Source organism: Marinoscillum sp. 108 (assembly GCF_902506655.1).
Classification (GTDB): Bacteria; Bacteroidota; Bacteroidia; order Cytophagales; family Cyclobacteriaceae; genus Marinoscillum; species Marinoscillum luteum.
The window spans coordinates 749,728-1,211,100 of record NZ_LR734808.1 but is presented as its reverse complement, the minus strand read 5'-3'; the positions used below and the strand labels follow the sequence as shown (position 1 = coordinate 1,211,100).

The 461,373-nt window shown below is 45.0% G+C and carries 367 protein-coding genes and 2 tRNA genes (2 of these 369 cut by a window edge); 214 read left to right on the top strand and 155 right to left on the bottom strand.

The genetic code is table 11. The features are described from left to right. A protein-coding gene (locus tag GV030_RS04950) for a phage holin family protein (protein ID WP_159580369.1) crosses the window boundary here: on the top strand, nt 1–146 show its end. The gene continues 205 nt to the left of window position 1, outside the view; 146 of the gene's 351 nt are visible here — the last part of the coding sequence; its start codon lies beyond the left edge, outside the window; it ends in the stop codon at nt 144–146. Between the two features lie 7 nt (nt 147–153). Here the strand turns inward: GV030_RS04950 and GV030_RS04945 are convergent, their stop codons facing one another. Both GV030_RS04945 and GV030_RS04940 read right to left on the bottom strand, forming a co-directional pair. Further along, complete coding sequence (locus tag GV030_RS04945) at nt 154–1,080, bottom strand: type IX secretion system membrane protein PorP/SprF (RefSeq protein WP_159580367.1); 927 nt, start codon at nt 1,078–1,080, stop codon at nt 154–156. Between the two features lie 15 nt (nt 1,081–1,095). Beyond that, nucleotides 1,096–6,864 (bottom strand): gliding motility-associated C-terminal domain-containing protein, encoded by a 5,769-nt coding sequence (locus GV030_RS04940; protein WP_159580365.1) that lies wholly within the window; start codon nt 6,862–6,864, stop codon nt 1,096–1,098. Nucleotides 6,865–6,868: 4 nt separating this feature from the next. On the opposite strand from GV030_RS04940, the gene GV030_RS04935 reads away from it, so the two are divergent. Continuing rightward, the gene (locus GV030_RS04935) at nt 6,869–13,276 is read left to right on the top strand and encodes an Ig-like domain-containing protein (protein WP_159580363.1); all 6,408 of its coding nucleotides are present in this window, start codon (nt 6,869–6,871) and stop codon (nt 13,274–13,276) included. Then, complete coding sequence (locus GV030_RS04930; RefSeq protein WP_159580361.1) at nt 13,269–18,908, top strand: T9SS type A sorting domain-containing protein; 5,640 nt, start codon at nt 13,269–13,271, stop codon at nt 18,906–18,908. The genes GV030_RS04935 and GV030_RS04930 overlap by 8 nt, the downstream gene beginning before the upstream one ends. 316 nt (nt 18,909–19,224) lie before the next feature. Here GV030_RS04930 and GV030_RS04925 read toward each other — a convergent pair whose 3' ends face one another. Continuing rightward, on the bottom strand, nt 19,225–19,761 hold the full coding sequence (locus GV030_RS04925; RefSeq protein ID WP_159580359.1) for a hypothetical protein: 537 nt from the start codon (nt 19,759–19,761) through the stop codon (nt 19,225–19,227). Nucleotides 19,762–19,895: 134 nt separating this feature from the next. After that, entirely contained in the window at nt 19,896–20,120 is a 225-nt protein-coding gene (locus GV030_RS04920; RefSeq protein WP_159580357.1) for a DUF3820 family protein, read from the bottom strand. A 95-nt stretch (nt 20,121–20,215) separates the two neighbouring features. Here GV030_RS04920 and GV030_RS04915 point away from each other — a divergent pair, with 95 nt between their 5' ends. Further along, on the top strand, nt 20,216–21,013 hold the full coding sequence (locus GV030_RS04915; protein WP_159580355.1) for a DUF3108 domain-containing protein: 798 nt from the start codon (nt 20,216–20,218) through the stop codon (nt 21,011–21,013). Here GV030_RS04915 and GV030_RS04910 read toward each other — a convergent pair. The 4 genes from GV030_RS04910 to GV030_RS04895 form a co-directional block, all read right to left on the bottom strand. Further along, nucleotides 21,010–21,798: a PhzF family phenazine biosynthesis protein gene (locus tag GV030_RS04910; protein WP_159580353.1), complete on the bottom strand. Its 789-nt coding sequence runs from the start codon at nt 21,796–21,798 to the stop codon at nt 21,010–21,012. The genes GV030_RS04915 and GV030_RS04910 overlap by 4 nt on opposite strands. A 1-nt stretch (nt 21,799) precedes the next feature. Beyond that, the gene (locus tag GV030_RS04905; RefSeq protein ID WP_159580352.1) at nt 21,800–22,327 is read right to left on the bottom strand and encodes a YdeI/OmpD-associated family protein; all 528 of its coding nucleotides are present in this window, start codon (nt 22,325–22,327) and stop codon (nt 21,800–21,802) included. Nucleotides 22,328–22,329: 2 nt separating this feature from the next. Next, the gene (locus tag GV030_RS04900; protein WP_159580350.1) at nt 22,330–23,259 is read right to left on the bottom strand and encodes an NAD(P)-dependent oxidoreductase; all 930 of its coding nucleotides are present in this window, start codon (nt 23,257–23,259) and stop codon (nt 22,330–22,332) included. A 222-nt stretch (nt 23,260–23,481) separates the two neighbouring features. Continuing rightward, a complete protein-coding gene (locus GV030_RS04895) occupies nt 23,482–23,787 on the bottom strand; it encodes a hypothetical protein (protein ID WP_159580348.1) in 306 nt (101 codons plus the stop codon). A 100-nt stretch (nt 23,788–23,887) separates the two neighbouring features. Between GV030_RS04895 and GV030_RS04890 the strand changes: the two genes are divergently transcribed. Continuing rightward, complete coding sequence (locus tag GV030_RS04890) at nt 23,888–24,445, top strand: EF-hand domain-containing protein (protein ID WP_159580346.1); 558 nt, start codon at nt 23,888–23,890, stop codon at nt 24,443–24,445. 105 nt (nt 24,446–24,550) lie between these two features. Next, nucleotides 24,551–25,735, top strand: coding sequence for an acetyl-CoA C-acyltransferase (locus GV030_RS04885; protein WP_159580344.1), 1,185 nt, complete (start codon nt 24,551–24,553; stop codon nt 25,733–25,735). A 49-nt stretch (nt 25,736–25,784) separates the two neighbouring features. On the opposite strand, the gene GV030_RS04880 is transcribed toward GV030_RS04885, so the two are convergent. Both GV030_RS04880 and rraA read right to left on the bottom strand, forming a co-directional pair. Then, nucleotides 25,785–28,007: a PHB depolymerase family esterase gene (locus tag GV030_RS04880; protein ID WP_159580342.1), complete on the bottom strand. Its 2,223-nt coding sequence runs from the start codon at nt 28,005–28,007 to the stop codon at nt 25,785–25,787. Nucleotides 28,008–28,258: 251 nt separating this feature from the next. Beyond that, nucleotides 28,259–28,738, bottom strand: coding sequence for a ribonuclease E activity regulator RraA (rraA, locus tag GV030_RS04875; RefSeq protein ID WP_159580340.1), 480 nt, complete (start codon nt 28,736–28,738; stop codon nt 28,259–28,261). A gap of 458 nt (nt 28,739–29,196) precedes the next feature. Between rraA and fabG the strand changes: the two genes are divergently transcribed. The 7 genes from fabG to GV030_RS04840 all read left to right on the top strand — a co-directional run bounded on the left by fabG (nt 29,197) and on the right by GV030_RS04840 (nt 39,187). Beyond that, nucleotides 29,197–29,940, top strand: coding sequence for a 3-oxoacyl-ACP reductase FabG (fabG, locus tag GV030_RS04870; RefSeq protein WP_159580338.1), 744 nt, complete (start codon nt 29,197–29,199; stop codon nt 29,938–29,940). A gap of 10 nt (nt 29,941–29,950) precedes the next feature. After that, nucleotides 29,951–30,940, top strand: a complete 990-nt coding sequence (locus GV030_RS04865) for a 3-oxoacyl-ACP synthase III family protein (protein ID WP_159580336.1) — start codon at nt 29,951–29,953, stop codon at nt 30,938–30,940. A 27-nt stretch (nt 30,941–30,967) separates the two neighbouring features. Beyond that, nucleotides 30,968–32,482: a sodium/pantothenate symporter gene (locus GV030_RS04860; protein ID WP_159580334.1), complete on the top strand. Its 1,515-nt coding sequence runs from the start codon at nt 30,968–30,970 to the stop codon at nt 32,480–32,482. Then, on the top strand, nt 32,475–33,950 hold the full coding sequence (locus GV030_RS04855; RefSeq protein ID WP_159580332.1) for a class I adenylate-forming enzyme family protein: 1,476 nt from the start codon (nt 32,475–32,477) through the stop codon (nt 33,948–33,950). Before GV030_RS04860 ends, GV030_RS04855 begins: the two co-directional genes overlap by 8 nt. 95 nt (nt 33,951–34,045) lie before the next feature. Next, on the top strand, nt 34,046–34,906 hold the full coding sequence (locus GV030_RS04850) for an alpha/beta fold hydrolase (protein ID WP_159583627.1): 861 nt from the start codon (nt 34,046–34,048) through the stop codon (nt 34,904–34,906). Between the two features lie 11 nt (nt 34,907–34,917). Next, the gene (locus GV030_RS04845; protein WP_159580330.1) at nt 34,918–36,342 is read left to right on the top strand and encodes a hypothetical protein; all 1,425 of its coding nucleotides are present in this window, start codon (nt 34,918–34,920) and stop codon (nt 36,340–36,342) included. A gap of 394 nt (nt 36,343–36,736) precedes the next feature. Beyond that, a complete protein-coding gene (locus tag GV030_RS04840; RefSeq protein ID WP_159580328.1) occupies nt 36,737–39,187 on the top strand; it encodes a TonB-dependent receptor in 2,451 nt (816 codons plus the stop codon). 58 nt (nt 39,188–39,245) lie between these two features. Here GV030_RS04840 and GV030_RS04835 read toward each other — a convergent pair whose 3' ends face one another. The 3 genes from GV030_RS04835 to GV030_RS04825 form a co-directional block, all read right to left on the bottom strand. Continuing rightward, nucleotides 39,246–39,833 (bottom strand): EF-hand domain-containing protein, encoded by a 588-nt coding sequence (locus GV030_RS04835; protein WP_221413286.1) that lies wholly within the window; start codon nt 39,831–39,833, stop codon nt 39,246–39,248. A 103-nt stretch (nt 39,834–39,936) separates the two neighbouring features. Next, nucleotides 39,937–42,420: an ATP-dependent helicase HrpB gene (gene hrpB / locus GV030_RS04830; protein WP_159580324.1), complete on the bottom strand. Its 2,484-nt coding sequence runs from the start codon at nt 42,418–42,420 to the stop codon at nt 39,937–39,939. A 60-nt stretch (nt 42,421–42,480) separates the two neighbouring features. Then, on the bottom strand, nt 42,481–43,038 hold the full coding sequence (locus GV030_RS04825) for a Crp/Fnr family transcriptional regulator (RefSeq protein WP_159580322.1): 558 nt from the start codon (nt 43,036–43,038) through the stop codon (nt 42,481–42,483). A 95-nt stretch (nt 43,039–43,133) separates the two neighbouring features. Here GV030_RS04825 and GV030_RS04820 point away from each other — a divergent pair, with 95 nt between their 5' ends. Next, entirely contained in the window at nt 43,134–43,724 is a 591-nt protein-coding gene (locus tag GV030_RS04820) for an HD family hydrolase (protein WP_159580320.1), read from the top strand. 3 nt (nt 43,725–43,727) lie between these two features. Here the strand turns inward: GV030_RS04820 and arfB are convergent, their stop codons facing one another. Next, nucleotides 43,728–44,135: an alternative ribosome rescue aminoacyl-tRNA hydrolase ArfB gene (gene arfB, locus GV030_RS04815; protein WP_159580318.1), complete on the bottom strand. Its 408-nt coding sequence runs from the start codon at nt 44,133–44,135 to the stop codon at nt 43,728–43,730. 148 nt (nt 44,136–44,283) lie between these two features. Then, complete coding sequence (locus tag GV030_RS04810; RefSeq protein ID WP_159580316.1) at nt 44,284–44,568, bottom strand: hypothetical protein; 285 nt, start codon at nt 44,566–44,568, stop codon at nt 44,284–44,286. Between the two features lie 187 nt (nt 44,569–44,755). Here GV030_RS04810 and GV030_RS04805 point away from each other — a divergent pair, with 187 nt between their 5' ends. Next, a complete protein-coding gene (locus GV030_RS04805) occupies nt 44,756–45,199 on the top strand; it encodes a DMT family transporter (protein WP_159580314.1) in 444 nt (147 codons plus the stop codon). Nucleotides 45,200–45,598: 399 nt separating this feature from the next. Here the strand turns inward: GV030_RS04805 and GV030_RS04800 are convergent, their stop codons facing one another. The 3 genes from GV030_RS04800 to GV030_RS04790 form a co-directional block, all read right to left on the bottom strand. Continuing rightward, entirely contained in the window at nt 45,599–45,904 is a 306-nt protein-coding gene (locus GV030_RS04800) for a DUF3817 domain-containing protein (protein WP_159580312.1), read from the bottom strand. 86 nt (nt 45,905–45,990) lie between these two features. Further along, nucleotides 45,991–49,263: a DEAD/DEAH box helicase gene (locus GV030_RS04795; RefSeq protein ID WP_159580310.1), complete on the bottom strand. Its 3,273-nt coding sequence runs from the start codon at nt 49,261–49,263 to the stop codon at nt 45,991–45,993. A 164-nt stretch (nt 49,264–49,427) separates the two neighbouring features. Further along, nucleotides 49,428–50,327, bottom strand: a complete 900-nt coding sequence (locus GV030_RS04790; RefSeq protein WP_159580308.1) for an AraC family transcriptional regulator — start codon at nt 50,325–50,327, stop codon at nt 49,428–49,430. A 97-nt stretch (nt 50,328–50,424) separates the two neighbouring features. Between GV030_RS04790 and GV030_RS04785 the strand changes: the two genes are divergently transcribed. Continuing rightward, a complete protein-coding gene (locus tag GV030_RS04785; protein WP_159580306.1) occupies nt 50,425–50,775 on the top strand; it encodes a DUF983 domain-containing protein in 351 nt (116 codons plus the stop codon). 371 nt (nt 50,776–51,146) lie between these two features. On the opposite strand, the gene GV030_RS04780 is transcribed toward GV030_RS04785, so the two are convergent. Beyond that, nucleotides 51,147–51,779 (bottom strand): deoxynucleoside kinase, encoded by a 633-nt coding sequence (locus GV030_RS04780; RefSeq protein WP_159580304.1) that lies wholly within the window; start codon nt 51,777–51,779, stop codon nt 51,147–51,149. A 692-nt stretch (nt 51,780–52,471) separates the two neighbouring features. Here GV030_RS04780 and GV030_RS04775 point away from each other — a divergent pair. From GV030_RS04775 to GV030_RS04720, 13 genes are all read left to right on the top strand, one after another. Continuing rightward, the gene (locus GV030_RS04775; protein WP_255465113.1) at nt 52,472–53,524 is read left to right on the top strand and encodes an N-acetylmuramoyl-L-alanine amidase; all 1,053 of its coding nucleotides are present in this window, start codon (nt 52,472–52,474) and stop codon (nt 53,522–53,524) included. A gap of 224 nt (nt 53,525–53,748) precedes the next feature. Continuing rightward, entirely contained in the window at nt 53,749–54,168 is a 420-nt protein-coding gene (locus tag GV030_RS04770) for a hypothetical protein (RefSeq protein ID WP_159580302.1), read from the top strand. Beyond that, nucleotides 54,155–54,706 (top strand): YIP1 family protein, encoded by a 552-nt coding sequence (locus GV030_RS21680; protein WP_159580300.1) that lies wholly within the window; start codon nt 54,155–54,157, stop codon nt 54,704–54,706. Before GV030_RS04770 ends, GV030_RS21680 begins: the two co-directional genes overlap by 14 nt. A gap of 284 nt (nt 54,707–54,990) precedes the next feature. After that, nucleotides 54,991–55,455 carry a hypothetical protein gene (locus tag GV030_RS04760; RefSeq protein ID WP_159580298.1) on the top strand — a complete coding sequence of 155 codons (465 nt, stop codon included), beginning with the start codon at nt 54,991–54,993 and terminating at the stop codon, nt 55,453–55,455. Beyond that, on the top strand, nt 55,448–55,582 hold the full coding sequence (locus GV030_RS21580) for a hypothetical protein (RefSeq protein WP_255465112.1): 135 nt from the start codon (nt 55,448–55,450) through the stop codon (nt 55,580–55,582). Before GV030_RS04760 ends, GV030_RS21580 begins: the two co-directional genes overlap by 8 nt. A 304-nt stretch (nt 55,583–55,886) precedes the next feature. Continuing rightward, nucleotides 55,887–56,405: a Crp/Fnr family transcriptional regulator gene (locus GV030_RS04755; protein ID WP_159580296.1), complete on the top strand. Its 519-nt coding sequence runs from the start codon at nt 55,887–55,889 to the stop codon at nt 56,403–56,405. Between the two features lie 72 nt (nt 56,406–56,477). Continuing rightward, a complete protein-coding gene (locus GV030_RS04750; RefSeq protein WP_159580294.1) occupies nt 56,478–56,885 on the top strand; it encodes a DoxX family protein in 408 nt (135 codons plus the stop codon). Between the two features lie 60 nt (nt 56,886–56,945). Next, nucleotides 56,946–57,479, top strand: coding sequence for a YceI family protein (locus GV030_RS04745; RefSeq protein ID WP_159580292.1), 534 nt, complete (start codon nt 56,946–56,948; stop codon nt 57,477–57,479). A gap of 4 nt (nt 57,480–57,483) precedes the next feature. Next, a complete protein-coding gene (locus GV030_RS04740) occupies nt 57,484–57,876 on the top strand; it encodes a hypothetical protein (protein WP_159580290.1) in 393 nt (130 codons plus the stop codon). 141 nt (nt 57,877–58,017) lie between these two features. Next, the gene (locus GV030_RS04735; protein WP_159580288.1) at nt 58,018–58,896 is read left to right on the top strand and encodes a VOC family protein; all 879 of its coding nucleotides are present in this window, start codon (nt 58,018–58,020) and stop codon (nt 58,894–58,896) included. A 631-nt stretch (nt 58,897–59,527) separates the two neighbouring features. Then, a complete protein-coding gene (locus tag GV030_RS04730) occupies nt 59,528–60,703 on the top strand; it encodes a hypothetical protein (protein ID WP_159580286.1) in 1,176 nt (391 codons plus the stop codon). A gap of 20 nt (nt 60,704–60,723) precedes the next feature. Then, complete coding sequence (locus tag GV030_RS04725; RefSeq protein WP_159580284.1) at nt 60,724–64,425, top strand: cadherin domain-containing protein; 3,702 nt, start codon at nt 60,724–60,726, stop codon at nt 64,423–64,425. Between the two features lie 892 nt (nt 64,426–65,317). Further along, complete coding sequence (locus tag GV030_RS04720) at nt 65,318–66,061, top strand: hypothetical protein (protein WP_159580282.1); 744 nt, start codon at nt 65,318–65,320, stop codon at nt 66,059–66,061. Here GV030_RS04720 and GV030_RS04715 read toward each other — a convergent pair. After that, a complete protein-coding gene (locus GV030_RS04715) occupies nt 66,048–70,925 on the bottom strand; it encodes a T9SS type A sorting domain-containing protein (protein WP_159580280.1) in 4,878 nt (1,625 codons plus the stop codon). The two genes, GV030_RS04720 and GV030_RS04715, sit on opposite strands and share 14 nt — an antisense overlap. 472 nt (nt 70,926–71,397) lie before the next feature. Next, nucleotides 71,398–71,471 (bottom strand) — tRNA-Ile (locus GV030_RS04710). Between the two features lie 143 nt (nt 71,472–71,614). Between GV030_RS04710 and GV030_RS04705 the strand changes: the two genes are divergently transcribed. Then, the gene (locus GV030_RS04705) at nt 71,615–72,244 is read left to right on the top strand and encodes an HAD family phosphatase (protein WP_159580278.1); all 630 of its coding nucleotides are present in this window, start codon (nt 71,615–71,617) and stop codon (nt 72,242–72,244) included. Beyond that, nucleotides 72,237–73,409: a site-2 protease family protein gene (locus GV030_RS04700; RefSeq protein ID WP_159580276.1), complete on the top strand. Its 1,173-nt coding sequence runs from the start codon at nt 72,237–72,239 to the stop codon at nt 73,407–73,409. The genes GV030_RS04705 and GV030_RS04700 overlap by 8 nt, the downstream gene beginning before the upstream one ends. On the opposite strand, the gene GV030_RS04695 is transcribed toward GV030_RS04700, so the two are convergent. The 8 genes from GV030_RS04695 to GV030_RS04660 all read right to left on the bottom strand — a co-directional run bounded on the left by GV030_RS04695 (nt 73,399) and on the right by GV030_RS04660 (nt 85,485). After that, nucleotides 73,399–75,396: a choice-of-anchor B family protein gene (locus GV030_RS04695; RefSeq protein ID WP_159580274.1), complete on the bottom strand. Its 1,998-nt coding sequence runs from the start codon at nt 75,394–75,396 to the stop codon at nt 73,399–73,401. The genes GV030_RS04700 and GV030_RS04695 overlap by 11 nt on opposite strands. Next, the gene (locus GV030_RS04690) at nt 75,393–75,695 is read right to left on the bottom strand and encodes a rhodanese-like domain-containing protein (protein WP_159580272.1); all 303 of its coding nucleotides are present in this window, start codon (nt 75,693–75,695) and stop codon (nt 75,393–75,395) included. The genes GV030_RS04695 and GV030_RS04690 overlap by 4 nt, the downstream gene beginning before the upstream one ends. Then, nucleotides 75,692–77,536, bottom strand: coding sequence for a T9SS type A sorting domain-containing protein (locus tag GV030_RS04685; protein WP_159580270.1), 1,845 nt, complete (start codon nt 77,534–77,536; stop codon nt 75,692–75,694). The genes GV030_RS04690 and GV030_RS04685 overlap by 4 nt, the downstream gene beginning before the upstream one ends. Continuing rightward, complete coding sequence (locus GV030_RS04680; RefSeq protein ID WP_159580268.1) at nt 77,536–78,384, bottom strand: PASTA domain-containing protein; 849 nt, start codon at nt 78,382–78,384, stop codon at nt 77,536–77,538. The genes GV030_RS04685 and GV030_RS04680 overlap by 1 nt, the downstream gene beginning before the upstream one ends. A gap of 71 nt (nt 78,385–78,455) precedes the next feature. Further along, nucleotides 78,456–81,113, bottom strand: coding sequence for a D-alanine--D-alanine ligase (locus GV030_RS04675; protein WP_159580266.1), 2,658 nt, complete (start codon nt 81,111–81,113; stop codon nt 78,456–78,458). 30 nt (nt 81,114–81,143) lie between these two features. After that, a complete protein-coding gene (locus tag GV030_RS04670) occupies nt 81,144–84,098 on the bottom strand; it encodes a T9SS-dependent choice-of-anchor J family protein (RefSeq protein WP_159580264.1) in 2,955 nt (984 codons plus the stop codon). Between the two features lies 1 nt (nt 84,099). After that, nucleotides 84,100–84,387: a NifU family protein gene (locus tag GV030_RS04665; protein ID WP_159580262.1), complete on the bottom strand. Its 288-nt coding sequence runs from the start codon at nt 84,385–84,387 to the stop codon at nt 84,100–84,102. A gap of 3 nt (nt 84,388–84,390) precedes the next feature. Beyond that, the gene (locus GV030_RS04660; protein ID WP_159580260.1) at nt 84,391–85,485 is read right to left on the bottom strand and encodes an Mrp/NBP35 family ATP-binding protein; all 1,095 of its coding nucleotides are present in this window, start codon (nt 85,483–85,485) and stop codon (nt 84,391–84,393) included. A 161-nt stretch (nt 85,486–85,646) separates the two neighbouring features. On the opposite strand from GV030_RS04660, the gene GV030_RS04655 reads away from it, so the two are divergent. The 13 genes from GV030_RS04655 to surE all read left to right on the top strand — a co-directional run bounded on the left by GV030_RS04655 (nt 85,647) and on the right by surE (nt 106,630). Beyond that, entirely contained in the window at nt 85,647–87,446 is a 1,800-nt protein-coding gene (locus tag GV030_RS04655; protein ID WP_159580258.1) for a 7TM diverse intracellular signaling domain-containing protein, read from the top strand. A 262-nt stretch (nt 87,447–87,708) separates the two neighbouring features. Further along, entirely contained in the window at nt 87,709–90,744 is a 3,036-nt protein-coding gene (locus GV030_RS04650) for a TonB-dependent receptor (protein WP_159580256.1), read from the top strand. A 3-nt stretch (nt 90,745–90,747) separates the two neighbouring features. After that, nucleotides 90,748–92,229 carry a RagB/SusD family nutrient uptake outer membrane protein gene (locus tag GV030_RS04645; RefSeq protein WP_159580254.1) on the top strand — a complete coding sequence of 494 codons (1,482 nt, stop codon included), beginning with the start codon at nt 90,748–90,750 and terminating at the stop codon, nt 92,227–92,229. A gap of 62 nt (nt 92,230–92,291) precedes the next feature. Further along, nucleotides 92,292–93,563, top strand: coding sequence for a LamG-like jellyroll fold domain-containing protein (locus GV030_RS04640; RefSeq protein WP_159580252.1), 1,272 nt, complete (start codon nt 92,292–92,294; stop codon nt 93,561–93,563). Nucleotides 93,564–93,711: 148 nt separating this feature from the next. After that, nucleotides 93,712–95,718: a glucoamylase family protein gene (locus tag GV030_RS04635; RefSeq protein ID WP_255465106.1), complete on the top strand. Its 2,007-nt coding sequence runs from the start codon at nt 93,712–93,714 to the stop codon at nt 95,716–95,718. Then, nucleotides 95,711–97,054, top strand: a complete 1,344-nt coding sequence (locus tag GV030_RS04630) for a glucoamylase family protein (protein ID WP_159580250.1) — start codon at nt 95,711–95,713, stop codon at nt 97,052–97,054. Before GV030_RS04635 ends, GV030_RS04630 begins: the two co-directional genes overlap by 8 nt. A 34-nt stretch (nt 97,055–97,088) precedes the next feature. Continuing rightward, on the top strand, nt 97,089–99,383 hold the full coding sequence (gene bglX, locus GV030_RS04625; protein ID WP_159580248.1) for a beta-glucosidase BglX: 2,295 nt from the start codon (nt 97,089–97,091) through the stop codon (nt 99,381–99,383). A gap of 174 nt (nt 99,384–99,557) precedes the next feature. Then, nucleotides 99,558–101,054 carry a sulfatase gene (locus GV030_RS04620; protein WP_159580246.1) on the top strand — a complete coding sequence of 499 codons (1,497 nt, stop codon included), beginning with the start codon at nt 99,558–99,560 and terminating at the stop codon, nt 101,052–101,054. A 3-nt stretch (nt 101,055–101,057) separates the two neighbouring features. After that, complete coding sequence (locus GV030_RS04615; protein WP_159580244.1) at nt 101,058–101,963, top strand: alpha/beta hydrolase; 906 nt, start codon at nt 101,058–101,060, stop codon at nt 101,961–101,963. Between the two features lie 86 nt (nt 101,964–102,049). Then, the gene (gene dnaG / locus GV030_RS04610; protein ID WP_159580242.1) at nt 102,050–103,987 is read left to right on the top strand and encodes a DNA primase; all 1,938 of its coding nucleotides are present in this window, start codon (nt 102,050–102,052) and stop codon (nt 103,985–103,987) included. A 32-nt stretch (nt 103,988–104,019) separates the two neighbouring features. After that, nucleotides 104,020–105,237, top strand: coding sequence for a bifunctional 3,4-dihydroxy-2-butanone-4-phosphate synthase/GTP cyclohydrolase II (locus tag GV030_RS04605; RefSeq protein ID WP_159580240.1), 1,218 nt, complete (start codon nt 104,020–104,022; stop codon nt 105,235–105,237). Between the two features lie 6 nt (nt 105,238–105,243). Beyond that, nucleotides 105,244–105,846, top strand: a complete 603-nt coding sequence (locus GV030_RS04600) for a hypothetical protein (protein ID WP_159580239.1) — start codon at nt 105,244–105,246, stop codon at nt 105,844–105,846. A 10-nt stretch (nt 105,847–105,856) separates the two neighbouring features. Further along, nucleotides 105,857–106,630 (top strand): 5'/3'-nucleotidase SurE, encoded by a 774-nt coding sequence (gene surE / locus GV030_RS04595; protein ID WP_159580238.1) that lies wholly within the window; start codon nt 105,857–105,859, stop codon nt 106,628–106,630. Between the two features lie 52 nt (nt 106,631–106,682). Here the strand turns inward: surE and GV030_RS04590 are convergent, their stop codons facing one another. From GV030_RS04590 to apaG, 12 genes are all read right to left on the bottom strand, one after another. Beyond that, the gene (locus GV030_RS04590) at nt 106,683–107,342 is read right to left on the bottom strand and encodes a DUF6048 family protein (protein ID WP_159580237.1); all 660 of its coding nucleotides are present in this window, start codon (nt 107,340–107,342) and stop codon (nt 106,683–106,685) included. A gap of 10 nt (nt 107,343–107,352) precedes the next feature. Then, entirely contained in the window at nt 107,353–108,072 is a 720-nt protein-coding gene (locus GV030_RS04585; RefSeq protein WP_159580235.1) for a hypothetical protein, read from the bottom strand. Further along, nucleotides 108,073–110,535, bottom strand: a complete 2,463-nt coding sequence (gene priA, locus GV030_RS04580) for a primosomal protein N' (RefSeq protein ID WP_159580234.1) — start codon at nt 110,533–110,535, stop codon at nt 108,073–108,075. A gap of 51 nt (nt 110,536–110,586) precedes the next feature. Further along, a complete protein-coding gene (locus GV030_RS04575; protein WP_159580233.1) occupies nt 110,587–110,811 on the bottom strand; it encodes a hypothetical protein in 225 nt (74 codons plus the stop codon). A 97-nt stretch (nt 110,812–110,908) separates the two neighbouring features. Then, on the bottom strand, nt 110,909–113,020 hold the full coding sequence (locus GV030_RS04570) for a thioredoxin domain-containing protein (RefSeq protein ID WP_255465102.1): 2,112 nt from the start codon (nt 113,018–113,020) through the stop codon (nt 110,909–110,911). Nucleotides 113,021–113,022: 2 nt separating this feature from the next. Continuing rightward, complete coding sequence (locus GV030_RS04565) at nt 113,023–113,994, bottom strand: GSCFA domain-containing protein (protein ID WP_159580232.1); 972 nt, start codon at nt 113,992–113,994, stop codon at nt 113,023–113,025. A gap of 85 nt (nt 113,995–114,079) precedes the next feature. Continuing rightward, entirely contained in the window at nt 114,080–114,520 is a 441-nt protein-coding gene (gene rplI / locus GV030_RS04560; protein WP_159580231.1) for a 50S ribosomal protein L9, read from the bottom strand. A 7-nt stretch (nt 114,521–114,527) separates the two neighbouring features. Further along, a complete protein-coding gene (gene rpsR / locus GV030_RS04555) occupies nt 114,528–114,779 on the bottom strand; it encodes a 30S ribosomal protein S18 (protein ID WP_159580230.1) in 252 nt (83 codons plus the stop codon). Then, on the bottom strand, nt 114,776–115,135 hold the full coding sequence (gene rpsF, locus GV030_RS04550; protein WP_370519053.1) for a 30S ribosomal protein S6: 360 nt from the start codon (nt 115,133–115,135) through the stop codon (nt 114,776–114,778). The genes rpsR and rpsF overlap by 4 nt, the downstream gene beginning before the upstream one ends. Nucleotides 115,136–115,239: 104 nt before the next feature. Continuing rightward, nucleotides 115,240–116,166 carry a chromosome segregation protein SMC gene (locus GV030_RS04545; RefSeq protein WP_159580229.1) on the bottom strand — a complete coding sequence of 309 codons (927 nt, stop codon included), beginning with the start codon at nt 116,164–116,166 and terminating at the stop codon, nt 115,240–115,242. A gap of 66 nt (nt 116,167–116,232) precedes the next feature. Beyond that, nucleotides 116,233–117,000 carry an O-methyltransferase gene (locus GV030_RS04540; protein ID WP_159580228.1) on the bottom strand — a complete coding sequence of 256 codons (768 nt, stop codon included), beginning with the start codon at nt 116,998–117,000 and terminating at the stop codon, nt 116,233–116,235. Nucleotides 117,001–117,004: 4 nt separating this feature from the next. Beyond that, the gene (apaG, locus tag GV030_RS04535; RefSeq protein ID WP_159580227.1) at nt 117,005–117,391 is read right to left on the bottom strand and encodes a Co2+/Mg2+ efflux protein ApaG; all 387 of its coding nucleotides are present in this window, start codon (nt 117,389–117,391) and stop codon (nt 117,005–117,007) included. A 79-nt stretch (nt 117,392–117,470) separates the two neighbouring features. Between apaG and GV030_RS04530 the strand changes: the two genes are divergently transcribed. Next, complete coding sequence (locus tag GV030_RS04530) at nt 117,471–118,133, top strand: uracil-DNA glycosylase (protein ID WP_159580226.1); 663 nt, start codon at nt 117,471–117,473, stop codon at nt 118,131–118,133. Between the two features lie 150 nt (nt 118,134–118,283). Here GV030_RS04530 and GV030_RS04525 read toward each other — a convergent pair whose 3' ends face one another. The 12 genes from GV030_RS04525 to GV030_RS04470 form a co-directional block, all read right to left on the bottom strand. After that, nucleotides 118,284–120,140, bottom strand: a complete 1,857-nt coding sequence (locus GV030_RS04525; protein WP_159580225.1) for a sodium:proton antiporter — start codon at nt 120,138–120,140, stop codon at nt 118,284–118,286. A 109-nt stretch (nt 120,141–120,249) separates the two neighbouring features. Next, nucleotides 120,250–121,710 carry a signal peptidase I gene (gene lepB, locus GV030_RS04520; protein WP_221413285.1) on the bottom strand — a complete coding sequence of 487 codons (1,461 nt, stop codon included), beginning with the start codon at nt 121,708–121,710 and terminating at the stop codon, nt 120,250–120,252. Beyond that, nucleotides 121,711–122,433: a 4-hydroxy-tetrahydrodipicolinate reductase gene (gene dapB / locus GV030_RS04515; RefSeq protein WP_159580224.1), complete on the bottom strand. Its 723-nt coding sequence runs from the start codon at nt 122,431–122,433 to the stop codon at nt 121,711–121,713. Further along, the gene (locus tag GV030_RS04510) at nt 122,433–122,993 is read right to left on the bottom strand and encodes a DUF5683 domain-containing protein (RefSeq protein ID WP_159580223.1); all 561 of its coding nucleotides are present in this window, start codon (nt 122,991–122,993) and stop codon (nt 122,433–122,435) included. Before GV030_RS04510 ends, dapB begins: the two co-directional genes overlap by 1 nt. 25 nt (nt 122,994–123,018) lie before the next feature. After that, nucleotides 123,019–123,912 (bottom strand): ParB/RepB/Spo0J family partition protein, encoded by an 894-nt coding sequence (locus GV030_RS04505; RefSeq protein ID WP_159580222.1) that lies wholly within the window; start codon nt 123,910–123,912, stop codon nt 123,019–123,021. A 7-nt stretch (nt 123,913–123,919) separates the two neighbouring features. Next, complete coding sequence (locus tag GV030_RS04500; protein WP_159580221.1) at nt 123,920–124,693, bottom strand: ParA family protein; 774 nt, start codon at nt 124,691–124,693, stop codon at nt 123,920–123,922. 296 nt (nt 124,694–124,989) lie between these two features. Then, complete coding sequence (yidC, locus tag GV030_RS04495; protein ID WP_159580220.1) at nt 124,990–126,819, bottom strand: membrane protein insertase YidC; 1,830 nt, start codon at nt 126,817–126,819, stop codon at nt 124,990–124,992. 31 nt (nt 126,820–126,850) lie between these two features. After that, nucleotides 126,851–128,476, bottom strand: a complete 1,626-nt coding sequence (locus tag GV030_RS04490; RefSeq protein WP_159580218.1) for a CTP synthase — start codon at nt 128,474–128,476, stop codon at nt 126,851–126,853. Nucleotides 128,477–128,551: 75 nt separating this feature from the next. Further along, a complete protein-coding gene (locus GV030_RS04485) occupies nt 128,552–129,634 on the bottom strand; it encodes a hypothetical protein (RefSeq protein WP_159580217.1) in 1,083 nt (360 codons plus the stop codon). Between the two features lie 21 nt (nt 129,635–129,655). Further along, a complete protein-coding gene (locus GV030_RS04480) occupies nt 129,656–130,147 on the bottom strand; it encodes a hypothetical protein (protein ID WP_159580216.1) in 492 nt (163 codons plus the stop codon). 13 nt (nt 130,148–130,160) lie between these two features. Continuing rightward, nucleotides 130,161–130,586 carry a hypothetical protein gene (locus GV030_RS04475; RefSeq protein ID WP_159580215.1) on the bottom strand — a complete coding sequence of 142 codons (426 nt, stop codon included), beginning with the start codon at nt 130,584–130,586 and terminating at the stop codon, nt 130,161–130,163. 34 nt (nt 130,587–130,620) lie between these two features. After that, nucleotides 130,621–131,160, bottom strand: a complete 540-nt coding sequence (locus GV030_RS04470; protein WP_159580214.1) for an RNA polymerase sigma factor — start codon at nt 131,158–131,160, stop codon at nt 130,621–130,623. 135 nt (nt 131,161–131,295) lie between these two features. On the opposite strand from GV030_RS04470, the gene GV030_RS04465 reads away from it, so the two are divergent. Further along, the gene (locus GV030_RS04465) at nt 131,296–131,745 is read left to right on the top strand and encodes a MarR family winged helix-turn-helix transcriptional regulator (protein WP_159580213.1); all 450 of its coding nucleotides are present in this window, start codon (nt 131,296–131,298) and stop codon (nt 131,743–131,745) included. A gap of 13 nt (nt 131,746–131,758) precedes the next feature. Here the strand turns inward: GV030_RS04465 and GV030_RS04460 are convergent, their stop codons facing one another. The 4 genes from GV030_RS04460 to serA form a co-directional block, all read right to left on the bottom strand. Next, entirely contained in the window at nt 131,759–132,685 is a 927-nt protein-coding gene (locus tag GV030_RS04460; RefSeq protein ID WP_159580212.1) for a universal stress protein, read from the bottom strand. Nucleotides 132,686–132,841: 156 nt separating this feature from the next. Beyond that, nucleotides 132,842–133,915: an aminotransferase class V-fold PLP-dependent enzyme gene (locus tag GV030_RS04455; RefSeq protein WP_159580210.1), complete on the bottom strand. Its 1,074-nt coding sequence runs from the start codon at nt 133,913–133,915 to the stop codon at nt 132,842–132,844. 262 nt (nt 133,916–134,177) lie between these two features. Further along, complete coding sequence (locus tag GV030_RS04450; protein ID WP_159580209.1) at nt 134,178–134,528, bottom strand: monothiol bacilliredoxin BrxC family protein; 351 nt, start codon at nt 134,526–134,528, stop codon at nt 134,178–134,180. 124 nt (nt 134,529–134,652) lie between these two features. Beyond that, on the bottom strand, nt 134,653–136,545 hold the full coding sequence (serA, locus tag GV030_RS04445; protein WP_159580208.1) for a phosphoglycerate dehydrogenase: 1,893 nt from the start codon (nt 136,543–136,545) through the stop codon (nt 134,653–134,655). Between the two features lie 155 nt (nt 136,546–136,700). Between serA and GV030_RS04440 the strand changes: the two genes are divergently transcribed. From GV030_RS04440 to GV030_RS04325, 24 genes are all read left to right on the top strand, one after another. Beyond that, nucleotides 136,701–137,864, top strand: a complete 1,164-nt coding sequence (locus GV030_RS04440; protein ID WP_159580207.1) for a serine hydrolase — start codon at nt 136,701–136,703, stop codon at nt 137,862–137,864. 83 nt (nt 137,865–137,947) lie between these two features. Then, complete coding sequence (locus tag GV030_RS04435) at nt 137,948–139,369, top strand: sodium:solute symporter (RefSeq protein WP_159583615.1); 1,422 nt, start codon at nt 137,948–137,950, stop codon at nt 139,367–139,369. A 12-nt stretch (nt 139,370–139,381) separates the two neighbouring features. Continuing rightward, entirely contained in the window at nt 139,382–139,822 is a 441-nt protein-coding gene (locus tag GV030_RS04430; protein ID WP_159580206.1) for a GNAT family N-acetyltransferase, read from the top strand. Nucleotides 139,823–139,826: 4 nt separating this feature from the next. Then, nucleotides 139,827–140,969 carry an amidohydrolase gene (locus GV030_RS04425; RefSeq protein WP_159580205.1) on the top strand — a complete coding sequence of 381 codons (1,143 nt, stop codon included), beginning with the start codon at nt 139,827–139,829 and terminating at the stop codon, nt 140,967–140,969. 4 nt (nt 140,970–140,973) lie between these two features. Beyond that, nucleotides 140,974–142,173, top strand: coding sequence for an alanine racemase (alr, locus tag GV030_RS04420; protein ID WP_159580203.1), 1,200 nt, complete (start codon nt 140,974–140,976; stop codon nt 142,171–142,173). Then, nucleotides 142,154–143,224 (top strand): alanine racemase, encoded by a 1,071-nt coding sequence (locus GV030_RS04415; protein WP_159580201.1) that lies wholly within the window; start codon nt 142,154–142,156, stop codon nt 143,222–143,224. Before alr ends, GV030_RS04415 begins: the two co-directional genes overlap by 20 nt. A gap of 231 nt (nt 143,225–143,455) precedes the next feature. Then, a complete protein-coding gene (locus tag GV030_RS04410) occupies nt 143,456–144,745 on the top strand; it encodes a cytochrome c3 family protein (protein WP_255465096.1) in 1,290 nt (429 codons plus the stop codon). Between the two features lie 33 nt (nt 144,746–144,778). After that, nucleotides 144,779–147,871 (top strand): TAT-variant-translocated molybdopterin oxidoreductase, encoded by a 3,093-nt coding sequence (locus GV030_RS04405; RefSeq protein WP_159580197.1) that lies wholly within the window; start codon nt 144,779–144,781, stop codon nt 147,869–147,871. 6 nt (nt 147,872–147,877) lie between these two features. Beyond that, a complete protein-coding gene (nrfD, locus tag GV030_RS04400) occupies nt 147,878–149,245 on the top strand; it encodes an NrfD/PsrC family molybdoenzyme membrane anchor subunit (protein WP_159580195.1) in 1,368 nt (455 codons plus the stop codon). Next, nucleotides 149,245–149,769 carry a DUF3341 domain-containing protein gene (locus tag GV030_RS04395; protein ID WP_159580193.1) on the top strand — a complete coding sequence of 175 codons (525 nt, stop codon included), beginning with the start codon at nt 149,245–149,247 and terminating at the stop codon, nt 149,767–149,769. Before nrfD ends, GV030_RS04395 begins: the two co-directional genes overlap by 1 nt. A 5-nt stretch (nt 149,770–149,774) precedes the next feature. Beyond that, the gene (locus GV030_RS04390) at nt 149,775–150,398 is read left to right on the top strand and encodes a cytochrome c (RefSeq protein ID WP_255465094.1); all 624 of its coding nucleotides are present in this window, start codon (nt 149,775–149,777) and stop codon (nt 150,396–150,398) included. Between the two features lie 25 nt (nt 150,399–150,423). Next, nucleotides 150,424–151,692, top strand: coding sequence for a quinol:cytochrome C oxidoreductase (locus GV030_RS04385; RefSeq protein WP_159580189.1), 1,269 nt, complete (start codon nt 150,424–150,426; stop codon nt 151,690–151,692). A gap of 61 nt (nt 151,693–151,753) precedes the next feature. Next, on the top strand, nt 151,754–152,806 hold the full coding sequence (locus tag GV030_RS04380) for a cytochrome c oxidase subunit II (RefSeq protein ID WP_370519052.1): 1,053 nt from the start codon (nt 151,754–151,756) through the stop codon (nt 152,804–152,806). An 11-nt stretch (nt 152,807–152,817) separates the two neighbouring features. Further along, the gene (locus GV030_RS04375) at nt 152,818–154,674 is read left to right on the top strand and encodes a cbb3-type cytochrome c oxidase subunit I (RefSeq protein WP_159580185.1); all 1,857 of its coding nucleotides are present in this window, start codon (nt 152,818–152,820) and stop codon (nt 154,672–154,674) included. Beyond that, a complete protein-coding gene (locus tag GV030_RS04370; protein WP_159580183.1) occupies nt 154,661–155,674 on the top strand; it encodes a heme A synthase in 1,014 nt (337 codons plus the stop codon). The genes GV030_RS04375 and GV030_RS04370 overlap by 14 nt, the downstream gene beginning before the upstream one ends. Then, complete coding sequence (cyoE, locus tag GV030_RS04365) at nt 155,674–156,561, top strand: heme o synthase (RefSeq protein ID WP_159580181.1); 888 nt, start codon at nt 155,674–155,676, stop codon at nt 156,559–156,561. The genes GV030_RS04370 and cyoE overlap by 1 nt, the downstream gene beginning before the upstream one ends. A 1-nt stretch (nt 156,562) precedes the next feature. After that, nucleotides 156,563–157,144: a cytochrome c oxidase subunit 3 gene (locus GV030_RS04360; protein WP_159580179.1), complete on the top strand. Its 582-nt coding sequence runs from the start codon at nt 156,563–156,565 to the stop codon at nt 157,142–157,144. A gap of 9 nt (nt 157,145–157,153) precedes the next feature. Beyond that, nucleotides 157,154–157,900 carry a cytochrome c oxidase subunit 3 gene (locus GV030_RS04355; RefSeq protein ID WP_159580177.1) on the top strand — a complete coding sequence of 249 codons (747 nt, stop codon included), beginning with the start codon at nt 157,154–157,156 and terminating at the stop codon, nt 157,898–157,900. Nucleotides 157,901–157,919: 19 nt separating this feature from the next. Next, nucleotides 157,920–158,243: a cytochrome C oxidase subunit IV family protein gene (locus GV030_RS04350; protein ID WP_159580175.1), complete on the top strand. Its 324-nt coding sequence runs from the start codon at nt 157,920–157,922 to the stop codon at nt 158,241–158,243. Nucleotides 158,244–158,310: 67 nt separating this feature from the next. Then, the gene (locus tag GV030_RS04345) at nt 158,311–158,730 is read left to right on the top strand and encodes a hypothetical protein (RefSeq protein ID WP_159580173.1); all 420 of its coding nucleotides are present in this window, start codon (nt 158,311–158,313) and stop codon (nt 158,728–158,730) included. After that, on the top strand, nt 158,705–159,289 hold the full coding sequence (locus GV030_RS04340) for a DUF420 domain-containing protein (RefSeq protein WP_159580171.1): 585 nt from the start codon (nt 158,705–158,707) through the stop codon (nt 159,287–159,289). Before GV030_RS04345 ends, GV030_RS04340 begins: the two co-directional genes overlap by 26 nt. A gap of 272 nt (nt 159,290–159,561) precedes the next feature. Continuing rightward, nucleotides 159,562–159,927 carry a DUF983 domain-containing protein gene (locus GV030_RS04335; RefSeq protein ID WP_159580169.1) on the top strand — a complete coding sequence of 122 codons (366 nt, stop codon included), beginning with the start codon at nt 159,562–159,564 and terminating at the stop codon, nt 159,925–159,927. Between the two features lie 27 nt (nt 159,928–159,954). Next, nucleotides 159,955–163,560 carry an MFS domain-containing histidine kinase gene (locus GV030_RS04330; RefSeq protein WP_159580167.1) on the top strand — a complete coding sequence of 1,202 codons (3,606 nt, stop codon included), beginning with the start codon at nt 159,955–159,957 and terminating at the stop codon, nt 163,558–163,560. Beyond that, on the top strand, nt 163,499–166,960 hold the full coding sequence (locus GV030_RS04325; protein ID WP_159580165.1) for a hypothetical protein: 3,462 nt from the start codon (nt 163,499–163,501) through the stop codon (nt 166,958–166,960). The genes GV030_RS04330 and GV030_RS04325 overlap by 62 nt, the downstream gene beginning before the upstream one ends. Nucleotides 166,961–166,963: 3 nt before the next feature. Here GV030_RS04325 and GV030_RS04320 read toward each other — a convergent pair whose 3' ends face one another. The 3 genes from GV030_RS04320 to GV030_RS04310 are packed head-to-tail and all read right to left on the bottom strand — an operon-like array spanning nt 166,964 to nt 172,014. Beyond that, the gene (locus GV030_RS04320) at nt 166,964–170,506 is read right to left on the bottom strand and encodes an ABC transporter permease (protein WP_159580163.1); all 3,543 of its coding nucleotides are present in this window, start codon (nt 170,504–170,506) and stop codon (nt 166,964–166,966) included. A 36-nt stretch (nt 170,507–170,542) separates the two neighbouring features. After that, a complete protein-coding gene (locus GV030_RS04315; protein WP_159580161.1) occupies nt 170,543–171,286 on the bottom strand; it encodes an ABC transporter ATP-binding protein in 744 nt (247 codons plus the stop codon). Continuing rightward, nucleotides 171,283–172,014 (bottom strand): ABC transporter permease, encoded by a 732-nt coding sequence (locus GV030_RS04310; RefSeq protein WP_159580159.1) that lies wholly within the window; start codon nt 172,012–172,014, stop codon nt 171,283–171,285. The genes GV030_RS04315 and GV030_RS04310 overlap by 4 nt, the downstream gene beginning before the upstream one ends. A gap of 144 nt (nt 172,015–172,158) precedes the next feature. Here GV030_RS04310 and GV030_RS04305 point away from each other — a divergent pair, with 144 nt between their 5' ends. The 7 genes from GV030_RS04305 to GV030_RS04275 all read left to right on the top strand — a co-directional run bounded on the left by GV030_RS04305 (nt 172,159) and on the right by GV030_RS04275 (nt 177,609). Next, nucleotides 172,159–172,875 carry an SDR family oxidoreductase gene (locus GV030_RS04305; protein ID WP_159580157.1) on the top strand — a complete coding sequence of 239 codons (717 nt, stop codon included), beginning with the start codon at nt 172,159–172,161 and terminating at the stop codon, nt 172,873–172,875. Nucleotides 172,876–172,924: 49 nt separating this feature from the next. Further along, complete coding sequence (gene ispG, locus GV030_RS04300; RefSeq protein WP_159580155.1) at nt 172,925–174,910, top strand: (E)-4-hydroxy-3-methylbut-2-enyl-diphosphate synthase; 1,986 nt, start codon at nt 172,925–172,927, stop codon at nt 174,908–174,910. 18 nt (nt 174,911–174,928) lie between these two features. After that, the gene (locus tag GV030_RS04295; protein ID WP_159580153.1) at nt 174,929–175,141 is read left to right on the top strand and encodes a DUF6728 family protein; all 213 of its coding nucleotides are present in this window, start codon (nt 174,929–174,931) and stop codon (nt 175,139–175,141) included. 26 nt (nt 175,142–175,167) lie between these two features. After that, entirely contained in the window at nt 175,168–175,521 is a 354-nt protein-coding gene (locus tag GV030_RS04290) for an MmcQ/YjbR family DNA-binding protein (RefSeq protein ID WP_159580151.1), read from the top strand. Continuing rightward, a complete protein-coding gene (locus tag GV030_RS04285) occupies nt 175,518–176,303 on the top strand; it encodes an SGNH/GDSL hydrolase family protein (RefSeq protein ID WP_255465090.1) in 786 nt (261 codons plus the stop codon). The genes GV030_RS04290 and GV030_RS04285 overlap by 4 nt, the downstream gene beginning before the upstream one ends. Nucleotides 176,304–176,392: 89 nt before the next feature. After that, complete coding sequence (locus GV030_RS04280; RefSeq protein WP_159580149.1) at nt 176,393–177,223, top strand: hypothetical protein; 831 nt, start codon at nt 176,393–176,395, stop codon at nt 177,221–177,223. Nucleotides 177,224–177,225: 2 nt separating this feature from the next. Then, nucleotides 177,226–177,609 (top strand): VOC family protein, encoded by a 384-nt coding sequence (locus GV030_RS04275; protein ID WP_159580147.1) that lies wholly within the window; start codon nt 177,226–177,228, stop codon nt 177,607–177,609. Between the two features lie 210 nt (nt 177,610–177,819). Here GV030_RS04275 and GV030_RS04270 read toward each other — a convergent pair whose 3' ends face one another. After that, the gene (locus GV030_RS04270; protein WP_159580145.1) at nt 177,820–178,263 is read right to left on the bottom strand and encodes an LEA type 2 family protein; all 444 of its coding nucleotides are present in this window, start codon (nt 178,261–178,263) and stop codon (nt 177,820–177,822) included. A gap of 31 nt (nt 178,264–178,294) precedes the next feature. Continuing rightward, nucleotides 178,295–181,069: a leucine--tRNA ligase gene (gene leuS, locus GV030_RS04265; RefSeq protein WP_159580143.1), complete on the bottom strand. Its 2,775-nt coding sequence runs from the start codon at nt 181,067–181,069 to the stop codon at nt 178,295–178,297. Between the two features lie 130 nt (nt 181,070–181,199). Between leuS and GV030_RS04260 the strand changes: the two genes are divergently transcribed. Next, nucleotides 181,200–181,904, top strand: coding sequence for a 1-acyl-sn-glycerol-3-phosphate acyltransferase (locus tag GV030_RS04260; protein ID WP_159580141.1), 705 nt, complete (start codon nt 181,200–181,202; stop codon nt 181,902–181,904). Here the strand turns inward: GV030_RS04260 and GV030_RS04255 are convergent. Together GV030_RS04255 and GV030_RS04250 are read right to left on the bottom strand one after the other, a co-directional pair. Then, nucleotides 181,887–182,351: a peroxiredoxin gene (locus tag GV030_RS04255; protein WP_159580139.1), complete on the bottom strand. Its 465-nt coding sequence runs from the start codon at nt 182,349–182,351 to the stop codon at nt 181,887–181,889. The genes GV030_RS04260 and GV030_RS04255 overlap by 18 nt on opposite strands. A 14-nt stretch (nt 182,352–182,365) precedes the next feature. After that, nucleotides 182,366–184,549, bottom strand: a complete 2,184-nt coding sequence (locus GV030_RS04250; protein ID WP_159580137.1) for an RND family transporter — start codon at nt 184,547–184,549, stop codon at nt 182,366–182,368. A 131-nt stretch (nt 184,550–184,680) separates the two neighbouring features. Between GV030_RS04250 and GV030_RS04245 the strand changes: the two genes are divergently transcribed. From GV030_RS04245 to GV030_RS04230, 4 genes are all read left to right on the top strand, one after another. Next, nucleotides 184,681–185,475, top strand: a complete 795-nt coding sequence (locus GV030_RS04245) for a thymidylate synthase (RefSeq protein ID WP_159580135.1) — start codon at nt 184,681–184,683, stop codon at nt 185,473–185,475. 68 nt (nt 185,476–185,543) lie between these two features. Beyond that, the gene (gene sdaAB, locus GV030_RS04240) at nt 185,544–186,221 is read left to right on the top strand and encodes an L-serine ammonia-lyase, iron-sulfur-dependent subunit beta (protein ID WP_159580133.1); all 678 of its coding nucleotides are present in this window, start codon (nt 185,544–185,546) and stop codon (nt 186,219–186,221) included. 4 nt (nt 186,222–186,225) lie between these two features. Then, nucleotides 186,226–187,695 (top strand): TolC family protein, encoded by a 1,470-nt coding sequence (locus GV030_RS04235; protein WP_159580131.1) that lies wholly within the window; start codon nt 186,226–186,228, stop codon nt 187,693–187,695. A 5-nt stretch (nt 187,696–187,700) separates the two neighbouring features. Then, nucleotides 187,701–189,047 (top strand): efflux RND transporter periplasmic adaptor subunit, encoded by a 1,347-nt coding sequence (locus GV030_RS04230; RefSeq protein ID WP_159580129.1) that lies wholly within the window; start codon nt 187,701–187,703, stop codon nt 189,045–189,047. Nucleotides 189,048–189,102: 55 nt separating this feature from the next. Here GV030_RS04230 and GV030_RS04225 read toward each other — a convergent pair whose 3' ends face one another. The 3 genes from GV030_RS04225 to accC are packed head-to-tail and all read right to left on the bottom strand — an operon-like array spanning nt 189,103 to nt 192,446. Continuing rightward, nucleotides 189,103–189,684, bottom strand: a complete 582-nt coding sequence (locus GV030_RS04225) for a nucleoside triphosphate pyrophosphatase (RefSeq protein ID WP_159580127.1) — start codon at nt 189,682–189,684, stop codon at nt 189,103–189,105. Further along, entirely contained in the window at nt 189,647–190,951 is a 1,305-nt protein-coding gene (locus GV030_RS04220; RefSeq protein ID WP_159580125.1) for a DUF1015 domain-containing protein, read from the bottom strand. The genes GV030_RS04225 and GV030_RS04220 overlap by 38 nt, the downstream gene beginning before the upstream one ends. A gap of 1 nt (nt 190,952) precedes the next feature. After that, complete coding sequence (gene accC, locus GV030_RS04215) at nt 190,953–192,446, bottom strand: acetyl-CoA carboxylase biotin carboxylase subunit (RefSeq protein ID WP_159580123.1); 1,494 nt, start codon at nt 192,444–192,446, stop codon at nt 190,953–190,955. A gap of 139 nt (nt 192,447–192,585) precedes the next feature. Between accC and GV030_RS04210 the strand changes: the two genes are divergently transcribed. Together GV030_RS04210 and GV030_RS04205 are read left to right on the top strand one after the other, a co-directional pair. After that, on the top strand, nt 192,586–193,842 hold the full coding sequence (locus tag GV030_RS04210; protein WP_159580121.1) for an aminotransferase class I/II-fold pyridoxal phosphate-dependent enzyme: 1,257 nt from the start codon (nt 192,586–192,588) through the stop codon (nt 193,840–193,842). Between the two features lie 99 nt (nt 193,843–193,941). Continuing rightward, the gene (locus GV030_RS04205) at nt 193,942–194,118 is read left to right on the top strand and encodes a histone H1 (RefSeq protein ID WP_159580119.1); all 177 of its coding nucleotides are present in this window, start codon (nt 193,942–193,944) and stop codon (nt 194,116–194,118) included. Between the two features lie 134 nt (nt 194,119–194,252). Here the strand turns inward: GV030_RS04205 and dapA are convergent, their stop codons facing one another. The 3 genes from dapA to ligA are packed head-to-tail and all read right to left on the bottom strand — an operon-like array spanning nt 194,253 to nt 197,683. After that, nucleotides 194,253–195,128 carry a 4-hydroxy-tetrahydrodipicolinate synthase gene (gene dapA, locus GV030_RS04200; RefSeq protein ID WP_159580117.1) on the bottom strand — a complete coding sequence of 292 codons (876 nt, stop codon included), beginning with the start codon at nt 195,126–195,128 and terminating at the stop codon, nt 194,253–194,255. Then, a complete protein-coding gene (locus GV030_RS04195; RefSeq protein ID WP_221413284.1) occupies nt 195,118–195,630 on the bottom strand; it encodes a hypothetical protein in 513 nt (170 codons plus the stop codon). The genes dapA and GV030_RS04195 overlap by 11 nt, the downstream gene beginning before the upstream one ends. Before the next feature lies 1 nt (nt 195,631). Continuing rightward, nucleotides 195,632–197,683 carry an NAD-dependent DNA ligase LigA gene (gene ligA / locus GV030_RS04190; protein WP_159580113.1) on the bottom strand — a complete coding sequence of 684 codons (2,052 nt, stop codon included), beginning with the start codon at nt 197,681–197,683 and terminating at the stop codon, nt 195,632–195,634. Nucleotides 197,684–197,853: 170 nt separating this feature from the next. Here ligA and GV030_RS04185 point away from each other — a divergent pair, with 170 nt between their 5' ends. Next, nucleotides 197,854–199,287 carry a CCA tRNA nucleotidyltransferase gene (locus GV030_RS04185; RefSeq protein ID WP_159580111.1) on the top strand — a complete coding sequence of 478 codons (1,434 nt, stop codon included), beginning with the start codon at nt 197,854–197,856 and terminating at the stop codon, nt 199,285–199,287. Nucleotides 199,288–199,333: 46 nt separating this feature from the next. After that, a complete protein-coding gene (locus GV030_RS04180) occupies nt 199,334–200,029 on the top strand; it encodes a hypothetical protein (protein ID WP_159580109.1) in 696 nt (231 codons plus the stop codon). 9 nt (nt 200,030–200,038) lie between these two features. On the opposite strand, the gene GV030_RS04175 is transcribed toward GV030_RS04180, so the two are convergent. Together GV030_RS04175 and GV030_RS04170 are read right to left on the bottom strand one after the other, a co-directional pair. After that, complete coding sequence (locus tag GV030_RS04175; RefSeq protein WP_159580107.1) at nt 200,039–200,491, bottom strand: SRPBCC domain-containing protein; 453 nt, start codon at nt 200,489–200,491, stop codon at nt 200,039–200,041. A 79-nt stretch (nt 200,492–200,570) separates the two neighbouring features. Then, a complete protein-coding gene (locus GV030_RS04170; RefSeq protein ID WP_159580105.1) occupies nt 200,571–201,929 on the bottom strand; it encodes an MATE family efflux transporter in 1,359 nt (452 codons plus the stop codon). A gap of 389 nt (nt 201,930–202,318) precedes the next feature. Between GV030_RS04170 and msrA the strand changes: the two genes are divergently transcribed. Next, the gene (gene msrA, locus GV030_RS04165; protein ID WP_159580103.1) at nt 202,319–202,852 is read left to right on the top strand and encodes a peptide-methionine (S)-S-oxide reductase MsrA; all 534 of its coding nucleotides are present in this window, start codon (nt 202,319–202,321) and stop codon (nt 202,850–202,852) included. Between the two features lie 51 nt (nt 202,853–202,903). On the opposite strand, the gene GV030_RS04160 is transcribed toward msrA, so the two are convergent. After that, on the bottom strand, nt 202,904–203,299 hold the full coding sequence (locus GV030_RS04160) for a hypothetical protein (RefSeq protein WP_159580101.1): 396 nt from the start codon (nt 203,297–203,299) through the stop codon (nt 202,904–202,906). 344 nt (nt 203,300–203,643) lie between these two features. On the opposite strand from GV030_RS04160, the gene GV030_RS04155 reads away from it, so the two are divergent. The 11 genes from GV030_RS04155 (at nt 203,644) to rplT (ending at nt 215,589) form a co-directional block, all read left to right on the top strand. Beyond that, a complete protein-coding gene (locus GV030_RS04155; protein ID WP_159580099.1) occupies nt 203,644–206,151 on the top strand; it encodes a M14 family metallopeptidase in 2,508 nt (835 codons plus the stop codon). 9 nt (nt 206,152–206,160) lie between these two features. Further along, nucleotides 206,161–206,934 (top strand): sulfotransferase, encoded by a 774-nt coding sequence (locus tag GV030_RS04150; protein ID WP_159580097.1) that lies wholly within the window; start codon nt 206,161–206,163, stop codon nt 206,932–206,934. Nucleotides 206,935–207,011: 77 nt separating this feature from the next. Continuing rightward, entirely contained in the window at nt 207,012–207,506 is a 495-nt protein-coding gene (locus GV030_RS04145; protein WP_159580095.1) for a hypothetical protein, read from the top strand. Between the two features lie 97 nt (nt 207,507–207,603). After that, complete coding sequence (locus GV030_RS04140) at nt 207,604–207,933, top strand: hypothetical protein (protein ID WP_159580093.1); 330 nt, start codon at nt 207,604–207,606, stop codon at nt 207,931–207,933. Between the two features lie 48 nt (nt 207,934–207,981). Next, the gene (locus GV030_RS04135) at nt 207,982–208,758 is read left to right on the top strand and encodes a LexA family transcriptional regulator (RefSeq protein ID WP_159580091.1); all 777 of its coding nucleotides are present in this window, start codon (nt 207,982–207,984) and stop codon (nt 208,756–208,758) included. Between the two features lie 76 nt (nt 208,759–208,834). Continuing rightward, nucleotides 208,835–211,315, top strand: a complete 2,481-nt coding sequence (locus tag GV030_RS04130; RefSeq protein WP_159580089.1) for a DUF5686 and carboxypeptidase-like regulatory domain-containing protein — start codon at nt 208,835–208,837, stop codon at nt 211,313–211,315. A 107-nt stretch (nt 211,316–211,422) separates the two neighbouring features. Beyond that, the gene (locus GV030_RS04125; RefSeq protein WP_159580087.1) at nt 211,423–212,385 is read left to right on the top strand and encodes a lipopolysaccharide assembly protein LapB; all 963 of its coding nucleotides are present in this window, start codon (nt 211,423–211,425) and stop codon (nt 212,383–212,385) included. Then, entirely contained in the window at nt 212,378–214,327 is a 1,950-nt protein-coding gene (thrS, locus tag GV030_RS04120) for a threonine--tRNA ligase (protein WP_159580085.1), read from the top strand. The genes GV030_RS04125 and thrS overlap by 8 nt, the downstream gene beginning before the upstream one ends. 130 nt (nt 214,328–214,457) lie before the next feature. Beyond that, nucleotides 214,458–214,958 (top strand): translation initiation factor IF-3, encoded by a 501-nt coding sequence (gene infC, locus GV030_RS04115; protein WP_159580083.1) that lies wholly within the window; start codon nt 214,458–214,460, stop codon nt 214,956–214,958. 10 nt (nt 214,959–214,968) lie between these two features. Continuing rightward, nucleotides 214,969–215,163, top strand: coding sequence for a 50S ribosomal protein L35 (gene rpmI, locus GV030_RS04110; protein WP_159580081.1), 195 nt, complete (start codon nt 214,969–214,971; stop codon nt 215,161–215,163). Between the two features lie 81 nt (nt 215,164–215,244). Then, nucleotides 215,245–215,589 carry a 50S ribosomal protein L20 gene (rplT, locus tag GV030_RS04105; protein WP_159580079.1) on the top strand — a complete coding sequence of 115 codons (345 nt, stop codon included), beginning with the start codon at nt 215,245–215,247 and terminating at the stop codon, nt 215,587–215,589. A gap of 61 nt (nt 215,590–215,650) precedes the next feature. On the opposite strand, the gene GV030_RS04100 is transcribed toward rplT, so the two are convergent. Then, the gene (locus GV030_RS04100; RefSeq protein WP_159580077.1) at nt 215,651–216,346 is read right to left on the bottom strand and encodes an NUDIX domain-containing protein; all 696 of its coding nucleotides are present in this window, start codon (nt 216,344–216,346) and stop codon (nt 215,651–215,653) included. Nucleotides 216,347–216,446: 100 nt separating this feature from the next. Here GV030_RS04100 and GV030_RS04095 point away from each other — a divergent pair, with 100 nt between their 5' ends. After that, nucleotides 216,447–217,445, top strand: a complete 999-nt coding sequence (locus GV030_RS04095) for a LacI family DNA-binding transcriptional regulator (protein ID WP_159580075.1) — start codon at nt 216,447–216,449, stop codon at nt 217,443–217,445. A gap of 99 nt (nt 217,446–217,544) precedes the next feature. On the opposite strand, the gene GV030_RS04090 is transcribed toward GV030_RS04095, so the two are convergent. Continuing rightward, nucleotides 217,545–217,618 (bottom strand) — tRNA-Asp (locus tag GV030_RS04090). A 147-nt stretch (nt 217,619–217,765) separates the two neighbouring features. On the opposite strand from GV030_RS04090, the gene GV030_RS04085 reads away from it, so the two are divergent. From GV030_RS04085 to GV030_RS04075, 3 genes are all read left to right on the top strand, one after another. Continuing rightward, nucleotides 217,766–218,710, top strand: coding sequence for an acetyl-CoA carboxylase carboxyltransferase subunit alpha (locus tag GV030_RS04085; protein WP_159580073.1), 945 nt, complete (start codon nt 217,766–217,768; stop codon nt 218,708–218,710). Between the two features lie 73 nt (nt 218,711–218,783). Beyond that, the gene (locus tag GV030_RS04080; RefSeq protein WP_159580071.1) at nt 218,784–219,542 is read left to right on the top strand and encodes a patatin-like phospholipase family protein; all 759 of its coding nucleotides are present in this window, start codon (nt 218,784–218,786) and stop codon (nt 219,540–219,542) included. 4 nt (nt 219,543–219,546) lie between these two features. Beyond that, on the top strand, nt 219,547–220,092 hold the full coding sequence (locus GV030_RS04075) for a lysophospholipid acyltransferase family protein (protein WP_159580069.1): 546 nt from the start codon (nt 219,547–219,549) through the stop codon (nt 220,090–220,092). Between the two features lie 25 nt (nt 220,093–220,117). On the opposite strand, the gene GV030_RS04070 is transcribed toward GV030_RS04075, so the two are convergent. Continuing rightward, nucleotides 220,118–220,897, bottom strand: a complete 780-nt coding sequence (locus GV030_RS04070; protein ID WP_159580067.1) for a zinc ribbon domain-containing protein — start codon at nt 220,895–220,897, stop codon at nt 220,118–220,120. A gap of 6 nt (nt 220,898–220,903) precedes the next feature. Further along, entirely contained in the window at nt 220,904–221,998 is a 1,095-nt protein-coding gene (locus GV030_RS04065; RefSeq protein ID WP_159580065.1) for a Nif3-like dinuclear metal center hexameric protein, read from the bottom strand. A gap of 14 nt (nt 221,999–222,012) precedes the next feature. Here GV030_RS04065 and lpxK point away from each other — a divergent pair, with 14 nt between their 5' ends. From lpxK to GV030_RS04050, 3 genes are read left to right on the top strand one after another with little or no spacing between them, the layout of a single operon-like run. After that, complete coding sequence (lpxK, locus tag GV030_RS04060) at nt 222,013–223,050, top strand: tetraacyldisaccharide 4'-kinase (protein ID WP_159580063.1); 1,038 nt, start codon at nt 222,013–222,015, stop codon at nt 223,048–223,050. Nucleotides 223,051–223,065: 15 nt separating this feature from the next. Further along, nucleotides 223,066–224,931: a putative porin gene (locus tag GV030_RS04055; RefSeq protein ID WP_159580061.1), complete on the top strand. Its 1,866-nt coding sequence runs from the start codon at nt 223,066–223,068 to the stop codon at nt 224,929–224,931. Between the two features lie 2 nt (nt 224,932–224,933). Beyond that, nucleotides 224,934–225,533 (top strand): tRNA-(ms[2]io[6]A)-hydroxylase, encoded by a 600-nt coding sequence (locus GV030_RS04050; RefSeq protein ID WP_159583611.1) that lies wholly within the window; start codon nt 224,934–224,936, stop codon nt 225,531–225,533. 22 nt (nt 225,534–225,555) lie between these two features. On the opposite strand, the gene GV030_RS04045 is transcribed toward GV030_RS04050, so the two are convergent. Next, nucleotides 225,556–226,812: an asparagine synthetase B gene (locus tag GV030_RS04045; RefSeq protein ID WP_159580059.1), complete on the bottom strand. Its 1,257-nt coding sequence runs from the start codon at nt 226,810–226,812 to the stop codon at nt 225,556–225,558. An 81-nt stretch (nt 226,813–226,893) separates the two neighbouring features. On the opposite strand from GV030_RS04045, the gene GV030_RS04040 reads away from it, so the two are divergent. Continuing rightward, entirely contained in the window at nt 226,894–228,129 is a 1,236-nt protein-coding gene (locus tag GV030_RS04040) for an ABC transporter permease (protein WP_159580057.1), read from the top strand. A gap of 9 nt (nt 228,130–228,138) precedes the next feature. Beyond that, complete coding sequence (locus GV030_RS04035) at nt 228,139–228,663, top strand: adenine phosphoribosyltransferase (protein WP_159580055.1); 525 nt, start codon at nt 228,139–228,141, stop codon at nt 228,661–228,663. Between the two features lie 40 nt (nt 228,664–228,703). Here GV030_RS04035 and GV030_RS04030 read toward each other — a convergent pair whose 3' ends face one another. After that, nucleotides 228,704–229,057: a hypothetical protein gene (locus tag GV030_RS04030; RefSeq protein WP_159580053.1), complete on the bottom strand. Its 354-nt coding sequence runs from the start codon at nt 229,055–229,057 to the stop codon at nt 228,704–228,706. Next, nucleotides 229,054–230,286 carry a sterol desaturase family protein gene (locus GV030_RS04025; RefSeq protein ID WP_159580051.1) on the bottom strand — a complete coding sequence of 411 codons (1,233 nt, stop codon included), beginning with the start codon at nt 230,284–230,286 and terminating at the stop codon, nt 229,054–229,056. Before GV030_RS04025 ends, GV030_RS04030 begins: the two co-directional genes overlap by 4 nt. Before the next feature lie 143 nt (nt 230,287–230,429). Between GV030_RS04025 and GV030_RS04020 the strand changes: the two genes are divergently transcribed. After that, entirely contained in the window at nt 230,430–231,107 is a 678-nt protein-coding gene (locus tag GV030_RS04020; protein WP_159580049.1) for a hypothetical protein, read from the top strand. 5 nt (nt 231,108–231,112) lie between these two features. On the opposite strand, the gene GV030_RS04015 is transcribed toward GV030_RS04020, so the two are convergent. From GV030_RS04015 to GV030_RS04005, 3 genes are all read right to left on the bottom strand, one after another. Further along, the gene (locus GV030_RS04015) at nt 231,113–231,787 is read right to left on the bottom strand and encodes a DUF2293 domain-containing protein (protein WP_221413283.1); all 675 of its coding nucleotides are present in this window, start codon (nt 231,785–231,787) and stop codon (nt 231,113–231,115) included. Between the two features lie 62 nt (nt 231,788–231,849). Beyond that, entirely contained in the window at nt 231,850–232,461 is a 612-nt protein-coding gene (locus GV030_RS04010) for a hypothetical protein (RefSeq protein WP_159580045.1), read from the bottom strand. Beyond that, the gene (locus GV030_RS04005; RefSeq protein WP_159580043.1) at nt 232,449–232,937 is read right to left on the bottom strand and encodes an RNA polymerase sigma factor; all 489 of its coding nucleotides are present in this window, start codon (nt 232,935–232,937) and stop codon (nt 232,449–232,451) included. The genes GV030_RS04010 and GV030_RS04005 overlap by 13 nt, the downstream gene beginning before the upstream one ends. Nucleotides 232,938–233,018: 81 nt before the next feature. Here GV030_RS04005 and GV030_RS04000 point away from each other — a divergent pair, with 81 nt between their 5' ends. The 6 genes from GV030_RS04000 to GV030_RS03975 all read left to right on the top strand — a co-directional run bounded on the left by GV030_RS04000 (nt 233,019) and on the right by GV030_RS03975 (nt 241,174). Next, nucleotides 233,019–233,441 (top strand): hypothetical protein, encoded by a 423-nt coding sequence (locus GV030_RS04000; protein ID WP_159580041.1) that lies wholly within the window; start codon nt 233,019–233,021, stop codon nt 233,439–233,441. A gap of 154 nt (nt 233,442–233,595) precedes the next feature. Continuing rightward, nucleotides 233,596–235,473 carry a DNA topoisomerase IV subunit B gene (locus tag GV030_RS03995; protein ID WP_159580039.1) on the top strand — a complete coding sequence of 626 codons (1,878 nt, stop codon included), beginning with the start codon at nt 233,596–233,598 and terminating at the stop codon, nt 235,471–235,473. 28 nt (nt 235,474–235,501) lie between these two features. Next, nucleotides 235,502–236,719: a S9 family peptidase gene (locus GV030_RS03990; RefSeq protein ID WP_159580037.1), complete on the top strand. Its 1,218-nt coding sequence runs from the start codon at nt 235,502–235,504 to the stop codon at nt 236,717–236,719. Between the two features lies 1 nt (nt 236,720). Continuing rightward, entirely contained in the window at nt 236,721–237,701 is a 981-nt protein-coding gene (locus GV030_RS03985; protein ID WP_159580035.1) for a DUF1028 domain-containing protein, read from the top strand. A 154-nt stretch (nt 237,702–237,855) separates the two neighbouring features. After that, complete coding sequence (locus GV030_RS03980; protein ID WP_159580033.1) at nt 237,856–240,495, top strand: DNA gyrase/topoisomerase IV subunit A; 2,640 nt, start codon at nt 237,856–237,858, stop codon at nt 240,493–240,495. Between the two features lie 31 nt (nt 240,496–240,526). Continuing rightward, entirely contained in the window at nt 240,527–241,174 is a 648-nt protein-coding gene (locus tag GV030_RS03975; protein ID WP_255465067.1) for a vancomycin high temperature exclusion protein, read from the top strand. On the opposite strand, the gene GV030_RS03970 is transcribed toward GV030_RS03975, so the two are convergent. After that, nucleotides 241,164–241,478: a hypothetical protein gene (locus GV030_RS03970; protein WP_159580031.1), complete on the bottom strand. Its 315-nt coding sequence runs from the start codon at nt 241,476–241,478 to the stop codon at nt 241,164–241,166. The two genes, GV030_RS03975 and GV030_RS03970, sit on opposite strands and share 11 nt — an antisense overlap. A gap of 57 nt (nt 241,479–241,535) precedes the next feature. Here GV030_RS03970 and GV030_RS03965 point away from each other — a divergent pair, with 57 nt between their 5' ends. The 4 genes from GV030_RS03965 to GV030_RS03950 are packed head-to-tail and all read left to right on the top strand — an operon-like array spanning nt 241,536 to nt 244,775. Then, nucleotides 241,536–242,552 (top strand): endonuclease/exonuclease/phosphatase family protein, encoded by a 1,017-nt coding sequence (locus GV030_RS03965; RefSeq protein WP_159580029.1) that lies wholly within the window; start codon nt 241,536–241,538, stop codon nt 242,550–242,552. A gap of 56 nt (nt 242,553–242,608) precedes the next feature. Further along, a complete protein-coding gene (locus tag GV030_RS03960; protein ID WP_159580027.1) occupies nt 242,609–243,073 on the top strand; it encodes a hypothetical protein in 465 nt (154 codons plus the stop codon). 15 nt (nt 243,074–243,088) lie between these two features. Beyond that, nucleotides 243,089–243,688, top strand: a complete 600-nt coding sequence (locus GV030_RS03955; protein ID WP_255465064.1) for a rhomboid family intramembrane serine protease — start codon at nt 243,089–243,091, stop codon at nt 243,686–243,688. Between the two features lie 40 nt (nt 243,689–243,728). After that, a complete protein-coding gene (locus GV030_RS03950; RefSeq protein WP_159580025.1) occupies nt 243,729–244,775 on the top strand; it encodes a PA0069 family radical SAM protein in 1,047 nt (348 codons plus the stop codon). Here the strand turns inward: GV030_RS03950 and GV030_RS03945 are convergent. The 3 genes from GV030_RS03945 to GV030_RS03935 all read right to left on the bottom strand — a co-directional run bounded on the left by GV030_RS03945 (nt 244,772) and on the right by GV030_RS03935 (nt 246,860). Continuing rightward, a complete protein-coding gene (locus GV030_RS03945) occupies nt 244,772–245,128 on the bottom strand; it encodes a DoxX family membrane protein (protein ID WP_159580023.1) in 357 nt (118 codons plus the stop codon). The genes GV030_RS03950 and GV030_RS03945 overlap by 4 nt on opposite strands. An 83-nt stretch (nt 245,129–245,211) precedes the next feature. Further along, nucleotides 245,212–245,916, bottom strand: coding sequence for a hypothetical protein (locus GV030_RS03940; protein WP_159580021.1), 705 nt, complete (start codon nt 245,914–245,916; stop codon nt 245,212–245,214). Continuing rightward, a complete protein-coding gene (locus GV030_RS03935) occupies nt 245,913–246,860 on the bottom strand; it encodes an AMP-binding protein (RefSeq protein ID WP_159580019.1) in 948 nt (315 codons plus the stop codon). The genes GV030_RS03940 and GV030_RS03935 overlap by 4 nt, the downstream gene beginning before the upstream one ends. 82 nt (nt 246,861–246,942) lie before the next feature. Here GV030_RS03935 and GV030_RS03930 point away from each other — a divergent pair, with 82 nt between their 5' ends. From GV030_RS03930 to GV030_RS03920, 3 genes are read left to right on the top strand one after another with little or no spacing between them, the layout of a single operon-like run. After that, a complete protein-coding gene (locus GV030_RS03930; protein ID WP_221413282.1) occupies nt 246,943–247,509 on the top strand; it encodes an RNA polymerase sigma-70 factor in 567 nt (188 codons plus the stop codon). A gap of 4 nt (nt 247,510–247,513) precedes the next feature. Continuing rightward, nucleotides 247,514–248,935 (top strand): carboxypeptidase-like regulatory domain-containing protein, encoded by a 1,422-nt coding sequence (locus tag GV030_RS03925; protein WP_159580015.1) that lies wholly within the window; start codon nt 247,514–247,516, stop codon nt 248,933–248,935. A gap of 56 nt (nt 248,936–248,991) precedes the next feature. After that, a complete protein-coding gene (locus GV030_RS03920; protein ID WP_159580013.1) occupies nt 248,992–249,948 on the top strand; it encodes a FecR family protein in 957 nt (318 codons plus the stop codon). A gap of 84 nt (nt 249,949–250,032) precedes the next feature. On the opposite strand, the gene menD is transcribed toward GV030_RS03920, so the two are convergent. From menD to GV030_RS03905, 3 genes are read right to left on the bottom strand one after another with little or no spacing between them, the layout of a single operon-like run. After that, nucleotides 250,033–251,727, bottom strand: a complete 1,695-nt coding sequence (gene menD / locus GV030_RS03915; protein WP_159580011.1) for a 2-succinyl-5-enolpyruvyl-6-hydroxy-3-cyclohexene-1-carboxylic-acid synthase — start codon at nt 251,725–251,727, stop codon at nt 250,033–250,035. After that, nucleotides 251,724–252,920: an isochorismate synthase gene (locus GV030_RS03910; protein ID WP_159580009.1), complete on the bottom strand. Its 1,197-nt coding sequence runs from the start codon at nt 252,918–252,920 to the stop codon at nt 251,724–251,726. The genes menD and GV030_RS03910 overlap by 4 nt, the downstream gene beginning before the upstream one ends. A 5-nt stretch (nt 252,921–252,925) precedes the next feature. Then, complete coding sequence (locus tag GV030_RS03905) at nt 252,926–253,345, bottom strand: hotdog fold thioesterase (RefSeq protein ID WP_159580007.1); 420 nt, start codon at nt 253,343–253,345, stop codon at nt 252,926–252,928. Between the two features lie 132 nt (nt 253,346–253,477). Here GV030_RS03905 and GV030_RS03900 point away from each other — a divergent pair, with 132 nt between their 5' ends. The 6 genes from GV030_RS03900 (at nt 253,478) to GV030_RS03875 (ending at nt 258,886) form a co-directional block, all read left to right on the top strand. After that, on the top strand, nt 253,478–254,089 hold the full coding sequence (locus GV030_RS03900; RefSeq protein ID WP_159580005.1) for a histidine phosphatase family protein: 612 nt from the start codon (nt 253,478–253,480) through the stop codon (nt 254,087–254,089). Nucleotides 254,090–254,104: 15 nt separating this feature from the next. Then, a complete protein-coding gene (gene ligD / locus GV030_RS03895; protein WP_159580003.1) occupies nt 254,105–256,411 on the top strand; it encodes a non-homologous end-joining DNA ligase in 2,307 nt (768 codons plus the stop codon). Between the two features lie 207 nt (nt 256,412–256,618). Beyond that, entirely contained in the window at nt 256,619–257,461 is an 843-nt protein-coding gene (locus GV030_RS03890; RefSeq protein ID WP_159580001.1) for a Ku protein, read from the top strand. Beyond that, on the top strand, nt 257,461–258,072 hold the full coding sequence (locus GV030_RS03885) for a tetratricopeptide repeat protein (RefSeq protein ID WP_159579999.1): 612 nt from the start codon (nt 257,461–257,463) through the stop codon (nt 258,070–258,072). The genes GV030_RS03890 and GV030_RS03885 overlap by 1 nt, the downstream gene beginning before the upstream one ends. After that, nucleotides 258,072–258,437 carry a hypothetical protein gene (locus tag GV030_RS03880; RefSeq protein WP_159579997.1) on the top strand — a complete coding sequence of 122 codons (366 nt, stop codon included), beginning with the start codon at nt 258,072–258,074 and terminating at the stop codon, nt 258,435–258,437. The genes GV030_RS03885 and GV030_RS03880 overlap by 1 nt, the downstream gene beginning before the upstream one ends. A gap of 248 nt (nt 258,438–258,685) precedes the next feature. Beyond that, nucleotides 258,686–258,886, top strand: coding sequence for a hypothetical protein (locus GV030_RS03875; protein WP_159579995.1), 201 nt, complete (start codon nt 258,686–258,688; stop codon nt 258,884–258,886). Here the strand turns inward: GV030_RS03875 and GV030_RS03870 are convergent, their stop codons facing one another. The 3 genes from GV030_RS03870 to GV030_RS03860 form a co-directional block, all read right to left on the bottom strand. Continuing rightward, nucleotides 258,887–262,426, bottom strand: a complete 3,540-nt coding sequence (locus GV030_RS03870; protein ID WP_159579993.1) for a caspase family protein — start codon at nt 262,424–262,426, stop codon at nt 258,887–258,889. Between the two features lie 88 nt (nt 262,427–262,514). After that, nucleotides 262,515–265,100: an ABC transporter permease gene (locus tag GV030_RS03865; protein WP_159579991.1), complete on the bottom strand. Its 2,586-nt coding sequence runs from the start codon at nt 265,098–265,100 to the stop codon at nt 262,515–262,517. After that, nucleotides 265,087–265,428, bottom strand: coding sequence for a PadR family transcriptional regulator (locus GV030_RS03860; RefSeq protein ID WP_159579989.1), 342 nt, complete (start codon nt 265,426–265,428; stop codon nt 265,087–265,089). Before GV030_RS03860 ends, GV030_RS03865 begins: the two co-directional genes overlap by 14 nt. Before the next feature lie 211 nt (nt 265,429–265,639). Between GV030_RS03860 and GV030_RS03855 the strand changes: the two genes are divergently transcribed. Next, a complete protein-coding gene (locus tag GV030_RS03855) occupies nt 265,640–266,338 on the top strand; it encodes a TIGR04283 family arsenosugar biosynthesis glycosyltransferase (RefSeq protein WP_159579987.1) in 699 nt (232 codons plus the stop codon). A gap of 18 nt (nt 266,339–266,356) precedes the next feature. After that, nucleotides 266,357–267,088, top strand: a complete 732-nt coding sequence (locus tag GV030_RS03850; RefSeq protein ID WP_159579985.1) for an MBL fold metallo-hydrolase — start codon at nt 266,357–266,359, stop codon at nt 267,086–267,088. Nucleotides 267,089–267,095: 7 nt separating this feature from the next. On the opposite strand, the gene GV030_RS03845 is transcribed toward GV030_RS03850, so the two are convergent. Then, the gene (locus GV030_RS03845; protein ID WP_159579983.1) at nt 267,096–267,767 is read right to left on the bottom strand and encodes a uracil-DNA glycosylase family protein; all 672 of its coding nucleotides are present in this window, start codon (nt 267,765–267,767) and stop codon (nt 267,096–267,098) included. A gap of 21 nt (nt 267,768–267,788) precedes the next feature. On the opposite strand from GV030_RS03845, the gene GV030_RS03840 reads away from it, so the two are divergent. After that, nucleotides 267,789–268,379: a pseudouridine synthase gene (locus GV030_RS03840; protein WP_159579981.1), complete on the top strand. Its 591-nt coding sequence runs from the start codon at nt 267,789–267,791 to the stop codon at nt 268,377–268,379. Nucleotides 268,380–268,446: 67 nt separating this feature from the next. Continuing rightward, complete coding sequence (locus GV030_RS03835) at nt 268,447–269,814, top strand: alpha-amylase family glycosyl hydrolase (RefSeq protein ID WP_159579979.1); 1,368 nt, start codon at nt 268,447–268,449, stop codon at nt 269,812–269,814. A 5-nt stretch (nt 269,815–269,819) separates the two neighbouring features. On the opposite strand, the gene GV030_RS03830 is transcribed toward GV030_RS03835, so the two are convergent. Together GV030_RS03830 and GV030_RS03825 are read right to left on the bottom strand one after the other, a co-directional pair. Then, complete coding sequence (locus GV030_RS03830; protein ID WP_159579977.1) at nt 269,820–272,918, bottom strand: ATP-binding cassette domain-containing protein; 3,099 nt, start codon at nt 272,916–272,918, stop codon at nt 269,820–269,822. A 156-nt stretch (nt 272,919–273,074) separates the two neighbouring features. Next, the gene (locus GV030_RS03825; RefSeq protein ID WP_159579975.1) at nt 273,075–273,893 is read right to left on the bottom strand and encodes a hypothetical protein; all 819 of its coding nucleotides are present in this window, start codon (nt 273,891–273,893) and stop codon (nt 273,075–273,077) included. Nucleotides 273,894–274,009: 116 nt separating this feature from the next. Here GV030_RS03825 and GV030_RS03820 point away from each other — a divergent pair, with 116 nt between their 5' ends. The 4 genes from GV030_RS03820 to GV030_RS03805 all read left to right on the top strand — a co-directional run bounded on the left by GV030_RS03820 (nt 274,010) and on the right by GV030_RS03805 (nt 279,241). After that, entirely contained in the window at nt 274,010–274,948 is a 939-nt protein-coding gene (locus GV030_RS03820; protein ID WP_159579973.1) for an aldose 1-epimerase, read from the top strand. 153 nt (nt 274,949–275,101) lie between these two features. After that, a complete protein-coding gene (locus GV030_RS03815) occupies nt 275,102–276,445 on the top strand; it encodes an efflux RND transporter periplasmic adaptor subunit (RefSeq protein WP_159579971.1) in 1,344 nt (447 codons plus the stop codon). Next, nucleotides 276,445–277,782, top strand: a complete 1,338-nt coding sequence (locus GV030_RS03810) for an ABC transporter permease (RefSeq protein WP_159579969.1) — start codon at nt 276,445–276,447, stop codon at nt 277,780–277,782. The genes GV030_RS03815 and GV030_RS03810 overlap by 1 nt, the downstream gene beginning before the upstream one ends. Next, the gene (locus GV030_RS03805) at nt 277,775–279,241 is read left to right on the top strand and encodes a TolC family protein (protein ID WP_159579967.1); all 1,467 of its coding nucleotides are present in this window, start codon (nt 277,775–277,777) and stop codon (nt 279,239–279,241) included. Before GV030_RS03810 ends, GV030_RS03805 begins: the two co-directional genes overlap by 8 nt. On the opposite strand, the gene GV030_RS03800 is transcribed toward GV030_RS03805, so the two are convergent. Continuing rightward, nucleotides 279,218–280,468, bottom strand: a complete 1,251-nt coding sequence (locus GV030_RS03800) for a M48 family metallopeptidase (protein ID WP_159579965.1) — start codon at nt 280,466–280,468, stop codon at nt 279,218–279,220. The genes GV030_RS03805 and GV030_RS03800 overlap by 24 nt on opposite strands. Before the next feature lie 137 nt (nt 280,469–280,605). Here GV030_RS03800 and GV030_RS03795 point away from each other — a divergent pair, with 137 nt between their 5' ends. Continuing rightward, a complete protein-coding gene (locus tag GV030_RS03795; RefSeq protein WP_159579963.1) occupies nt 280,606–281,031 on the top strand; it encodes a VOC family protein in 426 nt (141 codons plus the stop codon). Then, nucleotides 281,031–281,513, top strand: a complete 483-nt coding sequence (locus GV030_RS03790) for a DUF6495 family protein (RefSeq protein ID WP_159579961.1) — start codon at nt 281,031–281,033, stop codon at nt 281,511–281,513. The genes GV030_RS03795 and GV030_RS03790 overlap by 1 nt, the downstream gene beginning before the upstream one ends. Nucleotides 281,514–281,589: 76 nt before the next feature. Here the strand turns inward: GV030_RS03790 and typA are convergent, their stop codons facing one another. Further along, nucleotides 281,590–283,368, bottom strand: coding sequence for a translational GTPase TypA (gene typA, locus GV030_RS03785; protein ID WP_159579959.1), 1,779 nt, complete (start codon nt 283,366–283,368; stop codon nt 281,590–281,592). A 180-nt stretch (nt 283,369–283,548) separates the two neighbouring features. On the opposite strand from typA, the gene GV030_RS03780 reads away from it, so the two are divergent. From GV030_RS03780 to GV030_RS03760, 5 genes are all read left to right on the top strand, one after another. Then, nucleotides 283,549–283,959, top strand: coding sequence for a ubiquinol-cytochrome c reductase iron-sulfur subunit (locus GV030_RS03780; RefSeq protein ID WP_159579957.1), 411 nt, complete (start codon nt 283,549–283,551; stop codon nt 283,957–283,959). A gap of 34 nt (nt 283,960–283,993) precedes the next feature. Further along, a complete protein-coding gene (locus tag GV030_RS03775; protein ID WP_159579955.1) occupies nt 283,994–284,998 on the top strand; it encodes a carboxylesterase in 1,005 nt (334 codons plus the stop codon). Between the two features lie 307 nt (nt 284,999–285,305). Beyond that, nucleotides 285,306–285,986, top strand: coding sequence for a DUF4956 domain-containing protein (locus GV030_RS03770; protein WP_159579953.1), 681 nt, complete (start codon nt 285,306–285,308; stop codon nt 285,984–285,986). A gap of 5 nt (nt 285,987–285,991) precedes the next feature. Further along, nucleotides 285,992–286,996: an HlyD family secretion protein gene (locus GV030_RS03765; protein ID WP_159579951.1), complete on the top strand. Its 1,005-nt coding sequence runs from the start codon at nt 285,992–285,994 to the stop codon at nt 286,994–286,996. Next, a complete protein-coding gene (locus GV030_RS03760) occupies nt 286,993–288,204 on the top strand; it encodes a hypothetical protein (protein WP_159579949.1) in 1,212 nt (403 codons plus the stop codon). Before GV030_RS03765 ends, GV030_RS03760 begins: the two co-directional genes overlap by 4 nt. Before the next feature lie 49 nt (nt 288,205–288,253). Here GV030_RS03760 and GV030_RS03755 read toward each other — a convergent pair whose 3' ends face one another. Then, on the bottom strand, nt 288,254–288,691 hold the full coding sequence (locus GV030_RS03755; RefSeq protein ID WP_159579947.1) for a peptidylprolyl isomerase: 438 nt from the start codon (nt 288,689–288,691) through the stop codon (nt 288,254–288,256). Nucleotides 288,692–288,771: 80 nt separating this feature from the next. Between GV030_RS03755 and GV030_RS03750 the strand changes: the two genes are divergently transcribed. The 3 genes from GV030_RS03750 to GV030_RS03740 all read left to right on the top strand — a co-directional run bounded on the left by GV030_RS03750 (nt 288,772) and on the right by GV030_RS03740 (nt 292,738). Further along, a complete protein-coding gene (locus tag GV030_RS03750; protein ID WP_159579945.1) occupies nt 288,772–289,611 on the top strand; it encodes a S1 RNA-binding domain-containing protein in 840 nt (279 codons plus the stop codon). 176 nt (nt 289,612–289,787) lie between these two features. Then, nucleotides 289,788–290,438, top strand: a complete 651-nt coding sequence (locus GV030_RS03745; protein ID WP_159579943.1) for a response regulator transcription factor — start codon at nt 289,788–289,790, stop codon at nt 290,436–290,438. 650 nt (nt 290,439–291,088) lie between these two features. Beyond that, nucleotides 291,089–292,738: an alpha-amylase family glycosyl hydrolase gene (locus GV030_RS03740; protein ID WP_159579941.1), complete on the top strand. Its 1,650-nt coding sequence runs from the start codon at nt 291,089–291,091 to the stop codon at nt 292,736–292,738. A gap of 37 nt (nt 292,739–292,775) precedes the next feature. On the opposite strand, the gene GV030_RS03735 is transcribed toward GV030_RS03740, so the two are convergent. Next, the gene (locus GV030_RS03735) at nt 292,776–293,153 is read right to left on the bottom strand and encodes a hypothetical protein (protein WP_159579939.1); all 378 of its coding nucleotides are present in this window, start codon (nt 293,151–293,153) and stop codon (nt 292,776–292,778) included. Between the two features lie 123 nt (nt 293,154–293,276). Continuing rightward, on the bottom strand, nt 293,277–293,843 hold the full coding sequence (locus GV030_RS03730; protein WP_159579937.1) for a hypothetical protein: 567 nt from the start codon (nt 293,841–293,843) through the stop codon (nt 293,277–293,279). A gap of 268 nt (nt 293,844–294,111) precedes the next feature. On the opposite strand from GV030_RS03730, the gene GV030_RS03725 reads away from it, so the two are divergent. The 6 genes from GV030_RS03725 to GV030_RS03700 all read left to right on the top strand — a co-directional run bounded on the left by GV030_RS03725 (nt 294,112) and on the right by GV030_RS03700 (nt 299,894). Beyond that, nucleotides 294,112–294,603, top strand: coding sequence for a nucleoid-structuring protein H-NS (locus tag GV030_RS03725; RefSeq protein ID WP_159579935.1), 492 nt, complete (start codon nt 294,112–294,114; stop codon nt 294,601–294,603). A 20-nt stretch (nt 294,604–294,623) separates the two neighbouring features. After that, nucleotides 294,624–295,196: a hypothetical protein gene (locus tag GV030_RS03720; protein ID WP_370519051.1), complete on the top strand. Its 573-nt coding sequence runs from the start codon at nt 294,624–294,626 to the stop codon at nt 295,194–295,196. Next, nucleotides 295,193–296,026 (top strand): hypothetical protein, encoded by an 834-nt coding sequence (locus GV030_RS03715; RefSeq protein WP_159579933.1) that lies wholly within the window; start codon nt 295,193–295,195, stop codon nt 296,024–296,026. The genes GV030_RS03720 and GV030_RS03715 overlap by 4 nt, the downstream gene beginning before the upstream one ends. Beyond that, nucleotides 296,013–298,436: a leucine-rich repeat domain-containing protein gene (locus GV030_RS03710; protein ID WP_159579931.1), complete on the top strand. Its 2,424-nt coding sequence runs from the start codon at nt 296,013–296,015 to the stop codon at nt 298,434–298,436. The genes GV030_RS03715 and GV030_RS03710 overlap by 14 nt, the downstream gene beginning before the upstream one ends. A 35-nt stretch (nt 298,437–298,471) precedes the next feature. After that, entirely contained in the window at nt 298,472–299,077 is a 606-nt protein-coding gene (locus GV030_RS03705; protein ID WP_159579929.1) for a hypothetical protein, read from the top strand. Nucleotides 299,078–299,297: 220 nt separating this feature from the next. After that, a complete protein-coding gene (locus GV030_RS03700; protein WP_159579927.1) occupies nt 299,298–299,894 on the top strand; it encodes a sterol desaturase family protein in 597 nt (198 codons plus the stop codon). Between the two features lie 81 nt (nt 299,895–299,975). Here GV030_RS03700 and GV030_RS03695 read toward each other — a convergent pair whose 3' ends face one another. The 4 genes from GV030_RS03695 to ppgK all read right to left on the bottom strand — a co-directional run bounded on the left by GV030_RS03695 (nt 299,976) and on the right by ppgK (nt 304,290). After that, nucleotides 299,976–300,806 (bottom strand): hypothetical protein, encoded by an 831-nt coding sequence (locus tag GV030_RS03695; protein WP_221413281.1) that lies wholly within the window; start codon nt 300,804–300,806, stop codon nt 299,976–299,978. Between the two features lie 99 nt (nt 300,807–300,905). Then, nucleotides 300,906–301,856: a D-2-hydroxyacid dehydrogenase gene (locus GV030_RS03690; RefSeq protein ID WP_159579923.1), complete on the bottom strand. Its 951-nt coding sequence runs from the start codon at nt 301,854–301,856 to the stop codon at nt 300,906–300,908. Then, nucleotides 301,846–303,525 carry an AMP-binding protein gene (locus tag GV030_RS03685; protein WP_159579921.1) on the bottom strand — a complete coding sequence of 560 codons (1,680 nt, stop codon included), beginning with the start codon at nt 303,523–303,525 and terminating at the stop codon, nt 301,846–301,848. Before GV030_RS03685 ends, GV030_RS03690 begins: the two co-directional genes overlap by 11 nt. Nucleotides 303,526–303,549: 24 nt before the next feature. After that, nucleotides 303,550–304,290, bottom strand: a complete 741-nt coding sequence (ppgK, locus tag GV030_RS03680) for a polyphosphate--glucose phosphotransferase (protein ID WP_159579919.1) — start codon at nt 304,288–304,290, stop codon at nt 303,550–303,552. Between the two features lie 134 nt (nt 304,291–304,424). On the opposite strand from ppgK, the gene GV030_RS03675 reads away from it, so the two are divergent. Continuing rightward, the gene (locus GV030_RS03675) at nt 304,425–304,973 is read left to right on the top strand and encodes a DUF2911 domain-containing protein (RefSeq protein WP_159579917.1); all 549 of its coding nucleotides are present in this window, start codon (nt 304,425–304,427) and stop codon (nt 304,971–304,973) included. 62 nt (nt 304,974–305,035) lie between these two features. Here GV030_RS03675 and GV030_RS03670 read toward each other — a convergent pair whose 3' ends face one another. Continuing rightward, nucleotides 305,036–305,881 (bottom strand): M57 family metalloprotease, encoded by an 846-nt coding sequence (locus GV030_RS03670; protein WP_159579915.1) that lies wholly within the window; start codon nt 305,879–305,881, stop codon nt 305,036–305,038. A gap of 505 nt (nt 305,882–306,386) precedes the next feature. On the opposite strand from GV030_RS03670, the gene GV030_RS03665 reads away from it, so the two are divergent. Together GV030_RS03665 and GV030_RS03660 are read left to right on the top strand one after the other, a co-directional pair. Beyond that, a complete protein-coding gene (locus GV030_RS03665; protein WP_159579913.1) occupies nt 306,387–308,954 on the top strand; it encodes a S8 family peptidase in 2,568 nt (855 codons plus the stop codon). After that, nucleotides 308,955–309,992, top strand: a complete 1,038-nt coding sequence (locus GV030_RS03660) for a GNAT family N-acetyltransferase (protein WP_159579911.1) — start codon at nt 308,955–308,957, stop codon at nt 309,990–309,992. Between the two features lie 3 nt (nt 309,993–309,995). On the opposite strand, the gene GV030_RS03655 is transcribed toward GV030_RS03660, so the two are convergent. Next, nucleotides 309,996–310,700: an MIP/aquaporin family protein gene (locus tag GV030_RS03655; protein WP_159579909.1), complete on the bottom strand. Its 705-nt coding sequence runs from the start codon at nt 310,698–310,700 to the stop codon at nt 309,996–309,998. Between the two features lie 193 nt (nt 310,701–310,893). Between GV030_RS03655 and GV030_RS03650 the strand changes: the two genes are divergently transcribed. Next, entirely contained in the window at nt 310,894–311,646 is a 753-nt protein-coding gene (locus GV030_RS03650; RefSeq protein ID WP_159579907.1) for an enoyl-CoA hydratase/isomerase family protein, read from the top strand. 1 nt (nt 311,647) lies between these two features. Here the strand turns inward: GV030_RS03650 and yaaA are convergent, their stop codons facing one another. Further along, a complete protein-coding gene (yaaA, locus tag GV030_RS03645) occupies nt 311,648–312,412 on the bottom strand; it encodes a peroxide stress protein YaaA (protein WP_159579905.1) in 765 nt (254 codons plus the stop codon). Nucleotides 312,413–312,545: 133 nt separating this feature from the next. On the opposite strand from yaaA, the gene GV030_RS03640 reads away from it, so the two are divergent. Next, on the top strand, nt 312,546–313,901 hold the full coding sequence (locus GV030_RS03640) for an exonuclease domain-containing protein (protein WP_159579903.1): 1,356 nt from the start codon (nt 312,546–312,548) through the stop codon (nt 313,899–313,901). Between the two features lie 29 nt (nt 313,902–313,930). On the opposite strand, the gene GV030_RS03635 is transcribed toward GV030_RS03640, so the two are convergent. Continuing rightward, on the bottom strand, nt 313,931–315,007 hold the full coding sequence (locus GV030_RS03635; RefSeq protein WP_159579901.1) for a hypothetical protein: 1,077 nt from the start codon (nt 315,005–315,007) through the stop codon (nt 313,931–313,933). 138 nt (nt 315,008–315,145) lie between these two features. Beyond that, complete coding sequence (locus GV030_RS03630; RefSeq protein ID WP_159579899.1) at nt 315,146–315,775, bottom strand: hypothetical protein; 630 nt, start codon at nt 315,773–315,775, stop codon at nt 315,146–315,148. Nucleotides 315,776–315,931: 156 nt separating this feature from the next. Here GV030_RS03630 and GV030_RS03625 point away from each other — a divergent pair, with 156 nt between their 5' ends. Continuing rightward, complete coding sequence (locus tag GV030_RS03625) at nt 315,932–317,650, top strand: DEAD/DEAH box helicase (RefSeq protein ID WP_221413280.1); 1,719 nt, start codon at nt 315,932–315,934, stop codon at nt 317,648–317,650. 349 nt (nt 317,651–317,999) lie between these two features. Further along, nucleotides 318,000–318,242 carry a cold-shock protein gene (locus tag GV030_RS03620; protein WP_159579897.1) on the top strand — a complete coding sequence of 81 codons (243 nt, stop codon included), beginning with the start codon at nt 318,000–318,002 and terminating at the stop codon, nt 318,240–318,242. An 83-nt stretch (nt 318,243–318,325) separates the two neighbouring features. Here GV030_RS03620 and GV030_RS03615 read toward each other — a convergent pair whose 3' ends face one another. Continuing rightward, nucleotides 318,326–319,927: an ABC-F family ATP-binding cassette domain-containing protein gene (locus GV030_RS03615; RefSeq protein WP_159579895.1), complete on the bottom strand. Its 1,602-nt coding sequence runs from the start codon at nt 319,925–319,927 to the stop codon at nt 318,326–318,328. Nucleotides 319,928–320,301: 374 nt separating this feature from the next. Between GV030_RS03615 and GV030_RS03610 the strand changes: the two genes are divergently transcribed. After that, nucleotides 320,302–320,496 (top strand): cold-shock protein, encoded by a 195-nt coding sequence (locus tag GV030_RS03610; RefSeq protein WP_159579893.1) that lies wholly within the window; start codon nt 320,302–320,304, stop codon nt 320,494–320,496. Between the two features lie 506 nt (nt 320,497–321,002). On the opposite strand, the gene floA is transcribed toward GV030_RS03610, so the two are convergent. Next, nucleotides 321,003–321,899: a flotillin-like protein FloA gene (gene floA, locus GV030_RS03605; RefSeq protein WP_159579891.1), complete on the bottom strand. Its 897-nt coding sequence runs from the start codon at nt 321,897–321,899 to the stop codon at nt 321,003–321,005. A gap of 276 nt (nt 321,900–322,175) precedes the next feature. On the opposite strand from floA, the gene GV030_RS03600 reads away from it, so the two are divergent. Further along, nucleotides 322,176–323,417, top strand: a complete 1,242-nt coding sequence (locus GV030_RS03600; protein WP_159579889.1) for a DEAD/DEAH box helicase — start codon at nt 322,176–322,178, stop codon at nt 323,415–323,417. A 259-nt stretch (nt 323,418–323,676) separates the two neighbouring features. On the opposite strand, the gene GV030_RS03590 is transcribed toward GV030_RS03600, so the two are convergent. Together GV030_RS03590 and smc are read right to left on the bottom strand one after the other, a co-directional pair. Further along, the gene (locus tag GV030_RS03590) at nt 323,677–324,243 is read right to left on the bottom strand and encodes a type ISP restriction/modification enzyme (RefSeq protein ID WP_159579885.1); all 567 of its coding nucleotides are present in this window, start codon (nt 324,241–324,243) and stop codon (nt 323,677–323,679) included. A gap of 33 nt (nt 324,244–324,276) precedes the next feature. Continuing rightward, nucleotides 324,277–327,801 carry a chromosome segregation protein SMC gene (gene smc / locus GV030_RS03585; protein WP_159579883.1) on the bottom strand — a complete coding sequence of 1,175 codons (3,525 nt, stop codon included), beginning with the start codon at nt 327,799–327,801 and terminating at the stop codon, nt 324,277–324,279. Between the two features lie 70 nt (nt 327,802–327,871). On the opposite strand from smc, the gene GV030_RS03580 reads away from it, so the two are divergent. Further along, nucleotides 327,872–328,393, top strand: coding sequence for a hypothetical protein (locus GV030_RS03580; protein ID WP_159579881.1), 522 nt, complete (start codon nt 327,872–327,874; stop codon nt 328,391–328,393). Nucleotides 328,394–328,456: 63 nt separating this feature from the next. On the opposite strand, the gene GV030_RS03575 is transcribed toward GV030_RS03580, so the two are convergent. Together GV030_RS03575 and GV030_RS03570 are read right to left on the bottom strand one after the other, a co-directional pair. Next, nucleotides 328,457–329,746, bottom strand: coding sequence for a citrate synthase (locus tag GV030_RS03575; RefSeq protein WP_159579879.1), 1,290 nt, complete (start codon nt 329,744–329,746; stop codon nt 328,457–328,459). 91 nt (nt 329,747–329,837) lie between these two features. Beyond that, on the bottom strand, nt 329,838–330,662 hold the full coding sequence (locus GV030_RS03570; protein WP_159579877.1) for a prohibitin family protein: 825 nt from the start codon (nt 330,660–330,662) through the stop codon (nt 329,838–329,840). Nucleotides 330,663–330,820: 158 nt separating this feature from the next. Between GV030_RS03570 and GV030_RS03565 the strand changes: the two genes are divergently transcribed. The 5 genes from GV030_RS03565 to GV030_RS03545 all read left to right on the top strand — a co-directional run bounded on the left by GV030_RS03565 (nt 330,821) and on the right by GV030_RS03545 (nt 341,474). Continuing rightward, on the top strand, nt 330,821–333,586 hold the full coding sequence (locus GV030_RS03565) for a phosphoenolpyruvate carboxylase (protein ID WP_159579875.1): 2,766 nt from the start codon (nt 330,821–330,823) through the stop codon (nt 333,584–333,586). 283 nt (nt 333,587–333,869) lie between these two features. Continuing rightward, a complete protein-coding gene (locus tag GV030_RS03560) occupies nt 333,870–338,807 on the top strand; it encodes a M43 family zinc metalloprotease (protein WP_159579873.1) in 4,938 nt (1,645 codons plus the stop codon). 326 nt (nt 338,808–339,133) lie between these two features. Further along, nucleotides 339,134–340,258, top strand: a complete 1,125-nt coding sequence (locus tag GV030_RS03555; protein WP_159579871.1) for an alkaline phosphatase — start codon at nt 339,134–339,136, stop codon at nt 340,256–340,258. A gap of 29 nt (nt 340,259–340,287) precedes the next feature. Continuing rightward, the gene (locus GV030_RS03550) at nt 340,288–340,875 is read left to right on the top strand and encodes a hypothetical protein (RefSeq protein ID WP_159579869.1); all 588 of its coding nucleotides are present in this window, start codon (nt 340,288–340,290) and stop codon (nt 340,873–340,875) included. Then, nucleotides 340,860–341,474, top strand: coding sequence for a fibronectin type III domain-containing protein (locus GV030_RS03545; protein WP_159579867.1), 615 nt, complete (start codon nt 340,860–340,862; stop codon nt 341,472–341,474). Before GV030_RS03550 ends, GV030_RS03545 begins: the two co-directional genes overlap by 16 nt. A gap of 12 nt (nt 341,475–341,486) precedes the next feature. Here GV030_RS03545 and GV030_RS03540 read toward each other — a convergent pair whose 3' ends face one another. Beyond that, nucleotides 341,487–342,176, bottom strand: coding sequence for a LamG domain-containing protein (locus GV030_RS03540; protein WP_159579865.1), 690 nt, complete (start codon nt 342,174–342,176; stop codon nt 341,487–341,489). 430 nt (nt 342,177–342,606) lie between these two features. On the opposite strand from GV030_RS03540, the gene GV030_RS03535 reads away from it, so the two are divergent. The 17 genes from GV030_RS03535 to GV030_RS03455 all read left to right on the top strand — a co-directional run bounded on the left by GV030_RS03535 (nt 342,607) and on the right by GV030_RS03455 (nt 371,512). Then, the gene (locus GV030_RS03535) at nt 342,607–346,464 is read left to right on the top strand and encodes an Ig-like domain-containing protein (protein WP_159579863.1); all 3,858 of its coding nucleotides are present in this window, start codon (nt 342,607–342,609) and stop codon (nt 346,462–346,464) included. 127 nt (nt 346,465–346,591) lie between these two features. Next, a complete protein-coding gene (locus tag GV030_RS03530) occupies nt 346,592–347,494 on the top strand; it encodes a sialate O-acetylesterase (protein ID WP_159579861.1) in 903 nt (300 codons plus the stop codon). Nucleotides 347,495–347,862: 368 nt separating this feature from the next. Then, nucleotides 347,863–350,448, top strand: a complete 2,586-nt coding sequence (locus GV030_RS03525; RefSeq protein WP_159579859.1) for an Ig-like domain-containing protein — start codon at nt 347,863–347,865, stop codon at nt 350,446–350,448. A gap of 44 nt (nt 350,449–350,492) precedes the next feature. Beyond that, nucleotides 350,493–352,013 (top strand): right-handed parallel beta-helix repeat-containing protein, encoded by a 1,521-nt coding sequence (locus GV030_RS03520; protein WP_221413279.1) that lies wholly within the window; start codon nt 350,493–350,495, stop codon nt 352,011–352,013. Nucleotides 352,014–352,023: 10 nt separating this feature from the next. Further along, nucleotides 352,024–355,128, top strand: a complete 3,105-nt coding sequence (locus tag GV030_RS03515; protein WP_159579855.1) for a hypothetical protein — start codon at nt 352,024–352,026, stop codon at nt 355,126–355,128. 122 nt (nt 355,129–355,250) lie between these two features. Then, nucleotides 355,251–355,859, top strand: a complete 609-nt coding sequence (locus GV030_RS03510; protein ID WP_159579853.1) for an RNA polymerase sigma factor — start codon at nt 355,251–355,253, stop codon at nt 355,857–355,859. Then, entirely contained in the window at nt 355,856–356,872 is a 1,017-nt protein-coding gene (locus GV030_RS03505) for a LacI family DNA-binding transcriptional regulator (protein ID WP_159579851.1), read from the top strand. Before GV030_RS03510 ends, GV030_RS03505 begins: the two co-directional genes overlap by 4 nt. A 118-nt stretch (nt 356,873–356,990) precedes the next feature. Continuing rightward, the gene (locus GV030_RS03500) at nt 356,991–358,067 is read left to right on the top strand and encodes a FecR family protein (protein ID WP_159579849.1); all 1,077 of its coding nucleotides are present in this window, start codon (nt 356,991–356,993) and stop codon (nt 358,065–358,067) included. 56 nt (nt 358,068–358,123) lie between these two features. After that, on the top strand, nt 358,124–361,462 hold the full coding sequence (locus tag GV030_RS03495) for a TonB-dependent receptor (protein WP_255465050.1): 3,339 nt from the start codon (nt 358,124–358,126) through the stop codon (nt 361,460–361,462). 27 nt (nt 361,463–361,489) lie between these two features. Beyond that, a complete protein-coding gene (locus GV030_RS03490; RefSeq protein ID WP_159579847.1) occupies nt 361,490–362,989 on the top strand; it encodes a RagB/SusD family nutrient uptake outer membrane protein in 1,500 nt (499 codons plus the stop codon). 111 nt (nt 362,990–363,100) lie between these two features. Further along, nucleotides 363,101–364,759 carry a DNRLRE domain-containing protein gene (locus GV030_RS03485; protein ID WP_159579845.1) on the top strand — a complete coding sequence of 553 codons (1,659 nt, stop codon included), beginning with the start codon at nt 363,101–363,103 and terminating at the stop codon, nt 364,757–364,759. Between the two features lie 106 nt (nt 364,760–364,865). Further along, nucleotides 364,866–366,446, top strand: a complete 1,581-nt coding sequence (locus GV030_RS03480; RefSeq protein ID WP_159579843.1) for an arylsulfatase — start codon at nt 364,866–364,868, stop codon at nt 366,444–366,446. Between the two features lie 139 nt (nt 366,447–366,585). Continuing rightward, complete coding sequence (locus GV030_RS03475) at nt 366,586–367,791, top strand: DUF4861 family protein (protein ID WP_159579841.1); 1,206 nt, start codon at nt 366,586–366,588, stop codon at nt 367,789–367,791. Beyond that, the gene (locus GV030_RS03470; protein ID WP_159579839.1) at nt 367,791–368,987 is read left to right on the top strand and encodes a glycoside hydrolase family 88 protein; all 1,197 of its coding nucleotides are present in this window, start codon (nt 367,791–367,793) and stop codon (nt 368,985–368,987) included. The genes GV030_RS03475 and GV030_RS03470 overlap by 1 nt, the downstream gene beginning before the upstream one ends. A gap of 10 nt (nt 368,988–368,997) precedes the next feature. Further along, nucleotides 368,998–370,002, top strand: a complete 1,005-nt coding sequence (locus GV030_RS03465; protein WP_159579837.1) for an aldo/keto reductase — start codon at nt 368,998–369,000, stop codon at nt 370,000–370,002. Further along, complete coding sequence (locus GV030_RS03460) at nt 369,999–371,114, top strand: bile acid:sodium symporter family protein (RefSeq protein ID WP_159579835.1); 1,116 nt, start codon at nt 369,999–370,001, stop codon at nt 371,112–371,114. The genes GV030_RS03465 and GV030_RS03460 overlap by 4 nt, the downstream gene beginning before the upstream one ends. Further along, nucleotides 371,111–371,512 (top strand): heme-binding protein, encoded by a 402-nt coding sequence (locus tag GV030_RS03455; RefSeq protein WP_159579833.1) that lies wholly within the window; start codon nt 371,111–371,113, stop codon nt 371,510–371,512. Before GV030_RS03460 ends, GV030_RS03455 begins: the two co-directional genes overlap by 4 nt. A 150-nt stretch (nt 371,513–371,662) precedes the next feature. Here the strand turns inward: GV030_RS03455 and GV030_RS03450 are convergent, their stop codons facing one another. From GV030_RS03450 to GV030_RS03440, 3 genes are all read right to left on the bottom strand, one after another. Further along, nucleotides 371,663–372,034 (bottom strand): PIN domain-containing protein, encoded by a 372-nt coding sequence (locus GV030_RS03450; protein WP_159579831.1) that lies wholly within the window; start codon nt 372,032–372,034, stop codon nt 371,663–371,665. Then, complete coding sequence (locus GV030_RS03445) at nt 372,031–372,246, bottom strand: DUF2191 domain-containing protein (protein ID WP_159579829.1); 216 nt, start codon at nt 372,244–372,246, stop codon at nt 372,031–372,033. Before GV030_RS03445 ends, GV030_RS03450 begins: the two co-directional genes overlap by 4 nt. Before the next feature lie 79 nt (nt 372,247–372,325). Next, nucleotides 372,326–375,490 (bottom strand): hypothetical protein, encoded by a 3,165-nt coding sequence (locus tag GV030_RS03440; RefSeq protein WP_255465048.1) that lies wholly within the window; start codon nt 375,488–375,490, stop codon nt 372,326–372,328. 181 nt (nt 375,491–375,671) lie between these two features. On the opposite strand from GV030_RS03440, the gene GV030_RS03435 reads away from it, so the two are divergent. Together GV030_RS03435 and GV030_RS03430 are read left to right on the top strand one after the other, a co-directional pair. Next, nucleotides 375,672–376,601 (top strand): Ig-like domain-containing protein, encoded by a 930-nt coding sequence (locus GV030_RS03435; protein ID WP_159579827.1) that lies wholly within the window; start codon nt 375,672–375,674, stop codon nt 376,599–376,601. Nucleotides 376,602–376,605: 4 nt separating this feature from the next. Then, nucleotides 376,606–377,454, top strand: a complete 849-nt coding sequence (locus tag GV030_RS03430; RefSeq protein WP_159579825.1) for a hypothetical protein — start codon at nt 376,606–376,608, stop codon at nt 377,452–377,454. On the opposite strand, the gene GV030_RS03425 is transcribed toward GV030_RS03430, so the two are convergent. Both GV030_RS03425 and tyrS read right to left on the bottom strand, forming a co-directional pair. After that, nucleotides 377,451–379,235: a hypothetical protein gene (locus tag GV030_RS03425; RefSeq protein WP_159579823.1), complete on the bottom strand. Its 1,785-nt coding sequence runs from the start codon at nt 379,233–379,235 to the stop codon at nt 377,451–377,453. The genes GV030_RS03430 and GV030_RS03425 overlap by 4 nt on opposite strands. A 49-nt stretch (nt 379,236–379,284) precedes the next feature. After that, nucleotides 379,285–380,583: a tyrosine--tRNA ligase gene (gene tyrS / locus GV030_RS03420; protein ID WP_159579821.1), complete on the bottom strand. Its 1,299-nt coding sequence runs from the start codon at nt 380,581–380,583 to the stop codon at nt 379,285–379,287. Between the two features lie 365 nt (nt 380,584–380,948). Between tyrS and GV030_RS03415 the strand changes: the two genes are divergently transcribed. The 7 genes from GV030_RS03415 (at nt 380,949) to GV030_RS03385 (ending at nt 388,737) form a co-directional block, all read left to right on the top strand. Continuing rightward, nucleotides 380,949–383,348 carry an ABC transporter permease gene (locus tag GV030_RS03415; RefSeq protein ID WP_159579819.1) on the top strand — a complete coding sequence of 800 codons (2,400 nt, stop codon included), beginning with the start codon at nt 380,949–380,951 and terminating at the stop codon, nt 383,346–383,348. Nucleotides 383,349–383,647: 299 nt separating this feature from the next. Beyond that, nucleotides 383,648–385,306: an alpha/beta fold hydrolase gene (locus GV030_RS03410; RefSeq protein WP_159579817.1), complete on the top strand. Its 1,659-nt coding sequence runs from the start codon at nt 383,648–383,650 to the stop codon at nt 385,304–385,306. An 18-nt stretch (nt 385,307–385,324) separates the two neighbouring features. Next, nucleotides 385,325–385,483 carry a hypothetical protein gene (locus GV030_RS03405; RefSeq protein WP_159579815.1) on the top strand — a complete coding sequence of 53 codons (159 nt, stop codon included), beginning with the start codon at nt 385,325–385,327 and terminating at the stop codon, nt 385,481–385,483. A 123-nt stretch (nt 385,484–385,606) separates the two neighbouring features. Next, a complete protein-coding gene (locus GV030_RS03400) occupies nt 385,607–386,395 on the top strand; it encodes a SprB repeat-containing protein (RefSeq protein ID WP_159579813.1) in 789 nt (262 codons plus the stop codon). A gap of 36 nt (nt 386,396–386,431) precedes the next feature. Next, nucleotides 386,432–386,983 carry a YceI family protein gene (locus GV030_RS03395; RefSeq protein ID WP_159579811.1) on the top strand — a complete coding sequence of 184 codons (552 nt, stop codon included), beginning with the start codon at nt 386,432–386,434 and terminating at the stop codon, nt 386,981–386,983. Between the two features lie 4 nt (nt 386,984–386,987). Next, complete coding sequence (locus GV030_RS03390; RefSeq protein ID WP_159579809.1) at nt 386,988–387,854, top strand: DUF5777 family beta-barrel protein; 867 nt, start codon at nt 386,988–386,990, stop codon at nt 387,852–387,854. Between the two features lie 91 nt (nt 387,855–387,945). Then, complete coding sequence (locus tag GV030_RS03385; protein WP_159579807.1) at nt 387,946–388,737, top strand: RMD1 family protein; 792 nt, start codon at nt 387,946–387,948, stop codon at nt 388,735–388,737. A 6-nt stretch (nt 388,738–388,743) separates the two neighbouring features. Here the strand turns inward: GV030_RS03385 and GV030_RS03380 are convergent, their stop codons facing one another. Further along, nucleotides 388,744–390,624, bottom strand: a complete 1,881-nt coding sequence (locus GV030_RS03380) for a monovalent cation:proton antiporter-2 (CPA2) family protein (protein ID WP_159579805.1) — start codon at nt 390,622–390,624, stop codon at nt 388,744–388,746. 1 nt (nt 390,625) lies between these two features. Continuing rightward, complete coding sequence (locus GV030_RS03375; RefSeq protein ID WP_159579803.1) at nt 390,626–391,225, bottom strand: NAD(P)H-dependent oxidoreductase; 600 nt, start codon at nt 391,223–391,225, stop codon at nt 390,626–390,628. A gap of 228 nt (nt 391,226–391,453) precedes the next feature. Between GV030_RS03375 and GV030_RS03370 the strand changes: the two genes are divergently transcribed. The 4 genes from GV030_RS03370 (at nt 391,454) to GV030_RS03355 (ending at nt 398,444) form a co-directional block, all read left to right on the top strand. Beyond that, nucleotides 391,454–391,705 (top strand): hypothetical protein, encoded by a 252-nt coding sequence (locus GV030_RS03370; protein WP_159579801.1) that lies wholly within the window; start codon nt 391,454–391,456, stop codon nt 391,703–391,705. 245 nt (nt 391,706–391,950) lie between these two features. Continuing rightward, a complete protein-coding gene (locus GV030_RS03365; protein ID WP_159579799.1) occupies nt 391,951–394,956 on the top strand; it encodes a two-component regulator propeller domain-containing protein in 3,006 nt (1,001 codons plus the stop codon). Nucleotides 394,957–395,126: 170 nt separating this feature from the next. Next, nucleotides 395,127–396,842, top strand: coding sequence for a cellulase family glycosylhydrolase (locus GV030_RS03360; protein ID WP_159579797.1), 1,716 nt, complete (start codon nt 395,127–395,129; stop codon nt 396,840–396,842). 219 nt (nt 396,843–397,061) lie between these two features. Continuing rightward, on the top strand, nt 397,062–398,444 hold the full coding sequence (locus GV030_RS03355) for an endonuclease/exonuclease/phosphatase family protein (RefSeq protein WP_221413278.1): 1,383 nt from the start codon (nt 397,062–397,064) through the stop codon (nt 398,442–398,444). A gap of 138 nt (nt 398,445–398,582) precedes the next feature. Here the strand turns inward: GV030_RS03355 and GV030_RS03350 are convergent, their stop codons facing one another. Beyond that, nucleotides 398,583–398,951, bottom strand: coding sequence for a DoxX family protein (locus tag GV030_RS03350; protein WP_159579793.1), 369 nt, complete (start codon nt 398,949–398,951; stop codon nt 398,583–398,585). Nucleotides 398,952–399,282: 331 nt separating this feature from the next. Between GV030_RS03350 and GV030_RS03345 the strand changes: the two genes are divergently transcribed. The 8 genes from GV030_RS03345 (at nt 399,283) to GV030_RS03310 (ending at nt 415,247) form a co-directional block, all read left to right on the top strand. After that, nucleotides 399,283–399,924: an SPOR domain-containing protein gene (locus GV030_RS03345; protein ID WP_159579791.1), complete on the top strand. Its 642-nt coding sequence runs from the start codon at nt 399,283–399,285 to the stop codon at nt 399,922–399,924. Nucleotides 399,925–400,451: 527 nt separating this feature from the next. After that, entirely contained in the window at nt 400,452–404,546 is a 4,095-nt protein-coding gene (locus GV030_RS03340; RefSeq protein ID WP_159579789.1) for a hybrid sensor histidine kinase/response regulator transcription factor, read from the top strand. 222 nt (nt 404,547–404,768) lie between these two features. Further along, complete coding sequence (locus GV030_RS03335) at nt 404,769–408,203, top strand: choice-of-anchor D domain-containing protein (protein WP_159579787.1); 3,435 nt, start codon at nt 404,769–404,771, stop codon at nt 408,201–408,203. A gap of 217 nt (nt 408,204–408,420) precedes the next feature. Beyond that, nucleotides 408,421–411,024 carry a CotH kinase family protein gene (locus tag GV030_RS03330; protein WP_159579785.1) on the top strand — a complete coding sequence of 868 codons (2,604 nt, stop codon included), beginning with the start codon at nt 408,421–408,423 and terminating at the stop codon, nt 411,022–411,024. Nucleotides 411,025–411,123: 99 nt separating this feature from the next. Beyond that, complete coding sequence (locus GV030_RS03325; RefSeq protein ID WP_159579783.1) at nt 411,124–411,381, top strand: hypothetical protein; 258 nt, start codon at nt 411,124–411,126, stop codon at nt 411,379–411,381. 65 nt (nt 411,382–411,446) lie between these two features. Then, nucleotides 411,447–412,589: an FIST signal transduction protein gene (locus GV030_RS03320; RefSeq protein WP_159579781.1), complete on the top strand. Its 1,143-nt coding sequence runs from the start codon at nt 411,447–411,449 to the stop codon at nt 412,587–412,589. Further along, nucleotides 412,589–414,313: a PAS domain-containing hybrid sensor histidine kinase/response regulator gene (locus GV030_RS03315; RefSeq protein WP_159579779.1), complete on the top strand. Its 1,725-nt coding sequence runs from the start codon at nt 412,589–412,591 to the stop codon at nt 414,311–414,313. The genes GV030_RS03320 and GV030_RS03315 overlap by 1 nt, the downstream gene beginning before the upstream one ends. A gap of 631 nt (nt 414,314–414,944) precedes the next feature. Further along, nucleotides 414,945–415,247, top strand: a complete 303-nt coding sequence (locus GV030_RS03310) for a GIY-YIG nuclease family protein (RefSeq protein ID WP_159579777.1) — start codon at nt 414,945–414,947, stop codon at nt 415,245–415,247. Between the two features lie 242 nt (nt 415,248–415,489). Here the strand turns inward: GV030_RS03310 and greB are convergent, their stop codons facing one another. From greB to GV030_RS03295, 3 genes are all read right to left on the bottom strand, one after another. Beyond that, complete coding sequence (gene greB / locus GV030_RS03305) at nt 415,490–416,005, bottom strand: transcription elongation factor GreB (protein ID WP_159579775.1); 516 nt, start codon at nt 416,003–416,005, stop codon at nt 415,490–415,492. Between the two features lie 645 nt (nt 416,006–416,650). Then, a complete protein-coding gene (locus tag GV030_RS03300; RefSeq protein ID WP_159579773.1) occupies nt 416,651–417,376 on the bottom strand; it encodes a LytTR family DNA-binding domain-containing protein in 726 nt (241 codons plus the stop codon). Further along, entirely contained in the window at nt 417,373–418,419 is a 1,047-nt protein-coding gene (locus tag GV030_RS03295) for a sensor histidine kinase (protein ID WP_159579771.1), read from the bottom strand. Before GV030_RS03295 ends, GV030_RS03300 begins: the two co-directional genes overlap by 4 nt. 203 nt (nt 418,420–418,622) lie before the next feature. On the opposite strand from GV030_RS03295, the gene GV030_RS03290 reads away from it, so the two are divergent. From GV030_RS03290 to GV030_RS03260, 7 genes are all read left to right on the top strand, one after another. Further along, nucleotides 418,623–418,979, top strand: coding sequence for a hypothetical protein (locus GV030_RS03290; protein ID WP_159579769.1), 357 nt, complete (start codon nt 418,623–418,625; stop codon nt 418,977–418,979). Between the two features lie 24 nt (nt 418,980–419,003). Then, the gene (locus tag GV030_RS03285; RefSeq protein ID WP_159579767.1) at nt 419,004–421,358 is read left to right on the top strand and encodes a TolC family protein; all 2,355 of its coding nucleotides are present in this window, start codon (nt 419,004–419,006) and stop codon (nt 421,356–421,358) included. A 5-nt stretch (nt 421,359–421,363) separates the two neighbouring features. After that, entirely contained in the window at nt 421,364–422,452 is a 1,089-nt protein-coding gene (locus GV030_RS03280) for an efflux RND transporter periplasmic adaptor subunit (RefSeq protein ID WP_159579765.1), read from the top strand. Then, nucleotides 422,449–425,529, top strand: a complete 3,081-nt coding sequence (locus tag GV030_RS03275) for an efflux RND transporter permease subunit (RefSeq protein WP_159579763.1) — start codon at nt 422,449–422,451, stop codon at nt 425,527–425,529. The genes GV030_RS03280 and GV030_RS03275 overlap by 4 nt, the downstream gene beginning before the upstream one ends. A 74-nt stretch (nt 425,530–425,603) precedes the next feature. Then, nucleotides 425,604–426,449 (top strand): DUF6268 family outer membrane beta-barrel protein, encoded by an 846-nt coding sequence (locus tag GV030_RS03270; protein WP_159579761.1) that lies wholly within the window; start codon nt 425,604–425,606, stop codon nt 426,447–426,449. Nucleotides 426,450–426,496: 47 nt separating this feature from the next. Beyond that, complete coding sequence (locus tag GV030_RS03265) at nt 426,497–427,525, top strand: S1C family serine protease (protein ID WP_159579759.1); 1,029 nt, start codon at nt 426,497–426,499, stop codon at nt 427,523–427,525. A gap of 552 nt (nt 427,526–428,077) precedes the next feature. Then, complete coding sequence (locus GV030_RS03260; protein WP_159579757.1) at nt 428,078–428,299, top strand: hypothetical protein; 222 nt, start codon at nt 428,078–428,080, stop codon at nt 428,297–428,299. 20 nt (nt 428,300–428,319) lie between these two features. Here the strand turns inward: GV030_RS03260 and GV030_RS03255 are convergent, their stop codons facing one another. Next, a complete protein-coding gene (locus GV030_RS03255) occupies nt 428,320–428,676 on the bottom strand; it encodes a DUF779 domain-containing protein (RefSeq protein ID WP_159583597.1) in 357 nt (118 codons plus the stop codon). Between the two features lie 129 nt (nt 428,677–428,805). Continuing rightward, entirely contained in the window at nt 428,806–430,329 is a 1,524-nt protein-coding gene (locus GV030_RS03250; RefSeq protein WP_159579755.1) for an aldehyde dehydrogenase family protein, read from the bottom strand. A gap of 192 nt (nt 430,330–430,521) precedes the next feature. On the opposite strand from GV030_RS03250, the gene GV030_RS03245 reads away from it, so the two are divergent. Beyond that, nucleotides 430,522–431,445, top strand: coding sequence for an AraC family transcriptional regulator (locus tag GV030_RS03245; RefSeq protein ID WP_159579753.1), 924 nt, complete (start codon nt 430,522–430,524; stop codon nt 431,443–431,445). A gap of 126 nt (nt 431,446–431,571) precedes the next feature. On the opposite strand, the gene GV030_RS03240 is transcribed toward GV030_RS03245, so the two are convergent. The 15 genes from GV030_RS03240 to GV030_RS03170 all read right to left on the bottom strand — a co-directional run bounded on the left by GV030_RS03240 (nt 431,572) and on the right by GV030_RS03170 (nt 448,647). Further along, the gene (locus GV030_RS03240) at nt 431,572–431,979 is read right to left on the bottom strand and encodes a hypothetical protein (RefSeq protein WP_159579751.1); all 408 of its coding nucleotides are present in this window, start codon (nt 431,977–431,979) and stop codon (nt 431,572–431,574) included. 226 nt (nt 431,980–432,205) lie between these two features. After that, a complete protein-coding gene (locus tag GV030_RS03235; RefSeq protein ID WP_159579749.1) occupies nt 432,206–433,375 on the bottom strand; it encodes a M48 family metallopeptidase in 1,170 nt (389 codons plus the stop codon). 31 nt (nt 433,376–433,406) lie between these two features. Further along, nucleotides 433,407–435,959: a DNA gyrase subunit A gene (gene gyrA / locus GV030_RS03230; RefSeq protein WP_159579747.1), complete on the bottom strand. Its 2,553-nt coding sequence runs from the start codon at nt 435,957–435,959 to the stop codon at nt 433,407–433,409. Nucleotides 435,960–436,028: 69 nt separating this feature from the next. Further along, a complete protein-coding gene (locus GV030_RS03225) occupies nt 436,029–437,078 on the bottom strand; it encodes a hypothetical protein (RefSeq protein ID WP_159579745.1) in 1,050 nt (349 codons plus the stop codon). Nucleotides 437,079–437,154: 76 nt separating this feature from the next. Continuing rightward, complete coding sequence (locus tag GV030_RS03220) at nt 437,155–438,111, bottom strand: FKBP-type peptidyl-prolyl cis-trans isomerase (protein ID WP_159579743.1); 957 nt, start codon at nt 438,109–438,111, stop codon at nt 437,155–437,157. Nucleotides 438,112–438,155: 44 nt separating this feature from the next. Beyond that, nucleotides 438,156–438,776: a hypothetical protein gene (locus GV030_RS03215; protein WP_159579741.1), complete on the bottom strand. Its 621-nt coding sequence runs from the start codon at nt 438,774–438,776 to the stop codon at nt 438,156–438,158. A 247-nt stretch (nt 438,777–439,023) separates the two neighbouring features. Beyond that, on the bottom strand, nt 439,024–439,518 hold the full coding sequence (locus GV030_RS03210) for a hypothetical protein (protein WP_159579739.1): 495 nt from the start codon (nt 439,516–439,518) through the stop codon (nt 439,024–439,026). 76 nt (nt 439,519–439,594) lie between these two features. Further along, nucleotides 439,595–441,031: a COG3014 family protein gene (locus GV030_RS03205; protein ID WP_255465045.1), complete on the bottom strand. Its 1,437-nt coding sequence runs from the start codon at nt 441,029–441,031 to the stop codon at nt 439,595–439,597. A 14-nt stretch (nt 441,032–441,045) separates the two neighbouring features. Beyond that, nucleotides 441,046–441,630, bottom strand: coding sequence for a penicillin-binding protein activator LpoB (locus GV030_RS03200; RefSeq protein ID WP_159579737.1), 585 nt, complete (start codon nt 441,628–441,630; stop codon nt 441,046–441,048). 56 nt (nt 441,631–441,686) lie between these two features. Beyond that, nucleotides 441,687–444,023 carry a TonB-dependent receptor gene (locus GV030_RS03195; protein WP_159579735.1) on the bottom strand — a complete coding sequence of 779 codons (2,337 nt, stop codon included), beginning with the start codon at nt 444,021–444,023 and terminating at the stop codon, nt 441,687–441,689. Nucleotides 444,024–444,064: 41 nt separating this feature from the next. Beyond that, nucleotides 444,065–444,718, bottom strand: coding sequence for a ribulose-phosphate 3-epimerase (gene rpe / locus GV030_RS03190; protein WP_159579733.1), 654 nt, complete (start codon nt 444,716–444,718; stop codon nt 444,065–444,067). A 3-nt stretch (nt 444,719–444,721) separates the two neighbouring features. Beyond that, a complete protein-coding gene (locus GV030_RS03185; protein WP_159579731.1) occupies nt 444,722–446,332 on the bottom strand; it encodes a S8 family serine peptidase in 1,611 nt (536 codons plus the stop codon). Continuing rightward, nucleotides 446,319–446,999, bottom strand: coding sequence for a hypothetical protein (locus GV030_RS03180; protein WP_159579729.1), 681 nt, complete (start codon nt 446,997–446,999; stop codon nt 446,319–446,321). The genes GV030_RS03185 and GV030_RS03180 overlap by 14 nt, the downstream gene beginning before the upstream one ends. 14 nt (nt 447,000–447,013) lie before the next feature. Continuing rightward, on the bottom strand, nt 447,014–448,153 hold the full coding sequence (gene mnmA, locus GV030_RS03175; RefSeq protein ID WP_159579727.1) for a tRNA 2-thiouridine(34) synthase MnmA: 1,140 nt from the start codon (nt 448,151–448,153) through the stop codon (nt 447,014–447,016). A 176-nt stretch (nt 448,154–448,329) separates the two neighbouring features. Beyond that, on the bottom strand, nt 448,330–448,647 hold the full coding sequence (locus tag GV030_RS03170; RefSeq protein ID WP_159579725.1) for a co-chaperone YbbN: 318 nt from the start codon (nt 448,645–448,647) through the stop codon (nt 448,330–448,332). A gap of 75 nt (nt 448,648–448,722) precedes the next feature. Here GV030_RS03170 and GV030_RS03165 point away from each other — a divergent pair, with 75 nt between their 5' ends. Further along, nucleotides 448,723–449,343, top strand: coding sequence for a phosphoribosylanthranilate isomerase (locus GV030_RS03165; RefSeq protein WP_159579723.1), 621 nt, complete (start codon nt 448,723–448,725; stop codon nt 449,341–449,343). Here GV030_RS03165 and GV030_RS03160 read toward each other — a convergent pair. Continuing rightward, nucleotides 449,298–450,572 (bottom strand): cystathionine gamma-synthase family protein, encoded by a 1,275-nt coding sequence (locus GV030_RS03160; protein ID WP_185155805.1) that lies wholly within the window; start codon nt 450,570–450,572, stop codon nt 449,298–449,300. The genes GV030_RS03165 and GV030_RS03160 overlap by 46 nt on opposite strands. A 153-nt stretch (nt 450,573–450,725) precedes the next feature. Here GV030_RS03160 and GV030_RS03155 point away from each other — a divergent pair, with 153 nt between their 5' ends. Next, entirely contained in the window at nt 450,726–451,187 is a 462-nt protein-coding gene (locus tag GV030_RS03155) for an Lrp/AsnC family transcriptional regulator (RefSeq protein ID WP_159579719.1), read from the top strand. 1 nt (nt 451,188) lies between these two features. Here the strand turns inward: GV030_RS03155 and GV030_RS03150 are convergent, their stop codons facing one another. The 9 genes from GV030_RS03150 to GV030_RS03110 all read right to left on the bottom strand — a co-directional run. Beyond that, nucleotides 451,189–452,085: an FKBP-type peptidyl-prolyl cis-trans isomerase gene (locus GV030_RS03150; RefSeq protein ID WP_159579717.1), complete on the bottom strand. Its 897-nt coding sequence runs from the start codon at nt 452,083–452,085 to the stop codon at nt 451,189–451,191. After that, nucleotides 452,082–452,744, bottom strand: coding sequence for a tRNA (guanosine(46)-N7)-methyltransferase TrmB (gene trmB, locus GV030_RS03145; protein WP_159579715.1), 663 nt, complete (start codon nt 452,742–452,744; stop codon nt 452,082–452,084). The genes GV030_RS03150 and trmB overlap by 4 nt, the downstream gene beginning before the upstream one ends. Continuing rightward, nucleotides 452,741–454,027 (bottom strand): folylpolyglutamate synthase/dihydrofolate synthase family protein, encoded by a 1,287-nt coding sequence (locus GV030_RS03140; protein ID WP_159579713.1) that lies wholly within the window; start codon nt 454,025–454,027, stop codon nt 452,741–452,743. Before GV030_RS03140 ends, trmB begins: the two co-directional genes overlap by 4 nt. After that, nucleotides 454,027–454,902, bottom strand: a complete 876-nt coding sequence (locus GV030_RS03135) for a hypothetical protein (RefSeq protein ID WP_159579711.1) — start codon at nt 454,900–454,902, stop codon at nt 454,027–454,029. Before GV030_RS03135 ends, GV030_RS03140 begins: the two co-directional genes overlap by 1 nt. Before the next feature lie 2 nt (nt 454,903–454,904). After that, nucleotides 454,905–455,294, bottom strand: a complete 390-nt coding sequence (locus GV030_RS03130) for a biopolymer transporter ExbD (RefSeq protein ID WP_159579709.1) — start codon at nt 455,292–455,294, stop codon at nt 454,905–454,907. Then, the gene (locus tag GV030_RS03125; RefSeq protein WP_159579707.1) at nt 455,291–455,947 is read right to left on the bottom strand and encodes a MotA/TolQ/ExbB proton channel family protein; all 657 of its coding nucleotides are present in this window, start codon (nt 455,945–455,947) and stop codon (nt 455,291–455,293) included. The genes GV030_RS03130 and GV030_RS03125 overlap by 4 nt, the downstream gene beginning before the upstream one ends. Before the next feature lie 89 nt (nt 455,948–456,036). After that, nucleotides 456,037–457,077 (bottom strand): SPOR domain-containing protein, encoded by a 1,041-nt coding sequence (locus tag GV030_RS03120; protein ID WP_159579705.1) that lies wholly within the window; start codon nt 457,075–457,077, stop codon nt 456,037–456,039. A gap of 85 nt (nt 457,078–457,162) precedes the next feature. Beyond that, on the bottom strand, nt 457,163–458,833 hold the full coding sequence (locus GV030_RS03115; RefSeq protein WP_159579703.1) for a hypothetical protein: 1,671 nt from the start codon (nt 458,831–458,833) through the stop codon (nt 457,163–457,165). Further along, on the bottom strand, nt 458,830–461,373 hold the 3' portion of the coding sequence (locus tag GV030_RS03110; RefSeq protein WP_159579701.1) for a tetratricopeptide repeat protein. It continues 471 nt past the right edge of the window; only the last 2,544 of its 3,015 coding nucleotides appear in the window; its start codon lies off the right edge, out of view; the stop codon is at nt 458,830–458,832. Before GV030_RS03110 ends, GV030_RS03115 begins: the two co-directional genes overlap by 4 nt.

Sequence of the window (461,373 nt, the reverse complement as noted above, 5' to 3'; positions counted from 1 at the left end):
TCAACGCCTTAATTATCTTAATAGCTGATGCTATTATTCCCGGATTTGAGGTGGCCGGTTTTTGGTGGGCACTGCTTTTTAGCTTGCTGCTTTCCTTGACCAATGCCCTTCTCACGGATCTCAGTGGAGCTAAGAGGAATAACTAATCGAGCACTAGAAATAAACCGGACACTGAGGATCCTTTTTGTAATTCCTTAGTTTGATTCGGTAGTTGACCAAAATCTCGTGTGACCCGCTGGTTTCTGTAGTGATCTCACTGGTGGTAGCATCATAGGCATACCCTACACGGAAGTTTTCATTAAGAATTAACTGACCGATGAAGGTGATGTCATTAGAGTTTCTGTAACTAATTCCGGCATAGGCGATATTGTCAAAAATAACCATTGCCGTTATGTCATAGGCAAATCTGTTTTGTTCCTGTCCTCTCAAAAGGATGGAAGGAGATAGCTTAATAGATTCGGTCAAAGGAAGGATCACCCCACCAGTGGCGTAATAATATCTGCTTTCTCTGGAATCGGCGGCTACGGCATCACTCTCATCAATCACCAGTGTTCTGTTTTCCAGAATATAGGGTACAGAGAATCCCACGTACATATGCGGATTAGCAAAGTACAGTCCGGTCCCAAAATTTGGAGTAAAGCGGTTTACAGTACCAGAGAGCAACTGGTCATCTTCATCAAAGACAGAGAGTTTACTGAAATCAGAGGCCCGGCTGTCAAAGCCTCCCTGCAGGCCCATGGCCAAAATCCCGAAACTCATTTTGATTTTGTAAGCATAGCTGCCATACACGGATACACTTTCCGTAATACCTACCTGATCACGTGTGGCTTGCAATCCCACGCCAATTCTGTTCGAATTGAAAGAGGAGTGGGCCGTAAGCGCCTGATAGACCGGTGCACCCTCCACGTTGATCCACTGTTCTCGATGTACAGCTATGACTGAAAAAACATTGAGACTGCCTGCATAAGCAGGGTTGATCAATAAACCATTAAAAGGGTAAGTAGAGGTGAGGGCCCGCATCTGGGCAGATGCTATGACCCCACTCAATATGAACAAAATGCCTGCTATGTATTTTTTCATGCTCATCAGTGTAAATTAACGAACTAACTCTAAATATCCATTCACTACTTCAGTTCCATCGCCTTTATCAATGAAGTAGAAGTAAGTACCTACCGGCAGTTTCAATCCATTTCTGCCCACATTACTCGTACCATCAAATCTTCTGTCGATGTTATTATACCCTTTGGTTTCGTAAACCAGAGAACCATCGCGGTTATAGATACTCACCCTGTTGTTAGGGAAGTAGTCAATACAATCAATGATCATAAAGTCATTCTTTCCGTCACCATTGGATGAGATACCATTGTAGATTTTCAATGCAGCGGTAATCTCAAATTCACGTGTATAATCACATCCATTGTCAGATCTGAACCAAACGCTCCAGATGCCTGGTTCAGCTCCAATCAACTTCACATCACTAGAGACTGAAATTCCATCAGGATTAATCCAGGAGATTGTATCTATCTCATGGAATACCTCAAAGTAGATGTCAGCCGTTCCGTTGAACTGATTTGCTGCACCGTCTTCTGTTCTCAAACAGATGGACCCCGTGGTGAATACTTCGAATTCAGGATCTTCAATACCATTCAGGATTTCCACCGAAACTCTCGCAGATACACATCCGGTTGAGATTTTGATGGCCTCTACCAGGTAGGTTGTGGTATCCAGGGTAGACACATCGCTGCCCGTAAATACCGGAGTTGTCAGGTTACCCTGTTCGTACCAGTTGAAAGTATAGCCTTCGGTGTTTCCATTTACTCTGGCTAATGCACGTCCATCAGGGTAGATACAGTTGGTTCGGTCAGACACCTTCACCAAAGTAGGGAGTCCAACGGTTTCCGTTGCATCCATGATGTTGAATTGCTGATATCCTATACATCCGGTGATTTTGTCAATAGCCGCCGTAGTATATACTCCGATACTTAGTGAATCCACACTCTGCTTATTGCTGACAAATGGAGTGAGTCCGGTAGTATCAGAGATGGCACCTTCATACCAAAGGAAAGTATATCTGAATAGCTCGCCTTCTGTGAAACCGATAGTGGCTCTACCATTTGGCAATGTAGGATAGCAAATGGTCACATCATTGATCACGTCCACTCTAAAGTCAGGAGTATCTCGCAGGTCTTCGACTGTAACAGCCCGAGGTACAGAAGTACAGAAGGCGTCTGTTCCATCTACTACATAGACAGTATAGGTACCGGCCTCAAGTCCTGAGTATACTGTTCCGATCCAATCCGCTTGTGTAGGATCAGGAGTACCCGCGGTTTGATCACCAATAAACCAGTAGAACTGATAATCAGAGGCCGACTTGCCATCAGGGATGTTATTCACTTTGGCTGCCAGTCTACCATCAGGATTTACACAATTTGAATTACCCTCAGAAGTAACTGATAGTTTCAACGGATCTGGATAATCATCAATCATCGTGTAGTTTTCCGAAACCGAACAGCCGGTTGCCACCTCCGTGATGGTCACGGTATAAGTGTCCGCTGCCAGGCTATCAGCCGTCGCATTGTTAGCTTCTACCACGGTACCAGCAGAGTTGGTCCACTCAAAAATGTACAATGTGTTATCCTGAGAGCCATTAGCACTCACTGTGAGTGATCCATTTGGATTAGCAGGGTCACAGTTTGTTTGAAGAGAGAAAGCTTCAAGTGTAATTCCTGGTCTGGTAGTCTTATCCGTTATCTCAATCTGATAGATATCTGTACTACATCCGGTAATGTTACTCATAGCAATCACATAGTATTCATCAGGCACCACATCAAATCCTGTATCATTAAATGATAGGATCGGGCTAGGGCCACTATAGATCAATGAGTCATTCGGGTTTCCAATGGTAGGATCACCATTATAGAAATAGTAAGTATAGTCTGTCAGATTGCCAATATTGATCATTGTCACCTCAAAGAAGGCATTGGAAGGCGAACAAGCCGTCATACTCACCGAATCAATAGCAACAATCCTCAGTTCTTCAGGTTCATTGGTCAGCGTGAAGTAGGCGTTGGATAGACAACCAACATTGACATTCACAACTTCCACTTCAAACTTACCCTGATATTGTCCGCTGAGTGTGTCGTTGGACGATATGCTTCCTGTGATTCTGGCATTGGTGCCTGGATCCACTTCATACCAGTTAAAGGTATATGACGAATCAATATGAATCGGATCGTTAGCATTGTCCGGGATTGCCAATAGCATTCCGTTTGGAGTGGTACCTGTTTCCGAACACGTAGAGTCCGCTTCTACCTGGATGATTTGAATCTGAGGGTAGAAAGGATTGTCCTTTATCACAAATTGTACTTTTTCAGAATCACAATTAGAATCATTTTTCCTTATGGCAGCATAGTAAGTACCTGCACTTAAGCTATCAAGTTTCATTGTGGTAGCAGGGTCCCCATCGGTCATCGGAGTGACTCCATCTGATGCGAATAGCAGCAGGGTGTAATCACTTACTATGGTCAATGAATCTGCGCTGTTACCCATACTCAGGTCAGTACCTTGGTATCTTATCTGGGTAATGACAAAAGAGCCATTTCCAACAGTGAAACAAGTCAGGTTTTTGTTCACTTCGTAAGAAATAATAATCGGATAATCGGGATCGTTCTGAACTTCGATCGTTTGTGTAGACACACATCCGGTGTTGTTGTTTGTGATCTCTACGGTATAGAAATCATCTGGCAGGTTCTGCACAAGTTCAGTACTATCGGACTCTCCAAGTACCACACTCACCTCATTGCCCGCACTCGCAGAAGTACCCACATACCACTGATAGTCATAGTTTCCAGCAGAAGGAGCTATTCCATCAATCTCTCTGATCTCAATCAATCCCTGCGCGATTCCTCCACCATCACAGTTGGCATTAGGGATCATCACCAGTGAATCAATTTCTGGAAGTCTGCTCTTATCCAGAATGATCAACTCAAGAGATCCATTCGAACATCCTGTCACCCTATGAGTGGCCAGGAAGGTGATGGTATCTGGTAACAGATTTGAAAGACTGATAGCCGCGGGAGCATTTAATGCCTGAGGGAAGCCAGCCTGTCCAATACTTGAGGTAATCGTCCAGTCGTAATCAGCAACCAGGCCTGCAGCACCCTGATAGGTGATGTCGTTATCATCTATCGTAATCGCTCCGTTTCCGGCCCCACATAGTGTATTGTGAGTGACCTGTCCATCTGGAATATTGATGGTTGGGTAGCTTAAATTCTCAAGTACCTCATAAGTGAAATTAACAGAGCATCCGGAAGTAGCATCCGAGATTACCGCCGTATAGTTTCCTGCAGAAAGGCCGCTTAAGGTAAAGGTGTTGGCTGATGAAGAAGCTGTTCCTTCTGCTGGGGTTACAGCAGGAGAGGTTGGCAAACTTCCATTTCTCCAGTCCACGGTATAAGCGTTGGCCACCCCGTCGGTCAGTAACGTAATCTCAATAGAACCAACACCTGTAGAAGTACAACTTGTATTAGGCTCTATGGTAGTCACAGATGCTTCGGGATAAGCTATGTCTTCCACAATCTGGAATGGGAAGCTGTTTGACTCACAGTCATACACCTGATGTGTAGCATTGATGAAGTAGTTACCCTCACTCAGACCTTGCAGATCCGCATCTGTAGTTACAGCTGTGATCAGTTGTTGGTTTGCGTTTAGCAGTTGCAGATCATATGTTCCGATCAGGTTAGCTACTCCACCATCCACTGCTTCACCAGAGACAGATGTAGGACCATCCTGAGTAGTCAATGTAATGCTGTTGATCACTACCTCTCCGTTCGCAGTACAGTTGGTCTGGCTACTGGCAGTCAGTGTCATGCTGATGGCAAATGTGGAGTCTTGCAATACGGATTTAGCAATTACATTATTACAATTAGCATTCGGATTAGTGGTGTCCGTCACTCTCGCAAAATACCTGGCAGTAGCCAACCCACTGATCGTAGAAGTAGGAGGGGTGGTGCCAGAAATGGTAATTGAAGGAGTGAATCCACCTGCTGATGGAACTCCATCGGCTAATAGTTCTGCACTTCCTGGATTAGAAACGGTACCAAGATACCAGTCTATGGTATAGTTGGCATCCATATCAGCTCCGGTAATTGAGAGCGTCAACTGTCCGTCAGCATTGGCCACATCGCAAGAAGAATTCAACCTATCCAGAGCTATACTCAAAGTAGGTTGCTCTGTATCATAATCAATGATTACACTTCTGAGCGGCGTAGTACAACCTGTTACAGCGTCATTGGCTGACACGAAATAGGTGCCAGGAGATAGGTTAGCAGAGGTGCTGGCTCCGGTAAATGTGGAAGCACTTGGAGTGACACCATCGCTTTCATATAAGGTAAAGGTGTAACCTGCTGTTCCAACTAATGCCCCATTCAGGGTGACGTTGTTGACAACCACTTGTCCATTGTGTGGACTACAATCAGTGATAGGAGTTCCTACAATTTGATTGGCAGCAATTTTGATCACATCAGGGTTATCTTCAACTTCTACTACAATCATATCTGTACATCCGGTTCCTTCGGATGCCGTAGCCTGAGCAGTCACCACAATGGTATAGAATCCAGCGTTGAGGTTGGTAGCTGAGAAGTTGCCCACTCCACTCAGATCACCTCTGAATGTACCAGCAGTACCAGTTCCTTCATACCAGCTAAAGTCATAATTTGCTTCGTCTGTATCAGGTGCCAGGATAGCCAGCGTGACAGACCCATTTCCACCAGTACAGTACGTATCCTCAGTGACCACAGGAGTGTCGAACGTAGGCTCTATTCCATCCTGACCAACAGTTACATTGACGGCCTGCGAACGACAGAGGTTGTCCACCAGGTTTTCTACATATACGGTATAGGTACCAGGAAGCACATCGGACACATTGTCATTAACGGAATTCACAGTGAATGGATTAGCTCCAGCATTGAGTCCTGTCCAGGTGAAGGCATAATCTCCTCCACTTACACTCAGGTCAACAGCAATGCCATCCTTGAATATTCTGGTAATATTGATAGTTCCATTGGCATTGTTATTATCACAGTTGGTATCATCAGTGGTGATGATATCAACGCGTTTGATCTGATAGACCGGATTGTCTTCTTTGAGTGTGTATGTAGCGACAGACTTACATCCATTGTAAGGATCGTTGGCATCATAAGCCACTACGGTGTACTTACCTGAAGGAAGCCCTTCGATGGCTGAAGAGTCCGCAGCAGTCACATCGATGGTACCACCGAAGTTGGCAGCGTTTGTGATCTCCATAGCTGCGATAGTGGTATCGGTACCAGCCCACCATCTGAAGAGGTATTCAGTCACATCGATTCCCGGAGTACCTGTGATTTTCACTTCAAGCTGTCCATCTCCGGTATCAGCAGTAGGGTCACAGAAGGTATCATCGGATAGGGTTACCAGTTCGATAAGTGGATTCTCAGTATCATCAGCAATGGTTACCGAAACAGAAGCCGAAGAACAAGCATTACCACCAGCCGAAGTGTTGGTAACGAATACGGTATAAGTACCAGCGCCTACCGTACCGATGCTGTCACCTACAGCATTGACGGTTTCGAGTGTACCATCCCCAGCGGTAGTGTTTCCTGACCAGGTGAAGGTATAATCAGTCCCATTGGTAGCGAGATCTACAGCGACTCCATCTACATAGATTTCTCTGATGGCGATGTATCCGTTGGTCGTACCTGTACAGTTGTCATTGTCTTTGGTGACTATGTCTGCGAGTTTGATCTGATAAACCGGATTGTCTTCTTTGAGTGTGTATGTAGCGACAGACTTACATCCATTGTAAGGATCGTTGGCATCATAAGCCACTACGGTGTACTTACCTGAAGGAAGCCCTTCGATGGCTGAAGAGTCCGCAGCCTATACCCACGACAATGACGGGAATGGTCAGCTTGATTCGATTTCGGTATACTTCAGTGAGCCGATCGTGAATGGCGCGGATGGCACGATGGATTTTGTGCTGGGAGCTACGTTTAGTGGTCGAACACTCACAGCAGTATCAAGTGGAGTGGATAGCGTAGCGGTGTTTACGTTCAATGAGGTAGGTATTTACAATACAGACAGTGTTCCTACGATTGATTATTCAGGAAGTGCGAACCTGTTGGATGCCTCAGGTAATGGCTACAATAACTTCAATACCCCATTTACCCCTACAGATGCGGCAGCACCCGTACTTGTTTTTGCTATTTCACTTGATAAAGATTCCACCGGAGTGGTCGAGTCAATCGAACTTGAATTTTCAGAACCCGTTGATACGGTTATCTTGAAGGCTAATTTGGCTGACTGGGTAGTAAGTGACTCCAGACGTGGGACCTCTGTTGCTATTAATGACTTTGAAAATTTAGTGGATTCAATTTCAGGTACCAATGTATTTGGAGATCGATTCTATACTTTACTAATCAGCCCTGAAGATACAGATTTGGGTACTGGCGATCTGCTCCTGGATTACAGTAGTGGGGCTGCCATTTATGACAGCACCGGACTGAATATTCTTTTGGATATTACATCCTTCTCAATTGAGGATAGGGCTGCGCCGCAAATCTTGAGCGAATCTCGATCACCTGCTGTAAACTCTTACATTGATGTTGTTTTTTCTGAGTTGATTTCTGGTTCAGGGACAGGCGGTTCTCCAAGCTTGGGAGATTTTGATCTTGAGTTTGATGTGAATGCATTTGGTTCTGGAACAGCGACAGATATAACATTTGGATCCAACATTACGGACATAAATGATGCATTGCTCTCTGCTCCTGAAGATACTGTGAGGTTTTCTTTGACTCAATCCGGTTCTGCCAATGGGAACGAAGGGGTAAGGATTTTTGCTCAGTCACAAACATCTATTTTTGATAACTACCCCAGTTATCTGTACGATTCCACAGCTTTTGTGCAGATGGCCAACGTATTGGGTTTAGGTTTCTTAAAGGATTCAGTGGTTTTAACTTCAGTGACCAATGGCCCCGATGGGGCGGTCTTTTTCTGGTTTACTGATGATGTAGATAGAGAATCAAATTCCAGCGATAATAATGATAAGGAAATTCGTCTATATACGGATGATTTGACAGCTAATGAAGAGATATGGTTTCGATTCATTGATCCTGATGGTAGCATATCGTTCGATACCGATACTGTTACAACTATGACCGATTTTGCGGGGGCAGTTCTGGATGGAGATAATAGTAATAGTCTTTATGAAGGATATGACAGAGTTCGATTTAATCTGGGTAGTTATACCGGGGCATTTTCAGGAGACGAAACTTTGAAAATATTTGCCTACGATGATGGTGATGCCTCTAATTTTAAGATTTACGGAACCACCACAGGAATCGAGTTCCCACAAGCAGATACTTTGTTTGTAAGCTTTCCTGATAAATTTGCTCCCACTATCGTTCAGACAGTGGCTTATGATACTGACGAGAATGGTTACTTGGATGAGTTTGTATTTGAGTTCAGCGAGCCCATAGTAGACGATTCCGTGAAATTTGCAGATTTCATTATTGGGGGTTACAATCCAATAGATACAGTGGCCTCCGGATTGATTCAAAATGCATACGACCCTGGGCTGTACAATGATAAATTCCTCACCTTTTCTGTAAATATCGCTGGAACTGCCACAGATACCTTGACTGTTACCTATACGAATAATGGTTTTTTAGCAGATACTGCAAGCAATTTACTTCTTACAGACCTAGCCATATCAGTTTTAGATTCTGCTGCTGCGATCATCCATTCTGCCTACACAGCAGATGAAAATAGTAACGGACATCTTGATGCCATATATGTGAGATTTTCAGAGGATATTGATGATCCGGGAGGGTTTGGAGGATTTTCACTGAGTGATCCCATTCGATCCATCACAGGGGCAACCTTAATCGGAGGAGATAGCATTAAACTTGATTTGACGGAGTCCGCTTTTTATGATACCGATTCTATACCTGATATTACCCTCAATGCAGGTTTCATAAATGATGCTGCATCTGGCTCGGTTGTGACAGTGGGGGTGCAGAATTTTACCAGTACCCAGGACTTTGCAGCTCCAACTATAGCTAATTTGATCTCCCTAGATTTGAATGCCGACGGGTATTCAGATGCTATTGAAGTAGAGTTTTCTGAAAGAATTCAGGATTTGGATTTCCTTGATGTCATCAATGATTTTACGGTTTCATCTGACAATTTTGTGACCTCAGATAAGATTGTGCAATTCTCTTCACGAGTGGATTCTTTGACGGGTGTGACCACTAATGTTGCTAATGACAAATACATCAGACTTAGGTGGACACCTGTAAATACGGTGGGAACAGGTCAGTATAAATTGAGTTATGTAAATTCCCTTGGAGATATTACCGATCAATCCGCTAATCAAAATTTGTTTAAGGATACAACGGGAATAGAAGTGGTAGATAAGGCTTCACCCACAATTCTTTCTGCAGTATCTCTGGATAGTGTGAATGTCGATGGAAATGTGGAAACAGTAGAGTTTAGGTTCTCAGAGCCTGTGAAGGATTCTGACTTTGTACTGCCATCTATTAAGAACTTCACTTTTTCTGATGATAGTTTTGTGACAGCTGATTCTGCATCCATATTTAGTACATCAGTACACAACATTACGAATGGTGTGGTAACCAATGTGACAGATGATGAATATGCCACACTGATTTTCACTCCTTCCATGGTTGAGGGTACAGGTGTTATCCAGTTTAAGTATGCTGATCCTAGTTTCGGCTTGATTCATGATACGCTTGGGGTGGCTATTTCGCCAATTGCTGTATCAAATATCACAGATAAAGCGACTCCCTACTTTTTGGAGTTAAATACCAGAGAGGCAACTGCGAATACTGTAATAGATAGTTTATTCAAATCTGGTGATAGGATTTATATATATGCGGACCTTGGTGAAACCGGACTGAAAGTGAGGGCCGATTTGTCAAACCTGAATGGTTCTTTTGCTACCAACCAGTTGTTGACAGACAATGGTAACAATACGTACACCTTCACTACCACTACAGTGAACAATATGGATGAAACTCCAGGGAGCTTTCATCAGATTCCGATCACGGTGACAGATGCTAATAGCAATTCCAATACGATATCGGATTCCCTGAATGTCTATATTGATTATACTGCTCCGACGGCAGTTATCTCATCGCCGGAATCGGATTCAACGAACCTTACTTCTATTCCATTTACGGTGACATTCGTTGAGAAGGTCTTAAATTTTGATGATTCAGATATAACACTAAGTGTAGGTAGTGTTTCCGCCTTTGATAATACAGCCAATCCGGTATTCACTTTTAATGTTACCGGCTTATCGGGAACGAATGAATTGACAGTGGATATTAACGCTTCCGTTTGCACGGATACTGCTGGCAATGCTAATAGTGCTGCTGCTCAGTTTAGTATTATTTCCGATTTGGATTCAGTTACGGCGGTTATCACTCGCAATGCAGTATCGAGTGGGTCGCCCACTAGAACGAATGACGATGCTGTCAGCTTCGACATAGCTTTCAGCGAACCGATCATCGCCGGCAATTTCACCATAGCTGATGATATCACGATAACAAGTGCAGCGACAGTAGGAGGTTCCAACTTGGTTAATGATGGGGATAATCAGAATTTCACTTTGAACCTGACGACAATAAGTAGTGATGGAGATATCACAATTACGATAAAAAATGCTGGTTCGAGCCCAATTACGGATGTTTCTGGGAATACCATGCCTACAGATGAAGGTCCATCTGATGCCTTTACAATTGATAACACTGCGCCGCAAGCCACTGCTTTAACTATCGCATCGAATAATTCCACAAGCCTGGATAGTGCGGTGACAGGTAATGTGATCACTCTGAGTTTGACTGTTGATAATCCACTTTCAGGGCTTCCTACTGTGAGTTTTACGAGTGGTGGAGATGCCATCGATAATTCGGTGACAGTTAATCAGATAGATCCGACAAATTATACAATGACCTATGTGGTAGATGCCTTGGATACGGATGGGGCAGTTAATTTTAGTTTGAGCTTTACCGATGCAGCGGGTAATCCTATAGCTGCACCTTTGGATAACACGGATTTGACAGGAGGAGATAATACGGTGATTGTAGATAACACACGCCCGACCGTTGTGATTACCAGAAATGCTCCTTTAGCAGCCAATGGCACTGTGAATGGGACCAATGCTTCGAGTGTAAGTTTTGATCTTGCGTTTAGCGAGGGAATAACAGACCTTGATTTGAGCGATATTACGTTGAATTTGGGAGGAGCTACCGTTGGTGGTTCGGGAACGTCAGGTTTAGCAAGTGGGTTTGGAGCTAATGTGAGTCTGACCACCGATGTAGCTTACAGTGACTTCACTCTCACAGTTTCCAATGTAGCAGGTAACGGTACTTTGGGGATCACGCTGACGGCCAGTGCGTTTACTGACCATGCTGGCAATCAGATGTCAGCCAATGCTGTTTCAAATACTTTCACAATTGACAATACTTTACCCACGGTGGTCATCACCCGCAACGCAGTATCGAGTGGTTCATTCACAGGAACGAATGACAATGCTGTTAGTTTCGACATAGCCTTCAGTGAACCGATCCTAGTTGGCAATTTCACTATAGCTGATGATATCACGATAACGAACGCGGCAACAGTTGGGGGCTCCAATCTGGTCAATGATGGAGACAATCAGAATTTCACTTTGAACCTGACCAGTGTAAGTGGAGATGGAGATATCACCATTACGATAAAAAATGCAGGAGCGAGTCCTATCACCGATGTTTCCGGAAATGCGCTGGTGGCAGATGAAGGTCCATCTGATGCCTTTACAATTGATAACACTGCGCCGCAAGCCACTGCTTTAACTATCGCATCGAATAATTCCACAAGCCTGGATAGTGCGGTGACAGGTAATGTGATCACTCTGAGTTTGACTGTTGATAATCCACTTTCAGGGCTTCCTACTGTGAGTTTTACGAGTGGTGGAGATGCCATCGATAATTCGGTGACAGTTAATCAGATAGATCCGACAAATTATACAATGACCTATGTGGTAGATGCCTTGGATACGGATGGGGCAGTTAATTTTAGTTTGAGCTTTACCGATGCAGCGGGTAATCCTATAGCTGCACCTTTGGATAACACGGATTTGACAGGAGGAGATAATACGGTGATTGTAGATAACACACGCCCGACCGTTGTGATTACCAGAAATGCTCCTTTAGCAGCCAATGGCACTGTGAATGGGACCAATGCTTCGAGTGTAAGTTTTGATCTTGCGTTTAGCGAGGGAATAACAGACCTTGATTTGAGCGATATTACGTTGAATTTGGGAGGAGCTACCGTTGGTGGTTCGGGAACGTCAGGTTTAGCAAGTGGGTTTGGAGCTAATGTGAGTCTGACCACCGATGTAGCTTACAGTGACTTCACTCTCACAGTTTCCAATGTAGCAGGTGATGGCACTTTGGGTATTACCCTAACGGCCAGTGCGTTTACTGACAATGCTGGTAATCAGCTGTCGGCCAATGCTATTTCAAATACTTTCACTATTGACAATACAGCGCCAACGTTACAGGCAGCTGTCAAGAACAGCAATACGCAGATCAGGGTGGAGTTTAGTGAAGTAGTCCTTACCAATGGTACCAATCCGACTGATTTCACTGTAGTGGATGAAGATGGAACGCCATTTTTAGTTAGTGGACAGGCTGATGGTAGTGCTGGTGACTTGTATATCGTACTCACAGTGGCTGACCTTACCAATGCCGAAGGTGACTTGCTTGTGACCTATACTAATTCAAATGGTGAAATATATGATCCGTCACAAAATCAGGCGCCAACCTCTGGTGCCATCACCATTGATTTAACCATGACCGAGGTGGTGACCTTGGTGGAAAATGCGGCCAATACTGCTGACGGAGATGTAAATGGAGATAAAAAGGCGCTGTACAGAACGTCAGGAGCTTCTGACCCTTCTGCTGAGATTCCGGTAGTGATTACGCCAGCTATTTCAGGGAGTACCATCACCATCTACAGGGATGAAACCATGCTTGACCCGGTTGGAGCTCCATACACCAATGTAACTACCAATATCCAACCTACTGTGGCTGATTTCATGGTAGAGGAAGTGATAGATTTTGCGGGCACGGATGATAACGGAGTGTTTACATTCTATATCACCGAAACGGCTGTTAAATGGTGTTTCAAGCGAGGGGCCTTCAGTAAAATATTCAATAGCCTTTTTGGATGATATCACCAATAGTGCCAATGTGACCACTTTTGCTGAGAGCAACGTGACCGGAACCACGCTTACTTTAAGTCACCCTGCGACGAACGATTTATTGATTTCAGGAAATGGCCTTACTAACTTTAGTTATAATTCAGGCGGTACGAGTTCGGTGAAATTCTCACCTATTGCTGCTGGTGCCGGAGTACATACCCTAAAATATCGTTGGGAAAACAATGTGTCTGGAGTTACGGCTTCTTTTAATGCCATCTATATGACGGTTAATCAAACTGAGAATGTGTTTGATCTGAATCGACAAGAGTTGTCATTTCAAAAAGTCATGGGCTCTGGAGAAATCTATCTATACGGCTCTGACGGTGTTTCCGATCCGACGTATGATATCAATGGGGTTGATGGACCTGATGATGATTTCTATTTCCTTGAGGTTTATTACATAGAAAATGGAAGTTCTTTGACTGGTTACGGAGAAGTTGGGATAAGTGAAGCAGATGGAAATATTGTGAATAGGCTAATCAACTATGTGCCAGGTTCCCCAACTGCCAACATTCCAACTTCTGTAGTTGATGGAGATTGGATATTTGATCCATCAGCGTTGGATTCAATTGCAGGGATTCCAAGCCGTGAAGTTGATACATTGAAGTTTGTGTCTGTTTTGAGTCAGGAGTCTGATGGAGCGTTGATTGTAAAGGATGAGGCGTTTGTCTATCTCTATCCTAATCCGACAGTAACTTTTGACCATACCGTAACGGGGCAAAAGCTAATCAATGATTTCTATTGTGCCGATGATGGTGATTTCAGAATTCAGGCAAGCATTTATACTTACACTGGAAGTGGAGGAGTCGATTCTACAGGGTATATAACCAATGGATACCTGCTTTATTCAAGCTCAGACGGAGTTGCGCCATATGAGTTATTGGCAGATTCAACATCAAGTGGCTCTTTGGGTGTTGTTAATACTTTCGACCCGACAAGCGTTGATCCTGGTTATTATCAGATTGTGTATATATCAAAGCCACAGACTGTCGCAGCAACTACCGATACCGGACGCTTTGAGTTTAGGGTGTTGTCGGTAGCTGAAGCTCCGACCCTGGATTTGGCTTCTAATCCTGATCTTGATGCTATTTCGGCGTTTGATAGTGGAACAGGAGAATATATCATTGAGTATTGTGGAGGTCAGAGTATTGAGGATGTTGTTGTGAGCTCTACAGGAGCCTCCACCGAGTTTTTTAAGTGGTATCTTGATGAGAATGGGAACAATGAAGTAGGAACAGCAAATCTTACTGGGGCCAATGATACCACTTTGAATGTTTTAAACGAATTCTTCGGAGGAAATATACCTAACTCGAGAACCACGGTTAATTTTTGGATTTCTGAACTCTCACATGTGGGGATTACCGGTGCCAATACTACTTCGTTCTCAGGTTGTGAGTCATCATTGAGAAAGGTCGTGGTTGAGATTTATGCTGTCCCAAGCCCAGTAACAATTGTTGATAATATTTTGGCAACAGCTACCAATCAAACAAATCTTGGTAGTGTTAATTTACTTGGAGAGGCGAGCAATGTAAATAGTTCTGGTTATCTCTATGAATATTGTGAGATAGGCGGTAGTTCTGCTAGTCTTGAAACCATTGTAATTAATAGTGGACTTAACAATGAGGATCTGACAGAGACCTATTTTACGATCTATGATGGCGATGCTTCTACAGCCCTGGCGACTTTTGACCCTTCTGATTTGGATGGAAGCAATAATTTGAACCTTGCAGAGCTTGACCTGCTGGGTGCAACAGGCTATGATCCTATAGCTGCGACTTCAGATACATTCTACATATCAAGAACAGATTTTGACAATGCAGTAGGTTCCGATTCTTATCCTTTTACGGGTTGTGAAAGTGATCTGCGCAAATTCATCATCAGTGTTTACCAGATTCCTGCAGCTCCGGTTGATAGTAATTTTAAAGGAGGGGCTGGTAGCACCAGTAGACAAGCTTCGGCTGTGGATAACGAACTGAATTATTACTTATGCTTCGGCGAGGAAGAAGAGTTTATTCAGTTGGAATCTCCGGGACTTACAGGTTCAAAATATACCTGGTATAAGGATGACGGTACCGGTACTGCACCTGGTGATCCGCTCGTGGCTGAGGCGTTTAACGGTCGGTTGATTACCTTGGATGAGCTGGAAGATCAGGGCGTTTTTGATGATTCTGTGAGTGCAACTTATACCTATTGGGTTACTCAAACCAAAAACGAAAATTCATCAACAGACTTCTATGGTTGCGAGAGTGATCCTATGAAAATCATGGTTACCGTATTCCCAGATCCGAGCACCATTGCTTTTGATGAGAGCGGGGTAAGAGAATTGGAGGTAAGCTACTGCGAAGGTGATCTTGGAGGTGTAGGTTTTGATATAACGGCAAATGCGAACGCTTCGTTTGGTTATTATAGTTCGAATGGAGCAGGTACTATTGCTTCTTCAAGGACTTCACTATTTGGAGGGAATATTGATCCTGATGGACAGGTTCAGGTTACGGCTCAATCACTTTTGCTTACGAATGCGATTCAAGGTACTTATTACTTCCTGATTGCTCAAACGAATGATATAGCCCCTAATGGGTCTACTTTCCCTGGTTGTGAATCTGAAGTTTCGGATATGGCATACCTCACTGTTCATGTCTATGATATACCGTTGGCGCCATCGATTGTGGATGCTACTATGGTATATTGTGAAGGTGATGGAATCAATGATGTTGAGGTGTCAGGTGAGGCAGGTTCTACTTTTAAATGGTACTTAGACAGCAATAATGATGGTTTCCCTGATGATGCGTTTAATCCACTCTATACAGAAACTCCATCAGGTACATCATCGGTGGCGACAGCTTCAAATTTAGGTTTGGTTGGAGCCAATGATGGTATATATAGATTTGTGGTAAGTCAGACTCAGGATATTGCTGCTGGTGTTGACGATTTTGAAGGGTGCGAGAGTGCATATACCAAGTTTAGCGTTACGCTGTATTCTGTTCCGACCGCACCTATTGCCAATACTCCGGCTCCTCAGTGTAACAGGAATGTAACTAGTACGTCTACCATAATCAATTACTCTGGTGTAGAGACCACAGCAGGTGAGACCGTATTTAAATGGTACAATGAGGATGATGTTGAAGTACAGCAAACTACTTTGACAAACCCCGTACTTGGGGGGCAATTTTCTGTGAATCTGGAGGGGTTTGTTGGTGATACAACTATTTATGTCAGACAAATAACGAATATCGTAGTGGGAGAATCTTTTGCAGGGTGCATAAGTGACCCTACGCCAATTACCCTCACTGTGGCTCCTGTACCGGTAGTATCTACACTGGCGAATAATCAAAGAATCGATGTGATTCAGGCTTGCGACGAACAAAATATTATTTTGGAAGTAACTCTGGACAACCTTGATGTTAGCCAGGCTTCTTTTGTTTGGTCTGCTGGAAGAACAGCTGCTCAGGCTATTGAGATTGAAACATCAACCCAGACTGATGTAGGTGTCAGGACAAGACGAATTGAGTTTGATCCTAAATCTGTAGGCGCCGACGGACTGGCAGCAGGGGATAATTACTTTGAGGTGAAAGTTACTGACAACAATGCGCCGGCTGGCCTGACAGGGTGCGTTGAATCAGCTTCAAATACAACAGAAATAGGTACAACTCCACAGCCGAAAATGAGATGGGATGGAATTACAGAAGGGAATACGACCACTTTCGTGTTTGGAGATAATAACCCTACTCAAAGTAATAACTATGATATTGCTTTGATTGAGCTGTCCATTCCGGCCTTGGGTGAAGTAGTAACTGTAACTGACATTGAAATTCAAAACAGAAACTCCATCGCGGTTGGGGAGTTCACTTTCCAGGAATCAGGTACTTATGAGTTGGATTTGTTTTATCAATCTACCTCTGGTTGCGTGGCTTCTATTACCCGGTCTATCACTATTTTGGATAGGGTCGTGGTGACTGAGGACATTACCTATGACTTTGAAAATGGAACTTCGGGGTGGTATGCAGATAGTACCACAGTGGATGGTTTTGGAACCCGCTCAAGCCCTGTCTGGGAATTAGGTACTGAGGAAAGTGTGAACTATGCGAGTCCTGCGGATCAGAGTGGAATTAATTCTACTAATTATTGGGCAACTGGATTGAACTCAGCATATGCTTCTGATGAAGATGCCTGGGTTTACTCTCCTGCGTATGACCTATCTAATATGATTCAGCCTACCATTGGTTTTGATCATGCTCGAGAACTTACCTTCACAGATGGTGTGGTGGTTCAGTATTCTACCGATGATGGACTTACATGGATTTTGCTCGGTGATTATACTCGAAATACCAATTCTGCATCTGGTTTGGAGTGGTATAACAGTGAGGAATTAAGTGGTGCTCCTGGGTTGGTAACCTTCAATTCCAGGTCTGACGGATGGACAACCACTTCAGCTTGGAAGTTTTCTGCTCACAAATTACCGTCAAGTTTTGCCGAAGTGAGATTCCGAATTGCCATGGGCTCCACTGCGGGTGATAAAGTGGATAATAATAATAATGTGCTACATGGTTTTGCTTTCGATAATTTTAGAATCTACAACAAGGATAAATTTATCTTGATTGAACAATTCTCAGATTTGGGAGAGTCCAGTCAGGATGTGAGTGCTGAGATCAAGACCCGTATTGATTCAGAGATTAGCAGTGACGCTATCTGGATTAACTACTTCCAGGGAGAAGAGGATGAAGTGAGCCAGCGAAATCAATCAGACCCAGGGGCAAGATCTAACTTTTATGGAATAGATAGTCGACCAAAAAGTTTGCTGTCGGGTAAGAAAACAAGTGACACAGATGTTGTTGGTTGGAGTCTAAATAGTTACAAAGCCAGAGCCTTGGAGGGAGCGCTGTTTGAAATAGGAGACATCATCATCGGTGGAGAATCTGACGAGTTGGTTATTACCGCATCGTTTATTTCAAAAATTGACCTGCCTGCGAAGAGTGAAGTGTCCTTCAGATTTGCTGTGATTGAAAAACAGATTACAGATCCGGAAGTCATTGCCGCGAATGGAGGCCAGCCACTTTATAATGTGCTTAGAAAAATGCTTCCGAGTTCAGCAGGATTGACATATTCGGGAGCAGTTACTGACGGCCAGAGTGTATTCTTCAACGGTCAGGAATCCGTGAGTGTAAGCTGGGATATTTCCAACGTGTACGATGTGAATGAATTGAGTGTTGTGGTTTTTGTTCAGGTTGATAACGTAGGTGGTTCTACAGCGAATGAACTTAACAAGTTGATTCTGCAGGCGTCTGAGAGAACGAATGCGGGAGCAGGAAAAGTGGTGCCATTATTAACAGGACTTGATAACAGACTGGAGGACATTCACAATTTCGCGGTGTATCCTAACCCGGCGGATAAGGTCTTTAAGGTGCAGTTTGAGACCGCACCACTCAATGATATGGACTGGATTCTCTACGATCAGGTGGGTCGAGAGGTGATAACCGGAGCAGTGAAATCAGGAGAGCTTGAAATCGAAATTGCCTCTAAGGAGTTGCCAAGTGGTATTTACCTGATTCACTTCTTCAACGATCAGGAGAAATGGGCCCCACAAAGAGTAATGATCAGGAGATAAGAATAGATCGATTGGAAACAGAAAGGCCCGGTGGTAAAACCACCGGGCCTTTTTGTTTAAAATATTGTCACGTCCTGAAATTAGTCGACTCAAGTCTGACTATTGTGATAATACCTTCTGAATCAAGTATCGCTCAGCGCAACTACAACTTGAACTTTAAATTGTCTGTTATATTCTCCGGTAGAAAAAGTGAAATGCCTTATACCCGAAACCCAAGTTTTCAAAACCCATTTATCCTACTTTATGACTGGTCAACACTTAGATGCCTCCGGTTATTCTGGAATGAGTTTCTTAGTTCATGGGTATGGATCAAAATCTATTTGATGTGTAAATGATGTACATGTTCCCTGATATGATCCACTCTTTTCGTGATGTGTTTGATGAATTTGTTAAGTTCAGTTTCTACAATGTAAACCTGACCATCATAAGAATTCGATCCTATATCGTTTCTCGATTCGGCTGAGTGTTTCTCAATGTCACTTCTGGTTGTGCATTCTTCATGTAGAAAATGAATAAAGTCCTTCAAGCTATAACCTTCTTCAAACTTGGATATTTCCTTCAATGTTTTGTCTATTTCCTTGTCTTTATTAAACCTAGAAGCCTTAGTTAGCCGATCATAAAGGACTGAGTCATAATGGTGAATGTCGTTGAGGAGTTGGATCACGCCTATTCGATAGTCCTTGTCTAAGCAGAATTTGGAGAGACCGTCATAGCTATTCAAGTTGTCAGCTTCCAGGTCCCAGTCGTAGCTAAGTTTATCTATTGTAGCACCGAGGGATGTTTGCTCATTTTCCTGGGCTACTGCCAGGTAGGAGACTATTAGGAATAAAATACCAATGCTGATTCGCTTCATATACCGTTTTTGACCTTTTCTTAACAAAATTCGCACCATTTTGAGATCCAGCACTCAATTAGTGAAAATTTCAGCAAATATTGAATTTCTAAGGCGGTATTAAAAAAGCTTTTCGATAGAACGTATTTAAAAGGTTACGAGCGGTGTGAAGGATCTTTCAGACCTTTGAGGAGATATTCCAGTCCGTTGAGTTTTATTTCATACATCGTATTGAGTAACATTCCTAATTTCCCTTCGGGAAAGCCTTTTGATCTCAACCAAATTAAATAACGCTCGGGAAGATTGCAAATGGCCACACCTTTGTACTTGCCGTATGGCATCCGATAGCTGGTTAAATCCAAAAGAATTGTTCTATCCATAGATCGAAGATAAAACTATGTAATTGATGAATTGGTAATCAGCCTATATAAATTGGGCTTGGTTTTTGACTGATCTGCGGTAAGCCCAAAAACATATGATAAAATTTAGCTCGTTTATTAGTACTATTCTGTTGTCACTCTTAGCAGTTTCACAGCCCAAAAAGGGCCTTGATTTCCCCCTTGGAGAGCAGATCACATTTAAGATTTCTTATGGGTGGTTTGCTCTGGGTGAAGCCACCATGTCGTTGGCCGATTCGTTGATTGTTCGAGGTGATCAGACTTTTTACCACAGTTATATTGATGCACACACCATTGGTCTCTTCAGTTGGTTGGGTGGTGTACAGAATGAATACTGGGGTTATGTGAATACGAGTAATTATAAGACCATTGTTTCTGAGAAGCATCTCGATGAAAGAAAAGGGAAGTTTGATCAGTGGAATACATTTGACTATGACAAAATGCAGACCTACGTCAAAATGATGGATTACACTAAGGAATATCCCAAAAAAGAGGTAACTGTAGATCTCAATGATAAATCTTATGATCTGCACGGCACCTATATGTACTTGCGGAGCAAACTTTGGTCTGGATTTAAACCTGGTGAGTCAATACTTCTTAATACTTACTGGGAGGATAAACTCTATGATTTTGGGATGGAGTATGGAGGGAAGGAGAAAATTAAGTTTGACGGCCAAAGGGTAGAGGTTCATAAGTTTTATGGACTCTTTCCCATTTCGCGCACTTTTCCCAAAGAGAAAGCGGTGGTGGTTTGGGTGCTCGAAAAAAACGGAATGGGAATCCCTCTGGTAATAGAAGCGGATATGAAAATTGGAAAGGTGAGATGCGAACTCAAGGAGTATTCTATCCGAGGGAACACTCAATCGCTCTTTTAGTGCAAAAAAAGCTTGCCCTCGTTTAATTTATAATGCTCTCCATAAAGCTTTACTTTTTTACCCTCTAAGGTCAAGTGAAACTGACCACCTCTTTTGCTAAGCTGGATGGCTTTCATTTTTGTTTTATTGAGCTTGGCAGCCCAGAAGGGAGCAAGAGCGGCATGTGATGAGCCGGTGGCTGGATCTTCCAGTTGATGTACATGAGGCACCAGCGTTCTGCTCACAAAGTCACAATCATCACCTACTGAAGTTACGGCATATCCGAATATGGGTGATCTTCTCAATATTTCGAAGTTAGGACTCATGAATCTAACAGATTCCTGACTGTCGGTAAGAATGATGTTTTTATTTGAGGTTTTAAAATGTCCAAGTATGGGTATTTTTAGCCCATCCAGAAGATAGTTCTCAATGGTTAGTTCATCAATAACTGGTATGGAGGCCAAGGTGATGTAGCACTTTTCGTTTTCTACTCCTCCTGAAATTATTCCATTTTGGAAATGGATCTCCGTGTCTAATATTCCTTTTTCATAGAGATGGGCCACTGCAGCCAGTGATCCGTGTCCACAAAGTCCAATCTCCTGATCAGGCGCAAACCATCTCACATGCCATTGGTCGTTTTTCTTCCATAAGAAAGTGGTTGCTGGCTGCCAAAGATCGGAGGCTATGGATTGCATTTGGACATTGGATAAGGCATGCTCTGTCTCCACTACTGTACTTGTATTCCCAATGAGTCCATTGTCTTTGTTACTAAAAACCGCATAGGTAGAGAATTTTAATTCATCCATATCAATTGAGTTTTCCTCGCTGATTGTAATCCTTTATGACCACATTCAATAGCTTAAAGTCGAGTTTTCCATTTCGTTCCTTGAGGTGATGTACTATGGCCAGGGCCTTGTTCAATCTGCTTTCCGGACTTTTTACTTTGCTTACAATGTAGATGAGGTTTCGTTGTTTACCGGGGGTGAGTTGGTGAAAATACTCATTTCCTTCGGGGTCCTGATCCAGTAAAATTATCAGTTCTTCTGGCATATCCATTCCGTAGGTTGAGTCATCTGGGGATAATTTGACTGTCACCGTATTTCCAATAGCCAAGCCAAGCTTCTTGATGACGGCCTGATTGAGGAGTATGTACCAATAATCTTTGTGAGGCATCAAGCCGCTCCGAATACTGGTGGTTTGGTTGATTTCACAAATGATACGTCTGTTTTCGCCCCTGATAAACTGCTCAGCAATTGGTTTGGGTACTGGTAGATGAAGCTCGTACACACTTGCGTCTTTTCCGGAAAATTTACTGAGTGTCGTTTTGAATTCCATGGTTAATATCCCTGGTTAATGTTAACGAAAAGTTGATTCCTAATACCACCTTTCATGGCCTTCACACTCTCTTCGAAACTCTTTCTAATGTCTTCAAATGTGGTCAATCCAGAGTGATGTGGGGTCATCATTACCCCTGAATGATCCCAGAGCGGTGAATCGGATGGGAGAGGCTCAATTTGATAGACATCTAAAACAGCTTTTCGCACATGACCATTTTCGAGCGCCCACAAGAGGTCGTCTTCCACCAAAGATTTTCCCCTGCCTACATTCATGAAGAAGGCACCGTGCAGTAAACGGAAGAAAGCCTGGTTGAGAAAGTTTCTGGTGGAGGGAGTAAGAGGTAGTGCACTGATGACAATGTCATAATGTTCAAGGTGAGCTTGAGAAATATTCCCCATGGCCATGGTTTGATGAAATAGTGGATTGGAAGTACCCGATCCATTAATGCCATCAATTTTTTCAACGAGATGACCAAGTGCGGAAGCAATGCCTTGCCCGACAAAACCTGTGCCCAGAACCAACACTTTCTTGTTATAAAGCACATTGAGGTTGGTGCGATCCCACAGGTGTGATCGCTGATTATCATGGGTGGAGACTACCCATTTAAGGTCTTCTAAAAGGTAAGCCAGACAATACTCGCCTATGCGCTTATCCATGTATCCAAGAGTGCGGGTGAGAATAAGATCCCGTTGGATAGTGGGTTGTTTTAGGTAGTCATCTACCCCGGCTCCAAAGGCATGAATCCATTTGATCTCTGATAAATCCAGCTTGTCAAACTGGTAGAAACCCGCAATGGCATTTTTGCCCTGCAGATCTTCCTGAACAAGCGATTCTTTATACACACACCTGGCGATATGACGATAAGAACTATTTACCAGTTCTGCCAGCTGCTGGCCAAATTGCCCGCAAGAAATCATGTCATAGACCATTAGTGATTGATTTTAGCTTTTCATGTGAAGATACAATAAGGGAATAGATCTCTCCGTTGGTTTTACTACAAACAACAGAATAGGTTATGCAAACAAACAGATCAAACAACGTCAGCCAGAGGGCTGCCAGAAGGTATGAAGGGCTGGGTACCTTTCTTATTAAGCTATTTCGTAAACATCTCGGATTGGTAAAGCCGAGCTAAATAAATGGGCAGTTTTGTGCTAAAACTGCCCTAAATCTTCACAAGTCAGGCAGGCATTGGCATAACTGTCATATTCAGCATACCCCGGCCCAGGCTTCCCCATGAGTGTGATGATTTTATCTAATCTTACTGAATTCCCATTTTCCAGTTCCAGAAAATAACCTTCTGAAGTATTGTTCAGAGTCGAGAGTGGACCTTTTACGTCATCAACCTTGTGTTGATCATTGAAAAAGTGGATTTTACCGGATGACTTAAGGGTTACTTGTGAGTCACAGTACTCTATGAAATCGGGATCAACAGGAAGATATTTGTCTTTGTAGTTCATGATTCGGGTTTAGAGGATGGTGTGCCTGTTAATTTTGGGTAAATTGTTAGAAATTCTCATTCTTAATTGAGATTATTGTCTATACAAATAACTAGGGTAGATGGTTTCAGAGTTTCAGCGGAAAAAGTTAATTCATTTTTTTGGATTACTAGATTCTCACAAAAATGGATTCCTTCATGCGGATGATTTTTCGGAGATTGCCGAGCGCATAAGAATAGGTCTGGGTTATGAGGCAAATGGGCCCAAGCATATTTGGTTGGCGGAGAAATCTGCTAAGTTCTTTCACGCCCTGCTTCTTGAGATTCCTCATAAGGATAACCAAAAAATCTCACAGGATGAGTGGGTTACCTTTGTGTCAGAGCAGGTGATAGCTCAGGGAAATGAGGATGTGTTGGAAGAATTTCAGGAATTCATCATTGGCTTTTTATTCGATTTGTTTGATGATAACCATGATGGTTATATCTCCACAGATGAGTATGTGGATATGTTTGTGGTATATGGAATAGACATCAAATACTCGGCTAAATCTTTCATTAAACTGGACATTAATAGGGACGACAGACTTTCCCGAAATGAGCTCCTCCATGCTTTTGAGACCTTTCTCCTGTCCAATGAGCCCAACCAACCCGGGAATTGGATTTTTGGAAATTGGGAGTAAAATAGTGTTGTGATCTTTTAAATAGTCCACCCCCTAAAAATTCGCTTCCCGAAGAATTCGCTTCGATGGTTATTTACCTTTCTACAGAAATAACCATAATCCAAAATGCAAGAAGTATATATTTTATCCCTTTCCAGAACTCCTATTGGCAGTTTTGGAGGTGTTTTATCGAGTCTTTCAGCCGTGGAGTTGGGGGCCTTAGCCATTAAAGATGCACTGAAAAAGTCTGGCCTGGAGTCCTCCGAGATTCAGGAAGTGTTCATGGGAAACGTGATTTCGTCGAACCTTGGTCAGGCCCCTGCGAGGCAGGCCGCGCTGAAAGCCGGATTAGATGTGAATGTACCATGTACCACTGTCAATAAGGTTTGTTCCTCCGGTCTGAAAGCCATAATGCTTGGAGCTCAGTCCATTGCTTTGGGGCAGGCAGATGTGGTAGTGGCCGGCGGTATGGAGAGTATGTCTAATGTCCCATATTATGTCCCCAGGGCCAGGTTTGGTTACAAATATGGTCATGGTACTCTGGTCGATGGATTGCAGCATGATGGCCTTTGGGAAGCGTACAACAATTTCGCGATGGGTAACTGTGCAGATCATACCGCCAGAGAGATGAAGATCAGTAGGGAAGCTCAGGATGAATACACCGTACGGTCTTATAAGAGGGTAGAATCTGCCACCCTTGAGGGAAAATTCAAGAATGAAATTGTTCCGGTGGAGATTCCACAAAGAAAGGGTAATCCTCTGGTGATTACAGAGGACGAAGAATTCAGCAATGTGAATTTTGACAAGATTCCTGCGCTGAATCCTGTCTTTTCAAAAGAAGGTACAGTCACGGCGGCCAACGCCTCTAACATTAATGATGGTGCATCTGCTGTCATTTTGATCAGCAAGCGAAAAATGAAGGAGTATGGATTGAAACCCGAAGCTAAAATTCTTGGATATGCTGATGCTGCTCAGGAGCCTCTTTGGTTTACCACCTCACCTTCATTGGCTATTCCCAAAGCTTTGAAAATGGCCGGGATTGAGAAGAGCTATGTTGATTATTATGAAATCAATGAGGCATTTGCAGCTGTGGCACTGGCCAATATGGAACTACTCGGCCTGGATGAAGACAAAGTGAATGTCTTTGGTGGTGCGGTGGCCTTAGGGCATCCGCTGGGATGTTCGGGAAGTAGAATCCTCACCACTCTTAGCTCTGTGCTGAGTGATAAGAATGGCCACATAGGCGTGGCTGGCATCTGCAATGGCGGTGGAGGAGCTTCAGCCATAGTGATTGAGAAGGTCATATCCTGATAAAATACCGGGGACAGCAGCTCTGCTGCTGTCCCCGGAAAAATGGTCACTAGTGTATGATTAATTTATGAGTGAGGCGCTGATGACCAGTTTGTAATACCACAGTATAGATTCCGGGTGTCCATTCACTTAGGTGGATTCGTTCATCAATTTTGCCTGCCATGGCTTTTTGATAAACGACCTTGCCGGAAAGGGAGTAGATTTCAATGACTCCAGGCAGATCATCCAGATCTGAGGTTACGTGGAGGAGTTCGGAAGCAGGGTTGGGAAACACCCTGAAGCCTACTTGATTTGATTCGGGTGTAATGCCTTCAGCAGCCAGTCGGGAGGAAGACCCTGTGCTGATGGAGACAATAAATCCAACGTCAAAAGGTGAATACGAGATATCGTCGTACCAGAGGTTTCCGCCACTGTATACATTGGAATATGCATATTTGATAGAAGCATTGGTCAATTGAAAGGTATAAACCGAGTTGTTGGATACCGATACTGGTTGACTCAATGTGATGGTTTGCCATCCACTTCCTTTACTCACGCCGGATTGTTGATAGATTGGGGTGTCGGTGGTGGTGTTACCACTAAAAATCTTCAGGGTGGATCCACTAATGGCGTAGACGAGGTTTGCTTCAATTTCGATGATCTGGCCGTTGGCTATGGCCGTGAAGGACTGCCCCATATGGTGCGCATTTCCATAGGTGAATATACCCGTTCCTGTAAGTTGTTCTATAGTCACCACGGTAGCTGTTCCGCTTGTGGTAGCACTCACAGCTGAGGTATAGCCTGAGGAGCCATAGGAGTTTTGTGCCTTTACTCTGTAGTAATAGGTGCTTGATGGGGTTAACCCTGTATTTGAGTAGCTGGTGCTATTAGCGCTGAGTGTGGCGATTACCGAATAGGATGATCCGTTAGTGGAGCGTTCCACTACAAAGTTATTTTCGTCTGACGAGTTATCCTGCCAGGAAAGACCAATGCTCGAAGTGGTAATGCTCGTAGTTGCAAGCCCTGATGGTGCCGGAGGGTTTGAGGAGCCCCCTGATGAAGTAGTAGCACTTACGATTCCACTGCTGGCTGTATTGCTGTTGGCATCCTGCACCACAATCTTGTAATAATAGGTAGTGGAGGCAGCCAGGGCAGTATTGGAGTATGAGGTGGTATTGGGAGCCAGTGTGGCAATGGTGCTGTAAGTGCCACCAGAAGAAGTGGAGCGTTTAACCAGGTATGCACTTTCCGTCGATTCATTGTCCGTCCAGGAGAGATTAATCTGAGAAGATGAAACGGCAGTGGCTGATACGTTGGTGGGAGGAGAGAGTGAGATCGGTGGAGCTCCTGTAATGCCAAAGAACTCAGCAGACCAGTAAGAAGAGAAGAAGTTGACGTCAGAAGCATACGAGCCTGTATTGCCACCCTGGGTTGCTCCGCTGCCCGGATCGATGGCAATGGCATGTCCCATGCCGCTGAGACTATAGGTGACTACTACAGGGTTGCCTGAGCCATCCCTGTATTCTTTTCTGCTCACTACACTATTGCCCTGAAAGGCACCATTTTCCGCATCGGCTGTTTGATCTGTGCCGTGTACGTTGGTCCATTGCTCCATGATTTCATTTTGATTCATGTAATACACGGTGTAGTCAGAAGTACCATGAAAAACGCCAACCGTAGGCCAGGGTCCGGTGTGGCTGGAGGCATTTCGTACGCTGTTTCCAAGCTGAGTGGGCGTTTGGTTGACATTGCCGTACATCGCCTGAAAAGCTGAATTACTGCTGGTGGCTACTTTGTAAGGCAGGCCAGACATCACGGCTCCCGCGCTAAATACGTCAGGATATGCCGCCAGCATCACGGTGGTCATGGCACCACCCGCCGAAAACCCTGTAACAAACACCCGACTGTTATCAATAGAGTAGTTGTTTTTCATGTAATCAGTCATGTTTTTGAGGGAGGCTGCCTCACCAGATCCCCGGTTGATATCACCAGTTTCAAACCAGTTGAAACATTTGGAGGAGTTATTGCTGCTTTTTTGTTCGGCATAGATCAGGTGAAACTTGTAAGTATCGGCCAGACTGTTCCAATCGCTTTCGGAAGCGTACGTACTCGCTGATTGTGTACATCCGTGTAGCACCAGCACCAATGGAGCATTTGCTGGTATATTCGCTGGTGTATACCTGTACATGCTCAGGTTTCCCGGATTTGATCCAAAGTTGGAGACAAGTGAGAGCTGTGACTGGGCAGACAGGAAGTATACGCCCATCATGATGGAAAGGAATAATTTTTTCATTGGGTTGGTTTTTTGGTTAATGATTTTACCAAGTTTTCAATTTATACCCATGAAAATTATGATTTGATGAAAAAAGACAAGGTTGACTTTTCGGAAAGCCGCGCCTCATTTTCCAATCAAATGCCGATGTATTTTGAGTGATTGCAAATTGTTACTCAAAAAATGACATGTCGACTATGTAGAGGAAGGAAAGGTGGTTTTGAAATTTTATCGACTGAATTGAGTGTTTTTTGTATAAATCATAATTTGCATCACAATAATGGCTGCTCACTTACGATAATTCCATCCGCATCGCTGTACACATACTGTCCGGGAGTGAAATTCACTCCAGCAAAGTTTAAGGGGATGTTAATCTGTCCTTCGTTTCTTTTGATGCTTTTCACGGGGCAGGTGTTAAGTGCTTTGATTCCAATCGGCATTCGCCCAATTTGAGCACTATCCCTGATGCTCCCGTAAATGATTAACCCCGACCATTGGTTGTCTAAAGCGAGCTGAGCAAGCAAATCTCCAACCAAAGCGCACCTTGTGGAGCCACCACCATCAACGCAGAGAACCTTTCCCTGGCCATTGGTTTTCAATAATTCTCTGACGAGGCTGTTGTCTTCAAACAGCTTCAGAGTCACTATTTGCCCATGGAAGGACTGGACCATACCATAGCTCTTAAAAACCGGCTCGGCACATGCCAGCGCATCGCCATGAACATCCCAAAGGTCTGAGGTGGTAAAAGTCATGATCGTTTTTTAGGTAAAATTGACGGAGAAGTAAGGATAAAAGTACCTCTGGTTGGAATTTGGATGGTATGACTATTGGTATTGAACTGGACAAATCTGGCCTGTGGATAGCTCATTTTTGTGCTTATAGGTACTCTATGGACGGTTTTGCTGATTTCTTTGAGGTCTGGACTTTTATCCTGGTCTTTTGAAAATGTGCAAATGAGCATTCAGTCGCCTTGAATCACTGTTTTAAAAGTCGCGGCTACTTTATTGGCTATTAAGTATCTTATTAACAGTTAGATAGGTGTTTCATGTAAGTGAATATCTTCAAAAGTCCAGAGATGTTTAATGAAACTCCATTCTGGTGCAGATTTTCAAAATGGTATTTTTAGCCAATCAATTTTAAAAATTTCTAAATGGAATGGCTAAGTGATGAGTTGATCATAAGCCATTCATTAAATAACCAAGAGATATACATGAGCAAATTAAAGAATAGAGTAGCCATTATAACAGGAGGCGCCGCGGGTATTGGCCGGGCAGCAGTGGAGAAATACGTGCAGGAAGGAGCCATAGTGGTGATTTGGGATGTGAACGAGGCTGCCGGAAAGGAGTTGGCAGTGACGTTGAGCAAGGATGGTCATCAGGTGAGTTTCCGAAAGGTCAATACAGCTGATCCGGAGGAAACAGAAGCTGCAGCACAAGAGGCCATTGCGCAGTTCGGGCGGATTGATATCCTCATCAACAATGCTGGGATCACACGGGACGCGACCATTCGTAAAATGACCTTTGAGCAATGGAGCCAGGTACTGAACATTAACCTCTCCGGTGTATTTAATTGCGTGAAGGCGGTGAGCCCTTTTATGATTGAAAAGGCTTATGGGCGAATCATTAATACCTCCTCGGTGGTTGGTTTGTACGGGAATTTTGGCCAGACTAATTACGCTGCCACCAAGTCCGGAGTAATAGGTATGACCAAGACACTCGCCAAAGAGCTAGGTAAATACTCCATTACCGTCAATGCGGTTGCCCCAGGTTTTATTGCCACAGATATGGTGAAAGCAATGCCAGAAAAAGTGATAGAAATGATGACAAGTAAAACACCCCTCGGAAGGTTAGGTACCCCAGAAGACATAGCTAATGCATATGCCTTTCTAGCCTCAGAAGATGCTTCATTCATAAGCGGAGCGGTAATCAGTGTAGATGGAGCAGTAACGATTTAAGACCAGATTCATGAGAAAAGCAACAATAACCGGAATAGGCTCCTATGCCCCAGAACAGGAGATCCCCAACAGCTATTTTAACACCCTACTTGGCGAGGACGTGGACACATGGCTGAGACAAAATGTCAACATTACCACCAGAAGGTGGTGCAAAGATGATGAGTCAGTGGCTGACCTCTGTGAAGAGGCGGCTCGCCAGGCCATCAGCGAGGCAGGATTGGTGCCGGAGGACATCGATCTGGTGATATTATCTACAGACACTCCCGAGTATGTTTCTCCATCTACGGCTTCTGTTATTCAGGATAGGCTGGGATTGAAGAATGCCGGGACTTTCGATCTGAATACCGCATGTGCGGGGTTTGTGACTGCCATGGACGTAGCTGCGAAATACATTGCAGCGGATGAGCGCTACCAGCACATCCTGGTCATAGGCGGATATGCCATGAGCAAGTACCTCAATAAGCATGATAAAAAAACGGTAACGCTTTTCGCGGATGGAGCAGGAGCGGTGGTCATGTCAGCCACCACTGAGGCGGGCAAGGGCTTTCTGGCCAGCGACCTTAAAACGGAAGGTCAATACAATGGCTGGATGGGAATATATGCCGGAGCTACTCACCAGCCCGTCACCGAAACGGTTCTGAAGAATCATGACCATCAGCTCAAGTTTGTTCATAAATTTCCGAAGGAGTTGAATCCTAAGATGTGGACAGAGATGGCCCGGGATATCTGTGAACGGATAGGGGTGGTTCCCAATGAGGTGGATCACTACTTCATCACCCAGCTCAATTTCAACTCGATCAATGAGACCATGGATAATCTGGGGGTAAGTAGGGATAAGGCCCACATGGTCATGGACAAATTTGGCTACACCGGATCCGCGTGTATACCCATGGCCCTGCATGATGCTCATTTGCAAGGAAAACTAAAAAAAGGTGATCTTTTGCTTTTTATAGGCTCAGGAGGTGGATTGGCATTCGCAGCGGCAGCCATTCGTTACTAACTTGTACCTCAACCCAAAAATTGATCAATGAATAACCTGGCTTCTTCAGAACAGATCTTTGCAACCTGGATCGTAGTGATTCTTTACATGCTCGTCATCCTCTTTTTTGTGATCAGGGGAGCTTTGAAGGTCAAGAGCATGAGTGATTATGCGATCGGCAGCATCAGTTTTTCACCCCTGGCTGTGGGATTGGCCCTGGCTGCCTCTATGACCAGCGCTGCCACTTTCATTATCAATCCCGGATTTATAGCACTGTATGGATTAAGTGGCGTCTTGTCCTTCGGCGTGGTGATGCCTCTGGCTATCTTTTGTTCACTGATTTTACTAACCAAGAAATTCAGAAAGTCCGGGAGCTACGTGAAAGCACTTACCATGGCACAGTGGATAGGCAAAATGTATCAAAGCCAGAACTACGCCATTTTCTTTGCCTTCATCTCGCTGCTTCTGGTCACTTTCATTGTGCTTATCTGTGTAGGGTTAACTCAGGTACTCGCCAGCACCCTCAATGTCGAACCGGTGATAGTACTGCTATCGGTGATAGTGTTCGTGTTTGGTTATATGATGTTTGGGGGAGCCAACTCCATGGTGTATACCAATGCCATTCAGGCCACTCTGATGTTGGTAGTGGCCGTGATATTGCTCTTTTCAGGGATGGAATATTTTCAGGATGGGATTGGGGGTTTTGTGAAAAAGCTGGAGTCCATAGGGCCTCACTATGCCAGCCTGACGAATCCTGACAGTTTTCTTTTCAGAGACTTTTTCGAAATCATATTTTGCCAGGCCGTCATCGGTGTTGCCATTGTATGTCAGCCTCATATTATCACCAAGTCGCTTTTGCTAAAGGATGAAAAGGATGTCAATAGGTACCTGATTGTCGGTATATTGGTGTTGTTGGTCTTTTTTCAGGTGGTGTTTGTTGGCCTTTTCGCCAGACTTCATTTTCCAGATCTCACGGTCAATGGCATGCCCATCCCCATGGATGGTATTGTTTCCGCTTATGTGGTTAGTGAGTTTTCTGTCTACGTGACCATTTTGGTAGTGCTAGGGCTGATCTCAGCCGGGCTGTCCACATTGGAGGGGCTCATTCAGTCGCTGAGTGCCACACTTACAGCGGATTTGTTCAACCCTCTGTTTGGTAAAATATATGATCCCGTCAAAAGGGACAAGCAGGAGATTCTGGTCAATAAGCTCATGATTGTGTTTTTGGCCATTATCAGCTTTGTGCTCTCTTATCGGCAGTTGAAATCACCCAATCTCAGTGTGGGGATTTTTGCACAGAATGGCGTATACGCCTACTTTTCATCGGCATTTGTTCCTGTTCTGTTTGGGATGTTTCTCAAAGACGTAAGATTGAAAACCGTTTTTACATCCTCTATTGTGGCCTTTCTGGTTCATTTCACAGTGTATTATGGTCGCTTTTTACCTTATATGAAGGAGACCGTTAACAACCCTGCAATTGCCAGTACAGCCGCTTTGATCGTTTCAATGATTGTTGGGTTATCTATGCATCTTTATCTAAAACCTTCTCAAAATCATGTATAGAAAGGATTGGGCATCGAAATGGGCAGAATACACACCCAACAAGGTGGCAGTGAAAGAATACCGACCTGCCAGGAGCCTAACCTATCAGGAGCTGAATAATCAGGCTAATTCGCTCGCTCATTATTTAGTGCATGACCTGAAAGTAGGGAAGGGAGAGCGCTTAATGGTGCTGGCTGAGCATAGCATTGAGTACGTGGCGTTGTTTTCCATGACTCAAAAAACCGGTATAACACTGGTTCCGGTCAACTTTAGACTCTCAGGGAGTGAAATTGACTATCTCATTTCGGATAGTGAGCCGAGGCTTTTGATTGCGGAGCGAAAGTTTGCAGACCTGGTATCTTTCTTAAAGGCCAACATAGAAATATTGTGGCTGGATGATCTGTTTCCTCAATTGAACAATTCTGAGCACCAAAGATTTGAGGCAGTGGAGCTGGAGGAGGATCACCCGGCGTTTATTCTGTATACCTCGGGTTCTACGGGTTTCCCGAAAGGAGCCATCTACTCTCACAAAATGCTCCTCTGGAATAGCCTCAACACGAGTCAAAGTCTGGAAATCACTCCGGCCGATCTCACAATCAATTGTATGCCTCCTTTTCATACGGGGGGCTGGAATGTCCTGGTGACACCAATGCTACATCGTGGAGCGACCATAGGGCTCATGAATAAGTTTGATCCTGATTTTTTACTGGAGTTGATGGAGCAGGAAAAATCCAACCTCTTCATGGGCGTACCTACCATGCTCAAGATGATGGCTGACAGTGAAAAGTTCAAATCGGTAAGTTTGGATGCCATGCGATACTTCATAGTGGGTGGAGAAGCCTTGCCGCTTGAGGTGATTGATACCTGGCATCGAAAAGGTGTGAAAATCCGACAGGGTTATGGACTGACCGAGGTGGGTCCGAATCTAACTTCCCTCCATCAGGATGATGCAGAGCAGAAAATCGGTTCGATAGGAAAGCCCAATTTCTATGTGGAATATAAGATAGTGGATGAGCAGGGACGCAGAGTTGAACCTAATGAAGTAGGAGAGTTTTGTCTGAAAGGACCAATGGTCACCCCGGGCTACTGGAGAAATGAGGAGGCCAGTCAAAAGGCGATTGTGGACGGGTGGTTCCATACCGGTGATCTGGTGAAGGAGGATAATGATGGTTACTTGTACGTGGTGGATCGCAAGAAGTGCATGTTCATTTCCGGTGGTGAGAATGTCTATCCAGCAGAGATTGAGCGGGTGTTGAGAGCGGTGTATGGTGTGGATGAAGCGGCAGTGATAGGAGTGAAGGATGCCAAATGGGGTGAAGTGGGAAAAGCTTTTGTGACAATGAAACCAGGCTGCTCATTTTCTGAGTCGTTGCTGAGGGAACATTGTGCCAATCACCTGGCCAAATTTAAGGTGCCCAGATACTTTGAGGTGCTGGACGAGTTGCCCAAAAATGGAAGCGGAAAAATAGATCGAAAAAATTTAGCCTAGCAATTATGTGTCAGTTTAGAAGAATACTAGCCATTTGTTTTACCGTGATACTGCCCTTTTTGACACATGGGCAAAACTCCACTAATGTGAGCGAAATGATAGCTACCTACAAGTACCCCGTGCAGTATCTGTCGATCAATTCGGAGACAGAAGTTGCTTATATTGATGAGGGACAAGGAGATCAAACCTTAGTGTTTATACATGGTTTGGCTACCTACATCCCGTCATGGTATCCTATGGTAGATCATTTTCGGAGCCAGTACCGATGTATCGCCATCGATCTGCCGGGATATGGCCGATCCTCCAAAGGTGATTATCCGGCCACCATGAGCTATTATGCCGGAGTGGTTGGTCAGTTGATTGACTCACTTGGGTTGAAAAATGTGGTACTGGTAGGGCACAGTATGGGCGCACAGGTAGCCGTGACCACCGTGTTGAATCTTCCGAATCAGTTTGAAAAGCTCATTCTTTTGGCACCAGCTGGTTTCGAGACATTCAGTCCTGAGCATGCCAGTCTTCTGAAAGCGACAGCTGTCACGGAAACTTTTCTGAACGCCACTGAGGCGCAGATTCGCGCCAGCTGGGCGATGAACTTCTATCAAATGCCCGAATCGGTGGAGTTCATGATCCAGGACAGGATCAATATGATGGAGGCCAGTGACTTTGAGCGCTATTGCCAATCTGTGGCAAGAGGTGTGCATGGTATGCTGGATCAACCCATTGCTGATCGATTAGGAGAGATCAGGCAGAAAACATTGGTGGTATATGGAGAGGAGGATGCCCTTATTCCCAATCGCTACCTGAACCCCGGCCTGACCACTAAAAAGGTGGCGGAATCCGGTGCTTCAAAAATTCAGGAGGCGGTACTCAAGTATGTTCCGGCCTGCGGTCATTTTATATCTTTTGATAAACCTGCCGAGATTAACGAAATTGTGGATAGTTTTCTGACCAACTAGCCAACAACCTATTGAAGACCAAACTCAAGAAATTCACGGCCTTTGCTGCGGAGATTCTGCCTCACGAGGCAGACTACCTCACCAGTATTCAGCAGTTTGAAGATGCCGAGAAAGAGGAAATTCTGAAGCGAGTGAGTGCCAATGCTCACGGCCAGCAGAATAAGATGCCCTTTAATACCAAAATTGACAAGCGCAAATACTCCAGCCTGATGGATTGGATTCAGAAGCGCCTAGATAACATCGATGTTGATAGCTATTTCGAATGGGTCAATGACATGGACCGCAAGGTTATTACCGATGCTATTAGTCATGAGGAGGAGAAGGTCCTTTTGAAGCGCATCAAAAATTACGAGCACCCGGTGCATAACTTCATGAAATTTTATGAGTTGGTTCAGAATTACCGGCATTATCTGCTCATTCGCCTCAGACACAAGGACTATCAGGAGGTCAATGATTTTATCGAGAAATATAAGGCTGACTATGAGTACTCCAAGGAGGTAAACCAAAAGCTACATCAGGCAACAGTGGATATTATCGAGCAGTTTAACCTCAAAAAGGGGGACTCCAAGCAATGGGAAGACTGGCTGCTTTCGTTATTCAGAAATGAAAATCTGGATGGGTTCAATCGTTACATGGCGGTAGTTCGGCTTACTTTTCTTTATTTCAATAGTCGGGAGTTTGAAAAACTGAAAGAGGTCTACGACCGGTTGGACGAGCTGCTGGCCAGAGGCATTTTTTATACCCGCCGGATCTTGTATAACTACTATGCCAACCGGCTGATGCTTCACTCCAAGTTTGATGTACTGCAGCAGGCTGAAGAATACGGTTACCTGTCTATTCGTCAGAAGAACGCTGATCATGTGCAGTATCTGAGTAATTTCAGCTCCATTCTCATCCGAAGAGGTAAAATAGAAGAGGCGCTGAATCTATTGAAAGAGTCCTTCTCGGAAGTTCAGAAGTCCTCCAATTTTTACCATAAGATTGGCTTCATCTCTTTCTATATCAAATGCCTCAATCTTAACAATCAACCGCAGCGCGGAGAGATGTTGGCGGATAGTTTCCTGAGGATCTACAAAGATGAGATTCTCAAGGAGCGTTGGTACTCTTTTTTTACGGCTTATATCCAGGGCCTGATCAAGCAGGAAAAATATGATAAGATCCTGCAGGTGTTCAGGCGCTATAATCTTATTGCCAAAGACGAAGAGGACAGTAACAAATCTATTTACCTACCCACCATCCGGTGGTATTATGAGATCGCTCTGCTCAAGGTAGGTCGTCTGGAAGCCAAGGAGCTGGTTGAATCTATCGTGGATTTCTCCCAGGAGCATGTGGCTAATCCACACAAATCCTTTATTCTCAATCAGGTATTGTCCGAACTCGAATCCTACATCCCGAGGACAGTTATCATGGCCAGAACCCGGCTATATCAGAAGTAATTAGAATTCAACTTCTTGATTCCCGACTTATATTAATCGCTTTTAGTGGAGATACTCACCAGACATCTTCGGGAAGTGTTTAATCAAATTGTATCATTACGGTGTTGGTCAATTTTTTCCATTGAGGAAGGATCCTATGACCGCACGTCATGAAAGATTCATTTCAAACTGGCAAGTGCAGTAAATAACCCTATCCGGGGCTTTTTTAGTATTTAAAAAGTCAGGGTGTGTTTTTTGAATTGTATATTATTGATATATAGTTAGTTATGTGATTTATTGAAATTTTGCGCATCAAAAGTCATGACCTTTTATAATTGCGATATTCACATTCTTGTTGGGCACTTTTCTATGTTTATTGAACAGGATTTAATCAAACAACCTAAAAACTTAAAAAATGAAAAAAACTTATACCATCTTAATCGCAAGTCTTTTCTTCTTGTGTTTTGAGTCATTCGCCCAAAATGTCGTGAGCGGAAAGGTGATCGACGCAAAATCAGGAGAGGCCTTAATAGGGGCGTCGGCTATATTGAGCGGCACGTCTAAGGGAGCGACTACCAATGTCGACGGATCATTTGAAATATCAGGGGTGGCCGATGGCTCATATATCATTAAGGTATCCTTTGTAGGATATGAGGAGCTTTCACGGTCAGTGAACGTGTCAGGTGCTGATGTTGACCTGGGGAGCATTGGTCTGGCTGAGTCTATTTTCTCATTCGATCAGGTGGTGATCTCGGGATCCCGCCAACCAGAGAAGATCACACAGACACCAGCTACCATAGAGATTATTTCCAGCAAAAGCCTTGATGAGCTACCTTCTTTTAATCCAGGAGAACTACTCTCTAGGATGAAAGGGGTCGACTATTTGAGAGCTGGAGTAGTGGGCACGGGCATCAACATCCGTGGTTTCAATAGTAACTTCAACTCTAAGAACCTGCAGGTAAACGATGGTCGATTCTCTACCCTTATCGCTACAGGCTTACCTATGGGACCACTCACCACTCAGATCAAGGAGGACATTGAGCAGGTAGAGGTGATCTTGGGTCCAAATGCAGCACTTTATGGACCCAATGCCCACAATGGATTAGTACATACGATCACTAAGGATCCCCGATCCTCTGCGGGTACCACCGTGGCGCTGGGTGTAGGGAACCAGAGCATGCTTTCTGCCAGGGTGCGACATGCTCAGGTGCTCAATGATAAGCTGTCATTCAAGGTAAGTGGTGAGTATACTAAAGCGGAAGAGTTTGAATTTATGGACTCAGTATACATAGACAGAAACGCCGATGGTGTGAAAGAAGGATATGAAGAGTACAAGCTTGATAATGACATTGAGTTTCTGAGAGCAGAGGCAGCTCTTTACTATAGCGTCACTGATAATTCGGACCTTATTTTTAGCTGGGGCGGGAGCAACAGTACCTACCTGTCTCCAACCAACGTAGGACGAAATCAGATCAAGGATTGGAAGATGAATTACTTTCACCTGAGATATGTCTCGGACAAGTTTTTTGCGCAGGTTTACAACACCACCAGCTCTACTGAAGATACCTACGCCATTGATCAGCGTACCAAAAATTACTACGCAGCCATAGACGGAGGAGCCACTGAAGCCGAAGCGGAGGAAAGCTCACTGGGCAATGGGGCCACCTTTGCTGATGACTCCAAAAGATGGAATGCTGAAGTGCAGTATCACGATACTTTTGGCAAAGCCAAAGTGGTAGTAGGTTCACAGTGGCAAAGGGATAATGCGAATAGTAACGGCACCTACTTGCTCGACAATGGTGGGAAAGATCCGATTATCATCAACCAGATCGGTGTGTATGGACAGCTGGATTATCAGTTTACAGAAGCTTTCAAAGCCGTGGCTGCTTTCCGTGGAGATAATCATGAAGTATACGGTTTCAACTTTATTCCCAAGGCAGGTCTGGTATACAGCGCCGGAAATGGAGCCTTTAGACTTACTTATGGTAAAGGGATAGCTACTCCAACTATTTTGAACATGTATGGTGATCTGTTTGCAGGACTTATTCTTGGAAATGCGGAAGGATTCACCCTGACTGATGGCTCAAAAGTGGACAAGCAAACTGTGGAGAAGATCCAGACTTTCGAGATTGGTTACAAAGGTGAGCTGGTACCGCAGCGATTCTTTTTGGATGCCAATGCTTACTACAACATCTCTGAGGACTTCCTGTCACCAGCCACAGTGGTGGGTGTAGCTACTCATCGTGGAGATACGCCTATGAGTGAGGTACAGAGTGGTTATGGAGCCTACGGTGGCCTGGTAGCGTCTTATGTCAATTTTGGTCGGGTAGATACCTACGGGTTTGATATCGGAACCAACGTATACCTTAATGACAAGATCAACTGGACATTCAACTATTCCTATTTCGACTATAGTGTGGATGAAGATGACCTTGAAAACAATGACTTCAACAAGGACGGTGTAGTGAATAAACTGGACATCCTCGTCAACGCACCGAAGCATAAGTTTGGAACCGGACTCTACTTCAGAGGTGATAAACTTTTTGGAAATGTATATATGAGATGGGTACAGGAGTATGACTACTTCTCCAGCTACCAGATTGCTGCTAAAACTCAGGATTTGAATTGGAGGGGTACTCCGATCAGGGAGAATGCCCGAAGCACAGACACATGGAACTATGGTCCACTAGGAGGTTTTGTCAATGTAGATCTGGGATTGGGATATAAAATCAATGATATCTTCCAGGTAGCTGGTCAGGTGACCAACCTGTTCGATTCAGAATTCAGGGAATTCACAGCAGCACCATTTACCGGCAGGCTGTATTCCATAGAAGTAAAAGCTAAGCTTCCAGCTGTCAAAAAGTAAATATTTCTTATCAATTGATTGAGGAAAAAGACCGCCAGATTGGTGGTCTTTTTTTTGGTTAATACTGAACTTTCACGCTTTGGAAATGGGAGGAGCCAAGCTCACCAAATAGTTTATTGCCGAGCGCATCAGGATCGTTACTCTTGAAAAAATCCATAGCCGCATGCACCAGCTCATCAGTACTGATAAATCCATCACCATTTAAGTCCATGGCTTTGAAGCACTGATTGGCAAAGCGAACTTCCACCCGGAAGGACACAAAAATGCTCATAAACTCAAGACGGGAGATGAGCTGATCTTTGTTTTTATCAAATACACTCTGCAGGCGGTTGACAATCAATGTGATGTTTTGATCCAATACCTCGTCATCTGCCCCAAAGAAGAAGTTTTCCATAAATTCAATCCACTGTTTGGAGTCAATGTTTTGGAGGTTTGGCTGCTGAAAGTAGGCCTGAATAAAGCCCCAAATCATATTGCCTTCTTCCCGAAGCAGGTTGTCATGGTCATCATCTTCAATGATCCCTGTGAAAATGGCTACATTGTCTGCAATGCTTTGAAAATCGGATTTTTGTAGGAGACCATTGTGATCAAAGTCAATGATGCGAAAGAGGTGTTCCAGTTTCCTGATTTGTAATTCTTGGAGCATAGCGTTGTTTACAGGCATGAAGTAACCACTTTTTGGGCAATGAATCAATACTATCCTTTCAAAATACCATAAAAGGGGGAGCCGGAGGGGTCTTGAAGCCCGATTAGCTTTTCCGCTTGACTCCCCGCACTGCCTCCGCACTCCACGGGTCATCCGGCCAGGAGTGTTTGGGGTATCTTCTTTTCAGGTCTTTTTTCACTTCAAAATAGGCATTGTCCCAAAAGCTGCGCAGGTCAGAGGTAATCTGTACCGGTTTATAGCCAGGAGAAAGCAGGTGCATAAGTACCCCATTTTTACCACCGTTTACTTTGGGTGTGTCTGCCAGACCGAAGACTTCCTGAAGACGCACGGCCAATATGGGAGGCTCACCATCGGCCCTGTACTGAAGGGAGACGTAAGAACCACTGGGAACCTCTATTTTTTCAGGAGCCAGCTGGGTCAGGAGCTCCTGCAGCTCCCAGCTCAGGCTGTGGTGGAGTACTTTTGTGAGATCTATCTTTTTCAGGTCTTCAGGTTTCTTCACCTGATCCAGATAGGGAGTTAACCATTCACCATTGGTCATGAGAAGGGTAGGAGTGCTCACATCGGGCCAGTTGCCCTGAGGATTCCATTTTCTTAATGACAGCACCCGATTTTGCCATTGCTGCACGCTTTCGTTGAAATCCAGCAGATGGCCCCCTTCTTTTTTGAGCGCTTCAGAGATGGCCTGCACCAGATGAGATTCGTCAGGATCGGGGAGTGGTTTAGATTGGAGAATGATACTGCCAATTCTCAGGTCTTTCGTGGCAATCAACCCGCCTCTTTTGGTATCCCAGGTAATTACTTCGCGCTCCTTCACCAATGGAGCCAGATCGCGGGGATTGAGCGGTGAGGCCATGAAGATTTTGCCCATGCCATCCCGGGCATCCATGTGCGCAATAGAGAGCCAGGGCTCATGGGCCAGATCATCCTTGTGCCCGGCCATGGCATATTTACCGTTGGAAAGCTGAAACTGTGCATTGTTACCCGGGCGAGCAAAAGCAATTCTTTCCGGGTAAGCATGTGACAGGATGAGTCCGGTTTCGAAGGGGTCTACAGGGCCATTGTCCACTTCAATATCAAACATGCGGCGATAGGATTCTGCTACCTTTTCTATTCTCGCGAACTTCCGACCAAGGCGGTTCTCATCACGGAACCGTCGCAGTGTTTCTATCCTTAGATTAATGTCGATGCCAGCTTCACGCCCAAGCGGGTCACGCTCCTCCAGCAGAGCAGCCACATCTGTGGCCAGCTCGAGCATATCGGCCTCCTCGGCTTCCAGCAGCATGTGTGCGATTCGTGGATGACAGGGAAGTTGGTGGATCTTTTTCCCGTGGGCCGTGATGCGGCCGTGTTCCAGGGCATTGAGCTGATGAAGGGTTTCACTTGCCTGTGCCAGAGCGCCTTTTGGTGGAGGTGTGAGCCAGGTAAGTTGGTTGATGTCCATAATTCCCCACTGAGCCATGTCCAATACCAGTGCTGCCAGGTCGGCTTCCATGATTTCGGGGTTTCTGTGCTCCGACAGTCTGGCTTGTGTGGCTTTGGACCACATGCGGTAGCATACACCCGGTGAAAGCCTTCCAGCCCGTCCTGCGCGTTGGTCAGCTGAGTCTTTGGAGATCTGCACCGTTTCCAGTCTGGAGAGTCCAGACTTGGGGTCAAATTTGGAGGTACGACCAAACCCAGTGTCCACCACTATTTTGATGCCCTCTATGGTAAGGCTTGTCTCCGCGATGGAAGTGGCCATCACCACTTTGCGCTTGCCCGATTTATCGGGCATGATGGCTGCAAACTGTTTTCCCTGAGGTAGCTGACCATAGAGCGGATGTAATGCAAACCCTTTTAACTCCTTTCTGAGGAGTTCTTCACATTTTCTGATTTCACCTTCACCGGGAAAAAATGCCAGCACGTCTCCCAAATGCTCTTTGGTGGCTTTGATGATGGTGCGGGCGGTCATCTCTGGCAGGAGCATCAGGTCCTGCTCCCCAACGTACTGTACCTCAACGGGGTATTGGCGTCCCTTGCTGACCACAGAGGGAGCTTTGAGCAGCATGGTGAGCTGGGGCATGTCCAATGTGGCGGACATAATCATAATCCTCAAATCAGGGCGGATCACCTGCTGGGCCTCACGGCAAAGTGCCAGTGCAACGTCTGCATGAATGCTGCGTTCGTGAAATTCATCAAAGATCACCAGTCCGACCCCCTCCAGACTATTGTCTGCATGAATCATGCGTGTAAGGATCCCTTCTGTGAGAACTTCTATCTTGGTGCTTTCTGATACTTTATTGTCAAACCTCACCCGGTAGCCAACCCTTTTACCCACCTGATCCCCAATGAGTTCAGACATGCGGCTGGCGATCGTTCTTGCAGCAAGCCTTCTGGGTTCTAACATCAGTATTTTTTGGCCTTTGAGCCAATCCTCCTGCATCAGCGTCAGTGGCAGCAGGGTACTCTTACCAGCTCCGGGCGGGGCATTCACAATCAAGGTGTTATTAGCAGTGAGATGAGCCTTCACTTCATCGATCACTTCTGTAATGGGCAGGTCTATCTTATAGGGATCGAAAGACAATTTGGGTATCGGGATTTAGTGAATGGCGAAATTAATCGATTTGAATAAAAGGTGATGACTTTAGTGATCGATCCCCTTCAGAATGCGGTTGAGGCTTCGAAGTGTGATGCCCAGATAGTCAGAAAGGTCCTGTTTTGGGATGGTGTGAAACAGGTCGGGGAATGACTGCTGCAGACGAAGCAGGTTATCGGCGGCAGGGTGTGATTGGTTGTGGGCATGCCGGAGGGCTTTGTAACGGACTTTGTTGGCGAGTGTCTCCATGATGAGCGTATTGAATCGGGGATCGGTGTGGAGCAGATTATGAAAATGTTCCTGATTCATCCTGAATGCTGATAGTTGAGTGATCGCCTCTATGCTACTAAAGCTTAGAGATTGACGGATCAGTTCTATCTCTCCGAAGAGTTCGCCAGGGCCGAAAAACTCCTGAACGAAGATCTTGCCGTTATTCTCCCGATGAAAACACTTGGCGATACCCGCAGTGATCACAAAGGCGGCCTTCACATTTTTCTCCTGACTGATGATTTCCGTTTTGGGATGGAAATCGGTAACCGTCACAGGTCCATTCGACTGGTGCAATTGTGCAAGGTACTGGAGAAGGGCTGGATTTTCCCGGATCATATCATCTATGGGACAAATGTCCTTTACTATTAGGGAAAGTTGAGGTTCTTTTGTGAAGCCTAAAAGTAAACTGGCAAAAATTATCTACGAATCAAATGAATACAGATAGACTCACACAGCAGCTGGCCTTTATCAGGGAGATAGATAAGCTGAAGTACATACAGCGAAAAACAAGACTCTTTAACAGTCAGCGCCATGAAAATGATGCAGAGCACAGCTGGCACCTGGCCATGATGGCGATGGTGTTGGCAGAGCATGCCAGCACGGAAGTGGATCTGTTCAAGGTGATGAAGATGTTGCTCATTCATGATATAGTGGAGATAGATGCCGGGGACACTTTCCTTTATGACACCACACAGAGTCATGTGAACACGGAGGTGGAGTTGGAGGCAGCCAAACGGATTTTCGGGTTGCTCCCAGAGGAGCAGATGCGGGATTTCATTGCGCTTTGGGAGGAATTTGAAGCTGGAGAAACCCCCGAGGCGCGCTTCGCTAAGGCTTTGGATAGGTTGGAGCCGATCATGCAAAATGCTTCCAATCAGGGGGGCACCTGGGCAGAGTATGACGTGCCTCTAAGCCGGGTGTTGGAAAAGGTGCAAGGGATTCGCAAAGGATCAGATAGCCTTTGGGCGTACACAGAAGACTTGCTGCGTGAGAATGTAGAGAATGGTAATTTGAAGGAGTAGGGGTTAAATTTTCCCGCGCCATTTTTTCTTTTCGCTGTGTTCTTTTTTGGCTTTTATGCGCTTGTTGATAGCTGATTTGGAAGGTTTGGTTTTCTTTCTCGGCTTGGGCACAAAGGAGGCTTTGGTGAGTATTCTGTCTAGTTTTTTAAAGGCCAGTTCTTTGTTTTTCAGCTGCGACTTATGACTATCCGCGGTGATGATGAGGGATCCATCGCTGGTGAGCTGGCTTCCGATTTTTTCTTTTAAACGTGATTTCTCTTCCTCCGTCAGATGTCCTGACTCCAGAACATTGAATCGCAGAATCACTTTGGTTTCCACCTTATTCACGTGCTGGCCGCCCGGACCACCACTTCGTGCAGTGGTGATCTGGATATCAGGCTTGATCCTGGATATGGGAATGTAGTGGCTCATGGGGCAAAGGTAGGGATAGCCAAGAGAAGTACTGGCAGGTTGGTGGGTGCGGATTTGTGACGATCCAAATGAAAGGGTGGTTCCGAGTATTAGGTGTTATTTCAGTTTTCTAATGCCAATTTAATCATCTCAGAGATTTAATTAATCCCTACTTCAATACCTTAATGTCCTTTGAGATGAGGATTGGGGGGTATGTTTCTATGATACTTTCTATTTCTATGCTTATCGTGTCTCCTTCGTTTACTTCAATATAGTTCCCATTGGGAATGCTAATGACCGTAGTGAACTCATTGTTATTCTGATCCTTCAGATGCAGGGTCTTTCCGTCCTTTTCCTGACTGATTTTCGAGACGTAGTAAGCCTCTCTGGATCCGCTTGAAGGGTTGCATCCAAAAAGAAGGGCGGCGAGTGCGAACTGTAGAATGGTTTTCATAGATATTTTAGTGGAGCATAAAAGACATCAAACGACGTGTTTTGGTTGGTAATGTTGTCGAATTTCTTTTTGGCCTCATGATCTATCTGCGGATAGTATTTACCTTGCAGTTCACAGGGATAGTGGAATCACACACTGGAACTCAAAGATCCCAGGCTTTTTAAAGAAACGCTAATACATAAATTGAATGAATAAACTCATGTGGGTCATTATGGCCTTTATCTCAGGAGCCTTCCTGCCCATACAGGCTGGCCTCAACACCAAACTAGGCAAGGCAGGAGAAAGCCCTGTACATGCTTCCACTATCTCGTTTGTGGTGGGCACAGTGGCGCTATTGCTCTATATTCTATTCACTCAGCAGTCGGTATCCTGGGAGGGCATCAAATCCGCTCCCGGCTATGTTTGGATAGGTGGGGTGCTCGGTGCTTTTTATGTGACTGTTATCATTCTGGCTTTCCCGCAACTGGGCCCTGGCCTCACCTTTGGACTCGTTGTGGCTGGTCAGCTCATCATTTCAGCGCTTTTGGAGCACTTCAACGTGCTGGTGGCTCAGCAGCAGTCCATCAGCCCCATGCGCGTATTGGGCATTGTGCTGGTGGTGGTTGGAGTGGTGATTGTGCGGAAGTTTTAGGAATCAGGCGAATTCCTTTGTGGAGATTGCATTAAAGATGGATTGTGAGTTTGTGATCTGATACCTTATTTACCTCAATCCAATTGATTGGCTACTTACCTTCATTTTCTTTGCTTGCCCCGGGCCGCGTAGGCAAAGAAAACAATTGGTGGTACTACAGAAGGGCACCAACCTAGCCGGTCGCACGCAAAAAATCATTTCGACTCATCTGGTTTGAGCTTTTTTGAGGAATTTTTGGAGTCAAAATGATTCACACTTGTCCCGGCCGGGCAAGGCTTGGATGCGCCGCCCTCCTTTATGTCTCTACTTTTCTGAATCCAAAGTGGATTAGTTCGGTTTTGCAATATATAACTCTAGAGACCCTACTTAATGACTTCATCCAGTTTTAGTGGCTGTAGATCAGGCGGTGATCTTTTGCTGTGGTTTGAAAATCTTGGCGTCTGCATAGAAGGTGCCAAAGGGAACCAACGACGCACCCAGCGAAAGTACGGAAGCTTTGATGCCCCAGCCATGAATGAAGATGTTCTGAATACAAAACAGCACATAGAGAATGAACAGCCAGCCGTGGGTCATGCCTACATATAAATTGGGTTCGGGGATTTGAAGCCAGTATTTCAGTGGCATGGTGATAGCAAAAAGCAGAAAGCTGACACCTTCCAGAATGGCCAGTACTCTTAATCTTCCGATGGGTGTTTTGAGGTTCATTGAGTCGTCGTTTTGGTGCTGCGAAATTGGGCCAGCCAACCCGGTTCTCCTAGCAATGACCCGAAATAGTGATCATTTTTCTCTGTTCAGAGCATCTTGAGTAGCTCCGCTTTCGACAAGAGCTTGGCTGAGGCACTGTCTTCTGTAATGAGCTCCCCGGAGAGTTGCTTCTTGGTAGTTTGTAGCTGTAAGATTTTTTGCTCAATGGTATCAGGGCAGATGAGGCGTATAGCGGTCACGTTGTTTTCCTGGCCGATCCTGTGTACCCGATCGATGGCCTGGTTTTCCACAGCAGGATTCCACCAGGGGTCTACCAGGTAAACATAGCTGGCTTCTACCAGGTTGAGGCCGGTACCGCCAGCCTTGAGGCTGATGAGAAACACCCGGATGTCTTCATTTTGCTGAAAGGACTCCACAACCGCCTCACGATTTCTGGTGTTGCCAGTGAGAAGGGCATAACGAATACCCCTGGCGTCCAGTTCCTCCCGGATCAGCTCCAGCATGGAAACAAACTGAGAGAAGACCAGCATCTTATGATGTGGAGCGTTGTTTTCTATTTGCTCCATGAGTGTATCGATCTTGGAGGAGGTCTTCTTGCCCAGGATTTCGTCACTTTTCAGCAGCTTGGTAGAGTTGCAGATCTGGCGCAGTTTGGTGAGGCCTTTGAGCGCATGCATTGGATTTCTTTCCAGCTCTTCCGCCTCTGTGACCGAAATGTAGTCGCGAAACTCCTTCTCATAGGCGTTGTAGGTTTCCCGCTGCTCCGTCTCCATGGGGCAGTAGAGGATCATTTCGGTCTTTTTCGGGAGCTCTTTGGCCACCTGCTGTTTGGTTCTTCTCAGCAGGAAGGGTTTGATTTTTTGCTGTAGTTCCTTAGCTCGCCGGCTGTCTTTGAAGCGGTCTATTGGCACGGAGTACAGCTCTTTGAAGTGTCGTTTGTTGCCAAACAGGCCAGGACACGCAAAGGAGAACTGACTGTACAGATCGAAGGTATTGTTTTCGATGGGCGTGCCCGTGATGACTACTTTGTTTCGAGACTGAAGGAGCCGTGCCGCCTTGTAGCGCTGAGATTCAGGATTTTTGATTTGCTGGGATTCATCCAGAAAGATGTAGTTGAACTCAAAATAGCGGAGGTAGTTGATGTCTGTGAGCAGCGTGTTATACGAGATCAGGATGATGTCAAATTTTTCCAACCCATCGGTCCCTTTTATTCGGTCCGCACCCTGAAGGGTATACACAGATAGGCTGGGTGCAAACCGGGAGATCTCCGCCTGCCAGTTGAAAATCAGCGTAGTGGGCACCACCAGCAGGTTGGTACTGTTGGGAGTTTTCTCCTTTTGCAGGAGTGCAAAAGCGATGATCTGAATGGATTTGCCCAGTCCCATGTCATCAGCGAGGCACCCGCCAAAGTTGTACTCGTCCAGAAAGTTCAGCCAGTTTAACCCTTCCTGCTGATAGGTCCGCAGGGTGCCTTGCAGTGTTTTGGGCACTGGTACGGGCTGTATGCTGGTAAAGTCTTCCACTTTCTGCTTCAGCAGCCGGATGTCCCTTTTGGTGGTTTCGTCCAGCATTTCTTCATCAAAGAGCTCTTCTATGTCGGAGAAGTTGATTTTTGGGATGCTGATCATGTCTTCCTCGTTCAGGTCTCCGGCGGTGAAATAGGCCGCGAACTTCTCTATCCACTCCTGAGGCAGTATGCCCATCGTACCATCGTCCAGCTGTACATACTTGCTCTTGTTTTTCACGGCCACCTGGATCTTTTTCACAGAAGCTTTCTTTCGGCCAAAGCGGGCACTGATGGTGGCGTTGAACCAGTTGAGACCACTCAGTACTTTGATGTCAATCCGGGCTTTGTGTGGGTTGACCTTGTTGCCTTCCAGCTCATTGAATCCGAGTACTCTGATCCCGGCATGCCCCCAGTCTTCAAAGGCGGGGAGAAACCAGTCTTCATTCAAAAACTGTCGCTTGTGGAGGTAAAAGTGATCCAGTTCGTTTTCCAGCTGCTCCCGGAAGTCGGGGTGCTGCCTGATGAGGAGGGCAGTGAGTTCTATTTCCGACTGGGTGTCCCGGTCTACCAGAAACTCACCACCGTTTTCGTCCTTGCCAAACACCTGACGCTTGGTTCTCACAGGTATCTCCACGTCGTTGTAGCGCATCACAGGCATGATCATCACGTGGCTGCCAAAATCGGAAAGGTAGATGATCTTTTCTGTGTCGGAGACATATTCGCTGGCTGCCAACTGGCGGGGGGAAGCCTTTGCGATGAAGGTGTACTCAATGTGGATCTTATCGGCCACCTTGTCCAGAAACTGTGCTTTGAACTCACGGAAAGCGGAGGCGTAGATGAGCATCCGGCCCGACTTCTGTTTGAGTAGCTGCACGATGGAGAGCACGGGAAGCTTGTCTATGAAATACCAGACCTCAGCAATCACCAGAAAGCATTGCAGTCTGAGGGACAGGTCAGCTACCTGGTGCGTCACACCATTGATCGATACCGAGGCGTAGATTTCATAAACTCCTTTGCTTTCGCTCACCGTCAGGGTGATGTCCTCCTGAAGCCGACGTACTTTGATCGGTAGTAATGATTTGGGCGAAAGGCTTTCTGAGGCGCTGGCCTGGTGGTAGTAGAAGGGGTAGTTCGCCGGGTTTTGGATCACCGCTCGCAGGGCGGTGATGTCCCGTGTGCCCAGACGCTCCTCTGTGCGGTTCTTGAGCTGCCCGACGCCCATCAGAAACTTAATGTCCCCGGGACTGGACGTATGCCAGATGGCTGCCTGTGTGTCGATGGAGCGGATAGGAGCCTTTATTTTTCCTTGCTGGGTATGAGGCGCCGCGCAAAGCTCTGCCTGCAGACCTTTGTAATATTTGTGTTGCCTGAGGACTATGAATTCGGTTTCAGCCTCAGAATTGGCGACTGGTGCTGTCGGAGGCTCCGGGGAGAGGATGCTGTTTCTGAGCTCGGCCAGGTGCTCGTGGGTGACGGCCGTGAGCGCCGGGTTCACCGGATTGATCACCAGACGGTTTTGATAGAGCTCCAGTCTGAAGTGCTCATCCAGGTCGGGCTCGTTTTCCAACCCATAGTCATAAGCCACTCGCTTGAGCCGTGCATGCCTCAGCTGGTTATCGAAGAAGAGCTGCAGATCCTCCTGCCTGGTCAGGGCAGAGAGGGCTCTCGCCTGATGGAGGCACATTTGGTTGGTGTTTTCAGCGCATTCGCAAAAGAGGATGGTTTGGCTTTGCTGCTGAATCACTGACACGGAAAAGGTGGCGTTGTTGGCCTCAATAGCAAAAAAAGCCTCGTTCAACGTGATGCTGTAAGGAAACAGGCTGCCCCCGGAGATGGTCTCTGAGGTGTCCATGCTCACATGCTGATAGAGGATGCGATCGGTGATTTGATCTACCGGGGTGTCAAGGATGAATCGGTGGTTTTGGATGGAAGCGCTGATGGATACCGCAGTTTATGTGGTCAATGGATCAAAGATACTATGAGCGCCTGATGTGTAGGTGGTTTATTCACTTTGAGTTACTGTATTCTGGATCTGCCCGACTGGTACTGCTGAGCAAAAGCCGAAGGAGTGAGCTTTGTCCATTTTTTGAAAAGCCGTGAAAAGTAGGCGTAATCCTCGTATCCCAAATCATAGGAGATCTGCGAGAGTGAGGAGGTGCCATGCACCAGCATGCGCTTGGCCTCCAGGAGTATGCGCTCGGTGATGAGTTGTGTCGGTGATTTATTCAGCGATCCCTGGGTCAGTCTGTTGAGATGACGCACTGTCATGTGCAGCATGTTGGCATATGCCCCAGGTGACTTTTCGGTACGGAAATTTTCTTCTATCAGTTTTTCCAGCTTGCGCAAATGCTCGGAGTGCACACCTGTTTTAGAAACCTCCATTTGTCCCTGAGCCAGGTATAGCCGACTGAGCTCTATGTAGGTAAGGCTCAGCAGAGACGAGAGCTTCTGGGTGGTCATGAAGGTGTTTTTGCCGCTGTACTCCGTGAGTAATTCATTGAACCGGGCCGCCATTTTATGGGTGTCCGTGGTGTTCAGCTGCAGCACTGCGGAGTTCAGCTGAGAGTAGAAGAAAGGAAAATCATAGACCGATCGATCGGTAAAGGACAAGTCGAAGAATTCCTGAGAATGAAAGAAGATGAGCCCTTCAATGTCGTCAGACAGCTCCCAGTAGTGCGTTTGCCCGGGTGAGAGGAAGAAGACACTCCCGGGTGTTACCCGATATTTTTCAAAGTCAATTTCATGGAGGCCACTACCGCTCGTGAAAAGCACAATGAGAAAGAAGTTGTGTTTGTGCGGAACCGTGATGGCGCCATGGTGCGCTTGCAGGTGCCTGGTGAAGGTGTTACAGTGAAAGTCTATCGGGTCTCCGTGGCTTTCAAATTCGGTCAGGTCCAGTACATTGATGCTCTTCATGATTGGGGGGGATGTCTCTTTTGTGCAAATATTGGAAACTTTCGTTTAATCGATCATTGGTGATAATCCATCAATTTTGCTCATAATTATTTGAGAAATGCAAAACAGGCTTAAGGGAGTTTTTCAGGAGAAATGTCCGATTTGTGGAAAAGGGGAGGTCTTTGAGACCAAAGGAAATGTGCTGCTGATGAAAATGCCGCAGATGCATGAGACCTGTGCGCACTGCCACCACCGGTATGAGATAGAGCCGGGGTATTTCATGGGGGCCATGTATGTGAGCTATGGGCTGAACATTGCCGAGATGGTCGCTGTGCTGCTGGTTTGTCTGGTGATCGGCGTGTCGCTGGATTACATATTGTACCTGGCCATTTTCACCGTATTGCTCCTGTGGGGGTTCAATTTCCGCATGAGTCGCGTTATCTGGATGTATTTGTTCAACAAAGGGTGAGCTGACCCAAACTCCAGGGCCAGGAAAGGGAACAATCCGAAAACCCGTGGGGAGATTGCTTTGAAGATGATGGTGAAGTTGTGATCTGATACCTTATATAGCTCAATCTAGTTGATTGACCACTTACCTTCATTTTCTTTGCTTGCCCAAAGAAAACGAAGCAAAAGAAAAGGCACCAACGCAAAAAATCATTTTGACTCATCGTATTTGAGCCTTTTTTAGGAATTTTATTGGAGTCAAAATGATTCACACTTGCCTTGGATGCCCCGCCCGCCTGAACGTTCCTACTTTTCTAAATTCACGTCCATTAATCGGCTTTAAAAAATATAGAGTTACCACACACAAATATTGCTTGATCCCAGGAGAGCGGGTTACCCCAGTTTCTTGTTGCTGAACAGTCCGTTGATTTCGGCATCTATTCGCTCCACGATGAATGAAAAGTCTTCCGGTCTATTCACGAAATCCAAATTGTTGACGTCTATGATCAGGAGATTGCCCTGGTCATAGTTACCGATCCACTCAGCGTAGTGTTCGTTGAGGTTTTTGAGGTAGTCCAGGCGAATGGCACTTTCATATTCGCGCCCTCTTTTCTGAATCTGACTCACCAGCCTCGGGATGTCAGCCTTGAGATAAATCAAGAGGTCAGGCGCATGAATGTGCTCAATCATCGAGTTGAAAAGTGCCAGGTAGGTTTCGTAGTCCCTTTCATTGAGCAGCTGCGATTTTTTCAGGTTCATGGCAAAGATGTAGGCATCTTCATAGATGGTACGGTCCTGGATGGCCGACTGCTTGTTGTCCTGTATGGTTTTGATCTGAGAGAAGCGACTGTTCAGGAAGTGGATTTGCAGATGGAAGGCCCATTTCTCCATGTTTTCGTAGAAATCAGCCAGGTAGGGGTTGTTATCTACGCTTTCGTAGAGCACGTCCCAGCCGTAGTGATGTCCTAATTTTTCTGCCAGGCTCGTCTTTCCCGAACCGATATTTCCACAAATCGCCATGTACATGCCGCAAAAATAGGGGACACGAATGACCTGGGCAGCAGAAGCGGAAAAAGTATTTTGAATGGGAAGTTTTTTGAGCTTGGGGGAATATTACTGGATCAGGCGTAATTTCTGTAGGGAGATGGATGGTGATGATCTGATACTTTATTTACCTCAATCCAAATTGACTCCTTACTTACCCTTCATTTTCTTTGCTTGCCCCGGGCCGCGTAGGCAAAGAAAACAATTGGTGATTCCACAAAATGGCACCAACCTGGCCGGTCGCACGCAAAAAATCATTTTGACTCATTGTGTTTGGGCTTTTTTTAGGAATTGTTGGAGTCAAAATGATTCACACTTGTCCCGGCCGGGCAAGGCTTGGATGCCCCGCCCTCCTTTACGACCCAATTTTTCTGAATCAAAGTGAATTAATTGGGTTTAGCAAAATATAAATATATAGTGATGCCCTAACAAACATTGCTTGCCCCGGGCCGGGTAGGCAAAGAAAATGAGGGTTAAGAGCTTACCTGTTTGAATGGGCCATGGATGTGGTGTTCGATTATTGTTGCTCCCTTACATCTTAATGCAGTTTTCCCTTCGGGATATGCCTGATCGATTTCCATGAACCTCACTATTTATTCAATTCTTTTTGCCTCCGGCTGGTATCCAATCTTTCCTTTTATAATTTCGCAGCAACCCTAATCCATAGAAATCCATTGCTGAAGCGACTTGTTACATTTTTGCTGCTGGCAGGCAGCTATCTTACCCATGCCCAGGAGCACAAAAAAGTAATGGCCGTGCAGGGCGATGGGATCTACTCACTCCTGAGAAACAGCGGCCTGGAGCCCAAGAAATACCTCGCACCGTTTATCGAGCTGAATAAGGAAAACCTGAGTTCAGAAAATGGCCTGTTCATCGGCAGGATCTACCTGCTGCCCAAGCCGGAAGAAAAAGTGGAAAAGGCCGATGAGGAGGTGGTGATGCCCGATAGTGTGGACATGCAGACCGTGAAGGCCACCAAAGTGCTGGAGAAGCGGTACTATGGCATATTCGGGGCAGACTATGCCATGGTCTCCATAGAGAGCCGACAGCTGGAGGGCGCGGTGTTTTACCTCATCTCCGGCCATGGTGGGCCAGACCCGGGAGCGGTGGAGCACTACGGCGGCCAGCTCCTGGCAGAAGATGAATATGCCTATGACGTGACCCTGCGCTTGGCCCGCAAGTTGATCGCCAATGGTGCGCTGGTCTACCTGATCACGCGCGACCCCAATGACGGCATACGGGATGCGCGCCTGCTGGAGGTAGATCATGATGAAGAGACTTACCCCTCCAAACGCATTCCTCGCAACCACTCACTGCGCCTGAAACAGCGGGTGGAGGTGGTCAACGAGCTTTATGAGCGCCATGCCGCGAAACCCTATCAGCGGATCATTGAGACCCATGTGGATAGCCGCAGCAAAAGTGAAAATATCGACGTGTTTTTCTACTACCATGAGCTGAGCAAGGATGGGCAGCGACTGGCACAAAACCTCCAGCAGACTTTTAAACAGAAGTATGCCCGCTATCAGCCCAACCGCAAATACTCCGGCACTATAGAGCCACGAAACAGCCTGTACATCATCAAATACTCCAAAGCACCCACGGTGTATGTGGAGATCGGCAATCTGAAAAACACCCGCGACCAGCGGCGCATCCTCGACTGGGAAAACCGTGATGCCATAGCCATGTGGATTACCGACGGAGTGATTGCGGACTTTAAGGAAAGGTAGGGGGGATGGAGGCCGCCTTCTCAGGCTAGATCATGATAGAAACGTTGCGTTTTTGCTTTGTCACACTGAGCTCCGTCGAAGGGTGAGACAGCAGTGGGATTCCCTATAGCCAACAATGGTTTGATCGGGATGGAAAATCTGTTAGATTTGGTAACGTTATAAGGCGCATAACAAACCATTGGTGGTTGTTAGCCGGATGTTATCTCTCATCACCGCACAGAATAATGATCGAACAACAAATACAAGAGCTTCATGATGCAGGTCTTGAGCTCAACAAACTAAAGACATCTTTCTTTAACAAGATCACCGCATTCTCTATCGGTCTAACTGGGTTACTCATAGGCCTTAAACCAGCAAGTATTTCAGTATACAATGCTAAGATTGCTTTTCTAACATCCATAATATGTCTAGCATTATGTGCTCTTTTCTCATTACTTGCTCAACACTATGAAATTAACTTCTCCAAACAAAAAGAAGCTATAATCAGAAAGGGAATAGAGTCTAATACTCAAGGAATTGGATGGATAAACAAACCATTAATTTATAAAGCTGCCGAATCCTTAACTTATATCTGTTTAACAATCTCAATTCTAACATTGATTGCTTACGTTTATTTACTAGAATTTACAAATGGACCCATATAAAACGATATGGTTTGCTCCCAAGCGAACTTTCGAGAACTTCTTTCAGAGTGAATCCAAGCAACCCGTTTACTTTCTTCCATTCTTAATATTTGGGGCATCCTTTGCGATTGAACAATCATACGCTATCGGTAACCTTTTTGGTGATGGTGCTCTCATTTGGACTGCCTTAATAATGATCCCTGTTGGCATAGGTGTGATTTACCTTGTTTTTGGACTCTTATTACCTGGACTAACTCACTGGATCGGTTCAATTTGGAAAGGAGACTCAACTCCTCGTCAAATGACGAACGTTTATTCAATATCCATAATCCCGTACTGTATTCTACTCATATATCAACTTGCCTTGTTTGCAACCGGTACAGAGCCAACAATTGAAAACATGAACGGTCTAACTCAGTACATCATCCGACTATGGACTTTTGCACTTTTGATCATCGGGATAGCTAGAGTTCAACGTTTTAACTACGGGCTTGCGCTCCTTAACTTACTTCTAACCTATCTGCCATTTCTTTTAATTGCATTAATGATAAGAGGATAACAAGAGATAACAGTTGCTAAGCGGCATTTGTCAGCGTGCTATTCACAGCCTGATCTGCAACTGTCCCACTTTGGTGCACCTTCTGATAGTTGAGAAGCCTTAGCAACTGTCTTGCTTCTGGCATTTATCTTTCACAACGCATTTTCTTCGGGATAGCTTTTGAGGGGTGGCGCACCTTCGTTACTTTTAGTACTTTCAAGCTAAGTGTGGACAAACCGCCGCTTAGCTGGACGTTGTAGCACATTATCTTCATGACGAATAAGGTTTGGTACGAAATGGTTGATATGAAATATGGCGAACTGTATTTGAGTAAATACATTGGCTTTCAACATCGACTCAGAAAAACCTTTAAAATCATAACATTTATCCTTTCTCTGTCTGGGATTCTTGGCTGGAAATATTTCCAAGATTATGCTTGGGTCATTCTGTTGATCATTTGCGTCATGCAACTTCTTTCTTTGGTCGGTAACCAACTTGTTCGGTCTGATAAAGAAGTAGAGGAAATATCTGCTCTCAAAATGATGTACACCAAGTACTTCAACAAACTTGAACGCCTTTGGGACGAACTCTATACCCAACGCATTAACGATGATGAAGCTCTTGAACGGTTTTACGAACTCCGAACTACTGACTGGGAGAACATCGAACAATTGGATTGCAAACTTGACATCAAGAGATTTAAACGCCTGATGAACAAGACCGAAATAGAAACAAACGATTACATTAATAAATATCATAATTATGAGTAAGAAATCAACACCTTCAACTCCGCCACCAAAACAGGTGAACATTATTCAACCTGCTGGTGATGTAGTGCCTTTAGGTCAGGTTCCAAGAATGGTTAAACCACCGGCACCACCAAAAAAGGGAAGCTAAGGAGGACTTGGAGGACTTTCCATTCGGGGAACCCCTAACTCGGACGAACACCGTGAACATTTTCGGTGAACGGTCAACTTATGCCCAATGAAAAAGCATAGTGAACGTGCTACAACAAATGCTATGAATGAATGGGGTTTCATCGGTCAGTATATTTTAGTGGGGATTGTAAAGTCCGCCACAAGTTTTAAATTTAAATCAAGGCGTGGCTATGTGCGAGACGAGAGGTTAGTGCTTTCTAATCCCCACTCATCATAGCTGGTCTTGTATGCCATTTGCTAACCTCATAAGTCAATCTAATAACATGGACTTTAAAAATCTTAAAACAAAAAATCTTGAGAAAGGAACTTTGCTTTTAAGTCCTGGGCAAAAATGTAACTATGGGTACAGAGTAATAAGTGGCTGTCTTAAAAGCTACGTTTTAGATAGTTCTGGGAAAGATCATATCTTACAATTTGCTCCTGAAGGATGGTTCATTTCTGATTTGGAAAGCTTCACAAAACAGACTCCCAGCAAAATATTCATTGACGCCATTGAAAACTCAGAAGTTCAAATGATTGGTAAAGAAGTTGTGCCGAGTTTTGAAGAATTGAATCATGAATGGCAAGTAGAATTAGGACTAAAGTTTCGCAATAATCTGATTGCTTCAAATAACCGATTGATTTCTCTTCTGAGTGGAACAGCTGAAGAAAAATATCTGGAGTTCACACAAACTTACCCTGCTCTGGTGCAACGACTACCTCAAAAGCTCATAGCCTCATATTTGGGAATGACGCCCGAACACCTCAGCTATACTCGCGGTAAACTAGCCAAAAAGAAGTAGCAGCGTTTCTTAAGATATCTTATTTTTTATCCATCCTGCCTTTTGGACTTTTGTCTTATAAAATTTAAAGACATGGAACAAAAGAAAAACAACAAAGCAATGCATATCACACTATGGATTGCAAAAGGATTATTAGCAGCGATGTTTATCATGGCTGGGTTTATGAAAGCCACGCAACCAGTGGATGCGTTGGCCGAATCACTCGTATGGGTCACATCCACTCCTCTCGGATTGGTGAGGTTCATTGGCGTTAGTGAGTTACTAGGAGGAATAGGTCTATTGCTGCCTGCCATTCTACGAATCAAGCCATTTTTAACGATCTGGGCAGCACTAGGTATAGGCGCTATCATGCTCTTAGCAGCCATATTTCATGGATCAAGAGGCGAATTTGAAGCAATAGGATTCAATGTATTCATTTTGGCCATAGCTCTCTTCATCGCTTGGGGAAGAAGTAAAAAAGCACCAATCTCAGCAAAATAAATAAAGGTTTCTTCATCATTCGTGGCTCATGATGAAGTAATTAATTTAAAATATAAGACAATGAAAAAAGCAAATATTCTGACAGCATTAGTAGCAGTCATAGCACTCTCAGCCTTCACAATCAAAGCATCAATAGATTGGAAGATTAGTGACGAATTTTCCATCAAATTCACAAGCGAAGACCCTACTGGCGTCTTTACCAAAATGGATGGTGATGTTTCCTTTGATCCGGACGATTTGCAGAGTTCAAGGTTCGACGTAAAAGTAGATGTAAGCTCCATCAACACTGGCAGAGGCATGCAAAATAAACATGCTGTAAGTGACAAGTGGTTCGATGCAGACAATTACCCTACCATTGATTTCACTTCTAAGAGCTTTGCTAAAACAGCTACTGGATATGAGGTTATAGGTACACTACAAATACATGGTGTAGCTAAAGAATTCACCATGCCCTTTACTTTCGAAGATGACGTATTTAGTAGCAGTTTCACCATAAACAGGCTTGAGTACAACATTGGCGACATGAAGGGAATGTCAAAAAATGTGCCTGAGGAGTTAACGGTAGATATTTCAGTTCCAGTAACTAAAAAGTAAGTCGATGAAAAAGATATTTGTACAAGGACTGGTAGCGGGCGCACTTTCGTCATTGGCTGGTGTTGTTTACTTCAATATTTACCAAAGCACCCTACTCACGCAGTTTGATAGGATCATCAACACGGGATCTATTATTGGAACCTCTTTCATTGGCAGTATGCTCATAGCGCTAGGCTATCTAGCCTTGTACAAATTCAATAAACCCAACTTCCAAGGCTGGCTTAATGTATTGATCTGTCTTCTTTCATTTGTCAGCATTATAAGCCCTGTAGGAATGGCCTTGCCGCTGGATATCGAGTTCCCGGAACTTTTCCCTGGCTTAGTCGTGCCCATGCACTTCTTTCCCGCTCTGGCCTACTTCACAATTCAACCATTTTTCGAGGTAAGAAAAAGCTGAGTAATCTGATTAGTTCACTTTTCAAAACACGACTCATAGCATATTCATATGAATCGGAAAAATTTTTTAAAAACAATCCTAGGTGCTTCGCTTTTTACCTCTATAGATGGATTTGCATCTATCGCACACATTATTTCAGATATGAATAAAGAACAACAGACTTCAGAGAAGTTTGCTTCATTTGGAGCCATACATCTCAACATTACCCATCTCGAAAAATCTACCCGATTTTGGACCGAAATCGTAGGCATGAAACTGCTAAGCACTTCCGGCAATACTGCTGAATTGGGTACGGACGTAAATACATTGGTAGTGCTTCATGAAACGGTCAAAAAGAAATTTCAAAAAGGATACAGTGGCCTATATCATGTAGCTATTCATGCGCCTAACATTCAGGAATTTGCCTCCATGGTTTACCGACTGGCGCTGAATAAGTATCCGTTTTCGCCTGTAGATCATACCATGTCTAAGTCAGTGTATCTGGATGATCCGGATGGAATAAACATAGAGTTTACTTTGGAAACGCCCGAACGATTTAAACGAGTAGTTACCGATAGAGGTCTAAGCATAGAAGATGTGAATGGCAACATTCGCAGTGCATCCGATCGCCTAGATCTAGACGAAGTAATGAGTCACTTAGGAAGTCCAAATATTGATAAGATCATTTCGAATGAGACCTATATTGGTCACCTGCATCTTTATGCGAATAACGTGGCAAACTCCAACAGTTTTTATCAAAAATTGGGCTTTGAGTCTTTCAATAATTTGCCTCAATTCATGTACGCAGATGTTGGAGCAGGAGGGTCTTATAAGCATCGTATTGCTATGAATTCGTGGCATGGAATGAATAAGCCAATGGCTCCAAGCGATAGTGCAGGAATGCGACATTTCAATATCATTTTTAACAACAAGGAAAAATTTGACTTGGCCTTAAATAACCTGACTGGTGTTGAGACAAAAGACGATGGCTACTGGTTCCTAGACCCTACGGGAAATAAAATTTGTTTGACGTTTTCCTGATTTATTTGAATTTGAGCTGGTAAAAAAACGGCATACAACAAACGTAGCTGTTGCACAACCCCTCCAAAATCTAAACATGATCGGTAGACTTGTGCTGGGAGTTAAAATACTCAAGTGAACTTATGATAGCCGGGAACCCCGAATACGTGCCAAAAATGAGTCTTGAAGTCCTCTATCAAGCTAATTATTGAATAAAGCCACTGTAAAGAAGGCTGTCTAATCCCTCCATGAGCTGGTTAAGTACTAAACCACGCAACTGCTCACAGCTGAGACGAGACCGATATCTTTCATAATCCTTCGGATGCAAAACCTACCAGTAAGATCTAACTCTCAGCTATACCCGACAGCCTTTCAAAACCCGTCAGGCATGGAGGCCGCCTCCTCAGGCTAGGTCATGATAGAAACGTTACGTTTTTGCATTATTAGCCTGAGCTCCGTCGAAGCGTAAGACAATGCTTCCCTTATTGATGATGAATGGAAACTCCGGTCTGAGTCAACTAAGGCCGACCCCTCGAATTTTAATTTTCCTCTTGGCAAAATATTGAGTGCTATACCGAATTTAAGGTATTGATATTAACCACTTATTTGATTTTGTTTGCCCGAACATATTCGTACCATTAAACCATTTTACATGTATTTAGCTCAACACATTCGATCCATTCAACTATTCAAATATTCTTTAGCCATTAGCTTCGTTCTGATTGGCTTTTTTACCTCCTTGGCCACAGTGATCACCGTGGATAATAATGAAAACTCAGGCGCTCTGTATTCAAGTATTCAGGTAGCCATCGATGATGCTACCGTGGGTGATACCATAATAGTTGCAGGTTCTGAAACTACCTATGATGGGTTTACCTTGAACAAGAAGCTGGTGTTGATCGGGGCTGGCTACCAGTCTACAGAAGATGCCCAGTTTGGTTTTACCACCAAAGTAAACCACATGGTCATTAAAAATGAGAATCCCGCCTTGGATCTGAATGCATCCGGATCGCATATTGAAGGCTTTTATGTAAATGGAGTGGTAACAACGGCCGGTGGAAACTACCGATACATCTCTGTTGGCTTTGAAGGCACTGAAAGCAACACCCTCACCAATGTGACATTTACCAGAAATAGATGTGAGTCGGTTCACCTCAGCTATTTTAGCAACATCAAGATTTACAATAACATACTAGATAACATAGGTTATGCACCCAACTACAACAGTGTATATGGGGATTACCCATTTGGTAGTAACCTGCTTGTGGCCAATAATATTTTCACCGGTGGCGTGGCACGGGTCAAAGGATCTCAGATTTTCATCAACAATCTCTTTATAGGAAGTGATCAGGTCTATGATGTGTTTTTTAGTGGTGTAGGCATTACCAACCAGGCGAGTGGTATTGTCTTCAGCAATAATATTCTTTGGGGGAGAGCTACAGGAGGTGCCAGCAATGTGGCGCTCACGCACAACCTGGTACTGACCAGCGAGGGGGGTGAAACCTTCGATTATGGAACCAATAGCACTGGCAATAACCTTGAGAATGTGAATCCTAAATTTGTGGATGTACCTGAATTCGCATTGGATTTCAGCTATGACTACAGACTGGCGGAGGATTCGCCATGTAAGGGCACAGGATCTGACGGTACCGAAATGGGGATTTTTGGTGGTCCATACCCGTTTCCAAGTGCCGGAGATGTACCCAATGTGATTGTGACTGAGAGCAGGATTCCTAAAATAACTGATTTTAACATTCGTTCGGCAGCAGTGCCAGAGGGCAGTTCTATAGAAATAGATTTGAAAGCCAGAGTTTCCAATAATCAGTAATTACTTAAAGCGATATAGTGATGAAAGTTATTAGAAAACTAGGTTTTCTGACGCTCCTATTTGTAATAATCGGTCAAAACGCCTACGGGCAGGTTGATCTTAGCAATGGTCTGACGGCCTATTACAAAATGGAAGGCGACATGACTGACGCCTCAGGAAACGGATACGATGGCATTTACGCCAGTGGAACTAACAATTATGAAATTTCCGACAGGTTTGGACTTTTCAATACCCGCAGATTTTCAAAAGGATCTGATGGAAGTAGTGTCACCCCGGCCTACACCTCTTCAGATGCGGCCTTACGAAGCTCATCTTTTACCATTTCCTTCTGGTATAACATCGTCGATGGTTTTGATGATGATTCAGGAGTTTTGGATCTGGGTACCATGATCAATGCGGGTACTTTGTATACCATTTCAGTCGTCAATGAGGGGTTGAAATTCACCACTGCAGATGGGAGCGGAAATACAACTTCTTTTACCACCAATAGTGGCAAGCCAGGGATTTATCAAATGGCTACTTTGACATATGATGGAACTACCCTGAGTGCTTATTTAAATGGCGAACTGAAATCGGAGCAATCTGCGAACCAACCTGCATTGGGTTCTGGAGCCATCACCGTGGGATATCCCTTTGAAGGGGCCATAGATGATATCCGAATCTACAACCGGGCGATCAGTGCTGAAGAAGTGGATGCATTGTATAGTGAAGTGCTATTTCCGGATTTTTCGGTGGATGCTAATTCGGGAACAGGCTCATTGGATGTTGCTTTTTCAAGTAGTGCGTCCACGGCTGACGCCAGCATTGCGAATTATGCCTGGAGTTTTGGAGATGGAGCTACTTCTACTTCAGCCAACCCGAGCCACACTTACACTCAGCCAGGTAGCTATACAGTACGTTTGACCGTGACTGATGCCTCCAATCGTTCAAGAGCGCTAACCAAGCAGTCCTTGATTTCTGTTGCTTCCGAGGTAGCCGCTGATGTCCAGCTACAGTATGTTGAATACTTTTTTGATACCGATCCGGGCGTTGGCAATGGCACTTCTATTTCGTTTACCCCCTCGGACTCTGTGGAGATTATTGAGCAAATAGACTTATCCTCATTGTCTGCAGGGTTTCATCAGCTAATGGTGAGGACCCGGGATGGTCTAGGTCGGTGGAGCTGTTACATCAATCGGACTTTTTATATCATGGATCTAGCGGAGGCTCCCGGGGCTACTACTGGCACGGTGACTGCTGTGGAGTACTTTTTTGACAATGACCCGGGTATTGGCAATGGTACGAGCGTTGACGTCACTGCCAGCGACAGTCTGGATTTGGTGGCAACCATTGATGTTTCTTCTTTGTCAGCGGGATTTCATCAGTTGATGGTCAGGGTAAAAGACCATCTGGGCGTCTGGGGGATTCCATTTGCCCGTACCCTGTACATCATGCCGCAAACTTCCGGAGCGAACACTTCTGAGCTGATCGTAAGTGCAGAATATTTTATTGGTGATGATCCAGGAGTGGGGCAGGCTACTGCGCTGGAGTTGGGTGCGAATGGTGCTTCTATTGAAGCGCAGCTGGAAATAGGACTTGGTGCTTTAGTAGAAGGGGATTATTTGCTTTCCATACGGGTGAAGGATGATCTGGGAAAATGGAGTATTGCCGAGCGAAGGATGTTTACCATCTCCAATGGGCCAATCTCTCAGGACAATACCTTGTCTGTGGAGGAGGATTCAATATTGACTTTTGTGGCTGATGACTTTAATTATTCCAGCCAAAATGGCTCTACTTTTAGTCGTCTTCAGATCAATCTGTTACCGACTTATGGGGAGTTGACACTAGAAGGACAATTGGTTTCAATTGATCAGGAGATAGCTGTGGCTGACATAGAGCTATTGGAGTACTTCGGTGGAGCAGACTTTGCAGGTGAAGATACTTTTGACTTCACAGTGGGTGATGCAAGCACCTTTGGCGTTAGTTCGTCTACCATGACCATAGAGGTTACCTCTGTCAACGATGCACCTGTGTTTTCGCTATCAGGAGATGTAAATGTTGACCAGGATTTCACAAGTACAGAGGTGGTGACCGTAACTCCAGGTCCGGTGCCGGCGAATGAAGTGGAGCAAACAGTGACCTATTCCATAGCCCCGGCTTCAGTTGCGTTTGCAAATGTGGCCATAGATGCTGCAACTGGTACCGTCACGATCACCAGTGTTGCGGATGGGTTTGGTACTCAGGAGTTCACCGTTACAGCAGATGATGGTCAGGCTGTGCACAATACAGCCAGTTCCACTTTTACTTTGACCGTTACGCCTTCAAATCAAACTCCTCAAATAGCAGATCAGACTTTTACGCTTGATGAAAATAGTCCGGCAGAAACTGTGGTAGGAGATGTGGTGGCTACCGACCCGGAAAGTGACCCTATGCTCTTTTCCATCCTGGCTGGCAATGATCTCGGGGCATTCGAAATTGACGAGTCTACCGGGAGTATCAGTGTGTTGGACGGATCAGTTCTGGATTTTGAAACGATTCCGGTGTTTGAGCTGGAAGTGTCTGTAAGTGACGGAGCTTCAGAGGTAACCGCATTGATCACCATTGAGCTGGTCGATGTGAACGAAGTGCCTGTACTCTCTGCAGGGACCTTCACCGTAGCTGAAAATGCAACAGTCGGTACCTCTTTGGGACTTATATCAGCTTTTGATCCTGAAAATGAAGCCTTGACCTGGGCGATCACCTCGGGAAATTCGGATGACGCTTTTGCAATTGGTAGCGATGGAGAGTTGACCGTAAATAATGCGGCTGCCCTGGATTTTGAAACCCGGCCAGAGTTCTTAATAGGAGTGGAGGCTTCGGATGGTAGCAATAGCGGATCCGTGGACGTCACCATCACCGTGACTGACGATGGTAATCAGGCACCTTCATTGCCTGATCAAACCTTTACAGTTGACGAGAATTCTCCTGTAGGTGCGGTGGTAGGTACATTAGCTGCCAATGATCCAGAGGGTGATGTGTTGGAATATGTCATCACTTCCGGCAATGCGGGTGATGTTTTTAGCATGAGCATAGATGGGGTAATTACAGTAGCTGCAGCTGATGCTATTGACTATGAAATCAATCAGGAGTTCGCACTGAGTGTGACCATATCTGATGGTGATTTATCCACTGTGGGTAACGTGACCATCAGCGTGGTGGATGTAAATGAAGCGCCGGCTATCGTAGCGGCCACTTTTACTGTAGAAGAGGAATCAGCGAGTGGGACCTTAGTAGGGGTGTTGGAGGTCTCTGATCCGGATTCTGACGCCTTGACAATCTCCATTACGGATGGGAATTCTTCAGGGGCTTTTACCATTAGCAATGGTGTAGAGTTGACTGTGGCCGATGCCTCTCAGTTGGATTTTGAGATTCAGCCCGCTTTCATATTGACCTTGGAGGTGTCTGACGGCACTTTGACTTCATCAGCTGTGATCACGGTTAGTTTGATTGACGTAGAGGAGCCCTTGACCTTGGGTGGAGTTGGTCACGCCGATCTTGTGGTCTATCCAAACCCGACAAAAGGGATACTGAACATCAAAGGAGTAGGTGTGGAGCGAGTGAAAATATTTGATGCTTCTGGCAGGTTGGTGATGACCCATACCAGTGCTCAGGTTGATTTGACAGATCTCAAAGCGGGTGTTTATATGATCGAACTATTGGATCAGTCAGGTCATGTAAGCATGCACAGAATTATACTTGAGTAGTGGTAGTATAGGCGCTGTGGCATAGCTGTAATTAGGTGCCGAAAAGCGCCAGCTACATCTTAGTTTTAAATTCGAGTTTGTGTGTGATTGACTGAATCACCTATGCAACTTTAAAAAAGCCATTTCGAGAATCGAAATGGCTTTTTTGTTATCCATAGGTGTAGGTCGGCTTTTATCTGTTGAATAGCAGCTTGTTGTCTGTACGGGAAAGGACGTCATTCCCAGGCGGTGGCAATCACATTGCGGTCTTGTTTTCCGAAGGAAAAGCATCTCTCATGAACCTGTCTGATGGTTCGACGGAGCTCACCATGACAGGTTCAGACTCATCATGTCGGCTTGAGATGGCGATTTAGGGTTTTACAGGCAACTCCAGGAAGGGGTTGGAGATTCCGGTATTTGTCCGTCGCTGTGCTTGTACAAAGCCGGATGACGGAGCGGAAAGAACGTTGTTCCGGTTTCTGAGGCACGAAGAATACCGGAATCTTGTCGTGCAGATGGTTAGCCAGGCTAGCCATGACAGGTATAGTGGAGCAATCAGGTCAGGTGTATTCAGGAAAGCGAAACGCGTAAATCTTTAGTTTGAGGTAAGCATATCGGCCAATTTTTAGCCATAAAAAAACCTCCGTCAAAACTGACGGAGGTTAAGGTTTGTGGGCCCACCTGGGCTCGTCCCGATAGCTATCGGGGCAGGGACCTATTGATATTTAATTTTCAGCAGATTTTTTGAGGTTCTCAACTAATCGTTAAGCTACCTATCTTTGAAGAGCTTAGGTTATGGCAACTAAGGTATGTTTAATTAGTCTGTCTTTTTTGGGAAGACTTTATTGTTAGTTTGAAATGATCTATCATTGTTTTAAAAAAAAAATCAAACAATAGTTTACAAATACTTGTCTTGAGATTTCTGGTAATTTTCTGCGTTTTACTATCGATACTTTTTACCTCCTGCAAAGAGAAGGATTCTGGTATAATTGCGCATAATAGGGAGTCAATTTCTGACTTTACCTTTAAAGGCGCAGAAAACAGGTTTGCTGGATGCATGCATACATCTGAAAGGAAAGTGAAATTGAGTCTTTGGGCCGGGAATAACTTTTCTGTAAATAAGTCTTTTGCTGTTTATCTGAATAATGGAGACCATCCAATTATGGAAGGAACATTACCCTTGATAAGAAACGATCTTGAAATGAACTTCATGCTTGCATATACTGGATTTAATAATTTAATCATTCATTATCCTGATTCAAAAGTGACCACTCCTGTGGAGGTTGGAATCCGTATTAATGAATCAACACATTCAGTTTATTTTGACGACACTTATAATGGATATTTGGATGTCATTCTCGACTCGGATGAAAGCCTTCATTGTCCCAAGGTCGATGGTAGTAGTAGTGTGTTATTTTGGGTGGATTATGATCCGTTATGTGGAGCTTTTAGTGTTGATCTTGGGAATCAAGGATCAAAGAACTTAACTCGATACTATGAAACCCGTCCCGGTTGTGGAGCACCGGGTTGTGCAACATTCGAAAATCTAGACGCAGGCATCTATGCTTATAAGATTCATTGTGGAAACGTTGAATATAATACTGGAACGATTGAGGTTTCAGGTGGGCCAGAGTGTAAGCTGGTTAAGATTTCTTAATAAGCTTATAGGTTAATTTTTTTCCATTTCGGGTTTCAAGTTTAAGAATAAACATTCCATTTGGAAGGTCGCTTAAATCAATCGAGGCTTTATTGTCTAGCAATCTGATTATTTGAATAATTTCTCCTGTAAGACTTTGAATTTCTACATTCAAAATTTCACTGTTTGATTTAATCATTAAATCCTTTGTCACTGGATTCGGATAAAATCTTGGTTCGCCAATCTCATTTGCTTCTAGAGGAGAAGATATTTCCTCAAATGGAGCGAATTCTGATGCGTTCCAGGACTCGTCAATGGCTTGAACGCTCCATTGATAATACGAACCCTCTTCAATGGTTAAGTGAAATTCATTTTTTAGAAACGCGTCTCTAAATAAAACAAGTTTCGGAATCCCAGAGTCTAAACTAGACGCCCTAAGAGGTATGCCATCCTTAAGTACCTGAAGATTATACAGAACATTTGAATGATCATCAGTAGACGGTTTCCAACTAATCTTTGCGGTATTTCCTGAGAGTGAGGTCGTGAGTTGTTCTGGTCGGGTAGGGGGGGTGTTGTAATGGGAAATATTAAATCTGTTCTCATAAATGATCAAGTTGGATTGCTCATTGACCCGGCCTGATACGACAACAATATCAAGGTCGTTATCATTGTCTATATCACCTATGTCCATAGATCCGTTTGCAAGGCCTCCTGATAGTCTATGTGATGGGTCGGGTTGAGATTGGAGGAATATTCTGGTTTCGGTGTTAGACTCATCAATGCCATAGAGTATTTGGTCTACTTCTCCATTATTGTCTAAATCAGCGGAAAGAAACACAGGCCTTGAAGTAAATTTTTTAGTTATTAATGATGATTTGTATTCTAAAACGTTGTCTCCTTTGTTTACATAACATTTGAAGTTTCCGCCTACTCCGCATGGGTTATTTCCGATGGAAGCGATGTCCATTAAATGATCACCATTGATATTTACCCAAACTATCTCGGCATTATCCCCATCCGGAACATTAATAACGGTTTCATATTTCTTAAAATGATTTCCCAGATCATTGAGGAGCAACAAGAGTTTTGCGTTACATTCCTCACCAATTACAAGGGCAATATCAAGGAACCCATCATTATTGAAATCTGCAAAGGGTTGTCTTGAATTAATCCTCCCTTGGTAGTGATTTCTTGTTGAGGTGAGGGTCCCATTTTCATTCTTGATCACTCTTACTGCAACTTCATCAGACGAGGGTGGCTTGAAATTTCCTATTAAATCCCAATCTCCATCATTATCTATATCTCCCCAAGCATATTGAGGATCTACCTGTGGAGAGCTTATTTCCCAAAGAGATATTCTTTCAAATTCAAAGTTTCCTAAGTTTATAAGTACAGTAGCATCGTACGGCACACTATTCGAATATACAAAGGCATCCAGGAGCCCGTCATGGTTCAGGTCTACCCAAGAGATGTTTGGCGAAAATCCCGTTTCATTAACCAGCCTGGATTTTTCGATAAAGTTAGTGCCGTTATTTTCAAAAATAACAGGATAATTCTGCAGTACGAAAAGGTCAAGATCTCCATCGTTATCAAGATCCACCAGTTTGGGAATATTTACCTGTCCCTCTAATTTATGGGTGGGCCAATTGTATTGAAACAGTTGAGCGGGTATTGTGTCATTGTACACCCAAACGGTATCACTTTTTATATTCCAATTACCCGCAAAGTCGCGAAAACTATTTTGCTCAATCCATATTTTTACCCATCCACTATCCAACGGATCCACGGTTAGCCTTCCTGGTGTCGCAGATTGTTCTAAAAACATTCCATTTTCCAAACCAAAACCACTATTTTTAATTTCCTTGATGGGTTCTGAAAATGAATACTGGACATCAAAATTCGTAACAATCGTTTGAGGCGCAGTAAAAAATAGCTCTGGGGGAGTTATATCGTAAATAACCTTTAGTGTGTCGCTACCCAAATTACTGTTTCCAGAGAGATCAAAATATGAATCTGGTCTAATCCAGAATTGCATTTCTCCCTCTGCTCCGGGAAGTACCACTAATTTAGCCGAGTCACCGATCATTTCAATTTCTTGAATTTCTGCATTCTCTACTACCAGATCACTTTCATCAAACCCCTCAATCGGCTCATGGAAAGAGATAACAATTTCAAAAATGCCATTTACTGCTGTACCAACTGAGATCAGTTCTGGTACAGGTGAAACTCCGTCAACTATAATTTTGGATATTGAGAGAGAATTCTGGGAATATGGATCCGGCAGAATTCTATTTACTGGATTATTTAAGTTGTATATTTTCCCATGATGCAGCATGGCGAATGAATTATTTATTTCCAATGGGTCCATTTTGATACCTTCTTCGACTACCAGTTCAAAGGTCAGAATCGAACTTCCGGACCCTGATTTATAGGAAGCTTTCATTTCATTGTTATCCCCCAGTATTAAGAAAGGGTCATTTTCGGCAAACACTGTATCTGTAAATGCAACATAAATCAGAAGTGTATCCCCTATGCCATAGTAATCTGAAACACCATGTATTGAATCTACGGTTATTGGCGTATCGGGAATACTATTTGAACGTTTATATAAGGATAATTGACCGGACCAATTACCGGTTGGGAGGTTCTTGTTTGGAGCGCCAGCAATCAAGGTGTTCTCACGCAGTGAAACACCATATCCAAAATCCATCATTTCATTCTTGACGATGGAATCGGCTAATGTGTATCCCAATCCGTCATATGAATACAAGTAAATAATATCTCTGTTATGATTGCCAATTGCCAATACATCCGAGTTAATGTCAAATGAATTGTCCCATGGCTCTATTTGAAAAGGAGTATTGACCATGATTTCAGGGACACCGTCATGAATATTAAGCAAATTGTAGATTCTCAGGTCTTTTGAGTAGGTAGCGGGAGCATATAGGAAGCGTTCATTGATCTGTAATAAACTAGGAGCACAATAAAAATCAGTTGAGTTAGACAGTTCCTTGACAATTTTCCAATTATCTCCATTTCTTTTAAACACATGCAAGTCAGCTCCCGAACTTCCCGAACTTACCGCATAGTTTCCGTAGATATCAGCACCCACCTCTCCACCTCCTCTCGAGGCAATCTGAGTCTTGTATTTTTCAACCCAACGCCCGTTCTCCAAATGATAAATGACAGTAGTACGCTCATAAGATGGGGAGTTATGACCCAGAAATCCAACCATTATCATTTCATTATGGTGGAGATCCACAGAATTACCGAAGACTTCACCCTCAGTTGAGGTTTCGGGTTTAATTAGTTCCGTTCTAAGGCTGCCTTCCCACTTAAGTTCTGTATCCTCATAGGTATACATGTAGACCCCATCATTGCCACCTGAGCCAGGAGCACCTACTGAAAGATGATTTTCGTGGACATCAATGGAGTAACCAAATATCCCATTGCTTACTGGGTTTGGAGGGTGAAGTTTTCGTATTAGTGAAAGTGAATCGCCAAGTATTTTATAGATATATACCATGCCCTGGTTTGAGAAAACATCACCTTCATAGGGAGATCCAGCAAAGACATAACTGTCACTTTGAGCAATTACTCTTCCAAAGTTCGTGTTTACCGTTGTGTAGTAGGGTGTAGTTATTGTATCAACTATTGCCAAAGGTGGATTCTGATTGATTTCAGGTTTTTCATAAACCAATATTTTGTTTTGAGAGCCATTCAAAATCTGTTGATTGTGTACTTCAATCTTTTGTCCAAATAAGGGATTTGTAATTTGAGTGGTTACTTCCCCGATCAGTTCTATACGACCTTCGTCATTAATAAAGAAATTAAGGGTCTTATAACGATCATCGTTGTCATACGTCATGAGAAACTGATTCGTAGAGAGAAATTTAATTTCTACCACTGAAAAAGGCTTTTCGAGCGGTATTGAATATATGTTAGAGGGCTGATTAGGATCACCCGTTGTTAATTCTGAAAGATCATAAACCAAAACATCCAACTTTTCCCCGTTATATAAATCCCTCACATAGCTGATTAAATATTTCTCATTTACATCGAAATGGGTACCAAGCGCGAACCGGATCTCCTCGCAATCATGAAAGAGGGCATAGTCCTGTTCAATCTTACCTTCCCAATCATTATTTTTATCATATACGTATATACCACCTCCATCAGGGCATTCTCCCATTTCATCCCCGGGGGCGGAAACGAACAGGTAGTTTTTATTTGCCTTTATGGATTGACCAAATTGGCGTGAATTTCCCCATACAATATTTAGACTCAATGAGCTTCTTAAAGAAGCTTTCAGGATCGCTTCGGATGCTCCAAGTTCATATACAAAAACGTTCCCATGAGCACCTGAGCTAACAAATAACTTCATACCTTCAAGATGTAAAGACGCTCCGAATCTCCTTGACGAAATTGTATCTGAAGGATAAATGGTATATTGTTTAAAAGCAGACCAATCGTTGGAGGAGCGGGTAAACACGTGCACCGTACCCACCATATGGAGATCATTAAGATTTGACTCAGGTGCTCCAATCACGATGATTGAATCATTCATTGCCATTCCAAGAGAAAATCCTCGGATGTAAGAATCCTCTGAGTATAACTCCTCTGAGTATAACCTTGTTTTCTGTATCCAACGCCCACTCTGGTACTCATAAAGAGCTGCCGACCCGCTACTATACTTTCCATTTAGCGCTCGGGGAGCACTTACTAAAAGGAAGTCTTTGTAAACGATCATGTTATTAGCGAAATCAGCGACTAAATCAGGATGTAGGTCTGGAGCTACAATATCAGTTTCGATCCATTCCTGCGCGACCAAAAAATGAAGACCAATGAAAAAAAACAGGATGCTGACGGTAGCTTTTATTGACATTTCGATTCTTAGTTCCCAACAAATATAGTAGGCTGCGCAATAGGTAGAAAGTCAAGTATTCTAAAAAACGGTGTAATTTTTAAAAATGAGGTTAGCAGCAACTCATGGTCGCTCTAAATACTCTGCACGATTGTTGTTTCCAAAATGAGATTATAATGTGTTTCTACATAGAGCTTACACCTTACCGTCCCCTTTACTACGTAGTGACTTAGTCTCGGCAAACTTTTCGGATCAAGTAATCTCTGTGCTTGATCCGATATTCGGGTATTTGTCCGTCGCTACGTTCCGCCCAAAACCGGAATGAACTGAGTTGATGGTTCACCAGGCTAGCCATGACAGGTACAATGGAGTAAATCGGGTCAGGTGTATTCAGGAAAGCGAAACGCGCAAATCTTTTGGTTGTGTTAGGCTTATGGGCCAATTTTTAGCCATAAAAAAAACCTCCGTCAAAACTGACGGAGGTTAAGGTTTGTGGGCCCACCTGGGCTCGAACCAGGGACCACCTGATTATGAGTCAGGTGCTCTAACCAACTGAGCTATAGGCCCTACAGTTTTTTTCTATTCGAGATGTCAGCTCGAACCAGCACTTTCTCGCTTTCGGCTCGATGCACTGTAACAAAAAACAGCCTTACGACTGTCTTTGTTTTGGAGGTGCAATATTAGATATTTGCCGCTAATTAAACAACGAAGTGCCAAAGAGACTATCAGAAATTGATACAATTATTTTCGACCTGGGGGAGGTCATTGTAGACCTGGACCCACAGGCCGTGATTGAGGAGTTTTCCCGCCTGACCAGCGGTCGTGGCAAGGACCTGAGGGAGCTGATTGTAGGTTCCCCGTATTTGTACCGCTACGAAACAGGCCAGATCGACGATGCTCAGTTTGTCGATGAGATCAATCAGCTTTTTGATTCTCAGATTTCCCTCTCAGACTTTGAGTATGCCTGGAACCTGATGATTAAAGGAATATCGTCCGGTCGCCTGGAGCTGATGCAGAAGCTCATGGAAACTCACCGGGTACTCATCCTCAGCAACACCAACGCCATGCACGAACGATACTTCGACTCCATGGTGATAAGCCTGGCAGGCAAGCCAATGAAGGACTTTTCCCATACGGCTTACTATTCGCATTTGATTGGCTACCGGAAGCCCAATGCCGACATTTACGAGTTCATCATAGAAGATCAGGGTTTTGATCCGAAGCGGTCACTTTTTCTGGATGATAAAATAGAAAACATAGAAGCAGCCAGAGGAGTTGGTATCAATGCAGAGCAGGTACAGTTCCCCGATCAGATATTCGAAATTCTCATTCATGATTAAAAAACACAAGCAGCTTCTCATTCATATTGGGCTTTTTTTACTGACGATCATCACCACCACACTGGCTGGCGCCGAGTGGATGTACTCCAAATATGTACTGTGGGTGGACGAGGATTTATTGATGACCTGGGACGAATTCATGGGTGGCTTTCAGTTTTCCATCCCGTTTCTGCTGATCCTCACGTTTCACGAGTTTGGCCACTACTTTACGGCACGCCATCACAATATTCGGGTTACGCTCCCATACTACATCCCCATGTGGCTGGGTTTTATTCTCTCCCCATCTTTTGGAACCATGGGCGCATTTATTCGAATCAAGGATCATATTTATAGCCTGAAACATTATTTTGATGTGGGGATTTCTGGTCCGCTGGCTGGTTTTGTGATTGCCATTGGGGTGATTTGGTATGGTTTTGCCAATCTGCCTGAGCCAGAGTACATCTATCAGGTGCATCCGGAGTATGAGCAGTATGGACTGGACTATGCCGATCATGTGTATGACAATGACAGCACAGCCTCATTTCGGTTTGGCTCCAATGCTATTTTTTGGCTCTTTGAGGAATATGTAGCGGACCCGGCCAGGATGCCTCATGACAATGAGATTATCCACTATCCCCTGTTACTGGCGGGCTACCTGGCACTGTTCTTTACGGCACTCAACTTGCTACCTATTGGTCAGCTGGATGGTGGACATATTCTGTTCGGCCTGATAGGGGCCAGGCGGCATGAAAAAGTGTCGAAGGTCTTGTTTTCCATCTTCTTGTTTTATGCAGGTCTTGGGCTGATTAGTATTCAGGATATGGCCGATGTAGGACTGGAGAGTTCCTTACACTTTCTGATCTTGATAGGGGCCTATTTATATTTTCTATTTATCTGCTCTGCCAGCATGTTTAAGAGCAGGCAGGATCGGTGGATGTTTGCGGCCATTATGTTTTCTGCGCAGTTTATTGTGCATTACCTCTTTCAGTGGGAAGGCTATAGTGGCTGGCTTTTGTTTGGCTTGCTCCTGGGCAGATTTATGGGGGTAGTACATCCTCCGGTGCTTGACAATACGCCCCTCTCTACAGAAAGGAAATTATTGGGCTGGGTAGCACTGATCATTTTCATATTATGCTTTAGCCCCCAGCCCTTTATATTGGATATACCAGAGTTGATTACTGAATGATGAGCTTCTTCACCACAAAGGTTTCTGGTGTACGGATGGAAATAAAGTAAATCCCTTTTCGCAAGTGATTGAGTCCAATAGCATGAGCGCCACGTGTAATAGTTTGCTCATGTGTGAGTTTACCAGACGTATCCCGGATCTCCAGCATTCCGCTCTCCTGACTGAAAACATTGACCAGGTCTGAGGAGGGGTTTGGGAATACATTGAAATACTTTGATTCATCATCCAGTCCTGTTACCACAAAGGTCTCCTTGGTCAGCTCAGCTGTTTCACACTCGTTGGTCACAGTGAGGGTTACATTAAAGACTCCATATTCGAATGTATGAATCGGGTTCTCCTCATCGGAGGTGCTACCATCCCCAAAATCCCAGGAGTAGGATTGGGCGCCAGTACTCTCATTGGTGAACTGCACGGAACCCGGTGTGGTCTCCTCAAAGCTGAACGCTACCTCCAGAGGTTCTCCCTTGATCTCATAAGAGGTAGGAAAAGTGTAGTGAATGGTACCATTGGTCTCCGTGATTTTACATCTCAGAATATCTCCCTGGTAGTTATTTTGAGCCATGATTTTTAGCTCATTGGTTTGAGCGCCACTCACTTGATCGTTGTTCGTGAGGTTGACATATGTCTTACCGTCAAACCGCTGCCATTGATAGGAGTTGGTAGTGCCTGTTGCGGCCACCACAAATGAGAGTTCTTCATTCTCACACCCTTCCATATCGGCAGGGTGAGTGGCTATGATGTCCTCCTCCAAATCGAGCTGTAAGACAAACAGTCCGTTGTTCATGTCGGATACGATGATTGTGCCACTTTCGAAATAGGGGTAATTGCTCCAGGTACCGCCAAATTCAATGGCATCAGCGTCTGGGTACGTGTCAAAGAATGCTCGTTCTCTGAGTTTGCCATCAGCCACCTGGGCTAAATCCAGTACCCTCAGGCCACTGAAATAATTGGATTCAAAAGCCAGTCCATTGTGGGTATACAGGTTGTGGTCTATGGCCGCCGCATTGTTATAATATTCACCAATAAGCACCGGCGCATCCAGATCTTCTATATTCCAGATGAGTGTGCGTGGGTTGAACCCAAAAGCATTTTCATCTAACTCGTCATTTGATAGGAAAAAGCGATGATCCTCTGAGAGCCATCCCTGGTGAGTATAAGAAACCTGATCATATCCGGTGCGGCTGATCATTGACATGTTGTCCTTGTCATCCACATTCACAATGGTAAAAGTGTCTTCGTTGGAGTTGAAGCATATTTCCTGACCCTGATAGTCAGCGTCTGGTCCCTGGTAAATGACACATTGGGCATCATGGGTATATCCATCAGTGCTAAAGCAAGCCACAAATGCAGGATTCTTGGGGTCGTTGATGTCAATGACATGCAGGCCGCCGCTGCATTTTGTGCCACCATCAGATACCCCGACTACATAGGCAAAACCGGTTTCCTCGTTGATCACAATGTTATGCGCAGATCCGAATTCTTCATACTGGGCATCAGCTTTGAATTTTACGGTGGTGCTGCCATCCAGTCCCCTGAGTTTGGTCAGGTCCAATACCTGCATGCCATGCGCTCCATTTACGTCGCTGACTATGAAGGCGTGATTTTTGAAAGTTTTGATGTCACGCCAGCTCGATTTTCCATGTTGCACATCTCCAATTCTGCTCACTCGTCCATTGGAGGTGGCACTCTCCTGTAACTTGCCTAAGTATACAGGGTTGGTAGGCACGGTCACATCCACAAAAGCTACTCCGTCCACCAGGCCAACCAGTGCATATTCACTCCCGGACTCAGCGTCTGTCCACCCCCAAATGTCATTGAGGTAATTTCCATGATGCTCTACAGCATCTATTTCCTCTGGTGCCAGATGGCCCATCAGTGTGATTTGATTGCAGGGGTAGGTGCCGTCTGACATGCCGTTTTCACAAGGAAACTGTGCATAGGCCGAGGAGCTTGCCGCTATCAATGTTACGATCAATAAGTTCTTCATTTTTGGTTGTTTAGGTATGCTTCTATGCCTCCGATGAGTGATCTCACCTGTCTGAAGCCCTGTTTGGAGAGGTATTTTTTTGCCTGATGACTTCTGGATCCGCTTTTGCAGTGCACGATCACTTCTTTCGTCTTCAGCGGTTCCAGCTCTTTGAGCCTGAGGGGTATACTCGCAAGAGGCAGAAGCTCGGCACCAATATTGGATTCGTCGTATTCCCAATCCTCTCGCACATCGAATAGGGGTAGGGTTTCACCCTTTTCGAGTCTCGATTTTAATTCTTCCGGGGTAATGTCATTCATTTCCTGATGATCAGTTTTTGGGTAGTAATGGAATTGTTGCTGTTTATTTTTAGCAAATATATCCCATCCTCCAAAAATGAAAGATCATAAGATGACCGCTTATCAGATGAATAGACCGTCTGGCCTGAAAGATTAAAAACAGTTAGTTGATCGAAGTTCCCATTGATGCTTAGGGTGCCCTTGCAGGGATTGGGATAGGCCGTGATCGCAGGGAGTGGAGTACCGGGGGTACTGAGGATAAAAGTGGAATCAAACTCAAATACGGGCCGAATCATGAGTACTCCGCTAAGTCGGGTATTCTGCTCCCAAACACCCGTTACGTTGGTGTAGATATTGTTGCTGGCAATGGCATTATTCCTATCAAATCCCACACCCAGGTAATTGTCCGTAAACTGCTGATAGCCCACATATACAGTATCTCTGGTGAGTACCGGCTGGCTGAGTTTGATTCGGGTAAATTGGTTGAGTCCGGTTGGACTTTGGATTGTATAGGGTTGTCTGGAAAGTATCCTGGCATCGTCCAGGCGATCCCAAACCAGGATGTCCACGGAGCTTCCGGATGGGTCAGGTGCAATGTTAGGAAAGTAGATATCCACATGTGTAAGCGTGTCAGCTGCTTCCAGAGCAAATTTAACAGCTACCTGCCCCTTTAGCAGGTTGATGGCAGCGGAGAATTCTGCAGTACCATCATCATAGGCATAGTGATTATGCAGCGTATAGCGGGTGCGTATGGTGTCATTCACTTTCAGATTGACAGGCAGAAACACCGTGTCTACTCCATTTACTACTTCAAACAGGTTCTTGTCGCCGGTTTCGTAATAAAACGTGGACATGATCACCTGAGAGTCCAGCGGGGTATTGTAAGCCTCAATGTCGATATCAGAAGGTCCCAGGATGTTTCTGTATTCCAGCGGATCGAGACCACCAAGGCCCCCGTTTCCCATAGATGATAAGTCATAAACTTCACCTGTGGTAAGGTTTTCCAGTTGATAATAGTAATCCAGCGGATGGCCCACGGCCGTTTCTGCATCCAGGTTGGTAGCCAGTACACTTTGTACACTCAGGTATTTGGCCGGGTCTCTAAAGAAATGATCTGCGGGAACTTCGTAGTAGGGCGAAAACAGGGGCGAGGGACTTCCCGACAGACTTCTGTCGAAATGTGAAAGATCGTTTTCATGTCTGTCCTGATTGAGGTAGACATAATCAATGTGCCAGGTGTCAAAAGGGCCTTTCAGGCTGCTGAATGCCTGAAACTTGAACTGAAATCGCTCATGAAAAAACTCATTACCTGAAACCGGGATGATCACCTGCTGAAAGTAATCGGATACGTTCTCTGGACCTCCAACCTGTACCCACTGGGTCACCCATAGAGAATCCACAGTGGTAAACTGTACACGAATGGAGTCCTTTTCGTCAGGGAGCTCCCCATTGCCTTTGGCCTGCCAATAGAAGCTGAGATAGACGGTGGTCTTTTTGAAATTACTGACTTGACTGAGGTCAATGGGCTGAGAAATAAGGCTGTCTGCTGGCCCGTTGAAGCCATTGGCTATGTCGTGCGCCAGGCCGTTTCCTTTCAATCCATCAAACGTCGCCACCCGATAAGTGGGCGGATTTTGGCCCAGGGTGGCATTCACAAAAACATCCCCACCTGTGATCCACAGGAGCGTATCTGGTGTGCCATCCGAGGTGGAAAAATCATCCCAAAACGGAAGTGTTCGCGGGTATTCGGGGGCAGTTGTTCGGAGTGGACGATGATGGGAGTTTTGTATGCCCTTGATCGCAAACTGAGCCTGACCGGCACTGGCCAGTATGAAAAGGATGCTATATAGGTAGATGCGCACTATTGATCCAGTAGGGTAGGATTGGTATTGAGCGAGTCCGGACTGTAGACCCAAAGATCTACCATCTGACCCAGACGCATGCGTATCCCGGCGCTGGGTCTTTGCTTGAATACTGCTCCCGGAGATACTTTTTGTTCTTTGTAGGTGAAAGTTCCGTCTTCCATTTCGGTCTCTATAACGGCCACACCTTCCTTCTCGTACTTAGTTTCGCCTATTTTTAATCCGGAACCGACTATGGCAAACTGAGCACTTTCCAGATCCAGTCCGATCAGGTTGGGCGATTCCAGCGACTGTTTTCCTAGCCCATCACCCACTACAAGATCGATGATGGAGCCTTTTGGGATGCGCTCGCCCTCTAGTACCTCACGCCCATCCGTTCTTTGCTCCAGCACATAATTAAGGGCCAGGTCTGGTACATAGGTAATTTCTCCCAGTTCCAGGTCGTATGTTTTGAGTACCAGTTGAGCATTTTTTACCGATCCGCTTACAAGTTTCGGCATTCTTACCAGTGGAGCCCTTTCGGCATTCAGTGTTACATAGATTTTTCTGTTTTCCTTCACCTTGGCATTGGGCTGAGGAAATTGCTTCAATACTGCCAGCGGGGGCAGATTGGCTGAAAATCCCGAATCTGCCGTGACTTCATAGCGAAGGTCACGCATTCCCAGGAAGTCATCCAGCTCATCCAGTGTGATGCCGCGTACATCCGGTACAGTGATGGTCTCCCCGTGATTGGTGCTCATAGGAAGGTAGATAAAAAAGAAAATGAAGATGAAAACAACCCCCAAACCAATGATGATGAAAGCGTGGAGCGCCAGGTCTTTCCAGGAGTTGACTTTAAAAATGGACATAGATATCTATAAGTTCTGGTCTTGTTGAAAATCGAAGATAAACAAACTGTAAATCTTTCATTGAGGGCTTATCATTTTTCCACCTGATGTCTGGCAAACCCATATTGAATGATTTGGTCTATAAACTCATATGGTTTCATATTATTGAGTGCTGCCTGATGAAAAATAGCGGTGGCGGGTGTCATGCCGGGCAGCGAATTGATCTCAATGATGATGGTGTCTGCTTGCTGTCCAGAGATTCGCACAAAGGCGTCGATCCGGCAGTAGCCCTCTACCTGAATGGTCCTTGCCGTTTTCTCCAGGGTCTCTTTTACCGACTTGGCAATGGCCGCATAACCTTCCGCTGTGTCTGCAAATCGGGCAGGGGTGATGTTTTGACCTTCACCAGCCAGAAATTTTTCCTCGAGGGAAAGCACTTCGCCGGATGCCAGGGCTTCAGAAGGCTCAAAAACTTCGTAACTCAGACTACCATCTGGCTGAAGATGAGTGAGCATGCCACCTGTAATCTCCAGAAATTTATCCGCGCCTTCCGCACTGATGAGTGACTCTACCAAAAAGAAGTTTTTCTGAGGAAACTCTTCATTGGCCTTGAGGTTCAGGGTTCTCATTGGTTCAGGCAGGAAAGCCTCCTGCGTTCTAAACATCATTTCAGCGAAAGCGATCAACTCTTCACGGGTTTTGATCTTCTTTACGGCAGAGGAGCAACCATCATCTGCTGGTTTGGCAATGAGCGGCAGACTAAATCGGGAGGTGATGGATTCGATGATTTTCTCAGGGTTTTGTTGATATTCTTCCTGATAGACCAGCATGTGATCGGCCACCAGGATCCCATTGGCCCGGAGGAGCTCATTCGTGTCGTATTTGTTGATGGAGATCTTGGAGCTTTCCACTCCGGATCCATTGTAGGGGACGTCTCTCAGTTCCAGTTGCTCCTGCACCGCACCATCTTCTCCGGGTCTGCCATGCAAAGCGATAAAAGCAAAATCTACACGCGTTGCCAGTTCGTCATAAGTGAGAGATTCCAACTGCAGGGCTTCCTCATAGGCAAACTGCTCCATGAGATGATGTGCTTTTCTTCTGATCTCAGCAATGACCGGGTGTGTGACCTCACTGTGATGTGTGATTTTTTCACGGATATCATCGGCATTGTCCTTCAGCATGATGTTGATGGGGAGCTGATAGAGCAAGTGTTTGGTTTCATCACCAGTCAGGAAAATTGGGATGGGCAGGTATTTGCCTGATGAGGCCAATTTTTCATAGATGTTTCGTCCACTCTCTACACTGATGTGTCTTTCAGAGGAGAACCCACCCATGATCACCGCTACTTTGATTTTCTCACCCTGATGGGCAGCGGCCTGTTGCAGGCTGGTGCGCAGGGTTTGTGCCAGTGTCAGTAGGTGATAGATCTTTTTCCCGGCATTCAGTCTAGCTGATATACTTCTGGAAATGATATAGGTCAGAAACTGTGATGGATTGAAGCCGATTTCCGCTGCCTGATGGAAAAAGAAGGAAGACGGCAGCATACCCGAAGTAGTGTTAGGATCGTTCAGAAAGATGTCACCCTCAGCCGTGAAAAAGCCATCAATTCGGGCATATACCTGGCTGTGCAGGGCGGTGAAAAGGGCCTCAGATTTCCTCATGATCCTCTCAATGTCCTGATCGGGCAGATCGATTGGCGTAATCTTGCGGCTAATTCCGGGCAGGTATTTGGATCGGTAATCGAAAAGGTCTGTTCGTTTTTTGATTTCCGTAGGTGGCAGGGCCATGGGAGCGCCAGTCTCATCTTCAATGACAATACACGAAAACTCCCGGCCTTCAATGAATGATTCTACCAGTACGAGTGCTTCTCCATTGGGAGACTCAAGTTTGAGGGTGCTTTCCTTACTTTGATCCAGTAACTCCCAGAGGTTTTCAGGATGATAGACCATCTTTCCATCAACCAGAACCGGGAATCCGAGACCTTCTCTGATGTCCGTAAACGTGACGAGAAAGTTGCGTTTTTGCTCATCTGACTTAGCTTTCCAGCTGGCTATGTCGATGCTTTCAATGAAAAACGACCGATTAAGCCCGGCGAGCAAAGAATTCTTGTCTTGCGCGATGCTTACACCTATGGAGGAGCCCTGATGGGGCGCTTTGATCACCATCGGGTAGCTAAACTCTCGCTCCAGGTTTTGGATAACTGCACTTTGGCTGTTTAGCCACTGGGAACGTTCGATGGAAGTACTTTTTGGCGTTTCAAAACCGGCAGTTTTCAGGACACGTTTTTGTACTTCTTTGTCAATGCCGATGCTGCTGGGTAATATGCCTGCTCCCGAATAGGGAATGCCGTACCACTCCAGAATGCCTTGGATGTTTCCATCTTCACCATAGGGCCCATGCAGGGCCAGAAAAGCGAAATCTATGTGCTTTGAAAGCTGGTCAGGGGTAATTTTCTGTCCAACAGCCGCCATGCTCTTCTCCAGTCGGTCTGGCTCATTCTGCAGCGACTCGGAGTATACCTGAAAGAAGTGTGGGCTGTGAGGTAGATGCTCGGCAGATGGATAGAAATCCCTGATGGTGCCTTTGTAAAGGTACTGCCAGTCAAGGAGTATGAAGTTGCCCAGACTATCAATGAATATGGGTACTGGAGTAAAAAGTGTTTTGTTTAGATTATCGTAGACGGTACGTCCGCCGGCAAATGAAATCTCTCTTTCGCGAGACTGACCTCCAAAAATAATTCCTATCCTCATGGGCGGTAAAATTAACCTGATTTGGGATTTCTATTGTCTGATAAACAATCTTTTGGTGTAGCTAATCTCCTGGCCGGTTACATGAAGAATGTAGAAGCCACTTTGAGAGGGCGCTTTGAGGTTGATTGTTTGGTTGATGATGTTGCTGAAGTCCTGATCAAATAACACTTTACCGCTAATGTCTATGAGCTGGAGGTTAACCTTTTGCCTTTCCGGAAGGTTAAATGCCACATTAAATTCTGTAGTAGCCGGATTTGGATAAAGCTGTACCTGATTTTGAAACTCCGGGAGTCCCGGGTCATTGGTGGTGAGCACGTTGATATTGTCCAGATAAAGTCGGTTGCCATTTCCGTTGGAGAAGACCAAGGCAATTCTTAGTTCGGGCCAGTTCATATACTCCGTGATATCAATAAAGGCAGTTTTCCAGTCTTCCCTGGATTCGGGTACCCATTCGGTATTGCTCACCTTCACTGCCAGCTGCTCGGAGTTGAGGCTGAGGAGCTCTTTTTCAAAAGTTTTTCCACAATTCAGGGACAGGAGTACTTTCAGGTTGTCATTAAATCCCGTACGCTGTCCATAGGAGTAGTCGAACCGAATGGCTCCCTGGTTGTAAGGGCCGGTTTTGAGGGTGGGTGAAATCAGATAGCTCTTACTGACCGTTTCATTGCCGTAGCTCATAGAAGCAAGTACGGTGTCTCCATTCACCCGCAATACTTCGAAGAGGGGTACCCCGGTGGGGTCCACAACGATCCAGCTTTGATTTTCAAAAGTTTCCTGAACGGGGATGGCATCTTCTGTGTCATTCACCAGCCCATAAAATATTTTCTGATCATTGGAGGCCTGCTCGTCCTGCCGTCCGTTGACCTGACTAATGGTGAAGATAAACTCGTTGGACCCGTCTGTCATAAAATCAGAGGTGTTCACCATAAAGGTTTCAGAATGCCCTGAAGGCAAGAAAAGGTCGTGAAATTCTTCCATAAAGGTAACTCCATTCACTTCTACCTGAAACTCAATGTCTCTCACGTTTTCATAGCCATAGTTTTTAATCTCCACCAGGGGGAAGGCCGACTGTTCACAGCTGACCACAGGCAGGTTTTCCACAGATTTGATCCCAATATCATACGCGAGGAGGTTGGCTGATGTCACTGATATGTTGTCCAGATAGATGTTATTTCCTCCACCATTGACCCCAGCAAAGGCTATTTGCACCTGCTCTTCTCCGGCAAATTTGGTCAGGTTGAGGTTGACACTTTCCCAGTCCGATAGCTCGTCCGGGATGAAACTAAAATCACTGGTGCCAGCGGTGCGCAGGTTTTTGCCATAGCGCTCAAAAACCATATTCTGCAGGAGAAAGTCCTGGCCGCAGTTGGTAGAGACTAATACAATCAGCCCGTCCAGGTTTTCCGAAAAACGGGAAGCATATGCGTAGCGGAAGTCCAGCTGTACCGATGTGAGTGCGGAGAAATCCAGGGTTGGCGTGATCAGGAAATCTTGATAGCCGAAGTTGGCTGTCTGATTGTAAAAAGGAAGCACGGCGGCCTGATTGGAAGGCGTAGAGTCAGGGGCGGTGGTGTACATCCAGGCAGATTGCGCTCCGGTTTCTGTAATCTTATAATAATTGGTGCTTTCTTCAAAATCCTCAAAAAACGGAACCACTTTGGGGAGAAATGGTGCAATGGTAACTGTGAGGCTGTTGTTCTGATCGTTTCCATCGGGGCCGCCATTTACCTGAGTGACTACAAAAGTGAGTTCGTTGGCATCCTGGTCATCTAAAAATAGGGGTGTGAAATTGATTTCAGTTGTTTCGCCGGTGGTCAAAGGGACGTTGGAGGTGAGGGTTTCCTGAAGCACACCCTCATGGAAAAGAGATACTTTGAAAGCAGTGATGGGGTTGAGACCGTAATTTCTCACCTGTACGCCCGGTGTTACCATACTGGTACACTGTGATTGGGTGGGGGCTATGGCCGATCGTATGCCCAGGTCATTATTGGTCAGTACAGGCTCTTTGAGGCCAGGAGAGGTGAGGAGCGAAGCCCTTCTCGGACTCTCTTCCAATACCGTGTGCATTCTGAGTTTTTGGCAGGTGGTGAATAGGTTCATGCACACATCATCTGTGTAATCCATGAAGTTTTGGATCATGTCTTTCGTTTCGCAGGAGATCTTGTTTTTGGGACAACCTGTGGACGAACCTGAGGCAGGAGGGGTGTCTTCACAGAAGTCATCAACGCCACAGCCTCCATCCCCCCAAATGTGTCGTAAGCCAAGGTAATGACCTATTTCGTGGGTGGCTGTGCGTCCTTTGCTATCAAAGCTGCCTGTGTTTTCATTGTTGCCGGTCCAGGCATAATCCAGCACCACACCGTCTGTGGACTTATAGTTTTCCAGCTCTGAGGCGATGCCCGGGAGGTTCGAAAATGGAAACTGAGCATAGCCGAGGTTGCCCTGACTCAAATCCGTAACATAGATATTGAGGTAGTCATTTTGAGGCCAGTAACTTTCTGAGGTCAGCAGCGCATCCTCTGAAGGGCTGTAGGTCGACTTGGAGCCCTGAAGTCTCACTATGCCACTGGTAGGCAGGCCTTCAGGATCTTGTTTGGCCAAGATAAACTCGATTTCAGCATCAGCGGCCACATCCTGATACTCAGCGGGTGTTTCAGAGGCGTCTGCATTTGTTCGGTTAAAATCTTCGTTGATGATCTGCAGCTGCTCCAGTATTTTATCGTCGGAGATGTTGGAGCCGGAGCCTACCGGACTACCATCATGTATAATGTGGAAAACCACCGGGATTTGATAGGCCGTGGCTCGTCGTGGGGAAACAGCCTGTTGTGCTTTCTTTTCCTGAATCCGCTTTTTCAACCAGCCTTCAAAGTCGGATTGAACTTCCGTTCGCTGGACATTGGCATTCAGTTGATTGGTAGCACATCTCTCCTGTCCTTTACTTATGCCAAAGGAAAACAGCAGCAAGAACAGTAGTAACCCCCGCATTTTACATCATTGTTTCAGGTAATTTGGCACGGGGATCGTCCGGGGTGGTGATGTTGATGGCCTCAACCCCTCTGATCTCAGGGATCGCTCTTTTAATAGCCTCTTCCACTCCGGCCCTGAGGGTCATCGTAGACATAGGGCAGGAACCACAGTTGCCCAGGAGTTCGAGCTTGACGATTTGTTCATCCGTCACTTCCAGTATTTTCACGTTACCACCATCGGCCTCCAGATACGGTCTTATAGTGTCCAGTGCAGACTCTATTTTTTCCAATAATTCAAGATCAGCCATGTTTTAAACGTTTATTTCTACTTTTTTAGTCTTTGCTTCAGAAGCATTTCTGATGGCCACCTGCTGGGCCAACGATTGAGATAAATCTCGGAATGCCTCAGCGGTCACATCATCTTTGAGTACAGCCGGATAGCCTGCATCTCCACTTTCGCGGATGCTTTGCACCAGTGGAATCTGCCCGAGCAGCGGAATATTGAATTTATCAGCCAGCCGCTTGCCTCCATTTTCACCGAAAATATAGTACTTATTATCGGGAAGTTCCTCAGGAGTGAAATATGCCATGTTCTCCACTACGCCCAAAACAGGTACGTTGATCTGTGGTTGTCTGAACATCGCAATCCCTTTTTGAGCATCGGCCAAGGCTACTTTTTGAGGTGTGGTGACCACAATGGCCCCGGTGACGGGTACGCTCTGGACGAGGGTAAGGTGGATATCACTTGTGCCTGGAGGTAGATCGATCAGGAGGTAGTCCAGGTCACCCCATACGGTATCTCCAAGAAACTGCTTCAGCGCAGAGCTGGCCATGGGGCCTCTCCAGACTACTGCATTTTCTGGTGGTGCCAGGAAGCCTATAGACATTAGTTTAACACCGTACTGCTCGATGGGGATGATTTTATTCTGACCATTGACCTGCGTGACGCTGGGCTGTTCAAATTCACAATTGAACATGGTAGGTACAGAGGGGCCAAAAATATCGGCATCAATCAATCCCACAGAGGCTCCGGTTTTGGCCAGAGCCACAGCCAGGTTGGCAGCCACAGTAGATTTACCCACACCGCCTTTGCCGGAGGCTACGGCTATAATGTTTTTAACTCCTGGTAACATAGGCGCATTCTGACGAACAGTGGTCACGGTACTGGACATCTCTATCTCCACCGCCACTTCTTCACCAAAATGCTTGGTAATGGCTTTTTCGCAATCTTTTCTGATGAGTTCTTTCAGTGGACAGGCGGGAGTGGTAAGCATCACAGTAAATTTGATTGCTTTTTCGCCTGTCTGGATATTATGAATCATATTCAGCGTGACCAGGTCTTTCTTGAGATCCGGATCCTGAACTTCACTTAATGCAATTAATATATTGTCTCTGCTTATCTCCATTACCTAACTTAAGAATTCTGGTGCAATGTTAATCAAGGGATTTCTGACCTCAAACTTATGTCTCTCTTCATTAATGCGTTTCTGTCTTAAATAGTTTTATTGAGGACAAATACCGGGAAATTCTTGTTGGTTATCTTTAAGGTCTCCTTTGTACTGATGTTATGATTTATCTGTGGTTTCATTTGCTTCTTTATGCCGCACCCGTGGTGATCGCTCCTGGTACGCACGAGCTGCAATTGAAGATCAGGGACATAGAGTTTTACGAAGACCGGTTTACCACACTCACCTTTGAGGATGTGTCTGCGACAGATTTTCAAACCAAGTTCAACAAGAACCTGAATTTTACCCCTCAGGATTACAACACAGGATCTGCATACTGGATGAAGATCAAATTGGTCATCCCTGAAGGGGAAACCAACTACCTGCTGGAATTTTTTGATCAGACCATCGATACACTGCAGGTGTATTTGAGCCATGAGGGGAAGCCTTTTAAAGAATATGTCATGGGTGATATGCTTCCTTTTAAGGAGAAACCCATGGCCCACAAGAACTTTGAAATTCAACTGACCGGATCGGGTGAGTATCTGCTGTATTTCCGGGTGGTGAGTCATGAGTATGCAGACATTAGGGTGGGCATCAGAAGCTACAATCGGTTTGTGGAATATGCGCTTGCAGAGTATTATCTCTACGGTATTTTTTATGGTATGATTCTGATCATCTCTCTTTATAATATGCTGATCTATTCGGCCATGAGGGAGATTAAGTACTTGTACTACACCTTTTATATCATCAGTGTGGGGGTGTTTGCCATGAGTGTGGATGGGGTTGGGTATCAATACCTGTGGCGCAATAGTCCTGAATGGAATCAGGTGGCTCACGGGGTTTCTCTGTTTGCCATTATTTTCTGGGCGATCCTGTTCTCCAAGAAATTTTTGAGCCTCAAAATCAGGGCCCCAAAAATCAATACCTTATTGAATGTGGTATTTGGTTTGAGAATTCTTCTTTTCGGCTATGCGCTCTTTTTCGATCATAGCATATTTCAGAATCGAAACATCGAATTGATTCCCCTGATCATCATTTTCGCAGGAAGTATCTCTGTATTCAACAGAGGGTATAAGCCGGCCCGCTTTTTCATTGTTGCTTTTGGAGTTCTCTTTCTTGGGTTTATCCTGAAGGCCATGCTGATGCTTTCCTTTATCCCATTCACCACCCTGACTTATTATAGCCTTCATATATGTTTTGTTTTTGAGATGCTCTTCCTCTCGTTTGCATTGAGCGATCGGGTGAGGATTTTGAAAGAAAATCGGGACCGGGCGCATAAGCGAATCATTTTGCAGCACGAGGAGAATGCAAAACTGAAAGATCGTATGAATGCTCAGCTGGAGTCGTTGGTGGAGCAACGTACTGCAGAGCTGAAGGAGAAAAACACGCTGCTCTCTCAGCAAAAAGTGGAGATCTCCGAAATCAATTCCCTACTGGATCTGGATAACTGGAGACTTAGAAATAACATTAAGTCCATACAGATGGAGCGTCTTCAAAACAAGGAACTCACTTATAGGGAATTTATTGAAGTCTTTTCTGACAAGAACGATTGCCTGAGGGCCTTGAGTAATCTCAAATGGAGAAGCCACTATAGCTGTGCCAGGTGTAACAACACGGTATACAGTGAGGGATCGGCCCCATTTAGCAGAAGGTGTTCTAAATGCGGTTATCAGGAGTCGCCCACCACCAAAACGCTATTTCATGGGATCAAATTTCCCCTGGAGAAGGCCTTCTACATCCTTTACGATAGTTTCAATAAAGACCAATACTCACTGGTAGAATTTGCCGAGATGCTGGAATTGAGAAGAAACACCATTTCAGATTTCAAAAAGCGAATTAAGGCACTGACTGAAGAAGAAAAGCGCACCCTTCATGAAATTTTCAAAAACCTTGAGGATTTTGTTTCTAGTCAAAAATAATTATTGGATTAAATAAAGATTTTTTTTGGTGGGTTATGATTGTGATCGAAACGATCTTTGGATTTGTAAAAATTGTTTTTGATTTTTTATCAAAATATTTTTAATGTGATTCAAGCGATACGCTACTCGTTTTTTGTGATTGATATTTTCCGTTAATTATTGTATTATTCATGGATGTGAAAATGATAATTTTTTTGAAATAGCTAGAAAAACCTCTAAAGTTGCATAGATGCAATCGTTATCTCATTGACAACTTTATAATATGAGGCAGTTTACTAAGCTATTTATTATCATTATCGCAATGGTTTCTGCATCCAGCTATACGGATGCACAGGATTTTAAAATTAGTGGGACACTCCTGGATTCTGAGACCAAAGAAGCGCTGATCGGAGCCACGATCATTGAGAAGGGGACCACCAATGGTACCGTAACGGATTTGGAGGGTAATTATCAATTGATGGTCTCCGGTTCGGAGGCTGTTTTGGTTTTTACCTATTTGGGTTATTCATCCAAAGAAGTGCGGGTGAATAACCAAAGCGTCATTAACGCTACATTGGATATAGATTTTTCTGAACTGGAAGAAGTGGTAGTGATGGGTTATGGATCGGTCCGCAAGAGTGACCTCACGGGAGCAGTGGCCTCAGTGAAGGGCGAGGATTTACTCAAAGTGCCCAATGCCAGCCCGGTTCAGGCCCTTCAGGGAAAGGTATCGGGACTTCAGGTATTGAGTCCCAGTGGAGATCCTGGAGCCACTCCGGTGGTTAGACTGAGAGGGGTAACTACCCTCAACAACAACAACCCCCTCTTTGTGGTGGATGGTGTGATTATAGAGAAAGGGGTTTCTGATAACAGCGGCTCCGGTACACCGTTGGATTTCTTGAATGCCAATGATATCGAGTCAGTAGAGGTGCTGAAGGATGCTTCGGCTACCGCCATTTTTGGTTCGAGGGGTAGCAATGGGGTGATCATCATTACCACCAAGCGGGGAGCGCAAGGTGCTCCGAGAATTAACTTTAACGCTGAGCTGGGTTGGCAGGTGGTTGCCAATAAAATTGATTTGATGAATGGTAAGGAGTTTGGTCAGTATGTCAATGACATTGACTTAACCGAGCCAGGCCCATATAACGTAGATCAGCTCTCCTCTACCGACTGGCAAGATGAGATTTACAATGACTATGCACCCATTCAGTCCTATTCATTCTCTTTTGGGGGAGCTAGTGAAAAGGTAGATTATTACTTCGGACTGGGCTATTTCGGACAAGAGGGCATTTTGCCCAAATCAGGATTAGAACGAATCACTACCAAGATCAATACCAACTACGAGATCGCCAAGAACTTAGATATTGGGTTGAGCCTCTCAGTAGCACTCAAAGAAAAGCAAAACAGTCCTGGAGTTGTGAATACGGCACTTCGGGCCTGGCCGATTGATGCGCCCTATACCACTGACCCAGCGACAGGGGAGAAAATTTTTGCCGAAGTTCAGGGTGGGGGAAATGCCCTGGCGGCAATTGAATACACCAACAACGTCAATAAGAGTATAGAAAGTGTAGGAAACGTTTTTGCCCAGTATGCTTTTCTGGATGGCTTCTCGGTGAAGTCCAGTTTACAGTTTTCACTGGGAATGAGCAAAAACAAGAGTTTCACACCCGAGTATTTCGTAGCTCCCTTGCAGCAAAATGAAACAAGCGATATTTCACAGAGCTACAATGACAACAGTTTTGTGCTTTGGGAAAACACCATTTCCTATGTAAAAGAAATAGGTGTTCACCGATTCAATACCGTGGCTGGTTATACCACTCAGCGAGTGAAATCTGAATTCCTATCGGGTTCTGCCCAGAATCTCCTTCGTGATGGGGAATCCTTCTGGTACATCGATGCGTCAGATGGCGACCCATTGCTTCAGGATGTGTCTAACAACGCCTCTCATTCTGCCATTCAGTCCTACTTGTTTAGGTTCAATTATAGTTTGATGAATAAGTATTTATTCACCGCCACGTATAGGAGAGATGGTTCTTCTAAGTTTGGCCCTAACAACCGATATGGAGTATTCCCATCGTTGGCACTCGGCTGGAATTTATCAGAAGAGGCCTTTTTTCCCGATGTGAGTTTTCTGGGTAACGTGAAGCTTCGAGCGAGCTGGGGGATTGTAGGGAATGATAAGATCAGCTATGATGCCCAGTTTCCGCAGATTGATCAGTCATTCGGGGCTGTATTTGGTCAAAATGAACAGTATGTGGCAGGGGCCGCGTATGCGACCGGAGGCAATCCCAACCTGAAATGGGAAGAGACCGAACAGTTTGACATAGGGTTAAATTTTGACATGTTTAACGGTCGGTTGGTTTCCGAAATGGATTATTATGTAAAGACGACCAATGACATTCTGGTTAACCTGGAACCTATAGGCTATACAGGACTCGGAGCTTTCCAACAGATCGTGTATAATGTGGCTTCTGTTGAAAACAAGGGATTTGAGTTTAGTCTGAACTGGCAGGATGATATCGGCAACTTCAACTATAAGCTTGGCTTTTTGGGATCGACTGTGAAAAATACGGTGCTGGAGCTTGGACAAGACATTGGCGTAGATTCACTAATAGTGGCAGGTGACTTGGGCAATGGCCAGCAGGTGTCCAGAACTGCCGTGGGGCAGCCCATTGGTTTTTTCTATGGATATGATGCGATTGGCGTATTCCAGACACAGCAGCAGGTAGATGCTACACCTCATCTTTTTGGGCAGACGGTCGGTGATTTGATCTACCGGGATGCCAATGAAGATGGTATACTGGATGGCGATGATCGGATCATGCTCGGAAATTCAATACCCGGATTGGTTTATGGATTCAATACGGAAGTAGGATACAAAGGCTTTAGGGTTGGCCTTGACTTTCAGGGGCAGACAGGGGTAGATATCTACAATGGCAAGCAAGCCGTGAGGTTTTCGCTGCTGAACTATGAAGCCAGGTTTTTGGATCACTGGACTCCTTCCAACCCTTCCAATGAAAATTTCAGAGCTGTTTCGGGCGGAACCAATTATACACCTTCCAATTATTTCATAGAAGATGGCTCTTACCTGCGCCTGCGAACGGTCACTTTGTCTTACAGTTTCCAGCAGGCCGTTTTGAATAGTGTGGGCGCACAGTCACTCAAAGTGTACGTTCGTGGCACCAATCTTTTCACCAAGACACAATTCAGCGGATATTCTCCCGATTTGGGTGCATCCAGCGCTCTGGATGGGGTCATAGACAAGGGGGTTTATCCCATTACCAAAGTATATAGTGTGGGACTGAATTTAACTTTTTAAGCGATGAAATCTTTAAAATATACATTCATAGGTCTTGTTTTCTTCTTTTCTGCGTGTGAAGAAAATCTGGAAAAACCTTTGCTGGGGAGTCTGACTGCAGGCACTTTTCCCCAGTCAGAATCTGATGCCATACTGGCGGTAAACGGAGTATACAACTCCCTCCGGGTTTGGAACATCCATACCGGTGGTTTTCCTCTGCTGGATATCATGAGCGATCAGATGATCAAGGGAAGTAATCCTGGAGATGGTACCGCCATCGCTCCGTATGATAACTTCAGCCATACGGCCACAGAGGGCTCAGGTGACAGATGGTATAAAACACTTTATCAGGCAATCCGCAGAGCCAATCTTGTGATCAATGAGGTGCCCAATGCGGAAATCGTGATGGATGAGGAACTCCGGGTGCGAATAGTAGCAGAGGCCAGATTTTTAAGGGGATATTTTTATTCTCAGCTGGTTCAGGGTTTTGGGGCAGTACCTCTGGTATTGGTGACGGATCCGGCATTGGACCTGACCAAGACCTCAGCAGAGGAGATTTTCAACCAGGTGATTTATCCTGACCTTTTGCATGCAGCAGAGTTTCTCCCTGAAAAATCTGAATACTCCGCAGATGAAGCCGGCCGTGCAACAAAGGGAGCAGCCAAGGCCCTACTGGCCAGACTTTACCTGTTCAATGGTGACTTTGTAAATGCCGAGAAATATGCATTAGAAGTTATTGCCTCTGCCCAGTATGAGTTGGAGCCAAACTTTGCCGATGCCTTTAGTTATGATCATGAGTTTGGCGTGGAGTCGATCTTTGAGATTGGGGCGTTGCCTTTTCCATTTGATCAGGGTGGCAATCAGTATGGTAATACCATGGGGATTCGTGGTACGCCTAATCGTGGTTGGGGATTTGGCAGACCTGCCTACCCCTGGATCCTGATGATGCAAGCCAACAACGACCCAAGGATGGATGCCAGTATTATTTTCCTGGGTGAAGTGCTGGATGGTGTGGAGACTGGCGGAGACGCATCTACCCCTGACACCACCAGAGTAGATGGAGATATTGTAGAGATAGAAGTGTACAACCAGAAGATCTGGCATCCCGGACCGGGCACCAATGAGTCTTTTGGTCATAATAAGCGAATTATTCGATATGCTGACGTGCTGTTGATGGCGGCTGAAGCGCTCAATGAGAACAATAAGCCTGCGGAAGCGCTTGTTTATCTCAATGAGGTTCGTGAGCGGGCCAGGGGTGGTAACGCTGGCATTCTGCCGGATATCACCGTGACCGACCAGGCAGCTCTTCGGTTGGCCATAGAAAATGAAAGAAACTATGAGTTGGCGTTTGAGGGGTTGAGATTTTGGGACCTGGTGCGTACCAATAGGGCAGAGACCGTTCTGGGACCTCTTGGTTTTGTAAAGGATAAGAATGAACTCTTTCCTATCCCCCAGTCTGAGGTGGATATTTCAGAAGGAAGGATCTCCCAGAATAAAGGCTATTAAGAGCATTCAATAACAAGTAAATAGAAGTAAAAGAGGATTATTAAACCTAAAATGAAGTAAGTATGAAAACAATGAAGTTATTATTGGTGCTGGCGCTAATGGCCAGTGCGATGGTTTTTATCAGCTGTGGCGATGACGAAGGTCCGGGTGCCCTGGCCCTGGTGAGTGTGTCTGCCACTGGTACTGATGTGCTATCAGGTGAAGCGACCAGCGTGGATTTGAATGGTGCCACTTCGGCAAGTGGAGTACCGGTAGATTTAGTAGTTACCCTTACTTTCTCTAAGGAAGTGGACGCGGCTACAGTGAGTGCTACTTCAGTTTCTATCAGCGGTGTGACTGCCGATGTAACAGCGAGCGGAGCTACAGTTACGCTTACTGCCACAGAAGAATTAGCCAGAGGAACAGATTATACCCTTTCGATTGGTGCTATCGTGGCGTCTGATGGGGGTGAGTTTGTAGCCACCAGCAGATCGTTTTCTACCGGTGGTGTAGCCGAGGTAACTCCGCCAAATGCGGACGCTCAGGTAGCATACTGGAAGTTTGATGGCGATGATACCGACGAAATGGGTGCTTTCAATGCCGATAGCCGTACCAAAATTACTTATGTAACGGATAGATTCGGACAGGCAGAAAGTACGGCTTCTTTCGATGGAGACGAGAGTTTGATCCAGGTGCCTGGTGCGGATGCACTGATGGATACTGATGACTTTACCCTGAGTTTTTGGATTAAGTCTGACGGATCTGATGTGAATGACAATGATGAAACCCGCGGACAGTTTGTAATGGGTTTAGGCGCGTGGAATGGCTTCCAGTTCGAGATCTTTGGAAACTACAGCGGATGTAAACTGGCTTCTACCTATGCACTAGCTGGAGGAACCACTGGTGTTCAGGATTTGTGGTGGTCTACCACTGGTAACCTCGGATGGCAGGGATGGACTTTCGATCAGGATGTTTCTGCATCAGGGGGTCTTGCCGCAATCATTAAAGACAAGTGGGCCCATGTAATCGTGAGCTACGATGCAGCAACCAAAATTGGTGCGATTTACATCAACGGTGAGTTGAGAAAAAGCCAGGATTTCAATCTTTATGGAGAGACTCATGCCCTGTACAATGCAGTAGGAGTGGCCTACAATGGCAATGATGCTCCAGGTAATAAACTTGCATTTGGCTTTATTCAGGGTAGCGAAAACAGAGTGGTTACAGATGATTGGGCAAACCCTGTTGGTTTCCCGGACAACAATCACTTCAAAGGACAAATGGATGACGTGCGCGTATTCCATGCATCTTTCTCTGCTACTCAGGCAGCTGAGCTTTACAATGCAGAAAAGCCTTAATTAGGTTAGTGGTTACATAGTGGTTGAGTCAGGAGTCGTTCTCATAGGCTCCTGACTCTTTTTCTTTTAATTTAATTCTTATCTGGCTCCTTCAGGAGCATTTTACTGACCCATGGATTCATTAGGAATCATAAAAGTATTTCAGATCATGATACAAAAAGGTATGCATGTCGTCGCGCCTATTATATTGGTTGTCCTTTTTGTTTTTAGTCTGGCTGGTTGCGGAGACGACTCCACAGGGGGTGTCACACCTGCCACTATGCAATTGACTGCTTTGCGGATTGGGACCAGTAATTTGCTGGCAAACCCTGAGGCACCTCAGCCTGTAGATAAGAGCATCATTCTCAGTTTTTCTCATACTCTCAGTGAGAGCACCGTTTCTTCCAGTATTACCCTCACCGATGAAAATGACCAGGCCGTCGAGCTGGCATTTTCGCTACTGGACAGTGATAAAACCATTTCTATCACTCATTCTGAAGAGTTGGCCATCAACTCCACTTATACCCTTAGTATTTCCAAAGACATTAAAGGCGCCGAAGGTGAGACGTTTCAAGGTTTTCAGGTAACCTTCCTCACTGAGAACCCACCCATGGTATTATCGAGCGTCACCATTGATGGGGTATCCCCCGATCAAAATCAAAGAATTATTAACATCAGTCGTCTGCCAGTTTTTCAGCTGACGTTTTCTGATCCGCTGGACCTGGAAGAGCTAAAAGACAACATTAACCTGTCAGGTGGTAGCATTCCGGCGACATTCAATGTCACCAATGGTGCATCCGACAGCACGTTTACCATGACCGTTACTGAAAACCTGGAGGGTTATGAGCGGTATTCACTCTTCATATCTTCTGCACTCACCTCCATTTCAGGTAAAAAATTTGAGAGCTACCAGCTTCCGTTTTATACTGAACTCGATTCATCGCTGAAATTCCCCGAGATTTCAGACGAAGCCCTGCTCACCAAGGTACAGGAGCAGACCTTCAAGTATTTCTGGGACTTTGGTCACCCGGTGAGTGGTTTGGCTCGGGAACGAAATACGAGTGGCGAAACGGTCACTTCCGGCGGATCTGGTTTTGGTTTGATGGGCATCATCGTGGGAATAGAACGTGGTTTCATTACCAGAGAAGAAGGAGTGGCTCGCCTGAATAAGATCATCACCTTTCTGGATGAAGAATCTGACCGGTTTCATGGTGCCTGGTCACATTGGCTGAATGGCACCTCAGGAAAAGTAATCCGTTTTAGTAGCGACGATGATGGGGGAGATCTGGTAGAAACCTCTTTTATGGTGCAGGGCTTGCTTACCGTAAGACAATATTTGGACAGCATCCACCCGGAAGAAGCAGACCTGATCGCACGGATCAATTCCCTGTGGGAAGGGGTGGAATGGGATTGGTACACGCAAGATGGACAGGATGTCCTGTACTGGCACTGGTCTCCCAATGTGGGGTGGCAGAAGAATCACAAAATTTCCGGATGGAACGAAGCCCTCATGGTTTATGTGCTGGCGGCAGCTTCACCCACACATCCCATCGATCAGGAGGTATACACTGCAGGCTGGGCCCGCAACGGTGCCATGGTGAATAGCTCGGGAGCGTCCTATTATGGGTATCAGATGGACCTGAGGTCAGATAAAGGTGGCCCTCTTTTCTTTGCCCATTATTCCTTTCTGGGATTGGATCCGAGAAACCTCATGGATCAATATGCTAACTATTGGAATCAGAATGTGAACCACACGCTGATCAACAGGGCCTACTGCATGGCCAACCCTAAACGCTTTGTTGGCTACTCTGCACAAAGCTGGGGACTTACCGCCAGCGACAACCACGAAGGATATAACGCACATTCTCCAGATAATGACCTGGGAGTGATCACACCCACGGCAGCCATTTCTTCCATCCCATATACACCAGAGGAGTCCATGGAAGCCATGAGGCACTTTTATTATATACTGGGCGATAAGCTATGGGGCGAATATGGATTCTACGATGCTTTCAATATTTCAGAAGGCTGGACAGCCTCCTCCTATATCGCCATTGATCAGGGACCTATTTTGGTGATGATCGAAAATCATCGAACGGGATTGCTCTGGAACCTCTTTATGTCTGCACCTGAGGTGCAAAGCGGACTTGATAAACTTGGATTTAGCTATGAATAATTTGTTTAAAATAGGGACACTCATAGTACTGGTAATTATGAGTGCATGCAGCTCTAAACAGAAGGAGCAGACAGCTACCACATTGATACGGGAGGACTCCCTTTTGGATAAAGTGCAATATCAGACTTTTCAGTACTTCTGGGATGGTGCTGAGCCCAATTCAGGGCTTGCCCGGGAGCGTGTCCACATGGACGGTATTTACCCAAGCAACGATGAAAATGTAGTTACCTCTGGAGGATCCGGATTTGGTGTTATGGCCATATTGGTGGGCATAGAGCGTGGGTTTATTGAGCGGGAGGAAGCAGTCCGCAGGTATGAGCGAATTCTCGACTTTCTGGAAACGGCAGATCGCTACCACGGAGTGTACCCGCACTGGTGGTATGGAGATACCGGCAAAACCAAGGCCTTCAGCAAAAAGGATGACGGTGGAGATTTGGTGGAGACCGCCTTCCTGATACAAGGACTACTGGCGGTGAGGCAGTATTTCAAAGATGGCAACGAAAAAGAAAGAGCAATAGCAGAGCGCATCGATACCATTTGGAAGGAGGTAGAGTGGGATTGGCATACCAAAGGTGGTGAGCATGTTCTTTACTGGCACTGGTCACCCAACTATGGTTGGGACATGAACTTTCCTGTGGGAGGGTATAATGAAGCACTCATCATGTATGTGTTGGCAGCGTCTTCACCTACACACCCTGTGACTCCAGAAGTGTATCACAAGGGCTGGGCCCTTGACGGTAACATAGAATCAAATGAAACTTATTACGGGTACGACCTGGTGCTCAATCACTATGAGCATGATGAAAGTAAGGTGGGACCACTGTTTTGGGCGCACTACTCTTATCTGGGGTTGGATCCCAGAGGTCTTAAGGATAAGTATGGGGAGTATTGGGCACTCAATCAGAATCATGCAAAAATCCACTATGCATATTGCCTTGAGAACCCAGAGCAGTATGAAGGTTACGGTGAAAACTGTTGGGGGATGACTTCCAGCTATTCCATGAAAGGGTATGCCGGGCATAGGCCGGGGGCAGATTTAGGGGTAATTTCCCCAACAGCTGCATTGTCATCCTTTCCTTATACTCCCAAAGAGAGTATGCAGATGCTGAAGTTTTTATATGCGCCGCAGCGAGATACGCTAGTGGGAAAATATGGTCCTTATGATGCCTTTAGTTTTAGCGCCGACTGGTACTTGCCGCGGTACCTGGCCATTGATCAGGGACCAATCCCGGTCATGATCGAGAACTACAGGAGTGGCTTGCTGTGGGATCTGTTTATGTCCGCACCTGAGGTACAAAATGGCCTGAAGAAATTGGGCTTTGAGTATGAAAAATAGACACACACTTTTACATCAAAAGATAACATTGGACATGAGGAATCTATTAGTGATTGGGATAATGATGATATCGCTGTTTTTGGGCAGTTGCTCTGCGCCTGATCCGATACAAGCGGGTGAGCCCTATGAGGCTCAGATAGACTCTCTTTTAAATCTTATGACCATAGAGGAGAAGATAGGGCAGCTCAATCTTCCGGGGGCTGGTGACATCAGCACAGGTTTGGCTTCCAATACGGGGATAGTGCCAAAGATCAAAGCTGGCCAGGTAGGAGGATTATTTAATATCAGCGGTGTAGAAAAAATCAGAGCTACCCAGCAAATAGCTGTAGAGGAGAGCCGTCTTAAAATCCCGTTGATTTTTGGTATGGATGTGATCCATGGCTACAAAACAGTTTTCCCCATTCCCCTGGGACTATCATGCGTTTGGGATATGGAACTCATCGAGCTGTCTACCAGAATCGCCGCACAGGAGGCCACAGCAGATGGTATTTCATGGACCTTTTCTCCGATGGTAGATATCTGTCGTGACCCGCGCTGGGGCAGGATATCCGAAGGTGTGGGTGAAGACCCTTACCTGGCATCCCTGATGGCAGGGGCCATGGTACGCGGATATCAGGGTGATGATCTTACTGCTTACAACACCATGATGGCTTGTGTCAAACATTTTGCGCTATACGGTGCCATTGAAGCAGGCCGGGACTACAACACCGTGGATATGAGTCGGGTGCGAATGTACAATGAGTATTTCCCTCCTTACAAAGCAGCTATCGATGCAGGAGTTGGTAGCGTTATGGCTTCTTTCAATGAAATAGATGGTATCCCTGCTACAGGTAATCGCTGGCTGATGACAGAAGTGCTCCGTGAACAGTGGGGTTTCGATGGTTTCTCAGTGACCGATTATACAGGAATCAATGAGATGATAGACCATGGTATGGGTGATTTGCAGACGGTATCTGCTCTGGCTTTGAATGCCGGAATAGACATGGATATGGTAGGAGAGGGCTTTTTGACCACACTCAAAAAATCACTGGAAGAAGGAGCTATCACGGAAGCACAAATCGACGCGGCTTGTCGCAGAATCCTGCGAGCGAAATTTGAGCTGGGCCTTTTTGAAGACCCTTATCGGTACTGTGACATTCAACGATCAGAGAAGGAAATTTACACGGCCGATAAGAGACAGGCAGCGAGGAAGATTGCAGCTCAATCGTTGGTTCTTTTGAAAAATGAAGACAATGTGTTGCCCCTAAAGAAGGGCGGAACCATTGCCCTGATAGGACCTTTGGCCAATAATAAAGAGAACATGACTGGCACCTGGAGTGTGGCAGCAGATTTCACCAAGTCCATTTCACTTCTGGAAGGAATGAAAGCAGTGGGTGGAGCTCATACAAATATTCTATATGCAAAGGGCGCGAATGTCTATGAGGAGGCAGACCTGGAAGCCAGGGTGAGTATTTTCGGTAAGCCTACCTACAGGGATGAGCGCTCTGCCGACGCACTCATTAAGGAAGCGCTGGCTGTAGCCCAAAAGTCAGAGGTGATCGTAGCCTTATTGGGTGAATCAGCTGAGATGTCAGGAGAGAGCTCCAGTAGATCAGATATTTCAATTCCCCAAAGTCAACAGAACCTCCTGAAGGCACTTCTGAAAACGGGCAAACCAGTGGTACTTGTACTGCAAAGTGGCCGGCCGCTTGCCATCAAATGGGAGTCAGAAAGTGTTCCTGCTATTCTCAATACATGGTTTGCAGGAAGTGAAGGTGGTTTGGCCATCGCTGATGTGCTTTTTGGTGAGGTGAACCCATCGGGTAAATTGAGCACTACATTCCCTCAAAATATCGGACAGGTGCCTATCTACTACAACCATAAGAACACCGGCCGACCCCTGGCGGAGGGTCAGTGGTTTCAGAAGTTTCGGTCCAATTACCTGGATGTGAGCAATGAGCCTTTATATCCTTTCGGCTTTGGGTTGAGTTATTCCACCTTCGAATTTGGTGATATGACCCTGTCTCACCAGGAACTCAAGGGAGCAGAGGTTCTTCGGGTATCTGTGCCAGTCACCAATGAAAGTGATGTGGATGGTAAGGAAGTGGTGCAATTATACATCAGAGATGTGGTGGGAAGCATCACCCGTCCGGTACAGGAGTTAAAAGGTTTTCAGAAGGTTTTGATAGCAGCAGGAGAGACAGTCACCGTGACTTTTGAGGTAACTAATGAAGACTTGAAGTTCTACAACTCAGATTTGGAGTTTGACTGGAAATCTGGTGAATTTGAAATCATGGTAGGCGCCAACTCAAGAGATGTGCAGAGACAAAAGGTAAATTGGACGAAATAAATTAATTAAGAAATTCCCATAGTTGTTACTTCTTCACACTTCAAAAAATCCCACCATTCAGAAACATTGACCCATTCGCTTTTAAGGTGTCAGACTTCTGGGAATAAGTCTTATGCCGGCGTTTATGAAAATTTTCTGATGGTGGGTGTTTTTTTATGCTAAAATGAACATGAAATGAAGAAAGTTTTAAGCCTTGTATTACTGATCATTATCGCTTCAGCATGCAGCCAAAAAGAGCAATCCTATACACAGCCTGACCTTTCGGATCGTAAGAACGTGGTGTTTATTCTCAGTGATGACCACCGCTATGACTTCATGGGATTCATGGGGAAAGTTCCATTTCTGGAAACGCCTAATATGGACCGAATGGCCACTGAAGGAGTACATGTGCAAAATGCCTTTGTGAGTACCTCCCTGTGTTCACCCAGCCGTGCAAGTATCCTCAGCGGTCAGTATGCACATAATCATAAGGTGGTAGATAACCAGTCGCTCATTCCTGAGGGCACAGTGTTTTTCCCAGAATACCTCCAGAAGGAAGCCGGTTATCAGACAGGCTTCATTGGCAAATGGCACATGGGCGAGCACCATTCTGGTCAGCGGCCCGGGTTTGACTTTTGGGCGAGTTTCAAGGGACAGGGTGTATATTATAATCCTACCATCAATTTCAATGGTACAGATGAGGTACACGGGGACTCAGCCTATGTCACAGATGTGTTGACCAACTATGCCATTGATTTCATTAGTAACCGGGATAAAGAAAAACCCTTTTTTCTCTACCTATCACATAAAGGGGTGCATGCCGATTTCCAACCAGCTAAGAGACACCTTGGTAAATATGAAGAGGAGCCGGTAGCATACCCGCCCACCATGTTTCCTCCCGGCCATGAGCGAAGCACCGTTTCGGCCGATCAATACAACTATGATGATCTACCCAACTGGGCAAAAGCTCAGCGCAATAGCTGGCACGGTGTGGATTACATGTATCATGGGCAAATCAATTTTGAGGACTTTTACCGGCGCTATTGTGAAACGCTGCTTTCTGTGGATGAAAGTATCGGTACCGTACTCGACTACCTCGAGAGCGAAGATTTACTGGAAAATACCGTGGTGATCTACATGGGCGATAATGGTTTTTCGTTTGGCGAACACGGGCTCATAGACAAGCGCCAGGCTTACGAAGAATCCATGCGAGTGCCGATGCTGGCCATGGGAGGCGGTATCCCGGCGGCCTCCAGGGTGAGTGAGGTGGTTCAAAACGTGGATGTGGGCCCCACCGTAATGGACCTGGCCGGACTGGGAGTCAAAGCGCATATGGACGGGAGCTCCTTTAAAAAGCTCCTTTATCAGGAATCTATACCCTGGCGTGACACGGTCTACTATGAATACTTTTGGGAGCGCCCTTTTCCTCAGACGCCTACGGTTCATGCCGTTCGCACGTCAAAGTATAAGTTTATTCGTTACCACGGAGTTTGGGATATCAACGAATTATACGATATTGAAAATGATCCGAATGAAATGAATAATCTGATCAGGAATGATGATTACAGAAAAGTGGCTGAGGAGTTGAGATCGGCACTTTTTGCCTGGTTGTCTGAAACCGGTGGTGAATCCATGCCGCTGAAGCCTGATCATGGACGACGATTTGACCACATATACAGAGATACCTATTGACCTATGAAATATTTTCTTGCATCCTTTCTGCTTATGACGGTTTGTTTTCTCGAGGCACAGTCATTCGAAAGGAATACGGTCGTTTATGAAGACACGCTTGGCATGGATCTGTATACGCCAAAGGATGTAGCAGCGCCTCGCCCTTTGCTGATCTACGTGCACGGTGGTGGGTTCTCGGGAGGAAAGCGCGATGAGTCAGGTCACCTGGCTTTTTGTGAGCGCTATGCTTCAAAGGGTTGGGTTACGGCCACTATTTCTTATCACCTCACCATGAAAGGCAAGTCCTTCAGCTGCGATCAGCCCGTGCAGAATAAAATCAGCACCATATTTGAGGCGGCACGAAACATCCACCAGGCAGTGGCTTATCTGATTGACCGCAAAGAGGAATTGGGTATCGATGCCTCCAGAGTCGTGATTATTGGGAGCAGTGCCGGAGCAGAAGCAGCAATCCACGCGACCTATTGGAATGAAACCATGGCTGGCATCCTACCATCCAATTTTAAGTATGGTGGCGTGATCAGTATGGCCGGTGCGCTTTTGGATGCCCGGTGGATCACTAAAGAGAACGCCATTCCCACGGCTTTTTTTCATGGTACCTGTGACAATCTGGTGCCTTACGCCAATGCACCACACCACTATTGTGATGCAGAACAGACCGGATTTATGATGCTTTCGGGTTCGTATACCCTGGCCGAACGCTTGCGTTCGCTTGACCAGCAGTATTATCTCATGACAGATTGTGGTGGTGGACATGAGTGGGCGGGCAAGCCCATACAGGATGGGTACATATCAATAATTGATGATTTTCTGGAGAACGATGTGCTGGACGCTCGCCATCGTCAAACTCACATCATCTATCATGAGGGGAAGCGATCCTGTGATTCAGAATTGTCTTTCTGTTCTGAATAAGCCCTGCGGAATAGGCCGTTTCGTTTCAGAGTAAAGCCTTAGATTTGTGCTTTGAAAAATCACTCTGATACTGCGAAGATTAACCTATGATCAGTCCAGCTACCATCGATGAGATAAAAAACCGCATGGATATCGTGGACGTGGTGGGTGATTACCTTACCCTGAAGCGATCAGGAAGCAGTTACAAGGCCCTGAGTCCATTCACCAATGAGAAGACAGCATCTTTTTATGTGGTGCCCTCCAAAGGTATTTTCAAAGATTTTAGCAGTGGCAAAGGCGGGGATTGTATCACCTTTGTCATGGAAGTGGATGGTCTTTCATACCTGGAAGCACTGAAATACCTCGCTAAGAAGTACGGTGTAGAAATCATAGAGGAGGAGCAGAGCGACGAAGCCCAGGAGGCTCAAAACAAGAGAGACAGTCTTTATATCCTACTCAATTTCGCCAAGGAATCCTTTCAGGAACTATTGTGGGAGAGTGAGGAAGGCAAATCGATAGGCCTTAGCTACTTCAAAGAGCGGGGATTTACAGATGAATCCATTAAGGATTTTGAACTGGGCTATACCCTCAGTGAGTGGGATCACTTGCTGAAAGCTGCTACGGCAAAAGGATACCGCCAGGAGCTGCTTGAAGAGGCCGGTCTTATTGTGGTGAAGGAGGAGGGAAAGGTTTATGACAGGTTTAGAAATCGGGTCATTTTCCCCATTCACAATGTGTCCGGCAAAGTGGTGGCATTCGGTGCCCGAATGCTGGGCAAGGATAAGAAACAGCCCAAGTACATCAACTCTCCGGAGACAGAGCTCTACAATAAAAGCCGGATTCTCTATGGTCTGTTTCAGGCTAAGCAGGACATCCGAAAAGAAGATAACGTTTACCTGGTAGAAGGCTATACGGATGTCATTTCCATGCACCAGACGGGCATCAAAAATGTAGTGTCTTCCTCAGGTACAGCCCTCACTGAGGAGCAGATCAAACTCCTGAAACGATACACAGAAAACGTGACCGTGATCTTCGATGGTGATGCCGCAGGGATCAAAGCTTCCATCAGAGGGATTGATATGTTGCTGGAGGGTGGGCTCAACGTGCGGGCGGTTGCACTACCTGAAGGAGAAGATCCGGACAGCTATGCCAAGCAGTTGGGTACCAGTGCTTTTAGTCACTACATTGAAAGTGAATCTCAAGATATTATTCGCTTCAAAACAAAACTGTTTTTGGCAGATGCCAAAGATGATCCGGTTAAAAAAGCCGGGTTGATCAAAGACATTGTAAGATCCATCACCAAGATAGACGACCCGGTGAAACGGACGGTCTACCTGAAGGAATGCAGTGATTTGCTAGGTATTTCGGAGGCAGTATTGGTGGCCGAGCAAAATAAGATCCTTATCCAGCAAAACAGGGACAAGGGCAAAGCCGGCTATCAGCCTGGTGAAAATCTGACTCCACAAGACCTGCTGGTGGCCCAACCAGAAGAGCCGGAGGAGCTCGATATCATGAAGGTCATAGAGCTTCAGGAGAAAGAGAGTATCCGGGTTTTGGTGAATTATGGAAAGAGTCATATCACCAATCACGAGCTGGTGGATGAGGACCTGATCTCATACTTTCTTTCAGAGATTGAGGAAATACAGTTTACCAATCCGGTGTACAAAAGCATCCTTGATATTTTCAAGGAGAAGCTTCTGGAGGGAGTGATCATTGATGGGGATTACCTCATACAGCACGGCTCTGAAGAGATCAAGCGGGAGGTGGTCAACCTGATGACCTCAAAGCATGAGGTGAGCGAGAACTGGGAGAAGAAATTTCAGATATATATTCCAAAAGAGGAGGAACAATTGAAGGATGTTACCTATTCTAATATCCTGAGGCTGAAGTTTAGAATTGTGCAGCACCTGATAGAGGAGGAAAACAGAAAGCTAAAGGAAACGACGAATGAAGATGACATTGATATCCTGCTGGATGAAATCAACGGGCTTAAAAAAATAGAAATGAGCCTGGCGGAATTTCTGGGGAACGTCACAGTAAAATAACTTGTATTAAGATAGACTGAAAATAAATAGGAATGAGTAGAGCGCAACTTCTTGACCCAATAAAAGAAGCAATAGAAGCCATCAGGAATGGCGAAATTATCATCGTGGTGGATGATGAAGATCGTGAAAATGAAGGCGATTTCATCTGTGCCGCAGAGAAGGTTACCCCCGAAATTATCAACTTCATGTCCAAAGAGGGACGAGGATTGATCTGTGTGCCTTTGCTGGAAAAGCGATGTGAAGAACTAGGTTTGGACCTAATGGTAGGTAAGAACACAGCGGTGCATGAAACCCCCTTCACCGTATCAGTGGACCTGATCGGACATGGTACCACCACTGGCATCAGCACCTCCGATCGGTCAAAGACCATTCAGGCACTTGTTCATGAGGACACCAAACCTGAGGATCTTGGTAGGCCTGGCCATATTTTTCCATTGAAAGCCAAAGAGGGTGGGGTGCTAAGAAGAACAGGACATACGGAAGCCGCCATTGATTTCTCCAGGTTGGCTGGACTTCACCCATCAGGTGTACTGGTGGAGATTCTTAAGGAGGACGGCACCATGGCACGGTTACCTGATTTGAGGGTTATCGCTGATAAATTCAACCTGAAACTTGTGTCCATCAGAGATCTGATTGCTTACCGCATGGAGCATGAGTCCCTGGTGGAAGAAGAAATTGCAGTAGACATGCCCACCGAGCATGGTATGTTTCGCCTGAAGGCTTTCAAGCAAAAGAACACCAATGAGACCCATCTGGCGCTCTATAAAGGTGAGTGGGAAGAGAATGAGCCTGTACTGGTGAGGGTGCATTCTTCCTGTGTGACGGGTGATATTTTCGGGTCTTACCGGTGTGACTGTGGCAATCAACTGCACAGTGCTATGCAGATGGTGGAGAAAGCCGGCAAAGGCGTGGTGCTCTACATGAATCAGGAAGGCCGTGGGATAGGTCTTTTGAATAAGCTGAAAGCCTATAAGCTACAGGAAGAAGGGCTGGATACAGTGGAGGCCAACGAGAAGTTAGGCTTTCATATGGATCAGCGGGATTACGGTGTAGGTGCGCAGATTTTGAGGAAAATGGGAGTGACCAAACTTAAGCTCATTACAAATAATCCAAAAAAACGCATCGGCCTAATGGGTTATGGTCTGGAAATTGTTGAGAACGTAGCTATAGAGGTTGTTCCAAATATCCACAATCAAAAATACCTTGAAACCAAGCGGGATAAAATGGGACACGAGATTCTGAAAAAATAATTGTAGATGAGGAGACTATTTTTATTCATGATCTTCTGTGCTGCAGGTTTCTTAAGCCATGCGCAGGAGTTTTCGTCGGAGGTGTGGCATGACGGTTACCTGATCACCACGGAAGATGATACCGTTCGGGGGTTGATCAAATATGACATGGAAGCCAACATTGTGCAGTTAATTCAGGGCAATGTGGTGAAGACCTTCAGCAGTCATAAGATTTTCTATTTTGAGATTTATGACAAATTAGTGGATAACTACCGGCAGTTCTACTCCATACCTTATAATGTCAATTACAACTATGAGATTCCGATCATCTTTGAGGTGTTGTATGAGGGGCCGCTCTCTTTGCTTTCCAGAGAGGCCATTGTACAGGAAAGTGTCTCCAATAGCTCTGCCTATTGGGGTGGGTCATTTATTCAGGATAAGGTGCATTATACTTTCTATTTCCTCCATAAGGATGGGAAGATAGATATCTACCTGGGTAAGAAAAGTGATTTGATGAATATCATGTCCAAGCACTCCTCGGAAGTGAAGAGCTTCATTAAGAAAAACAGGTTGAAAACGGATGAGTTGAGAGACCTCATTCGCATCACGGCCTTTTACAACGCTATATAAAAACCAACGCATGTCGAAACCACTTATACTCGTCTCCAACGACGATGGTATTACCTCTAATGGAATTAAGAAATTAGTAAGCCTGATGGCTCAGATCGGCGATGTGCTGGTGGTGGCACCGGACAGCCCTCAGTCGGGGATGGGTCATGCGATCACTGTGGGGGATACGCTTCGACTTACCGAAAACAGGTTGTTTGGAGATCAGATTCCGGCATATGAATGCAGCGGCACTCCGGCAGACTGTGTGAAGTTGGCCAAACATCATTTACTGAAAGATAGAAAGCCTGACTTAGTGGTGAGTGGCATCAATCATGGAAGCAATACCTCCATCAGTGTGCTTTATTCTGGTACCATGAGCGCGGCCATAGAGGCGGCTATTGAAGGTACACCAGCTATTGGGTTTTCGCTCTGCGACTATGATACTGACGCTGAGATGAATCATGTGGATGAATACATCCTCAAGATAGCTCGTGAGGCCCTGACGAAGGGAATTCCGAAAGGGATAGCGCTGAACGTGAATATACCTGCACACCAAAACCAGAAAATTAGAGGGATCAAGGTTTGTCGTCAGGCCAATGCCAGATGGGAAGAAGAGTTCGATCAGCGGGTAGACCCCCACGGGAGAAAGTACTTTTGGATGATCGGAAACTTCGTAAATCATGACAAAGGGGAGGACAATGACGAATGGGCGATTGCCAACAATTACATTTCCTTGGTTCCCTGTCAGTTTGACCTCACAGGTCATCATGCCATTCGCTTGCTCAATGACGAGTGGGATATCTGATTGATCGTCTGGAGTATTTAGGTGGTTTGCGAGGAGAGCAGTTCGAGTAATCCTAGAAAGGAGTGAACTTCAAAAACAGGTTGAGGGCCAGGTTGGGGTTATTGACTGTGCGACCATACCCGGGAACACTGTACACGTCTATGGGAGAAAAGCGATCATAGGAGGACATTACCCTCAGTCTCAGATGAAACCCGAGAGAAAATAATTGGTTAATTCTGGCTTCAGGAACTGACTTTTTGAGTCTCACTTTGCTTTCGGAGGTGAGTACCATTTCTACCCATCGGGCTTCCAAATTCTTACGTATAAATTGCTCACTATAGTCGTCCTGACTACCAGACTGACTCTCCACATAGTATTCTCCCAGGTCATTAAAAGTACTCATCGCATACCGAACTCCCAGTCCAAGCCTGCTGGTACTATTGATGGCTTTCAGGTACCCACCACCTATTCTGTAGTAATTTCCTTCAGACTGGTATTTCCCGTTTTCAATGCCGTTTTTTGGTTGGAGATTTCCGGTGCCTATTTCCCCGGTGAGGTAATAGTTTTCAAAAAACAACAGGGAGAAGGCGCCTTCATATTTTTGCTCAAACCCAGCAGCACTTACCAAAGCTTTTCCATAGTCAAAACTGAATGAAGGCTGAATAAAACGCACGCTTTCCTCTTCCAGGCTGTCCACAGCCACAGAGTCTGCCTGGGCAAATGCTTGCCACATCAGTAAGAAACTAGAAATATACAGTAACGGTCGCATCATCGCTTATGCAGTCAGATGGGCAATTTAAAGTTAACGAATCAAAGGAGTGTGAAAGAACCTCTAAATTACCAGCACTTACCTTGGCCACCCTGGCTTTATCAATAGACTCGAAAGTTTCATAAGTAAAGGCGATGCTATAATCAATACCATCTATGGTGATGCGGTAGCTGGTCTGATTACTGGCAAGGAGCAAAGGCAGCCTGAAAGAGGTGGTGGAGTCTTCATAGCTCAACTCTGCACCATTTTCCAGGATACTGGTGTGCTGGAGTTGGACAGTCCCTTTATTAATTACAGTTAGGATCTTAGTGAGTTCAGTATTGATTGCCGTCAGCTGCTTGGAGTAGGAGGACAGACTATCCGAAACGATGGAGAGGCTATCTATGGTTTTATTAAATAAATCCTGAACCTCAATGTACTCTTCCTTACCTGCAGCTACCAGGGTATCCACGATGATCAGCGAGTCTTGCAGCACTTTCATAGAGTCCGTGTTGACTTTGCGCAAGGCAGTATTGGTGGCGATGGAATCCTTATTGAATTGGATGCTGTCATTCAGTACATCAGCGCTGTCCTGATTGATGAAAATCATTTTCACCGTGGGGTCATACCGTAGCGGCTCACCACAGTCAGCACATGGATCGCAGGCATAGGCCAGGGTCACCCAAATAAGAAGAATATAAAAGCTTTGCTTCATCTATACCGGATCTACATCAAAAATCACTTTCACACTTTTATATAACTGCTGACTGAGCATCATATTACGCGAATTAAGCAGGAATTCTTTTAAGGCCGACAAATTGAGCCCATGTTTTTCAAACTTTACCGTAATATCAAAGAGGTACTGGTTTCTGATCCGACCAATCATCGGCTCCACCGGGCCGATCACCCGAAGATCTCCCAGTTGTTTTCGGATCTCCTTGGCATAGAATTGTGCCGCATTGGCAACCAAATGCTTTTCATTATCCTTGAGCGTAATCCTGATGATTCTATAAAAAGGCGGATAGTGAAATTGCTGACGCTCCAGTATTTCAGCATTGAAGAAGCTCTCATAGTCTTGCCGTTTCAGGTGAGCAAAGATGGCCTGCTCCGGGTCATTGGTTTGGATGACCACATGCCCCTGATCGGCCCTTCGCCCGGCCCGGCCACTTACCTGGTGGATGAGCTGATACGCCCTTTCGTGAGATCTGAAGTCCGGGAAGTGGATCATCCGGTCTGCATCAAATACTCCCACAAGCTCTACGTGATCAAAATCGAGCCCTTTGCTGACCATCTGCGTTCCTACCAACACATCAATGTGTCCATTTTCAAAGTCATCAATAATCTTCTGATAGCTGTATTTGCTGCGGGTGGTGTCCAGATCCATTCGGGCGATCCGGGCATTGGGAAGGAGCAGTTGTAGCTCTTCTTCAATTTTCTCAGTGCCAAAACTCATCGTTTTAAGTTCCTGAGAGTTGCACAGGACGCAGGAAGAGAGCATTTCTGATTTGTGACCGCAGTAGTGACAGATCAGTAGGTTTTGATGGATATGAAAGGTGAGACTCACGTCGCAATGCGGGCATTTGGGTATGAATCCACAGTTTTGGCAGGTGAGGTAGGGGGCGTAACCTCTTCGGTTTTGGAAGAGGATGACTTGCTTGCCTTTGTCCATGACTTTTTCAATAGCTTCTATCAGGACGGAGCTGAAATTTCCTTTGATCTTGCGCTGTTTGCGCTCTTTGACCAGATTGGCCAGTACCACACTGGGGAGTATTGCTTCGTTGTATCTCTCCTCCAGTTTGACGAGCCCATACTTGCCTTCCAGGGCATTTTGATAACTCTCCAGACTGGGAGTGGCAGTGGCCAACAGTGTCTTTGCATGAAAGATGGATGCCAGATAGATGGCTGCATCACGCGCATGATATCGGGGTGCGGGTTCGTATTGCTTGAAAGATGTTTCATGCTCCTCGTCAATGATAATCAGCGAGAGGTCGTTGAACGGAAGGAAAATCGCACTGCGTACACCCACCACAAAGTTGAATTCGCCTTTCTGGATTTTTTGCCAGACCTCTACACGCTCGTTGTCCGAATATCTGGAATGAAATACTCCAAACTGGTCGCCAAAGACCTTGGCCAGTCGCTTAATGATCTGTGTGGTGAGGGCAATTTCGGGAAGGAGGTAAAGTACTTGTCCTCCATTTTCCAGAATATCCTGGATGAGCGAGATGAAAATTTCAGTTTTACCACTTCCGGTTACTCCCTTGAGCAGTACCGTACCTTTGGATTGAAATGACTCCAGAATATCTTTTCGGGCTTGCAGCTGTGCCGAAGAGAGGTTGATTTGTTGCGCACCGGAGGCTTTCATTCCATCCAGTCGTGAGACTATTTTTTCCCATTCTTCGAAGACACCATTTTTGATGAGTGTCTTGAGTGATGAGCTGCTGATGTCCGATTGAGTCAGTTCCTTTTTACTAATTCCGTGCTCATTGGATGATGGAGATTCTAGCAGGGGAACGCTTCGTAGATAAGCCAGGAGCACATCCAGCTGCTTGGTTTTTTTCTCCAGCTGTGCGGAAAGCTGATCGAGTCCGTCTTCGGTAGCGTGAGATTTCGAAAGCCTTATCCAGGTTTCTTTTTTAGGAGCATACTTGTCCTTTACCTGCTCAAATACCTGAATGGCTTTTTTCTCTTTTAGGTTTTTGACATGGTTATAAGGTGACTTGATGTCAAGAATTTTATTGACCTCACTCATTTTAATGTCACCGGAGAGCAGGTGATTGATGATGGATTGTTCTTTTTCCGTGAGGTCCAGGTCTTCAAGTACAGTCTCAGGGTTGAGGGATAAGATCGATTCACTTGAAATTTTGAGTCCGGCAGGTAGGGCGGCATTCACTACCTCACCAAGTGTGCACATGTAGTAACTGCTCATCCATTCGAAAAACCGGAGCTGCTGGAGGGTGAGTACCGGCTCCTGATCTACCAGATCCAGGATTTCCTTTGGGTTGTAGTCGGTGGGAGTTTGGTCGTGTACACTATGGATAATACCAGTGTAGATTTTTCTTTTCCCAAACTGCACGACGACTCTGGCGCCAATTTGAGGGTCGGGGTAGAGTAAATCAGAAAATCTGTAAGTGAATGTGCCTGGAAGAGGCAGAGGTAATATGACTTCAAGGTAGCTCAATCACACAAATCTAAACCAGAAATGCATGCGAGGGTAATTTTTTGGTGAGGCTTATTGGTTTTTTACGGCTACTGTGGCTGCTCCGTTTTGTTGCTTTAGCTTGTCATAGTTCTGCATCAGACGGTCGATCATTTTGATGCTGACACTGGTCATTTCCATCATGTCTTCAAACTTATTGAGCAACTCTTCAATTTTCTCTTTTGAAATTTCGTTATCCTCAGCCAGGCTTTTGCGGAGACTATCAACGTATTTTTTTTCTTCCTGATATAAGACCATGTCAGTTGGTTGATGGTTTGGTGGCTTTAAATTAGGCAATCCATTAGACATAAAAGTTCTTTATGTGCTGAAACTGAATTGTGAGTGAGTGAACATATCATTTTGGATCGTGAATCTCCGCCAGTGCATCGGTAAAATTATTGACAGGTCGTTTACATACTTTGTCAAAGCAAACGTAAATAGTGGTTTCATTGTTTACCACGGTCTTGTACTCAAATAGGGGCAGACTACTACCTGTGGTGCTTACCATGAGGATTTTATTGGGCAAATAGGTCTTGTTGATTTGCAGCGCTTGTTCCTGAGCCTGGGCTCCCACCAGTAGCACTTCTGCAGTAGGTTTGAGTCTGAGTAAGGAAATGGATGCCCAGTTGGATAGATACTCTGGCTCTTGTCGGATCAGTTTGTTCATCTGATAAATCATCGTGAAAGCTATTTTTTTATAAGACTCATCATCATACATCAGGCCAAGCTTATGTAAATTCTCTGCCATGATAGAGTTGGAGGCCGGAATGACATTGTCGAAAATTTCTTTCTTTCGGGCGATGAGATGCTCCGCCTGATTGCTGGTATAGTAGAACAGGTTTTCTTTGGGATCGAAAAACTCATTGATCACCTGGTTTGTCATGGTTCGGGCCAGCTCCAAGTAGGTTTCATCAAAGAAGGTCTCATAATAGGTAATAAATGCCTGTATCACTGCAGCATAATCCTCAAGATACCCTCGTGTATCCAGCCCATAAATTCTCACCAGCCCTTTGTCAGTCATGAGTTGTTGGCTGATAAAGGCTGCATTTTCAGTGGCTAAGTCCGCAAAAATTGTTTCTCCGGTGGCTTGATAACTGTGACATAAACCTGTGAGTGCCAATCCATTCCATCCGGCAATGAGCTTGTTATCCAGACCAGGTCTTACTCTGGTGTTTCGCACCTCCAATGCCTTGGCATTGAATTGCTCCACCTGATCTCTAAGTTCTGTGACGGAAAGATTGAGTTCGGTGGCCAATACTTTATCATCTTCCAATTTTCGAAGCACATTCTTTCCGGGCTCCCAGTTGCCTTCTTTGGTGACATTGTAATACTCGGCAATGACTGAGAAATCACCCCCGGCCAGCTCCTTCACCTCCTCGAAAGTCCACACATAAAACTTACCTTCCTCTTCTTCACTGTCTGCATCCAGTGCGCTGTAGAATCCTCCCTGCTCATGAAGCATCTCACGCCGCAGCCATTGAGCTATGCCGGTTAGTACCCGCTTGTACTCACTTTTTCCTGTGAGTTTGTAGGCATTGGCATACAAAGACAGCAGCTGACCATTGTCATAAAGCATTTTTTCGAAATGAGGAACATGCCACTCGCCATCTACAGAATACCGGGAAAACCCACCTCCAACGTGATCATATATGCCGCCGGAGGCTATTTTATCGAGTGTCAGGAGACAATGTTCCCGGGCCTTCGTTTGCGCACTGGTATGAGAATAGGTGAGAAGGAAGTTCCATAGTGCAGGCATTGGAAATTTTGGCGCCCGGTTCATGCCTCCCCATTTCGGATCAAACTTATTTTTCAGGCTGTCGTAAGCTGTGTCAAAATCTGACAGAGTCAGCGCGAGGCCTCCGTCTGTAAGTCCATATTTTTCAGCCTCACTTTGATCTATATTGGCAGCAAATTGTGATGCGGACTCATAAAGCTGATCGTATTTATGTACATAGGCATCGCTGACAGAGACAATAAGCTTTTTCCACTGGTCAGGCGGGAAGTAGGTGCCTCCGTAAAAGGGTTTTTGATCGGGAGTGATGAATACGTTGAGGGGCCAGCCACCTCGCAAGCCCATGGCTTGCACGGCATCCATATAGATATTGTCCAGGTCTGGTCGCTCTTCCCTGTCCAGCTTGATGTTGATAAACCGCTCATTCATCAGCCTGGCAATTTCCTCATTTTCGAAGCTTTCATGAGCCATCACGTGGCACCAGTGACAGGAGGAGTAGCCGATGCTCAGGAGAATGGGTTTGTTCTCTTCCTTGGCCTTGTTCAAAGCTTCCGGACCCCATGGATACCAATCCACCGGATTGTGGGCATGCTGTAGGAGGTAGGGGCTCGTAGAGTTTATTAAATGATTAGTGAATTCGTATTCCTCGGTGGTTTCTTCTTGATGTGTCATATTCTGGGTACACTGAATGAATAAAAAACTGATCGCCAGTGTGCTGAGGATGAGTATCTTCATGTCTAGCGGATTAGTTGGTTTTTGATGAGCTCCATTTCACCGGAGACGTCCACACGTTGGCTTAGGGCTTCCAGTTTGGTGAGTGTAGACCTGAGAAAGCGCTGATGTTCATTGGTGTCAGGATGGAAAGGACGATGTTCCAGTGATTTTTTGACCTTGGTCCATTCGCTGATAAAGCCAATGGCATCCGGATCTAAACAAGCTGTGATGAATCGCTCCCAAATGTACTGTATGGCCTGCTCGGTAGGGTGGATCATGTCTTCTTTGAAGAAACGATAATCCCGGAGTTCATCAATCAGAATTTCGTAAGCAGGGAAGTAGTAGATATTTGGGTCATTCTTCACGATGTTATTGACCGTTTGGAGAAGGGTGGCTTTGCTTACATTGTTTTCGATCAGTCCATCTCTGATGTGACGGACCGGACTCACGGTCAGAATCACCTTAATGTCGGGATTGATGGTGCGGAGCAATTCCATGGTCTGAAAAAAGTCCTCTTCTATCTCTGCCTGGCTGAGGCTTAGTTTCTGAAAATGTCTTTGGGGAATTTTATGGCAATTAGCCACGATTTTTCCACTTTCGAGGTGTTTGTACACATAGATGGTGCCCAGGGTAATGATGAGCCAGTTGGCGCTGGTAAGGCTTTGTCTGGAGGTGAGGCTTCTGGCCTCCAGGAGGGCTTTGAAGGAATCCATGGCTGTGCCCGAGATGTCACTGTGCGTATCCCAATGAAAATAAACACCCCCTGCCTCAATGAAATTATCCGGGTCTAGCCCTTCTGAAAGCAGAAGCCGGAGATTTTTGAAAATGGAAAAGGGGTTATACAAAATCCCAAGGGGGTTGGTGACAACATCAAACTTGTGTGCGGTGAGTTTATCCCCGATGTTATCTGAAAAGCAGGAGCCAATACTGAAAATAGAATCTTTCAGCTTGATCTTATGTGGTGCTTCAGGTATTTGGAAGGGTAGCGTAAACACAGTAGCTAAGTTAGAGAAGAAAGGAACAAAAAAAACCCTGATCTCTATTCGAAATCAGGGTTTCCGTGTTTTCTAATGACTGTATTTATTCAGCGATTACACTAATAGTGATTTCGTGATGAACAGCTTTGTGAAGGTCGATTACAGCAGTATGCTCTCCAAGTTCTTTGATACTTCCCAGACTGATTTTCTTTCTGTCAATATCAAATCCCTTTTCCTTCAATGCATCAGCTACCTGTAGGGCAGTGACTGCACCGAAAATCTTCCCGCTTTCTCCAGCTTTGGTTTTGATCTCCAATTTCAGATCTCCAAGTTTGCTGGCGATTTCTTCAGCGTCATTTTTTATCTTCTCAGCTTTGTGAGCTGCTTGTCTAACATTCTCAGCGATCATCTTCTTGTTGCTTTCGCTAGCGATGATTGCAAAACCCTGAGGGATCAGATAGTTTCTTCCGTATCCTGGCTTTACGCTCACGATATCGTTTTTGTATCCTACTCCTTTTACGTCGTCTTTCAATATTATCTCCATCTCACTATTACTTTAAAGAGTCTGTAACATATGGCAAGAAAGCAAGGTGTCTTGCTCTTTTCACGGCCTGAGAAACCTTTCTTTGGTACTTCAGACTTGTTCCGGTAATTCTTCTTGGAAGAAGTTTACCCTGCTCATTTACAAAAGCTAGCAAGAAATCAGGATTCTTGTAGTCGATGTATTTGATGCCACTTTTCTTGAATCGGCAGTATTTGTCTTTTTTCTGCTCTCTGTTGATCGGTTCGTTCTGTAGTGTCATGATGCTACTTCCTCTTTTTTCTTGTTGAATTCTCCTTTTCTTCTTCGCGTATTGTAAGTCACAGCGTGCTTATCAAGAGCGGTGGTAAGGAATCGCATGATCTTCTCGTCCCTTCTATACTCTGTCTCCAACTTGTTGATTACGGATGTTTCTGCCTTAAATTCAAAAAGGTGATAGAAGCCTGTGCTCTTGTGATTGATAGGATAGGCAAGTTTTTTCAAACCCCAATTCTCATCATTTACAATTTCTGCACCGCTATCTTTCAAAACACCTCTGAATTTTTCGACAGCATCCTTCATCTGAGCTTCAGACAAAACGGGAGTTAAAATGAATACTGTCTCGTAATCTCGTTTCATAATAATGTTAAATAGATAACTAAAATTTTTCGAAGTGCAAAAGTAGGGAAAGAAATACTAATGCGCAATGAATAGGGGTGAATTGTCACCGGTGGAGCGCCTTTCTATTTCACCAAAAAGCTCCCCTTACCCATCAGGTAATCATCTGTGTAGACTTCCACTTGATAACTGCCCGTGGCGTATTCGCTTCCTTTTTTATAAAAAACAGTCACCAACTGGCTGTTTTTGTCGTAGAGAATCTCTTGTTTGGCAGAGTAGAACAGCTCCCGACCCTCAAATATAAAAGACCCTGAGCCTCTCGTTACATCAAAAAGCACATTGCCATCTGGAGCTATGATTCTCACCAACAGGTCTTTACCTTCTATAGGAGCCACTTTGTTATCAGCTACAGTAAAGGTGATTTTTAACTGGTCCACCTGTCGGCTTCTGAACTCGCCTTCACGCTCTTTCCCTCCATCACTTACCGCAAACACTTTGAGGCCTTCCACTTTGAGCCTTGAAGCAAAGGCCACTTTATCGGCCAATTCTTCTTTGGCCTTGTTGATTTCCTGAATGGATTCGTTCAGCTGTTGCTTTTCTGTTTTCAGCTCCACGTTCTCGGTGAGCAGTTCTTCGTTGAGCTTCTTTAATTCTTCTATTTCCACATCCTTGGCCAATAATAGCTCCTGGTAGCCATCCACCCGATCTTTGAGTGAGGCCATGAGGTCTTTTTGTCTGCTCTGGTTAGTCAGGAGTTGCTTCTTTTCTGTTTCCAGCTGTTGCTTGATTTTCAATAGTGTGTCTATTTCCCCTCCAAGCTGGGAGATGGTCAGGATTTTGCTATCCAGTTGGCTGGAGATGCTGTCCAGTTGCAGCAGCGTTTTGTTGAGCTCCAGGGCCTGGGCCTCTTTCTCTTTTTCGAGGGTATCATTGGTGTAGTATAAAAATATCAGGACCCCTAGCAAGGCCACAATCAACCCGATGAATAGGGCGGTTCTGTCTTTTGGTTTCGGATTGCTCTGTGGGGTGCTGTTTTCGTTTTGTACTTCCATCGCTGTTTTTTGATTTGCACGCAAAAATAGACGAATAGGGCCGAAAATAATAATCTCTTGAAGTCCTTAAAACTTCAATACAAAGTGCTGCTTTTTGATGGGATGGTGTGGGAATATAATTCCGGCCTGGAAGATGTCAATCGTGAGAGGATATGCCGGATTTTTGACGATGGCGCTCCAGCTGTTTTTCATGTCCTGAGACCAATAGATATCATGAACAATGATGCACTGAGTGCCGGGTGAATGTTTCCTGATGGCATCGAGGTAGAATGCGATGGTGTCTGATCGGTGATCTGCGTCCAGGAAAATCAAAGCTGGCTGTGATTCACTGAGGGTTGATACAAAAGTGTCTCTGACATCACCAATGACCTGATGAATATCGGAGAGGCCCAACTTTTCGAAATGCCTTTTAGCGATATTGGCAATTTGGGGAGAGCCTTCCAGTGTCCATACACTACTGGCCACTGATTGAGACATATACAGGGTGTTCAACCCTATGGATGTGCCAGCCTCCAATACGGTATGATACTTTTGATGGTTGATCAGCTTGAAGAGGAAATAAGAAAAGGAGTGGCTGGAGGCTACTCTTCGTGATAGTTTTTTCACGGTGGATCGATGATCTTCTCCTGTTTTTGGATCCTGAAAATCAACGGTGAGGTCAGATCTGGTGATTTTTTGACGGAGCTTCCGGAGTGCTGATTCTTGTGTTTTTGCTCTTTTTCGTATGACTTCATTGTACAGCTCAAAGACAAAAGGGGAGTGCAGATCATGGGCATTAAGTGATACAGATCTGTATTTCAGATATTCTTTGAAAGTAAAAAATGGGGAAGCCAAGTGGTCAGTTCAATTTGAATGGAACGACCATTTCAAATTCAGGAATATTCACTTTGAATCGTTTGCCATCTACCAGGCGCTCCATGGTGTAATGTCCATACATTTTCCCAAAACCAGATTTTAGGTTACAACCGGAAACGTATTGGTGCATTTGGCCAGGCTCCAGAATGGGTTGTTTTCCCACCACTCCTTCACCTTCTACTTCTCTTTTGGGGAAGGTAAGATCTATGATGTCCCAGTGCCTGGAGAGCAGTTGAATGGTTTTATCACTTAGATTTTCTATCGTGATCTGATAGGTGAATACATAATGACGCTGTACGGGATTGGAGTATTCCTGCTGATATTCGGTATCAACCGTTACCTTTATTCCTTTTGTGGTATCAGTAGTCATTGCTTTGTTTTCGGAGAGAAATTTATAAGATTTCTCTTTTAATTTACTATCAATCAAAAGAAAGTTTTCAGATAGACATATGAATGTAAAAATAGGACCTTCATGGAAGTCATTATTAGAAGGAGAATTTGACAAGGGTTATTTCAAGGAACTTACCGGGTTTGTAAAAGAAGAGTATCAAAAACATACCATTTATCCACCTGGAGGGCAGATTTTTAATGCCTTTGATCTTTGTCCTGTGGAAGATACCCGGGTAGTGATAATAGGGCAGGATCCTTATCATGGTCCCGGCCAGGCCAACGGACTTTGTTTCTCGGTGCGAGAGGGGATGCCTATGCCTCCATCACTGGTCAATATTTTCAAAGAGCTGAAAGGAGATCTCGGAAACGAAATCCCATCACACGGAAGCCTGGAACGATGGGCTCAGCAGGGCATTCTGTTATTGAACGCTACTCTGACTGTCAGGGCTCACCAGCCGGGATCTCATCAAAACAAAGGCTGGGAGGAGTTTACGGACGCTGTGATCCGTTTACTCTCAGAAAAAAAAGACGGCTTGGTCTTTATTTTGTGGGGGGCATATGCGCAGCGGAAAGGCGAAATCATAGATTCTCAGAAGCATTTTGTGATCAAATCCCCACACCCTTCACCGTTTTCCGCTCATCGGGGATTTTTTGGTAGTAAACCGTTCTCAAAAGCGAATAATTATTTGCTTAAAAATGGAAAGGAATCTATAAATTGGTGATATGAGTTACTACGATCATCTCGAGGGGCGTCGGGAAAGAAAAAACACACTACCGGGATGCATGATGCTCGTGGGATTTATCGTTGGAATGATTATGCTGATCAGGTTGATAGCGTACTTGCTAACTCCCGTTCCCATCCAATAACTGAGCTACGACTGGATGTACTCCACATCCTGATCGTCATCAGGGACGGTTTCTGAATCGAAGTTGGGCTTCTTTACATACACCAATGAGGTAAGTTTATCTGTTTTGCTGGTGTAGCCTGTAATGATCTGAAACTCGTCTCCCTCTCCTGATAAAAATAAAGGAATCATCCCTGTTGCGAACTTACTTCTGAAACCCTCATACTCAGACTGACTTTCGAAAGATATTTCAGAGAATGGATTTTTCACTCTGATCAACTGTACGAGTGTGACAAAGTCCACCCGCGCATTGAATAGCACATTTTTGGGCAGCGGGAGGTTGGTGTTGTCCGCTTCTTCCTTACTTGCGAGCCTGAAAACATTGGTCTCACCCAGTTCCTTTTCAAACCAGGTGCAAGCCAGGTCATTAAGTCCGGAGTTAGAAGTCATGGCCACCAGTTTACCTATTTTCGATAGGTCAATTTCATCAAAGATTTGATCAGAGAGAATATTGGATTGCAGGGTTTTCAGTCCCGCTTTTTTGGCTTCTTTGATACTCGGAGCAGAGGTGTCTACCAGTAGTACATAGGTGCCATGGTCTTTAATGACCTGAGCAATTTTACGTGCCAATTCATTAGCACCCACAATCAAAATACCCTTGGGTTCTGCACGCTTTACACCAAGCAGGGAAGCCACGTATTTGGCAGAAGAACCCTGCAGCACCACGGTTCCCACAATAATAAGAAATACCAGGGGCAGGAGTAGTTCTGCTTCTTTTGGGTCAATGTGGGTGTCACCTTTGATCAGATCGAGAGAAAAGAGAGATGCTACGGCCGCTGCCACGATCCCCTTGGGGCCGATCCATGAGATGAAGACGATCTCTCTCCAGTTGAGGTGAGAACCTATAGTGCTTAGTAAAACACCGATAGGTCTTACAATCAGTATGATGATCAAGAAGAGGATCAGGCTTTCCCAACCTAATTTTTCTATCTGAATGATGTCTATTCTGGAAGAGAGCAGGATGAAAAGGACTGAAATAAGGATTACGCTGATGTCTTCTTTGAAGGAAAGTATTTTTTTAAGCTCTTCGAGTTTCACATTGGCCAGAGCAATTCCCATGACAGTGGCGGCCATCAGACCCGCTTCAGCGTGAATCATCTCCGATATGGCAAAGGTGAAAATGACCAGTGCCAATGTGAATACATTTTGGAGGTAGCCGGGCAATGCATTGTTTTTGATAAGCGAATAGAGGAAGAACGCTCCGAGTCCACCAGATACAATCCCGGCTGATATGGTGATGAAGAAATCCTGGAAGACTTCCATAGGATAGTCAACACCATGCTTTGAGGAGAGAATGAATTCGTACATCAACACCGCGATCAATGCACCTAGCGGATCGATCAGAATGCCTTCCCATTTGAGTACTGTGTTTACGTTGGTATTGGGGCGTACATTTCTGAGAATAGGAATCACCACGGTGGGGCCCGATACGATAATGAGCGCCCCGAATAGAAAGGACATTTGCCAGCTTAGACCCATGATGAAATGGGCAGATACGCCGCCTCCAATGAAGGTGATCAATGCTCCTATAATGAGCAGGTTTCTGACGGTGCCAGCCAGACTCCTGATTTCTTTGAGGTTAAGAGTAAGTCCGCCCTCGAACAGGATCACCCCAACTGCGATAGAAACGAATGAGAAAAGCAGATCACCACTGAAGATGGCATCCCCGTCTATCAGCTTGCTGCCATCCGCTGTAAACAGAGTAGCTATTGGCCCAATGGCTAAACCAATTAATATTAACGGTAGAATAGCCGGCTGCTTGATTTTCCAGGCCAACCACTGAGCAAAAATACCGAGCACAAAAATACTAGCTAGTTCGAGCATATCATTTGTTTAGGGTACTCTCCACAAGACCTTGAGAAGAGGTCCTAAGATAACACAAGAGCCAAACCTACGCAGTATCTTTTGTTAATTAAAACACCTCAGCGCATTATTATTCTATCACATTGAACAGTCTGTTCCATCTGATCTTGCTCAGGAATGACCCTTTTTCATCCATGGACATCCAAATGAACGAAGCTTCACCCACTACATTGTCTTCAGGTACAAAGCCCCAATAACGGGAGTCTTCTGAGTTGTGACGGTTGTCACCCATCATGAAGTAATAATCTTTGGTAAAGGTATATTCTGACACCTCCTGGCCTCCAATGATGAGTTTGTCTACCTCAATTACAACGTCCTCCAGATCTTCGTAGTCCTCGATGGTAGATCCATATTTGGCCAGAGTGTATTCATCTACCTGTATGGTAAACCCTCGCCCGGGTATTGTCAGTGGCCCAAAATTGTCTGCATTCCATGGAAAATATGTGGAGTTTGGAAAAATTCTCGGCTCTGCATTTTCCTTATTCATAAACATGGGTTCTGCAGATTTTACAAAATCCAGCTGTACAAGCTGCTCAGCTTCAGACTTTGTGGTAAGCACCACATACCCTTTTTTGCCTTCCGGAGTTACGGCAGGGCCATATTCCCAAATATTGTAGTTGCTGAATACCCGGTCTCTGATCACCTGATCTGTTTCTACAAAGTATTTGTGTTGCATCATTTCAGGATCCGTTCCTTTCTCCCCGTTGATGTATACCTGGCCTGTTTTAACCTCTATTTCGTCACCAGGAATGGCCACGCAACGCTTGATATAGTGTGTTTTCAAGTCAAGAGGATGAAAATCACCATCCGGACGTCTGTTGTAAGTGTCATTGACAGGATAGTTGAATACTACCACGTCATTACGCTCTACTTTCCCTAAAGAGGGGAGTCTGAACTGAGGGAGTTCAATCGCTTCTATGTAGGATGGAATTTCTGTACCCCAAATTTTGGCGTGTGTGAGAGGTATCTGAAGGGGTGTTTTCGGTGTTCTTGGGCCGTAGTTGATCTTACTTACGAAAAGAAAATCTCCCACCAAAAGGGATCGTTCCATAGATGGAGTGGGGATCACATAGGCTTCCATGAAAATCCATCGGATAAAAGTGGCCGCAAAAACCGCAAATACGATTGCTTCAAACCATTCCTGACCGACAGTGCGCACCCTCTTGGGCATTTCGGTGGCCTTGCCCTCATAGCTGGCACTGCTAAATGCAATGTAAACCATGTAAATAGGCGCGAAGATCACGCCAAGGGATTGGTCTTTGTATGAGTACCTGCCAAAGGACTTGAGTAGGTCCAGGTGAATAGTGAGTGCAATAAAGAAATTAACTACAGGTACAAAAAGCAGGAACAGCCACCATACAGGCCTTCCGATGATTTGCAGGTGCACATAGTAGTTGTAAAAAGGCACAAAACCAATCCAGGAGGGTTGCCCGGCTTTTTCAAAAAACTTGTAATAAGCAATTGATTGAAGTAAGTACCATCCGATAACGAGGATCAGAGTGAATGACAGGCTAAAGTCGTTGAGATACATTTATGATTGATTGTTTAAAAACCCTCTAATTGATAAGATTCCGGTCTGGTTAGTTGCCCACTCAGCTACTTTTATTACACCTTCGGCAAAAACTTTACGATCATGTGCTACGTGAGTGATTTCGATCGTTTCCAGAGGTGATCGATAGGTGACCGTATGAGTGCCTGGTACGTTGGCTTCTCTTTTGGAGATGATGCCTAGGGTATGATGATCTTCAGAAGACTCGTTAACCCATTTTTTTACGGAAGGGTCGTTTTTTTGGATGCCTTCTGCCAGGGTAATTGCTGTTCCACTGGGAGCATCTTTTTTCTCTGTGTGATGTATTTCCACCATTTCCGGCACAAAATCTTCGAGTTGGCTCATTTTCTTAGCCAGCCATTCGTTGAGCTCGAAGAATAAATTCACGCCGACACTATAATTGGAAGCATACAGGAACGTACCGTTGGTCTCAGTACAAAGCGCTTTCACTTCATCGTATCGATCCAGCCAGCCTGTGGTACCGGCCATTGTTTTTACCTTGTTGGAAAGGAGGGTGGTGATGTTGTCAAAAGCTGAGGAAGGCTGAGAGAACTCGATGGCTATGTCCGTATTGTCAGGTGATATCTTCTGGATGTCCGAGTGGTTGTCCTGATCTATGATGTAGCTGATTTGGTGACCTCTTGTTCTGGCAATTTGTTCAATGGACTTGCCCATTTTACCATATCCTATCAGTGCGATGCGCATTATTTTATACTTAGTGAGATTGAAAAGCCTAAAGCTTGCGAAAATAATGGAGTTGATTGAATAGATGGGGATACTTTCAGAGAAAGGTTGTCATTCACATCGAATTCGTTCAAATGGGCAGATACGTGGGCGTCTACTACGTTGAGCAGATAAAAAGCCGCACCAATCAGGATAAGCAGGTCCCTGTTTCGCCTAAAAGCGTCCCTGTTTCTGGTGAGAGCGGTTTCCTGAAACCTGTCTTTATATGGGTTTTCAGTGAAGGGATCTGAATCCACTTCAGCAATGAGTGAATTGCGCATCTCATTGTAAATCACATTGTTGTAATTGATATAATGGCCGATGATCAACCCGCCACCATAGATCAGGGGAATTTTCCAGTATTGATTGTTGTAAGCCTGCCCCAGTCCGGGCAATACTGCCGATAAAAGGGCCGCTTTATTGGGGTCGAGTTCAGAAACGGTTTTGATGGTTTCTATCTGACTGAGGTCTGAGTTCAAAAAGAGAGAGTCGGCCCGGTTGCGTTGTGCGTTGGTGCTGAATGCTACCAATAGCAATGCCATTGGTAGCCAGTATTTCAAAGGGTCCTTACACATTGAGCAATTCGAGAATCCTGTCCAGCTCTTCTGCTGAAATAAATGGAATCTTGATTTCTCCTTTGTTATTGCTATCTGCTTTGACCTGAATCTTTGTTCCAAAGTGTGTCGTTAATTTGTCCTGCAATTTAGCGATCTCAGGATTAATTTGCTCCTTGGGTTTTGGTGTTTCTTTCTTTTCGGTATTCAGGTCTCTTACCAGCTCCTCTACTTTTCTGACCGAAAGCCCTTCGTTCACAGCTTTCTTGAAGATGGCCAACTGCTGCTCCACATTCTCTATATTGACAATGGCTCTGGCATGACCCATAGAGATTTTCCCATCCCTCAAAGCAATCTGGATGTCTGGTGGTAGTTTGAGTAATCTCAGGTAGTTATTGACCGTGGTTCGGTTTTTACCTACCCTGTCACCAAGTTCCTCCTGCTTCAGATCGCATTCGGAGAGTAAACGCTGATAACTCAGTGCTATTTCAATGGCATTGAGGTTTTCGCGCTGAATATTTTCGATCAGAGCCATTTCCAGCATCTGCTGGTCATCTGCTGTCCGGATATAGGCCGGAATGGCAGTGAGTCCTGCACGTTTACTGGCCTGAAGTCTACGCTCTCCCGAGATCAGCTGAAACTCATTCTCGCTGAGTGCACGAACAGTAATAGGTTGAATAATGCCTTGCACACGAATCGACTCGGCAAGTTCTTCCAGCGCCTCTTCGTTGAAATCTGTACGGGGCTGAAATGGGTTGACTTCTATCTGATCAACAGGTATTTCACTGATTGCTCCTCTGATGGTGGCACCGGATCCGCTGATGTTTTCCTTTTCTTCGGAATCTTCCAGCAACGCACCTAAACCTCTACCTAGTCCGGTTTTCTTTTTCCACTTTTTATCTGTCATGTTCCTGTTATGCCGTTACTTCGTTTCGCTGCATGATTTCCCTAGCCAGGTTCAGGTATGCCAAAGAACCTTTACTTTCTGCATCATGTGAAATGGCAGGTACTCCAAAGCTGGGAGATTCACTCAATTTGATGTTTCTTGGGATCAAGGTCTCAAATGCCATACTCTTGAAGTGTGTTCTCACTTCCTCTACTACCTGATTGGACAGGTTCAGTCGCAGATCATACATGGTGAGCAGAATGCCTTCTATTTCCAATTCAGGATTGAGCCTGTTTTGAATGATCTTGATGGTATTGAGAAGCTTTCCGAGCCCTTCGAGCGCAAAATACTCACACTGAACGGGTACTATCACTGAATCTGCGGCAGTCAGGGCATTGACTGTAATGAGACCAAGGGAGGGAGAGCAGTCTATGATCACATAGTCATACTTCTCTTTCACTTTGCTCAAAGCTTCTTTCATTTTGCCCTCTCGCTGAGAAACACTGACCATTTCTACTTCAGCACCAACCAAATCAATATGGGAGGGGAGCAGATCAAGGAATTTGATATCGGTAGACACAATGCTCTTTTCAGCATCGGCACCATCTACCATACACTCATATATACTTATTTCTACTTCCTTTGGGTTCTTACCCACACCAGAGGTAGCATTTGCCTGAGGATCAGCATCTACTATTAAGGTTTTTAACTCGAGGGCGGCCAAACTGGCAGCCAGGTTAATGGCTGTGGTTGTTTTACCTACTCCTCCTTTTTGATTTGCTATCGCAATAATTTTACCCATAGTTCAATTGGAAACTTTTACACGCTTTCTTAAAAGAGAAAGCGCACAAATATATTTAACATAAAGACAAGTTAAAGATAGCGCCCAGAAAGAAAAAGTCTTTATAATCGGGTGTTAAGCTTTAGTAGGTTAGTAATCAATTAATTAACATTTCAATTGTGTATAAATGGTTGATTACTTTTTTGGAGGAAACCAGATTGTGGATAAGCTCACAAAAATACTGTCAATGGAAAAAAGGGAGTCACTTAACCATGAGGTTAAGTGACTCCCTTGCCTGAAAGCGTTACCGTATCGGCTTATTTCTTGCCTGGTTTTTTCTTTTGATCTTTAGCTCTCATGGCTTCTTCCAGCTTTTGCTGAAAGGATGATTTCTTCTTATTCACGTTCTTTTTCCTGTTCTCGTCCAGTACTTTCTTGATCTTGTCCTCATCGATAAACTTCCTGAAAAGTGCTATTTGCCCAAAGGAGACAATGTTGGAAACGAAATAGTAGAAAGTAAGACCAGATGAGTAGCTGTTCAGGAAGAACAGGAACATGATCGGCATGATGTACTGCAGTGACTTCATCGGACCCTGCACGGTGGTCATCTGACTGTTTGACCAGGTGTAAAGGATAGTTGAAGCGGTCATAAGTAGGGTGAATAAACTCACGTGATCACCATAGAATGGGATATCAAAAGGCAAGTCCCAAATGCTATCGTAGGTAGAAAGGTCAGTCGCCCACAGGAAGCTTTCCTGCCTCAGCTCTATCGAGTTAGGGAAGAAATAGAACATGGCAAAAAGGATAGGCATCTGTAGCAGCATAGGAATACAGCCACTCAATGGATTAATCCCCACTTTTTGATAAAGTGCCATCTGCTCCTGTTGTGCTTTCTGAGCATCATCGCCATGCTTGGCTTTGAGTTCGTCCAGCTCTGGCTTCATTACCCGCATTTTGGCCATCCCCATATGCGACTTGTAGGTCAGCGGGGCCAAAACAATTCTGAGGATGATCACCATGATGATAATGATCACTCCGTAATTAGAAATGTACTGCTCCAGGAAATGAAAGATCGGGATGATCGCAAATTTGTTAATCCATGAAAGGACGCTCCATCCAAGTTCTACGTTCTCTGAAAAGTCAGGAGCTACATCCTTCAGAATGGCGTAGTTGTTTGGTCCGTAGTAAAACTTAAAGGTGGAGTTGTTGCCAATGAAGTCTGCATAGGGCAGGGTCATAGACATGGCCATGTTTTTTACGGAGGTAGTATCCTCAAAATTCGTGTAACTGCTTACCTGACCATTGGTGAATGGAGTAGCTGAAATAATGGCGCTGGTAAAGAATTTTTGTCGGAAAGACACCCAGCTGGTAGCCAGATCAAGCGTTTCTTCTTCTTTTTCTGTAGAAGTGGCCGAAAGTTCGTCTACATCTCCATCCGTGAAGCGATATTTTACAGTAGTTCTGTTTCTGGCGTCTTTGAAGTCTTTTTCAAGGCGATTGGCACGCTGGTTCCATGCGAAGGTTACCTGCTGCCCGATGATTGGCTCCAATCCATTTTGAACAACCGTCATGCCTATCTCATAGCCATCACCCGGGATGGTGTATTTGTAAGTGACAGACTGTCCTTCAGGTAGGGTAAGTCGGTATTCCAACACAGTGGTGTCTCCGGCTTTGGTCACGTTACTTCTGCCTCTTCCGGTAAAGTACAATTCAGACAGGTCTACTTTTCTGGATAAATGATCCACATAAATGTGCTGAGCGGCATGCGCATCATCTACCAGCACCAATGGAGCTCCTCTGAAGTCTTTGAAGTCTTTAAGAATGACCTTGTTGACCACCCCACCTTTTGAAGAAAAAGAGACAATCATTTTCTCATTTTCAATGGTGGTGATTTTTTCCTCTCCATCAGCGGCTGATGAAAAGAGACCAAATTTCATTTCACTCAGGCGGGCTCTGGCACTGTCTGAAAGCACGGTGGTGCCGGGCTGACCAATTGCTGACTGTTGTGGGTCATCTATGATTTGTGAGGAATCACTCCTGTTGAGTTGGGAGATTTGCTCGGGGTTTGGTTCAGGTGCGAAAAATTGAAAATAGATGGTGATAAACACCAACATCAGAATCAGACCTGTTAATTGATTTCTGTCCATAAATTTATTTGACTACTCGTAGTTCTGTTTGTTAAATGCTTTCTTTTTCTTTTCGGTGTGCAATGGCAGCTTTAATGAATTTCACAAAAAGGGGATGAGGGTTGGCTACCGTAGACTTGAGCTCTGGGTGATACTGTGAGCCAATGAACCACGGGTGGTCTTTCAGTTCCATGATCTCCACCAGATTGGTGTCCGGGTTTTTTCCTGAGGCAATCATGCCGGCATTCTCAAATTGCTCCAGGTATTGATTGTTAAACTCGTATCTATGTCGGTGTCTTTCGGAGATCTTGGTATGTCCGTAGACATTATAGGCCTTTGTTCCTTTTTTTACATTGCAATCATAGGCGCCCAAACGCATGGTTCCACCCATGTTTTTGATGTTTTTCTGATCTTCCATCAGGTCTATAACCGGATGCTTGGTCTTGGGATCCATTTCTGTACTATTGGCTTGTTTCAGTGTTAGTACATTTCTGGCAAATTCTATTACAGCACATTGCATTCCGAGACAAATTCCAAAAAAAGGAACCTTGTTTTCGCGCGCATATTTTACGGTGCTGATCTTGCCTTCAATCCCTCGTTCACCAAAACCGGGAGCCACTAAAATGCCATCGAGGTTTTTGAATAATTTCTTGGCATTCGCCTCATCCACTTCTTCAGCATGAATCCAGTCGATCTCAATATTGCACTCGTTTTCAGCTCCTGAGTGCACAAAAGCTTCAGCAATGGATTTGTAAGCATCTTTCAGCTCTACGTATTTGCCTATAAGACCTATTCTCACTTGACTGGTAGGGTTCTTCAGCCTGCCCAGAAATTCTTTCCACTGGTCAATTTTTGGCTCTCTCTTGTACGAATGCTTGAACTTGGCCAGTACACGCTCATCCAGCTTTTCTTTCCGCATGAGGATGGGTACATCATAGATGGTTTCAGCGTCCAATGCCTCAATGACAGAATTGATAGGAACGTTGCAGAAGAGGGCAAGCTTCTTTCTGATCTCAGGGGTGAGTGGGTACTCAGACCGACACACCAGAATGTCCGGCTGGATTCCTGCTTCCAGAAGTTCCTTTACAGAGTGCTGCGTGGGTTTGGTTTTTAGCTCACCGGCAGTTTTGAGGTAGGGCACCAGTGTGAGATGTATGGAGATGCAGTTGGTCGGTCCCAGCTCAAATCTCACCTGCCTCACCGCTTCTATAAATGGGAGGGACTCAATGTCACCTACACAACCACCCAGCTCGGTAATGATGATGTCATATTTGCCGGTTTCACCCAGCTTGAAGATGTTATTCTTAATTTCATCGGTAATGTGAGGAACCACCTGTACTGTTTTTCCAAGAAACTCACCTTTACGCTCTCGTTGGATTACGTTATCGTATATTCTTCCGGTAGTGACGTTATTGTTTTGAGAAGTGGAGACATTCAGAAAACGCTCATAATGACCAAGATCAAGATCTGTTTCTGCTCCATCATCCGTCACATAGCATTCACCATGCTCATAGGGGTTGAGGGTGCCAGGGTCAATATTGATATAAGGGTCGAATTTTTGGATGGTTACTGAGTAACCTCTTGCCTGTAGTAGTTTGCCGAGAGATGCTGAAATGATTCCCTTTCCCAGCGAAGAAGTTACGCCTCCCGTAACGAAAATGTATTTGACCTTGGACATTGAATTACTTTGATCTTTGGTGATGTTACGGGATGCAAAGGTAGGGCATTTACTTTCAAATAATAGTTGATCTTTCTATTTATAGTTGAAAGGAATGCGGTAGATCACAGAAGCTCCAAAATAGCCCACAGGATCTAATGCATAATCTTCACCGGGTAATTGGACAGGTACACTGTAAGTATAGCTGATAAGGAAAGAAAATTTTTCAGTGACTAACATGAGTGGTAGACTGAAATTGTAGTTCATGATTCCGTATTTCTCCTCTGTGGTATCAAGAAGAGCATATAGGTAGTTGAGCACATCATCATTGGTGAGGTATATTTTCATTTGCCGTGTGATCTTCTCCCTGGTTGTGAGGTTTCTGCTCTCTCTTATTTGTCTCAAGGCTTCCTTTTCCTGATCGGAGAGCACTGTATTGGCATAGCTTTGAAATTCATCGGAGCGAAAGTTGGTTCTGAGTATCTGGTTGGACCTGAATTCCTCGATGATGTTGCCTTCAAATCGGGTGGTGATCAGTGAATTGCCAAAAGTGGAGGATAAGGAGGGTAATAACTTAATGCTTTTGACGCACCACCATTTGCCTAGACTCACATTTCCTGAGAGACTCCCGATAAGTCTGTGTGCGTATTTTTCCCCAAAAAGCAGGCTATAGTCAATGGTGGCATAGATCAGCTTGTTTCGATAAGTGATGTTCCCGCCTAGGTTATTGTTGAGGCCGGTGCTTTCGATTTGATGATACCACCACCTTTCGTAACTCAGGGAGTAGTTCCATTTCTTGCTGAATGAACCCAAATAGCCAAATGAGAAGATGGAAAGATTATATTCAGGGGTGGTTTGTGAGTTCCAAAACCCTGCGTAATCGGCGTACAGTCCGGTGCTGTGATAATAGGACATACCAGGTGAAATACTGTGCTGGTTGACTCCATAGTTTCTTCCGGCATTGAGCACATTGCTGTTGTAGCTCATGCGGGCATTGAACTCCGAGTACTTTAGCGGCGAGCTGGCAAGGATGCTGTCCAGAAGGTAAAAAATGGACATAGAGTCCATTTCAGCTTCGAGCAAGGCAAATTTTTCTTCCCAGGTGAGGGAGTCGCTCTGTGCATAGGACTTCAGCAGTCCTGCCAATACCAGACATATGGTCAGAAAGTATTTTATCAAAAGATCAGGTAGGGTAGGTGGTTAGTTATTTCTTTTTCGCTGCATATTGTCGTTGTTGCGGATTCTGTCCTGTCTCATTTGGTCACGCTGTCCCTGCTGCTCACGTATTCGTTTCATCAGCATTTCTTTGAAGTCATCCTCAGCCTTCCGGAGACTCATCAGCTGACGGGTGGTGATTACTTGCTGCATCCGCTCAGAGTAGGTGCGCTCCAGTCCAAGTTGGCGCTCTTTTATCTGCATCCCCATCTCCAGCATTTTTTGGTTCTCTTCTTCAGAGGCTGTTTGAGGATTGTGGTTGGTTCGCAGGTTGTTGAATTCCTTCCTTAGGTTTCGCTGTTGCTCTGAAAATTCCCTGTAAATCGGCCAGAACTTCTCGGCCTGCTCTGGTGTGAGCTCCAGTCGTTCGGTGATCAGGGCTATTTTGGCTGCTTCCACACGCTCCATAGTAGAGGGACTTTGTGCCCACAATCCCATGGCCGTAAGAGTAAAAACTAAAGTGATTAAGTGTCTCATAATTGCTTATAAGTTAAATATCTTGTGAAATATCGTTCGAATCATAATGCTCCATCAATTGGTTGAAGTCATCTTCGTCAAGGTCCATTTGATCGATGATGTCTACGCCCCGCAGTAGGGCCTCGGGCTCTGCACTCAATGCTGCGATCTCATACTCCGAAATCTCTGTGTTTTCCAAGTAGAAAAATATTTCTTCATTGGTGAGAGAAGCAAGCAAGTCTGCTGATCTGTCGGGTTTATTGGCGGTATTGAGAATAACCAGACAGACCAGTGCGGTCACCACAAAGGCAGGCAAAAGGGCCCACCGGAATGCAGCATGTGTGGCAGTCGGAGCCTGGGAGACCTTCTCGCTGATTCTGTTTGGCAACTGATCAAAATACCCTTCGGGTACTTCAAAAGGCAGTGACGTTTTGTCGATATGGTCTAGATGGTTTTTCATTACTTTAGTTTAGATGCTCTTTCTTGTCCAAGGTTTAATGTTCGGTTAAAAAAAACTCTATTTTTTTGGCTGCAAGGTGATAGCTCGCCTTCAATGCGCCTACTGATGTGCCTGTAATCTCCGCTATGTCATCAAATTTCAGCTCATCAAAGTACCTCATGTTAAAAACGAGCCTTTGTTTATCAGGCAGTGTCAGGATGGCTTTCTGAAGCTTAAGCTGAATTTCGTCTCCGGAAATATAGGCTCCCTGATCTATTTTATGTGAGAGTTCCCCAGCCACATCGTGGATTGGGATCATGAACTTACGTTTTTTCTTTTTCAGAAAGTTCAGGCACTCATTGGTCGCAATCCGATAAATCCAGGTATACAAGCGTGACTCTTCCCGGAAGTTACCCAGTGATTTCCAGATTTTGATGAAAACATTCTGGGTAAGGTCGTCCGCATCATCATGATCGATGACCATTTTCCGGACATGCCAGTACACACGCTCCTGGTAAGCTTTCACCAGCAGATTGAATCCATAGTTAATGGTTTCGGGGTCCTGAATTTTGGATATGATAAAAGAGTCTTCCAAGGTAGGTAAAGGTGATTTACCGTTTAGAGTCTAAAATTAACCGATGGTTTAATTTTCTTGGCGATTTTTTTATTTCGTCGAACCAGCTTAATTTAAATGTCGTTACATTAAATGTAGTTGTTAATTTACCATCAAATGGGAATAGGAGAAGATATCAAACAGGCGAAGTTTAGGAGTCAACTGAATAAAGCCATTGTGAATATTATTTACACCAATAACTGGCTGAGTCAACATCAGGTTGTCTTGTTCAAGCCTTACGGGCTGACCACTCCTCAATTTAATGTATTGAGGATACTCAGAGGTCAGCACCCTAAACCCGCTACCATCAATTTGCTCATCGAGAGAATGCTGGACAAAAGCTCAAATGCCTCCCGAATAGTAGATAAGCTTGAATCCAAAGGATTGGTGGCGAGAAAGCAATGCCCCAATGACAGGCGTGCTGTGGATGTGGTAATCACTTCCCAGGGCCTGGATCTGCTGGCAAAAACCGATGAGGATATGGATCGGTGGGAGGATGGGCTGGTGAGCCTTACGGAGGAAGAGGCCAAACAGCTAAATGAGCTTTTGGATAAACTCAGGACATAAAAAAAGGAGCTTTTTAGAGCTCCTTGATGTATTCTATTATGCCGGCATTTTTCCCTTTTGGTCTCACCACCAGCATAGGAATCTCTTCATCCACGTGAATCAATTTTTCTGCTTTGCTACCAATAAATAGGGCGGTAGTGGCGGTGCGGCCTTTCGCCCCGATAACGATCAGGCTGGCTTTGATTTTTTTGGCAGCTTTGTAGATGTCTGATATGATGTCTTCATCCTTATCCAGAGTGTAAATCTGTTCTATGTTGACACCATCCAATTTCATGCTCTTAGTGAATTTAGCAAAATCATTCTTGGCATGGTCTTTCATGATCTCTGAAAACTCCTTAAAACTCTTGCCGGTATAGTGGTAGCCCACTGGAACCTGATAGACGTTTTGCACAATAATCTTTCCTGGTTTTTTTGATTTTTTCACCAGCATGGTTGCCTTTTCCATGGCACTTCTGGAGTAAGCGGAGAAGTCTGTAGGTACCAGAACACTGCTTACGCTGAATTGGGAGCCTTTTGGTAAAATGAGGAGAGAACAGCCTGCTCGGCGGGCAATTCTATTCACCAACACTCCACCACCTTTTTTCTCATTTTTCCTACCCAGGATGACCAAATCTATTTTCTCAGCAGAAGCGTGTTTGAGAAGGGTCTTTGTGACCTGGCCCTGATCCACAATCACATTTACCACTACTTCTGCGCCTTCGAATTTAAAATGATCCGTAACCGTCTTTTGGAGATTGTTTTTCCGTTCTTCAATAGCCTGATCAAGAATGTGAGGAAACTCCTTCATGAGCTTCTCCGGCAGGTTGATGTCCTTGATGATATTTACAAAGTATACAACTTTTGATCCTGACAACTCACAAACATCTGAGGCAGCTTTCACCAAATCCAGATCCGTCTCTGTATGATCGAGGCCTACAAGAATTTTATTGTACTTATACATATTACGCGATGACTATTGGGGTGCAAAACTAAATCGAAATCAATTTATCAATTCTTATAAACGAAAGAAAGTTTCAAAATGATTTATGATTTAATAAATCTTTTTCGCAATAAAATACTGAATAAATACCCTGATCAAAAGGTTTTAAGAATAAAATTAGGTCTTGCTGATGTAGTCAGACAGCTGTTCTATCTGCTCTTTGCTGTGAACAGGAAAGTTGGCAATGCGTATATGGTCGCTTTTATATGAACCATAGCCTTTGCCTATGATCCAGCCCTGCTCTCCGAAGCGGGCGAGGATGTCGGCATTGCCACCCTCACATTTGGCGACTACCACGGTTTTTGATTGATTGGTTTTTCGTGCGACGAATGGGCTCAATACAGAAGATTTTTCAATCGCCTGATAGAGTAGGGCGGCTTTGTAGGTGGTGTCATTTTGTATCAGCTTGGCTGATCTGAATAGCATATCCTTTACCACCTTCCCGAGCAAGAAGATCCCCAAAACATTGGGGGTTTCAGGAGTTTGATTTTTATCTCCTGAGGCTTTTAGTTGCAGTAAATCATGATAACTACCCGTAACAACTCCGTTTTTCCGAAGTTTTTCCACTTTTTGGTAACAGGTAGGGTTCACGATCCAGACCCCTAATCCGGCAGGAAGTCCGAAGCATTTCTGCACAGAAAAATAGGCGGTATCCACTTTAGAGAAATCAAAGGGAACGGCAGGAAAAGCACTCACTCCATCTACAGCAATGAGCTTGTCGGGGTGCTGCTCTCGCAGCTGGTAAATGCTGTTAGCATTGAAGGCATATCCAATGCTGGTTTCGTTGAGTGTGACTGAGATAAGCTCAGTGTTTTCCGGCACCTCCAGATTGTCAAAGTCCTGACCATCGCTCATTCGGGTTATGGTAGACTCTTTTTTGTAATCTGTGGCAAACTGATAGAATTTTTCAGCAAAGGAGCCATTCACGAAGTGATGGGACGCATTGCCTACCAGGCTTTGAATGATTCTCTCCCAGATCTCATTGGCAGAAGAAATGAAGTAGACATCATAGTGATCCGGAAGGTTGAGCAAGCTTTTTAGGTCAGCTTTTACTTCAGCAAAAAGATTTTGGAAAGTGGCACTGCGATGAGAGATAGACATGATGTCTTTCTGAAAGGCCTCTTTCATGTGGTCGTTTACCGTATAAAAGATTTGCGAAGGTCCCGGTGTGAAATAAATTTTATGTTGCATTGAGAATTTGAAATAGTACTGATTAAGTTTGTTTCGCTATTGAAGGTAATATTGTTTTTAAACCTAACACTAAAACAATACCGAGCCAAGTGGGGTAGCAAAATTGGGCCTCACCCTGGTGGTCTCCATCAGGGCCTCGTCATCGAAAGATTTCAGGACAACAGTGGATCTTTGACCTATTTCACAGCTCAAATCCTTATTATTTAGGGGTTTATCAACACGACCTTTATAGCATTAAGCTTTCGGATTCCGAAAGCTTTTTTTATGCCCTGGTCTCCATCCACTTGAAGGTTCTGTTGACGATTTTTAGTGCAAGTTTGATTTTCTTCACACTGATCATGTCATGTGATTCATCGTACATGGTCACGCCATCCGCAAATAGCACAATCTGGGGGAATTCATGATTGATGCCCGCTATTTCTGAAATTTCTCTGGAGACGTCTTTGGATTTCATATCATCGACAAGATAAACGTCTATCATATCACTGGAAATATTCCAGCCATTTTCTAGCTCTATCTTTTTCTCAATACTTTCAGGAGATGAAGCTCTGTGCTTAAAAACCATTGCTGGTTTCAAACGAGAGCCTTCAATCACTTGATTGAGGTCTTTCAAAGATGATATCGATTTCCAAAGCGGTGAATGGTGATTCATTGGCAACTAATCTACAACACGAATTTACTAATTACAACGGTTATTGCGGATTGGGACTTGGTTTTTATTGAAATATCTGACTAAACTAATATAAAACTCTGAATCTAATGGTTTCCTTAATGGATTTAAGATTTTTAATTACTTCCTCATCATAATCTTTGTTGATATCAGTAATTACATACCCTATTTCCTCATTGGTTTTTAGGTATTGACCCACAATATTCAAATTGTGTGCGGCCAGTTCATGGTTTATTTTGGCCAGAACTCCGGGCTCATTCCGATGAATGTGTATAAACCTGTGTGCGTTTTTCAGCATAGGCAACACGATATTCGGAAAATTCACACTATTGCTCGTAGATCCGGTGTTAATATATTCCATAATCTTACCAGGCACAAAATCAGCAATGTTTTCCTGAGCCTCCAGCGTACTACCACCAATGTGTGGCGTAAGGATCGTATTAGGTAAACCCCGTAATTCAGAAATAAATTCATCGTTGTTACTCAAAGGTTCCTCCGGGAACACATCCACACCCACCCCTCTGATCTTTCCGGTAAGTACATATTTTTTTAGACCAGCTATATCTACAACAGGTCCACGGCTAAGGTTGAGAAAGATTACACCGTCTTTCATCTGAGAAAAATGCTTCTCTGTTAGAAATCCGTTATTCTCCTTTCTGCCATCTATATGCAGGGTGATCATGTCAGAACTGCTGAGGAGCTCTTCAAGACTTTTGCACTGTACTGCATTGCCAAGTGCAAGTTTCTCCTCCAGGTCATAGAACTGCACCTTCATACCAATGGACTCTGCCACCACAGAAAGCTGTGCGCCTATGTTTCCGTATCCAATGATACCGAGCGTTTTTCCCCTCACTTCAAAACTTCCACTGGCTGACTTATTCCACTTGCCCTGATGCATAGAAACTGACTTGTCAGGAAGGTTTCTCATCAGCATAATGAGCTCGGCAATGGCCATTTCCACCACGGAGCGTGTGTTGGAGAAAGGCGCATTGAATACAGCTACCCCTTTGCGCTGACAGGTGAGCAGGTCGATTTGGTTGGTGCCAATACAAAAAGCTCCAACAGCCAATAGTCGGTTGGCGCTTTCAAGTACTTTCTTGGTCACCTGAGTTTTAGACCTGATGCCAAGGATGGATACATCCTTAATGGCTTCTATGAGTTCGTCTTCGTCCATTCCCGCAGGATGCACTTTGACATTGTAGCCTTCTTCTTGTAATTTCTTGATCCCATGTTCATGGATGTTTTCAAGCAGCAATACGTTGATTCGGCTTTTGGGATAGGAGAGTGCTCTTTCCATTTTATTTACATATAAAAATTCATCTAGATTAGGCGCTTCATGATCTGCGTTTTGGAGCACATTGGCCCTTCTCACATTCTCTGTAAAGGCGTAAAACTTATGCGCAATTCCAGCCTTTTTGATTTCGTAATCAGTATATCCGTCCCCAAGCACATAGACTTCACCCTTGAGATTCATCGAACGTATTTTGTTGGGTTTCCCGTTATTTTCAGAAAGTAGGTTTTCTTTGTTAAATCCAACAATATTGCCCGCTTCGTCATAGGTAAATTCATTGGCAAAAACCCTGTCTTCAGTAATACCAAAGTGCTCTACAATGGGAACAATAAAATCTTTGAATCCATTGGACAAAATATAAATTTGACCGGCGTATTTTCTTACAAATTCTTTGTTTCTCTGGAATGAATCGGAGACCTGATCGCTTAGTCTGGCGATTAATTCGGGTAAATGAGATTTGTGTGCTCTGAGAATTTCCAATCTGTTTTCAAGAGATTCCCGAAAGGATATTTTGCCTTCCATGCCGAGATCAGTAATTTCTTTGATCTTGGCAAGGGACTCCTGGGCATCTGGCTGACCCCTGAGAGAGATCTCACACAAGACATCCAAAGCCTCCACCCGGGTGAACGTGCTATCGAAATCAATTACAAAATGTTTGTGATTTTCCATAAGTTCGCTTTCTCTGAGGCTTAAAATTAAGCACGTAAATGGCATATAAAACAATCATTTTATTTTTATTATCAATTTTTTTTCAAAATCAGTGTTTTAGTCAACAAGACACCTCGTATTTGTTGGGAGATTTACAAAAAAAGGTGAACTTAATTGTGATTAACGCAATTCAGCAGCGCGCCTTTCCGGGGTGCGTAGTGTATGCTTCACACAGGGGAAACCCAATCTTATTAAAATCATATGGCTATAAGACTTACGATAGCCTTGATGCTGTCTATACTTCTGACCTTTTTGATATGGCCTCAGTGACCAAAGTCATGGCCTCTACTCTGGCTTTGATGAAGCTTTACGAGGATGGTCTGATAGATCTGGACGAGCCCCTGAGGAACTATGTGGATGGATTAGGTTGGCGAAAGATCAGTAAGGTTACGCTGAGGCAATGTTTGGCGCATCAGGCTGGACTGCAGAGCTGGATTAAGTTTTATGAGGAGATCAGAAGAAATAATGGTCGCTACAAGGGGCATACTATTTCAGACAGCCGATCAGAGGACCATCCCTACAAGGTTGCTGAAGGGATGTTTCTTCACAAAGAGTTTTACAAAAGAATAAAGAAGTACATCAAAGCGGCTCCGGTGAACAGGGAGCCACAGTATGTCTACTCGGGTTTGTTCTTTTATCTGGTGCCTGAGATGGTGCAGCGATTGACCAGAAGACCTTTTGAGGTTTATCTGCAGGAGGTGTTCTACCAACCCATGGGACTGAGTGCACTCACTTTTAACCCGGCTGAAAAATTTACCTTGGACAGAATAGTGCCTACGGAGATTGATTCTTTTTTCAGGTATGAACCTATCCATGGCAGGGTACATGATGAGGGGGCCATTTTGATGAAGGGTATTTCGGGAAATGCGGGGTTATTCGGAACTGCGGAAGACGTGGCTAGTTTGTGGCAGATGTGGTTAAATAATGGGAGTTTGAACGGAGTGCAGTATCTGAAACCATCAACTATTGACGTGTTTACCAGCTATCAGTATGCCAATAAAGGGAACCGAAGAGGTTTGGGGTTTGATAAACCACTTCTCGAATATGACTCATTGATCAGTAGTGTGGCAAAATCGGCTTCTTTCGAAAGCTACGGGCACACGGGGTATACCGGCACCTTGGTATGGGCTGATCCCGCCAATGACTTACTATTTGTTTTTCTTTCAAACCGGGTGTATCCTACCAGAGAAAGTAAGGCTATTTATCAGCTCAACGTAAGGCCGGATATCCATCAGGCATTATATGATTATCTTGCAGCCATTATAGAGAATTGCGATTGATCAGAACAATTTGCAAGGCTCTGAGTTGCTTTCGTAGCAGTTGTACATTTTTTTAATCCCAAACCCTACTGATTGTTTTGAGCATCCACTGGATAGACCTCCTGGTATTTATTGTTTATATGATTGCAATGCTGGGGGTAGGAGCCTTTTTCCTCAAAAAGAATAAAAACACGGAAGATTATTATGTAGGTGGCAGATCCATGAGTTCCTGGCATGTGGGGCTTTCGGTGGTGGCCACTGACGTGGGCGGCGGCTTTTCCATTGGCTTGGGTGGTCTGGGCTTCACAATGGGCTTATCCGGATCCTGGATGTTATTCACCGGTTTGCTTGGTGCATGGTTAGCAGCAGTAATTCTTATCCCCAAACTCAGTGCATTGCCGGAGTTTAAAAAGCTATTCACGTTTCCTCAGATCTTTAGCATATTCTATGATAAAAAAACCGCGCTACTCGCTGGTATCATTTCAGCCATAGGGTATGCCGGATTCACGAGTTCTCAGCTTTTGGCAGGAGCCAAATTAGCATCCTCTACTTTCGCTGATCTCAGTCTGACAAATGCCCTGGTCATTATGGGAGTCATTGCTGTAGTGTATACAGTGATGGGAGGGCTCAAAGCGGTGATTTATACAGACACTATTCAATGGGCGCTGCTTCTTTCAGGGCTCGTGTTTATAGGGTTGCCATTGGGATACGTAAGCGTAGGTGGGTATGAAAAAATCAGAGAGATCCTTCCTCCTGAGTTTCTTTCACTGACCAACATCAGATGGCAGGACATGGTGAACTGGGGAATTACCATTATACCGATTTGGTTTGTAGGAATGACTCTATACCAGAGAATATATGCTTGCAAGAGTGAAAAAGCTGCGCAAAAAGCCTGGTACATTGCTGGTCTTTTCGAATGGCCTGTCATGGCCCTCATGGGAGTGCTGCTGGGGATGTTTGCCAGGGTAGGCGCCGAGACAGGGATGTTTGCTTACCTTGGGTACGAGAGTGCTCAGGGTATGGATGCTGAAGTAGGGCTGCCTATGCTGCTCAGAACGATTCTTCCTGCCGGATTGATGGGGTTGATGATGTCGGCCTATTTTTCGGCGGTTTTGTCCACAGCGGATAGCTGTCTCATGGCATCCTCTGGTAACCTTGTGACTGATATTATAGGTTACAAAGGCACGGATCAAAAGAAATTCCTTAGGCTGTCCCAAATCATCACTCTGGGGATTGGTGTTTTTGCGGTACTGCTGGCCTCTGTCATGCAGAGCGTACTGGAACTCATGCTTTATTCCTATGCATTCATGGTTTCAGGGCTGTTCATACCCGTCTTAGGAGGACTTTTTATGAAGAAGCCCAGTGCCAATGCAGCTTTCTTTTCAATGCTTATAGGTGGGGGTACTACTATTTCATTAATTTTAATAGGTAGGGATTTGCCTCTTGGTTTGGATGCCAATATCTACGGGATCAGTTTGTCGCTGATCACCTTTGTGATGATCAATCAATTCAGAAACAAACAATAACCAATTATATATATGTTAGAGATCAAAATACTCGGCCCATCAGATACCGTGGGCCTGATAGAAATAGAGCAGGTAAGAGACTTTCTTTTTAACCACCTGGATCAATATGGAGATAAAAAGGAGGACATCATGAAAGCCATAAACTATGCACTTAGCACCGGAATAACTCCGGGAGGGTTTGTGCTGGTGGGGAAAGATCAGGGTGAAATAGTGGGAGCTGTGGTTGTCAATAAAACAGGTATGGATGGCTACATTCCGGAAAACATTCTGGTTTATATAGCCACACATAGAGAAAGAAGAGGAAAGGGCTATGGCAAGGCACTCATGCAAAAGGCCATCAACACAGCAGAAGGTGATATAGCCTTACATGTGGAACCTGATAACCCGGCCAAGGGACTTTATGAGAAATTGGGATTTACCAATAAGTATCTCGAAATGCGGTTAACCAAATAAGTCAATGCAGCACAACATTATTGATGAAGCCAAATCTCTTCGCAAGTACCTTCATCAGCACCCTGAGTTGTCGTGTTTCGAAGAGAATACTTCTCGTCACTTGATTGAAAGGTTAAGATCAGAATGCACACCCGATGAACTTATTGTTTTTAAACATTATGGTGTAGCGGCTATTTTCAAGGGAGGCAAACCAGGTAAGAATGTATTAATACGTGGAGATTTTGATGCATTGCCAATTCAGGAGATTAATGATTTTGCACACAAATCAGTGGTTGAGGGTGTAAGCCATAAATGTGGACATGATGGTCATGCTTCTATATTATATGCGCTGGCGAGATATCTATCGCTGGAGCGCCCGGAAAAAGGAGATGCCATTCTGTTATTTCAACCGGCTGAAGAGAATGGGGAGGGAGCGAAGGGTATCATCAACGATCCATTGTTTGATTCCCTTAAGCCGAACTATGCCGTGGCTTTGCATAATCTACCAGGGTATGATTTGCATAAGGTAGTTTGGAGGTCTGGCACATTCACAGCAGCGGCTAATAGTATAATTATTAAGCTTACCGGAAAAACCTCACATGCAGCGGAGCCAGAATTTGGCATTAACCCGGCTTTGGCCATGGCCGAAATCACCCAGTTGATACTTGATGAAAATCAACCGGATTTGGATGCTGATGATTTCCGTATCGCAACACCAATTTATACGACCATGGGGGATCAGGCCTATGGAGTTTCCGCGGGATACGGAGAGTTGCATTTTACGTTACGGGCCTGGGACAATCAGGTCATTCGTGATCACGAAGAGAAGTGTGAGCGTATTGCACGACAGGTGGCCAGTTCTCATGATCTTAAAATTCAGATCAGTTGGACTCAAAGTTTCTTTGCTAACTTTAATAACGAAAGGGTCATTACTGCAATTAAGAATGCAGCTGTAGTCGGGGGATTTGAAACGGAGCAACGTACTACCCCATTTAAATGGGGTGAGGATTTTGGGATATTCACCGAGCGGTTTCCCGGAGCGATGTTTGGAATAGGATCTGGTAAGGATTGCCCGGCCCTTCATAACCCGGATTATGATTTTCCCGATGAACTAATCGAAACAGGAATGATCATTTTCAAAGAGATAATTTCACAACTTCAGGACTAAAAGAATGTTCACAACTTCCGAAATAGAACTTGACCAGGCGGCGTTGGCCAATAACCTCAGCTATATCCGCAAGATCATTGGCAATGATGTCCGATTATCATCGGTGGTCAAGGGAAATGCCTACGGACATGGGATTTTTGAGTTCGTGCCAATGGCTGAAACTCTTGGAGTGGATCATTTCTCGGTATTCAGTGCAGATGAAGCACTCGAAGTGACCAACATTAGTATGCAAAGGTCCCAGGTCATGATCATGGGGTTTGTGGATAATGCGGAGCTCGAATGGGCGGTACTGAATGAGGTTGAGTTTTTTGTTTTTGAGCTCGATAGGTTGGAAATGGCCATTGAAGCGGCGCGCAAGGTTGGTAAAAAGGCCAGAATACACCTTGAGTTTGAAACAGGCCTCAATCGTACGGGTTTTAATAAAACCGATCTGGTAAGGGCGGTCGAATTTCTAAAAAAGAATCTTGATCACTTCGAATTAATGGGTGATTGCACCCATTATGCTGGAGCAGAAAGCATAGCCAATTATGTACGAGTGAAGAATCAAATCAAGAAATTCAATAAGATGGACAAATGGCTCCGAAGTACAGGCCTGGAGCCTTTAGTGAAACATACTGCTTGTTCTGCCGCTGCCATTTCCTATCCAAAGAGTCGGATGGAAATGGTTAGAATAGGTATTTTGCAATATGGATTTTGGCCCAGCAAAGAGACGTTTATTGATTGTATAAAACATGTGTCATCTCGTGAAGACCCGCTAAGGCGAGTGATGAAATGGAAGAGTAAAGTGATGGATGTGAAGGAGGTTAATACTGGGGAATTTATTGGGTATGGAACCACTTTTATGGCATCGGAAAATATGAAGATCGCCACAGTCCCCGTTGGATATAGTCATGGGTACGCCAGATCACTGAGTAATCAGGGGCGAGTACTCATCAGAGGTAAGCGTCTGGCCGTGGTAGGTATCGTCAATATGAACCTCCTAATCGTAGATGTTTCTGAATGCCCTGGAGCTGAAAAAGGAGACGAAGTGGTGCTAATTGGCGACCAGGGGGATAATTCTATCTCTGTGTCTTCATTTGGAGAGTTGAGTGATCAGCTCAATTATGAACTCCTCACCAGACTCCCCCGCAACATTCCCAGAACAGTCATCACTCATAAAACATTAACTAATCAAATACCAACCAATGGCTTATCTAAAGCTTAAGAGAAAATCACTTCAGCACAACTACCAATACATCGCTTCCAAACTGGATGCCGAGGGTATTGAGTGGGGCGTAGTATCGAAGCTTCTGTGTGGTACTAAAAACTTTATTCAGGAACTTGTGGATCTGGGAGTTCGCGAGATTCATGACTCCAGGGTGAGCAATCTGAAGACCGTCAAACAAATTGATTCGGGTATTCAAACAGTATATATTAAGCCCCCTGCAAAGAAGGCCATCCCCAGTATTATTAAATATGCAGATGTAAGCTTCAATACAGAGCTTTCTACCATACGTCTGCTCTCTGAGGAAGCCGGACGTCAAAATAAGCTCCATAAGATCATCATTATGATCGAAATGGGAGATTTGAGAGAAGGAGTTCTCGGAGAGCAGTTATTGGAGTTCTACGGTCAAATTTTTGAGCTACCCAATATTACGGTGGTGGGGCTAGGCACCAATCTCAATTGCCTGTATGGAGTGATGCCCTCACAGGATAAACTCATACAGTTGAGTCTTTATAAGCAATTGATTGAAGCCAAATTCAATCGAAAAATTGAATGGGTTTCTGGAGGCACATCAGTGGTTTTTCCGCTGTTGCTCAATCGCCAACTACCTAAGGGCATCAACCATTTCAGAATAGGGGAGATGTTGTATTTTGGCAATAACCTCTTTACCAACAAGGGAGTAAAGGGCATGAAAAGCGATGTTTTTATGCTCCATGCTCAAATTATTGAATTGATAGAAAAACCCAAAGTGCCTTCAGGGGATTTAGCTACTAACCCCTCTGGTGAACAATTCGAGATCAACGAAGAGGATTATGGCAAGACCAGCTACCGCGCCATTCTGGATCTGGGCTTACTGGATATCTCCACAGACTTCTTAATTCCTGTGGAAAAGGGAGTGAAAATCACCGGTGCCAGCTCCGATATGATTGTCATTGATCTTGGCCGCACCAAGCGAAATTATCAGGTGGGAGATTGGGTGAAATTTAAGCTCAAATACATGGGAGCTTTAGGGTTGCTAAATTCAGACTACATCGATAAAATCGTTGAATAGATGATTGGTAGCAATTAATTTATTTATAATGATTCTAAATAGTGCTTTTTTTAGTCTTCTGAGGGGTCTAATGGGCTGATAATCAGTTCGATTTATCAACATAAGTTATCCACATACGAGATAATGCCATCTGGGTTGCAAAACTGCCTTTGAAATACGTACCCACGGTATTACATTTGTACCCGTCTGATTTAGAACAGCAGAAAATACATGTTGACAAAGAAACAATCCATGTCCAAAGCAACCAGATTTGTTTTAATCTCTCTCACCTACACATTTTTCTTATTATTATCATTTGGTGCACTGGCGCAAGATGCGGCCGGTGGTGGTGATGCAGATGGTATTCCTACAGATGAAGCACTGGCCTCAGCCGGAGCTAGCATATTCAAGGCGAACTGTACCCAATGTCATGCCATCAATGAAGTGGTTATTGGTCCAGCACTTAAGGATGTGCATGAGCGGAGATCTAAAGAGTGGTTGACGAGTTGGATAAAGAATTCGCAGAAGCTCATTCAAAGTGGTGATGAGTACGCCGTAGAAATATGGCAACAATATAACAAGACGGCTATGCCGGCTTACCCTTTCTCCGACGAAGAAATTACTTCTCTTCTCTCTTACATAAAAGTAGAGTCAAATAAAGAGCCTGCTCCGGTAGCAACTGCTGAGAGTGGTAGTACTGGCCAGGTGGTCGCAGGTCAAGGCGATTCTGTGTCCTCAGGCTACCTCACCGCTATACTGGTTGTATTGGTGGTTGTACTGGTCTTGATCCTTATCGTATTAGGGTTGATGGTCTCTGTGCTTACTAAGTACCTGAAAGATCAGAAGGAGTTAGATGCAGAAGATGTTGAGGTAGTCAACCAGAAAACTGATATTCAAAAAGTACTAACCAGTGATTTTGTGATTGGTTCGGTAATATTCATTTTCGTGGCCCTTTTACTTAAGACAGCTATTGACGGTGCGTTTACCATCGGAGTACAGCAGGGCTATCAGCCTAATCAACCCATCGCTTTTTCACACCAGATTCATGCGGGTCAGTTTGAAATAGACTGTAACTACTGTCATACCGGAGTGAGGAAGTCAAAAGCTGCCAACATTCCTTCTGCCAATATCTGTATGAATTGCCATACGGCCATCAAGACAGAATCTCCTGAGATTCAAAAGATTTATGCAGCCATTGATTACGATCCTTCTACCGGAGAGTATGGTGAAAACACTAAGCCTATCGAGTGGGTACGTGTTCACAACCTTCCTGACTTGGCTTATTTCAACCACTCACAGCACGTGGAAGTAGGTGGGTTGGAATGTCAGACTTGTCATGGTCCTGTCGAGGAAATGGATGTTGTATACCAATATTCTACCCTTACCATGGGGTGGTGTATCAACTGTCACAGAGAAACAGAAGTTAACACAAAAGATAACGAATACTACACCAAGTTAGTGGAGTTGCATGCTGAGCATAGCAAAGAACCTCTTAAAGTAGAGGACATTGGAGGTTTGGAGTGTTCAAAATGTCATTATTAATATACCTAGCTTGAAAAAGATTAGTCCATCAATATGAAGGAAACTAAGAAATACTGGAAAGGATTAGAGCAGCTTCAAAACAAAGCTGAGTTTCAAAAATATGCTAACAAGGAGTTCCCGGAGTATTTGCCCATTAGTGGTGAAGACGGAGGGGAGCCATCTCGAAGGGATTTCCTTAAGCTTATGGGATTTGGTATAGCTGCTGTGTCATTGGCAGCTTGCGAGACCCCGGTTAAAAAGGCTATTCCTTACGTAAAGAAACCTGTAGCAGTTGATCCCACACTCCCTAATTACTATGCTTCCACATATGTGAGTGGTAGCGATTACTGCAGTGTGCTGGTGAAGACAAGAGAGGGTCGACCAATCAAGCTTGAAGGAAATAAGCTGTCTACCATTAGTGGTGGAGGCACCACTCCTCAGGTTGAGTCTTCTGTACTTTCTCTTTATGACCAGGAACGACTTACGGATCCTAAAATCGATGGAGCAAAAGTTTCATGGGCTGATTTGGACAGTGCTTTGGCAAAGGAATTTGCTGCGGCTAATGGCAAGTTGACCATAGTGAGCAACTCAATTGCTTCTCCTTCCACTCAGGCTACTATTAACAAATTGACTGAGAAATTTGGAGGCACTCACGTTTCCTATGATCAGGTATCGTTTAGCGGAATGCTTTCTGCTTACGAATCAGCTTTTGGAAACAGAATGATGCCATATCATGATTTCTCCAAAGCCAAGACTTTGGTTTCGTTTGGAGCTGACTTCCTTGGGGCCTGGCCAAACAGAACTGCCAACAACAAGCAATTTGCGGCAGGTCGTAAACTTTCTAAGGATAAAACAGATATGTCAAGGGCCTATGCTTTTGAATCGAATTTATCCCTTACAGGGGCCAACGCTGATTATAGAGTGGCGATTAAGCCCTCACAAGAAGGACTTTATGTAGCCAACCTTTACAATGCTGTGGCTGCCAAGATGGGAGCGACTCAAGTTAATGTCGCTAAAGTTGATAATGAGCTTTTGACTAAGGCTGCCAACGATTTGGTGAAGACACAAGGTGCTTCGTTGGTCATGAGCGGATCAAATGACATCAACGTACAGTTGATGGTGATCGCGATCAATGACTTGCTGGGTAACTATGGAGCTACTCTTGATATTTCAAAGTCAGTAAACCTGAGAAAAGGGAACGATGCTCAGTTTGCGGATTTCGTTAATCAATTGAATGCAGGATCTGTGGCAGGAGTAGTTTTCTACAACTGTAACCCTGTTTACGATCATCCACTTGGAGCTCAAATAGAGGCGGGTCTTGCCAAAGCTAAATTTGCGGTTTCTACCAGTGATAGAGGTGACGAGACTGCTTCGCTGGTGAAATACCAGGCGCCTGACCATCACTTCCTTGAATCCTGGAATGACTTTGAGCCAGTGACTGGATTCTTCAGTTTATCACAGCCGGCTATTCAAAACATCTTTAACACCCGACAAGCACAGCAGTCATTCATGACATGGGCTGGTGAAGAGGGTTCTTATTACGATTTGGTGCGTGACACCTGGAACTCTAACGTATTTGCTAAAGCCAATAGCATCGAGTTTTTCAACTTCGACGCGTTTTGGAACAAGTGTTTACATGATGGTGTATATGAAATTAAGAGTGAAGCACAATCAGCCTCTGCTGATGTGGCAGTGAGTGCTGTGGCTTCTGCCATCGGTTCTTCATATTCACTCGATAATACAGGATTGGAGTTGGTGATCTATCAAAACAGCAGTGTTGCTGATGGTATTCAGGCCAACAACCCCTGGCTTCAGGAAATGCCCGATCCTATTACCAAAGCTACTTGGGATAACTATTTAACTGTATCACCTAAGCAGGCCGAGGAGTGGGGAATTGAGATAGGGGACATGTCCACCCAGAAGGTGAATTTCACCGCAAATGGTGTGACAGCTGAAATCCCTGTGTTGCCACAGCCAGGTCAGGCATATGGCACGGTTGGTTTGGCCATTGGTTATGGTAGAAGCAAAGCAGGAAAGGTAGCCGATGGGGTAGGAGTAAACGCCTATCAGTTTGGTACGGTAAGCAAAGGAACTGTCAGTTTTGCCGTTACTACTGGTGTGAGCGCTGAGCCTACCGGTACACCTTATCGAATCGCTCAGACTCAGACGCACCAGACTTACATGGGCCGCGAGACTGTCATTCAGGAAACCCTCCTAAAGAACTATCAAAAAGATAATCAGGCCGGAAGAAATTTCCCTAAAATAGCTACCGCTGAGGGATACAAAAAACCTTACGCAGTTTCCCTTTGGAAGGGCCATGAATACCCAAATCACCATTGGGGTATGATGATTGACTTAAACTCTTGTACAGGGTGTGGATCATGTACGATCGCATGCCAGACAGAGAATAATATACCTGTAGTAGGAAAGCAAGAAGTACTCAACAGGCGTGAGATGCATTGGATCAGAATCGATAGATACTATAGTTCTGATGCCACAGAGGGTAAGGCCATGGAGGATCCAGCAGAAAATCCTGAGGTGACTTTCCAGCCGATGATGTGTCAGCAGTGTAATAACGCACCTTGCGAAACTGTATGTCCGGTGGCTGCAACCACACACAGCAGTGAAGGACTCAATCAAATGACTTACAACAGATGTATTGGTACAAGGTATTGTGCTAATAACTGTCCATATAAAGTAAGAAGATTTAACTGGTTCAAATACCACGATAACAAGCAGTTCGATAAGAACATGGCCATGAATAATGACCTGGGCAAGATGGTGTTGAATCCGGATGTGACAGTAAGGGCCAGAGGGGTTATGGAGAAATGTACTTTCTGTGTACAGAGAATCCAGTCAGGAAAGCTTGAAGCAAAAAGAAACGGAAGAAGACCTGAGGATGGAGAAGTTGTTTCAGCATGTGCAAGTGCTTGTCCTTCAGAGGCTTTGGTGTTTGGGGATATGAAAGATCCAAATAGCCGAATTTCTCAGATGCTTCAGATCAAGCAGAATGAGAAGAGTGTAGAAGCGAGAGAGCCAAGAGCCTATCACGTATTGGAAGAATTAAGAGTGATGCCAAATATTTGGTATCTGACTAAAGTCAGAAATAAAGATGAAGTGTCTAAAACTGAAAAAGCAGAAGCATAATATCCTATGATAGCAGAATCAGCAATTAGAGAGCCCTTAGTTACGGGTGGAAAAACAGTACACGACGTTACAGAGGACATTGCCGGAAGAGTAGAGGAAAAACCTGCGAAACTATGGCTGTTTGCCATGGCTATTTCGCTTGGTACATTGACCATAGGAGCATATGCTGTGGCCATGACCCTATGGGAAGGCATTGGAATGTGGGGATTGAACAAGACCGTTGGTTGGGCCTGGGATATTACCAACTTCGTTTGGTGGGTTGGTATTGGTCACGCAGGTACCTTGATTTCAGCCATTCTGTTGCTTTTTCGTCAACGTTGGAGAATGTCCATTAACCGGGCAGCTGAGGCGATGACCATATTTGCGGTAATCTGTGCTGCCATGTTCCCTGTTCTGCACATGGGAAGGCCATGGTTGGGCTTTTACTGGGCGTTGCCACTCCCTAACACTTTTGGATCACTTTGGGTAAACTTCAACTCACCACTATTGTGGGATGTATTTGCGATATCAACTTACTTCTCTGTATCACTTGTTTTCTGGTACATTGGTTTGATTCCTGATTTCGCTACCATCAGGGACAGAGCCACCAACAAAGTTTCTGCTGCCGTATATGGCGCATTGAGCTTTGGATGGGATGGAGCGGCTAAAACCTGGTCAAGGTATGAGACCGTGGCATTGGTGCTTGCTGGTTTGGCAACACCTCTGGTACTTTCAGTACACACGATTGTATCTTTTGACTTTGCGACCTCAGTAATTCCGGGTTGGCACACAACCATCTTTCCACCTTACTTCGTAGCGGGTGCGATCTTCTCAGGTTTTGCAATGGTATTGACACTTCTTCTGATCACCAGAAAGGTGTATAAACTTGAAGATTACATCACTATTCAGCACATCGAACTAATGAACATTGTAATCATTATTACAGGTTCTATAGTGGGTGTGGCTTACATCACAGAATTTTTCATGGCATGGTATTCCGGAGTGGAGGCAGAGCAATATGCTTTCATCAACCGAGCTACAGGACCATACTGGTGGGCATATGCCTCTATGATGACTTGTAATGTGATCTCTCCGCAGCTCTTCTGGTTTAAGAAGATCAGAACCAATCTGGCTGCTACGTTTGTGATTTCTATTATCGTAAATATTGGAATGTGGTTTGAGCGTTTCGTGATCATCGTGACGTCACTACATAGAGACTTTTTGCCTTCAAGCTGGGCGATGTTCTATCCAACCATGTACGATGTAGGAGTATATGTATTCACTTTTGGATTGTTTTTCACAGCGTTCTTCTTGTTTGCGAAGTTCTTCCCTGTGATCAACATGGCGGAAGTAAAAAGTATTATTAAAGCAACTGGCGAAAACAAAAAAGCATAATGGCTCACGAAAGCAATTATATAGTCGGTGTATATGAAGATGAAGATGTTCTCTTGAAGGCGATCACTCAGGTGCGTGCAGGAGGAGTCAAAATTCATGAAGTTTATTCACCATTTCCGGTACATGGTATTGACGATGTGCTAGGTTACAAAGGTTCCAGATTATCTGTTGTAGCATTCCTGTTTGGATTATTGGGTACTTCATTGGCCCTTACCATGCAGTTGGGAATGATGACAGTAGATTGGCCAATGATCATTGGAGGAAAGGATTATGCTCCAATCCCATCATTTATCCCTGTGACATTTGAGTTGACCGTTTTGTTGGCCTCTTTTGGGATGGTGGGGACTTTTATGATTATTAGTAATCTTAAGCCCTGGGGAAAGCCGAAGCTATTTGACAAGCGTATTACTGACGATAAGCACATCGTAGCAATAGACCTTGGTAAAAATAAAGTTGAAGAAGCAGCTATCAGCAGTCTTTTGAAAGCAAGCGGAGCTTCTGAAGTGAATCTGAAAACACTTTAATGAAGATGTTAAAACATACATATCAAATACTAGTTGCGGGTGTGGTTACTGCCATGTTAGGTGCATGTGCTGCCGGAGTGGATGATACGGGCTTGGAATATGCTCCACAGATGTATCACTCTACTCCGTATGAACCACTTTCACAAATTACAGACGAGAGCAAAGGAAGTTGGTTGGATTCAAATCCTGAGGATGAACATGGTGAGTTTTATAACTCAAATCCATACAATCCTTTTAAGATGACCATGAGAGAGCCCGTGGCGAATACCATTAAGAGGGGTGAGTATATTGCTTCGAATGGTATAGCAGCTGATGATTATGCTACTGCTGAAGAGGTTTTAACTAATCCATTTGCTGACTCGAAGGAAGCTTTGAAAGAAGGTAAGGCTCTTTATCTCAGGTTTTGTGAGCATTGCCATGGAGAAAAAGGTGCAGGCGATGGACTGGTAGGTGAAGTATATAAGGGTGTAACAGCCTATAATTCTGCCACAGTAAAGGATAAAAAGGCCGGTCATATTTTCTGGGTGATTACTAATGGCAAGGGACGCATGGGAGCCCATGCCTCTCAGATAAGTGTGGATGATCGCTGGAAGATCGCTACTTATGTACAAACTCTGCAACAACAATAAAAACTGATTTTTATCCATTTTAGATATGGCTGAGGAAACATTTGAATTTACAGCAAAGACCAAAAAGAATCTATTCATATTTATAGCAGTAGGGGCAGTTTTAGCTTTACTGGGAATTTTCTCTATATCTATGGGTGGAGGTCACCATGAGTTGGAAGGGGAGGCTGGTCATGCATTCCACTGGACTCAAAGGCTCTACGCAAACCTATGGATCAATAATGTATATTTTGCTGGAATAGCTCTTATTGGAGTGCTGTTCTTTGCCATTCAATATGCAGCCCAGGCGGGATGGTCTGCTGGGATTAAGAGAATACCTCTTTCATTTGGAGCTTGGATTCCATTTGCAGGTGTTCTGATGTTAGTTACTTATTTTGTGGCAGGTCACGACTTGTTTCACTGGACTCATCATGATCTTTATGATCCTGCATCCCCGGACTATGATTCTATCATTGCTGGTAAGGGCCCTTATTTCTTTTGGCCACTTCATGGAGGATCGGTGCCTGTGTTCTTCCTGGCTCGTTTAGTTATTTTCTTTGCTGTATGGTATATGCTTTTTGCAAAGCTGAAAAGCTTGGCCTATAAAGAGGATTTAGAAGGTGGAACAGAGAAGTGGTATCAATTGAGAAAATTGTCTGCCATATTCATTATTTTCTTTGCAGTGTCTTCGTCCATGGCTGCCTGGGACTGGGTATTATCTATCGATACGCACTGGTTCAGCACCATGTTTGGATGGTACAACTTCGCCAGCTGGTGGGTTTCTGGATTGGCCTTGACTGCTTTCATTGTGGTTCTTTTGAAGGACAAAGGATACTTGAGTATAGTGAATGCCAATCATATTCATGATCTGGGCAAGTTCATCTTTGCTTTCAGTGTGTTCTGGACTTACATATGGTTTTCACAGTTTCTATTGATCTATTATGCCAATATCCCTGAGGAGACGATTTATTACGTGGAAAGATGGAAGAACGGTCAGTATGCGCCATTGTTTTACCTTAACCTGATCGTAAACTTTTTCTTCCCGTTCCTTGTATTGATGACAAGAAATGCGAAGCGGCATTCGAGATTCATCAAGGTGGTGGCTCCAGTTATAATCATCGGACACTGGCTCGATTTTTACCTGATGATTACACCGGGAACATTGAAAGGGAATGGAGGCTTTGGGCTGCTTGAGCTTGGCTTAATGTTCGTATACTCAGGAGCTTTTATCTATGTGATTTTGAATCAGTTGTCTAAGGCACCACTGTATGCCAAGAATCACCCAATGCTGGAAGAAAGTTTACATCATCATATTTAAAAATCAGAGATAAGATAAGTAATTCGATATGTTGGATTTGATCATAATATTAGCAGTTATCTTGGTTGTAGGCATCCTGATTTCCATATTCAGGGTATTTACCTTGGTTGGGATAGTGAAGGGGGACTCGAAAAAAGAGATACCTGCCAGCAACAAACTTCAGGCTAGTTTACTTGTAGTATTTCTGGTTTTAGGAATAGTTGGTTTCTTTTACTATTCTTTTGGAGGTTTGGATGAGAGTTTTGTGTTGCCATTGGCCTCCGAGCATGGTGTGGTTACAGATCGTTTGTTCTGGATTACGATGGCCATCACGGGTTTCGTATTTATTGTGACCCAGATATTTTTGTTTGGGTTTTCTTATAAGTACCAGCATAAAGAGGGCAATCAGGCCCATTTCTACCCTCATAACAGTAAATTGGAGTACATCTGGACAGCTGTTCCGGCGGTGGTTTTGGCGATACTTATCATTTCCGGATGGAAGGCATGGGTTGATATTACGGGCCCTGCACCAGAAGGTGCTGAAGTGATTGAAGTAATGGGGTACCAGTATTCATGGGCCGTGAGATATGGTGGCGCCGATAAAAAACTCGGAGACTACGATTACAAGAAAATAGATGTGGTGAATCAGGTTGGAATTGATTTTAGCGATAGGGCATCCTTCGATGATTTTATTCCGACCAAATTGTATCTCCCAAAAGGAAAGCCTGTACTGCTCCAGATTCGAGCAAGGGATGTGATCCACAGTGTATATCAACCGCATTTCAGGTTACAAATGAACGCTGTACCAGGTATGCCAACCAGGTTCTGGTTTGTTCCTACCAAAACCACCGAGGAGATGCGTACAGAGACTGGAAATCCTGAATTCAACTATGAGTTAGTATGTAACAAGATATGTGGGAAGGGGCATTTTGCCATGAAATATTTGATCGAGGTACTAGAGCCTGAGGAGTATGAAAAGTGGTATGCTAGTCAGGATGCCTGGCTGAAACAAAATGCAGACTACCTTTCTCAGGTTCCTGATGAGTTGCAGGAAATGGCCAGAATAGCATCGGGTATTGAAGACAATGCCGGAATACAAAAAGTTGGAAATTCAGTTGTTAGCAGTACATATTAAAAAGAATTAACATGTCAGTAGCAGACATTCAAGTAGAAGAACATTTGGCACATGATGATCACGAGCATCATGAGCAGAGCTTTATCAGTAAGTACATTTTCAGCACTGATCATAAGACGATTGCCAAACAATTCCTGATTACCGGGATTTTTTGGGCGATCATTGGGGGTGCACTTTCGATCATTTTCAGACTGCAGCTGGGTTTTCCTGAAATGCAGTTGGATTGGTTAAGACCAATTCTAGGAAAATGGATCACTGAGGGTGGAAAATTGGACTCAGAGTTTTATTTGGCTCTTGTAACTATGCACGGCACCATAATGGTGTTTTTTGTACTGACCGCCGGTCTGAGTGGTACATTTAGTAATTTCCTGATTCCTCTTCAAATAGGGGCCAGAGACATGGCCTCAGGGTTCATGAATATGCTGTCCTACTGGTTTTTCTTCCTTTCAGGTCTTGTAATGTTTATCTCGTTGTTTCTGGAGACAGGGCCAGCTGCGGGTGGGTGGACAGTTTATCCTCCATTGAGCGCGTTGCCACAGGCTATTCAGGGTTCAGGGGCAGGTATGACCATGTGGTTGGTTGCAATGGTGTTCTTTATTGTGTCAACTTTACTTGGTGGTATTAACTACATCACTACGGTCATCAATATGAGGACGGAAGGCATGTCCTTCTCACGTTTACCATTGACCATCTGGGCCTTCTTTATCACTGCGGTAATCGGTTTGTTATCATTCCCGGTACTTGTTGCTGCTGCTTTATTGCTGGTTTTTGACAGGTCTTTTGGTACTAGCTTTTATTTATCTGAGATATATATCAACGGTGAGGCACTGCCTAATGTCGGTGGTAGCCCAATTCTTTATCAGCATTTGTTCTGGTTTTTGGGACACCCGGAGGTTTATATTGTAATTCTCCCTGCTCTTGGTATTACCTCTGAAATTATCTCTACGAATTCACGGAAGCCAATCTTTGGTTATCGAGCCATGATTGGTTCTATTCTGGCGATTGCTTTCTTATCTTTTATTGTTTGGGCGCACCACATGTTCGTGACAGGGTTGAATCCTTTCCTTGGGTCCATCTTCATGTTCCTTACGTTGATTATCGCAGTGCCGTCAGCAGTAAAGGCGTTTAACTACATCACCACACTTTGGAAGGGTAACATCGTATTTACTCCAGCGATGCTATTTTCTATCGGTCTGGTTTCTTTCTTTATATCAGGTGGACTCACGGGATTATTTCTTGGAAACTCCGCGGTGGATATTTCATTGCATGATACCTATTTTGTAGTCGCTCACTTTCACCTTGTGATGGGAAGTGCATCATTCTTTGGTTTGTTAGCTGGTGTTTACCATTGGTTCCCGAAGATGTTTGGCAGAATGATGGATAACCGGTTAGGATTTATTCACTTCTGGATGACATTTGTGGGAGTTTATCTCGTATTCTTCCCGCTTCATTACATTGGTATAGCTGGTTTTCCAAGAAGGTATTACTCATTCACCAGCTTTGATGCTTTCAGCTCGTTTGCTGACCTTAACTCATTTGTGAGTGTGGCAGCTATTGTGACTTTTGGTGCACAGTTTATCTTCTTGTTCAACTTCTTTTACAGTATGTATAGAGGTAGGAGAGCACCTCAGAATCCATGGAAGTCTAACACGTTGGAGTGGACTACACCAGTAGAACCCGGACATGGTAACTGGCCTGGAGCAATTCCTAAAGTATACAGATGGCCATACGACTATAGTAAGCCTGGTGCTGCAGAGGATTTTATACCACAGCATATTCCTTTCAGCCAGACTCCAGAGTCGAATCTTCCGCACGAATCTGAGGCAGCGAAAACTGAGGGTAGTGCTCAGGTTAATGAAACAAAATAACAGATCATTAAAAGTTAATTTATATACGATCATTGCCGTCTACTTTTTGATACTAGTGGGCGGCATTGTTCGTAGTATGGGGGCGGGTATGGGGTGCCCAGACTGGCCCAAATGCTTTGGATCTTATGTGCCTCCAGCCAGTGCTTCTGAGCTTCCAGCCAATTATGAGGATATATATGTGTCTTCCAGGGTTGAAAAGAATGAGCGATTGGCTGCCACGCTCCTGTGGTTTGGTTGGGAGGATTTGGCCCAGCGTGTAACAAATGATCCGTCGATAGGAGTTGCTACTTATTTTGATACTCAAAAAGCATGGGTGGAATATATCAATCGACTGGTGGGTGTGGTCATAGGTTTTCTGGTTATCATGAATATGATTTTCACTTTGAAATACATAAGAACTATTAAATGGGTGGCCATTCTAGGAGTTTTGTCCTTTGTATTGGTGATTTTTCAGGGCTGGATAGGCTCTTTAGTCGTTTCTACTAATCTGCTTCCGGGGTTCATTTCTTTCCACATGATCCTGGCTTTGTTGCTGGTGGCTTTGTTGCTCACACAGCGGTATCTGATGTCTTCACGGGATGAGCACCGGGTGACAGGTGGTGGCTGGTTGCTTGTGCTGCTCGTGCTATTTACCATTCAGATCATTTTTGGCGTTCAGGTTCGGGAGGAGATAGATGTGATCAAACATGGGACGGACATAGATCGCTCGGGTTGGTTGGACCAATTGGGCTTGTTGTTTTATGTGCATAGATCATATTCCTTATTGCTAACCGCCATAGTGGGTTATGTGGTTTATTTAAACTGGAAGCACCGAACTGTTTCTGCCTTTTTGAAGTCTCTGGTTGTTATCATTTGTATAGAGATCGGTTTAGGTGTGATCATGGCGTATTTCAGCTTTCCTGCGTTTGCTCAGCCACTACATTTGCTTCTTGGAACAATGGCCTTCGGAGTTATATTTTACCTATTTTTGTACGCAAATTCAAATGCCCAAAAGAGTTGATGCAATCCATTGAACTACATAGCATTTCATTCACAGAAAAGGTCAGAGCGTTTTATGAGCTTCTGAAGTTTAGGCTGTCCTTTTTAGTAGCCTTCTCCTGTGGTTTCGGCTATTTACTTGGGAATCAGGGGCACATAGACTGGATTCATTTTGGCTGGTTGGTCTTCGGAGGTTTTCTGATTTCCGGTACTTCAATTGTTATTAATCAGATTATTGAGAAGGATCTGGATAAGCTGATGAAGCGGACTCAAAACCGACCTTTACCAACCGGAAGACTTTCTGTAAATGAAGCTGTTCAATATGCACTTTTGATTGGTGCTTTGGGTTTTGGTATCCTTGTTTGGCAGACCAATATCCTGACCGTGTCGCTTTCCTTTTTGTCGATGGTGCTATATTCTTTTGTTTATACACCATTGAAACGAGTGGGGCCAATAGCTGTATTTGTGGGAGCTATACCTGGTGCCTTACCTCCATTGCTTGGATGGGTGGCTGCCACAGGAAGCATATCACACGAAGCCTTGATTATTTTCGGAATCCAATTTATCTGGCAATTTCCGCATTTTTGGGCAATAGCTTGGGTGGCCGATGAAGATTATAAAAGAGCAGGCTTTAAACTTCTTCCAGGTGGAGGAAAGCAAGACCTTAACACGGCGATCAACATAATGATCTATACGCTGTTTTTACTGCCTTTGGGCCTGCTTCCTACTTATTTTGGGTTGGTCGGAATTACCAGTGGGGTAGTGGCTACAGTTTGTGGAGCCCTGTTTTTGAGTCAGACATTCTCATTGATGAAGGATTATTCACGTAAGTCGGCATTGAAAATTATGTTTGGGTCCTTTATTTATTTGCCGATTGTGCAGATAGCGTATTTATTAGATAAGGTGTGAAATGGATAAAGCAGCAGATATACCAGTAGGAAATGTGAGGGTGAGGTCGATGCACCCAAAGAAGTTTGCCATGTGGCTTTTCATCATTACGGTGACAATGATTTTTGTGTCGCTTTCAAGTGCTTATATAGTGAAGAGAGCTGAAGGAAACTGGCCACTTATCGAGTTTCCGTCATTGTTCAATGTGACTACCGTGTTGATCGTGTTGAGCAGTGTAACCATGCAACTGGCATATATTTTTGCGAAAAAGAATAATTTATTTTGGTTAAGATTGAACCTGATATTGTCCGGGCTTTTGGCATCAGGCTTTGTGATTGGTCAGTACCTCTCTTGGAGTCAGTTAGTTAGCCAAGATGTCTATTTTGTAGGTAATCCTGCCGGTTCTTTTATTTATGTTTTTACGGGATTGCACGCTTTGCATTTAATCGGCGGAGTTGTTTTCTTAGCAATCGTATTAGTGAACGCTTTTAGATATAAAGTACACTCAAAGAGTCTGGCACAGATAGAAATGTGTCTTACTTACTGGCATTATCTGGGTGGACTTTGGTTGTATTTATACTTATTTTTGATTTTAAACAATTAGACACGCGCTATGGCAAACACAGCAGTTATAGTAGATGAAAGCACCAGCAACCCCTGGGGTGGTGGAGTGGCTCCAATGAAGGCGAGCTATGGAAAGCTCATGATGTGGTTTTTCTTGCTTTCGGATGCTTTCACGTTTTCGGCTCTCCTGATTACATACGGGATGATCAGATACAGTCACCCGGCATATGATGGAGCTGTTGCTGATTTTGCATTCTCACAGGAGTATTGGCCAATCCCTGAAAAAGTATTTGATGCAGTGCCCTTTTTGCACGGCGTGACGGCTCCATTGGTTTTCGTGGGGATCATGACCTTTGTGCTCATATTGAGTAGTGTAACCATGGTGCTGGCTGTAGAAGCAGGTCACAGAATGGATAGGAAGGGTGTTGAGAAGTGGATGTTGTGGACCATTGTTGGTGGTTTTGCTTTTCTTGGATGTCAGGCATGGGAGTGGTCACACTTTATCCATGGTACGGATTTGAGCAAAAATGTAGGTTCCAATATTCTACAAGGGGCCAGTTTGACTATGAATCAATATGGTCCATCCAATTTTGCTGCCTTGTTCTTTTTCATCACAGGGTTTCACGGGTTTCACGTTTTTAGTGGAGTGATGTTCAATTTTATTATATTCTACCAGGCAGTAATTGGCGTTTTCGAAAGAAGGGGACATTATGAAATGGTGGAGAAAGTAGGTCTCTACTGGCACTTTGTTGATTTGGTTTGGGTATTCGTATTTACGTTCTTTTACCTTATCTGATTTTTAAATAGACACAAACATGGAATTAGAAACTACAGAAGTTCAGGTAATCCCTGAAGATAAGTCCAAGATAAATAAGATATTAAAAGTAGCCTTGATTTTGGGCGTGGTTACGGCCATCGAGTTCGTAATTGCTTTTACAGTACCAGCAGGAGTATTCAGAACGTCAGTGTTTATCATTCTGACCATTGTGAAGGCTTTTTACATTGTGGCTGAGTTCATGCACCTGGGGCATGAGAAGAAATCGTTGAAGTTGTCCATTTTACTTCCGATCATATTTATCGTTTTCCTGATTTTCATCTTGATGTATCAGGGAGCGGCCATTTTGGAAGTCCTTCAATAACTTTCCGAAGAAATGAATGTTTAAATCATGCCTGAGTTAGTTGGGCATGATTTTTTTTTGAATGATTATGAACAAAAGCAGGCCGATTGTTATTGTCTTTTTTGTGATAGTTTTTGGGCTACCTATCGCATGGTATTTCTTCTTACAAGCCTTTGGTGAGAATCGTTTTGACTTACCTGTTTTAGGTGAATGGAATACCACCTGTATCAACGACAGTAGCTTCGTTGTGCTGGATGCTAATTTGGCTATGGATTTTGTGAATGAACGAAATCGGATTATAGCCAAAATGAAAGACCTCCAAAAAATGAACTACCACGAATATCCGCTGGATTCCTGCGGCTTGCCCGGCTCAATTTATTTAGTTGACAATGGGCGAATGATCCGTGGGGAATTCGAGTTAAACCGTGAGGAAGTGGATAGGCTGCTTGCCGAAATTGATATTTATTTACTAAACCTAGATAATGGAACAGATTATTCAAACCAGTAAGTCATACTCTAAGTGGATAACGGTAGTTTCTGTGGCGATCCCGGTAGTGGTAGCCGTTCTATTGTTTGCTCCTGTTAAGCTGTCATTTGAGAACGGCGGGTGGATACAGCTATTGCCTACTTTAAATGCTGTGATCAACAGCGCTACCGCTGTACTATTGCTTGCGGCATTGGCAGCCATAAAGACCCGGCGTACCACCCTGCATCGGAACCTCATGATGACGGCTCTGGGACTAGGGACTCTTTTCCTGCTCTCATATGTTTTATATCATGCCTCTACGGTTTCCACGGTTTATGGGGACATCAATCACGATGGGGTGTTGAGTGAAGCAGAACGCGCTGAAATAGGGGGTTATCGAACGGTCTATTTGCTTACCCTGCTTTCACACATCGCTTTGTCAATCGTGGTGGTTCCATTTGTCCTTTTCGCTTTCTATTATGCGCTCACAGGTCAGTTTGTGAAGCACGTAAGGATTGTAAAGTATACCTTTCCAGTGTGGTTGTATGTATCTGTTACTGGGGTGATCGTTTATCTTATGATTAGTCCTTATTACCTTTGAACCTAATCAATTACGAGGCTGTTTTCCAGGCATGAAACAAGTTAGATATTTACTTTCATTGGTTGCTTTATTCATGATGCCAGTGCTTACTCATGCGCAATGTGCCATGTGTAGGACCCAAGTGGTGAATAATGTGAGTCATGGTGACACTGCCTTGGCTGCAGGTCTGAATTTCGGGATCCTCTATTTATTCTGCGCCCCATATCTTATTATTGGACTAGTGGCGTTCATCTGGTATCGTAATGCGAAAGTTAATGGCAAAAAAAGGGCCTTTGAAGGCAATAATTGAAGGTAAGTGTCCCAGATGTAGGGAAGGGAATATGTTTCTGTATCCCATTTCGAATTTGAGAAAGTTTGGAGCCATGCACGAAAACTGCCCTCATTGTGGCCATCGCTTTGAGCAGGAGCCCGGTTTTTACTATGGTGCCATGTATGTGAGTTATGCGCTCTCAGTCGGTATTTTTTTAGCTACTGTGTTTGTCTTATATGTTTTTGTGGGGGATCCGTCACTCGAAACTTATATTATCAGTATATCGGCTGTGGCACTGCTTTTGTACCCCTTCACCTTCAGGTATTCCAGGATCATATTTACCTATGTTTTCGGAGGAGTCACTTACGATCCGAAAAAATCGAAATAGTGTATCTTGGGAGTGATTATCTAAGGTATGCGGCTAAAATTCAGCTTTTTTCTCTTTCTACTAATTCTTCTGGCTGTCCTTTTCTATGGGATAACCAGCAATCGACAACCCGAGACGATTGCTCAGGTAATATCCACTAATTTACAAACCGTACTTAGGGCCCAACAGCAAGACATAGATCAATTTGAGAATGAATTGGCTGTCTATACCAACCCTTTTTCCATTAAAGACAATGCTCGTTTTAGCAAGCGGGTCTTTGTTAATGGGGGATTGGTCTACTGGACTGACAATCAGTTTTATCCTGAATATGGCGCTTTAAAAAAGTCAGACACCCTTTATACCATAAAGGATGACTTTGGAGTACGGATTGTCAAAGGGAGGCAGGTGGTAACCGATCGGGATCTGATCGAAATTTTCTCAATGGTTACGCTTTATGAAAGTCCTCCGGTCAAAAACCAGTACCTATCTGATCGGCTCAATAGCGAAATTTTCGAGGCTTATGAACTGAGAATTACGGACAGTGGCCCACATACTTTTTCATTCAACGGTATTCCCTTATTTACGGCAGTTATTTCAGAACAGGGCCATCCAAATGGTGAGTGGATGGGATTAGTGGCTTTGATTCTGGCGGGGTTGCTGTGTGTTTGGTTTGTCATAAGCGCTCTTGGGAGATCTTCCTATTCCAAACTCCAAAGATCAGGACTTTTGATCATGATTATTGTGGGATGGAGGCTGCTGCTTTTTTGGTATACACAGACAGCCGTTGGTGATTGGGACCTCTTCAATCCGGTATTTTTTGCAGCAGATCTGATCAACCCCACCTTGGGGGACTTACTTGTGAATGGATTTGTGCTTTTCATCATATCTGCCATTGTGTACAGCGCCGTGGTGAGCGACCTGTCAGATTGGGTGAGCAAATTGTCTCGTCCAGGGGCTATCGGGATAGGGGTACTCCTTTCACTAATGATTGTGATGGTGGCTTGGCTGGTCTACGGATCTACCTGGCTGCTTTTAGAGCATTCGCAGGTTGAGTTGGACATCAGTAGCTCTATCGTTTTTAATGAGTTAAGGATCAGTGCATATGCATTTTTGATATTGATAGGGCTATCAGTGATGCTGATTTTCAGCATTTGCCAATTGACTCTGTTTGTCCTTCCTGTAAATAAAGTGCTGAAATACATTCTTATGGTGAGTGCGCTCCCCCTAACTATTGTATTGCCTGGTCCTGGTCTGGGGTATGCGAGTGCATTTGTGCTACTTTCCTGTTTGGTTGACTTCTGGAAGTTTAGTAAAGCGATCAACAGGCTTCGTTACCAGACTTTCATCTTTCTGGTCATGGTTTTCGCAACCACATCCATTGTGAGCTCTCTGGCAGTTTACAAGCATCACGAGAAGGATGATTTAGTAGCTAAAGAGAAGTTTGCTAACAGACTTCTGATTAGAAATGACATTATAGGGGAGTATTATCTCAGTGAAATCATCCAGGAGATTTCTCAGGATCGATACGTAAGAACCCGTCTTATGAGCAAGATTCTGGCCCGACAAAACATCAGGGAGAAGATCAAGAGACAGTTTTTGGCATCCTATTTTAAGAAGTACGACATAGATGTTTATTTATTTGATGCTGCGGGTGAATCTCTGCAGCCTGACGTTTCGACCAAGTCATATAAAGCGTGGCAGCAGGAGTATGCCATTCCTGAATATTATACCGATTATGAGGGCATTTATTTCATGGAAGATCGGGAAGAGAACGTCAGAAACAAATACTTATGCTTTCTGGAGATTTCGGCATATGGTCGTCAGGTAGGCTATATTTTACTCGACCTTACGCTGAAGAAGTACATCCCATCCAGTGTGTTTCCTGAATTGCTTCTGGAGAGTAAATATTATCTGGGAAGTAAAGTAGAGTTTGACTATGCCGTGTATAAGAACGGTGAGATGCTCTACAAGCAGGGCCGCTACAGCTTTGAAAATAAGCTTTCGAGTGCTGAGTTTCAGGATGAAGAGCTGTATGATAATGGGTTGGAGAAAGGGGGGTATCACTACTTTGGTCTAAAGACTGTAGACAACCGCACGGTGATTATAGTGTCTCCGACTTATCAGACTCAGGCGATCCTGGCCAATTCAAGTTTTATGTTTTTGCTATTGGTTTTCTTCACAGGATTCCTGTTTCTTGGCGCCCGCATTTTTGTATCTGGAGCTCAGTTCAATCTGTCTACCAAGATTCAGGTCTACCTGGGTTTGTCCTTTTTACTGCCTATGCTGGTGGTGAGCGTTGCCTTGATTAATACATTGAATTCTTCCTACCGTGAGGAGATTGATCGTAATTTTCAGAAGAGGAGCTATAATATCGCAGAGAATATCCTGGATCAGTCTGAAATGTTTTTCTCTAATCAGATCAATATCGATGAATATGCCAACGAAATTGTGGAAGCTGCTACCCTTGCTCAGTCTGACCTCAATATCTATGATATCAATGGACGGTTGGTCATTACCAGTCAGCCGGAGATCTTCAGGCTCGGGTTACTTTCCAGGCTGCTGGATACAAAAGCATATTACCAGATCAAAAATAAGCGAGAGCAGAACATCATATTAGATGAAACCATTGGAAAGTTAGATTTCAAAACTTCCTATACGGCGCTCAGGTCCTACAAAGACGGCCGCCTTATGGCTTTCTTATCTATGCCTTATTTCGATTCTAAAAATCACTTGCGCCAGCAGCAGGTAGAGGTATTTAATAGCCTCGTGGTTATTTTTTCAATCATATTCCTCATATCACTGCTTGGAGGGAATGTGATTGTCGGTCAGCTGGTGAGGCCACTGAAGAAGATTGGTGAGCGAATCAGAAAAATCAGCCTTGAGGAGACCAACCAGCCTATTCACTATGAAGCACAAGATGAGATTGGGAGTCTGGTCAAAGAATACAATATCATGCTGGTGAAGCTGGAAGAGAGCAAGGAGGCACTGGCGGCTATACAGAAGGAGTCGGCCTGGAATGAAATAGCCCGTCAGGTGGCACATGAAATCAAAAACCCACTGACACCTATGCGACTGAAGATCCAGCAGATGATGCGATCATTCGAAACAGAAAGCAAGGAATATAAGACTTGCGAAGCGCTGATCAGTCAGGTGGATTCTCTCAGCAGCATAGCAGACTCTTTTTCAGAGTTTGCCAAAATGCCCGCACCTAATAATGAGCCGGTGGAAGTGATAGGTCTATTGAATAAGACTATTGATCTCTACCAAAGCAATGAAGTGGCATTGAAGAAAGACTATGAGGTGAAGTCTGTTATGGTTTATCTGGATCCGAAGATTTTCAGTCGGGTTATTACCAATATTTTACTCAATGCCATACAGTCTAAGGAGACCCCCGAAACGCACAAAATAAAGGTAGGCGTGCGTGTGAGCGGTGATAAAATGATCCTGTCTGTGGCGGATTCGGGAATGGGAATTTCTGATGAGCAAAAAGAAAAAGTATTTACTCCCTATTTTAGTACTAAATCTAAAGGAAGTGGGATAGGTTTAGCTGTAGCTAAAAAAGGAATTGAAAACGCCGGAGGTAACATATGGTTTGAATCGGAGCAGGGGAAAGGTACTACCTTCTACATCTCATTACCTGTCTATTCGGTATAGCCTGATTTTGCTGTTTGGGTTGATCGTCCTGACAGCCCATTCTCAGTCGTTTAAGTGCTCCACTTATTTGGTTGGAGAAACTGTTTTGCTGGACACCTTGCCAGTAGAAGCTTCCAGCGTTTCTATCAATCCCGATGTGGCATTTCGCCTCGAACCCGATCATCGCACCATCACCTTTTTGGAGACGCTCCCTCAGGACTCAGTGGAGATTTGTTTCCGTTCCGTTTCTGAAGTCATACACAGGCCGGTGTTCAACAGAGATGTGAATAGATACACTGCCGGTGCACTGAGAGAAAGAGGTACAGCCCTTTCACCGATCAAAGAGGAAGAGATCTTTTCTTTTGGGACGGTTAGCACCTTTGGGGCGATCACCCGTGGAGTCACCTTCGGCAACCGCCAGAATGTCTTTGTTAATTCAGCTCTTAACCTCCAAATGGAAGGCAATCTTAGCGAAGACCTGAAGGTGAGTGCTGTCATTACGGATCAGAATATCCCTTATCAACCAGAAGGTAACACGCAGCAAATCAGAGATTTTGATAATGTGTTTATCAAGTTATACAATGACCAGTTTGAAGTGATTGCTGGGGATATTGTACTGCAGAACCCGGTGAAGGAGAGCTATTTTCTAAAATACTATAAGAATGTGCAAGGGCTGGCCATGAAGGCTCACACATCTGTGGGCAAAGATTGGAAATCCACTTCTCAGGTGTCCGGGGCGCTGGCCAAGGGTCAGTTTACCTCGGCGGTGATTCAGCCGCAGGAGGGTGTACAGGGCCCCTATAAATTGCGAGGAGCCAATGGAGAGCGATTTATCATCGTGATGGCTAACTCCGAGCGGGTCTATTTGGACGGAAGGTTGCTGGAGCGGGGATTTGATCGGGATTATGTGATCGATTATAATCTTGGAGAAATTACCTTCAGTAGTGCGGTCATCATCACCCGATTTTCCAGGATTCGTGTGGATTATGAGTTTGCCAATCAGTTCTATACCAGAACCAACCTATCTGCCACTCAGCAGCTCAGCAATGAGCACTTATCGGTGTACTTTAATTATTATCAGGAAAAGGATAATCCATCCAATACCCTGGCCTTTGACCTGAACGAATCCGATGTGCTGAACCTTAGAGCAGCAGGCGACAATGGTGGTGTCGCGAGTATTTCTGGTGTGGACTCTACTGCATACATTGAAAATGCTGTCCTATATCAAAAGCGGGATACGGTCAATGCAGAAGGTGCGCAGATCAGCATCTTCCAGCAAAGCACTGACCCGGAAGTCGCTGTATTCAGGATTAGTTTTTCTGAAGTGGGTACAGGCAACGGAGACTACATGCTCGCAAATACTACTTCAAATGGACGGATTTATGAATGGGTAGGGACCGGTGCTGGCAGTTATGCGCCTATACAGGTCATCCCCACACCCAATCAGAAGCGAATGTTTGTTTCAGGTTTGCGGGCCAAAATAGGGGCTTATGAACAGGTCTATCAGGAGCTGGCCATATCCACACTGGATCAAAATCTGTATTCTCCCATAGACGATGCTGACAACAGCGGCTTTGCATGGAAAGGAGGGGTGGTGTCTTCGGGTCGTGAGATTTCATTTTTAGCGGGCTATCCGGTCAATGCAGAGCTGACTTATGAGTTTGATAGCAGGTATTTCACCTTTATTGATCGATTTAGAAGTGCCGATTACGATCGGGACTGGGGTTACGATGTATTTGCAGATACCCTGAAGACCCGGCAGGATCAGATTTTTTCTGCGCAGGTTGGATTAAGAAAAGACGACCGCAATGGTGGTCAATATGGCCTCACCGTGAGGAATAGGGCTCAGGTTGTTGCGGGTGTCCAGCAGGAGTTAAATCTTGGTCACAGGATTGGCCCAATGGAGGTGAAGTCCAGTAATTTCCTTATGACCAATCAACCCACGGGATATCACTCCGAATGGCTCCGGTCCAGCCAACAGATTCAGCTCGTGGATTGGGTACTTCGACCGGGCTATCATTTTTCATTGGATCACAACACAACCACTGATGTGGACACCGAAGAAGTGTTGAGTACATTGATGTATTTTGATGCTCATGATTTTTTCGTCGAAAGCGGAGATTCATTGAAAACCACCTTTAGAGCAGACTATATCCTCAGAAAGGACAAACTCCCTGTAGATGGCACACTGAGTCCCTATACAGAAGCCGAGGAATACCGGTTCACGATGAATTCCAAAAGCCTGACGAATCATCAGGTGGGTGCTCAGCTCAACTACCGGAAGGTGAAAGAACAGATTGGTGACAGGGATACAGATGAGAATATACTTGGTAGGGTATCCTGGTTGGGACATTTTGCGAAGCGGCACATTACCAGTAACCTTACTTTTGCGACGGCAAACATTCGTGAGCTGAAGCGGGAATTTGTTTTTTTGAATGTAGCTACGGGAGAGGGGACTCATACCTGGCGGGACGAAAATGAAGATGGAATACAGGATATCAATGAATTTTATGAAGCTATTAATCCAGATGAGAAGACCTTCATTAAATTATTCACACCCACAGATGAGTACATCAATGCCTACCAGTCTACTTACATACACACGCTGGATGTGAAAATGCCCGAGGGCTGGCGTGATGAAAGCGGGATTTTACCCGTGTTGTCCCGGGTGTCTTTCAATACCAACCTGAAATATGACTTCAAAACCACTTCGCAGGATTTGATGTCAAGGTTGGATCCCTTCTCTGTGGACCTCAGTGATGAGAAAGTTGTTTCAGCAAGGAACCTCTATCGTCATACCCTTTTCTACAACAGGAATGCTCCGGGCTTTGGATTGGATGTCACGCGTTCAGGGCAGAGTAGTAAATCATTGCTCAGTGGGGGATTTGAGATTAGAGAGAAGCAGGATTGGCTCGCTGCCTACCGCATTGGATTTGGGTCAGTGGTTACTTTGAGAGGCCGTGGTGGGCTGGGCGAAACGGTTAATCATTCGGATTTTCTGGAAAGCAGGAATTTTAGCCTTGGGAGAAGAACCATTGAAAGCGAGGTGGTCTGGCAGCCACTGAATACCTTCAGACTCATCACGGGCTATGGCAGAAGAGACAAACAAAGGTTGGCGGAGGGAGATGAGAATACCCAGATCAATGAATATAAGCTGGAAGCCACATGGGTCAGGTCGGGGCAAGGTAACCTGAATGCTTCCTTCACTTGGCTGGAAATTCAATTCGAAGGGGAAATCAACTCGTATCTGGGCTATGAGCTACTTGAAGCCCTCCAGCCAGGGACTAACCAGAAGTGGAATATCAACTGGCAGCAGTCCCTGGGCAAAGGGTTGCAGCTTTCGCTTCAATACTTTGGTAGAAAATCTGCAGAAAGTGCGGCTGTACATACAGGATCGGTGCAGGTGACCGCTTATTTCTAGAACCTATTCATACCTCAGGTTATCTGCAGGATTGGCCCGGGAGATTTTCAATACTACCAAGCTCACACTGCCAAGGGCCACGAGAAGCAGGAGAGCGGATGCCAGTAAGAAGGGGGTTACTCCCAATGTTACCTGGTAAGAAAATTCTCCAATCCATCTTTGCATCAGAAAATAGCCAGTAGGTAGCCCCAGCAAGAGTGCCAGCCCGAGCAGTCGAGCAAACTGAGAAAACACCATAGCTAAAATGTGATTGGGTGTAGCACCCATAATTTTCCGTATGCTTACTTCTTTTGCTTTTTGATTGAGTAGAGCCAGAGCCAGGCCGAGCAATCCCAGGCAGGCCAGAAACAAAGCCAATCCGGCGAAAATGGAAAAGACATTGAGCGTGCGTTCTTCAGATAGGTAGAGATTGGCCAGTTGCTCATCCAAAAAGCGATAGCTAAAGGGTAACTCACTCTCAATATTCTGGTAGCTGATTTGTATGTCGTTCAGTGTTTGCTGAAAGTTCTTACCCTCCATTTTCACCAGGAGGTGATTGGCATATTCGGGATTGAGCTGGATGATCAATGGTTGAATGGCCTCATGCAATGACTGGTAGTGGAAGTCTTTAACGACCCCTACGATGGTTCCTTTTTGGGCTACCGGATCGCTATCCCATGTCAGGCTTTTCCCGATGGGATCTTCCAGACGGAGGGCAGACATAGCGCTTTCATTAATTATAAACGTGGTCCCGGCAGAATCTGCTGCATAGGTAGGGTCAAAGTATCTTCCCATGGCCATAGACAGACCCAAAGATGGCGCCGTACCATAGTCTACATATAGCTCAGAAGCATCTACCCGATTCTCGGGACTATCCTCCAGAAAAATAGCATTTTGATTAAACTGACCACCGGGCAGGTTGGAAATGGAACCTGTATTGAGCACTCCGGGGATATTGCCAAATTGTTCTTTGAAGGTCTCGACCTGTCGTAGATCGATTCCACCGATTTCTACACTTGGGTGTACGCGGATGGATATGACCGCCTCATGATCAAAACCCAGCGATGTGTTTTTCATGAAGTTGATCTGCTTCACGATGATCAGACTGGAAATAATCAAAATGCTGGAGATACAAAACTGAAAGACCACCAATCCATTTCGCACTTGTCTTCCCTGGAATGAGGAAGAGAACTTGCCTTTCAGCACTTCCATGGGAATAAATGAAGACAAGGTGAAAGCGGGGTAAAAACCAGCCAGAAGTGCCAGAGCAAGACACAAACCCATAGATTTTAGCAGAAAAGAGCTGTTAAAGATGTCTGAAAGCTCGAATGCCTGACCGGACAGGTAATTGAAAGTGTCTAGACACAATACCGCAAGAAGGAGGGCAAGAATCCAGGCCAGTAGACAAAATATGAGTGACTCCAGGTAAAATTGCAGGGTAAGATTTCCCGAATAGGCACCAAGTGTCTTTTTGATTCCCACCTCCCGGGCTCTTTCCAATGACTTAGCGGTAGTCAGATTAATGTAGTTGATGCACACAATGAGGAGCAAGAAGATCAAGGTGCCAGTAAGAATATATACATACAGGATGTTGCCATTGTTTTCCAGCTCCCATCGCAGATGTGACGAGAGGTGTATTTCTTCTATTGGTTGCAAAGCGAACTGATAATCACCTTCCAGCAGAGAGGCTCTGTAAGACTGTGGCCAGTTGAGGTATGAAAGGACCCATTCGGGGATTTTGGCTTCCAACTTGGCGGGGTCCACACCAGATTTGGTTTTGATGTAATTAAAATGTCCAAAGTCCTCCCAGGTGAACCAGGGGTTACTGGGGTTAATGTTTTTGATGGTCACATAGGAGACCAAGCCTTGGATGTGAAAATGGGATTTATCGGGCATCCCTTTGATGACTGCAGCTATTTCCACAGGCATGTCGTTTACGTTTAGTTCCCGCCCTATGGGATCTTCATTACCAAAGTATTTTTTGGCCATCTTGTCGGTGATGACCAGATTCCATGGTTTCCTGAGTGCGTCTTTGTCGCCGGCTACTACCTCTAGCTGAAAGACATCCAGAAAGGTAGAATCCACAAAGAAGAAATTGGGCTCCTGAAACAGAATTTCAGCCTCCACATTTTCTACTTTCACAGTCTCATTGCTTTGCCCTACACCATTCCATGGTGAAAGACTGGTGGCAGCCTCTACCTCTGGCAGATCTCTGGCCATGGCCTGGGCCATGGGGTGTGGGGTGCGCGTCTGGGGGTTGTCACTCATCCACGCGATGCGATAGATTCTCTCGCTATCCTCGAGCTCCTTATCGTAGGAGAGTTGGTCGGTGATGAATAGGTAGATCAGGATACTGCAGGAAAACCCAACAGTGAGCCCAAATAGATTGATCGCAGAAAACACTTTGTTTCTCACCATTCTGCGATAGAAGATTTTCAGGAAGTTGCTAACCATGTTTGTTTTGAGGTTTGGTAAAACATGGTACGAACTAAGGCCTAAGTATTGAAAGAATGGTTTTTTCTGGCCGGGCAGACGTTCTTCCCGATAGGATCGAACACCCTTGGTATCCTTAAATTCTGACGGTGTGAGCCCTGTATACTTTTTAAAAGCTGTGTTAAAGGCCGATTTAGAGTTGTACCCAACCATGGCAGCGATGTTCTCTATTTTGGTTTGCTGCTGCTCCGGTGCCTTCAGCAAGTGCTTGGCTTCACGCACTCTGTACTGACTGATCAGCTCCTGAAAGGAGGTGCTTTTGGTTTCATTGATCACCTGGGAAAGGTGATGGGTGGTGGTGTGCAGTTGATCCGACAACTGACTGAGGGATATGGTGCTTTGGAGGTAAAATTTATCCTTTTGCAGCAAATCATCCAGACGTTCCAGGATGGCCGCTTTCTGCCCGGGAGTGAGGGTTGATTTCTGATACTTATTTCCCAGAGGAATTGGGGATAGGAAGTTAGATTCCTTAAAGACTTGAAAATAGATAAAGTAGCTGAAAATCAGAATACCCAGGGAAGTCTCCCAAACACTGAGGGTATTGCCGGCAAGGAGCCAATAGGTAATAAGGAGTACCGAAAAAAGGAGAAAATTTCTAAACCATAACAGGCGGCTTCCCGGGTTTTGAAACCAGTAGATCCCACGCTGGACTGCTTCTCTCTGTGCCGTCCTGAGGGCAGAAAGGAGGTATATAACCACAATGGCGATTAGGGTTCCTTCCCGAATAATGAAGCCATATTCGAAATCAACTCCCATCACCGAAGCAGATGTGAAAAGCGCTGGAAGCACCAACGGTAGCAGGTGCTTATTGTTGTTACGGGTTTTTTGGGTGAAAAATGACCTGGTGTAGAGAAAAAGGCTAATAGCCACCAGAGCCAGGGCAAATTGATCCAGGAACAAACCGGAAGGGGCAAAGCTGCTGGAGAGAAAGATGAGCGTACTCAGGAGTAGTCGTGCCAAAAACTGACTCGCAGGGAACTTATTGAAAAGAAGCAGCACTCCTGCAATGATGCCGTGAACCACCGTACAGGCAAGTAACATTTCAGTCCATGGCCAGTTCATCCATTCCTTCATCCCCTAAAACTAGTGGTTTTTGATGATGCTTCTGCTTTATCTGAACTCCTTCATCATTCTGTTGGCAAAGACAAAGTCATCCAATTCCTTCACACCTGAGTGGGTGATGTCTTTGTTAGTGCCATCCCATAATTTTTCACCTTTGTAGAGATACATTACTTTCTGACCTATTTCTATCACCGAATTCATATCATGAGTGACGATGGTAGTAGTCATCTGGTACTCCTGCGTGATTTCGTCAATAAGTTCATCAATGACCATACTAGTTTGTGGATCCAGCCCGGAGTTGGGTTCATCACAAAAAAGATAATTGGGCTTGTTGACAATAGCACGTGCTATGCCCACACGTTTTTTCATGCCTCCACTGATCTCAGAGGGCATTTTTTTGTTCACATTCTCCAGCCCCACACGTTGTAGACAAAAGTTCACGCGCTCTATCTTTTCTTCCTTGCTCATATCTGTGAGCACGTTCAGCGGAAACATCACGTTTTGCTCTACATTCTTGCTGTCAAACAGTGCGCTGCCCTGAAAAAGCATTCCTATTTCCCTCCTTATTTCCGTTTGGGCCTCTTTGTCACCGTGAGAAAAGTCACGGCCATCATAGAGTACGTCTCCTTCGTCGGGCTTAAATAACCCCACAATACACTTCAGAAGCACACTTTTTCCGGTTCCACTGGACCCAATGATCAGATTACATTTGCCCGGCTCAAAAGTGCCGTTGATACCCTTTAGGATTTCTTTGCCCTGAAAAGACTTCTTTATGTTGTTGATTTCGATCATCCGAGTAGTAGTTGAGCGAGTAGATAATCTGCCAGCAAAATGGCAATACAGCTATTGGTGACGGCAGCAGTAGACGATTGGCCCACCTCCAGTGCTCCGCCTGAAGTGAAGTATCCCTTGTAAGCAGAAATGGCAGCTACCAGAAAAGCAAAAACAAATGCCTTGATGAGAGCAAATGCGATATTGAACTCAATGAAGTCATATCGAATACCGTAGATATAATCATGGCCAGAGATAATGCCTGTGGCCAGGCTGGTGAGGTAGCCACCATAGATGGACAAAAATGCCGAAAGCACCACCAGCATCGGATACATAAGCATAGAAGCGATGATTTTAGGAAGCACCAGATAGGAAGTAGAGTTAATGCCCATCACTTCCAAAGCATCAATTTGTTCTGTGATTCGCATGGTTCCGAGTTCACCGGCTATGTTAGATCCTACCTTTCCTGCATATACAATGGCCATAATGGTAGGAGCTAATTCCAAAACGGTCATATCCCGTACTACCAGTGAAATCACGTAATCAGGAATGAAGGGGCTTACCAGGTTATAGGCCGTCTGGATGGTAGTAACCGCACCCATGAATACCGAGACAATGGTCACAATAAAAAGAGAATTATACCCCACCTTGATGCACTCATCGATGGTCAGGGAAACGTAGGTGGAAAAACTTTCGCGTCTTACGAAAAGCTGACCAGCAAAAATCAAAAATTTACCTAGTGATTTCATGAAGTATTCTCTTGCGTCAGATGTGTTAGCTTTGCCGAAATTAATAAGAACGAAGCAAACACAAACCGTTTGACCAACTAAAGGACAAAATGAAGATTTTGTTTTCTTAAATAACAATGTGGTTTCTGGTTGCTTTATAGAATTATGGGTGATCTGAAAGATAAATTAGTTGTGGTAACTGGAGGCACCAAAGGTATCGGCCGGGCCATCATAGAAAAATTTTCTGAAGCCGGCTATACCATAGCGACCTGCGCCAGAAATGAGACCGACCTGGATGATCTGAAGAAATCTATAGAGGGCAAGTACGGCAACAAAGTGCTGGTGAATGTGTCTGATGTGTCCAGGAAAGCAGAGGTGAATGACTTTATTGAGTTTATCCGATTGACGGGTAAGCCTGTGGCCGTTTTGGTCAATAATGCTGGAAAGTTTGTGCCTGGTCAGGTACACACAGAAGAAGAGGGCGTATTGGAGTCGCAGATTGAAACCAACCTGTATAGTGCTTATAGACTCAGCAGAGGACTAATCCCTGAAATGAAGAAGCGGAAAAAAGGGCATATATTCAATATCTGTTCCACTGCCAGCATTACCGCTTACACCAATGGTGGATCTTACTGCATCTCCAAGTTTGCGATGTATGGAATGAGTAAAGTATTGAGAGAGGAATTGAAAGTAGATCAAATCCGGGTGACCTCAGTGATGCCCGGAGCTACCTTTACTGCCAGTTGGGAAGGGGTGGACTTGCCTGAAGATCGCTTTATGAAACCGGAAGATGTGGCAGAGATGATTTTCACCACTTATCAGCTCAGTGACCGGACCGTGGTGGAGGACCTGGTAATCAGACCACAATTAGGCGATTTATGATCCCGCAACTTTTATCTTTGTATGGTGTTTAGACCATAAATGTTATTTTATGAACCCTGCCGATGAGCTCCTGACCGGAAAGGTCAATTTTTGCGATAGCCTCACTCAATATAAAAGGAGAAAGACCCGCGAAGTGTATGTTGGGGACGTACCCATGGGTGGGGATAACCCCATCAGGGTACAATCCATGACCACCGTCGACACCATGGACACACAGGGTTCGGTGGAGCAGGTATTGAGAATGGTGGAGAGTGGGTGCGAGTATGTGCGTATTACGGCGCCCAGTATCAAAGAAGCCGAGAACCTCCGCGAGATTAAAAGTGAGTTGAGCAAAAGGGGATGCTTTGTGCCGCTGGTGGCTGATATTCACTTCACTCCGAATGCAGCAGAACTTGCTGCTACCATCGTGGAGAAGGTAAGGGTGAATCCGGGAAACTATGCCGATAAAAAGCGATTTGAGGAGATAGAATATACGGACGCGACTTATAATGCCGAACTGCAGCGCATTCGCGAAAAGTTTACACCCCTGGTGGAGATTTGTAAGGAATACGGTACAGCTATGCGCATTGGTACCAATCATGGTTCATTGTCTGATAGGATCATGAGTCGATATGGTGACACCCCATTAGGAATGGTGGAGTCAGCACTGGAGTTTATCAGGATTTGCGAAGAGCTGGAATACTTTGATATTGTGATCTCTATGAAGTCCAGCAATCCACAAGTGATGGTGCAGGCTTATCGACTGCTCGTTCAGAAGTTGGATGAGGAAGGACTACAGCCTTATCCATTGCACCTGGGTGTGACGGAAGCAGGCGAAGCAGAGGATGGCCGAATCAAGAGTGCCCTTGGAATAGGTGTGCTGCTGGAGGATGGATTGGGAGATACCGTGCGTGTCTCTCTCACCGAAGCACCTGAAGTAGAAGCCCCTGTAGGGCAAATCCTTGTTGATAGGCTCGCTGGGAGGCAAGGACATGCGCCAATTGCCAACTGTGATTTTAGCGCTTATCATCCCTATGAATATCAGAAACGTCAGACTAATGAGGTGATCAATTTTGGTGGAGGGAATGTCCCCAGGGTGATTGCGGATTTTTCTGATATTGAGTCTGTAGAAATGAAAGACCTCAAAGCAATTGGGCACTTCTACCTGCCGGAATTGGACAAGTGGACGATGAATGATTTGGGGTGCGATTACATTTATACCGGTACCCGCCCAATCCCCTTTATGTTACCCAATGGACTTAAAGAAATACTTGATTATGACACCTGGTTGACGGTCAATTCAGACGCAAACAAGTACCCATTAATTACTGTAAATGAGATAGATAAACCTATTGATTCAAAGTGTATTTTTATACAGCTATCTACTACGGAGCTCACGCCATCTGTGATCGAAAAGATCAGACAGATGACCAACGCTGTGTTGATTCTCAAAACAAATAATCAGCATGCTTATGCAGATTTGCGTCAGTCATTCGTTGGATTGGTCAATGCCGGAGTGAGTATACCGGTGGTGATTGAGCGATCTTTTCCTGACCTCAATGCAGATGCCATGATGATGTATCCTGCCACCGACATTGGTGGTTTGCTCATTGATGGTTTTGGAGATGGAGCACTTCTGAGCATGGCTCAGGTAAAAAGGGACAGGTCAGAGAGATTGGCTAAAGCCAAACTGTATAATAGCACCGTGTTCGGGATATTGCAGGCGGCCAGAACCAGGATCACCAAGACAGAGTATATTTCGTGTCCTTCATGCGGGCGTACTTTGTTTGACCTGCAGGAGACTACTGCCATGATCAGGAAGCGCACCGACCATCTGAAAGGTGTGAAAATCGGTATCATGGGTTGTATAGTGAATGGCCCGGGGGAAATGGCAGATGCAGATTATGGTTATGTGGGGTCTGGTAAGGGGAAGATCACTTTGTATAAAGGCAAAGAAGTAATGAAGCGGGGAGTGCCTTCTGCACGTGCCCTGGATGAATTGATAGAGTTAATCAAGGAAGATGGCAAATGGACAGAGCCACAGGCTGTCCTGTAACGATTCAAATAGAAGACCATGTCAGAAAAACAAAACCAGAGCGAAGAGAAAAATGATGCTGGTTACTATTTCAATTTCAAAGAAGTATTAACCTATTTTTTCAGAAAAAAAGACCCTTCTCGACCGACCAATACGAGTATTAAGATGATGCATGGAATCAATAAGATTTCCATGATCATGTTTTTGATCTGCGTGATTGTCATCATTGTGAGGTACATCATCCGGTCATAGTTTTTACATCGTATATTCTGTAATCTATGAACATCGAAGATCTGAGAAATCACTGCATTGTCAAGCCAGGAGTGACTGAGGAGTTTCCTTTTGATGCCGATACATTGGTATTTAAGGTGATGGGCAAAATGTTTGCGCTGGCCAATGTAGAAGATTTTGTCAGTGTCAACCTGAAGTGTGATCCAGAGAAAGCCATCAGGCTGCGAGAGGAGTTTGAGGATGTGCTGCCGGGCTATCACATGAACAAGAAACACTGGAATACCGTGATGGCAGTTGGGATTCTTTCTGACCAGCAAATACGGGAGTGGGTGGATGATTCATATGATCTGGTAGTCTCCGGCCTACCGGCCAAATTGAAAGCAGAACTGAAGAACCTATGAAGTTGATTTATTTGTTTTGCTTGATTTTCCCACTTTCCTGTATGGAGGCAGATGATAACCGCCCTGAAAATGAGGAGAAAACAAAGGATGAAACGCCTGCTAATGACGATTCTGAGCCAGAAGGTGAGGAAAGTTCTGAAAATGAAGAAAATAATGAGGATACTACTATGACAAATGGAAGCATAAGTTTTCTCGCTTTGGGTGACTCATACACCATTGGAGAAAGTGTGGAAATAGCAGAAAGATGGCCTGTACAGCTGGTCACAGAGCTCCGTGAAAGGGGTGTGGAGATGAAAGATCCCGAGATCATTGCCAGGACAGGGTGGACCACAGCGGAGCTTCAAGGTGGTATCGACAATTCCGAGGTTAAAGGGCCTTATGATTGGGTTTCGTTGCTTATAGGAGTGAATAATCAGTATCGTGGCTACAGCATATCTATTTATCGGACCGAGTTTGAGTCCCTTCTACAACAGGCCATTGACTTTGCCGGAGGCGACAAGCGTAGGGTGATCGTGGTGAGTATTCCTGACTATGGAGTAACACCCTTTGCGGCCAATAGTGATCGGGCTAAAATCGCTCGTGAGATAGACGATTATAACAATATGGCCAAAGGCTTTTCGGAGGCTTACGGTGTGACATTTTTCAATATCACACCTATATCCAGGGAAGCTGCCACCAAGCCCGAATATGTGGCTGAAGATGGCCTCCACCCGTCAGGAGAAATGTATGCGGCATGGGTGCAAATGATCCTTCCTCACGCACTGGAAATCTTAGATGAGTGATATTGAAACACTTTCTTTCTGCCCTACAAACTTTTACCATAATTAAAATAATCCTATTTTAGGGGTTGTATTCGCCGATAGCCATATTTATGAGGCAACTTTCCGCTGTTATTATCATCATCTTATGCCTGGCCTCCTGTCGTGACAAGATCATTTGTCCGGCTTTTCAGAGTACCTATATTCTGGATGATTCGGTGCGGATGGCCTACTACTCTTACCTCTGGAAAATAGACAAGGATGAGCGCCTAAAATATCTGGCGAGTCAGAAGCCGGTATCGCTGGATAGTGCGGGAGCGGTGGTGGCGTCTGTTGGCAAAGGGATTGATTATTTTGCCTATGTAGAGCCTTATGTGGTTACCCCGGATGAGGTGAAGAAGACCAAGTTTGGAATCGTTAAATATGAACCTTATTGGCTGAAGAACTACGAACTCAGGACCGCCCCTAAGGAGAATATACTAGCACCAGAGCCTATTGAAGAGCCTCCTGTGGTGGAGGATGTTGGTGAATTTATTGCCAGTGATTTTTCTGATTCGGCTACTGTGGTGATTGACTCTACAGCTACCATTGTTTCTTCCGAAGAGGATACCCTCGATATTCCTACGTTGGCGATAGTGGAGCCGGCCAAGCCTAAAACGGAACTCAAATACCTCTATAGGTATGATCCAAATGACAAGGCATTGAATGTGGAGCAGGCGTATTACAATAAGCATTTTGGACAGTATCTCTATACCAGAGTGCCCATACAGGAGGAGGTCTCAGAGCCGCTGCCTGATAACCCTGCGGATTCAGTGTCTTCCGGAGGCTTTTTTAAAGGCCTCTTTAAAGGGAAAAAGGTTAAATCAGACCCCATAATACAGGAGGTTGAGGTAGAACCCTCCTTGGATGACGCCATAAAAGAAGATCCCAATTCCGGATTTTAAATATGAAAGTAGAACACCTGGCAATCTGGGTTGGTGACCTGGAAGCCATCAAATCATTCTATGTGAAGTATTTCGGAGCCATTGCCTCCGATCTTTATCACAACCCTAAGAAGAACTTCAAATCCTATTTTTTAACCTTTGCAGATGGGGATACGCGCCTGGAACTGATGCAGCAACCAGACCATCACCAAAAGGGGATCTCTACTCAATTGGGTTGGGCTCATATGGCGCTAAGTCTGGGAAGCAGAGAGGCCGTGGATGAGTACACAGAACGATTCAGACGTGCGGGCATCACCATTCACAGCGAACCACGAACTACAGGTGACGGCTATTACGAAAGCGTCATACTGGATCCCGAGGGAAACATCATTGAACTGACGGTTTAGTCAGGTCAGACAAAAAGCTTCGAAGAGGGTTTCTGTACGGAAGGACGAAATTTCTTGAATCCCAATAAAACAAAAAGGCTGGAAATCAGAAGAATCAGGGCGGTGGAGATAAGGCGTTTCATTTTTGTGCTAATTATTGCATAAAGCTAGCCAAAAGCCAAATCCAGTTCAATACCACGTTTTAGGGATTTTTGTCTAAGTATTTATCTGTCACATCCTTACTTCCTCTTCAAAGTCAATAGGAACAGTGGCCGGGTAACCGTGCACGGAGACTTTCACAAACCCCTTATAATGGACTACCACCTTTTTCCCACCCAGGATGCTGATGATGCCATTGAGTAGTCCGATTTCTGTTATATCAAAACTGGCATTCAATGGCACCCTGAATTCGGAAAGAGCAGGTACTTTGGTCGTAAATTCCTGGTTGATCACTCCGATTTTCTTCCCTTCCAGCTCGATATCAATGTTCACTTTGCGCAGCTTCATTTTTACATCATTGGGGTTGTAAAAAATAGCTTCTGCTTTAAGCACGGCATTGGTGCCCATGATTTTTGAGACTTCAATGTTCTCTATCCCTATGAACTGTGGAGCATTTTCGGGTCGCGTGCAAGCTCCCAGAAAGAGCAAAGTCGCTACGATTATTGCGTTTTTCATGTGGTGGTTGATTGCACAAATAATGCCACGATTATACCACCACATTGACGATCTTTTTAGGTACTACGATTACCTTTTTAGGCGCTTTACCTTCAGTCCATTTCTGTACATTGGGGTGAGCCAGTGCCTGCGACTCGATTTCTTCTTTGGACAGATCCGCTCCCAATTGAATTTTCGCTCTCATTTTTCCATTCACCATGATCGGGTACTCAAAACTATCCTCTACCAGATGAGTGGGATCAAATACAGGGAAGGAGGCATTAAAAATGCTTTCCTCATGTCCGAGAAGTGACCAGAGCTCCTCAGAAAGGTGTGGAGCGAAAGGGGCCAGGGCGATAACCATTGGCTCCAGTATAGCCCGCTTGTTACAGCTGAGTGCCCCCAGTTCGTTCACGGCGATCATGAAATTACTCACTGAGGTGTTGAGTGATAAGCGCTCTATGTCTTCCTCAATTTTCTTTAGAAGACCGTGGAGCACCTTTAGCTCTTCTTTGGTGGCGGGCTCCTCTGAGACCACCAGGAGATCCTCCCGGTTGTTGTGGAAGAGCGTCCAGAATTTCCTGAGAAATTTGTAAACACCCTCTATGCCATTGGTGTTCCAGGGCTTACTCTGCTCTATAGGTCCAAGAAACATCTCGTACATTCTGAGTGTATCAGCACCGTATTTCTCCACCAGATCATCCGGATTGACCACATTGTACTTGGATTTGGACATTTTTTCTACTTCCCAGCCACAGACGTATTTGCCGTTTTCCAATACAAACTCTGCATCTTCTGCGTCTGGTCTGAATGACTTAAACGCCTCCAGGTCCAGAATATCATCTTTTACAATGTTGACATCCACGTGCACCGGGTAAGTATCAAATTCCTTTCTCAGTCCAAAGGACACATATTTGTTCTCATTTTTTACCCGGTAAACGAAGTTTGAGCGGCCCTGAATCATTCCTTGATTCACCAGCTTCTTAGCATACTCATCTACTTTGATGAATCCCATGTCGTAGAGGAATTTGGTCCAGAAACGGGAGTAGAGGAGGTGACCGGTGGCATGCTCACTGCCGCCCATATAGAAGTCCACCTGCTGCCAGTAGTCAAGGGCTTTTTCAGACGCAAATTCCTGATCATTGTCCGGGTCCATGTACCTGAAAAAGTACCAGCTGGATCCGGCCCAACCAGGCATGGTGGTCAGCTCATAGGGAGTACCATCCTTATACTGCCAGTTGTCCGCACGGCCCAGTGGTGGGGCACCGTCTTCTGTGGGGAGATACTTATCTACCTCGGGAAGATTGAGTGGCAGTTCGCTGTCTTCCAGTAGATAGGGGATACCATTTTTGAAGTGAACCGGAATAGGCTCACCCCAGTAGCGCTGGCGACCAAAGATGGCGTCACGCAATCTGTAGTTCACTTTTCTAACCCCAATTCCCTTTTTCTCCACCTCAGCAATGGCCTTATCGATGGCCTCAAGTGGAGTAAGTCCATTCAGAATACCAGAATTGATCATTTTGCCCTCTTTGGTGGCATCAGCTTCCGTTTCGGTAATCTTTTGCGAATCGATTATTTGTACTATCGGCAGGTCAAAGTGCTTGGCAAAGTCAAAATCCCTTTGGTCTCCGCTGGGCACGGCCATCACTGCTCCGGTACCGTATCCTGCCAACACATAGTCGGCAATCCAGACAGGTACTTTCTCTCCGCTAAATGGATGGATCACATAACTCCCGGTAAACACCCCGGAAACGGTCTTCACGTCGCTCATTCGCTCACGCTCAGAGCGGTTTTTGGCCACGGCAATATAATCTTCAACCTCTTGCTTTTGCTCAGGAGTGGTCAGGTGCTGTACGATTTCGGCTTCAGGTGCCACCACCATGAAGCTCACCCCATAGATGGTGTCAATTCTGGTGGTAAAGACCCTGATCTTCTTATCTGAGTTTTCAATGGCAAAATCTACTTCAGCGCCATAGGATTTGCCGATCCAGTTGCGTTGCATGTCTTTGATAGGCTCTGGCCAGTCAATTTTATCCAGCCCGGAAATCAGTCTGTCGGCATAGGCCGTGATGCGCATGCTCCATTGCGCCATGCTCTTTTTCACGACAGGGTGGCCGCCCCGCTCCGAAAATCCGTCTTTTACTTCATCGTTGGAAAGGACAGTACCTAAAGCCGGACACCAGTTTACGGTGGTTTCTGCGATATAGGTCAGTCGGTATTTGAGCAACATTTTTTGCTGTGCCTCTTCAGACCAGCTATTCCAATCACTTGAACTGAATGCAGGCACGTCATCATCACACACGGCATTGATAGACTGATTTCCGCTTTCGGCGAAAGCTGAGATCAATGTGTCGATATGCTCTGCCTTGTCTGAGTCTTTGTTGTACCAGCTGTTAAATAGCTGCTTGAAGATCCATTGGGTCCATTTGTAGTAGGAGGGTTCTGAAGTACGCACCTCGCGAGACCAGTCATAGCTAAATCCCAGATTGGTGAGCTGTTCTTTGTAGCGGGTGATGTTGGTTTCCGTGGTAATGGCCGGATGCTGACCGGTCTGGATGGCATACTGCTCAGCCGGTAGGCCAAAGGCATCAAAACCCATCGGGTGAAGCACATTGTGCCCTTTGAGTCGTTTGAAACGAGAAATAATGTCTGTAGCAATGTAGCCAAGTGGGTGGCCTACGTGTAGTCCGGCACCTGAAGGATACGGAAACATATCCAGGATGTAATACTTGGGCCTGGAAGGATCTATGCTTACTTCATAGATCTTGTTTTCCTGCCAGTATTGTTGCCATTTTTTTTCTACCTCCAGATGTTTGTACTCGGCCATTGATTCTCGATTTTTATAAAGTGCGCAAAGTTAAACGATGCCCTGAAAAACGAGTATTAAATCAAAGCTTTTAAGTGGGTACCATTTTATGGGAGAGTGCTTAGCTTTGAGGAGAATTTTGATTGATTGAATGCTGGTATTTTTAAGAGTTTTCTTTTGTGCGGTTTGGAGCATCTTTTGGATTAGCCTGTCGCTCATTATCTATCTATTCACTTTTCGCACAGCCATACCTGTGGCGATGGCCCGTAGCTGCTGGGCTCCGGGTATTTTGTGGGCTTTTCGCATCCGAATAGAAAAGAGTGGGATGGAAGTCATTGAGCGAGACAAACCCTATGTGTTTGTCTGTAATCATCAGTCGTATTTGGATATACCCATTCTTTTTCGGGCGATTCCTGCCAACCTGTACTTTGTGGCAAAGAAAGAGTTGAGAATCATCCCATTCCTTGGGTGGTACATGATGGCCACGGGCATGATTTTTATCGATCGGTCCAATCGGAAGAAATCGATGGAGAGTCTGAAGCGATCAGCTAAACTGATTAATCAGGGAAAATCAGTGTTGATGTTTCCCGAAGGCACACGCACAGTGGATCATCAGATCGCTCATTTCAAAAAAGGTCCTTTTATTTTATCCAAAGAGGCCAATGTGCCGATCCTTCCCATAGGCATCAGGCAGACCGGAAAGTCCTTTACCTGGGGCAAATGGAGCAGTACCCAGATGGTAGTGAGCGTATCTGCTCCGATCACCTGCGATGGAAGTGCCGAAGTGGTGGAGCAGGTCAGGGAAAAGGTAGCTCTACTGGCTAATAAGCCAGTAGCCTCATTGACAGGTGGATAGCGCTTTCAGCGACTCCTTGATGTGTCTGGTGGCCTTCACCGCCGAACTGAAGGTGGATACCAGCTTTCCTTCCTTGTTAAAGACGTAGGTGACCCTACCTGGTAATAACCCCAACAGGTTTCTCGGCACCCCAAATTCCTTTTCAGCGACTCTGTTGATATCACTCAATAACATGAAATTGAGACCGTGACGCGAAGCAAAACGGCTGTGGGAACCTACAGAATCTCCTGAGATACCGATCACCTTGGCGCCGGCCTCTTCAAATTCATCATATCGATCTCTGAAACTGCAAGCTTCCAGGGTACACCCCGGAGTATCGTCCTTTGGATAGAAATATACCACCAAAGAATGTTTCCCTTTGAACGAGGTTAAATCAATCAGATGGCCTTCCTGATCTTTGAGGGTTACTTCAGGAATGTCATCGCCTATTTTTAATCCTTTATTCATTGTGTTGTTAACAACTATAAACTGTTCTTGTTTTTTGTAAAATGAAGGAGTAGCGGAAGTAGGGTTAGATCAATGATCAGGGCTATTGTCAGGGACAAGGACAAAAACAAGCCCAGGTAATAAGTAGCTCCAAATGAGGAAAAAAGGAATAAAACGAAACCCGAAACAATTACCAGTGTGGTAATGCTCATGGCCTTACCAGCAGTCTGAAAAGTATTGATCATTCTGTATATCCTATTTCTAGCTTTTTGCCTTCGGTACACTGATATAAAATGAATGGTGTCATCCACTGCAATACCGAATGCAACAGCAAATATAATGGAGGTTGTGAGTTTTAACGAAATTCCTGCAAGCCCCATGTACCCGGCCGTGGCTAAAAGGGGTATGATATTGGGAATTAGGCTGATCAACAGGATTTTAAGCGAACGAAAATAAATCCCAAGTATTAAAGAAATGACTGAAATGGCGATTAGAAGTCCACGCATCAGGTTAGCGGAGAGCATTCCATGGCTTTTGTCGATCAGGTAAGTGGTGCCAGTGAGTCGGTACTCAATGACATCATGATTAATGTGGGCATCGAGGTAGGAAAGGAGCTCCTGATCTTTTCGGATGGTTTCAAATGATCCATATTCAGGAATGAAACCCGTAAAGCGGGCATAATGCTCATTTTTGCCGATCAGGCTGGGGACTTCAGGCTTCCGGGTGTAAGGGCGTATGGTTCGAATGGCTCTATGGTAATTTTGTGTATCAGGCATCTCAAATGCTGCAGAGCTTCCTCCATTGATCATTTGATGGCCATACATGGCAAAGGTGACCGGTGACCAAAGTCGCTCCATGGGATACTCCTTTAGTAAGTACTGATGAATCTTGTGAGCCTCTCGCATGACCTCCTCCTCCCAAATGCTGCCATTGGGATCTTTAGGCCAGTAGGCCATTTCCCAGGGCTTGGACCCTCCGTAGTGAATGTCCACAAATTCAAAGTCCTGCCTGACTTCTGAGTCCGCAGGAAGATCATCCAGGAGGCGAGCATCGGTTTTGAGGAGATAAAGTCCTGCCACAGATAAGATCACCAGGAGTGTGGTGCCAGCGAGAACGACTCTGAAATGCCGGATCACCCAGATGGCCAGGTACCTTGTGGCTGTACCTGATTTGCGTGGCGCGTAGCTTTGATGGATCAGCAATGGTCCAAAAGCAAAAGTGATGATAAAAGAGAGCAGAATGCCAATCCCACAGAAAATCCCCAGAAAGCGAATAGGTTCTGTATCGATGGTCACAAGACTAAAAAAACCAATAGCAGTGGTGACCGAGGTGAGAAAAGTAGGTGTGAGCACCTTATGGATGGCTGTCTTTAACCTGGTGATAAAATCGGGTTGTTCGTCTGCCCTGAAGGCATTGATGAGGTGAATGGCATCAGAGGTGGATACAAATAGAATAACAGGAGGAATTAGCGAACCCAAAATGGTAATGGTCTGCCCCAGCAAGGCCATCAGTCCCAGCAACCAGATAAGACTGGTGACACTGATGAGGTAGGGCATGAGCGATACTTTCAGTGAGCGAAAGACGAGGGTAAGAAGAAGAAAGCTCACCACGAGTGCTGATGCGATGAAGAGAATAAAATCGCTCTGAATGTATCCGATGAATGCCTTTTGAGCCACAAGTTTTCCCGCCAGTCGGAAGTGATCAAAATGCTCCTGGGTGAGTAACTGGTTCAGGTTATTGACCAGTAGATCAGCGGAAACGGGGTCTTCGAAATGCTGATGGGTAACCTGTACGAGTAAAGACCTGCCATCAATACCAAAGAAGTACCTGTAGATAGGGTGAGCAAACATTCTTGCACTGTCTTGTGGGTATAGTTCCGGGTTCTCCAGATGAATGAGCGGAACAAGTGTTACCCCAAGAGGAGCTTTAATGGGCTGTTGAAAATCGAGCGGAGAGCCAACCTGAATTACGCCCTCTTCTGATTTGATACTGGCCGTTAGCTGAGCGATTTTTTTAAGAAAGTCCTGACGAAATACTCCATTGTTATTTTCCAGAATAATCAGGAGATAGTCATTGTCGTAGCCAAAATGGTTTAGGTGATTTTCATAAAAAGTGATGTCTGGATCATCAAGAGGGAAAAACTTCTCGAATTCAAAATCCGCTTTGAGAAACTGCAGGTGATACGCAAAGAAAATGGTGATAACCACCCATAGGCTCACCAGTAAAAAGCGGAATTTACCACTCCTGAAATTTCCAAAGTACTTATTTAGTAAAGCGTTCAGGTTTCTACTTTTTAGGTCTTAATTTAGCGTTATCCTTTACGAAAGTAGCCAATCAAAAACGATTAATCATGAAACAATACCTCGATTTGATGCAGTATATCCTGGACCACGGTGTGGAAAAGGGAGACAGAACAGGCACAGGTACCCTGAGCATTTTCGGACATCAGATGAGGTTCAATTTGCAGGATGGTTTCCCCCTTGTTACCACCAAAAAAGTGCACCTCCGATCGATCATACATGAACTGCTTTGGTTTATCAAAGGAGATTCCAATATCAAGTATCTAAATGATAACAAGGTGACCATATGGGACGAATGGGCAGATTCCAATGGTGAACTAGGCCCTGTCTATGGGGTGCAGTGGCGCAGCTGGCCCAAGAGCGATGGCACCACGGTAGACCAGCTTTCGGGCTTGATCGACACCATTAAAAACAATCCCAATTCACGAAGAATGATCATCAGTGCCTGGAATGTGGGCGAAATAGAAAAAATGGCTTTGCCACCATGTCATACCTTGTTTCAGTTTTATGTAGCCGATGGTAAGCTTTCCTGTCAGCTGTATCAGCGCAGTGCTGATGTGTTTTTGGGGGTACCTTTTAATATTGCCTCCTATGCACTCTTCACGATGATGATAGCGCAGGTGTGTGGGCTGGAATATGGAGATTTTGTACACACGTTTGGGGATACACACCTTTATTCCAATCATTTGGAGCAGGCGCGTCTTCAGCTTTCTCGTGAAGTAAGGCCTCTTCCGATTATGCGACTAAATCCTGACGTGAAAGACATTTTTTCCTTCACCATTGAGGATTTTACACTGGAAAACTACGATCCACACCCTCATATCAAGGCCCAGGTGGCAGTTTAAGTCAACTTTTTACAATAAGTGACATTTTAAAGTATCGTATTAGTTCTTTAATCGTTTAATTTCCTGATATGTCTGAAAGAAGCAGTGTATTTGATATGATAGGCCCTGTGATGATAGGCCCGTCCAGCTCGCATACAGCTGGAGTGGTACGTATAGGCAGGGTGGCCCGTAAAATTCTGAAAGACAAACCCACCAAGGCCATCATTACCTTTTATAATTCTTTTGCCAGAACCTATGAAGGACATGGGAGTAACCGAGCTATTTTGGCCGGTCTCATGGATTTTCCTACGGATGATGAGCGCATCAAAGGTGCGCTGGAGCTGGCGAAAGATGCTGGTATCGAGTACAAGTTTAAGTCTATAGGCAATGCTTCTACGCTTCATCCCAATACGGTAAGGCTGAACCTTACCTCCAAGGACAATCAGGCCGAAGTGGTAGGAGAGAGCCGAGGTGGTGGGGTGATCAGAATCCGTGAAGTCAATGGCTTTGACTGCAATTTCACGGCCAGTGCCCACACACTCATCATTCATGCCGATGACCAGAAGGGAAGCATCGCCTTCATTTCAGATGTGCTTTCACATGACGATTGCAACATCGCTACCATGACTGTTTCCAGAAAAGGAAAGAACGATCTGGCCTGCCTGGTTTTTGAAATGGACTCAGGCATAAAAACCATCACTTTAGAATATTTACGTAACCTTAACTGGGTGAGGAGTGTCCTCTACATACCCGACATTGATCAATGATCTCATGAAAAAACTGAACCTAACCCTACTGATTCTCTTCTTTACTTTTACCGCCTTTGCCCAAAGTGATTCACTTTATGTATTAGATCTTCAGCAGTGCATCGACATTGCCATAGAAAATAACCTGTCTGTGAGGCGCAGCAACCTCCAGGAGCAGCTTGCTCAGGTCAATCTGAACCAATCCAGGGCCAGTCAGCTCCCGAGCCTGAATGTGGGAGGAAATTATGGCTACAACTGGGGTAGATCCATTGATCCTACCACCAACTCATTCATTACTCAGCAGATTAACTTTACTGGGGTGAGCGGCACTGCCAATATGACCTTGTTTAACTGGTTTAGAATCACCAATACCATCAAGCAAAACCGGATGAGTCTGGAATCGTCACAGTATGCGGTGGATAAAGCGGAGAATGACATCTCGTTAAATGTGGTTACGTTTTACCTGAATGTGATTTTCAACCGTGAACTCTTTGAAAATGCCGAATACCAGCTAAGGTCCAGTCAGGAGCAGCTGGAGCGTACCAAAAAGCTGGTAGCAGGAGGAGCGCTGCCCCGCACCAATGAGTTGGAGCTGATCTCTCAGGTGGCTACCAACGAGGTACAGCTGGTGACCGCTCAAAATAACCTGGACCTTGCCTTGCTGAGCCTGAAACAGGCCATGTTGATTCCTACTTCTCAGGACATTGAGCTGATTATCCCGGATCTGACGCTGGAAGGAGAGGCCGACCTCACAATAAGTTCTGATGAGGTCTTTGAGGCAGCAGTAGCGTCCATGCCAGAGATACAAAGCGCCGAACTGCAGGTGCAAAGTGCCCTGATGGGAGTGAAGGTGGCAGAATCAGGGTATGCACCCACGCTTTCTCTGAACGGCAGCTTCCGGTCCAACTATTCGGATGCTTATAAGCAGTACAACATTGATGAGGATAATCCCTATACAATCAATAGGGATGCCAGCGGGAATGTCATCACCAACCCCACCTTTTATCAAACTAATGACGGCACCCCTGTCGAGGAAATATCCATTTCACCTAATGGCTCGCTGGAAACCGTAGGGTTCGGGGATCAGATGAACCAAAACTTCAGTAAATCGCTGACTTTGAATTTGTCTATTCCTATTTTCAATAACCTCCAGGCCAAATCCAGCGTTCAAAACGCAAGGATCAATTTGCAGCAGGCAGAGATCACGGTACTAGAGCAAAAGAACTTACTGAGACAAACTATTGAAACGGCTTACAATGACGCTTTTGCTGCGTCCAAAACCTACGCTGCTTCATCACGACAAGTGGAAGCATTAGAAGAAACTTTTCGTTCTGTGGAAAACCAGTATAACTTAGGGGCTGCGAATTTCACGGACTATCAGGTGGCATCTAATAACTTGTTTCGTGCCAAATCGGATCTTGTTCGCGCTAAATTTGACTTCATTTTCAAGAAAAAAATCTTAGACTTTTATCAGGGTAACTCCTTATCATTCTAATCACCATGGCCAAAAAGAAAAAATCAAATAACAAGATATTATATATCCTGATCGGGGTTGTTGTGTTGCTCATCGTGTTTGCGATGGTTGGTAAATCCCAGGGTTGGGTAGGACAGAAAAAGGCCATTGAGGTAGAGTTTGGCAAGGTGGAGAAAGCTACTATTGTAGAGAAGGTGAGTGCCTCAGGCTCCGTACAGCCTGTGGTAGAAGTGAAAATCAGCCCGGAAGTGCCCGGCGAGATCATTAAGCTGTCCATCGAAGAAGGAGATTCTGTAACCAAGGGAGATTTTCTGTTGAAAATCAGACCGGACAATTTCATGTCTGTGCTGGAGCGAACCAGGGCCAACCTGAATCAACAAAAAGCCAACCTGGCCGATGCCAAAGCAAGAGAAGCTCGTGCAAAAGCCAACTATAAGCGAGCAGAGCTCGAGTATGAAAGACAAAAGAAGTTGTACGCCGAGAAGGTGATTTCAGATGCCGATTTTCAGCTTTCAGAAGCCAATTATAATGTCGCTCTTCAGGATCTGGAATCCGCTACTCAAAATGTGGAAGCTGCGAAATACATAGTGCAGAGCTCTCAGGCCTCGGTAAATGAGGCACTTGAAAACCTTCGTCTCACGGAGATTGAAGCGCCAATGAGTGGAATTGTTTCTAAGTTGGATGTGGAAGAGGGAGAGACTGTAGTCGGTACCTCACAGATGCAGGGTACGGAGATGCTGCGTATCGCGGACCTTTCCAATATGGAAGTGAGGGTGGATGTAAATGAAAATGACATCATACGCATCTCAGAGGGTGATACAGCGATTATCGATGTGGATTCTTATTCCTATATGGATAAAACCTTTAAGGGAGTGGTCACGCAGATTGCCAACTCTGCCAATACCAAAGTGTCGTCAGATGCAGTGACTGAGTTTGAGGTAAGGATTAAAATTTTGAATTCTTCTTATCAGGACCTGATTAAGGAAAACGGAATGAAGTACCCCTTCAGACCAGGAATGACCGCCAGTGTGGATATTATTACCGAAACCAAACGCGACATCCTCACAGTGCCACTTTCTGCTGTGACTACCCGAAAAGCTAACAGTGAAGGAGAAGAGGATGCTGAAGACTCAGAGACCTCACTGGATCAGGAACTGGATGAGGTGGTATTTACAGTAGCTGACGGAAAAGCAGTGAAAACCATTGTGAAGACCGGAATTAGTGATTTCGAGCGCATCGAAATTGTGGAAGGATTGAAAGAAGGGGATGAAGTGGTTTCAGGCCCATTCCTGGCCGTATCTAAGCGATTGAAGGATGGAGATGGTATCGAAGCTAAAAAAGAAGAAAAGAAGGAAGGAGATTCGGAAGAATAAGAGCCTTCTGAAATATGATAAAACACTAAAAAGGGGCTTGTGAGCCCCTTTTGTGTTAAATATCGTCCTGAAATTCAGATTTTAAAACTTCATAAACCCTGTGAGTAGGTAAGCCCATCACGTTGAAGTAAGATCCTTTGATAGACACTACTTTCGTCTGTCCGATCCATTCCTGAATACCGTAAGCACCCGCCTTGTCGAATGGTTGATATTCTTCAATGTAAAAGTTGATTTCTTCGTCGGTCATGTGCCCAAAGGTGACTTCTGTAATTTCCGTGAAGGCCACTTGCTTCTTGGGCGAGGAGATACAAACCCCACAGATCACCCGGTGAGTACGACCCGACAGGGATTTTAGCATGCTGAAAGCTTCCGCATGATCCGCTGGCTTATTGAGTACCAAATGGCCTAATACGACTGTAGTATCAGCAGTAATCACTACCTGATCGGAAAGCAGCTCACGGTAATTTTTGTTTTTCTTTACTGCCAAAAATTCTGCCACCTGTTCGGCAGGAAGCTCCTCGGGATAACTTTCGTCAAAATCCCGGACAAACACGTCGAAGCTAAAGCCAGCTTGTTTCAGCAGCTCCTGGCGCCGTGGACTATTGGAAGCAAGAATCAAAGGGTGTCTGAAACTCATGATCGTCTATGGAACTAAATACGAAACCACTAATGACTTTAGGGTAAAAGTAGGTTGATTTCTGGGGCATTGTGAATCCACTGTAGCATACTTGCTTGACAGTTTCAATTGAAATATCCTTGGTAATTAAAGCAAACTGTGCTTCACCTTTGAGCACCTCCCTTAGGCACTCTGTGAAGTTTCGTTGAAAGGTAATGTTTCTGGCATTCACCTGTTTCTGGCCGGGGATTTCCAGGATTTTCTCAAATATAAAATAATGCATTACCGTCAGGTCCAGGGCTTTCACTTCATCTGGGAAATTCCATTTGATCTCGTTGATTTTTTCCGGCTTTAGACGAATTTTATAAGCATTATCACCTATCAAAAGCCCGAAAGCCCACTGTTTGCCCAAAATGATCTCATTGACATCCGGTGCATTTTCCACCGTTTTGATGGTGAAATCCTCTTCCAGTTGGTTTAGGAGCCATTCTTCGGAGAAGTTATCCAGATCACGCACCACCCGGTGGGTGGGCAGTATTCTCAGATCATCCGCCTCGGTATTGGTGAGCATCATCATGTGGTAGTTGTACCCTTCCTGTCCGGTATGCTTTGGATTCTCCTTTCGGCGCTGCTGCATGTAGTTGAGTGAACCCTCGTAGCGATGATGACCATCTGCCAGTATGATTTTCTTCTCCCTAATGATTTCCTGAATCCTGCCTATGATTTTGGCATCATGGATGACGGAAAGTACGTCTCTTACTCCCTGATAATCTTCTGACTCATAGATGGGCGCCAGCATGCTTTCATCCAGGTACTTTTCTATTTCTGCATTCGGGTCGGTATAGAGCCCGTGGGTAGGGGACACATTGAGTTGGGTTTCATGGAGAAGCTGCATGCGATCATCTACTGAAAATGGCATGGTACTCTCATGCCTCAGGATTTCCTTTTCGCCCCACTCGTAAATTCTAATGTTGCAGATGAAGCCTTTTCGGATGTAGGTCTGGTCTCTGCCTGCCAATGAAAAATGCTGAAAGTAGACATAGATTCCTGGCAGCTGATCCTGAACGATTACCCCATCCTGCTTCCATTTGCTCAGTTTTTTTTTGGCCAGTTCGGCAGGATGTTCTCCTTGGGGTACCGAAAGGTGAATGCTGTTATACTCGGTTTGATAAAGCACTTCCCGCTGTTTATTTGAGACCACATCAAAGAGTGGTGAGGTAAGTCTATCGATATTTTGAGTATGCTTTTGATGGTACCTCCAGCCAGCAAATGGTCTGATTTCCGCCATACTAGTCGCGCTTAATCCGACTTTTCCACCCAGATTTCTGACTGGCAGCAGGGGTATACTGAAGCCGCTCTTTTTTGGCTTTGTATTGTTCAAAAGCAAAAATGGCCGCTACCCGCTCCAGGTCTTCAGAAGGCTCTTTTCTCACATGATCCGGTGTGAAATGCTCTTCCACAAACTTCGTTGTAAAAGACCCATCGATGAAATCGGGGTGGTTCAGAACGAATTCGCAAAAAGGCAGGGTAGTTTTGATGCCAATAATTTTGTATTCAAAAATGGCTCTTTTCATCCTTTCAATGGCCTCTGCCCGGTCTTTGCCGTGGGTAATGAGCTTTGCGATCATTGGGTCATAGTGGATAGGAATCTCCATTCCTTCTTCGTAGCCATCATCCACTCTTACACCCGCTCCTTGTGGACGTCTGTAGGTACTTAAGGTGCCTGTGTCGGGTAAGAAATTGTTTTCAGGATCCTCCGCATACACACGCACTTCTATGCTGTGTCCGTTGATTTGAAGGTCTTCCTGGGTAAAGGAGATGGCTTCACCCTGAGCGATTTTGATTTGTTCTTTCACCAGATCCACGCCGCTGATCTGTTCTGTGACGGGGTGCTCCACCTGCAGGCGGGTGTTCATTTCCAGAAAATAGAAATCCAGATGAGCATCTGCGATGAACTCCACCGTGCCGGCTCCATAGTAGTTGCATGATCTGGCCACGTTTACTGCAGCTTCTCCATATCGCTTTCGTTGCTCGGGGGACAGTACAGCAGAGGGAGCCTCCTCTATTACTTTCTGATTTCTTCGCTGTATGCTACATTCTCTTTCAAAAAGGTAGACAATATTGCCATATTGGTCACCAAGTATCTGTACCTCAATGTGTTTGGGGGAAGTAATGAATTTCTCGATAAAAACCGCCTCATCGCCAAAAGAGCTGCGTGCTTCACTAACTGCTCGCGTCATTTGCTCATCAAAGTCTTTGGGGTCGGTCACTATCCTCATGCCTTTTCCACCACCGCCGGCACTTGCTTTGATCATCACCGGATAGCCGATTTTCTGTGCCACGGCCTTTGCTTTTTCTACATCGCTGATAGGCTCATCCATCCCAGGCACGAGGGGTACATCAAATGATTTTACTGCTTGCTTGGAGGCTAGTTTGTCGCCCATTACTTTGATGGCCTCTACGGATGGTCCAATGAAAATGATCCCGGCCTGAGCTATTTTCTCCGCGAACTGGGCATTTTCAGAGAGGAATCCATATCCGGGGTGCACTGCATCAGCACCCGTGAGTTTGCATGCTTCAATGATTTTGTCAGCGACCAGGTAGGACTGAGCGGAGGGGGGTGGCCCGATCAATACAGCTTCGTCGGCGTAGAGTACGTGCGCTGCTGCTTTGTCAGCTTCGCTATATACCGCTACGGTTTTTATCCCCATTTCTTTTGCAGAGCGCATCACCCTTATGGCGATTTCGCCTCTGTTGGCTATGAGTATTTTCTTGATTTTCATTTTTTTGGGTTATGACACAATGCTAATGAATATTTACAAAAAATGACTGCAGGTTAAATGCCTGTATAACATTTGTCCAATCTTTAATAAGTGTTAGTTTTGTATTTCCAAATTGGTAAGGTTTATTAATACACGTTAGATGGATTTATTTGAAAAATTGCTACAGGATAGGGGGCCGCTAGGACAGCATTCTTATTTTGATGATAACTTTTATATGTTCCCAAAACTGGAGGGTGAGATCGCTCCCCGAATGAAGTTTAGGGGGAAAGAAGTGTTGACCTGGAGTTTGAACAACTACCTGGGTTTGGCTAACCATCCTGAAGTAAGAAAGGCAGATGCCGAGGCAGCTGCGGAATGGGGAATGGCTTACCCTATGGGAGCCAGGATGATGACGGGAAATACCGTGTACCACGAGCAGTTAGAGAGAGAGCTGGCGGCCTTTGTGCAAAAGGATTCAGCCATGCTTTTGAACTTTGGCTATCAGGGTGTAATGTCCGTGATTGATGCTTTGGTGGATAGAAAAGATGTGATTGTGTATGATGCTGAGTCTCACGCCTGTATCATTGATGGTTTGAGATTGCACATGGGTAAGCGTTTTGTTTATCCTCACAATGACATAGAGAATCTCGAGAAGCAGTTGAAGCGTGCTGAGAGACTCGTAGGAGAAACTGGAGGAGGTATCCTTGTGATTACTGAGGGTGTCTTCGGGATGTCTGGTAACATGGGAGATCTGGCCTCTATCGTGAAGTTGAAAGAGAAATTTAATTTCAGGTTGTTGGTAGATGATGCTCACGGGTTTGGTACCATGGGAGCTACCGGAGCAGGAGCAGGTGAGGAGCAGGGCGTGCAGGATGGTATTGATATTTACTTCTCTACTTTCGCCAAGTCTATGGCCAGCATTGGGGCGTTTATTGCCGGAGATGCAGCGATCATCGATGTACTTAAATACAATGTGAGGTCTCAGATTTTTGCCAAGTCGTTGCCAATGCCACTGGTGATCGGTAACCTCAAGCGTTTGGAGCTTCTCAGAACTAAGCCTGAGTTGAAAGAAAACCTTTGGACCATAGTAAATGCCATTCAGTCTGGCTTCAGAGAAAAAGGCTACAGAATAGGCACTACACAGTCTCCGGTGACTCCTGTGGTCATGAATGGAGACACCATGGAGGCAGTAAACCTCGTAAAGGATCTCCGAATGGAGCATAGCATATTTTGTTCTGTGGTGGTGTACCCAGTGGTGCCTAAGGGTACCATTATTCTGAGGATCATCCCAACAGCAGTGCATAGTTTGGATGATGTGGCAGAGACGATCACAGCTTTTGAGGCAGTTAAGAAAAAGCTGGATGATGGAGTGTACAAAAAAGCAGGAGTAGAGGGTGCCACTTTGGCACAACTTTAGGTCATATTTAGCTTTTTTAGCTCAATATGCTTGGTTTTTGAACATTTTATATAAATTGCCTCATCGAATAATTATCAGTAACCTTAAAGATTTATCAATATGAAAAGATTCGAACAACTTAAAGAATTAGTAGATTCTCTTGAAGCAGATTTCAGCAAATTTTATGACAAAGAAAACTCTGCAGCAGGAACAAGAGTTAGAAAAGGAATGCAAGAGCTGAAGAACCTCTCACAAGAGATCAGAATCGAAGTGCAGGACATGAAAAACAAAGCATAATCCAAAAGATTATAAAATAAGAGAGGGGCTTTTAAGCCCCTTTTTTATTGTCTTAGCCCTTTCAGAGCGCTGAGCATAAAAAAGCCAGATACTTTAAAGTTGAGTATCTGGCTTTTTTGTTAAAAGCGTATCTCCTATTTATTCAGATACATTTTGAAATGTCTGATGAGTTCTTTGCTACCTGCATAAAGAGGCGATCGTACGGTGTTTTGAATAAGTCCAAAAGCATCCAGACCGGATTTAACAGAAACCGGGTTGCCTTCTGCTGAGACCAGTTCGTAGCCCTGCAATAGCTCAAAGTGGAGCTTGGATGCTCCTTTGAAATCACCGGCAAGTGCTAGTTTGACCATTCGTGAAAATGCCGCCGGCTGCAGATTGGCAATGACAGAAATGGCACCCACACAACCAAAGGACATCATCGGAAGGGTGAGTGCATCATCACCTGATATCAATAGAAAGTCCTCATCTGTGTTGGCTCTGATTTCCATGCACTGTGTGAGGTTTCCAGAAGCTTCCTTGGTTCCAATGATATTAGGGTGTTTTGAAAGCGTTACAGTGGTCTCAGTGGTGATGTTAGAGCTGGTTCTGGCGGGTACGTTGTACAATATCACCGGAAAGGGACTTGCGTCGGCAATGGCCTCATAGTGCTGTACAATGCCTGCCTGTGATGGCTTGTTATAGTAAGGACTAAGGCTCAGGATAGCCGCCAGAGGGTAGTCCTTGATCAGATCAAGCTGATCGGTCACCCATTTGGTACTGTTTCCACCCAGACCATATACGATTGGCAAATTCCGGGGGTTATTGGCAATGACGAATTCGGTTACCTGATTCTTCTCTTCCGCAGTGATGGTAGGTGCCTCGCCAGTTGTACCCAGAATGACCAGGTAATCCACTTCTCCCTCACTTACGTGATCTATTACCGCTTTCAGACCGTCAAAGTCAATACTTTGATCTTTATTGAATGGGGTAATCAAGGCCACTCCGGTACCTTTAAAAATTTCAGTATTCATAAGATTGAATCATTTTTAAATATCTTAATACTTCACTACTCAGTGGGGTTTGCTGATCATCAGCCTGAATCATCATCTCAAAGAGATGGTCTCGCGAAGGTGTCCTAATGCCAACACGGCATTTGGCTTTCACTTGCGAAAATACATAGTCAATGATGAAATGCCGTGACTGATCGAAACATAATGCAAAATCGTAGCTCTGGCGAAGGAAAAAATTGAGGTCTTCGCTTTTGATTTCGCCGGTCAGTGAGATTTCCTTAGAATGAAAATGGGGGAGAGCGGTGGTCTTTTTCTTAATGCTGTGACAGTATACCATCATACTGATCTCTTTCCCTTCCTTTTTGAGCTCGTTGACGATCTCACTTATTTGCTTTTCATTCTCAAAGAGGTCTGAGTAGATGATCGCTATTTTCTGGCTCGATTTGAAATCGGTCATAAGCTCCTGGGACCTCTTTTTCAAAATCCGCTTCGCTTTAAAATTCAGAATGGCTTTCTTTAGCATGTCATTGGTTAATCATCTCACTAAACTCCTTCTCTGAGAGTATTTGGGTGCCCAGATTTTGAGCCTTTTCCAGTTTGGCCGGGCCCATATTGGCACCAGCAATCAAAAAATCAGTGCTTCCGGAAATGGAACTGGAGACCTTCCCGCCAAGGCTTTTGATGAGTTTTTTCAATTCCTCACGTTCAAAACTCTCAAAAACCCCTGAGACCACAACCGTTTTTCCCTGAAATATTTGCGACTGATGCTCCGGAGTTTGGGTTTCTTCCACCCTCATTTGCAGGCCAGCGGCCTTGAGTCGTTCTATCAGTTCTATGTTCTCAGGGATGCTAAAGAAATTCACCACACTTTCGGCTATTCGCTCACCGATCTCATGAACTGCGATCACCTCTTCCATACTGGTATTTCGGAGGTTGTCGATGGTCTTGAAGTGCTCAGCCAGCTTCTCAGCTACTGTGCGCCCCACATACCTTATACCAAGCCCAAACAGGACGCTTTCAAAAGGAATCTGCTTGGATGCTTCCAGTGATTCCACAATATTCTGTGCGGATTTATCTTTGATGGACCTGATCTTTACTTCCCCGGTGAGTTCATCTTTGTCCTCAAACTTCAATCCATTCAGGTCCTCAAAAGTGAGTGAATACAGATCTGCAATTCCGGATATTTTACCTGTCTTGAAGAGGCCCTCGATGGTTTTTGGGCCCAGGTGGGCAATGTCCATGGCATTTCTGGAAATGAAATGCTCCACACGTCCCATGACCTGTGGAGGACAACCATCTGCGTTGGGACAGTAGTGATTGGCTTCTCCTTCTTTTCTCACCAGTGGGGTGCCACACTCCGGGCAACTGTTCTGGTAGATCGTTTCTTTTGAATCCGCAGCACGACGATCGTGATTTACCCCAGTGATTTTCGGAATGATTTCACCTCCTTTTTCCACAAACACATAGTCTCCAATCCGAATATCCAGTCGCTCTATTTCATTGGCATTGTGCAGGGAGGCACGTTTTACGGTGGTGCCAGCCAACAGTACAGGTTCCAGCTCAGCCACAGGGGTGATGGCTCCGGTGCGCCCCACCTGATAGGTGATGTTATTCAGTCGGGTCTCTGCGGCTTCAGATTTGTATTTGTATGAAATGGCCCAGCGCGGTGTTTTGGCTGTGAATCCAAGTTCTTCCTGATGAGCTGTGCTATTGACCTTGATGACGATTCCGTCGGTCTCCACAGGCAGTTCGTGTCTTTTTTGCTCCCAGGTGTTGATGTATTCAAAGACTTCTTCAAGACCTTTACATCGGGCATAGGTGGGTGAGACGTTGAAATTCATACGCTCCAGGAGATGGATGGACTCTTCGTGGGTGCTAGTGGTAATGGCGTCTCCAAGTAAGCTGTACAGGTAACAGTCCAGCTTTCGGCTGGCTACCACAGAAGAGTCCTGCATCTTCAGTGTGCCTGAGGCAGTATTTCGCGGATTGGCAAGTAGTGCCTCTCCATTTTTTGCACGTTCTTCGTTGAGTGCTTTGAAGACCTTCTTGGGCATGAATACCTCGCCCCGAACCTCAAAAGATTCAGGGTAATCACCATTGAGTCGTAAGGGAATGGTGCGAATCGTTTTGACGTTGCTGGTCACTTCATCGCCCTTTTCACCGTCTCCGCGGGTGACGGCCTGGCTGAGCACCCCTTGCTCATAGAGCAGGCTGATGGCCACTCCATCGAATTTGAGCTCACAGAAGTACTCATAATCCTCCGTTCCCAATCCTTTCATTACCCGTTTGTCAAATTCGATAAGATCATCCTTGGAATACGTATTTCCAAGTGAAAGCATTCGTGATTTGTGATAGACGGTGTTGAAATTTTTAGTGATGGTGCCACCTACTCGGTGCGTAGGAGAATCCTCCAGTTTAAACTCGGGATAGGCTGCTTCCAATTCTTCCAACTGCTTCAGCTTCTGATCAAATTCGAAATCAGAGATTTCAGATTTGTTCTCCTGATAATAGAGATAACTGTAATGATTCAGCTCTTTGGTGAGGTTGGCGATTTTCTCTTGTGGTGATGTGCTCATTGATCGGATTTCGTCTCTACAAATCTAATAAGTAGTACAAATAAGCCGAGGTGTACTGGTGGTTTATTGTCAGCGAGTTTGACATTTTGGGGTAATGATTTTCCTTTCTACAGCGTTTTTATTCTGATGCCTACAAACTGCATTGGATTGATTGTTATAATTTTGAGGCAATGATGGTAACGGAGGTTTTGGATAAGCAAGTGGATTTTCATCCATTGATTCACCGTGTGGGTCAGGTGGCGACAGGTTTGGGTGTTTCAGCTTATATAGTGGGCGGTTATGTGCGGGATCTTATTCTGGGTAGAAATTCCAAGGATATCGACTTTGTATGTTTGGGAAGTGGTATCCGGCTGGCAGAGCAGTTGAAGAAGGAGCTTGGTAAGGAAGCCAAACTAGCCGTATATAAGAACTTTGGCACGGCAGCCATCACTTATGGTGGATACGAGCTGGAGTTTGTAGGAGCCAGAAAGGAGAGCTACCGAGCGGATTCCCGGAAACCCATTGTAGAAGATGGCACCCTGGAGGACGATCAAAACAGACGGGATTTCACCATCAATGCACTGGCCATCAGCCTGAATGAACACGATTTTGGAACCTTGATAGACCCCTTTGGTGGGGTAGAGCATTTGGGTCAGAAACTGATCAAAACTCCTTTGGAACCTGAGGTGACTTTCTCAGATGATCCGCTTAGGATCATGCGCGCCATCAGATTTGCCACACAGCTCAAATTCGACATAGACCCGGATACTTTCAATGCCATTGTCACTCAAAAAGAGCGGATCAAAATCATTTCTCAGGAGCGCATCACCGACGAGCTCAACAAGATCATTCTGGCAGATACACCTTCCTATGGTTTCAAACTCTTGTTTTCCTCAGGTTTATTAGAGATAATCTTCCCGGAAATGGCCCGACTTCAGGGCGTGAAGAAAGTAAATGGAAAATCCCACAAGGACAATTTTTATCATACCCTTCAGGTACTGGACAACATCAGTGAGGACACTGATGATCTCTGGTTGAGATGGTCGGCCATTCTTCATGATATTGCCAAGCCCGCCACACAGCGCTTTCATGACAAAGCAGGGTGGACCTTTCATGGGCATGAAGATATGGGTGCCCGGTGGGTGCCGAAGATCTTCAAAAACCTGAAGCTCCCTCTGAATGATAAAATGAAGTATGTGCAAAAGCTCGTGAGGCTTCATTTGAGGCCCATCGCTTTGGTCAATGAGAAGGTGACTGATTCAGCGATCAGAAGATTGCTCTATGAAGCAGGTGATGATATAGAAGACCTGATGACCCTGTGCAGGGCGGATGTTACCTCCAAAAACATGGATAGGGTGCGGCGCTATTTAGCCAACTTTATCAATGTGCAGAATAAGATCAGGGAAGTAGAAGAAAGAGACCATCTTCGCAACTTTCAGCCTCCGGTATCAGGGGAAACCATTATTGAAACGTTTGATATAAAGCCTTCGGTAATTGTGGGCGAAATCAAAAACGCCATCAAAGAAGCCATTCTGGAGGGACAGATCAAAAATGATCCCGCAGAGGCGTATGATTTGATGCTGGAGATAGGAAAAGCCAAAGGGCTGACTGTCAAATCAAAGTAATTTCTATTTTTGCAACTTCTTGAAAATTTCACACTAAACAAATAACATGAAATACCTTGCCACTTTATTGATTGCCCTTTGTGCAATCTCAGCATCCGCACAGCAGCAGGCTCCCAAGGATAGTATTCCTTATGAGCTGAGAAAACAGGCATATATCTACACCCTTGCCAAAAAGTACAATGATCCGGATGTAGCAAGGATGGCACTCTACAATCTGATTGCCACCAACCCCAATAGCAGTGCAGTGCTTGATTCACTGGCTTTACTTTACTTCGATTATCAGCAGTATGCATCTGCAGCGCTTGTGGCGCAAGATGCCATGAAGGTTGATCCGAATGATCTGTTTGCTACAGAAGTGGCTGCCGTGGCTTTTGATAACCTGGGGGTGAAAACCAGAGCTGTCAATAACTACGAAAAGTTATACCTGGCAAATAATGATTTGGGCACGCTCTACAAAATTGCGTTTTTGCAGCTAGAGCTCAAGCGACATGGTGAAGCCATTAACAATGCCGATATCATCATAGCTTCTCCTAAGTCAGACCAACTTAAATTGGTTTTCCCAATAGATAATTCAAGAACTCAGGAGATTTCGCTCAAAGCAGCCACTATTCGAATGAAAGGAATGATCGAAGCGGATAAGGGCAATACCTCAATGGCCAGGGAACTGTTTCAAAAAGCTCTTGACATGGAGCCGGAGTTTGCCATGCTCAAAGAACAGATCGCAGCACTCGACAAGAAGTAATAGCAGATATTATTGTTCAACACGTTGCTTGAGTCGCTCCAGCCACTTGAGCAGCGTGGTGTGCAACTTCTGATGGCTGAAAAAGAGGGTGAGAAAGCCCTGGAGTGATTCTTCTGTAGATACAATGGTTTGATTATCTCCTGAATCTTCCAATCGCCACACCTGGATGGCTTTGATGCCTTTGGTAGAACCAGTCCAGCTCAGGAGCTCAGGAGCCTGCACTTTTCGAATGGTGGAGGTGAGGGTGGAGCCATTAAGGGTCCAGCGAAATTCAGCTCCGTCTTTTACCTCATCCACTTTTACTGATTTGATGTCTCCATTCCACTCTGGCCAGCGGGACATATCGATCAGCACCTCCCATACCTTTTGAATCGGCGCATTGATAATGACAGATTGGCTGTCTCTAATGCTTGCATCAGGATTAATTCTTCCGTTTTCGGCTAGTGGTGCTAAAATCTTCATAAGGTGGCGTCTAGTGCTTCTTGGTAAATTTACGATTTTAGATGGATTACCAAAGCGTTTTCCGATCTATGGTGCCGCATTATGTTTCGGCATAGTCAGTTTGCATTTGGGCCACAATTCTTCGGTTGAAAAACGCGGAAATAAGGCCACCTGTAACATAGGTGATGGCTACGGCAGAGTAAATACCAGCAACACCAAAAGAATATTCCAACAGATAAAGCAATGGAATGCATATAATAAGCATTTGCACAAATACGATCAGCGATGCTGCCAGAGGTTTGCTGAGGGTATTGATATTACTGTTTACCACCTGTACAATCCCCTGAAACCCGAAGGAAAATGATACGATGGTCAGGTACATTTTGGTGGATCGGATCACTTCAGGGTTGTCGGTAAAGATGCTGGCAATAGGATCATTCAGCAGGTACAGGATCAGCGCCATGCCCAAGCCCCAGGTCACACTAAATACATTGGCATAAAAAACACCAATACGTATTCTGTCAAAATGGTAAGCACCAAAGTTTTGTCCTGTAAATGGACCTATGGAGGCAGAAAGGGCGAAAAGGATGCTCATCGAGAGAAACTCTATCCTGGTAGCCACTCCATAGCCGGCAACCATAAAGTCCCCATAGCCAGCGAGAAGCGCGGTAATCACGCCTGTAGTGATCGGTACAATCATTTTACTCAGGCCTGAAGGAATACCAATGTGGAGGATGGCCTTCCAACATCCAAGCAGGGTCTTCCAGGCAGGGATAGTTTTGACGATCAGCTTTTCTCTCCTGGCCAGCACCCAAAGTGAGAGTACCATGGTCATGGCTCGGGAGATGGCGGTGGCTATAGCGGCGCCTTTCATCCCCAGCTCCGGGAAGGGACCATAACCGAAGATCAGAAGAGGATCAAGTACTGCATTGACCAGTACCGCAAAAATCATGATCAAACTGGGTGTTCGGGTATCGCCAGTCGCACGGATAGCACTGTTACCAACGAACGGGATAATCACGAAGAACAAAGCCAGGTACCAGATAGACATGTACTCGATCACATATGGCAGAATCTCGTCACTGGCTCCCAGCAGCCTGAAGGTAGGGGTAATGGTGAATAGCCCGATGACAATAAACACTCCGGCTATTAATACCGAAAGCACCAGGCTATCAGTCGTTTCGCGGGCGGCTTTTTGTCGATCATTCCTGCCGATGGATCTGGAGATCAATGCCGTAGCTCCGATGCCCAGACCTTGAATAATGCTGAAGATCACCAGGATTACCGGAAAAGTAAAACTGAGTGCTGCCAACTGCAGGCTCCCAAGCTTTCCTACAAAATAAGTATCCACGAGATTGAAAGCCACCATGCTCAGGATTCCCATCATCATGGGCAGAGTGAGGCCAATTAATTTCTTAGGAATAGATCCGGTGGTAAGGTCTTTTTTATGTGCTTTCAATAGACTTAATTCATGTAGATGTAGAAACTATTGGTCAGGTACGGGTATGTTTCGTATGAATTCCTATTTGCTCTGCCGAATTGATTTCATACCTCAGACCAACTCCCTGGCGCCCTTAAAGTTTATCATATCACAAAAAGTTGTCAGACATTCATAAACGTTGGGTTAATGTTAATATTAGCCAAAATGAAGCAATTGTATATTCACAAGGCAATCGATGCTACTAAAATACAATCTTGAAACCGGGGGCTGAGGGATATAGATCCTTTGAAAGGAGCAAGTACAGGTTGATTTAAGGAGGTATTTGTGAACGAGATAAAATGTTGTTTATTTCGTGAACCTTTTGAGTGATCGGGAGGTTATTCTCACCAAATTTTCTCAAATAAACAATGGAAAAAATAACGTTAGGTTCAGGGTGTTTCTGGTGTACAGAGGCTGTTTTTCAGCGTCTTAATGGAGTAGAGTCTGCAGTGTCTGGTTATTCCGGAGGGAAGACCAAAGACCCCTTCTATAAAGAAGTGACCACAGGCAGGACCGGCCATGCGGAAGTAGTACAGGTGACCTTTGATCCGGCAGTGATCAGTCTGGAGGAAATTTTGGAAGTGTTTTGGAAGACGCATGACCCCACTACACTCAACAGACAAGGAAATGACGTAGGTACTCAGTACAGATCGGCAATATTTTACCATGATTCGGCACAGAAGGAGGTGGCCGAGCGATTGAAAAAGGCGCTGGATGAATCGGGAGCATGGGGTGACCCGATTGTAACTGAAATTACCCCGTTTGAAGTGTTTTACTCGGCTGAAAATTACCATCAGGATTATTTCAACGAGAACGGTAGCCAGCCATATTGCCAATTTGTAGTGGCTCCCAAGGTGAAGAAATTCAAGGAGGTCTTTGCTGATAAGCTGAAAAAAGATTGATCTAAAAAAAAGGGCCTCAATCTTGAGGCCCTTTCCGTTTAGAAGTGAGTATTACTCTCGGAGTTTCCAGATTTTCGCCTGAATGTCAGTGCCATCAAACCAGAAGTTTTGTTCTTTGCCTACCTTCAATGCTTCGGAATATAGTTTTAAGGCCTCATCCTTTTCGCCCTTGTCTCGATAGTAGTCGGCTTTTATTTCCAGATTAAAGGGGTCTTTGTTGATTTCTATGGATTTATTGATCCACTCCAGGGCCTGCTCCACATTTTCCTGTTTTCTAAAACACACCTTGGCACTCTGAGCCATAGTCTTCCAGTCATAAGGAGCTGCGCCTTCCACAGCATCCTTCGCTTTTTTTACTGCATTGCTGTCATCAGGAGCGGCCTGAGTGTTGTACGTGAAAATCATTATCAGTGCTGCTACTCCCATCATTCTTTGAATCGATTTCATACCTGTTGTTTTTATAGTTGAGAATTAAATAATCGAAATCTCAGGATATCAATTCTGTGCCAAAATTGTAACTATCTGATAAATAGCTATTTAAGAATGTTTTGAATTTCATCTGGTGTTCATGATCGGATCTAGATGTTCACATTTCTGAACACTTGCCCGAAATTCCGGGGTTTAAAAAGTTACACTTACGGGCTTTATTTAACATTTTTTTTGAAGCCCACTTATTTCGGGATGTTGTTCCCTTTGGTTATTTGTCCGGCCAACCGTCTATATAAGTATGTCATGTTAGTCGGTTGATTTGAGTTATTTTAGCAGCATTCAGTATTCAATGAAATGACCCAATGAAAAAATATATAGTAGTACTTCTGGCTTTAGGTAGTATGCTTGGCGGCCATAGTCAGTTGAAATCTCCAGCCAGCTTTTTGGGCTATGAGCCGGGAGAGCAGTTTAGTCGGCATCATCAGGTGGTGGACTACTTTCAGCATGTAGCCGAGGTTTCACCTCAGGTAGTGCTTCAGCAGTACGGCGAGTCTTATGAAAAGCGTCCTCTATATCTGGTCTTTGTGTCCACCAAAGAAAACCTGGACAAGCTGGAAACCATTCGCACAGATAACCTCAAACGTGCAGGATTATTGAATGGCTCTCCTGAGTTGTCCATCAGCGTGGTTTGGCTCAGTTACAATGTGCATGGAAATGAATCAGTATCAACAGAAGCGGCCCTGACTACCTTGTATGAATTGGTGAGAAGTGGCTCTGATAAGGCTGAATGGCTCGAAAATACGCTCATCGTCATGGACCCGTGCGTGAATCCTGATGGCAGGGAACGCTATGTGAATTTTTACTGGCAATACGCCAATCAGCCCTACAATGCCAACCCAGACTCCTGGGAGCATCATGAGTCATGGCCTGGGGGTAGAGCCAATCATTACCTGTTTGACCTGAACCGGGATTGGGCCTGGCAGACACAGGTGGAAAGTCAGCAGCGAATGGCCGTCTATAATCAATGGCTTCCCCAGATTCATGTGGATTTTCATGAGCAGGGAATCAATGAGCCCTATTATTTTGCTCCAGCGGCAGAGCCCTTTCATGAGCTGATTACCGACTGGCAGCGTGATTTTCAGACGCAGATCGGTAAAAATCACTCAAAGTATTTTGATGCCAACAACTGGTTCTACTTCACCAAGCAGTATTTTGATTTGCTCTACCCGAGCTATGGCGACACCTATCCGATTTACAACGGTGCCATTGGGATGACCTACGAGCAGGGTGGCTCTGGAAGGGCCGGCCTTGGTGTGATCAAAGAAGAGGGAGATACACTCACACTGAAAGACCGCATAGCTCATCATTATACCACGGGATTGTCTACTATAGAGATTACCTCCAGGAATAATGAAAAGGTGCTCAGTGAGTTCACGAAGTTTTTCAAGCAAAAAGCCCCTTCAAATTATAAGAGTTATGTCCTGAAGTATGACGGTAACCAGGGAAAGTTTGATGCCCTTAAGGGATGGTTAGACACGCAAGGGATCCGCTATGGGTCTGCCAGTGTTTCTAAACCACTCAGTGGCTATCATTATGGTTCTGGGAAAACAAAGAGCTTTTCTATCGTGGCTGAGGATATCGTGATCTCTACGGATCAGCCCAAGTCGGTTCTTACCTCTGTCTTGTTTGAGCCGAAAACTAAACTCTCCGATTCACTTACCTATGACATTACAGCCTGGGCAGTGCCTTACGCTTATGGGGTGGAGGCCTATGCCACGAGTGCGGTGCTTTCGGTGGGTGCCAGCAAGACCACATCTTCAGAGCTCATACAGCTTTCTCCGGCTTACGGATATATTTTTAAATGGGAGAATATGCAGGATGCCCGATTGCTGACAGCCATGCTGAAGGAGAAGGTGCAGGTACGTTTCACTACTCAACCCATCCAGTTGGAGGACAAAGTCTTTAATCAGGGTTCTTTTCTGGTTACTCAACGCGACAATGCCAAAATCCGTGATTTTACTAATTTCGTGAGCAACCTGAGCACTCAGTACGGACGTCAGGCTACTCCGATTGCTTCCGGGTTTGTATCTGCAGGACCAGATATTGGGTCTGCTGATGTTCGGTTTCTTCGGGCACCAGAAGTGGCTCTGATCGGTGGGCCTGGGACGTCCTCACTTGATTTCGGCGCTACCTGGCATTTTTTCGAGCAGGAGCTGAGGTATCCCGTCACCACACTTTCTACTGAATATTTCGATCGAGTGGATTTGAGCCAATATGATGTGCTCATCATGCAAAATGGTTGGTACAGCGATTTTGGAGCTAATACTATGAACAAAATAAGTGACTGGGTGGCTGATGGAGGTACGTTGATTGCCGTGCAGGGCGCACTGAATAAGTTAGCAGACAGTGATTACAGCGGTTTGAGTGCCTTCAATTCAGAAGCAGAGAAAGGGGCATTTGAGGATAAGGATGATTTGGTAAAAGAAGAATTGAAACTGGTGCCTCATGCAGACAGAGAACGCTATGATATCCGCGAGTATGTCGCGGGTGCTGTATTTAAGGTCCATCTGGATAAAACCCACCCTTTGGCTTTTGGGTATGGTGATTCATATTTTTCACTGAAAACCTCAGCCTCCCGATACGGCTATTTATCCTCTGGCAATGTAGGAGTCATCAAGTCTCCGGAAGATCATTTGAGCGGTTTTGCAGGTCAATTGGTCAGGAGCAGGGTGGGGAGCTCATTGGTATTTGGGGTAGAGTCTATCGGTGCAGGACACATGATCTATATGGCCGACAATCCATTATTCAGATCTTTTTGGCAAAACGGGAAGTTGCTTTTTACCAACGCCATATTCTATGTTGGAAATTAGTCCCTGCCAATGAACACCTGGTGGAAAGCCAATATTACCAGCCCGGTGATCAATCGGCTGGGACGGGTCAGGGAACGGAATCACTTCACCAGACCTCCCATATTTATTGGTGGCTGCGGGCGGTCCGGTACCAGTTTGTTACTTTCCATGCTCTCTGCGCATCCAGGTATTTTTGCTTTTGCTAAAGAACTGGATGCTTTTACAGAATGGCATCAGGGGAGCACAGGACTGGTTCCCACACGCGTTGATCGACTTTACAGGGCCATTCTAACCAATAAAATCCCACAACAGTGTCATCGCTGGTGTGAGAAGCGCCCGGCGAATGTCCGGTTTATTCCTGAAATACTGGAATACTTTGGGCCGGATGCCCGGTTTATCCATATAGTACGTGATCCACGTGCTGTCTGCACTTCCATTCATCCCGAAAAACCCGATGAGTACTGGATTCCAATTGATCGGTACATCACCGATGTTTCGGCAGGAGAGGCCATGTATGACCATCACCAGGTGTTTACGCTTAAGTATGAGGATTTAGTGACGGACTATTTGGGTCAAATGAGAAAGCTTTGTGATTTCATAGAAGAGCCCATGAGTGAGGAAATGTGGAGATGGTACGACCATGCCACAGTCAGGGATAACCGGGCCTGGTTTGATGGGGTACAGGAGGTTCACAGCCAGGGTTTGGAGAAGTGGAAGGATCATTCCCATCATAAAAGGGTTAAGGAAATCACCATGAATGCTGAAATACGAAGGTTGATGGATTATTTTGAATACGTTATATAATATTCAGTTAAAAATAGGGGAAATGTTTTTGCGTTAGGTTGAATGAAATATTTAATTTAGAAAGAAAAACATACCCTATGAAGAAGATTGCGTTACTCGTCGTTTGTTTGTCCATGTTTGGATTGGCCAATGCCCAAATATCCAAAGGTGAACACTTTTTGGGAGGCACCGTGAATATTAGCGATAATGACGGATCTGGTGCGTTTGTCCTGTTGCCTGAGTATAGGTATGCTATTGGGGATCGCGATTTACTCGGACTCTCAATCGGATATATTTCACGATCTGTACCCGATGTTTCCTACGCTGTTTTTCATCCCAACTACACCCGGATATTCCCGATAGAAGGAAGCTTCTTCTGGCTTTTGAATGGCTACCTTGATTTGAGTTTTGGAGATCAGGAAAGAGTGGCACCAGGTATAAGCCCGGGTTTGGGTTATCGGGTTCACAGAAGCACAGTGGTTATTCTTCGAAGTGGAGGCATTTCTTATGATTTCAAGGCGGATTACTTCGACTTGGGGCTGAATACGTCCAATCTGGGCATGAGTGTCTACTTTAGGATAGGAGGCCAATAGGCAGAAGTTTTAATATCTCATTTTATTAGTATTTTTACCATCATTATTTGCATTTTACTAAAATAATGATCTTATTTACTTCCATAATGTGGAAGCTATGAATAAGAATGCTAATATATTTAGAGTGAAGGATCTGCTGACCGTGGCAGCGGATGTGTCATTTGATGACGAGTATGCGCTTAAACTCAATTCCAAGAAATTAAAATCGGGTAAGTGCCAGGTGAAATTTTATGCGACCATTCGGGAGCGTAAAGACATGTACGGCTATGTATTGGTGGATGCGAATAAGACCCTTCGGGATGTGGTGGTTACCATCAAGGAAAAACTTCATACCATCCGACAGACCAGAGAGTTTCATCATTTACATTTGTATTCTATTGGCAAGTCAGGACGGGATGATATGAATTTCATTATTTTCGATAGCTGATCCCCACATGGATAAAATGTTACGCTATATCATTAATCGAGCAGAGTTGTGAGTATTATCGCTGAAAACATCAAATTTCTTAGAAAGCAAGCCGGGTATACCCAAGAGCAGTTTGCCAATCAGGTGGGCATCAAGCGGTCGGTGGTGGGTGCCTATGAAGAAGCCAGGGCCGAACCCAGGCTTCAGACATTGATGAGCATCGCTGAGGTACTCAATGTGAGCACTGACGATTTGATTGCCACAGACCTGACCACAGGAAAGGGGAGTTCACCTCGGGATAAGGTGAGAATATTGTCAATTACTGTGGACAAGGAGGATAATGAAAATATTGAATTGGTACCCCAAAAGGCAGCTGCCGGCTATATGAATGGATATTCCGATCCTGAATACATTTCGGAACTTCCCAAATTCAACCTTCCAATGCTACCCAAGAATGCAACTTACAGGGCATTTGAGATTTCGGGAGATTCTATGTTGCCCATTACTTCCGGATCCATTGTCATTGGTAGGTACCTTGAAAGCATTACGGAGATCAAAAACGGTAAAACCTATGTGCTGGTGACTGACCGTGAGGGGGTGGTTTATAAACGCGTGTTCAACTATATAGAGGAGAAGGGGACCCTTTACCTGGTTTCTGACAACAAGTCCTATTCAGCATATGAAGTGGATCCAAAAGAAGTAATGGAGATATGGGAAGCCAAGGCGTATATAAGTATACAGTTTCCTGATCCTGAAGCCGCAAATGAACTTTCTATTGACAAAATAGCGGGCATGGTGCTGAACCTTCAGCATGATGTAAATGAGATTAAGAAAAATATCGGATAAACAACATCTCATTTTTTCCTCCTTCGTAATAATAGACTTGATTTGCGTTGGTTTCAGCTCTAGCTCTCGACTATCCTTGAAGAAGTTTCTTTTTACTGTCTTTTCCTTGTTTTCCCTCGTTGCATTTGCACAGACCACCACGGTCTCGGGCAAAGTGATTGAATCTGCTACAGGTACGCCTATACCTTTTGCTAATGTGATTTTCACAGGAACACAAGATGGTACCATCACCGATTTTGAAGGCAATTTCATTGCCAAGACCATTCAAAAAGTCGATTCAATAGAGGTGCGGTATATTGGTTTTATTATGCGGGCCAAACCCCTCGAGAGAGGGCGCGACCAAATCATCAACTTCCAAATGGATGAGGATGTGAAGACTCTGGGCGAAGTGGTGGTATATGCCGGTGAGAATCCGGCCTGGCCGATCATGCGCAATATCATTCGCAATAAAGGCCTGAATGACAAGCGGAGCTTGAGTGCCTACCAGTATGAAAGCTATACCAAGGTTGAATTTGATGTAGATAATATCTCAGACCGGTTTAGGAACAGGAAGATTGTTAAGAAAATCACCAACGTATTGGATAGCATTGAGCAGATTGCCGGTGAAGATGGGATGCCCATTTTGCCTGTGTTTATCTCAGAGGCGATTTCTGATTTCTACTACAAAAGGGACCCCAAGTTTAAGCACGAGAACATCATCAAAACCAAAGTAAGTGGGGTAGGGATCACTGATGGCACACTTACCTCTCAGGTCATTGGTTCCACATTTCAGGAATACAATTTTTACCAGAACTGGCTCAATATTGTCACCAAAGAGTTTGTTTCTCCGATCACTGACGGATGGAGACTCTATTATGAGGTGTATCTGGAAGACAGTGCCTACATCAATGACCAATTTTGCTATCGGATTGATTTTTATCCCAAGAGAGAGCAGGATTTGGCTTTTACGGGTACGATGTGGATTACCAAAGAGGAGTATGCCCTCAAACGAATTGATGCGTCCGTACCTAAGGCAGCCAATCTGAATTATATTGAGAAAATTAAGATTCAACAGGATCTCATCAAGACATCAGCCGGTCCCTGGTTGCCGGAAAAAACACGGGTGGTAGTGGATGTGTCACAGGTCACAAAGGAAACGGCAGGTATGCTTGCCAAATTTTATGTCTCTACCAAAGATCACATTGTTAATCAGCCCAAGCCCAATAGCTTCTATCTGAATCCCGTGGTGATGGAGGAAACCGTTCGCGATTATGATGAGCAATATTGGGCTGAAAACCGGCACGATTCACTGTCACCTACAGAGATCAATGTATTCAGTATGATCGATTCCATGAAACGAATACCGGTTGTCAAAACCTATATGGATCTGGCCAAATTTGCTGTGAACGGGTATTATAAGGTTGGTGCGATGGATGTTGGACCTTACTCTACTTTTTTTGGGAATAATAATATTGAAGGTGTACGGGTAGGTTTCGGGGGTCGTACTACCATAGATCTGAGTCGGAAGTGGACCTTTGGTGGTCACTTAGGGTATGGGTTTGATGATGAACGCATCAAATATCGATTTTACGCGGACAGGATATTAGACAGGCAACCGTGGACCAACATCAAATACGAACAGCAGCGGGAAGTGGAGCAGGTCTGGTTGCTCAATGAGCAGATTGAGCCTAATAGCCTCTTTTATTCCCTTAGCAGATTTGGCACCCTTACTCAGCCCTTTTTGATTAATAAGTACAGATTGAGTCTCTTCAGGCAGCTCAGCGCGGGGTTTGGAGCGACGTTTGCAATGAAACACGAATCCTTCGATCCGTTCTTTGATTTTCAGTACTATCGTAGCCCCGGAGACACTGAGACCTCAAGCATGTACAAAGTGAGCGAGGCTTCCGTATCGATGCGATATGCCAAGGATGAGCTTTTTGTGATCAATGACAATGAAAGACTCAGTCTGGGGACCGTCCGGTGGCCAGCGTTCAACCTGGATTATACCTATGGTTTCAAGGGAGTGTTGGGTAGCGACTTCAACTATCACAAAATGAAACTCTCGGCAGAGAAGGATCAGAAAATGGGCATCCTGGGAGTGTCCAAAATCAAACTTACCGGTGGATATATAGTCGGAGATCTACCGTACACTTTGCTGTACAATACCATTGGTAACGAGACCTTCTTTTATGTGGATTTTGCATACAATCTAATGGACTACTTTGAGTTTAGTACAGACAAGTACATTGAATTTAGGTACCGACACTCCTTTGAAGGGTTTATTCTCAATACCATTCCCCTGATGAAGAAATTGAAATGGCGCTTGATTGGTAGTGCTAATATGCTTTATGGTGACATTAGCGATCGCAATCTCGCCATGACCAGAAATAAGATGGTGGATGGGGTAGAAGTGTTGCCATTCCATCAGCTAGACAACAGACCCTATGTGGAGCTGGGTTATGGAGTGGAAAACATCTTTAAAATTTTCTCTGTGGAAGCCTTTCATCGCCTCACTTATCTCGATCGCCAGGATGTTCGTAAATTTGGTTTGAAATTCAATATCCAACTCATCCTATAGTGATATATCGAGCTCTGATTTGCATTTTTATTTTGGCAGGTTGCTCAGACCATCAGAGATATCCCATCTCAGAGGTCTCGGTAGGCCCTGATTATTATCTCACTGCTTTGAAAGCTATCAACTCGGAAATCAGGGATAAACCCAAGGACGTATTGCTGAGGAAAAAGCGCTTATTTATCAATCAAAAGCTTAGGTGGCCTGAGGAAGCAGACGATGACCTCAATTTTATTATTTCCAATGCCGGATTGGATCAGGAGGTATATCTCTATGGACAGGACTATTTCAGAACTCACCATTTGTATGAGAAAATGCTTGATTATGTGGCGCATTGGGAAGAGCTGAATGGTTTTTCGGGCGATAATCTTCAATGGAGGGTTATTGCCTTGTCCGGCCTAGGGCGGGAGAGAGAAGCCCAAAATCACCTGTGGGATTTGATACAAGTGAGCAAGGAAGATCCTGAGAAGTTGGCCTTTGCCGCACGCACCTATCTGAAAATGGAGGATACTACCAGGGCCCTGTATGCATTTAGCAATCTTTCCAGAGCTAATAGCGATCATCCGTCAGTACTTCATGCCTATGTGCCATTACTTTTGGAGCACAACCAGTTTGAAGAAGCAGGTAAGGTACTGGAGCGACTGCAGATTAATGTTGATGATGCTGAGGGGCAAATACTTGCCGCAAAGACCCTTTATGAACTGGGAAGGAGTGAGCAGGCCCATTCCAGGTTACGGGTTTTGAACAGTTTGGAGGTCTACTATCAACGTGCCATTTGGTACAAGCAGGACAATCAGTGGGATTCGGCTACCTATTATCTCGATTTGGTTATTCAGGAAGACAGCTCATCGCGGGCTTTACTGGCGAAAGCCGAGATCTTCGAAAACCAGGGTTATCTGAATCAATCTTATGCCCTCTCGTCATTGGTTTTTGAAAAAGATTCTACCAATTCAATTGCCGAAGAAATGGCTCGAAATGTTGGTCGAAAAATTGCATATTTGCGGAGTTTGAGGGAAAGAGAGAAGAGAATCCCCATTTTAGATATTTCATCAAAGAAAGAGACTGAGAATGAGTGAAATTAAAATCACTTTACCGGATGGTAGTGAAAGGCAATATGAAAAGGGCGTAACGGCCATGGATGTGGCCATGGACATCAGCGAAGGGCTGGCTAGAAATGTGCTGGCCGCCAAGGTAAATGGCGAAGTAAGAGATGCTACCCGGCCTATTAACGAAGATGCTACACTCAGCCTACTCACCTGGAATGATGACGAAGGGAAGTCTACCATGTGGCACTCATCTGCCCACCTGATGGCCGAAGCCCTGGAGGCGCTCTATCCCGGTGTGAAATTGGGCATAGGCCCGCCGATTGAAAATGGCTTTTACTATGATGTAGATTTCGGAAATCAGGTATTTGATGCCGAAAACCTCAAAGCCATTGAAGACAAAATGTTGGAACTGGCCCGGGAAAAGAATCCCTATGTCAGAAAAGACATCAGCAAGCAGGATGCGGTCGATTATTATCAGAAAAAAGGGGATGAATATAAGCTCGAATTGCTTGAAGGCCTGGAAGATGGCAACATCACCTTTTATGAGCAAGGCAACTTCACCGACCTTTGTCGTGGACCACACATTCCTCACACAGGTTTTATCAAAGCTGCCAAGGTACTGAGTATTGCTGGTGCATACTGGCGTGGTGATGAGAAGCGAAAGCAGTTAACCAGGCTGTATGCCATCACTTTCCCAAAGCAAAAGGAATTAACCGAATACCTCGCACTGCTGGAGGAAGCAAAAAAGCGAGACCATCGAAAGATTGGCAAGGAGTTAGGACTTTTTACCTTCTCAGAAAAAGTGGGGAAAGGGCTTCCTTTGTGGTTGCCCAAAGGAGCAGTCCTTCGTGAGCGTCTGGAGAACTTTCTGAAGAAAGCGCAGGTAAAAGCGGGGTATGAGCAGGTGGTGACTCCCCACATAGGTAGTAAGGAACTGTACGTGACATCTGGTCATTATGCCAAATATGGCGAAGATTCCTTTCAGCCTATTCGCACCCCGGCAGAAGACGAAGAGTTCTTGCTGAAACCCATGAACTGCCCGCATCACTGCGAAATCTATAAATCAAGTCCGAAATCGTATAAAGAATTGCCTGTCAGGTATGCGGAGTTTGGCACTGTCTACAGATATGAGCAAAGTGGAGAGCTTCACGGGCTCACCAGGGTAAGGGGCTTTACTCAGGATGATGCGCATATTTTCTGCCGGCCTGATCAGGTGAAGGCTGAGTTTGCCAAGGTCATTGACCTGGTGCTTTATGTGTTTAGTGCCTTGGGCTTTGAAGATTTTACTGCTCAAATTTCTCTAAGAGACCCTGAGAACCCTGATAAGTACATTGGTAGTGATGAAAACTGGGACAGAGCTGAGCGGGAAATCACTGAAGTAGCCGCGGAGAAGAAACTTAAGACCGTGGTAGAGCTTGGTGAAGCTGCGTTCTACGGACCCAAACTAGACTTTATGGTCAAGGACGCCTTGGGTCGAAAGTGGCAGTTGGGAACCATTCAGGTGGATTATAACCTGCCCGAGCGATTTGAGCTGGAATACACCGGCACTGACAATCAGAAGCATCGGCCGGTGATGATTCACCGGGCACCATTCGGATCCATGGAGCGCTTTGTAGCCATCCTGATCGAAAGTACGGCTGGAGACTTCCCGGTGTGGCTGGCACCTGAGCAGATTGCGGTGTTGCCTATCTCCGAAAAGTATCACGATTATGCCCATTCGGTATACTCTTTCCTCCAGCAGGAGGATATTAGAGGATATATTGATGAGCGCGATGAGAAAATCGGGAAAAAGATAAGGGATGCCGAAGTAAAGAAGATACCTTACATGCTCATAGTAGGAGAGCAGGAGTCAGAGAGCGGAAGTGTGTCTGTTCGTGCTCATGGCAAGGGAGACCAGGGCAGTATGAAAATCGAAGAATTTAAAGATTTCTTTAACAACACAGTAAAAGAACTGTTAAATAAAGGAAATTAGCATTTTATATAAAGAGAAATAATAACGATATTTGCGTTTTATTTTTCAATGGTAGAACCAAAAAAGGAGGATTACAATTAGTAGACCATACAGAAAGCCGTATAGGGGTCGCGTAGAAGAGCCTTATAAAGTGAACGAAAAGATCAGAGCTCGCGAGGTGCGGGTAGTTGGTGACAATGTTGAAGTGGATGTATATCCCATCGAAAAAGCATTGGAATTAGCCAGACAACAAGGATTAGACCTGGTGGAGATCTCTCCCAAGGCCGAACCGCCTGTTTGTAAGGTGATCGACTATTCAAAGTTCAAATATGAGCAGAAGAAGAAGCAAAAGGAGATCAAAGCCAAAGCTCAGAAAACTGTCGTAAAAGAGATCAGATTTGGACCCAATACGGATGAGCACGATTTCAACTTTAAGTTGAATCATGCGATCAAGTTTCTCAAGGAAGGCGCCAAAGTGAAAGCTTATGTGCACTTCGTGGGTCGAACAATCGTTTTCAAAGAGCGGGGAGAAATCCTTCTTTTGAAATTTGCGCAGGCCGTAGAGGACTATGGCAAGGTAGAGTTACTTCCCAAGTTGGAAGGTAAGCGCATGTCTATCATCATTGCAGCGAAATCAGTAAGTAAGAAATAAATAGTAGGAAATGCCGAAGGTAAAAACCAATTCGAGTGCTAAAAAAAGATTTAAACTGACAGGTACAGGTAAAATCAAAAGAAAGCACGCATTCAAGAGTCACATTTTGACCAAAAAGGAAACGAAGCAAAAGAGAAATCTGACGCACGCTACTTTGGTTCATCCAAGTGACGAGAGAAACGTTAAGCACATGCTTAACCTCTAATCAAGGTTCAATAGTTTAACCCGATAATTTGGCTCACAAGCTCAGTAATGACTGGCGCCAATTGTCAAAAAAGAAAAACAAATGAGATCAGTAAATCATGTAGCATCCAGAGCTCGTCGTAAGAAGACGATGAAGCAAGCCAAAGGGTACTGGGGCAGAAGAAAGAATGTCTGGACGGTAGCAAAGAATGCCATCGAAAAAGGTATGCAATATGCTTACCGTGACAGAAAAGTAAAGAAAAGAGAATATAGAGCACTTTGGATTCAGAGAATCAATGCAGCCGTGAGAGAATATGATTTGTCATACTCTCAATTCATGGGTCAGTTGAAAGCTGCCAATGTAGAGATCAACAGAAAGGTTCTTGCTGATTTGGCAATGAATCACCCTGATGCTTTCAAAGCTGTAGTAGATTTAGCGAAAAAATAAGTGTTTAACAGTACTTACTGATTTAGAAGCCTGACGGAAACGCCAGGCTTTTTTTATGTCTTTATTTGATGGAGAAGTCCAGGTGGTACCCGCGTTGCTTCAGCTCATGGTACTTACGCTCATCAAACATGTACTTATAGGCTCCTTTTTTGGAGCCTGATTTATCCTTTTCATCCAACCGCACCAATACATCTGTGGCCAGTATCTTTTTGCGGAAGTTTCGATCATCGATGCTTTTGCCATAGATACCCTCATAGAGGCGCAGCAATTGCGGAAGGGTAAACTTCTCAGGCAACAGCTCAAAACCGATAGGAGTGGTTGTGGCGTTGCGGCGTAGTTGCTCCATGCCCAGCTGGGTCATGTCGAGGTGATCCATGACCAGATCGGGGAGTTGCTCCAGATCAAACCAACCCGCTCCGTGACTGTTTACCACTTCCTTTTGGATAGAATCCAGTTTGATGAGACTCCAGTATAGTACCGATACCACTCTGCCGCCCGGATCTCGATGAGCTTTTCCAAAGGTGGAAAGTTGTTCCAGAAACACACCGTCCAGCCCGGTGAATGTTTTCAGTACACGCTGCGCACCGGCCAAGAGGTCTTCGTTTTCGTTAACAAATCCACCAATGAGCGACCATTGTCCAGCAAAGGGCTCTACTTTTCTTTGAAATAAAAGTAACTTCAGGTTCTCTTCGGAGACATCATAGCCAAACACCAAACAATCAATGGAAACCCACATGGTTGGATGCTGATAAGTCATGATGAATCGTGTTTTGTGATTGTTGTTAGTCAACTGTAAGCGTTAAATTTACGTTTATAGTTTGAGAATGTAAAATTCCGTTTAGCCCAGAATACCCAAAATGAAACGTGTCGCCACCATCAAAGATATTGCCAGTGCGCTGGAAGTGTCCACCTCTACCGTATCCCGCATCCTCAATGGTAAGAACCAAAGCAATGCTCAGTTGGTCAAGGAGGTGAAGGCCATGGCCCGTAAACTGAATTATCAGGTAAATACTGCGGCCAAAGGACTCAGAACCAATAAGACGAAACTGATTGGGATCATCGTGCCTGAGATTGGTGATGATTTCTTTGCTGCCATACTATCCGGTATGCAGGAAGCCTCAGAGGAACTTGGGTACAATCTGCTGGTTTGCCAGTCTAACGAATCCAAAAAGAAGGAAAATCAATTGGTAAAGTCTTTGATTGCTTGTAATGTAGAAGGGATTCTGATCGCTCCGTCTAAGGAAACCCACAACATCAATTTCCTTAAGGGCCTGCCTGCTCTGGGTAAGCACGCGGTGATTTTTGATCGAATCATAGACCAGGAGGTTTTTCCTCATATTTCATTTGATGATGAGGAAGGTGGCTACCTTGGAGGTAAGTACCTAATAGCTTCGGGGCACCGAAAGCTATTGTTTATAGGACTCTCTCAGGCGCTAAAGAATGGCGTGGCCAGACTAAGTGGATATAATAAGGCTTTGGGTGAAAGCGGCCTTCCGAATTGTACGGCAAGTTTCCTGGATACGGATGGTACTGCCTCTGAGATTCTTGACCGATATTGGCAGGAAGGGGCATACGATGCAGTGGCTTGTTACAATGACCTGATCGGAGCCCAGGTGATTGCCCACTTCAATGTGATAGGAGTGAAGGTGCCACAGGAGGTTTCGGTTTTGGGTTTTGACAACCGGCCATTGTGTGAGTACACCTTTCCCAGATTGTCGAGCATAGAGCACTCCACCAATAAAATGGGCCGCATGGCCGTGACCACTCTTCTGGATTTACTGAATGAAACCGAGTCAGAGGCTTTGGATATTGCGCCGAAGTTGGTTGAGAGAAATTCTGTTTTGGATAAGAGTTGAACAGGTATAAGCTTCAAGGAGAATTTATACCTTGATTCTTTCGAAACCTCTATAAACAAAAAAAACCCTCTGAAAATCAGAGGGTTTTGCAATTTTTTGCGGTATGGACGGGACTCGAACCCGCGACCTCCTGCGTGACAGGCAGGCATTCTAACCAGCTGAACTACCACACCGTTTGCTCAATTGCGTTGCAAAACTATACCCTTACTTCTTCAAATGCAACACTTCATTTCAAATATTTTAAATGTGTTTTTCAATTCGGTTAAAATGTCTGAAAAGGGTATTTATGGCTACATTTGTACCTCAAAATTTTTCAATACATGCACTTAGAATTCGAAAAACCAATCGTAGAATTAGAAAGCAAACTGGCAGACATGAAACTGTTGGCCCAGCAGAGTGATGTAGACGTGTCGGCGGCTATCACAAAATTGGAAGAAAAGATTGTGAAGTTGAAAGAAGATACTTTTGAAAACCTGACCCGGTGGCAGAAAGTTCAGTTATCCAGACACCCCGAACGACCTTACACACTGGATTATATTTATGAAATTTCCGATGATTTTATAGAGCTCCATGGTGATCGTACGGTGAAGGACGATAAGGCCATGGTAGGCGGATTTGCCAAAGTAGACGGACTCTCGGTGATGATTATCGGTCAGCAGAAGGGTCGCAATACCAAGCAGCGGCAGGAACGTAATTTTGGTATGGCCAATCCAGAAGGTTACCGAAAGGCCCTACGTCTGATGAAGCTGGCAGAAAAATTCAATACCCCTGTGATCACCCTGATAGATACTCCTGGAGCTTTTCCGGGTATAGAGGCAGAAGAGCGTGGACAGGGAGAGGCTATAGCCCGAAACCTGAAAGAAATGATGACCCTCACTGTACCTATAGTAAGTGTAGTGATTGGGGAGGGAGCTTCTGGTGGTGCTTTGGGTATTGCCATAGCTGATAAAGTATTGATGATGGAAAATACCTGGTATTCGGTGATCTCTCCTGAGTCGTGCTCATCAATTCTATGGCGTAGCTGGGATTATAAAGAACAGGCTGCAGAGGCGCTTAAATTGACTGCCAAGGACATGCTTCAGCATAAGTTGATTGATGGCATCATTAAGGAGCCCCTTGGTGGAGCACATACAGATATGAAGGCGGCTTCAAAAGAGTTGAAGAAAGAAGTGGTGAAGCATATTAAGAGCCTGGAGAAACTTTCCGTAGAGAAACGAATTGCCGAACGAATCGACAAGTTTTCAAATATGGGCGTAGTGGCCTGATGCAGATGATTATCCGCACAGGGTATTGGGATGTGTTAGTGGTGGAAATCGGTATTTATAGCGATTTGACTTTATGAAACTAGGTCTCGTATTATCTGGCGGTGGTGCCCGGGGAATCGCACATTTAGGGATTATCCAGGCGTTGGAGGAAGAGGGATTGTCGTTCCATATTGTTTCCGGCTCCAGTGCAGGAGCACTGGCCGGTGGTCTCTATTGTGCGGGATACACCCCATCGGAGATATGCGGCTTTATTGAAAAAACCAATTTCCTCACGACGTTCCGCCCGTCATTTAACTGGCGAAGCCTGCTCAATATCGAACGGGCTTCGCATGAGCTAAAAAAGTACTTTCCGGAGGATTCCTTTGAAGCCCTTAAAATTCCATTGTGTGTATCCACCACCGATATCAAACGAGGGAAGGTAAAGGTCTTTAAGAAGGGCCAACTTATTAAACCCATCCTGGCTTCCTGTAGTATCCCTGTGGTATTTGATCCGATAGTCATAGGTAAAAGAACATTGGTGGATGGAGGAATTCTGGACAACCTTCCTTACGCATCTATCCAGAAGAGTTGTGATAAGATCATAGCCCTGCATTGTAATCCCATCGACAAGGGATATGAGTTGGGTAATTGGCGCGACCTGATGGAGCGCTCCATGATGCTGACTGTCACTCAGAATGTTCATTCCAGAAAGAAGCACTGTGACGTGTTTCTGGAGCCTCCTGGACTGAGTAAGTTTAAGGTGTTTGATTTTAAGCAGGCTCAGGCTATTTACAAGTTCGGATATAAGTATGCTCGAAAAGCCATCAAAGAAGGAGCATTGAAGAAACTATAACCCCATGAAGAAATTGTTTTTTAGATTTTGCTTTAGGCTGACAGGCTGGAAGATGAAAGGCCAGCGTCCCGACCTGAAGCAATATGTTGTGATCGTGGCACCACATACGAGTAACTGGGACTTTTTTGTGGGGGTGGCAGCCAGGAGTATTAGTGGATTGAAGAGTCACTTTCTGGCCAAAAAATCACTGTTTGATCTTCCTGTGGTGGGGTGGTTTATGCGGGCTGTAGGTGGATTTCCGGTGGATCGATCGAGGAATACCAACATGGTGGATCAGGTCGTAGAGTTATTTCAGCAGCACGAGGAGTTTATTATCACCATTACGCCGGAGGGCACACGGTCATATGTGCCAGAGTGGAAGACCGGCTTTTACAGAATCGCCCACAAGGCTGGAGTACCCATCGTGATGGTGGGTTTTGACTTTGAGCACAGAGTGGTGGAGTATCGGGAGCCTTTTTACCCAACAGGGGATATGGAAGCGGACCTGGAGTTCATCAAATCCTATTATAGATCCATCAAAGGCAAGCACCCAGAGAAGGGAGTGATATAAAAAAAGCGCCACAAGGGCGCTTTCATTATTTTTTAGTCGTTGTTCGTTTGGTTCTGCGTTTGGGTTTTTCTTCCTCAATCACTTCATCCTCAACATCTGAGAGGATTCGGCCACAGTGCTCACAAACTATGATTTTCTTCTTTTCACGTATTTCTGCTTGCTTCTGCGGGGGCACCACATTGAAACAGCCGCCACAGGCGCCACGCTTTACCGGTACCACAGCCAGGCCATTTCGCATGTTCTCTCTTACTTTCTCGTAAGATTTCAGCAATCTGTCTTCTACCTGCTTAGCCGCTTTATCTCTATCTTTCATGAGTTTCTGCTCATCCGCTTCTGACTCACTTGCGATAGTATCCAGTTCGTTTTTCTTAGAATCAAGATCTTTTGTGCGCTCTGATAGAATACCTTCAGTCTGGGCAATCTCTTCTTTTTTCGAATCGATTTTTACGTAAGCTTCTTTGATCCTCTTTTCAAGAATTTGAATTTCAAGCTGCTGCAACTCCACCTCTTTGGTGATGGCATCATATTCGCGGTTGTTGCGAACATTCATCTGCTGCTCTTCATACTTCTTGATGAGTTTCTCAGCGTCTTTGATGGCGGTCTTGTTGCTCGCTATATTTTCTTCTAGTTCCGCAAGCTCTGAGTTTTGTTTCTCAACTCTCGTCTGGTAACCAGCAATCTCATCTTCAAGGTCCATTACCTCATCGGGTAAGGCTCCTCTGATCTTCAGTAGTTCATCACGTTCAGAATCGATGGATTGTAATTTTACGAGGCTTTCGAGCTTTTTCGCTACGGTGTTTTCCATGTAGTATTACAAATAATTGATAGGATTCGTTTGTACCTCCGATAAACGGAGTGCAATATTAGTGAATTTTTCGCTTATTATATCATAAAGCAAGTCCTTTGTGAACTGCTCACTTTCGAAGTGTCCAATATCCGCTACCACGATTCGGTTATCGGCTTCAAAGAAGTCGTGATATTTGAAATCGCCAGTGACAAAGACATCAGCTCCTGTACCTATTGCTTTAGTGAGCAGGAAGCTTCCAGCTCCTCCACAGAGGGCCACTTTTGATACTTTTTCCTTGCAAATTGGGGTATGTCTGACACAGTCGGTGCGCATGGTTTGCTTGAGGTGACGGAGGAATTCTGATGCGCCCATGGGGGAGGTGAGGTCACCCACTATGCCTGACCCTACTTCCTGGTTTGTATTGCTGAGTGTGGAGAGGTAATAGGCCACTTCCTCATAGGGGTGACTATTGTGCAGGGCACTGACCATGCGATGCTTGAGGTGGGAGGGGAAAATGAGCTCGATCCGCTTTTCATTGACCGTTTCATCCACATGGTGGTTGCCAATATGCGGGCTGGAGCCGTCTCCTGGTCGAAAAGTGCCTGTACCTTCCGTCTGAAAGCTGCAATGGTCATACTGACCGATCTGCCCGGCACCGGCTTTGTACAGGGCATCCAGTACCTGCTGGGCATCTTCATGGGGTACGAATGTAACCAGCTTGGAAAGGACCTCCGACTTTGGACTTAAAACACGAATGTTCTTCAGCGATAATTTCTCAGCAATTTTTCTGTTTACACCGAGGTGCACATTGTCGAGGTTGGTATGGATGGCATAAAGTGCAATGTCATGTTTTAGCGCCTTGATCACACATCGTTCCACCCAGTGTTTTCCGGTCAGACTTTTGAGTCCTTTGAAAATCAACGGGTGGTGGGCGATGATGAGGTTATCTCCATTGCGAATGGCCTCATCAATAACTTGCTCGGTCACATCCAGTGTAATGGCAATCCCCGAAATCTCTGCATTGGCATCACCAACGAGGAGCCCTGAGTTGTCATAAGACTCCTGATAGCTGAGCGGTGCAAATTGCTCTAAGAAATCTGTAATATCTTTGATTCGCATAGTAAACTCCCTTTATGTATTGGTGGCAAGTTATTGTATTTCCTTTTGCACTTTTGTTTGACCTGATCATCAGGCTCAGAAACCTGCTCTATGATCATGGGGTAAAGAAAACGGTTCGCTTTGATACAAATGTAGTGGTAGTAGGTAATCTATCCATAGGCGGTACCGGGAAAACACCAATGATTGACTATCTGGTGAGGTATTTTCAAGGACAGGACAAGAAAATATGCACTCTCAGTCGTGGCTATGGGCGGAGAACTTATGGCTTTAGGTTGGCTACCATCGCTGACACACCTGATACTATTGGGGATGAGCCCTACATGTACCTGCAGAAATATCATGGGATAGTTCCTGTGGCTGTAGGGGCAGAGCGTGACCTGGCCATCTCTGAGTTATTGGGGCATGTGCCGGATGCGCATGCCATTTTGCTGGACGATGCTTTTCAGCACCGAAGAGTCACGCCTTCAGTGTCGATTGTGCTTACTACCTATGAAAATCCTCTGCACAGAGACTATTTGCTGCCGGCAGGAAGGCTGCGTGAAGCACGACGTGGGGTGCAGCGTGCGGATATCGTGGTGGTGACCAAGTGTCCGGAATATATGAGTGAGGCAGATCAAGTAAGGATGCGGCATGAGATCCAGAAATATACCTCAGCAGCAGTGTATTTTATGACTGTACAGTATGATCCTTTGGTGCCGGTTTTTCGGAATGGGTGTGAACTCAAAAGAAACGTACTGGGCATTTCAGGAATGGCTAATCCTGAGCCTTTTGAAAATTACCTCCACCGCAACTATGCCGTGAAGCACACTTATAACTACAGAGACCACTATCGCTACAAGCCAGCGGATGTGCGTGACATTCTCCGTGAAATGGACGAAGATACCAGCCTGATCACCACAGAGAAAGACATGGTGAAGCTGAAGCAGTTTCAGGAGCTGCGCGATTATTCCTGTTTTTATCTGCCCATTCGTACGAAATTTTTAAAGGACGAATCGTTATTCCTGTCTAACCTGGAGTCGAAACTGAAAAACTATGCCCAAGAACCTATTTGATTATACTTTTGCGCTGTGAAAAAATCACTATCGGCAATACTTCTTTTGATGAGTCTGCTTTCAGCAGCTCAAATCACGGATGATTCCAGTGAACTGGTTTACGGATCTAAAACCACGTTGATCATTTATGAGAGCGATCTGAAAAACAATCAGGAGAAGGAAAGGCACCCTGATACGACACTTTACGAATTAGAGAAATTCACCAAACTCGATATAGAGCGACGAAAGTTTCAGGACCTGGGTAACAATGGGACAGCCCTGTTCCCGATTTTTTACCCGGCTCCAAAGGAGATAGGGCGTACCAGCGGTCTTTCGGTTTATGATCCTTACATGATTAACCCTGACCAGCTAAAATACTATGACTCCAAGTCGCCACATATCAATCTGATGGTGGTATTTGGGGGAGAAGGTCGATCTGTGGTGGACATGGCCTTTAGCCGGAATGTCAACGAAAACTGGAATGTGGGTTTTGATATTTATCGGATCACCTCCGATAAGCAGATTGGTAAAAGTGGTCAGCAAGATCGCAATGTGGTGGGTACGGTTTTCGATTTGTATACTTACTATAAACACAAGGAGAAGCCTTATAGCGCCATGTTTCATATGGTGAAGATGGGGTACGATATAGAAGAAACCGGAGGTATCTATATAGAGGATCTGTCTCAGGCGACCAAAGCAGACCTATTTGAATACCAGGATTCTGACATCCAGCTTTCAGAGGCCCGGTCTAATGATGATCGACTTAATTTTCACCTCTATCACCAGTATAACTGGACCACCCCACTGCAATTTTATCATCAGTTTGATTTGAAAAATCAGGAGGTAGGCTTTCAGGACTTCAAAGATGTGTCCAGCGGGACTGATGTTACCTATGGTGGTTATTACGATCAGTTTTTGCTGGGGACGGATAGTACCTATGAGCGATTTACGTGGAAGGAGATGGTCAATGAAGTGGGGATTAAGGGAGATCTGGCCAACATCTTTTACCGCCTATACCTCAAAAGGAGAGACCTTGATTTTGACAACCTCTATCAGGACCCTACGCCGCGTTTCAGTGAGATGTTTTTGGGTGGTTATACCCGGTTTGATTGGAAAGACCAGTTCAACATAGAGGCGAAAGGAGAGCTGATGCAAAGTGGTGAATACCAGCTGACTGGTCAGCTCAATTCCGACTTCCTCTTTGGGTCATACAAGTCTGTGCGGTACAAGCCAGCCTTTATTTATGAGAAGTATTTTGGCAACCATCACGAGTGGAATCAAAGTTTTGCTTCTGCTTTTAGCAATGAGATAACCGCTGGTCTGCAGGTGGATTTGGGCTTTTTGAAGATCAGGCCTCAGGGCAGGTTGCTGAGCCTGGATAAGTTCTTCTACTTTGATGAAGAGAAAACCGCCCAGCAGAGTGGCGATGTGGCCATTATGGCTTCATTGGGTGGCGATTTTAATTTCAGGTTGTACACGAATAAAGCACTCAAAGAAGCTTTTCATCTGGAAAATGAGGTATACTATACGAACACTTCTGGCGGGGGCGCTGACCATATGGAGGTTCCACAGTTTTTTTACAATGGCCGTTTTTTCTGGCGTGGATACTGGTTTAAAGATACCATGGGGGTGGAAGTGGGTATAGATGTACATGCCAAAAGTCAGTATTACGCAATGGGATATGCACCTGAGATCCAGCAGTTTCATTTGCAGCGAGAGTTTCTGATCGAGCAGTTTTACACCGCAGACCTTTTTCTGAGTATGAAAATCAATAATCTAAGAGCTTTTGTGAAAATGACCAATATCAACCAGCAAAGTAATGATGGCTATTTTGTGACACCCTATTACCCGGGGCAGTCTCAGGTGATGGATTTTGGTGTGAGATGGATGTTTTTTGACTAATGATGGAGGACCACAAAACCGTATTGGGGCTTAAGCTACCCACTGACCCACGCTGGGTCAACATTGCTGAAATGCAAATAGAGGACATTCTCGTTGATCATGCTTATTGTGAGCAGAAAGCGGCCTCATCTTGCATTTCTCTGATCATTCAGTATCCTGAAAAGTCGGAGTTGGTAGACGTACTTACTCCGGTGGTAGCTGAGGAATGGGCTCATTTTGAACGTGTAATTGAGCAGCTTAAGAAGCGAGGATATGCGTTAGGGTATGCCCGCAAAGACGAATATGTTACCGCACTGAACAAAGTATTGAATAAGGGGGGTAGCAGAGATCAGCAGCTAGTGGAGAAGCTGCTCATGAACGCATTGATAGAGGCACGTAGCTGTGAGCGCTTCAAGTTGCTTTGGAAAAACATTGCGGATGAAGAGTTGCAGACTTTCTATTATGAGTTGATGGTCTCTGAGGCGGGGCACTATGTCAATTTCATAGAGCTGGCCAAAGTCTATATGACTGAGGAATATGTGAAAGCCCGGTGGGAGGAGATCCTCGTTGCAGAAGCTGATATTATCAGAAGCCTCGAACTACGAGGAGACCGGATGCATTAACAGTTGACTTCTAAGTCACAAATCAAGTTTTTTGTTTTTTCTTTTTGGCAGCCGGAAAGAGGATATTATTGAGGATAAGCCGATAGCCCGGTGAGTTGGGGTGAAGGTTCAGGTCTGTTGGCTGTTCATTCACGAAATGTTGGTAATCCTCAGGATCATGTCCGCCGTAGAATGTCCAGAAGCCCTTGCCCATAACTCCATGAATGTATCTTGCTTCGCCCACGGAGCGTGTTTCACCCATTATCACCACATCCGATTTGATAAGAGACTTCCTGAATGAAGTGGTCTGTCCCATAAAGCCTTTGATGATGTGTTCGTGATTTTGGGTCAGCATGGTAGGGATGGGATCCCATTTGGCGGAGAATTCAAAGAGTGAGAAAAAATCCGTTTCCTGTTTCAATCCTCGCTCGCGTGCCTGCATGTCTATGTCAGAGTATTCATACTCATAGGGATTTCTTTCCAGGCGGAAATTCTGAAAGGCCATGGTCTTGTCAAAGTCCAGCTTATTCTGGGCATTAGGGTCCGCAGGGTCACCATCATACATAGATTCCACTATGTCTAACCCCTCTGCAGCCAGGGCTATGTCGTAAGTATCTGTGGCAGAACACATGGCAAAAAGGAAACCACCTCCGGCAACAAACCCGTGTATTTTCTTGACTACAGCCAGTTTGAGGTGAGACACTTTGGAGTAGCCATGCTTGCGGGCAGACTCCTCATACTCACGCTGCTGCTGCTGGTACCAGGGGAAGTGCTGGTAGGTGCGGTAAAATTTGCCATACTGACCTGTGAAATCTTCGTGATGGAGGTGGAGCCAGTCGTACTTAGGGAGCTCATTGTACATGATCTCATCATCGAAGATCACGTCGTAGGGAATCTCTGCATAGGTCAGCACCAGGGTAACGGCATCATCCCAGGGCTGTTTGCTTTTAGGGGAGTACACTGCGATTTTTGGATATTTCTCCAGCTTCATTACGTCCATATTGGAGGCCGGGCTGGCGATCTCATTCAGGATTTGGTTGGCCTGTGCATCAGAAATAATCTCATAGGATACATTTCGGATGACACATTCATTTTCGATACTTTGGAGGTGCTTGACCATAAAACTACCTCCGCGATAATTCAGCAACCAGTCGGCTGGCACCTCCTGGGTCAACATCCAGTAAGTAATTCCGTATGCCTTTAGGTGATCGGTCTGTGTTTCATCCATGGGAATGAGGATGTAGGCACATTTGGCCTGAAAGCCAACAAAAAGGATTAGAATCAGAAAGAGTTTACGCATCCCACTATCAAAATTTAATACTGCAACAGTCATTCATAAAGCATAGTTCTCACTAACTTTCCAAAGCGATAAAGGTAACCCATGGATCTCAGAGAAAACGTAAAAGAAGGAATAAAATCAGTGATGGCCAATAAGCTCAGAACCTTCCTCACAGCAGCCATTATTGCCATTGGTATCACTTCGCTCGTGGGCATTCTTACGGCCATTGAGGGGATTCAAAGCTCTATTAACGATAGTTTTTCAAATTTGGGCGCCAACACTTTCGATATGGAGAGTGTGCGCAAGAATCGCGGGTCACGCGATGGGAAAGAGGCCAAGGTATTTCCACCACTTACCTATGAGGACCTGATGAGGTTTAAAGAGAAATTCACTGCCGGCGTGGTGAGCGTAAATGCCTACGTGTCCTTTGCTGCGGAGATCAAACGCGGATCCAAGAAGACTAATCCGAACTCCCGCGTGCAGGGTGGTGATGATAACTACCTGCTGGTAGATGGTTATGACATTAAGGAGGGCCGTGGCTTCTCGCAAATAGAGGTGCAGAATGGCGCCATGGTGGTGATCATTGGCTCGGAAATTAAAAGTGCTCTGTTTGAAAAGGATGAAGATCCTATCAATAAGGAGATCAAGTTTATGGGTTCCAAATTTAAAGTGGTGGGCTTACTCGGTGCTCAGGGGGGTACCGGCGGCAATGGAAGTGTGGATCGTATGTGTTTGGTACCAACACTAACCGCCAGACGTCTGGCGGCTGGACGTCAGTTGGATTATGAAGCTACTGTGGCTGTATATGACCCCACCCAGATGGATGCAGCTACCGGCCTGGCTACAGGACTTATGCGTGCCATTCGGCGCGACCCTGTTAAGGAGGAAAACTCCTTTCAAGTCACTGTGAATCAGTCATTGGCTGAGCGATTAGGTGAGATTACAGGCTACCTCAAAATAGGAGGGTTCACCATTGGGTTTATTACCCTGCTGGGTGCCTCCATTGGATTGATGAATATTATGCTGGTATCTGTGACGGAGCGAACCCGTGAGATAGGGGTTCGTAAAGCCTTGGGAGCTACGCCATTAAAGATCCGTCAGCAGTTTCTCATAGAAGCCATTGTCATCTGTCAGATGGGTGGTATTGGGGGAATTGTGCTGGGCATTATCATTGGCAATCTTACTTCCAGCCTGATCAGCAGCGGTGGTTTTGTGATCCCCTGGCTGTGGATTGCTGTGGGTGTGATCATCGGTATGACTGTTGGACTTATCTCTGGATACCTGCCTGCCTATAAAGCTTCCAAACTCGATCCTATCGAGTCATTGAGATTTGAATAACTTAGCCTGATGATTTCAGAAAAACTTTCCAAAGTCATTCGTGACGTTCCGGACTTTCCGAAACCCGGTATCCTGTTCAAAGACATAACTCCCGTACTGGCCAATCCTGAGCTGAGTGCCGAGGTGAGTCAGACCTTCTTTGATTACTGGAGTACCAAAAATGTAGAAGGGGTGGTGGGCATTGAATCCAGAGGGTTTATTTATGGTTTGCAACTTGCCCAGCAATTGGGTGTACCATTTATCCCCGTTAGAAAAGCGGGTAAGCTCCCTTATCAGACCATCAAACATTCCTACGATCTGGAATATGGATCCGCTGAGATAGAAATCCATGTAGACGCTATCACTAAAGGTCAGCGTGTGCTCATTCATGATGACTTGCTGGCCACTGGTGGGACGGCCCTTGCGGCGGCCGAACTGATCAGGAAGATTGGTGGAGAGGTGATTGGTTATTCTTTTTTAGTAGAATTGTCTTTTCTCAAAGGCCAGGAGCGTCTGAAAGGCTCCGGTGAAGTGCATTCACTGGTTACGTTTTAGAATTGAAACGTACGTCATACCTGCACATGGATGACGACTGTTACTCAATAACCATCACTTCTTTTACACGGTCTAGTGCATCAAATTTCACGCTTAGGCGACGAAATGTTCCATTCTCACAGCCTGTGGGTGGGGTAAGGTTATAGTAGAAGAACTTCTGATTTCTGTTGTATAGTTCATGCTCGTCGGGTGCGCCGAGGAGCTGCTGGATCTCTGCCTGACCTTCACCGAGTAGTTTTTCCTGCTGTGAAATAAGAAGCTGTACCATGGCCAGGCGATTAGTGTCACAGCTCATCTCAGATTGCCAGACGTCTTTGTCAAATCCCTCTATTTCGGGAATGGAATAACAAGCACTTAATGAGAGGGTTAAAAGCAGGGGAAAGAAGTATTTCATGAGTTGATCACCGACCCAACTGTGTCGGTTGCAGGTTTATATATGAAGAAAAATGAAATCAAAGCGACCCCTATATAGATGATTGAAGGGATTATAATCAGGGGATAGGGATAAAGAAAAGCGAAGACCCCTCCGCAAAACAGAATGCGCAGGTATTCCAACCTGCTCCACTCTGGGTGATTGTCCAGTAGTAACCCAAATTGAGCCACGGACCACACAATTACCAAAGAAAAAGTGAGTTTGTTGATCAGTTCCTGATCTGCCAGGGTAAACAGAAAAGCAGAAGTCACCGCCAGTGTAATGATAAACTGAACCAGCACGTAGAGACTCATCTTAAATGCCGGATGTGTGTCATACTTTCGATAATTCACTTTATCCACTTCTGGGGCTGACTGATAACCGCCCTGTGCCACAGGCCTCCATCCGGGTTTATAAAACATTACCCCCAGCTTATTCATAAGACCGGGTGTGCTCCTTAGCTGACTGGTCATGTCTACATAATGCTGCAGATTGGCCCATACAGGATTCCATGTATTGATAGGTTTCGTGATGCCATAAGTAGGTCTTTCTTCTTCCTCCTGAAAAGTGCCAAACATCCGATCCCAAATGATCAGAGATCCCGCATGGTTCTTATCGATGTACTTGGGGTTGCGGCCGTGATGCACCCGGTGATGGGAGGGAGTATTGAAAATGAACTCAATCGGTCGGGGAAGCTTACCAATGGTTTCCGTATGGATCCAAAACTGATAGACTGTATTGAGTGCCAATACTATCAAAAACGTTACAGTATTGAATCCAAGGAATGCGAGAGGTATGTAAAACCAAAAAGTCCAGAGAATCTGAAAGGAGCCCTGACGAAGCGCAACGGAAAAATTATAGTCCTCACTTTGATGGTGAACCACATGTCCACCCCAAAAAAGATTTACTTCATGACTCATCCGGTGCGCCCAGTAGTAGCATAGATCCACTGCCAGGATGAGTAGGGTTACTGACCACCAGGTATTTTCAATGCGGAAAAGGCTCCAGTTTTCGTAAACAAATTGATAAGCTGCTATCGTTGTTACTTTGAAAAAAGCACCCGTAATCTGCTGAGTAATGCCGCACGAGATGTTAGTCACCGCGTCATTGAGGCGGTAAATCTTTTGTTTGTTGAAAAACTGAATCAGGAGCTCTGCCACAATGAGCAGAAAGTAAATGGGGATGGAAAGAATAATGGGGTCAATATTCATGGACCAAAGGTAAAGCATGCTATCCAATCACAGAAATGAATCCGACTGATAGGTACCGGGTGCAAGTACCTGATCTTTTTGCTTCATCTGATCTATTCGAACCCATCTGATCATTAGATTTGACTTCTCAAAAAAGGTCATTCATGGATCAGCTCAAAGCCAATTTGTACCATTTGCCAATCAGTGAGTTAATGGATATGGTTAAACGGGAGTTTCCACATGCGGTCTATGACCTCAAGCGGCATTTGGTAGTACTGAATGATGAACACAATGAATCTTTAGGGTTCATCCGATTGCCCTTGCATCTCACCGTGCGTAAGGACTTTTCCATTCCTGAGCAAGCCGCTTGTGTGCTTTATCTGACAATTGAGTCTGGGAATGCTGCTATTTGCATTATGCATGGCAGCAACAATGTGTATCATACCACATTTTCCGCTTATATGACCCGTAAAAAGCAGGGGTTCAGTCAGATCAAATATTTAAATAAAAAGGGGAAATCGAGAGCCGGATCCAGGGTGAGGCTGGCGGCTACCACAGAGTTTTTCGAGAAGATCAATCTTACCCTCACAGAGCTATTGGAGGCCCATCAGGTTTCACGCGTTGCGCTGAATTGCAATGCAACCCTTATACCTTATTTGTATCAGTCCAGAGTGCCGTTCCCTATTGATAAAAAAGACCCTATTCTCTACAAAATCCCTCTGCACATTCCCCAGTCCAACTTTACGAACCTGGAAGCTGCCATCAGGAAGTTGAGAGCCCCGATGCTATTTTATGATCCGGCTCATGCCGAAAGGATGGAGTTATTCATGCTGAAGGACTGATACAATCAGTTGGTACGCTTCAAAGCCTTCTGGAGTGGGCATTCAGGAGCAATGGGTTCACCCTTTCTGTAGGCTTTCAGGAGCCCTGAAGAGCGCTCAGCAAGCTTTCGGCGCACAGCTCGTCTTTCTCCTTTCACCCTGGCGATTTTCATCCGATCATATTCTGTTGTTTGATGTCGCATCCATGCTGTTACGGCTCTTGAAGCTCTTTCAGAGAGCGGGATCATCTGAGTACGAGCCACTGTACCACTGCCTATCGGAATGGCATGAGCAGTGATTAGTTTGGCCATCTGTGTTTCGAATGCTTTGTACACTGGGTGAAAGTTGAGGAAGTTGATGACTGCCTGCTCAAATTCTGCAGTATATGCTGCCTGCTTTTGATCTCGTGATTTGGCCGCTCTGGCTCTCTTTTTGGCATAATCAGGGGTGGAGCGCATGTTTTTTACCTCCTGTTTGGCTCGGATAATATTATCCTTTGGTGCCCATATCCCAAGTGATTGCAGGCGCCTTCCTTTCTTGATTTGTATCCGCCAACAGTCTCCTAGAGCAGTCACCTTTCTGGTGACCGCAGCATCTCCAGCAGGTAGAAAACCCCAATCATGGGGAGGCTTTTCAGGTAGTCCATACTCGTTGATGATGTGACCATCAGATCCAGGCCGCATGAGGCGTATTTGATGCATTGGTTTGAGCGTTTGGGCTGCAAACATAGGAGAAGCACCTAAATACTGAACTTTCCCGTGCGTTAAATTCCCCTCAATTCTTCGATGGTTTCATCCAATCTATCCAGGTACTGCCCGAAAGCCTTTCGGTTCATCCACCTGGCCAGCCAGTGACCACCTATGGTGAAGAGCAAGATGGTAATGACCAGAAAAACCCAGTGAATGGTTTGGGTCATAATCTGAGCTTCGCGATCTACCAGCTGAAATCCCAGGAAAAACCCACCGGAAATGGAGACAGGGTAGAGGGCCAGGGCAGTGGACTCCTCATACCTGAGCACACGTTTGATACGGTCGCGGTAGGTAGTGAGTCCGTGTAGTACATCCTGAGTCATGTCTACACCTCTGTTGAGTATTTGCAACTCCTGATAGAGCAATACCGCACCCACGAGATAAGCAACAAAGAGGATGGTGAGCAGGATTTGAGAGGCCAGCGGAAATGCAAAAGGAATACCGCCCCCAATGGCTAATGTGAAAAAGACCGCATAAGCCAACTTCTTCTTTACCCCAGATCGTAGCTTTTCTATCACACCTGCGGATTTTACGCTGGTTGTGCCCTTAATTTCTGCCTCAGACAGCTGGGTTAAATCCTTGCTGTCGGAAGTCATTTCTTCCCAGGCTTGCTTTAGTTCGTCCATTGGGCTTTTTCGTTAAGTTTTTTCCTCAATGCTTCCTTTATCCGGTGGAGCTTTACACCCACGTTGTTTTTACTCAGGCCGGTGATATCGGCAATTTCTCCATTGTCATAGTCTTCCAGATGGAGTGTTATGATCGTTTTGTCCACATCATTCAGGTTTTTAATGGCTCTCAGGAGTAGTTCTGATCGCTCGGTTTTTTCAGCAAGATGGTGGATGGGTTCTGCTGCTGAATCCAGGCTGGTGGAGGAGATTTTTCGCTTTCTATTAAAAGTAAATACCGTATTAAGTGCCACCCTGTACAGCCAGGTGCTGAACTGGGAGTCTCCCCTGAAACGATCCTTGGCACGCCAGGCCTGTAGCTGGATTTCCTGCTTCAGGTCCCGCTTATCTTCCGTGTCATCCACGTACAGATACAGGATCTTGTGGATGATCCCGGTATGATTTTGAATTGCTGTTATAAATTCTTTTTCAGTCAAGGTGATTGTGCTTGGGGTGACCTACTTTTGTGCAGTTAGTAAGATTTGACATTTGAAAATTACAGCTTCGTTTAATTAAATATGCTTAGAGTCGTTAGTTTCCTCAAGTTACTTTCCATCATTCTTTTCCTGATCATTCTCGTACTGGTATATGCCTACTTACCCATCATGGTCGCGTTGGAACCAGGTGCAGGTAGTCTGCAGTTACACAAGGAGACCTTTTTCTATTATGTGGTGGCTGGTTTCGTGATCGTAAACCTTGTGATGCTGGCTTTTCAAAAACTCTTTGAAGGTAAAATTGAAAATGAGGACGTAAAGGCCTGGGTAAGGGGCGGAGCATTTGTGATTAATATTTGCCTGACTCTTCTCGTAGGATTCATTGGGGTACTCAATAACAGTGCACACCTCAACGCCTCCGGCTTTGCCTATTTGAACTACTTGGGACCGGCCCTTATTTTTTCCTGGATTTTAGGATTATTTTATATGATCTATAAAAAGGCCTAAAACTACTTGATCTGCAATATTTTAAGGCTTTTCAATTCATTTAAAGGCTCAAGTCACTACTGATTTTAAGGCCTTTCTAAATCTGTTTTTTTGTATAAATTCCGATTTGAGTTGATCAAATCAATGGTTTAATCATCCGATTTCAAACGCGCGTATGGCAGAAGTACAATATACCGAGGATAGTATCAAGTCGCTAGACTGGAAAGAACACATCAGACTGAGACCCGGGATGTACATTGGGAAACTGGGCGATGGCTCGGCTCACGATGATGGTATTTATGTATTGGTGAAGGAGATCATCGATAATAGTATCGATGAGCACATGATGGGACACGGAAAGACCATCAACATCAAAGTATCTGACCGAAAGGTGGAGGTACGGGATTTTGGCCGTGGGATTCCACTAGGCAAAGTGGTGGACTGTGTGAGTAAAATCAACACCGGTGGAAAATACGATTCCGGCGCTTTCCAGAAGTCTGTAGGACTGAATGGTGTGGGAACCAAGGCCGTCAATGCTTTGAGTTCTTATTTTAGGGTACAGTCGTTCAGAGATGGGGAAACCAAGCTGGCAGAATTCGTAAGAGGTGAAATCACCAATGATGCCAAGGTGGAAAAAACATCGGAGCGCAATGGAACAGCCATTAGTTTCGAGCCAGATGACACGGTATTTAAACATTATCACTTTATACCCGAATACCTCGAGAACTTACTTTGGAACTATGCCTTTCTGAATGCAGGACTCACGATCAATTTCAATGGTAAAAAATACCATTCTGAGAATGGTCTGCTGGACTTACTGAAGCGCAAGACAGATGAAGAAGCCTTGCGATATCCAATCATCCACCTTAAGGGCAATGACATAGAAGTGGCCATGACCCATGCTAATCAGTATGGGGAAGAGTATTACTCTTTTGTGAATGGACAGCACACTACCCAGGGAGGTACACACCTGGCGGCATTTAGGGAAGCAGTAGTGAAGGTCATCAGGGATTTTTACGGAAAAAACTTCGAGGCCTCAGATATCCGGGCATCCATCGTGAGTGCGGTAGCAGTGCGGGTTCAGGAGCCGGTCTTTGAGAGCCAGACCAAGACCAAACTGGGTTCCATTAATGTGGCTGAGGAAGGGCCTACCATGCGAACTTTCATTAATGACTTCCTAAAGAAAGAGCTCGATAACTACCTGCATAGGAATAGTCAGATCGCAGACGCATTGCTCAAGCGCATCCTTCAGTCGGAGCGAGAGCGGAAAGAAATTGCCGGTATCAAGAAACTGGCCAATGAACGGGCCAAAAAAGCCAATCTTCACAATAAGAAGCTAAGAGATTGTCGCATTCACTATGACGACAAAAAAGGCTCAGATGAGTTGCTGGAGAAGACCATGGTATTTATCACCGAGGGAGACAGTGCCAGCGGATCCATCACCAAGTCAAGAGACGTACAAACTCAGGCGGTTTTTAGTTTGAGAGGTAAGCCTTTCAACTGCTTTGGGCAAACCAAAAAGGTGGTGTATGAAAATGAGGAGTTTAACCTCCTGCAACATGCACTCAACATAGAAGACGGTCTGGAAGGACTGAGGTATAGAAAGATCGTGATTGCCACGGATGCCGATGTGGATGGTATGCACATCCGATTACTGCTGTTGACTTACTTCCTTCAGTTTTTCCCTGAGTTGGTTAGAAATAACCACGTCTATATTCTGGAAACCCCACTTTTCAGGGTGAGAAATAAAAAGGAGACCATCTACTGCTATAGTGATGAGGAGCGTAAGGCAGCCATCGAAAAATTAGGAAATAAACCCGAGATCACTCGATTCAAAGGATTGGGAGAGATTTCGCCCGAGGAGTTTGGTGGTTTCATAGGGGAGGACATCCGACTGGAGCCTGTTATCCTTCAGAAGGATACCAAGATCAAGGATCTGCTGAGGTTTTACATGGGTAAAAACACCCCTGATCGTCAGGAGTTTATCATCGACAAACTCCGTATAGAAAAGGATGTGGTAGACAAGGAATCAGACGCACCTATTTTGGTATAGAACTTTTAAAGTCAGGATGATGAAGGAGATGAAATTATGGATATTGGGAGGTGGCCTCGGGATGCTGATGCTCCTCGGAAGTTGCAAGGATGAGGATGTCACTCCTAAGGAAGAAAAGGTAGAGGCATCTCCACAAACGCTCGTAGAAGCCACCCGCATATTTTCACGTCCTGCAGGGGATCTGCGTGCCTTCATATCATTGTCCGGTTTGGATGTGGATGTTAACCTGATGGTTCATGATGTGACCTTGTATAAAATCACTTATAAGACTGACTATAAGGGAGATTCCATCACCGCCTCGGCAGTGATTATGCTACCCAATACGGAGGATACGGTGTCCACAGTCAGCTTTCAGCACGGTACCATTGCTTCGGAGGCAGAGGCCCCAACCAATCTGGAGCTTTCAGATGGTCAAATCATTTTTGCTTCGGCATTGGCTAGCACAGGGCTTGTGGTGATCCTGCCAGACTTTATCGGTTTTGGAGCATCGGGTGATCTCATGCATCCATACTATGTGGAAGACCTTACGGCCACTTCTGTCGTCAATGGCATTTATGCTTCCAGGCAGCTGGTGGCGGATTTGGAAATGTCCATCGATGATGAATTGTATCTGGCTGGTTATTCTCAGGGCGGGTATGCTACCATGGCTACACACAAGTATGTCGAGGAAGTGGGTATGGCGTACTATGACCTGAAAGCATCTTTCCCATCTTCCGGTGGGTATGATGTCAAAGCCTTTCAGGAATACTTCTTTACGCTTGATACCTATCATCAGCCTTTTTTCCTGGCTTATGTGGCCTATGCTTACAAGACGACTTATGATTGGAATCAGGAGTTAAATGTGTTTTTTAATGAACCCTATGCTGCCGCCATTCCAGGATATTTTGATGGGTCCAAAAGTGGAGGTGAAATCAATGCACTCTTGAGTGACGAGCTTTCAATATTGTTAAACCCCCAATTTATTGCGGGTGTTGATATGCCGGCATACGCTTTTGTGAAAGAGGCTTTTCTTGAAAATAGCCTGACAGACTGGACACCTACCATTCCGATGTTTATGTATCATGGGGATGCAGATATTACGGTTCCTTATCAAAATTCGGTAGATGTGTATGCAAAACTCATTGCCAATGGAGCTTCTGCTAATGTGGTTTCATTCACCACATTGTCGGGAGGCACTCATGGCACGGGTGTGGGTCCTTATATTGAGCATTTTGCGAGTGAAATATTCAGATTAGAAAATGACTGAGATGAGAAAGATTGTTCTGAGTTGTATTTCCCTGATGGTGTTTTGGGTGGCTAACGCACAGTATAATAAAGAGCATCCGTTGGTCCATACTTACTCCATAGTAGCATACGATCCTGAGACAGGGGATTTGGGTGTTGCGGTTCAGTCTCATTGGTTTTCGGTGGGCACCGTAGTTACCTGGGCTGAAGCCGGAGTAGGGGCCATAGCTACCCAGTCCTTTTCCAATCCTGCTTTTGGTCCGCAAGGCCTTGCGCTTTTAAAGACCGGGTTGAATGCTGAGCAGGTGTTGGAGGCTTTGATCAAAAGTGATGAAGGAGAAGCCTACCGTCAGCTTGGGATTGTGGATGCAAGCGGTTTGGCAGCTTCCCATACGGGAGCTAAAAACATTCCGGCTGCAGGACACCTGGTTGGGGGAAACTTTGCCGTACAGGCTAACCTGATGGATAATGACAAGGTTTGGCCGGCAATGGCAGAAGCGTATAAGAATGCCAAAGGACCCCTGGCCGAGAGGCTGATTGTCGCTTTGGAAGCGGCACAAGCTGCCGGAGGAGACATCAGAGGTAAGCAATCAGCGGCAGTATTGGTGGTTTCGGGGCAGCCTACAGGAAAACTATGGTTGGATCGTAAAGTAGACATTCGGGTGGATGACCATGCAGAGCCTTTGGTGGAAATCAGGCGTCTATGGGAGGTGCATCAGGCTTACGAATATATGAATAAGGGCGACCTGGCTGTGGAAGCAGGGGATTTTGTGGCTGCGAGCGAGCTATATGAGAAAGCCGAAGGCATGTTTCCTGATAACCTGGAAATGCAATACTGGCATGCCATCAACCTGGCTAATACTAACAAAATGAGTGAGGCACTTCCCATGTTCAAATCTATTTTCAAAAAGGACGAACACTGGCGGACGCTCACCCCCCGACTGATTAAAAATGGTGTATTGAACGTTTCGGATGACCAGCTTCAGGCAATATTGGCACAGTGACGTCTGTGGAGGTTGTAGGTCGGGACATACATCCAATAGAATGATTTTAAGCAGATAAGAAACTCCCCGAGGGAGTGATAAAATGAAATAAAGAGTAACGTGTGGAATTTGGATCTAAATGTAAATTCTATAGCAAGTCAAAATACAGGATCTCATGAGTGAAGAAAACGGCAGAGAAGAAGAAGAGCTGCATGAAGTAATCCCGGTTTCGGGAATGTATGAAAATTGGTTTTTGGATTATGCCTCCTATGTGATCATGGAGCGAGCCGTACCGGCCATTGAGGATGGGCTCAAGCCCGTACAGCGCAGGATACTCCATGCCCTGAAGGAAATGGATGACGGACGGTTTAACAAAGTAGCCAACGTCATAGGAAGCACCATGCAGTATCATCCTCACGGTGATGCGTCTATTGGTGATGCCATTGTCAATATTGGGCAAAAGAACCTCCTGATCGATACGCAGGGTAACTGGGGAGATGTGCGCACAGGAGACAGTGCTGCTGCTGCCAGGTACATAGAGGCACGCCTTTCGAAGTTTGCGCTGGATGTCATATACAATGCTCAAACCACCACCTGGCAGCTGTCCTATGACGGTCGTAAAAAGGAACCTGTTACTTTTCCCGTCAAGTTTCCGCTGCTACTGGCGCAGGGAGTAGAGGGTATAGCCGTAGGCTTATCCACCAAAGTGCTTCCGCATAATTTCTGCGAGATCTTAGAAGGAGCAATCAATATCCTGAAAGGAAAGAAAGTAGTGCTCTATCCGGACTTTCTGACCGGAGGGAAAATAGATGTATCAGACTACAATGATGGTAAGCGAGGCGGAAAGGTCAGAGTACGGGCGGTTATCGAGGAGATGGATAGTAAGACGCTGATCATCAAGGATATCCCGTTTGGCACCACCACTACCTCACTCATTGAGTCCATCATCAAAGCCAATGATAAGGGTAAAATCAAGATCAAGAAAGTTATTGACAATACCGCCAAGGATATTGAGATACAGATCCAGTTAGCACCAAACACTTCGCCAGATATCACCATTGATGCACTTTATGCATTCACCGATTGTGAGGTGTCCATTTCACCTAATGCCTGTGTGATTTACGACGATAAACCACAGTTTTTGGATGTGACAGAGATCCTGAAGCATTCGGTGGACCAAACAGTGGGGCTACTGAGGCAGGAGTTGGAGATCAGACGAGGTGAGTTGATGGAGAAAATTCTCTTTTCTTCCCTCGAAAAGATCTTTATCGAAAACAGGATCTATCGCGACATAGAGGAGTGTGAGACCTGGGAAGCCGTACTCCAGACCATTGATAAAGGGTTGGACCCTTTCAAACCTCAGTTTTACAGGGACATTACTCAGGATGATATTATCCGGCTGACGGAAATTAAGATCAAGCGGATCTCCAAGTTTGATGCCTTCAAGGCAGATGAACTGATGCGTAAGCTCACTGAAGAACTTGAGGAGACAGAGCACCATCTGGCACACATTACCGAGTTTGCTATAGCCTATTACAAGAATCTGTTGGATAAATACGGCAAGGGCCGGGAACGCAAAACCGAAATTGCCAACTTCGATACCATATCAGCTGCTGTGGTAGCCGCTAATAATGCTAAGCTCTATGTGAACAGGGAGGATGGATTTATTGGATATGGACTTAAAAAAGATGAGTTTGTTTGTGAATGCTCTGACATTGACGACATCATCATTTTCCGCAAGGATGGTGTGTGCCAGGTAACCAGAATACAGGAAAAGGTCTTTGTAGGTAAGAACATTATTTACGCCGGGGTATTTAACAAAGCCGATGAGCGCATGGTCTATAACCTGGCTTATGTGGACGGGAAGAGTGGGCGCAGTATGGTGAAGCGCTTTCAGGTGCTTTCGGTGACCAGAGATAGGGAATATGACCTGACCAAAGGGGGCAAAGGTTCTCGGGTTCATTACTTCTCAGCCAACCCTAATGGAGAGGCGGAGGTAGTGACCGTGTATCTCACTCCGGCCAGCAAGGCGCGTAAGAAGGTTTTTGACTTTGACTTTGCAGAAATTGAAATCAAAGGAAGAGGAGCCGGAGGAAATATCCTCACCAAACAGCCCGTAAGAAAGGTGCAGTTTAAGTCGGCGGGAGTATCTACGTTAGGTGGTCTGGATGTATGGTATGATGAGGTGATTGGCCGACTCAATACGGACAAAAGAGGTAATCACCTGGGAAACTTCAAAGCGGAAGATCATATCATTGTGTTTTACAAGGATGGGAGCTATGAACTGACCAGTTTTGAACTCACCAACAGGTATGAACCCAACCAGGTTCTTGGGCTTTTCAAGCATGAAAAGGATTTACCGATCAATGCGGTTCACTATGACGCTGGCAATAAGGTCTATTACGTCAAGCGATTCCTGATAGAGACAACCACCCTTGACAAGCGATTCAGTTTTGTTTCTGAAGCCAAAGGCTCTAAACTTATTTTTGCCAATAACAGCGATAATACACTGATCTCCGTTACTTATAAGGACGGGCGCAAAAATGAAACTGCCCAATTGGATCTGGCAGAAGTCATTGACGTGAAAGGATGGAAAGCACTGGGTAATAAATGCCCATATCAGAACATTCTTTCTGCCGCGGAGGTCACTCCTCAAAAAGAGGAAGAGGAGGTGGATGATGAAAAAGAACAAGAAGAAACAGGCAAGACAGCAGTGGATCTGGAGGCATTAAAGAGCAATATTAAGCATGAAGTGGAGGAAGAGGACAATCAGTTGGGGCTTTTCGGAGGGAAAAGTAAAGATGAAGAAGACTAAGCCTGTAAAGGACAAATCAATTAAAAGCTAAATGCAATTGCTCAAGAAAATCGCTAAGTATACGGTGATCATGGTTGGGGCTGTCAGCGTACTCGTGTTAGGCCTCAATTTCTGGATCATTTCAAGTACAAGCGGTCAGATCTATTATAATATCACTCAGGTTCCCAGTAAGAAGGTGGCGCTTTTATTGGGAACCAGCAAGCGGACAGTAAAGGGCGGTACCAACAAGTACTTTAAAGAACGAATAGACGCCACTGCCGAGCTGTATCATCGGGGGGTGATTGATCATGTCATTGTGAGTGGAGATAATAACACAGTTTATTATAACGAACCAAAGGATATGCTCAATGCCCTGATGGCTCTGGGGGTGTCTCAGGCTGATATCACTCTGGATTTTGCGGGGTTCCGTACCCTGGACTCGGTTGTTCGCTCAAAACTCATTTTTGGCCAGGATGAGCTGATCATTATCACTCAGGATTTTCATTGCTACCGGGCACTTTTCATTGCGGATTATTATGGCATGGATGCCGTTGCTTTTTCTGCAGACAATAAGGACCAGCTACCGCTATCCTTGGCCATTCGAGAGATTTTGGCACGTACTAATACGGTTCTGGACCTTTACGTTTTCAATAGGGGACCCAAGTTTTTGGGTGAAAAAGAAAAACTCCCTATAGATTGAAGCGATTGTTCATCTCCTGAACCGCAGCTTTACACTCACTTTCTATTTGCAGGATCTGCTCCAGTGTCACCGTTTCAGGTTGCTCCTGTATACCAACGGCTATTTCTAGGCTGGCAAGCCCCAGCATTTCCAGGGAAGGCTTTAGTTGATGTGCGAGTTTTTTGTTGCTGTCAAAATTACCTGTCTCCAGGGAAATTTTGAGCTTCTCTATGATACTGGTTGAGTTGGATTCAAACGTCGATATAAATTCTTGAATGAACGCCGTATCACCGTCACTGATCGAAATCAAGTATGAAAAATCCATATTATCAGGCATTGTAAATTCTAATAAATTTAACTTGCTCCCAGTTAACACGCACGAATGGCGAGAATAATTATTACTCTACTCTTTTTTGTTACTCTGGGAATTACCTCACTTTTTATTGTCGCTTCAGAAGGCAATCTGGAAAAAGATCAACACTTCAGTACAACGCAATATGACAGCAAGATAAAGCAATTTGAGCGATCAGACACCCTCAGCGTTGTGACGTTCAATATAGGCTATCTATCTGGGATGACCAATAATCTCGCGGTGGAACGCGTAGAGGAATTGTATCACCAGAACTTGTCGGTGGCTCTGAAAACCCTTGAAAGGATCGAAGCGGATATGATAGGTCTCCAGGAGGTTGATTTCGGTTCGCAGCGTTCCTTTATGTACAACCAGCTGGATAGTTTGGCCCTGCAGTTGGACTATCCCTATGCCTACCGTTCTGTGAATTGGGATAAGAAATTCGTGCCATTTCCCTACTGGCCATTGGGGCATCAGTTTGGAAAAATGCTCTCCGGTCAGGCTATTTTATCCATGTTTCCGGTGGCTAACGCACAGACCATCACCCTGATCAAACCAATCAACACTTCTTTTGTATACAATGCCTTTTATATCGATCGACTGGTACAGGTGTGTGATCTCGTATTGGCCCCTGGGGATACCATTCGTGTGATGAACCTTCATTTGGAGGCTTTCGACCAGGAGACCAGACTGGCACAGGCCGAGACCGTGAAGCAACTCTTCGAATCCTATTCGGATCAACTCCCGGTATTGCTGATCGGTGACTTTAACAGCCCGCCGGAGTACCTGCAGCCAGATGATGCCATGAGTGTGATCATGTCCGCCAAACATATACGGTCAGCTGTAGACTCTTTGACCTATGAAAGTTCACCCGCGTCATTCAATACTTTCAACAGTAGGGAGCCCTATCAGATGATCGATTATATACTTTACAATGAGAATTTTATCACAAGCGTGGGACAAAGTGTAATCTCCGAAACAGGAGAAATTTCCGATCACTTACCTCTACTGATGAAGTTTGTGCTACGGGGTGAAAATGATGAGAATTAATTACGGGTAAACACTCATTTTTTACTATTTTCGAGCGAGTTTCAATAGACACAATAATGATCAAAGAATTCGAAAACCTAAGAGAAGAAGAGATTGATGTTTTGCTGACTGCCCCGGTGTATGTAGCAATCCTGATAGCGGGCGCTGATGGCAATATTGACAAGAGCGAAAGAAAAGAAGCCATAGACGTGGCACATAGCAAGCAGAGTAGAGCGAGAGAGCAGCTGGTAGATTATTACAAGTTAGTAGGGGAGAGCTTTGAGTCTAAATTCAATAAATTAATAGATGAGCTTCCTGAAAGTGCTGAAGAGCGCAATAAGGTGTTGACGGCCGAGTTGAGAAAACTGAATTTTATTCTTCCCAAAATGGATAAGAATTTTGGTGTGAAGTTACATGCCTCACTCAAGGAACTGGCTAAGAAAATAGCTGAGGCATCTGGTGGCGTCCTTGGATATTTGTCTGTGAGCTACGAAGAGTCAAAATTGATTGAGCTTCAAATGATCAAGGAGCCAGGTAAATAAACCAATAATATTTAAATGATAGAAGCTGCCACTGGCAGCTTTTTTTGTTTCTTTAGCTTACCAATGTACAGATCCAGTGTCATACCACCTCTGAGGTTAGTCTTTCTGATGTGGCTCAGCTTTAGCATTCAGTTCTATGGTTACATAGATTTAGGCTTTCTGGGTATTCTTCCCAGAACAGTCAGTGGTTTGATCGGAATTCTCGCCGCGCCCCTCATTCACGGGTCTGTTTCTCATCTTGTTAGCAATACATTTCCAGTTTTATTTCTTGGGAGCGCCGTTTACATATTTTATGACAGGATTGCCACTCAGGTATTTTTCCATGGTTATTTTCTGACCAATGTATTGGTGTGGGTTATAGGCAGGCCATATTACCACATTGGTGCGAGTGGGCTGGTGTATGCACTGGCCAGTTTTTTGATCTTTTTCGGGATTTTTCGCAGAAACTTTCGCTCTATACTGATTTCCATCATTGTGCTGCTCATATATGGAGGGCTCATTTACGGCATTTATCCGCAGGATTCTTTTGTGAGTTGGGAGTCACACCTGATGGGATTTATAGTGGGGATGGGCAGTGCTTTCGGACTTAGCAAAATACGGAAAGTATACAGCTAATATATTTAGCTTAACTAATAATATTAGTATATTTACTAATATGAAAGGTAAAGGCGCGCAGTACAATCCCTCAAATCCATTTTTTAAGCAATCCATGGGGCAGTACCATGATGAAGGGATAGACGAGTACACACAGGAGGAGCGGCCAAATACAACTATCTTTCATGAATCCCCAAAGAATGTACTGAGCAAAAACAACAGTCCCGATTTGCAATTTACTTACTCGGTAAACCCCTATCAGGGGTGTGAGCATGGATGTGTGTATTGCTATGCACGCAACTCCCACACCTATTGGGGCTTCAGTGCCGGGCTGGATTTTGAGAGTAAGATTATTGTGAAAGATAAGGTGGCTGCGCTGCTGGATGCGCAGCTGAGCAAAATCTCCTGGAAGCCTCAGCCCATCATGCTTTCCGGTAACACCGATTGCTACCAGCCAATAGAAAAAGACCTGAAACTCACCCGTGGTATTTTGGAGGTTATGCTCAAGTACCGAAACCCTGTGAGCATTATCACCAAGAATGCACTGATTTTGAGGGATATGGATTTACTTCAGGCTCTGGCGGAGAAATCTCTTGTGCATGTTTACTTCTCCATTACTACACTGGATGAGTCTCTCAGGGCCAAACTGGAGCCAAGGACTGCTACAGCTACGAAAAAACTGAATGCCATCAGGGAGCTGAGTGCGTTGGGTGTGCCGGTGGGGGTGATGAACGCGCCCATCATACCAGGCCTCAATGATACTGAGGTTCCTGCCATCCTCAAGGCAGCATCGGAGCATGGCGCACTGGCAGCCGGATACACTGTGGTGAGACTGAATGGTCAAATTCGTGAGATTTTTGAGGATTGGATAAAAAAGAGTTTTCCTGATCGAGCCGAAAAAACCATGAATCAGATCAAGGAGCTTCATGGAGGCAAGGCCAATGATACCGATTGGGAAAGAAGGCTACACGGGGCAGGTAACTATGCGCTGATGATCGATCAGCTTTTCCAAAATTCGAAGAAGAAGTACTTTGAGGATAAAACAATGCCTCCCCTTAACCTGAGCATTTTCAGGAAGGGAGGCAATTACAATCTGTTCGATGTTTAATTGGTCAGCTTGCTGCTCATAAAAAAGGCTGCACCCGCCAGGGAGGTAGCTTTTAGGAAATTGGCTGTGTCTCCCTGATCTCCATCCATAAATCCACCGAAATGAACCAGCAGTGCAAATGACAATAGCATGATCCCGAGGAGCATGGTAGCTAGTTTTGCTTTTTTGTCAATTATGATGGCGACTACTGCCAGAATATGTCCAAGCCCGGCCAAATACACCCACGCCTCTGGTGCGGGAAATACTGATGGCACCATTCCAGACATAGCTGAGGCATTCATGAAGTGGAAAAAACCAAACATGGCAAAAGGCAGAGCAAAGAGCAGTTTCCCAATGAATCCAAGACTTTTCATAATCAATAAGAGGTTAATGGTTCAAATAAGTGTATCAACATAAAAATTAACCATTAAACCTATGAATACCAAATGGGTATGGGCTATCGCTCCAGTATGTCCAAAATACGCGATTTAATTTTAGCAGCCTTGGGGCCGGCCTGCTCATCGAAGAGCTGATAGCCAGACATAGCGTCCTGATCAATCCATAGTCCATCCCCGGATGGTTTTTCTACCGATTCCCCCTCAAAGTCTATGGTGTACACATCGCTCATTAACTGATGCAGTTCATCCCAGCTGATGTCCTTTTGGTTGATCTGACACGTTTTGTGTTCAAAGGAGCCCTCCAGCTCGTAAAACGACCGCTCACCATTGGCCTGATGAATAAACTTGAGCTTGAGTTTATCCTCTATCCCTGCTTTTTCATAGATGGCCTGTATCACCTCCTGAAGCCTGTAGTCCCAATCTTCTGCCATTACAGCGATACCACTGTCTTCCTGACCATCATGCGATATTTCCATGTGCAGATAGATATTGAAATCCTCGCTTTCGTCTTCCAGGTCAACTTCCAGGAGGTCATCATAGAGGTCCTCTACCCATGCCTTGCCCAGGGTGCCGGTCCAGCTATAATCATCATTCTCACTGAATCCTTCTTCTTCAATTTCTTCAAGAGTAATCTCATCCCGGTTTAAAAACTCCAGATCGTACTGAATTTTAATTTCTTCCTCGTGAAACTCCATTTCCAACGTGTAGGCAAAAGCAAGAGGAGGGGGCAGTTGCAGCGTCTGGTAAGATACTTTTACTTTCATAAGTTCAATTTTTTGAGTGTTTCAGTCCGATTTACCTTGCCAGAGGGAGTATAGGAAAATCCTGGGCTGTAATAGACTTCTTTAGGGCGACTGTATTGACTGATATGGCTGAAATCCAATGTAACTGGCTCTGGAGACTCCACGATCATCACTACCCTTTGACCCAAAGAAGCGTCTGGTAATCCAGCCACAAAGAACGGCATTTTCAGTTGAGAACTTAAGGATGCTTCCAATATTTCAGGATGAACTTTCACTCCTCCGGAGTTGATGGCAAAATCAGCTCTGCCCAACCATCGGAAATGGCGTGGATCTGTCATTTCTACTACATCGTTGGTTTGTATCCATTGGTGGTCTGTTACCGACCCTTTGATCTTTAGGCATCCACGGCTATCCTGCTGAATCTCGGTATCTCCCAATACCTCGAAACTGTCATCACCGTCGGTCAGGTTTTTCAAAGCAATGTGTGAGGCCGTTTCAGTCATCCCGTAAGTTTGAAAACACCTCACGGCCTTTAGTGATTTGAGTTTAATAATGTACTCCTGAGGCAGGGGAGCACCACCGATTAGAATGGTTTTGAATTGCAAAAGCGTATCCGGATGATGATCAAGCAGGTACTGTACCTGCATGGGTACCATAGATACAAGATCGTAGCACTCCTTGCCCAGGACATCAGCCAATCTGGAAGTTGGCGCCACCATGCTCACATCCAAATCATGCGTCAGCGCTCGAATCACCACCATGAGCCCTCCGATGTAGTCGGGGTTGATACAGAGAAGAGTAGTTTGATAACTTCCGGTAGGGTCTATGTATTCCATTGATTGCCGTGCGCTGTATTGCAACGCCTCGCGGCTAAGGTGTGTCTCTTTCGGGGTGCCCGTGGAGCCAGAGGTAGGCATAGCAAATTCCTTCTGTCCCGTGAGCCATGAGATTATGAATTTTACCACACGAGATTCAAGATTGGAAAGAATATTTTGGTTTATTTTTCCGCTTTTAAGCTCGCCAATGGTTAGCTTTTGCCTTTCAAATTTGAATAACATTAACTGGTATAGTTTGCAAGACCCTGATCAAGTACTGGTAGAACGCCTACGCAACAAAGATAAGCGCGCTTTTGAACTTGTGTTCAATGAGTACTATGGATTGTTGAAATCCTATGCGATGAGATTTATGGATGATCCTGATGATGCCGAGGAGGTGATTCAGGAGGTTTTTGTGAAATTTTGGGAGAAGTGTGATACACTGGCTCCAGACTCATCCATCAAAAGTTATTTATACAGGTCTGTACATAACACGTGCCTCAATTTTATCAAACATCAAAAGGTAAAGGACTCTTATCGACAGTACGTGATCACATTTATGGAAGAAGCTGTAGAGGGGCCTTCTCCTGATGGAGAAAACAGTAACGTGCAGGAACGTATTTTTGAAGCCATTGACAACCTGCCTCCCAGGTGTTCTGAAATTTTTAAGCTCAGTCGCTTTGAGGGACTGAAATATCAGGAGATAGCAGACCACCTGAGCATCTCTATCAAAACGGTGGAGGTTCAGATGGGTAAAGCACTGAAAACATTAAGAGAAAAACTGAAAGATCTTAATTGAGGCGATGAGATGGAAATGGCTATTTGGGTTTGTTCTGTTCGCCTTTCTCCATTCGGTAAAAGGACAGGACACCACAGATACGCTTTCCTTATCCTTTAAGGACCTTCCATTGGAAATTGTACTGGACAGCATCACCTATAAGAGTGGGTATTATTTTTCCTACAATGCTGATGCCATCCCTAAAGGGAGTTTGTATACCCTCACCAGAAAAGGTATCCACATCGACAACCTCTTGAATATACTCCTGGTAGGTACCATGCTGGAGCATTCGAGGTACGAGGATCAGATCATCATCAGAGCCAAGCAAGGGGTCTCGAAAGAGGGAGTAGATGGCAGCAGAGGCAAGGTGCAGATAACCGGCTGGGTGCGTGAGTACAGATCTAAAAACGCCATTGAGGGAGTTAATGTATTCATTAATGGAACGACCATCGGCACAGTGACGGATCAGTATGGAAACTACCGACTGACGGATGTGCCGCACGGAAGCTATATTTTGGTTTTTTCCCATGTGGCATATGAGCTGGCTTCCTATTCCTTTAAGGCCGAAAATAATAATTCTTATGCCATCAATGGGCTGTTGGATTTCAAGGTGCGGACACTGGATCAAATAGAGATCATTTCTGACCCTATCGTCTCTGAGGATGAGTGGCCCAGGTACTACAGGATGTTTAAAAAGGAGTTTCTGGGATCCTCTGCCAATGCCTCCCGATGTGAAATACTAAATGCTGAATCTTTGGATTTCTCTTACAATGAAGATACCCGGGTTTTTACAGGAGAAGCTCAGGAACCACTGATTATCCTGAATGAAGCGCTGGGGTATCAGGTGAGCTATGAGCTTGAGCATTTCGAAAGAGACGATGACCGCACGAGTTTTTATGGGAAGGCACGGTTTACACCATTGGATCCCGAGAGCAATCGAATCAGGAAGAAATGGCGAAAGAACCGAATGAAGAGTTATTACGGGTCAATCACGCATTTCTTTAAGTCTTTAATTGCTGATGAACTCAAAGAAGAGGGCTTTAGAATTTATAGTGTCAAGGATGTTTCCGAAATATTCAATAAGAAAATGGTCGAGATAGAGCCAGATGACATCCTTGCACGAGGCACCAATCGGTATGAGTGGAAGCTCGATTTTGATGATTATGTAATGGTGAGCTACGACAAGGAGGTCGAAAGCACCCAATACCTAAGTAGCCTTAATGAAGATGAGATTTCATCCAATGGATTAGGTCCAACTTCCGGGATCAACAGTCATCAGCCCGGAGCTCAGAAATCCATGCTTGAGTTGAAACGTACTTACGTTACTTTGGATCACAACGGTCAGATTAAAGAGCCTTTGGGCCTAACCACCATTGGGTATTGGTCCTGGGAGCGGGTGGCAGATTTGATGCCTGCCGATTATGACCCGAAAGCAGATAATCTCTGAAAAAGAATAGGGGGTATATCCATGTTATTTGTTTATTTGTCGGAGTATTAAAGGAAATGGAAGAAGTATTATCAAAGTATTTTTCGGGAGAAGCATCGGACGAAGAAATTAAATCCGTGCACGAGTGGAGGAGTGCCACAGAAAATAACTCAAAAGAGTTTCTTGAGTTCAAGAAAATTTGGTTAGCCTCCCAACCAATTGAAGAAGGAAATCCGGCCATGTTGAACAGTATTTTGGCCGATGAGGAGAGCGCACCGAAAATAATTCCGATTTGGAACCAAAAAATTTTCAGAATTGCTGCAGCGATTATTGTGGCATTGGGGCTGGTGTTTGCGCTTTATCCTAAGAAAGCAGATAACCACTATGGCCAGGTGGTTGCCACGGTGACACCCTTTGAGCTACCAGATGGCACTATTGCCACCTTGCAGCGTGGAGCCAGCATTACCATTGGCGATTTCAAAGACAAACGCGAGGTTTTTCTGACAGGAAAAGCATTCTTTGAAGTGGAACGAAATGAAAATAAACCCTTTATCGTGAATACCACCAATGTCCTTGTGGAGGTTTTGGGGACTTCATTTGTGGTGGATGCCCGTGAGGAGAGAAATGCCGTGGAGGTAATGGTGAGTAGTGGATCAGTGGCTATGGCTCAAAACCCCGAGGTGTTTGGCAGAAGAGCTATGAAAATCAACCTGGAGAAAGGGGAGATGGGTATCATTCAGGTAGGAGAGCGCGGTATCAAGAAGCGCAAAATTACTGATGATAATTTCCTCTCATGGAAAACCAGGGTGATTACCTTCAAGTCTACCAGCTTGAATGAAGTTTCTAAAACGATGAATGAGGTGTATGGGGTGACATTTGATTATGAGAATCAGATGCTCAAAAACTGTGTGCTTACGGCTAAGTTTAATGAAAAGACCGTTGATGAGGTGGTCGATATCATTGCTGAGACATTCAATTTCACTTATGTGAAAACTGCAGATAAGATATTATTTACAGGGAATAGCTGTAAGTAGTCGAGACGATTATTGTACGCTAATTAAACAAAGAAAAAGCCGGAACTCTTCCGGCTTTTTTAATTTGGTGCGGGTTGAGTATTGTCAGGAAATGAATGCCTTTTTTACCTGAGCAAAGACCTCATTGTTGGTTTCTGGGTCAGTGAATATTTCCAGTAGTCTTGGGGTTTTTCCTTTTTTCACAATGGACTTCATGGCTTTTTCCACACCTGCAGCATCTTTGGCCTGGTAGTAATCAAAACCGTACTCCATGGCCGTGAATCTTGCAGAGTGGGTGTGTCTGGTTTCAAAGTGCTGTTGCAGCTCTGGTAGGGCTGATGGCCCGGGAATTAACCGGAAAATGCCACCACCACCATTGTTAAATACGATGATAACTAGTTGACTCAAGTCGTAGTGGTGAAAGAATGCGTTTCTGTCATAAAAGAAGCTAAGGTCACCGGTGAGCAAAACCGTCAGTCGATCGGATACCAATGATCCTCCCACGGCAGTGCCGTTTGTGCCATCTATCCCGCTGGTGCCTCGGTTGGCAAAAACCTCGGTGCCTTTCGGTAATCCTTGTATGAAGTTGACATAGCGGACAGGCATGCTATTCGCCACGTGCAGGTCTGTGGAGTCGGGCAGGAGCTTGATCACTTTCGCAAAAGCCAAAAACTCAGAAAACTTCATGTTTTCAAAGCTTTCGGTTAGTCGTCTTTCTCCCTTACTATCCTCCACGGCCCAGTTTTGGGCAAAATTCTTTCTGATCTGAAAACTGAAATCACTAAGGTCTCCTTTCGAGTCAGCCATAGCTGCCAGAAAACGCTCGGGCTTGGCCTGAATGAGCTTGCTCATGCTCTGAAAAGGATCAGCTGATACCATGGCTTCATCGATGTGCCAATGTTCTTTGGGTGGATTCTTACGTAGGAAAATCTTAAGGTTCTTGGAGATCACTGATCGGCCAAATGTCACGAGTAGATCCGGCTGCAGACTCTCTGCGAGCTTACCTTCTACGGAAGCCAGAAAGAGGTCGTGGTGTCGGATGGCGGCCTGTCCTGATATGTTGGAGATCACATCACCAACTACCACCGCCTCACCCGTGAGCCTTCCCAACGCCTCGTTGAGCTCAGGGGTCAGGGGTTGTTGCCCGGGTACGATCAGCCTTTTGTCAAAGTGTTGCCATGCTTCGGCCAAGGATGAAAAGTCAGGTGACAATTCAGAATAATGAGGAGAAATAACCCAAGGGTGATCTGAGAACGTCAATTGATCGTTCGGTTGAGGGTAAAAAGGCTCCCTGAATGGGATATTGATGTGAACCGGCCCTTGCGGAAGCTGTGTGGAAAGGTTCACCGCCTCATTGAGCTTTCGCGAATATTCCCAGGCCAAATCCTCATGCTCAGTCTGAGCAGGTAGTTCAAACGTCTCTTTCACAAAATTCCCAAGTGCACCTACCTGATGGATAGTCTGGCCATCTCGTTGTCCTTGCCATTCAGGTGGTCTGTCTGCAGAGATCACGATAAGGGGGATTTGCTGATACCAGGCTTCAGCGATAGCAGGTGCATAATTGAGCAGAGAGGTACCAGATGTGCAGCAAAGCACCACGGGTTGCCGGAGCTTTTGGGCCATCCCAAGAGCAATAAACCCAGCGGATCGCTCATCGACGATGTTATAGATTTTTATGTCCGGGTTTCTGGAAAAACTGATGGTGAGCGGTGCATTTCTGGAGCCCGGGGAGAGTACCACATGGGTGACACCTTTCAAACTCAGTATTCTGGAAGTATCGAAAACCGTTTGACTAATCATGAATAAATCACCTTTAAGAGGGTTTGCATTTTATTGTTGGTTTCCTGCAGCTCCTTTTCCGGGCGGGAGTTTTCTGTGATGCCTGCCCCGGCATAGAGTCTCGCCTTTTCTTTGAAAAGCTGCATGCATCGCAGGTTGACAAACAGTCTGGAGTTTCCGTCTAAGCCTACAGGGCCCAGAAATCCCGCAAAAAGTTCACGTTCGTAGCCTTCATGGGTGCGGATAAAATCATTGGCCAGCCCTCTCGGAGAACCACATACCGCTGATGTAGGGTGTAGTAGTTCCAACATCGTACTGCCCAGCAGTGGACTGTTGGTTTCCTTCATATCCACCTTAAAGGAGGTTTTTAAATGCACCAGGTCGCCGGCTTTTACGGTTTTTGGACCCACCTCTTCAAACTCCCTCAGTCTTATTTTTTTGAAGCATTCGATGATATAGCGACTGACCATGGCTTGTTCTATGATCTCTTTTTGAGTCCAGGGTACATCGCTGAGGTCTTCCACCTCACCCAGCACCTGTGTGCCTGCAAGGGCATCAGTACTGAAGTAGTGTTCGTCCTCAATAGCAATGAGCTTTTCTGGAGTAGCACCCATCCATGCACCAAATGTGGAGGTCTGTACCAGGTAACAGAACGCGTTGGCGTAGGTTTGATCCAGCTTTTCAAAAATCGCGATGGGATCGAAGCCTTCCGGGAGATCAAAATCCTGATAGCGGGAGAGAACGACTTTGTGTAATTCGCCTGATTTGATGTGATCGATGGCCTCAGTGACCATTCCTTCAAAATCAGGATGGAATTCACTTTCCTGAGGGTTTCTGCCTAGTGCCGACAGTTCCACCTGATCTATGGCCAAGGTGAATGCCTCCAGATCAGATGCCTTTAGAGTGGTGCTCAGGGTTACTTTTGATTCGGGCCCCTGAATGTTAATTATAATATCGCCTTTGAGGACCAACGGATTTATTGGATGGCTTTGGTCATAGCTATTGATCACAAAGCACTGTTCAAGACGTTCTATTTCTGCCTCTGCGTGACGTTCTTCACTGGTGATGTCTATCAGGGCTAGAATGTCGGTGGTGTTGGGAAGTCTCCACAAAGCTACTGGGTAGGTGGTGTTCAGCATTTTTCTTACAAGCTCCAAGGCTTGATGTCTCGTGGAGATTTGCTCAATTGTACTGGCTGTAATTTGCGTACTCATAAGGTTTATTTCTTATCTAAAATGGCCATGGTGATTTTACTAATGGCCACCAAATCTCCAGCTTCGTTGGTGATTCGGATTTCCCAAAGGTGGGTACTACGGCCTACATGCAAAGGTGTTGCTTTGCCATATACGTAACCTTCACGAGCAGATTTGATATGATTGGCATTGATTTCCAGCCCCACCGCAAACTGCCCCTTGGGAGTCACAATCAAGCTGGCTGCCACACTACCCAATGTCTCGGCCAATGCTACCGAGGCACCACCGTGTAACAGTCCCATGGGTTGTTTGGTTTTCTCAGAAACCGGCATTTTAGCGATAAGATAGTCTTCACCCACTTCGGTGAACTCAATGTCAATATGAGAGACGAGGGTATTGATGGAAAATTCATTCAACCCCTCTGGGGTAATTCCTTTGGGAAACATGCTTTCTATTTTGCCCTAAAAGTAAGCAAAGGTCGCTATTACACCATGATGGTTTTGGATAATGAATGGTCATTATTGAAGGAAAGTGTTTGAATGAATTAAGTTTGCGGCTTTGGTAAAAACTGAGATCTTTTGAAAAAGCTTTATATCATTCGCCACGGCGAAACAGAATACAATAAATTGGGCATGGTGCAGGGTAGTGGGATAGATGCTCCCCTCAATGAAACCGGAGAACTACAGGCGGAAGCTTTTTATCAGGCTTATCATCACATCCCTTTTCAGAAGATTTATACCTCCAATCTAGGTCGCACACAGCAGACGGTGCAAAAGTTCATCGATCAGGGGATTCCGTATGAGGCATTGGCAGATATGCGTGAGATCAGCTGGGGCTCCCAGGAGGGTGTGGCTTTTACCCCCGAGTCATCCACTGAGTACCAACGGATTTGTGAGTCATGGACTCAGGGAAATCTTACTGCCAAAATTCAAAATGGTGAGAACCCACTGGAGGTGGCTGAACGTCAAAAAAGGGCCATGGATTACATCCTGAGCCAACCGAACGAAAACCCGGTATTGATTTGCATACATGGGCGGGCCATCAGGATCATGATGTGCTGGATGCTCAATTACCCATTGAGCCATATGGATCATTTTGAACACACCAATACCGGACTTTACCTCGTTAACTGGACGGGAAGTCAATTTTCTATTGAGTTATTCAACGAAACTTCGCATCTTGAGCCGTAACGAAGGTGCTGGTGCATGGCTAAGAAAAGAATTCATGTAGAAGTAGGTAAATACAAGCTTGAGCTCTCAAACCTGGATAAAGTACTCTATCCGGAAGGTGAAATACTGAAGGCCCAGGTGATCGAGTATTACCTCACGTTGGCACCCACCATTCTCCGGCACATCAAAGGCCGACCGCTCTCGCTGGTGCGCTATCCTGATGGCATCTATGGCGAACAATTTTTTCAAAAAAACCGACCCGACTGGACACCGGACTGGATCGATTACATCAGGCTGGGAAAGGAGCGAAAGAAAGAATACATCGTGGCTAGAGAAGAGGCTACTCTTGTTTGGCTCGCCAATCTGGCCTGCCTGGAGATTCACCAGATCCATAGCTTCAGTGAGTATGCAGATAAACCCGACTACATTGTTTACGATCTCGACCCCCCCGAAGGAAAGGATGATTTTGAAGAGGTTAAGTCATTGGCATTCAGTCTTAAAGAAGAGCTGGAGCAGTTGGATTATCACGTATTCGTAAAAACCACGGGTGGCAAAGGGCTACATCTGATCACGCCACTTGAAGTCAATTATAGTTTTGATGAATGCTTTGATACGGCCAAGAAGATTGCAGAAGCTTTCATCCGAAAGCACAAGAACACTACGCTGCACCTGAACAAAGAGGCAAGAAAAGGCCGGGTACTCATTGACATCTTTCGAAACAAATCTTCGCAAACCATAGTGAGCCCGTACAGCCTTAGAGGCAGGGCAGGAGCTCCTGTATCTGCGCCCATCACCTGGGAGCAGCTTCAGGACATACAAGGCGCTCAGGAGCTCACCATTGCACTCGTGAAGGACATGGTGCTGAATGATGGTGATCCGTGGGAAGATATTCGCAGTTGGGCAGTGCCATTGCATACAGATACTCAAAGAAGGTCTGTTTATAAAAATTTACCACAGAACCCCAAACACAAGAGTCCCGAGCAGCTGGCCGAATATGAGCAGAAGCGTGATTTCGGAAAGACACCTGAACCTTACGTGCCTGAGGATGATGGTAGGGGCAATCGATTTGTGATTCAGAGACACCATGCTTCTCACCTCCATTATGACCTGCGTCTGGAGCAGGACGGTGTGCTCAAATCCTGGGCGGTGCCCAGAGGAATGCCCCCGGTGCCTGGTGTGAAGCGGCTGGCGGTGCAAACGGAAGATCACCCGCTGGAATACTTGTCATTCGAAGCGGAAATCCCCAAAGGGCAATATGGAGGAGGTATGATGTGGATTTATGCAGCAGGCCGGTATGAGATCACCAAGGAGAAGAAAAACGGCTTTTACTTTAGACTATCAGGTCCACAGATCAATGCAGAATATAGGATGCACCTGATGAAAAATAAAGAATGGCTGCTGGAGCGGGTAGATAAACCCCAGCAGAATTTTCTAGAGATGGAGGTTCAGCCCATGGTGGCAGAGGCCTTAAAGAAGCCGCCGAAAGGGAATTATCGCTATGAGGTGAAGTGGGATGGGATCAGGGTCATGATTACGTTGAATGAGGGGAAAATGATCATCAGGAGTCGAAATATGAATGATATCACCGCTCAGTTTCCCGAGTTAAATATTCCCGAAGAAGCCTTTCGTGTTAACAATGGTGTTTTTGATGGCGAGATCGTATGCCTGGATCCGCAGGGCAGGGCTGATTTCCGAAAGGTAATTAAGCGCCTGATGACCAAAAAGCAGATGGAGATTGACTATCAGGTCAGGAAGAGTCCCGCGTATTGTTACCTGTTTGATGTTCCTTATCTGGATGGACGGTCATTAGTCAATGATCCATGGATACGCCGCAGGGAATGGCTGAAGGACTCCTTCCGGAAAAACACCCCTTATCGGTTCAGTGAAGATATAGAAGATGGACAGGCGCTCTTTGAAGCCGCCAAGACGATGGGTATAGAAGGTATCATGGCTAAGGATCCACTGGGAAAGTACTACCCAGGCAAAAGATCCACCGCCTGGTATAAAGTAAAGGTGAAAAACACGGTTGATGCCTTTGTGATCGGGTATACCAAAGGAGAAGGGGACCGGGAGCGGTATTTTGGTTCGTTGCACCTGGTAGAGCTGGAGGGCGATCAGCTGGCTTACAGGGGTCGGGTGGGCACGGGTTTTACTGACAAGCTGCTTGCGGAGCTCAAAGACTATTTTGATTCACTGGAAGTAATCGAAAAACCCATCTCCGAAAAAGTATCAGAAGAATCAGTTTGGTTTAGACCAGTTCCATGTGAAATCGAGTACACTTCCCTCACCAAAGACAGGCACTATCGGGATGCTGTGTTCAAGCGACTCAGAGAAGACCTTTAGAAGATTACAACAGGTAATGGCTATTCAGTTGAAATTCAGGTGGGTGTTGCTTTAAAATTCAATCTGCGCTCTAAGCAGTGGGGCGGGTGATGAGAGTAGATTAATTACGAATTATAAAGGGCTGATAATTAATAATATAAGCCTATTGAGTTGGTTTAATTATTGAATCTTTATTAACTTTCTGCTGAAAGTTAACGCGACAGAGTCATGAGAGCAATTTGGAAGGGTCACATTCGATTTTCCCTGGTCACCATCCCCATCAGGATTTACAATGCCATAGATAACAAGCAGACCATATCTTTTAATCTGCTGTCTAAGGAAACCCACAATCCGGTAAAGTATGAGAAGAAGGATAAGGTAACCGGGGAGACCTTGCGTACTGAAGATATTGTAAAGGGCTATCAGTATGAGCCGGGTCAGTTTGTGATTGTGGACAATGATGATTTTGAAAAAGTAAAACTCAAGAGCACCAAGGTAATTGAGATTGAGGGGTTTGTAGACGCCAGTGAAGTGCATGCCACCCTGTTTGACTCACCTTATTTTGCCGGCCCGGATGGAGATGTCGCCGCCAAAACTTATGGCTTGCTATCCGAAGCGCTCAGGGCTTCAGGAAAAGTAGGGGTAGGTAAAGTAGTACTGCGTGATCGGGAAAACGTCGTTTTGCTCACACCACATGAGGGAGGCATTTTACTGTATAAATTGAGGTATCCTGAGGAAGTAAGAAGCATTAAGCAGGTACCAAAGCTGGATACGCTGGAAGAAGCCATCGACGCGGAGCAGCTCAAAATGGCAAATACCCTGATCGACTCTATGACAAAAAGTTTCGAAGATATTAAATTAGAGGATCGATACAATGGTGCGCTTAAAGAGGTGATCATGAATAAGATAGAAGGCAAAGAGGTGATCAGTATCACCGAAGAGGAGCCTGAAGTAGTGGATATCATGACCGCTCTGAAGCAAAGTATTGAACAGGCCAAGGCAGACAAGAAGCCTATGAAAAAAGCCAAGAAAGAAGTGGAGGAAACCAAAAAGAAAAGAAAGGCTAGCTAATGGCCAGAGTGATCAAATTTCCAGTAACCCCACCAGAAAAGCTAGGGCCCAAGAAAGTAAAGAGAAAAAGAAGGCGACCCGACCCAGAAGACTATGGCCAAATGAACCTGTTTGATGGCCCAGTTAAAGAGGGGCGACTGGTGAGTTTACCGCAGTCCGATAGCTTTTTCGAAGAAGCCCTGATGCTGGATGAACAAAATGATCCAGAGGCAGAGAAATACTATTTACTGGCTATTCAGCATGATCAGTCGGTGGTGGATGCTTACTGCAATTTGGGTATCCTCAAATCTCAGCAGAACGAGCTCGCCAAGAGCATTGACTATCTCACCAAGTGCCTGGAGCTCAACCCGAGGCATTTTGAAGCCCACTATAACCTCGCCAACGTATATTCCGATATGGGCAATTTTCCGTTGGCCAAAACCCATTATGAGGTGTCCATCAATATAGACCCGGATTTTCCGAACAGTTACTACAACCTTGGTCTGGTACTGATTTCGCTAAAAAAATACAAAGAGGCCATTGACGCCATCGATCAATACATTAACAGGTCACCAGACAATGACCATAAAATTGCTTCTGAACTGATAAAAACCTTAAAATCCTTTGCCTGATGAATGATAAAAACCAAATACTCGCTGAGCATTTCGAACGACTCAAAGAACTGATTCCTGAAGTTTACAGCCAAAAGATGATGAGCGCAGGAGGTGATGAAAATACCCAGCTATTTCAGCTACTCAAAAGAAGCCTTGGGATAGTGGAAGCCATCTACTTACAAGGAGGAAGTCCATTCAATCCGGCCACTGTGGAGGAATACGCCCAGGTGATCAAAGAAGTGAAAAGCATGGGCTATAACTACAACGGAAATGAGGGGCTTTTGGAGAAAGCCACTGGTCAGCTCATCATGAAGGCTAAGAAACCCATGGAAAAGGCCAAAGGGAAGAAAAAAGAATCTGGGAGCGATAGAAAGGCCATGTGATGCAGAATTACACCAAGAGTTTGCTAGTCATTCTGGCTGTTTTGAGCCTTATTGTATTTTCCCACTGCGGTGATGATGATGTGACAGGTACGTGTGCCGGGTGCCCGGACGATGCTGTTTGGTCGGTTTTTGGTTCAGAAGAGTGCTACGAAACGATCGAAAAGTGTGAGGCAGCCGAAAAGGGTGACTGTGTCATTTGTAATTGATCATACAATTCGCATATTTTTAAACACCGAAGAATCCACGATATGACTAAGAAATTAAGACTTTTCGCCCTTTTGGGCACATTTACCCTTGCAGCGCTGACCATTTCCTGTGGAGATGATGATCTGCAAAGTTGCACCCATTGCTCAGATGACGCTCCTTATGGAACCCTGGATGGTGGCTGCTACGCCACTTTGAGTGACTGTGAGAGCAATGAGTCAGGGAATTGTGTCATCTGTCAGTAGTCAATCCACTTTAAGCAATTCTACAATCTGCTCTGTCAGCTGATCAATATTCACGGCTTCCAGATTCACTTCCTCAGGCTCGGTTCCTTTTTTGATTAGGCTGACCCGTGCGCGAATGAGGTCGCCGGATTCGGTGTATCTACCGCTGATGATGGTTGCTCCACTAAAACTCTTATCATCTACGAAGACAATAGGCGCGTCTTTAGCTTTACTCAGCTCCACTAGTTTGCTGTCCATCAGATCGCTGACTCCCAGCCGATCATAGATGGAACTTTCGTCCTGAAAGCGACTATGAACGTACACTGGTTTTGGTGCTTTGATTGCAATCTTCTCGCGTGATGATTCAGAGAGTTTACCGATATCAAAGCTTTTCCCGTCTTCGGGCATTCTGATTTCAGGTCTTTGGATTCCTCCGATTTCCTCTGCCAGTTCGGGCACTTTGTTGGCTGCAAACTGAAAGAGGTCCATTACATCCACGAATCCGTCTTCATGAAGCGCAGCTCCTTTCATACCGAAGAGCAGTGAGTAGGTGAGCAGCCCCTGACCAAACAGCGTAGTTTCGTAACTCACAGCATCTGCAGCAGAGCCCGCCAATACAAATAGTCCTGTGCGGTCTTTCATTCGCTCCAGGGCACGTATTTGCGTGGAACTCATAGCACTTCTGGAAGTGGCCAGAGAGGATGCCAGCCGTCCGGAGTGGCACGCATCGATAATGAGGATTTGCTTCAGAGCCGGCACAGATTTGATATATTCTGTAAACTCGCTGCTCGCAATAGCCGAGTTCTCCCTGGTCAGGCTATTGTTCATGTCACCACTTTCTGCAGTACAGGTGAGGTAATAAAAGTCACTATTTTCACCACCCTGGTTTACTCCGTGTCCCGAGAGATACACTAGCAATACGTCATTGGCTTTGGCTTGTTTGGAGTAGCTTTCAAAAGCAGACTTGATGTTTTCTTTGGTCGGCCAAAAAGCCTTTTCCTGATCGGTCGTCAGGAGTGTGATATGCGTGTTTTCTGCACCCAGGTATTCCTGCGCACTTAGGCCTATAGCATTGGCCAGGTCTGTGGCATCTTTGGCGGCATATTTCAGATCCAGCGCTTCTCCCGCATAATCAGAGCTACCCGCGATAATGGCGAACATACGTGGCGTTACGGTGTTTTTCTCTTCTCCGAAAATGTACAAGCTCTTTTCTTCCGAACTAAGTGTTCCATCTGAGTTGTAGGCCTTAATGGATACTTTATTGACCCTGTCATTATATAGAAAAGGGTGGTTAGTGATGTCATAGTCAATCTCTATTGATGCTTCATTGGTCACTGATGCCGCCCGCACATCGCTGCTTACTTCTTTTCCATTGATCATGATGATCACCCGTCCGATGCCTCCACCACTGTTGCTGAGATTGATTCCTAACTTGCCGTTGTTTTTGAGTGGGTGATCCAATGATAGCTCCGGGTAAAGCGAAACTCCCGACAGATCTGCTGAAGTGCGTATCGGCTCAGCATTCAGCCCCAGTAGCTTAGAAAGGAGGTGTGGCTCATAGTAAGCAGATTTCATCTGGGATAATGCCACGATCTTGCCACCCTTCACATAATGCAGTTGATCCATCGCACGAGGTGTAGCGTCAAACAGACCTTTCGGGGTGGTGATCACATATTGGTCATCGTCTAAAGGAACTACCGACCCTTTCAGTGGGTTCTGTGCATTATTCAGGTCCCAGATGTTGATTTTTCCATCCACAGCTGAGCTAAGCAGGTGTCCATTGATAAATGCAATGGAGTTGGTAAACCCGGCATGTCCCTTTAGAGTAGAAGTGACCTGACCGTCCCGAACATCGATGATTTTGATGCTGAAGTCGGGACCACTTTCACCACGTTTGGTGGAGTTTCTGATTCCAATGAGATATTGACCATCAGGTGACCAGTAGATTTTATCGCTGTGTCCCTCTGTAGGGATCGTAAGTGTTGAGGTTTTTTGATAATCCTTATCAAAAATGTGGATCGTCTGATCGTCTCGAAGGAGCGTAGCGGTAAGCCCTTGCGCAGAAATGGAAATGTCCTGAATCTCCTTGATTGGGATTTCCTTGATTGCTTTTAGGGTGATGGGATCATAAATACTAAGGCCAGAGGGCGTTTGAAAAACGAGCCTTCTGCCATCGGGCGAAAACTCATACTGCTGACCATCCTTTACCTTAAGGTTCTTGGGTGTTTTGCTTTTGAATTGATAAAAATCAAAGTCGCTGCTGCTACTCTTTCTGAGGATGTATTTGCCTGTGGGATCAAATGTGATGGGGGTGGTGCTGTATTCGCCTTTGGCTTTCAAAGTGAAAATTTCTTCCCTTGAGATCAGGTTCACAACCCTGATTTGTTCATCCATTCCATAGGCTGCTATGACCGGATTCACCGGGTGAAAGTCAATGGCCCGGGTTCCCAATTCACTTCCTGTGAGGATCATATCCGATTGAGTACCAGTAAGGTCTATTACTTTGATGGAGCCATGACCTGAGGCAATGGCCAGCTGATTTTCTGCCCGATTCACGGCAAGGTCATAAACTGCGGCGGCTGTCCCTTTGAATATGGGGCTTGTCCACAGCTTGTTTTTCAGATCGTAGGTGCGTATAACCTGCTGATAATCTGCTATCAACAATAGGGTATCTGCAGCTACGGTCATTGCCCTTAACCCAAACTTAAATGCTTCGGAATTTTTATCTGTTTCGATCTCGAAAGAGAGCGGAAGGGCCTGGAGGGTTTTAGCGTCAAATACTTTCACATTTTCATTGGCATCCCGGCCACAGGCATATACCAGGTTCTGAATCGGATCCGAAACCACCCGATAATTTCTCAGACTGAATGGCGCCGACTTGGTGATCCCAAATGTCTTCCAATCAAGCTTGATGAGTTCTCCCGCATCAGTGCCCAGAAAAGCACCTGTTTGACCTGAACTGATACTACCAATGCGCGCTTCGGAAACTTTCTGTTGATTGATCACCTCTCCGGTGGTGACGTGGATAATAGCCAGCTCCCCCTGACCACCGCCTATGATCAGGTAATTTCTCATGACTGAAATGGATTCGATGGATTCAACTGGTGACGACCATTGAGCAATTTGACTGCCAGATGCAGCATTCCATATTCCGATCTGCCCGGCTGAAGCAGTCACCAAAGTGTCTCCTCCAGAGGTAAATCGTACTTGTTTAATTTTTTCGTCATGTGCCTGGATGGTCCATTTTTTCAGGCCATGGTCACTCCAGAGGATGAGCTGACCACCATCATCTCCGCTGGCCAACCACTGCTTCCGGGGATGGTAGGAGATGGCATTAACAGATTGCTGATGATGCAGGTGGTATAGCTCTCTTCCCGACACATGGTCCCAAAGTTTTACCTCAGTGGATCCATCAATGGAAGCCACCCACTGCTGTCCAGGTGAGACAGCCATATCCACTACACGCCGGGTATGTCCCAGGGGAATGATTAATTCAGTGTCCTGTGCAGCAACTTGTGATAAAGCTGTGATGAAGAAGAATAGGGTAGCAAGTGATCTCATGAGGCAATAAATTAGCGGGCTAAATTTAGGTAAAATATGACTTGAAATCTCTTACCAAAAACCAAACCAATTTGCCAACCCGTGAGCGCTACTCACACCTGATACTTTCGGATGGGTTGGATAGGGCCACACCGAGCGATCGAAACCCAATAGTCAGAAGTGCCACGACCAAGGATACGATACCACTTGCTGCAAATACATACCAATAATCCTCCAATGCAATGCGATAGCTGAAGGCCTCCAGCCAGTTGGTGACAAAGAGCCATGCAAGAGGGATAGATACCATGAAGGCCAGGAGAATCAGGATGGTAAATTCTTTCGAGATCAAAGAGAGGATCTCGCCAACAGAAGCACCAAGCACTTTTCGAATACCAAATTCTTTCTGGCGACGCTGTGCGGAGTAGGTCACCAACCCAAATATCCCCAAAGTGGCCAGGAAAAGTGAAATGACGGAGAAGGTGGTAAACACATGGTGCTGCTTTTGTTCATTTTCATAGAGTCGGGAGAGAGATTCATCCAAAAACGAATAGTTCATGGGAAACCCGTCAATGAGTTCTTCCCAGGTGTTGTTCATATGTTCGAGTCCCTGGTTCAAACTACCTGCCTGTACTCTTACCACTACTTTTCTCGGTCTGCCACCCAGGACAATGCAAAGTGGTTCTATTGGGCTTTTCAAGGATTGAAAATGATAATCCTCCACTATGCCCACTACTTTTCGATTATAGTCATCCCATAGCGGCATCTTCACCGTTTGGCCCAGCACTTCTTCTGCGGATATTCCCAACTCTTCCAGCGCCTTTTCATTGATCAGCACACTTCCGTTCATATCCGAACCAAATGAACGATCAAAATCGCGACCTTCTACAAGTTGTACATTGAGCGTTTCCAGAAAGTCATAATCTGCAAATAACGTCCTGATCTTCAATTGCTCCTCGATACCACTAAACTGGAGACTGGCTCCGTCGTGAAATCCTCCCGGCTCACCTGATACTGCTGTAACCGACTCGATGGCCGGGTTCGCTAGCAGTCGCTCTTTGAAGGTGTCTATTTGCTTTCTGATGTCACCATTATTGATGTCTATGGTGATGATGGATTCTTGGTCAAAGCCAAGCTCCTTATTTTTCATGTACTGGAATTGAATGGTCACAAGGAAGGTGACGGCTATCAGGAAAATGGCAATGACAAACTGAGTGACCACAAGGCCTTTTCGAATGAAAACCCCTTTGGTGCCTTTGATCATTTCGCCTTTCATTACCCGCAAGGGCTTAAATGATGACAGTAGAATGGCTGGGTAAACCCCTGAAGACAAGACCACCAAAGCTACCAGCGCACCTATGAAAAGCATGATATTGGGGTCTGACCAGTTGTAGGTAACCTCTAACCCGAATAAGCTATTGAACAAGGGGAGGAATAATTGACTCAACCCCCCGGCGAGAAATACAGCCACTAATATCACCATCAGGGACTCACCAAGAAACTGGACAATTAAACGACCCTTTTTGCCACCCATGATCTTTCTGATTCCTACTTCCCGTGCCCGCTTGAAGGAGAGGGCCACGGACATATTCACATAGTTGAAGCAGGCTATGAATAGGATGGCAACGGCTACCATGGCGAGAATATAGACGCTTGTGAGGTCACCATGACGAGCCAGATCATATCTAACATCGCTGGCAAAATAGGTCTCTGACAGAGGCTCAAGTACCAAACCTATTCTGGATTTGGTCTGATCAAAATCATCCCCCATATATTTTTCCATAAACCACTGTAATTGGCCCTCCACATACTGCCTGTCTTTCGGGGAGGTGAACTTGGCATAGGTAATCAATCCATTGTTCCACCAGTTGCTCATCCATTCATACTTATCCAAAAAGGCAAACGGCAGTATAATGTCAAATTCCAGATGTGACTTTGATGGTATTTTGTCCATGACACCTGTCACAATGAACTGTTCACCTTCTGTCTCTATGATTTGCCCGATGGGGTCTTCATCACCAAAGTACTTTCGGGCGAGTGCTTTAGAAAAGACCACATTATTCGCCTGACTCAAAACGCTCTCAGGATTCCCAGTAGCCAGTGGGTAGGAGAAAAAAGTAAAGAAATCAGCATCTGCGAAGAGGATATGTTCTTCAAAGAATTGTTTGTCTTTGTATTTGACCAGACTGGTTTCCAGGCTGGCACGGCAGGTATGAATTTTCCCTTCAAAGTCAGTTTCCAACGCTCTCGCATAGGGTCCGGAGGTGACGCCAATTTTAAATGGACTTCCGTTCATCTCAGCGGTTCTGAGCACGCGGTATATTTCATGGTAGTCCTTATGAAAAGTGTCGTATTTCAACTCACTGGAGACATAGAAATACAGGAAAAACACGCACAGAAGGCCAATGGTGAATCCCGCAATATTAATGACAGTATTCATTCCTTGTTTGCGCAGATTGCGGATGGTCAGAAGTGGGTTAAAGATGAACATGGGATGTTGGCTTGATAAGTGGATGTTTTTCAGACAAGAAGGACGGAGGTACAGGAGGCACTCACGCCACAGACGTGTTTTGCTTCCATGGTTGTGAAATGACTCTTCCAGATTACCCAGAATTTCCTCCTGAAGGTCATGTTTACATAACCTGGAGATCAGGAGTAGGGCAAGTCTCGGCAGGCCTTTTTGATTATATGGTTCCATAGGTATCTAGTGAGAATTTGGGAGCCTGCTGCCATAGACTTTCACGCTGGGTGCGTACCTGATTCAATACGATTTTACCATCAGATGAAAGCTGGTATATGCGTTTCCTTCTGCCACCACGTTCGGCAGTGGCACCGGTCATTTCAGAACTCAAAAAACCTTTTTCTTCCAGTCGGGTGAGGGAGGCATGGAGGGCGCCCATAGAAGTGTCCCGCTGAACCTGATTTCTGATTTCTTCCTGAATTTTCAATACATAGGCCTGATCCTCCAGTATCAAGACAATGAGTAAAAGAAGCTCTTCAAATTCACCCAGATTAGTACCTTTCATTTATTTGTTTCTATTTTGTATGAATACTCATACGAAAGCACTAATGATTTTGTTCTGAATAGTAGAAACAAATAGTTGGAATCCATTATGACAGGCCATTTGTGATTACAAATAGTGGCTATTCAGAAAACGGTCACTATTTAATACTCATCCCTTGTCTTATCCCCTTGAATCCATTAAGTTTCGTTTTCAAATAACTGCCGCCATAGTTTTGAACATAAGCATTATCATACCGACCCTTAATGAGGTCGCTAACATCAGAAGGCTATGTGCCTTTCTATGTAACCACCAGGCAAATGATCACTTCGAGATCATTGTAGTGGATGGAGGAAGCACAGACGGAACCATTGACTCTATTTCTGATCTTCGGAAGGTTACCATTCTCAATAGTCATATCGCCTCCAGAGCTGTACAGATGAATCTGGGTGCAGCCAATGCCAGTTTTGATGTTTTGTATTTTGTGCATGCTGATGTGATACTCCCTTATACTTTTTACGCCGATCTACAGCAAGCTCTGGTTGACTATCAGGTCGGGAGTTACCGTTATCGTTTTGATTCCACCAAATGGTTACTTCGTATCAATGGCTATTTCACCAGGTTTTCCATGCTATGGTGCAGGGGAGGTGACCAGACACTTTTCATTCAGCGATCACTATTTGACCAACTGGGTGGTTTTGATGAGTATTTCTCTGTGATGGAAGATTTTGACCTGATCCGGCGTGCGAAGAAGCTCACTCATTTTTACATTATTCCGAAAGAGGTGATCGTCTCCGCTCGTAAATATGAACATAATCATTATCTCCGGGTGCAGTGGGCCAACATGCAGGCTTTTCGGATGTATAGAAATGGTGTAAAACCGGAGGTTATTCGCCACTTTTATAAAGAATCCTTAAAGCTAGCTACTTACTAGTTTGTAAATTACTTGTCTATGAAATTGACGATTCTTGGCTGTGGGGATGCTTTCGGTTCTGAAGGAAGGTTCAATACTTCTTTTATGCTGGAGCAAGACCATCGGCGGATTCTTGTGGACTGCGGTGCTTCTACACTCATTCGCCTCAAGCAGTTGGGTATTTTAGTTACCAGTATTGACACCATTGTGATCACTCATTTTCATGGTGACCATTATGGTGGAATTCCCTTTCTGGTGTTGAGCAATCATATAGAATACCAGCGGACCACTCCGCTTACGATTATCGGGCCGTCGGGAGTAGAAAAGATGGTTTTTGCATTGCAGGAAGCATTGTATCCGGGTACTTCCAAAATACTGGAAGCACTTAATATCACTTTTGTAGAGTATAAGGATAAGCACTGGACTAATACGAATGATCTGGAGGTTTATGCAAGACCTGTTACCCATGCGATACCTTCCCACCCACATGGAGTGAAAATCAGGTGGGAGGATAAGGTATTTTCATTTTCAGGAGACACAGAATGGAACGACTCGCTTATCGATTTGGCGGATGGGTCGGATGTTTTTGTGATAGAGTCCAATAACCTCAAAGAAGACTCTCCGGGGCATTTGAGTTATCAAACAATCCTTGAAAGAAGGGCACTCTTCAACACCAAACGAATGTTGCTAACGCATATGGGAGCGGAAGTAATCAATCGGAATAGTCTGGAAATAGAGCGATTATCTGATGGTCAGGAAATAATATTCTGAGACCTCTTCAGGCCTTGGAGAGGCTTTCAATGTATTGCTGTACAAATTCTGTTTTTCTTTTCAAACGATACTGCATCACCCAGCGGGGATGGGGGACTGTCCGGATTTCATCAAAAAAATTGTATCTGGCATTCAGTGCATTGAGATACTTCAGGTTTTCACCCTGACCAATACTAAAAGCCACCTTTCGACTGATGGGCAATTCTAATTGCTCCCGGATACACGCTACCACATATTCCTCAAAAATGTCTGGCCAACCGTTGATGTCATAATAATTGAGGTTTTTGCCTTCTCTTACAAATCCGATTGGGGAGACTGCCGATAAATAGAAATTTTGATAAAACAGGGCTGGTCCGCCAAAGGCTGCGATCATCTCATAGATGAACCTACTGGATAGTTCTGGTCGCTTGTCCAAGTTATTTTTAATCCCACAAGTCTCCTCCAGGTGGATAGGGTCTGTAAAAGGTACACCGGTTAGGCCTCCGCCAAAACGCCCCGGATTGATTCCGAAAAGGGCGATTCGCTCTCGCGAATCAGAGTAATATTTTTGGTAAAATAAGGTGCAGGCTTCCATAGCTTGCTCATCTTTGTATGGATTCAACACCACCACATCCGGAAGCAATCCTGATGGGGGAGTCAGAGATTGATAGAAGTTTAGTATGTTCTCGGCTACAGTCATGTTTGAAAGTTAGATTACCCAATGGCGCGAACCAAGCAGTATTTCATTATCTATAAGCCCTTTAAGGTGCTCACTCAGTTCACCAGCGAAGATGGTAATCCGGGTTTGGGTACCATCTTTGATTTACCCAGGGACATTTATCCCGTTGGCCGCCTGGACCTGGATAGCGAGGGGCTGCTTATCCTCACCAATGATAAAAGGCTAAACTCCGCCCTTCTGAATCCCAAAAATAGCCACCAAAGAACATATTGGGTAGAGGTGGAGGGTATTCCTACGGAGACGTCCCTGGATGCACTCAGAAACGGATTGGAAATCAATGTGAAGGGGATTTATCACACCCTGCCATGCGAAGCAAGACTGATAGAAACGCCAGCACTCGCGGAGCGTGATCCCCCGGTCAATTATATCAAGCATCCGGTGAGGTCGTGGATGGAGATCAGACTAGTGGAAGGCAAGAACAGGCAGGTACGCAAGATGACTGCTAAAATCGGGCACCCGACCTTGCGACTGGTACGCGTGGGCATTGAGGACCTTTCTGTGTTTCCTCTTCAGCCGGGTGGTATTACTCAGATTTCAGAGAAAGTCCTTTACAAAAAACTCAGGTTGATCTAGTTATTCCACGCTTGGTGGGTAAAGACGGCATCCGTTATCTTGGCCCAATCAAGTATAAAATTCCAGCATGTATAGATTTATTTCAGCAATAGTAATCCTCACTATGTGTGCTCATTGCCAGACCCCAGAGCAGTCCCGGCAATTGGAGTCTTCCTCGTTGGTACAGGCGACTCAGCCGGAATGGATGAAAAACGCCGTATTGTATGAGGTAAACATCAGGCAATACACCCCTGAGGGCACCTTCAGTGCTTTCCAGAAGCACCTTCCAAGGTTGAAAGAATTGGGGGTGGATATACTTTGGCTGATGCCCATACATCCCATTGGAAAAGAGAAGCGCAAGGGCACCTTGGGGTCAGTTTATGCTGTTCAGGATTATTATGCCATTCATACGGATATGGGCACCAAAGAGGAATTTCGTGCACTCATCCAGGCCATCCATGAGGCTGGTATGTATGTATTGATGGACTGGGCAGCTAGTGCTACGGCTTGGGATCATGTACTCACCAAGTCACACCCCGATTGGTATCTGCATGATGATGAAGGAAATTTCATTACACCAGAGCATAACAGTCAATCCGATGTGATTGCCCTTGATTACAATGTGGCTGCATTGCGTGAATATATGAAGAACGCCATGACTTACTGGGTGACCGAATATGACCTGGATGGTTATGTTCTTCATGTGAATGACAAGGTGTTGCCATCATTTTGGGAGGATGTGCGCAAGACGCTCGAGTCCGTGCGTCCAGTGATTTTACTAGCAGATGCACCAGGTCATTCTGTGCCGACAGGATTTGACATAGTGAGCGGATGGGAACTGGAAAAGGCCATGCAGGCAGTTAGCAGAGGAGAAGTGAGCGCCGCTGTAATTCGCGTATTCATTCAATCTCAACTGGATAGTACGTCCAATAGGGGCATCCGAATGCTGTATACGTCCAACCATGAAAAAAATGCAGAAGAGGGAAGTGTATTTGAACGATTTGGTAAAGCCGCGGAAGCGTATGCGGTACTGACCTACACCATGCAGGGCATACCCATGATCTATTCTGGGCAAGAAGTGGGGCTCAACCATTCGCTGTCTCTTACCGAAAAGGATGAAATCTCGTGGGGCGATCACCCGTTTAATGCACTCTATTCGCGGTTGAATAAACTTAAAAAAGATAACCCAGCGCTTTGGAATGGGGCTTGGGGTGGCCGAATGGAGCTGCTAACCACCTCAAATCCGGATCAGATCATTGCGATTTATCGGGTGAAAGACGGCAACCGTGTATTGGCTGTTTTTAACTGCTCTCCCGAAGAGGTGCGTTTCACGGTCGATGCTCAAGAGTATCAGGGAGATTTTAAAAGTTTTAAAAGTCGGTCCACAGCCACTCTCACTGGGAAGGAAGCAATGACCCTGCCAGCCTGGGGATATGAGGTTTACACGGCCCGATAGTGGCCTTAGGAATTCTTGTTTTTCTTTTTCCCGGCAAACATGCCAAGGGTACGTTTCAGTCCATCACTCAGGAGCAGCAAATAAAGCAAGCCAATCATCACCCAAAGCACAATGACATTGAAATAAACCGTATCTATGTGCCAATCACCTATGATTTTCTCAGAAGCATAGAAATGCGCCCTTCCCATGTGGCTGTACGGGTCTTTGAAAATCGGATCCTTTCGCTGTATGAGTCGGTTATCCGAGCGAATGATTTTATTGAATTCATTCCTGTTTTCCACTAGGTCAGATACGCTCTCGTTAAAATGATTACGTTTCAGTTGGTAAAACTCTTCTTTTCCCATTTGGTCAATCAGGCTCTCGTAGATCGAATCTTTCTTAGCCACTGCATCTTTGTATTTGACTTGAAATGAGTCTTTCAGATCATCGAGATAATTCAAAAAACGATGGCCAATTGATGGTGAAAAAAGGGCAGGAGAGAATGACCCTATCATGGGAAAGGTTTTCACCTCAAAGTGCTCTACCAGATAATCATATTCTTTTTGAATCAGATCAAAATCGGCCTGGTGTGATTCATAGGCACCACTATCTCTGAGGATGTCTCTGGTGGCAGTTTCCAGGCCGGGGATCAGGTAAGACCTTTGGAATGAGTTTTGACTCATTGCTTTGTCTGCTTCGAAGAAATGACTTTCATAGGCATTGTGTTTGAATTGCGCCACGCTGAGCGCTTCATAGGCCCATCTGGAGGCCATCACATCTCCCACCAGTGGCACATGTGATTGCTTGGCTATGCCGGTGTGTAGCTCGTCAAACTTGATCATGGCACCACCCAATAGGAGCTGAGGCACCAGAATAAAGGGAATGAGAATATAAATGGTGATGATGGAGTTGAGTGCCGATGAAATGTTCAGTCCTATCATATTGGCAAAGCACGACGTGGAGAAAAGGATCATCATGTAATACCAGGTCATACCCTGAATCTCCAGCACGTAGTTGCCCACCAGTACGAATGATAAGGTCTGGATACCAGATAGGGCAAAAAGGAAAACCACTTTGGAATTGATGTAGCTAAATCGGCTGAGATTCAAAAACGATTCCCGCTCGAGTATCCGCCGATCCTTGAAGATCTCCTCCGCACTGACAGACATGCCCACAAATAGTGCTACAACCACCGCCATAAACAGGTACACAGGTAGGTTTTTATTATCTGCGAACACATATTCTCCACTTGGCGCGTACTTAGAGAAATAACCCAAAATAAAGGCCAGGAGCGGTGCTTCCAATAAATTGATCAGAATGTACTGCGTATTGGACAGCTTGGAGAACAGGTTTCTTTTGGAGAAAATCCTAAACTGATGAAAGAGCGAAGGAATATGGAAGTTGGTCGCAGGTAGCCGCTCTTCAAACCTGATTCTCTTGAGTTTGCTCTCCAGATTGGTTTGGTATTTTTCATACCAGGTATTCGGTGTCACCCTTCTCGCATTGGTCATCCGGCCAGCATCATCGATTTCTTTGGCCTCAATGATCTGCAAAATCTGATCCGGTATCACATTGCCGCAGCGGGTGCATTCGCTCTCCGCGGCATTTACCTGGGTGCTCATGGTCTTAAAGTAGACCACTGCATCTATCGGGTTGCCATTATAGATCGGATACCCGCCTTTGTCCAATATCCATAGCTTATCGAAAAGCTTGAAAATATCAGAAGATGGTTGATGAATGATCGCAATAACCAGTTTCCCCCTGCGGGCGAGTTCCTTCAGCAGGAGCATCACCTTTTCGGAATCCATCGAAGATAAGCCACTGGTTGGTTCATCTACATAAAGCACTGCAGGCTCCCGCATCAGCTCCAGGGCAATATTGAGGCGCTTGCGCTGACCACCACTGATAAACTTATTCAACGGATCACCCACCTTCAGATCTTTAATGTCCTGCAGGTCCAGGTCATCCAAAATTTTGTTCACAGTTTTCTCCAACAGGGTAGGAGAAAAATCACTGAAACAGATTTGCGCATTAAAATGAAGGTTTTGGTAGACCGTCAGTTCCTCAAAGAGCATGTCATCCTGAGGTACATAGCCGATCACTCCTTCCTGGCTGGCTCTATGAATGGTGTGACCATTGATGTGAATCCGGCCAGATGTAGGCTCTAGTTTTCCATTGAGCAGATTGATGAGTGTAGATTTACCTACACCACTTCCACCCATGATGCCTATCAGGTTACCAGATTCTTCATTGAAGCTGAACTTATGGATTCCATTGGCGCTGTTTTTGAACCGGTAAGTCAGGTCTTCTCCGGCCAGTACTATTTTGACTTTATTGCGCTCCTGGACGAACTGGCGGATGATTTCGGACTCATAAATGGACCTGATGTTGGGCCCTTTGATAATGGATCCGGGTTTTAGCAAATAGAATTTTCTGGGAACAATTTTGTTGCCTTCCAGGTAGAGGTTCAGCGGGCCGTCATACTTAAATACATATGTGTCTACGGAGGCAATATGCAACACCAGGATTTTACCAAAAAGGTTCTCCACGTACATGTGATGAAAACCAGAGGCGCCTGGAAGCTTCTTGCTCTTCTTTCGCATCATCCAGGCCACTTCTTCGGGCCACTCGGTCATCTTATTGTCGATGACCATGGCCTTATCCTGATCGATACCTTTGCCGTTTGGATCAATGATAAACGACTTCAATGAGTCCGCTTCCGCCGCATTCAGGTTGAAGTTCATCGCCACAAGGGAAATAAACTCGTTCTCACGAGGGATCACCTTCTCATCTGTATTGATGAGCTCCAACAGTTGCATAAACACGATGATTCGTTCCCTGGACTGGAGTTCTTTATTGAGCTGATTGCATATTTTGGCCACCTGCAAGATGCTGGAAGAGTCAATTTCCAGGATGTGATCGCTGGCCTCGGCATTTACCTCCCGGTAAAAGGAGAGGTAGTCATAAAACAACCGTAGGTACTCGTTGGTGAGTTCCTGATTGAGGAGCTTACTCAAATATGGTTTGATAATGAGCTCACCCGAATCCACCACGTCATTATCCTCTTTCACACTTTCGATAATAGCGAAAAGGTGGACTAATGCATTAATGATTGATTCGGTCATAGGTATGGGTCATAAAAAAACCGTCTCAAATATAGATCAAGTTTGTGCGGACTTTTTGAATTTGCCTTATGAGCTTTCGCTTGTAAAGACTTTGCAATAGTGCTCAACTGATCTGAACATACCTGAGACGGCTTCAGAGTCTATTTACTAAGGTGATTAACCTACAATCTTTGCTCTCATTTCAGAGATACTGGCAGATACATCATCAAACTGGCCTTTGCTGATTTCTTCACCTTCACCAATCTGATCGTAAAACAAGTTCACGTACCTGAGAAAGGGCAACACCTTGTTTACGTTTTCATCGCTGGCGTGTGCTTCCATAAGAGTAGTGAGGTCACCCACCTGGTCTTTCTGGGCAGCCAGTACATTCATCAGACTCGCGTTGTAGTCACTGGCTTCAATCAATTGAGCAGTGATGTATAGCCCTTCTATAACACTTCCGGCCACTACCAAAAGAGAAGTTTTCTCATCTCCGCTTTTGTTGAGGTAGTTATACGTCTGATAGAATGATTCAGTGATGATCATGATCAGAGAATCTTTGTTTTCCAGGTTATCCTCAATACGATCGGCAAGGCTTTTATTGAAAGCAGTTGACACATTCAACTCTTCGATCAATCTTCTGGATGCATTCAGGAAGGCTACAGACTCCTGCTGCTTATCGAAAGTACTGGCATAGCTGAGATCTGCACCGTAGACACCCAGGTTAAGTGCTTTTTGCCATTCAGCCACATATTTGTCCACGCTTCCGGCATCATTGGTGATCTCACTGTTATATGAGGCATTGGCATCCTGGAGCATTTTTGTTACTTCAAAGGAGGTAGGCAAAGGATATTCAAATTGCTCTTCTACAAATTGCTCCAGTTCTTGTTTTTTTTCCGCAGCTTTTTCGGATGCGGCTTCTTTTTTGGCATTGCTACAATATGTAAACACAAAACTTAGCGCAACTAGCAGCACAACGTTCACTTTCTTATTCATAATGGATTTAGGTTATTGAATATTCTTTAACTGGGATCAAAAATAATATCTTGGTTCTCTATATTGAATTATTTGAGGATATATTTTAGCCATCCGAAAGGAACTAACCAACTCAAATGAAAATTATCCAATCTTCCCACGACTCTAAACAACGCGTTCAAATCATCCATGATGATAAAATTTTATTAACGGTAGCTCCGTGGTATGGAGCTAAGCTGACAGCTATGAAATTGAATGCAGGTCAGGAATTTCATGATGTGCTTTGGCCAATCTCAGATGCGGATCTTGAGAGCAACGCCTGGTTTAAACAGTCGATATTGTTCCCATTTCCAAACCGACTCAAAGACGGACAATACCATTTCGAAGGTCGGTCTTACCAGTTTCCGATTAATGAGATAGAAGTGAATAATCAGCTGCATGGTATGCTTTTTAATGCGCCATTTAAGGTCACTGACACAAGGGAATCAGATCTGGAGGCCTCCATTACGCTGGCTCATGAGTATTCCGGGGAACTTCCATATTATCCATTTCCATTTGTATTTGAGGTTACTTACCGATACTATTTGTCCGGTTTCAGTGTGAAATTTCAGGTAAAAAACACCGGTCAGGAGCGTTTACCTTTCGGCATTGGCTGGCATCCATATTTTCAGATCGAAGGTATCGGAGTAAACGATTATGTATTCAGTTCGGGTGATCTGGAGGAGATTGCGCTGGATCAGCGAACTTCCATTCCTACCGGAGAGCGAAAGCTCATTCCCAATCCGGTTTTGGCATTGAACAAACACAAACTGGATAATGCTTATCAGCTAAAGGGAGAAACGACCTATTCCCTCAAAGGACCTGATGCGCTCAGGGTTTCCTTCAGAGTCTCTGATTCTCTGAGCTATCTGCAGCTATTCACACCCGATGGAGGTGAAACCATCGCCATAGAACCGATGACCTGCAATGTGAATGCCTTTAACAATCAGGAAGGCCTGCTCACCCTCGAACCTGCAAATTCTTTTGATTGTGAAGTGCAAATAGAGTTGATAAAAGACACTAATATGACACCATAAACCCCTTTTTTGGATCTCGATGTATACTTGGTAGTGGGTTTGTCCGTTATACCACACAGACATTTTTTTTACTGATGGTTTTTTGCGAGTGTAAATGGTAACCTGGCGAGAAACTAAAAGTATAGTTTTGTAATCACTAACCAATCTAGTTGCATGCTGAAGAATAAAAGGGTTCTGATTGTAGGAGGGGCATCCCTCTTTTTACTTATTCTGTTTTTTATTTTACGGGGCTCCGGTACCGGGATTTCTTCCGACATTATGGTTCCGGTATCTGTTGGTGAGTTCATCGTGGATGTGAACACTACCGGTGAGTTGGAAGCCAAGAACTCTACCAGTATAATGGGGCCTTCTGGTCTGAGAAACTACCGGATTTATCAGGTCAATATTCAAAACATTATAGACGAAGGTACTTATGTGAAAAAGGGCCAATATATCGCCCGACTGGATCCTTCTGAGCTCACCACACGGGTGAAAGACACGCAGCTTGAGGTAGAGGAAAAAGAATCACAGTTCATACAAACCCAACTGGACACCACGTTGCAAATGCGCGAATCGCGTGATGAGCTAATCAATCTGGAATATGCGGTAGAAGAGAAACGGCTAGTGCTGGAGCAATCTCAGTTTGAGCCACCTGCCACGATCAAACAGGCTGAGATAGAGGTAAATAAAGCCAAGCGTGCCTTTGAGCAGGCTAAAGAAAACTACGAGATCAAAAGGCAACAGAATGTAGCCAAGATGCAGGAGGTAGCCGCCAATAGAAAAAAGGTACGGTTAGAGCTGCAAGGGATGATGGACCTTCAGGAGAACTTCATCATCACTGCGCCCGAAGATGGGATGCTCATTTACCGCAAGGGCTGGGACGGAAAGCCCATCAAAGAAGGAAGCCAGATTAGTGCCTGGGATCCAGTGGTGGCGACCTTGCCAGATCTCTCTTCCATGAATTCCATTACTTATGTGAATGAAGTGGATATCAGGCGCATTGCTGTGGGGCAGAAGGTGGATATTGGGCTGGATGCTTTTCCTGACAAGCGATTGACGGGTTTGGTGAAGAGGGTGGCCAATGTAGGAGAGCAACGACCCAACTCAGATGCCAAGGTTTTTCAGGTAACGATAGAAATAGACAAAATAGACGAGTCTCTTCGTCCAGGGATGACCACCAGTAATAAAATATTCACCAATGTAATTCCGGAGACCATTTTCATTCCGTTGGAGTGCCTTCACAATCAGGAAGATAGCATCACCTATGTCTATCTGAAACAAGGGTTGGGTTATATCAAACAAGAAGTGCAGGTGGGTGAAACCAATGCCAATTCTGCACAGATCTTGATGGGCATTTCCGAAGGTCAGCAACTCTACCTGTCCATTCCCAACGGTGGTGATGAAGAAGTTTCTTTGCTCCCGGAACTGAACGGTAAGCGGGGCAAGAAGAGCGAGGAAACTCCTGCGGTGAAAGCCCCTGAACCAGAGCAAGGCAGAAAAAGGAAACCCAACGCCTGATGAATCAAAAGTTACTGATGAATCTATATATCGCCATTGAGGCGGTATTGGCCAACAGGATGAGGTCCGTTTTGACCGGATTGGGGATCATCTTTGGAGTGGCGGCAGTGATTGCCATGCTGGCCATCGGCAATGGCGCTCAGCAGGAAATACTTGACCAGATCAAGCTGGTAGGTGTAAATAACATTGTTATCAGACCGGTGGTGCCTCAGAGTGAGGAGAAGCTGACGGATGAAGACAACAAAGGGCAAACCCAGAAATTCTCACCCGGACTTAGCTCTAAGGATACAGAAGCCATTCGCAAAGTAGTGCCGGGAGTGAGCATGATCAGTCCTGAAATCACCCTGGACACTTACATCATCAACAATGGATTCAGGCGAACAGCCAAACTGGTGGGGGTAGAGCCAGCCTATTTTCAGATCTTCAATTTTGAGCTGGATAAAGGGGACATGTTTTCCGAGCATCACCTCATCAGTGGAGAACCTGTGTGTATTATTGGCAAATCCATCAAGGCCAAATTTTTTCCGACAGAAGACCCCATTGGCAAATACATCAAGTGTGGAAACAATTGGCTAAAAGTGATTGGGATCCTCAAAGAAAGGCTGATTAGTAAGAATAGTATCTCCAACCTGGGTATCAGGGATTACAACATGGATGTATACGTTCCTTTGCAAACCATGCTCATCAGGTATAAAAACCGAGCGTTGGTCACTACCGAAATGCTTAGAAGGGCCAATTCCTTTAATGATGATGATGAGGAAGCGATGAAGAATCAGGACCCGAACTATCACCAACTGGACCGACTGGTGGTTCAAGTGGATGAGACGGCCAAAATTGGCGCTACCGCTGATGTGATCAGCCGAATGCTTCAGCGAAAACACTATAGTGTGGTGGATTTTGAGATTGAAATTCCCGAGCTTCTGCTCAAACAGCAACAAAGAACCAATGATATTTTTAACTATGTTTTGGGTGCTATTGCCGGGATATCCTTGTTGGTGGGGGGCATCGGCATTATGAATATTATGCTGGCTTCTGTGCTGGAGCGGATCAAGGAAATTGGACTGCGACTCTCTCTTGGAGCCAAGAAGTTCGACATCATCAACCAGTTCCTGTTTGAGGCCATGATGATCAGTGTTTCGGGTGGCCTTATCGGGGTGATACTCGGTGTGAGTATCGCCATTATGGTGAGTGCTTTTGCGGAAATCCCTACTGTGATTACCTTCTCATCTATTGTTTTATCCTTCGGCGTAGCTGCTGCTGTGGGGCTTATTTTCGGAATTGCCCCGGCGAGAAGGGCAGCCTCTCAAAACCCTATTGACTCCCTTAGATATGAATAAAATAGCCTTTTTACTCTTGATTTTTAGCCTTTCGTTTACTGCGTCAGGTCAAATCAAGCTTTCACTCGTGGATGTGATTGACCTGGCAAAAGAACAATCTCCGTCTGCCAAAGCTGCCGAAACGAGAAAGAAGAATCTTTACTGGCAATACAGAAGTTTTAAGTCTGACTACAATCCTTCCCTGAACCTGACCGGAAATCTTCCAGGGTACAACCGCGATTTTTTTCAGGTTTCTCAGGATGACGGTACGTTTGCTTATAGAAGTCGTGAGCAGCTCTCGTCCAGTCTCAATTTGGGTTTGATTCAGCCTATCGCGGCCACAGGAGGAGAAATCAGTATCAATAGTAACCTGAATCAGTTTAACGACCTCAACGCCAATTCAACCACGATCAATCCTATATATAACACTACTTTGTTCAACATTCAGTTGGTGCAGCCGGTCTTTGGTTTCAACCAGCTAAAATGGGACAAACGAACCGAACCGCTCAGATATGAGGAGTCTAAAAGATCGTATGTAGAGGAGATGGAGTTTATTTCGCTGCAATCCACCAACCTTTATTTTGACTACATGGATGCTCAGATCAACCTGCAAATTGCTGAGTTCAACCTGGCGAATAATGACACCATATTCAACATTGAGCAGGGGCGATACAACATTGGGACGACCTCCAAGGACAAGTTGCTCCAGGTAGAGCTTCAGTTGCTGCGTTCCAAACAGGATGTGGCTCAGGCCAATCTGGACCTGCAAACCTCCCGACTGGCCCTGAGAAGGTACATAGGCGTACAGGACTCCACCGCCAGTAAGTTGGAGTTGTTGCTTCCTGAAGAGCTTCCTGAGTTCTCTATTGCTTTGGACAAAGCATTGGCCTATGCCAAACGAAACAGGGCGGATTATATCGAGTTTGAGCGGAGGAGAGCTGAAGCTGATAGAGATGTGGCCAGTGCCAGAGCCCGAAGGTTTCAATCCAACCTGGTGGCTTCCTTTGGGTTGAACAATGCTGCCGGAGACCTGCCTCAAACCTACAATAGTCCGAATGATCAACAGCGAGTAAATCTTACCCTGAGCGTGCCCATACTCGACTGGGGAAGGAGCAAGTCGCGGGTACAAACTGCCCTGGCCAATCAGGAACTGACTCAATATACCCTGGATCAGGAGATTCAGAACTTCGAGCAGGAGATCATCACGCTTGTGAGTAGGATGGATGTGATCAGACTACAGGTGGAAATCACTAAAAAGTCTGATGAAGTGGCTCAGGAAAGGTATGAGGTCGCGCAAAACAGGTACCTGATTGGTAAAATAGACATCACCAACCTGAATATAGCACTGACTGAAAAGGACAATGCCAGGAGGAGCTATATAGGTGCACTGAGGTCCTTCTGGGCTGCTTATTTCGACCTAAGAAGGCTTACACTCTATGACTTTATGAATGATGAGTTACTCTATCAGGAACTGGACTAGATCCAGAGTTCTGATCTCAAGATCTGCGGCAGTGTCGGGTTGATATTTCCCGTCTTCGTAAGCATCCCAAGCGCTGGTGGCTATGTAATAGAGGGTGTTGCCTGAAATGACTCCCTGAGTGGGCTCACCTTTGAGCGAACTGTTTTGCTCAATCAGTTTTATTTGCACGGCTTTGTGCGCATCGAATCTGACACCAGTAACCCGTTTGGGTTGGGTGCCATTCTGAAAACCAATAAGGTGCCCCTGATAGGACAAAAGCCCGTCTGTTCCTTTCTCAGAGTAAAGATCATTGGCCCTGAGTTTTCTCAATGATTTAGTTTCTAAATTCAATGAATAGAGCCCGGTCAGGTAATCAGAAATGTAAAGTTGGTTCTCAGACTTGGATAGGCCTTGAAGGTTCAGCAGGGTGCCACTCAGGTCAGCAAAAACGCTAAAGCCATCAGGCCTCAGCTCGTACAGTTTATTCCCCAACCCGTCTGAAGCCAGGGCAGTACCATTGCCCATGCTGATGAGGTCTCCCAATGTAGCCTCCGGTATCAGGTAGGAGAATTTCACCTTTCCTGTGGTGAGATCCAGGCCAAAGACTGACGACCTATTTTGGAGTGTGTCTGAGTAACCCTGCATTTCCGGGAGCGCTGCACTGCATATCCAAAGAATGTTGGTCTCAGGATCAATATCCAGCCCCATGATGGAGTAAAGCAGGGGCTCATCTCCCAGGAGTTGTTCTACAGCACCACTCTTGTACTTCATAGCTCTCCGTGTGTTGATGGTGCCGATAAAAAAGGTTTCGGAACCCGCGTCGTAGGTCATGGATTCATAATGATTCTCCTTTTGGCTCAGTTTGAATGCCACCTGTGCGTTGGTCATCTTTTTGGTCGATTGGGCGACTTGTTCTACCAGCTGTTCGTAAGGTTCATAGCCCCGCAGCGAATCGAAATCAGAGTCTTTCTGGTAATCCAGGCTTGCATTCATTCTCAGAAAAGTACTCAGTGCACTTACGGCCTCTTCTTTGCGATTATTCACTGCGTATGCTGAGGCCAGATTGTAAGCGAGTCCAGGGTGATTAGGTCTGATCTCATTGGCCCGAACAGTATACCTTAAGAAATCTCCGTATTCACCGGCTTTGTAGGCTTCTATGCTCAGTTGGTAATAGGTGCGCAAACTGTCCATTTGACCAAAAGACAGATGAGTGCACAGAATAAAAAGTATCAATACAAAGTGGCGCATAGTAAGGTTGGTTTAAGAGTAAGACCGATGAGCAGTTCCATCCCCATCACATTTGTGATAAGCGACCTGGTAGAAATATAAGCTGAGAATTAGGCATTTGAAAGGTGAGGGTTAGTTTTGCAAACTAAATTAAACCAATGGCCTCACTCACACCTTTTCACCTGGCAGTACCCGTTGATGACCTCAATGAGACTCGTGCCTTCTATCGGGATACCCTTGGGTGTCCAGAAGGGCGCAGTTCAGATCACTGGGTGGATTTTGATTTGTTTGGGCACCAGTTTGTGATTCATCTGCAACCTAAAAGGGTGAGTCAGGAAGTGCACCACAATCCGGTGGATGGTCATGATGTGCCAGTTCCCCACTTTGGTGTGGTTCTGGCAATGAAAGACTGGGAAGAGCTGGCGGCCAGGCTAAAGTCCAAGGGAGTGGTGTTTGTCATCGAGCCGTATGTTCGGTTTCAGGGTGAAGTAGGAGAGCAGGCGACCATGTTTTTCAGAGACCCTTCGGGAAACGCCCTTGAGTTTAAAGCATTCAAAGATATGAACCAGATTTTTGCCAAATAATGCCTGTAAATCCAAAGTATAGAGCACTTACAAAAGATGAGCTGGCCGGGCTCGAGAAGGAGTTTGTTGATTACCTGATTGTGAATGGCATAACTGCCGACGATTGGGTAAAGATCAAAGAAGAGGAAAAGGAGAAAGCCGAGGACATCATAGTCCTATTCAGTGATGTAGTATTCGAAGGGGTAATGAGGAAGGTGAAGTTTCTGGAATTCAGGGAAAAATCTGACCTGAAATCGTTTCAATGCCTGGAAGAAAAGATCATTTTGGTGGGAATGATGAGTGAAAACCCCGAGGTGAACTTTACCGAGAAAAAGTACCTGAAGACAGCTGCGCAAGAACCACCAAAGGGAGTAAAGGTCTACTCCACCGAAAAGCGCTATGCTAAGACAAGAGAACTGGAGCTTTTCGAGATGATCCAGGCAGGGTGTTCCATTTCTGACGGACAGATATTTAAAGCCCTGGCAATGGCCATGAACAAATAGACACTCAGAGGGGTGCAAATAAAAAGGGCGTTCATTTGAACGCCCTTTTGTTTTATATCAATCTTTTTGAAGTGCCTTATGGCTTGAAGTTGATCTTTCTCATTCTCAAAGACAAAGGAGTTACTTCCACATATTCATCTTTGTTGATGTATTCAAGAGCTTCTTCCAATGAGAATTTCTTCGGCGGAGCAATTTTCATACTTGCATCCGTACCGGATTTTCTCATGTTGGTTAACTGCTTTCCTTTCTGCACATTCACCGCCAGATCATTGGCACGTGAGTGCTCTCCGATTACCTGACCCACATACAATTCGTCACCAGGAGCCACAAAGAATATGCCTCTGTCTTGCAACTTATCAATCGCATATGCAGTACCAGGACCTGTCTCCATAGAGACCAGTGAACCATTCAAACGCTCTGGGATTTCACCTTTGTAAGGCTCATATCCATTGAACCTGTGCGTCATCACAGCTTCTCCGGCAGTAGCTGTCAGTACCTGATTTCTCAGTCCGATCAAACCACGTGCAGGGATATTGAATTCAAGGTGTTGAATGTCACCTTTAGGTTCCATGATGGTTAATTCACCTTTTCTCTTGGTTACCAACTCGATGGCTTTACCTGAAACATCCTCCGGAACATCTATTACCAAATGCTCGATAGGCTCATGCTTCTGGCCGTCTATTTCTTTATAGATTACCTGAGGCTGACCCACCTGAAGCTCGTAGCCTTCACGTCGCATGGTTTCTATGAGTACTGACAAGTGAAGTACGCCTCTACCATACACCAGGAATTTATCCTCACTGTCTGTAGATTCTACCCTCAAAGCCAGGTTTTTCTCTATTTCTTTCATCAGTCTGTCTCTCAAGTGCCTTGAGGTCACAAACTTGCCCTCTTTCCCGAAGAAAGGAGAGTTGTTGATGGTGAAGAGCATGTTCATCGTTGGCTCATCCACACCTACACGCTCCAGGGGTTCTGGATTGTCAAAATCCGTGATGGTATCTCCAATGTCAAAGCTTTCAATACCGGTCACAGCGCAAATATCTCCACATCCAACTTCTTCAACGCTTCGCTTGCCGAGTCCTTCAAATACATGAAGTTCTTTGATTCTTACCCTTTTGATGGTGTCGTCACTCTTAGTGAGTCCTAAGCTTTGTCCCACTTTGATTGATCCTTGATGGATTCTTCCGATGGCAATTCGGCCTGTGAAAGCAGAAAAATCAAGGGAAGTGATTTTCATCCTCAGTACACCTTCTTTTTGCTCAGGGGCTGGAATTTCTTTAAGGATAGTATCCAGTAATGGCTCCAGGTTGTCTGTAGGGTTTTTCCAGTCATGACTCATCCAGCCATGTTTGGAAGAACCATAAAGGGTAGGGAAGTCCAGCTGGTCCTCCGTAGCATCCAGGTTGAACATCAGGTCGAATACTTCCTCATGCACCTCATCAGGACGACAGTTTTCCTTATCCACTTTGTTCACCACCACGATAGGTTTCAGTCCCAGCCCTAAAGCTTTGCCCAATACAAATCGAGTTTGTGGCATAGCTCCTTCAAAAGCATCGACAAGCAAAAGCACACCATCAGCCATACTCAAAACACGCTCTACCTCACCGCCAAAGTCGGCGTGACCAGGAGTGTCAATAATGTTGATTTTAGTTCCTTTGTAATTGATGGATACGTTTTTCGAAAGAATCGTGATCCCACGTTCCCTTTCCAGGTCATTGGAATCCAGGATTAGTTCATTGTTATCCTGAGATCTTTTCGAGTCATTGGCTTGAGCTGCGTAAATGATCTTGTCTACCAATGTGGTTTTGCCATGGTCAACGTGTGCGATGATGGCGATATTTCTAATATTTGTCATGCGTTGTCTAAAAGAGCGCAAAAATAATAGGTATTACCCTCAAATATGTGAGTTCGGTAAAAAGAATTCGTTAATCTTTCGCGAAGCACGAATCTTAGGATAGAATTTGAGGCATGGGATAAGGTGATTCTTTTGGCTCACTTGTTCTAAAACTAAGTCTCCAACTCACTATATTTAGATATGGATAAAAGGGCATTTATAAAGAAAGCCAGTTTAGTGACCGTTCTGGCTAGTTTTGGTTTGACACTTGAAAGTTGCTCATCTGATGATGAACCAACGCCTGGCAATACATCTAAAACCACTATTGATCTGAATACCTCACCATTTTCCAGCCTCAAGTCTCCCGGAGGATGGGTGCTGCATCCTACCCAAAAGATCTTGCTCGTGAACGTGGGTGGCACGATCAGTGCCTTTTCCAGTGTTTGTACACACGAAGGCTGCTCTACAGACTGGAGCTTTAGTGGTGAATTCTTATGTGGCTGTCATGGCTCCAGGTTCGACACCTCAGGCAATGTCACCAACGGGCCAGCTTCACGTCCGCTTTCCAGAATATCAGTAGCGAGAGATGGTGATATACTCACATTGGGATAGGTAACTTATCTTGCGTAGATAATCCCGCAGATGTATGAAACGCTTGCTGAAAATTCTGATCCTTCCCCTGATCCTTTTTCTCGTCTATCTCCTTGGTCCCAGGCCTCAGTTTGATGAGTTAGAAGGCCCAAATATCAAGCTGATGAATATCTCGCTGGATAGTCTGGATCGCTATGTGAAGGCGAAAGATCTGGACATTCCTGACCTGAAGGCAGATAATGCATCAAGAATTGTATGGGCAGACAGTATCAGGAAAACGAGATACAGTGTGGTCTATTTACATGGCTTCTCCGCCAGCCCAATGGAGTCCAACCCAACACATTTAGATTTTGCACGACAATTTGGGTTTAACATTTACCTCCCTTTGCTCGCGGGTCACGGGCGCAATAGCGTAGAGTCCTTTGCTGACCTTCAGCCCAATGACCTGATCAGAGATGCAAAGGAAGCCATTGCCATTGGCCAACTCATTGGAGAGGACGTCATTGTGATGTCATGTAGTACCGGTAGCACTCTGGCTATCTATCTGGCAGGTGAAAATAAGGAGCTGATAGATGCTTTGATTATGTATTCACCAAACATTGCCTTAAAAGACCCAACAGCTAAACTCGTGACGGGCCCCTGGGGCAGACAGATCATTCAGCAGGTAGTGGGCCCTTACTGGAACCCTAACGCTCCGGAAGAGGGCGGTGACGGGCAAAAATATTGGACCAGAACGTATCGAACCGAGGGGCTTATCGCATTGCAGTCGCTGCTGGACCAAACCATGACCACAGAAGTCTTTGAGAAGATCACTCAGCCTTATTTTCTTGGTTATTATTATAAAAACGAGGCGGAGCAGGATGGAACCATCTCCACAGATGCGATTCGGTCGTTTGTCTTGCAGACAGCTACCTCTGAGACTCAAAAGATGGTGGTGCCTTTTCCTGATGCCGGAGAGCACGTAATTGCCAATCCCCTGAAAGGTAGAAGTGTACAGAATGTACAGGACTCTACTGCTCGGTTTGCGGAGCAGATTCTGAAGCTGACCGGCATTCGATAATTGCATTGCCAAAGGGAACAGGTTAAAATCAATTCCAGCGTTCCATTTTTCCGGGCTCACTACTCTGGCCAGAATGATTATTTTCATTCGTTACAATCAGGGCATCAAATGGGCGTTATGGTCTCATCAATGACTTGGAATAGTCGGGAAATCTTCATTGGGTTTTTACTTATGGGAGTGCAGCGCATTGGTGAACAACATGCGAAAATGATTCATTTCATGTGGTGCTTAATCTCATTTTCAGATTACTTCAATATTGTCTTATATTACCGTTTTATTAACTCAAATTAAATTTTTACCAAATTAAATGTTTGACAAGTTCCTTGAAGGCAATCAATATTATGACTATCCTTCATTCGAGGTGGCCATTTTTTCCCTCTTACTCGCCCTGGTACTCAGTACTTCCATTGCCTATATTTATCGTTTCACCAATGGTGATGAGTTCTATTCCAAAAGCTTTTTTCAGGCGATGGTTTTGAGTGCACTTGTCACTTCTATGATCATGATGGCTGTGGGTAATAACCTTGCTGTGGGGTTTGGAATTATCGGGGCTGTGGCCATTATTCGTTTTCGCACCAATATTCAAAATCCCAGAAATGTTATTTTCATTTTTGCAGCGCTTTCCGTTGGGATTGCATCCGGTGTACATGGGTATGCCGTGGCCATTGCGGGTACCATCATTTTCTGCATTACGGCCATACTTTTATACTGGTCACCTGCTGGGGGGAAGATGAGTCACAAGTTTGAGGTGATTTGCCAGTCTTCTGATCATGAGTTGATTCAGGAAGTCAAGGCATATCTGATTGCCAGGAGCAAGTCATTCGACGAATTGGAACTGAGGAAGCGCACCGAGTTGAACAACCGCTATGAATACCTGATCTTCCTGGAGGACGAAAGCCATATTCTGGAGATTTTTGAATACCTCCAATCCCTGGAGGGAATTTCCGATGTGCGGATCATTAAGAAACCAATCCCCGAACAACTTTAAGTTTCATGAGTAAAAAATTATTTGTATTGATCTGGGTTGTATTGGGTGTCTCCCTTGCGGTCATTTCCTTAAGGTATAAAAGCAGAACAGAGGCGTTGGTGGCAGTGGTGGAGTCGCAGGTGACTGCCGTGAGTTATCAGAAGCCGGTCATTATAGAAAGAATCTACGTCATTCCGGGCCAGGAGGTCAACGTGGGAGACACTCTGGTGGTGGTTTCCAGACCGGACCTTAACCTGGATATCGAAAGGAAAACCAACGAGCAGGAGCGCGTGGTTTCAGGTATAGTCCAGGCCAATCAGGACTACCTGAGCAAGAAAGAGCTTCTTACTATAGAAAGAGAAGGGAAGATCAACAGGCTAATCTCCGAAAGAAGCGAATTGCAGACAGAGCTCAACCAACAAACGCGAATCCGCCAGCAGTTGTCCGGAGGAATGCTTTCCACCACAGCAGACTCATTGAAAATCATTCAGCTAAAGGCCATTGAAACAGAAATATCTGACTTGAAGCGATTCTACGCCCAGGAGATCCAACGTCAGCAGTTGCAATTAAACGAGCAATTGGAAATCCAGAAAAAGGAGATTGAGCTGATCGAAAAAGAGCTTCAGGCCCTTTATGACGAGCGAAACACCCTCGTGAGGGTGGCTAAGTTTCAGGGCATCGTGGGCACGCTGGATGTACATTTGGATGAACTCGTGCCGGCTTTCAAAACCCTTTTGTCCATTTATGAGTCTCACCCTTCCATCATCAAAGCATATATCAACGAACGTTTTACCTCTATGGTAAAGCCAGGAGATACGGTGAAGGTGGTTTCTGAAAATAGGCTATATAGCATTACCGGGTATGTGAAGGAGCTGGGTGCGCGGATTACGGCATATCCTGGTAAAATTCAGTCACCAACGGCCAACACAGTGAGTTACGGACAGGAGATCTTCATCAGCATCCCTACGGACAATAGCTTTCTGAACGGGGAGAAGGTTTTTGTATATCCTCAGATGTCTACCACGCAATGAAAAAATGGATTTTGATGATCGGCCTGGCATTGACCAGCGCATTGACCAGTCAGGGACAGGGCCAATTAGAGTACCTCAGTGCCCCAATCACTGATGGGGAGTACATGATCGTACAAATGACGGAGGACTTCCTCTCTGATCATAAATTTGGCTCTCCATGGTTGCGAGATTTGGATTTCAGGGTGCGTTCCTCTGGTTCACAGATTGGGGTAGAAGAGTATAGGATGCGCCTGGGCCTTATCAATCCACTGGAGATCAAAGCCAACAGAGATTATAAACGTTTGATGGATAGGCAGTTGGGCGCAGAGCGACTGGAAGTTATTAACAATGTCATGTTGCGACGATATGAAATACTATTGGAGCATGCTTTTCTCTCCAGAAAAAAGAACCTGTTGGAAAGTCGGGAAAATGAGCTCCAGAAGCAATCGAATCTCCTGCTAGGAGCCCAGGGGTCGCTAAATGACCTGATTGACGTAGAGGAGTCGCTCACCAAACTGGGGCTTGAAAGCATCGGCCTTGATCACAAAATTGAATTGGTCATGTCGTCTGTTTCCTCCTCGGGCGTGCGGAACTTGGAGTGGGGAAGCTTTGATGTGATCCCGATTGACACTATCTGGCAGCGCACCAGGGAGATAGAATGGTCTAATGGAATGCTGCATGACCGGGCGCTGCGCTCTTTGGCTCAGAAGGAGCAGCTGCTGAAAATTGATCAGGCAGAAGCTTTCAGCAACATCGGCTTCATTCAAGGCGAATATGATCTTGACAGGGGAGACGCACCCGCCGATCACCTTGGGTTTCAGATGGGTTTGACCATCCCTATTTTTAATTCGGACAAGCCACAACTGGAGCGCAAGAAGTTGGCGTTGATAGACGATGAGGTAGAATTGGAGACATCTGTGAGCATGGAGAAGGAGCGGGTGGATTTTATGATCTCAGAGATGGAAACCTCTTATTTGCAGTTGATGCTGCTGGCTAAACGATCGCAGAAATTGAATGAATACCGGCAGCTGAACAGTGCGATCTCGGGTGATCTGGATACTTACATCAAATTGTCGGAGCTTGAATACTTTATTCGTGAAAAGACCCTGAACTATGAATCAGCCATTCGGATGAACTATATCCGACTATTGCATCTCAAGGGTAAGCTGGCTGAGTCGCCACTGATCAATTATTTATCGGCAGATGAGGTGTCATTTGAGTTGAAGTAGGACAATCCTGATTGGTGAATACGCCATTCACCAATCAGAAATTCCATTTTTACGCTTCAGTGATGACCACTTTCTCCATCACATCATCTTCTCTGATGGCATCAATTACTTCCAACCCTTCAACCACCTTTCCGAACACTGTGTGATTTCTATCCAGGTGTGCGGTGTTTTTTCGGCTATGACAGATGAAAAACTGTGAACCCCCTGTATTCCTGCCTGCGTGCGCCATCGAAAGCACTCCACGGTCGTGATACTGATTGTCACCGTCCAATTCACAATCTATGGTATATCCGGGGCCACCTGCTCCGGTTCCTTTTGGGCAACCACCCTGGATCACGAAATCAGGTATCACGCGATGAAATGTCAATCCGTCATAAAACCCCTTCTCTGCTAAAGAGATAAAGTTAGCCACGGCTTTAGGAGCGTCTTGCTCGAAGAAATTGATTTTCATCACACCCTTTTTGGTATGTATTTCTGCTTTTTTCATTGGTATTGTTATTTATGAACCCCGCAAAGGTAACAGAGGCTCAGTAAATAGAATACCTTTGTGGCTTAATAAGGTCCATAATGTCGTTACCATTAGTCGAAATAGGCAGAATCAATAAGCTTGAAGTTTTAAAGTCCACAGAACAAGGGCTATACCTCGGGGACAGTGTTGAAGAAATATTATTGCCCAATAAGTACATTCCCGAAGGTCTTGAAATAGGGGATTATATAGATGTTTTTATCTATACAGACTCTGAGGACCGATTGATTGCTACCACCTTGACCCCTCACATCATGCGGGGAGAGTTTGCTTATTTAAAAGTAAAGGATGCCACTTCCTTCGGTACTTTTATGGACTGGGGGTTGGAAAAGGACCTGTTGGTTCCCTTCAAAGAGCAATTGGAACGTATGGATGTAGGCAAATCTTATTTGGTCTACATGTACCTGGACAATGTGACCGATCGCCTTGTTGGTTCTACACACCTCAACAAGTTTGTGGAGCAAAATACGATCGAACTGGAAGAGGGTGAAGAAGTGCAGATATTGGTGGGCAATGATACTGATCTGGGCTTTCAGTGCATTGTGAATGGTAAATACAAGGGCCTGGTTTATAAGAACCAAATCTTTAAGGATATCCAGCCGGGAGATACCACGTCGGCTTTTGTGAAGCAAATAAGGCCTGACAATAAGATAGATCTGGTGCTGGAGCGTACTGGCCACGAAAGCATTGAACCCAATGCTGAGAAAGTTTTTGAGGTACTAAAGAAGAACGAAGGTTTTCTGCCACTTCATGATAAGAGTGATCCTGACGAAATCAAGCGACTTCTTCAAATGAGCAAAAAGAATTTCAAAAAGGCTATTGGTACCCTCTACAGACAACGACTCGTGACCCTTGATGACAAGGGAATTACCCTGAAATAGATCCGACTCTTCTGTTTTCTTAGTACTTCCTTATAACTCTGTTGTTTCAAAATAATAAAACATTATGGAGGTATAAGGAGTTTATTAGGATCGAATGTCTGTGAAATCGCGTTTGATTGGTGACAAAATTGTACCCATGAAATCGCAGGATCGTTGATATATAGAGTCACCGCCACATGAAAAACAAGATTAGGATCCTTTTGGTAGATGATCATCCCATGATCAGGGACGCCATCCGGCAATACTTTTCTACAAATGAAGAAATAGAGATTCTGGATGAAGCCAATAATGGACAGGAAGCCCTCCAAAAACTTGAAGAGAAAGATTTTGATCTGATTATCACCGATATGGCCATGCCAGATATGAATGGGGTGGAGTTTATGACGGCCCTTCAGGATCGACAAATCAAACAGGATGTCCTGGTAGTTTCCATGATCAATGAAGTCTCTCAAATTAAGAAGATGATAAGTCTGGGTGCCAAGGGGTATGTGCTAAAGAATAGCCCAAAAGAGGAAATACTCAAGGCCATCAAAACCATAAGTGGTGGCGAAAACTACTACACACGTGAAGTATATGACATCATCATGGGGCAGTTGTCTGGTAAAAAACCTGCCTTGCAGCGTATTTCACTGGAGGTATCTCTTACGAAACGTGAAAAGGAGATCGTAAGGTTGATTATGGAGGAGCATTCCAATCAGGTGATTGCGGATATGCTCTTTATTAGCGTAAGAACCGTGGAAGCACATAAACGTAACATCCTCGAAAAGACAGGTTGCAAGACCATGGCCGGCCTGGCCATATACGCCATCGAGAAAGGCATCGTTTGAGCCTCTTCTTAACTCATATAGGTAATTCACCTATTTTTCAATAATCAGGTTAACACTCTAATATCTCTTTTTGAGTCCGGATAGATTTGTATCATCAGCAATTAGAAAGATGGCAAATCCACATGATCTTATACGGAATACGGAAATAATTCTCATATCATCGAATCCCTATGAGGTGGATATGATGCTGAGTAGTTTGAAGGTTTCGGAAGAGACTTGTGATTTGCTATGGTTAAAAGACAGCCAGCGAACGTTTGATTATTTGCGCTCAAGAGGATTATATAAAGGAAATGAGCTCGGCAGTCGAGCCAGAATATTTATTCTCGGTAAAAATTTTCCTGAAATAGATGGCATCATAAGCTTACTGCAATCCGATCATCGACTTCTGGGTTACCCCGTCTATCGATTTGCATTGAACGCATAGGCTTTTTCCGAATGCCTGAAACAGAGACTATTGCGAATTTTAGCATTTGAATAAGTTTGAAATATGGGTTTTTTGGTCAGATACTCACACAAGAATCCCTCTCTTTATTGTAGATACCAGTGCGTGAGCATTTGAAAGTCGGCCAAGTGGCCGGCTTTCTTTTTTTCTACTTGGCAGAGTTACTTCTTTCTCTTAGTTTTAGCTTCTTCTAAAACATAAATGACCCATGTACAAAGCCCTCTTTATATTACTCATCGCCCTTGCCGGCTTAGGATGTTCTGAAAAGCCCACTTCTGAGGCAGTAGAACAGCCACCAGTCTTCAAATGGGAGAATGCGACGATCTATTTCCTGTTGACGGATCGTTTTTATAACGGTAATCCCGAGAATGACACGAACTATGGTCGTAAGCCAGATGGAGCGGTTTTAAGGAGCTTTATGGGCGGAGATTTGCAAGGAATTACGATGAAAATAGAGGAAGGCTACTTTGACGACTTGGGGGTTGATGCCATTTGGTTTAATCCACCAGTGGAGCAGATTCATGGCTATGTGGACGAGGGTACTGGTAAAACCTATGGATACCACGGTTACTGGGCGCGTGACTGGACGGCCATTGATCCCAATTTTGGTACCATGGAAGACCTCAAAAGTCTTGTGAAAGTAGCACACGAGCATGGGATTCGTATTTTAATGGATGTGGTGGTGAACCATACCGGACCCGTCTCACCAGAAGACAGCCAGTGGCCGGATGCCTGGGTGCGAACCTCCCCGCAGTGCACTTATACAGATGCCGCTTCCACCATAGCCTGTACACTGGTAGAAAACTTGCCGGATATCCTAACGGATAGTGACGAGGAAGTGGCGCTTCCCGATTTTCTGATTGAGAAGTGGACCCAGGAGGGACGATTGGAGGAAGAAGTGGCCGAATTGGATGCGTTTTTTGAAAAAACAGGCTATCCTCGTGCGCCCAGGTTTTACATCATGAAATGGCTGACTGACTATGTGCGCGAAATGGGAATTGATGGCTATAGAGTGGATACAGCTAAACATACCGAAGCTTCTATCTGGGGAGAGCTCTATAAGCTCGCCAGCGAAGCCTTTAAGGATTGGAAATCAACTTCACCGGCGGAAGTACTGGATGACGAGGACTTTTTCATGGTCGGGGAGGTGTATGGATACGGTATTCAGAATGGTCAAAATTACTTTTATAATGCTGAGGACAGTGTCAATTTTTTCGAAAATGGCTTTAAAAGTCTGATCAACTTCTCTATGAAAGGTGATGCTGGCAGAGTGCCGGAAGAGGTTTTTTCCTATTATGCCAATCAACTCAGCACTGTTCTTAGTGGCTATACAGTGCTCAATTATGTGAGTTCTCATGATGATGGTGGGCCTTTTGATCGCGAAAGAACCAACGGCTACTTGGCCGGTACCATGCTAATGCTCACACCTGGACAGGCCCAGATCTATTATGGGGATGAAACGTCCCGGCCATTACAAGCGGAGGGCGCTCAGGGAGATGCCAACCTTCGCACTATGATGAATTGGGCGGATCTGGATACTCCGGAGGTTCAGGGCTTGCTATCACACTGGCAGCGACTGGGACAGTTCAGAAAGGATCATGTCGCCGTTGGTGCTGGGAAGCATCAGCTCATGAACGAAACGCCTTATACCTTTTCAAGAACCTATAGTGATGCAGCTACAGGTGATCGGGTGATAGTGGTGATGGATAATGATGGTAGTGCGGTTAACTCCGAGGGGATTTTCGAGGATGGGGAGCGTGTAACGAATTACTATACGGGTGAAACCACTGATGTGGCGAATGGTGAAATCTCTTTTGAGGAAGGGGTAGGACTGCTCTTGATCGGAAGGCGCCCTTAACAAAAAAGCCCTTCAAAACTAATTGAAGGGCTTTTTACTAAATTTTTCTAACTTCAGCGTTGATGTTATAGTCTTTCACCAATTCCTGAGTGAATTTCATATGACCATGAGGTACAAATATTTGAAATTTGCCTCGCTTCATCGTTGCCAGTGTTTCCAGCAATTTCCATTTATTGATCAAATCATTCGGGTTATCCACTTTAGTAGAAATCTCAAAGTAGGCTTTTCCGTCGTTTTTCGTTGCCGTCACATCTGGAGTAAAATTCACATCTTTGGTTTGCCCAATCAATTGGTAAGGGGATTCATAGTCGCTCAGATCAGCTCTGATATTTTCGTAACCCTGTTTCTTAATGTTTTCGATTACGCTTGATAATAATTCTTCGTAAGAAGTTTTACTCCTAGTTTGTTGAAGCATAGGTATTTAAAATTTATGATTTTTTCGTTTGTCGAAGTGCAGCTGCCTAAGTGGCAATTTTTCAGTGCATTAAATAATCCACTAAGTTAAACAATAATCTCACCACATTGTTTTAAACCGGCATTAATCTTTTCTAGGAGGGGTAATCATGATGTGAGCGCGATGAGTACCCGGATCCATAATCCAGGGCCCCCCATCAGACATGGGGCCGGTAGGTAGTCCTGTTTCCTCTGCTGTGGCAAATGGTATATACACCACATACCTCAGGTATGGATTAATGGGGCTGCCATTGTCATCCAGATCGGCTTGATATACAGTCAGCGTAGATTTATCTGGAATCACCAATTTACCAGCTTGAGCTTCTGCCTCACGGGTGGCAAAGATTTCATCGAACGACTTTCCCATGGATTTCAATTCACGTCCTCTGGCCATAAAGGGATCCAGGTCTTTGTGATAAGCTACCACACTAAACCCTTCTTTGGACGGATCATCACCTATGCAGACCAGGTGGTTGGATCCCTCACGAAGCAAAACAAACGTTCCGTCTGCATTGTATCCATATACTGTGGCATTTGCACGGTATGCTTCCGGTGCAGCCAAAGTAGCCAACTCAAGGTTAGTCTGTGCAATCACAGGAGCTACACTAGATAGTAAGGCAAGAAATAAGGGGAGTAGAGTGACGCGCTTCATGGTCTTTCGGGTTTTGATCATAATTTACCCAAAATCATACAGACCAGCAATTCGCCGGGTGATGGCATCCGTTACAAGGATAAGTATTCTCAATTAGGCGACTATTTTCTCATAATGATAATTTCTCAGGTTTGAAACTTAATTTAATCAGTACTCAGTAAGTTTGGAATGCTATTTGCAATAGCAGGTCAGTCTTTGAAAGTGGATAAATTATTACATCATATTTCAAGAGATAACGTTTAACGATCATGACAAACCAATGAATAAAATGAGACAAAAAAGATTGAATATTTCGCTGATCAATACCACGCTTTTGCTAGCGCTGATTGTGGGCTTTTCAGCATGTAAAAACAAAAAGAAAGTTGCCGAAGTTTCGGATCCGCAGGAAGTAAGAGACCAAATAGAAGAAGAGCTGGCCGAAGACCAAACGGAAGAAATGGAAGAGCCTGAAGAACGAATCGCCACGAAGGAGCCTAATAAATCTCAAAAGCTGGAGAACTATTTTACAGCCATAGCGAATGCTCCCTCTGCCACCTCTGCCAATGGAAGCATTAGCGAGGCATTAACCATGTTTGGCAGACCCGATGCACCAGTGCTCATCGTGATCTATCGCAAAGATGGTAGCACTGACTATGACGAACCCACCACCATCAAGAAGTACTTGGAATACCTGAAGGACACGGGAAACAACAAGGCCAAGGTGGAAGAAATGGTGTTGGATGATTATGGCAAAATCAAAGAATTGGTGCTGAAGAAGTAAACTCAAAAAGACAGAAAATCATGAAAATATTCAAATACATCACACTGGCAGCCACGCTGCTACTGGTATCTTCTGCGTTTGCGCAGGACGACATTGATCCTAGAAGAAAACAGGCGATAGATTCACTCGCGTTGGAAAAGGTCAAAGACCTGAGTAAGTACATCAGCATTATAGGGGATAAAAAAACCCAGTATTCTGAAGCGCAGCGAGTCATGGATCGGGCAGAAGAGCTCTTTGCTCCTGATAGTGAAATGGGCGTTTCTTCCTTGTCTAAAGAAGAAATCTCCTACTACAAAGTTCGTCAGTATTTTGAGCGACTGATGGCGCTCAATTATGATAAGGTGAGCATCAAATGGTACGACATCCACTACATCAGTGATTTGGAGCAACAACCAGACGGCACCTTTGTAGGAGTGATCACTATTTATCAGCGATTCGAAGGAACTTCTGATGATGGTATGAGCTATAAGGATACCACCAAGAAGGATATCACAATCTATGTGAAGAAGAAGGAAACACAAATTGCCGGTCGCACCATCGAGTTTTGGGATGTCCTATTGGGAGATGTGCGGGTAACCGAAACCTCTGCATGAGATACGGCCTATTGATTACAGCCCTTGTGATCACTTTCACTTCATCAGTGGCCCAGCGATCGGTCACTGATGAAATGAAAGATACCGAGGATGAGTTGTATGCGTCTACCAAGCAGATCAATCAATTCTTTCACCGCTTCAATGGGGAAGAAGATGAGCGTGGTAATCGCTACTACCCGCAGGATAAGAAATACCGGGATGCCGGACTCAGGAAGAAGTATCTGCCAATTCTTTTTGATACTGAAACCGGATATGTCAAGACCGAAACGGCCAACTCATTTATCAAGGAAGTTCTGGATAAGAAAAACCCTGTGTTTCTTGACTTTCACTCAGGCGACTGGTTTGCCGAAGTGAATACCACTTTCCTCTACAAAGGCAAAGAAGTGAGCGTGTTGCTCTATATGATCCTGCAACAGCAGGGCCAGGGTTATGAATGGGTCATCGATGATCTCTCTTTCGATCCTTATAAGTCATCCTTTAAGAAGGACACCTCAGAGCAAAAAATGTTTATACATCCCATGAGCCATGAATTGGATTTCATGACCCTCAGGAAAGCTTTTAGAAACACCCAAAACCCCGAGCAATATACCTCTCGAAAATGGGAGCCGGATTACCTTACACTTTTCCTTTTTGAGATGAAAGGCGGTGCACTTGAGTTCAAAACCGTGAAAAATGTGAAGTTCCACTTCTTTGAAGTGGATGGCTGGTATTTCGAACTCTCCAATTTTAACAGACCTGGATACAATACTGGCTGGCTGATCTCTAACCTGGTGAAGGTGGGGGCTGCTGAGCAAAAACAAATGAAAGATTACCTCTATGACCAAAACTAGCCTGAAGGCCGTTTTCATATTCCTGACTTTTACCTTACTCTTTGGCACGATCAAAACTTTCGGCCAGGAGAATCAAACCACAGAAACAGACGAAGCCTATCTGTCTGAAGTGAGAGGTTTGGTGTCCTTTTATCAGTATATGCTCAATACCGTGGGATCTTCCAAAACCCCTACAAGAGATAAGGAAGCGATTCTCACCGAGAGTTATAAGAAGATCTTTCTAAACCGGCAGGTGCAGGTGGAGGATGACCTGCTGCCCGACCGCAACGCCATCACCAACAAGGATGTGTCCGGCTACCTCAGGGATGTGGATTTTTTCTTTAAGGACATCTCTTTTTCATTTGAGGATATCCAAATAACAAAGGCCGAACGGGAAAATGGAAAGGCCTATTTTCTGGTAGAGTTCCAAAATACGATTGAGGCGGTTACGCTGGAGGGTAATCCCTTCAAGAATACTTCCAGGCGCTTTCTGGAGGTGAACGTAAATGAAGAGGAATCTGACCTGAAAATTGTCAGTGTATACACCACCAAAATCAGTCGGGAAAAAGAACTGCGAAACTGGTGGGAGAACTTGTCTTATGGTTGGACACGCATCTTCAAGGCCTATGTAGACTTTGATACCATATCGGATGAGGCACTTTTTAAGATAGCCGCCATAGATAGTATCAATTTGTCTGGAAACCAGATGATACAGGACATTCGTCCACTGGCTGCGCTGAGAGCATTGAGGGTATTGGACATCAGCAATACCAAGGTAGATGACCTGGGGCCACTGCGGTATGCCATGAAGCTGGAGAAATTAAGTGCATCGAATACGCGCCTCTCAAATATTGACGTACTTCAGTACTTCGAAAACCTTAAACAGCTTGACCTCTCACAGACCCTCGTTCAAGATATTATGGCTATCGGAGGACTTATCCGTCTGGAAACGCTGAACCTATCAGGTTCTAATGTAATTGTATTCACGCCGCTCAGAAGTCTGACCAGCTTGAAGATGGTTGACTTTTCCAACACGGCTTTTACAGATCCGGAAGTGCTTATTGGTAGTACACAACTCCAAAAAGCCCTGTTATCACGAACTGGTGTGAAGACGTTATCTGTACTCAGCGGCTTCAAAGCTTTGAAAGTGCTGGACTTGTCTGAAACTTATATCAGCAGCCTTGTCGGCCTGGAGAATCACCCCGCACTGGAGCAACTCTCAATTAATCAGACCACTGTCAACACCCTGAGCCCATTGCGAGACTGCTCGAAATTGAAGAAAGTCTATGCGGACTACACAGGAGTATCAGAGTCACAGGCCTCTCAGTTGATGTCTGCCAAACCTGGATTGGTGGTGGTGATCAACAGTGAAAAGGTGATCGAATGGTGGAAAAATCTACCTTTTGATTGGAAAACCGTGCTTACTCAAAGGGTTGGACTTTCAAATCCTAGCAAAGAGGATGTGATCAAATTACTCAATATCGATTCGCTGGATGTGAGCAACCAGCAGCTGGTGTCCTCAAAACCTTTGGAAAAATTCACGAGACTCAGGTGTCTAAACGTCAGTAAGAACCTATTTACTGATCTGCGATTTACAGCAGGAATGTCTGATCTTGAGTTTCTGGTGGGAGAGAAGCTCCCCATAGAGACATTGGCCGGATTGGAGCAAAACAAAAACCTCAAGTACGTCATTGTGAAGGGGAGCCTCATTCAGGACATCAGGTCTATACAATCCCTCAATAAGCTCATACTGGTCGATGTGGACCAATCGAAAATCACTGAAGATCGGGTAAGGGCTTTTTTGAAAGTGAACCCCGAGACTGTCGTTGTTTATCAGTCGGAAGCTTTGCTATCGTGGTGGGAAGAACTTTCTGATCCCTGGAGAAGGGCCTTTGGTTTGAGTAAAACAGACGCTTTTACTTTGCATCAGCTCATCGAGAGCCGCTCTGTCAAAATAGAAAACACTCCAATTTCCTCGCTCAGGCCGCTGGATAGATTTATCAATTTGAAGGAGGTTTCACTCTCCAATACCGGAGTGACTAGTCTGATTGACCTCAATGTTCATGAAGGGATAGAGCAAATCACCTGCAAAAATGGCCCGCTGATGGACCTGGAAGGATTGGCGTCATTACAGTACCTGCGATTGCTGGACATCTCCAATACAGCGGTGGACGACCTGAGGCCGATCAGTGACAACCAGACCCTGATGACCCTGAACTGTTCAGGTACCAATGTCAAGAAATTGAAAGGGCTGGAGGCACTGCGCCAGCTTGAGGTATTAAATATAAGCAACACAAGAGTTTGGCAACTGGACAGGCTTTACGATATTAGCGGTCTGAAATCACTCATTTGCTACAATACCAGAATTCGGTCTCATAAGATTGACGAATTCAAGGGAGTTTTCCCTAACTGTGAGGTGACTTTTTATTAATCAAATACAATCAATACCAAACCAGCGATTATTAGATGAAAAAGGTTCGTAGAGCACTGAAACTTTGTTTATTACTATTTACTGTAATGGCCACTACTCATGTGGGGTACACACAGGAGAGCCTAAAAGATCAGTACGAACAGATCATGCAGAAGTCGTCCACCTACGAGCAATACAAGGTGATCAGACAGACCGAAATTGAGGGTTTTTGGGTAAATATTGCAGATACCCTCAGCAGTAAATCAGATGAAATTTCATCACTTCAATCCAGAATCACAGGCCTTCAGACGAACATAGACTCCCTAAAGTCAGACTTACGTAAAGTGAATGTACGATTGGCTGAAAGCATCAAAACCAACGATGTGATAACCTTTCTTGGTATGGAGATGGAAAAGACCGCCTATCATATTCTGGTTTGGGTGATCATTCTCATTCTTGCCGTGGCAGTGGTACTGGCTTATGGCATGTTTATGAAGAGCAATGCCTCCACCTCCCGAATTAAAAGAGAGTTTGAACAACAGCGAAAAGAGTTTGAAACTCACCGGGATAAATCCAGGGAAACTCAGGTACGACTCAAAAGAGAGCTTCAAACAGCGGTGAATACCATCGAAGAAATGAAACGCGGAGGAGCCCGGAGGTAGCTGTTAAGACATTCACTTCTCATATCCTTTATTGATCCTGTGACCCAACCGAGGATGGGGTCGAGGGTTTGAGTTCAAAGTTCCTCATCCCTGATTAATCAAAGACTCAGTAAGAGTTCCGATGCTGGTTAGGCGGTGATTAGAAGGGTTGTTTGTGCATTCCTTCATTTCTCGCAAAAACAATCAAAACTTCCTGTAAAAATTTAACTTAGTATCTGATATGGAAATACACAATAAAGGAACCAAGCGATTATTTGAGAATCCGATACTGGAGCGTCTCACAAGAACCCATATAGCCCTACCAATCGGCATTTTCATACTTTATGGAATGGGACTACTCTATTGGAGTATTGCGACGGTGCAGCTAGATCCACTGGTTACCACCGGCTTATTTTTTGGCGGATTGCTTTTTTTTACGCTTTTGGAGTATTCGATTCACAGGTTTCTTTTCCACATGAGCACTCATACCAGCGCTCGTAAAAACTTCCAGTATAAATTTCACGGGGTGCATCATGACTACCCGAAAGACAAAGACAGGCTGGCCATGCCACCTATCGTGAGCGTGACGATTTCTACGATTTTACTTTTCCTGTTCAAACTGGTGATAGGGGATCAGGTGTTCGCATTCTTGCCAGGATTTCTGTTTGGGTATGCAGGATATCTTTTCATCCACTACCTGGTGCATGCCTACCGGCCGCCTAAGAATTTTCTGAAGATCTTCTGGGTGCATCATGGGATTCACCATTACCGTCAGGGACACAAAGCTTTTGGGGTTACTTCTCCGCTTTGGGATTTTGTCTTTCGCACAATGCCTTGATCCACTGGGTGTTGCACATCCGAATTGTTAAGTGATTTTAGCTTCAGCATAACCCTGAAACACTACCATCTGTAGCTTAGACTAGGTGTTCAGCCATCGCCAAAATTTACCTAATAGTGATTTAGGTTGTGGCTTTTGTTGGGTGACTTGTTTTGGTTTAGAGGTCGCTTTCTTCTTGTTGGTAGTTTGTTTGGCACTGGCCTTAGACAACTTCTTTTTATAGTGTTCTGCTTTGATGTCTTTGAGTCGCTGTATCTCCCGGGCTTTGGCACGTTCTTCAGCTTCTCGGATACGCTTTTCTTTGGCTCTCTTGTTTCTCAAGCGCTTTTCTTCCAGCTGCTCAGGAGTGAGTCTGGGTCGGCTGTTTCTTTTGCTGTGATGCACCAATCGTACTTTGGGGATAGATTCTTCCTTTTCCTCTTTCTCGATGGGCTCTTCAGGTTCTTCATCCTCTTTGGGGGCTTTAGGTTCAGGTAGGTCGATTTTGCCTACCACCTTAAGCCCTGGCAGCTCTATTTTAGGTGCTTTAATAACTTCTATTTCTTCCTCTGAATCTGGTGTTTCTGATGCTATTGCTTCTTCGCTGGTTGGTTCAGCAGGTTCCACATCGGATGTAGTGGCTATTGGCTCAGTCACTGGGTCATCTTCAAGTTCCTCACTCTGTGGTTCTGGAAGGATGTCACTTTCCGGTTCTGATGATTCGCTTTCGATAGCCTGAATTTCTGCAGGTTCTATGAGTACAACAGGTTCTTCAGGTTTTGGGTCACTGAATTTTTCCATGACCATTTGCTCAGCGGTTTCATCAAGCTTTACATTGGGGTGATCTTTGATTTCAATATTGTTTTCAGCCAAAAAATTAACAATATCTTTAGTGTCCAGGTTGAGTTGTCTGGAGAGCTGACCGAGTCTCATAGGCAAGTGATGTAAACGTTTTGAGTACTAGGCGCAAAAATAAGAAACTACGCCCAATGACTTGGACCTTAGGGGAAAAAGAAACCACGAAAAACCCCTTTAAAGGGAATTTTGTTGGGAAACGAACTTTGTGACGTGTAGGACAACTTCATCAATCAGCTTTTTCCGGGCACTTTTAGCAGTCCACGCCATGTGTGGGGTGATAATGCAGTTGGTAAGCCCGAATAATGGGTGCTGCGCTCCCGGGGGTTCCATCTCCAGCACATCCAGTGCGGCTCCTGCCATGGGATGTGCCATAAGCCAGTTTTTCAGGTCCTCTTCATGGATCAAAGGCCCGCGGGCAGTATTGATCAGGCGAGCATCCGGCTTCATCTTACTCAGGAGCGCTCTATTTACCACACGTTCATTGTCATCGCGAAGGGGGGCGTGTAAACTGATGATGTCTGATCGCTCAAATAACTCAGGCAGGCTCACAAATTCATAATCGGGGTAATAAGCGGGGAGGGTATGACCGCTCACCACGAGAATGTTCATACCAAAGGCCCGGCCAATACTGGCTACCTCCCTACCTATACTTCCGAAACCATAAATGCCAAGGGTTTTTCCACTGAGGCCTGTCACCGGAGAGACGGTGTAGCTAAATCCTTTTCCTGAATCCCATTCACCATTTTGCACACTGTGATGGTGAACAGACACCCGGTTGGTTAATTCCAGAATCAGGGCAAAAGTATGCTGTGCCACGGATGGAGCGCCATATCCCACAACATTCTTCACCAAAACTCCATGCTCTTTTGCCGCTTCCAGGTCCACGTTATTCATTCCTGTGGCGGAGATCACAATCATTTTGAGCTTAGGAAGCTTGTACAGCAGCGCTTTTCTCAATTCCACCTTATTGACAATGAGAATATCGGCTTCCAGGGCCCGATCCATTACCTGTTCGGGGGCAGTTCGTTCATATATAGTGAAGTCACCATGGGGCTTCAAACCATCCCAGATCAAGTCTCCAGGGTTGGCATAGATGCCATCCAAAACCACAATTTTAAATCGCATTGGCAATCTCTTCTTTTCGGAGTTCTTTGCGCAAAATTTTACCAACGGTGGATTTGGGTAACTCTTCCCGGAATTCTATGAACTTAGGCATCTTGTAAGCCACCAGATGGTCCCGGCAGTGCTTCATGATCATATCTTCAGTGAGATTTTTGTCTTTTTTCACAATGAAGGCTTTGACCACTTCACCTGAGTTTTTGTGTGCTACACCGATCACGCCCACTTCTAAAACACCCTCCAGTTGTGCAATCACATCTTCCACTTCATTTGGAAAGACTTTCATACCAGATACATTGATCATCTCTTTCTTTCTGTCCACAATCTTGATGTATCCTTCACTATCGAAAAAACCAATGTCCCCGGTCTTGAACCATTCGCCCTCCATCACAATGTCTGTTTCCGCTTGATTTTGCCAATAACCCATCATTACCTGCGGGCCTCTGACCCAGATCTCGCCAAAATCACCAACCCCTTGGGTTTCTCCTTCATCACTCACTATTTTGATTTCAGTAGAGGGGACAGGCAGTCCAATTGTTCCCAGTTTCTCAGTGCCATCTATGGGATTGCAGGTGAGGAGTGGAGAGGTTTCCGAAAGTCCATAACCTTCCACTATATCATTGCCAGTCAGGTATTTCCATTTATCGGCCACAGCTTTCTGTAGGGCCATACCACCTGCTACCGCCACTTTCAGGTGCTCAAAATTCACACTTTGAAACTCAGGCCTTTGTACCAAGCCATTAAAAAGTGTGTTAACTCCTGTAATGACTGAGAAAGGATGATTTTTAAGTACTTTGATGAAATCGCCCATCTTCCGGGGGTCTGTAATGAGGACACTCTTAGCCCCGATTTTCAGCATGCCAAAACAATTGACCGTAAGGGCAAAAACGTGATAGAGTGGGAGAGCGGTGATGGTCACTTCTTCACCTTCTACCAGTCTGGGGCGCATCCAGGCGGCCACCTGCTCTATATTTGCGATTAGGTTGCGGTGGCTCAAAGCAGCGCCCTTGGCCACCCCGGTAGTACCGCCGGTATATTGAAGGAGTGCCAGGTCTGTGTTTTTGATCTCTGGCTGTACATAGGTGTGTTGTTTGCCTGCCTTGATGACGTCCTGGAAGTCTACCGCTGTAGGTAGATCATAATCAGGGACCATTCGCTTGACTCTTTTGATCATGAAATCTACCAGCGCACCTTTGAGAGTTCCCAGCATATCACCCACTTCGGCGATGATGATGGTTTCAATTGGAGTCTTCGGTAAAATCTCCTCGAGTTTAAAAGCAAATGTATTGAGTAAAATAATGCCTTGAGCACCCGCGTTGGTAAACTGATGCTCCATTTCTGAAGGCTTATACTGAGGGTTGGTGTTGACCACCACCATTCCGGCTTTGAGTATGCCAAACAGTGCAACAGGATATTGGAGCACATTGGGCATTTGCAGCGCCACCCGATCACCCTTCTTGAGGTTTGTCTCGTGCATCAGGTAGTTGGCAAAGGCAGTGCTGAGCACATCCAGATCGTTAAAAGATATCTCCACGCCCATGTTTTCGTAGGCGCTCTTATCCCCGAATTTGGCTACACAATCAGCCAGAAAGGCCACCAGTGAGGGGTAGATGTCGGGATCAATTTCGTGGGGAGTAGCCTCCGGGTACTGGGCCAGCCATGGGTAGTCTTTCATGTTGTCTATTATGAGATAAATGATCTATTTGAGTGCTTCTTTGGCCGCCAGGGCAGCTCCGATGATTCCTGCATGATTTCTTGACTCGGCGGGTACCAATTGGGTATCCAATGTAAAATACTGTTTGTATGAGTCAAAATCCTTACTGACACCACCTCCTAAAATAAACAGGTCTGGCCAAAATAGAAATTCCAGTTTCTTGAAATATTCATTGAGCCTTTCTGCCCATTCCTGCCAGGACAAATCCTCTGACTTCCGAACTGAATTGGCTGCATAGTGTTCCCCAGGCATCCCTTTTACGTGCACAAAACCAAGTTCAGTATTGGGGACCAAATGCTTACCAATGAACAGCGCTGTACCTATACCGGTGCCAGCGGCCACCATGAGCGTGACTCCTTTTTGGTCTTTTCCAGCTCCAAACTTCATTTCAGCCATGCCTGCAGCATCCACATCATTCACCAAATGGGTAGGGCAGCCAGTGGCTTTTTGAATGGCTTTGGCAGCATTCATGCCTATCCAACTTTGATCGATATTGGAGGCCGTGACCACTATATCGTGACGTACTGCCGCCGGAAAGCCGCAACCTATAGGGCCTTGCCAGTCAAATTCCTTTACTAACTCAATGACTGTCTCAATAATGGCAGCTGGGGTTGCAGGGTCGGGTGTGGAAATCCTATGCCTTTCGGTGATCAATTCACCTTTTTTGGTATCTACTATACCTCCCTTGATTCCTGTGCCGCCAATGTCTATTCCTAATATTTTCATCCTGCCTTAAACTTACCAAAATATGAATGAATTGGCAGTGTTTCCTCCTGGCTTGAGTTGGAATAAATCATCTATGCGATATACTCCAAGCAATAGATTATCGCTACATTGTGCCGAAAATAAACACTCATAAAATGTTAAAGAAAATATTAATCTCGCTTGGAGTAGTTGTAGTTCTGCTGGTGGCAGCTTACTTCTATCTGGACAATAGAAACCGAACACTTAGCCCGAGAGGAGCGGCAAACCTTACCAATGGGGAGCTGACTGTTGACATTACTTACAGTAGACCATCAGTCAGGGATCGCCTGATTTTCGGGACGGAAGAGGATGAGGCTTTGCAGCCTTATGGAAAGTACTGGCGACTAGGGGCCAATGAATCCACTGAGGTTACTTTCAGTCAGGATGTCCTTCTGGTGGATCAGCCAGTGAAAAAAGGAACTTATCGCATGTACGCAATCCCCGGCCCTCAATATTTTGAATTGAGATTGAACTCAGAGCTTGGTGAGTGGGGTGCTTTTGAAGCAGATAGCGAGTTAGACATTCTTTCGGTGATGATTCCTGTGCTTCCTTCTGAGCATACGGAGCAGTTTACCATTGCGCTGGAGCCATTGTATGACACAGGCGTTAAGATTGTCTTCAAATGGGACAAGATTAAGATGGAAGTTCCGGTGATTACAGAGTAAAGAGTAAAGAAAAAGGCTGCCGAATGGCAGCCTTTTTTATTTGAAATAGTCCGCTCAGTATCTTAGTAGAGATACTCAAAAGCAGTCACATCATAAGAACCAAACTCACCATCTTCACTTGAACTAAAGCAAGAGAGCATGATTGAGTTGGCATCAAATCCTGTGGGAGTGCCGGGGATGTGGTTGGCACCTACACCTCCATCACCTTCATTTCCTCCTGATCCACAAGACAATGACCTGTTGAAATAGTCAGTGTGTCTCATGCCCAGACAATGACCAATCTCGTGAGTGATCACATGTTCGGTTACATTCGTGCCATAGCTGCTGGTTCCTGAAAGGATTTGCACATACTTGTAAGGATTTCCACCACTAGGAAATCCGGCAGAACCACCGGCTCCACTACCTCCTTTGTAGACCACAATATCCTTGCTACCATAGTTGGTACCATAAGATAGAGTGAACGTCAGGCCGATGTTGAGGGCATTGTAGTTGTCTACTGCCCAGCTCAAGGCTGTCCGCATGGTGTTATCCAATGCTTGTGATCCACCAGTGTAGCCGATAACCGAAATCGTTCTAGGTGAACTCACCAGGTTATTGGTACGGTACTGCTCACCACAAGGACCCTGGTGGAAAAGCTCACTACTCAGCATTGATTCCATTTGTGCTAAAGGAATCATAATGTCCCCCTCCAGCAAGAAGCCCGAAGTGGTTTCTTTAGTGAGCGGGTTAGTGGTGTTGACTTTGCGCATATCACTTACGTCAAATCCAAGTTCCTCGAACTTGGCAGAGATTTCGTCAGAAATCGCATCGTCATTAGGGACTACTTCATCTTGTGTACAAGACGTCACCAACGTGAAAGACGCCAGAAGCACAACAGTGCTCAATAGCGTGAATTTTAATTTAGACATAATGAATTAGGTTTTAGTTATGCATCGAATGTAGAAAAAGAGATTCTATTTGCAGAAGGAATGATTGTATTTATTTTACCTATATATCATTTGATATATAGGATATTTTGTCAGTCTAAGCATATTTATCCAAATATAATTTTGTTTTAACTGACTGTTAAAAATGCAAGATATAGCCTTGAATGAGTGGTTTAGTGTCCATTTCTTAGGCTTTTGGAGTTAAATTTTACCTAATTTGAAATCAATGATTAAGGTACCAGTTTATTTAGTGTTAACCCTTCTTTGTTTTTACGCCGAGGGACAGATTGTGTCCGGTAAATTGCGTCGTGAGAAAAATTCAGAAGAAACGGTCTCAAAAAGTGAAAAACAAGGGCTTTCTGTGTTGGAAGTCACCCTTAGAGGTCAACAAAGAAAGGGCTATTTACGGGACACTTTGAATCAAATTCTTCGGCGAACAGGTCAGAATTCGTACATAATTCGGCAGCAGAAAGAACAAAAAAATAATTTGTATGGCATTAGTGAAGTGGAAGCAAATAATCTTTGGAAACTGCAATCCAGGGACTACCTCACCATGCCAGATGACTGGGTAACCTATGTAATCAAAAGTTCATCAATTGATATACTGCCATTTCTGGAAAATTTCGGAAATGTGGAAATTATAGACCGATCCAGAAAATTATTTACGCTAAAAACCCTGAACAGGCACCTACCCGAAATCGTTCAAAACCGCGAGGTATTGTTCGTCTCCAGGGAGTCTCTAGAGCCAGTTACAGAAAGCCGGGTAATCGACCTCAATCTGAACCCGAATCGGGTAAATAAGTTGCATCACTTTTTCCCGCTGCTCAATGGGAGTGGCACTACGCTGTCCATACAGGAAGACCGCTTTGATCCTACGGATATAGATCTCATAGGCCGCACGCACATTTCTGATAAATCATCCCTGGAAATGAGCCAGCATGCCACTGAAATGGCCACTATAGTGGGCGGAGCAGGTAATTCATTTATCACAGGGAGAGGAGTGAGTCCTGCTGTCCAACTCTCGTCATCCGGGTTCAATAATGTATTGCCACAGTCGGATCTCTATTATCAAGGGCGGGGTATCTCTGTTCAAAATCATTCCTACGGCACCAGTATTGAGAGTTTTTACGGGTTGCAAGCCGAGGCTTTTGATCAGAATGCCGTCAGGAACCCAACCCTGCTGCATGTAATGAGTAGCGGAAATCAGGGGGCGTTGACCCCTCAAGAGGGCCTGTACGCAGGGGGCAATGGGTTCAGTAATATTACCGGAAATTTCAAAATGGCTAAAAACACACTAATAGTGGGTGCTGTAGATACGGTGGGCCACAGGTTGGAGTTTTCCTCCCGTGGCCCAACCTACGACGGACGAATAAAACCAGAAGTAGTATCGTACAGCATGTATGGAAGTTCTAACGCTGCAGCGCTCGTATCAGGTACGGTTTCCTTGCTTCAGGAACAATTCAGTAGTACATATGGATATCAGCCCACATCGGCACTGATCAAAGCCCTTCTGATTAATGGTGCTGATGATTTTGGTGAGGTGGGGCCAGATCACGTTACGGGATTTGGTGGAATCAATGCATGGAAATCCATGCAATCTCTCCTTTCAGGGAATTTTGTCTCGTCGAGTGTCACCCGAGATGAGGTTAGTACCTTTGAACTTTTCATTCCTGAAAAGGCAACCAATCTTAAGATTACACTGGTTTGGATAGATCCGCCCGCTCATCCGGGAGATGCTATCGCACTGATTAACGACCTTGACCTGATATTAATCGATCCCGAGGGAGCCATCTACCGACCCTGGGTTCTCAATACCGCTCCTGATAGTTTGGCGCTGAGTCTCCCTGCAGTCAGAGGTGCTGATCACCTGAATAACATTGAACAAATTTCACTAGACACCCCCCAGGCAGGGACTTATACGCTAAATATTAACGGAGAGGGGCTTCTAATCCCTTCACAATCCTTTGAAGTGGTTTATGACTGGGATACCCTGAATACTTTCGAATGGGATTATCCAACAGGAAGTGATAATTTTCCCTACAATGGAGAAACCACTACCTATTTTAGATGGCAAAGTACTTTCGGAAGTAAAACAGGCACATTGGAATATCAGATGGTGGGGCAAAGTGAATGGCAGATGATTGAAGAGGACCTAACACTCGAAAATGGCCATTTTCGATGGAGCTCTTTACCTGATGATCTGACGGGTATGGCCAGGGCACGAATGTCAATAGATGAAGCGCAATACGAAACGGAGGTGTTCACGATTTCCAGACGACTCAATGCTTCCGTTGGATTTAACTGTGGGGACTCGTTGATGCTTCAATGGCCCATGCAGGATCTGGCTACACAATATCGGGTTTCTACTTTGGGTGAGACACACCTTGAACTACTCTCTGTGGTAACAGATACCTTTCTCCTCCTAAATGGGGAGAATCTTACTAGTAATCACTTTTCGATTCAGCCAGTCAGCAGCACTGGTGACACGTACCTTCCAAGCTACACCTTTGATTATACCATCCAGGGGGCAGGGTGTTTCCTGAGTTCCTTTTTTCAGGAAGTGGTACTGGAAGAAGGCATTTACCTAAACCTGACCCTGAGCACTACTTATGGAGTGGAGAAAATTGTATTTGAGAGAAGAGTGGGAGACAATTTTGAAAGGGTAGGTGAGCTGGTTCATCCAGAATCCACCATCATCAGACTACTGGACTCGCAACCCAGGCAAGGTCACAATGAGCACCGGGTTACATTGCATTTTCAAAATGGACAATCGCTTAGCCAAACCGCAAGCAACACTTACTATCTGACTGAAAAGCCGATTCTTATCTTTCCAAATCCTCTGAGCAACACCTCTTTTCTCAATGTTTATACCCGAGCGTTTGATTCAGCACCTCCGGTCTTCCATCTTTATGACCGTGGTGGAGCTCTAATCCTCAAACATACTCTATTGACTAGTCAGGAATCTGTACCTATTATTGGAGTGCGAAGTGGTTTGTATTTTTACAGGATAGAAGCTGGCAATCAGTCATTTAATGGTAAGTTGATCATTCAATAGATGCGAATTCTGAAAATATCCCGAGGTGCTCCCAACGACCAGTTAAGGGCATTGCTCAATGAAAACATCATTGGCACTCCGGGTGAAAGCCTGGTATATCAGCAGCGCATGGTCAATCCTAAGCTGGATCACATCAGCAACCCCGTTTTTCTGACTGTGGAGTTGGGTGACAGAGTAGTGGGAGCCTGCTGTTTGGTAGGCAGAACCGTTTCCAATTCAGGGCAGGATTCACCCGCCCACTACATCAGGTACCTTACTTTCCAAAGCAGATTCAGAGCTCCCTCTAACGCATTGCAACGCCTTGAGAAAAAGTCAATTCTTAAAGATGAAATTGCCGAGGTGCTCTCCGGAAAAGGACTTGAAATTCCGGAAGGTCATCTTTTCTATGCTTATGTAGATCCGGATAATCTTCGCTCGAAAAGACTTATTACCTCCTTTGGGTTTGAGGAAGTTGGAAGGTTTCGCACCGTATTTTTTAGCCGCCTGTTTCCCAAGAGGCATCCGAAAATAGCACCTGTCAAGGAGAATGAATTGGAGGATATAAAGAGACAGTTGCAGACAACTTACGGTGATCATTGCCTATTCACTACCGAGAATATAGGATTTCAGGATGGCTATTTAGGATACTATGAAAATGGAGAGTTGGTGGCCGGGCTCCAGGCCAATCAGGAAGCATGGCGGGTTTATGAAATACCCGGTGGAAAACTGCTCCTTGATCTGGTATCCAGAATCCCTTTGATCAATCGATTATTTAGTAAAAACTTCCGATTTTTATCAATAGAAGGTGTTTTTTGCCCAGAGGGCAGAGAGGGGCTCATTGAAGTTTTGCTGGAAGATGCGCTTGCCCGTTCCGAAAGGAGTACCGCCATTATTTGTCTCGACCCTGAGTCAGACTTATATAGGAAGTTCAAGCAACTCGATCAGGGGCTTATCAGGAGACTCACCACAGAAAAGGAAATGGCCGTGATGGCCAAGGGAGCTGATGTGGGGCATTTGAAACAACATCCGGTTTACATTTCCGGGTTTGACAATATGTAACCATTACATCACAAGCGTGTAAAGACCGGCCGCCAGTGTGGCGCCTACTAACGGGCCTACTATTGGGATCCAGGCATATGGCCAGTTGCTGTCTCGCTTTGCGCGAATGGGTGCCAGCGCATGAAAAATTCTTGGGCCAAGGTCACGTGCAGGGTTGATGGCATATCCCGTGGTACCACCCAATGACAGACCAATACCCACCACCAGCAACGCTACCGGCAGGGCATTTAAGGATCCGAGTCCTTCACCCGACGATAGGTAAAACACAGCAAAAACAAGTGTGAAAGTTCCAACGGTCTCTGAAATGAAATTGTTAAGCGTGGATTTGATGGCTGGTCCAGTACAGAAAATCCCAAGCTTGGTGTTTTGATCCGCTGTGTCGGAAAAGTGTGGGCGGTATTGCAAATAGGTGACCCATGCTCCGGCGAATGCCCCCAGGAGCTGTGCCATCAAATAGACCGGTACTGCTGACCAGGAAAAGCGACCCACCAGAGCCAATCCAAGGGTCACTGCAGGGTTGATGTGTGCGCCACTGGAAGATCCGGCAATAAATACGGCCACGAACACCGCCAGACCCCAGCCCATTGAGATTACGATCCATCCTGAGCTGTTACCATAGGTTTTATTCAGCGATACGTTGGCGTTAACGCCATTACCAAGAAGCAAGAGGATAAAAGTGCCTACAAATTCGGCGACTATTGGGTTCATATGGGTTAATGATGATTCGGCTAACAAATTAATGGAAAAAACGATTATACCAACCGCAATTTGAATCGATGCTAGTGATGAGTTGCTCGGGATTAATTTTTGATCCTTATCCAGCGTTAAAGAGGCGGTGATTGTTCTCCTTTTGGAATTTCAATTAAATTTCCGTCACCAAATCAAACACCCCAAACCAAAAATGGAAGCATACGTCAGGCGAACAGACCTTAAAGATGGAATTACCGAAATAGAATTTTTTCATCCACAGCATAACGCCCTGCCTGGCGTGCTGCTGTCTGAGCTGGCGGAGGCCATTCACTCTTGCGGGAAAGAAGATCAGGTAGAAGTCATTATTTTGAAAAGTGGGGGAGACCGCACCTTTTGTGCCGGAGCCAGTTTCGATGAGCTGGTTCAGATTGACCACCTTGAAGCAGGAACGGTTTTCTTTTCTGGGTTCGCCAATGTGATCAACGCGTGTCGGAAGTGCCCAAAGCTGATCATTGGCAGGGTACAGGGCAAAGCGGTAGGAGGTGGAGTAGGACTGGCGGCAGCGGTGGATTATTGCCTGGCTACAGATCATGCGGCTATCAGGTTAAGTGAAATTACGATCGGCATTGGTCCTTTTGTGATAGGGCCGGCGGTAGAGCGAAAAATCGGACTGGCAGCTTTTTCTCAACTTTCCATTAACGCCACAGAGTTTCAGTCAGCCCAGTGGGCCAAAGAAAAGGGGCTGTATGCAGAGGTTTATGCGGATGCAGAGCAACTTGACCAGGGGGTCATGAAAATAGCAGCATCACTCGCTGCGACAAGCCCTGAAGCAAGAGCTGCGTTGAAAAAAATGTTTTGGGAAGGATGTGAGCACTGGGACAGCCTCCTGGCCGAACGAGCGACCATGAGTGGGCAGCTGGTGCTTTCAGAGTTTACCAAAAAGGCACTGAACAAACACCGTTAAACTACCCTCGCTTGAATGCCAGAAAAGTTTCTGTGGAGTTTTGTGGGTCAAAATAATAGCCCTCGTAATCAAATGCTTTAAGGTCTTCGACCTGACTGATTTTGTTTTTAATCATGTATCGGGCCATCAGACCCCTTGCTTTTTTGGCAAAGAAGGAGATGATCTTATACTCTCCATTTTTAAAGTCTTTAAAATCCACATCAATTACCTGCGCTTTCAGAGCCTTCCTGTCTACAGATTTGAAGTACTCCACTGATGCCAGGTTTACCAATATTTTGTCACCCTGCTTTCTCAGGTCCTTGTTGAGGGTTTTGGAAATGGTATCACCCCAGAACTCATAGAGATTTTTATGGCCGTTTACAGGAAGTTGCGTGCCCATTTCTAACCGGTACGGCTGAATGCCATCCAATGGTCGCAGGAGACCATAGAGCCCTGATAATATTCGCAAGTGGTCCTGAGCAAAAGCGGTTTCTTCCTCTGTGAAATCATCCGCATCTAATCCCACATACACATCTCCTCTGAAGGCAAAAAGACTCTGTTTCGAGTTTTTTGGGGTATGTCTGGACGAAAACTTTTGAAAGCGCTTCACATTGAGCTCTGCCAGCTGGTCGCTGATACTCATCATGTCTTGCAGGTCCTGTCCGCTTTTGTCTTTCAGCGTTTCCAGTAGCACTTTTGACCTGTCAAACAACCGTGCTTTACTTTTTTCAAGGCTTATTTCGGTTTCAAAGTCCAATGTTTTGGCAGGTGAGAGTACAGCAATCATAAGTTCTTTTTGATCAATAAATCCCCTAGCAGGGCGAAATGTTTAGAATGGCAAATATAAAAATGAAGCGTATCCAAACGACCATACACCCTAGAGTTTTTATTAGCTTTAAGCTCTCCTTAAAAGTGAAGATTTGTCTGGAAAATTATATTCTATAATCGATGTTGAAACTACTGGTGGAACCACACATTCTTCCAGGGTTACGGATATTTCCATTTTCGTGACCGATGGGATAGAAGTCCTTGACGAATTTTCGAGCCTTATCAATCCCGAAATGTTTATCCCGGGCTTCATTACTCAACTTACCGGCATTGATAATGAGATGGTATCGGGCGCTCCTACATTTTCGGAAGTGGCCCAGCAGGTGTTAGATATTACTGCTGGAACCACCTTTGTTGCGCATAATGTCAATTTCGATTTTGGAATGATCAGCTCTGAATTCAGGCGATTGGGCTATGCATATGAGTTGCCAAAGTTATGTACGGTCCGACTTGCCCGCCAATTCATTCCTGGACACCGGAGTTACGGTCTGGGAAAGATCTGTGAGGACCTGGGGATACCCATTCATGGGCGTCACAGAGCCCGTGGGGATGCAGAGGCCACCGTTGAGCTGTTCAAAATCATCATGCAAGCTTCTGGTGGAGACCTGAATTTGGCCAGTGAAAAATGGGTGAAGTCACTTCCTCAGCAGCTCAAAAGAGAGCAGGTAGACCGTTTGCCGGAAGGAGCGGGGGTATACTATTTATACGATGATCAAGGGGTTCCCATTTTCATTGGCAGTGCCGGCAATCTTTTCAAAAAGGTCAAGACCTTTCTGGTGAGTAAAGCCAGGAAAGCAATGGAGATCAAGTCGCAGTTGGCCGACATTGATTTTGAAAGCACCGGGAGTGAGTTGATAGCCCGACTCAAAGTGATGTCCGCGATTCAGGAGCATCAGCCGGTATTTAACCATGTCCCCAACCGCAAGTCAGCTTATTCGGTGAGGATGAGCACAGACCTCTTTGGGTACAGCCACCTGGAAGTATCACCACTTACATCTCGCACCGACAATGGGCTGATTTTCAATACGAGAAGGGAAGGAGAGGCCTATCTCGAAAAACTATGTAAACAATATGAGCTGTGCCCTCAATTATGTGGACTGAAACCAGGCCAGCGATGCGCAGAACAAATGTGTCTGGGTGCATGTCGGCAACTGGAGCCAGCCGAAAGTCACAATGCCCGGATTCGTCAGGCCCTTTCAGAAAGGAGCTTTAGCAAGAGCGATTTTGTGATCATTGAAAAGGGGATGACACCAAATGAGCAGGCATTTGTGATGATCGAAGACCATGAATACATAGGCTATGGAGTAGTGAATCAGGAGCTGCATGCCGTGAGCACGTTGGATGACTTTAGGAATTACCTCAACTCTGATACTGCCAGTCAGGAGAAAATAGCGATCATACAGACGTATTTGAGTAAGAACAAACCCCGGGTAATTTCGACAACTTGAAAGAATCCTAATCTTTCATAAGGCACCTGCTACTCCACCCGAAACGTTTCCAACTCCGATTTGAAGTGAACCAATAGTTGTACTGACTGATCGTTTCGGAGGTTTTCATGGTTGACTTCCAGTGCCAACCGACTGATGCCGGTGATCTGAGCAATTTCCTCCAGGCGATTGGCACCATTCTGCAGTGCATCCAAAAAATCCAATACGTTCCGTATCCCTGCTTTTTGAAGAAGCTCAAATTCGTGCTGAAATTCAACCACCAACTTGGCCTGAGCGGTCCAATCCAAAAGCATTTGTACCGGAAAGGGCGTTTTGATGATTAGAATTAGGAAATTGAAATAAGCAAGATTCTGAACATTATCGATCCCAACTTCTGCTAGCCTTTGCTTATGAAGAGCGCTGATTCCCTCCACCACCTCCACGGGCCGGTTTTTGAATTCATCTTCCACTTTAGGGAAGAATTTCACCTTGCTTAATAGCAGCCGCATACCTCGTTCTGGAAACAAACCCACCAAAAAGGAGATGGCGAGAATATGGTTGCCTTCTGACAATCCAATGTCTTTACTTAAAAACGCCAGCATTAATGAAATCAGTGCAGCATTGACCATGCGAATACCCACAGAAAAGAAGTTGCCCGGGGTAAGGTCAATGGTGGAAAATCGTCGGTAAATGTATTGAGAGGCTCCTATAAAGCTTCCCATGATAGAAAAAGCAACCACGGCAAGATTGCGCTTTTCTATGGAATAGACACTCGCTGTTTCCCAAAAGGCGCTGCCAGAGAATATGACACTTCGGTAACCGTCAGGATTGTCAGCACCCGGCAGACCATAAATAACCCAGGAAGCTAGTAATATCACCATTCCCACAAAGGTGATAAACGTCACAAAAGTGACTGGCAAGAAATAATCTCGAGAAGTAAACTCTCTGGCCATGTGCTCTTTTACTGCTCCGGGCTGGTTTTTGAGTAAATTTACGCGATCAAGGAGCAACTCCAGCTCCTGCTGTTTGCGGGTAAGTCGATACCTAAAGAAAGAATAAGTAAGGATAGGGAAGTAGCTGCTGAGTACCAGCACAGTTACAATTTCAAGAATTCTGCCTGTCTCCATTCGGGATTAAATTTTAGACGACGGAATCTAGAGAAAAAGTAACAAAAGAGAGTGTATGCGCGGATTGAAATGAACCCATTTCCTTTGTGATTCCAACTAAATAATTGAATAACCCAACTTATGCCAAGGTCATCGCTATTAGTTGATCATTCCATAGGTAATCAGTCTTCCTTCCAGTGTGTTGGGTGAGTTCGCGTAAGAAGTAGTCATCTTCACCATTCCAATTTTATAAGCAAAGAGGTTGTCATTATATCGAGTGGAATAGGGGTAATTCTTATTCTGGGGTACATATTTACCCTGAAAGTTCAGACATTCAAATGTTCCGGCAGGTACTGTGACTTCCAGGGGGGCTTTTTCCAGGTAATAAAAAGTGGTAAAGAGAGGAGAATCGCTGGGGCCTATTACTCCATGGTGAGTTGTGCTGTCCAGAGTAAAATAAAGAAAGCGGTCTGGATAAGTATATACCGATTGAGCTGAATCAAAGAGGATAACATCGAAATCAAGACCCAGCCGCTGACCTGTGAGCTCGATAGCAGTATGACCATCTACTTTTACACTCCCAGTGACCAAGAGGGTGTCTCTGGAGTAAAATGCGCTGTTTCCTTCCGGATCAATTTCATACCAGTCATATACCCAAAAATTGCCCACTTCCATATGAGTGTAGTTAGAGGCTAATTCCTGATCCGCTTCCAGGGTAGGCGAAACAGTATCATGGGTGCATGCCGCGATCAGAATACAAAACAGGGAAAGAGTTAGGAGGGATTTCATGTTGATGCTTTTTTCCTTAACGGTGAAAGGCATGTCATATTATGACAGAACCGGTGAAAAAGCGCTCAACTCCTTGGCGATTTAAACTAAATAATTGAATAACCCAACTTATACGCTGGTTCTGGCTACCTTTGTGCCTCATTTAACACAATATTTTTGAATAATTTCAGCAAACTAGGACTTTCAGCATCAATTATTGAAGTCCTTGATCAACTTGGGTTTGAGAACCCAACACCTATCCAGGAAAAAGCCATTCCGATGCTCCTTACCCAAAACCCAACCGATTTTATCGGATTGGCACAGACAGGTACGGGTAAAACTGCAGCTTTCGGTTTACCATTGATCGACCTGATCGATGAAAACAATAAAGCCACACAAGCATTGATCATGGCGCCTACCAGAGAGCTGGGCCAGCAAACTGGTAAGCAACTCATGGATTTTTCCAGAAATAACAAAGCCATCAACATAGAGGTGGTGTATGGAGGAGCTGCTATCATGAATCAGATAAAAGCACTCAGAAAACCAACTCAGATCGTCGTAGCCACACCTGGCCGCCTGATCGATTTGATTAAACGTAAAGCCGTCAACCTTGACAGTGTCAGGTATGTGGTGCTGGACGAAGCTGACGAGATGCTCAATATGGGCTTCAAGGAAGATATAGACACTATTTTATCTCATACACTTGACGAAAGGGTCACCTGGCTGTTTTCAGCTACCATGCCTGCCGAGATCCGACGTATTGTTAAGAAATACATGGATAGTCCACTGGAAGTTTCAGTGAATAGTGAAGAGAAAAGTAACAAGGACATCACTCATCAGTATGTGACCACCAAAACAGGTAATAAAATACCTGCATTGCGACGTTTTCTGGACATGCAGCCTGAAATGAGGGGAATCATGTTTTGCAGAACCAAGCGAGAAACACAGGAAATTGCCGATGACCTGAGTGCCATAGGATATGGTGTGGAAGCGCTTCATGGCGATTTGTCTCAGGCGCAGCGAGATGCGGTGATGAAGCGATTCAAAACCCGCTCGATGCAGCTACTCATCGCTACGGATGTAGCGGCCAGAGGGATTGATGTCAATGACCTGACTCATGTGCTTCATCACACCCTGCCGGACCAGCTGGAAAGCTATACGCACCGAAGTGGGCGTACCGGTAGAGCTGGGAAGAAGGGTATTTCCTTAGCTTTTATCAATCCAAGAGAGGGCAGGAGAATAGAAGAGCTTGAAAGGAAGATCAAAGTTAAATTTGAGCGAATCGAAGTGCCCACACTTGAAGCACTTAAGTCCAATAGAATTCACAACTGGGCCAATTTCATTATCAACACCAAAGTAGATGATCAGGCAGAAGCCATCCTGCAGGACATGCAAGGTCGCTTTGCAGACCTGAGTAAAGAAGATCTCCTGAAGCGTTTGATTACCACCCAGCTGGATCACATTATGAGCCAGAGTGGTGATAGCAACAACCTCAATGAATCCGCAGGCGGACCTCCTGACCAGCGTGATAAGAGCAAGTTCCACCGTTATTTTGTGAATATTGGGAGTATCGATGGTATGACCAATGCAGATATTATTCACTTTTTGTCTGATGTATCCGGGGTGGATAGGAAGTACTTCGGTGAGTTGTCGTTGCAGAAAAACTGTGCCTACTTCGACGTGGACAGTGGACATGATAAGGGAATGAATCTGAAGTTTGAAGGTGTGGAGATTGAAGGTCGAAGCATTCGTGTCAATAGGGATGATGATGGTGGCCTGAGGTCCAAACGACCATCCGGGCCCAAGAAGAGTTACGGATCGGGTGGTGGAGGTGGCGGACGCCGTTCTGCCAGACCAAAGAAGGATTTCGGAAGAAGATCAAGCAGAAGAAGATAAAAGTCTATGGCGAAAAGGCGTTCCCGGCAAGAAGTCGGGAACGCTTTTTTATGCCCTAACCCTGAGTAAATCAATCAGTTGACCCTGAGGTGAAAACTCTGTGGGTAGAACGACTCACGAAACCATCGGAAAAAGTTTATCTTTGCAGTATGAAAGCGGCAACATTTTATGTTGTGGTATCATCGCTTTCATTCAGTTGGGCTCATAAAAAGTTGATTAGCAACAACTTAATACCTTTCTTCTAAAGTACCCATGAGCCCTTTATTTTAATAAGCCTGAATGCTGGACTTACCCGGCACATCCGGGAAGGGATAGGGCAGCATGTTTTACATTTAATATTTCTACAATTATGGCAAGATCACAAAATAGCTTTATCAAAAAACAGAAGGAGAAGAAGAAGCTCCAGAAGAAGAAGGAAAAGCAAGAGAAGAAAAAGGAGCGTCAGGAAAACAATGACAAGGGGGGAACTTTGGATGATATGATTGTCTATGTAGATGAGTTTGGCAACTTCAGTGACGAGCCACCAGAGCCACCGAAAGCCAAAGACAAAAAGAAAGACGATAAGAAAGATGAGAAAAAGGAGGAGAACTAATTGGTTACGTCCACTCACAAAAAAGGCCATTCTAACATTGTTAGAATGGCTTTTTTTTATCTAAACTCCTTCAGAGCTCTAAATCAAATCAGCTCAGCAGCTCGCTTGCTTTCCAAATACTCATCATAAGTACCGAGCTTATCTATGAAACCATTTGGAGAGATCTCAATGATTCGGTCCGCAATGGTCTGTGTGAAGGTATGGTCATGAGAGGTGAAGAGGAGCGTGCCCGGAAAGTCCTTCAATGAATTATTGAGGGCTGTAATGGACTCCAGGTCCAGGTGGTTGGTCGGATCGTCCAGTACCATCACATTGGCTTCCTGTAGCATCATTCGGCTGAGCATACAGCGCACTTTTTCACCTCCTGAGAGCACATTGCATTTTTTCAGGGTTTCTTGTCCAGAGAAGAGCATTTTACCCAGGAAGCCCCGGATGTAAACTTCATCCTTTTCTCCTGGAGAGAATTCTCTCAGCCAATCGATCAGATTTTCATCACTTTTGAAAAACTCCGCGTTTTCGTTGGGTAGGTAGGCAGTTGTTACCGTCTGACCAAACTTAAAAGTACCAGAGTCTGCTTTTGCTTCGCCCATCAAAATCTTAAAGAGGGTAGTGAGCGCCAGGGTATTGTCGCCTACAAAAGCAATTTTCTCCCCTTTGTTGACAAACAAATCGAAATCCTTGAAGAGGGTGTTTCCGTCGATGCTCTTGGTCAGTCCTTTGATTTCCAAAATCTGATCTCCGGCCTCCCGGCTTTGATTGAAGATGATGGCAGGGTACTTCCTGTTCGATGGCTGAATGTCATCCACGTTGATCTTTTCCAGTAGCTTCTTTCTGGAGGTAGCCTGCTTGGATTTGGAGGCGTTGGCACTGAATCGTGCAATAAACTCCTGTAGTTCTTTCTTCTTTTCCTCAGCTTTCTTGTTGGCTGATGAGCGCTGTGTCAGGGCTAGCTGGCTGGACTCGTACCAGAAAGTGTAGTTTCCGGTGTAAATTTTGATGGCACCAAAGTCCACATCTGCGATGTGTGTACATACGGTATCCAGAAAGTGTCTGTCGTGAGAAACTACAATCACGGTATTTTTAAAGTCGAGCAGGTAGTTCTCCAACCATTCGATGGTTTTCAGATCCAGATCGTTAGTAGGCTCATCCAGGATCAAGATATCAGGATTGCCAAACAGCGCCTGAGCAAGAAGTACCCGTACTTTTTGCTGATTGCTCAGTTCGCCCATGATGCGGTAGTGATCTGCCTCCACAATGCCCAGCCCACTCAATAGCGCTGCAGCGTCTGACTCAGCATTCCATCCATCCATTTCCGCAAAAGCGGCTTCCAGATCAGAGACCCTGTTGCCATCCGCTTCTGAGAAATCCGGCTTGGCATATAGTGCCTCTTTCTCTTTCATGTTGGCCCATAGCTTATCGTGACCCATCATGACTGTGTCCAACACCTGAAACTCATCATACTCAAAGTGATTCTGCTTGAGTACTGCCATGCGCTTCTCTGGCTCTATGTGGACAGAACCAGAATTAGGCGAAATCTCCCCCGAAAGAATCTTAAGAAAAGTAGATTTACCAGCACCATTGGCACCAATGATGCCATAGCAGTTGCCTCCGGTGAATTTTACATTTACTTCATCAAAAAGGACCCTTTTGCCGTACTGAAGTGATATATTTTGAGTAGAAATCATATGCTCCCTTGGTTTTCGAGGTGCAAAAGTAAAGATTCTAGTAGCCAAAAACTAAAATTAGCGGTATTCCTGAAATTAATTTAGGCAGACTCTAGGAGAGGCGAGAGGCTTCATTTTTGCCGTTTGGGCGGGAAATGGGCCCTTTTCACCATACTGCGGCAGTGAGTTGGATTCCTTGCACTTCAGAATGTTTTGAAATAAAGGGTGGCTTCTAATAAATTAAACTATATCTTTGCATCGTAAAGCAGGAGTAAAACTTTACGTATTCAATCCCACACGATTCAATATTTGATCCTTACACCTTCCTTATCGCTCATTTTCGAATAATTGAGCATTCAAAAAAGAAACAATACAATTAATAATAATCTAGTACAATGCAAGAAGGAACAGTAAAATTCTTTAATAACTCCAAAGGTTTTGGTTTTATTAAACCAAATGACTCAAGTGAAGACATCTTTGTACACGAGAGTGGCCTTGTGGATGATATCCGTGAGAATGACAAAGTAAAATTTGATGTAGAAAAAGGAAGAAAAGGAATGAATGCAGTCAACGTAGAGTTGGTTGACTAATTCTCCTCCCAATACATAAAAATGAAAGCCATTGAGTAATCAATGGCTTTTTTTGTGCCTTATTTTTTAGCCCGGGTTTTGGGATCACGGGGAAATATGGATCAAGCGGAATTCCTGTGGGGAGATTGCATTAAAGATGGATGGTGACGTAGTTACCTGATACCTTACATCCCTCAATCTAGTTGATTGACCACTTACCTTCATTTTCTTTGCTTGCCCCGGGCCGCGTAGGCAAAGAAAACAATTGGTGATCCCGCAAAATGGCACCAACCTAGCCGGTCGCACACAAAAAATCATTTTGACTCATCGTATTTGAGCCTTTATTAGAAATTTCATTGGAGTCAAAATGATTCACACTTGTCCCGGCCCGGCAAGGCTTGGATGCCCCGCCGCCTGAACGTTCCTACTTTTCTAAATTCACAGTCCATGAATCGGCTTGACAGAATATAACTATATAGAGTTACCCCAAACTAATATTGCTTGATCGATAATGCTAGTCCCTTTGATCAATTAGATTGATAGAAATTCCCCTTTCGGTAAGCTTCTGACAGAGCTGAAGGTATTTCAGACTCAGCTTCTATTACCAGGGCACGGGCTTCTTGTATTTTGGCGAGCATCTCATGCTCGAGTGCCACAGCCATAGCTCTTCTCTCTTCGGCCTTGGCATTGGCAATGACCAAATCTGCCTGTGCCTGATCTATCTGGAGGATGGCTCCGATATTTCTCCCAATGTTAATATCTGCAATGTCAATGGAAAGTATCTCGAATGCGGTGCCAGCATCCAGTCCATTGGCCAGCACTCTTTTGGAGATTTCCTCCGGCTTCTCCAATACTTCCATGTAGTTGGTGGCTTCACCAATACGAGAGATGATTCCCTGGCCCACTCTAGCCTGTATGGTTTCTTCACCAGCACCACCCACCAATTGCTGAAGATTGGTGCGCACGGTCACCCGGGCCTCCGCAATCAACTGGATACCATCCACAGAAACTCCCGTGATAGCTGGTACTACGATAATATAAGGTGTTACCGATACCTGCACAGCCTCCAGCACATCTCTGCCTGCCAAATCAATGGCCGTGGCTTGCTGGAAGTTCATATTGAGATTGGCTTTATCAGCGACAATTAGCGCTTTAATTACTTTCATGAGATTGCCATGGGCCAGAAAGTGCGTTTCAAGTTTGGCTGTATCCACATCCTTAATACCTGCCTTGGTGGCCAGGATCAGTGATTTCACAATCAGTGCCGGGGGTACTTTTCGGAAGCGCATAAATACCAGATCCAGGAGATTGACCTGAACTCCTGAGAAAATAGCACTTATCCAAAGACTGATGGGGAAGATGAAAGTAAAGAACCAAAATCCTGCCAATACGGCACCAATGATAATGAGGGTAGTAACTGGCATAAGTAAGGTGCGTAGTGGTTTGGTACGAATGTAGGCTTTAGCCAGCTTAGTTTGTGGGTTACGCTGGTAAATATTATATCATTCTCAGGTGACCTTCAGCAAGTATAGAATCTGAGTGATGATGACTTTAGTTTTTGATTACGCAAAACACATCACGCAAGTCCCAAATTCACTTTAGCAATGAATTTGCACAAAGCGCAAACCATCTCCCTTGTATAGTATGAAAATACAGCCCTGAACTATAAAACACCCTATCTTTGCAGCTTTCACATTGATATGAAGTTTGAAGACTACCGCATCGGGGATGCACTCAAAAGAAGTATAAAGGAGCTCGGTTATAAAAAACCCACTGATATTCAGTTCAGGACCATTCCCGCGGTGCTGAAAGGAGAGGACGTACTGGCCATCGCCCAGACGGGAACTGGTAAGACCGCTGCATTTGCCATACCGGTCATCAGCATGATTGACGAGCGCAAGTCCAGCAAACGTTCTGAGCGGGTGAGTTGTCTCGTCATGGCACCTACTCATGAGCTTGCACTTCAGATCACGAGTGCCTTTGATACTTTAGGCAAATTCACGAAGGTAAAAACACTTTGTGTCCATGGAGGAGTAGAGCAGGAGCCCCAAATAGCCAAACTGGGCAAAGGGGTAGATGTGGTCGTGGCCACTCCGGGCAGGATGTTCGACCTGGTGAGTCAGGGAGCGTTGGTGCTCAAAGATGTGGACACATTGATCCTGGATGAAGCCGATCATATGCTTGATCTGGGCTTTATCAAAGACATACGAGACCTCATGAAGCATCTGCCAAAGAAACGACAGACGTTGTTTTTCTCGGCGACTATCAATCCTGAGATCAAGAAATTGGCCTATTCATTGGTAACCAATGCCATACGCATACAAGTCTCCCCTAAAGACCCTGTAGCGAAGAACATTGAGCATGCTGTAGGTTTTATTGAAATGGACGACAAGCGCTTCTTTCTGGAGGGGTTTATCAATAACCATCCTGAGAGTAAAATGCTGGTTTTTGTGCGAACCAAAGTGCGTGCAGAGCGCGTAAAGAAAGCCCTGGAACGAGTGGGGTTGGAGTCGGACACCATTCACAGTGATAAAGAGCAAAAGGAGCGGGATCAGACCATGAAAAAGTTTCGAAGTGGAGAACTAAAGGTGCTGCTCGCCACGGATATCTCTGCCAGGGGTATTGATATTCCTAATGTGGAGTTTGTGGTAAACTATGATCTCCCTGAGTCATCTGAAAACTACGTACACAGAGTAGGGCGAACCGGACGTGGTACCCAAAAGGGACAAGCCATTTCCTTTTGTAGTGCAGAGGAGAAAGCCTTGCTGAAGGAAATCGAAGAGAACCTTGGCAAACCGATCCAACGGATTGAGATTACCAAAGGGGAGTATCAAAACACGATGGATTTTTCGAAGGAAAACGCTTACGATGTGCAATCCCTCATCAGAGAAGCTGAGGCATTTGAGCAGAACCGGAAGAAAAAGAAGAAAAACAAACGATAAAAAAACCGCTCCATGAAATGGAGCGGCTCATTTATAAATGCTGAATTAGCCTTTTTTGGCTTTCTTTTCTCGCTTCTCAGCTTTCTTCTCTTTTGGAGTTTTGGCCGGTTCCTTTTTTACGCTCTTCTTGGCGTCTTGAGATTTGGACATGGTCGTGTTTTTAAAGTTCAAGGTCCCGTCATTTTCCGGGCGAATGCAATAACGACATTTTTGATATTTGGTTGAAGTGAATGACAGAATATTTCCACCAAAATCCTTCTTATCCCTCACAGATCACATCTATTTCCCTTCTCAAAGTTTTTGTCCTTTCCATAGCATCAAGTAACTCAACATCAATAGAGAGCTCTTTGGAGCCCATCACCGAACCTTGATGCTCCAGAGATGTGTCTATATTTTCCTGAAGATGTAAAAGCCTCAATTCATTACCTATTCGAATCATCCTCCAAAAGAAAGAGGCATCGGGGGGTGCAGGGATCAAAAAACCCTCATTGGGGAAATCCTTGAACCTCTTTCTGAAAACACTGCTAAACACCATCGCATAGCAGTATTCTATCAAATGATTACTGTGAAATGTCGACCTGAATTCGGGACGGACTTCTGCACTTTCAGCAAAGCAAACCTCGTGACTTGAGGGCTCGGGCGTGTAAATAAGGTCAAGTTGACGGGCAACCAAATTACCCAATGCACTATCACGCTGAGCATGTAGGTTCTCATGGGGCACGTGACCGTGCAGAAGTCCTCCCAGCTGTTGACGAATGGTGGCTCTCATCGGATCACCCGGATCAAGCCAATCGATTTCAGAAGAGTATCCCCAAGATGCTTTCATGCATCAAAGATAACCTGTTGGCTATAAAGCGCTTTATGCCAACTCCCTCAAATCCACTGGCACTACTCTGGATACACCTTGCTCTATCATGGTGATTCCGTAGATCACATCGGTGCTGGCCATGGTTCGCTTGTTGTGGGTGACAATAATGAACTGCGAATCTTTTGAGAACTCGCGAATAATTTGGTTGAATTTATCAATGTTGGCATCATCCAATGGCGCATCCACCTCATCGAAAATACAGAAGGGTGCAGGCTTCAGCAGATAAATGGCAAAAAGGAGTGAGGTGGCTGTAAGTGTTTTCTCACCTCCTGAGAGCTGATTGATGGTGAGAGGACGTTTGCCTTTCGGCTTGGCCATGATCTCAATGGAAGATTCCAGAGGATTATCCGGATCTGTCAGTTTAAGTTCGCAATCATCCTCTTCCGTGAAAAGGGTACGGAAGACCTTGATGAAATTGTCTCTGATCTTATTGAAAGCATCCAGAAAGGTGACCCGGGCCACCTCATCAATTTCACCAATGGTGGTGAGCAGTGATTCTTTGGCTTTGATCAGGTCTTCTTTTTGTTCGGAAATAAAGTCATGACGGGTTTTGATCTCTTCATAGGCCTCCATGGCCATCGGGTTGATGGGCCCCATGTTTTCCAAACGGTTCTTCATTTTATCCACCCGGTCTCTGAGATCTTCCAGTGGCTGATTGAGCAGCTCCTCATTATCAAAGAGTTCCACCTGCTTCATGTCCAGGTTGAATTCCACCGAGAGGCGATCTTTGATTGAGTTCAGCTGGATCTTGGTTTCATTGAGCTTATTCTGCCACTCCATCAGTACCTGATCCGCAGATTCGCGCATGCGCTGAATTTCACGTACATTTTTCTCAGCCTCATCTATGGCATTGCGCACAGCATAGTAGTCTTTTTCAGCTTCATTGACTCCCATCTCAATGGACTCCTTTTCTTCGTACATGGCCACCAGGTCGTCATCGCTCTCTTCGGATTTTTTCACCAGTTCATTCAGATCCTGGGTAGCTTTTTGTAGCTCCTCAGTGTTTTGCTCTATTCTGGCCGAACTACTGACGAAGGTTTCATCTTTGTGACTAATCTCCTGAGTGATACTATTCACCTTATTTTGCTGGCGGTGATAGAGAACATTCTCCTCATTGTAAGCAGAAGACTTCTGAGCCAGCAGTTCATTCAATTCGTTGAGCTCCTCACGCTTATTGACCACCTGCATTTCCAGCTCCGAGAGAATGCCCGCGGACTGGTCAAACTCCGGCCTGAGGGCGTCTATTTCACTGCCAAGGGTCTCTATGCGCTCTTCTATATCTTCCCGCTTGGTCTCATTGGAGTTCAGCAAATTGCTGTACTGCTCTTGCTTGGTCTGGATAGACACAAAGGTTTCATTGATTCGGTTGATTTCCACCTGAAGTTCCTCCAATAGGCTTGTCTGAGTCGATTTTTTTAGTTGCTCCAGCTCATTGAGATTTTCATTGAGGTTAGATTTGGCCTGTTCCTGTTTCTTAGTCAGGATTTTGATTTCTGCGGCTAATTTCTCCAGATTTTTAGCCCTTCCAATTCGCTTTCCTTCGAAGAGTCCGACGGAGCCTCCGGACATGGAAAACTTCCTTTTGGTGATCTTTCCACTCTTGTCTACAAAAACGACATCATCATCTTCTGTTGATGGAGCTTCATTTTCATAGATGTATACATTGTCCAGCAGATGAGCGATTAATTTGCGGTACTTCTCATCATACTCCACCACCTCCGTTGCAGGGCGGGTATTGGCAAAAATGTGTGCCGAGTTGGCGTGGTATTTCTCCAGCTGATCCAACACGAAAAAATGAGCCCTTCCTCTGGATGAGTCGCTCAGCAGGTTGACAGCTTTGAGTGCATCTTCCCGGGTCTCCACCACATAGTAGTTCATATATGGCTCCAGGAAATTTTCGATACTGATCCTGTATTCTTCAGGACAGGCAATGACATCCGAAAGGAGAGGTGCGTTTTTCCATTGGTTGCTCTTTTTGAGAAACTTGATGGCTTCCGGAAATCCCTCCAGGCTATCTACCAGGGACTTGGTAAGATTATATTCGTTTTGTCTCGAGTCCAGCTTCCGGTTGACCTGTGTGAGTTCCTCACGTATCAGATCGATCCGCTGCTGATTGGATTCTATCTTGTCTTTCAGGGCTGTTTCCTTGGCTTTCAAAGCCTGAAACTCCTCCGTTTTAGCTACTTTCTCTTTCTGGATTTCAGCCAACTTCTGATCAAAGTCCTTCAAACTTTCACTTTGGATGGAAGAATCTTCCCGGGACCGGTTGAGTTCACTTTGTAGTGACTTTATCTGCACTTCCTTGATTTCCAGGTCTTTTCCTACCTGATAAACCTGCTCGCGCTTGGTGTTGTATTGTTGATTGTACTCATTCAGGATTTCCTGAGCTTCCTGAGTTTTGGCTTTTTGTGCATCATAGTCGGCCTGGAGCTGCTCTAGTTTATTGCCTATGTCAGAAAGGATCTGACGCGCCTGATCACTTTCTTTATCCAAACTTTTGAGGGAGAACGCTGCCCGTTCATTGCTTAGCTTATCCTGCGAGAGCTGCTCTTGTAGTTTTTCTATCTTATCCTGAAGATACCGCTGCCGCTCATTCTTGATTTTCTTCTCACTCTCATAATTTCTGATTTTACCCACGTGTTCATTGAGCGTCTTCTGCCTGGAGGACAGAAGCTTTTCTTTCCCAATCAATTCGGCCTTGGTTTTCTCTAAGTTGGCCTCTTTCTCCAGTAGCTGGGTGTTCAGTGAGTTCTTCCGGTCGGACTCTTGAGTGATTCGCTTTTCTATACTTTCAAATACCGCATTCTGATCTCCGATAGATTTCTTCGCAAGGGCGATGCTGTACTGCTTATATTCCTCTTTTATTTCATAGTACTTCTTAGCCTGGCGAGCCTGCTTTTCCAGTGATTTGAGGTTCTTATCGATTTCGAAAAGCAAATCTTCTACACGATCCAGGTCGGCATCAGTGTCCTGAAGCTTACGCATGGTTTCCTTTTTCCTGATCTTAAACTTGGAAATGCCAGCCGCCTCTTCAAAAAGACTCCTTCTGGAATTGTCTTTATCATTCAGGAGGTCGTCTACCATTTTTAGCTCAATGATGGCATAGGTGTTAGAGGCGATCCCTGTGTCCAGAAAGAGGTTGGTAATGTCCTTTAACCGGCAAGGCACGTTGTTGAGCAGGTATTCACTTTCTCCCGAGCGGAAGTAGCGTCTTGTGATCGTGACGTTGGAGTACTCGGTGGGGATCAGGTTTTTGGTGTTATTGAAGGTGAGCGAAACTTCTGCCAGCTGGGTAGCTTTCCTCGCTTTGGTGCCGTTGAAGATCACATTCTCCATTTTGTCAGACCGAAGGACACGTGTTTTCTGCTCGCCAAGCACCCATCTGATCGAATCCACCACATTCGACTTGCCACATCCATTGGGTCCTACGATGCCTGTAATGCCCTCATCAAAATTAATGGTAACTTTATCAGCAAAACTCTTGAATCCCTTTATTTCTAAACGTGTTAATTGCATGAAGTGCTTGTGATGTTAAGCTCGAATGAAGCTAACAAATTTAGAATTAATTTTATATTTTACGACGTATATGGATGATATTCAATTCTGGCTTTATCTGGCATTTGCTGCGATATATTTCATCACCCGAATGATGAAAAAGAAGAACGCCCCCGAACCCACTCAAAGTGCTGAAGAGGAATCGGAACACCCTGAACGACGCACCAGGCCTGTTTCTTTTGAGGATCTCCTGAAGGAGTTTACAGAGGGCAAACAAGAGCCGGAACCTGAAGCACCTCAGCCTGTAGAGGCTCGGCAGTTGGTCAAGGAGCGGGAGTGGGTGGCTCAGCAAAAACCAAAGGAGTTTGAAGAAGGCCGCACACGCCGATTTGCCGATGAGGAGAGTAGGCGCGTCTATGAGGAATCCATCCGATTGGCAGAAGGTTCTGATCTGGAGTTTAAACGTGATGAGCATTTTAAATCTAAAATGCAACGTCAGCAGGATGAGGGTGACCAACAATCTTTGGGTGCTGACATTAAATCCATGCTGCAGGATGCTGATTCAGCTAAGAAAGCGGTCATTCTGAGTGAGATACTCAATCGGAAATATTAAAAGAGAAAGTTAAAATCCCCAAATAAAAAAGCCCTTCAGGATATTCCTGAAGGGCTTTTGCCTTTATGACCGTTTGGTTACCGGCATATAATCTCTTTCGTTTTCCCCGACATATACTTGTCTTGGTCTTCCGATAGGTTCTTTGTTTTCCCGCATTTCCTTCCACTGTGCAATCCAACCAGGGAGACGTCCCAGGGCGAACATCACGGTGAACATCTCTGCTGGTATTCCCAGCGCTCTGTAGATGATACCAGAGTAGAAGTCAACGTTAGGGTACAGCTTTCTATCCACGAAGTACTGATCTTCCAGGGCTTCTCTTTCCAGACCTTTGGCGATATCCAATACCGGATCATTAACACCCAATTTCTCCAACACATCATCAGCCGCCTTCTTGATGATTTTGGCACGAGGATCAAAGTTTTTATATACCCTGTGACCAAATCCCATCAGACGGAAAGGATCGTCTTTATCTTTGGCCTTAGCCATCCATTTCTTAGTATCTCCGCCATCTGCCTTGATGGCTTCCAGCATTTCAATTACTGCAGTGTTAGCACCACCATGAAGTGGACCCCAGAGTGCATTGATACCCGCTGAAAGCGAAGCATAAAGGCTGGCCTGAGAGCTTCCCACAATACGAACAGTAGAAGCAGAGCAGTTTTGCTCATGATCCGCATGTAGAATCAGTAATTTATCCAAAGCTTTTACCACCACAGGATCTACGCTGTATTCTTCAGTAGGTAAGCCAAACATCATCTTCATGAAGTTGGCACAATAGTCAAGTCTGTTATCCGGATAAACCACCGGATGACCCATTTGATTTTTGTAAGACCATGCAGCGAAAGTCGGCATCTTGGCGATGATTCTGATGATGCTCAAGTTCACATCATCACCTGATCTGTTCGGATCAAGGCTTTGAGGATAAAAAGCAGTCAGAGAAGTTACCAGAGAGGAGAGCACTCCCATCGGGTGAGCCGTAGAAGGGAAGCCATCCAATAGTTTCTTAATGTCCTCATGCACCAGTGTATGGTTGGTGATTTGAGATTTAAAGGCCTCAAACTGAGAAGCTTCAGGCAGGTTGCCATAGATCAATAAATACGCTACCTCAAGGAAAGTAGATTTCTCCGCCAGCTGCTCGATGGGGTATCCACGATACCTCAGGATTCCTTTCTCACCATCCAGGAAAGTAATAGCACTTTTCGTGGATCCGGTGTTTTTGAAACCCGGGTCAATGGTAATGACACCTGACTGTCCTCTTAGTTGACTAATATCAATTGCTTTTTCCTTCTCGGTTCCTTCAATAAGAGGCAGCTCATAACTTTTACCATCTACTTTGATTTCGGCTGTATTCGACATCTGCTTGCGTGTTTATTAATTGCTAGAATTTACTCTAAAATAATTATTTATCCTCATTTAACCCCTGGAGGCACTTTCTGTTTGGCGAAAATTAATTCCCGCCTAAAATTAATGGAAGACCTTCTTTTCCACTACCAATCACGATAACTTTTGAGTTGGGAGATGTAGAAATATCAATGGTGGCCTCAATGCCTCTCATTTTCAATAGTTCATCCGTCAAACTACTATTGATAATCTTGTTGGCAACCGCCTCTCCTTCAGCAGCAATTCGCTTTCGCTCAGCTTCACTTTTTTCTTTATCCAACCTAAACTGATAGGCGAGAGCTTCCTGTTCCTGAGTTAGTTTATTTTCGATGGCTAATCTGATTTGCTCCGGAAGCTTGATAGACCTGATGAGCAATGCCCTCATTTCGATGTTATTGCCAGGCGCACCCAGAATGGCATCTGTCTCAGTTTTTATAGAACCCTCTACCTCCGGTCTTTTGGTGGAGTAAATTTCTTCGGCAGTGTATCTACCCATCACCTGTCTTACAGTAGAGCGTACTTCAGGGATGACCAGTCTACGTATATAATCCAATCTAAAAGTCTCATAAATCTCTCCTATGCTGTCGTATACCGGGTGAAATCTCACGGTGATGTCAACATTGATGTTCAAACCGTTCTTATCCAGAACATCCATGGTTTCTTCTATTTGGTTTTCAGTCACATCATAGATGTAAGCATCACTCCAGGGCACCTTTCCGTGAAAGCCTGGACCGATAACATTTGATTTGTCAAGTTCACCTGTCAATGTGTTGAAAATGACTGCTCTTTCTCCAGATTTTACTTTGTATATTATGCTATTGGAGATGGTCAGTAAAACAATAAGAACGATTGCTGTGATTATAATAAGGGGTAGGTATTTACGATTATCCATTTTGTGGTTTTGGTATAAATGAAACGTAAAGTTAATACGGGGAAGCTTATCTATTGGTGAATACCAAGATCTAAAGTAAAATTATTGATTTTTCAAATTATTTTAATTTTCATTGCAAAATATCATGTAATTTGCATCATTTCATAAATAAAATAACAATGAGAGCTACACTGAAGCTATTGAAGGAGACTTTGGGTAAACCATATGAGGACTTAGAGTACCTACTGAATGCCCTAAAAGAGATTTTGTTAGAAAATGGAGAAGAAACAATGGCTTCTCAAATCCCATGGATTAATGACATCCCGGAGCTGGCTTCTCAGGAACTCACAGAGAAGCACATACAGCTATACTCACTTGTTTTTCAGCTGGTGAACATGGTGGAAATTAATGGCGCAGTGCAGCATAGAAGAAGCCTCGAGGACCAGGATTTGGCCTCCGTGAATGGTCTGTGGGCCAACAATCTGCAGAAGCTAAAAGCTCATAATATCGACGAAAGAGACATTGCCATACGTCTTAAGGACATCAGGGTAGAGCCTGTACTTACGGCACACCCAACAGAGGCCAAAAGAGCTACGGTGCTGGAGCACCATCGGGAATTGTATCTACTGATGGTGAACAGGGAGAACTCCATGTACACCAAGAAGGAAATTGCCAACATTCGACATAACATCAAGCAGACACTTTACAGGTTATGGAAAACCGGGGAGATTTTCCTGGAGAAGCCGGATGTACAATCAGAGCTTCGAAACATCATGCACTACCTCATCAATGTGTTCCCTGAGGTAATCCCTGTGATGGATCGGAGGATGATTCAGGCGTGGGAAGATCAAGGGTTTAAAGCCCAAACCATCTATGAACTCAATGCATGGCCAAAACTTTCATTTGGAGACTGGGTAGGAGGAGACCGGGATGGTCACCCCTTGGTCACAGAGCAGGTAACAGAAGAGACACTCAAGTCGCTCAGGCTCAATGCGATTGTAGTGATCAGGAGAAAGCTTACCGACCTGGTAAGACACCTCAGCTTCACTGCTGAAATGGATGAGGTAAATGCTGACTTAAAGAAGCGAATGCTTCAGATTCAGTCTGAGCTTGGACCAAGAGGGGATGAGGCGTTCTCGAGAAACAGAGGTGAAGCATTCCGACAATTTGTGAATGTACTGATCACCAAACTACCTGTAGACACCCGACGTGGACATGCCACCGAGATCATGGAGTATCCCGGATGTTATGTGGAATCCAAGGAACTTTTGAACGATTTGAAGTTGCTTCAAAAGGCGATGGTAGAATATGGCTCTAAATCAATCGCTTATGATGATATACACACGGCGATCAGAAGTGTAGAAACCTTCGGGTTTCACCTGGCCAAAGTGGATGTAAGACAAAATAGTGCATTCCATGATAAAGCCATGCAGCAGCTTTTGGAAGCCGCAGGTTTTGAAAAAACCAATTACCCTGAGTGGAGTGAAGAGGAACGAATGGAATTCATCAATCAGGAATTGAAATCTAATAGACCTTTTACCCACCAGAAAATCAAACTGGGACCCAATGCCGAGGCGGTGGTCAATTGCTACCGGGTATTGGAAAGTCATATCTCCAAGTACGGAACAGACTCTATTGGCTCATTGATTGTAAGTATGACCAGAAGTGTTTCTGATTTGCTGTTGGTTTATCTTCTGGCCAGAGAAGCTGGTCTTACCAGACAAACCAAGGAAGGCCTGGTGTCAGAGCTGCCGGTGGTGCCGCTTTTGGAAACCATTGAGGACCTGGAAAATGGACCTGACATCATGAGGGGGTTTTTGCAACATCCATTCACCCAGCGCAGCCTGAATCACTTCAAACAGAAGGAAGAACTTGATAAACCTGTGCAGCAGGTGATGGTGGGCTATAGTGATAGTAATAAAGATGGGGGCATCATGGCCAGCCAGTGGAACCTCTATAAGGCACAATCCAGATTGTATGAAACAGGGAAAAACTTTGATGTGAAAATTAGATTTTTCCACGGTAAAGGAGGCTCTATCAGTCGTGGTGCTGGCCCTACACACTATTTTATCAACTCGCTGCCGCACTCAAGTATCGGAGGAGATCTGAGGCTCACAGAGCAGGGGGAAACCATCGCGCAGAAGTATGCCAACAAGGTCAATGCAGAGTATAATATTGAGTTGTTGATGGCCAGTACGGCAGCTACGGCTATACTTAGTCAATTTACAGAGCGTAAGCCACATCCACTGGCGCATGTACTCCAAAAGCTGGCTGACGACAGTAAAACGCATTATGAAAACCTGATGCGGGAAGATGGGTTTATCCCATATTTCAGAGAAGCTACGCCAATTGACGCAATTGAAACAAGTAAAATTGGGTCAAGACCAGCCAAGAGAACGGGAGCCAACTCGTTGGAAGACCTCCGGGCCATTCCCTGGGTATTCTCATGGAGCCAGTCGCGCTACAATATGACCAGCTGGTATGGTTTGGGTACTGCACTGAGTGAGTTGAGAGACAAGGACAATAAGTCTTATGAAGAGTTCAAGAAGGTCCTGGTCTATGATCCGTTTATCAGGTATGTACTCACCAATGTGGATACCAGTTTGGCTGCGACTGACGAAGAAGTGATGACCGAATATGCCTCACTGGTCAGCGACACCAAACTCAGAGATAAATTTCTTAACCTTTTCCTGGGAGAACTGGCGCTCACCAGAGAGATGCTCATGGATTTGCTCGGTAAGGACATTGAGAAAAGAAGGAAGAATCATTATTATTCCAATCAGCTCCGAGCTTCGCTCATGATGTATTTGCACAAGCGCCAGGTGAAGTTGCTGGCCAAGTGGAGAAAGGAAAAGGCTGCTAACGATCCGGCTGCTGAGATCACTCAGACTCAGCTGATGCTTACCATCAATGGTATAGCATCCGCCATGAGAAACACAGGTTGATCAAACATACCACAAAGAATCAAAAGAGCGCCGCAGTAATGTGGCGCTTTTTTTTTGAGGAGTTTACGGAAGGTCACTGTATAAGTGTCTCTGAATAACTAAACATCAGGTAATCGTAAATCAATAAAAAGGAAAGATCCATACTTTTCAGGAGAGCACTAAAATCCTTTAACCGCTCCTTCAAATCAACTTTTTGCCATTTATCAAAAAATCAAACCGGCGTTCCAACGGAATGATTTCACAGCGTGTATTTGCTTGTTTAACAACCATAAATTAATCCAATATGAAACAAGTATGCATGATTGTTTTACTCACCATTTTATGCAGCCACTACACCCTAATATATGGGCAAAATCCTTTTGATCAACCCCGGGCATATCCCATTCCGATCGATCAAAACCAATCAGGGTCGCAAGCTCCCCTGGATGCGCAAGGAGAAACCAAACAGGGTCATTCATTTTTGCGGCCACAAAACAGCCCGATGATTCCGAGTTTCCAGAATGCACAAAGTAACTTATTTCAATCAGATGGAACCTCACCACAGATTAGAACCTGCTTTACTGTAGAAAACGAGCAGAAGTTGAGGGAAAAGTATGCAGGTAGGTTGTCTACTGACGATTTTGAAGCACGGCTTTCCAGGCAACTCGCCTTGTCAAGAATGTCTGCTGATCCTGAGACCATTTATCAAATTCCCACCATCGTTCATGTGGTCCACAGCGGCGAACCCCGAGGTACCGGGTCCAATATCAGTCGGGAGCAGATTATGTCGCAGTTTGATGTCCTTAATGAAGATTTTAGGAGATTGGGTGCCGGATACAACGAACATCCTGACGGAGCGGACATCAATATAGAATTTGTACCCGTTCTGACTGATCCTTATGGCAACCTTCTGGAAGAACCGGGTGTTGATCGCATTTCTGGTTATAGTTCCTCTTACAGTTATACAGTGATCGAGGAAGAGTTAAAACCCAATACCCAATGGGATCCTTATCGATTCTTTAATATTTGGGTACTCGACTTTGGTAGCTCAGGCTTACTGGGATATGCTCAGTTTCCTAACCTATCCGGATTAGACGGGCTTCCTGAGGATGGCTTTGATTTCACTGATGGTATTGTAATCGGCTACCAATTTTTTGGGCGTACAGGTCAGGTATCTGCCCCCTTTGATCTGGGGAGAACGACCACCCATGAAGTTGGCCACTGGCTCGGCCTTCGCCACATCTGGGGCGATGGAGGTTGTGATATGGATGACTACTGTGAAGACACGCCTGTCGCAGACGGTCCCAATCGATCGTGCGAGACCAGAGACAGCTGCCCGGGAGGCGGCCCTGATATGATTGAAAACTACATGGACTACAGTACAGATGGCTGTATGAATATTTTCACTAAAGATCAGCGCATGCGTATGCGAACGGTCATGGAGATGAGCCCTATGCGGAATGCGCTCATTGTTTGTCAGCTTGCACCACCCGCTGTAGCAGGGAGCAACACGGCTGAAATGCCGCTTTCGTGGTATGAATATACCGCTGCAGATCATGAGGTGGTTACAATATCCTCAATGGGGGCCATCGTAGATACCAAGCTTTCGCTGTTCAGGGAGTGTCATACACTGCCGATTAGTGAAAGTGATGATGCTTATGGTACGCAGCAGTCGGAGCTTTCTATTGCACTTCAGGCTGGAGAAACCATCAAAATCCTTTGGGAGAACAGACAATTTGACCCGTTCACCTGGCAATTGACTACTAGTACTCCCGAAGAAGGAGCTGCTTGTGGGGTGGCTGCCATGGCGCTGGAGGGCAATAATACGCTTCCGACCACCTCTTTGGGAACCTACTGGTATCGGTTTAGTCCGGATGCTGACCATCAAAAAATCACCATTTCAGCTGGCGATATGACCTTTAATGTGTACGGAAATGACTGCAATCAGCTCAAATATATTAAGGGGGGAAAGGGCACGCTGACCATGTTTGATGTAAGTGCCGATCAGAGCCTTTTTATATCGTTTGAGCCTCAGGGTGGCAATGTAGACTGGACACTTCACACCACCTCCATCAGGAGTGGTGAGGCGTGCAGTGATGCGGTCAACGCCATGGAGGGGCAAAATACCATTCCATATGAAGCGCCATTTGAATATTGGTACACCTTCACAATGCCTGCTACCGGGAATCTTACATTGCACAGTGCAGAGACCTCAACCGAATCAGTTGACTTAAAGGTGTTCAATGAATGCGGTGGCTTTCTACTGGGGAGTACAGCCGGTGACGGGGTGGAGCTTACTACAGCTTTAGAAGAAGGTGAAACTGTTAAAATAGTCTGGGAAAGTGCCTCAGCAGTAGCTGGTTATGAGTGGGTGCTGATAGCTTCACCCTTCGAAAATGGTGAGGTGTGTTCAGTCGCCAGGGAGGTACAGGCAGGATTGAATCATACTGATGGAGCACCACAGTGGTTTAGCTTCACCACCACCAAACGTAGTAATCTTGTTATCAGCTCTATAGGGCTTACGGATGTGAACACCCATCTGATGATCAAGCGGGAATGCCATGGTCAGATTTTTATGGACAATGATGAAGGGCATGATACCCATTATGATTTCTATGACCAGGCACAGCTTGTTTTGTATATGGTGCCGGCGGGAGAAACCTTTTATATTTTATGGTCAGAGAAATGGTCCTACGAAGGATTTGACTGGACCATCGAGGAAATAGACCCCCTTCCGGGAGACAACTGCGGCACCGCTGTTCAAGCTCATACCGGAACTAATCAGGTGACAGTGGATCGGGATCATTACTATTTTGGGCATTTATATTGGAATAAATATACCGTTCCTGCTAATGGAAAAACCATTACTGCCTTCAGTAGTGAGCCGGTGGAAATGGCCATTTTTGTCAATAATGATTGTCAGCTATTTAGCTGGGTGGATAGCGGGCAGGGAAAGGGACGTGCTGTTAATCTTCCTGCCGGAACAGAGCTCGTGTTTATCTGGAGTCTTGACTACTTCAATGAAAACTTCACCTGGGAGTTAACTGTAGAGAATATCCAGGCGGGTGATCATTGTGAAAGCCCAATCAGCGCCGTGAAAGGGGACAATATTTCGGAGAGCGCTCCTGTTTGGTATGACTATCAAATGGCAGAAGATGGAAGTTTGAAAGTATCCTATCAGGGTGATTATATCGATGGCAGCCCTTTTGTTGCTATCCTGGATGGTTGTACCAACGCCGACCTTCTTTATAGCGGAGTGGGGGAAGCATTTGTGTCCGGACTATCCAAAGGACAGGAGGTATCCATTTATTGGTCAATTAACTATCCTTTTCCGGGAATTAAGTGGAAACTGGAGGAAATCCCGGTTCGGCAGGGTGATCGATGTGAAGACCCACTGGTGGCAAACTATGGACTGAATCATGCGGAGTATGCTACGCACTGGTTTACCTATAACGTGGAGACCGCGGGAAACTACACCATTTCATCCATGCCGTTTACTTACTCGAATACTCTGCTCTCAGTGTACGATGGTTGTGATGGAAACTTACTGGCTAGCAATGACAACATCTTGGTGCTAGATGACTGGATCGAATATTTTCAAAGCAGTGTAACGCTTGAAAACCTGGAAGTGGGTCAGACACTTCTGATCAAATGGGACGGAGCGTACTCTTATGAGGCATTTAATTGGGAAATTGTTACAGATCAGCCGAGACCAGGCGATTCGTGTGAAGATCCACTGCTGGCCGTAGAGGGGGTCAACAATGGGATGAGGCCAATGCCTGCATGGTTTACTTTCACCATGCCTGAAACTAACTCATTTTCAGTGAGTTCAGTTGGCTACACCTCAAATGATACTTATGTGGAAATCTATGACGTATGTGATGGTGAACTGATTGCTTACAGTTATGATTATGGTGGTGATCCTCAGAGCTTTGCCTACCTGCCGGAACTAGAGGCTGGTCAAACCGTCTACATCAGGTGGGCGAACAGCATGAACTCTGCCCAGTATTCCTTTGACTGGAAGTTATTCGTGGGTGATCCGGAGCTGGGTATTTTCTGCGAGTCTCCTGATCAGGCCCATGAAGGCGTGAATACCGTACCAGACTATGTGAGCAATTTTTACTGGTTTTCATATACGATGCCAGAGGACAACAAGAAGCTGGTGATCTCCAGACTGGACCTTTCCACAGCCCGCTACCGTACCATAGGTGTGACTCCTGAGTGCAGCACGTTGAGCAGCTATGCCATCAGTGAAGACCGGGTGGAGGTGAAAGGACTCATGGCTGGAGATGAGGTGCTGATCTTTTTTGGTGAGTTAATCGATGGAACCCGCCCAGGCTTTGACTGGGGTCTGGAGATTGTGGAGATGGAAAGTGGCGACCATTGTGATACTGCCATCGAGGTACTTCCCGGATTGTATGAGTTTAGAGGTGCTCCAAAATGGTACGAATATACCTTACCAAAAGCCGGGGATGTCACCCTGACTTCAATCGGTCTGAATAATGTATCATACGCCAACTCATACATTGAAGTGTATGACGCATGTGATGGAAATTTGATAGCAGCTAATGATGACCCAGAGAATGTAGCGGTGCACAGCATGGCTGAAGTGATCATAGAAGACCTGGAAGCAGGGCAGAAGCTTTTGATCAAGTGGGGAAGCGAACCTTTTCAAACTGACTTCAACTGGATGCTAAGTGTGGCGGCTGACAATGAGGCTCCTACGCTTGCTGACCATCACTTTTCCCTATCGAAATTCACGACAGGGCATCTCATAGGTGCGCTATCGGCGGAAGACCCTGATGATGATGAATTGGTTTATCAGATCACCGATGGCAATGAGGATGGTGCTTTTTCACTGTCCAATACCGGAGAGCTCAGGATCGCTGATGTCACCAAATTACCTGCAGTTGGAGGAGAAAGAACGCTAACTGTGAGTGTATCTGATCGCATAGCCCAACCCGCCGAAGCCACGCTCACCGTCGATATGGTGCTGGCTGTTGAACAGCAACATGTGGGGGTTGTGGTGTTCCCAAATCCGGCCACAGATAGGTTGTACTTGAGACTGGCAAGTCAGGTCCAGGTCTATGAGAGCTATTTTGTTGATTTGACGGGGAGAATAGTCCAGGTAAATAATGCCAGGGAAACGGAAATTTCCCTACTTGGCCTAAGGCAGGGTATCTATTTCTTAAAGTTGCAAACCACCAATGGACCCGTTGATTTTAGGGTAATGGTGAAATAGCACCTACATAGATTAATTTCTTATAAAAAGACCGGTAATGCCGGTCTTTTTTTATACTGGTGAGTGTGTTTTTCAAGCCTTATGAAGGCAGTTTTCGGATTAGTTCAAATTAAAAAATCAAAAATTTTTGAGTAGAAATTTACTCAACCGCCCTTGTTATAATTGATGAAGATCCTAAAGATTACCACCCGGTAGTATTGCTATCGGGGGTATTTTTTTCGAAACAATTTTCAAAATTTCCACATATTACTTCATTCAATAAAAGCTTGAAGTACAAGTGCTTCATCTAAAAGTTGGAGTTTTTTTGTAAATCAAAATCACAATTCATGGCAGCTAGCAGAATTATCTACTTACTTCTCTTCTCATCTTTATTCTCCTGCAAATCACAGGAGACTGAGCAGGAGGGAACTCCAGTTGCAAAAAATGTTATCCTCCTGATAGGAGACGGGACCGGACTATCCCAAATATCATCCGCTTTTTACTATAAAAGCACCCAGCCGAATTATGCCCGCTTTCCTTTCATAGGGCTTATAAGAACGTCTTCATCCAGAGAAGACATCACCGACTCTGCCGCCGGGGCTACGGCTTTTGCATCTGGCGTCAAAACCTACAATCGCGCGATTGGGGTATCCGATGATACAACAGAAGTAGCAACGCTGGTTGAAATTGTATCCCAACAGGGCATAAAAACAGGGCTCATCTCAACATCGGCTATTCAGCATGCCACCCCCGCGAGTTTCTATGCACATGTGAAACACAGGAAGCAATATGAAGACATTGCGGCCTATATGATTGATTCTGACGTGGACTTTTTTGCTGGAGGTGGCAGGCAGTTTTTCAACCAAAGATCAGACGGAAGAAACTTGTTAGTAGATTTAGAGGCCAATGGGTTCAGGGTAGATACCACAGCTCTGGGTGCATTCACAGATATCAAAACACAATCCAGAGTGGCCTATTTACTGGCAGCGGATCACATGGAGCCAGTGGCCAAAGGTCGCGGTGATTTTTTACCGAAAGCCGCTGAATTGGGTCTTCAGTTCCTTACAAAGGATGGTGGAAATTTTTTCATGATGGTGGAAGGCTCACAAATTGATTTTGCAGGTCATCAAAACAATGCTGACTATCTCATTTCAGAGCTCATTGACTTTGATGATGCCATCGGTAAGTGCCTGGATTTTGCAGAAAAGGATGGCAACACGTTGGTCATTGTAACAGCCGATCATGAAACCGGAGGGTTTACCTTGGCATCCACAGAAAGAGAAAATGAGGACGGCAGCACCTATAAAGACTATACCGAAATCAATCCGACGTTTTCCACCAAAGGACATTCAGCTACATTGATCCCGGTATTTGCTTATGGTCCTGGTGCTGAGTCATTTGCGGGTATTTATGAAAACACAGAGATTTTTCATAAGATCCTGAAAGCCACACAATGGAGCCCTGGGAAGTGATTACGTCAGTGATGCATTAATATGCCGATATGAAAACAGTATTGATCTACCTATACAAGACACTGTTTGTGGTGTTTATATTCGTGTTGATTACAAACCTTGCCTTCCTAAAACAGGACGATCTGATCTTCGATAATATCGACGTGCCAGGCAAAGACCTGATTCAGTTTGCGATCGTTGGAGATGCTCCATATGATACGCTCGGAAGTACAGCATTGTTGGAGCGATTCCAATCCCATATAGATGACAACAATAAGCGAAGCTACGCCGACTTTTTAATTCATGTCGGAGACATCAAGAAGGGATCAACACCATGTGAACTAAGCTACTATACCAACACCTTAAAGGTTCTTGAATCTTCTTCTAAAAAGCCTTATTTGCTCATAGGTGATAATGAATGGAACGACTGTGATCATGGCACTGATCCAACAATAGGATTGGAACATTGGGAAAGCACGTTTACAGACTTGAATGAGCGATTCATCAATGATTTTGACGCCAATAGTCAACCTGGCAGACCAGAGAATATAGCTTTTTTGAGAAATTCGGTTTTGTTTCTCACCATCAATCAGGTGGATGGGCGTATTCATGACAGCACCGAATGTCAGACAATCTGATTTGGGTGCAAGAGCGCATGACCCAATATAAAGGTATGGTTAATGCATATGTCATATTTGCCCATGCCGCCCCGGGGATAAAGCGAGAAAAGAAAGTCATAGGAGATTCGCTTTTCTACCTTCCGTTTAGAGACCTCATTCAGACCTTTAGCGAACCCATCTTATACATTCAGGGCAATAAGCATGTATGGAATTATGATACCACTTACTTTGGTGAGCTGCAGCTTGATAATTTTCTGAGAGTGGTTATTGATGAGGATAAGTTAACGCAAAGTGTCCTTCAGGTAGTGGTATCGTGGGACAGGAACCACCCTTTCTATTTCGATCGAAACATGATGTCAGATAGTTTGTCAGCAGATCCATCCTTGACTGTTCTAGATAGCTCTTCGGTAACTATTTCATGGCAAACAAATCAACCAACCTCGAGTGTCGTCCGATATGGGAAGTTGAATGGCTCGTTACAATACCGCAAGGAGGATTTGACAGAGAAAACCAACCATCAAATCACCATTACCAACCTCGATAAGGCCACCAACTATCAGTTTGAAGTAGGCACAAGGACTTCAAGACTGAGCGAAAAGTTGACTCTTGCTGATTAGTGATCGGCTACATCATAGCTTGATGAATGCTGATGGATCTAGCTGACCGGGGGTAATTCTGATTTCGTGAATGATCCCTTTAAACCACGACACTTCATTTAGTCGCACACCGATAGCACACTTCCCGGTTTGGATGCCTTTGAATGTAAATGGTTCATGTAGTTCGTGAGAGCCATTCACATAAGTGTCAAGCGAACTGTCAGAGACAACAAAAGCCACATGGTACCATTGACCCAGGGGGTGAGTGAGATTTTCATCAATCAGGGCTTTGTTGTTTCCGGCAGACGAGACAAACCCATCAAAATACCATTGATCATCCACAGCCCTGATTTCCAGGAGCATACGGTCCTCAAACACTTCACCTATGTGCACGACGCGCTGCTCAAAGGGGCCGGCAGTATCCGGATAAAATATCATCTCGATGGTAAATGATTCCATCGAATCCAGTGGCATGTCTTCCAGAAAAAGGGCGTCATCTACTCCATCAAAATATACCGACTGACCAAAAGGTGTCTCCACTATGCCCGGCAAACCCACAATTCTCAGGTCATTAGGTTTGGTTCGTATCATATCTGCCAACTCCCAAGAAATAACAGAATTCGCACAATGTCTTGTCGTCCGACAGTATACATCGGGCAACGGCTGACCAAAATGGAGGCCCAGTAAGGCGACTGTCACTAAAAAGGTGGTGTTAATATTCATACACATTTCATTGAGAAGTACACATTTTAAAACCTAAAGGGTGGACTTTAAAAAGAGGACGAAAGGGACAGTCTATACTCACTAATCATCAAAAAAATCTATTCCGGATTGGCTTGGTAAAAGTCCGTCTGAGTCGCTTTTTCACAAATAATCTATTGAGAACCTCACCTTTTAGATAAGACATCACAAGCAGTGAAATGAAAAATTATCAAAATATTTTGAGTAGAAAAAACTGAAGATCTCCTCTTATGTACGCACTGTGGAATTCGATCGATCTACACTGACAACCTCTGTTGTCTGGCATAAATGCCCCACAGTCAGGTCATACTCGCACTCTAAAAAAGAAGAACAGATGAAAAACACCAGTTAATGAACAGTTAAACAAAAACTAAGAATGATGAAAAAAACCCTACTAACATGCCTCATGGTGATGGCATTAATTTTTATCGCTCGGGCCCAGGGGCCCTACGAGGAGTCTCTCACGATTCCTGTCTATGATTCCGGCAATAGCGAAATGGGGATGATTACTTCCCCGGCTAATTTCAGTTCGGTCATTAATACATCTGGAAAGCGTATTTTCTTTATACAGCCTGGTGATTATACCAGTTTAGGCACCACGGCATTGACCGGAGATGGCACAGCCAGCAATCCACGGTGGCTGATCTATTATGATCCAAATAACCCCACGGACTATACCACACACCCTGTGGATATGGACCCTTCTGATTATGTCACCTTTGGCAGGATCAATGTAGAAGGCGCTTATTGGAGATTGGATCGGATCAGGGCTATTGGTGACGAACCCACCAGAAACCCCAACGTGTACCTCGTAGATGATTATCAAGTGTTGAACAGATGCTTGATAGAGAAAGGAGGCGGAGGAGCCGGTCAAATAGCCATTGGAGGTTCTGGCAGTGGGAAGGGTCCAGCCAACTACTCCGTGGTACAGCACTGTGTGATTCGGAACACTCAAATCTCCACCAATGAGGACAATCATGGAATCAAGTTTGACGTGGGCGATTATAATCGAATCGTTCACAACGAAATTTACAATTTCGCAGGTGATGGTATCCAGCTTGGACCTGATCAGCCCTTTAAAGGCACGGTCATTTATGACAATGATATTTACATCGATCCATCCAAGTACAGTTCCAGTGTCTCCGAGATACCTCATGAAAACGGCATTGACATCAAAAATGCGGGAACATCGACATCTGGCGACCACATCCTGATAAAAAAGAATAGGTTTAGAAACCTGTCAAAAGTCCCTGGAGGCACCAGCCCGAACGACGATCAGGGAGCAATCGATCATAGCAATGACGGCACGTATAAGAGCTACATGCTGGTGGAAGACAATATCTTTGTGGATTGCAGGATACCCTTCAATACCAGAGGTGGAGATAAGACAGATCATTATACGATCCGTCGAAACTTGATGTACCGGGCTGAGCGCTTTGCTTTCTGGTTTCAGAAAAATACCGAGCACAGTCATGATATTTATCTGAATACTGTTATTGAGGTAGAGGAAAAGTTTGGAGATCAGGAATGGTTTGAATCCAGAGCGTACAATACCCGCATAGTAGGTAATGTAATCATCGACGGTGGAGGGACATTAAGTGACTCACCATCTGGAACCATTTCAGACTACAATGCTTTCTATAACAGCAGTGGGCATAGTTTTGAAGGATCCAATTCGATCAGCTATTCTACAGCCGCAGCGGCCAATAATACCAGCTATACTTTTACCATGGGTATGTTTACAGGGCCAGAGACCATCGTCATCCCTAATGCTCGCCCTACCACAAGCTCTCCACATTACAACCTTACTTCAGGGATCACATTTGGAAGTACTTCTGGAGTTGGATACAGTAGTTCTGACACTTACCAGCAAGCCTGGGCAGGAGCATTGGCTCCTAGTGCCAATGGTGCTATACCTACGGTTTCCATTACAAGCCCAGCCAATAATGCAACCGTTGACGGGACCATCACTGTCACTGCTTCAGCGTCAGATACCGACAATGATTTGGCAGGTGTCCAATTCAAATTGGATGGAGTAGATCTTGGATCTGAGGACACTAGTTCCCCTTATTCTGTAAGTTGGAACACCACTGGTGCAAGTGAAGGGAATCATGTCCTCACTGCGGTGGCCAGAGATGATAATGGAAATTTGGGGTATTCTTCCTCGATTACCGTGATCGTTGACAATCAAGTCGATGTGGCACCTACAGTATCGATTTCCGGACCTGCTAACAATTCAACGGTGAGTGAAATGGTAACAGTGTCGGCTACTGCCAGCGATACCAATGGAGACCTTGTGGGTGTCCAATTCAAGTTAGATGGCGTCAATCTTGGGGCGGAAGATACTTCATATCCTTATTCGGTTGTATGGAATACTTCATCAGTCACGAACGGTTCTTACGCGCTTACAGCAGTTGCCCGTGACGCGGCTGGTCTGAGCACCACATCTTCCACTATTAACGTGACGGTAGACAATGTAGCGCCCACGTGTATCACACTTCCCAACACAAACACCTGGGTAAACACCAGTTTGGCCAACCAAACCAGTGGGTTTACCATCGAATTTGATGTTACTCCAAACGCGACGGTAAACAGTGAAATTGGTTTGTCGGATGGAGATGTGAGTTCGGCCAACGATGTGGCAGCCATGATTAGGTTCCAAAGTGGTAAAATACACGTGAGAGACAATCAGGGGTATCCCTCCACACACATTACCTATATCGCGGATGAAGTCTACCACATCAAGATGGTGGTTGACCTTACCAATCATACCTATGATGTTTTTGCCAATGCGGATGGAGATTCACCGACTCAGATCGGAGACGACAATGCGTTTCACAGTAATTCATCTTCTATCACCAAAATCGATAGACTACCAGCAGTCCTAAAAAGCACGAACAGTGGCTATGCGGTGGATATATGCAATATAGTGATAAATGGGAATGGTAGTTCATCTACACCTCCTGTCGTGGCACTTACAGCACCTGGTGATAACGCCACGGTTTCTGGTACCGTTAGCATTACTGCTACTGCTTCAGATGGAGATTCAGATTTGGTTGGTGTACAATTTAAATTGAACGGTAGTAATATTGGTTCGCAGGATACTAGCTCTCCTTTTTCCTATAGCTGGAACACGACGGGTGTGTCGAATGCTGTTTATACGCTCACTGCTGTGGCAACAGATGCTGCTGGTAATGTCACTACTTCAGCAGCCAGATCAGTAACTGTTTCCAACGCAAGTGGAGGTAGTTCGCCTACTGTGTCGATTACTTCTCCAAGTAATAGTGCTACTGTATCTGGGACGATCAGTATTACGGCAACAGCCTCTGATCCTGATAGTGATCTGGTAGGGGTACAATTCAAATTGGATGGTAATAACCTTGGTTCACAGGATACCTCAGCACCATATTCATTTAGCTGGGATACCAACAATGCATCAAATGGATCGCATACTTTGACAGCTGTAGCAACTGATGCGGCGAGCAATTCGACCACTTCTTCAAGTATTACCGTTACGGTTTCTAATTCTGGAGGGAGTTGTGTGGTGCTGCCTAACAATAATTCATGGGTCAATACCTCCATCACAAGCCAGTCGGGTGACTTCACAGCAGAGTTCGATGTGACGCCAAGTCATAACGTACACTCTCGAATCGGTTTGTCAAATGGTTCATCGAGCCATGACAATGACGTAGCCACTATGATAAGGTTTAAGGATGGTAAAATTGTCGCCAGAAGTGGTCAGGGTTGGCCATCTACTCAAATTCCGTTTTCAGCTGGTGAAACCTATCATATTAAGATGGTTGTTGATATGACCAACTACACGTATGATGTTTTTGCTAATAAAATAGGGGACTCCCCATCTCAGATTGCCAGTGACAATAATTTAAATGGAACTCCTTCTGCGATTAACAATCTGGCTGCCATTTTAGCCTCCACAAATTCAGGCTATCAGGTTGATATCTGCAATATTTCTATCAATTCGGGTAGCAGAGTAGCCACAGAAATTGCGGTGGAAGAGGTCTTTAAAGAAGAAACCTCCGTGAGTGTGTACCCAAATCCGGTAGCTGATTTTCTTAAAATAAGCAGAACGGATCTTGATCTCAACGGAAGTTATAGCATCCGGTCTATTAGCGGAGCGGTTATTTCCAGTGGTGAACTTTCTGGGAAGCTTTTCAACATCAAAACCGGTCAGTTGCCATCAGGAGTTTACATCCTCGATCTGAGACTTGCCGGCGAGGAGCCAAAGGCTGTCAGAATAATCAAAAAGTAATTAATCTTTAAAATGACCCACCCCTGGAAATTCCAGGGGTGGGTTACTTATTTTATATCACTCTAAACTGAAGGCTGCTTGACTTTACCAAAGGCGAGGGCTTTCATTTGTCTTAATCAACTTCGACATGCTAAAACTTGTATTGAGCCTCATATTTCTCATTCCTCTCTTATCGACTGGGCAGGAAACCATAAAAGTATTTTATCTGGGTGGTCAGTCCAATATGGACGGGCATGGATATAACACAGACCTGCCAAATGATTTGAGATCCTTTGATGATGTTTATATTTTCCATGGCAATAGGGCCAATGATGGCGAAGCAGGTGGTGACGGAGTTTGGGAAGTATTGAAACCCGGGCACGGCACAGGCCATCAAAGCACTGCAGATAGCAATCAATTGTCAGAGCGATTCGGCGTGGAGTTGTCATTCGCTGCAAAAATGCAGGAACTCTACCCTGGAGAAAAAATAGCGCTCATTAAATACTCCAAGGGTGGTACAGCTATAGATACCCTCGGCAATCCGCGCAGAGGAAATTGGGATCCCCACTTTCGGAGTAAAATCAATCAATATGACCATTTCCTTAGCACGTTGCGAAATGCCTTTGCGAATACCGACATTGACCTGGACGGAGTAGATGAAGTGCTGGTGCCCTCAGGTATCATCTGGATGCAGGGCGAGAGCGACGCACCTACCGCTGAGATCGCCGGGAGATATTACAATCACTTGAGGGAACTAATGACACTATTGAGGGCAGCTCTGAGGGATGACAACCTACCCATTGTCATTGGGAAAATTTCGGATTCCTGGCATGAGCGATACCATGGAAAAGTATGGAAATATGGCGAATTGGTTCAATACGGACAGGAAGAATTTGTAAGGACGGATAAGAATGCAGCGATCGTTCGTCAAACCCGATATTACCAATATTCAGACCCATGGCATTACACCAGCGCGGACTATATTGACCTGGGTGTTCGGTTTGCAAGAGAACTGAATAACCTGCTCCAACAACCGGAGCCCACCAAATAGAGGGATGAGCAAAACCCTTTAAGATTCAGCCGATCTCTATTGCATCCACCGAGTCGAGTGAAATAATTGAAAATTTTTGAGTAAAAAAAGCAGTGTGCTTCCTCTTACATGTGAATGGAGGGATTGATGTCGCTCTTGCAAATTTTGAAACTTAAAGAATTGGGCTAATCGAATTAGCCATTTCAACTAACTCGGAAAGAAATGAATAAGAAACGCCTAGCCGCATACCCAAGCGCAAGGACACAGGGAATTCCTCGCAGCTGCCAAAAAAGTTTTGAACTTGACCTCATCGGGTCAGCTCATTCATCAGCAGGTTTCATAGTGTCGTTTCTTAATCAATAGATCTCGTGAAATACCGGCTCCCCACTATGCTTTTTATCTTACTGTCCATCGCTGTGCATGGCCAGTCATACGAGGTGCCGATCACGCTCCCTCAATATAATCCTGAAGATCCTACCATGGTGCTCATCGAGACCAACGAGGATTGGAATATGATCAATAACCCGGATAAAACTTATTTTTTCGTCACTCCAGGTGATTACACGGCCCTTGGTGAGATCGAGATTTCTACTCCCGGCACAGCCGAAACTCCACGCTGGTTGGTTTATTACAATCCCGAAAACTCAGCGGATCTTGTCACGCATCCTGTAGATATGTCAGCGGATCAAAGAGCTGAGTTTGAGCGAATAGAGCTGAGTGGAAGCCACTGGATAGTGGACCGACTCTATGGTACGGCTACCGCAGGGTCAAAGAATCCTACCCTGGATTTACATGGAGCCAATATTATTGTCAACCGAATGCTGTGCGAAGGTGGGGGTGGAGGAGCCGGACAGGTCGCAATAAACGCCTCAAATATAGTCGTTCAAAACAGCGTGATGAGAAATACACAAATCATCCCGAATAGTGACATCCACGGCATGAAGATCAGCGGAGGTTTCGATGTACGAATCGTCAACAATGAGATCTACAATTTTGCCGGTGATGGAGTGCAACTGGGTGATAAGCCCGAATCCTTTAAAGGGGTCATTATCTATAACAATGACTTTTATATTGACCTGTCATTATACCCTGAAGAGGTAGATGAAATTCCACATGAAAACGCTATCGACATCAAGCAAGCCGGAGTTCCTGGAGGACCACAAAACTATGTTTTGATCAAGAACAACCGGTTTCGAAACATCGCTCATACACCAGGTGGCACAAGCCCCAACCCGGATCAGGGGACTATAGATTTTAGTAATAAGAATGACCCGAAAAGCCACGTACTGGTAGAGGGCAATGTGTTTTATGATTGCAAGATTCCTTTTAACACTAAAGGCGGCGGACAAACTTCCAATTTTACCATCACCAAAAACCTTATATATAATGCCTCCAGGTTTGGGGTATGGATGGACGCAGAAGAGACCTACAACCATGAGGTTACTTTCAATACAATCATTGGTGTAGCAGAATTTAACGGAGATCAAGAATGGTTGAACACCAAATGCCAACAGCTTGAAGTTTATGGCAATCTGATCTTTAATGGTCACGGTATTACCCTACCCGAAGCAAATTGTAAGTCTGATTATAACGTATTTTTTAATACCACACTGCCTGCGCAAGAAGGATCTCATTCTATTGTACTGGAATCTATTAATGCTTCTGATTTTGAAGATTATTGTTATCCGTTTAAAATGCACACTAACCCTGAAACCTTGTGCATCCCTGGTGCACGACCTACTCAATCCGCTGCATTCACCAACCTGACAGCTACTCAGTATTTTGGAGAAACGGCCGGAGTAGGGGTCAATGATCAAAGCTATAACCAGGATTGGGTGGGAGCCTTGTCTCCAGCACATGTGACGGGCTTTCCGTCGGTAGATTTTCAATATTTAGCGGATACGTTGGTGGGTATTGTAAACATAGAGGTGCTCGCTGCAGATGAAGACAATGACCTGACTGGCGTGCAGCTCTTTTTGGATGGGGGAGCTCTGGGTGAGCTGATGGAAAATGAACCCTATAGCTACAGTTGGGATACCAAATCACTGACCGATGGGTCTTACACGCTGAAAGCGCTGGCCACAGATCAGGCCGGAAACACAACCTACTCCGACCCAATTACCCGATTTCTGGACAATACTCCGGATTCCCCGCCGGTAGTTGCTTTGACGACTCCAGAAGACGGAGCTACAGTGGCGAATGAGGTGATCCTCACCGCCACAGCCAGTGATCCGGATGGTGATTTGGTCGGTGTGCAGTTCATTCTGGAAGGCGCGGCACTCGGAGTAGAGCGCTTCTCGGCACCTTTCGAGCGGGTGTGGTTCACCAAAACTGTTCCGGATGGAAGTTATCAATTATGGGCAGTGGCCCGTGATATGGGTGGCCGAGAATTCGTGTCCGATGTGGTGAATGTCACTGTTGACAATTCTTATCCACCACTGGTATCCATCGTAAACATTGCTGGTGATTCAATTCTAAGCGGCGATGTAGAGATTTTGGCAGAAGTATCCGATGTGGACGATGACGTGACTTCAGTGGAGTTCATGGCCGGAGATCAATCCATAGGGACTGTTACCGCGGCACCCTATTCGCTGATATGGGGCACAAAAGATTTTGAAAATGGGGAATACAAATTAGTGGCTATTGCTACTGATTCGGATGGCAACGCGGTGCCATCAAGAGCAGTCTCCATAGAGGTTTTCAACCACGTACTTGAAGTGACTTTGCGACGGCCCCATGCAATGATTTTCCCAAACCCTGCAAGTGAATATTTCATGATGGGTGGTATAGCAGATCATACCACGTATGCCATCTACTCCATTCATGGAGAAATCATAGCAGAAGGGTTACTCCAGTCTCATCAGCCGGTTGACATTTCAGGCATTCCTGATGGGGTGTATATGGTATTGGTGGGAACTCAAAGTGGTGAGCAGGTCACCATAAAAATGATTAAGTCAGGAAAGAACAGTTTTTAATGGAAAGAATGAAGGTAAAAAGTAAAATATATCAATCAACCCGGATGGTGTTAGCAGTCAGCATCATCTGGTTAGGAGTCAATTCATGTGCCAGCAATAATTCAGATGTGCATACGGAGGATTTGGGTAAAGAGGTGCTTTATGCTGATGATCTACCCATTTATGATACTTCCAATTCGGCTATGGCTCTGATAAAGAATCTGGAAGACTGGGAGCAGGTGAATGATGAGGATAAGAGTTATTTCTTTGTTTCCCCAGGTGACTATACTGCCCTGGGAGAAATTGTGCTCACTCAAAGTGGATCCACGTCAGCGCCAAGATGGGTTATTTACTATAACCCGGCACTGGGGCAGAACCCTATGACGCATCCGGTCAGCCTGGCCAATACGGATCGTGCTGCCATCAGACAATTGACTGTAGCTGGTAACAACTGGCAAATTGTAGGACTGTACGGGGAAGGATATAAGGATCAAACCCGCACGCATATCATAAAACTGCAAGGGGATAGCAATGTGGTGAATTCTGTACTCACTGAATTTGGAAGCAGTGGGGGCGGTCAGATTCAAATTGTGGGTGACTATAATGTGGTTAAAAACAGTGTAGTGCGAAACACTATGATTACTCCTGGTCGGGATAATCATGGAATCGTGTTTACAAGCGAGACGGACTACTCCCAGGTAATTGGTTGCGAAATCTACAATTGTGCGGGTGACGCTATACAAATACACCCTTCGGATGATGTACATAAAGGGTGCATCATTCGGGACAATGACATCTACATAGACCCTACAAAGTACTTTGAGGTAATTGATAGGTTTCCTCATGAAAACGGCATTGATTTTAAAGATGGTGGCTCATCTGACCCTAAGGATTGGGTGAGAGTGGAGCGAAATCACTTTGCATGGATTGGCTCTACGGAAGGCGGCTCGGGTGGGTCTCCCGGAGCCATCGATTTCAGCAACGCTTCAGGGCATAAGGCCTATATAAAGTTCAGTGAAAATGTCTTTTATGAATGCGTACTACCATTCACAACCGCCACAGGAAGTGGCGGTGGGTCTTCCAATCACCTTTCTATTGTGCGAAATATATTCTACAAGGCATCCATTGCCGCCATCCGACCTGTCACTCAAAAGCAGTTTTCGCATGAGTATTATTTCAATACGATAGTGGACGTAGAGGAGCCCGGTCTGTGGATGGAGTCAGAAATCTGGAATAGTGATATCATGGGTAATCTGATCATCAATGGTCAAAATGCTGTAATAGCAGCCAATAAAGGAGTCAACACGGATTACAATGTCTTTTACAACACCGAATTTTTACCACTGGAAGGGGGCAATAGCTGCATGTTTGACATCTCGAAGCTGGATGAATTTGGCGACTATTGTTTTGAATTTCAACGATTTACAACACCCAAGACACTATGCATCAATAAGATAGTGCCCAATGAAAAAATATTGGTGGCCAGCTTGTCTGATACTCCAGTGGTCGGTGCCAATAAGGATCGGGGAGTGGATGATCTGATTTTGAATCAAAACTGGGTAGGTGCTTTATCGCCGATCAATTAAATGCTAATCTATGAAGAGTCAGTTGACAACAATGAAGTTAAAATCCATAATAATAGTACTAACCTTGTGCTGGTCCGTCATACTCTCAGGTCAAACCCTGAATCTCAACGGTGAATGGGAAACAGGGATAGACCGGCAATATACCAGCCAGACCATGGTTCCGGGTATTCCCACCACCAATACACACAACCCAGCTCCGGGGAGCGTCTGGTTCAAAAAACAGATCCAGCTACCGGAAGGTGATTGGACAAACGTGAGCCTGGTGCTCAAGAGTGCTTTGTATAGGCCCAGGGTGTATATCAATGGTGATAAAGTGGGAGAGTCCATCGGCGGTATGATGCCCATTTCATTTGGGCTGTCTCACAAACAGGTGAAACCAGGAAACGAGATCGTCCTGGAAATAGAACTGACCTCTTTAAAGGATGTGCCTGAGGATGACCCGGCAAAACCATCACCAGCAGACTTATGGAGGTCTTGTCAGGCCTCATGGATCAGGGATGATGTATCTCTGATTTTTTATAATAACTGGCAGATAACCAGACTGATACCCTTTATCTCTGAAAGCAGAACCTCCGTTAATATCGAGTGGGGTATTAGCCCTGATGGGAAAGACGCTTCAGTTCCTGATCAAGTGAAGTTTGACATTTTGGATGCCACTGGCGCAGTGGTACTCACCTCTAAGGTGAAGCCCAAATCATTGGCCGGCTCTGTGACCATTCCGTTCAATGATCAATTGAAGTTGTGGTCACCACTGGACCCGAATCTATATCAGTTAAGAACCCAGGTCATCCATAAAGGAAAAGTAGCCCATGAGAAGGTGATTAATTATGCGCCCAAAACTTTTGGGATTTCAGAGGATAAGAGCAAGTTTCTGTTGAACGGAAACCCCTGTACTTTGAGGGGTGGCAGCATCGTTTGGAATCGGTTTGCCCGTGAGGCTGTTGCCAAAGACCTGATAGATGATCGGGAGTGGTTTTATGAAGCCATCATCAAACCCTTCAAAGAGCATGGAGCCAATTTACTTAGGTTTCACCTTTATCCACCACCAGAATGGATGATTGACTTATGTGATGAATACGGTTTGCTGGTTCAGCTGGAGGCGCAATATTTCCATGGAATGGGTGGCTCACGGGAGACCCTGCCAGTATATTATTCCAAATTACTCACGCTTGGTGCACAGCATCCCTCTACGGCCTTGATTCAGCTGTTCAACGAGACAGAACCCGAATTGGAAAAAATCATGCACGATTCCTATCTGGAAATCAGCAGCCAATTCCCGAACTACTTAATTGCCAATAGTGATACTTACAACTTACATCGCTACTGGTGGAGTATGGCAGAAAATGTGGCCTTGTATGCAAACTCATGGAAAGACTATGATCGCCCTACGGTTATTGATGAGTTTGGTGCCAACTATATGAATGAAAACTGGGAGGTGAGTAGCTACCCGCGAGCAGAACCTGGCTTTGACAGGTTCCTGAATGTGGGCCATACTCCGGAAATGCGCAGTAAAATGCAGGAATGGTCTTACGGCAGGATCGGGGAGTATTGGAGACGCATTGGGATTCAGGGCATTGCGCCATTTTGTACATTAGGACCTTTTGAGGATGGTGGAAACTGGTATGAAGGCCCGCTGGAGGAAGCAAGGTTGAAGCCACTCTGGAGCTCGCTGGCGTCGGCCTATTCACCACGCTCGGTGAGCATGGAAATTTGGGATAGAAATTTCGAGCCCAATCAGAATATTGAATTACCGCTGTACCTCTTCAATGAGTACCCTGAGGGGGATTCTGTTCAGGTGGAACTCCGGATCCTCAATGAGGAATCAGCTTCCATTTGGTCGGTCAGATTGAGTCATTGGCTTGACCCGTTCGCAGAAGCGGTTAAAAAGGTCAATGTATCCATGCCTGCGACTGGTGGTGATTACGTCCTGGAAGCCGAACTACTCAACCCCGTGGGAGGAGTGAAGGTGCCTGTCATTTCACGGTGGGAGGTAAATGTTCATGAGGTGGTCGTTCCTTCGGTGCTGAAAAGTGCCAGCATAGGCGTACCTGATTCAGAGTTGGAGCTCAGTGCAATACTTCGGGACCTTGGCCTGAAACCCGGGTCCATCACTGATGAAGTTGACATCATAGTCACCTCTCACATCACATGGGACGCTATTTACAAAGGAGACTCCTCTGTGATGCCGCAATTGGATGGGGCGATCAGAGCGGGCAAAAAAGTAGTGATGCTGGACGTAGGGCCAAAATTCCATGGAGAGAAGTGTCCCACACCTGCGCCTATTGTGGGAGCGGACGGTACCGAGTATCCCGCGCACATCATCCAAAAAGGAGATACCTCTAAGAATACCTTGCTGCTAGCGAGCCAGAGCTTTTCTGACGAATTTGAAGCCAGGCGTGAGAAAGATATTTGGTCTGGCGATTTCCCTGGTGGAGTGAGTATGAGTATGAAATACGCACTCGAGCCAGAAAGCCATTTTCACCCAAGTCCCTTTGGAAACGAGCTCTGGAATGATCTTTCGGGGAAGGATCGCACATGGCTTTGGAATGGACTGAGGGGTGGGCTTACAGTCCCCGCTATTGATGTTTTTGTCGATGATTTAGACCAAAATGGCTACTTAGATTTCTGGCTAAAACGTGGCGCAGATACGGCAAGGATAAAAAATGCCCCATACTATGCCTATGAACTAGAAGGCTACTTTGGATTTTCCGATACCAATGACGACCTACTGGTGCTTCAAGACCTGTACAAAAGAGTACATTTCGTAGTAGAGGATCTGGTATCCCTCCGTGGGCTTCTGGATCCAGACAGTGATGCGAAGATCCAGGACATCTCCAGGGTATATAGTAGTCTGGGTGGAAAATCAGAAAAGATAGTTCCCCTGGCCATAGCGGGCTATGGGTTGAACAAAACCCCCATCCAAATGATCGACTTTGCAAACGGGGGTAAACTCATCGTTTCCAACCTGTTTACCGCAGGGCGTTTGACTAAAGAAATTTCAGGATCAAACCTCTATGACTATAGGTTCGATCCGGTCTGTTTACAGTTTGTGCTCAATATGCTTGCTTTTCCATTAGAGAGTGAAGAAAGTGAGCGAAACAGTGATTTAAATTGAACTTAATGTTGTGATTTATAAGTGATCGGGCTGTTTGATGTTTGATCCCATTTCCATTAACTTATCTGCTTAAGAATATGCAACCGTCCTTTCAAACCCCAGATTTAAGACCAGAGTTGAATATGATCAAATCAGTGAAAGATGATAATTCAGAACGTGAATTATGGAAGGCATTCCAATCGGGAGATCGGTTAGCATTTGAAACAATATATAACAACTCTATCAAGTATTTGACCAACTATGCAATGAGGATTGCATCGGACAAAGATCTCGTTCAGGATTCCATCCAGGATATTTTTGTCCATCTCTGGAATAAGCGGGGAGAGCTCGCTTCTGTAAATTCAATCAGGTTTTATTTATTGAAGTCAGTCCGGCGGGATGTGATCCGCAAAATGGCTCGTGGAAATAAGAAATCATCTCTGAGCTCCCTTACCGGAAATTCAAAAGTGGACTTTCAGCCTTCTTATGAAATGATCAAGATCCTGGGGGAAGAATCCTCCGAGCGAATACTGAAAATGAGAAGGGAACTGGATGCCCTCACACCGCGACAAAAGGAGGTGCTTTATTTGAAGTATTACTCTAACATGACCAACCAGGAGATCGCTGACATCCTGGGGATCAACATGCAGTCAGTTTACAATAACATCTATCGGGCATTGGAAGTACTGAGGGATAGACTTCACGTGGTATTGCCCTGGCTGATAAGTGGTACCGGTTCTTTCGGAATATGAGAGATGCTACCATTTATGATATAGCCAGCGAGCTTGAGATCAGTGCTGCAACCGTTTCTAGGGCTATTGCTAACAATCCCCGAATCAGTTTAAAGACGAAAAAACTGGTAAATGAGAAGGCCAGGGAGCTTGGATATCGACCAAATAAAATTGCGTCTAACCTAAGGAGCGGTAGGGGTAATACCATTGGGGTGATCCTTCCTCAAATTCAGAGACATTTTTTTGCGAGCGTTATTCATGGCATGGAGGTGGTATTGAATGCCCACGGGTACAATCTTGTCATCTGTCAAAGCAACGAAGGCCTGAATCAGGAAAAGAAGGCGATTGAAACCCTCATTAATAACCGTGTGGATGGTATCCTGATTTCAAATTCAAAAGAAACTCACGGAAACGATCATTTGAAATTAATTAACCAATCAGGAATACCATTTGTGCAATTTGATCGGATAGTGGATGATCTGAATTCAAGCAAAGTTGTCAACGACAATTTTTCAGGTGCCTATGAGATGGTAAGTCACCTGATTGACCAGGGGTATTCCAGAATAGCACATCTATCAGGACCGCAAAACCTCAAACTTTATCGTGAGCGATTAGACGGATATGCATGCGCACTCGAAGCTGCTCACATTCCGTTTGATCAAAGTCTGATTTTGGAAGCCATCACTATTGATACAGCAGAGGTGGTTGCAGGAGGGATCATGCAAAGTGATAACCCACCTGATGCGTTCTTTGCTGCCAGTGACCTTTCTGCTCTTGGGGCACTCAATTATCTTAAATGTAAAGGGTACAACGTTCCTCAGGAGGTGGGCGTTGCCGGATTTGGCAATGAGCCTCTTACTGAAATGATTACTCCCTCGCTCACTACATTGGAGCAATTTGGAGTGGATATGGGCAAGTCAACATCCAAGCTGCTGTTGAATAGCATCGAGGGCAACAAACAATCTGTGAGTGTTTCCACTCTGATCAAACCAAAACTCATCATTCGCGAATCCACGAATAGATCGAGAACATAAGAAACGGACCAATGAACATGACAACTCAAAGGACTCAATCACATCTTCCGAAAAAAAAATCACTTTTTTTTGAGTAAAAAGAAGAATGAGAGTCCTCTTAGTAATAATTGATTGAATAATGAACAAAAAGAATTACACCGTAGAAGATTTACTAAACGATAACTCGTTTATTTCCTACATCATGGATCATGATTCACCTGATGGTAGAGAATGGCGCGTTAGACTGGCTCAAACACCGGATTTAGTGAGCATAGCGAATGAAGCGGCCGAAGTGATTCAATCCTTAAAATATCAGGATTTGAGCTTCACACGGCATGAAGAGGAGCAAATCTGGAATCGAATTGATCGATTGACGAGTGATACTCACCAGGTGCAGATGGGCTGGAAGCTTCGTGATTGGGTAAAAGTAGCAGCAGTTCTGATCCCAATAGTGGTTTCTACCTTTTGGCTCATCTCCAATTTCCAGAAGAATGAGGGCCCCGTTGAGATGGTGGAAACTACCATCACCAAGGACTGTCCCAATGGCCGAAAAATGCAGGTAACCCTACCTGATGGAAGTACTGTGAAGTTGAATTCGGGCAGTCGGCTTACTTACAAAAGTAGTTTTGACAAAGACCTTCGTGCCGTTTGGCTAGAAGGTGAAGCCTTTTTCGATGTGAAGAGGAATACTGACAAACCTTTCGTGATAATTTCCGGTAACATCCGAACCCAGGTTCTGGGCACCTCTTTTAATGTGAAATCCTATGGAGAGGAAGGACTGGTTGATGTGGCAGTAGTGTCAGGTTTGGTTTCTGTCTCCCGCTTCAATCAAAGTGAACCCGACAGACTCCAGTGGGATAATATTTCCGGTGTGGTATTGAACCCTTCCGAATTGGTAAGCTATAACATCAACGAAGACAAGTTTTCTGAAATCGTGGAAGTGGATACTGATGAAATACTCGCATGGAAATCCGGAATTCTTGTTTTTGAGAGAGCCACTTTTGAGGAAATCGTGAAAAAACTCGAGCGATGGTACGGCGTGGAGTTCGAAATCGAAAAATCTGTGGAAATCACCGATGGTTTTACAGGAAGATTTGATAACCAATCGCTGAGAAGAGTGCTGGAGGGGATCGGTTACACCTCAAAATTTGATTTTAAAATAGAAGGAAAGAAAATCAAGATCATGGAAGTGGAAAAACCCAGAGCTCCTGGATGAAGGGGCTAAAAAACAAACCTAATGCCTAACATATTATAAATTAAATACCCACATTGATGATGAAACCTCAACCCCATAAGGCAAAGCATAGCTCATTTAGCTTTTTCAGAATTTGGCTACCCACTTTGTTTCTGCTCCTCGCTTCTGAGATAGCCAGTTTTGGGCAAACCAAAAGCATTGATGAGATTTATGTTTCGCTCAGCGATACGAATACTCAACTGCTCAGCGTATTGAAAAACCTCGAATCTCAAACAGGATTCCAATTTCTCTACAACGAAGGCATACTTGATGTCAACAATCGAGTGTCCCTTGAGGCCAGTAGCCGGCCTATGGGAGATGTATTGAGAGACCTATCAAAGGAATCTGGCCTGATGTTCCGAAGGGTTAACAATGATGTCTTTGTGACCACCAAGGATGAAGAGCAGAATCAGGAGGAAAACACCGCCCCGGTACAGGAAGCTTGGACAATCAAAGGAAAAATCACAGCTGAAGACAGTCCGTCCGGTGTTCCCGGAGTAACCATTGTAATCAAGGGCCTGAACCGCGGAACGGTATCCGATATAGATGGAAACTATGAACTGGAAGTCAATAGAGGTGACATTCTCCTGTTTTCATACATAGGCTATCAGTCAGAGGAAATCACCATTTCGAATCAGACGCAATTGAATATAGACCTCACCATTGATTTAGGTGAGCTTCAGGAAGTAGTGGTCATCGGATATGGTACGGTTTTGAAAAGTGATGTGACAGGGTCTGTGGCATCAGTAGGTTCTGAAGCACTTACGGCATATCCTGCTTCTGGAGTAACACAGGCACTTCAAGGCCGTGCACCAGGTGTATCGGTGCAGTCTAACAATGGCGACCCGGGAGGCAGTTACAAGGTAAGAATCAGAGGTGGTACTTCTATTAATGCGAGCAGTGACCCACTCTTTGTTGTGGATGGTTTCCCTACAGGATCGGCACCTCCAGCCGAGGACATTGAGTCTATTGAAATCTTGAAAGACGCATCTGCCACAGCGATTTATGGGTCAAGAGGGGCCAATGGGGTCATCATGATCACCACAAAACGAGGGAAAGCCGGACAGACCAGGGTAGATTTCAGGTCTTCTTATTCCGTACAATCCGAAATCAACAAGTTGGATTTGCTCGATGCCTCCGAGTTTGCGGAATACATGAATGCTGTAGAAGCCAGTGGTGGCAGAGATCCCATGTTTGACGATCCGGCAGCAATGGGTAAAGGAACCAATTGGCAGGACGAAATTCTGAGAAGGGGAAGCATCCAGAACCACAGCATATCCATCTCCGGAGGAAGTGACAATATGAAATATTACGTCTCAGGGATTTACTATGACCACCAGGGCATTATTGCAAACTCTGACTACCAACGATACTCCATCACCAGCAACCTGGACATAAAAGCCTCAGATCGGGTGAATTTGGGATTGAATCTCTTCACCCGAAGGATCGACCAGGGTGCAATCAAGACTCAGGAGACGAGCAGTAGTGCTCATAACCAGGGAGTGATAGGTGCTGCCTACAAGTTTTCACCAACATTGGGAATATATGATGAAGACGGGAATTTTACTCGCAGTATAGTAGGTGACCCCAGTGACAACCCATACGCTTTGGCGACTGAAAGAGAAAGTAGTACGCAGGAGGATAGGGTGCAGCCCAATATCTATGCAGAAGTCAAAATCTTAGAGGATTTGAAGTTCCGTTCTAACATAGGCGCAGTGATATCCAATGAGCGCAGAGGCTATTATGCGCCTCGCACGTTGCTTCAGGGTGAAAGCTTAGGCGGGGTAGCGGAGCTTACTTTCCGCAGAAAATCTACTTTGCTGAATGAGAACTATTTCACCTTCTCAAAGCAATTTGGAGGCGACCACAATTTGAACATTGTGGCCGGGTACTCATACCAGTCTTTCATCAGTGAATACGGATTTTCGGCCAATCAAACTTTTGTGAATGATGCTGGCATCTATTGGAACATGGGCGGCGGTACCAACATGGTTCTTCCATCATCTTCACTCGAAGAGTCAGTTTTGAGTTCCTACTACGGACGTCTCAACTATAGCTACAAAAGCAAGTATCTCCTGACCGTGACCAACAGATATGACGGGTCTTCAAGATTTTCAAAGAATAACAAATGGGCGTACTTCCCATCTGCTGCTCTTGGATGGAATGCACATAATGAGGCTTTCCTGCAAGACGTGTCATTCTTAAGTGAATTGAAGCTCCGTGCGAGCTATGGAGTCACCGGAAACCAGGCCATAAACCCTTATCAAACCCTGGCTTCATTGAAAGAAGTACTCACTACTCAGCAAGGCCACATTGTGAACGCTGTGGCACCAGCTACTATCGCCAACAATGACCTGACTTGGGAGAGTACGGCCCAGGTGGACATAGGGGCAGACATTGGATTGTTTGAAGACCGGATCATCATTAACACAGATTATTATCGAATGGTCACCAGTGATTTGCTGTTTGAAGTGCCGCTACCGGAATATTCAGGGTTTAGTACAGCACTGAGGAATGCCGGTGAAGTGGAAAACAGAGGGTACGAACTCGGGATCAGTTCCAGAAATATTGTAGGAGCCTTTAAGTGGAATATGGATGTCAATTTCTCTATCAACAGGAATAAAATCCTCAAGTTGAGCGACACAGTGGATGTATTTTACAAAAACACACCCGGAGCAGTGCTTGGAGGAGAAAATCAAATTCTAAGAGTTGGAGAGCCAGTGGGCATGTTTTACGGCTATGTCTATGAAGGTGTACAGCAGGAAGGTGAAGAAGTCCTGTCCGGTGGTGAGGGTGTCGGTGGAGAAAAATTCAAAGACGTGAATGAAGATGGAATGCTTACTTCAGAGGATCGTACCATCATGGGTAACCCGAATCCTGACTTCATTTGGGGATTCAACAACACCTTCACTTTCAAAGGTTTTGATCTCAATATTTTCTTTCAGGGTTCACAAGGAAATGAGATTGCCAACTATACCAGGTATGAGCTGGATGGGCTGATTGGCAAGAGCAACGCCACAGCGGCTATGAAAAACAGCTGGACACCAGAAAACACCAATACTGATGTGCCGGCGATCAAAGCACGACCAGCACGATTCTCTTCCCGATGGATTGAGGACGGTAGCTACATCCGACTGAAGTCTCTGGCGATTGGCTACACATTACCTAAGTCATGGGTTCAAAAGATGAATATGAGGTCTTTCAAGATCTATGTCAGTGGACAAAACCTGTGGACAGCGACCAATTACAGTGGTGTAGATCCTGAAGTAAGTTTCAGAAGTTCAGGGGCACAAGACTCCAATAGGAATTTGGGGCTTGACTTTGCCAGTTATCCAATGGCTAAATCATATACCGTTGGACTGAGTGTTGGATTTTAATCGTTTCAAAACAAGACATTAATTCAGATGAAATACCTAAATAAAATATTACTTTTCGCACTCGCTTTTGGCACCTTCAATTGTGCAGATCTGGAGGAAGATCCTATCGGTAACCTGGCTCCGGATGGTTTTTTCAGAACCCCGGGTGATGTCGAAATGGGCATTTTTGGAGCCTATGGACTGATGACCCAGGAAACCTTCTGGGGGCGCAAGTTGTCTACCACCATTCAGCTATTAAGCGACATGGCGGACATAGGAAATACTTCAACTGCTGCCAGACGCATCGAGATCAATGAGTTTACCATGGATGCCACGAATGGCATGATTACAGAGTTTTGGCCAGCATCCTATCAGATCATTGCTTCCGCCAACAATGCCGTTTTCGGAGCTCAAAATGTTTCAGCTGACCCTGAAGTGAAAAGAGCACTGGAGGGAGAAGCTCGATTTGTAAGAGCACTGATATACTATCATTTGGTCAGGCTTTTCGGTGATATCCCGTATGTCACTGAGACCACTCCGGCCAATGATCTGCCGACTTTGAGCAAAACTTCCGAGGATGAAGTTTATCAGTTCATCATCAAAGATCTGGAATTTGCCAGAGAGCATCTGCCCATGCAGCATCCTGGGAATATCAGGAGTCGTGCTACAAGTGGCAGTGCCTATACACTTTTAGCGTCCGTGCATCTGACACTGGGAAATTGGCAGGATGCCTATGACAATGCCAAGTGGGTGATAGACAATCGTGCCGCGCTCAATTATGATTTGGTCCCAGACTTTCAGGATTTATTCAACTCTGCCCTTCAGGATGACCAAGTTGAAACCATCTTTTCACTGGATTATTTAGGACTGGTGACAAAGAACAACCTTAATGACGATTTCATGGGTGCGATGACAGGTATTAGAGGAGCGGACAAAAATGGTTGGGGCGTAAATGTTCCTACCATGGCTGTATTCGATTCTTTTTCAGATTCAGATTATCGCAAAGCGGTGACTTTTGAGTCTGCCACCCTTATCGGAGATTCACTGGTAAGTTATCCTGACTATCCCTTCGAAAAACGGCCACACTGTGCGAAGTATTTTAGATTTTATGGAAATGCACAGAACGAGGGCCGGAAAACGGACAACAACTACGCTTTCTTTCGCTATGCCGAGGTACTCCTGATTGCGGCAGAAGCACTGAATGAAATCAGTGGCCCATCAGCTGAGGCGCAGGGCTATATCAATCAAGTAAGAGCAAGAGCCAGAAATGGAGCTTCCACCCCTGCAGATGTGAGTGCCATAGAGGCCGCAGACGCGGCTGCATTCAGAGCAACAGTGATGGAAGAACGTCGGGTGGAATTGGCCTTTGAGTTTAAAAGGTGGTACGACATCAAAAGAAGAAAATTGGGTAACGAGGTTTTCCTGGGCGCTAATTCAATGGAGCCTCAGCCAAACTTTGATCCATCAAAACACTACTACTTGCCATTGCCGCAGGATGAATTGGACAGAAATCCAAACCTGCTGCCACAAAATGCAGGCTATGAATAGGAGATAAAAGTAAGCATACATATTTCACTAGTAAATTTTAAATATGACTATTTAAAGACAGGAAAACTATGTCCGTCTGTAATTGAACTTCTAACTAAAAACAATCAAATCATGAACAAAAACATACAACGAATTTTAAGTGCTTGTGTCATATGGGCATTTATGATCATTCTTCAGGTGGGCACGGCGCAAGCTCAGGTTCAAATTCAGGCAGAGGCCGATGCATTTGTAAGAGCCGGCTCTCAGTCAGATAACAACTTCGGAACAAGAGACTACATGCAAGCTGCATCTGGAGAGGGAAGTAATCTGCATGAAATATACCTACGGTATGACCTGTCTCAAGATATTCCAGACCTTGAACTGGTCAAGTCTGCTAAATTGAATCTTGTTCCATTTGGTTCTAAATGGGGGGAAGACGGTAGTACACAGTGGGTATCTTATGTTCAGGACGATACTTGGGATGAAGCGACTATCACGTATAATACCGCACCTGGCTCAACCCAGGATTCTGTGGCGGCCGTTGTGACAACTTCTGCTGGAGGTGCTACATTGGAAACGATCCATACCATTGATGTTACAGATTTGGTAAAGGCAGAAAGTGATAAGAAACTTTCTATCAAAGTGAGTAGTAGTCTTTTAGCCGGAACATTTAAGGCTGAATACCACTCGAAAGAATATTCAGAAGGTGGTACGTATCTTGAAGTAGAACTCTATTCACCCAAAATTGCGTTTTCGGCAAGCAAACAATCTTTGAAGGCTGGTGGGTCAGTCACTTTCACTGATGAATCCCAATACTCACCAACAAGCTGGAAATGGACTTTTGAGGGTGGGTCTCCCGCTGAAAGTACAGATCAAAACCCAACCGTTACTTATGCTGCAGAAGGTAAATATGATGTGACACTTGAAGCGACCAATGCAGGGGGTACCAGTTCATTGACTCAATCAGGGTACATTGTTGTAGATGCTGAAGGTGTATCCACCATTAAGGTTTACGCTGCAGAGGATGCGCTTACGAGGACTGGCTCCAGAGGCGATGACAACTATGGTGATAAGGACTACCTGCAGTCAGCTTCCGGTGAAGGAAGTAACCTGCATGAGATATTCCTTAAATATGACCTATCCAAGGACATCTCTGATCTGTCTGCGATTAAATCAGCCACTTTGTACATGATCCCTTATGGTAATAAGTGGGGAGAAGAGGGCAGTACACAATGGGTTTCTTATATCCAGGATGACACCTGGTCTGAGGCCACCATTACAGGTAACACCAGACCGGCTTCTCTTGACTCTCTTTCCGGAGTTCAGACAACTTCTGCGGCAGGAGAAACATTGGAATCACCACATGCCATCGATATAACAGATGCAGTAAAAGGTGAGACAGACAAGATCCTTTCCCTGAAACTAAGCACTACGCTACAGGGCTCCACCTTCAAGGCTCAATACAATTCCAAAGAACATTCCAATGGTGGATCATATATTGAAATTGTGGTAGAACAACCCGAAGTTGTCCTGTCAAGTGAGTTGAAAGCCAACAAGATTAACGTATACCCAAATCCTAGTTCGGACAAGGTTACCATTGTTAACCCTGATCAGAAGATTGTAAAAGTGGTACTATACAACATTACCGGTAAAATGGTAAGAGCGCAGGATGTGCCGGCGGGAGCTTCGCTGGTAGAGATTTCCCTCGAGGGACTTACTTCCGGTAACTACCTGATCGAAACATTCGATGTACAAGGACGCTCCAAAACGAGCAGAGTTATTAAGCAATAACAGAGTAAATAGTGATAAAGACCCATCACGTTGAAATCGTGGTGGGTCTTTTTTTAAGTACTCATGATAGTGGGTCGTATTCTATAATGGATTCAAATAAGTTGGAATGATCTTTAAGTCGAGTTACCTATTCTTAGTAGTCTGTCTGCTCTTTGGGGGATGTCAACAGCATACCAGCCAAACGGAGCGGCCCAATATTGTCTTGGTAATGGTAGATGATATGGGCTATTCTGATATTGGATGTTTTGGAGGTGAGATTCACACGCCTAACATTGACCAACTAGCAGCTTCAGGCATGAAGTTCACAAATTTTTATAATAACGGCATCTGTGTTCCTTCCAGAACCTCTCTGCTGACGGGGGTGTATCCTCAAAAAGCAGGAATATATACCAACAGACCTGGTAAGTACCAAAACAGCATCACCTTTGCAGAAGCCCTAAAACCCGCAGGGTATCGAACACTGATGGTGGGTAAATGGCACGCTGATGAAACCCCGTTTCAACGCGGTTTTGATCGGCATTTTGGATTGACTGACGGGGCAGCCAATCATTTCAATCCGGGCCCCGGTAGACTCAATGAACCCGAGCCGGGCCGCAAGCTTACTACCGTTCCCCGGGGCTATCCCAGACGGTGGGCCATTGATGATCAGGAATATCTGCCATACGAAACCGTGAAGCCAAATTTCTACTCCACAGATACCTTCACGGATTATGCTTTGAGCTATTTAGAGGAATACAAAAACGAGCCAGATCCTTTCCTCCTATACATCGCCTATACGGCACCACACTATCCTCTGCAAGCCTGGCCTGAGGATATTGAGAAATACAAAACACGGTATAAATCAGGTTGGGATTCACTTCGCCAGGAGCGGTTTGAAAGATTGAAAGCCTTAAATTTAGTAGAAGATCATCTGGTCTTGGGCGATCGGGACGAAGAGGTAGAGCCCTGGGAGCAAGTGGAAGATAAGGATGAGTGGGTTTCTAAAATGGCTGTATACGCGGCGATGATCGATCGGGTAGACCAAAACGTGGGAAGGGTACTGGACAAGCTCGAGGCCCTGGGTGAAAGAGAAAACACCCTCATTATCTTCCTGTCTGACAATGGGGGCTGTGCTGAGGATGCCAACTATACACCAGATATAGCACCTGGTCCTGTGGAGTCTTACCGCTCAGTAGGGGCTGGCTGGGCCAACGCCAGCAATACACCCTACAGGAGATTTAAAAGATGGAACCATGAAGGAGGGATCAAAACTCCACTAATTGTCAACTGGCCGGGTGTGGTCGCATCCGGAAGTACAACTGATCGGGTCGGTCATTTAATTGATTTTATGCCTACTTTTTTAGAACTGGCCAACGCCCAATATCCTGACCAATTCAATGAGAAACCCATTCTGCCTATTGACGGTAAGAGTCTGGTTCCAGTCCTCAAAGGAGCCCCTGATTCTGGACATGAGCTTCTTTTCTGGCAGAGTAACCCCAAGGAGCATCGTGCAGTCCGGCAGGGCAATTGGAAGCTGGTATCTCAGGGAGATGAGTTCGAAACTGAGCTTTACGATCTGGCTTCTGATCCGTTGGAGCAGTCCAATTTGGCCTTGCAAAACCCGCAGAAGTTGAAGGAATTGGATTCCCTGTTTCAATCATGGGCCAGTCAGGTCAACATTGGTGATCAGGAATACATAGAGTATTGAATACCATTGATACTGATAGGGTTACGTCAGTAATTTGAATTTTTAAACTGTTTTTTGAGTAGAAATGTGACTTCACGCTCTCTTTAAGTCAAACAAATCATTGACAACCAAAGTGAATAATCAACCCGAAATTGGAAAAATGAAGTGGATGGTCCTTGCAAGCTTATTGTACGCAGCACTTTTTGGCTGTACGGCTGACTCCAGTCCAGTCATTCGGTTGATCAATCAGGACAATGTGGAGAAAACGGGAGCGATTGTCTATTTGGATAAAAACGACATTGGTTTAATTCAAGGCAATTTGAGAATCACCAGCAGCAATTATGAAATCCCCGCTCAGCAGATAGACACTGACGGTGATGGCGACTGGGATCAGGTATTGCTTCTATGTGATTTTGAACCTAAAGAAGTAAAGGCCCTCGAGATAGCAGCCGATAAAGCTGACAACCAAATCAGCGCAGAGCCCTATACAAACATTTCATTCTCAGTGAAGGCTCAGGACAGGTTTGCTGGTTCTAAAATCACGGAAATCGTGAGGAAAAGAGGGGCTACTCAGCGGATCAGTGACCCATTCTTTCAGCTGGAAGGCCCGGGAATAGAAAACGATAAAGTAGCCTTTCGTACTTTCTTTGATCCCCGCAATGGCAAAGACATATATGGGAAGACCACAGACCAAATGATCCTCGATCGTGCAGGAATCGGGAGTAGCTGGCATCAACTATCGGATTGGGGAATGGATATCCTTCGGGTGGGTCAATCCCTTGGAGCTGGGGGCTTAGGCGTGATAGAAGAAGGCACACTATACCGTCTGGGAGATGCAGATGAAATCACCTACCAGGAGCTTTACAGTGGAGACCTGGAATCATCCCATCGATTGGAATTCAAAGGATGGGACTCAGGAAGCAGGAAAATTGATGGCTCCGAGCGGCTGACACTTACCAAGGGAAAATACTACTACAGAAACGACATTGGCATAAGTGATACCACGCTCACCCTAGCGGTAGGAATACCAAGCTTTAAAAGTGACTCTGTCACCTTTCGGAAACATAATGATCTATTTTCATCCATATCCACCTACGAAAATCAGGCAGACGGGACGGACTCAAAACTAGGACTAGCCGTACTGTTTTCCAGTGATCAGTATGTGGATCATGGATCCACTGATACCACGGGAACCGTATCGGATACACATTATGTGGCCCTGAAAGGCCAACCTGAGACCAGGATTTATTTTTTCGCTTGTTGGGAGCTGAGTGATGTCTATTTTTCGAAGCGTTCAAACTTTGAAGAATACCTGCAGAAAGAGGCGGATAAGCTTTCCAACACAATACAAATCATCAAAAAGTAATGGATAGAAGAGAATTTACAAATCTTATTATGCTGAGTGGTGTAGGGAGTATGGTACTTGCCCCGGGAATGGCATCTGCGGGTGCCAAACTATTTGAAAAGTCCGATGGTGGCTTCCCTGACAACCTTCCTGATAACCTGAGGAAAATGGTAGAGAATACGCTGGCCAAACCTTATAGCGAAATCACCACCAATTGGGACGGATCTATTCAAATTGAAGGTCTCCTGCGTTTTGCTAAAAGAGGTCATGAAGCATCATTTACCTATGCCAAAGAATGGTTTGAATACAGGTTGAAAACCGACAGCCAAATGACTGATGAGGAGTACTTCCAACAGTACATCACGAAGGCCAGAGCACGGATCAACCGAAGAGGGCCCCTGACTTTTTCAATTTACTCAGCCAATCTGGGAGTGGCTTTCCCTGTCTACGACTTATATAAGTTGACGAATAATCCCATAGCACGGACTGTGTGCCTTGATGTGGCCGATGCCATCCTGCATGAGTGCGCCCGGGATAGATATGGGATGGTGGCACACGATGATGGCAATTTCACACGATTTGCGATACCAGATACCACATATTGGGCTACGAGGGCCAATGCAATTGCGGGAAATCTAACGACTGGTGAATTGTCTGAGGTCTATTATAAGCAGGCGATTATTCAGTTGGACACAGGAATAGATATTTTCCTCGACAAAAAAACGGGTCTGGTGATCACCGGAATCTTTGATGATGTCATTGGCAAAACCTATTGGTGTCGTTCTCAGGGTTGGTTGTTGTGGTCTATTGTAGGCCTTCTCCGCAACCTGCCGAATACTCACCCCAGGTTTGAGTATTTCGCCAAGCAGGCTGAAACAATCGCTGATGCAGTACAGAAATATCAGGGAAAAAATGGCGGTCTTCACGTACTCGTGGACGATCCGACTTCTCCCGAAGAAGTGACCGGAATGGCCATGTGCCTGAGTGCAATGAAAGAATCAGTCCGAAACGGCTGGATCCCGGATCAGTATAGCGCGTTTTTCGAAAAGGGGTATGATTTTCTAAAGAAGAGTGTGGATGAAAATGGAAACATCACAAACGTATATACTGCCTGGGCCAAAACGGCGGAGGCAAAGGAGGTCAATAGAATGAATGAAAACTTTCGTGGGTTCGTGCCAGGCATTTTGATGGTGGCAGCGGACGAAATGACAAAATAATTTTAAAGCAATGAATGTAGCAGAACAAAAAAGAATACTAATTCCGAATTCGGACGTAGAGATATCACCTATTACTTATGGAGCTTTTGCCATTGGTGGCTGGTTCTGGGGGGGTGCCAGCAAATCAGATGGTATTGAAGCCATAGAAACAGCCATTGATCTGGGGATTACCTCCATTGACACGGCGCCTATCTACGGCATGGGCAGGAGTGAGGCCATCGTTGGAGAGGCCATTAGGCACCAAAGAGGCAATGTTCAAATTCTCACCAAATTCGGTATGCGATGGGATTTGGAAAAAGGTGATTTTTTCATCGACTCTCAGGATAATGACGGAAACCCGGTGAAAATCTATAAATACAACGGTAAGGAAAGCATCATTGAAGAATGTGAAGCCAGTTTGAGGCGACTCAACACAGACTATATAGACCTCTATCAAATGCACTGGCCTGAGTCTGTCACACCTATTGATGAAGTGCTCGAAGCTTTGAGTGAGTTGAAAAAGTCCGGCAAGATCAGAGCAGCGGGCCTATGTAATTCCAACATAGAGCTCTTGCGAGCAGATTCGGATGGCATATTGTCCACAAATCAGGTAGCCTATAGCATGCTCAATAGAAGTATTGAGAAAGAACTGGTGCCTTATTGTGTAGAAACCGAAATAGGCATCCTCTCACATACCATACTCCATAAGGGATTGCTCACAGGAAAAATTCGGCCCGGCCATCAGTTTGGCGAGGGAGACCATCGGGCTAAGAACCCAATGTTTAAGCCCGATAACCACCAAAAAATTGTCACTTTTCTGGATTCATTGAATCCCATTGCCAGGAAATGGGACTGTACCTTGAGTCAGCTCGTCATCAACTGGACCATGCAGCAACCGGGAATTACCTCAGTACTGGTGGGCGCGCGAGACAAGCATCAGATGAAGGACAACGCTCAGGCCTTGAATTTTATGCTGGATGAAGCCGATCTGCTGATTATCAATTCTCTATTGAATGATTTAATATTGGAAGTATGAAAAATAACAGCCTGAACACCCTCTTTCTTTATTTGGCAGTTGGATTCCTGATTGCAGCGATCATCATGTTTATGGCCGAAAGCCTGACCGCTGGAGCGCTGCTTTTAGCCGGATTTTGGCTGTCATTAGCTGTCGGCATCAGGAGATTTCCATCATTCGGCCAACTGGCATTCACCCTGCTCATATTTGCAGCCGTCACCTTATCCATGGGCTTTCCATCTGCCTTCACTCAGGTAGGATCACTCCAGTTAAAATCTCTGATCGTACCATTGCTCCAGGTGATCATGTTTGGTGTGGGCACCGCCATGAGCATTGGTGATTTCAGGGGTGTACTAAAGATGCCCAAAGGAGTGGGTGTGGGTTTGTTGTGTCAGTTTACCATTATGCCTCTCGTGGGGTTTTCCATCGCTTATCTATTTGGGTTTCCCAATGAAATCGCAGCGGGCATTGTTTTGGTGGGTTCATCACCAAGTGGACTCGCTTCGAACGTGATGGCACACATCGCCAAGGCCAATCTGGCATTGTCTATTACCCTGACCTCCGTGGCTACGGTACTGGCTCCATTGGCGACTCCTTTTTTAATGAGTCAGTTGGGTGGAGAGTTCGTACCTGTGGATGTGAGCGCCATGATGATGAGTGTAGTGAAGATGGTGCTTCTCCCGGTAGGCCTGGGACTCGTTTTCAATCATTTCTTTCATGGGAAATTTACCTGGCTGGATAGACTCATGCCCAAGGTCTCCATGGCGGGTATTGTTTTCATTATCGTAATCATTACGGCCGCCGGACATGACAGCTTGCTCAACGTGGGCTTCCTGTTGATCCTGGCCATGTTCATTCATATGACTTGTGGATATTTCCTAGGGTATTGGGGTGCTCGTTTGTTCAAAATGCCAGAGAATGACTGCAGGACAATCGCAATAGAAGTTGGTATGCAAAATGGAGGTCTTGCTTCGGGAATAGCAGCATCTATGGGCAAAATCAGCACCCTGGGACTGGCAGCAGCTGTCAATGGCCCCATCATGAATATCACGGGATCTATGCTCGCTACCTGGTGGAGCAGAAAAATGCCCGAAACACAACCTGAAACCTTCACCAAAATGGAGACAGTATGATTACCTTATCTGAAGCCTCACTACTAGTGAAGGAGGCCATGAAAATAGCAGCAGAATGGAATGTGCAACTATCCATTGCCGTGTGTGATGATCACGGGGAGTTGGTGGCGTTTTCCAGAATGGACGGAGTGGGCCTGCAAACCGGACCACTGGCCATCGCCAAGGCATATACTGCTGCCAGAATGCGAAAATCAACGCTACTTCTTGGTGAATGGGCGATTGAGAACGGTAAGGACATTTCACATTGGGTAGATCCCAAGATCACCGGACTAGGTGGGGGACTTCCCATTGTCAGAAACAATAAAGTAATAGGAGGAATGGGGGTAAGTGGATTATCCCCTCAGCAGGATGAAGAAGTGGTGTCGCTTTCTACCAAAGTAATGAGCGAACACGCATGATATAAAAGTAAACACATCAATCGGAAAGGCGGTGGGTGAGCCCGGTTTTGGTAAAGGCTTGTCGCAAAATCTGAACACCTCACCATATTGCCTTTCCGCTATGATGTTCTTCCAAATGGTCTTTGACCACCTGGAATTTAAAACTTTCTGCTACCGGGCCAGACTATCCGCCGCTTCACCCAGCTTTTTGTCCAGGGTCCAAAGTCCAAGGTCATTGCGAAGGGCTGCCGCCAGAATATAGCAGTCAATCAATCCAATCCCGTGGGCATAAAACTTATGTTCATTCGAAAGATTTCCTGCATGAATGAATAAATCAGTCTCATCCACTGCAGGCAGGTTTTCCCAAAGGGTGACAACCAGTTCTCTTTCCCTTTTGTTCTTTACACCCTGCAAAAGCTCTCCAAAGACCGCACTTACGGCATATATTTCCTTCCTTTTCAAATAGGATTTCAGGATGGCCGTGAGATCCGGATCTGAGTTTCTGAGGAAAGAAATCCAAACCGAGGTATCCACCAAAATCATCTGTTTCTGTTCAGGTTGCGGATACCATAGGCTGCCATGTCTTCATTGAATACAAAAGGCTCTTTCTCAACTTCATCAATGACTTTATCGATGTTCTTGTTTCGGAGATACTCTTTGAGCGCAATGGTGATGCTATCGGTGATGTTTCTGCCACCGGTAGCTTCTTTGATTTTATCAATCAAATCGTCTTCTATGAGTGCTGTGACCTTCATGATCGTATAGTTTATCGTACAAAATACGATAAACCATACGATTTCTCAAAGCATTTCTTCATTTTTCACTTCACCTCACTCAGTCCTTAAAAGGACTCAGATCAAGGGCTTCCATTTGCTCTTTATATTGAGCCCAATTAGCGGCCAGGTAATCATCCGTCTTTTGGTTAGCCACCTCCATCACCGACTTGAATTTCGCCACCATGGCCTTTTCTGTCCTTGTGGGTACATGCAGACCGTTGGACAGGTAGAAGTAAGCTGTTCCGTAATAACTGTCGACATTGTCCGTCTGATCTGCGGTGATTCCCTGTCGGTCATCTTCCTTACCGAGGTACAGATCCAGCAGGCTGTTCAGGGTATCCTTTGTTTCCTTCGAGCGCTTGAGTTCAGCTTCAAAAGCCTTTTCATTCTTGGCTTTCATGCGTTTGGTTAATTCATCAATGATCGTCAGCTTCTCTTTGATCTGCTCCACGCGACCGAGGGCCAGTTCTTTCTCCGATTCCAACGCTTTGAGGGCTTCATACCTTGCCTGGAGTGCTTCCATAGAAACGTCCATTCTGGGGTCAAACTTCACCTCCACCTGAGTTTCGGATGATTCTCCCGCATAGGACAGGCGTAGTTTGTAAGTTCCCGGCATCACATCCACGCCTCCGGGTTCACGTTTGTTATCCAGCTCTTTGCGGGTGAGGCTATTCACGCCTTTTTCATCGAGTCTCCAGTACATTCTGTTCACTCCATTCTTTTCAGGCACCTTTTGCTTAATGGTTCTGATCAGGTTGCCGTCCAGGGTAAACACCTCTAAGGTTAATGAATCAAGTCCTTTCTTCTCATCTTCCTCTTTGGATTTTTCTTTTTCGTCATCATCCTTTTTTGGGACATTGATCACGTAAGAGAGCATGGCACCGCTCTTCCTGTTTTCACCATTGAACATAGCATCGGCCCCAAATCGGGTACCTGTGGGTTGTTGCCAAATGGCATTGTAAGCGGTAGGTGGTTCAAAAAGATGAATCGGCTTACTCAGTATGCTGATACCTGCGGATGCCAGTGCACGCAATGGACGTATGTCATCGATGACGTATGCAGCACGACCAAAAGTCCCAATCACCAAGTCATGTTCACGTGGATGAATCACCATATCCATGGTATTCACGGTAGGGTAGTCATTGGTCCATTTCGTCCATGTATTAGCTGCATCAATGGAGATATAGAGCCCGTCATCAGTCCCCAGAAACATCAGTTTTGGCTCTACAGGATCCTGAATGATCGATAGCGCATAGCCAGTCACGTCATTCTCATCCACTATTCTTTCCCAGGTTTTACCATAGTTGGTGGTGTGATAGGCATATGGCTTGAAATCAAAGTTTCGGTAGTTGTTGGCAATCACAAAAGCCTCACCTGCATTTTTATTAGACACCTGTATTTGAGGTATCCAGACATTTACAGGAAGGTTTTTAATGTTTTGAGACACTTTCGTCCAGGTCTTTCCTCCGTCTCGGGTCAACTGGATATTTCCGTCATCAGTACTTACCCAGAGCACGTCCTTTTCCAATACGCTAGGAGTAATGGCTAATATGGTACAATAATTTTCTGCTCCGGTGGCATCCATCGTAAGCCCACCGCTCTCGTCCTGCTTTTGCTTACTCTTATCGTTGGTGGTAAGATCCGGGGAAATGATGTCCCAGGTTTGACCTTTGTCAGTGCTTTTGTGTACAAACTGGCTACCAAAGTAGAGGGTCTTGCTGTCAAAAGGATCCTGACCAATGGCTGCATTCCAGTTGAATCGAAGCTTCACATCCAATTCGGGTGCATGGGGTTTCACATATTCGAAATGGCCGGTTTTCAAGTCATATCGACCTACCCAGCCTTCCTGGGCCATAGAGAACCCATATCGGTTATCGTCCGGATCAGGTACCACGTCAAAGCCGTCACCAAAGGAAACTTCCTGCCAGTAGCTGTTTCTGATGCCCTGGTCTTTCCATACATAAGCAGGGCCGGCCCATGAGCCATTGTCCTGCATGCCTCCGTAAACATTGTATGGAAAATCATTGTCTACCGAAATGTGGTAAAACTGTGCCACCGGTAGATTCTGAACAAACCGCCAGGTCGTGCCCCGGTCTCTGGAGATATTCAGCCCCCCATCATTTCCCTCGATGATATAATTGGGATCAGAGGGGTGAATCCACCAGGCATGGTGATCAGGATGTACACCTCGTGTGGTGTTGTAGGCGGGCATCAGCTGATCAAAAGACCGGCCACCATCAGTACTTACGTTGATGTAGGTATAGACCGTATAGAGCCTGTTTTCATTCACCGGATCTACGAAAATGTCTGCATAGTAGAAAGGTCGGTTACCAATCTCGCTCTTATCATTTACTTTGGTCCATTTGAAACCTCCATCTTCTGATTTGTAAAGCGCGTTCTTTTTAGACTCTACCAGGGCATACACGATTTTGGGATTGCTGGGAGCAATGGCCAGCCCCATACGCCCAAGATCACCTTTGGGCAACCCATCTTCATCGGTTCTCTTTACCCAGTTTTCGCCACCATCATGAGTCACATACAAGCCTGACCCTGGCCCTCCCGAAGTGAAAAACCAGGGCTGTCGGTAATGCTCCCACATGGCCACCATGAGCTTGTTGGGGTTGGAAGGATCCATCACCAGGTCTGCGGCTCCGGTCTTATCGTTCACGTAGAGGATTTTTTTCCAGGTTTTGCCACCATCCGTGGTTTTGAATACTCCGCGCTCTGGATGGATACCCCAGGGGGAGCCAATGGCCCCTACATACACGGTATTTGGGTTTTGTGGGTCGATGATGATTCGATGAATATTTCGGGTTTTGTCCAGACCAGACTTAATCCAGTTCTTGCCTCCGTCAAGGCTCTTATAAATCCCGTCTCCACCATTCAGTGAATTTCTTGGATTGCCTTCACCTGTACCTACCCAAATCACTGAAGGATTAGACTGTTGAATGGCCACGGCACCTATAGACGCTGTGGTCTGTTTGTCAAAGATGGGCTCCCAGGCGGTACCACCACTTTCTGACTTCCAGAGACCCCCTGATGCGGTACCTGCATAGATCACCTCAGGCCGACTATTCACCACGTCAATGGCGGTGACACGTCCGGCCATGCCAGCCGGCCCTATACTCCTTGGTTGTATCCCTTTGAGTAACTCCATGTCCACCTTTTGGGAATATATCAGCAAGGGAAGGGTGATTAGGAGGTAAGTAAAATATCTTTTCATAGTTGTTTAATTTGGAAGCGATAAACCTACGCAAAAAAGTCAAAGTCCTTGCCCGGGTATTACTTGATCGGGTGATTTTTGATGCGAATGAAATGACATGACAGGACAATAATTACTCCAAATGCCTCAACGCTGACATTTGAAAAGTCACTTTTGGCGAGCGACTCCCTAAATTTATCTCATGAGGTACCGTGAAATGTATTTACTCTGCCTACTTTCCCTTGCATCATGCATAGGCACAGACTTTATAGATGATCCAAAGGATGCCGCCATTCTCACTGAGGTGACCAGTATCAGCTTGAAAGTGGGAGAGACTGTTCAGATAGAGGCCACCTATTATTACAATATGTGGGTGGCAAAAGAAGATGCTGAGCTCATCTGGCAAAGCAATGACCGGAGTGTGGCTTCGGTAGATCAAAGTGGAAAAGTGACTGCTGTAGGAAAAGGCCAGACTAAAATTCAGATCAGCTATGCCAATGAAGAAACCGTAACGGTGGATGTAACTGTAGTAGAAAACACAGACGATGTGGCCCGGGTGCAAATCACAGCGCCAGGGAGCTCTCTGATGATCAATGAAACGATCCAACTCACTGCCAGGGCATTTACCATGGATGATGTGGAAGTCACAGACAAACCAGTGATCTGGACTTCTTCCAATGAAACCCTCGCTACAGTGAATAGCTCAGGACTGGTCACTGCCCATGCCAATGGCATTGTATCCATCACGGCGGAGATAGAAGACGTAAAAAGTCCACCTTTTCAGCTTATGATTGGCACGCAGGCTCGTTCAGGTGTTTTTGAAGGGAGCGGGAGCTATAAGGCAGTGGGTACTGTCACACTGTTTATTGACGATAATGACCAGTTGATTCTTACTTTCAGTGCAGACTTTGAGACGAGCTTTGCACTGGGAACTTTCGTGTACCTGGCCAACTCTACCAGCGGCACAGTGGTGCGCTCACAGGGTCTGGAAATCGCAGAGGTAACTACCAATGGCGCCAAGACCTATAACGTGAGTCTGGTAAACTCCAGCGTGGGACTGAATGACTATAACTATGTGATTCTTCTCTGTAAGCCCGCCAGCATCACTTTCGGATCCGCAGCACTCAACTAGCACTATGAATCAGAAAAAGCACATACTCGCATCCATTTTACTGTCAATCTCCCTGCAGACGATTGCCGGAGGGGGATGGGTTTATCAGAAAAATAAAGGCTTCCTGAAGCTGGGTCAGAATATGATTCGCTCCCAGTACTTTTTCAATTCGGGGGGAAACATTACCGATATTCCCACAGTGAGTCTTTATACCACCAGTTTCTATGGCGAGTATGGACTTTCGGATCGATTCAATGCTATCTTGTATGTTCCATTTTTCGTGAGATCTACACTGAATCGTGTGGAGTTTAACCAAAGTGGGAACACCATACCAGGTGATGAGATCAACTCCTTTGGAGATACCAATATCGGGCTGAAATATGGCATGTTTCAGGATCAGCCGGTTCACCTGGCTGCCAGTCTGATTTTGGGATTACCATTTGGATCATCGGAGGTCTCCAGTGATCGCATTCTCCAAACCGGTGATGGTGAGTTCAATCAGCTACTGAAATTGGAAGCCAGTCACTCTATCAGTGGTACCCCCGCCTACATCACGGGTATTTTGGGTTTCAATAACAGAACCCAGGGCTTTTCTGACGAGTTTCACTATGGTGGAGAGATCGGGGTGTCTTTGAATCAGTTTACCACACTGTTGAAGGTTTACAGTGTCAACTCGCTGTACAATGGTGATGCAGACACGTCTAATGCCAATGGCGTCTTTGCCAACAACACCGAGTACATGTCTTTTACGCCAGAACTGATTTACTCCGTGGATAATGGTCTTGGCTTTGCGGCCTCTGCCGGTTTTGCCTCATCAGGCAAACGTATCCTTGCTGCTCCCAACTTTGGGATTGGTGTATTCCTCTTGCTTTAGAACTGGACGCTCACACCAAAATACGGCGAGACATATTTGGTAGGCTTGTAACCACCATCCGCTGTAGGAGTGAAGGCCCAGTAGTAGTCAAACCCGGCAGCCAGAAATTTATTAAGATGGTAAATCACCCTCAGTTTCGCCAGGGAGCGCTCATCAAACTTAAAGGTGTCCCCAAGGTCTGTGAGGTTTCCTTTGATGTAGCTACCGTGAAATGAAAACTTATCCGCCAGTCTGTCCAGGTCTGCATTGACCCTTACGGTTGCTGGTGTAGCTTCGGTGACGTCATCTGGAATCATCAGACTACCGCCCAGCTGCACTTTCTTCAAAATGTGGCCAGTGAGACTTCCGTAGAAGCCACTCATTTTCTCTGCGCCACCCAGTGCATAGATTCTAGCGTCTTTGTTAATTTCATATGTGGCATCGAAAAACTGCGGTAAGTAATGGTCTGAGTAGTTCAGGCGCTCTATGCGAACGTCAGTACTGAGGATATCCGCTATGAAATGGAACCGAAAGTTGATACCCACACTGGCGCCACTTCCATTTTCAAAGCCATCAGACATGATAGAGGGTTCATTGGTGGTCGCGTAGTTGGACTCCAAAGAGTCTGTAAGTACCTCAGATGTCACATTTAGTTTAGAGTAGGTAGCGAAGAGGTCGATTTGAATAAACGGCACCCGCAACAAAGTGACCCCCATATCTAACCCAAAAGCACCAATACCATTCCTGGTAAACAGATATGAGGTAGATGTGCTGTCGCTGGTTACGATCTTCGATTGGTCTTTATCCCGGACGATAGTCGCTCCAAACTCAAAGGTTCTGACAATAGGAATAGGTGTCCAGGCCATCGGTCTCACGTAGGGCCGGATGGCAAAAAGATTAAAAGACCCTGGACTGAAATCGCTATAGACTCCATCGATGCCCGCAAGTCCTTTCACATTCAGGTCATAATGAAGACCCACTTTTCGCTTTTCAAAACTGGTAGAGTTGGTGTAGTTATTGATCAGACCACCAAAACCAACCATGGTATTATTGAGCTGGCCTACCTTTACATACACAGGATCAGCCTTTTGCACCCCATATCGGATGTAAGTGATGAGCCTTGCTGCTCCTACACCATCTTTAAAAATCTCCGTACGGATAGATTGGTCATCCAGGCCATACAGCACCGGCACATTCAGACCAACACCCACTTTCCCGATCGAAAACTCCGGGTTCAGTACCAAGCCCACAAAGTACTGATCGTCTATCTGGGTGACCGTGAGTCCACCATCAAATGAACCTCCACCACTTTCTGTTCCCATCCCTGAGCGAAAGTCCTGCACGGGTGGTGCACCTGATCGATCCTTGCGCTCTTTCTTTTCTTTGGGCGCTTTCTCGATCTCCTGATACTCTTCTTCATTCAGCTCTTCCAGTGGTTCTTTCTCGATAGGCTTATCCAGACTATCCACCGGATATTGGACCTCTTCCTGAGGTGCTTCTTCCAGCGAATCAAGGCGAAGTTCTTCTTCCTGCTGAAGGCTGTCAACCGGTGATTCGTCTATCAACGGATCTGCCGGAGGTGTATAGATTGCTTCCTCTTCTGGCTGTACAGGCTCATAATCAGGTACCGTCTTTACTTCAGGGGCATCGTTCTTCTTCTTTTTCTTTTTCTTCTTTTTGGTATCCTCCCACAAATAGGAGTAGTCAGCATAAGGGTCTTCCTCTGTATCCTGTGCCCAAACGGGCACCGACAAACTCAACAAAAAAACTGAGAAGAAAAGGTAAATTAGGGCTCTGTTCATCGCTGGTAAAAATTCAATTAGAAGTAAAAATAATGCAATTACCCGAAACTCAAGATACTTTGATCAGGTAGTAGTTCTTTTTGCCTTTCTGCGCCAGGAGGTATTTGCCTTGCAGCAAATCATAATTGACTGCTGCCTCGGAGGACTCTACTTTCACTTTATTAATGCTGACACCACCACCTTTGATCATTTTGCGAGCTTCCCCTTTGGAAGGAAACACTACGCCCTGCGTCAATTCACTAAGTAAATCGGTGACGTTGGCCACCGCTTCGTACTCCGCTTTGGAGATTTCTACCTGCGGCACCCCCTCAAAAACCTGCAGCAGGGTCTTTTCATTGATAGCCGTGAGGTCTTCTGTGGTAGATTTCCCAAACAGGATATCTGAGGCCTTGATGGCCATTTCCAAATCCGCCTGAGAATGTGCGCTAACCGTGATTTCCTCAGCTAGTTTCTTTTGCAAGGCTCGCTGATGCGGTGCTTCCCGATGTGTGGCTATCAGTGATTCGATTTCCTCTTTGGAGAGGAACGTGAAGATTTTGATGTACTTCTCTGCATCTGCATCGGAGGTATTGAGCCAGTACTGGTAAAACTGGTAAGGTGAGGTGCGCTCGGCATCCAGCCAGATATTACCGCCTTCAGTTTTCCCAAACTTGGTGCCGTCTGCTTTGGTGATCAGCGGACAGGTGAGGGCATAGGCCTTACCACCGCCAATGCGACGGATCAACTCTGTACCCGTGGTGATGTTACCCCACTGGTCGCTACCGCCCATCTGCAGCGTACACTGAGCTTCTTTGTAAAGGTGCAAAAAGTCATACCCCTGCACCAGCTGGTAGGTGAACTCTGTGAAACTCATGCCATCAGATGATTCTGAGGACAATCGCTTCTTCACTGAGTCTTTGGCCATCATGTAGTTGACAGTGATGTGCTTGCCCACGTCGCGAATGAAGCCGAGGAAGGAGAAGTCCTTCATCCAGTCGTAGTTGTTGACCAGCACAGCAGCATTGGGCGCATCTGAGTCAAAATCCAGAAACCTCGATAGCTGTGACTTGATGGCATCCTGATTATGACGGAGGGTTTTCTCATCCAAAAGATTTCGTTCGGCAGATTTCCCGGAAGGATCTCCGATCATGCCTGTAGCTCCCCCAATAAGGGCATAGGGCTTATGTCCACATTGCTGAAAATGCTTCAGCATCATCACACCCACCAGGTGACCAATGTGCAGAGAGTCGGCAGTAGGATCAATGCCGAGATAAGCAGATCGCATGCTTTCCATCAGGTGTTCGTCCGTCTCTGGCATGATGTCCTGAATCATGCCCCTCCATTTTAGTTCTGCTACGAAATCTTTCATTTGTGATTTTTGATTTGCGCAAAAATAGGAGCCTTTTTTATTTTGGGGGTTTTATTGGGAGCAAATTACGAAGGGTGTTAGAAGAAACACGGCAGAGCAGGTGGCGGTGTACCCTTGATTGAAAGATGATTGGACGTTTTGAGTCTATTCAACTGTTTTCTAGACCCTCAAATGTGTTCCCCGCTCTGAATTCTCGCCAAACCGGACATAAAACGCTGTCCGATTGTTCGGTTATGAACGTCCAGTGAAGTAATGCAAGTCCTTATCCACTTGTTTTACAATGAGTTATGGTTATTGGCACAATGATTGGCTTTTTGGAGGCAAGGTCAAAACTCATCATATACTCACCCAATACCTGATTCGTCATGCTTAAGAACTTCCTAAAAGTCGCCCTCCGTAACCTCCTGAAAAACAAGGTCTACGTGGCCATCAACATCGTGGGGCTGGGCCTCGCACTTGCCTGCTGTATAGTGGCTTATCTGAACTCTAAGCAGAACTGGGACTTTGACAAGAGTCACACGCAGATTGATCACATCTATAAGATCCATAACCTCCGGGAAACTCAGGGGGATCTGATAGAATATGGCCGCATTCCCATGCCCATGGCCGATGCCATCAGGAATGACCTGGCGGGTGCAGATCGGGTCTTTCGCTTCGAAAGTCACGTGTTCACGGTCAGGGATGTGAACATGGATAAGGTATTTAATACGAGCGTCTGCTATGCCGATCCGGGATTGATCGAGTCCTTCACTTTTCCGGTAGTCACCGGTGATCCACTGGCATATCACAAGCTGGACCAGGCTGTGGTGACAGAGGAGTATGCCCGTAAGTTCTATGAGAATGAAGACCCCATTGGAAAAGTGCTCACGGTCTTTGACGATACCGGCATGAGTTTCAACTTCACCATAGCAGGAGTGGTGGAAGCTCCACCACAAAACTCCTCCGTGCATTTTGAAATCCTCACTTCATTTGAAAATCGGTTTCGGATGTATGATGACAATGTGAAAGGAAACTGGGGTGCTTTTGCGCAAAACACCTTCGTGTATTTCAATGACCCCAACCAGGCAAAAACCTTCGAGCCATTACTGGATCAATACCTGGCGGTTCAGCAGGAGGCCCGACCGGATTTCACCATTGCCCGGTTTGTCCTTAGCCCCATGAACAACCACGCCCAGATATCAAGGCAGCTCCGATGGGACAATCTGCGCAATGCCATGCCGCCTGCGGCCATTCTTACTCCACAGGTGATGGCGCTGTTGATTTTGCTGGTGGCTTGTTTCAATTTCACCAACACTGCCATTGCCAACTCCAACCGCCGACTGAAAGAAATAGGGGTGCGAAAAGTGCTCGGAGGCACACGAAGACAGCTGATCAAGCAGTTTATGACGGAAAACCTCACTGTATGCCTGTTGGCCTTGTTGATGTCTTTGGGGATTGCGTCCTATTTGGTGCCTGCCTATGGTGCCATGTGGCAGGGACTCGACCTACAGCTGGATCTCACCCAGGATTTTAAATTCTATTTGTTTCTGGTAGGCCTGCTGGTGTTCACCACCTTACTTGCCGGGTTTTATCCATCGCTGTACATCAGTCGCTACAAGCCTGTGAGCATCCTCCGCGGGAGCCTCAGCATTGGTGGAGCAGGCAAGCTAACGAAAGTGTTGCTGGCCACTCAGTACGCCTTCACTGTGATCGCCATTTTCGCCAGTGTGGCTTTCATTCAAAATGCCCGCTATCAGGAAACCCTCGACATGGGCTTTAACCGTGACCAGATCATAGGAGTGAGCCTGCTAAACGAAACCCAGCAGCAGAAAATTTATGCTTCTATGCTGGCTAACCCTGACATAGAGCAAATAGCCAGTGCAAAGAACCACATAGGCAGGGGAAACTATGGTGCGCTCCTGAAAAATCAGGATTTGGAAGTTCAGACCAACATGCTGGACGTAGGGATCAACTATATCGAAGCGATGGGCTTGAAAATCGTGAATGGCAGGTCCTTTTCCAAAGAGCTGGAGGCTTCTGACAGTCAAAACTCCCTGGTCGTAAATGAGCGGGCTGTGGAAGAGTTTGGCTGGACCAACCCGATTGGGCAGCGGGTCTATCTCAATGATTCCACTACACTCACAGTGGTAGGGGTGGTGAAGAATTTCTACATGTATGGTTTTTGGGCGCCAATAGAGCCTACAGCCATGCGCCTGAAAAGCCTCAAGTTTCAGGACGATGGCACCTACAGCTTCATGGTGGCTAAGGTCAACATCAACCATGTGAAAGAGGTCTATGACTACCTGGAAACCGAATGGAACAGTAAAATCCCCACCAAGACTTTTGCAGGGTTTTATCAGGATGACCTGCTCAGGGAAGCCAAGGAGGTGAATAACAACATCCTCATGATCTTTGGCTTTCTGGGCACCGTAGCTTTTGTGCTTTCCTGTCTTGGCCTTTATACCCTGGTGTCTATCAACCTGATCAAGAGAACCAAAGAAATCGGTGTGCGCAAAGTACTGGGGGGTAGTGTAGGGCACATCGTCTACCTGATCAGCAGAAGTTACTTCTTACTCCTTTTCATCTCCTCAGTAATAGGGATAACCGCCGGATTTTATCTGGTGGATGGACTCATTGGCTCCATATTTAACAACTATAAACCAATGGATTTCTTCACTTTCGGGATTCCATCCACCACCATCATAGTGGTTTCACTTATGATTGCGGGATTCAGAACCCTCAAATCTGCGATGGTGAATCCAGTGAATTCCATTAGGTATGAGTAAGAGCGATGGCCCTAAGAAACTAAACTCAAAACCTGTGTTTTGCTTTAAGAGTAAAACACAGGTTTTTTTCATTAATCCTTTGAAATTGACCACCACCTAGACTTCCCCTTCGGGAAAACTTCCACATACAGCTAATTAACAATCTCAGAACTGTGTGCATTAATTGAATGGGTGTTTGGCGGGTTTTTACAAAAGTCGGATAAAATACAACTGAAATTAATTAAACTTTGCTTTCGACTTGAAGTGTGAACAGTTGAATCGTCATTCGCTCTAAGAGAGAATAGTACTAAACCGCCTTTATGAAACCCTCTACTCAATATACCAAAAGCGGCCGTATCAATATTGCCTATCAGGTATTTGGCTCAGGCACTATTGACTTGGTCTATATCCCAGGTTGGGTATCCAACATTGATTGGATGTGGGCTTGTCCGGAATTGGTCCATTTCCTGTATGAACTGGGTAAAATATGTCGGGTTATTTTATTTGATAAAAGGGGGACTGGTCTGTCAGACCGAGTAGTGGAACTCTCCACACTAGAAGAGCGAATGGATGATTTGAGAGCCGTGATGGATGCCGTGGGAGCCGAAAAAGCCATACTCTTCGGGCATTCTGAGGGTGGTTCCGTTTCCGCTTTGTTTGCAGCTACGTATCCCAATCGCACTATTTCACTCATAACATTTGGAGTTTTTGCCAAGAGGAGATATGCACCTGATTATCCCTGGGCACCTACAGATGAGCAACGACAGCAGGTGTATGACATGATCGAAAACAGCTGGGGCGGTGGCGAAATGAATCTCGAAACACTCGCTCCATCAAAAGCTAAAGATCCCATTTTTATGGATTGGCTGGCCAACTACTTAAGATCAGGGGCAAGTCCTAGTGCTGCACTTGTCCTCACTAAAACCAACACTGAGGTGGATATCGTTGATATTTTAGGATCCATTAAGGTGCCTACCCTTATGATGCAAAGAACCAACGATGTTGATGTGAAAATTGAAGAGGGAAGGTTTATAGCCCAGCGCATTGCCGGCGCAAGGTTTGTGGAGTTTGATGGTGATGATCACTTATTTTGGGCAGGGAATACCGAAGAGGTTCTCAATGAAATGAAAGCATTTATCCTCAATGTAAAACCTCGGCCAAATTACGAGAGGCAGCTTTTTACCATTATGGCCGGGCGAATTCTTTCATCAAACAAGGGAGATAATGAGCTTCTGCAGCTCATTAACCGATTGGTGGTACAGTATAGGGGGAAGGTCATTCGGTTTAATCAGGACACCTTTATTGCTTCGTTTCAAGGCCCAAGCAAAGCTGTACATTGTGGCATAGCCCTAATAGATACCTTTGAGTCCCTTGATTTAAAGGTTTGCGTCGGTGTTCATATCAAAGAAATGCCAGTGGATCAGGCCCATTTCATTAGCAATGAAACCGGGAGCTTTGTGACGTCCATGCTTAAACAGGCCGGGCCTAGTCAAATACTGATCACCCAGACAGTGAAACATCTCTTGTCTGGAGCAGGCTTGAATTTCGCTCAACACAATACTGTTTTTGAAACAACAACCGCCAACCACCTTTTACTTTATAGCGTCACTGATCAACTTAATTACCAAAACGAGTATACTAGCCAACCGACTCTTGCCAGGCAAAATGATTCATTTCTCGAAAATATCCTTCAGTGTATCGAAAGTCACATGAGCAATGAGAAGTTCGGAGTAGATATGCTATGCAAGGAGGTGGGGATTAGTGAAAGACAGCTGCAGAGAAAGCTTAAGTCCATCACCAACAAATCACCCAATCAGATGATCTCTTCTGTGCGGTTACATAAGGCCAAAGAATTGATCTTGAGTAATCATGAAGGAATCGCCGAAGTAGCATTCCAAACAGGCTTTGCAAGCCCTTCTTATTTTTCTAAGTGCTTCAAAAGGGAATTTGGGCATAGCCCATCAGATTTGTTGAGCTAAGGCTTAATTCTCCCTATCATGTCGGATTTCCTACAGTTGCACGTTAGCTATCGCATGGCTGATCAATCAACAGACACACTGGCTAAGAAGGATGTTGTGGTGTGGGGAGTTTGTAATCATATGATCCGGCGCCTCCTTTCAAACCTATTCGAGATGGTTGGTGACAAAATGTCGTAAAGTTTACAGTGGGAAATAATCGCACCTAAGAGTGTCGGAAATTTCCAATCAAATGCCGGAATACTGATAGTTAGAAAGCATTAAAGAAATGATTTTTGTCTCGTGAAATTAGAAGAACATCCAATGAACGATCGAGTCCTTAGATTGCTATATGTACTAACGTTTCTTCTGGCCACATCCTGCCAGTGGGAACAAATGAACCCAAAAATAGATTGCTCAACCTCCCCAGTGGTTATTGCGACATTGGAAGTTCAGGCATCTCAGTGCGACTCACCTGTAGGCAGCTTTGCGGTGGCTGCCTCTGGTGGGGAGCCTCCTTATACTTTTACATCTGCTGGCAAGACCAATGTGGATGGAATATTCGCCAATATGGAAGCTGGATCATATATCGTAGTGGCAACAGATGCAAATGACTGCACCGACGAGCTTTCAGTTTCCATTGAAAACACTGGTGGCGTAAATCTTACCGAAGTAATTACCAATAATGCTGGTTGTGGGACTACAGATGGCAGCATACGAGTGAATGCTACTGGAGGAATGGAACCCTATTCTTATCAGATCAATAACGGAGAAGTGCAAATTGGGAACACTTTTGAGGGGCTGGGGCTTGGGACTTATTCGGTTGCGGTGATTGATCAGAACGGATGTGAAAGTGCGCAAAGTGTGGAGATCAATTCTGGGGTGAGTTATGAAGCTTCCATAAAAAGCATCATTGAAAACAATTGCGCCATTTCTGGATGCCACAATGGTAGCGTTTCACCAAACTTGACTTCATTCAGCACCATACAATCAAGAGCCAGTTCCATCAAAACAAAAACCGGTAACAAATCAATGCCTAAAGGCTCTAGTCTCTCTCAGCAACAGATTGACCTGATAAGTTGCTGGGTAAATGATGGTGCTCTGAACAATTAATCAATTGCCTAACTATTTATTCTTAATTAAACTACCATGTTGAAGATCGGAATACTATCACTGGTAATGGCATTATGTGCCATTGCTCAAATATCCGCCCAAGGGCCAATTTTAGACCGTAAAGGCACAGCCTCATTTTTCTCGGAAGCGCCTTTAGAAAACATTGAGGCCATTAATAAGGAGGTGCTAGGCGCTATTGATCTTAACAAAGGCACATTGGCAGTCTCAATGTTGATCAAAGGTTTTCATTTTGATAAAAGCCTGATGGAGGAACATTTCAATGAAAACTATCTCGAGTCTGAGAAATTCCCGAAGGCTACCTTTAAGGGGCAAATCAAAAACTTCGCTGATCTGGACTTCTCGAATAGCGGAAGTTTCGAGGCAGAGGTATCCGGCGAAATTGAAATCCATGGCGTGAAGAAGCCCCTCACAACAGTGGTGAAATTTGCCAGGACAGCAGCTACCCTGACCGCAGCCACTAATTTCGAACTCTCTGTGGCAGAGTTTGATATTGAAATCCCCTCACTCGTGTTTCAAAATATCGCCGAGGTGGTGGAAGTAAAAGCATTGTTCAACTTCTCACTTTGAAATCATGCTAAAACATTGTTTATCTACATCAATCGCTCTGATATTTTCACTCACCTTAGCTGCTCAGGATGACCTGTTGTCAATGCTGGAGGATGAACGAGGGGATCAAAAGACATTGACTGAGGCCACCTTTAAGGGAACGAGACTTATTAATGGACATTCTATAGAAACCCGAAAAAAGGGGGTCATGGATTTTATCATTGCTCACCGCTTCGGTACCATCGATGGTGGTGGCTATGAACTTTTTGGGTTAGACAATGCCACCATCCGAATCGGGCTGGAGTATGCACTAAACGATCGACTCTACCTTGGGTTAGGTAGAAGTTCGTTCGAAAAGACCTATGACAGCTTTATTAAGTATCGAATAGTGCGTCAATCTACCGGAGAAGGTAGTATTCCCTTTTCCGCGACATGGTTGAGCTCTATTGCACTCAAGACACTAAAGGATCCAGAATATGACCTTAGTTTGGCAAATAGACTTGCCAATACACATTCTCTGCTCCTTGCCAGAAAGCTCAACAGCAGTATTTCTCTTCAATTGGTACCCACATGGGTCCATAGGAATTTGATCAGGGTAGAGGACATAAACAATGATATTTTTGCTCTCGGAATGGGGGGTAGGGTTAAGTTTTCACAGCGACTGGCCCTTTGTGTAGAATATTATCACCAGTTCCAGCAACTCAATGAAAACACAAGGAATTCATTGGCCATAGGGATAGATTTGGAGACGGGTGGCCATGTGTTTCAACTTCAGTTTACCAATGCCACGTCAATGGTTCCAAAAGGGTTCATTTCTGAAACTACCAATAACTTCTTTGATGGCGAAATCCATTTTGGTTTTAACATATCAAGAACGTTTCAGGTCAATTAGCATTGATAGCTTTCGGTAGGGTCAAAAATTATTTCACGGAAGCTCTGATTGTTTATTTCTATTTATCGTTTAAGGTTTAAAATAACCTAGAATGGACGATAAAATACTATACACCGCTTATCACATTGCGGACAGGATAGATGTAGCGAACTACCGGCTACTTCATCCGGAGCACCTGATCACCAAAAGCTCCCTTGAGCTGTATTACCAATTAGACATCACACGATACGTCTATATCGTAAGCTATGGCGCTGTGGTGTTTGCAGGAATGACGAAGCCCGATATCGAAGAGTACCTCAAGCTCTTGAAGGCTTCATCCATTCGTCCTAAAAGCAGCGCGACATCTGATGATCTGGAGATTTTACTGGGTGAGAGAGAGGATGAAATCACCCTGAGTTTTGACACCCTTGCACTCGGCACTTTTAATCATTCTGTGAACAAGATGATCATGATGCACCTGGCGCAATCCGTGGCTCTTGATCATTTTAATGGCCTCAGTCAGTCTATTCTTAGTGAAATCAAGGCCTATACGCACGACATGCAGGTATATGGCAAAGTGAAACTGAGTCAGAAAAAAGCCATGAGCTTTATTGGCAAAACATTGAATACCAAAAACACCATTGCCGAAAACCTTTACATTCTGGATAGTCCGGATGTAGCCTGGGAAAATGAATACCTCGACAGACTTCATGACACACTGGTGCGTCATTTCGAACTGGTGCCACGCTACAGGGAGATCGACAATACCCTGAAGATTGTAGAGGATAATCTCACGGTGTATATGTCCTATAACCACCACCGGGAGAGCAGTCGCCTGGAATGGATCATTATCATCCTCATCATCATTGAGGTGCTTGATACCTTCGCTAGTAAACTCTTTTAGAGGGACCTAGTCTGCGTCTTTCCTGATTCGTGCACTGTCCCATTGATGGTCATTGTCCACGATACCTCTTTTCAAGTCTTCCTCGAGCAGCTTCTCCTGCTGCTCCATTTCCTCTCTTACCTTGAAAACATACTGGTCGCTGTTCATCGGTTCAGTGGCCAGTCTTCTGAGGCTTTCCTCGTCGTATTTGATAAAGTTCTGAGCCTGCCGGTGTACGGTGTATCTTCTAAAACCCATATGATGGAGGACATCACTAGCTAATCGCACGGATGTTTCTAGGGATTCCCGATAGACGTTGGAAATACCCATGTTCAAGAGCTCAGAGGCATCCATCCGGCTTTTAGCACGCATCATCAGTTTTACGTGAGGGTATTTTTCCCGTATAAGACCAGCTAAGCTAATGTTGGCATCAGGGTTGTCAATGGCGCAAATCAACAGTTCGGCTTCCGCTATCCCAGCTGATTCCAGAAGTTCAATTCTGGTGGCATCCCCATAGTACACTTCAAAACCCATCTTTCTCAGAATATCCACCCGGTTGGAATCATGATCGAGTATAGTGGCCTCTATACCATAAGATCTCAGAAAGCGACCGATAGTACTGCCGAAGTGTCCAAACCCGATCAGAATGATTTTATGTGTCTTGGCAATGTGATCCATTTTCCTGGGCTCGGACTGTCTGGTACCTACTTTAGGCAGGATGAACCGCTCGTTGACAATGCCCAGAATAGGGGCCAACGTCATAGAAAGGGCCGTCACCACCAGCATCATGTCCAGATCCACACGATCCAGGATGTTGAGCTGGAAAGCGAAGGACAGTAAAACAAACGCAAATTCTCCAATTTGAGCGAGTCCAATGCTCAGGAGCAGTTTTTGATCCATTTTCATTTTGAAAAAGGTACCTACCAAAAACAGGACAATGGCCTTCAGTACAATGACACCAAACACCAATCCACTAATCATCAGTGGGTTATCACCAATGACGATAAAATTGATTGAAGCACCTACGGCCATAAAAAACAAACCCAACAGCAGCCCTTTGAAAGGCTCCAGGTCACTCTCAAGTTCATGTTTGAACTCACTGGTGGCCAATACCACTCCACCCAAAAAAGCCCCAAGTGCCGGACTTAACCCCACGAGCTCCATGGTGAATGCAAGCCCTAAAACAATCAGCAGGGCTGAGGCGGTCAGTAGCTCCCGCAAGCGGGTAGTGGCCACAAGTCTGAGTACAGGCACGATCAGGTATCGGCCAGCAACAACCACCAGCACCACGGAAAGGAATACCCCCAGGGTTTGAATTCCCAATGGCAAATTCTCGAGGATATAGGTATGCGATTCACCCTCATGACCTCCCGCTACTTCTGTGGGTGCAGAGTTGGTCAGCAGTGGAATGATCGCCAGCATGGGGATGACGATGATGTCCTGAAATAGAAGCACAGAAAAGGCGGAAGAGCCAAAAGACGTGTCCATCAATCCCTTTTCCTTGATGGTTTGGAGGACGATCGCCGTAGAAGACAAAACCACAGCCATCGAAATCACGAGGGATACCTGCCAGCTAAAACCCATGGTTAAAAAGGCCAGGTAAAACAGCAGCAGGGTGATGGCCATCTGAGAGCCACCCATTCCCACAATAGTCTTTCTCATTTTCCAGAAGCTCTTCGGCTCAATTTCCAGGCCGATGAGGAAAAGCATAATAACCACCCCGAATTCAGCAAAGTGAAGGATGTCTTCCCCTTCTTCACCCACAAAACCGAGTACGTACGGACCGATCAGTATCCCCGCAAGGAGGTACCCGAGCACAGAACTTAAGCCAAACCGTTTGGCAATGGGAACACAAATAATGGCACCTGCCAGAAAGATAATTGCCTGAAATAAAATACTTCCACTCATATCACATTAGGTTTTTGAGTTCCTCCACATCATTGAAATAGTCACATTTACCCACCTCCCTGGGAGTCACCCCTTGCAGGAGTAAGGTTATCAGCGCATCGTACTGGGCGGCGTACTTCGCCAGGTCATTGTCCGACAGCCGATGCGTACCCAGGACCGCAAAGGGAGGGAGATAATCCATCCCACATAGCCTGGCGGTCTGCTCAAAAGGCCTTAAAAATTCATTGACCGTAAAGTGATTGCGTCCTTCCGCACAATAGACTTCTCTGGATCCACCCAGAGTAAGGACGTTGAGTGCTTGCTTACCTTTAAGGGCATTCCCCTCAGGTCCATAAGCCCACTTAAACTCCAGAACCACATCGATCCACTGCTTCATGAGTGGGGGACAGCTGTACCAATAGAAGGGGTGATGCCAAATGATGATGTCATGCTTGGCCAATAGCTCCTTTTCGAATACTACATCAATGTTAAAATCGGGATAACGCTCATACAGGTCGTGGAACGTGACACTGGATCGCTTCCTTATTTTCTCTACCAGCAATTTATTGACTCGGGATCTTTCAAATTTGGGGTGAGCAAACAAGACGAGTATTTTAGACATAATCTGGACGATTGATTCACTTGAAAACTGATCAGTTACAATTATAGCCTTTCAAACTCAATTTTGAGCGTCAGACTCAGGATGCCTTGATACTTCCTTTTGAATCATGAGAGTTGGTCATTTCACTAGAGCATGCATACAATATCTGATAAAATGAGACTTTTCACAGGGGACAAGGGGGAGAACTCCCTAACTTGCAGCCTTGTTTCGCTATGACATCCTTTCAATATGTTTGATGGTTCAGATTTCCCAAAACCCTTAGATGAGGCCCTTTTTGACCAGTGGTTGGAGAATGGTCGCCAGAGTAAAATTAGCTATGGCTTCCTCCTGATCGTTTGGGACGCCTTTGAGGCGGCATACCAGCCAGTCTATGCGGAGCGACGCGAGCAGATGCAGGAGTATCAGCGGTATCAGGAATCCACAGGGCGCGAGTCCCTGGTCGCGGCTTATAATCTGTACTCCGAGTCCAGAATTGGGTAGGAGAGATCCTGAGTTTGCCAGGATCAAGCTTTGAGTTAGTTATTCCGGTTTGTGAGGCTCGAGCAATGCCTTAATCTCACCGTTCACTTCAGATCAATAAAGATTCCATTCCGGTATTCGTCCTGCGCTGCGCTCCGTCTAAAACCGGATTGACGAAAAGGTTGAGTTTGAACGGTTATTTTTTTAGGTAACTTACTGAACTTGCAAGTAACAGCTTGATTTCCCATGCAGGCTCTAATTACCTCATGAAGCAAATCGTCCAAAAATGTATTCTTGTTTTCTGCTTTTTGAATCAACCAGCGTATTCGCAAGATAAAAAGCTGATATTCAATCATATATCACTGGATGAAGGATTGCCAAATGTCCCGATTAATTGTATTACCCAGGATAGCTATGGCTACATATGGCTGGGAACTACCGAGGGCCTATTTATGTATAACGGCTATCACTTCACCAGATATACATATAATGACTCCACAAGTATTTCTGGCAATTATATCAATGCCATCATTGAAGATGCTGACAAGGATATACTCATTGGTACAAATGGACGTGGGTTCTGTATTTACAATAGAGAAAGCGAACAGTTTGAAGGTTTCTCTCACCGTGATGATGTACCTGGAAGCATTATTAATAACACCGTCAAGAGTATTTTTCAGGATTCGAAAGGAAATATCTGGATAGGTACACTTGGGGGCGGGGTAGACATCTTTGATAAGGAGAAAAAGATCTTTCGGCATTTAACGACACCTGGCAGCACCTACAGTGAACGACACGTCTCCTCTTTTGCCGAAGACAACTCTGGAAAAATATGGGTTGGACACTATGAAGGAGATTTGTGCTATTATCCATCTGCACAGAGCGAACTGGTATGTATGACTGATTCCCTGGAGGAAAAGGTAAACATAGACGGATATTTAAAGTACCTGTATGTGGATTCCAACAACGAGCTATGGATTGGTAGTATTAGTTCGGGTCTCTATAGGTATAACATTGACACAAAACAAGTCAGACACTATATTCAGGGCGATGCGACTGGTGATCTCACAAGCAATATCGTAACTGCCATTCAGGAGCTATCACCTGGTATTTTAGCCATTGGCACTGATGGTGGCGGGTTGGAATTACTCCATACGGATTCAGAAACATTTGAACATTATCAACACAACCCAGGTAATAAAAACGGAATCAGCAGCAATGCCATACACTCGGTTTACATAGATAATGACAAAAATCTCTGGCTGGGAACATTCCGAGAAGGACTGAACCTGGCATCTAAAAATATTGAGAAATTTGTAGCCCATTCAGTACGAACAGATGCAAATGATGGCTTGAGTCAGAAGTCTGTGCTTGCATTGCTGGAAGTGGATAATGAAACCCTTCTGATCGGAACAGATGGTGGCGGCCTGAATATTTACAATAGGCCCCATCAATCCTTTTTGCACCTCAAACACTCACAGGATAATAAAAAGAGTATAGGTGGAAATGTCGTGAAAGCCTTATTTAAAGATTCGAAAGGCTACATATGGGTAGGCACCTATGGCAACGGAATCGATCGATACGACCTACAATCCAATTCATTCGAGCATAATGCCGAAATACCCGGTATACCAGAAGATATAAAAGATGCCAACATCTGGAACATCACAGAGGATCATAATCAAAATATTTGGATGGGCACATTGGGTGGTGGACTTTTTAGGTATAACCTAAATACGAAACAATTCAGACGGTATATTCACGACCCTGAAGACCCGGCGAGTATTTCGCACTTTCAGGTGATGTGCACCTTAGTCGATCACCAAGGCAGGGTATGGATTGGCACAGAAGATGCCGGGCTTGACCGATATGATCCTCAATGTGACTGCTTTGAACATTTCAGCAACCGCCCGGATGACCCTGGCAGTATCCCCAGTAATTTCATTCGGACACTTTTTGAGGATTCCAAAGGCCAGTTATGTATTGGCACGGAAGGAAATGGCCTGGTTATTCTAAAGAACAATGGCACATTTGCCAGATACGATGGAGTATCAGGATTTGCTTCCAACACCGTTTATTCCGTTCTGGAGGATGACCAATACCAATTGTGGCTAGGCACGACGAAGGGGTTAACCAAGCTCAATACTGTTAATGGTACTATTAAAAACTACAGTACCAACAACAACCTTCAGGGCGATTTATTCAACATGAGTTCGTGCCTTCGAACAAGCGATGGCACCTTGTTTTTTGGGGGGATCAACGGGTTCAATGAAATCCATCCAACCCAATTTGAACTGAACAACACTGAGCCCCACCTGGAGATTACAAACCTCCGGATTCTCAATAAGTCAGTCAAAGTGGGGGAGAAGATCAATGATCGAATAGTATTGAAAAAATCTTTAGCCCTCACCTCAGAATTGGATCTGACCTTCAAAGATAAGACGGTATCCCTTGAGTTTGCCGCCATAGACTACACCAACCCCCGGATGATCAGGTATAAATACATGCTCGAAGGATTCGATGATGAATGGAATCTTGTCAATTCGGAGAAACGATTCGCCACATATACCAATTTGCCAAGTGGGGAGTATCAATTTATGTTGCTGGCCGCCGGCCCTGATGGTATCTGGTCTGACAATGTACGCACCCTTACTATCCGTGTAGCTCCACCATTCTGGAATACTCTGTGGTTTCGATGTTTGATCTTCATCGCTTTAGCCATAATGGTTACCGCCTGGTATCGGACCAGAGTGATTAAACGAGAGCGCATATTAAAACAAGAGCGACTGGCTGCTGAGAAGGAAATCATCAAACTGCAAAATGAAAATCTGGAAGCCACCTTAGTCAATCAAAACTCCAAACTTACGACCTCCATTCTGCACATTGCCCACAAAAACAAGGTGTTACGGAACATCAAGGAGGAATTAGAAAATGTGACAAATACCAATTCGACGCCTGTTAAAAACCAATACTTAAGATTGGTCAGATCAGTGGATAGGGAAATTGCCGATGATGAAAACTGGCAACAATTTGAAATTCATTTCAACGAAACACATCACCAATTCATTCAGCGTTTACACGAGAAGCATGCTGGCTTAACCAAATCGCACCTGCAAATGTGCCTCTTTATTCGGCTGAATATTCAGACCAAAGAGATTGCAAACATTCTTAACATCTCAGTACGTGGAGTGGAGAAAAGTCGCTACCGCCTGCGCAAAAAGCTAGGCTTATCTTCAAGTGAGAGTATTACAGATTACCTCCTTACCTTATAACTACACTTCCCGTCTCACCCCCTTCAGTTACTTAGGTTAGCAAATTTAATTGCCTGATTATCAGAGAGTAACAATTCTGTCTATCTTTTGTCGTAGGCCTGAATTTCTGTGCAGGCAATCCTTTCAGCTATCTTCTGCACCATGTTTTACTAAACCATAAACCTAATATTATGAGAAAATCTTCTTCAGTTTTGAAACCCCTCAGGGCATCTGAAATGCATGACCCAAACAAGGTAGCCCGGGTAAACTTATCCAGACACTTACCAGTCAGCCTTATTTGTCTGATAATTCTCTTGTGCTCACAGTTAGAAGTACTTGCTGACCGAGGCAGGCCACATATCAATAGCGACAGTGGCTTCAACCGTTTACTGACCGACAAAAACACTCCGCTTCGTGGAGTAAGTTTGTCTTGGGATGGCGGAGACAATGCAACTCATACCGGCGCGGCTGTTATGCCAACTCAGAGTCAACTCAATGCTCTTTCTACGGTTTACGGACTCAACAGTCTTCATGTGTACCTTGAAATGGATTGCCCGATAGGTGGTCATAATCACGTAGTAGGCCAAAATGCTGCAATTTGCGACCAGTTGGTAGAAATGACAGCCCAAGCTAATCTTTATCTTATTATCACCATTGGATGCGGGAATAACAATGGGCAAATTGCCAGTATGGCATGGGCTCAACAGTTCTGGAATTTCTATGCACCACGGTATAAGGATCGCACCCATGTTATATATGAAACACATAACGAACCGGGTCCTTATAACCCTGCTGCTTGGTCAACTTCCGATTGGGAAAATCAAGTCGTACTTTACAATACGATAAGGTCTAAAGCACCTGATACTCATATTATGACTTGTTCATTTATGTCTTTCAATTCTGGTCGTGAAGCACTGGACGGAATTGGTTACATGCGCTGGAGAGGTGTTGACTTTAGCAATGCTTCAGTTGCCTTTCACGGATATGAAACCATGGCTTCTGTAGATGCGTGTATTTCAGAATTCAAATATGATACAGGTGGTGGCATGACACCAGCTTTGATTTGCACGGAGTTTGACCCAGGTACTTCTTATAGTGGTTTCAACAACATGATAGAAAGTCATCAGTTGGGATGGCTTGAATTTACATTTCTCGGAGCGAGTGATGGTGATCTGCAATGGTTCAAAGGTGCTATGGATGACAATAATGTCGTCTGGACCCCTGATTATGGCAATTGGCCCACAGCCAGTGCCGGAGGTCCCATCGGGCAGACAATTGGGATTAGGGGGAGTAACGGACTATACGTAAGCTCAGAAAACGGCTTATCACCCATGAATTGCGATCGTCAGTCCCCGCAGGAATGGGAACAGTTCACCGTAGTGGATGCCGGCAATGGGCTTATCGCCCTTCGTGGGAATAATGGCCGGTACGTTTCTTCAGAAAATGGACAATCAGGCATCCTATGCAACCGACTGTCTATTGGTGATTGGGAAGCTTTTTCCTGGGTCGATTTTGGGAATGGCTCTTTTGGATTACAAGGCAACAACGGTCGATTCGTCTCCTCAGAAAACGGAAATTCCGAAATGATGTGCAATAGGATTAGTGCCGATATCTGGGAGAAATTTACCTGGGAGGTAGCCTCAGGCGCCAGAGTGACCACAGGTGAAATCGTGAAACTGCAAACTGATGCTGAGGTTAAAATCTACCCAAACCCTGCAGTCGAATCTTTCACTATCGACGCAGTGGACTTTGATCAGGTAAAAGTAGTAGACTTAAGTGGTCGCACAGTCTATTCATCGCTCTTAGAAACCGGACAGCTCAAAGTGTCAAGCTTAAGTTCAGGTGCGTATGTGGTGATACTATCAAGTCCAGAACAAACCATATCTAAAAAGTTGGTTATTAAGTAGTTACCATAAATTCTTGTAGGGTGATCAGAAACTCCGGATCGTTTTCATTCTAATCCGGAGATTCTGACACCCCATCCTCACAACATCTGATAATTACCATTCAATGACTTAAAATCGATCATCATGATTAAAAAAAGATACTTAATATATTTATCCGCACTGTTCTATTTTTTCATTTTTAATCTTCACGGTCAGGATATAAAAGTGATGTCATATAACATGCAACAGCCATACGGAACCAATTGGGACCGTAGAGTTGATAATGCAGCGAGCATCATCAACACACATCAGCCTGATATTTTGGGCACACAAGAGCTACATGGCTATATGCGAGATCAAATCCTGGGCAGGACTTCAGGGTACTCGACCTACGGAATAAGCCGTGAGTGCGATGGTTCAGGTGAGAGTTCATACATTTTTTACAAAACCAATAAATACGATGTAGATTATGCCAACAGTGGTACTTTTTGGCTCAAAGATGACTATTGGAATTGTGGAAGGGGGTACGATCCGGATTATAATAGGGTTGTTACTTATGTACGCTTCAGGGACAAGGCCACCGGAAATCATTTTTATGTTTATAACAGCCATTTTCCTATGGTATCATACCACGGTGCACGCGTTCAGAGTGCGGAACTGCTTTGTCAGCGTGCCATTAATCGAGCAATTAAAGATCCGGTGATTTTTACCGGTGATTTTAACTCCACAGAAGGCGAAATAAATCCTATTGAATACATCAAAAATGGGAGTTCGCTCAAAATGCGTGATACCTATCGCGAGGTATACCCAACGGGCTCGGTCACCACTGGATTTGGTACCCGCCTCGATTATATTTTTATAGAAAATCAAAGTTCCAATTCAACATTAAGCACTTACGTAGTTAACTCACCCGTAGCGTCTGACCACCTACCCATCGTGGCCACTGTAAGGATAGGCGGACATTCGAATTTGCCCATAGGGCAGACTATTTGGCTCCAGAACGGCAATAAATATGTCAGCTCCAATGATGGCGGATCTCCCATTACATGCGACAGACCTTCCGTGCAGGACTGGGAAAAATTCCTGGTAGTGGATGCGGGAGGCGGACGAGTTGCCTTAAAAGGCTCCAACGGAAAGTATGTAAGTTGTGAGAATGGCTATTCAGCAATGACCTGCAATCGCGTGAGCTATGATGACTGGGAAAAGTTTGAATGGGTTGCTGTGAGTTCAGATGAGGTGGCACTCTTTGGGTTTAACAACAAATATGTCTCATCCGAAAATGGTTCAACCTCCGGAATGAATTGCAATAGACATGCCTATCAGGGTTGGGAAGTTTTCAGGTGGGGCACTGCCAACTCATCAGCCAGAGTGGGAGACGAGGTTGTTGAATTGTCGGTTGAAAATAGTTTTTACCCAAATCCCTGTGTCGACAAATTAACATTTGCCAATTCAGAACCCAATGTTTCATTGTCTATTTACAGTTTATCAGGCCACTTGCTCCTGGACAGGACATATAAGGAAGGCAAACATGACATTGATGTTTCGGATTTTAAGGAAGGTATTTATGTAGCTAAGGTGCAGAAAGAGGGTCAGACCCAAACAGTTAAGCTTTACAAGAAATAACTTCAGTATGACCACAAAGATGGTAAATACCATATAAGATGAACAAATGACCAATCCTGAGATGAGGTTCCCTCATCTCAGATGGTCTTTATTCCAGAAGAACTTTGAGCAAAGGCCTGACTAACCGAATAGACGAAACTATCCCTGAGCCAGTTTCTTGTGCCACAACCAGTAGGAGATCAACACAGTCGCAATCGCGACAAACATAATCAGCATGGCAGGTTCAAATCCTCCCACCATTAATCCTGAATACGTAGCTCCGATCAGATCAAAAAACAGTCCTGCATATGCCCACTCTTTGAGGCGGTTAAACTTCGGAAGCACTAAGGCTATGCATCCCGACAACTTGGCCACTCCCAGAAAAGGAAGTAAGTACTCAGGGTAACCCAATTGTGTAAATACCTCCACCCAGTCGGGGCTTTTCATAATGTTCATAATAGAGCCGGGAACCAGAAAAAAAAGGATCAACCCTATAGAAATCCAGTAATAGATGTTAAGATTTTTCATACGTGTAGTGCTGGGATTAAATATGTCCGGTAAAATTAAATTCAACTCATCAATTTGTAAGACATCACAACGCTCTGATGCTTTTACTGTGATTAAAATAGCAAGATATTACCGATTTTCAGGCTCTTGAGTAAAAACTTTATTGCCACATTCCCGATTTACAAATGCACGATCTTCGCTACCACCATTCCGGTATTCGCACTACATTACTCTTCGACCAATACCGGAATGAGGATGGAGCATTCTTCGCTGACTTGACTAAAACCGGAATAACGTTTTGTGGTATTCTAAACCAAATGGCTACCTTTAACATTAAAATTGATTTAATCAAATGAGTGAGCAATCTAACGAAAGCGGTAAGACCGTTGGAATTATTATAATCGTGGTTTTTGCACTAGCCGGACTGGTGGGCTTGTGGTACTGGGTCATGTACAAGCCACAGCAAGAGGCCAAGGAACAGGTGAAGCTGGAGCAGATTGCTAAAGAAGAAGCTGCTAAAAAAGCGGCAGAACTCAAGACTCAGAATAAAATCAAATATGATCAACTGATCAAAGATGCTGACACAGAAATGGGGCAGGAAAACTGGCAAAGGGCAAAGTCTCTGTATACCGAGGCATCATCTCTTTTCCCCAATGAACAGTATCCCAAGGATCAATTAGCCATCGTCAATCAAAAACTGGGCGAATTAGCAGCACTGGAAGCCAGAAGAGCCGCTGGAGTAGTAGAGTCAGTGGCGACACGGACTGGTCGTTTCTACATTATCGTATCCAGCAGTATAGACGATGACCTGGCCATGGACTATGCCAACAAACTGGCTCAGGAGGGGAATGCCGTCAAAATTATAGAGCATGATACTGGCAAGCTGGTCTATTATAGGGTATCCGTGGGTGATTATGCCTCGCGGGAGAAAGCAGAATCTGCCGCGGTAGCCTTCAGCAATCTCTCAGACGAAGTTTGGGTGTTGGGTTATTAATGGACTTTGTATTTCCTGGCTTAGATCAGACTAGCTCATCCTTAAGGAGGAGTCCATTCGGCATAGGCAGTAGTTCATTTATTGGCTCACTCTGGCTTGAATTTTGGGTAAAGTTACCCTTATTAGTAAATTTCAAAATTTTCTGTTGGCACTTTTAAATTAGCAGTTATTGGTCAACTGACCTAAATGGGACCAATGCCGTTATTGGTATTAGAAACAAAAAGCAGCCATTTTTTCAGTCTAATTCCCTAATACTCAACAGACCAAACCTTCATTTCGTAATCTAATTCAACTGTCAGAACCCCATAATTCTGTATATTTATATATAATCTAAGAATCCTTTTCTAGCCCAAAATATGCTATCGCATATCGTTCATAAGCAATTCCCTCAAATACTTATTGGACACATACGTGAGCCTCAAATTAAAGATATATCAACTCTATGCGCAAGAACCGACTCCTCACTAACTGCAAGGCATTTCGTTTCGAAAGCACGGAGCATTTTTCTGCCAAAATTAAGATTGATTGTGCAAATCATAGCCTTTTCAGCTTTCTCAATCACCAGTGGTCAGACCTATAAGTTTGATCATCTTGCCTTAGAAGATGGTTTTACCACCGCTTTTGTAGATGCAATCGCACAAGATGCAGATGGGTTTATCTGGCTGAATACCTGGGAGGGATTGTTTCGATATGATGGATATGTATTTAAACATTATAAGTATTTAGCCAAGGATTCAACCATTATTAATTCCACTGCCCTTCATTTAGATAGCAAGGGAAATTTTTGGGTGGGGACACATACGGAAGGACTTCTTCTTTATAACAAAGAACACGACAGTTTCGATTACGCTGACCTGAAACCGGAAGATTTGACCAGTCTAAGGTCTCATACTATTTCGGCTATACTGGAGGATCATTTAGGTAATTTGTGGATAGGCACCAATGGTAATGGTTTGAAAGTGAGGAGAAATGGCAAGGAAAATTTCGAACATATCCCTTTCAATGATCAAGGAAATCCGAGGAGTGTTAGAGGTGAGAAAGTGCGGATTATTTACGAAGACTCAAAAGGGAGAATATGGGTGGGAACGGGTAATTATTTTGAATCCATGATAAGTGGCGGGTTGAATCGCTACGATCATTCAACTCAAACTTTCCATCATTACACTTATCAGCCACCACAATTCAAGGGAATAAAACCTAATCGAGTGCAATCGATAGCTGAAGATTCAAATAACAATATTTGGATTGGTACCGCACCGGATGGTTTGTATACATACAATGATGAAAAGGATCAACTAGTTGAGTTCAAATATGATCTAAGTCCTGATAAATTAGATGTTATGGCCAATAAAACAATATCATTCATTCATGAACACAGAGAAACAAATACTCTATGGGTTGGGATGTTTGGAGCAGGTATATTGACCATTGATCTCAAATCGTCAAAGGCAACTCATCATCTATTAAACCAAAATGATCGATTTAGCCTGAGCCACAATAGCGTTTGGTGCATCATGGAAGATAGGCAAGGTCTTTTATGGGTTGGGACGGTAAATGGCTTGAACAAAGTGAACCCCAAACTAAAGTTATTCCCAAAATTCAGTACACTGGAAAGTGGAACTTTCTCTCGAATAGCTGATGTGGTGCTATCCATTTACGAGGACTCCAACAAAACACTGTGGATTGGAACACGGGACGGGTTAACAAGGAGTCGGAATTCAGATAACAATTTTCAGAGATTCCGAGAGGACTCATCAAACCCAAATAGTATTAAGGGGAATAGCATTCGTGGAATAACCGAGGATGATTTAGGCTCACTTTGGATTGGCACCAATAAAGGGCTCCACAAATTCATTCCTGAAAGTGAATCATTTAATCACTACCCCTCCAGCGATCAAAACCCGCTTCTTCCAAAAGGAGAAAACATCTTTGATCTGATGACCGATTCAAAAGGAAACCTCTGGATTGGAGCACAGATGGCTTTGAATAAGTACAATCCTTATACTGGCATATTCAACAAATACTATTATCCAGATAGCGTAGTGTGTGACTGTGGAGGCACTCTTTATGAAGATCAGGGGGGTAATATTTGGATAGCGAATGACAATACCGAAGTGATGAAATTCGATGAATCTACTCGAAAATTCACCCATATTTTCGATAGAGAGGTGATGATTTACCAATTCCTTGAAGATTCTAAAAATAGATTTTGGATTTGTTCAAATACCGATGGTCTTGGGCTTTACAATCGAGCCACCGGAGATACAAAATTCTATGGCGTTTTAGACGGGTTGCCAGGAAAGACAATCACGGGAGTAGAAGAAGATGATCGGGGTTATTTGTGGGTAAGTACTAATAACGGGATAGCTCTTTTTGACCCTGAACGTAACCTATTTAAAAGTTTCACTCCAGCCTCTGGATTACCGGTCAGCAGCCCAAAGAATCCCTACAAAAACAAGGATGGCGAGCTGTTTTTTGGAGACGTCAGCGGATTTACAAGGTTTGATCCTGATTCGTATGATTTTGATACCACCGCATCGGACGTGGTGCTCACGCAACTGAAAATATTCAATCAGATTGTGCGCCCCTCTCCAGAGTCAGTGATCAATCAATCGATTTCAGTAACGGAGGAAGTCCGGTTAGCTCATGATCAGAATGATCTTACTTTCGATTTTGTGGGTTTACATTTTGTGGCTCCAAAGCAAAACAGATACAAGGTCAAACTTCAAAACTATGATAAAGACTGGGTTGACCTTGGTAATCAACACTCCACCCGGTATACCAACCTTAGCCCCGGAGTATATGAATTTAAAGTGATAGGAGCAAATAGCGATGGTATTTGGAATGGAAAGGCTTCATCACTTCATATAATTATCGCTCCCCCATGGTGGAAAACCTGGTGGGCATACCTTCTATACGGAACGATCCTCATATGTTTAATATACCTCTGGAGAGTCTATGACTTAAGACGTATCCACTTAAAAAATCAATTAGAATTAAAAAGCATGGAAGCCGAGAAATTGGCCACTATTGATCAAATGAAATCTCGATTTTTTGCCAATATTTCTCATGAATTCAGAACACCACTCACGCTGATTTTAGGGCCTCTGAAGGACTTAATTTATGCTTCTAAAAACACCTCAGAATTAGACCAGTACCACCTTATAAAACGCAATGCTGATCGCCTAAATGTCCTGATCAATCAACTGCTGGATTTATCCAAACTGGAGGCTGGAAGCGTGAAATTGGAGGTGGAACAGATGGACTTGCATGCCTTTCTAAGACCACTATTTGCCTCATTTTCATCGCTTGCGCAAAGTAAACATATTACCTTTCGGAGCATTGTTCCAGAGGAGTCTTTCGAAATGCTTTTTGATGCCGATAAATTAGAGAAGATTATAAGCAATTTATTATTCAATGCTTTTAAGTTCACTCCTGAAGGTGGTGAAGTGAGCGTATCAATAACTAAGGATACGAAACGCTCCGTGAAGAGCAGGGGAGGAGAAAAAGAGTATATTGAAATAGTGGTGAAGGATACTGGACAAGGAATTCCTGGTGATCAGCTGGAAACTATTTTCGATAGATTTTATCAAGTGGATGATTCTCATAAAAGAGCCTTTGAAGGAACAGGTATTGGTTTGGCGTTGACCAAAGAATTAGTGGATTTACACCATGGAAAAATCGCAGTGAAAAGTAAGCCTGGCGTTGGAAGTTCATTCACCGTTCGCCTACCCATTAGTCTTGCTCCCCTGGATCAGGGAGAAAAAGCCAAAATACCTTCAACCAGAGACCACCCTCCCAAGATCGTTTATCAAGCTGAAGAGCATGAAGTGGAGCAGGAGATTGAACTACATGACAATGAAAACATTATTCTGATTGTTGAAGACAATCAGGATTTGATGAAATATATCAAACATCATTTTGAAAATAATGAAAGAATTAATCACCCGAGAATACTTGAAGCAGCCAACGGTCTAGAAGGCCTCACTATGGCAATAGAAGCTGTTCCTGATATCATTATTTCTGATCTCATGATGCCTGAAATGGATGGCCTTGAATTATGTCATCAGCTGAAGAATAATGAAAAAACGAGCCATATTCCTGTTATTATACTCACAGCCAAGGCGGACCAACAGAGTAAATTGGAAGGGTTAGAAATCGGGGCGGATGACTATATAGCCAAACCTTTTGAAGCCGAAGAGTTGATTCTGAAAGTGGCGAACCGTATTGAACAACTTGTTCACCTTAAGAAAAGGTTTAGTCAGTTTATCGAACTTGGGCCAAAGAAAATAAGCATAAAATCGATAGATCAACGCTTTCTGGAAAAAGTGCAACTGATCATAGACGAACATCTTACCGAATCCGAATTTGATGTCAATTCTTTTGGTCAGGAATTAGGAATGAGTCGTTCCCAGTTCTATCGAAAACTAAAAGGGCTAGTAGGACAATCCCCCAATGAACTTATCCGCAACAGTAAATTAATCAGGGCATCTCAACTTATTGAGCAAAATTTCGGAACAGTTGCTGAGGTGGCTTATGCTGTGGGATTTAATAACTTATCCTATTTCACCAAATGTTTCAAAGAAAAATTCCAAAAACTACCCTCCGAATACACCAAATAGAAGCTCACTCTTCCCATGGGGCAGTATAAAACCCATGGCTCAATGATCTCAAAAAGGCTTCAAAAGCCTATTTATTACCATTTGCCCAATCCGTGTTAAGATTTGACCTGTTTGTGGTATAGCTTCTCTGAACAACTACCCAACTTCGTTATGTATAGGTAAATCAAAGCCTACCCTCCATTTGCACATGGAAGTCATTTACGCACACTAAATCCATTTGAAATGAAATCATTATTAACTATTCAATCATTATTGCTTACCATCATCGGATTCTCCCAATCCTTCAGAGCAGACCTGACGAATGTAACCAAAGAGGTGTTTAGTGGTGACTCAGTTACCCAGATCATAAAACTCACCAATCAAAGTGCATCATCTATTTCTCTTGATATTTCCATTCCTTCTGCCAGTAAAATCACTTTTACGAAGGCCAATGGGGCAGATTGGACATTGGAGGAAAATCAAGATGTAATCACAGACAATGTCAAAATCACCCGGCAAAATTCCAGAGGCATTTTCAACGCCGCATTAGAAAATTCCTTTGATAGCTCTTCCCCTGTAGATACAGAATGGGCATTTGGAAAAACAAAAGACCTAAATAAAGAAGACTATTCCTCATGGGTAGAAGCGGTCAATTACGAACCATCAACAATGCTCAATCGGGATATGTCACTACACCTTATCTCTGAGGATCAATATTATGATGTTTTCTGGACGTCATGGACATGTTGTGGAAATGGAGGTGGCTTTTCATATGATCGAACTCGAGCGGTTTATTGGTTGGAGGTTAATGAGGCCACCATTGACATTCCTCTAGATGGTTCAGTTCAAATAATCGTAAAATTGAGCGCGTTAAATCTCACAGCAGGCACTTATTTAGATAGTCTGACTATTACAGAGGCGGCTGACGATGCTGACTCTATTTCGATTGATGTAAGTTTTACCGTAGATGATGCCGCTGGAATATTTTCTTATGCTGATTCAATAGTATTTGGTACGCAATTCATTGATGCTAGCCATTCTCAAACCATCAAAATTAAAAATGTTGGTAGTCTGGATCTGCTGATTACCGAAATTCTAATCAACAATGACGCCTATACCATATCTCCAAACTCGTCAGGAATTGATCCGGGTCAATCGCAGTTATTTGAGGTCACATTTTCCCCAACAAGTGCAATGGATTACTCTGCAGAAATTTCATTTCTTTCAAACGACCCAACGAATTCCAGTATATCAATTCCAGTGACCGGGCTGGGAGTTGAACCCCCTATAATAAATGTCAGTCCGGTTAGCCTCCAGTCAAGTCTGAATACAGGCGACAATGAGGATCAATCCTTTATCATAAAGAATACAGGGAATAGCACATTATATTATGATACCGAGCTGTATGAAAGATCATCATCAGGCCCACTTACTTTTGAGTTACTTAAAAATGACCCAGATGAAGTAGAAACTGGTTTTGATGTGAAAAACGTTTACACAGGGTTTACGAACAATGAAATATTTATTAAGATGGAAAACTACATACCCTTTGAAGATGGTGAGGAAGAAATCATTAAAGAAACGGTTATTGCAATAGATGCTGATCAAAACACAGAAACTGGGCTGGATGTTGAACGGGTCTTCGACTGGGGATTAGGAGTTGAATACGTAATTTATTTTGATTCGGAGTCCTTCATTTTAGCAAAATACAACCAAACCACAGATGAATTTGATGAAATAGGATTGGTTGATTACCAATTCGATCCTGAATTAGGTCAAACGACCTTCACGCTGGAGCGGAGGCATTTGACCGAGAAATTCAATTTTTCTATCCTCATTTCTGAGGGTTACGTGGATCAGATACCTGATACTGGCGCTGGAAACATAGAATTTTCATTTAATCCATCTTGGCTTACTCTCGACAAACTCGATGGGTCAGTAGAAACCGGAGGCGAACAGCAGATCAACGTCAGTATTGATGCAGAGAATTTGTTCGAAGGTAAGTATGAGGCGGTTTTGACCCTGAATAATAATGACCCTATTACAAATGAAGTGCTTGTTGAGGTGAGTTTGGATGTCATTGGATTTGCCAAGTTTGTAGGGCCAGAAATATTAGATTTTGGGGAGACTTTTGTGAATATCAAGGATAGTTTGTACCTGGTGGTGCAAAATCCAGGTACTGCCACACTTACATTAGACCAATTTTCATCTGAATCAGAGGAACTTTCGTTTTCCTCTAATTCACTCACTATCAAACCCTTTGAATCAAACTTTATAACTGTTTATTTAAAAGCCGCCAACATTGGAGACTTCTCCTCAAACTTTACATTTACTACCAATGATGCCCAGGTACTTAGTGCTTCTATTCCGGTGACAGCATCTATGGTGGCACCACCAATAGCAGAACTATCCACCAATACGATTATTTCTTCGGTGTATAAAGGCAACTCCACAACCGAGCAAATATCGATTTTAAATTCGGGTGGAAGTTCTCTTCAATATGAAATCAGTAGACCACTGAGATATGCATTGAGCCTGGATCAGGAATATTATTCGGTAGATTTCGAAAACAGCTATTTGATAGGAGATCTGGACGCCATAACTGTTTCCATGTGGATTTATTTAGCCAAAAGAATAGATTGTGATAACGGCAATAACTGGAGACTTCTTCTTTCAAAGAGTTTATCTTTTGCCACTGGATCTGGCTTTGACATTATTTTAGAAGATAACGCATCATTTAGCTGGAGTCTGGGCACAGAAAATGGGATACTTCGTCATGGCTCAGACTATGAACTTCCGGTAGGTGAGTGGACATTCGTTTCTTTCACCTATGATGGATCAATCGCTAAAGTATTCGCCAACGGGGTAGAGGTTTCGGGTGAATCGGATAACCCTAGTGCAGGTGGGAAAATATTATCTAATTTCAGTCAAATAGCATTGAGCGCTGGCGCTGCGTCATGTCAAGAGAATGCTGGCTTTTTTCCAGGGTTGATAGCTGAACTGAGACTCTGGGATATAGCGCGAACAAGTAATGAGCTTGTGGATGACATGAACAAAAGGTTGGTTGGTGATGAAAAAGGGTTGATCGGATATTGGCTTTTTGAGGAGGGCGAGGGGGATATATCCGCAGATCTGACTGGGAATGGGTATACGGCAAACTTGTACCAAGAAACTGTCTGGACCGAGAACTCCCCGTATAATTGGTTTTCGATCACACCAACAGCGGGCACCATTGAATTCAGCAATGAGAGTCTAGTTTCATTTAACCTAGATGCTTCAGGTTTACAAATTGGGGATTATAACACCGAAATTGTAGTAAATACCAATGACCCTTACAATCAAGAAATACCTGTTAAAATCAATTTCAGTGTAGACGAGCCATTGGGGCTGCCCTATACTGATCAACTCCAAATAGTGGCGTACCCCAATCCCTTCGCAGAAGAGATGACCATTGAATATGAATTAAAGAATGAATCATCTGTAAACATTTCCATCTTTGACGAGTCCGGTCGGCATGTGAGCACGTTGGTAAGTGAATTTCAGACCGCTGGACAGCATCGCGTTACCTGGCACAACTCACAGGCCATAGGAAGTCTAAGCCATGGAATGTATCATGTTTTGATTCAAATGGGGGATGGCAAGACACAATCGAAGCGCATCGTATATTCTACTCAATAATATCAAAAACACGGCAGTAATAGCTGCTGTTTACTAAGGCGACTTGTCTTAAGTGGGCAAGAGAGCGACCCAAAGTGGGTCGCTTTTTTTGTCAATATCTAGCATCCTTGTGTCTGGCCTCTTTATTACTCAATTAGATTGATATCAAAGAGTTGATAAAGTTATTATGTACGGATGCTGACTGACTTATTTATATTAGCGAAATATAAAAACTGCCATGCGAACATTCCTCATCCCAACCATCCTGTTTACCGCACTTTCTCTGGCCGCCCAGGGCCAAATCGATCATTGGGAGAGCGTGATCCTTCCCGGCGATACTTGGAGCTACCAGGTGCCTACTTCCCAGCCACCCGTTGATTGGACTCAAATCGGCTTCAATGATGCTCAGTGGAGCCAGGGGGCCTCAGGGATAGGTTATGGTGATGATGATGACCAAACGATCATCGATGCCACATTGACGGTCTATATGCGACTGGAGTTTACGATTGTCTCATTGGCAGAAGTAGAGCAGCTGCTTCTGGACATGGACTATGATGATGGATTTGTGGCATACCTCAACGGTACCGAGATAGCCCGTTCATTGGTCTCAGGGGAGCCTCCGGCCTTTGATCAGCCCTCTGACGGCCTCCATGAGGCTTTGCTCTATACCGGGGCAGACCCGGAGCGACATGAGATCGACCTGAGCCTTTTGGCTGAAGGCACCAACGTTTTGGCCGTTGAAGTACATAATGAAAGTCTGACCTCATCAGACCTCACGGGCATCCCGACCCTGTCCGTAGGCGTCAACGCAACAACCAGTCACTATCGGAGTGTACCTGACTGGTTTGATGAACCCGTGGAGATGGAGGAGGTAGTGCTGGAGACCTCAAACCTTCCCATTGTCATCATCAACACTGTGGGTGGGCAAAGCATCCCCAATGAACCAAAAATCAGGGCCTCCATGACGATTATTGACAATGGACCGGGAGAGGAAAATGCCGTCACCGACAGTTCCAACCCTGCAAGTCTTGATTTTGATGGCCATATTGAAATAGAAATCAGAGGCTCTTCTTCCAATTGCTGCTCAGATAAGAAACAGTATGCCCTGACTACTTACGATGAAGTCAATGAAAAGGACAATGTGAGTTTACTGGGTATGCCCAAAGAAAATGACTGGATTTTGAATGGTTTCGCCTTTGATCCTTCACTGATGAGAGACTATATCGCCTACCAGTTGTCCCTCAAAATAGGTCAGTATGCATCCAGAGGGAGGTACTGCGAGGTGATCTTGAATGGAGACTATGTGGGTGTCTACGTGCTGCAAGAAAAGCTAAAAGCAGATGACAATCGAATTGACATCAACAAAATAGAGCCAGAAGACAATGCCGGAAAGGCACTCACCGGTGGTTATATTACCAAATCGGACAAAACCGAAGGGAGCGATGTGGCTGCCTGGTACATGGACAATTACTCCGGCTGGCAAACAGCTTTTGTGCATGAGCACCCCAAACCCACCACGGTCACTTCTCTGCAAGACAACTACATTCGGGAAATTTTCTTTAACCTGGAGGCTCAGGCATTGAGCAATAACGATGCACTGAATGGTGGTTATCCATCTATTATTGATATGCCGTCTTTCATCGACTTCATGATCATGAATGAGCTGGCTTCCAACGCTGACGCCTATCAGTTTAGCACTTATTTTCATAAAGACAGAAACGGTAAGCTTCGTGCCGGTCCGGTGTGGGATTTTAACCTGACCTTCGGCAATGACCTCTTTTTCTGGGGCTATGACAGGAGCCATACGAATGGCTGGCAGTTTGATGATGGAGACAATGTAGGGGCCAAATTCTGGACAGACCTTTTCCTTAACCCTACATTCAATTGCTACCTCAGCAAACGCTGGTTGGAACTCACCGCACCAGGGCAGCCTCTTCATCCTGACCAAATCAACTCGTTCATCGATGAGGTGTTCGCTAACACTGAAGTCGCTGCTGAGAGAAATCACGCGAGATGGGGGATAGGCGAAGATCGAGCTGAACACGTCGCCATCATGAAACAATGGGTCATTGATCGGGTCAGCTGGATCACATCACAGCTAGGGAATGGACAGACCTGTGTAGGAGAGTCGGTGCCCAATCTGGTCATTACCAGCATCAACTATCACCCAATGACAGCAGATGGGAAGGACGAGAAAGACCTGGAGTTCATTGAAATCACCAACACTGGCAGCACTACTGTTGATCTCACAGGTGTCTACTTTGGAGGTACAGGCCTGGTGTATCAGTTTCCTCCCAACATCGCATTGGCGGCAGGGCATAGTGTCTTCTTGGCCAATGAAGCCGATGCTTTTAGGGAAGCTTACGGATTCAATCCATATGACGAGTTTAGCAGGAGCCTGAACAATGGAGGACAGACCATCACCTTACTCAATGGCTATGGGATGGTCATAGACGAAATGACCTACAGCGATGAAGCTCCATGGCCCACAGAAGCAGATGGCGATGGTTATTTTCTAAGTATCATTGACCCAAATGCCGATAACAATGACCCGTCCAACTGGAAGGCTGAAAATGTGATCTCAGGTACCCTTTTGGCGAGTCAATCACCAGAGCCGGTTATTTCATTGTTCCCAAACCCAACCTCCGGTCACCTTCAGATTGCTTCCGCTCGGCAACTGGTTACAGTCCAAATGTATGATGTGCATGGAAGGCTGCTTCAAACCATTCATCCCGCCGAGGCATCAGTGGTAATGGATATTTCACATCTTGAAAAAGGAATCTATCTCCTGCAAATTCAAACCAATACTCAAGTGTATAGACGAAAAGTAGTGGTGGAGTAGAAGTCAAAGCGTCATTTCGGTTTACGAGCACAAGTTTGCTTCGTCATTTCCGGTTTGCCAGGCGCGAACAATACCGGAATCTCATCCATCATAACCCCCTTGATCATCAAAGATTCCGGTATTCGTCCTGCGCTGCGCTCCGTCCGAAACCGGAATGACGTTAGGGAAAATGCGGTAAGCGAACTTCTTTCGTCCATTCCGGTTTGCGAGGTACGAAGCAATACCGGAATCACATCGATCATGGGCAACGATCAGATCAAGCAATGTTTGCGTGAAAAAGCGGATTTTTTGAATCCACAATCAGCTTTTCTGTTGAATATCAGCGATTTAATCGAAGATAATGTGGGGTTCATATAAATTATCCATTTCGTCAAGTCTTTTCATCTATCTTATTACTTCTTTCATGGTAAATCAGGGCGGATATGAAAATTCAGGAATTAATCTACGATGGCGAAGCATGGCAGAAACAGGACGTAAAGACCGGTTTTTCTCCACAACTGGTGTTATTATTCGCCTCCAAAGGCACCCTTTTGCAAGCCAATTGTTACGAAAGTTTGAAGCGCTTATACCCGGAAACTCCGGTATTAGGCTGCAGTACAGCTGGAGAGATCCTGGGTGAGAGAGTTTATGATGATTCTGCGGTGGCTACAGCCGTACAGTTTGACAGTTCAACCATTTCTTATGCATCAGTAAACATTGACAGTGCCAAGGAGTCTTTTGACAAGGGGGTCGAACTTTCAAATATGCTGCCCAAAAACGACCTGAAAAATGTATTGATCATAAGTGATGGACAAAAAGTAAATGGGACCACTTTGATCGAAGGACTTAAAAAACATATTGATCAGGACGTTGTTGTAACCGGTGGGTTGGCTGGTGATGGTCCAAACTTCGAGGAGACATTGGTTGTTGCCAACGACCATCCCAAATCTGGGGTGATTGTCGCGATAGGCTTTTACGGAAGTGAACTTCAGATTGGATATGGTTCAGCAGGAGGGTGGGATAGTTTCGGCCCTAATAGGAAAATAACGAAATCTAAAGCTAATATTTTGTATGAACTTGATGGTAAGCCTGCTTTAGAGCTATATAAGACTTACTTAGGTGAAGAGGCAGATAATTTACCTTCCAGCGCATTGTTATTCCCATTAACGATCCGTGACTACAATTCCGCGGATACAGGAAAAGTAAGAACTATTTTGGCTGTAAATGAAGCAGACAACAGTATGACATTTGCCGGAGATATGCCTGAGGGCAATATTGCACAGTTGATGATGGCCAACTTTGAGAATCTTGTGGAGGGAGCTGAAGATTCTGCCAAACATGCCATTACAGATATCATTGCCAAAAATGGAGGTGAAAAACTGGCGATTTTGATCAGCTGTGTTGGCAGGAAACTTGTTTTAGGACCGAAAATAGACGAGGAAGTAGAGGCAACAAAACAGATGTTTGATGGCCAAACGACTCAAATCGGTTTTTATTCTTACGGAGAGATTTCACCCCAATTTGGTACCGGCTCATGTGAACTCCACAACCAAACGATGACCATAACCCTAATAGCTGAAGGATAATGAGCAGAAGGCTACTAGAGAAACAAATAGCCAGGATAAAAGAAAAATATCCTGAAGAGGAGTTTTTTGATAAGCTATTCGAAAAAGTAGCCAGTAGCTATGTGGATTTTGACCGGGTACAAAAACTGAAAGACCGGTCAATTCGTCTGATGTCTCAGGAACTGCATGACCTTTACAGGGCCCAGGAGGAGAAACAACGAGCCTTTATTTCCACCATCCTTGGTAAAATTGTGGACGGTATTATCACCTGCAACAAGACCGGCCACATCATTTCTGTCAACAGCTCTGCCGAGCACATCATCGGCAAAAATGAAGGCGAAATGAAGCAGTTAGAGCTATCCGAGATACTTGCCGACTTTAAGACCTATGATGAATTTCTCAGCCACTACTATTTGAACCTTGGAAAGAATGAAAATCAAATTGAGGTATCAATACTAGGGAAGGGTAAAAAGAGGATACCCTGTGAAGTATCTGTAAGTCAGTTTGAGATAGACGATGTTTCATCAATCGTCCTACTAAGGGACATCACAGAGCGAAAGAAAGTAGAGGCCATCATTATAGAGGAAAAGGAGAAAGCAGAAAAGGCATCCCGTGCTAAAGCTGAATTCTTGTCTACCATGAGTCATGAAATAAGGACCCCAATGAATTCTATTATTGGGATGACCAATATTCTCATTCAGGATGACTTTGATCAGGAGACCATGAACCTACTCAACACGCTTAAGTTCTCAAGTGAACACTTGTTGATTTTAATCAATGACATACTCGACTTCAATAAGATTGAAGCAGGAAAGATTGACTTTGAGCACATTGATTTTAACCTTAAAGAATTAGTTGAAAATATTAACGAATCTCACAAATACCGAGCAAATGAAAAAGGGGTTAAACTTGAATTGACCATAGACCCATCAAGTCCAAACTGGGTGGTAGGTGACCCTGGCAGATTGTCACAAATCTTAACCAATCTGATTGGCAATGCAGTGAAATTCACAAAGGAGGGCTCTGTCACGACCAGGCTGACGCCACAACAGAGAAAAGGTAACACCATAGACATTTTGTTTGAAGTGATTGATACGGGAATAGGGATAGCTCCGGGAAAACAAAAATTAATCTTTGAGTCATTTTCCCAATCAGAAACCTATACCACAAGACAATATGGTGGAACAGGGTTGGGACTTGCCATTACTAAAAAACTCATAGAACTTCAAAATGGCTGTTTAGAGGTCTCTTCATCCCCTCAAATGGGTTCAAACTTCCATTTTTCCTTGCAGTTTACCCTGTCAGATACACCAGACGATGTGGTAACGAAACCTGTGGATGGAATGTATGCAAGCCAGGACGACTTGGTGGGTTTAAAAATACTTTTGGTAGAGGATAATCCAATGAACCAATTTGTGGCTGGGAAATTCCTGAACAAATGGGCATGTAATGTGACCATCGCAGAAAATGGTAATGAGGCCTGGGAGAAAATACAAGAACAGGAATTTGACATCATCTTGATGGACCTGCAAATGCCAGATAAAAATGGGTTTGAAACTACACAACAGATTAGAAATTCTGACAAAGCCTATAAGGATATCCCAATCATAGCCCTTACGGCTACCGCTTTCCTGGAAGAAAAAAACCGTGCACTCAAGGCAGGAATGAACGATTTCGTAACCAAGCCTTTCAATCCAAAGGAATTGTATGAGAAAATCCTCAAAAACATGACCCATTCCACCTGAGCGCTTAACTACCGTCATTCCAGTTTTCCGAGGTACGAGTTCGTTACGTCATTCCGGTTTGCGAGGCACGAGCAATACCGGAATCTCACCCATTATAACCACCTGATTGTCAAAAGATTCCGGTATTCGTCCTACGCTGTGCTCCGTCCAAAACCGGAATGACGTTATGGAAAATGCCAGGCACGAGCGTAACTACTGTCATTCCGGTTTGCGAGGTACGAGTTCGTTACGTCATTCCGGTTTGTGAGGTACGAGCAATACCGGAATCTCATCCATTGTATAACCCCTTTATCGTCAAAGATTCCGGTATTTGCCCTGCGCTGCGCTCCGTTCAAAACCGGAATGACGTTATGGAAAATGCCAGGCACAAGCTTTTTACGGTCATTCCGATTTTCGAGGTACGAACTTACTACCGTCATTCCGGTTTGCGAGGTACGAAGCAATACCGGAATCTCATCCATTATAACCACCTGATCGTCAAAGATTCCGGTATTCGTCCTACGCTGTGCTCCGCCCAAAACCGGAATGACGTTATGGAAAGTGCGAGGCACGAAGCAATACTGGAATCTACCAAACCAGAATCTGCTTTTATTACGTGTCAGGAATATTGAAATCTATTTATCTTAATTAGATGAAAACCAAGGGTGGTTATGTGTATATCATTGCTAATAAAAACAGAACCGTCTTATATACTGGTGTTACAAGTAATCTCTACTCAAGAGTATATGAGCATAAGACAGGTATAGGATCAGTATTTACAAGCAAATACAAATGTACCGATCTATTATATTTTCAGTTTTATGATACAATCATTGAGGCCATTGAACAGGAAAAACGAATGAAGAAATGGAAACGATCATTCAAAGAAAACCTCATCAATTCGATGAATCCAACTTGGAGGGATCTGTTTGATGAAATTGAGGACATGCAGTAAAAGCACTATGGTTTGGAGTGTTTTCCCCTTCGTAATTCCAGTTTTCCGAGGTACGAGCTTACTACCGTCATTCCGGTTTGCGAGGCACGAGCAATACCGGAATCTCACCCATTATAACCACCTGATCACCAAAGATTCCGGTATTCGTCCTACGCTGCGCTCCGTCCAAAACCGGAATGACGTTATGGAAAGCGCGAGGCACGATCTTGCCCGTCATCCAGTTTGAGAGACACACGCAATACCTACTTCTGATACGTTATTTTAAGAATTTCCCACACAAAATCACCCAATTTGGTTTGAACTATCGCTACATCTCCAACCGTTTTATCAAGAAGTGCTTTAGCCATTGGGGAGTCCATAGATATATAATCTTTATTGTCGGTCAGTTCCTCGTAACCCACAATTCGAAATCGCTTTTGAAGCCCTTTCGCTTCGTTTTTAACTTCTACCCATGCTCCAAACATCACTTTTCCTTCCTGGTTAGGGTGGTAATGAATCACTTTAAAGTTGTCAATACAGTTACACAGATAGCGAATGCGCTTATCAATTTCCCGAAGGCGTTTTTTGTTGTAATGGTAATCGGCATTTTCCGAGCGATCCCCCAAACTTGCGGCCCATGAGACCTTGGCGGTAGTTTCCGGACGTTCCACTCGCCACAAGTGATCATGTTCATCCCTCAATTTTTGTAAGCCTTCGGCTGTAATCATTTGCGAGCGTATGATTTTTGGCAGCGTTGATTCCGGGATTTTTCGCCTCATAAGTAGATCCTGTTTTGAAACTTTGGTAAGATAAAAAATGATGGATTGTTTATTCGTGTAGAAGAATGAATAGATGTTTCAGGGTGGGCATTAGTTTAGAGCCGCATTGGAATAGTCGGACGTCCTGTCTACGCGACCTGGTCATGGCCTAATTCATCAATCAGAATCAGTCGCGTCATTTCTAAGTACAGATTCTATACCTGATCTTATGCGATCCACGCCGGATTAATTACTCGCTGTGCTTGTAAGCAGCAAATCCATAGCTTTGTTATATAATGTACTGCATTATCACTGGGCGTGCCCGTTAATATAGCTTTGGCGCCCGGCCAGGGGTTCAGGGGCGGGATTAATAGTTTAGGGAAGGCTTTTTATACTGGCAGGAGGGAAGCACTGCATCACTCTTTTTGGCATCCTTGGTTATGGAAGGGTTTGAGCGGATGGCAAATGTGTGTGGAAGACTAGGCAAGAAAGGCATTCTCATCTTCCACACCGCATTAGTATCAAATAGGAAGGAACTACTACTTACAACTTTTCTAGTAATTGAGTTTTGTCCTCTAGAGATATTTGTAAGTATGCACTTGGAATGACGAGACTACCTTCAGTCGGATAAATATGCATTCTGTTACTCAAGGATTCAATTACAAATCAATCCCCCAACAAATTGAGTTGATCAATTAGCTTGAGGAATTCGTCCCGTTTGTTTTTGCTCAAAATGGCAGTCTGATCTTTTAACCGAATCATATTACCATCAATGCTGTCTATATGATCGATGTTGACAATATGAGAGCGATGTATTCTATAAAAGTTTTTAGGCAATAATTCCTCTAACTTATGCATGGACTGCAACGACATGATTTTGCGGCCATCAGCGGTAAAAATCTGCACGTAGGGCCCATCTGCATTAATGACAATGATTTCATGGAAGGCGACTTTGATAATCTTATTATCAGCTTTGATGAACAGCTTATCCGTAGTTTGGACAGAAGGAGAATTTGGAGGATAATCGACTTTATGATCTTTGGAGGATATGACTTTTGTAACCGCTTTGTAAAACCGCTCGAAATCTATGGGTTTTAGCAAATAGTCTACCACATCCAATTCATAGCTCTGCACAGCATACTCAGAATAAGCAGTAGTTAGGATGGTGGCTGGCCTGTTTGGCAAGATTTTTAGAAAATCAAGTCCTGTCAGGTCAGGCATTTGAATATCAAGGAAGAGGACATCAATGGTACCATTTTTGATATGGTTGAGTGCCTGGAGCGCAGAACTACAAGTAGCCACCAATTCCAATTCAGGTACTTTACTCACATAATCCGAAAGGATTTTTCGGGCAATATTTTCATCATCGACGATAAGGCACTTTAAACTCATAATGTCATCTTTAAATCCAGCTGATAAACCTGGTTTTCTCTGGTTATCTCCACTTTGTGTTTTTCTGGATAATTGGCTTCTAACAATTTCAATGAATTTGTCAATCCGATTCCTTTGCGTTCCATTGGAGTTTCCCCAACGTCTTCTCTAATCGTATTTTCAGTTCGAAAATTAAGTTCGTTGTTTTCTACTTCCATACTGATTTTGATCCAGCCCTGAGGATTGCTTTCCAGGTCAGAATGTTTAAAACAGTTTTCGATAAAGTTAATCAGGATCATAGGCGCAATCATATGGCCCTGAGCGATTCCCGCATGGTAGAAATCTACGTTCTGAGCATCTTCATGCTTCAGCAGCTGTATGCTCAGGTAATTTTCTATGAGCTCCTTTTCCTTGGCTAACCGCACTTTAGCCTGATCACAGTCATAAAGCAAATAACGCAGTAGCTTGGATAGCTTTGAAATCATGACGGCAGCTCTTTCATCTTTCAGGTAGGCGAGCCCATAAATGTTGTTGAGCGTATTAAAAAGGAAATGCGGGCTAATCTGGCTTTTTAACAGCTTCAGTTCTGCTTCAACCCTTTGCGCTTTATGCTCAATCTTTTGAACGGCATTGAAATAGTATACACGTGCTACACGTATGCTTGCCATGTATATCACACCTAAAAACACCATCATAACCCATAAAACTATCCGGACGGATTTGGGAGCATATTGATCACGGATTGGTGTTAATTCCATAGCCTCGGCCAAAATCGTATGTGACACAATGCCAAGCACAAATAATAAGATATTGGCAGCAATTAGTACCCCTAGCTTTTTATCGATTTTGCCTTCCCTTGTTAAATACTCTGGAAAGAGTTTATAGCCAAACAACCAGATAATGATGGTGCCAAAAAAGACATAGGTAACCAAATAGTAGATGGTTTCTGCTACACTCCGCTGATAGGCTAGCACCAAACTGATAGCAGCATGCATGCCAAACCACAGGAGGTGAGGCCCCACTTTTAGGAAACGTTCTGTCTTCGATAATGCCTGACTCATCATTGCAATAATATACTCAGATTCTATGGGAACATGATAAAATGAATGAAACGATCATTTTGTCGCACGAAACATCCATTTGGGTAACTAAAAGGCTTTGTTTACCACGATGGCCATTTCATTCATTTATTCTCATGGTTCATACATCTTTTTTCAGGCTGAATAGTTGCGCCGATAGTTTCGCATCGAAATCAAAACACATAAATATGAAAACTATCAGCACACTATTCACCATTGCACTATCTATTCTTTCAACGCACTTATTCGCTCAGGATAAGCAGGACGATATTATTGGCATATGGCAGACACAAGAAGCGCAAGTAGAAATCTACAAAGTAGATGACCGATTTATTGGAAACCCTATCAACCCGGAAGGAGAGCGAAACACGGAAATCGAAGTGCTCAATCTGAAGTATGAAAACGGCCAATGGGTGGGTAAAATCTATTCTAAAAAGAGAGGAAGTCTTCTGGATGTAACGTGTCAGGTGGAAGGAGATAAACTTCTCCTTGAGGTAACTGCCCGATTCGTATCCGCGAATCTCGAATGGACGAAAGTCAATTAATTGAATATTCCACATATCTAAGTCATGAAGTTTATAATATCAATATGCTTTGTTCTACTCGTGAGTATCACTCCGGTATGGGCACAGCCATTCAAAATTGGTGTGATTTCGGATTTTGATAAATCTCCTAATCTGGAAGCAATCATCAACCAGATGATTCAGGAAATCGATCAGACTACAGGTGCGTCGCGAGAAGTCAGTTTGGGATCGACCTCCTTTGGAATTGTCGATATCGAATCCGCACAAAGGTCGTATGATCAATTAGATGGTCAGGTTGATCTGGTGATTGTCTTAGGAAGTATAAGCGCTAAAAGCCTCTCATTGATGAATGACCTCCCGATACCTGTTATTGCTTTGGGAATTGTCGACCCTAAGCTGCAGGAAATCCCTTACGTAAATGGAACCTCGGGAAAGCGAAATTTCACTTACATCTGGTCCACACGGAATCTGGAAAAAGAGCTGGAAGTATTTCACCAGATCCATGATTTCAATAGGGTGGTAGTACTTGTGGACGAGAAAGCTGTATCAACAATCAACGAGCAAAAAGCCCGAAATCTGATTGATTCGCTCTCCAAAAAGTTGAACACCAGGTTATCCATCATTCCTGTTGGCACTGATATAGCGCAGACACTCAGTCAATTACCGGCAGCAACAGATGCGGTATATTTCACTGTTCTTCTGAGTCAAACCGAATCTGAGATTCAGCTACTTATCAACCAGCTGAATGAGCGGAAAATCCCGACATTCTCTGGTAATGCCAGGCTGTTGGATTATGGTGTGCTTGGATCGATGGCCAATGAAAATGACCTGCAGCAGGTGATTCGAAAATTAGCCATCATGGCTGATGGAATTGCATCGGGATCGGATCTTTCATCTTTGCCTGTGACGCTGGACACAGAAGAAAACCTATATGTTAATATTGGTACCGCCAGAAAAATACAGCTCCCTATTCCTTTTGAAGTGCTTTTCACAGCTACCATTATTGGAGATAAGGAGGGAGCGGTCACATCGTATTCCTTCGAAGAGATTGCGGAAAAATCTTTAGCATCAAATCTTAGTATCCAAATCAGTTACCAGGACATAGCGCGAAGCAACGTACGTGTGAAATCCGCAAGGTCAAACGTATTGCCGAGTATTGAATCAGGTCTTACTGCTTCACAAATCAACGAAGAGCGCGCTAACGCCGCATTTAATGCCCCAGAACAGTCATTGACTGCCGGTCTAACCTTTACCCAGTTAATCTATTCGGAAAAAGCCATAGCGGCCATCAAGATTGCTAAATATCTGGAAAAGGCCCAAGCGTACAACACGGAAGCTGATGTTTTGAGCGTGCTGTTTGATACCTATACCGCTTATTTGAATGTCCTGTCTGCCAAGACGAACGTCCTGATACAGCGGGAAAACCTATCAAACACGCGAAAAAACAAGGAGCTCGCGACTATTCGGGTAAACCTGGGGTCATCCAATAATACAGACCTCTATCGATGGGAATCCGAATTGGCTTTTGCCAACCAGTCGGTGATTGAGGCGCAAACCACGCTGCTAGCTGCGAAGCTTCAATTGAACACGCTGGTCGCAAATAGCCTGGAACCGGAATATGACATTGAGGATATATCCCTGAATGGCGATTTGTATAAAGCTTTGAGTCAGGGGCCACTTGCGGATGTTGCAAAAACGCCGGAAAGTCTACGGGTTATTTCAGATTTTTTAGTGATGGAAAGTCAGCAACAAAACCCCAATAAAAAAGCACTTGTTGAAAATGTAAATGCTGCCAATCGCCAGCTAACACAAAATAAACGGATACTCTACATACCCACAGTGGCAATTCAGGCACAGACTTCCCAGATTTTGGGAAGGAGTGGGGTTGGCTCTACATTGGATGCTTCGGCTATGGCCTTAGGAGTGACTGAGTTGCAGGACAATTCCTGGTTTGCCGGCATCTCCCTAACATTTCCAATTTTTGATGGGTTCGGCAGAAAGGCAGCCATTCAACAATCTAAAATCAGCCTGGATCAATTGGGTTATTCTCAAACGTTACTCGATCAAAGTTTGGAATTAGGTGTTCGTGCTGGTGTACTTCATGTATTGAGTACAAGTACGAATATCCGATTTAGCCAATCCGCATCAGAGAGCGCTCATAAAAACTTTGAACTGGTTCAGGAAAATTATAAGCAGGGCCAGGTCACGATTACTCAATTGATAGATGCACAACAGACAGCACTGCAAGCCGAACTGGCAGCCGCTTTTTCCATCTATGAATATATCCAGGCTCATCTTCAATTAGAATTCAATGTCGGCTCTTTTATCACGCTGACACCCGAAGATCAGGTTCAGGATTTTAATAACCGATTTCAACAATACTTAATCAATCAGAACTGATGAAAATGAAAAACACCTATCTAACACTTCTTTCGCTAATCCTGCTCTATGGATGTGGGGATTCAAGTAAGGAAGAAAAACGAGAACTGATCAAGCCCATCAAATATGGGATGGTAGAATCAGTCGGAGGTTTAACGACAAGAACCTTTAGTGGGATCACCCAATCTGGTTCGGAAACCAACCTGAGTTTTCGTACCGGAGGACTCATTACCAATTTGGATGTTGCAGTAGGTCAGCGATTAAAGAAAGGGCAACTACTCGCACAGCTAGACCAGACGGATGCCTTGCTTGCATTGGAGCAGGCTCAACTGGATGCGGCGAATGCCAAAGTTCAACTAGAAACCGCTTCTTCCGGCTTTGAACGGATCAAACAACTTTACGAAACGAACAATGCCTCTTTGAGTGATTATGAGCGGGCCAAGAGTACATTATCCAATGCGCAAAGCTCGTATGAAATAGCTCTGAAGAGGCTGGAGAAGCAGCGATCTCAACTTTCCTACACGACCATTACGGCCCCAATGTCTGGCATTGTCTCCGCTGTAAAGGTTGGGACCAATGAGGTAATAAGATCGGGCCAGACTATCCTTGTGATGAGCAGGGAAGATGCCAGCGACATGGAAGTACAAGTAGGTGTACCTGAAAAATACATCAGTCAGGTAAAGCAGGGAAGCCCAACCAAAATCAGGATACCTACGCTATCCAGCAACTTTGATGGAGTTATTGCCGAAGTAGGATACAGTTCTTCAGGAGGCACTTATCCGGTAATTACTTCTCTGATCAACCCTTCAGATGAAATACGCCCTGGAATGCCCGTTGAGGTCACATTCACTTTTGGTGATGAGACTCAGGAGACGCAGTTGATCGTTCCTGTAAAGGCCGTGAGCGAAGATGAAAGTGGACAATTTGTATACCTCCTTGATCCGATAGCTGAGGACGTCTATGAAGCGAAAAGAGCGACAGTAGAAATCGGAAGCCTTACTGATGGAGGATTTATCGTGAGGTCTGGTTTGATGCAAGATCAAATGGTAGCAGTAGCTGGCTTAAGAACACTTTATGATGGAATGAAAGTCTCACTTATAAACCAACAGCGATGAACCTGACTGCCATAGCCATTAAAAACAATCGTGTTACCTATTTGCTATTAGGGATCATCATCATTCTTGGAATTACGGGGTATGCCTCATTACCAAGAAACAGTATGCCTCCTTTTACGATTCGAATAGCGAGCATTGTCACCGTTTTTCCCGGGGCAAGTCCTGAAAGAATGGAACTATTGGTCACTGACCCACTGGAGAAAGTGGTGCAGGAGATACCGGAAGTAGATTATATCCAAAGTGAATCGAGAACAGGCATTTCCATTATCAAAGTTGCCCTGAAAGAGAACGTTCACGAGTCGGAACTTAGACCCATTTGGGATCGCTTAAGAAGGAAAATCAACAATGTGAATGTTCCTTCCGGTGTTGTCAAAGGCCCAGATCTGAAGGACGAAGATTTGGGTATTACCTATGGAATAGCCTTGGGTATAAAAAATGATGGATATGAACCCAGGGAGTTGGAGAAGTATGCGGATCAATTGAGAAATCAGCTGATTCGATTGAGGGATGCAGCCAAAGTAGAACTTTCAGGAGTATCAGAACGTCACGTATTTATTGATTACAACGATGCAGAGCTGGCAAAAATCAAATTATCTGCCAACGAGCTCAAGAATGCCATATCCAGCACAAATATCATTATTCCTGCTGGTCAAATTAGTGTCGGAGATGAGCGTGTTATTCTGGAGCCTTCCGGAAATTTTGAAACGATAGAGGATATTCAAAACATGCTCATTCCGGTTGGAAAAGGAAGGGAATCCGTTTATCTAAAGGACATAGCTGAGGTCTATGAAGACTACATCTCTCCCCGGGAAAGCATTGTGAGGATGAATGGACAATCGGCCATTGGCCTGCATATTTCCTTGAAAGAAGGAGCCAATATCATTCAATTAGGTGGAGAGGTTGATGAACTACTCACCAGCTTCAACCAAACATTACCTGTAGGTATCACGGCAAAGCGACTTGCCTCACAGGATGATTCAGTGGCTAAAAGTGTCAGCGATTTTATTTCTAACCTCATTCAAAGCATGGTCATTGTATTGGCTGTAATGCTCTTGTTTCTTGGTTTAAGAACGGGGGTTGTGGTGGCCAGTTTGATTCCAACTGCCATTGTCATGTCACTGTTTTTGATGGGCGTTTTTGACATTGGCCTCAACCAGGTTTCATTGGCCGCACTCATCATGGCCTTGGGCATGTTGGTAGACAATGCCATTGTGATGGCTGAATCCATGATGGTAAAAATGGAAAAAGGAGATAAGGCATTTGATGCTGCTGTTTCTTCCTGTAAAGAGTTGATGGTGCCCTTACTTACCAGTTCACTGACTACTTCAGCTGCGTTCCTCTCATTTTTCATTGCAGACTCTGTAATGGGCGAGATTATGGGGACACTTTTTTCAGTGATTACCATTACCTTAATCTCGTCCTGGCTTATGGCATTGACGATTGTGCCGATGCTGGCTGTTCTATTCATTAAAGTCAAGAAGAAGAGCAAAGATCAAAAGCCAGGTTTCTTCGAAAAACTCAATATCTATTACAAACGGATTATTGTTTGGTCATTGGCTAAACCCGTTTTGATTTTGTCTGTGGTATCGGGGTGCCTTGCACTTTCCCTGGTTGGGATGGGTCAACTTGGGTTTGTGTTTATGCCGGACAGTGATCGTAACCTGGTGACTGTGGATCTTATGTTGCCTACTGGCACAAGCTTAGAAACGACCGATTCACAAGTCTCCCTGCTGGAAAGGTATTTGTCAGATAGTTTACTCATTAATAACGAAAGGTCTCGTGGTGTGCAGGACTGGTCTTCCTTCATTGGCGAAGGCCCCAAGTCTTATGATCTGGGCTATCAGCCTGACCAAAAACAGACGAACTACGCACATTTGCTGATCAATACCACTTCCGGTGATGACAATCAGGCAGTCATCGATCAGCTCAATCAGTTTGCTTTTAACAATCTTCCGGATGCCAAGGTTACGGTGAAAAGACTCACAAGTGGCGGAGGAGCCACGGTTCCCATTCAGATCAGAATCAGCGGGCCTGATGCAGAAAAATTAACCCGCATGGCTGGTGAAACGAAAAGTCAGCTACGAACCATCACAGGGACTAGCAATGTAGATGACGACTGGGGGCCAAAAATCAAGAAGGTTAATGTCGATATCAATCCATCCAAACTTAGTTATAATGGACTGACCCATCAGGATGTCGCACTATCTTCCTACACCACTTTGTCTGGTTACACCGTAGGAGAGTACCGTGACCAGGAGGACAATATTCCTATCTCTATGCGAACGGAAGGTAACCTTGAGGTGGCCTATGAAGACCTGGAAGGATTGAATATCTACAGTCAAATGACGGGCAAGACTGTCCCAATGGCACAGGTTGCCGACATCAGCGTAGATTGGCAGTTGGCCAAAATTATCAGGCGAAACCTCAATCGAACCATTACGGTAGAATCTCAGCTGGAGGCCGGATACACTGCTGCTGAGATTACGACCCAAATATCAAAATGGCTCAATGAACAGCAAGATGAATGGGGGAGTGGCTATACTTTTGAATTCGGTGGGGAGTCAGAAGCAAGCGGTGATGCCATGGGTGCTGTCATGGCCAAACTACCCATTTCATTTTTCATTATCATCCTGCTTCTTGTAATGCAATTTAACTCCGTGAGGAAGACCAGTATCGTACTGCTTGCCGTTCCTTTTGGGATCATAGGTGTCGTGGGAGGACTGCTCATTACCGGTACTAATTTGAGTTTTACCGGGTTCCTGGGTATCATTTCACTGTCTGGTATTGTAATCAATAATGCGATCGTACTTATCGATCGGATTCAATTGGAACTGGACGAGCATAAAAGAAACCCATACAATGCTATACTAGCTGCCGCACAGGAACGATTTCGACCTATACTACTCACCACCTTTACCACTTCTTTGGGTTTAATTCCTTTATGGCTTGGTGGTGGTGACATGTGGGAACCCCTCGCCATTGGCATCATCTTCGGGTTGCTATTTGCCACCGTGATCACGCTGGTGTTGGTTCCGGTTCTCTACCAGTTGTTTTTCAAAGTATCTCTACCAAAATGAACCTCATGACACATTCTTATAGAACACTTTTGAACATACTTTGTGGGATGCTCTTGCTAATCAGCACACCCTTAATGTCACAGGATTTTCAACTGGCAGGGTTCAGTGTTACAAGATTTCCAACAGCTGAAGTAATGAATGCTCCGCTAAATCAGGAAGTCAAAGTGAATGAATATGATTTCTTTCTGAACCTTCCCAAACAATCTGAAAATGAGAAGACGGTTTTGATCAATGGATTTCAATATCGATTGGTGACTCCTGTTGTAGAAAATGATTTCAATCCGGGAATGGATGGGGAAAACCTGCACCTTCTCGGCTATCGTCTGACGGTGCTGCATCAGTTATCAAATGAGTGGAAGGTATTGATTTCGCTAAACCCAACCTTATCCTCTGCATTCGATACGACACTTGAAGGAGATGATTTTCTAATGAACGGTGCTTTACTCTTTATCAAGGAAAAATCTGACCGTTTCTCATACGGAGGGGGTATGGCCTACCTATCCAGCTTTGGAGAACCCCGTTTCATTCCAACACTTCAAGTAACATTGACCTCAGAAAAAGGCAAGCTGCATGTACTCTTGCCACGCCGCATTACGTATGATTACTATTTTGGGAAATTCACAGCTGGACTGAAAGCAGAAGCGAGTGGCTCGCGCTATAATGTCAACTACAGAAGAACGACGGCAATTAACGATACCGAACTGGTAGATATGCTGGTCTATTCCCGTGTTGTGCTTGGGCCTTCTCTGAACTATCGGGTTGGTAAGTCCATACAACTGGAAGCTTCCGGTGGGATTGCCGTTGCACGAAGAATGGAACTACAAGGTGATCAAATTAAAGATGCGAACTACGACACTGCAAATGCATCATTTTTCCGTTTTGGCATTTCTTTAGTCCCACCTGAAAAGAATAACAAGTAGTGGATAGTTTAAATGTCTTTCGTTCTCTCACCCCTAACATCAAAATCATGAAACATCTTATTTTACTAACCATTCTCTTACTTCCAAATGTATTATTTGGTCAGTCATTGAGCAATCTGTATAAAAAGGTAAGCCCGAGCGTGGTTGTTATTGAAGCAAAAGAAAAGGTAGAGAATACGGATGGCAAAGTTAGTTATATGGGTTCACAAGGATCAGGAGTCCTTATTTCTGATCAGGGTGAGATACTAACCGCTGCTCACGTGGTGAACAATGCCGAGAATATTACTGTGATCTTTCATGATGGGCAAAAATTCCCGGCAAAGGTAGTTCGGTTGGCTACTGTAACTGACGTAGCTCTTATCAAATTAGTCTATTACGACAAAAATTACCCCGTTGCTGAATTAGGGGATTCTGATGTTGCAGATGTAGGGGATGATATATTTATAATTGGTGCGCCCTTTGGACTGGAGTACTCACTTTCTAAAGGTATAATCAGTGGAAAAAGCGTTGAAAAGACGCGAATGGAAGGATTTACTTTTGCTGAGTTTTTCCAGACAGACGCTGCTATTAACCATGGAAATTCTGGTGGGCCTATGTTTAATATGAAAGGAGAGGTTATCGGACTTGTCAGCTACATAGTTAGCGAGTCAGGTGGATTTGATGGAATCGGTTTTGCTGCTACGATCAATGTAACCAAGCAATTGGTGGTGGATAGTGATAAGAGAAGATGGACCGGAATAAATGGAGTTTTAGTAGATCAGGAATTAGCTCGATTACTCAATGTCCCACAGCCAGGTGGCATACTCATTCAAAGTGTGGTGGCATTGTCTCCAGCCTATATGGCTGATCTGATTGGTGGAAACGTTCCATTTTATAAAGATGATCAGAAGATTAGTATTGGTGGAGATATCATTTTGGCAGTAAACGATATACCCATTGTTTCGGAAGATAATATTATAGCGTTTTTTAAATCGATCTTGATCAAGGATGAAGAAGCCCTGAATTCCTTCAAACTAAAAATCCTCAGAGGGGGAAAAGTAATGGAAGTCATATTGAGATTTCCTGAAAACCGATAACTATTTTGAGTATCAAATGAAGTTTGAGCCAGGGCTTAAGCGGTCGCCCAGCGGCTATTTACACATAACACAAATTAACATAGGAAATCGTCAATTGAAAAGTCAAACTCAAGATACACTACACGAACATACTCGCCGGCCTTGATGCCCAGCTTAGACTAGCCGTCCGCAAATAATATAGAATTATATAATCAATTGGCTGAGCATTGGCCGTGATTTGCTTTAACATAAAATCTTTACCGATATGTAACTGACCAATCGCTCAGGCCGACGCGCATTACATATCTGATTTTATGTTAATTGTCCCTGAAGCTCACAAACAGCAAATCACTAGCTTTGTTATATAATTTATATTATGTTAAGTTAATGTTTGATAACCCTACTCCTGGTCCATTCATTACCTCAACATAACTTCTTGATATCCATACGCTTAAAACAAGTCACTCCAATCAACACATCTCTACGTAATGTCCTACACGTTCAAATCTTGCGTGGAGCCATGCAGCGATTCGCTCAAGTCCTACGTCTCTACAGGAAACATCCCAATCATCCATGAATCCATCCACCCATGGCGAACTCACTCTGGAAGTTCTGCAAGCACTGGAGGCGCTCAAAGGAAAAGCTCAGATCCACTCTCACCATGAGATCCACCAAATATTACAGCAATCCATTGACCACATCCAACATACCCAACACACTCCGGTGGCTCATAAAATCAATTTCGCAGAGCGCATCCTCGGACGGCTTCTGCACCAATGGCTACGTCTGGAATAGTCATGATCTCTGTATGTATATTATTGATGGAATAAGTGAAACTCCTCATCGCTCAGCAGTCTGGAACGAATGATGAACCGCACACCTAATGGAATTTCTAATGAGAAACTAGAGCCTCGTCCGGGAGTCACATCTACAGTCAGGTGCGTATGCTTCCAGTAGTCGTATTGGTCGCGCGACATGTAGAACGGGCAGTCGGCTATCATTCCCAGCTGGATATCGCTTTCTCCCACCTTAAAATCTCCATTCTCAAAACACATGGGTGACGAACCGTCACAACATCCGCCACTCTGATGAAACATCAGTGGCCCATAGCGCTCCTTCAATTGATCTATAATCTTGATGGCATCATCCGTTACACTTATTCTTTGGGTCATATTATCTCCTCTATTGATGAGTGAAATCAGGTGGCTCATTCACTCCTTACTTAACATAATAATGGAACCAGAAACGATTACATGCCCGGGATACTTTCCGGGCATGTCACTCATCACTCTTCTGGTGACTTAGAAAAAGCCAAGCTTTTCTTTATCGTAACTGATTAGCATATTCTTGGTATTGCGATAGTGATTTAGCATCATCTTATGGGTTTCACGTCCAAACCCTGACTTCTTATACCCTCCAAATGGTGCGTGTGCCGGGTACGCATGGTAGCAGTTGACCCAAACCCGACCAGCTTTGATGGCACGTGGCATTTGATAGATCTCATGAGCGTCTCTGGTCCAAAGTCCGGCTCCCAGTCCATACAAGGTGTCATTGGCAATCTCCAGGGCTTCTTCCATCGTTTTGAAAGTGGTCACTGAGGTCACCGGCCCGAAAATTTCTTCCTGAAATACCCGCATTTTGTTGTGTCCCTTGAAGATGGTGGGTTTTATATAATAACCATTTTCCAAACCTGAATTGAGCTGAGCTGCCTCGCCCCCGCAGAGTACTTCAGCCCCCTCCTGTTTACCTATGTCAAGGTAAGAAAGGATCTTTTCAAACTGGTCATTAGAAGCTTGTGCTCCCATCATGATTTCTCCATCCAATGGGTGTCCCATTTTGATGGCATTGGTGCGTGCGATCACCCGCTCCATAAACTTGTCATAAATAGACTCATGTACCAATATCCGTGAAGGACATGTGCAAACTTCGCCCTGATTGAGGGCAAACATAACGGCACCTTCTACGCACTTGTCAAAGAAAGCATCATCCGCGTCGGCAATGCTGGGCATAAAAATATTGGGTGACTTCCCTCCCAGCTCCATGGTTACCGGAATCAGGTTTTCAGAAGCATATTGCATGATCAGGCGTCCGGTAGTGGTCTCCCCTGTAAAAGCGACTTTTGCTACTCTGGGTGAGGTAGCCAGTGGCTTACCTGCCTCTGTACCAAAGCCGGTCACCACATTCAGCACACCCGGAGGCACCACTTCTGCAATCAGCTCCATCAGTACCATGATACTTGTAGGCGTCTGCTCAGCAGGCTTCACCACAGTACAGCAGCCGGCAGCCAGTGCCGGGGCTATTTTCCAGGTGGCCATTAGCAATGGGAAGTTCCACGGAATGATCTGTCCCACCACACCCAATGGCTCCTGCAGGTTGAGACTTACCGTATGTTCGTCATGCTCAGACATGGTGCTTTCATCGCCACGAATCACCCCTGCAAAGTATCTGAAATGATCCACGCAAAGGGGCAAATCAGCAGCCCTGGTTTCACGGAGGGCCTTTCCATTGTCGATAGTCTCCACACGGGCCAGCATCTCCAGGTTTTCCTCTATGATATCTGCAATCTTCAGCAGCACATTGGCCCTAGCAGCAGCTGATGTAGTGGACCAGCTGGAGAAAGCAGTATGCGCTGCATCCAGCGCTTTGTTGATGTCTTCCTGATTGCCTCGGGCAGCTCTGGTAAACACCTTTCCATCGATGGGGCTAATGTTGTCAAAGTATTCTCCCGAAGATGGGGCCACCCATTTTCCATCAATGAAATGATCATATGCGGGCTTAAACGGAGGGCGCTCTACCGCCTTGTGTTCCTTAGTTAATGTTTCCATTTTTTGTAGTCTTTTAGTTTTACCTAAAAGTGCTCCCATTTTACTGATCCCTTTTTGGTGAGCGTCTAAATCCATTTGGTCAGCGTCTCTACTTTGTCATTCTTGTAATTTGAAGGCTTATCTATTCCGCATCCGAGTGATATTATCAATAAAATAGTTTTAAATTTAGAAACTTCACAAACCGGAAAAGCCTTGAGAAAGTACCTGATCGAACGATTTCCGACCCATGACGAAAGGTCGTTATTTACCCTGGTGGAAAACAGGACCGCTTATTCTTATGAAACCTGCGAGCTCAACCTCTTCGAAACCCATGAGCAGGCAGAGAATGTGCACCTGACTTTCGACCATTTTGTGTTGACCAGTATGCTCTCGGGTAAGAAGGTGATGACGCTGCCACAACGTGCCTCTTTCGAGTATTTACCGGGGGAGTCGGTGATTCTCCCACCGGGCGAAATGATGAATATAGACTTTCCTGAAGCCCGGAAGCTCAACCCCACACAATGCATCGCGCTGACCATTTCCGATGAGGTGATCAAAAAAACCATCGATATGTTGAATGAATACCACCCTAAAGCTTCATCCTGGGGTGATTGGCAGATTGATCCTACCATCTTTCACTTGACTAATAATCTGGAATTGGCAGACACTGTCAACCGCATCGTTCGGATCACTAAAAGTGAGCAGGGAAAAGCCAAGGATATGATGGTGGAGCTGACACTTCGTGAAATGGTCATCAGGCTCATGCAGACACAAGCCAGGGTGATTTTTGAATCTTCTTATTCGGTATTATCCGCCAGCCACCCGCTGGCGGCGGCCATTCGCTTTATTAAATCTAACCTGCGAAATAAAATAGATCTGAGCCGCCTTGCTAACCAGGCTTGCATGAGCCGGGCAAGTTTCTTCAAGAAGTTCAAAGAGACTATGGGGGTCTCTCCCGCTCAGTACATATTAAAAGAGCGCATCAAGCTGGCCTGCCACCATCTAAGTACTTCTGATATGTCCATTACTGAAGTTTGTTTTGCCTGTGGGTTTGAGAATCTCTCTCATTTTGTTACCACCTTCAAGTCGGAAGAAGGTATGACACCCGGAAGCTGGAGGCTTCACGAAATCAGATGATTTCATACAGTTGTAATCAACTTAATCAGTTCATTCTCCACATTGATTCGTTAAAAATGTTTTCATAGGCCTGAAACAAACAAAGCCCGAACATTCGGGCTCTTCATATTTTGCTGGGAATGAATCTCAGGAGGCCAATACTTCGTCGCCTTCTCCCTCTACTGGGGTCAGTTCTTTCTCTTCACAGAGATAATCAAAGCAAGCACGCTTCTTTTCATCACTCAGGTCATTCCAGATGGTCTTCAAACTTCTCAGCGGAATGGACACGCGCTCTACGGCCAGGGCGGCACTGAATTTTTTCCATCCAAAATCTTTGAACACGCTCTCTTCCTCCAGCAGTTCATCATTATCAATCACCTTATCGCAAATGGACTTGAGGTAGCCATCCAACTCGTTTTTGGCCAGAATCAATTCATAATCCATTGTATCCTGATTGAGTCTGATGGTATCCACTGCCTTGTACTCTTTCTTGATTTTTTTATAAACCGAATTGATCTCGTCAATGCCGCGGGCTGAAATTTTGATGGTGCTCATTTTTAGGGGTTTTGCAGTAGGTTCATAAAGTTCAACAACTATACATTCGTAAAACAACAGATTTACGCCAACAGGAATAATTCCCTGATGAACAGAAAATATTGGCGGTGGTTTATAAAAAATAAGGTTTGACTTAACAACCTTAATAACGGTGGAGATTAAATGTATAAAAAAAAGCCGTCAAAAGTATTTTTTTGACGGCTTTTTCGTGATTTCGTTGTGAAATTTACAGCGAATCGAGTTTTTTATTCATCGCATTGGCCTTTTCTTTCATCTTCAGCTGTGTGTAGATGTAAGCGAGGGTTTCCATTGCTGTTCGGTCTGAAGAATTGATCTCATGCACTTTTTCCCATTGTGGGAGAGCATCTTTCAATTTTTGATTGATGACTGGCTCCAATTCCCTGGCCTTTTTCTGATCTGCCTTGGACATACCCAGGCTATTGCTTTCTTTGATGGTCTCGTTCGCCTGGTTAATCAGGATTACCCCATAGTTGAAGTTAGCTTCAAAGTGATTCGGATCGATCTCAATGGCTTTCAGGTATGCTTTGATGGCACGCTCTTGTTCCTTCAACTCATCATTGATCACCGCCAGGGTAAAGTATAGATTGGCATTGTCAGGTTCACTTTCAATGGCCTGCTCCAGGTTACCTCTGGCCTCATCTATTTTACCCATGTTGATGAGTAGATTGATTCGGTTCTTTTGTAAAGTGCCATCAGAAGGATATTTCCCAAGGGCTTCATCTACCACCGCCAAGGCTGCTTCCTTATCGTCCAAAGCCGAAGTAAGGATGCTCACATAGTTGTAATACAAATCCTTGCTGGTCGCGCCATTATCGATCGCTAAGCGATAGTTTTTGGTAGCTGCATCGTACAGCTGGCCATTGTGAGCCGCATAAGCTGCGTTGATGTAGGCATTGGTATCATCCGGAACAATGTAGTACGACTTCTCAAAAGCGTCCACAGCCGTCTGATATTCGCTATCCTGAAAGGCCATTACCGCCTTATTGTAGTAATAGGAGTAGTAGTTGCTGATCTGCTGCTCTTTCAAAACTGGAATACCCATCATGCCAGTCACATAATAACCCTTGCCTTCAGGGTCTATTTCATCCGCTTTATTGAATGCTGCTACAGCTTCCTCCAGCGCATTGTCTGAAAGGCTCGCATATTGCTCATTGGACGTGGTATCGATGGTAGCGTAAATGAGTCCGCGGTAATACCAGGTTTTCCCGTCATCCTTTACTTTTTCGTATTCGATGGCAGCATCGATGATTGCTTTGGCCTCAGCCAGGTCTCCATTTTCCCGGGCCTGATTGGCCTTGGTGATCTTAGGCTTCTTTTGGGCATAACCTGCAAGGCTTACAACCAATGCCATCATGATTATGTAAGTACGTTTCATTGTCAATTTTATTAAGGTTATCTATTAAAGTTTAGTCTACATTCTCTTCATTAGGGCTCTGAGTCGCTCCTTCTTCTCCTCCCTCCGGCTCATCATCTCCCTCAATATTGGAAATTTTTTCTACCGCTGAGATGGAATCATCATCATTTAGCCTGATCAGTCTCACTCCCTGAGTGGCTCGACCCATTACCCTGAGGCTGGATACTTCGGTACGTATAGCGATGCCCGAACGGTTGATAATCATCAAGTGATCCGTTTCTTCCACATCTTTAATAGCGACCAAAGCACCTGTTTTCTCAGTGATATTCATGGTTTTCACACCTTTACCACCTCGTTTGGTGATGCGGTAGTCAGAAAGATCGGAGCGCTTGCCATATCCGTTTTCTGATACTACCAGGAGGTCTGCCGGCTCCTTATGGTCAACACAGACCATGCCAACCACAAATTCACCCTCTTTCATTTTGATACCGCGCACCCCGGCTGCCATTCTTCCCATTGGCCTTACATCCGATTCGTGGAAGTTGATCGCACGACCAGTGTTCGAAGCAATCACGATGTGATTGTCCCCGTTGGTCAGACGCACATTCAGCAATTTATCGCCTTCATTGATGGTAATCGCATTGATTCCGTTTTGTCTCGGACGACTGTAAGCTTCCAGGGTGGTCTTCTTGATGGTACCGTTTTCGGTACACATGATCAGGAAGTTGTTGTTGATGTAATCTGGATCATCCAGGTTCAATACATTGATCACTGCACGAACTTTATCCGCGGGATCTATATTGATCAGGTTCTGGATAGCCCGTCCCTTAGCAGTTTTGCTGCCTTCAGGAATGGCCCACACTTTGTGCCAGTACACTTTACCAAATTCTGTGAAGATGAGCAGGTAGTTGTGGTTAGTCGCCACAAAGAGGTGCTCCGTAAAGTCGTCACTTTTGAAAGTGGCCGCTTTTGAGCCTACACCACCTCTGTTTTGCGTACGGTATTCGATCAGCGGAGTACGCTTGATGTAGCCCTCACGAGAAATGGTCAAGACCATCTCATCATCAGGAATCATATCCTCAGCGGTAAACTCATCCGCAGCATGCTCTATGTACGTGCGGCGCTCATCACCATAGCGGTCTTTCACTTCCAACAGCTCTGTCTTGATGATTTCCATTCGCTTACCTTCATCGGCAAGAATAGCCTTCAACTCTTCGATCAAAGCCTTCACTTCTTCGTATTCCTTGATGATCTTCTCACGCTCAAGACCGGTCAGTCGCTGCAACCTCATGTCGAGAATGGCTCGTGCCTGAATCTCGCTGAGTTTGAAGTTTTCCATCAGTCCCAGTTTTGCAATTTCCGGATCACGTGAGCTTCTGATCAATTTGATGACTTCATCCAGGTTATCCAGAGCGATCAGATAACCTTCCAGAATGTGTGCCCGCTTCTCGGCTTCCTCCAGCTCGTACTGGGTTCTGCGGATGACCACCTCATGTCGGTGCTCCACATAGTACTTCAATAAGTCCTTGACATTTAATGTCTTAGGTCTACCTCCTACAAGTGCTACGTTATTTACACTAAAGGAAGACTGAAGCTGTGTTTGTTTATAGAGATTGTTCAGAACGATGTTCGGAATGGTATCCTTTTTCAGTTCGTAAACAATCCTCATACCATCTCTGTCCGACTCGTCTCGGATATCAGAGATGCCATCAATTTTCTTTTCATTGATCAGCATGGCAGTCTTCTCGATCATCGATGCCTTGTTGACCATATAGGGGATCTCAGTCACTACGATTTGCTCTCGCCCTGACTTCATGGTTTCTACTTCCGCCTTGGCCCTCATGACCACTCTACCGCGGCCAGTTTCGAAGGCCGTGCGCACACCCTGATACCCGTAGATGATACCACCTGTCGGGAAATCCGGTGCTTTGATATGCTGAGTGAGTTCTTCGATGGTAATGTCATTGTTGTCAATGTAGGCAACAGCGCCATCCACCACTTCCGACAGGTTATGAGGGGCCATGTTGGTGGCCATCCCTACCGCGATCCCACTGGCTCCATTGAGCAGCAGGTTGGGCAGCTTGGCGGGAAGTACCGAGGGCTCCTTCAGGCTATCGTCAAAGTTGGGTGAGAAATCAACAGTATTCTTATTGATATCCGCCAGCATTTCTTCTGCAATACGCTTCAGTCTGGCCTCAGTATATCGCATCGCTGCCGGTGAGTCACCGTCTACCGATCCAAAGTTACCCTGACCATCGACCAACTGATACCTGAGAGACCAGGGCTGCGCCATACGCACCATGGTATCATATACCGCTGTATCGCCGTGTGGGTGGTACTTACCCAGTACCTCTCCTACGATCCTGGCTGATTTCTTATAGGGCTTGTTATAGTTTACTCCCAACTCCAGCATTCCATAGAGAATACGCCTGTGAACCGGCTTAAGACCATCTCTTACATCGGGCAAGGCACGTGAGATGATTACCGACATTGAATAATCAATGTAGGCGCCTCTCATTTCATCTTCTATGTTGATTGGGATAATGTTCTGCCCCGGGTAGGTTCCTGACTCTCCTTCAGGTAGGTTTTCACTATCGTCTGACATGAAAAAGCTTTAAAAGTTTACCTTAAAAACAAGTCGCAATTTAAGCAATTTTTTTCGGTCTGAACTGCTTTAATAGGGGTCTATTTTTCTCCTGTTCTTCAACTTGTAACGCCATAGTCTGCGGTGGTTTTCGCCCACTTTTGGATTCTGCTTTTTCCACATGGGTTGACCCCTCACTTCCATGAGTCTTCCGCTGGCAGGATCAGTGATTACATGCTTCAATTGTACATGATCACTGGCCATGGGAGACCTTGGTATTTCCGGGATATTGATGCTGATTCCCACCTGGACCATGAAGGCAGAATTGGTATGGCGGATGCTGGATGCATCGGGCAGATTGATGACATAACTCTTGATGTCATAGCTGGGGCGTATCACCACCCTGAAATACTCAGAAAGGTTATGCTCAATGTTTACCCCTATGTTGGTATAAAAATTCTGACCAATCCCAATGGCGTTGGTATTTATCTCTTTCCCCGGTTTAGCCCGGCCCAGTTGCACCTCCAGCACAAAGGTGTAATCCCAAAACTCATAAAATTCATAGCCCATCATTCCAAAATACTTTATGTAATGGGTTTGTTTAAAATCTGGCTCGTAAGGGCGAATTACTTCCTGATACACGGATGGTTTGAGGGGAGTCATGTAGTGTCTCTCATACTGAAAGCCCAACCCGATTCGAAATTTCTGAAAATCGTAGTGTGCTGACGCCATGACGGGAACCGTAGAAGCAATGGATGAGAAGCTCAGTCCCAGGGTATCGGCATCCCCGATGAACTGTCTGTTCCTTAGGTCTGGATTGTTGACCGGGTTTTCCAGATAATCATATGGCACATCAAAGACATCATCCAGATTCACTTCTTCTCCGGCTGTGGGATTGCTCATCCAGTGCTGATAACCAGAAAACACTGGTCCCAACTCATTCTGTTTGCTGAGAATCAGCTGATTTTCACCATCCTGATAAAAGTAAAACCCGGCCAGATCATGTTTGTAATTGGTGGCCGCGTATCCTGTGGAGACCGTCCACCCTATTTTGTTGGCCAGTACACGAAAGGGAGACCTGTAGATATCATATTTCTGATAGATATCCTGTGCCTGCGCAGCAGACCACTGATAAGCCATGAGAAATGTGCATACAAATATGAAGAGCCTACGCAATACGATCCTGTTTGAATTCTAAAATTAGGGATAATATGAATCAATTGATACCAATCACCTCAATTTCGAAGACCAAAGGTGTATAGGGCGGTACTTTTGACGCATAGGATGGTATTATTTCAAGATCAGCCACCTCTGAAGTGATGTTGTGCGGGATCACCACGGCACTTTCTCGATAGGCAAGGTAAGAAGGGATTACAATCAGCGCTCGCTCCTGAAGCTGCATGCGCTGCACGCCAGTCTCAAAACCTGGAATCACCGAACCAGCGCCCAAGTAAAACTCAAATACGTTGGCGTTGGGCGCCCGGTCGAAGACAGTTCCATCCAAAAAACGCCCTTCATAAGTGACCGAAATAAACTGCCCGCTCTGGGGAGTCGCTCCGGTACCGGCCTTCAGCCGCTTGTAGACCATTCCATTGGCAAGCATCTCAGGTTGATTAAGTGGATAGGTCACCGTATCTCTCAGGTTATTGTCTGTGACATAATCCGCGATGGCTGAGACTTCAGCATCCAGAATGTCATTTTCTGATCGGACCTCCAGCACTTCAAGTTCCACCGCCATGGTGGCTCCAGCAGGGATCAATACATTGGGAAAGGCATGGTCACCATAAGCCAAATAAGAAGGCAGCACAAAACCCCACTTCTCCCCTTCTTTCATATAACTCAGGGCTTCATCGATCCCGATTGGGTAAATGGCATTGGCATTCTTCTTCACCACTACTGTATCCAAACTCCGAATGCTGGTAGTGGTAGAATCCGCACCCAGGACCCATATTTTGTAGGAAATAGACAGCACAAAACCCGCTGATGGGATCCCTCCTGCTCTGATAGGGTACGCATATAAGCCGGATTCGCTTATGCTCACATCCACGTCCAGTGAATCAAAATGCGCCTGAATCCGGGCTTCTTCCTCGGCTACAGCGTCTATCTCATCCTCCTTGCAGGAGATGAATGATAAGATGAGCAGAACCATGATAAAGGGTGGAAAATTCTTCATTAAAAGCCAAAACGAACGAATGCACAAAAGATTATGCTTCGAAATTACGCTTTTTGATCAAAGGTTTTGCAAAACATCTGGAAGACTGGCAACTTATTCAATCCCATCTGCTCACCAATTTTGAGCATTTGCAAATATTCATTGCGCCCGATATGGCGATTGGTACTGATAATTTCTTCATCGTTCTCCAAAAAGAAACTGGCGATAAACCGGATCAGAATGTATGGGGTATTGAGCACCGCCTTTTTATATTCAGGATACGTTACCTCTGCTTCCTCATCAAACTTTTTCTTTTCCAGCCGCTCCATATCGAAAGATACGTGCATGGCCACCTTCAGCACATTGAAGAACTTATCAGACCAGATATCATATTTCTTCAACAAGAACTTCATGGCATATACCACCGGGTCCTTTTTCATGAAATACCCGCCTTTCGAAAGTTTTCGGGCCTTCTTATTCAGCGCTAACTCCTCGAAAAGACTCACCGTGCCATCCGCCAGTGCAATACCCACCGTTGGAGCCATCATGATCAGGGAAAAGAAGTCATGGTCGCTGATCTCCAGATAAGGCGCTTCATTTTTGCAAAAATCTTTCTTTAAGGCCTGGGTAGCTTCCAGTACCTCAGGAAGCTCAACCATGGTTTCTATTTCATATTCCGTGAACATATTCTGGTCTCTGTTTGGATTCGTTTGCCTGAAAATAACAAAATTCTTGTCGTAATTAAAACCTTCGGGTAAATAGGGCTCCTTCTTTCAATCTCACCACCATGAAGGTTAAACTTAATAATTTAGATTTCTGTGCGCTCAGGGGTCTTTCTGACTATAAGGGGTGCATTATTACCAAACCCGCAAAACATCAACATCATCTGATATAAATAAAAAAAGGACTGAATCTCAGTCCTTTTTCTCCTCTCTATTCTGTATCGCCGGAGCTCTCCTCCTGCTCCGAAGATTCGGTCTGCAGTTGGGCATATATCTCATAATACCTGGCCTTCACTGCTTCATCCTTCTTAAGGGCAGTTTTCACTTTGTTGTAAAGCCCGGCTCCAATGTCATCTTTAATTCGTGACACATATCTTTCTTTGAATTTCGCGGCTTTGTCATCGATTCTGTTTCTAATGGCCGTATAGACTGCCACCTGAGCCTCTGTAGCTTCCACGCTCTCCAATTCACCCTTCTTGTCTGCTTTGCTCAACTCATTGTACTGGGCATTGGTGAGGTCTGTGTTCTCCAACCAAATAGCTACTGAATCACTCACTACGCTGCTCAGCGCTGCCTTTTCGTTTTCTGCCCATACCATCACAGAGGCATAAGTAGTTAGTTCTTCATTTGTAAAAGTGTCTTCCTGAGCCCAACCAACTACACCTGCCAATAGGAACAACATCATTGTTACTGCTTTCTTCATCATATCATTTTTTAAGTTTTCACATTCAAACAGCTGGCAAGTTTATGAAAGCCTGGTCAAAAATGACAGTAAAAAAGCACTAACGTTTGTATTCCAGGGATTGAAATGAATGAAAAAGGGTTTCTCCCTTGGCTGCAGTAAAGGAAAAATCCTGGGTGGACGTGGCACCAGAGCTACTGATGGTTTTGAGGGTCACCGTATTTTCACCGGTATTGAGCGGCACACGACTATAGTAAATGTCGTGTGGAATGGTTTGCCAGTTTCGGGTGTCAGCCTTTTCAGTACTGGCATTGAAGATGCCCACCATCAGCGACAAGCCCTCTCGGATGGCTTCTTCACGTCGCTCCTCTTCAGTCTTCTTCTCCCCACTATCTCCCTGAGGGCCCCTAATGGCCATTTCCACAGCCTTCTTAGTGGCAGCCCTCAATAGTCCCTTGGCCAGCTCCTGCATCATCCGCTCCTCCAGGGTTTTGAACGCAATGGCATTGACATCCTCGGCCAGCTCCAGTGGATAGCGTGTCTGATTCGTTTCCAGTACTGCTCGTTGAAAATAAGGTTTACGCTCCTCATACTTTGGAAAAGCCACTCTGAACAATCGCAGATCGGTCAGTTGAGACTTTTGATCTGGACCGCTAATGGCATAAGGGAAACTGAAATTGTGTTCATCATTCACAAAGGTGACAAAACCATCGCCCCCATCTACAGCGGTAAAATTGATAGACCATTCTGATTTGACAGGACCCAGCCCATTGTGCCAGAAAAACACCAATTCCTGAGATGCGACCGGGCTATATTTCAGATTGAACTTACGCTCGTAAAAATCCAGCTCAGTATAAAAACCATTCAGGTGGGCAGCGCGGAGCAAGTCCTGCTTAAGTTGGTTTGGGGCATCCAACCCAAACAATCGTTTATAGTCGCCTTCATAGATGTTGTAGGCATTTCGGTAGGCAATGAACGCATTGTTGATCTCGCCACTGGCCTCATAGATGATGCCCATAAGGTTGTGCACAAAGGCATCCTCCTTGTATTTATTATCCGATTTATACTTGTCGCTGAGCTCGTTCTGTCGGTTGACTAAGCGTCGGCACTCTACGAGTGCCGACTCATAATCTTTCATTTTCAGAAAATTCAACGCTTTGTAGTACAGCAGTAACAAATGCTCATGATCTTCTCCCGGATACACGATGGTATTGGGGTTGACCAGGAATGAGGCAGCAATGCTGGCGTAGTTTTTTTGATAATCCTCACCAAACAAGTAAGCCTTCTCCAGCCATTCATTGCTTTCTTCCAGGTTTCCAAGCATGCTATTCACTACACCCTGATTGGCAAAGTAGAGGAATTGGGCCTTTTTCTTAGCCGCCTGCTTGTTGCTGTTCAGCACCCGCTCAGCCGCTTCCAGATTACCCTGCTCAAAACTCTGATTGAACTCAGAATTGATCTGATAATAAGTAGCACATGAGAAGGTAGAACAGGCCAGAAAAATGATACTGGCTGCCTTAATCCATTTGACGTTCACGCGGTGTTGTGGATTTAATTTTTGATGAATTTTTTGATCTCCTTGTCTCCTATCCAGACTTTTTCGTTGGTTTCGAGGTTGGCCAATTCGAGGTTTACTTTGTAATTGACCACCTTCTCATTCTTATAGGAGTCAGTCACAGCGGTGATTACACCAAACATCATAAAGTCAGCTCCGAGTTCTCTGCCCCATTTCGATTGAGTTTCCGGTGAAGCAAATTCACCCTGGTCGGCACGCTCTTCACGCAGTTTTTCTCTGAAGACCGCATTCTGGACAATTCTGACCATTCCCGAATTGATAAACTCCCGCTCTACGTCTTTGATGAAAGTTTCCGGCTCAATGTATTCAGACGTTTTGTTTTGGATCATGCCTACGATCACCACAGGCTTACGTCCATTCGCACGACTGAAATCTTCTCTCCAGGGTCTGTTCAGTACGTCATTGATCATTTCGTCCGCCACCAGCTTAGAATCGGTATCGTTCCATCGACCACTCAGGTCTATTTGCTGATCTGGGCTCACTCTCGTGACCGTACGATTGGTACATGCTACGGCAATGCTTACCAGTACCAACATTAAAAAGGTGTGTTGAATTTTCATGATTTTGTTAAGTTTTTGAATTTGAATAAACCGCAGTATTAGACGTAAAACTAATGCTAAAGTTCTGCTGTGAGCTTAATATTCAAAAACCTTGCCGATAATGAGTTGGGGATGGCAAATTGGGCACCATTTACATCTTCTATCCAGGTATAAGACAGTGTATTATCGGCTGCAAATGCATTGAGCACTTCCAGACGGACCCAGAGCTTATTGAAGAAATTATTGATGGAAAGATCGAATTGTTTGGAGAGTCCGAGATCGGCCCGGTAATACTCGTCTCCACTGAAGGCATTTCTGAGGTCTTCTCTATTGGGTGGCCCAAAAGGGTAACCCGAGCCAAAGACCAGATTCAGGTAGACCCTGAGCGTAGGATCTCCGGGCATATGGTCCTCGAAATAGGCGGCGAGGTTGATCCGCTGATCACTCGGGCGTCTGATAAAGCCCTGTCCATCGTCTTCGATGTTTTCCTGAGTTTGCAAAAAGCCAAGGCTGAACCAAGACTGAGTCCCTTTCACAAACTCACCATTGATTCTGAAGTCCAGGCCACGAGCAAAGGCCGTGCCTGTCTTATCCGAATAGTACCTCAGTCGCACATTGTCTATATCGTAGGGAATGATGTCAAATAGCTGCTTGTGGTAGACATCTGTGGTGAACAGAAATGGGCGGCCCCACATGTAGAACAGCCTGGTAAAGCCCGCAATCAGGTGAATGGACTTCTGTGCGTAGACGTTGGATCTAAGCTCACCATCGAACCCTCGGAGTTCACGGTAAAAAGGAGGCTGCTGATACAGGCCGGTAGCGACCTTGAATGTCGTGAAATTAGCCCACTTGGGTGCCCACCGGTAGGATACTCTGGGACTGATCAGGATTTGACCATTGTAATCCCAATAGGTCGCCCGAACTCCCGAACTAATGGCATGCACCGAGTCATTCCACAAAAAAGTGTTTTGAACGTAGGCAAAATACTGTCGCGTGCTCAGATTGATGTAATTAAAAACTGAATTGGTCAGATGCACATAATCGGAAGAGTCTATAAAGGAATATTCATTGATGTGATCATTGATTTGCTGAAACGTAACCCCTGCTCCACCCTCCAACACATGATTCACATTGAGTAAATATTCCCACCTGCTTTCTAAGGTTTGAATGCTAGCTTCCAGGTCGTTTCGTCCGTAATCATAGTTGGTACCAATGCCGCGAACCACCACACACTCATCAAATGACGAGGAGTTGGGGTTGTTGTTGACATCACAGAGGCGGTAAGCCCCTTCCACATCAAATTGCTCCTTCTCTGAAGTAAACATGGAGGAACCTATGAAGTGCGTTCGCAAGCGTTCGTTGAAGCGATGTGTCAATCTGAATCCGCTCTGATAGGTATCATAGCGCATGATTTCCCTTCCGATGAACGCCGTTTGCAGCCTGAAGTTTTGCTGTACGGATCCAAAATCGGTGGTTTGAGAGACCGGTTCGGTGAGGTACCTGTTGCGCCCATAACTCAGGAGGATATTCAGCTTGGTTTTGTTGATGTATTGTGATTTATTCCCTGACAAGTCAAAGGTGAAAAGGGACTGAATATCGGTATAGGTAGGAAAATATTGTCCCTTGGTTTCCAGGGTGTTTAGCAGGTACCTGGAATCCCGGTGTCTGGCCCCGATCAGGTAAGACATCTGATTGGTTTTGCCTCCGGCATAGGCTGTACCGCCCAATAAACCTATGGTCACAGCACTCTCAATACTATCTGGCTCTTTGTACTCGATATTGAGGCTGCTGGAAAGCTTATCTCCATATTTGGGCTCCCACCCCCCTGCATAAAACTCTATATCCTGCACCATGTCAGGATTGACAAAACTCAACCCTTCCTGACGCCCGGCATTGGACAGAAATGGTCGGTAAACCGGCATATCGTTCACATAGACAAGATTTTCATCAAAATTGCCACCACGAACGGAGTATGCCGAACTGAGCTCATTGTTGCCAGACACCCCAGGAAGGGTCACCAGTACTTTATTGAAGTCTCCAAAAGTGGAAGGCAAACTTTTGGCGGATTTGGCATCTACTTTCTGAACATTCACTACTTCACTTTCCCGTAGCCCCTTGTCTTCAATCTGGACATCCTGGAGCCGTGTAGTGCCCTCCTTCAGTAGTATCTCCACTGTTTGGTCTTGCTCCAGGGTATAGGCCACTTCTACCGGTTCATACTGAACGTGTGTAAACTGCAGGGTAACATTCCCCGTAGGCACCCTCAGTTCAAAGGCTCCTTCAATATCTGAAATAGCCCCCTGACTGGTACCTTTTAGTAGTATCGATACGCCGGGAACTTCCTCGCCATTTTCATCGAGGATTTTACCTGAGATCAGTACCGACTGAGCCATCAGCTGGACACCCAGTAGCATTAAAAGAAAAGTGAGAACCGGCTTTATATGCATTCCGGTTACTAAACGTTTTTGAGAGAGATAATTGTCTGCTTAGGATCCGCAGATTGAAAAACAAAGCTTCCGGCCACCAACATATTGGCTCCTTTTTGAATCAGCGCAGCGGCATTTTCAGAAGTGACCCCTCCATCCACTTCGATCAGTAAGTCCGGGTTGATGTTAGCCGCCATAGAAGCCAGCTGCTCTACCTTGGCAAAGGTGTGAGGAATAAACTTCTGGCCTCCAAATCCGGGATTTACGGACATGATCAGTACCAGGTCCAGGTCTGCCAGCAGGTCTTCCAATACTGATACGGGAGTATGTGGATTGAGCGCGACACCTGCTTTGATTCCCATAGACTTTATAGTGGCAACAGTCCGGTGAAGATGCACGGCCCCTTCATAATGCACGGTGATGATCTTGGCGCCACTGTTTTTGCACGCTTCCAGATAAGGGTCCACCTGGCTAATCATCAGGTGAAAATCCAAAGGTTTTTTGGCATGACGGGCGATGGCCTCCGTCACCGGAAACCCAAAGGAAATGTTGGGAACAAACACCCCATCCATGATGTCAATATGAATATAATCTGCTTCACTCTCATTGAGCATTTCTACATCCCGCTGGATATTGGCAAAATCTGCAGCCAGCATAGAGGGAGAAATCAGACATTGTTTCATATTCTAAATCTTTTTCAGTTGAACTGTTTTCTTGAATTTTCTGGACCTGAGTGACAAAAAATAGGTTCCACTTCGGAGGTTATTTACTTCGATCTCCAATTTACGAGGCAGCGCCTTTGTAGAAATCTCCCGAACATACAGTTCTCTGCCCTGTATGTCGTAAAGTGATATTTCCACCTTGTTATCAAACTCAAGGTTTCCAAAGTTAATAGTAATGATGTTATCGCGAAATGGATTGGGATATACCTTGAAAGTAGTATCAGTGACTGCAATGGGATAATGCGGAATACCGTAACCATAGAGGCTATCGGGAGCAAAGGCTTTATTGGCTGATTTTTTAATGGCCTCTATCACTTCTTGGTTGCTCCATCCGGGATTGGCCTGCCAGATTCCTGCGGCATAGCCTGCTATCTGAGGCGAAGCAAAACTGGTACCGTTTCCTGTAGAAATCACCCCATCGTCTCCAGATACATAGAAAATGGTGGTGAATGCTCCCATAGCCATCACGTCAGGCTTCACCCGACCATCCGAGGTGGGACCTACCGAACTGAAACTGGACCGTGACCCATCCGGGTTCACACTACCGACTGCTAACACACCCGGAGCATCAGCAGGGCTGGTTACGTACTTCCAGGAGCCATTCCCCTCATTGCCTGCACTCACTACCACTATGATTCCTCTTTCCACGGCCATCTCGGCAGCCTGGGAGACCACGGTAACCTTACCGTTCATATCCTGGTAGTTATAATTCATGGTTTTATCCGAAAAGGTGGAGTAACCCAGCGAACCGTTGATCACATCCGCTCCAGCACTGTCGGCATACTCAGCGGCCAGGAGCCAGTTATATTCCTCTATCCGATATTCACTTTTGATGTCTTCAGTCACACATAATAGGAACGAGGCATTTGGTGCTGTACCTGAAACATCCTCTCCATATGAACTGGCGATACAAGATAAAACAGCACTTCCATGATCATCAAACTGGAAAACATTGCCCGAATTGGAAATAAAATCCTTCGTACCCAACAATCGATCTTCAGTGAAGATGTGTTCAAAAGGTTCGTATTCATTGACCCCCATAAAGCCATCATCAAACACCGCGATGATCATCCCCTCGCCTTTGTAACCCTCGGCATGCATTTCGTCAGCTCCTATAAGCCCGAGCTGTGCTCTGGTAGTCGATGTTACCCGGGAAGGCGCCTTAAACTCAGCCACGTTGGCCGTGGCTACCCGGGCATCAGAAAGTCTTTCCCCTTTAGCGATGTATTCCACACTGTCCACATATGCCAGTTGTGTGACCTGTATCAACTCATCATTTGTCATCTGCACCAATGCCGCATTGAACCACCTGCTGGTATAATAGACCTGTGCTCCAGTACTGCGCACGCCTGCTACATAGGTGGCATTCACAGGGAGATCTTTTTCTGTAATTGCAATCCCCATGCGGGAGCGTCGAGAGATGGCCCTTTCGCTCAGAAAGTCCTCCGGCTGGTCGATTGAGAAAGAAACTCCCTCCTTATCAGAAAAGAATACCATGTATCGATCCTTCTGGGAAAACACCAGGTGCCCGCACAACACAATCGCCAATACCAGCAGATGCTTAATTTGGGCCATATCCTACTAAATTCTGTTTCAAAATTCTACCACTTTGTATTTCTCCCAACTCTCCACAATTGGCGCTGCAAAAGTGAAAAGTAACATAATCCTTTTCTACCAATCCTATTCCTTTGGCGTAGGTCTCACTGCGCTCATCCTGATTCACTATATTTTCCTCAATGTCCTCAATAATCACCTCAATGAATTCTGATCCACCGGTAGATTGAAGATGAGCAGTCTCAGACAAAGCCTGATAATAATACATCTTTTCCGGTTGAGAATTGAATGCATTTCCATCCCAACTCTTTCCTGCGATCACCGGAAAGGTCAATTTAGCATACGGGATGTTATTTTCAGTAACAATCATGGTCTCCTTAAAACGCTGTAGCGTCCAGACCGAATCAAGTTTCCAATCAATAGAATCAGTGCTTTTGAACCTCTCTACCAGATACTTAACCGTACCATCCCCGCTCACGAGGGAGTCGGAGATGACTTCATTCAGGAAATACCTGGAAGTGTCACCACCAAATGCTCCAAAATTGATCTCCTCAACCCAATAAGTTCTGTACTGCCCCATTTCTACCGGAAAAAAATCATAACCCGGCGCTATACTGATCGCACTCGGCTCCTCTTCACAAGAGAAGAGAAGCAATAGAAATATCAGTATCAGAGAATTGCGCATCATACAAAAATAATATGCTACCTGTTAGAAATAGCAGGCATACCCATTGGATTTTCCTGTCTGAAGCTGGATTTGATCCAACCTCCGCCGATCACGTCATTACCTTCATAGAAAACCGCAGCCTGGCCGGGTGCGATGGCCTTCACGCCATTCCCAAAATAGACCTTCATGGTATCTCCAATCTGCTCGATCACGGCTGGTGTACCGTTATCATTGTACCGCACTTTGGTGACCGTATCTTTCCGCTCCCCTTCAATACTCGCGTATTTCTGCATTGTCAGGTTCTTTACATACATGCCATCCCGCGATAGTTCATCGAAAGTACCGAGCACCACACGATTGGTATCCTTCTGTATTTCAGTAACATACACAGGGTATCCTAATGCAATCCCTAATCCTTTTCTCTGACCTACGGTGTAGAACGGAAACCCTTCGTGAGTACCCACTACGGTACCATCTTCCAGGACAAACTCACCGCCTTTCACCTGCTCTTCCAATCCATTCACGCGCCTTTTCAGAAAGCCCCGGTAGTCATTGTCTGGCACAAAGCAGATTTCGTATGATTCCGATTTAGATACGAGTTCATGGAAACCACGCTCTGTGGCCATTTCCCTGATTTGAGATTTGTGCAGATGCCCTAAAGGATATTTGGTTCTACTCAGGCTCTCCTGAGAGATCCCCCACAGGGCATATGATTGATCCTTGTGCTCATCTTTCCCTTTGGAGATCACATAGCGATCATTTTCGTGTCTCACGTTGGCGTAATGCCCGGTAGCGATAAATTCACAATCCAGCTTATCCGCCCTGCGAAGCAGAGAGTCCCATTTGATGTGTGTATTACAAAGCACACATGGGTTAGGCGTTCTGCCTTCCAGATACTCGCTGGTGAAATGATTGATCACATAATCACCAAATTCTTCTCTGATGTCAACAATGTAATGTGGGAAACCAAGACTGACGGCAATGTTTCTTGCGTCGTTGATGGAGTCGAGGCTGCAACAGCCTGTTTCTTTTTTGGATCCTCCTGAAGTCTGATAATCCCATGTCTTCATGGTCATCCCGATGACTTCATATCCTTCTTCGTGTAGCATCACTGCGGCCAGTGAGCTGTCTATGCCGCCACTCATGGCAACAAGTATTCTTCCGTGTTTACTCATAATGCGCTTCGCGAGGTTGAAAGCCTCGTTTACGGTTCGACAAAAAATCCCTTCAAAACTGAACGAGACCTATAAAAAAAGAACGGATACTTCCGTTCTGTTGCAAAGATAGCAGCTCAGGGACACCTATCCCCTATAACCATCCAATAACTTTGTATTCAGGGTGATAAACGGTATTAATTGAGTTTGGAAATCAACTCCACCACGGCATCTTCCTTACTTCCTGCAAACCCTTCCAACAGCTCCCCGTTTTTGAAAACAGCAAAGTAGGGCAAATTGGTCACGCCACCGGCACGTCGGGCTTCGGGACTCTTTTCAGCATTGACATCCAGAAAGGTCACTCCTTCGAATCGCTCATCATTGGAAAGTCTTTTAAATTTTGGTGAAAAAAGACGGCAGTTGCCACACCAATCCGCAAAGTATTTCACCACTACTTTCTCATTGGAAGTAATTACATTTTCAAAATCATTATCTGTGATCAGATCAACTGCCATATTCCTGTTTTTTTTGGTTTTGTAAAGCTTAGAAACTCAAGATTTGGTTTCTTTGTTCCGCAAAAATAGAAAAGGATGAGTTTAAAAACTTTTGTGAAGATTGGTAAAATAGAAAATCTCAGTGATGCCCGATACTGCGCCGGAATGATGGTGGACATTTTGGGTTTCAACCTGGAAGAAGGCACTGAGGGTTATCTTTCCCCCGAGCGATTCAAAGAAATTACAGATTGGGTAGCCGGAGTGTCGTTCTGTGGTGAATTTGCCCATGCTCAGGTGGCTGAAATAAAGCTGGCTGCTACTCAATATCCTGTAGAATATATCGAAACACAGAATATCGATCAACTGGAGGAACTAGCCGAACTGAGTCAAGAGCTCATTTTCAAGTTGGTTCTGACAGATGCCAAAGACCTCTCCAAACTTGAATCCAGTATCAACTATGCATCGGAGTTCGCAAAATTCATTAGCATTCACCTGACCGACGATTCCCAGAAGAATGAAGCGGAAGCGATCCTTTCTCAAATGAACTCCCGTCCGAAACTGCTCAGAGGGTATGAACTAACACACGAAAATGCCTTTGAAGTGGTTGATGATCCGATTTATTTTGGAATAGAACTAGAGGGCAGCCCGGAAGACCGCCCCGGATTCAAGGATTATGGCAATGTCATGGACATTTTGGAGGTCTTGGAAGAAGATTGACCCACATGCTCCAGGGCCTGAACCAAATCAGACCATATATCATCCACATGTTCCACACCTACTGATAATCGCACCATTTTTTCGGTGAGACCCAGTGCGTTCTTCAAGTCACGATCCACATCGGCATGTGTCATGCTGTACGGATGCTGTGCCAGGCTTTCTGTGCTCCCGAGGCTCACTGCCAGCTTGATTAACTTGAGGTGATTGAGTACCGTGAAGGCATCCTCTTCCACTCCTTTGATATCAAATGAGAGCATTGCGCCAGGAGAACTGTATTGCCGCTTATAAATGGCGTACTCCGGATGGTCCTCTTTGAGAAGTCCGAGGTAGTAGACTTTTTCCACCTTGGGGTGATCCGCAAGACGCTGAGCCAGAATGGCGGCATTGGAAGCTTGCTGATCCATCCTCACCTTCAACGTTTCCAGGCTTCGCATCAGGAGCCAGCTGGTCCACGGACCTGCCATATTACCCACAAATGTCCTAAACCCCTTGACCCTGGCCATCAGCTGCTTGCTTCCCAGGCAGGCTCCCGCCACCACATCGCTATGCCCGCCAATATACTTGGTGGCCGAGTAGAGCACCAAATCTGCGCCATGCTTAAGTGGGTGCGACCAAAGTGGCCCCATGTAGGTATTGTCTACCGCCAAAATGACCTGGTGATCTTCCCCGGCAAAATGGTCTCCCACTCGTCTGCACATTTCTATATCAATGAGCGCATTTGTTGGGTTCGCGGGGGTTTCTATATATACCATCTTCAAACGGCCCTCAGCGGATCCTATTCGATCAATGATCTGCTGCTGACTTTCGCCAGGCCTGAACTCAAGCGTATGAATGCCATACTGACAAAGGATTTTTCGGATGAAATGATCCGTGCCTCCATAAATAGGTGCACTGTGCAAAAGGAGGTCTCCAGGCTTCAGGAACTCGAAAAGTGTGGAGGTGATGGCAGACATACCACTTTCAAAAACGGCACAGTCTTCTGCACCATCCCAAAGTGAAAGCCTGTTTTCGAGGATCTCCAAATCCGGATTGTTCAGTCGGCTATAGATGAGGCCGAGCTCCTCTCCTTCGTGCTTTTCCCGAAGGCCATAGGCCACTTCGAAAAATGCTTTGCCTTCTTCTGCAGATTTGAAAACAAAGGTACTGGTTTGAAAAATCGGGGGTTTTACAGCTCCTTCAGACAACTCTGGTCGGTAGCCATATGACATCATTAAACTTTCGGGTCTCATGTGGGGTGCTTTTTTATCAAAGATAGCTGGCTGCCACATTACTTCTGGATATCTGAATAATATCAGTTAATAAATCTAAATTCTCACATTTTATAGAAATAATTTCTTAGAATAGTGCTTTCAAGGAAGGAAAGCAGAAAAAATATCTGGCAAATGGACACCACGGATTTCAAAATATTGGACTTACTCCAGCAGGATGGTCGACTCACGCATAAACAAATTGCTGCGGAGCTGAATCTCACCATTACACCGGTGTATGAGCGTGTGAAACGCCTCGAAAGAGATGGGTATATCAAACACTATGTGGCGATTCTGGATCCCGACAAGCTCAATAAGTCACTGGTGGCATTTACCAGCATTTCCCTTAAAGAGCATAGCAAAACTTATATCAAGAAGTTTGAGCTGGAGATCACCAAAATAGCTGCTGTGGTGGAGTGCTACCACATTGCAGGGCAGTTTGACTACCTATTGAAGATTGTCATAGAAGACATGAAGGCCTACCAGGCGGTGGTTATCGACCAGTTGGCCTCCATGGAAAATATCGCCAATGTGAATAGTTCTTTTGTGATGACCGAGGTACAAAAATCCACCGCCATACCATTGGTTCTCACATGATTTAATCCACGATTCTATTCAGTGTCACCTCGAATATAAGTGTTGAGTTAGGAGGAATCTTTACAACACCATTTCTTACAACGCTATTCGTTCCATAAGCATATTTTGAAGGTATGAACATGGTGATTGAGCCCCCTTCTTTGACATATGGCATCAATATTTCCCAACCTTCAATCAAAGATGAAAGCGTGTATTCAATGTTTTCATTCTTTTCAAATTCCTCATCATTGGCCAATAGTCTTCCTGAATAGTCCACCTTGATTTTGTCAGAAGGTACCGGATGGTCGCCAGTGCCTTCCTTGGTGATAATATATTTCAGTCCTTTGACAGTATCGGTCATGGCAGTAAGGTCATTGTTTTCTAGGTAGCGCTCTATCTGATATTGTTCAAATTCAAACTGCGTAAATATTCCGTGCAATTCTATATTGAAGATCAATATCGCATCAGCTGGAATGGAGCCATCTCCACTTCCATAATGACCATATCCATAAAAGGACGGCAGATACATGGTCATTCCCCCCCCTTCTTTCAGGTAAGGCACCAACACCTGCCAGCCTCCAATAAGGTTTGGACTCAGCTGCAAGAAGGCACTGTCCTGCTCGTCAAATACCTTTCCATTTGACAGGAGCGTTCCTTTATAATTCAAAAACAAAATATCATTAAGTTTAGGAGAATCTCCAGTTCCCTCTTTGACCATGGTATACTTGAGTCCATGACCACTGGTGTCCGTTTGAACGGTAAGCCCATTGTCAGCAATGTACTGGCTGATGATTTCCTGATCCTTTGTGTATTGAGCAGCACTGTCAAACACATCGTCGGATTTCAAACAAGAAGTAGTAAAGGCCAGTAGAATGATACTGAGTCCTAAAAGAACAGGTTTTAATCTTGATAGAGTCATTTACTTTTGAATCGAAATTTTAAATACTTTATATCTTCACCCCTTTCCGTCCAGATGCGCTCATACTTGGTTTTTATGCCATGATGATCTGCCATCAGATCGGACTTATACAAATCCCGGGTGTATTCCAGGTTTTCAACTTTAAATTCCTGCTCCAGCACCTCAAGGGTATATTCAAAAAGTGAAGTGCTGTCGGTTTTAAACTTAAACCATCCATTTGGCTTACAGATCTGCTGGTACATCTGTAGGAATCGCGGGTTGGTCAGTCTCCTCTTCGCGTCCCCTTTTTTCGGCCTGGGATCGGGAAATGTAAGCCAAAACTCATCCACCTCTCCTTCACCAAAAAACTTGTCCAACATATGGATCTGACTTCTCAGAAAGCCGACCTGGTTTAGGCCCTTTTCAATGGCTATGGTGCTACCCTGATGCAATCTATCCCCTTTGATGTCCACCCCAATGAAATTTCTTTCAGGTTGCACACCAGCCAACCCCACCGTGTATTCACCATCTCCACAGCCAAGTTCAACGGTGATAGGACAATCGTTTTTGAAATATAGTTGGTGCCAGTTTCCTTTTATTTCATCAAAAAGTGGCTTCCCTGGTTCGATGATGTTATCTCGCAGGGCATTTTCTGCAAATCGTACTAGTTTCTTTCTCACAAATGGTCAATTTCCGCGACCACAAAAGTACTACCACAGATGAGAATGAAGTCATCGGAATGGGCATTCTTTTCTGCTTCTTTCAAAGCTTCATTGACATTATCGAAACTTTTGCCAGGGAGTCCCATCGCTTCTGCCTGCATGCGAAGGTCAGAGGCAGGAAGAGAACGGGGTACCGACGACTGTGTGAAATAGTAGGTGGCCTCTTTTGGCAACAGATTCAAAACACCTGAAATATCCTTATCCCTTACCATCCCAATGATCAAGTGTAACCGCTTACGGGGCACCAATGAGACCTGATCCAGGAGTTGGGCCATACCCGGTTCATTGTGACTCACATCTGCCACAACTAATGGTTTTTGCCTGATCATTTGCCATCGACCTTTGAGGCCGGTTTGAGTTTTGATGTTCGCAAATCCTGATCGAATGGCCTCTACATCTATGTCGAACCCCTGGCCTTTCAACTCACTGATCACACCCCATATTCCAGGGATATTTTTTAAAAAATAGTTGGCCGTAATGTCTGTCCTCAAGGTCATAGGAGGCTTATTGGTTTCCAATACCTCAAAATCCTGATGAAAAACGCCTTGTTCACCCGTAACAACCCTCATTTTCCGCATGATTTTCAATGGAGCACCCACTTCCCGAGCTTTTGCTTCGAAGACCGGTAGCAGGTCAGGTTGGTCTGCTCCTATCACCACGGGCCGACCGGGTTTGATGATTCCAGCCTTTTCTCCAGCGATGGCCGGAAGGGTATTGCCCAGCAGGTCGGCATGATCATAGCCTATCATGGTGATGAGGCTCACCAACGGATCAATAACGTTGGTACTATCAAGCCTGCCGCCCAAGCCCGTTTCGATAATCGCGATATCCACCGCTTCACTTGCAAAATATTGGAAGGCCATCGCTACAGTCACTTCGAAAAAAGAAGGATTAATAGCTTCTATCAAGCCCTGATGTTCTGTGACAAATTGCCCAACAAATTCCGGACTCACTTCGGTGCCATTTATCCGAATGCGTTCCGTGAATTCCTTGAGGTGTGGAGAGGTATAGAGTCCTGTTTTGTAGCCAGCGCTCTGAAGAATACTGGCCAACGCATGTGCCGAAGATCCTTTGCCGTTGGTGCCCGCAATGTGAACAGATTTGAAACTATTCTGAGGGTCGCCTAAGGCCTCCAGGAGACGCCTGGTGTTTCCAAGGTCCTTCTTAAAAGCAACCGCCCCTACGCGCTGGAACATAGGAAGCCGCTCGTATAAATACGTCAAAGCCTGCTGATAATTCATTATTTTGAACGGATAATGAAGGTAATGGTACCTGATGAAATGGGTGCCGGGGAGTAATCATTGGTCTTGGTAAAAGACAGGCGCTCAACGGACTGTCGATAATAGCGCTCCACCACGGGTGAAACCGTACTGGACACCAGCTCAATACCTGTCAGGTAACCATCGCTGTCCACTTTGATTCGGTAGACGATCTTTCCCGATTCGGAAGAGGCATCCTTGGGGTTGGGTTTGACATCCCAAACCCACCCTGCCATCTGCAGACTGGCACCATCTGAAGATCCCTGCTCGCCCATCAGGGCACGCCCGTCAATGCTACCTTCCTCTTTACCCTCAGCTCCTTTTTCCTTCTGTTCCCCTTTTGTGCTATTGGGATCACCTTCCGTTTTAGGCATGGTAGCCGCCGGATTCAAGGTTTCTTTGGTGACCTTTTCAGCTTCCTTGGGTTGAGTTTTAGCTGGTTTCACCTCTTTCACCTCTTCTTTTGGCTTTTCTACTTTGGGAGTTTCGGTCTTCTTCTCTACCACATCCGGTGATGGGGTTTCTACCAAAGGAGCTTCAGTGGGTTCAGTGATTTCTTCAAGTACTTCATCCTCAAATTCTGCTGTTTCCTCCAAAGGCTGATTTACTGACTCATCCGCACTTACCTCTTCCATCTCTTCTTCAGGCTCTTCTGTGGGTGTCGGATTACTCAGCGGCTTCTCTCCGGAGCCAGCATCCTCAATACCAAAGCTCAATTCAATGCCGTAAGATGGAATCGGGGGAAAGGGCTCCTTCCAGGCTATGAGAAAGTAAAAAAGTATCAACATGATCACCTGAACCAATATGGAGGTGAACCATCCGATTTTCCTGTATTTTTTCTCTTTCTCGTCGCCCATCACTATTCCGGTTTGGTAGCTATCGACACTCTGGCCTCCAGAGCGGTGGCAATCCCGGCCACCTGCACCACATACTCCACGGGAACTGACTTATCACAGTGGAGCACCACCACGCCCTCTTTTCCTGCAAAGGCATCACGCAATACCGCTTCCAGTTGATTGATGCTGACTTTACGATCATTCACATAGTACTGCAGATCTTCGGTAATGGTCACTCCTACCTTTTGCATCACGATCTCTGAACTCCGGCTGGAGGGCACGTTCACCGGGAGCCCCGACGGAGTAATGAAGGAAGCCGTAAGCATAAAGAAGATCAACAACAGAAAAATAATATCTGTCATTGACGACATACTGAAGGCTGCTTCTACTTTATGTTTTGAATTGAGGTTCATTTCTGCGGTTCCTGAAGTAGGTCAACAAAATCAATGGCCGAATATTCCATCTTATGAACAAGTTTCTGTACCCGGGTGACGAGGTAGTTGTATCCGAGATAAGCCAGGATCCCCACAAAAAGGCCAGCGGCTGTGGTAATCATGGCTTCATAGATTCCACTCGACAGTAGCTTTGGACTCACAGCGCCCTCTTCCTGAGCTATGGCGATAAAAGCCTGTATCATCCCGGTAACAGTACCCAGAAACCCTATCATAGGCGCTACACCCGAGATGGTCGCCAGCATACTAAGGTTTTTTTCCAGTTGGTAAATTTCTATTTTACCAGTGTTCTCGATGCTCACTTCAATGTTTTTGAGGGGGCTTCCTATCCGACTGATTCCTTTTTCGATCATTCGGGCCACGGGTGTATCCGTCTGCGCACAGAGCAGCTTTGCTCCATCTACTTCTCCGGAAAGTACCATACTTCGGATTCTGTCTTTAAAATCAGCGGGAGTCCTGGAAGAATTCTTAATCAGTAACAGGCGTTCGACAAAAATATAAATGGCCCCAATCCAGAGCAACAGGATAGGAATCATCATAAAGCCACCATTGAGCAGTAGCTCTAATACAGAAATGGTCTCAAGGCCATCAACAGGTTCTATTTGAAGAAGCATATTTTTATCAAAGGTCTATAAAACAAAAAAATCGTTTAATCCCGCGAAGGTAACGCGGGATTAAACGATAGATTGTCAACTAAGTTTGTTTAATATCTAAGTGTCCAGACGTCCGACCCATACTCCGATTTGTAACCATCAAGACTCTGCTGAGCATCCTTGAAAGTATCAAATCCGGCAATGGCCACCCTGTAGAATCGGGAGTCATTAAATGGAGGAATTACCATAGGGCTTTTTCCTTCTGACGCAAGCTTACTGGCATAGTCAGTCGCCAGATCATCATCGAAGAAGCTACCTACAATCACGTAAGTTTTGCCTGTGGGCTGATCAAACTTAGTGATCTCACCTGCAGGTGTAGTATTAGGAGTTGGTTTTGGCTTCTGCGCTTTTGGCTTGGCCACCGGCTTCTTCTCTTCTACCTTAGCTGGGGTTTCCTCTTTAGGTACTTCTTTCACTTCAGGCTCTGGCTTTTTGGCGGGAGCCTTCTGCTCTACTTTGGCTACTTTTTTCTCTTCAGGGGCATCGTCACTACCACTATATAAGTAAAGTACTACCGCAACCACAGCAAAAAGCAACGTGCCTATCACTACGGTTCTGACAAACTTACCTCTACTTTCTGCCTGATCCTCGTCCGACACTCCTGATGAAGTGGTGTAAGTTGGTGTATCGTAAGTCTCTTCGGTATACTCAGAGGTCGCTCCAAACCCAGTATCGTTGCTATCATCATCGAAAACAGAGGAAGCTACCTGTGATTCTCCTTGTGATTCAAATTCTTCGTAGGACTCTTCCTCATAAAACCCTCCGGTTTCATCATCAGACTTCAATTCATCCTCGAGTTCCTTCTCCAGCTCCTTTTCCCAATCTTCCGGCTCATCAGAATCTTCAAGGTCAGCATCTGTGAGTTCCACGTCATCCAGATTGTCCCCACTCAGATCAATCTCATCGTCCTTGGGTACTATCTCCTCTTCCTCCAACGCATCCTCCTGCTCTTCGTCCGAGAGGTCCTCATCATCATCATCGTCATCCAATTCATCATATTCCAGATCCGGTAACCCGAAATCCTCATCATCATCGAATTGATCGTCTCTTTCTTCCTCCGGATCTTCGTTTTTATTTTTGTCGTCAGCCATTAGATTAGATTTAGTAAAACCAAGATAGTAAAAACTTCATTATTCCAAAACAATGCGTTTTTCTTTTGCTTGGCGAATATGTCACTTAAAAACGATAAATAAAACCCAATTTACCCGTTAAACCACGTGACGGGTAATTGAGGTATCGCTCGTACTCCACTCCCAGAAGGTTTTTAAAGTCTAGAAAACCCGAAAATGTCTCTGAAAAAGCGTACGTTCCGCCCATGCTTATATCCACAATCGCCGGGAGAAAATTTACTCCAGTGGCACTCGTTTCTTGCCCTTTGATGCCATCTAAAATAATCACACCTGCATGGAGCCTTATGGCTTCACCCACCTGTTGATCTACCTTCAAATTCACCTGCGTAGCAGGCAGATACCAGGCCTCCAAAGCCTGATCCGGTTGATACCCGGACAAGATCATTTCAGCCGTCACGGTGGTGCGATTGGTTATATACTTCACTTTCACTCCCAAATCCACCTGCCCGAAATTTCCCTGATCGTAAGTCAAAAGGAAGCGTGAACTATCATCCTCAGATGGCGCCAACAACATCTTATTCTGAGTGAGTGAATACCCTATAAAAGGTTGAAGCATGAGGTTCTCAGCAAACAAGAACTGCAATCCGGCATTCAATGCGATTTTTTGGTTTTGATTAAGCAATGTCAGGGAATCTTCCAGGTATCGATTGGTCAACCTCGTATTGTTCAGGGTCTGTGGGTTCAGACCACCAGAGAGCTCAGCATATACTCCCAACTGATCATTGAGCTGATATTTTGCATAAACGTCGGGATATACAAATACTCCTGTACTATTCACAGTATCACTTCCCACTGCCAGTTTGACTCCTGCTTTAAGCTCCACCTTTTCCTCATGAAAGCGGACAAATGGGGTTATGTCAAGGACGTTTCTTTTCTGAGAAAACGCTCCACTCTGATAGGCCAGGTAATTGTATCCTAACAGAGCACCTGCCTGAATAGTAGCACTCATTTCATAATCAACACTCCCCTGCAAATCGAAATGGGACTCTTTATTGAAAGCCTCATTGCCCCCGGTAGCCATGTTGGTAAAACTGACTCCCGGCTTCACCGCCCACTGAAGTTCAGATTCTTCCGCTGACTTCATAACATTGGACAATGTGAAATGATTAGCTGATACTTTCTCAGTAATTGGCCCTAAAGCTCCTGGAGAAAGGAAAATAGGTTCCTTGTATCCATAGTAATAGTAAGCTTCACGTTCATAGAAAAAGGTAGGCTCGAAGACTATTGATCCTCCTTCCAGCACAGCATTCAGCAGAATGTCAGATCGTCCGTAGGCACTTTTTTCATCGTTGACCGGTCCCCTTGCAAAGGACTCATGATTCACCCAGGCACCCACCCTTCCCTGGGCGATCGGCTGTCCGACATACCCCTCCAACAACGGTGAAAGGTAGTTACCAAATCCAGCCTTTACATAATTGTGATTGCGAGTGGCTTCTGCGCCGACCTGATAGGGTTTGGTTTGAAGTTGATAGATGAACGGTGAAAATTTAAATGAAGGCTGCGAGAGGTTGAACCGAAGCGTTACCGTATCACTGGAAATGGGCAACACCTCCGTTTTCTGATAATTTCTCCCAGCCTTGGGTAAGGTCAAGGGCTTGTCCTTCTCTATAATGATCTGGGCATCCTCTATCTCCCCGGTGGGGATATCCTGTGCACTGAGTGGACTAAAACCAACCACAAAAAGAGCGATAAAAAGAAAGTAGGGTACATTTCTCATTTGATTGAATCGGTTTTTAGCGTATCCGAAACGAGCAATTTGGATTCCTCATTTTTAATCTTGATCAATTTCTGACTGGCTTCCTTCTTGATTTCGGGGATGGTTGCATTGGCAATGATGGACTCCACCGTGGCCCTCGCCTGGAGAATCTCTCCCATCGCCAGGTAGTTATCTGCTATCAGCAAAAACGACTTCCCAATCCAGTACGGATAAGACCCAAAGTTTCTGTTGAGGTCAAAGAGGACTTCCAGTGATCGTTTGGACTTACCCTGTTCAAAATACACCCTTCCCAGCAGGTAGGTGGCTTCAACACCACTTTCATTTTTAGAGTCATTCATCACCTTCAGTAGTTCATCCACCGCAAGATTATAATTCTTCTTCTGCAGGTAAATTTTACCTTTCACCAGCCAGGCGGATGCCTCTGCATTCGCAGGTTTATAGTCACTTTCTAAAATTTTGTCGGCAAAGAAAAGCGCACTATCAGACTTATTTAGCTTCACGTAAGTATTCATGAGTCCCTCGTGCGCCTGAAAAGTTTCCTTCTGGTTAACTGCTCGCTGGCTCAACATGTGATAATTCTGAATCGCCTGAGCGAACTGTCCCAGATTTACCAGTGCTTTTCCGCGTTTGTCGAGAGAACGACTGACGTAAGCTGAGCCCGGTATCTTTATGATTTCACCAAATCCATCAGCTGCCTGCTGCCAGTTTTCATTTCGATAGTACGAGTCGGCCAGAAAATAAAGGGCATCTTCCTCAAATGGACTGTTTGGATACTTGGACATAAAAGCTTTGAGCTTTTCAATGGACTCCCGGTACTTCTGATTGTAATAAGCTCCCTTGGCCGCTTCGAAAGCCACTACTTCCAGGCTATTATCATCCGGGTGAGCCTTCTGATAGGCCTCCATGTATCCATCAAAATTGGGTATATCCACTCCCTTTTTCACCAGCTCCTGCAAACCCAGCAAAGCTGAGTTGGCTACCTGATGACCCATATAGTTTTCTAAAACGAACTCATAAGCCTTGCGCGACTCCTGATACTGTCCGAGATTGAAATGGCTCAGCGCCTGCTGGCTTTTGGCATATGGGATAAGGTTACTTTCCGGGTAATCATTCAAAAGCCTGTTGACAGTGGTAATTGAGCCCTGAAAGTCACCAGACTCACTTTTCATGTCAGCCATCTGAAAAAGGGCTTTATCACCATATCCTGACAGAGGATTTCGAAGTACTTTTCCAAATTCACTTTGAGCTTTGGCTTCCTCTCCTTTCAACCGGTACACCAGCCCCATCTGGTAGGTGACATACGGCACGTACTGAGGATCAGTAATTTCCGTGTAAGCCCGAATGGCCTGTTCATACTTCTTTTGTACATAGTAGCAATCCGCCACACGAACCAACGCATCCTGATAAAAGTCGTCGGTTGGATTGGCCTTTCTGATATAATTCAGGAAATAACCCTCTGCTTGATCAAATGCCTTGTCATTATAATATACATAGCCCAAACCATAGTTGGCATAAATGGACCACTGTGGGTCCCTGGTTTCGATGCTTTTGCGGTAAGCATTACCCGCCTGGCCAGATTGATTGAGAATGGTATGACACTCCCCTTTCAGGTAATAGGCCTGAGCCGCTATTCGCGTGTCGATGGGAAAGTCCGTGGACTTATCGAAATAGAGCAGTGCCTGCTGAAACCGGCTGTCGTTAAATAGCAATTGACCTTTCTGAAAGGTCACCTTCTGATACGCCTTTTTCAGTGGTAAAGATTTGTTTTTGATAGACTCCAGGTGAGCAATGGCCTGGTCATAGTTGGAGGTCTTCAGATAGGACTGGGCCAGCAGCTCATTGGCTTCTACCTTCCATCGGCTATTAGGAAACTGATCGATAAATGACGCGAAATCAACAATGGCCTCTGCATACTGGGCCCTTTGAAAGTTGATTTTTCCGATGGTAAAAGCTGACTCCTCCCTCATTTCACCATCCTCAGTACTATTAGCCACGGTTTTAAACGCACTGTAGGCATAGTTGAGGTTTCGTTCCTTCAGGTAGAGCTGACCCAGGTAGAAACTACTGATATGGCCCATGGCCCCTTTCTCCAGCCCGGCCTTCTTAAAATTCTCGATGGCCTTCTGGTTTTCATTGGTCTGGAAGTAAGCAAACCCCAGCTTGTAGAAGGTTTCAGCATCTGCCCTGTTTCCCGACATGTCCAGGTATTTCTGGAGGTGACTGGCTGCCGACGTGTACTTTTGATCACCAAAATAAGCCTCGCCCAGCAACTTATTGAGTTGCTTATTCTTCATCGAAACCTTATTGGAAACCTGAGCGCCTGCGTATTTATACAGCTGTGCGTATCTGTTGGTGTGGAAGTAGATGCCAGCGATCATCATCGTCACCTCATCCGCATAAGGTGTGGAGAGTCCATCCAGCGCCTCCAGCACCGTCAGGGCCTGATTGTAATCCCCACGATCAAAATAGATCCCTCCCAAATAGTAGGAGGACTCGTTAAAATAACTGCCGCGATAGTTTTGTACCGCCTCTAAATTACT

Bases quoted from the DNA above. Each gene is read 5' to 3' on its own strand.
- GV030_RS04860 (WP_159580334.1), top strand. From the start codon at position 30,968: ATGAATAACCTGGCTTCTTCAGAACAGATCTTTGCAACCTGGATCGTA.
- GV030_RS04620 (WP_159580246.1), top strand. From the start codon at position 99,558: ATGAAGAAAGTTTTAAGCCTTGTATTACTGATCATTATCGCTTCAGCA.
- greB (WP_159579775.1), bottom strand. From the start codon at position 416,005: ATGAGGCGAAAAATCCCGGAATCAACGCTGCCAAAAATCATACGCTCG.
- GV030_RS03890 (WP_159580001.1), top strand. From the start codon at position 256,619: ATGAGAGCAATTTGGAAGGGTCACATTCGATTTTCCCTGGTCACCATC.
- GV030_RS04390 (WP_255465094.1), top strand. From the start codon at position 149,775: ATGTTAAAACATACATATCAAATACTAGTTGCGGGTGTGGTTACTGCC.
- GV030_RS04140 (WP_159580093.1), top strand. From the start codon at position 207,604: ATGAATAAGAATGCTAATATATTTAGAGTGAAGGATCTGCTGACCGTG.
- GV030_RS04805 (WP_159580314.1), top strand. From the start codon at position 44,756: ATGAATAAACTCATGTGGGTCATTATGGCCTTTATCTCAGGAGCCTTC.
- GV030_RS03500 (WP_159579849.1), top strand. From the start codon at position 356,991: ATGAACAAAAAGAATTACACCGTAGAAGATTTACTAAACGATAACTCG.
- GV030_RS03655 (WP_159579909.1), bottom strand. From the start codon at position 310,700: ATGAACCCAATAGTCGCCGAATTTGTAGGCACTTTTATCCTCTTGCTT.
- GV030_RS04585 (WP_159580235.1), bottom strand. From the start codon at position 108,072: ATGAAGCAAAGCTTTTATATTCTTCTTATTTGGGTGACCCTGGCCTAT.
- GV030_RS04635 (WP_255465106.1), top strand. From the start codon at position 93,712: ATGATACAAAAAGGTATGCATGTCGTCGCGCCTATTATATTGGTTGTC.
- GV030_RS03660 (WP_159579911.1), top strand. From the start codon at position 308,955: ATGCGAATTCTGAAAATATCCCGAGGTGCTCCCAACGACCAGTTAAGG.
- GV030_RS03965 (WP_159580029.1), top strand. From the start codon at position 241,536: ATGGCGAGAATAATTATTACTCTACTCTTTTTTGTTACTCTGGGAATT.
- GV030_RS04195 (WP_221413284.1), bottom strand. From the start codon at position 195,630: ATGCTAAAGAAAGCCATTCTGAATTTTAAAGCGAAGCGGATTTTGAAA.
- GV030_RS03150 (WP_159579717.1), bottom strand. From the start codon at position 452,085: ATGACTCTATCAAGATTAAAACCTGTTCTTTTAGGACTCAGTATCATT.
- GV030_RS04545 (WP_159580229.1), bottom strand. From the start codon at position 116,166: ATGGAAGTACAAAACGAAAACAGCACCCCACAGAGCAATCCGAAACCA.
- GV030_RS04280 (WP_159580149.1), top strand. From the start codon at position 176,393: ATGAGGCAACTTTCCGCTGTTATTATCATCATCTTATGCCTGGCCTCC.
- cyoE (WP_159580181.1), top strand. From the start codon at position 155,674: ATGCAATCCATTGAACTACATAGCATTTCATTCACAGAAAAGGTCAGA.
- GV030_RS03225 (WP_159579745.1), bottom strand. From the start codon at position 437,078: ATGGCTTATCAGTGGTCTGCTGCGCAGGCACAGGATATCTATCAGAAA.
- GV030_RS04235 (WP_159580131.1), top strand. From the start codon at position 186,226: ATGAAAAAACTGAACCTAACCCTACTGATTCTCTTCTTTACTTTTACC.
- GV030_RS03240 (WP_159579751.1), bottom strand. From the start codon at position 431,979: ATGAGCACCATCAAAATTTCAGCCCGCGGCATTGACGAGATCAATTCG.
- GV030_RS03820 (WP_159579973.1), top strand. From the start codon at position 274,010: ATGAAAATTATCCAATCTTCCCACGACTCTAAACAACGCGTTCAAATC.
- GV030_RS03350 (WP_159579793.1), bottom strand. From the start codon at position 398,951: ATGAAAAATCTTAACATCTATTACTGGATTTCTATAGGGTTGATCCTT.
- GV030_RS03740 (WP_159579941.1), top strand. From the start codon at position 291,089: ATGTACAAAGCCCTCTTTATATTACTCATCGCCCTTGCCGGCTTAGGA.
- GV030_RS04035 (WP_159580055.1), top strand. From the start codon at position 228,139: ATGATTTCAGAAAAACTTTCCAAAGTCATTCGTGACGTTCCGGACTTT.
- GV030_RS03840 (WP_159579981.1), top strand. From the start codon at position 267,789: ATGGCGCGAACCAAGCAGTATTTCATTATCTATAAGCCCTTTAAGGTG.
- GV030_RS03155 (WP_159579719.1), top strand. From the start codon at position 450,726: ATGGACACCACGGATTTCAAAATATTGGACTTACTCCAGCAGGATGGT.
- GV030_RS03695 (WP_221413281.1), bottom strand. From the start codon at position 300,806: ATGAGACTCGGTCAGCTCTCCAGACAACTCAACCTGGACACTAAAGAT.
- GV030_RS04745 (WP_159580292.1), top strand. From the start codon at position 56,946: ATGAAAAAAGCAAATATTCTGACAGCATTAGTAGCAGTCATAGCACTC.
- GV030_RS04375 (WP_159580185.1), top strand. From the start codon at position 152,818: ATGTCAGTAGCAGACATTCAAGTAGAAGAACATTTGGCACATGATGAT.
- GV030_RS04885 (WP_159580344.1), top strand. From the start codon at position 24,551: ATGCAAGAAGTATATATTTTATCCCTTTCCAGAACTCCTATTGGCAGT.
- nrfD (WP_159580195.1), top strand. From the start codon at position 147,878: ATGATAGCAGAATCAGCAATTAGAGAGCCCTTAGTTACGGGTGGAAAA.
- GV030_RS03970 (WP_159580031.1), bottom strand. From the start codon at position 241,478: ATGGATTTTTCATACTTGATTTCGATCAGTGACGGTGATACGGCGTTC.
- GV030_RS04835 (WP_221413286.1), bottom strand. From the start codon at position 39,833: ATGCTCCAAGAATTACAAATCAGGAAACTGGAACACCTCTTTCGCATC.
- GV030_RS04755 (WP_159580296.1), top strand. From the start codon at position 55,887: ATGGACTTTAAAAATCTTAAAACAAAAAATCTTGAGAAAGGAACTTTG.
- GV030_RS03990 (WP_159580037.1), top strand. From the start codon at position 235,502: ATGAAATTATGGATATTGGGAGGTGGCCTCGGGATGCTGATGCTCCTC.
- GV030_RS03295 (WP_159579771.1), bottom strand. From the start codon at position 418,419: ATGATGAGTCAGGCATTATCGAAGACAGAACGTTTCCTAAAAGTGGGG.
- rplI (WP_159580231.1), bottom strand. From the start codon at position 114,520: ATGGAGATAATATTGAAAGACGACGTAAAAGGAGTAGGATACAAAAAC.
- GV030_RS04640 (WP_159580252.1), top strand. From the start codon at position 92,292: ATGAAAACAATGAAGTTATTATTGGTGCTGGCGCTAATGGCCAGTGCG.
- GV030_RS04490 (WP_159580218.1), bottom strand. From the start codon at position 128,476: ATGTCCAAGGTCAAATACATTTTCGTTACGGGAGGCGTAACTTCTTCG.
- floA (WP_159579891.1), bottom strand. From the start codon at position 321,899: ATGCCAGTTACTACCCTCATTATCATTGGTGCCGTATTGGCAGGATTT.
- GV030_RS03390 (WP_159579809.1), top strand. From the start codon at position 386,988: ATGCTAAAACATTGTTTATCTACATCAATCGCTCTGATATTTTCACTC.
- lpxK (WP_159580063.1), top strand. From the start codon at position 222,013: ATGTATTGGTGGCAAGTTATTGTATTTCCTTTTGCACTTTTGTTTGAC.
- GV030_RS04275 (WP_159580147.1), top strand. From the start codon at position 177,226: ATGAAAGTAGAACACCTGGCAATCTGGGTTGGTGACCTGGAAGCCATC.
- GV030_RS03885 (WP_159579999.1), top strand. From the start codon at position 257,461: ATGGCCAGAGTGATCAAATTTCCAGTAACCCCACCAGAAAAGCTAGGG.
- GV030_RS04150 (WP_159580097.1), top strand. From the start codon at position 206,161: ATGAACACCTGGTGGAAAGCCAATATTACCAGCCCGGTGATCAATCGG.
- GV030_RS04660 (WP_159580260.1), bottom strand. From the start codon at position 85,485: ATGGAGATAAGCAGAGACAATATATTAATTGCATTAAGTGAAGTTCAG.
- GV030_RS04695 (WP_159580274.1), bottom strand. From the start codon at position 75,396: ATGAAGAACTTATTGATCGTAACATTGATAGCGGCAAGCTCCTCGGCC.
- GV030_RS04085 (WP_159580073.1), top strand. From the start codon at position 217,766: ATGCACTTAGAATTCGAAAAACCAATCGTAGAATTAGAAAGCAAACTG.
- GV030_RS03770 (WP_159579953.1), top strand. From the start codon at position 285,306: ATGTTTGACAAGTTCCTTGAAGGCAATCAATATTATGACTATCCTTCA.
- GV030_RS03410 (WP_159579817.1), top strand. From the start codon at position 383,648: ATGAAACCCTCTACTCAATATACCAAAAGCGGCCGTATCAATATTGCC.
- GV030_RS04230 (WP_159580129.1), top strand. From the start codon at position 187,701: ATGGCCAAAAAGAAAAAATCAAATAACAAGATATTATATATCCTGATC.
- GV030_RS04285 (WP_255465090.1), top strand. From the start codon at position 175,518: ATGAAGTTGATTTATTTGTTTTGCTTGATTTTCCCACTTTCCTGTATG.
- typA (WP_159579959.1), bottom strand. From the start codon at position 283,368: ATGACAAATATTAGAAATATCGCCATCATCGCACACGTTGACCATGGC.
- GV030_RS04010 (WP_159580045.1), bottom strand. From the start codon at position 232,461: ATGGACGAACTAAAGCAAGCCTGGGAAGAAATGACTTCCGACAGCAAG.
- GV030_RS03860 (WP_159579989.1), bottom strand. From the start codon at position 265,428: ATGAAAGGTACTAATCTGGGTGAATTTGAAGAGCTTCTTTTACTCATT.
- GV030_RS03545 (WP_159579867.1), top strand. From the start codon at position 340,860: ATGTCAGACAATCTGATTTGGGTGCAAGAGCGCATGACCCAATATAAA.
- GV030_RS04180 (WP_159580109.1), top strand. From the start codon at position 199,334: ATGAAATACCTTGCCACTTTATTGATTGCCCTTTGTGCAATCTCAGCA.
- GV030_RS04895 (WP_159580348.1), bottom strand. From the start codon at position 23,787: ATGAACTACAAAGACAAATATCTTCCTGTTGATCCCGATTTCATAGAG.
- GV030_RS03980 (WP_159580033.1), top strand. From the start codon at position 237,856: ATGAGTGAAGAAAACGGCAGAGAAGAAGAAGAGCTGCATGAAGTAATC.
- GV030_RS04045 (WP_159580059.1), bottom strand. From the start codon at position 226,812: ATGCGTAAACTCTTTCTGATTCTAATCCTTTTTGTTGGCTTTCAGGCC.
- GV030_RS03845 (WP_159579983.1), bottom strand. From the start codon at position 267,767: ATGACTGTAGCCGAGAACATACTAAACTTCTATCAATCTCTGACTCCC.
- GV030_RS03310 (WP_159579777.1), top strand. From the start codon at position 414,945: ATGAAAACCAAGGGTGGTTATGTGTATATCATTGCTAATAAAAACAGA.
- GV030_RS04080 (WP_159580071.1), top strand. From the start codon at position 218,784: ATGAAACTAGGTCTCGTATTATCTGGCGGTGGTGCCCGGGGAATCGCA.
- GV030_RS03360 (WP_159579797.1), top strand. From the start codon at position 395,127: ATGAGAAAATCTTCTTCAGTTTTGAAACCCCTCAGGGCATCTGAAATG.
- GV030_RS03290 (WP_159579769.1), top strand. From the start codon at position 418,623: ATGAAAACTATCAGCACACTATTCACCATTGCACTATCTATTCTTTCA.
- GV030_RS03430 (WP_159579825.1), top strand. From the start codon at position 376,606: ATGAATCAGAAAAAGCACATACTCGCATCCATTTTACTGTCAATCTCC.
- GV030_RS04725 (WP_159580284.1), top strand. From the start codon at position 60,724: ATGAAAGTTATTAGAAAACTAGGTTTTCTGACGCTCCTATTTGTAATA.
- GV030_RS04890 (WP_159580346.1), top strand. From the start codon at position 23,888: ATGGTTTCAGAGTTTCAGCGGAAAAAGTTAATTCATTTTTTTGGATTA.
- GV030_RS04315 (WP_159580161.1), bottom strand. From the start codon at position 171,286: ATGATCGAAATCAACAACATAAAGAAGTCTTTTCAGGGCAAAGAAATC.
- GV030_RS04570 (WP_255465102.1), bottom strand. From the start codon at position 113,020: ATGAAGATACTCATCCTCAGCACACTGGCGATCAGTTTTTTATTCATT.
- GV030_RS04475 (WP_159580215.1), bottom strand. From the start codon at position 130,586: ATGAAAAACCATCTAGACCATATCGACAAAACGTCACTGCCTTTTGAA.
- GV030_RS04100 (WP_159580077.1), bottom strand. From the start codon at position 216,346: ATGACTTATCAGCATCCAACCATGTGGGTTTCCATTGATTGTTTGGTG.
- GV030_RS04050 (WP_159583611.1), top strand. From the start codon at position 224,934: ATGGAGGACCACAAAACCGTATTGGGGCTTAAGCTACCCACTGACCCA.
- thrS (WP_159580085.1), top strand. From the start codon at position 212,378: ATGAGTGAAATTAAAATCACTTTACCGGATGGTAGTGAAAGGCAATAT.
- GV030_RS03345 (WP_159579791.1), top strand. From the start codon at position 399,283: ATGAGTGAGCAATCTAACGAAAGCGGTAAGACCGTTGGAATTATTATA.
- ppgK (WP_159579919.1), bottom strand. From the start codon at position 304,290: ATGAAAATATTAGGAATAGACATTGGCGGCACAGGAATCAAGGGAGGT.
- GV030_RS03705 (WP_159579929.1), top strand. From the start codon at position 298,472: ATGAAAAAGGTTCGTAGAGCACTGAAACTTTGTTTATTACTATTTACT.
- GV030_RS03985 (WP_159580035.1), top strand. From the start codon at position 236,721: ATGAGAAAGATTGTTCTGAGTTGTATTTCCCTGATGGTGTTTTGGGTG.
- GV030_RS04370 (WP_159580183.1), top strand. From the start codon at position 154,661: ATGAAACAAAATAACAGATCATTAAAAGTTAATTTATATACGATCATT.
- GV030_RS03180 (WP_159579729.1), bottom strand. From the start codon at position 446,999: ATGATGCGCAATTCTCTGATACTGATATTTCTATTGCTTCTCTTCTCT.
- rpe (WP_159579733.1), bottom strand. From the start codon at position 444,718: ATGAAACAATGTCTGATTTCTCCCTCTATGCTGGCTGCAGATTTTGCC.
- ispG (WP_159580155.1), top strand. From the start codon at position 172,925: ATGAACCCTGCCGATGAGCTCCTGACCGGAAAGGTCAATTTTTGCGAT.
- GV030_RS03945 (WP_159580023.1), bottom strand. From the start codon at position 245,128: ATGAAAAGTCTTGGATTCATTGGGAAACTGCTCTTTGCTCTGCCTTTT.
- GV030_RS03810 (WP_159579969.1), top strand. From the start codon at position 276,445: ATGAATCAAAAGTTACTGATGAATCTATATATCGCCATTGAGGCGGTA.
- accC (WP_159580123.1), bottom strand. From the start codon at position 192,446: ATGAAAATCAAGAAAATACTCATAGCCAACAGAGGCGAAATCGCCATA.
- GV030_RS03490 (WP_159579847.1), top strand. From the start codon at position 361,490: ATGAAATACCTAAATAAAATATTACTTTTCGCACTCGCTTTTGGCACC.
- GV030_RS04255 (WP_159580139.1), bottom strand. From the start codon at position 182,351: ATGAATAAAGGATTAAAAATAGGCGATGACATTCCTGAAGTAACCCTC.
- GV030_RS03140 (WP_159579713.1), bottom strand. From the start codon at position 454,027: ATGAATTATCAGCAGGCTTTGACGTATTTATACGAGCGGCTTCCTATG.
- GV030_RS04810 (WP_159580316.1), bottom strand. From the start codon at position 44,568: ATGAAAACCATTCTACAGTTCGCACTCGCCGCCCTTCTTTTTGGATGC.
- GV030_RS04290 (WP_159580151.1), top strand. From the start codon at position 175,168: ATGAACATCGAAGATCTGAGAAATCACTGCATTGTCAAGCCAGGAGTG.
- GV030_RS04070 (WP_159580067.1), bottom strand. From the start codon at position 220,897: ATGGAAAACACCGTAGCGAAAAAGCTCGAAAGCCTCGTAAAATTACAA.
- GV030_RS03760 (WP_159579949.1), top strand. From the start codon at position 286,993: ATGAAAAAATGGATTTTGATGATCGGCCTGGCATTGACCAGCGCATTG.
- GV030_RS04460 (WP_159580212.1), bottom strand. From the start codon at position 132,685: ATGTATAAGTACAATAAAATTCTTGTAGGCCTCGATCATACAGAGACG.
- GV030_RS04680 (WP_159580268.1), bottom strand. From the start codon at position 78,384: ATGTCCATTTTTAAAGTCAACTCCTGGAAAGACCTGGCGCTCCACGCT.
- GV030_RS04430 (WP_159580206.1), top strand. From the start codon at position 139,382: ATGTTAGAGATCAAAATACTCGGCCCATCAGATACCGTGGGCCTGATA.
- GV030_RS03765 (WP_159579951.1), top strand. From the start codon at position 285,992: ATGAGTAAAAAATTATTTGTATTGATCTGGGTTGTATTGGGTGTCTCC.
- GV030_RS03335 (WP_159579787.1), top strand. From the start codon at position 404,769: ATGAAATCATTATTAACTATTCAATCATTATTGCTTACCATCATCGGA.
- GV030_RS03865 (WP_159579991.1), bottom strand. From the start codon at position 265,100: ATGGAACCATATAATCAAAAAGGCCTGCCGAGACTTGCCCTACTCCTG.
- GV030_RS03130 (WP_159579709.1), bottom strand. From the start codon at position 455,294: ATGAACCTCAATTCAAAACATAAAGTAGAAGCAGCCTTCAGTATGTCG.
- GV030_RS21580 (WP_255465112.1), top strand. From the start codon at position 55,448: ATGAGTAAGAAATCAACACCTTCAACTCCGCCACCAAAACAGGTGAAC.
- GV030_RS03250 (WP_159579755.1), bottom strand. From the start codon at position 430,329: ATGGAAACATTAACTAAGGAACACAAGGCGGTAGAGCGCCCTCCGTTT.
- GV030_RS04825 (WP_159580322.1), bottom strand. From the start codon at position 43,038: ATGATCCGGGAAAATCCAGCCCTTCTCCAGTACCTTGCACAATTGCAC.
- GV030_RS04665 (WP_159580262.1), bottom strand. From the start codon at position 84,387: ATGGCTGATCTTGAATTATTGGAAAAAATAGAGTCTGCACTGGACACT.
- GV030_RS03445 (WP_159579829.1), bottom strand. From the start codon at position 372,246: ATGAAGGTCACAGCACTCATAGAAGACGATTTGATTGATAAAATCAAA.
- GV030_RS03120 (WP_159579705.1), bottom strand. From the start codon at position 457,077: ATGGCTGACGACAAAAATAAAAACGAAGATCCGGAGGAAGAAAGAGAC.
- GV030_RS03560 (WP_159579873.1), top strand. From the start codon at position 333,870: ATGAAACAAGTATGCATGATTGTTTTACTCACCATTTTATGCAGCCAC.
- GV030_RS04650 (WP_159580256.1), top strand. From the start codon at position 87,709: ATGAGGCAGTTTACTAAGCTATTTATTATCATTATCGCAATGGTTTCT.
- GV030_RS03960 (WP_159580027.1), top strand. From the start codon at position 242,609: ATGATCAAAGAATTCGAAAACCTAAGAGAAGAAGAGATTGATGTTTTG.
- GV030_RS03465 (WP_159579837.1), top strand. From the start codon at position 368,998: ATGAATGTAGCAGAACAAAAAAGAATACTAATTCCGAATTCGGACGTA.
- GV030_RS04355 (WP_159580177.1), top strand. From the start codon at position 157,154: ATGGCAAACACAGCAGTTATAGTAGATGAAAGCACCAGCAACCCCTGG.
- GV030_RS04790 (WP_159580308.1), bottom strand. From the start codon at position 50,327: ATGAAGAGCATCAATGTACTGGACCTGACCGAATTTGAAAGCCACGGA.
- GV030_RS03975 (WP_255465067.1), top strand. From the start codon at position 240,527: ATGCAATTGCTCAAGAAAATCGCTAAGTATACGGTGATCATGGTTGGG.
- GV030_RS04020 (WP_159580049.1), top strand. From the start codon at position 230,430: ATGGATCAGCTCAAAGCCAATTTGTACCATTTGCCAATCAGTGAGTTA.
- GV030_RS03215 (WP_159579741.1), bottom strand. From the start codon at position 438,776: ATGTTCACGGAATATGAAATAGAAACCATGGTTGAGCTTCCTGAGGTA.
- GV030_RS03440 (WP_255465048.1), bottom strand. From the start codon at position 375,490: ATGAAAAGATATTTTACTTACCTCCTAATCACCCTTCCCTTGCTGATA.
- GV030_RS04785 (WP_159580306.1), top strand. From the start codon at position 50,425: ATGCAAAACAGGCTTAAGGGAGTTTTTCAGGAGAAATGTCCGATTTGT.
- GV030_RS03725 (WP_159579935.1), top strand. From the start codon at position 294,112: ATGAGACAAAAAAGATTGAATATTTCGCTGATCAATACCACGCTTTTG.
- GV030_RS03450 (WP_159579831.1), bottom strand. From the start codon at position 372,034: ATGATTTTGGTGGATACCTCGGTTTGGATTTCTTTCCTCAGAAACTCA.
- GV030_RS04770 (WP_159580302.1), top strand. From the start codon at position 53,749: ATGATCGAACAACAAATACAAGAGCTTCATGATGCAGGTCTTGAGCTC.
- yidC (WP_159580220.1), bottom strand. From the start codon at position 126,819: ATGGACAGAAATCAATTAACAGGTCTGATTCTGATGTTGGTGTTTATC.
- GV030_RS04730 (WP_159580286.1), top strand. From the start codon at position 59,528: ATGTATTTAGCTCAACACATTCGATCCATTCAACTATTCAAATATTCT.
- GV030_RS03485 (WP_159579845.1), top strand. From the start codon at position 363,101: ATGAACAAAAACATACAACGAATTTTAAGTGCTTGTGTCATATGGGCA.
- rpsR (WP_159580230.1), bottom strand. From the start codon at position 114,779: ATGACACTACAGAACGAACCGATCAACAGAGAGCAGAAAAAAGACAAA.
- GV030_RS04155 (WP_159580099.1), top strand. From the start codon at position 203,644: ATGAAAAAATATATAGTAGTACTTCTGGCTTTAGGTAGTATGCTTGGC.
- GV030_RS04185 (WP_159580111.1), top strand. From the start codon at position 197,854: ATGATGGTAACGGAGGTTTTGGATAAGCAAGTGGATTTTCATCCATTG.
- GV030_RS04225 (WP_159580127.1), bottom strand. From the start codon at position 189,684: ATGAGTTTCAGACACCCTTTGATTCTTGCTTCCAATAGTCCACGGCGC.
- GV030_RS04780 (WP_159580304.1), bottom strand. From the start codon at position 51,779: ATGTACATGGCGATTTGTGGAAATATCGGTTCGGGAAAGACGAGCCTG.
- GV030_RS04605 (WP_159580240.1), top strand. From the start codon at position 104,020: ATGAGTAGAGCGCAACTTCTTGACCCAATAAAAGAAGCAATAGAAGCC.
- GV030_RS04855 (WP_159580332.1), top strand. From the start codon at position 32,475: ATGTATAGAAAGGATTGGGCATCGAAATGGGCAGAATACACACCCAAC.
- GV030_RS03950 (WP_159580025.1), top strand. From the start codon at position 243,729: ATGAAAGGTAAAGGCGCGCAGTACAATCCCTCAAATCCATTTTTTAAG.
- GV030_RS04915 (WP_159580355.1), top strand. From the start codon at position 20,216: ATGATAAAATTTAGCTCGTTTATTAGTACTATTCTGTTGTCACTCTTA.
- GV030_RS04160 (WP_159580101.1), bottom strand. From the start codon at position 203,299: ATGAAATCGATTCAAAGAATGATGGGAGTAGCAGCACTGATAATGATT.
- GV030_RS03700 (WP_159579927.1), top strand. From the start codon at position 299,298: ATGGAAATACACAATAAAGGAACCAAGCGATTATTTGAGAATCCGATA.
- GV030_RS03520 (WP_221413279.1), top strand. From the start codon at position 350,493: ATGGTGTTAGCAGTCAGCATCATCTGGTTAGGAGTCAATTCATGTGCC.
- GV030_RS04095 (WP_159580075.1), top strand. From the start codon at position 216,447: ATGAAACGTGTCGCCACCATCAAAGATATTGCCAGTGCGCTGGAAGTG.
- GV030_RS03380 (WP_159579805.1), bottom strand. From the start codon at position 390,624: ATGAGTGGAAGTATTTTATTTCAGGCAATTATCTTTCTGGCAGGTGCC.
- GV030_RS03270 (WP_159579761.1), top strand. From the start codon at position 425,604: ATGTCACAGGATTTTCAACTGGCAGGGTTCAGTGTTACAAGATTTCCA.
- dapA (WP_159580117.1), bottom strand. From the start codon at position 195,128: ATGAATACTGAAATTTTTAAAGGTACCGGAGTGGCCTTGATTACCCCA.
- GV030_RS04345 (WP_159580173.1), top strand. From the start codon at position 158,311: ATGAACAAAAGCAGGCCGATTGTTATTGTCTTTTTTGTGATAGTTTTT.
- GV030_RS03940 (WP_159580021.1), bottom strand. From the start codon at position 245,916: ATGAAAGTAAAAGTATCTTACCAGACGCTGCAACTGCCCCCTCCTCTT.
- GV030_RS04900 (WP_159580350.1), bottom strand. From the start codon at position 23,259: ATGGTCTATGACATGATTTCTTGCGGGCAATTTGGCCAGCAGCTGGCA.
- surE (WP_159580238.1), top strand. From the start codon at position 105,857: ATGTCGAAACCACTTATACTCGTCTCCAACGACGATGGTATTACCTCT.
- GV030_RS04820 (WP_159580320.1), top strand. From the start codon at position 43,134: ATGAATACAGATAGACTCACACAGCAGCTGGCCTTTATCAGGGAGATA.
- lepB (WP_221413285.1), bottom strand. From the start codon at position 121,710: ATGTATCTCAACGACTTTAGCCTGTCATTCACTCTGATCCTCGTTATC.
- GV030_RS04615 (WP_159580244.1), top strand. From the start codon at position 101,058: ATGAAATATTTTCTTGCATCCTTTCTGCTTATGACGGTTTGTTTTCTC.
- GV030_RS03425 (WP_159579823.1), bottom strand. From the start codon at position 379,235: ATGAACAGAGCCCTAATTTACCTTTTCTTCTCAGTTTTTTTGTTGAGT.
- GV030_RS04715 (WP_159580280.1), bottom strand. From the start codon at position 70,925: ATGTCAATAAAAGCTACCGTCAGCATCCTGTTTTTTTTCATTGGTCTT.
- leuS (WP_159580143.1), bottom strand. From the start codon at position 181,069: ATGGCCGAGTACAAACATCTGGAGGTAGAAAAAAAATGGCAACAATAC.
- GV030_RS03535 (WP_159579863.1), top strand. From the start codon at position 342,607: ATGGCATTAATTTTTATCGCTCGGGCCCAGGGGCCCTACGAGGAGTCT.
- GV030_RS03300 (WP_159579773.1), bottom strand. From the start codon at position 417,376: ATGAGTTTAAAGTGCCTTATCGTCGATGATGAAAATATTGCCCGAAAA.
- GV030_RS03480 (WP_159579843.1), top strand. From the start codon at position 364,866: ATGATCTTTAAGTCGAGTTACCTATTCTTAGTAGTCTGTCTGCTCTTT.
- GV030_RS04320 (WP_159580163.1), bottom strand. From the start codon at position 170,506: ATGAAGGAATGGATGAACTGGCCATGGACTGAAATGTTACTTGCCTGT.
- gyrA (WP_159579747.1), bottom strand. From the start codon at position 435,959: ATGTCAGACGATAGTGAAAACCTACCTGAAGGAGAGTCAGGAACCTAC.
- GV030_RS04505 (WP_159580222.1), bottom strand. From the start codon at position 123,912: ATGACAGATAAAAAGTGGAAAAAGAAAACCGGACTAGGTAGAGGTTTA.
- GV030_RS03525 (WP_159579859.1), top strand. From the start codon at position 347,863: ATGCTTTTTATCTTACTGTCCATCGCTGTGCATGGCCAGTCATACGAG.
- GV030_RS03530 (WP_159579861.1), top strand. From the start codon at position 346,592: ATGCTAAAACTTGTATTGAGCCTCATATTTCTCATTCCTCTCTTATCG.
- rraA (WP_159580340.1), bottom strand. From the start codon at position 28,738: ATGACTTTTACCACCTCAGACCTTTGGGATGTTCATGGCGATGCGCTG.
- GV030_RS04750 (WP_159580294.1), top strand. From the start codon at position 56,478: ATGGAACAAAAGAAAAACAACAAAGCAATGCATATCACACTATGGATT.
- GV030_RS04260 (WP_159580141.1), top strand. From the start codon at position 181,200: ATGCTGGTATTTTTAAGAGTTTTCTTTTGTGCGGTTTGGAGCATCTTT.
- GV030_RS04405 (WP_159580197.1), top strand. From the start codon at position 144,779: ATGAAGGAAACTAAGAAATACTGGAAAGGATTAGAGCAGCTTCAAAAC.
- GV030_RS03800 (WP_159579965.1), bottom strand. From the start codon at position 280,468: ATGCGCCACTTTGTATTGATACTTTTTATTCTGTGCACTCATCTGTCT.
- GV030_RS03320 (WP_159579781.1), top strand. From the start codon at position 411,447: ATGAAAATTCAGGAATTAATCTACGATGGCGAAGCATGGCAGAAACAG.
- GV030_RS03910 (WP_159580009.1), bottom strand. From the start codon at position 252,920: ATGAGTACGCAAATTACAGCCAGTACAATTGAGCAAATCTCCACGAGA.
- serA (WP_159580208.1), bottom strand. From the start codon at position 136,545: ATGGAAAATCACAAACATTTTGTAATTGATTTCGATAGCACGTTCACC.
- GV030_RS04945 (WP_159580367.1), bottom strand. From the start codon at position 1,080: ATGAAAAAATACATAGCAGGCATTTTGTTCATATTGAGTGGGGTCATA.
- GV030_RS04385 (WP_159580189.1), top strand. From the start codon at position 150,424: ATGGCTGAGGAAACATTTGAATTTACAGCAAAGACCAAAAAGAATCTA.
- GV030_RS04410 (WP_255465096.1), top strand. From the start codon at position 143,456: ATGTCCAAAGCAACCAGATTTGTTTTAATCTCTCTCACCTACACATTT.
- GV030_RS03565 (WP_159579875.1), top strand. From the start codon at position 330,821: ATGAGAGCTACACTGAAGCTATTGAAGGAGACTTTGGGTAAACCATAT.
- dapB (WP_159580224.1), bottom strand. From the start codon at position 122,433: ATGCGCATCGCACTGATAGGATATGGTAAAATGGGCAAGTCCATTGAA.
- GV030_RS04675 (WP_159580266.1), bottom strand. From the start codon at position 81,113: ATGAGGATAGGAATTATTTTTGGAGGTCAGTCTCGCGAAAGAGAGATT.
- GV030_RS04015 (WP_221413283.1), bottom strand. From the start codon at position 231,787: ATGCATCAAATACGCCTCATGCGGCCTGGATCTGATGGTCACATCATC.
- GV030_RS04840 (WP_159580328.1), top strand. From the start codon at position 36,737: ATGAAAAAAACTTATACCATCTTAATCGCAAGTCTTTTCTTCTTGTGT.
- GV030_RS04590 (WP_159580237.1), bottom strand. From the start codon at position 107,342: ATGTGGCAAGCATTTGCCCAGGCAGACTCTGTGGCTGTGGACAGCCTG.
- GV030_RS03750 (WP_159579945.1), top strand. From the start codon at position 288,772: ATGTCGTTACCATTAGTCGAAATAGGCAGAATCAATAAGCTTGAAGTT.
- GV030_RS04030 (WP_159580053.1), bottom strand. From the start codon at position 229,057: ATGAAATACTTCTTTCCCCTGCTTTTAACCCTCTCATTAAGTGCTTGT.
- GV030_RS04205 (WP_159580119.1), top strand. From the start codon at position 193,942: ATGAAAAGATTCGAACAACTTAAAGAATTAGTAGATTCTCTTGAAGCA.
- GV030_RS03115 (WP_159579703.1), bottom strand. From the start codon at position 458,833: ATGAGAAATGTACCCTACTTTCTTTTTATCGCTCTTTTTGTGGTTGGT.
- GV030_RS04865 (WP_159580336.1), top strand. From the start codon at position 29,951: ATGAGAAAAGCAACAATAACCGGAATAGGCTCCTATGCCCCAGAACAG.
- GV030_RS03510 (WP_159579853.1), top strand. From the start codon at position 355,251: ATGATCAAATCAGTGAAAGATGATAATTCAGAACGTGAATTATGGAAG.
- GV030_RS03650 (WP_159579907.1), top strand. From the start codon at position 310,894: ATGGAAGCATACGTCAGGCGAACAGACCTTAAAGATGGAATTACCGAA.
- GV030_RS04040 (WP_159580057.1), top strand. From the start codon at position 226,894: ATGGATCTCAGAGAAAACGTAAAAGAAGGAATAAAATCAGTGATGGCC.
- GV030_RS04425 (WP_159580205.1), top strand. From the start codon at position 139,827: ATGCAGCACAACATTATTGATGAAGCCAAATCTCTTCGCAAGTACCTT.
- GV030_RS03880 (WP_159579997.1), top strand. From the start codon at position 258,072: ATGAATGATAAAAACCAAATACTCGCTGAGCATTTCGAACGACTCAAA.
- GV030_RS03615 (WP_159579895.1), bottom strand. From the start codon at position 319,927: ATGATTTCTACTCAAAATATATCACTTCAGTACGGCAAAAGGGTCCTT.
- GV030_RS03875 (WP_159579995.1), top strand. From the start codon at position 258,686: ATGACTAAGAAATTAAGACTTTTCGCCCTTTTGGGCACATTTACCCTT.
- GV030_RS04760 (WP_159580298.1), top strand. From the start codon at position 54,991: ATGAAATATGGCGAACTGTATTTGAGTAAATACATTGGCTTTCAACAT.
- GV030_RS03220 (WP_159579743.1), bottom strand. From the start codon at position 438,111: ATGAAGAATTTTCCACCCTTTATCATGGTTCTGCTCATCTTATCATTC.
- GV030_RS03195 (WP_159579735.1), bottom strand. From the start codon at position 444,023: ATGCTACTGGGTGTCCAGCTGATGGCTCAGTCGGTACTGATCTCAGGT.
- GV030_RS04305 (WP_159580157.1), top strand. From the start codon at position 172,159: ATGGGTGATCTGAAAGATAAATTAGTTGTGGTAACTGGAGGCACCAAA.
- GV030_RS03715 (WP_159579933.1), top strand. From the start codon at position 295,193: ATGAGATACGGCCTATTGATTACAGCCCTTGTGATCACTTTCACTTCA.
- GV030_RS03685 (WP_159579921.1), bottom strand. From the start codon at position 303,525: ATGAAAGACTACCCATGGCTGGCCCAGTACCCGGAGGCTACTCCCCAC.
- GV030_RS04220 (WP_159580125.1), bottom strand. From the start codon at position 190,951: ATGGCGGAAATCAGACCATTTGCTGGCTGGAGGTACCATCAAAAGCAT.
- GV030_RS04575 (WP_159580233.1), bottom strand. From the start codon at position 110,811: ATGGTCTTATATCAGGAAGAAAAAAAATACGTTGATAGTCTCCGCAAA.
- rpmI (WP_159580081.1), top strand. From the start codon at position 214,969: ATGCCGAAGGTAAAAACCAATTCGAGTGCTAAAAAAAGATTTAAACTG.
- GV030_RS04740 (WP_159580290.1), top strand. From the start codon at position 57,484: ATGAAAAAGATATTTGTACAAGGACTGGTAGCGGGCGCACTTTCGTCA.
- GV030_RS03200 (WP_159579737.1), bottom strand. From the start codon at position 441,630: ATGAAAATTCAACACACCTTTTTAATGTTGGTACTGGTAAGCATTGCC.
- GV030_RS04175 (WP_159580107.1), bottom strand. From the start codon at position 200,491: ATGAAGATTTTAGCACCACTAGCCGAAAACGGAAGAATTAATCCTGAT.
- GV030_RS03995 (WP_159580039.1), top strand. From the start codon at position 233,596: ATGGCAGAAGTACAATATACCGAGGATAGTATCAAGTCGCTAGACTGG.
- smc (WP_159579883.1), bottom strand. From the start codon at position 327,801: ATGCAATTAACACGTTTAGAAATAAAGGGATTCAAGAGTTTTGCTGAT.
- GV030_RS04670 (WP_159580264.1), bottom strand. From the start codon at position 84,098: ATGCGGGGGTTACTACTGTTCTTGCTGCTGTTTTCCTTTGGCATAAGT.
- GV030_RS03460 (WP_159579835.1), top strand. From the start codon at position 369,999: ATGAAAAATAACAGCCTGAACACCCTCTTTCTTTATTTGGCAGTTGGA.
- GV030_RS03275 (WP_159579763.1), top strand. From the start codon at position 422,449: ATGAACCTGACTGCCATAGCCATTAAAAACAATCGTGTTACCTATTTG.
- GV030_RS03675 (WP_159579917.1), top strand. From the start codon at position 304,425: ATGTTAAAGAAAATATTAATCTCGCTTGGAGTAGTTGTAGTTCTGCTG.
- GV030_RS03790 (WP_159579961.1), top strand. From the start codon at position 281,031: ATGCCTGTAAATCCAAAGTATAGAGCACTTACAAAAGATGAGCTGGCC.
- GV030_RS04340 (WP_159580171.1), top strand. From the start codon at position 158,705: ATGGAACAGATTATTCAAACCAGTAAGTCATACTCTAAGTGGATAACG.
- GV030_RS04330 (WP_159580167.1), top strand. From the start codon at position 159,955: ATGCGGCTAAAATTCAGCTTTTTTCTCTTTCTACTAATTCTTCTGGCT.
- GV030_RS04800 (WP_159580312.1), bottom strand. From the start codon at position 45,904: ATGAACCTCAAAACACCCATCGGAAGATTAAGAGTACTGGCCATTCTG.
- GV030_RS03125 (WP_159579707.1), bottom strand. From the start codon at position 455,947: ATGCTTCTTCAAATAGAACCTGTTGATGGCCTTGAGACCATTTCTGTA.
- GV030_RS03280 (WP_159579765.1), top strand. From the start codon at position 421,364: ATGAAAAACACCTATCTAACACTTCTTTCGCTAATCCTGCTCTATGGA.
- GV030_RS04910 (WP_159580353.1), bottom strand. From the start codon at position 21,798: ATGGATGAATTAAAATTCTCTACCTATGCGGTTTTTAGTAACAAAGAC.
- GV030_RS03720 (WP_370519051.1), top strand. From the start codon at position 294,624: ATGAAAATATTCAAATACATCACACTGGCAGCCACGCTGCTACTGGTA.
- GV030_RS04145 (WP_159580095.1), top strand. From the start codon at position 207,012: ATGAAGAAGATTGCGTTACTCGTCGTTTGTTTGTCCATGTTTGGATTG.
- GV030_RS21680 (WP_159580300.1), top strand. From the start codon at position 54,155: ATGGACCCATATAAAACGATATGGTTTGCTCCCAAGCGAACTTTCGAG.
- GV030_RS04530 (WP_159580226.1), top strand. From the start codon at position 117,471: ATGAATGTAAAAATAGGACCTTCATGGAAGTCATTATTAGAAGGAGAA.
- GV030_RS03635 (WP_159579901.1), bottom strand. From the start codon at position 315,007: ATGGAGACAGGCAGAATTCTTGAAATTGTAACTGTGCTGGTACTCAGC.
- GV030_RS03235 (WP_159579749.1), bottom strand. From the start codon at position 433,375: ATGAAACGTACTTACATAATCATGATGGCATTGGTTGTAAGCCTTGCA.
- GV030_RS03210 (WP_159579739.1), bottom strand. From the start codon at position 439,518: ATGATGAAGAAAGCAGTAACAATGATGTTGTTCCTATTGGCAGGTGTA.
- GV030_RS03415 (WP_159579819.1), top strand. From the start codon at position 380,949: ATGCTTAAGAACTTCCTAAAAGTCGCCCTCCGTAACCTCCTGAAAAAC.
- ligA (WP_159580113.1), bottom strand. From the start codon at position 197,683: ATGAGCACATCACCACAAGAGAAAATCGCCAACCTCACCAAAGAGCTG.
- GV030_RS03575 (WP_159579879.1), bottom strand. From the start codon at position 329,746: ATGTCGAATACAGCCGAAATCAAAGTAGATGGTAAAAGTTATGAGCTG.
- GV030_RS04600 (WP_159580239.1), top strand. From the start codon at position 105,244: ATGAGGAGACTATTTTTATTCATGATCTTCTGTGCTGCAGGTTTCTTA.
- GV030_RS03600 (WP_159579889.1), top strand. From the start codon at position 322,176: ATGAAGTTTGAAGACTACCGCATCGGGGATGCACTCAAAAGAAGTATA.
- GV030_RS03170 (WP_159579725.1), bottom strand. From the start codon at position 448,647: ATGGCAGTTGATCTGATCACAGATAATGATTTTGAAAATGTAATTACT.
- GV030_RS04210 (WP_159580121.1), top strand. From the start codon at position 192,586: ATGGATTTATTTGAAAAATTGCTACAGGATAGGGGGCCGCTAGGACAG.
- rpsF (WP_370519053.1), bottom strand. From the start codon at position 115,135: ATGAAACGAGATTACGAGACAGTATTCATTTTAACTCCCGTTTTGTCT.
- GV030_RS04905 (WP_159580352.1), bottom strand. From the start codon at position 22,327: ATGGAATTCAAAACGACACTCAGTAAATTTTCCGGAAAAGACGCAAGT.
- GV030_RS03905 (WP_159580007.1), bottom strand. From the start codon at position 253,345: ATGTTTCCCAAAGGAATTACCCCAGAGGGGTTGAATGAATTTTCCATC.
- fabG (WP_159580338.1), top strand. From the start codon at position 29,197: ATGAGCAAATTAAAGAATAGAGTAGCCATTATAACAGGAGGCGCCGCG.
- GV030_RS03160 (WP_185155805.1), bottom strand. From the start codon at position 450,572: ATGAGACCCGAAAGTTTAATGATGTCATATGGCTACCGACCAGAGTTG.
- GV030_RS04735 (WP_159580288.1), top strand. From the start codon at position 58,018: ATGAATAAAGAACAACAGACTTCAGAGAAGTTTGCTTCATTTGGAGCC.
- GV030_RS03395 (WP_159579811.1), top strand. From the start codon at position 386,432: ATGTTGAAGATCGGAATACTATCACTGGTAATGGCATTATGTGCCATT.
- GV030_RS03745 (WP_159579943.1), top strand. From the start codon at position 289,788: ATGAAAAACAAGATTAGGATCCTTTTGGTAGATGATCATCCCATGATC.
- GV030_RS03825 (WP_159579975.1), bottom strand. From the start codon at position 273,893: ATGAATAAGAAAGTGAACGTTGTGCTGCTAGTTGCGCTAAGTTTTGTG.
- menD (WP_159580011.1), bottom strand. From the start codon at position 251,727: ATGATTAGTCAAACGGTTTTCGATACTTCCAGAATACTGAGTTTGAAA.
- GV030_RS03435 (WP_159579827.1), top strand. From the start codon at position 375,672: ATGAGGTACCGTGAAATGTATTTACTCTGCCTACTTTCCCTTGCATCA.
- GV030_RS04350 (WP_159580175.1), top strand. From the start codon at position 157,920: ATGGAATTAGAAACTACAGAAGTTCAGGTAATCCCTGAAGATAAGTCC.
- GV030_RS03755 (WP_159579947.1), bottom strand. From the start codon at position 288,691: ATGAAAAAAGCAGAAATACATACCAAAAAGGGTGTGATGAAAATCAAT.
- GV030_RS04500 (WP_159580221.1), bottom strand. From the start codon at position 124,693: ATGGGTAAAATTATTGCGATAGCAAATCAAAAAGGAGGAGTAGGTAAA.
- GV030_RS03400 (WP_159579813.1), top strand. From the start codon at position 385,607: ATGAACGATCGAGTCCTTAGATTGCTATATGTACTAACGTTTCTTCTG.
- GV030_RS03620 (WP_159579897.1), top strand. From the start codon at position 318,000: ATGGCAAGATCACAAAATAGCTTTATCAAAAAACAGAAGGAGAAGAAG.
- GV030_RS03470 (WP_159579839.1), top strand. From the start codon at position 367,791: ATGGATAGAAGAGAATTTACAAATCTTATTATGCTGAGTGGTGTAGGG.
- GV030_RS03405 (WP_159579815.1), top strand. From the start codon at position 385,325: ATGTCGGATTTCCTACAGTTGCACGTTAGCTATCGCATGGCTGATCAA.
- tyrS (WP_159579821.1), bottom strand. From the start codon at position 380,583: ATGAAAGATTTCGTAGCAGAACTAAAATGGAGGGGCATGATTCAGGAC.
- GV030_RS03135 (WP_159579711.1), bottom strand. From the start codon at position 454,902: ATGGGCGACGAGAAAGAGAAAAAATACAGGAAAATCGGATGGTTCACC.
- GV030_RS03835 (WP_159579979.1), top strand. From the start codon at position 268,447: ATGTATAGATTTATTTCAGCAATAGTAATCCTCACTATGTGTGCTCAT.
- GV030_RS04630 (WP_159580250.1), top strand. From the start codon at position 95,711: ATGAATAATTTGTTTAAAATAGGGACACTCATAGTACTGGTAATTATG.
- GV030_RS03355 (WP_221413278.1), top strand. From the start codon at position 397,062: ATGCAACAGCCATACGGAACCAATTGGGACCGTAGAGTTGATAATGCA.
- GV030_RS04850 (WP_159583627.1), top strand. From the start codon at position 34,046: ATGATAGCTACCTACAAGTACCCCGTGCAGTATCTGTCGATCAATTCG.
- GV030_RS03285 (WP_159579767.1), top strand. From the start codon at position 419,004: ATGAAGTTTATAATATCAATATGCTTTGTTCTACTCGTGAGTATCACT.
- GV030_RS04415 (WP_159580201.1), top strand. From the start codon at position 142,154: ATGGCTTATCTAAAGCTTAAGAGAAAATCACTTCAGCACAACTACCAA.
- bglX (WP_159580248.1), top strand. From the start codon at position 97,089: ATGAGGAATCTATTAGTGATTGGGATAATGATGATATCGCTGTTTTTG.
- GV030_RS04645 (WP_159580254.1), top strand. From the start codon at position 90,748: ATGAAATCTTTAAAATATACATTCATAGGTCTTGTTTTCTTCTTTTCT.
- GV030_RS03580 (WP_159579881.1), top strand. From the start codon at position 327,872: ATGGATGATATTCAATTCTGGCTTTATCTGGCATTTGCTGCGATATAT.
- GV030_RS03590 (WP_159579885.1), bottom strand. From the start codon at position 324,243: ATGAAAGCATCTTGGGGATACTCTTCTGAAATCGATTGGCTTGATCCG.
- GV030_RS03165 (WP_159579723.1), top strand. From the start codon at position 448,723: ATGAGTTTAAAAACTTTTGTGAAGATTGGTAAAATAGAAAATCTCAGT.
- GV030_RS03735 (WP_159579939.1), bottom strand. From the start codon at position 293,153: ATGCTTCAACAAACTAGGAGTAAAACTTCTTACGAAGAATTATTATCA.
- GV030_RS04310 (WP_159580159.1), bottom strand. From the start codon at position 172,014: ATGAAATCACTAGGTAAATTTTTGATTTTTGCTGGTCAGCTTTTCGTA.
- GV030_RS03570 (WP_159579877.1), bottom strand. From the start codon at position 330,662: ATGGATAATCGTAAATACCTACCCCTTATTATAATCACAGCAATCGTT.
- GV030_RS04700 (WP_159580276.1), top strand. From the start codon at position 72,237: ATGATTAAAAAACACAAGCAGCTTCTCATTCATATTGGGCTTTTTTTA.
- dnaG (WP_159580242.1), top strand. From the start codon at position 102,050: ATGATCAGTCCAGCTACCATCGATGAGATAAAAAACCGCATGGATATC.
- GV030_RS03540 (WP_159579865.1), bottom strand. From the start codon at position 342,176: ATGAATATTAACACCACCTTTTTAGTGACAGTCGCCTTACTGGGCCTC.
- GV030_RS03690 (WP_159579923.1), bottom strand. From the start codon at position 301,856: ATGCGATTTAAAATTGTGGTTTTGGATGGCATCTATGCCAACCCTGGA.
- GV030_RS03795 (WP_159579963.1), top strand. From the start codon at position 280,606: ATGGCCTCACTCACACCTTTTCACCTGGCAGTACCCGTTGATGACCTC.
- GV030_RS03955 (WP_255465064.1), top strand. From the start codon at position 243,089: ATGATAGAAGCTGCCACTGGCAGCTTTTTTTGTTTCTTTAGCTTACCA.
- sdaAB (WP_159580133.1), top strand. From the start codon at position 185,544: ATGTCTGAAAGAAGCAGTGTATTTGATATGATAGGCCCTGTGATGATA.
- GV030_RS03185 (WP_159579731.1), bottom strand. From the start codon at position 446,332: ATGGCCCAAATTAAGCATCTGCTGGTATTGGCGATTGTGTTGTGCGGG.
- GV030_RS04295 (WP_159580153.1), top strand. From the start codon at position 174,929: ATGTCAGAAAAACAAAACCAGAGCGAAGAGAAAAATGATGCTGGTTAC.
- GV030_RS03475 (WP_159579841.1), top strand. From the start codon at position 366,586: ATGAAGTGGATGGTCCTTGCAAGCTTATTGTACGCAGCACTTTTTGGC.
- GV030_RS03385 (WP_159579807.1), top strand. From the start codon at position 387,946: ATGGACGATAAAATACTATACACCGCTTATCACATTGCGGACAGGATA.
- GV030_RS03870 (WP_159579993.1), bottom strand. From the start codon at position 262,426: ATGAGATCACTTGCTACCCTATTCTTCTTCATCACAGCTTTATCACAA.
- GV030_RS03920 (WP_159580013.1), top strand. From the start codon at position 248,992: ATGGAAGAAGTATTATCAAAGTATTTTTCGGGAGAAGCATCGGACGAA.
- GV030_RS03630 (WP_159579899.1), bottom strand. From the start codon at position 315,775: ATGAAATCCCTCCTAACTCTTTCCCTGTTTTGTATTCTGATCGCGGCA.
- GV030_RS03730 (WP_159579937.1), bottom strand. From the start codon at position 293,843: ATGAAGCGCGTCACTCTACTCCCCTTATTTCTTGCCTTACTATCTAGT.
- GV030_RS04395 (WP_159580193.1), top strand. From the start codon at position 149,245: ATGGCTCACGAAAGCAATTATATAGTCGGTGTATATGAAGATGAAGAT.
- ligD (WP_159580003.1), top strand. From the start codon at position 254,105: ATGGCTAAGAAAAGAATTCATGTAGAAGTAGGTAAATACAAGCTTGAG.
- GV030_RS04795 (WP_159580310.1), bottom strand. From the start codon at position 49,263: ATGGACACCTCAGAGACCATCTCCGGGGGCAGCCTGTTTCCTTACAGC.
- GV030_RS03555 (WP_159579871.1), top strand. From the start codon at position 339,134: ATGGCAGCTAGCAGAATTATCTACTTACTTCTCTTCTCATCTTTATTC.
- GV030_RS04465 (WP_159580213.1), top strand. From the start codon at position 131,296: ATGGGAATAGGAGAAGATATCAAACAGGCGAAGTTTAGGAGTCAACTG.
- GV030_RS04920 (WP_159580357.1), bottom strand. From the start codon at position 20,120: ATGGATAGAACAATTCTTTTGGATTTAACCAGCTATCGGATGCCATAC.
- GV030_RS03815 (WP_159579971.1), top strand. From the start codon at position 275,102: ATGCTGAAGAATAAAAGGGTTCTGATTGTAGGAGGGGCATCCCTCTTT.
- GV030_RS03805 (WP_159579967.1), top strand. From the start codon at position 277,775: ATGAATAAAATAGCCTTTTTACTCTTGATTTTTAGCCTTTCGTTTACT.
- GV030_RS04525 (WP_159580225.1), bottom strand. From the start codon at position 120,140: ATGCTCGAACTAGCTAGTATTTTTGTGCTCGGTATTTTTGCTCAGTGG.
- GV030_RS03550 (WP_159579869.1), top strand. From the start codon at position 340,288: ATGAAAACAGTATTGATCTACCTATACAAGACACTGTTTGTGGTGTTT.
- yaaA (WP_159579905.1), bottom strand. From the start codon at position 312,412: ATGATTGCTGTACTCTCACCTGCCAAAACATTGGACTTTGAAACCGAA.
- GV030_RS03830 (WP_159579977.1), bottom strand. From the start codon at position 272,918: ATGACCGAATCAATCATTAATGCATTAGTCCACCTTTTCGCTATTATC.
- GV030_RS03260 (WP_159579757.1), top strand. From the start codon at position 428,078: ATGAATCCATCCACCCATGGCGAACTCACTCTGGAAGTTCTGCAAGCA.
- GV030_RS03515 (WP_159579855.1), top strand. From the start codon at position 352,024: ATGAAGAGTCAGTTGACAACAATGAAGTTAAAATCCATAATAATAGTA.
- GV030_RS03365 (WP_159579799.1), top strand. From the start codon at position 391,951: ATGAAGCAAATCGTCCAAAAATGTATTCTTGTTTTCTGCTTTTTGAAT.
- GV030_RS04510 (WP_159580223.1), bottom strand. From the start codon at position 122,993: ATGGCATTGCTATTGGTAGCATTCAGCACCAACGCACAACGCAACCGG.
- GV030_RS03330 (WP_159579785.1), top strand. From the start codon at position 408,421: ATGCGAACATTCCTCATCCCAACCATCCTGTTTACCGCACTTTCTCTG.
- GV030_RS04455 (WP_159580210.1), bottom strand. From the start codon at position 133,915: ATGCAACATAAAATTTATTTCACACCGGGACCTTCGCAAATCTTTTAT.
- GV030_RS03710 (WP_159579931.1), top strand. From the start codon at position 296,013: ATGACCAAAACTAGCCTGAAGGCCGTTTTCATATTCCTGACTTTTACC.
- GV030_RS04270 (WP_159580145.1), bottom strand. From the start codon at position 178,263: ATGAAAAACGCAATAATCGTAGCGACTTTGCTCTTTCTGGGAGCTTGC.
- GV030_RS04065 (WP_159580065.1), bottom strand. From the start codon at position 221,998: ATGCGAATCAAAGATATTACAGATTTCTTAGAGCAATTTGCACCGCTC.
- GV030_RS04925 (WP_159580359.1), bottom strand. From the start codon at position 19,761: ATGAAGCGAATCAGCATTGGTATTTTATTCCTAATAGTCTCCTACCTG.
- alr (WP_159580203.1), top strand. From the start codon at position 140,974: ATGTTCACAACTTCCGAAATAGAACTTGACCAGGCGGCGTTGGCCAAT.
- GV030_RS03925 (WP_159580015.1), top strand. From the start codon at position 247,514: ATGAGATGGAAATGGCTATTTGGGTTTGTTCTGTTCGCCTTTCTCCAT.
- arfB (WP_159580318.1), bottom strand. From the start codon at position 44,135: ATGAGCCACTACATTCCCATATCCAGGATCAAGCCTGATATCCAGATC.
- msrA (WP_159580103.1), top strand. From the start codon at position 202,319: ATGGAAAAAATAACGTTAGGTTCAGGGTGTTTCTGGTGTACAGAGGCT.
- GV030_RS04075 (WP_159580069.1), top strand. From the start codon at position 219,547: ATGAAGAAATTGTTTTTTAGATTTTGCTTTAGGCTGACAGGCTGGAAG.
- GV030_RS03850 (WP_159579985.1), top strand. From the start codon at position 266,357: ATGAAATTGACGATTCTTGGCTGTGGGGATGCTTTCGGTTCTGAAGGA.
- GV030_RS04880 (WP_159580342.1), bottom strand. From the start codon at position 28,007: ATGAAAAAATTATTCCTTTCCATCATGATGGGCGTATACTTCCTGTCT.
- GV030_RS04000 (WP_159580041.1), top strand. From the start codon at position 233,019: ATGCTTAGAGTCGTTAGTTTCCTCAAGTTACTTTCCATCATTCTTTTC.
- GV030_RS03610 (WP_159579893.1), top strand. From the start codon at position 320,302: ATGCAAGAAGGAACAGTAAAATTCTTTAATAACTCCAAAGGTTTTGGT.
- GV030_RS04655 (WP_159580258.1), top strand. From the start codon at position 85,647: ATGATTTATCTGTGGTTTCATTTGCTTCTTTATGCCGCACCCGTGGTG.
- GV030_RS03265 (WP_159579759.1), top strand. From the start codon at position 426,497: ATGAAACATCTTATTTTACTAACCATTCTCTTACTTCCAAATGTATTA.
- GV030_RS04025 (WP_159580051.1), bottom strand. From the start codon at position 230,286: ATGAATATTGACCCCATTATTCTTTCCATCCCCATTTACTTTCTGCTC.
- GV030_RS04360 (WP_159580179.1), top strand. From the start codon at position 156,563: ATGGATAAAGCAGCAGATATACCAGTAGGAAATGTGAGGGTGAGGTCG.
- apaG (WP_159580227.1), bottom strand. From the start codon at position 117,391: ATGACTACTGATACCACAAAAGGAATAAAGGTAACGGTTGATACCGAA.
- GV030_RS04690 (WP_159580272.1), bottom strand. From the start codon at position 75,695: ATGAATGACATTACCCCGGAAGAATTAAAATCGAGACTCGAAAAGGGT.
- GV030_RS04245 (WP_159580135.1), top strand. From the start codon at position 184,681: ATGAAACAATACCTCGATTTGATGCAGTATATCCTGGACCACGGTGTG.
- GV030_RS03670 (WP_159579915.1), bottom strand. From the start codon at position 305,881: ATGTCTAAATTAAAATTCACGCTATTGAGCACTGTTGTGCTTCTGGCG.
- GV030_RS03255 (WP_159583597.1), bottom strand. From the start codon at position 428,676: ATGACCCAAAGAATAAGTGTAACGGATGATGCCATCAAGATTATAGAT.
- GV030_RS03370 (WP_159579801.1), top strand. From the start codon at position 391,454: ATGTTTGATGGTTCAGATTTCCCAAAACCCTTAGATGAGGCCCTTTTT.
- GV030_RS03775 (WP_159579955.1), top strand. From the start codon at position 283,994: ATGAAACGCTTGCTGAAAATTCTGATCCTTCCCCTGATCCTTTTTCTC.
- GV030_RS03505 (WP_159579851.1), top strand. From the start codon at position 355,856: ATGAGAGATGCTACCATTTATGATATAGCCAGCGAGCTTGAGATCAGT.
- GV030_RS03780 (WP_159579957.1), top strand. From the start codon at position 283,549: ATGGATAAAAGGGCATTTATAAAGAAAGCCAGTTTAGTGACCGTTCTG.
- GV030_RS03495 (WP_255465050.1), top strand. From the start codon at position 358,124: ATGATGAAACCTCAACCCCATAAGGCAAAGCATAGCTCATTTAGCTTT.
- GV030_RS03375 (WP_159579803.1), bottom strand. From the start codon at position 391,225: ATGTCTAAAATACTCGTCTTGTTTGCTCACCCCAAATTTGAAAGATCC.
- GV030_RS03455 (WP_159579833.1), top strand. From the start codon at position 371,111: ATGATTACCTTATCTGAAGCCTCACTACTAGTGAAGGAGGCCATGAAA.
- GV030_RS03315 (WP_159579779.1), top strand. From the start codon at position 412,589: ATGAGCAGAAGGCTACTAGAGAAACAAATAGCCAGGATAAAAGAAAAA.
- mnmA (WP_159579727.1), bottom strand. From the start codon at position 448,153: ATGAGTAAACACGGAAGAATACTTGTTGCCATGAGTGGCGGCATAGAC.
- rplT (WP_159580079.1), top strand. From the start codon at position 215,245: ATGAGATCAGTAAATCATGTAGCATCCAGAGCTCGTCGTAAGAAGACG.
- GV030_RS04480 (WP_159580216.1), bottom strand. From the start codon at position 130,147: ATGAGACACTTAATCACTTTAGTTTTTACTCTTACGGCCATGGGATTG.